At 48.6% G+C, this 329,878-nt stretch carries 293 protein-coding genes, 1 tRNA gene and 2 pseudogenes; 160 read left to right on the top strand and 136 right to left on the bottom strand.

From position 1 onward, the window contains the following. The 5 genes from B2Q61_RS04170 to B2Q61_RS04190 all read left to right on the top strand — a co-directional run. Positions 1 to 217: outer membrane beta-barrel protein (locus tag B2Q61_RS04170; protein WP_290622773.1), on the top strand; the 217-nt coding region annotated here is incomplete at its 5' end. A 157-nt stretch (positions 218 to 374) separates the two neighbouring features. Beyond that, the gene (locus B2Q61_RS04175; RefSeq protein WP_290619799.1) at positions 375 to 2,330 is read left to right on the top strand and encodes an alpha-amylase family protein; all 1,956 of its coding nucleotides are present in this window, start codon (positions 375 to 377) and stop codon (positions 2,328 to 2,330) included. A gap of 2 nt (positions 2,331 to 2,332) precedes the next feature. Then, positions 2,333 to 4,807: a TIM-barrel domain-containing protein gene (locus tag B2Q61_RS04180; RefSeq protein ID WP_290619801.1), complete on the top strand. Its 2,475-nt coding sequence runs from the start codon at positions 2,333 to 2,335 to the stop codon at positions 4,805 to 4,807. Positions 4,808 to 5,033: 226 nt separating this feature from the next. After that, entirely contained in the window at positions 5,034 to 5,441 is a 408-nt protein-coding gene (locus tag B2Q61_RS04185) for a hypothetical protein (protein WP_290619803.1), read from the top strand. Between the two features lie 464 nt (positions 5,442 to 5,905). Further along, entirely contained in the window at positions 5,906 to 6,202 is a 297-nt protein-coding gene (locus B2Q61_RS04190) for a hypothetical protein (RefSeq protein WP_290619805.1), read from the top strand. Between the two features lie 302 nt (positions 6,203 to 6,504). Here B2Q61_RS04190 and B2Q61_RS04195 read toward each other — a convergent pair whose 3' ends face one another. From B2Q61_RS04195 to B2Q61_RS04205, 3 genes are read right to left on the bottom strand one after another with little or no spacing between them, the layout of a single operon-like run. Further along, positions 6,505 to 6,810 carry a hypothetical protein gene (locus B2Q61_RS04195; protein WP_290619807.1) on the bottom strand — a complete coding sequence of 102 codons (306 nt, stop codon included), beginning with the start codon at positions 6,808 to 6,810 and terminating at the stop codon, positions 6,505 to 6,507. Then, positions 6,810 to 7,208 carry a type II toxin-antitoxin system YafO family toxin gene (locus B2Q61_RS04200; protein WP_290619809.1) on the bottom strand — a complete coding sequence of 133 codons (399 nt, stop codon included), beginning with the start codon at positions 7,206 to 7,208 and terminating at the stop codon, positions 6,810 to 6,812. Before B2Q61_RS04200 ends, B2Q61_RS04195 begins: the two co-directional genes overlap by 1 nt. Positions 7,209 to 7,219: 11 nt before the next feature. Next, complete coding sequence (locus B2Q61_RS04205) at positions 7,220 to 7,366, bottom strand: hypothetical protein (RefSeq protein WP_290619811.1); 147 nt, start codon at positions 7,364 to 7,366, stop codon at positions 7,220 to 7,222. Positions 7,367 to 7,697: 331 nt separating this feature from the next. Between B2Q61_RS04205 and B2Q61_RS04210 the strand changes: the two genes are divergently transcribed. The 3 genes from B2Q61_RS04210 to B2Q61_RS04220 all read left to right on the top strand — a co-directional run bounded on the left by B2Q61_RS04210 (position 7,698) and on the right by B2Q61_RS04220 (position 9,166). Continuing rightward, on the top strand, positions 7,698 to 8,504 hold the full coding sequence (locus tag B2Q61_RS04210; RefSeq protein WP_290619813.1) for a trypsin-like serine protease: 807 nt from the start codon (positions 7,698 to 7,700) through the stop codon (positions 8,502 to 8,504). Between the two features lie 92 nt (positions 8,505 to 8,596). Further along, entirely contained in the window at positions 8,597 to 8,866 is a 270-nt protein-coding gene (locus B2Q61_RS04215; protein ID WP_290619815.1) for a type II toxin-antitoxin system Phd/YefM family antitoxin, read from the top strand. Further along, positions 8,867 to 9,166 (top strand): type II toxin-antitoxin system RelE/ParE family toxin, encoded by a 300-nt coding sequence (locus B2Q61_RS04220; RefSeq protein ID WP_290619817.1) that lies wholly within the window; start codon positions 8,867 to 8,869, stop codon positions 9,164 to 9,166. Positions 9,167 to 9,650: 484 nt separating this feature from the next. On the opposite strand, the gene B2Q61_RS04225 is transcribed toward B2Q61_RS04220, so the two are convergent. Next, positions 9,651 to 10,025, bottom strand: a complete 375-nt coding sequence (locus B2Q61_RS04225; RefSeq protein ID WP_290619819.1) for a hypothetical protein — start codon at positions 10,023 to 10,025, stop codon at positions 9,651 to 9,653. Positions 10,026 to 10,389: 364 nt separating this feature from the next. Here B2Q61_RS04225 and B2Q61_RS04230 point away from each other — a divergent pair, with 364 nt between their 5' ends. After that, positions 10,390 to 11,616: a threonine/serine ThrE exporter family protein gene (locus B2Q61_RS04230; protein ID WP_290619821.1), complete on the top strand. Its 1,227-nt coding sequence runs from the start codon at positions 10,390 to 10,392 to the stop codon at positions 11,614 to 11,616. 9 nt (positions 11,617 to 11,625) lie between these two features. Here the strand turns inward: B2Q61_RS04230 and B2Q61_RS04235 are convergent, their stop codons facing one another. After that, complete coding sequence (locus tag B2Q61_RS04235) at positions 11,626 to 12,951, bottom strand: PQQ-dependent sugar dehydrogenase (protein WP_290619823.1); 1,326 nt, start codon at positions 12,949 to 12,951, stop codon at positions 11,626 to 11,628. Continuing rightward, complete coding sequence (locus tag B2Q61_RS04240; protein ID WP_290619825.1) at positions 12,948 to 13,376, bottom strand: DUF2231 domain-containing protein; 429 nt, start codon at positions 13,374 to 13,376, stop codon at positions 12,948 to 12,950. The genes B2Q61_RS04235 and B2Q61_RS04240 overlap by 4 nt, the downstream gene beginning before the upstream one ends. A gap of 231 nt (positions 13,377 to 13,607) precedes the next feature. Between B2Q61_RS04240 and B2Q61_RS04245 the strand changes: the two genes are divergently transcribed. From B2Q61_RS04245 to B2Q61_RS04255, 3 genes are all read left to right on the top strand, one after another. Continuing rightward, positions 13,608 to 13,898 (top strand): hypothetical protein, encoded by a 291-nt coding sequence (locus B2Q61_RS04245; RefSeq protein WP_290619827.1) that lies wholly within the window; start codon positions 13,608 to 13,610, stop codon positions 13,896 to 13,898. A 77-nt stretch (positions 13,899 to 13,975) separates the two neighbouring features. Continuing rightward, complete coding sequence (locus B2Q61_RS04250) at positions 13,976 to 14,347, top strand: VOC family protein (protein WP_290619829.1); 372 nt, start codon at positions 13,976 to 13,978, stop codon at positions 14,345 to 14,347. Positions 14,348 to 14,371: 24 nt separating this feature from the next. Further along, positions 14,372 to 14,590 (top strand): hypothetical protein, encoded by a 219-nt coding sequence (locus tag B2Q61_RS04255; protein ID WP_290619831.1) that lies wholly within the window; start codon positions 14,372 to 14,374, stop codon positions 14,588 to 14,590. Positions 14,591 to 14,619: 29 nt separating this feature from the next. Here B2Q61_RS04255 and B2Q61_RS04260 read toward each other — a convergent pair whose 3' ends face one another. Then, positions 14,620 to 16,086, bottom strand: coding sequence for an MFS transporter (locus B2Q61_RS04260; protein ID WP_290619833.1), 1,467 nt, complete (start codon positions 16,084 to 16,086; stop codon positions 14,620 to 14,622). 238 nt (positions 16,087 to 16,324) lie between these two features. On the opposite strand from B2Q61_RS04260, the gene B2Q61_RS04265 reads away from it, so the two are divergent. Further along, the gene (locus tag B2Q61_RS04265) at positions 16,325 to 18,034 is read left to right on the top strand and encodes an alpha-amylase family glycosyl hydrolase (RefSeq protein WP_290619835.1); all 1,710 of its coding nucleotides are present in this window, start codon (positions 16,325 to 16,327) and stop codon (positions 18,032 to 18,034) included. Between the two features lie 133 nt (positions 18,035 to 18,167). On the opposite strand, the gene B2Q61_RS04270 is transcribed toward B2Q61_RS04265, so the two are convergent. Next, positions 18,168 to 19,193, bottom strand: coding sequence for a LacI family DNA-binding transcriptional regulator (locus B2Q61_RS04270; RefSeq protein ID WP_290619837.1), 1,026 nt, complete (start codon positions 19,191 to 19,193; stop codon positions 18,168 to 18,170). Positions 19,194 to 19,446: 253 nt separating this feature from the next. On the opposite strand from B2Q61_RS04270, the gene B2Q61_RS04275 reads away from it, so the two are divergent. The 5 genes from B2Q61_RS04275 (at position 19,447) to B2Q61_RS04295 (ending at position 23,878) form a co-directional block, all read left to right on the top strand. Continuing rightward, the gene (locus tag B2Q61_RS04275) at positions 19,447 to 20,310 is read left to right on the top strand and encodes a MipA/OmpV family protein (protein WP_290619839.1); all 864 of its coding nucleotides are present in this window, start codon (positions 19,447 to 19,449) and stop codon (positions 20,308 to 20,310) included. Further along, positions 20,310 to 20,702 (top strand): DUF3019 domain-containing protein, encoded by a 393-nt coding sequence (locus B2Q61_RS04280; protein ID WP_290619841.1) that lies wholly within the window; start codon positions 20,310 to 20,312, stop codon positions 20,700 to 20,702. The genes B2Q61_RS04275 and B2Q61_RS04280 overlap by 1 nt, the downstream gene beginning before the upstream one ends. Then, complete coding sequence (locus B2Q61_RS04285) at positions 20,702 to 21,391, top strand: response regulator (protein WP_290619844.1); 690 nt, start codon at positions 20,702 to 20,704, stop codon at positions 21,389 to 21,391. Before B2Q61_RS04280 ends, B2Q61_RS04285 begins: the two co-directional genes overlap by 1 nt. Positions 21,392 to 21,393: 2 nt before the next feature. Further along, complete coding sequence (locus B2Q61_RS04290; protein WP_290619846.1) at positions 21,394 to 22,608, top strand: ATP-binding protein; 1,215 nt, start codon at positions 21,394 to 21,396, stop codon at positions 22,606 to 22,608. A 73-nt stretch (positions 22,609 to 22,681) separates the two neighbouring features. Further along, positions 22,682 to 23,878: a multidrug effflux MFS transporter gene (locus tag B2Q61_RS04295; protein WP_290619848.1), complete on the top strand. Its 1,197-nt coding sequence runs from the start codon at positions 22,682 to 22,684 to the stop codon at positions 23,876 to 23,878. Positions 23,879 to 23,917: 39 nt separating this feature from the next. On the opposite strand, the gene B2Q61_RS04300 is transcribed toward B2Q61_RS04295, so the two are convergent. Together B2Q61_RS04300 and B2Q61_RS04305 are read right to left on the bottom strand one after the other, a co-directional pair. Further along, positions 23,918 to 24,592, bottom strand: a complete 675-nt coding sequence (locus tag B2Q61_RS04300) for a DUF3334 family protein (RefSeq protein WP_290619850.1) — start codon at positions 24,590 to 24,592, stop codon at positions 23,918 to 23,920. Between the two features lie 54 nt (positions 24,593 to 24,646). Then, on the bottom strand, positions 24,647 to 24,811 hold the full coding sequence (locus tag B2Q61_RS04305) for a hypothetical protein (protein ID WP_290619852.1): 165 nt from the start codon (positions 24,809 to 24,811) through the stop codon (positions 24,647 to 24,649). 205 nt (positions 24,812 to 25,016) lie between these two features. Between B2Q61_RS04305 and pyrC the strand changes: the two genes are divergently transcribed. Further along, positions 25,017 to 26,048, top strand: coding sequence for a dihydroorotase (gene pyrC, locus B2Q61_RS04310; protein WP_290619853.1), 1,032 nt, complete (start codon positions 25,017 to 25,019; stop codon positions 26,046 to 26,048). On the opposite strand, the gene B2Q61_RS04315 is transcribed toward pyrC, so the two are convergent. After that, positions 26,045 to 27,550 (bottom strand): YifB family Mg chelatase-like AAA ATPase, encoded by a 1,506-nt coding sequence (locus B2Q61_RS04315; protein ID WP_290622776.1) that lies wholly within the window; start codon positions 27,548 to 27,550, stop codon positions 26,045 to 26,047. The genes pyrC and B2Q61_RS04315 overlap by 4 nt on opposite strands. A 185-nt stretch (positions 27,551 to 27,735) precedes the next feature. On the opposite strand from B2Q61_RS04315, the gene B2Q61_RS04320 reads away from it, so the two are divergent. From B2Q61_RS04320 to B2Q61_RS04340, 5 genes are all read left to right on the top strand, one after another. Next, complete coding sequence (locus B2Q61_RS04320; protein ID WP_290619857.1) at positions 27,736 to 30,060, top strand: efflux RND transporter permease subunit; 2,325 nt, start codon at positions 27,736 to 27,738, stop codon at positions 30,058 to 30,060. Beyond that, a complete protein-coding gene (locus B2Q61_RS04325) occupies positions 30,047 to 30,856 on the top strand; it encodes an outer membrane lipoprotein-sorting protein (protein ID WP_290619859.1) in 810 nt (269 codons plus the stop codon). The genes B2Q61_RS04320 and B2Q61_RS04325 overlap by 14 nt, the downstream gene beginning before the upstream one ends. Before the next feature lie 81 nt (positions 30,857 to 30,937). Further along, positions 30,938 to 32,590, top strand: a complete 1,653-nt coding sequence (locus tag B2Q61_RS04330; protein WP_290619861.1) for a FimV/HubP family polar landmark protein — start codon at positions 30,938 to 30,940, stop codon at positions 32,588 to 32,590. A 141-nt stretch (positions 32,591 to 32,731) separates the two neighbouring features. Beyond that, on the top strand, positions 32,732 to 35,947 hold the full coding sequence (locus tag B2Q61_RS04335; protein ID WP_290619863.1) for a DEAD/DEAH box helicase: 3,216 nt from the start codon (positions 32,732 to 32,734) through the stop codon (positions 35,945 to 35,947). A 188-nt stretch (positions 35,948 to 36,135) separates the two neighbouring features. Next, positions 36,136 to 37,860 carry a hypothetical protein gene (locus B2Q61_RS04340; protein ID WP_290619865.1) on the top strand — a complete coding sequence of 575 codons (1,725 nt, stop codon included), beginning with the start codon at positions 36,136 to 36,138 and terminating at the stop codon, positions 37,858 to 37,860. A 106-nt stretch (positions 37,861 to 37,966) separates the two neighbouring features. Here the strand turns inward: B2Q61_RS04340 and B2Q61_RS04345 are convergent, their stop codons facing one another. Next, on the bottom strand, positions 37,967 to 38,380 hold the full coding sequence (locus B2Q61_RS04345) for a c-type cytochrome (protein WP_290619867.1): 414 nt from the start codon (positions 38,378 to 38,380) through the stop codon (positions 37,967 to 37,969). 89 nt (positions 38,381 to 38,469) lie between these two features. After that, positions 38,470 to 39,879 carry an alpha-amylase family protein gene (locus tag B2Q61_RS04350; protein WP_290619869.1) on the bottom strand — a complete coding sequence of 470 codons (1,410 nt, stop codon included), beginning with the start codon at positions 39,877 to 39,879 and terminating at the stop codon, positions 38,470 to 38,472. Positions 39,880 to 40,187: 308 nt separating this feature from the next. On the opposite strand from B2Q61_RS04350, the gene B2Q61_RS04355 reads away from it, so the two are divergent. The 3 genes from B2Q61_RS04355 to B2Q61_RS04365 all read left to right on the top strand — a co-directional run bounded on the left by B2Q61_RS04355 (position 40,188) and on the right by B2Q61_RS04365 (position 43,027). Continuing rightward, positions 40,188 to 41,555 (top strand): M28 family metallopeptidase, encoded by a 1,368-nt coding sequence (locus tag B2Q61_RS04355; protein WP_290619871.1) that lies wholly within the window; start codon positions 40,188 to 40,190, stop codon positions 41,553 to 41,555. Between the two features lie 95 nt (positions 41,556 to 41,650). After that, positions 41,651 to 42,388, top strand: coding sequence for an endonuclease (locus tag B2Q61_RS04360; protein WP_290619873.1), 738 nt, complete (start codon positions 41,651 to 41,653; stop codon positions 42,386 to 42,388). A 138-nt stretch (positions 42,389 to 42,526) separates the two neighbouring features. Further along, a complete protein-coding gene (locus tag B2Q61_RS04365; protein ID WP_290619875.1) occupies positions 42,527 to 43,027 on the top strand; it encodes a DUF962 domain-containing protein in 501 nt (166 codons plus the stop codon). Positions 43,028 to 43,100: 73 nt separating this feature from the next. Here the strand turns inward: B2Q61_RS04365 and B2Q61_RS04370 are convergent, their stop codons facing one another. Both B2Q61_RS04370 and B2Q61_RS04375 read right to left on the bottom strand, forming a co-directional pair. Next, a complete protein-coding gene (locus tag B2Q61_RS04370) occupies positions 43,101 to 43,496 on the bottom strand; it encodes a hypothetical protein (protein ID WP_290619877.1) in 396 nt (131 codons plus the stop codon). After that, a complete protein-coding gene (locus tag B2Q61_RS04375; protein WP_290619879.1) occupies positions 43,496 to 45,142 on the bottom strand; it encodes a S41 family peptidase in 1,647 nt (548 codons plus the stop codon). Before B2Q61_RS04375 ends, B2Q61_RS04370 begins: the two co-directional genes overlap by 1 nt. 267 nt (positions 45,143 to 45,409) lie before the next feature. Between B2Q61_RS04375 and B2Q61_RS04380 the strand changes: the two genes are divergently transcribed. After that, a complete protein-coding gene (locus B2Q61_RS04380) occupies positions 45,410 to 46,450 on the top strand; it encodes a DUF2804 domain-containing protein (RefSeq protein ID WP_290619881.1) in 1,041 nt (346 codons plus the stop codon). A 29-nt stretch (positions 46,451 to 46,479) separates the two neighbouring features. Here the strand turns inward: B2Q61_RS04380 and rlmF are convergent, their stop codons facing one another. Next, positions 46,480 to 47,367, bottom strand: coding sequence for a 23S rRNA (adenine(1618)-N(6))-methyltransferase RlmF (rlmF, locus tag B2Q61_RS04385; protein ID WP_290619883.1), 888 nt, complete (start codon positions 47,365 to 47,367; stop codon positions 46,480 to 46,482). A gap of 250 nt (positions 47,368 to 47,617) precedes the next feature. Between rlmF and B2Q61_RS04390 the strand changes: the two genes are divergently transcribed. Beyond that, positions 47,618 to 49,552 (top strand): PHB depolymerase family esterase, encoded by a 1,935-nt coding sequence (locus tag B2Q61_RS04390; RefSeq protein ID WP_290619885.1) that lies wholly within the window; start codon positions 47,618 to 47,620, stop codon positions 49,550 to 49,552. 85 nt (positions 49,553 to 49,637) lie between these two features. Here the strand turns inward: B2Q61_RS04390 and B2Q61_RS04395 are convergent, their stop codons facing one another. After that, positions 49,638 to 50,054, bottom strand: coding sequence for an organic hydroperoxide resistance protein (locus B2Q61_RS04395; protein WP_290619887.1), 417 nt, complete (start codon positions 50,052 to 50,054; stop codon positions 49,638 to 49,640). Between the two features lie 141 nt (positions 50,055 to 50,195). Here B2Q61_RS04395 and B2Q61_RS04400 point away from each other — a divergent pair, with 141 nt between their 5' ends. Next, complete coding sequence (locus B2Q61_RS04400; RefSeq protein WP_290619889.1) at positions 50,196 to 50,660, top strand: MarR family winged helix-turn-helix transcriptional regulator; 465 nt, start codon at positions 50,196 to 50,198, stop codon at positions 50,658 to 50,660. Here B2Q61_RS04400 and B2Q61_RS04405 read toward each other — a convergent pair. Further along, positions 50,657 to 51,718, bottom strand: a complete 1,062-nt coding sequence (locus tag B2Q61_RS04405; protein ID WP_290619891.1) for a hypothetical protein — start codon at positions 51,716 to 51,718, stop codon at positions 50,657 to 50,659. The two genes, B2Q61_RS04400 and B2Q61_RS04405, sit on opposite strands and share 4 nt — an antisense overlap. Before the next feature lie 199 nt (positions 51,719 to 51,917). Between B2Q61_RS04405 and B2Q61_RS04410 the strand changes: the two genes are divergently transcribed. Further along, positions 51,918 to 52,313, top strand: coding sequence for an MAPEG family protein (locus B2Q61_RS04410; RefSeq protein WP_290619893.1), 396 nt, complete (start codon positions 51,918 to 51,920; stop codon positions 52,311 to 52,313). 8 nt (positions 52,314 to 52,321) lie between these two features. On the opposite strand, the gene B2Q61_RS04415 is transcribed toward B2Q61_RS04410, so the two are convergent. Both B2Q61_RS04415 and B2Q61_RS04420 read right to left on the bottom strand, forming a co-directional pair. After that, positions 52,322 to 52,651: a four-helix bundle copper-binding protein gene (locus B2Q61_RS04415; protein ID WP_290619895.1), complete on the bottom strand. Its 330-nt coding sequence runs from the start codon at positions 52,649 to 52,651 to the stop codon at positions 52,322 to 52,324. Between the two features lie 31 nt (positions 52,652 to 52,682). Next, the gene (locus tag B2Q61_RS04420; RefSeq protein ID WP_290619897.1) at positions 52,683 to 53,108 is read right to left on the bottom strand and encodes a CBS domain-containing protein; all 426 of its coding nucleotides are present in this window, start codon (positions 53,106 to 53,108) and stop codon (positions 52,683 to 52,685) included. A gap of 322 nt (positions 53,109 to 53,430) precedes the next feature. Between B2Q61_RS04420 and B2Q61_RS04425 the strand changes: the two genes are divergently transcribed. Then, a complete protein-coding gene (locus tag B2Q61_RS04425; RefSeq protein ID WP_290619899.1) occupies positions 53,431 to 54,285 on the top strand; it encodes a PA4780 family RIO1-like protein kinase in 855 nt (284 codons plus the stop codon). Between the two features lie 26 nt (positions 54,286 to 54,311). Here the strand turns inward: B2Q61_RS04425 and B2Q61_RS04430 are convergent, their stop codons facing one another. After that, positions 54,312 to 54,935 carry a DUF2799 domain-containing protein gene (locus B2Q61_RS04430; protein ID WP_290619901.1) on the bottom strand — a complete coding sequence of 208 codons (624 nt, stop codon included), beginning with the start codon at positions 54,933 to 54,935 and terminating at the stop codon, positions 54,312 to 54,314. A 193-nt stretch (positions 54,936 to 55,128) separates the two neighbouring features. Here B2Q61_RS04430 and B2Q61_RS04435 point away from each other — a divergent pair, with 193 nt between their 5' ends. Continuing rightward, a complete protein-coding gene (locus B2Q61_RS04435) occupies positions 55,129 to 55,686 on the top strand; it encodes a histidine phosphatase family protein (RefSeq protein WP_290619903.1) in 558 nt (185 codons plus the stop codon). Positions 55,687 to 55,862: 176 nt separating this feature from the next. Next, the gene (locus tag B2Q61_RS04440) at positions 55,863 to 56,528 is read left to right on the top strand and encodes a hypothetical protein (protein WP_290619905.1); all 666 of its coding nucleotides are present in this window, start codon (positions 55,863 to 55,865) and stop codon (positions 56,526 to 56,528) included. A gap of 60 nt (positions 56,529 to 56,588) precedes the next feature. Here the strand turns inward: B2Q61_RS04440 and B2Q61_RS04445 are convergent, their stop codons facing one another. Together B2Q61_RS04445 and B2Q61_RS04450 are read right to left on the bottom strand one after the other, a co-directional pair. Then, a complete protein-coding gene (locus tag B2Q61_RS04445; RefSeq protein ID WP_290619907.1) occupies positions 56,589 to 57,266 on the bottom strand; it encodes a LytR/AlgR family response regulator transcription factor in 678 nt (225 codons plus the stop codon). Beyond that, positions 57,260 to 58,795, bottom strand: a complete 1,536-nt coding sequence (locus B2Q61_RS04450; RefSeq protein ID WP_290619909.1) for a sensor histidine kinase — start codon at positions 58,793 to 58,795, stop codon at positions 57,260 to 57,262. Before B2Q61_RS04450 ends, B2Q61_RS04445 begins: the two co-directional genes overlap by 7 nt. A 209-nt stretch (positions 58,796 to 59,004) precedes the next feature. On the opposite strand from B2Q61_RS04450, the gene B2Q61_RS04455 reads away from it, so the two are divergent. After that, on the top strand, positions 59,005 to 59,904 hold the full coding sequence (locus tag B2Q61_RS04455; RefSeq protein ID WP_290619911.1) for an ABC transporter ATP-binding protein: 900 nt from the start codon (positions 59,005 to 59,007) through the stop codon (positions 59,902 to 59,904). Then, positions 59,891 to 63,097, top strand: a complete 3,207-nt coding sequence (locus B2Q61_RS04460; RefSeq protein ID WP_290619913.1) for an ABC transporter permease/M1 family aminopeptidase — start codon at positions 59,891 to 59,893, stop codon at positions 63,095 to 63,097. Before B2Q61_RS04455 ends, B2Q61_RS04460 begins: the two co-directional genes overlap by 14 nt. On the opposite strand, the gene B2Q61_RS04465 is transcribed toward B2Q61_RS04460, so the two are convergent. The 7 genes from B2Q61_RS04465 to B2Q61_RS04495 all read right to left on the bottom strand — a co-directional run bounded on the left by B2Q61_RS04465 (position 63,094) and on the right by B2Q61_RS04495 (position 67,694). Further along, entirely contained in the window at positions 63,094 to 63,474 is a 381-nt protein-coding gene (locus tag B2Q61_RS04465; RefSeq protein WP_290619915.1) for a TM2 domain-containing protein, read from the bottom strand. The genes B2Q61_RS04460 and B2Q61_RS04465 overlap by 4 nt on opposite strands. Then, complete coding sequence (gene yidD / locus B2Q61_RS04470) at positions 63,452 to 63,712, bottom strand: membrane protein insertion efficiency factor YidD (RefSeq protein WP_290619917.1); 261 nt, start codon at positions 63,710 to 63,712, stop codon at positions 63,452 to 63,454. The genes B2Q61_RS04465 and yidD overlap by 23 nt, the downstream gene beginning before the upstream one ends. Before the next feature lies 1 nt (position 63,713). Further along, a complete protein-coding gene (locus tag B2Q61_RS04475) occupies positions 63,714 to 63,932 on the bottom strand; it encodes a DUF4177 domain-containing protein (protein WP_046552533.1) in 219 nt (72 codons plus the stop codon). Between the two features lie 117 nt (positions 63,933 to 64,049). Further along, positions 64,050 to 64,967 carry a DMT family transporter gene (locus tag B2Q61_RS04480; RefSeq protein ID WP_290619921.1) on the bottom strand — a complete coding sequence of 306 codons (918 nt, stop codon included), beginning with the start codon at positions 64,965 to 64,967 and terminating at the stop codon, positions 64,050 to 64,052. A 20-nt stretch (positions 64,968 to 64,987) separates the two neighbouring features. After that, positions 64,988 to 65,668: an SDR family oxidoreductase gene (locus tag B2Q61_RS04485; protein WP_290619923.1), complete on the bottom strand. Its 681-nt coding sequence runs from the start codon at positions 65,666 to 65,668 to the stop codon at positions 64,988 to 64,990. Positions 65,669 to 65,881: 213 nt separating this feature from the next. Next, positions 65,882 to 66,391 carry a hypothetical protein gene (locus B2Q61_RS04490; RefSeq protein ID WP_290619925.1) on the bottom strand — a complete coding sequence of 170 codons (510 nt, stop codon included), beginning with the start codon at positions 66,389 to 66,391 and terminating at the stop codon, positions 65,882 to 65,884. A gap of 163 nt (positions 66,392 to 66,554) precedes the next feature. Continuing rightward, positions 66,555 to 67,694, bottom strand: a complete 1,140-nt coding sequence (locus tag B2Q61_RS04495) for a PQQ-dependent sugar dehydrogenase (RefSeq protein WP_290619927.1) — start codon at positions 67,692 to 67,694, stop codon at positions 66,555 to 66,557. A gap of 256 nt (positions 67,695 to 67,950) precedes the next feature. Here B2Q61_RS04495 and B2Q61_RS04500 point away from each other — a divergent pair, with 256 nt between their 5' ends. Continuing rightward, positions 67,951 to 68,094, top strand: coding sequence for a DUF3096 domain-containing protein (locus B2Q61_RS04500; RefSeq protein WP_290619929.1), 144 nt, complete (start codon positions 67,951 to 67,953; stop codon positions 68,092 to 68,094). Between the two features lie 173 nt (positions 68,095 to 68,267). Here B2Q61_RS04500 and B2Q61_RS04505 read toward each other — a convergent pair whose 3' ends face one another. The 8 genes from B2Q61_RS04505 to B2Q61_RS04540 form a co-directional block, all read right to left on the bottom strand. Next, on the bottom strand, positions 68,268 to 68,606 hold the full coding sequence (locus B2Q61_RS04505; protein ID WP_290619931.1) for a hypothetical protein: 339 nt from the start codon (positions 68,604 to 68,606) through the stop codon (positions 68,268 to 68,270). Positions 68,607 to 68,902: 296 nt separating this feature from the next. Next, positions 68,903 to 69,772, bottom strand: coding sequence for a DUF7281 domain-containing protein (locus B2Q61_RS04510; RefSeq protein ID WP_290619933.1), 870 nt, complete (start codon positions 69,770 to 69,772; stop codon positions 68,903 to 68,905). After that, positions 69,772 to 71,025 carry a hypothetical protein gene (locus tag B2Q61_RS04515; protein WP_290619935.1) on the bottom strand — a complete coding sequence of 418 codons (1,254 nt, stop codon included), beginning with the start codon at positions 71,023 to 71,025 and terminating at the stop codon, positions 69,772 to 69,774. The genes B2Q61_RS04510 and B2Q61_RS04515 overlap by 1 nt, the downstream gene beginning before the upstream one ends. Beyond that, on the bottom strand, positions 71,025 to 71,645 hold the full coding sequence (locus B2Q61_RS04520; protein WP_290619937.1) for a condensin complex protein MksE: 621 nt from the start codon (positions 71,643 to 71,645) through the stop codon (positions 71,025 to 71,027). The genes B2Q61_RS04515 and B2Q61_RS04520 overlap by 1 nt, the downstream gene beginning before the upstream one ends. After that, positions 71,645 to 75,310 (bottom strand): ATP-binding protein, encoded by a 3,666-nt coding sequence (locus B2Q61_RS04525; protein WP_290619939.1) that lies wholly within the window; start codon positions 75,308 to 75,310, stop codon positions 71,645 to 71,647. The genes B2Q61_RS04520 and B2Q61_RS04525 overlap by 1 nt, the downstream gene beginning before the upstream one ends. Positions 75,311 to 75,440: 130 nt before the next feature. Continuing rightward, complete coding sequence (locus B2Q61_RS04530) at positions 75,441 to 76,067, bottom strand: IMPACT family protein (RefSeq protein WP_290619940.1); 627 nt, start codon at positions 76,065 to 76,067, stop codon at positions 75,441 to 75,443. 3 nt (positions 76,068 to 76,070) lie between these two features. Continuing rightward, a complete protein-coding gene (locus tag B2Q61_RS04535; RefSeq protein WP_290619941.1) occupies positions 76,071 to 77,306 on the bottom strand; it encodes a DUF418 domain-containing protein in 1,236 nt (411 codons plus the stop codon). Positions 77,307 to 77,308: 2 nt separating this feature from the next. Beyond that, a complete protein-coding gene (locus B2Q61_RS04540) occupies positions 77,309 to 77,941 on the bottom strand; it encodes a trimeric intracellular cation channel family protein (RefSeq protein ID WP_290619943.1) in 633 nt (210 codons plus the stop codon). 218 nt (positions 77,942 to 78,159) lie between these two features. Here B2Q61_RS04540 and B2Q61_RS04545 point away from each other — a divergent pair, with 218 nt between their 5' ends. Beyond that, the gene (locus B2Q61_RS04545) at positions 78,160 to 79,113 is read left to right on the top strand and encodes a hypothetical protein (protein WP_290619945.1); all 954 of its coding nucleotides are present in this window, start codon (positions 78,160 to 78,162) and stop codon (positions 79,111 to 79,113) included. Positions 79,114 to 79,151: 38 nt separating this feature from the next. On the opposite strand, the gene B2Q61_RS04550 is transcribed toward B2Q61_RS04545, so the two are convergent. The 4 genes from B2Q61_RS04550 to B2Q61_RS04565 all read right to left on the bottom strand — a co-directional run bounded on the left by B2Q61_RS04550 (position 79,152) and on the right by B2Q61_RS04565 (position 83,270). Then, the gene (locus B2Q61_RS04550; protein WP_290619947.1) at positions 79,152 to 79,742 is read right to left on the bottom strand and encodes a uracil-DNA glycosylase family protein; all 591 of its coding nucleotides are present in this window, start codon (positions 79,740 to 79,742) and stop codon (positions 79,152 to 79,154) included. A gap of 6 nt (positions 79,743 to 79,748) precedes the next feature. Continuing rightward, complete coding sequence (locus B2Q61_RS04555) at positions 79,749 to 80,096, bottom strand: gamma-glutamylcyclotransferase family protein (protein WP_290619949.1); 348 nt, start codon at positions 80,094 to 80,096, stop codon at positions 79,749 to 79,751. Between the two features lie 15 nt (positions 80,097 to 80,111). After that, positions 80,112 to 80,507, bottom strand: coding sequence for a hypothetical protein (locus B2Q61_RS04560; protein WP_290619951.1), 396 nt, complete (start codon positions 80,505 to 80,507; stop codon positions 80,112 to 80,114). A 111-nt stretch (positions 80,508 to 80,618) separates the two neighbouring features. Further along, a complete protein-coding gene (locus B2Q61_RS04565) occupies positions 80,619 to 83,270 on the bottom strand; it encodes a hypothetical protein (RefSeq protein WP_290619953.1) in 2,652 nt (883 codons plus the stop codon). Positions 83,271 to 83,301: 31 nt separating this feature from the next. On the opposite strand from B2Q61_RS04565, the gene B2Q61_RS04570 reads away from it, so the two are divergent. Continuing rightward, entirely contained in the window at positions 83,302 to 83,496 is a 195-nt protein-coding gene (locus tag B2Q61_RS04570) for a hypothetical protein (RefSeq protein ID WP_290619955.1), read from the top strand. A gap of 156 nt (positions 83,497 to 83,652) precedes the next feature. On the opposite strand, the gene leuD is transcribed toward B2Q61_RS04570, so the two are convergent. Genes leuD through leuA form a run of 4 tightly spaced genes read right to left on the bottom strand, consistent with a single transcriptional unit; the run spans position 83,653 to position 88,374 of the window. After that, on the bottom strand, positions 83,653 to 84,255 hold the full coding sequence (gene leuD, locus B2Q61_RS04575; RefSeq protein WP_290619957.1) for a 3-isopropylmalate dehydratase small subunit: 603 nt from the start codon (positions 84,253 to 84,255) through the stop codon (positions 83,653 to 83,655). Continuing rightward, positions 84,252 to 85,688, bottom strand: a complete 1,437-nt coding sequence (gene leuC / locus B2Q61_RS04580; RefSeq protein ID WP_290619959.1) for a 3-isopropylmalate dehydratase large subunit — start codon at positions 85,686 to 85,688, stop codon at positions 84,252 to 84,254. Before leuC ends, leuD begins: the two co-directional genes overlap by 4 nt. Then, on the bottom strand, positions 85,688 to 86,767 hold the full coding sequence (gene leuB / locus B2Q61_RS04585; RefSeq protein ID WP_290619961.1) for a 3-isopropylmalate dehydrogenase: 1,080 nt from the start codon (positions 86,765 to 86,767) through the stop codon (positions 85,688 to 85,690). The genes leuC and leuB overlap by 1 nt, the downstream gene beginning before the upstream one ends. Next, positions 86,767 to 88,374, bottom strand: a complete 1,608-nt coding sequence (leuA, locus tag B2Q61_RS04590; protein ID WP_290619963.1) for a 2-isopropylmalate synthase — start codon at positions 88,372 to 88,374, stop codon at positions 86,767 to 86,769. The genes leuB and leuA overlap by 1 nt, the downstream gene beginning before the upstream one ends. 376 nt (positions 88,375 to 88,750) lie before the next feature. Here leuA and B2Q61_RS04595 point away from each other — a divergent pair, with 376 nt between their 5' ends. Continuing rightward, a complete protein-coding gene (locus tag B2Q61_RS04595) occupies positions 88,751 to 90,061 on the top strand; it encodes a hypothetical protein (RefSeq protein WP_290619965.1) in 1,311 nt (436 codons plus the stop codon). Positions 90,062 to 90,140: 79 nt separating this feature from the next. After that, a tRNA-Leu gene (locus B2Q61_RS04600) sits at positions 90,141 to 90,227 on the top strand. Positions 90,228 to 90,276: 49 nt separating this feature from the next. Here the strand turns inward: B2Q61_RS04600 and B2Q61_RS04605 are convergent. Together B2Q61_RS04605 and B2Q61_RS04610 are read right to left on the bottom strand one after the other, a co-directional pair. Beyond that, positions 90,277 to 90,726, bottom strand: a complete 450-nt coding sequence (locus B2Q61_RS04605) for a hypothetical protein (RefSeq protein ID WP_290619967.1) — start codon at positions 90,724 to 90,726, stop codon at positions 90,277 to 90,279. Positions 90,727 to 90,771: 45 nt separating this feature from the next. Beyond that, the gene (locus B2Q61_RS04610; RefSeq protein ID WP_290619969.1) at positions 90,772 to 91,455 is read right to left on the bottom strand and encodes a hypothetical protein; all 684 of its coding nucleotides are present in this window, start codon (positions 91,453 to 91,455) and stop codon (positions 90,772 to 90,774) included. A gap of 709 nt (positions 91,456 to 92,164) precedes the next feature. Here B2Q61_RS04610 and B2Q61_RS04615 point away from each other — a divergent pair. The 5 genes from B2Q61_RS04615 to B2Q61_RS04635 all read left to right on the top strand — a co-directional run bounded on the left by B2Q61_RS04615 (position 92,165) and on the right by B2Q61_RS04635 (position 98,628). Then, positions 92,165 to 93,451, top strand: a complete 1,287-nt coding sequence (locus B2Q61_RS04615) for a hypothetical protein (RefSeq protein ID WP_290619971.1) — start codon at positions 92,165 to 92,167, stop codon at positions 93,449 to 93,451. A 1,197-nt stretch (positions 93,452 to 94,648) separates the two neighbouring features. Beyond that, a complete protein-coding gene (locus B2Q61_RS04620; RefSeq protein ID WP_290619973.1) occupies positions 94,649 to 94,939 on the top strand; it encodes a hypothetical protein in 291 nt (96 codons plus the stop codon). Positions 94,940 to 95,322: 383 nt separating this feature from the next. Continuing rightward, positions 95,323 to 96,894 carry a methyl-accepting chemotaxis protein gene (locus tag B2Q61_RS04625; RefSeq protein WP_290619975.1) on the top strand — a complete coding sequence of 524 codons (1,572 nt, stop codon included), beginning with the start codon at positions 95,323 to 95,325 and terminating at the stop codon, positions 96,892 to 96,894. Positions 96,895 to 97,070: 176 nt separating this feature from the next. Continuing rightward, positions 97,071 to 97,967 carry a hypothetical protein gene (locus tag B2Q61_RS04630; RefSeq protein ID WP_290619977.1) on the top strand — a complete coding sequence of 299 codons (897 nt, stop codon included), beginning with the start codon at positions 97,071 to 97,073 and terminating at the stop codon, positions 97,965 to 97,967. Continuing rightward, positions 97,942 to 98,628: a CPBP family intramembrane glutamic endopeptidase gene (locus B2Q61_RS04635; protein WP_290619979.1), complete on the top strand. Its 687-nt coding sequence runs from the start codon at positions 97,942 to 97,944 to the stop codon at positions 98,626 to 98,628. The genes B2Q61_RS04630 and B2Q61_RS04635 overlap by 26 nt, the downstream gene beginning before the upstream one ends. A 61-nt stretch (positions 98,629 to 98,689) precedes the next feature. Here B2Q61_RS04635 and B2Q61_RS04640 read toward each other — a convergent pair whose 3' ends face one another. The 4 genes from B2Q61_RS04640 to B2Q61_RS04655 all read right to left on the bottom strand — a co-directional run bounded on the left by B2Q61_RS04640 (position 98,690) and on the right by B2Q61_RS04655 (position 104,017). Then, entirely contained in the window at positions 98,690 to 100,945 is a 2,256-nt protein-coding gene (locus tag B2Q61_RS04640; protein WP_290619981.1) for an amino acid permease, read from the bottom strand. A gap of 101 nt (positions 100,946 to 101,046) precedes the next feature. Next, complete coding sequence (locus tag B2Q61_RS04645) at positions 101,047 to 102,051, bottom strand: cytochrome d ubiquinol oxidase subunit II (RefSeq protein WP_290619983.1); 1,005 nt, start codon at positions 102,049 to 102,051, stop codon at positions 101,047 to 101,049. Beyond that, positions 102,048 to 103,442 carry a cytochrome ubiquinol oxidase subunit I gene (locus tag B2Q61_RS04650; protein ID WP_290619985.1) on the bottom strand — a complete coding sequence of 465 codons (1,395 nt, stop codon included), beginning with the start codon at positions 103,440 to 103,442 and terminating at the stop codon, positions 102,048 to 102,050. The genes B2Q61_RS04645 and B2Q61_RS04650 overlap by 4 nt, the downstream gene beginning before the upstream one ends. 23 nt (positions 103,443 to 103,465) lie before the next feature. Beyond that, a complete protein-coding gene (locus B2Q61_RS04655) occupies positions 103,466 to 104,017 on the bottom strand; it encodes a GbsR/MarR family transcriptional regulator (RefSeq protein WP_290619986.1) in 552 nt (183 codons plus the stop codon). A 176-nt stretch (positions 104,018 to 104,193) separates the two neighbouring features. On the opposite strand from B2Q61_RS04655, the gene umuD (B2Q61_RS04660) reads away from it, so the two are divergent. From umuD (B2Q61_RS04660) to B2Q61_RS04700, 9 genes and pseudogenes are all read left to right on the top strand, one after another. Then, positions 104,194 to 104,625 (top strand): translesion error-prone DNA polymerase V autoproteolytic subunit, encoded by a 432-nt coding sequence (umuD, locus tag B2Q61_RS04660; protein ID WP_290619988.1) that lies wholly within the window; start codon positions 104,194 to 104,196, stop codon positions 104,623 to 104,625. A 17-nt stretch (positions 104,626 to 104,642) separates the two neighbouring features. Continuing rightward, positions 104,643 to 104,741 (top strand): annotated as a pseudogene (locus B2Q61_RS04665) (hypothetical protein); the annotation flags it as partial. A 101-nt stretch (positions 104,742 to 104,842) separates the two neighbouring features. Further along, entirely contained in the window at positions 104,843 to 106,372 is a 1,530-nt protein-coding gene (locus B2Q61_RS04670; protein WP_290619992.1) for a site-specific integrase, read from the top strand. Then, positions 106,373 to 108,220, top strand: coding sequence for a hypothetical protein (locus B2Q61_RS04675; protein ID WP_290619994.1), 1,848 nt, complete (start codon positions 106,373 to 106,375; stop codon positions 108,218 to 108,220). It abuts the gene before it with no gap. After that, entirely contained in the window at positions 108,217 to 110,202 is a 1,986-nt protein-coding gene (locus tag B2Q61_RS04680; protein WP_290619995.1) for a hypothetical protein, read from the top strand. Before B2Q61_RS04675 ends, B2Q61_RS04680 begins: the two co-directional genes overlap by 4 nt. Position 110,203: 1 nt before the next feature. Further along, positions 110,204 to 110,644: a hypothetical protein gene (locus B2Q61_RS04685; RefSeq protein WP_290619996.1), complete on the top strand. Its 441-nt coding sequence runs from the start codon at positions 110,204 to 110,206 to the stop codon at positions 110,642 to 110,644. A 108-nt stretch (positions 110,645 to 110,752) separates the two neighbouring features. Beyond that, entirely contained in the window at positions 110,753 to 111,184 is a 432-nt protein-coding gene (gene umuD / locus B2Q61_RS04690) for a translesion error-prone DNA polymerase V autoproteolytic subunit (RefSeq protein WP_290619998.1), read from the top strand. Then, positions 111,181 to 112,458, top strand: coding sequence for a translesion error-prone DNA polymerase V subunit UmuC (umuC, locus tag B2Q61_RS04695; protein WP_290620000.1), 1,278 nt, complete (start codon positions 111,181 to 111,183; stop codon positions 112,456 to 112,458). The genes umuD (B2Q61_RS04690) and umuC (B2Q61_RS04695) overlap by 4 nt, the downstream gene beginning before the upstream one ends. A 223-nt stretch (positions 112,459 to 112,681) precedes the next feature. After that, positions 112,682 to 112,891 carry an antitoxin Xre/MbcA/ParS toxin-binding domain-containing protein gene (locus B2Q61_RS04700; protein WP_290620002.1) on the top strand — a complete coding sequence of 70 codons (210 nt, stop codon included), beginning with the start codon at positions 112,682 to 112,684 and terminating at the stop codon, positions 112,889 to 112,891. A 762-nt stretch (positions 112,892 to 113,653) separates the two neighbouring features. On the opposite strand, the gene B2Q61_RS04705 is transcribed toward B2Q61_RS04700, so the two are convergent. Then, complete coding sequence (locus B2Q61_RS04705) at positions 113,654 to 115,618, bottom strand: LTA synthase family protein (RefSeq protein ID WP_290620004.1); 1,965 nt, start codon at positions 115,616 to 115,618, stop codon at positions 113,654 to 113,656. A 104-nt stretch (positions 115,619 to 115,722) separates the two neighbouring features. Here B2Q61_RS04705 and B2Q61_RS04710 point away from each other — a divergent pair, with 104 nt between their 5' ends. The 11 genes from B2Q61_RS04710 to B2Q61_RS04760 all read left to right on the top strand — a co-directional run bounded on the left by B2Q61_RS04710 (position 115,723) and on the right by B2Q61_RS04760 (position 128,608). Continuing rightward, positions 115,723 to 116,079: a diacylglycerol kinase gene (locus B2Q61_RS04710; protein WP_290620006.1), complete on the top strand. Its 357-nt coding sequence runs from the start codon at positions 115,723 to 115,725 to the stop codon at positions 116,077 to 116,079. Further along, complete coding sequence (locus tag B2Q61_RS04715; protein ID WP_290620007.1) at positions 116,073 to 116,777, top strand: phosphatase PAP2 family protein; 705 nt, start codon at positions 116,073 to 116,075, stop codon at positions 116,775 to 116,777. Before B2Q61_RS04710 ends, B2Q61_RS04715 begins: the two co-directional genes overlap by 7 nt. Positions 116,778 to 116,842: 65 nt before the next feature. Beyond that, positions 116,843 to 118,498, top strand: coding sequence for a phosphoethanolamine transferase (locus B2Q61_RS04720; RefSeq protein WP_290620009.1), 1,656 nt, complete (start codon positions 116,843 to 116,845; stop codon positions 118,496 to 118,498). A 15-nt stretch (positions 118,499 to 118,513) separates the two neighbouring features. Beyond that, positions 118,514 to 119,182 (top strand): response regulator, encoded by a 669-nt coding sequence (locus B2Q61_RS04725; protein WP_290620011.1) that lies wholly within the window; start codon positions 118,514 to 118,516, stop codon positions 119,180 to 119,182. Then, positions 119,172 to 120,572 (top strand): sensor histidine kinase, encoded by a 1,401-nt coding sequence (locus B2Q61_RS04730; RefSeq protein WP_290620013.1) that lies wholly within the window; start codon positions 119,172 to 119,174, stop codon positions 120,570 to 120,572. The genes B2Q61_RS04725 and B2Q61_RS04730 overlap by 11 nt, the downstream gene beginning before the upstream one ends. 276 nt (positions 120,573 to 120,848) lie before the next feature. Then, positions 120,849 to 121,217 (top strand): hypothetical protein, encoded by a 369-nt coding sequence (locus tag B2Q61_RS04735; RefSeq protein WP_290620015.1) that lies wholly within the window; start codon positions 120,849 to 120,851, stop codon positions 121,215 to 121,217. Between the two features lie 114 nt (positions 121,218 to 121,331). Then, complete coding sequence (locus tag B2Q61_RS04740) at positions 121,332 to 122,294, top strand: arsenic resistance protein (protein WP_076920128.1); 963 nt, start codon at positions 121,332 to 121,334, stop codon at positions 122,292 to 122,294. Between the two features lie 322 nt (positions 122,295 to 122,616). Continuing rightward, entirely contained in the window at positions 122,617 to 124,341 is a 1,725-nt protein-coding gene (locus tag B2Q61_RS04745) for a hypothetical protein (protein WP_290620019.1), read from the top strand. Then, positions 124,338 to 126,059 carry a hypothetical protein gene (locus tag B2Q61_RS04750; protein WP_290620021.1) on the top strand — a complete coding sequence of 574 codons (1,722 nt, stop codon included), beginning with the start codon at positions 124,338 to 124,340 and terminating at the stop codon, positions 126,057 to 126,059. Before B2Q61_RS04745 ends, B2Q61_RS04750 begins: the two co-directional genes overlap by 4 nt. Before the next feature lie 286 nt (positions 126,060 to 126,345). After that, a complete protein-coding gene (locus B2Q61_RS04755; protein ID WP_290620023.1) occupies positions 126,346 to 127,353 on the top strand; it encodes a DNA-processing protein DprA in 1,008 nt (335 codons plus the stop codon). 10 nt (positions 127,354 to 127,363) lie between these two features. Next, positions 127,364 to 128,608: a hypothetical protein gene (locus tag B2Q61_RS04760; RefSeq protein WP_290620025.1), complete on the top strand. Its 1,245-nt coding sequence runs from the start codon at positions 127,364 to 127,366 to the stop codon at positions 128,606 to 128,608. Between the two features lie 181 nt (positions 128,609 to 128,789). Here B2Q61_RS04760 and B2Q61_RS04765 read toward each other — a convergent pair whose 3' ends face one another. Then, complete coding sequence (locus B2Q61_RS04765; protein ID WP_290620027.1) at positions 128,790 to 129,599, bottom strand: hypothetical protein; 810 nt, start codon at positions 129,597 to 129,599, stop codon at positions 128,790 to 128,792. Next, positions 129,596 to 130,246, bottom strand: coding sequence for a DUF6988 family protein (locus B2Q61_RS04770; RefSeq protein WP_290620029.1), 651 nt, complete (start codon positions 130,244 to 130,246; stop codon positions 129,596 to 129,598). Before B2Q61_RS04770 ends, B2Q61_RS04765 begins: the two co-directional genes overlap by 4 nt. 214 nt (positions 130,247 to 130,460) lie before the next feature. On the opposite strand from B2Q61_RS04770, the gene B2Q61_RS04775 reads away from it, so the two are divergent. After that, positions 130,461 to 131,231 carry a DNA/RNA non-specific endonuclease gene (locus tag B2Q61_RS04775; protein ID WP_290620031.1) on the top strand — a complete coding sequence of 257 codons (771 nt, stop codon included), beginning with the start codon at positions 130,461 to 130,463 and terminating at the stop codon, positions 131,229 to 131,231. 55 nt (positions 131,232 to 131,286) lie between these two features. Here B2Q61_RS04775 and B2Q61_RS04780 read toward each other — a convergent pair whose 3' ends face one another. Together B2Q61_RS04780 and B2Q61_RS04785 are read right to left on the bottom strand one after the other, a co-directional pair. Beyond that, the gene (locus B2Q61_RS04780) at positions 131,287 to 131,880 is read right to left on the bottom strand and encodes a hypothetical protein (RefSeq protein WP_290620033.1); all 594 of its coding nucleotides are present in this window, start codon (positions 131,878 to 131,880) and stop codon (positions 131,287 to 131,289) included. Further along, complete coding sequence (locus tag B2Q61_RS04785) at positions 131,880 to 132,599, bottom strand: AHH domain-containing protein (protein WP_290620035.1); 720 nt, start codon at positions 132,597 to 132,599, stop codon at positions 131,880 to 131,882. The genes B2Q61_RS04780 and B2Q61_RS04785 overlap by 1 nt, the downstream gene beginning before the upstream one ends. A gap of 117 nt (positions 132,600 to 132,716) precedes the next feature. On the opposite strand from B2Q61_RS04785, the gene B2Q61_RS04790 reads away from it, so the two are divergent. Continuing rightward, entirely contained in the window at positions 132,717 to 132,959 is a 243-nt protein-coding gene (locus B2Q61_RS04790; protein WP_290620037.1) for a hypothetical protein, read from the top strand. 124 nt (positions 132,960 to 133,083) lie between these two features. Here B2Q61_RS04790 and B2Q61_RS04795 read toward each other — a convergent pair whose 3' ends face one another. After that, on the bottom strand, positions 133,084 to 134,418 hold the full coding sequence (locus B2Q61_RS04795) for a PDC sensor domain-containing protein (protein ID WP_290620039.1): 1,335 nt from the start codon (positions 134,416 to 134,418) through the stop codon (positions 133,084 to 133,086). 321 nt (positions 134,419 to 134,739) lie between these two features. Between B2Q61_RS04795 and B2Q61_RS04800 the strand changes: the two genes are divergently transcribed. Then, positions 134,740 to 135,792: a nucleoid-associated protein gene (locus tag B2Q61_RS04800; RefSeq protein ID WP_290620041.1), complete on the top strand. Its 1,053-nt coding sequence runs from the start codon at positions 134,740 to 134,742 to the stop codon at positions 135,790 to 135,792. After that, positions 135,789 to 136,988, top strand: a complete 1,200-nt coding sequence (locus B2Q61_RS04805) for a hypothetical protein (protein WP_290620043.1) — start codon at positions 135,789 to 135,791, stop codon at positions 136,986 to 136,988. Before B2Q61_RS04800 ends, B2Q61_RS04805 begins: the two co-directional genes overlap by 4 nt. 533 nt (positions 136,989 to 137,521) lie before the next feature. On the opposite strand, the gene B2Q61_RS04810 is transcribed toward B2Q61_RS04805, so the two are convergent. Next, positions 137,522 to 138,880 carry a DEAD/DEAH box helicase gene (locus B2Q61_RS04810; RefSeq protein WP_290620045.1) on the bottom strand — a complete coding sequence of 453 codons (1,359 nt, stop codon included), beginning with the start codon at positions 138,878 to 138,880 and terminating at the stop codon, positions 137,522 to 137,524. Next, on the bottom strand, positions 138,880 to 139,380 hold the full coding sequence (locus tag B2Q61_RS04815; RefSeq protein ID WP_290620047.1) for a hypothetical protein: 501 nt from the start codon (positions 139,378 to 139,380) through the stop codon (positions 138,880 to 138,882). The genes B2Q61_RS04810 and B2Q61_RS04815 overlap by 1 nt, the downstream gene beginning before the upstream one ends. A 123-nt stretch (positions 139,381 to 139,503) precedes the next feature. On the opposite strand from B2Q61_RS04815, the gene B2Q61_RS04820 reads away from it, so the two are divergent. The 3 genes from B2Q61_RS04820 to B2Q61_RS04830 all read left to right on the top strand — a co-directional run bounded on the left by B2Q61_RS04820 (position 139,504) and on the right by B2Q61_RS04830 (position 141,877). Continuing rightward, a complete protein-coding gene (locus B2Q61_RS04820) occupies positions 139,504 to 139,821 on the top strand; it encodes a helix-turn-helix domain-containing protein (protein ID WP_290620049.1) in 318 nt (105 codons plus the stop codon). Between the two features lie 597 nt (positions 139,822 to 140,418). Further along, positions 140,419 to 141,612, top strand: coding sequence for a translesion error-prone DNA polymerase V subunit UmuC (gene umuC / locus B2Q61_RS04825; RefSeq protein WP_290620051.1), 1,194 nt, complete (start codon positions 140,419 to 140,421; stop codon positions 141,610 to 141,612). A 40-nt stretch (positions 141,613 to 141,652) separates the two neighbouring features. After that, positions 141,653 to 141,877: a hypothetical protein gene (locus B2Q61_RS04830; protein WP_290620053.1), complete on the top strand. Its 225-nt coding sequence runs from the start codon at positions 141,653 to 141,655 to the stop codon at positions 141,875 to 141,877. Positions 141,878 to 141,887: 10 nt separating this feature from the next. Here B2Q61_RS04830 and B2Q61_RS04835 read toward each other — a convergent pair whose 3' ends face one another. From B2Q61_RS04835 to B2Q61_RS04855, 5 genes are all read right to left on the bottom strand, one after another. Further along, positions 141,888 to 142,727 carry a hypothetical protein gene (locus B2Q61_RS04835; protein ID WP_290620055.1) on the bottom strand — a complete coding sequence of 280 codons (840 nt, stop codon included), beginning with the start codon at positions 142,725 to 142,727 and terminating at the stop codon, positions 141,888 to 141,890. Between the two features lie 9 nt (positions 142,728 to 142,736). Further along, positions 142,737 to 143,114: a GntR family transcriptional regulator gene (locus tag B2Q61_RS04840; RefSeq protein WP_290620057.1), complete on the bottom strand. Its 378-nt coding sequence runs from the start codon at positions 143,112 to 143,114 to the stop codon at positions 142,737 to 142,739. Between the two features lie 206 nt (positions 143,115 to 143,320). Then, on the bottom strand, positions 143,321 to 144,268 hold the full coding sequence (locus B2Q61_RS04845; protein ID WP_290620059.1) for a PA2778 family cysteine peptidase: 948 nt from the start codon (positions 144,266 to 144,268) through the stop codon (positions 143,321 to 143,323). A 39-nt stretch (positions 144,269 to 144,307) separates the two neighbouring features. Then, complete coding sequence (locus B2Q61_RS04850) at positions 144,308 to 144,688, bottom strand: PA2779 family protein (RefSeq protein WP_290613556.1); 381 nt, start codon at positions 144,686 to 144,688, stop codon at positions 144,308 to 144,310. Between the two features lie 161 nt (positions 144,689 to 144,849). Continuing rightward, the gene (locus B2Q61_RS04855) at positions 144,850 to 146,211 is read right to left on the bottom strand and encodes a M24 family metallopeptidase (protein ID WP_290620061.1); all 1,362 of its coding nucleotides are present in this window, start codon (positions 146,209 to 146,211) and stop codon (positions 144,850 to 144,852) included. Between the two features lie 147 nt (positions 146,212 to 146,358). Between B2Q61_RS04855 and B2Q61_RS04860 the strand changes: the two genes are divergently transcribed. From B2Q61_RS04860 to B2Q61_RS04900, 9 genes are all read left to right on the top strand, one after another. Then, positions 146,359 to 147,684, top strand: a complete 1,326-nt coding sequence (locus tag B2Q61_RS04860) for a metallophosphoesterase (RefSeq protein ID WP_290620063.1) — start codon at positions 146,359 to 146,361, stop codon at positions 147,682 to 147,684. Between the two features lie 122 nt (positions 147,685 to 147,806). Beyond that, the gene (locus tag B2Q61_RS04865) at positions 147,807 to 148,520 is read left to right on the top strand and encodes a TVP38/TMEM64 family protein (RefSeq protein WP_290620065.1); all 714 of its coding nucleotides are present in this window, start codon (positions 147,807 to 147,809) and stop codon (positions 148,518 to 148,520) included. An 81-nt stretch (positions 148,521 to 148,601) separates the two neighbouring features. Then, positions 148,602 to 149,828, top strand: coding sequence for an adenosine deaminase family protein (locus B2Q61_RS04870; protein WP_290620067.1), 1,227 nt, complete (start codon positions 148,602 to 148,604; stop codon positions 149,826 to 149,828). Between the two features lie 224 nt (positions 149,829 to 150,052). After that, complete coding sequence (locus tag B2Q61_RS04875; protein ID WP_290620069.1) at positions 150,053 to 150,229, top strand: hypothetical protein; 177 nt, start codon at positions 150,053 to 150,055, stop codon at positions 150,227 to 150,229. A gap of 144 nt (positions 150,230 to 150,373) precedes the next feature. After that, on the top strand, positions 150,374 to 151,786 hold the full coding sequence (locus B2Q61_RS04880; protein WP_290620071.1) for a sensor histidine kinase: 1,413 nt from the start codon (positions 150,374 to 150,376) through the stop codon (positions 151,784 to 151,786). Between the two features lies 1 nt (position 151,787). Beyond that, positions 151,788 to 152,384, top strand: coding sequence for a hypothetical protein (locus B2Q61_RS04885; protein WP_290620073.1), 597 nt, complete (start codon positions 151,788 to 151,790; stop codon positions 152,382 to 152,384). After that, entirely contained in the window at positions 152,371 to 153,720 is a 1,350-nt protein-coding gene (locus B2Q61_RS04890) for a sigma 54-interacting transcriptional regulator (protein ID WP_290620075.1), read from the top strand. Before B2Q61_RS04885 ends, B2Q61_RS04890 begins: the two co-directional genes overlap by 14 nt. Positions 153,721 to 153,767: 47 nt before the next feature. Then, on the top strand, positions 153,768 to 154,118 hold the full coding sequence (locus tag B2Q61_RS04895; RefSeq protein WP_290620077.1) for a DUF2288 domain-containing protein: 351 nt from the start codon (positions 153,768 to 153,770) through the stop codon (positions 154,116 to 154,118). A gap of 22 nt (positions 154,119 to 154,140) precedes the next feature. After that, positions 154,141 to 154,695: an acyl-CoA thioesterase gene (locus tag B2Q61_RS04900; protein ID WP_290620079.1), complete on the top strand. Its 555-nt coding sequence runs from the start codon at positions 154,141 to 154,143 to the stop codon at positions 154,693 to 154,695. A 15-nt stretch (positions 154,696 to 154,710) separates the two neighbouring features. Here B2Q61_RS04900 and B2Q61_RS04905 read toward each other — a convergent pair whose 3' ends face one another. The 3 genes from B2Q61_RS04905 to B2Q61_RS04915 all read right to left on the bottom strand — a co-directional run bounded on the left by B2Q61_RS04905 (position 154,711) and on the right by B2Q61_RS04915 (position 157,981). Further along, positions 154,711 to 155,754, bottom strand: coding sequence for a cupin-like domain-containing protein (locus B2Q61_RS04905; RefSeq protein WP_290620081.1), 1,044 nt, complete (start codon positions 155,752 to 155,754; stop codon positions 154,711 to 154,713). Between the two features lie 12 nt (positions 155,755 to 155,766). After that, positions 155,767 to 157,494 (bottom strand): gamma-glutamyltransferase, encoded by a 1,728-nt coding sequence (gene ggt / locus B2Q61_RS04910; protein WP_290620083.1) that lies wholly within the window; start codon positions 157,492 to 157,494, stop codon positions 155,767 to 155,769. Between the two features lie 82 nt (positions 157,495 to 157,576). Beyond that, positions 157,577 to 157,981: an acyl-CoA thioesterase gene (locus B2Q61_RS04915; protein ID WP_290620085.1), complete on the bottom strand. Its 405-nt coding sequence runs from the start codon at positions 157,979 to 157,981 to the stop codon at positions 157,577 to 157,579. 14 nt (positions 157,982 to 157,995) lie between these two features. On the opposite strand from B2Q61_RS04915, the gene B2Q61_RS04920 reads away from it, so the two are divergent. Beyond that, complete coding sequence (locus B2Q61_RS04920; RefSeq protein WP_290620087.1) at positions 157,996 to 158,700, top strand: 2OG-Fe(II) oxygenase; 705 nt, start codon at positions 157,996 to 157,998, stop codon at positions 158,698 to 158,700. Positions 158,701 to 158,750: 50 nt separating this feature from the next. Here B2Q61_RS04920 and B2Q61_RS04925 read toward each other — a convergent pair whose 3' ends face one another. The 3 genes from B2Q61_RS04925 to B2Q61_RS04935 form a co-directional block, all read right to left on the bottom strand. Further along, positions 158,751 to 160,856, bottom strand: a complete 2,106-nt coding sequence (locus B2Q61_RS04925) for a TonB-dependent receptor family protein (RefSeq protein WP_290620089.1) — start codon at positions 160,854 to 160,856, stop codon at positions 158,751 to 158,753. A gap of 138 nt (positions 160,857 to 160,994) precedes the next feature. Next, the gene (locus tag B2Q61_RS04930) at positions 160,995 to 161,138 is read right to left on the bottom strand and encodes a hypothetical protein (protein WP_290620091.1); all 144 of its coding nucleotides are present in this window, start codon (positions 161,136 to 161,138) and stop codon (positions 160,995 to 160,997) included. 11 nt (positions 161,139 to 161,149) lie between these two features. After that, a complete protein-coding gene (locus B2Q61_RS04935) occupies positions 161,150 to 161,620 on the bottom strand; it encodes a GNAT family N-acetyltransferase (protein WP_290620093.1) in 471 nt (156 codons plus the stop codon). 207 nt (positions 161,621 to 161,827) lie between these two features. On the opposite strand from B2Q61_RS04935, the gene B2Q61_RS04940 reads away from it, so the two are divergent. Beyond that, positions 161,828 to 163,858 carry a PhoX family protein gene (locus tag B2Q61_RS04940; protein WP_290620095.1) on the top strand — a complete coding sequence of 677 codons (2,031 nt, stop codon included), beginning with the start codon at positions 161,828 to 161,830 and terminating at the stop codon, positions 163,856 to 163,858. Positions 163,859 to 163,941: 83 nt separating this feature from the next. On the opposite strand, the gene B2Q61_RS04945 is transcribed toward B2Q61_RS04940, so the two are convergent. From B2Q61_RS04945 to B2Q61_RS04975, 7 genes are all read right to left on the bottom strand, one after another. Beyond that, positions 163,942 to 164,463, bottom strand: coding sequence for a DUF4442 domain-containing protein (locus B2Q61_RS04945; protein WP_290620097.1), 522 nt, complete (start codon positions 164,461 to 164,463; stop codon positions 163,942 to 163,944). An 84-nt stretch (positions 164,464 to 164,547) separates the two neighbouring features. Next, positions 164,548 to 165,291 carry a 3'-5' exonuclease gene (locus B2Q61_RS04950; protein ID WP_290620099.1) on the bottom strand — a complete coding sequence of 248 codons (744 nt, stop codon included), beginning with the start codon at positions 165,289 to 165,291 and terminating at the stop codon, positions 164,548 to 164,550. A 7-nt stretch (positions 165,292 to 165,298) separates the two neighbouring features. Next, a complete protein-coding gene (locus B2Q61_RS04955) occupies positions 165,299 to 167,146 on the bottom strand; it encodes a DUF294 nucleotidyltransferase-like domain-containing protein (protein WP_290620101.1) in 1,848 nt (615 codons plus the stop codon). A gap of 26 nt (positions 167,147 to 167,172) precedes the next feature. After that, complete coding sequence (locus tag B2Q61_RS04960; RefSeq protein WP_290620103.1) at positions 167,173 to 168,804, bottom strand: BCCT family transporter; 1,632 nt, start codon at positions 168,802 to 168,804, stop codon at positions 167,173 to 167,175. 21 nt (positions 168,805 to 168,825) lie between these two features. Then, entirely contained in the window at positions 168,826 to 170,079 is a 1,254-nt protein-coding gene (locus tag B2Q61_RS04965; protein WP_290620105.1) for a porin, read from the bottom strand. A 192-nt stretch (positions 170,080 to 170,271) separates the two neighbouring features. Next, on the bottom strand, positions 170,272 to 171,156 hold the full coding sequence (gene cysM, locus B2Q61_RS04970; protein ID WP_290620107.1) for a cysteine synthase CysM: 885 nt from the start codon (positions 171,154 to 171,156) through the stop codon (positions 170,272 to 170,274). A gap of 62 nt (positions 171,157 to 171,218) precedes the next feature. Then, positions 171,219 to 171,965, bottom strand: a complete 747-nt coding sequence (locus B2Q61_RS04975) for a TrmH family RNA methyltransferase (RefSeq protein WP_290620109.1) — start codon at positions 171,963 to 171,965, stop codon at positions 171,219 to 171,221. Between the two features lie 204 nt (positions 171,966 to 172,169). Between B2Q61_RS04975 and B2Q61_RS04980 the strand changes: the two genes are divergently transcribed. After that, on the top strand, positions 172,170 to 172,553 hold the full coding sequence (locus tag B2Q61_RS04980; protein WP_290620111.1) for an HPF/RaiA family ribosome-associated protein: 384 nt from the start codon (positions 172,170 to 172,172) through the stop codon (positions 172,551 to 172,553). Positions 172,554 to 172,627: 74 nt separating this feature from the next. Here B2Q61_RS04980 and B2Q61_RS04985 read toward each other — a convergent pair whose 3' ends face one another. The 3 genes from B2Q61_RS04985 to B2Q61_RS04995 form a co-directional block, all read right to left on the bottom strand. After that, positions 172,628 to 174,292: an amidohydrolase gene (locus B2Q61_RS04985; RefSeq protein ID WP_290620113.1), complete on the bottom strand. Its 1,665-nt coding sequence runs from the start codon at positions 174,290 to 174,292 to the stop codon at positions 172,628 to 172,630. A gap of 150 nt (positions 174,293 to 174,442) precedes the next feature. After that, entirely contained in the window at positions 174,443 to 175,813 is a 1,371-nt protein-coding gene (locus B2Q61_RS04990) for a class II fumarate hydratase (RefSeq protein WP_290620115.1), read from the bottom strand. A gap of 139 nt (positions 175,814 to 175,952) precedes the next feature. Continuing rightward, entirely contained in the window at positions 175,953 to 177,485 is a 1,533-nt protein-coding gene (locus B2Q61_RS04995; RefSeq protein WP_290620117.1) for a S10 family peptidase, read from the bottom strand. A 225-nt stretch (positions 177,486 to 177,710) separates the two neighbouring features. On the opposite strand from B2Q61_RS04995, the gene bfr (B2Q61_RS05000) reads away from it, so the two are divergent. The 8 genes from bfr (B2Q61_RS05000) (at position 177,711) to B2Q61_RS05035 (ending at position 190,230) form a co-directional block, all read left to right on the top strand. Further along, entirely contained in the window at positions 177,711 to 178,184 is a 474-nt protein-coding gene (gene bfr / locus B2Q61_RS05000) for a bacterioferritin (protein ID WP_290620119.1), read from the top strand. 2 nt (positions 178,185 to 178,186) lie between these two features. Continuing rightward, on the top strand, positions 178,187 to 178,654 hold the full coding sequence (bfr, locus tag B2Q61_RS05005; RefSeq protein ID WP_290620121.1) for a bacterioferritin: 468 nt from the start codon (positions 178,187 to 178,189) through the stop codon (positions 178,652 to 178,654). A gap of 151 nt (positions 178,655 to 178,805) precedes the next feature. Next, complete coding sequence (locus B2Q61_RS05010) at positions 178,806 to 180,938, top strand: S9 family peptidase (RefSeq protein WP_290620123.1); 2,133 nt, start codon at positions 178,806 to 178,808, stop codon at positions 180,936 to 180,938. 182 nt (positions 180,939 to 181,120) lie between these two features. Further along, entirely contained in the window at positions 181,121 to 182,011 is an 891-nt protein-coding gene (locus B2Q61_RS05015) for a ZIP family metal transporter (RefSeq protein WP_290620125.1), read from the top strand. 160 nt (positions 182,012 to 182,171) lie between these two features. Beyond that, positions 182,172 to 185,048 (top strand): insulinase family protein, encoded by a 2,877-nt coding sequence (locus B2Q61_RS05020; protein ID WP_290620127.1) that lies wholly within the window; start codon positions 182,172 to 182,174, stop codon positions 185,046 to 185,048. A gap of 345 nt (positions 185,049 to 185,393) precedes the next feature. Continuing rightward, complete coding sequence (locus B2Q61_RS05025; protein WP_290620129.1) at positions 185,394 to 186,461, top strand: hypothetical protein; 1,068 nt, start codon at positions 185,394 to 185,396, stop codon at positions 186,459 to 186,461. Positions 186,462 to 186,478: 17 nt separating this feature from the next. Further along, on the top strand, positions 186,479 to 187,555 hold the full coding sequence (locus B2Q61_RS05030; RefSeq protein ID WP_290620131.1) for a hypothetical protein: 1,077 nt from the start codon (positions 186,479 to 186,481) through the stop codon (positions 187,553 to 187,555). Between the two features lie 233 nt (positions 187,556 to 187,788). Next, positions 187,789 to 190,230 (top strand): TonB-dependent receptor, encoded by a 2,442-nt coding sequence (locus B2Q61_RS05035; RefSeq protein WP_290620133.1) that lies wholly within the window; start codon positions 187,789 to 187,791, stop codon positions 190,228 to 190,230. Between the two features lie 91 nt (positions 190,231 to 190,321). Here the strand turns inward: B2Q61_RS05035 and katG are convergent, their stop codons facing one another. Continuing rightward, on the bottom strand, positions 190,322 to 192,550 hold the full coding sequence (gene katG, locus B2Q61_RS05040; protein ID WP_290620135.1) for a catalase/peroxidase HPI: 2,229 nt from the start codon (positions 192,548 to 192,550) through the stop codon (positions 190,322 to 190,324). Between the two features lie 238 nt (positions 192,551 to 192,788). Between katG and B2Q61_RS05045 the strand changes: the two genes are divergently transcribed. Together B2Q61_RS05045 and map are read left to right on the top strand one after the other, a co-directional pair. Then, the gene (locus tag B2Q61_RS05045) at positions 192,789 to 193,040 is read left to right on the top strand and encodes a ParD-like family protein (RefSeq protein ID WP_290620137.1); all 252 of its coding nucleotides are present in this window, start codon (positions 192,789 to 192,791) and stop codon (positions 193,038 to 193,040) included. Then, entirely contained in the window at positions 193,021 to 193,797 is a 777-nt protein-coding gene (gene map, locus B2Q61_RS05050) for a type I methionyl aminopeptidase (protein ID WP_290620139.1), read from the top strand. The genes B2Q61_RS05045 and map overlap by 20 nt, the downstream gene beginning before the upstream one ends. A gap of 64 nt (positions 193,798 to 193,861) precedes the next feature. Here map and gorA read toward each other — a convergent pair whose 3' ends face one another. Then, positions 193,862 to 195,217, bottom strand: a complete 1,356-nt coding sequence (gene gorA, locus B2Q61_RS05055) for a glutathione-disulfide reductase (RefSeq protein WP_290620140.1) — start codon at positions 195,215 to 195,217, stop codon at positions 193,862 to 193,864. Positions 195,218 to 195,394: 177 nt separating this feature from the next. Between gorA and prlC the strand changes: the two genes are divergently transcribed. The 8 genes from prlC to B2Q61_RS05095 all read left to right on the top strand — a co-directional run bounded on the left by prlC (position 195,395) and on the right by B2Q61_RS05095 (position 205,657). Then, a complete protein-coding gene (gene prlC / locus B2Q61_RS05060) occupies positions 195,395 to 197,482 on the top strand; it encodes an oligopeptidase A (RefSeq protein ID WP_290620141.1) in 2,088 nt (695 codons plus the stop codon). A 70-nt stretch (positions 197,483 to 197,552) separates the two neighbouring features. Beyond that, positions 197,553 to 198,035 carry a hypothetical protein gene (locus tag B2Q61_RS05065; RefSeq protein WP_290620143.1) on the top strand — a complete coding sequence of 161 codons (483 nt, stop codon included), beginning with the start codon at positions 197,553 to 197,555 and terminating at the stop codon, positions 198,033 to 198,035. 25 nt (positions 198,036 to 198,060) lie between these two features. After that, entirely contained in the window at positions 198,061 to 198,765 is a 705-nt protein-coding gene (locus B2Q61_RS05070) for a DNA-3-methyladenine glycosylase I (RefSeq protein WP_290620145.1), read from the top strand. A 124-nt stretch (positions 198,766 to 198,889) separates the two neighbouring features. Beyond that, on the top strand, positions 198,890 to 199,786 hold the full coding sequence (locus B2Q61_RS05075; RefSeq protein WP_290620147.1) for an ABC transporter ATP-binding protein: 897 nt from the start codon (positions 198,890 to 198,892) through the stop codon (positions 199,784 to 199,786). Positions 199,787 to 199,796: 10 nt separating this feature from the next. Further along, positions 199,797 to 203,357, top strand: coding sequence for an ABC transporter permease/M1 family aminopeptidase (locus B2Q61_RS05080; RefSeq protein WP_290620149.1), 3,561 nt, complete (start codon positions 199,797 to 199,799; stop codon positions 203,355 to 203,357). An 80-nt stretch (positions 203,358 to 203,437) separates the two neighbouring features. After that, positions 203,438 to 204,190: a class I SAM-dependent methyltransferase gene (locus B2Q61_RS05085; RefSeq protein ID WP_290620151.1), complete on the top strand. Its 753-nt coding sequence runs from the start codon at positions 203,438 to 203,440 to the stop codon at positions 204,188 to 204,190. 50 nt (positions 204,191 to 204,240) lie between these two features. Then, complete coding sequence (locus B2Q61_RS05090; RefSeq protein ID WP_290620153.1) at positions 204,241 to 204,714, top strand: peroxiredoxin; 474 nt, start codon at positions 204,241 to 204,243, stop codon at positions 204,712 to 204,714. A gap of 61 nt (positions 204,715 to 204,775) precedes the next feature. Further along, a complete protein-coding gene (locus B2Q61_RS05095; protein WP_290620155.1) occupies positions 204,776 to 205,657 on the top strand; it encodes a hypothetical protein in 882 nt (293 codons plus the stop codon). A 38-nt stretch (positions 205,658 to 205,695) separates the two neighbouring features. On the opposite strand, the gene B2Q61_RS05100 is transcribed toward B2Q61_RS05095, so the two are convergent. Further along, on the bottom strand, positions 205,696 to 206,622 hold the full coding sequence (locus tag B2Q61_RS05100) for a glycosyltransferase family 2 protein (protein WP_290620157.1): 927 nt from the start codon (positions 206,620 to 206,622) through the stop codon (positions 205,696 to 205,698). 167 nt (positions 206,623 to 206,789) lie between these two features. Between B2Q61_RS05100 and waaA the strand changes: the two genes are divergently transcribed. Further along, entirely contained in the window at positions 206,790 to 208,802 is a 2,013-nt protein-coding gene (waaA, locus tag B2Q61_RS05105) for a lipid IV(A) 3-deoxy-D-manno-octulosonic acid transferase (RefSeq protein ID WP_290620158.1), read from the top strand. A gap of 129 nt (positions 208,803 to 208,931) precedes the next feature. Then, positions 208,932 to 211,190, top strand: a complete 2,259-nt coding sequence (locus tag B2Q61_RS05110) for an SEL1-like repeat protein (RefSeq protein WP_290620160.1) — start codon at positions 208,932 to 208,934, stop codon at positions 211,188 to 211,190. 66 nt (positions 211,191 to 211,256) lie between these two features. Here the strand turns inward: B2Q61_RS05110 and B2Q61_RS05115 are convergent, their stop codons facing one another. Then, entirely contained in the window at positions 211,257 to 213,353 is a 2,097-nt protein-coding gene (locus tag B2Q61_RS05115; RefSeq protein WP_290620162.1) for a S8 family peptidase, read from the bottom strand. A gap of 399 nt (positions 213,354 to 213,752) precedes the next feature. On the opposite strand from B2Q61_RS05115, the gene B2Q61_RS05120 reads away from it, so the two are divergent. Then, the gene (locus B2Q61_RS05120) at positions 213,753 to 214,934 is read left to right on the top strand and encodes an NAD(P)/FAD-dependent oxidoreductase (protein ID WP_290620164.1); all 1,182 of its coding nucleotides are present in this window, start codon (positions 213,753 to 213,755) and stop codon (positions 214,932 to 214,934) included. A gap of 12 nt (positions 214,935 to 214,946) precedes the next feature. Here B2Q61_RS05120 and B2Q61_RS05125 read toward each other — a convergent pair whose 3' ends face one another. The 4 genes and pseudogenes from B2Q61_RS05125 to B2Q61_RS05140 form a co-directional block, all read right to left on the bottom strand. Beyond that, the gene (locus B2Q61_RS05125) at positions 214,947 to 215,327 is read right to left on the bottom strand and encodes a hypothetical protein (RefSeq protein ID WP_290620166.1); all 381 of its coding nucleotides are present in this window, start codon (positions 215,325 to 215,327) and stop codon (positions 214,947 to 214,949) included. A gap of 108 nt (positions 215,328 to 215,435) precedes the next feature. Continuing rightward, the gene (locus B2Q61_RS05130) at positions 215,436 to 215,837 is read right to left on the bottom strand and encodes a DUF1801 domain-containing protein (RefSeq protein ID WP_290620168.1); all 402 of its coding nucleotides are present in this window, start codon (positions 215,835 to 215,837) and stop codon (positions 215,436 to 215,438) included. Between the two features lie 197 nt (positions 215,838 to 216,034). Further along, positions 216,035 to 216,556, bottom strand: a pseudogene (locus tag B2Q61_RS05135) (Fic family protein); the annotation flags it as partial. A 205-nt stretch (positions 216,557 to 216,761) separates the two neighbouring features. Then, positions 216,762 to 219,551: an AsmA family protein gene (locus B2Q61_RS05140; protein ID WP_290620170.1), complete on the bottom strand. Its 2,790-nt coding sequence runs from the start codon at positions 219,549 to 219,551 to the stop codon at positions 216,762 to 216,764. A 178-nt stretch (positions 219,552 to 219,729) separates the two neighbouring features. Here B2Q61_RS05140 and B2Q61_RS05145 point away from each other — a divergent pair, with 178 nt between their 5' ends. Together B2Q61_RS05145 and B2Q61_RS05150 are read left to right on the top strand one after the other, a co-directional pair. After that, positions 219,730 to 220,038, top strand: coding sequence for a hypothetical protein (locus B2Q61_RS05145; protein ID WP_290620172.1), 309 nt, complete (start codon positions 219,730 to 219,732; stop codon positions 220,036 to 220,038). A gap of 67 nt (positions 220,039 to 220,105) precedes the next feature. Next, positions 220,106 to 221,083, top strand: a complete 978-nt coding sequence (locus B2Q61_RS05150) for a DUF4862 family protein (protein ID WP_290620174.1) — start codon at positions 220,106 to 220,108, stop codon at positions 221,081 to 221,083. Between the two features lie 141 nt (positions 221,084 to 221,224). Here B2Q61_RS05150 and B2Q61_RS05155 read toward each other — a convergent pair whose 3' ends face one another. From B2Q61_RS05155 to B2Q61_RS05170, 4 genes are all read right to left on the bottom strand, one after another. Further along, positions 221,225 to 223,303: an alpha/beta hydrolase family protein gene (locus B2Q61_RS05155; protein WP_290620176.1), complete on the bottom strand. Its 2,079-nt coding sequence runs from the start codon at positions 223,301 to 223,303 to the stop codon at positions 221,225 to 221,227. A gap of 98 nt (positions 223,304 to 223,401) precedes the next feature. Next, on the bottom strand, positions 223,402 to 224,340 hold the full coding sequence (locus B2Q61_RS05160; protein ID WP_290620178.1) for a diguanylate cyclase: 939 nt from the start codon (positions 224,338 to 224,340) through the stop codon (positions 223,402 to 223,404). 3 nt (positions 224,341 to 224,343) lie between these two features. Next, positions 224,344 to 228,141 carry a response regulator gene (locus tag B2Q61_RS05165; protein WP_290620180.1) on the bottom strand — a complete coding sequence of 1,266 codons (3,798 nt, stop codon included), beginning with the start codon at positions 228,139 to 228,141 and terminating at the stop codon, positions 224,344 to 224,346. Further along, complete coding sequence (locus B2Q61_RS05170) at positions 228,142 to 228,720, bottom strand: Hpt domain-containing protein (RefSeq protein ID WP_290620182.1); 579 nt, start codon at positions 228,718 to 228,720, stop codon at positions 228,142 to 228,144. A 138-nt stretch (positions 228,721 to 228,858) separates the two neighbouring features. On the opposite strand from B2Q61_RS05170, the gene B2Q61_RS05175 reads away from it, so the two are divergent. Then, positions 228,859 to 230,967 carry a putative bifunctional diguanylate cyclase/phosphodiesterase gene (locus tag B2Q61_RS05175; protein WP_290620184.1) on the top strand — a complete coding sequence of 703 codons (2,109 nt, stop codon included), beginning with the start codon at positions 228,859 to 228,861 and terminating at the stop codon, positions 230,965 to 230,967. 29 nt (positions 230,968 to 230,996) lie between these two features. Here B2Q61_RS05175 and B2Q61_RS05180 read toward each other — a convergent pair whose 3' ends face one another. The 3 genes from B2Q61_RS05180 to B2Q61_RS05190 all read right to left on the bottom strand — a co-directional run bounded on the left by B2Q61_RS05180 (position 230,997) and on the right by B2Q61_RS05190 (position 232,705). Beyond that, entirely contained in the window at positions 230,997 to 231,557 is a 561-nt protein-coding gene (locus tag B2Q61_RS05180) for a CBS domain-containing protein (protein ID WP_290620186.1), read from the bottom strand. A 96-nt stretch (positions 231,558 to 231,653) separates the two neighbouring features. After that, a complete protein-coding gene (locus B2Q61_RS05185) occupies positions 231,654 to 231,968 on the bottom strand; it encodes a hypothetical protein (RefSeq protein ID WP_290620188.1) in 315 nt (104 codons plus the stop codon). A gap of 158 nt (positions 231,969 to 232,126) precedes the next feature. Next, entirely contained in the window at positions 232,127 to 232,705 is a 579-nt protein-coding gene (locus B2Q61_RS05190; RefSeq protein ID WP_290620190.1) for a YgjV family protein, read from the bottom strand. 150 nt (positions 232,706 to 232,855) lie between these two features. Between B2Q61_RS05190 and B2Q61_RS05195 the strand changes: the two genes are divergently transcribed. Beyond that, positions 232,856 to 233,875: a zinc-binding alcohol dehydrogenase family protein gene (locus tag B2Q61_RS05195; RefSeq protein WP_290620191.1), complete on the top strand. Its 1,020-nt coding sequence runs from the start codon at positions 232,856 to 232,858 to the stop codon at positions 233,873 to 233,875. A 23-nt stretch (positions 233,876 to 233,898) separates the two neighbouring features. Here the strand turns inward: B2Q61_RS05195 and B2Q61_RS05200 are convergent, their stop codons facing one another. The 3 genes from B2Q61_RS05200 to recQ form a co-directional block, all read right to left on the bottom strand. Then, complete coding sequence (locus B2Q61_RS05200) at positions 233,899 to 234,504, bottom strand: YkgJ family cysteine cluster protein (protein ID WP_290620193.1); 606 nt, start codon at positions 234,502 to 234,504, stop codon at positions 233,899 to 233,901. Between the two features lie 158 nt (positions 234,505 to 234,662). Next, positions 234,663 to 236,762, bottom strand: coding sequence for a sensor domain-containing diguanylate cyclase (locus tag B2Q61_RS05205; RefSeq protein WP_290620195.1), 2,100 nt, complete (start codon positions 236,760 to 236,762; stop codon positions 234,663 to 234,665). Between the two features lie 126 nt (positions 236,763 to 236,888). Continuing rightward, positions 236,889 to 238,685 (bottom strand): DNA helicase RecQ, encoded by a 1,797-nt coding sequence (recQ, locus tag B2Q61_RS05210; protein ID WP_290620197.1) that lies wholly within the window; start codon positions 238,683 to 238,685, stop codon positions 236,889 to 236,891. Between the two features lie 305 nt (positions 238,686 to 238,990). On the opposite strand from recQ, the gene pdhR reads away from it, so the two are divergent. From pdhR to B2Q61_RS05270, 12 genes are all read left to right on the top strand, one after another. Further along, entirely contained in the window at positions 238,991 to 239,749 is a 759-nt protein-coding gene (gene pdhR, locus B2Q61_RS05215; protein WP_290620199.1) for a pyruvate dehydrogenase complex transcriptional repressor PdhR, read from the top strand. 52 nt (positions 239,750 to 239,801) lie between these two features. Beyond that, positions 239,802 to 242,468: a pyruvate dehydrogenase (acetyl-transferring), homodimeric type gene (aceE, locus tag B2Q61_RS05220; RefSeq protein WP_290620201.1), complete on the top strand. Its 2,667-nt coding sequence runs from the start codon at positions 239,802 to 239,804 to the stop codon at positions 242,466 to 242,468. A gap of 11 nt (positions 242,469 to 242,479) precedes the next feature. Beyond that, positions 242,480 to 244,210, top strand: a complete 1,731-nt coding sequence (gene aceF / locus B2Q61_RS05225; RefSeq protein WP_290620203.1) for a dihydrolipoyllysine-residue acetyltransferase — start codon at positions 242,480 to 242,482, stop codon at positions 244,208 to 244,210. 174 nt (positions 244,211 to 244,384) lie between these two features. Then, entirely contained in the window at positions 244,385 to 245,797 is a 1,413-nt protein-coding gene (gene lpdA / locus B2Q61_RS05230) for a dihydrolipoyl dehydrogenase (RefSeq protein WP_290620205.1), read from the top strand. 132 nt (positions 245,798 to 245,929) lie between these two features. Next, entirely contained in the window at positions 245,930 to 246,370 is a 441-nt protein-coding gene (locus B2Q61_RS05235) for a T6SS effector amidase Tae4 family protein (protein ID WP_290620207.1), read from the top strand. Beyond that, a complete protein-coding gene (locus B2Q61_RS05240) occupies positions 246,346 to 246,780 on the top strand; it encodes a hypothetical protein (RefSeq protein ID WP_290620209.1) in 435 nt (144 codons plus the stop codon). Before B2Q61_RS05235 ends, B2Q61_RS05240 begins: the two co-directional genes overlap by 25 nt. 2 nt (positions 246,781 to 246,782) lie before the next feature. After that, entirely contained in the window at positions 246,783 to 247,160 is a 378-nt protein-coding gene (locus B2Q61_RS05245; protein WP_290620211.1) for a T6SS amidase immunity protein Tai4 family protein, read from the top strand. A 166-nt stretch (positions 247,161 to 247,326) separates the two neighbouring features. After that, a complete protein-coding gene (gene yafN, locus B2Q61_RS05250; RefSeq protein ID WP_290620213.1) occupies positions 247,327 to 247,620 on the top strand; it encodes a type I toxin-antitoxin system antitoxin YafN in 294 nt (97 codons plus the stop codon). Next, on the top strand, positions 247,617 to 248,012 hold the full coding sequence (locus B2Q61_RS05255) for a type II toxin-antitoxin system YafO family toxin (protein WP_290620215.1): 396 nt from the start codon (positions 247,617 to 247,619) through the stop codon (positions 248,010 to 248,012). The genes yafN and B2Q61_RS05255 overlap by 4 nt, the downstream gene beginning before the upstream one ends. A 74-nt stretch (positions 248,013 to 248,086) precedes the next feature. After that, complete coding sequence (locus B2Q61_RS05260; protein WP_290620217.1) at positions 248,087 to 249,094, top strand: nuclease-related domain-containing protein; 1,008 nt, start codon at positions 248,087 to 248,089, stop codon at positions 249,092 to 249,094. Positions 249,095 to 249,237: 143 nt separating this feature from the next. Then, entirely contained in the window at positions 249,238 to 249,570 is a 333-nt protein-coding gene (locus B2Q61_RS05265; protein ID WP_290620219.1) for a hypothetical protein, read from the top strand. A 13-nt stretch (positions 249,571 to 249,583) separates the two neighbouring features. Beyond that, positions 249,584 to 250,156, top strand: coding sequence for a hypothetical protein (locus B2Q61_RS05270; protein ID WP_290620221.1), 573 nt, complete (start codon positions 249,584 to 249,586; stop codon positions 250,154 to 250,156). 142 nt (positions 250,157 to 250,298) lie between these two features. On the opposite strand, the gene B2Q61_RS05275 is transcribed toward B2Q61_RS05270, so the two are convergent. After that, entirely contained in the window at positions 250,299 to 250,541 is a 243-nt protein-coding gene (locus tag B2Q61_RS05275; protein ID WP_290620223.1) for a type II toxin-antitoxin system ParD family antitoxin, read from the bottom strand. Between the two features lie 165 nt (positions 250,542 to 250,706). Further along, positions 250,707 to 251,000 carry a hypothetical protein gene (locus B2Q61_RS05280; protein WP_290620225.1) on the bottom strand — a complete coding sequence of 98 codons (294 nt, stop codon included), beginning with the start codon at positions 250,998 to 251,000 and terminating at the stop codon, positions 250,707 to 250,709. Between the two features lie 195 nt (positions 251,001 to 251,195). Here B2Q61_RS05280 and B2Q61_RS05285 point away from each other — a divergent pair, with 195 nt between their 5' ends. The 5 genes from B2Q61_RS05285 (at position 251,196) to B2Q61_RS05305 (ending at position 254,555) form a co-directional block, all read left to right on the top strand. Continuing rightward, positions 251,196 to 251,426 carry a type II toxin-antitoxin system CcdA family antitoxin gene (locus B2Q61_RS05285; RefSeq protein ID WP_290620227.1) on the top strand — a complete coding sequence of 77 codons (231 nt, stop codon included), beginning with the start codon at positions 251,196 to 251,198 and terminating at the stop codon, positions 251,424 to 251,426. Further along, positions 251,426 to 251,719, top strand: coding sequence for a CcdB family protein (locus tag B2Q61_RS05290; RefSeq protein WP_290620229.1), 294 nt, complete (start codon positions 251,426 to 251,428; stop codon positions 251,717 to 251,719). The genes B2Q61_RS05285 and B2Q61_RS05290 overlap by 1 nt, the downstream gene beginning before the upstream one ends. Positions 251,720 to 252,119: 400 nt before the next feature. Then, a complete protein-coding gene (locus tag B2Q61_RS05295) occupies positions 252,120 to 252,629 on the top strand; it encodes a hypothetical protein (RefSeq protein ID WP_290620231.1) in 510 nt (169 codons plus the stop codon). 313 nt (positions 252,630 to 252,942) lie between these two features. Then, entirely contained in the window at positions 252,943 to 253,914 is a 972-nt protein-coding gene (locus B2Q61_RS05300) for a nuclease-related domain-containing protein (protein ID WP_290620233.1), read from the top strand. An 80-nt stretch (positions 253,915 to 253,994) separates the two neighbouring features. Then, positions 253,995 to 254,555 carry a hypothetical protein gene (locus B2Q61_RS05305; protein WP_290620235.1) on the top strand — a complete coding sequence of 187 codons (561 nt, stop codon included), beginning with the start codon at positions 253,995 to 253,997 and terminating at the stop codon, positions 254,553 to 254,555. 88 nt (positions 254,556 to 254,643) lie between these two features. Here B2Q61_RS05305 and B2Q61_RS05310 read toward each other — a convergent pair whose 3' ends face one another. Together B2Q61_RS05310 and B2Q61_RS05315 are read right to left on the bottom strand one after the other, a co-directional pair. Continuing rightward, the gene (locus B2Q61_RS05310; RefSeq protein ID WP_290620237.1) at positions 254,644 to 255,438 is read right to left on the bottom strand and encodes an acyl-CoA thioesterase; all 795 of its coding nucleotides are present in this window, start codon (positions 255,436 to 255,438) and stop codon (positions 254,644 to 254,646) included. A gap of 1 nt (position 255,439) precedes the next feature. Beyond that, complete coding sequence (locus B2Q61_RS05315) at positions 255,440 to 256,168, bottom strand: PepSY domain-containing protein (RefSeq protein ID WP_290620239.1); 729 nt, start codon at positions 256,166 to 256,168, stop codon at positions 255,440 to 255,442. A 163-nt stretch (positions 256,169 to 256,331) separates the two neighbouring features. Between B2Q61_RS05315 and B2Q61_RS05320 the strand changes: the two genes are divergently transcribed. From B2Q61_RS05320 to B2Q61_RS05330, 3 genes are all read left to right on the top strand, one after another. Next, a complete protein-coding gene (locus B2Q61_RS05320; RefSeq protein ID WP_290620241.1) occupies positions 256,332 to 256,919 on the top strand; it encodes a YqaA family protein in 588 nt (195 codons plus the stop codon). Between the two features lie 153 nt (positions 256,920 to 257,072). After that, positions 257,073 to 257,825, top strand: coding sequence for a DUF4097 family beta strand repeat-containing protein (locus tag B2Q61_RS05325; protein ID WP_290620243.1), 753 nt, complete (start codon positions 257,073 to 257,075; stop codon positions 257,823 to 257,825). 153 nt (positions 257,826 to 257,978) lie between these two features. Continuing rightward, entirely contained in the window at positions 257,979 to 259,148 is a 1,170-nt protein-coding gene (locus B2Q61_RS05330) for an NERD domain-containing protein (RefSeq protein WP_290620245.1), read from the top strand. Here B2Q61_RS05330 and B2Q61_RS05335 read toward each other — a convergent pair. The 3 genes from B2Q61_RS05335 to B2Q61_RS05345 form a co-directional block, all read right to left on the bottom strand. Next, positions 259,145 to 259,651 carry a YgjP-like metallopeptidase domain-containing protein gene (locus B2Q61_RS05335; RefSeq protein WP_290620247.1) on the bottom strand — a complete coding sequence of 169 codons (507 nt, stop codon included), beginning with the start codon at positions 259,649 to 259,651 and terminating at the stop codon, positions 259,145 to 259,147. The genes B2Q61_RS05330 and B2Q61_RS05335 overlap by 4 nt on opposite strands. A gap of 6 nt (positions 259,652 to 259,657) precedes the next feature. Beyond that, positions 259,658 to 260,566 carry a hypothetical protein gene (locus tag B2Q61_RS05340; protein WP_290620249.1) on the bottom strand — a complete coding sequence of 303 codons (909 nt, stop codon included), beginning with the start codon at positions 260,564 to 260,566 and terminating at the stop codon, positions 259,658 to 259,660. Positions 260,567 to 260,692: 126 nt separating this feature from the next. Beyond that, the gene (locus B2Q61_RS05345; RefSeq protein WP_290620251.1) at positions 260,693 to 261,589 is read right to left on the bottom strand and encodes a hypothetical protein; all 897 of its coding nucleotides are present in this window, start codon (positions 261,587 to 261,589) and stop codon (positions 260,693 to 260,695) included. Positions 261,590 to 261,921: 332 nt separating this feature from the next. Between B2Q61_RS05345 and B2Q61_RS05350 the strand changes: the two genes are divergently transcribed. Continuing rightward, positions 261,922 to 263,766, top strand: a complete 1,845-nt coding sequence (locus B2Q61_RS05350; protein ID WP_290620253.1) for a cation:proton antiporter — start codon at positions 261,922 to 261,924, stop codon at positions 263,764 to 263,766. Between the two features lie 29 nt (positions 263,767 to 263,795). Next, positions 263,796 to 264,722 carry a glutaminase B gene (gene glsB, locus B2Q61_RS05355; protein ID WP_290620255.1) on the top strand — a complete coding sequence of 309 codons (927 nt, stop codon included), beginning with the start codon at positions 263,796 to 263,798 and terminating at the stop codon, positions 264,720 to 264,722. A gap of 26 nt (positions 264,723 to 264,748) precedes the next feature. Here the strand turns inward: glsB and B2Q61_RS05360 are convergent, their stop codons facing one another. The 4 genes from B2Q61_RS05360 to B2Q61_RS05375 all read right to left on the bottom strand — a co-directional run bounded on the left by B2Q61_RS05360 (position 264,749) and on the right by B2Q61_RS05375 (position 266,775). Continuing rightward, positions 264,749 to 265,339, bottom strand: a complete 591-nt coding sequence (locus B2Q61_RS05360; RefSeq protein WP_290620257.1) for a carboxymuconolactone decarboxylase family protein — start codon at positions 265,337 to 265,339, stop codon at positions 264,749 to 264,751. Between the two features lie 96 nt (positions 265,340 to 265,435). Further along, positions 265,436 to 265,690: a TIGR03643 family protein gene (locus tag B2Q61_RS05365; protein WP_290620259.1), complete on the bottom strand. Its 255-nt coding sequence runs from the start codon at positions 265,688 to 265,690 to the stop codon at positions 265,436 to 265,438. Continuing rightward, positions 265,680 to 266,390, bottom strand: a complete 711-nt coding sequence (locus tag B2Q61_RS05370; RefSeq protein WP_290620260.1) for a cupin domain-containing protein — start codon at positions 266,388 to 266,390, stop codon at positions 265,680 to 265,682. Before B2Q61_RS05370 ends, B2Q61_RS05365 begins: the two co-directional genes overlap by 11 nt. Positions 266,391 to 266,403: 13 nt before the next feature. Then, positions 266,404 to 266,775, bottom strand: a complete 372-nt coding sequence (locus B2Q61_RS05375; protein ID WP_290620262.1) for a VOC family protein — start codon at positions 266,773 to 266,775, stop codon at positions 266,404 to 266,406. A gap of 263 nt (positions 266,776 to 267,038) precedes the next feature. On the opposite strand from B2Q61_RS05375, the gene B2Q61_RS05380 reads away from it, so the two are divergent. Both B2Q61_RS05380 and B2Q61_RS05385 read left to right on the top strand, forming a co-directional pair. Then, entirely contained in the window at positions 267,039 to 267,605 is a 567-nt protein-coding gene (locus tag B2Q61_RS05380; RefSeq protein ID WP_290620264.1) for a PAS domain-containing protein, read from the top strand. Further along, a complete protein-coding gene (locus B2Q61_RS05385; RefSeq protein WP_290620266.1) occupies positions 267,542 to 268,609 on the top strand; it encodes a putative bifunctional diguanylate cyclase/phosphodiesterase in 1,068 nt (355 codons plus the stop codon). Before B2Q61_RS05380 ends, B2Q61_RS05385 begins: the two co-directional genes overlap by 64 nt. Here B2Q61_RS05385 and B2Q61_RS05390 read toward each other — a convergent pair. Both B2Q61_RS05390 and B2Q61_RS05395 read right to left on the bottom strand, forming a co-directional pair. Further along, positions 268,606 to 269,481 carry a universal stress protein gene (locus tag B2Q61_RS05390; RefSeq protein WP_290620268.1) on the bottom strand — a complete coding sequence of 292 codons (876 nt, stop codon included), beginning with the start codon at positions 269,479 to 269,481 and terminating at the stop codon, positions 268,606 to 268,608. The genes B2Q61_RS05385 and B2Q61_RS05390 overlap by 4 nt on opposite strands. Before the next feature lie 145 nt (positions 269,482 to 269,626). Next, positions 269,627 to 270,184 carry an ECF-type sigma factor gene (locus B2Q61_RS05395; protein ID WP_290620270.1) on the bottom strand — a complete coding sequence of 186 codons (558 nt, stop codon included), beginning with the start codon at positions 270,182 to 270,184 and terminating at the stop codon, positions 269,627 to 269,629. A gap of 83 nt (positions 270,185 to 270,267) precedes the next feature. On the opposite strand from B2Q61_RS05395, the gene B2Q61_RS05400 reads away from it, so the two are divergent. Then, positions 270,268 to 272,745: a serine/threonine-protein kinase gene (locus B2Q61_RS05400; RefSeq protein ID WP_290620272.1), complete on the top strand. Its 2,478-nt coding sequence runs from the start codon at positions 270,268 to 270,270 to the stop codon at positions 272,743 to 272,745. A gap of 59 nt (positions 272,746 to 272,804) precedes the next feature. Here B2Q61_RS05400 and B2Q61_RS05405 read toward each other — a convergent pair whose 3' ends face one another. After that, on the bottom strand, positions 272,805 to 274,202 hold the full coding sequence (locus B2Q61_RS05405) for a sensor histidine kinase (protein ID WP_290620274.1): 1,398 nt from the start codon (positions 274,200 to 274,202) through the stop codon (positions 272,805 to 272,807). Next, positions 274,192 to 274,860 (bottom strand): response regulator, encoded by a 669-nt coding sequence (locus B2Q61_RS05410; protein WP_290620276.1) that lies wholly within the window; start codon positions 274,858 to 274,860, stop codon positions 274,192 to 274,194. The genes B2Q61_RS05405 and B2Q61_RS05410 overlap by 11 nt, the downstream gene beginning before the upstream one ends. Positions 274,861 to 274,992: 132 nt before the next feature. Between B2Q61_RS05410 and B2Q61_RS05415 the strand changes: the two genes are divergently transcribed. The 5 genes from B2Q61_RS05415 to B2Q61_RS05435 all read left to right on the top strand — a co-directional run bounded on the left by B2Q61_RS05415 (position 274,993) and on the right by B2Q61_RS05435 (position 278,806). After that, positions 274,993 to 275,682: a VIT1/CCC1 transporter family protein gene (locus B2Q61_RS05415; RefSeq protein WP_290620278.1), complete on the top strand. Its 690-nt coding sequence runs from the start codon at positions 274,993 to 274,995 to the stop codon at positions 275,680 to 275,682. A 202-nt stretch (positions 275,683 to 275,884) separates the two neighbouring features. Next, on the top strand, positions 275,885 to 276,367 hold the full coding sequence (locus B2Q61_RS05420; RefSeq protein ID WP_290620280.1) for a TlpA family protein disulfide reductase: 483 nt from the start codon (positions 275,885 to 275,887) through the stop codon (positions 276,365 to 276,367). Positions 276,368 to 276,372: 5 nt separating this feature from the next. Then, positions 276,373 to 276,603, top strand: coding sequence for a DUF4266 domain-containing protein (locus B2Q61_RS05425; protein WP_290613767.1), 231 nt, complete (start codon positions 276,373 to 276,375; stop codon positions 276,601 to 276,603). Next, positions 276,594 to 277,883 (top strand): DUF3570 domain-containing protein, encoded by a 1,290-nt coding sequence (locus tag B2Q61_RS05430; RefSeq protein ID WP_290620282.1) that lies wholly within the window; start codon positions 276,594 to 276,596, stop codon positions 277,881 to 277,883. The genes B2Q61_RS05425 and B2Q61_RS05430 overlap by 10 nt, the downstream gene beginning before the upstream one ends. Positions 277,884 to 277,906: 23 nt before the next feature. After that, the gene (locus tag B2Q61_RS05435; RefSeq protein ID WP_290620284.1) at positions 277,907 to 278,806 is read left to right on the top strand and encodes an FAD:protein FMN transferase; all 900 of its coding nucleotides are present in this window, start codon (positions 277,907 to 277,909) and stop codon (positions 278,804 to 278,806) included. Positions 278,807 to 278,813: 7 nt separating this feature from the next. On the opposite strand, the gene B2Q61_RS05440 is transcribed toward B2Q61_RS05435, so the two are convergent. The 3 genes from B2Q61_RS05440 to B2Q61_RS05450 are packed head-to-tail and all read right to left on the bottom strand — an operon-like array spanning position 278,814 to position 283,799. Further along, a complete protein-coding gene (locus tag B2Q61_RS05440; protein WP_290620286.1) occupies positions 278,814 to 279,629 on the bottom strand; it encodes a hypothetical protein in 816 nt (271 codons plus the stop codon). After that, entirely contained in the window at positions 279,622 to 282,726 is a 3,105-nt protein-coding gene (locus tag B2Q61_RS05445) for an efflux RND transporter permease subunit (RefSeq protein WP_290620288.1), read from the bottom strand. The genes B2Q61_RS05440 and B2Q61_RS05445 overlap by 8 nt, the downstream gene beginning before the upstream one ends. Next, a complete protein-coding gene (locus B2Q61_RS05450) occupies positions 282,723 to 283,799 on the bottom strand; it encodes an efflux RND transporter periplasmic adaptor subunit (RefSeq protein WP_290620290.1) in 1,077 nt (358 codons plus the stop codon). Before B2Q61_RS05450 ends, B2Q61_RS05445 begins: the two co-directional genes overlap by 4 nt. A gap of 207 nt (positions 283,800 to 284,006) precedes the next feature. Between B2Q61_RS05450 and B2Q61_RS05455 the strand changes: the two genes are divergently transcribed. Next, positions 284,007 to 285,077 carry an alkene reductase gene (locus tag B2Q61_RS05455; protein WP_290620292.1) on the top strand — a complete coding sequence of 357 codons (1,071 nt, stop codon included), beginning with the start codon at positions 284,007 to 284,009 and terminating at the stop codon, positions 285,075 to 285,077. 68 nt (positions 285,078 to 285,145) lie between these two features. Here the strand turns inward: B2Q61_RS05455 and B2Q61_RS05460 are convergent, their stop codons facing one another. Continuing rightward, positions 285,146 to 286,258: a DUF3592 domain-containing protein gene (locus B2Q61_RS05460; protein WP_290620294.1), complete on the bottom strand. Its 1,113-nt coding sequence runs from the start codon at positions 286,256 to 286,258 to the stop codon at positions 285,146 to 285,148. 164 nt (positions 286,259 to 286,422) lie between these two features. Between B2Q61_RS05460 and B2Q61_RS05465 the strand changes: the two genes are divergently transcribed. After that, entirely contained in the window at positions 286,423 to 287,217 is a 795-nt protein-coding gene (locus B2Q61_RS05465; RefSeq protein WP_290620296.1) for a substrate-binding periplasmic protein, read from the top strand. Between the two features lie 18 nt (positions 287,218 to 287,235). Here B2Q61_RS05465 and B2Q61_RS05470 read toward each other — a convergent pair whose 3' ends face one another. Continuing rightward, positions 287,236 to 287,748 (bottom strand): malate synthase, encoded by a 513-nt coding sequence (locus B2Q61_RS05470; protein WP_290620298.1) that lies wholly within the window; start codon positions 287,746 to 287,748, stop codon positions 287,236 to 287,238. 263 nt (positions 287,749 to 288,011) lie between these two features. Between B2Q61_RS05470 and B2Q61_RS05475 the strand changes: the two genes are divergently transcribed. From B2Q61_RS05475 to B2Q61_RS05490, 4 genes are all read left to right on the top strand, one after another. Further along, positions 288,012 to 289,517: a DUF3612 domain-containing protein gene (locus tag B2Q61_RS05475; protein WP_290620301.1), complete on the top strand. Its 1,506-nt coding sequence runs from the start codon at positions 288,012 to 288,014 to the stop codon at positions 289,515 to 289,517. Between the two features lie 172 nt (positions 289,518 to 289,689). After that, on the top strand, positions 289,690 to 291,759 hold the full coding sequence (locus B2Q61_RS05480; RefSeq protein WP_290620303.1) for a M13 family metallopeptidase: 2,070 nt from the start codon (positions 289,690 to 289,692) through the stop codon (positions 291,757 to 291,759). Between the two features lie 396 nt (positions 291,760 to 292,155). Beyond that, on the top strand, positions 292,156 to 294,753 hold the full coding sequence (acnB, locus tag B2Q61_RS05485; protein ID WP_290620305.1) for a bifunctional aconitate hydratase 2/2-methylisocitrate dehydratase: 2,598 nt from the start codon (positions 292,156 to 292,158) through the stop codon (positions 294,751 to 294,753). A gap of 229 nt (positions 294,754 to 294,982) precedes the next feature. Then, positions 294,983 to 295,369 carry a YacL family protein gene (locus B2Q61_RS05490; protein WP_290620307.1) on the top strand — a complete coding sequence of 129 codons (387 nt, stop codon included), beginning with the start codon at positions 294,983 to 294,985 and terminating at the stop codon, positions 295,367 to 295,369. Here the strand turns inward: B2Q61_RS05490 and B2Q61_RS05495 are convergent. Next, positions 295,366 to 298,668, bottom strand: coding sequence for a sensor histidine kinase (locus tag B2Q61_RS05495; protein WP_290620309.1), 3,303 nt, complete (start codon positions 298,666 to 298,668; stop codon positions 295,366 to 295,368). The two genes, B2Q61_RS05490 and B2Q61_RS05495, sit on opposite strands and share 4 nt — an antisense overlap. A gap of 264 nt (positions 298,669 to 298,932) precedes the next feature. On the opposite strand from B2Q61_RS05495, the gene glnK reads away from it, so the two are divergent. The 3 genes from glnK (at position 298,933) to B2Q61_RS05510 (ending at position 302,427) form a co-directional block, all read left to right on the top strand. Continuing rightward, on the top strand, positions 298,933 to 299,271 hold the full coding sequence (glnK, locus tag B2Q61_RS05500; RefSeq protein WP_019675062.1) for a P-II family nitrogen regulator: 339 nt from the start codon (positions 298,933 to 298,935) through the stop codon (positions 299,269 to 299,271). 11 nt (positions 299,272 to 299,282) lie between these two features. Beyond that, entirely contained in the window at positions 299,283 to 300,554 is a 1,272-nt protein-coding gene (locus B2Q61_RS05505) for an ammonium transporter (protein WP_290620311.1), read from the top strand. A 913-nt stretch (positions 300,555 to 301,467) separates the two neighbouring features. Further along, positions 301,468 to 302,427 carry a Dyp-type peroxidase gene (locus tag B2Q61_RS05510; RefSeq protein ID WP_290620313.1) on the top strand — a complete coding sequence of 320 codons (960 nt, stop codon included), beginning with the start codon at positions 301,468 to 301,470 and terminating at the stop codon, positions 302,425 to 302,427. Between the two features lie 18 nt (positions 302,428 to 302,445). Here B2Q61_RS05510 and argR read toward each other — a convergent pair whose 3' ends face one another. Further along, complete coding sequence (gene argR, locus B2Q61_RS05515; RefSeq protein WP_290620315.1) at positions 302,446 to 302,913, bottom strand: transcriptional regulator ArgR; 468 nt, start codon at positions 302,911 to 302,913, stop codon at positions 302,446 to 302,448. Between the two features lie 198 nt (positions 302,914 to 303,111). On the opposite strand from argR, the gene mdh reads away from it, so the two are divergent. Continuing rightward, complete coding sequence (mdh, locus tag B2Q61_RS05520; protein WP_290620317.1) at positions 303,112 to 304,050, top strand: malate dehydrogenase; 939 nt, start codon at positions 303,112 to 303,114, stop codon at positions 304,048 to 304,050. Between the two features lie 78 nt (positions 304,051 to 304,128). Here mdh and ispB read toward each other — a convergent pair whose 3' ends face one another. Beyond that, the gene (gene ispB / locus B2Q61_RS05525; RefSeq protein WP_290620318.1) at positions 304,129 to 305,100 is read right to left on the bottom strand and encodes an octaprenyl diphosphate synthase; all 972 of its coding nucleotides are present in this window, start codon (positions 305,098 to 305,100) and stop codon (positions 304,129 to 304,131) included. A gap of 237 nt (positions 305,101 to 305,337) precedes the next feature. Between ispB and rplU the strand changes: the two genes are divergently transcribed. The 5 genes from rplU (at position 305,338) to B2Q61_RS05550 (ending at position 308,164) form a co-directional block, all read left to right on the top strand. Further along, positions 305,338 to 305,646, top strand: a complete 309-nt coding sequence (rplU, locus tag B2Q61_RS05530) for a 50S ribosomal protein L21 (protein ID WP_213999303.1) — start codon at positions 305,338 to 305,340, stop codon at positions 305,644 to 305,646. Positions 305,647 to 305,661: 15 nt separating this feature from the next. After that, complete coding sequence (gene rpmA, locus B2Q61_RS05535; protein WP_097112939.1) at positions 305,662 to 305,919, top strand: 50S ribosomal protein L27; 258 nt, start codon at positions 305,662 to 305,664, stop codon at positions 305,917 to 305,919. Between the two features lie 132 nt (positions 305,920 to 306,051). After that, on the top strand, positions 306,052 to 307,212 hold the full coding sequence (gene cgtA / locus B2Q61_RS05540; protein ID WP_290620319.1) for an Obg family GTPase CgtA: 1,161 nt from the start codon (positions 306,052 to 306,054) through the stop codon (positions 307,210 to 307,212). 8 nt (positions 307,213 to 307,220) lie between these two features. After that, entirely contained in the window at positions 307,221 to 307,709 is a 489-nt protein-coding gene (gene folA, locus B2Q61_RS05545) for a type 3 dihydrofolate reductase (RefSeq protein ID WP_290620320.1), read from the top strand. Positions 307,710 to 307,783: 74 nt separating this feature from the next. Then, positions 307,784 to 308,164, top strand: coding sequence for a DUF3718 domain-containing protein (locus tag B2Q61_RS05550; RefSeq protein WP_290620321.1), 381 nt, complete (start codon positions 307,784 to 307,786; stop codon positions 308,162 to 308,164). 64 nt (positions 308,165 to 308,228) lie between these two features. Here B2Q61_RS05550 and B2Q61_RS05555 read toward each other — a convergent pair whose 3' ends face one another. The 7 genes from B2Q61_RS05555 to B2Q61_RS05585 all read right to left on the bottom strand — a co-directional run bounded on the left by B2Q61_RS05555 (position 308,229) and on the right by B2Q61_RS05585 (position 316,878). Then, on the bottom strand, positions 308,229 to 310,241 hold the full coding sequence (locus B2Q61_RS05555; protein WP_290620323.1) for a methyl-accepting chemotaxis protein: 2,013 nt from the start codon (positions 310,239 to 310,241) through the stop codon (positions 308,229 to 308,231). Positions 310,242 to 310,342: 101 nt separating this feature from the next. Next, positions 310,343 to 311,146 carry a symmetrical bis(5'-nucleosyl)-tetraphosphatase gene (locus tag B2Q61_RS05560; RefSeq protein ID WP_290620325.1) on the bottom strand — a complete coding sequence of 268 codons (804 nt, stop codon included), beginning with the start codon at positions 311,144 to 311,146 and terminating at the stop codon, positions 310,343 to 310,345. Then, on the bottom strand, positions 311,146 to 311,523 hold the full coding sequence (apaG, locus tag B2Q61_RS05565) for a Co2+/Mg2+ efflux protein ApaG (RefSeq protein ID WP_290620327.1): 378 nt from the start codon (positions 311,521 to 311,523) through the stop codon (positions 311,146 to 311,148). The genes B2Q61_RS05560 and apaG overlap by 1 nt, the downstream gene beginning before the upstream one ends. Further along, positions 311,516 to 312,331, bottom strand: a complete 816-nt coding sequence (rsmA, locus tag B2Q61_RS05570; RefSeq protein ID WP_290620329.1) for a 16S rRNA (adenine(1518)-N(6)/adenine(1519)-N(6))-dimethyltransferase RsmA — start codon at positions 312,329 to 312,331, stop codon at positions 311,516 to 311,518. Before rsmA ends, apaG begins: the two co-directional genes overlap by 8 nt. Positions 312,332 to 312,334: 3 nt before the next feature. Then, positions 312,335 to 313,318, bottom strand: a complete 984-nt coding sequence (pdxA, locus tag B2Q61_RS05575; protein ID WP_290620330.1) for a 4-hydroxythreonine-4-phosphate dehydrogenase PdxA — start codon at positions 313,316 to 313,318, stop codon at positions 312,335 to 312,337. Beyond that, positions 313,319 to 314,608, bottom strand: coding sequence for a peptidylprolyl isomerase SurA (gene surA / locus B2Q61_RS05580; protein WP_290620332.1), 1,290 nt, complete (start codon positions 314,606 to 314,608; stop codon positions 313,319 to 313,321). A gap of 11 nt (positions 314,609 to 314,619) precedes the next feature. Continuing rightward, positions 314,620 to 316,878 carry an LPS-assembly protein LptD gene (locus B2Q61_RS05585; RefSeq protein WP_290620334.1) on the bottom strand — a complete coding sequence of 753 codons (2,259 nt, stop codon included), beginning with the start codon at positions 316,876 to 316,878 and terminating at the stop codon, positions 314,620 to 314,622. Between the two features lie 174 nt (positions 316,879 to 317,052). Between B2Q61_RS05585 and djlA the strand changes: the two genes are divergently transcribed. Next, complete coding sequence (djlA, locus tag B2Q61_RS05590) at positions 317,053 to 317,835, top strand: co-chaperone DjlA (protein ID WP_290620336.1); 783 nt, start codon at positions 317,053 to 317,055, stop codon at positions 317,833 to 317,835. Positions 317,836 to 317,845: 10 nt separating this feature from the next. On the opposite strand, the gene B2Q61_RS05595 is transcribed toward djlA, so the two are convergent. The 5 genes from B2Q61_RS05595 to rapA form a co-directional block, all read right to left on the bottom strand. Then, complete coding sequence (locus tag B2Q61_RS05595) at positions 317,846 to 318,631, bottom strand: DUF3530 family protein (RefSeq protein WP_290620338.1); 786 nt, start codon at positions 318,629 to 318,631, stop codon at positions 317,846 to 317,848. Between the two features lie 22 nt (positions 318,632 to 318,653). After that, the gene (locus B2Q61_RS05600) at positions 318,654 to 319,019 is read right to left on the bottom strand and encodes a hypothetical protein (protein ID WP_290620340.1); all 366 of its coding nucleotides are present in this window, start codon (positions 319,017 to 319,019) and stop codon (positions 318,654 to 318,656) included. Between the two features lie 107 nt (positions 319,020 to 319,126). Continuing rightward, positions 319,127 to 320,209 carry an OmpA family protein gene (locus tag B2Q61_RS05605; protein WP_290620342.1) on the bottom strand — a complete coding sequence of 361 codons (1,083 nt, stop codon included), beginning with the start codon at positions 320,207 to 320,209 and terminating at the stop codon, positions 319,127 to 319,129. 215 nt (positions 320,210 to 320,424) lie between these two features. Further along, positions 320,425 to 321,081 carry an RluA family pseudouridine synthase gene (locus B2Q61_RS05610; protein ID WP_290620344.1) on the bottom strand — a complete coding sequence of 219 codons (657 nt, stop codon included), beginning with the start codon at positions 321,079 to 321,081 and terminating at the stop codon, positions 320,425 to 320,427. Between the two features lies 1 nt (position 321,082). Then, positions 321,083 to 323,992 (bottom strand): RNA polymerase-associated protein RapA, encoded by a 2,910-nt coding sequence (gene rapA / locus B2Q61_RS05615; protein WP_290620346.1) that lies wholly within the window; start codon positions 323,990 to 323,992, stop codon positions 321,083 to 321,085. 263 nt (positions 323,993 to 324,255) lie between these two features. Here rapA and B2Q61_RS05620 point away from each other — a divergent pair, with 263 nt between their 5' ends. From B2Q61_RS05620 to B2Q61_RS05630, 3 genes are all read left to right on the top strand, one after another. Then, positions 324,256 to 325,572 (top strand): PhoH family protein, encoded by a 1,317-nt coding sequence (locus B2Q61_RS05620; RefSeq protein ID WP_290620348.1) that lies wholly within the window; start codon positions 324,256 to 324,258, stop codon positions 325,570 to 325,572. Then, a complete protein-coding gene (locus B2Q61_RS05625; protein WP_290613843.1) occupies positions 325,572 to 326,948 on the top strand; it encodes a PhoH family protein in 1,377 nt (458 codons plus the stop codon). Before B2Q61_RS05620 ends, B2Q61_RS05625 begins: the two co-directional genes overlap by 1 nt. 116 nt (positions 326,949 to 327,064) lie before the next feature. After that, positions 327,065 to 327,448 carry a hypothetical protein gene (locus B2Q61_RS05630; RefSeq protein WP_290620351.1) on the top strand — a complete coding sequence of 128 codons (384 nt, stop codon included), beginning with the start codon at positions 327,065 to 327,067 and terminating at the stop codon, positions 327,446 to 327,448. A 203-nt stretch (positions 327,449 to 327,651) separates the two neighbouring features. Here the strand turns inward: B2Q61_RS05630 and B2Q61_RS05635 are convergent, their stop codons facing one another. Further along, positions 327,652 to 327,948, bottom strand: coding sequence for a hypothetical protein (locus tag B2Q61_RS05635; RefSeq protein WP_290620353.1), 297 nt, complete (start codon positions 327,946 to 327,948; stop codon positions 327,652 to 327,654). A gap of 741 nt (positions 327,949 to 328,689) precedes the next feature. Then, entirely contained in the window at positions 328,690 to 328,896 is a 207-nt protein-coding gene (locus tag B2Q61_RS05640) for a helix-turn-helix domain-containing protein (RefSeq protein WP_290620355.1), read from the bottom strand. 96 nt (positions 328,897 to 328,992) lie between these two features. Between B2Q61_RS05640 and B2Q61_RS05645 the strand changes: the two genes are divergently transcribed. After that, a partial coding sequence (locus tag B2Q61_RS05645; protein WP_290620357.1) for an Arm DNA-binding domain-containing protein occupies positions 328,993 to 329,878 on the top strand: 886 nt, incomplete at its 3' end.

Here is a 329,878-nt window from a genome sequence, read left to right on the forward strand (position 1 = left end):
AGTGCAAGGTGGTGTATTCAGTTGGTGGAGCAATAGCAGCAGCCAGCGCAACAACACCACCATTAACTCCAGTACGTCTGATACCGATCTTTACTGGGGCGCCGCGGCAGGTTATGCAGTCAGTGAGCCTGTGACGGTGCAGCTACAATACACTCGCTACAACTTAAGCGGCAGTAAAGCGAATAGTGTCATGTTGGGGTTTAGCTATATGTTCTAATGTAGTAGAAGTAATTAACAACAATAAGGTACCTTTAGGTGCCTTTTTTTATTGTTCTTGCCCCATGCTTTGCATACGTATGCACCAAAAAAAGGCAGCTATTAACCGCTATTCTGCGGTAACTTACTGGGTTAACACAGTGGCAGGGTAAACCGAAATGACGACGCACGCTAAAACCAAAACGAATCCTTTTCGTTCACGCATTAATCTTTTGCTGGCCGCGGTTACCGCGCTCACTCTGGCGGGCTGTGGCCAGCCGCCAGCTGACCAGGCTGCCACGGCAAAACCTGCCACCGATGTTAAAACTGAACCGACGCCAGAGGTTATTGCGCACCAGGGCAAGCCAGTAGTTTATCAGGTGTTTACCCGCTTGTTTGGCAATATTAATACCAGCAATCAACCCTGGGGTACTCTGGAACAAAATGGTGTTGGCAAGTTTAATGACTTTACCGATGAAGCATTAGCGGGCATTAAAGCGCTGGGTACCAGCCATATTTGGTATACCGGCGTGCCACACCATGCGGTAATTAATGATTACACCGCTTATGGCATCAGCCTGGATGACCCGGATGTGGTAAAAGGCCGGGCCGGTTCACCCTACGCGGTAAAAGACTATTACAGTGTTAATCCGGATTTAGCAGAAGACCCGGCTAACCGGCTGGCGGAATTTAAAGCGCTGGTCGAGCGCACTCATCAGCACGGTATGCAGGTACTGATAGATATTGTGCCGAACCATGTCGCCCGCGATTACCAGTCACTGGCTAAACCCGCTGGGGTAAGTGATTTTGGCGCTAACGATGACAACAGTGTTGAATACCAGCGCGATAATAACTTTTACTATGTACCGGGTAAGGCATTTCAGGTGCCAGCCTGGCCTGACAGCTATAACGTGTTAGGCGGCGAGCCGCATCCGCTGGCCGATGGCCTGTTTAGCGAAAACCCGGCAAAGTGGACCGGCAATGGCGCCCGGGCAGCGCAGCCGGCCTTTGATGACTGGTACGAGACGGTAAAAATTAACTACGGCGTGCGGCCCGACGGCAGTGACGACTTTGACCGGCTGCCGGCAGATTATGCCGATAAAGACTGGCAGGCCCATTATCAGTTCTGGCAGGGTAAAGAAGTACCGGATTCCTGGCTGAAATTTCGTGATATCACCTTGTACTGGCTTAATTTCGGGGTAGATGGCTTTCGGTACGATATGGCCGAGATGGTGCCGGTAGAGTTCTGGAGCTATTTAAACTCGCATATTAAGCAGCTTAACCCGGATGCATTTCTGCTGGCTGAGGTATATCAGCCTGATTTGTATCGTGATTACATCAAGCTGGGGTTAATGGACTACCTGTACGACAAAGTGGAGTTTTACGACAGCTTAAAGCTGGTGATGCAGGGTAAAGGGCCAACGTCAGCCCTGGTAGCGACCCAGCAACGGATGGCCGATATTGAGCAACATATGCTGCATTTTCTGGAAAACCATGACGAGCAACGCATTGCCAGCCCCGAATTTGCCGGTGATGCCCGCAAAGGTATGCCAGCGATGGTGGTGTCGGCATTGATCAGCACCTCGCCTACTATGTTGTACTTTGGTCAGGATGTTGGTGAGCCGGGTGCCGAAGATGCTGGCTTTGGTAAGCCCAGCCGCACCAGCATTTTTGATTATATTGGCGTGCCGCATCATCAGCGCTGGATGAATGGCGGTAAATTTGATGGCGGAGCGCTTAGTGCCGATGAAGCGGCGCTGCGTGATTTTTATGTCCGGTTAATGCAGTTCAGCGCTACTGCGCCGGCATTAATGGGCGATTACTTTGAGCTGCACAGTGCGAATCTGGCAAGCACCAGTGCCTACAGCGAGCAACAACTGGCGTTTGCCCGCTACAGTGATGCCCAGCAGTTAATTGTGGTCAGTAATTTTAACGCCGAACAAGCCAGTGAGTTTGAACTGATACTGCCCTCGGAGCTGATAAGGGAGTGGCAATTAGCCGACGGTAGCCATGGTCTGGCTGGCCAGCTAGGCGAAAGTGCAGCAGAGCTGCAGGTTACAAATGGTGTTGGGCGGGTTACTATTGCCCTGCAGCCGCTGGGCTCAGTGGTGTATCGCGTGCAGTATCAGGAGTAATCATGCGCTATTTCATTACATTCCGCCGCTTGCTGGCGGCGCTGGCTTTATTTACTGTAACAGGGCTGGCGGCGGCTGACTATCAGTCGCACCGTCAGCTTGGTAATCAGTTATTGTTAACCACCAGCGATGGCGAGCTGGCCATTACCTTTTTTCAGCCGCAGGTGGCTGAAGTGCATTATCAGAGCGCCGGGGTAAAACAATTGCCCTCTTTCGCCATAGGCACTTCACCGGCACCTTTAACGTTAACGCTGGCCGATAATGGCGATCACTTGCTGTATCGTTCGGCCGATATGCGGATAAAAATTGCCAAATCACCGCTTAAATTAAGCTTTTATAAAGGCGAGCAGCTGATCACCGAAGAGCAACCAGGCTTTGTCAGCAGCAGTGAACAACTGGGTTTTAAATTCCGCTTAACCGAGCAGGAAAAGCTGTTTGGCGCCGGCCAGCGGGTGCTGGGTATGGACCGGCGTGGTCACCGCCTGCCGCTATACAACAAAGCACACTACGGTTACAGCACTGAGTCAGAGCAAATGTATTTCAGCCTGGCCGGGGTGATGTCGAGCAATAAATATATGTTGTTGTTCGATAACTCGGCCAGCGGTCATATCGATTTGGGTAAAACTGACGCTGAGATTCTGGAATTCAGTGCCGTCGGTGGCCGCAGCGCCTATATCGTGGTGGCCGGCGACAGTTTCCCCGAGCTTATCAACAACTACCTGACAGTAAGCGGCAAGCCGCCTTTACCCGCGCGTTGGACATTAGGCAGCTATGCCTCACGTTTTGGTTATCGTAATGAGGCAGAAGCACGGGCCGTAGTGCAAAAATACCGGGAGCTGGGTCTGCCACTGGATGCAATAGTGCTCGATTTATACTGGTTTGGCCCGGATATCAAAGGCCATATGGGTAACCTGGCCTGGGATCGTGAGGCTTTTCCACAGCCAGAAAAAATGCTGGCCGATTTTAAAGCCGATGGCGTTAATACCATATTGGTGACGGAGCCCTTTGTATTAACCAGCTCAAAACGCTGGCAGCAAGCCGTTGCCGCCGACGTGCTGGCTAAAGCGCCGGACGGCAGCCCCAAGACCTTTGATTTTTACTTTGGCAATACCGGCTTAATTGACGTATTTAACCCGGTCGCCGCCGACTGGTTCTGGCAGATTTATAAAGATCTGGCCGAGCAGGGCGTGGCCGGGGTATGGGGCGATTTAGGCGAGCCGGAAGTGCACCCGTCTGACACCATTCATATGCCGGGAAGTGCTGATGAAATTCACAACGCCTATGGCCATCGCTGGGCCGAGCTGGTGTATCGCGGCTATAAGCGTAACTTTGCCGATACCCGGCCCTTTATTATGATGCGGGCCGGCAGCCTCGGTTCGCAGCGCTATGGCATGGTACCCTGGACCGGCGATGTGGATCGTAGCTGGGGCGGCCTGCAACCGCAGGTAGAATTAGCACTGCAAATGAGCCTGTTTGGCTTTGGTTATATTCATTCTGACTTAGGCGGCTTTGCCGGCGGCGAAACCTTCGACCCCGAGCTTTATATCCGCTGGTTACAATACGGCGTGTTTCAGCCGGTATACCGGCCACACGCTCAGGAGCATATCGCGCCAGAGCCGGTATTTCACAGCCAGCAGGTTATCGACACCCTGCGGCCCTACCTGAACCTGCGTTATCAATTATTGCCGTACTTATACACCATGGCCTGGCAGCACAGCCAGACCGGTATGCCACTAATGCGGCCGCTGTTTTTCCTCGATGAAACCAACACCGATTTTATGGACGAAACTAACAGCTATCTGTGGGGCGATGCCTTTTTAGTGGCACCGGTAACCAAGCCCGGCGTACGCAGCTGGCCGGTAAATATGCCGGAGGGTGTCTGGTTCGACTTTTTCAGCGATAAGCGTTATCAGGGCGGTGAGCTGACAGAGGTGCCAGTAAGCATCGATACCATACCGGTGTTGGTAAAGGCCGGCAGTTTTGTGCCAATGGTTGAGCCAATGGCCAGTACCAAAAACTACAGCTCACAAAAGCTTACCGTACACTATTATGCCGATAGCTCTGTCAGTTGCAGCAAAGGCCAGATGTATGAAGACGATGGCAGCAGCACCAATAGCATTGAAAATGGTAACTATGAGTTATTAAACTTCTATGCGCTGGATTCTACTGCTGAAAACGCTTCAGCTCATGGCGGTGACAGCGACGAAAACGGCCTGAAGCTGGAATTTAGCCGCAGTGCTGCTGAGAATGGTGGCGATTACAGCGGCAAACCCGAGAGCCGCGAGCTTACGGTTGTGCTGCACAACCAAAGCGCCAAAGCCGGCCGGATAACAGTAAATGGCCAGTTTATCGCCATCGTCGCCCAACCCCAGCGCTTCGCCCGCCAGCAAAATGTGGCGTACTACGATAAAGCCAGTAAACAGTTAAAAATTAAAACCCACTGGCAAGGCGAGAAACTGCAACTGCAGGTGCGCTAAGCCACGAACAACTTCCTTTCATAAATTAGCTATGCCAAACAACAACCTGAGTATTTAGGGTTGTTGTTTGGGCAGTTGCTTCGCTGTAGCTTCCATCCGCCACACCACTCAAACTTCATACCCGCCATATTCAGCATACTCTTAAATATGTAGTTGATTTAGAGAAAAATGTTGGCTAATTTAGCAAAGTGTAAAGTGCAGCTTAACTCACGCAACAGGTAACTACATGAGCAAATATATATTTCTGGCGTTTTTATCAATTTCATTTGGCATTAATGCTGTTGAAATAGAACCATTTCCCCAGGCGAGAATAACAGTTGAGCAGTGGCAGAAGTACTTTGGTAAAGTAAGCAACGAATTTGGCGATACAAAAAAAATTTATGAAGAGCAGAATTTGGTTGTTTTTTCAAACGATCAACTGCGTGCAAATATTGCTTTTACCACAGAAAATCATGCTGCGCATCCTGCCTGGGTGACCCGGTATGTCACTCAAAACAACGACTCCGTTAATATTGCCCAGATAGGTTACTTTGCAGGTGAAGAAGCCCCATTCGCCAAGCTGTTTAACGAGTACGCAAAACTAAACGACAGAGTTAAAGAGAGGTTGAAGCTTGAAAATAGCTCGGTTAAATAGTGGACTGAATAAGTAACTTAATTTCGTTCTGGCCATTGAAAGCTTGGCTTGTCTACAATGCGCTGCAACAGTCCACCAGCAATGTTTTGTTAGCAAATGGAAGCCTGCGTTCAATGAATAAGTATAAGTTTAGGTTAATTGGCATATTAGTGATTCTGTTTATCATAACGGTGGTTCACATAACGTCCTCAAATAATTTTGATGCCTCAAATTTTTACCATCTTAAAAACTGGACATATTGGCTTGGAATGGGCTGGGGTATTTTTGCTATTGTCTATGTTGTTAAGTTGTCCTGTCCTAATTGTGGCGCAAGGCAGGTGTTGCGTGGACTGAGTGTTTTCTCGTTGCGTTGTCCCCAGGATCAATGTCATAAATGTGGGGCCAGAATTGAATAATACATTTAACAAATTAAACCATCGTAAAACCGCACACTGGCTAAAGTGTGATTTAGCAAAGGTCATTCAATGAAATATCAGGTAGTGCTCCGCGGTGAGAATTTTCAACTGATGTCGGAAGGAAAAGTTAAAAATCTTGGCTTCTTCACTACCAGGTGGGTAAAGGCTGAGTCTGTTGAAGATGCTGAGCAGCAGGCTGTCGCTTTGATAAAGCGAGATGATTTCCTTATAGCAATGATGGTAGATCAGCCTACTTTGCAACCGATGATTTATCTGGAAGAAATAGCCGTAGCGAAGTGGTGGAAGCGTGTAGGCGGTAAGGGGTATTCATTTTGGGAAATGGAGCCAGATGCAGTTGCTAAATAAGAGAAAAGGGGTCAGAAAAGGGGGCGGAGCTAATATCCAGCTTGCAAGGCATCATGCTCTGAAAAGTGCTAGCTTTATTACTGTTAAAAAAGCAACAACCCTCTTAATTGCAAACAAGGAACGAAAGCCATGATTGCCCACCCTGTTCCTAAAGTTCCCTTTACCAAGGCCTATCCAATGTAGGTGCAAAAAGCGGGGCGGAAAAACCGAATTAAGGACGAAGCTGACCAGATTATTAGCTGGATAACCGCTGAATTAAAGCGACACATTGCCCTGCAACATGCCCTTACTATAAGCGTAAATTATTCAATTTCGACAAACTCATCCGGTTTAAAGTTATCTTTACTGGATTCATGCTGTGCTTTAAACGCAGTATCTGCTTTTTGATCTGATGCGGGCCAGTTGATATCTATGGTTTTTAGAAAATCATCAAATGCTATCCAGCCTACAACCTGAATGGAGTTGTCTACCTGCCACTGCTCACCATCCCAGGCGATTACGTCATAAACTCCAAAGCCTGTTGGATAGCGCTGTGCAGTAAAATACATGCCTTGCTGAGCAGGTTGCTTATCTTCAATCCAGTTAATCGCAAGTTTGGTTTTTTGCATTACATTTTATTCCTGAAATCTTCCGCTGTGCGAATAAGCCAGCGCATATAACTATCTTCCTGGACGGCAGCATGCGCACCAGATGGGATAAAGTCTATCAGATAATAAGTATTGATGCTGGTCGCTCCTTCGGTGTAAATAAGAGCAGCGTCACTGGTATTGCCGGCGCCAAACCTTACTACCTTAACCCTGTCCAGAATATGAACATGGCGTAAACCGGCATTTTCTGCATAGGGGCGTGGCTCATGATAAGGTACATCTTTGCCAAAATAATTTACCCGGTCACCTTCTTTGTAGCGCTTAAAATCCTGAATTAGCAGGTCAAGATCCTGGTTGTGCTTCCGTTCGTTATTCAACACATCACGCACAAAGACACGCACTTTTTTCGGAGTAATCACTGAGTAATTTCCTATTTAACTTCAACAAAAACTGGCACGTCGCTATCTGGAACCTGCTTAACACGCTCAAAGCTGTCTTTTACTCTCTTCTCGGACACCGGGTTAGGAATAAATTGGCGGGCTGGGCCTGGCTTTTGTTTTACGGGTTTAGTGGTCATAAACACTTTCCTGTCGTATAAATAATCGAATAATATACTTATATTAAACAATAAATAAACAATTTGTTTTCCGAGAGCTGATTTATGTCCGGAATTGCACCCACCGTTAAGTAAACCGTTGCTGCTATTGGAGGTTGCTTGACATAAGCCTGAATCCGTTTTCATTTCTGCTTTTATGACAACTCAAAAATATGTAGTTGATTTGGTGAAAAATGTTGGCTAGTTTAGCGGAATGTGAAATCAGGGTAGAACGGAAAATCGGACAACACCCTTGAAAAACTCCGGTTGCTGGCTGCCCTGGCCTTAAAAGTGACTACCAAAGGAAACATAAGTGCCTCGAATTTTGTTTTTCACCCTGCTTGTCGTGTCTTTCAGCGCGAGCGCAATTGTTATTCGTCACGATATTGATGATTTAGAGTATCGGGTACAGGCTACTGAGTTTCCTGCTCTGGCCGACATGCCTGGTGAGGGGCATGGCGTATTAATCGCGCCGCAGTGGGTTATTACCGCCGCTCATGCGATTAGTTGGCAATCTGAAATCAAACAGATAACGGTTGGTGGTATACCCAGAGCTGTTGAACGCATCGAGATCCATTCCGGCTACAAAGCCCCGCCACAACAGCTACTACAGCAAGCGCTGGCTACCTGGGATTGGACGCTTTTCAGGGCTCTGCTTGCATCGTCAGATGACATCGCCCTGCTGAAATTGGCACAGCCCATTACTGATATCCCGCCTGTGGCTATCTACAATAGCAACAACCAGTTCGGCCAAACCGTTAAAGTGATAGGCAAAGGCGCTACAGGTAATGGTATAGACGGTTATGAATTCAGCAGCTCTCACCGTACAGAACTACGTCGAGCTTACAACACAGTCAGCAGTGCCGATGGTCGCTGGTTTTGCTATGTGTTCGACAACCCAGCGGATGCTTTGCCTGTTGAAGGCGGATCAGGTAGTGGCGACAGCGGCGGGCCAGTTCTGATTAAAGCTGAGCAGGAGTGGTTGCTGGCTGGGCTCACTTCATGGAGTGATTTACAAAGCACTGACAGAACTCCCGGGCGGTATGGTCAAGTCAGTTGCAATGTTCGGCTGAGCCATTATCAATACTGGATCGCAAGTGTTATCTCGGCGCAGCCGTAGTGGCTCAGAGTGTTGCGAATGGACAACTTGGTTGTTGACGGTACCTTTAAACAGGTGCTATTAATGGCCCTGTTAAAGGCTGAGGTGGCAAAATGCAAACCAAATTTTCTGAGGATGTTATTCCTCTGTCTGATCTGAAAGTCAATCCTGGCAAGGTAGTGGGGCGTGCCAATGAAACCCATCGGCCGATTCTGTTAACGAGTCGGGGGCGCGGTGTTGCCGTAGTGCAAGGTCTTGACGATTACGAAAAAACAGCTGAAGAGCTTCTTTTTGTTAAGGCTGTAGCTAAAGGGTTGGCTGATATTCGTGAAGGCGATACAGTCACGCTGGATGAGGCGAAGAAGATACTTGGCGTGGGGTAAGTGAAGCTTGTTGTAGCGCGGTCAGCGCTAAATGATTTGCTGGATATTAAGGCTTCCTATACTAAGCAGGGCGTTCCGGAAATTGGCCAGCGGTTTGTCAGCGCTATTTTGGAAAAGGCGCAAAAGCTGATAGCTTACCCTGACTCGGGCAGGAAAGTGCCTGAGTTTTATCAAGAGCAAATTCGCGAGCTTATCTACCCGCCGTTCCGCATTGTTTACCTGCGACATGCTTCGGAAGTCAGTTTGGTTCGGGTTTGGTGCAGTGAAAGAATACGGTTGCTTCCTGAAGCTGACATATAACACGCCCTAGTACTTGTTGGCAGATCAAAAGGATCAGTGTCATTCAGATCAAAAGGGTCAGTGTCATTGATTCTGATGAAACGCTACCGATTTTCTATCTCCGCCTCTACCTCTAGGCTCTGGCGGTAGTAGGGTTTTAGCGACAATCTGCGCTTTAAAATGTTTATCTCCCATTATACAGGCGGTATTGCTAGCATGCCGTATGATAGAAATATCATGCTTGGTCATTAAGTAGTGAAAAAGCGCCTGGTAAACATTTTGTCGCTCTGCCACTGTTTTGCCAAGGTTAAGATGTAGCGAGTGATACGTTAGTAGTTGTATCGGTTTTATCCTTGAAATGCCGGATAAAACAAACTGATTAATTGCAGAATATCCATGAATCTACATGTTCCAATTTTAGGCTAAACGGGATAAAAAAAGGCCTGGTATGTGCCAGGCCTTACTCTATTTAGAACTGAAGAGAATAGGAAGAGCTGAAGGTCGCTTACATATCAAACCAGCCGTCATCGCCGGCGTTATCCCATTCATCATTATCCAGATAACCACTGTCATCTTCATCGTAGTAGTCAAACAGCGAGATGTTAAGTTCATCGTAAGTCAGGTAGTTATCGCCGTCGGCATCCCAGCTGGCGAAATCATCGGCGTCAAATACCGAAATGCCCAGCTCTTCTTCATCTAATAAGCTGTCATTGTTGGTATCCCGGTTGGTATAGACATCGTAATCAAATACATAACGCTGATATTCAGGTTCAGACAACATGCCATCGCGGTTGGTGTCGGCGGTTTCAAAGGTATTCGCAGCGAACGCCATGCCACTTGTCAGTAACAGCGCGGTGAATAAAGATGTGTGCTTAATCATTACTGCCTCCTTATGTAAGGTTGAACATTAATGTTGCTAAAGAACAGCAGTAGTTTTGCAAAGATAGTGCCAGGCTTTTTTCAGCTATCGTATTGTTCTTAATAAATTTTAAAAATGCGCCGGTTCAACAATTACGGGAACAGTGCAACATCTTCAGACTGCCGGGTAAATTCTACATCCGCTAAGCTGGTAGCTGTGGCACTAACAGAGGACTGACGTGCTTTGTTTAATTGCGATCATAATAACGGGCTGATATTGGTTTTTATCGACTCTTTTTTGTTAAGACTGGCATCGATATGTTGTTAGGTTACAATGCGTGTATCAGCTATTTTTCAAGCCCGACATCAACTGCAGGAAGCCGCTTTTGTACACAGATGATTTTAATCATAAACGAAAATTTATTGTTAAGCTGGGCAAGATGCTGCATAAATACGGCACCCCTGCGTACCGGCTGGAAGCCCACCTTACCGAACTGACCACCCACCTTGCGCTGAAGGGCTCGTTTATTATCTCGCCTACCTCGATGACCTTTGTGTTATGGACTGAAGGCCATGAGCAGGAATATACCCATGCCTCCAGAGTAAACCCGGGTGACTTGGATTTAGGGGCGTTGTCGCGAACTGATGAGCTGGTCGATCAGGTTCTGCAGGGGCAAGTCAGTATTCATGAAGCCGATGCGTTGCTCGATGCCATTGATAACCGGCCCAGCTCCTACAATAAGTTAGCTACTGCAGTGGCGATGATGGCATCAGGTGGCGCCTTTGCCATGCTAATGGCCACCAGCTGGAATGATGTATTGTGGTCAGCGGTATTATCATTACTGGTGTATCTGTTCGTGCTGTGGGCGCAGCGCTCTAAAAGAGTGGCCAACATGCTGGAGCCGCTGGTGGCTATGGCGGCGGCCATTGGTGCCTGTGCTATCAGCAGTTATATCGACCCGGGTATTAACATCCGGCTGACGGTGTTATCAGCGATTATTTCGTTTATACCCGGTTTGGCGCTAACCATTGGTTTTGCCGAATTAGCGGCGCGCCATCTGGTATCGGGTAATGCCCGCATTATGGATGCGCTGATGATGCTGTTTAAGCTGTATTTCGGTGCCTTTCTGGGTATCGCTATTGGTTTTACCCTGTTTGGTATGGTCGATTTCATTAAACCTGAGCCGATATCCCGTCATTTTGCCTGGCTGGCAGTGGGTATTCTGGTCAGCTCGCTGATCGTGCTGTTCAGAAGCCGTGGTAAATACACCCTGTGGTCATTGGCGGCCGGCTTTATTGCTTATGGCGTCAGTATTACCGGTGCCAGCCTGGTCGACTACACCATGGGCGCTTTTTTGGGGGCTTTTGCGGTGGGTATTTACAGTAACCTGTTTACCCGCCTGGCCAAGGCGCCGGCGGTTATTGTGGCGATGCACGGTTTAATTGTGCTGGTGCCAGGTAGTAAAACCTATATAGGCTTAAATTCCTTGATCTCCGGCCAGGATTTTGTGGTATCAGACCGGGTAGGTCAGCAAACCTTTATGATTTTAATGGCATTAGTCGGCGGCCTTATTTTCGCCAATGTGGCACTGCCGCCGAAAAAGAGTTTGTAACCGCCACGATTAGTTCGGGGTTTCTGTGGCCACATTTGGAGTGACCCGCCAGATAGTGTTAGACAAGTCGTCTGCTACTATCAGCGCGCCAGCCGGATCTACTGTCACCCCGACCGGCCGCCCCCGGGTTTTGCCATCCTGGCCCAGAAAGCCTGTGATAAAATCAACCGGTGGTCCGGCAGGCCGGCCGTTTCGGAACGGCACAAAAACCACTTTATAGCCGACTGGCTTTTCCCGGTTCCAACTGCCATGCTCGCCGATGAAAACGCCCTCTGCAAACTCCTCTCCCATTGCTGCCGTGGAAAAATCAAGGCCAAGCGCCGCTACATGGGCCCCCAGCGCATAGTCTGGTTCAATTGCCGAGGCTACTTTCTTCGGATTTTGGGGCCGGACCCTGTTATCGACATGTTGACCCCAGTAGCTATAAGGCCAGCCATAAAATGCGCCTTCCTTAACCTGGGTCAGATAATCCGGAACCAGATTCGGGCCAATTTCATCCCGCTCATTTACCACTGTCCAGAGCAGGCCAGTTTCCGGCTGAATCGTTAAGGCAGTGGGATTACGCAAGCCGGTAGCATAGGGTCGATGGGCGCCGGTGGTTGCATCTATCTGCCAGATCATAGCCCGGTTTTCTTCGGCCATCATACCGCGCTCAGTGATGTTGCTGTTAGAGCCAATGCCAACATATAAATAGCGGCCATCAGCACTGGCAGTCAGCGCTTTGGTCCAGTGATGGTTGATCAGTGACGGCAGCTTGGTAACCATAGTTGGCGGCGCTGACGCTTCTGTCTGGCCCAGCTGATAGTCAAAACGTACCACCGCGTCCTGATTAGCCACATAAAGGGTGTTATCAACCAGTGCCAGACCATAAGGCGCGTTTAGATCTTTAGCGAATACCGTGCGCAACTCATAGTCACCGTCACCATCGGCATCGCGTAGTAAGGTTAATCTGTCGCCACTTTCAACCTTGGTAGTGCCCTGAGATTTTATAAAGCCTGCAATAACGTCTTTTGGCTGTAGCGCCGGCGCATTACCGCCCTTACCTTCGGCCACTAAAATATCACCATTGGGTAGCAGCAGCATCTGCCTTGGTACTTTCAAATCTGTGGCAATAGCAGAAATAGCGTAGCCTGCGGGCACTGTGGGCTGCTTATCACCCCATGCAGCAGGCTCTGCGATAGTCATATCCGGCAGCAGTGCACGCCGCGGCTCTGGCAAGGTTGGGTTTGCGCCATATCGCTCATTACCCTGCACATCGTCATCACTACAGCCAAGCAGCAGTCCACTCAGAACGAGAGTTATCAATATATATGAACATAGGACATTGTATTTCACTTTTCACCTCCGATCCCAAACCTGCTAAAACCGAGCCAGATTGATACGCAGCTAAGCAAAACGACAATGACCGAGAGAATGATCGCCGTTGGCATAATCGCCCACACATCTTTAGCATGAATCAATGAATTGAAAAAACCGAGTAGCCAGGTTGCCAACAGCAGCACTGTATAAGCAACATGGAGTTTGCTTCTATGGCTGATCCGGATAAGGTTAACAATGGACCAAAGCAGAACAAAGCTGCCGCACAGTAAACCACCAGCGTGGAGCCAGGACGCAAAGTTGGTCCATTGGATCTGATAGCTGGAAGCATATGCCAGGTCACTCAGTAGCCCACTTAGAAATAAGATGAAAGTGCCCGCTAACAGCACCCCATGCACAGGGTGAAGCACGGGACGAAATGCATGATTGTTGATAACAGTCACAATTTCTCTCCTTACTTTTTATTTACAACTTAGTGTAGCACCAAGCGAAGGAAGCGTATTTCTAACAAAATATATTTTTGAGCAGTGGTAGAATTTATGTTTGTCGTCGTCGTAAAAAATTGTGAGCACAGTACTGTCGAAAGAATGGCTAACCAGCAGTTAGTTTTATTGCCTGTACGATTAATTTTGGTGGTATAGTTTCGCCAGATCTCATTTCCGCAAGGCAGCAATATGAACCTGGATAAAGCAAAAAAACGTATCGCAAAACAGATAAGCAAAGGATTTTCAGGTTATCCGCATATTACCTTAGCGTATTTTGGTGTCACTGCTGATTGTGCTACTGAAGTGGAGGTCGGCTTTATTGCTGAGGCGGGCGCTGCGCCGCAGCAGCAGCGCTTTGTCAGTGAGCAGGATGTCCGCGAAGATGAGTCTATTCAATCGGTGTTAATCAGAATTATCGACCGGGCAGAGGCTAAAACCGTTAGCGAAGTACCTGGTGTTGCCATCCTGGACCAGCGGTAAATTGTTAAATGATCCGATGGCTGGCAGAAGCCAGCAACCAGGGCTAAACTGGCTGGAAAACCACAAAGGATACGGTTATGGAGTTAGGTGCATTTTCGGTTAGTTTGGCGGTAAAAGATATTGCCACCTCAAAAGCCTTTTATGAAAAACTGGGCTTTAGCGCTATGGGTGGCGATCAAAATCAGGGCTGGCTTATTTTGAAAAATGGCAGCACTGTTATCGGTTTATTCCAGGGCATGTTCGACAAAAACATCCTTACTTTTAATCCGGGCTGGGATCAGAATGCTCACAATATGGCTGACTTTACCGATGTCCGCGATATTCAACAGCAATTGCAGGCACAGGGCCTTACCTTACTGCAAAGCGCCGATACCGAAACCACCGGGCCGGCTCATATTGTGCTGGAAGACCCCGACGGTAACCAGATTATGCTGGATCAGCATCGCTGAACTCAGCTGTGAATATGAGGCGTTATGAAAACAAAATTTTTTTTAATCGTACTGGCTGTAGCTGTATTTATTGTTTCTGGCTGCAGCAATAGAGCGGTATACCAAAACCTGCAACTTAATAAAAAGCAGGAATGCAGACGCTTGCCGGTGACAGAATATGACGATTGTATGCGTGACATGGAGCAGAGTTATGAAGAATACGAGCGACAACGCAAGCAGGTTATAGAAAATAAGGCACCTTAAGGTGCCTTATTTTTATTAAATGATAAGTATCAGGTTGTTGCTGTTCCGTCCTGCTCTTTCACCAGCCATACTGATAAGGCTCCGAGTACCATAGCACCGCCGGCCAGCATAACGATATATACCGCTTCATTCTGAAACAGCGAGCCCAGAATCCAGCCGGCAACTAAGCCAGCCACGATTTGTGGTGCGGCAATAGTGAAGTTAAAAATCCCCATATAGACCCCGGTTTTTTCAGGCGGCAACGCGCCAGCCAGAATAGCATAGGGCATGGCCAGGATAGCGGCCCAGGCAATACCAACGCCTAACATTGGGATCATCAGCCCCAGCGCGCCTTTGGGAATGTCTACCTGAGTAATTAACAGGTTAACGTGGGTAAGGGTCGGGTCAGTAAACAGCACAAAACTTAAGTACCCTAAGCCACCGGCCAGAAGGGAAAATGAGTAAACAAACTTGCGGCCAAACAGGTTGGCTAATTTTGCCATTACCAGCGAGAACAACACCGCAAACAACGAGTAACCGGCATATAAAATACCGACCCAGTCACCGGCTGCGCCTTTAGCTATAGCAATACCGGCTGGTACGCCACCCATTTCGGCAATATAGGCACCGTTGTACCATTCGGTACCGACGCCCCAGGCATTTTGGGCAATGGCCGCCGGGAAATACGTCCACATAATAAACAGGGCAAACCATGAGAAAAACTGGACTACTGCCAGTTGCTTCATGATTTTTGGCATACTTTTCATGGTTTGCCAGAAATCGCTGAGCTTTTCAGCTAAGGAACGCGACTTACGCACCTCTTCAGCCAGTGTCTGCGCTGCAGAATCCAACCCCTTGTACGCATAATACTGCTCTGGTGGGTATTCTTTAGTGCGAAATACCGTCCACAATACGCTGCCAAGCATAACGGTGGCACCAATATAAAATGCCCACACCACTGACGGCGCCACTTCTCCGGCCTGTGACGCATTATCCAGACCGACAACGTTAGTTAGCACAAATGGCAGAATAGAGCCAAATACTGCACCAATGTTGATCAGGAGGGTTTGCACAGAATAGCCAAGGTTGCGCTGCTCTGGCGGCACCATATCGGATACCAGCGAGCGAAACGGCTGAAAGGTGACATTAAAGGCCGCGTCTTTAATGGCAAAAATAACTAAACCAAACAGCATCGGTGGAATAAAAGCCACCACCATAGAAGCATTGGGCAGCAGCATCATGGCCCCGGCGGCAATTACAGCACCACCGAGCATAAAGGGTAGCCGGCGGCCCATTTTATTCCAGGTGCGGTCAGAAGCCGCGCCCACTATAGGTTGCACCAGCAGGCCCATGATCGGTGCAGCTAACCAGAACAACGACAGCGATGAGAGGTCTGCGCCTAAATCTGACAGGATCCGGCTGACATTACCATTTTGCAGTGCAAAGCCGATTTGCACGCCGAGAAAGCCGAAACTGAGGTTCCAGATCTGCCAGAAAGAGAGCTTAGGTTGTTTCATTTCACGTCCCCGGAGGTTGTTATTATCATTATGTGTAATATGAGTCAGCTTAAACTACACGAAAGCAGCTGATTTGCGCAAAAGAGTGCATACGTATTCATGTTGTTGTTGCACTGTTTTGGCGCTATTACCAAGCAACAGCACACTGTAGCAGGTATAGCCGGCACTTTTTGCTACGCTATGATGCAACCGCCAACCGGACAATAGCCAACAGGTTATTAAAAAAAATGAGGATGTAATGAAAGCCTTTACCTTAAGTACGCTGGCCCTGGCAATACTGTTAAGCGGTTGCCAGCCAAAGCAACCTGATAGCAGCAGTGCCCCGCAGCGGGTCGCAGCAACAGCGCAGCAACAAGTCGCCAGCACGCCGTGGTGGCACGACGCGGTTTTCTATCAAATATGGCCGCGCAGCTTTAATGACACTGATGCAGATGGCCACGGCGATTTTAACGGTATGACCGCTAAACTGGCGTATTTGCAGGAGCTTGGCATAAACGCGCTGTGGTTAACGCCAATGTTTGAAGCGCCGTCTTATCATGGCTACGATTTTACTGAGTTTTATCAGGTTGAGAGCGACTATGGCAGCATGGCCGAATTTGAAGCCTTTATCCAGGCTGCAGATGCTAGAGGCATGAAAGTGATCCTGGATTTGGTGATCAACCATATTTCCAGCGAGCATGAATGGTTTGTCCGTTCTGCTGCCGGGGAAGCACCCTATAAAGACTATTTTATCTGGCGGGATGAAATGCCCGCAGCTGGCAGCGGCTGGGGCCATGCCTGGAGTGACAATGATAAGCCCGATGCGGTATGGCACTGGAATGAAAGCCGCCAGCAATATTATTACGCGGCGTTTGGCGCCAGTCAGCCAGATGTTAATTTACGCCACCCTGATGTGGTAGCCGAAATGGAAAAAATGGCCAAATTTTGGCTGGATAAAGGCGTGGCGGGTTTTCGGTTAGATGCGGTGCGTTTTGCCATGGAAGGTGGGCCGGACGCGCAGGCCGATACCGCAGAAACCATTTCTTACTGGCAAAGCTTTAATCAGTATGTAAAAAGCGTTAACCCGCACGCCTATTTAGTCGGTGAAGCCTGGGTTGATATTCCGGTTGCGGCCCGCTATTTCGGCGAAGGCAACGGGCTGGACCAGGGCTTTGACTTTGAAGTGGGCTATAAAATTCTTGGCTTGCTACAACAGGACACGGCTGCTGAGGCGCAATTTGGCACTATGCAGTCAAATCAGCAGCAGGTAGCGGATGCCTCAGTACTGAGTCAGAACGTGCAACAACGGGCAGACTCATTGGCGCCGCTACACTTTTTTGCACCGTTTTTAACCAACCATGATCAGGAGCGGGTGGCCTACCAGTTAACACAGCACGACGGCAAAGCGAAACTGGCTGCAGCCATGTTGTTCAGCTCGCCGGGTACGCCTTACATTTATTATGGTGAAGAAATTGGTTTAACCCAGGACCGCAGTGGCCATGATGTGTTTAAACGGGCCCCAATGCTGTGGGATAACAGCAAACAGGCGGGCTTTACCCAAAGTGACAATAGCTGGGTAGAGCAGCTGGAATTGTTTGGCGAAGGCTTTCCTAACTGGTGGCCAGATTTTCTGGCGCAGCAGCTTAGCGCCGCCGATCGCAGTGTCGCTGCCCAGCAAGCGCAGCCCAATTCAATCTGGCAGCTGTATAAGTTTTTAATTGCCCAGAAAAAACAGCGGCCCGAACTGGCTACCGACGGCAGTTATGACGTCAGCCAGCTGGAGAATGGCGTAGTGCAGATAACCCGGCAGCTGAACGGCAGTAAAACACTTTTTGTGCTGAATTTAACCGACAAGCCGGCAGATATCAGTGCCATTAACCGCACTGGCCTGAGAGCCAGCTGGGCGTTTGATAGTGATGGCGACAGCCTGATGGCTTATGGTCTGCTGGTGCTGCAAAGCCCAGAGTGAACCCGAGGCGAATAAACCAGCAGCTGAGCTGAAAATAAAAACCGCTGGGGTTGTGCTCTGGCGGTTTTTTAAACTGTATTTGCGGCGTTAAGTGACAAAAGCCGGTACTAATTGATAATCGGGAGGCACTTGATCAGCGAGTACCACAGGATTGGCGGATAATAAGTTTTGGTTGGATATGGGTACTGACAATGGCTTGGTTATTAATCAGCCGCAGCACGTTGTCGACCAGCATTTCACCAGCCAGTGAAGTATCCTGCTGAATGGTACTAAGCGCCGGAGTGGCAAATGAGGCCACCGGAATATCATCAAAGCCCATTACCGCCATATCACGCGGGATGTGATGACCCAACTGGTGCAAAGCACGCATCACGCCAATGGCAATGGTGTCGCTGGCACAAAATACCGCATCTATTGGCTTGCCGTGTTGCATAATTTGCCGGATGGCGTGGTCGCCGGCATTTTCAGTAGAAATCGCATCACATTGCATGATATCGGCCGGTTTAATGCCTGTTGCCTGCAGCGCATCTGTAAACCCCTGATAGCGTTCAAAAAACTCTGGGCTATGTGCGGAGGCATTACCGATAAAGGCAAAATTTTTATAGCCGTTAGCCAGCAGGTGTTCGCCAGCCAGTCTGCCACCTTCCCGGTTATTGCTGCGAATCGTAAATTCCGGATGGCCATTCACCTCTGCCCCCCAACAGACAAAATGGGTTTCCTGCGCCAATAATTTTTCCAGTTTTTCTTCGTAATCAACGTAATCGCCATATCCCAGCAAGATAATGCCATCGGCCTTATTACTGTCTTCGTAATCGGCGTGCCAGTCATTACTCAGTTGCTGAAAAGACACCAGCAAGTCCTGGCCCCGTTTAGCGCAAGCCCGGGTAATACTGCCCAGCATGGATAAAAAGAACGGGTTTATCAACGACTCGTCAGAGGTGGGATCTTCAAACAACAATAAGGCCAGGGTACTGCTGCGTTGTTTGCGCAAATTGCTGGCGTTTTTATCAACTTTATAATTAAGCTGTTTCGCTATGGCATGCACCCGCTCACGGGTTTCTTTATTTACTTGCGGGCTGTCACGTAGTGCCCGGGACACCGTAGATTGAGATACCCCGGCCAGATAGGCAATATCAAAGGATGTCGCTTTGTCTTTCATCTTGTGCTCTGCTTATCCAGCGGTACAGCCCTGCAGCGAACTGCAGCAATCTGATCAGCGCATTATCGTTATAGTCAGCTCATCATAGATGGATTTGTTAGCAGATTCAATTTCGACGTTGGTATCTGTTTTTAGCGGGCTCTGTGTGACAATTAAGGTAAATTTGTGAAACTATGTTATTTCTGTTTCGGTGCAGGCGTGGCGCTTGCTAAACTACCCTGTCACCATTATCAGGTAAGCTTTTGTGTTCAGAATGTTGTTAAAAATAATGTTATTAATCAGCCTGTTGTTAAGCTGCGGCGGAGCTGGGGCTGACACGCCTTCCTGTCGGGGTAATGACTGTGTTGAAGAGCAAAAGTTTTATTTAAGCTTGGCGCTGGGCTATGGCCAGCGCAGTAATCCGCTACATGGCGGCAAAAAGCTTGATTTAGTGGTATTACCTGAAATTTTTTACTACGGCAAATACTGGTTTTTCGACAATGGCCGGCTTGGCAGCAGTATTACCCTGAACGAGCATACGCAGCTAAGTATTATCGGTCAGCTGAACCAGGAAAAAGGTTACTTTCAGCAATGGTTTAGCGGTAATGTACTCCAGTTTGAAGCCAGCACTGCCATGATGCCTCAGTTTAGTGCAACCTTTGAACGTCAGGCTCCTTCTGAAATTGCAGTCAATCAGGTATCAAAAAGACCTACCGCATTCGATGTTGGGCTGCAGTTAGACACGGTCCGGCATGACATTTCATGGCACCTTGCTTACTGGACCGACGCCAGCCAGCAACATCATGGTCAGTATGCCACAGCCGGTGCGCGGCGGGGCTGGCGAAACGCTTATGGTAACTGGCAGTTAGCAGCCAATCTGCATTGGAAAAGTGCCCGTCTGATAGACACCTATTACGGTTTAACGGCATTAGAGGTACCGCCAGGTCAGGAATATCAGGGGCGGGATAGCTGGCAGGCGGAACTTCGGTTAAACTGGAACAAACCATTAACAGAGCGACTTAGTCTGGTGGCATTTCTTCGTTATTTACAGTTGGACAGCGCCATGACTGACAGCGCACTGGTGCGCTCAGATCATGTTACAACCTGGTTTGGTGGCGTGAGTTACCGGTTTTTCTGATGTGGTGGCCCCGTTGGTTTCTCACCTTACTGCTTGGCGTATCGTTATACAGTCAGGCTGAGGTTGCCGGAGCAGATTGTGCTGAGCCGTTGTGCTGGCAAGTAAGCCCGGTAGTATGTATTGCTGACAAGCTGGAACAAGGCTGCGCCGCAGAGTTGCGGGTGATTTGGTTTAGTAATACGCCCCGTACGGTGTGTTTATATTTGGCCGAGCAGGCGGAACGCTGTTGGCAGGAAGCCACCAGCGGCCACTGGCAGCAACAGGTTAACTGGCAAACTGGCTGGCTAAGCTTACGCCAGCAACAGCAGGTGTTGCTTAGTACCGAATTGCAGGTATTAAGCCGGCAACCCACAAAGCGTCGCCGTATCTCAGGCGCATGGAGTATTTTTTAATGGCCAAGATCCTGTTAGTGGAAGATGATGCCCGGTTGGCCGGGTTGGTGCAAAGCTTTCTGGTGCAACATGGTTTTACCGTGCAGCAGCAAAGCCGGGGCGATCTGGTAGCAGAACAATGTAAACAATTTCAACCTGATTTAATTGTACTGGATTTAATGTTGCCCGGTTTGGATGGGTTTGGCGTATGCCGGCAAATAAGGCCCTGGTACAAAGGCCCGGTGCTAATGCTTACCGCCAGACAAAGCGATATTGATCAGGTGTTAGGGCTGGAACTGGGAGCGGATGATTATGTGATAAAGCCCGTAGAACCCAGAGTATTGCTGGCCCGGATTAATGCGTTACTGCGGCGCACTCAGGTTAGCCCGCAAGCCGAGCAGCAGGAGTTGGCATTTGGCCGCTTAATGTTAAAGCAGCGCTCTCGGGAAGCCTGGTTTGACAGTAAGCTGGTAGAGCTTACCAGCTATGAGTTTGATTTATTATGGATGCTGGCGCGCAACGCCGGTCAAACCGTTAAACGGGAAGCCATTCATCAGCAGATTATCGGCCGTGAATATGATGGTCTGGATCGCACGGTGGATGTGCGTGTGTCGCATTTGCGCCGTAAACTGGGCGATAATGCCGAAGTACCGTTCCGCATTAAAACCGTCTGGGGTAAAGGTTATTTGTTTGTAGCTGACGCCTGGTAACTATGCATCGTTTGTTTCTGCACTTTTACTTGTTTTTGTTTCTGGTATTAATTGGCCTGGGCTGGGCGGTTGATCAGCTATGGCAATATGCCCAGGGTGACCAGCCACCGGCCCTGGTCGATACGTTGGCCGAGCAAATGGCACTGGTGATGCGGTTACCTGAAGCGCAGTGGCCCAGTCATCTGGGATTGCCTTATCAGGCGGTAGCGCTGGATAGTGTCAGTTGGCAGCCTGCAGAGTGGCAATTATTGCAGCAAAACCATTTATTGCCGTTGTTTCAGGATAACAGTGTGTATTTTTATGGCCTGCGCGACGAGCAGTTGTGGCTGGTGGGACCGCTGCAATTAAATGAGCGCTCGGGTTTTGACTGGTTCAGCATTCTGTTTTTCAGCTTGCTGGCCGTTGCCGTGGCATTATGGCTATGGCCGGTAGCGCGGGATATCCGTTTTTTGCAGCAAGGCCTGCACCGTTTTGGCAAAGGGCAACCCGCTGAATTGCAGTTACCGGCCCGGTCATTTATCGCACCTATTGCCGATAGTTTTCAGCAAATGAGCCAGCAAATTATCTCGTTGCTGGAGCTGCAACGGGAAATGACCCATGCTGTGTCACATGAATTGCGTACACCCATCGCCCGGCTGAAATTTGCACTGGAAATCGCAGAGCAGCTGCCGGATAACGACAAAAACCTGATGCTGCAGGATGTCAGGGAGCTGCAGCAATTGGTTGACGAAATGCTGGATTACGCCAGACTGCAAAGCCATCAACTGAATCTGAAAAAACAACAAGTAGATTTAACCGAGTTGATTCATAATGTAGCTGAAAAACTGGCACCATTGCCAGGAGCAACCATTGAGTTGCAACTGCCAGCAACCGCACTATTTTACTGCGACGCGCACTATCTGGAGCGGGCGATCCAGAATTTACTGGTTAATGCCAAGCGGTATGCCAAAAACAAAATTGTGGTTGATGTCAAAGCCCGGCAGGGCCAGTTGCGGATCAGCGTTAATGATGACGGTCCTGGCATTGCTTTTGAGCGGCGGGCGGAAGTACTGAAACCCTTTCATCGCCTGGAGCAAAGCCGTAACCGTGAAGAAGGCGGTTTTGGTTTGGGACTGGCCATTGTGCAGCGTATTGTACAATGGCATCAGGGCAAGCTGATCATTGGCGACAGCCCACTGGGCGGTGCCAGCTTACAACTACTGCTGCCGGTAAATTAACAATGTCAGCGCTACATCTCTGTCGCTAACGTAGATGCGGCGATAATATTCACCCCAAAGAAGAGTACCTGCAATGCCCCGTTTTGAGCCATCTATCTGGTTGCTGATGTTATTGGCGGCGGTTGTCGCCACTACGCCGCTGGCAATCGATATGTACCTGCCAGCCATGCCAATGATGGCAACGGAGCTGGGTACCAGTATCGGGCTGGTGCAGCAATCGCTAAGCATTTTTCTGGCCGCTTACGGCATCGGTATGCTGTTATTCGGTCCTTTAGCGGATATGTTGGGCCGTCGGCCCCTGGCGGTGTTTGGCTTAAGCGGCTTTATTCTGGCAAGTGTTGCCTTAAGTCAGGTAGACAGCATTGAATGGTTTCTGGCCTGGCGCGCGCTACAAGCGCTGGCGGGAGCAGCAGCATCGGTGGTTGTGCCCGGAATTATCCGACATTTATATCAACAACATACTGCCAAAGGTATGTCTTATGTATCCATGATTATGATGCTGGCGCCTCTGGTTGCTCCTGCGCTGGGAAGTGGGGTTATCTGGCTGGCAAACTGGCAGGCCATTTTTCTGTTTTTAGCGATGTATGGCCTGGTTGTGGTGTTTTTCAGCTGGCGCTATTTACCCGAGATTAAAAGCGATAATGGCCAGCGGCGGCCTGCTTTTTTCAGTGGTTATCTGAAGGTATTCCGGCAAAAATCAGCCTGGCCTGATATTGCCAGTTCAATGTTTGCCTCCTTTGCTTTTTTCTGTTTTTTAACTGCGGTTTCTTTTGTGTATATCGGCTATTTCGGCGTTACTGAGCAAATGTTTGCGCTGCTGTTTGGTTTTAATGTGTTAGCGTTAATGAGCGCTAACTTACTGAACAGCCGGCTGGTGGTGCGTTTTGGACCGCAGCGAATGTTACGCTTTGGCCTGATGGTGGCCCTGGTGTGTGCCGGTTTACTGTGCGGTTTTAACTATGCAGGACTGGGACTGTGGTACACGGTATTTACCATTGCACCATTGATGGCCAGCCTAGGGTTAATGGCTACCAATGCTGACGCGATGATTATCATGCAGTTTCCGGATAACAGCGGCACCGCGACTGCAGTAATTGGTACCTTACGCTTTGGTAGCGGTGCCATAGCCGGGCCGCTATTGGCATGGTTTTACACCGGCGATGCGTTACCGTTTTCGCTATTGATGCTCGCCGGGGTGCTGGCCATTGGCGCAAGCCAATTGTGGCGCCAGTTTTTGTACTCTGGTTCTGCCACCGCAGCGGCAGACTAAAGGGGTATCAGGCTGAAACAGCCGGTGGCCTTGTCAGAATCAGAAACCGAGATTTTTCAGAAAATCATCGTCTACTGCTGGCTCAACATCGACGGTATTTTCCTGACGGTACTGCTGAGCATTCGCCAGAATATCGTCCGGGTTTTCCTGTTCGGTCCGCTCAAACTCTTGCAGCTGAATAAATTCGGTTTTATCCATCGCCAGTTCCATATAAAAAATATTATGCTCTGGTGTGCTGAAGGTGACACGGCGGGCCTGAGGCTGATCGAGCTGGGTGTTAATCAGAATTTGCACTTGCTTGTTAATTGCCATCATTTTCGGTTGGCTTTGATTAATTGAGGTATGTAAATCCAGCCGTACCTTGTTAGTAAAGTCGCCGACGATCTGATTCATCAGTTCGCCCATCACGTTACCCACTTCATCAGAGGTATGAAACTGCGCCAGTTCGTTTTCTGGCATACCCATACTCATCATATATTTGCGATAAATTTCCATCGCAGCCGGTGCCGTAAAGTTGATGATTACCAACCCGGAAAACCCGCCGTCGAATAATACAAAGCAGCCAAGATCAGGTCGCAGGCAGGTTTTCTGGATTTTCTGCACCATGGGTGAGTGGCTGATGGCCGGGTTACCAGCTGCAGAGAGGACACCACTGACGGCCTGACAGAGTGTTAGCAGAATGTCGTCAGTAGTAATAATACGGGTTTTTTTCATTTTATTATCCAGGGATTATTTTTTGACAGTATAAGCCCTTAAACCGAAATAACGCTAAATTTTACAGGCGCCACCGCTACATTCGTCATCGTCGTCACCAAATTGCGGCTCGGCCGCTTTTGCTTCCGCTTCTGCCTGCTGTTTGGCCAGTGCTGCTTCGGCACCATCAAAATCAAGGTTGTTTAAATCAAAATCCAGATCAGAGTCAAAGTCAGACATGGTGTCAGCTCCTGTTTGCGGCAACCTGAGTAGTATTTGCCATGGTATCAGACGCCAAGTGTAGCAAACAGCAGGGGTCGGTTAAAACCGCCGACGCTAAATTAAAACAGCAACGGGGCCACTATTTCCGACTGCGGTTGATTTCACCGCTGCAGATTCCTTGCTATTATAGCCACCATCTTTTCTGTCCCGCCCGGAGCCGCTGATGAGCCATTTAACTATTCAAACCCCCGACGACTGGCATTTGCATTTTCGTGATGGCGATATGCTGCTGGAAACAGTACCGGCCACGGCCCGCCAGTTTGCCCGTGCCATCGTCATGCCAAATCTAGTGCCACCGGTAACGACAGCCGAAATGGCCGTGGCGTATCGCGAACGGATCCTGGCTGCCCGGCCTGCGGGCAGCGATTTTCAGCCACTGTTAACGTTGTTTTTAACCGACAAAACCAGCCGTCAGCAAATTATTGAAGCCAAAGCCGCCGGCGTGGTAGCCGCTAAACTTTACCCGGCTGGTGCTACCACCAATTCCAGTGCGGCAGTCAGTGCACTGGATTCACTGTATCCGGTATTTGAGGCGATGGCAGAGCACGGCATGTTGTTGTTAGTGCATGGCGAAGTGACTGATCATGATATTGATATTTTTGACCGGGAAAAAGTATTTATTGACCGCTACCTGCAGCATATCGTTGCCCGCCTGCCGCAGTTAAAAGTGGTATTTGAGCACATTACCACTGCCGATGCCGCCAGCTTTGTCAGCGAGGCTGGCAGCAATGTGGCCGCCACCATAACGCCGCAGCATTTACTGCTGAACCGCAACGACCTACTGGTAGGCGGCGTACGGCCGCACAATTATTGTTTACCGGTATTAAAGCGTCGCACCCATCAGCAAGCACTGCGGGCAGCGGTAGCCAGTGGTTCGGCGAAGTTTTTCCTTGGTACTGATTCGGCGCCGCACGAAAAGCACCGTAAAGAATCTGCCTGTGGTTGCGCCGGTTGTTACAGCGCCCATAGCGCGATAGAGCTGTATGCTCAGGTATTTGATGAGCTCGGTTGTCTGGATAAACTGGAAGGCTTTGCCAGCCATTATGGCGCAGACTTTTATGGCCTGCCCCGTAACAGCGGCACGGTAACCCTGCAGAAACAATCGTGGCAGGTACCGGCTGAGATCACCCTGCCAAATGGTAATCCGATAGTACCGTTTTATGCCGGTGAAACCCTGAACTGGAAACTGGTTTAGGTTTTCAGATAACTTAGCAGCCGCTCCAGCGCGCGGTAGCTGAGTGCTTCCATCAGATGGGCGCGACTGATGTTGGTTTGCTGCTGCAGGTCGGCAATGGTGCGCGCTACTTTAATTATTTTGTGATAAGTGCGGGCCGACAGCTTAAAGCGGTGAATGGTGTCTTCCAGAAAACGGGCATCATCTTGCTTTAGCGGGCAGAAGTCGGCAATTTCACTGCCACTTAGCCGGGCATTCGCTTTACCCTGGCGGGCCAGCTGAATATCACGGGCCGCGACTACTCGCTGTTTTACGCTGGCACTGCTTTCCTCGGTGCTATGTTGCTGGCTTAGCATGCCTTTGGGCAGCAAGGGCACTTCAATTTGCAATTCAATCCGGTCAATAAAAGGCCCCGATAAGCGGTTTAAATAACGCATAACCTGCTCTGGCGTGGCCCGGCCATCCTCATGATGCCCGGTCGGGCTGGGATTAAGCGCCGCCACTAACTGAAACTGCGCCGGAAACTCGGCCTGGCGGGCGGCCCTGGAGATATGCACAATCCCTGTTTCTAAAGGCTCCCGCAGTACGTCCAGTACTTTGCGCGGAAACTCCGGCAGTTCGTCTAAAAACAAAATACCATGATGGGCCAGTGATATTTCACCCGGTCGCGGTACTGAACCACCGCCGACTAATGCCACCGCTGAGCTGGTATGGTGCGGGCTGCGAAAGGGTCGCTGTTGCCAGTCAGTCAGATTACGCTGCAAGCCGGCAATAGAATAAATGGCGGCGGTGGCCAGTGCTTCCTGCTCGGTTAACGCCGGTAAAATGCCGGGCAGGCGCTGTGCCAGCATCGACTTACCCGTGCCGGCTGGGCCCAGCATTAACATGTTGTGTTCACCGGCCGCGGCAATCTCCAGCACCCGTTTTGCATGGCCCTGGCCCCGCACGTCGGCTAAATCGGCCATATGTTGCACCGGGCGCTCGGGCAATGGCGGAATAGCCGGCAGTGCCTGCTGCGCTAGTAAAAAACTGTGTACCTGCAATAAATGTTCAGCGCCGTGGATTTTCGCTTTAGGTACCTGCTGCGCTTGCTGGGCGTTTAACATGGGCATTAGTGCTGCCCGCCCGGCGTCACGACAAGCGACTGCTACCGGGATTTCGCCCAGAATCGGCCGGATTTCGCCGGATAGTGCCAGTTCACCATAAAACTCGTAGTCGCCGGTACTATGTTCATTCAGCTGGCCGCTGGCAACAATAATACCCAGCGCTATCGGTAAGTCGAAACGACCGCCTTCCTTGGGTAAGTCGGCAGGTGCCAGGTTAACGGTGATTTTGCGGTCAGGAAAGGCAAAGCCGCTGTTGACCATGGCGCTGCGTACCCGGTCGCGTGACTCTTTTACCGAGGTTTCAGGCAAGCCCACCAGCTGAAAAGCCGGCAAGCCATTGCTGATATGCACTTCAACGGTAACCAGCGGGGCATCCAGGCCGTGGCGGGCCCGGCTGTAAACAACAGCCAGTGACATCCTGTCTCCAATATTTAACGTAAACACTGCATTATGTTTAGCATGATGTTAATTTATTGCAAGCTTTATAATAATTACTTGAAAAATCAATAGGAATACAGGTGCTTATTCCCTGCTTAGCCAATTGCCTGCTAAGCTGAGAGACTAAGCGGTATGCCGTTAATTTCAACCTAAGGTAACAACAGATGATTCAGCGCTGGCTCCAGCATATTCTGGCTTATCCACGACTTGTCACCGTGTTATGTCTGGTGCTTATTGCGGGCAGTGCCACAGGTATTGGCAAGCTGTATTTCCGGGGCGACTACCGAATATTTTTTACCGAAGATAACCCGCAGCTGCTGGCTTTTGAGCAAATGCAGCAACAGTTTAATAAAAGCGACAATATTCTGATTGCTGTAGCACCAGCCAGTAAGCAAGTATTCAGTGCCGAAACGCTCGATCTGGTCAGACAATTAACCGAAGCTGCCTGGCAAACACCCTATTCGATCCGGGTAGATTCACTGAGTAATTATCAGCATACTGAAGCGATAGACAATGATTTATGGGTTGCAGATCTGGTTGGCGAGGAGCTGGCACTAACCGACCCTGAACTGGAAAAAATTGCTGAAGTCGCGTTAAATGAGCCGGTGCTGCGCCAGCGACTGGTGGCTGCCGATGGCGCGGTGACTGCAATTAATATTACTCTGCAGTTACCGGAAGAAAACCTGCAGCAGGAAGTTAAAGCGGTGTGGCAGGCTGTTTCTGAGATGCTACAAAGCTTTGAGACGGCTTACCCGGATACCGCGTTTTATGTCAGTGGCGTGGTGGCTATGAACCATGCCTTCGCCTATGAAGCAGAAAACGACGTTAAAACCCTGATCCCTGTTATGTTTGCCGCTATTTTAATTATGCTGGCCTGGTTGCTGCGATCAATCCTGGCCTCGCTGGCAACCCTGGTAATTATTGTGGTTACTGTACTGAGCACATTGGGGCTGGCCGGCTGGGCTGGCCTGTTTTTAAGTACCGCCACTGTTAATGTGCCCACTATTCTGATGACACTAGCGGTGGCCGATTCCGTACATTTAATTGCCTCTATGCAATTTGCATTGCGCCGAGGCGACAAGCGGCTACAGGCGATACAGTACAGCTTAAAACGCAATATCATGCCGGTATTTATTACCAGCGCCACCACTGCGATTGGTTTTTTAACCCTGAATTTTTCTGATGTACCAATATTGCGCGATTTAGGTAATATGACCGCCGTTGGCGTCATGCTGGCTTGCTTGTTCAGTTTGGTTTTACTGCCCGCTTTATTGTTATTTTTACCGATCGGTGCCGGCCAGCGTGCTGATAATATTGCCGGCAGTACTGATAAAAGTACCGATAAAACCATGCTCTGGCTGGCAAATGCCGTGATCCGCTGGCAACGGCCGCTGTTCTGGGGCATGAGTGTGCTGATTATTGGCTGCAGTACCCTGATTAGCCTGAACACCATTAATGATGAAGCGGTAAAATACTTCGCCGCCGATACTGAGTTTCGCCAGGCCAATGATTTTCTGGAGCAGAACCTGACCGGTGCTACCACCGTTGATTTTGTGATAGCCGGTGATGATGCCAGCGCGGTTAATCAGCCGGACTTTTTAGCCGTAGTGGCCGATTTTACTGCCTGGCTGCAAAGCCAGCCGGAGGTGCAGCATGTTAACAGCATTACTGACACTATCAGGCGGTTGAATATGAATATGCATCAGGACGACCCGGCGTATTACCGGCTGCCAGAAACCCAGCAACAAGCTGCGCAGTACCTGCTGATGTACGAAATGTCACTGCCTTTTGGGCTGGATTTAAATAACCAGTTAAATCTGGATAAAAGCGCTACCCGGGTTGCAGTCAGTTTACAGAATCTGGGCAGTAAACAGCTTACCGCCTTTGAAAGCCGGGCGCTCGAATACCTGAGCGAGCATGCCAGCGCGTATTCGGCCAGCGCAGCCAGCACCGCCCTGATGTTTGCCCATATTGGCGAGCGCAATATGGCGTCAATGCTGCAAACCCTGCCGGTGGCGTTGTTACTGATCTCGTTACTACTGGTGGTTAGTTTACGATCGTGGCGCCTGGGGCTGCTAAGCCTTATTCCCAATATTACACCTGCTCTGGTCGCCTTTGGCTTATGGGGGCTTATCAGCGGTGAAATTAATCTGGCGCTGTCGGTGGTAGCCGGCATGAGTCTGGGCATTATTGTCGATGATACCGTGCACTTTCTCAGTAAATACCGGGCGGCCAGAGTGGAAGGGCAGGCAACCGAGCAGGCAATACGCTATGCTTTTAGCACGGTAGGGCGGGCGTTGTGGATCACCACCGTGGTATTAATCACCGGTTTTGGGGTATTAATGCTGTCGGGTTTCAGGCTTAATTCTGATATGGGCATGTTAACTGCACTGGTGATCCTGGTGGCACTAATCATCGACTTTTTGTTTCTGCCAGCTTGCTTATTAAAATTTGATGCCAAGGAGTATAAAACTGATGCGACAACTTAGGCCCGTTTGGTCAGGCGCGGTATTTCTTACTTCAGCCCTGCTGCTGGCTATACCGGCAACCGCTGATCCAGCACAAGATGATACAGAAAAAGGCCTGCAAATCGCCACCGAGCAAAAGCAGCGGGATACCGGCTGGGGTGACAGCGAAAGCAAGGTACTAATGGTGCTACGGGATGCCGGTGGTAATGAAAGCATCCGGCGGATGCGTACCCTGGCATTAGAAGTTATCGGCGATGGTGATAAATCGCTGATTATTTTTGATGAACCGCGGGATGTGCGGGGGTCGGCGTTTTTAAGCCATTCTCATCCGACGGCAGAGGACGACCAGTGGCTGTACCTGCCGGCGATAAACCGGACCAGACGGATTGCCAGTCGCAATAAATCCGGACCCTTTATGGCCAGTGAATTTGCTTACGAAGATATGGCATCGTTCGAACTGGAGAAATATCAGTTTCGTTATTTGCGTGAAGAAGAATGCAACGGTCTGATGTGCTATGTGATTGAACGGATCCCTGCCGATAAATTCTCGGGTTACAGTAAAACTATCGCCTGGATTGACCAGCAGCATTACCGGGTGCAGAAAATTGAGTTTTACGATAAAAAACAGAGCTTACTTAAAACCTTGGTTGCCAGTGACTATAAATTATTTAAGGATAAATACTGGCGGCCAATGCTACTGCGGATGCAAAATCATCAAACCGGTAAAAGTACCGATCTGGTAGTCGAAGAACTACAATTTGATGCTGGCCGTAGCGCAGCAGATTTCGATGTTAATGTACTGGACCGACTGCGCTAGACGGCCCAGCCCGGGAAATACCGAGGTACTATGATTAACCTAGCTGCTCAGTTGCACCGAAGCAGGGTGGCCGGATTACTGTTGGCGATACTATCGCTGACGATAACCTTACCCGGCCAGGCATTGCAGGCCAGCGAACTTGGCCCGGTCGTCACGACCGATACATTGTGGCGGCTTGCGGTGCAGGCCAGACCGGACGATACGGTTGGCATGCCGCAAGTGGTGTATGCGTTATGGCGCAATAATCCTGCGGCCTTTGTTAATGGTGATATCAATAAATTGCGTACTGGCACTGTGTTGCAAGTGCCCAGCCGTGACCACATGCTGGCAACTGAACTTGCTGCTGCCCGGGCATGGTATTATCAGGCGATTAGAGGGCAAAAAGTTTCTGCTATTGCACCTGCCAACCCTACCAATCACCATGCTAAAGCAAATATTCCGGTGTCCGCCGCCGTTGTTCCTGCGGTACAGTCGCAAGCAAGCAGACAGCAATTTGTCAACGCGCCGGCTGTTGCGCCAACAGCGCCAGCGGCGGTCGCCATCACAGCCGATACCCGACACCAGGCTGTCGCAGCAACACAACCATCGCATGCTCAGTCAGAAAGCAGCTTTAGTTTACGCCAACAGCATCAATTAACCGCAGCACAGCGTTATTTTGGTCAAACCGGTGCGGCAGGTCAGGCCAGGGCTCATACGATCGTCAGTTTGTTGTCAGACTGGTCGTGGCAGAATGAAGATGGCAGCCAGCATTTTCAGCTTACCCCATTTTTGCGTTGGCAGCAGCGCGACAGCACCAGCAATTTATTGGATTTGCAACAGGCCTACTGGCGGTATGCAGCCAGCAACTGGGAGTTTAAGGCCGGTAGCGATATCGTGTTCTGGGGTGTCAGTGAATCACAGCGCCTGGTCGATGTGATCAATCAGGTGGACATGGTCGGCGGGGTGGATATGGAAGCCCGGTTGGGCCAGCCGATGCTCAGTTTTAAGGGTTGGAACAGTGCCGGCACCCTGGAGTTATATTTACTACCGTATTTCAGGGAGCGATTATTTGCCGACCCCGCTGGCCGGCTAACAGCACCCTGGCCAGTCGAGCATGACAGTGCTATATATGAATCGAGCGACGACAGGCGCAATCTGGACTTTGCCTTGCGCTGGTCGCAGCGTTTTAGTTCATTGGATTTGGGGCTGAGTTATTTTGCCGGCAACAGCCGCGAGCCGCTGCTGATTGCCCAACCGGCACAGCAACAACTACAGCCTTATTATTTTCAGATGCAGCAATTTGGTGTCGATGCCCAGTATGTGGCAGGTGACTGGTTATGGAAGCTTGAAAGTATCTACCGGCGCAGCGGCCCGCAAGAGTTTGTAGCCGCAACAGCTGGTTATGAGTATACCCGGGTTGGCGTGTTTAACCGAAGCTGGGATTTAGGCTGGCTGGCAGAATATCAATATGACAGCCGTGGGGTACGGGCGTCGGTAACGGGTCAGAATGACATTTTTGTTGGCTGGCGGCTGGCGTTAAATGATGTGGCCGGCAGCGAGATATTATTTGGGGTACTGCAGGATTTAGATCGCAGCCATAGCCGCAGTGCCAGGCTGGAAGCGTCGATGCGGCTGAACAACAGCCTGCGGCTGCGCCTGAATGCCTGGTTGTTTCAGGCCGATGATGTAAGCGATGTGCTATACAACCTGCGCCGTGACGATTATCTGGAACTAAGTCTCGACTACTATTTTTAATGTCCTATTTTGTTGAAAAACGACCAGTAACTGACAAAGACGCTTTGGTCTGCCAGCAAAGTAAGCTAGCATGGAGGTTTTCGTTGGCGTCAGGTTTTGTCCATGCCGCCAGAAGTCACTTCAGTATGAGTTAACGATATTTTGAATAGCCCCACCGAACAGCATGCTTTTCCCCTGGATGAAGACCGTCTGTTGCAATGGTTTGACAGCGCCACCCTGCACCGTGCCCGGGCTTATTTACAAGCAGGCAAAGTACTTAAACTAGAATACAGCGATGATTTAAGCCAGATCAGCGCCCAGGTCTGGGGGGCGGGCTTTTCACCGTACCGGCAAAATATCGTGCTGGCACAAACCGACCATGGCTGGTCGCTGCGCGACAGCTGCAGCTGCCCGGTCGGCCATCGTTGCAAACATATTCTGGCAGTATTGCTGCGTTTAAAGCGCGACTATTCACAGCAGCAGCTGCGCATAAAACAGCTGCCGCAATTAAAGCTGGATAACTGGTTTACCGAGCTGGAGCAGCTGCAGCAACCCGTGCAGGATGACAATGGAGACACCGTGCTGTATTTACTGAGCTACGGTCAGGCGGGCCTGCAACTTTATCCACGGCGGGTAAGGCCGATGAAAAAGGGCGGCTACACTAAAGGCCAGGCAATCGGCAAATACGATTTAGTCAGTCCACAGCCCCCCTCCTGGCTTAATGACAGTGATTATCAGTTGCTAACCTTGTTTCGCAGCCATAACCTGGCCGAACAGTCGGTGCTGGAAGATAACTGGGGATATCAGCTGCTGCAGCAGCTACTGGCAACAGAGCGGTGTATGTTCAGCGAAGCGCGCTATCCGCTCAGTTGGGCAGAACAGCGGCCACTGGAGTTAAGCTGGCACAATAGCAAAGCGGGTCAGCAGTTAGGTTGGCAAATTGGCGATGACCACAACAGCGTGCTGGTTTTTACTGATCCGCCTTGTTATCTGGATACCGATAGCTATCAGCTGGGGTTGCTGGTTACGCCGTTGAGTGGCCGCGAGTTAAAGCTGCTATCGAAAATGCCACCGGCACCGGCAGCATTGTTGCAAAGCCGACTGGGCCGTTTGCAGCAATTATTGCCGAAAATCAGCCTGCCAATGCCCGAGGGGTTAGGCGTTGAGCAAATTAATGTTGAGCCGACCCCGGTACTGCAGTTAAAAATGTTGTCACGCCACAGCAAAGGCCGGCAAGAGCCGGTTGCCTTACTCAGTTTTGATTACGACAAGCAGCGATTGCCGCTGGATTTACAGGCGCTGCAAACCGAGGTGCAGCAAGGTTCGCGTACCTATTTTGTTAAACGGCACCGGGCCAGTGAAACCGCAGCGCTGGAAGTATTACTGGAGCTGGAGCTGCTGAGCCTGCCCACCTTACCTGCCCCGAACGAGCAGCAAGCGGCGTTTGGGGTGGGAGATGGCCCCGATAATCCTGAGTTGTGGCAGCCTTTGCTGCAGCAGCTCGACAGCTTGCGCGACGATGGCTGGCTGGTAGAGCAGGCCAGTGACTTTAATCTGGATATTCTGGCAGCAACGCCCTATTTGCAGGTGCAGGACGGTAAAAAAACCGGGTTTGAATTAGGTATTCAAGTCGACGTTGATGGCCAGCAGGTACCATTGTTACCGTTAATCAGTCAGTGGCTGCGCCAGAATGGCCTGCCCGGCGATAAGCAGCAAATCTGGCTTAGCTTACCGCAGGGAAAACTGGCGTTGCCAATGAGTTTAATTCAGCCGCTAATCGATACTATTGTCGAGTTGCTGAATATGCACAAGGCGCCGCTGACCCTGGAATTGCCCGACTTTAAAGCCGCGATTTTACCGCCACCCGGCGCGGCTGAAATTCAGTATTTAAATGCCAACCGTCTCGCCAGCCTTAACCAGCAACTGCATAATTTCAGCGGGATTACCGATGTCGCTTTACCAGATAATCTGCAGGCAACGTTGCGGGCATATCAGCAACAGGGCTTAAACTGGCTGACATTTTTAAAACAGTATGGCTTAGGGGGCGTGCTGGCCGATGATATGGGACTGGGTAAAACCCTGCAAACGCTGAGTTTTATTTTAAAGCAGTATCAACAGGGTGAGCTGCAACAGCCGGCGTTAATTGTTTGCCCCACCAGTTTGCTCGGCAACTGGCAGCAGGAGGCGCGTCGTTTTACCCCCGATCTAAAAGTACTGCAGGTGTATGGTCCGAAACGGCGGCCCTTGTTCGAACAGCTGGCTGATTATCAGCTTATTGTTACCAGTTATCCGCTGTTGGTGCGCGATATAGCCCTGTACCGCCAACATCGCTTTAGTGTGGTGGTGCTGGATGAAGCGCAGCACATTAAAAATGCTGGCAGTCAGGCTGCACAAAGTGTCCGGGTGCTGCATCGCGATTTCAGTTTGGCATTAACGGGAACGCCGCTGGAAAATCATCTGGGCGAGTTAAAATCATTATTTGATTTTGTGCTGCCAGGTTTGCTGGGTACCGAACAACATTTCAGTCAGGTATATCGTAAGCCGATAGAGAAACATGGCGACGCTGAACGGGCCCGCGTATTACGCCAGAAAATAGCGCCGTTTATGCTGCGTCGGACTAAGGGGCAGGTCGCAACCGAACTGCCGGAAAAAACGGAAATAGTGCAGTTGCTGGAGCTGGAAGCGGACCAGCGCAACCTGTACGAAAGTATCCGTTTAATTATGGAAACCAAGGTGCGTGAGTTGTTTGTGCGCAAGGGGGTGGCGGCCAGCCAGATTGAATTTTTAGACGCCTTATTAAAACTGCGTCAGGTGTGTTGTGATGCCCGCTTAGTGCCGATAGAGCAGGCACAATCGGTGCGCCATAATGCCAAATTACAATGGCTGCGTGACACCCTGCCTGAAATGCTGGAAGAGGGGCGGCGCATATTATTGTTCAGTCAGTTTGCCAGCATGCTACATTTAATTGAGCAGGAACTGCAGTATATGGACATAAGCTACAGTAAACTGACCGGCCAGACTAAACAGCGCCAGACCCAGATTGATGCGTTTCAAAACGGTGAGACTGAGGTGTTTTTAATCAGCTTAAAAGCGGGCGGCACCGGCTTAAACCTGACGGCAGCGGATACCGTTATTCACTATGATCCCTGGTGGAATCCGGCGGCAGAGCAACAGGCCACCGATCGGGCGCATCGTATCGGCCAGGACAAGGCGGTATTTGTTTATAAATTGATAGCCCGCAACACAGTAGAAGAAAAAGTGCAGCAGTTACAGAGCTTTAAGCAAGGCCTGGCAGATCAGTTGTTAGGGGGCAGTAAAGGCCAGTTATGGCAGGGTGAGGCGGCTGACTTATTGGCATTGTTTTCCAGTGACGAATAAGCTTGCCGGAAAACAGCTCCAGCCACAGCAGTAACATTGTTATTAAGCCGTTAAGAATGTAATATCGATGCGTTTTTATCGGGCGCAATGACAGGCTTAACCAGCCAGCGTTGCATAGAAACACAGAAATGTAGAGCAATAGCGGAAAGAAAAATTCAGGATTTAACAACAATATCAAGGAGTCAGTGATGCGTAAATTACTCGTGGTGGCGGCTATTATTGCCGGCGCGGTTTATGGTTATATTAAACTCACCGGAACAGACAGCGCCGACGTGGATCACGCTGAACTGGAATATGTGCCGGCAGACACCGCTTTTTTATCTGCGCAATTAGAGCCAGTAGATTTTGTGGCCTACCTTAATGCGTTTGGTTTAAGCCCGGATTATTACAGTGAGGCCAGTTTGCAACAGCTGGCAGAACTTACCGCAAATTCTGACGAGCCACAACTTCAGTTTATTTTTAGTTTGGCGCATGAGTATATGCGGGCGTTAGCGCAACCGGAACAGTTAGAGGTACTCACCGGGATTAAACCCCAGATGCGCTCACTAAGCTATCTGGTGGGATTGGCACCCGTCATGCGAATTGAACTGGCCAATGAGGCAGCGTTCTGGCAATTATTTGATCGCGCTGAAGAGGCCAGTGGGATCAGTCATCAGGCCATACCCGGTGATGCCGGCGGCTACCGCTCATACACCTTTACGGTTGGTGAGTTCAGTGCTGAGCTACTGGTGTCGGTAACCGATGGCTGGGGTAATATGGCGCTAGTGCTGCCAATCCAGGGTGAACAAACCCGCCAACTGGTGCTGATGGCCGCCAAACCTGAACGAAATATTACCAGCGACAATCAGCTGGCCAATATGGTGTCAGAATACAAATTAAACCCGAATGCCATCGGCTTTATCAGTTTTCAGCAACTCGTTACCGGCTTGACCACCACTGATGGCAACCGCCTGGCAAACGATGTGCAGTTAATGGCTAACCCGCAATTCAATGCGATGATGGAGCCATGGCGCAGTACTGAGTGTCAGCAGGATTTAGCTGCCATTACTAACAGCTGGCCCGGTATCTATCTTGATAGCAGCATTAATAGCAAAGCCGGACAGGCAACCCATGTTCGCAGTAAAATGCTGCTGCCCACCACCAATACCGATACCGTTACCACCTTAGGTGGCATCCGTGGTTTTGTACCCAGCCATGCGGCACAGGGCATGAATGGTGCTGTATTTAGCATGGCGCTGGGTTTAGATATGGCAGAGTTTGCCCCTGCAATTACAAAAATCTGGCGTGGCTTAACCCAACCTGCTTATCAGTGCCCGCAACTGGCACAACTGCAGCAACAAATGCAGCAGGCCAACCCAATGGCAATGCTGGCAGCCGGCGCCATGGTAAACCAGGTAAGGGGCGCATCGGTAACCATTAACGACTTAGTGCTGGATCCGAATACCATGCAGGTAGCTGCAGTGGACGCCATGCTAAGCGTTACCGTGAAAAATGCCCGCAACTATCTTGAAGGATTAAAAGGTATGGTGCCGGGTATGGCCGAAATAAGCTTGCCTGCGGATGGTGAAGAGTTGGCATTAAACAGCGTATTACCGATGCTGGACGCCTTTGGCGTAACGCCGATGCTGCAGGTTAATGATTCGCATCTGGTGGTTTATGCTGGTGATAAAGGCACTTCTCAGGCAAAAGCGACCTTAGCCCAAACCATTGAGAAGAACGGCATGCTAAGCATTGGTATGGATTATGCTCGCTTTTTCAGCATTATGGCTGAAACGATGCGAGCCAGTGGCCAGCCTGTGCCTGATGAATTAAGTTCATTAACCGATATGGATATGCAAATTCAGGTTAATATGGACATTGATGAGCAAGGCGTAGTGATGAACAGCGAAATGACCATAGGCGGCACCAGGTAACAGCTTGGCTGCAAGGTTATAGTGATAAAGAAGGGCAGCCAGAGCCAGTGGCTGCCCTTTTTAATTGGCAAATTTTTTAGCCAACAGTCAGCGTATCAGCATATGCTTATTCAGTTTGCGCGCTGGTCGCCGGCGGGTTTTGCAACGAAAAATAATACGTCAGCGCCTCGATATCGGCATCATTCAGCCCCCGGGCCTGTGGGGTCATCAGCGCATGTTTGCGATCGCCAGTGCGGTAGGCCGTGAGTGCGCTGGCTAACTCACTGGCTGCGCGGCCAGCCAGGCTGGGATAAGCAGGGTGAGCAGAGATACCATTGCGACCATGACAGGCAGCACAGCTGTAGGCTTTTAACTGGCCCTGTTCAAATAACAGCCGTTGCGGTTCGGTAAGGCTGGCAATAAGGTGGTGCTGACTGGCGTCTGGGCTGGGATCCGTGCAGGCGCTGAGCAAACTCAGCGCCACTGCTGTAATGCTAAAACAACGGCTAAAGGAGATAATGCGGGTATAAGCTCTGGTCATGGCCAACTCCTGAAATGAATTCATTTACCCTGCCACAACTGCTTAAAAAAGCCCAGCAAAACGCCCACTAACACTTCTTGTTAATAGCCTTAATCGGCATACCACATTCTGGCCTGACGGGCTGGAATACTAAAGCTGTGATTACTGCCACCAATGCTGAACGTGGCACCACCGCTCAGGGCATCCCGATACGTGCGGTACCAGTAAAAACGGCCACTGGTATTGACATTAAAGGTTACCTGACTACCGCATTTATTAATGCCTACCACTCCTTCCTGAGCGCGGCGAAACAAAATAGCGCAGCTGCTCGATGCCAGGACTTCCATACCCTGACCCTGCATCCGGTTATGAAAGTTAATCATGCGCTGCATATAGCTGGCGCTAAAGGCATTCACCCAGCGGTTATTGTCGGTGCCGGTACTGTCACTGAACACCAGCGGCTTGCCGCCATCACGTCCCATCACATAGGCATAAGCCAGATACTCATCGGTCGGGTTCATAATCAGGTAGCGAAACCCATCATTAGTGGGAATGTCGTGGGTAATGGTAAAGGTCACCGCCCGGCTATTCGGCAGCGCCTGACCATAAGCGCCCGGGTCGACCAGCTCGTTCATACTGCCACTGGGGTTAAATGCCCGGCGCAGGCTTTCAAATAGCGGAAAATCATAAGCTTTGTGATCAGTGCTTTGGATATAAGGCGCCAGATAACTGCTGTACTCATTATTGCCGGCGCCACCGCTGGTAATAATTTCACCAAATACGTACATGCCGCTTTTGATAGTGCTGGTGAAGATCTGGTTAATATGCCAAACCGTCATATGCTTGGCAGCGTCAACCCGAAAGCCTTTCACGCCCATATTTTTTAAGGCTTGCAGGTAAGCCCGTTGTTGTTGTATCACCCAACTGTTTGGGTTGAGATCAGGTAACCCACTATCGCCACCGCCGCCACACAAACGCCAGTTCTGCACCTGCCAGACATCGTTGTAATTCTGGATGCAATTGGCGGGGTTAAAATCCCAGGGGCTGAATAAACCCTGAGTTAAATTGCCAAATAAGCGTTGGTTATTCCAGTAAGTGGGGTTGCTGGCATAGTTATTCAGGGCTGCCTGGCCAGGAAAGTCTGTGGCAGCATTGCGCTCATTGGCCATATGGTTTAATACAATATCGGCGTACACCTCAACCCGCCGAGCCGGGTTACTGTCGTTCAGGGCATTAATCATCGCCTGAAACGATTGCTTGTTGCCTTTGCAATGGTCAATAACCCGGATGTCCTGTGGCTGATAGCGCTGCCACCAGGCGCAGTTACCCGCATTAGATTTTAATGGTGGGGCTACCAATACCGCTTTATAGCCCAGATTTTTAATTTCCTCTGCCCGGTTGGCCACCTCGTTATAATGCCAGTCGAAGGCGTGTAAAATAACGTCGGCCAGCGCCTGCGGGGTAATAAACAGCACTATGCCAAGTAGCATACTGCGGCAAGTTAAGATTAAAGCTCGCATGTTTTCGTCCTGTAATTTATTGTTTTTCAAGACATCCGTGCATGAGCCGCCAGCAAAGCCAGCGAAGTGTTAGTGACAACTCAACCCCTTTAACACCGGTTCAGCATACTGAGCTATTGCCCTGAAATATTGTCATTTCACGCCAACATGACATTTGGTTTACAACTTATAAATAATGGGAACGCCAAACCTGGCCAAATAAGACAAACTGCCAGCAAAACGCTACAGATAACGCTGGTTTTAACCACAGTTGGCCCAGAATAACCGTATAGTAATATTCAGCTTATTGCCTATCAGGACGCACCATCATGTTTACTCTTAATCGATTGCTTGCGGCGTCGCTGCTTACTGTTCTGCCAGTGCAGGCGCAGCAAGCTGACGACAAACAGCAACTGCTGCATGCTATAGCTGTCGCACCGTCGCCAGAAAATATTGAGCGTGATATCGCCAAGCTGGTCAGCTTTGGCACCCGCCATACTTTATCCGAAACAGAATCGGACAGCCGCGGTATTGGTGCGGCACGGCGTTGGATTAAAGCCGAGTTTGAGCGCATTTCAGCCGAATGTGGAGGCTGTCTGGAAGTATCTTACTCCAGCGCGGTTATTGAAGGCGAAACCCGGATCCCGGATGCAACGGAGGTGGTGAGCGTTATTGCCGTCCAACGTGGCAAAACAGACCCCGGGCGCTATGTGATTATGGCCGGTGATATCGACTCGCGAGTCAGCGATGTTATGGATTTTACCAGTGACGCGCCGGGCGCTAACGATAATGCCTCTGGCGTAGCCGGAGCATTGGAAGCAGCTCGGGTGCTGAGCAAGTATCAGTTTAATGGCACTATTGTTTATGCAGCGTTATCTGGCGAAGAGCAGGGCTTATTTGGCGGCAAAATTCTGGCAGCACAGGCAAAAGAGGCGGGCTGGCGGATTAAAGCGGTGCTGAATAACGACATGATCGGTAACACTGCCGGTATCAATGGGGTTATAGATAATACGACTGCCCGGGTATTTGCCGAAGGCACCCGGGCCAATGAAACAGAGCAGGAGGCGCGGCAACGCCGTTTTACCGGTGGTGAAAATGATTCGCCTACCCGCAATCTGGCCCGCTATATCGATGTGATTGCTGATCGCTATATTCCGAACCTGGATGTGATGCCGGTATACCGGCTGGACCGTTTTGGCCGTGGTGGCCACCACCGGCCATTCAATGACCTGGGTTATCCGGCGGTACGTATTATGGAAACCAACGAGCACTATGATCGCCAGCATCAGGATCTACGCACCGAAAATGGCATTGTGTACGGTGATACCATCGACGGTGTCGACTTTGCTTATGCCGCCAAACTTACCGCGTTAAATGCAGTAACCCTGGCAAGTTTGGCCTGGGCACCCAATCCACCGGTCGACGTTACCATAAAAGGCGCAGTATCGGCCAACACCACGCTGTCATGGTCTGAACCCCTGCCTCAGGAAGCCGAACTGGTTAAAGGCTATAAAATTTACTGGCGTTATACCGATGCCCCTAACTGGCAATTTAGTCGTGAAGTAGGCAAGGTTAGCCAGTTCACCCTGGAAAATGTGGTTATTGATAATTACTTCTTCGGGGTAGCCAGTATCAGCCAGGATGGCATTGAAAGCCCGGTAGTATTTCCCGGTGCTGCGGGCTCTTTTGGCAATTGAAACGCATAAATACGTCGTAGCAATTTAATCAGCCGCTGTGCAGTATTTAGCGTTACACTGGCAGCGGTTTTTTTCACTGAAGTAAGTGGTAGTGAATGCGGTTTATTATGTTTGTTGGCAGCAGTTTGCTGCTGTTGTCGGTTATCGCTCAGGCGGCGCCGGCTAATTTTGAGCAAGCCAAAAAGCTGGCGCAGCGTATTCATGCCCCCGAAGCCAACAGCTTTTATTGTGACTGCGCTATTCGCTGGCAGGGCAGTAAAGGTATGCCTGATCTGGCAGGCTGTGGTTATCAAATCCGCAAAAATGGCCCGCGGGCCAGCCGCATTGAATGGGAGCATGTCGTGCCGGCCCATCATTTTGGTCATCAGCGCCAATGCTGGCAAAATGGTGGTCGCAAAAACTGTGTGAAAACCGATAGCGCTTTTAAGGCAATGGAAGCCGATTTATATAACCTGGTTCCGGCGATTGGCGAGGTTAATGGCGATCGCAGTAACTACCGTTTTGGCATGTTACCCAGCGCACCCGCGCAGCACGGCGCCTGTCCGGTGAAGGTCGATTTTAAGCAACGGGTGTTTGAACCGCCATTTGTGGTGCGCGGCGATATTGCCCGCACTTATTTTTACATGGCTGATAAATACAACCTGAGCTTATCACGCGCCCAGCAGCAACTGTTTATGGCCTGGCATAAGCTAGACCCGGTAAGTGCTGCAGAGCTGCAGCTTAACCAGCGCACCCGCCAGCATATGGGCCATGACAACCCCTTTATCAGTGGCGACCGCGAGTGGCACTTAGGCTACCGCCCCACGGGTTATGGTTTGGTAGTGAGCCAGTAAACTGGCACTATTACCCGAAATTACACTAAAATAAAAAAATGTGGAAAATGGGTCAGAGTGATTTATTAAAAACGGCAGCATCAGTTGCTGGTAAAGTCTATTTTCCACCAATTCCATTGTTAATCGGAGCCACCAACGATGAAGAACCTGACTGAACATTTAAGCCAGTATGCGCTGTATCATCGTGACCAGCGCAACATTAAAACCCATTATATTGGCATACCCTTAATCATCGTGGCCATTTTCAGTTTATTGTCACTGCCCCTGGTCAGCCTTGCAGGCATTATGCTGACCCCGGCGTTGTTATTGTTTATTGCTACGGCGCTTTTTTATTTCCGGCTCGACCTGCGCTTTGGGCTGGTGATGCTGTTATTTAGCGGCAGCTGCTTCGCGCTGGCTACCTTGCTGGCCGCCCAACCGTTTGCTGTCTGGCTTGGCAGTTCGCTGCTGCTGTTTGCAATTGGCTGGCTGTTGCAGTTTATCGGCCATTATTATGAAGGCAAAAAACCAGCTTTCGTCGATGATATCGTTGGCCTGTTTGTCGGGCCATTGTTTGTGGTTGCTGAAATGGGGTTTGCGCTGGGGCTGCGTAAAGCGTTGCAACACGAGATTGAACAGCTAGCCGGTAAGGTGCATTAAGCAGAAAAAAGTAACATTGGAAGACCAGGGCTGTTAATAGTATCCAGCCCCTGCTGCCACTGCTAACCGGTATTTACTGATCAGCGACTGCAACCCGCTGGCAGTCACTGGTACTGAGTTTTACAAAGCGACCGCTGGCTGGGTGGCTCAGCAGGCACTGGCCATCAGCTTGCTGCAGCTCCAGTAATATGGCCGGCTGACTATGGCGGCCCATTATCGGCAGGCCCTGGGCATCGCGCAGTATGGCCTGTTCAATAAACAACCGGTGGCTATTGCTGAATACTGTATCAGCCAGCTTTACCGGCTGGCCAGCAATCAGTTCTGTAATTGCCTGCTGCAGCTCGGCCTTAATCGCCGGGCTCATATTAGTAAGCCAGGCGGGTTGCGGCTCCGCTTTGATGCTCTGACAGCCTGCCAGCAATATAAAGCCAGTCAGCAGGCTGGCACTCAGCAGCAATCTTCGTGTCATTAATGTTTATCCTGCGCCGGTTTGATAGGCTGATTAATTTTATCTTCCAGTAAAAAGGCCTCCATCCGTGGGTTATGGCGGTGAATGCTCAGGCCACTGCCATCATCCTGCCGCTGTGACTGGCTCAGGCTTTGGCCTGCGACCCCCAGCGGACAGTTATCAAATGTGGCATAGTGCAACGCGCTAGCCAGCATATTCTCATTGGGATCGCCAAGCTGGGCTGAGAAATCGTCAGCTACCTGGCAACCTTTTACGTCAGCAGCGAAGGTGGGTACCGGAGTTGGATAAAAACCGTCGGCATATTGACCAAAACCCTTAGCATTAACACCGCTGAACTGAATGGTAAAGTAGGTGGTGCCGCAGTTATCGGTAGGATAAAACCCATAGGGTTTACCACAGGTTTGGTCGCCAATCAGAATAACCTCAACATCAATACCGCGTAAGCCGTTAATAAAAGCTTCACTGGCCGAGCAGGTATCGCCAGTCGATAATACAAAAATCCGGTTCAGGTTTAATTCTGGCAGCGGCGTGTTGGTTAAACGCCCCCCTTCGTAATCAATTTCAAAGCCGTAAAACGGCATTGGGCTTAAGGTCTGACCGGTTACCGGATCGCGGTTCGGATATTTATCATTGAATACCGTTTGTTCAAAAATACGATCCTGAATGATGGCATCGCCACTGACCATATAAGCGAACTGGGAGGCTAGTGCCAGCAAGCCACCGCCATTGTAGCGTAAGTCGAGTACCACCTCGTTTACATTGGCATTGGCAAAGCTGTTTACGGCGTTAATCAATTGACTCTGCGCCAGCGCAATATGGCTGTTAAATTGTAAGTAGCCTACTTTACCAGCATCGGTTTCCAGTATCTGGACATTTTGCACCGGGCTGCTGGCAACATCAGCTGAGGTCAGAGTCACGGTAAGGGTGTTACCGTCATTGGTTATAAATACAAACTCATGTTGCTCGCCGGCACTTTGCGGAAACAGCGCAGCATTTATCGCGTTAACGCCAGCATTAGTGTTGTCATTTACAAAATCCACACCATCTACTTCGACCAGATCTGCACCACGCAATATATTGGCATTGGCAGCCGGTGAATCCGGTTCGGTGTAGGCAACCAGTAACGAACGTGGTGGTCTGGTACTGCCAAACGACCAGCTGATACCATAGCCTGACGTCACGCCTGACTGAGTTTGCTGCTTATAACTTGCCGTGTTTTGAGAAAAATGGAAGTTGTCTTTTTCGGCGCCGGAGTCTGTGAGCTCGTCGGTTTTCAGTTGGTCAAAAAACGCCGTGACCGTGTTGAAATTTGCCGGATTATTATCAGGCAGCTCGCGGTACCATAAATAGGTGTTGTTACTCCAGGAGCGCAGCCACATTTTCTCATGCATGGTAGTGCCAGCCCGGTCAGGATAAGGCTGGTTGTCATTGTACGGGTCGGTACCGGTGCGTGGTGTGGCACAGTAGTTTTTAAAATTACTTTCGGCGGCAAATACACCAGGGGTCCAGGTGGGAGGGGTAACCCCTGAACCACCACCAGAGCCACCGCCGCCTGAGCCGCCCCCGCTGCCAATATTGCCTGAACCACCGCCGCCACAGGCAGTGAGTAAAATAACAGATGAGATCAGCAAGCTGCGTTTAAACATGGGAAACCCTACCACCATTGATTAAAATGAAGGCCCACGTTGCTTGTTAAGTTGTTAACAAATCAGTTGGGCAAATGTAAGTAATTGACATCGGAAAGTTAGCAAAGTTGCGGCAATTCAGCAATGGATAATTTATGGCCGAAAGGCGCTGTACCGATGAGTAATAATCGCGCCTTTTATAAACGGGATTTTTTTATTTAAAAAACGGGTGCGAAGTAGCAGCGTAACGTTTAGATTAAACGCCGAATTGTTATTGTCGGAATAGTTATGGCCAATACGGTTAGCTCAGATCCCAGCACGCAACCCGGCGCTTTTAGGCTGATACAGCCTGATGGTCAGCCACGGTTCGGTATGTTTACGCAGCCGGTTACTGAGCTGAACCTGGCTGATTTCGTGTACCGCACTCCAATGGATAAGCTGGCATCCGGTCTGGCGCGCTGGGCCCACTATAAGCAGTTTCAGTTTGTCAGCATCAGCCACCCGGACTGGATCCTGGCCGCCGCAATAGCGGACATCCGCTATTTATGTTCCGGCTTTGCTTACTTTTATCAGCGCAATACCGCCAGTTTAACCGAGTTTAAATTGCTGCAACCTTTTAGGCGGCGCAGTCAGATGAGCCATTCGCCCGTTGCCGGTGTGGCGCGGATCCAGAGCGCCAATAACCTGATCAGCATTGAGCCTGACGGTTATCGCTGGCATCTGGCTCTGCACAGTAAGCAGCTGAGTGCCAATCTACTGTTAGCGCCCGGCGATATTGCCGAGCCGTTGGCGCTGTGTTTACCCACGGGCTACAGCGGCTGGACTTATACCCAGAAACATAATGGCTTGCAGGTAAGTGGAGATATTAATCTGCACCAGCAGCCGGTAGCAGTAAACGGTGCGCTCGGCGGCTATGATTTTTCGGCAGGCTATATGCGCCGGGAAACCAGCTGGCGCTGGGGCAGTTTAAGTGGTTACAGCGGAGCTGATGTTATTGGGTTTAACTTAGCGGCCGGCGTTAATGAAACCGGCGGTACTGAGAACTGCTGCTGGTTAAACGGTAAGCGCTACGGATTGCCGCCGTTGCAATTTATATTTAACCGCCAGCAACCCGATACTCCCTGGCAGGTGGTGAGTCAGTGCGGCGCGGTTAAATTACAGTTTATGCCGGCAGCCAAACGCCAGGAACGGCTGAACCTGGGGCTGCTGGCCAGTAATTTTCGCCAGTATTGCGGCAGTTGGCATGGCAGGATAGCTCTGAGTGACGGCCAGCAAATTAATTGCAACGGCCAGCAGGGCCTGGCTGAAGATCATTTTGCCCGCTGGTAATTACTGCTTAGCCGGGTTTATGTCGCTGGTTAAAAACGCCAGGCCAGCAGCTGGCTGCTTTTCTGGCCTTGTTGCATATTAATCTGTTTAATTTCGGCCGCGCCGGCCTGACGCGCTGCCGCGATAAGAGCCTTAACATGACGTTGCTGTGATACCAGGCTGCTAAACCAGCCAACCTGGCTGGCAAACTCAACGCTTTCAGCAATTAATTGCTTAATAAATGCCAGTTCTCCGCCCGGACACCATAGTTCATGCTGCTGACCGGCAAAATTACGTTGTTGTGGGCTATCTGCCAGTTTCAGGTTAGTTCTTTTGCGCTGATTAGCCGCGGCAGCTTCGGCGGCAGAGCCGTAAAACGGCGGATTGCAAACAGTCAGGGCAAAGGTGTCGCTGGGCTTGATAATGCCAAGCAGAATACTGTTGTCCGCAGACTGGTGGCGCAGGCTTATCTGGCCCTGTAGCTTTGGGTTGCTGTCGATAATTAACCGGGCGGCTTTTAACGCCACAACATCAATATCAGTGCCGATACAACGCCAGCCATAACTACGATTGGCGATTATCGGGTATATCAGGTTGGCGCCACAGCCAATATCCAGCAGGTTAATCTGTTTGCCGTTGGGTATACCATCCGGCCCGGCCAGTAAATCGGCGGCGTAGTGAATATAGTCGGCCCGGCCCGGTATCGGCGGGCATAAATAGCCCGGTGGTAATTGCCAGTAGCTAACCTGATAGTAGTGCTTAAGCAGCGAAGCATTCAGTGCCTGTACCGCCGCCGGATCGCTGAAATTAATGGTTTGTTCACCAGCCGGACTAACGGCCAGATGTTGCTGTAACGGCGGATAGCCGCTGCTTAGCTGCGCTAAATCATAGCGGCCCTGATGCGGGTTGCGCGGGTGTAGCTGGGCAGATTTTGTCATAGGAGCTGCAATCAGGTATTTTGCCGGCAGTTTACGTTATTCCTGCCGGGCTTGCGAGTCAGGTTTGTCAGCAAACGCCTCCGTCATAAAACCCTGAAGCAGCACTAAAGTACTAAACCGTAATGGCTGTTCGACTTCTATAGTTGGTAAGCACCGGGGCTTGCTACCGCAAAGTAAGAGGTCGGAACAGGGAAAAGTAGCGTCGCTGCGGTGTTCACTTAAATGAAAATAATGATAAGGAACAACAGACGTGAAAATTCAAGCTTTCAGCCGGGCCGGCGCAGTAGCGGCCGCTATACTCTTTGCGGCAGCTCTGTTTGCCATGCCGGCTTTTGCCGGTAGCTGGCAGCAAAATGTCAGTGTCGGCGGTTTTAATAAAGTGCATTTATACACGCCAGACAGTGTGTCGGCCATTGGCCAGGGCCGTGGTTTGCTGGTAGTGTTGCATGGCTGTACCCAGTCGATTGATGCCTATCTCAGTGCCAATTTAACCGCGGCCGCTGAGCAGTTCGGCCTGGTCATTGCGGTGCCAGATGCCATGAACAAAGCGGGTTTTGGTTGCTGGTCTTACTGGCAGGGCACTAAAGCCCGCAGTGCCGGTGACTATAAAAATTTAATTACCCTGGCCAATAATCTGCTGGCTGATGTAAACCTGCAGATAGACCCGAATCAGGTTTATATTGCCGGCCTATCATCCGGTGCAGCCTTTGCCAATACCACTGCCTGCCTGGCACCCGATGTGTTTGCCGGCATGGGCATCAGTGCCGGGCCCAGTATTGGTACCAGCTCCAGTGGTGCCATTGGCCCCTGCGAAACTGCCAATGTTGCCAGCCGCTGTGCCCAGTATGCCGGCAGCTATGCCAGCCACTTCGATAGCCAGATTGCCTCCATCGCCCATGGCCGCACTGATACCACCGTTAATCTGTGTTACAACGAGCAGAACGCCAATGGTATGGCTGATTTATATAACGTCAGTCAGCTGAGTGGCGAGAACCTGATCAGTGAAGGAAGCAGTCGCACCGCAGACGAAACACTGTGGCAGGATGGCCGGGTGTCGATGTTGTGGTTTAATAACGTCGATCATGCCTGGTCAGGTGGGCAGGGCGCCAGCGGCGCTTATATTAATGGCAACAGCATTAATTATGCGGTGTATCTGGGTCAGTATTTTCTGGACAATAACCAGCGGGTGAATCGCAATAGTGCCCCTGAGCTGACCAATATCAATGTCAGCCAGCAAGCCAGTGTTGTTACGGTAACCGGCAATGCTGCTGACATTGACGGCGATGCAATAACGGTCAGCGCCAGCTTTACCGACAGTACTGGCCAGCAGCAGTTGGTCAGTGCTACACCTGCTGCAACCGGTAGTTTCAGCCTTAGCAGCCCGGCACTGAATGATGACTGGTATCAGCTAACGGTCAGCGCTACTGATAGCGGCGGTCTGCTAAGTACCGCTTACACCGAACAGTTGCTAATTGGCCCGCCACCACCAGCTGCTGCGCCAGAGCTGTCTGAGCTGGTAGTTGCAGTGGATGGTCAGTGCGCAGTGGTGAGTGGCCGGGTGTTTGATTTAAACCGCGATCTGGACACGGTAACGGTGGAGTTTAGCAACGTTACGGTTAATGCCAGCATCAGCGGTGATGTGTTCAGTGCACAGCGCTGCCAGCTGGCGGGTGGCGAGCAGACTGCGTTAATTACCGCCACCGATCAGGGCGGCTTGTTTAGTGCTGAGCAGCTGACATTTACCATCGATGCCGGCCAGAATGCCACATTGGACCAGCATATCAGTGCCGGCCGGCTGGACTACACCAATTATGCCAATTGCTATCTGGAATACAGCACCGCCAGCTTTGTATTACGTGAAAATGTGATCACCGGCACGCAGTGTCGCTGGCAGGATGATGACGCCAGCTGTGTTGGCCCGGCGCAGACATGTAGCAGCGCAAGTCCCGGCGACGGTGATGTCGATAATCCGCCACCTCCACCGCCTCCAGCAAATTGTGTCGCCTTTACAACCAATAACTACAGCCATAAAGTCGCAGGCAGGGCCTACAGTACCGGCAACTTTTACACGCCGAACTATTTTGCTAACGGCAGCAATGCGGCCATGGCCGGCTCTACGTGGGGGGTGACTACGTTGTCATCTAATGACGGTAGCTTCTGGCAAACGGGGGCCTGTGCGCAGTAAAGTCCGCAGTACAGCGCGCTAATTGAAAATAAAAAAGCGCAGGCCTGAGCCTGCGCTTGTATAAGGTGTCAGCGAATAAGCGGCGTTACACGGTGACGTGCAGCCGCACCTCAATATTGCCCCGGGTCGCGTTTGAATACGGGCATACCTGATGGGCCTGCTCAACCAGTTTATCGGCTGCGGCCTTCTCCATTCCTGGCAGTTTAATATATAAATCAACGTCTAAACCAAAACCGCCTTCAATTTTGCCAATGCCTACTTCAGCGGTAAGGCTTAAGTTGTCAGGCAGGCTGGTTTTACTTTTACCGGCTACGGCCTTCATGGCACCAATAAAGCAGGCAGAATAACCTGCTGCAAAGAGTTGCTCAGGGTTAGTGGCGCCACCGTCACCGCCAAGTTGTTTGGGGGCAGACAATTTCACTTCCAGCAAACCGTCATCTGAAACTGCTTCACCGTTACGACCACCGGTAGAAGTAACAACTGCTTTGTAGATAATGTCCATGGTAACTCCTTAGTAAATATAAATGCTTCGGAAAGTAGCAATAAGCTAGCATGCAATTATCTTGTGCGCAAGCTTATTGTGTACTGCGTAATTATAAGTCGTTATACTTAGCGGCAGTGCTTCACTAACCCGGACCCTGAGATGAGCCTGACTTTGCCGCTGGACCAACAATTATGTTTTGCGCTATACAGTGTGTCGAATGCGATGGTGCGGCTGTACCGGCCATTGTTGCAACCGTTTGATCTGACTTACCCACAATATGTGGTATTACTGGCACTATGGCAGCAAGACAATATCAGTTTGGGTAAGCTCGGCCAGGCAACCTTATTTGATTCTGGCACCTTAACGCCATTAGTCAAAAAGCTGGAGCAAAAGCAATTATTGCAGCGTCTGCCCAGCCCGAATGACGAGCGGGTAAAGCAGGTGGTGCTAACCCCTGCTGGTAAAGCCTTGCAGCAAGAAATTAGTGGGGTAATGCAGGCACTGCGCTGCCAGGTTGCAATGGAAGACGAGCAACTGCTGCAATTAAGAGAGCTGGCCCGCCAGTTACAACAGCAAATTAGTGACGCGGCCAGTTGTTCTCCGGCAACTGCTGATAAGCTTTAACCTGCTAAATTCAGGTTTTGCAAGACGTCCTGGCGCTCTTGCTCGAGCTTTAGCAACCGCTGTTGATAGTCTTTATAATGTGCAGTGCCTGTTGCCATAAAGATCTTACCCAGCGGATTGCGCAGCCAGCTATACCAGGGGGCGGAAGTAGGTTGATGATCCTTATCCTGTTGTAGTTGCAGCAGTTGTGTGGCGTGAATGTTCTTTGTGTCCTCCACTAGCATTAATGGTTGAACGAACAAATAAAAAACTGTGTCTATAGTGTTCACGTCACTACCAAATTCAGATGGCACAGTGTTTCGAATAGTGGACGTGATATCGGAGCCAAAATGCCACTCGCCAGCCAGTGCCAGTTCCAGGCCTAACTCGTTATCGCTAAAAGCAACATCCCATCCGTCTGGTATAGCGTCAAGCTGCTGATCTGCCGGCAATTGGTTGATAATGGCTGTGCCTAAAATAAAATGATGCTTTACAGTCGCCATGCTGATCATTTTTGTTATCAAACTATGGGTGTTAGCCAATACTGTTTTCCAGAACTGGTAATCTGCTTGCAGAGCAGTGTGTACCTGTTCCACATTACCGCTTTTCGCCTCCAGCCAGGCTTGCCATAAAAATAACCGCTGGCCATGCAATAGTCCCTGATAGGCAGGTATGCTCTGCATTGTCGGTGGCGGTTCCTGCCATTGTGGGTATTGCAATAACTGCTGATAGAACGTGAGTAGCTGATGCTGCTCTGCAATCAGCTCAGCTAAATCGGTTTGGGCATTCAGTGATGCTGTGCACGCCTCTACTTCGCCGCACTGGCGATAAAGCTCTTCTAGTGGTCCGCTTAATAAAAGCTCGTTTTTGGCATTGTGGGCAAGGTAATAGTGGTAGCCATTTTGCTCTGCTGGTATCGCATCCTGCTGCAACAGGCTTTGCATATGCAAACTGTCGGCATTGGGTTCGGCGTCCTGCCAGTTAATAACCAGCAGAATTAAATACAAAGCGGTAACCAGCAACAACAACCCGAGCAAGAGTTTAACGGTGCGTCGGGCCACAGTCTTCAGTACAGCCATGCATTTATTCCCTGATTTAGAAATTAGAATTAAGTAATTGTTGCAAAGAGATTATCCCAACCAAGCGGGGAAGTAAATTCATGATAGCGTTGGCCCGGTGAGCTTAAAAATAGGCTAGCACGCAATTTCATTTAAATGTGCTTATACTGCTAGCGACCAGCACGGCACCGGGCCTGCTGTAACAATAAGGTATCGCATAATGACGACCGCTTTATACGCCGGCATACTGGCAATCTTGTTTATTGTATTAAGTATCAGGGTTATTAGCAGACGAAATCAGTATCAGGTAGCAATTGGCAGTGATGGCCAGATATTACTGGAACGGGCAATACGGGTGCAGGCTAACTTTGCCGAATACGTACCTTTTGCCCTGTTGCTAATGTTTCTGGCTGAATATAGTGGCCTGGCAGCGGTATATCTGCATATTCTGGGTGTTGCTTTGCTTGTGGGGCGCTTGTCGCACGCTTACGGCGTAAGCCAGCAACAGGAACCGCTAAAGTTCAGAGTGTTTGGCATGATCCTGACATTTACGGTGCTGTTGCTGGCAGCGCTGGCGATTTTTATGCTGTATGGCAGCAAAGCCATACTGAGCTGAGTGGCGGCTCAGGCAGCCATTGCCTGACACGTCTGAGCACAGCTGCGACACGCCTCAGCGCATTCCAGACAATGGCTGTGCTGATGCTTACCACACTCGGTCGCGCATGCCTCACAAAGCGTGGCACATAAGCGACAAATGTCGCTGACATGCTCGCTGCTGCGTGCCATTGCTGCGGCGGCAAATCGGCATAATGCTGCGCAATCAATATCCAATCGGATACAACGCTCCATGTCTGCGACATTATCTTCCTGCAGACAGGCGGTGGAGCAATGATCGCAGGCATTGGCACAGTTATTACAGGCATCAATACAGGCATGATATTTTTCATGTGACATTAAAAACCTCCGAATATACTGTGTTTAGCTGTTAGTGACCGGTAAATTTCATTGAAATATCACCAAGCACCTTGCCGGCAGTTTCTGGCCGTAAATGCTTAGCTAAATCACCAAGGCTGACCACGCCGACCAGCCGTTTTTCTGCATTAACCACTGGCAGCCGGCGTACTTGCTGCTCACCCATATTACGGGCGACTTCCTCGACATTCTGATCCTCCCGACAATAGAGTAAATCATCAGTCAGAATATCGGCCACGGTGGTGCTATCGACATTTTTGCCTTTAGCCACGGCTCTGAGTACGATGTCGCGGTCGGTCAGGGTACCTTTTAATTCATCATCGGCACCGGCCAGAATGAATCCAATACCTTCACGTGCCATTTGCGCCGCAGCTTCTTTTACTGAAGTAGATGGTTTAACTAAAACCGGATTAGCTGTCATCACGTCTTTAATATTCATGGTCATCTCCTCGTGTTTACAGTTAACAAATACATCAGAAACAGGAAAATTTCTGCACGAATGTACTGGCGGGTGAAGCGAGCATCATGCCAATACGCTAACATTCTGAACAGATTAAAAAAGTATTGAGCACTCACTGTAATAGCGGAGCCCGAAGTTAGTAAAAATTACCGTTGGCAGTAATTATTACTGGTTGTGTGGTAGGATCTGCTACCGCTTAAAGCCTTTACAGCTATAGGTCGGGGGGCGTGGTCTGACTTTTTTAACGTCAGGCTGGCGCTAACATATTCCCTGTCGTTGTTAACTAGGGTATAAGGGCGCTATGAAAATACCGAAACGTATTCAGCCGCTGGTCGACGAAGGCCTGGTGGATGAAGTTATCCGGCCACTGATGAGTGGCAAAGAAGCTGCGGTGTATATCGTCCGGTGTGGCGAGGATATTCGCTGCGCCAAAGTCTATAAAGAAGCGGACAAACGCAGCTTTAAACAAGCGGTGTTGTATCAGGAAGGCCGCAAAGGGCGCAACAGCCGCCGGGCCAGAGCCATTGAAAAAGGCTCCAAGTTTGGCCGTGCCCAGCAGGAACAAAGCTGGCAACATGCCGAGGTCGATGCGCTGTTTAAACTGGCGAAAGCGGGCGTGCGGGTACCACAGCCCTATGGTTGTTATGACGGCGTGCTGCTGATGGAGCTGGTTTGCGATGATGAAGGCATGGTGGCGCCGCGCTTAGGGGACGTTGCTATGGCTGAAGATATTGCGCTGGCCGATCACGCTACCATGATGCAATACGTGGTGGTGATGCTGTGCGAGGGGCTGGTACATGGCGACTTGTCTGAGTTTAATGTGCTGGTGGACGATTACGGCCCGGTGATAATTGACCTGCCGCAGGCGGTAGATGCCGCCGCCAACAATAACGCGAAATGGATGCTGGAGCGCGATATTAATAATATGCGCGACTATTACGGCTTGTATGCGCCGCAGTTACTCACCACCAACTACGCCGGTGAGATTTGGGCGCTGTACGAGGCCGGAGAGCTGACTCCGGATACTGAGTTAACCGGCGAATTTATTGCCGATGACAGCGCCGCCGATGTGGATTCGGTGCTGGAGCAAATTAAAGCGGCGTTTGCCGAAGAGGAAGAACGCCGGGCCCGCGTTGCCGCGGACCAGGACGATTAATTCTGACGCAGATGCCTGGCGCTGTGTTACAAGTGATCCCGCAAACGCTGCTCAGCCTTGATATAAGCCTGCTCAGCCAAATAGGCATCATGCTCCAGTGCAGGTAGCTGATTAATTGCATTATCGAGTTCAGTTTTCAGCATTTCAATGTCGTATAACAGCTGCACTCTTTCCTCACGGGTCAGCCCGTCTGCCACCAGCAACTCGGTGTTCACTACGATATCCTGTTCCAGCGCACTGATCAGACGATGTTGCTTATCGACGGCCGAGCGGGCGGTATTTAAGCCACGTTGCAAGTCGTATAATGCTTTACCATCACGGTAAGCCGGTAAAAAGTCTGCTTCTAAATCGGGCATGCAGCTATTCTGGTAACTGGCCCCCCGCTTGCCGACATTAAAGCCGTTAGCGCGGGTACAAAATCGCTCTGACCCTGCACGATGCCCTTGTCGGTAAGCATTAAGCTCAGGGGTGACACCGTGATCCGCACACTCCTGCCGGTAAGTAGCGATGGCCGTTTCAGGCTTGCCGTTAGCGCCGTCTTCAAAACCAATAGTCCGCCAGTCAGCTGTCAGGCACTGCGATTTATCCATCCCGGCGCAACCTGTCAGCAGTAATGTGGTTAGCAGGGCAAACCATTTCGAGTATGTCATAAGTATCTCTTGGGTATTATCAGCCAGTGCTTATTGCACGTTGCAGCGTAATTGTATGGCCCTAACTTACCTGTAGCGGGGTGATATTGGCAAGAAATGATCGCTTAACAGACCAAAAGCGTAATATTTTCAGTAAAACCTGACCCAAATATAAGCCGTAACATAAGTAAACCCTCAGCAACAGGCGATGCCAATGAAACGAGTAATATTACTATTGTGCACCTTGTTTAGTAGTGTGTTGTCCGCCAATGACACAGCCTGGGCGGCCTGGCGCGAGGGAAAAGCGGTGTTGATTATGCGCCATGCGCTAGCACCCGGCACCGGTGATCCGGCGGGGTTTAAGCTGGCTGATTGCGGCACCCAGCGCAATTTAAATAACCAGGGCCGGCAACAGGCAACAGCCTGGGGGGCTCGGTTGCGCCAGCAGGTTGCGCAGGTTGCAACTGACATTGAATTATACAGCAGCCAATGGTGCCGCTGCCTGGAAACGGCAGAATTAATGGCCATAGCGAAAGTACAAGCCATGCCGGCTCTCAATTCTTTTTTTGCTGGCCGTGGTGATAGCCAGCAACAGACGACAGCCCTGGTGCAACGGTTTGCCCTGGCTACGCTGCCGGCACCAACAGTACTGGTTACTCATCAGGTTAATTTTACTGCCCTGACCGGCTACTTTCCTGCTTCCGGCGAAGCAGCCATTCTGGCGCTGCCATTAACCCGCCCTGCCACGGTACTGGCCAGAATAATGCCCTGATGGTCATTTTAGCCGCGCGCCATTATTTAATTAAGTAGTGCTTTTCACCAAATAATGGCGAGATTTGTTGGTCTGGCTTGATGGTTCTAATTTAAATTTCTTATTTATCATTAACTTAAAATATGGCAAAGCCTTTGCAAAACAAGCAGCAGTAACTAACCAATAAGGACATAACAATGAAACTCTCTCAATTTGCTGCTGTTTCCACTTTAGTTGCCGCTACAATAATGTTTAGCGGAGTATTTAACGACGCGGCCGCCAATACCACTTATGGCAATATCGATAAAGTGATGGGCAGTGCTGTGGTGGGCAGTGGTCAGCACTATGGCAATGTGTCGCTGGTCAATGGCAGTGTCCAGATGGCCAGTAACAGCAGCGCCAAAGCCGTATCACTGGTTAACGGTGGTATTGATATTCGTGATGATGTGTCGCTTGACCGTGCTGAAACCGTTAATGGAGCCATTGAAGCTGGGCGTAACTTTATCGTCAATGACAGTCTTAGCACAGTGAACGGTGCCATTAAGCTGGGTGATAACGCAGTCGTTGCTGGTGATGTCAGTACGGTAAATGGTGATATTACGCTGCAAAGTGCGCAGCTGGCGCAGAATATCAGTACCGTGAATGGTGACATTCTACTTGCCGGCAACACGGTGGTGAAAGGCGATGTGGTATTTAAAAAGACGGGTAAGAAAAAGTCATTTTTTGGCTGGAGCAACAACAAAAACCCCAGTTTATATATCGCTGCCAATGCAGTGGTCGAAGGACAGATTATTCTGGAGCAACCGGTAGAGCTGAAATTTGACAACCCGGCCATGCAGGCAAAAGTGGTTGAGCGGTTTTAAGTAGGTAAATTAGTAGCAGGGCGCCGTGCTGCGCCCTTAGCTTTCTTTCTGAGCATTATGTTACAGCAATTGCGCCAGATTTTGTTTGTATAGCTTGCCTGCTTTAACCACTTTCTCTGTAGCCAGCCGCACCTGGTCGCCATCGACGGCAACAACATGGTTTTTATTAACCACCAATGACTTGTGAATTTGTAAAAACTGCGGCCGGGGCAGCTGCAGTAGTAGTCGCTTCAGCGTGCTGCTAACCAGCGTTATCTGCTGACCATGCCATACTTTGACATAGTTACCGTAGGCCTCTAACAATATAATCTCGTTTAGCAGAAACCTGCGTTTTTCCCGGTCTACCTTTAGTGCAATATAACTATCGGCGACGGGCATTGCCTCGCCGATACGACGCTGTACTTTATTAATGGCTTCGCCCAGGCGGGCGGCACTAACCGGCTTTAATAAATAATCAACTACATCCAGTTCGAAGCCGTCTAGCGCGTATTCTTTATAGGCGCTGATAATAATGACGTGCGGCCGATGGTGCAGTACTTTTAACAGCTCAATGCCACTTAGTGCTGGCATGTTAATATCCAGCAGCAATAAATCAATCTGGTGACGGGCAAGATAACTGAGCGCTTCAGTGGCATTGTAGCAACTGCCCAGCAGCGCAATATCGGCATTGTCCTGCAAGTGATGCCGCAGCACCTGATGTGCCAGCGGCTCGTCATCGATGATCAGCGTTGTTAACACGGTTCCAGCTCCAGTGTCAGATCAACGCACCAGACACCCGCTTGCCCGATACTGCTAAAACGATGCTTACCGGCATAGAGTAAGCTTAAGCGGCGGCGCAGGTTTTCCAAACCAACGCCGGCAGCAGTCTGGCGAATATTATCCGGCACAGAATTACTGCACTGCATGTGCAGCCAGCCATTTTCTACCGTCAGCTTCAACGCCACATGGCAGCCAGACTGGCTCGGCTCTACACCGTGCTTAAAGGCATTTTCCAGCACGATTATCAGCAGTAAGGGCGCGATTTGCCAGCGCTCGGCCTGCTCAGGCCAGGTCAGCGACAGCTGGCATTTGTCGGCACTGCGAATGCTCTGCAAGGCGAGAAAATCCTGCAGGTACTGTACTTCCTGTGCCAGTGTTACACGCGGCGATTGGCCGTCGTACACGGTATAACGCAGCAAATTCGCCAGCTGCATTACCATGGCAGGCGCCTGAACGGAGTTGGCCAGTGTCAGCGCATATAAGTTATTTAGCGTATTAAATAAAAAATGCGGATTGACCTGCTGCTGCAGTAGTTGCAGCTCGGTGGCACTTTGCCGCTGCGCCACTTCTGCCAGTGCCTTTTCCTGCTGCTGGCGCTCGAATGCCAGGATCACCGGTGCACTGAGCAACAGCACAAAAAAGCAAAAGCGGTAATTGTCCGGCGCAAAGATATTGTGATCCTGCGATGGTAAAAAAGTGAATTCAGCAATATTCATGGGCAACAGCAGCACCACTGCTGCCAAAAGCGGGGTCAGTATAATAATGCTAACCAGACAACCAGCGACATAAGCAAACACGCCGCTGCGGGCCAAAAGTTTGCGGATAAGCCAGTATCGGTTTACCCAGCACAGTAATAACACGGCGCTGCCAAGCAGAAAAAACTGCCACAGGTACATTAAAAACTGGCCGAAATTGACGATAACGGTATCACTGTCAATCACGGCCCGCAGCGGCTGATTGCGCACCGGGTCGTCATGCGAGGCAAAAATACCGGCCCACAACAAAGCCCACATCAGCATTAACAACAGCAGCACCGCATCCAAAGAAAACAGCTTCGAGATAAACTGAAAACGCGCTGTACCGGAGCGGCGCGCTAAACCGCGACTAAGACCATAACCTGCGCTGGCACATAACAGCAATAACCATCCCTGCACAGAAAACAGGATCCAGCCGGCAAAAGATGGCACAGCGTCAGCCACGCTAAACAGCAGTACCGGATAGGCGATTAAGCCTGCCACCCAGATTAGGGCAGCCTTGCCGTTATTCCGGCCGCTATAATGGCCACTGACATAATGCGCCAGCAGCAGCGGGGCACTTTCTAAAAGCAGCTGAACAGCAGTCTGCAAAAACACCAGCCCAGTCTGACTGTGCAGCGAATAGTGCCGGATAGCAGCTTCCAGCAGCAGCGCCGCCAGCAGTGGCAGCTGGTTGTCAATAATCGGGGTAAATATGGATTTGGCTCTGCTAAAGGCCCCGCTAACCATTGTGTCGTCCTGTAGTGTCGTCATGTACCTTGTTACCCAGCGTGGCGGATCTTTGGGCAGACGTCAGCCAAATAATGACGAAATTAGCCTTTTTACTGATAAAAGTAAATTTGCCCAGCCGGTGAAGCCGTTAACGTCTTTTATCATCGTAATCAGTCAGTTTGTCATAGCTTAATTGTCACAACACGGCGTTCGGCCTAGCCTGAAGCAACATTTTTTTGCACGAGAGCTATATGCTGAGCATCAAACAACTTTCAGTTACCTACGCCGATGGCACTAAGGCACTACAGGATATTAATCTGCAGCTACCAACCGGGATGGTGGGCTTACTGGGCCCGAACGGCGCAGGTAAATCGACCCTGATGCGCACGCTGGCCACACTACAACAGCCTGACAGCGGCCAGATTGAATTTGACGGCATCGATATTACGGCACAGCCACACAGCCTGCGCCAGCAGTTAGGCTATTTGCCACAGCATTTTGGCGTTTACCCGCATATGAGCTGCATGGCGTTGCTGCAACATATGGCCGTGCTTAAGGGCATGCATAACAACGCTGAGCAACAGCAGCAAATTACCAGCCTGCTTGAGCTAACCAACCTTAGCGACGTTGCAAAAAAGCCGGTGGCGAGCTTTTCCGGTGGCATGCGCCAGCGCTTTGGTATTGCCCAGGCCTTGCTGGGCAACCCCAGGTTATTGATCCTGGATGAACCCACTGCCGGGCTCGATCCAGCCGAGCGCGAGCGGCTGCATGCATTACTGGTTAATATCAGCCGCGATAAGCTTATTTTACTGTCGACCCATATTGTGGAAGACATTGAGAATTTGTGCCCCTATGTCGCGCTGATTAATCAGGGCCGCATTGTGGCAAACGACGCGGTGCAAAGCCTGATTACACCGCTGCAAGGCCGGGTTTGGCAAAGCACCAGCGCACCTGAAGATGAGCGCAGTATTCTCAATTCGAGCTTTCGCTATGGCTTGCCAATTTACCGCCAGCTTAGTGAACATCGTCCCTGTGCCGATGCGGTAGCAGTAAGCGCCACACTGCAGGACCGCTATTTTTTTGAACTGAACTACACGGCAAAAAACACATCTGGTCAAAACAGCAAGGTGGTTTCTGATGCCGCAGCTTAATCTCGTCGCGCTGCTCAACAACGAGCGCCGTTATCTGCAGCGCCAGCCACTGCTATGGCTGGCCTTAGTGCTGATCCCGCTGGCGGCCTATATCTTCGCCACTGGCATTGGCGGTATCGATGACCTGGCGGACAAACGCCTGCAAGCGCTGCATATGACGCTGCTGATGTTTTACCTGCCACTGCTGTGTGGTGCAATGGCGCCGCTGCTGCTACTGCGTGATCACAATCATGCTATGACAGAGCTGATCGGCAGCACTCCGCTGCGCTTGTCACAACGCCTGCTGGTGCGCTCAGGCATGTTGTTTTTACTCTGCGCTGCTTTGATGCTGACGGGCTTTAGTATTATCTGTTACCAACTTAGCCAGCAGTTTGGTTTTCAGCCTGAGCTGCTGTGGCTAACGCTGTGGAATTTTAGTTTTATGGCGCTACCGGCCTGCGCCTTTTATGCCATGCTGGCAGCCTGTATTGCGCAGCGCTTTGCCAGTAATGCCGTGCTCTATGCCGTATTTGCCGCACTGTGGCTGATGTATCTGTTTTTGGCCAGTATCAATGGCGCGCCTATGTTGGCTGGCAGCAGTATTTACAGCAGCGAGCTATTTAACAGCCTGCGTCTGCTCGACCCTTTTGGCAACACTGCACTGGTGGCGCTGTATCAGCACACTGTGCCTCAGCTGTACGGTGATGGGATGTTTTACCTGAACCGGCTGCTGTACTGCCTGCTAAGCGCCGGTCTGTTTTACCTGAGCTTACAGCTAAAAGCTTATCAGCCCAGCAGCAAACCACTGTCAGCGCGGTCAGATAACACGCCGCCAGCGTCACAAGCTACACTGTGCTATCAGGCAGTAACACCGCAGGCTAAAGGCGCGCGGCAGCTGTGGCAACTGTGCTGTGAAGCCTTGCAGGCGGTGCTTAGGCAACGGCTAAACCAGCTCATTCTAATCGGCTGGCCCTTATTGCTGACAACCGAGGTGCTATCGGCGATAGACTACGCCGAGCCGCTTGCCGTGTTGCAGCCAACCAGCCTGGATGCGCTAAACCGTATTGCCTACGATGTGCTGCCGTTTCTTGGCAGCCTGCTCACCTTGCTGTGGAGCTACCAGCTTAGCTGGCGCAACAAGCATGCCGCCATGGCCGGGCTGATTGCCGCCAGCCCGGTGCGTTCAGCCTTGCTGCTGGCCAGTCAGGTTATCGCCTTAGTGCTGCTGGTGTTGCTGCTTACTATGCTAAGCGCCATCGCCTGCCTTATTGCGGAACGGCTGGCCGCGAGCCAAATCCAACTTAGCTGGTATCCGGCTGTACTTGGCAAAACGGCCTTAGCGTTGAGCCTGCTGGGCACACTGTTTTGTCTGTTTCATGCCTTATGTCGCTCGCCGCTGCTGGCTGCCAGCTGCTGTATTGCCGCGTTGCTATTGAAATACACCCCGCTTAGCGGCAAGTTAGGCCTAACCCATACCCTGTGGAATATTGCCGGCTCGCCGCTGCAAGCCGCCGATGCGTTCTGGGGTTTTGAACAAAGCCTGTCGGTATTCTGGCCCTTTATGACATTTTGGTTAGTGCTAACCATTAGCCTGCTGTGGCTGGCCGCACGCTGGTCGCACCGCACCACTGGTTTTGCTAACGCTAAGCGCTGGACATTTAGCGTAAGCTCAGGCCTGCTGCTGGCTATTGCGGCAGTTAGTGGCGTTAACTTACATCTGAACATTAGCAATGAGCGGCCATTATTAAACTCCGATTTACGGGAGCAGTGGCGGGCAGATTATGAGAAACGCTACGCCAGCTGGGCCAGCATAGCGCAACCCGCTATCAGCCATATTGACGCAAAGGTGGATATTTCTCCGCAAACGGGCAAGGCGGTTTACGCCCTAAGCTACACCCTGGAAAACCGCACGCCAGAGCCGGTTAGCCAATTACTGATTGGTAATTATTCCGCAACCGTAATAGACGCGTTGCAGTTATCTGTGGCATTTACATCGGAGTTCGACCAGCAGCTGGGCCAATATACGCTGCAACTTGCCGAAGCGCTTGCGCCGGGTGATACCGTGCAATTGGACAGCACCTTAATCTATACCCAGCCGCGGCACTGGCCGGCCGTGATGCCGCAATTAGTTAAACCGTCTTTTAGCTATTTACGTGGCATGCCGCTATTACCGACGATAGGGTTTCAGCAAGAATATCGATTACGCGACGAGCAATTGCGCCGGCAGTATGCTTTGGCGCCGCTTGACCTTGCTAAACCATCAGAACTATTTGCCATACCGAAGACAACCCAGGCCAGCTACGACTGGTTCACGCTGCACTCTGTGGTGTCTACCGATGCAGGGCAGACACCACTGGCGCAGGGCAGGCGGCTACGGCAATGGCAGGAAGATGGCCGTAATTTTGCCGAGTACCAGACAAACGGGCCCATCCGCAATCTTGCCGTCTGGTATTCGCTTGCTGGCACCTCGATATCCCGCCAGCACGACAATGTTACGCTGACGGTTTACAGCCCACAGCTAAATGCCGCAGCTGAACTGAATATGCGGGCCATGCAGGACACCTTAAGCTGGATGAGTGAGCATGTGGCGCCTTATCGCGCTGCCCAGCTTAGTTTGCTGGCGATGCCTGATTTGGGCGCAACCGGCTATGCGTTGCCGCAAATGATTATGATTAATCACCGGGTGGGTTTTCGGGCAGAACCAGCAGCTGATGCCGGCTTTGATCAGCGTTACCGGCGCGCCGTGCATGAAACGGCCCATCAATGGTTTGGTCATGATATCGGTAATGGCGTCCTTGCAGACAGTGCCTTTTTAGTGGAGTCGCTGGCAAAATACCTTGAGCTGGTGCTGATTGAGCAACACTACGGGCACGACGCGATGCAGGCGCTGGTGGAGTTTGAGCGGCAGCGCTTTAAGCTTGCAGTGATGCGCAGTACCGAACACACTACGGCACTGGTAGATGCGACGGAAAATCATGATCTGTATTCACGTGCGACGTTAGTTTTTGCCATTTTACGTCAGCAGCTGGGTGATGCTGTTATCAGTAAGGCGCTACGACAGTTATGGCAGCAACACGGTTATCCGCAAACGCCCGCTACCTCAATGGATTTCGTCCGGGCATTGCAGGCACAGGTTAATCAGCAACAGCAGCAATTAATTGCAGACTTGCTGTTAGGCACTGATGTGTCGCTACTGATGGCTGCTGACAACTAAGCGCCGTAGCGTTGCAGCAGCCGGCGGATTAGCTGGTTATTCCAATGTTGAATAATAATCTGGGCGCGAAACAGCGCCCACAGTTCTGCCACGCTAATCAGCAGCAGTAAGGCAATACCTACTAACAGCAGCGGTGTAAATAACAACGCTACCCCCACCAAACATACCAGTAAGTTAAACAGGCCGCGGCCCCACAGGCCCAGGTAAAAATGGTGCAGACCGGCTAAAAAACACCAGTTCAATGTGGCGTAAGTATCAGGGTCACGCAGCAGCGGCTTTAACTGCTGGTAAAATATTTTGCGCTGTTCATCCGGCAGGGCGGCAACCAGCTCGCGCAGCCGTTCTTCTTCAGCATCAACCTGTTGTTGATTCAGCATGACTGTTTTCTCCAGCGGGCGGCACCGGTTCTATGCATTTACAAAAGCTGTCGTGACGGTTACAGCGCTTAATCCGCTGCCAGCCCAGGACAATACCTTTGCGCGAACCAAAGCGTTTAATGGCGGTGTAGGTGTAAGCTGAGCAACTGGGTTCAAAGTTACAGTCAATGCCAAACCAGCGCATGCCGCCACCGGTTTTGCGATAGCGGCGAATAAGCCACAGTAGCAGGCGTTGCATCTTAGCGGCCAAGCGTCACAACCATCGCTTCACGGGTCCAGAACAACCAGAAACGCTTTTGTTCAATCAGCTGAAACACCACCTGCCAGCCTTGTGCAGCCTGGGCATTTAACTCAGCTTCGACCTTCTTTAACGGCAAGCCTGATGCTCCCAGGAAAACCGTGCCGCAGCCGCCCTCGGCAATATAAATCATTTTGTACTCTTTAAATGCAGTGGCCATAGCTCGTTGTCCCCATTACTATAATTTAGCCGATATTCGCACCCGCTATTTGTCAGGGTTAATCTACCTGATAAACCGAGGTGGGTAAAATGCGGGTGGGGTTACAGCCAGCACAGCTTAATGAGAAATAGAAGAAGAAAGTGAGTGGCGTACATTTGAATACCGCCCTAATGTGGTCACGGCTGCCAGGATCAGAACAATACCAACCACTTGCAGAGCATCCAGGCTTTGATTCAGAATTATCACGCCAAGCATTGATGCTGTCACGGGTTCTATCATTGCCACAATAGAAGCCACCGTTGGTTCGGCATTTCTTAAACCAATAATATAAAAAATAAATGACACACCGGCGCCAAGAATACCTAGGGCAAGAAGCAGCAGCTGATCAGCGGGGGTAAATAAGGTCGCAGTCTGCTGAAAATTCCCTGTACCTGCTAGCAGAATGCATAGTACGGCAAAGGCAATCAGCAGAACCTCCTGCGAACTGCCAAAACGTGCGGCAGATTTAAATGCAAAAATGAACAGGCCATAGCTTATTCCGGCAAGCAGCCCGGCGCCAATAGCTAACGGCGCAACCCTGCTGGCACTGACATTATAGACCCCGGTCAGTAGCACTATGCCCATAATCACCACAACTATCGCGGCCCACTTTAACGGTGTGGGTTGTTCAAGCTTTAAACCAAACGACACCAGATAGACAAACACCGGGGCGCAATACATCAAAGTTGCGCCAACCGCGACACTGCCTTTTGCAATACTGAAAAAATAGCATGCGAAGTTGCCGGCAACCCCTATGCCGGCAATCACAGACCAGAGCCATAACTGCAGATTTGCCAGATTGTTGCCGCTGGGGTGCAACATTCGCCAGCAAGCGATGAATAATAAGCCAATAACACCGCGACAAAACGACAGCACAAAAGGGTCCCAGCCCTTTGCTATCAGCAAACCGGCGATGCCACCAGTGATCCCCCAGCACAGCGCTGCCAGGGCAACAAATACCGAACTTATCTGCGGACCATGAGGTGTTTTTTGCATCAACTAATGCCATCAATCAGCTACTTTGTTGGCATCAGGGTAATTTCCCGCACATCACAGCGCGGGTTAGCCGAAATAGCAAACAGTACAGCCTCTGCAATATCGGCAGGGTCTAACTTGTCGGGTTTGGCTTCATCAAAAAACGGCGTATTAACCATACCGGGGCAAATAGTGGTGCAGCGACCCTGCCACTCTTTCATTTCGGCGGCTAAATTCTGGCCAAAACCATAAGCGAACCACTTTGAGGCACCGTAAACCGAGCCTTGCAGGGTTATTTTGCCGGCGACAGAGCTGGTTAAAATAAAATGGCCCTGGCTTTCTTTTAATGCCGGCAGGCTGGCTTTTGCCGTCAGTAATAAGCCGGTTACATTAACATCAAGCAGGGTTCGCCATTCAGCAGGATCGCCGTGCTCAATACCAGCAGTATTCAGGCCGGTACCGGCATTAGCGAACACCACGTCAATTCTGCCAAACTGCTGTTTTGCCTGCGCAATGACATTCTGAATTTCATCCAGCCTGGATATGTCTGCGGTCACGGCTAATACCTTATCCGTTCCCAGACGGTCGGCGATGGCGTTAAGTTTATCCGTGCTTCTGGCCGCAATAACCACTTTATGGCCAGCCGCAACAAGCTTTTCTGCAGTGGCGGCACCGATGCCGCTGGACGCGCCGGTAATAACTACTATTTTTTCGCGATTCATCAGCTATCTCCTTTTATTCAATGTGCGGTTTAAAGCAGATAACAAAGCAATACCAGTACCACTTTGTAATTGGCTTTCCAACCCACTAAAACCGGGTTGAACAGACCAAAAGTGTGTTTGGAACGGCCATAATTAATGGCCGCAGGGGTAATAATTTTAGCAGCGCAGGTAAGAGTTACCGGCGTGGGTTGGTTCGGCAAAATACCTGAGCCGTTATTTCTTGCCGAGCAACAGTAGTTGAACCGCGCCAACTGGTTGTTTATGCAAACCGATATGTTGTCTAGCCACGTTAACGGCCTTTAAGTAGGCGTTCTGGGTTGTGGCGCGCTCGTTATCGTACAGTGCAACCTTATCCTCATCATAAATTTCAGCATTGGGGATCTTGGAAATAACACTGGCCAGCTCGGTGGCTGCTGTCAGTAATGTATCCATCGCATCAACGACTTCAGCCGGTGCATAAATGTATATTTTATTAATATTCTTTTTGCACAACAGAATTTTATCGGCTTGATCGTGAGTCCCGCTTCCTTCGCAGTAAGCCGCATGATTTATTAAGGTATCCAGCGACGCCAGATACTCAGTAACGGCCTCGCGCTCCAGTTGTTCTTTGTGGTATTCAAGATCAATTTCTTTTTGCCGGCGGTAGGTGTCAATGCCGAGCCACGCGGTACCAATAGCTGCAAAAGCCGCAATAAGATTGGCAACTGATAAGATATCCGCCATCTTGCTCTCCTTAGGTGAGTGATAAACGTCCCTGTCTTAATGAGCGTAGTACAACTTTAGATGATTGATTTAGGCCGGCCAAAACAAATTTAAAGGGGAAAAGGGGCCCGCCAGGTAAGTTGCATGGGCTTCAACTCCCAATGTCATGCGCCCCTTTTATTCATTACCGGGCTGTCGGCGTTAACTTCAGCAATCGTCCTTCGCTTTGTGCTCGCTCATCTTCAAGCACCCAAAGCGCGCCATCCGGGCCCTCGCTGACGGCGCGGATACGGGCCCCCATTTCATAACGTTCTACTTCGGTTGCTTTGTCGCCATTGAACTTAATACGTACTATAGCCTGGGATGACAGGCCTGCCGCTAAGGCATCGCCGCGCCAGTTGGCAAAAAGCTTGCCCTGGTAAACTATCATATCGGCCGGTGAAATCACCGGTGTCCAGGTAATTGCCGGGGCTGCGAATTCAGGTCGGGTGCTGTGGTCAGGAATGGGCCGGCCATCGTAGTGTTGGCCATTGGAGACTTCCGGGTAGCCATAATTTGCGGCCCGTTTAATTAAATTAAGCTCATCACCGCCAGCGGGGCCCATCTCAATTACCCATAATTTGCCATTCAGATCGAACGCCATGCCCAACGGGTTGCGATGGCCCAGCGACCAAATCTGTTGGTAAATGGCTTCGTTGTCGACAAAGGCGTTTTCCTGCCGGTAATTAACAAAGGGGTTATCATTAGGTACTGAACCGTCGTCTTGTAAACGCAGAATTTTACCCATGGATGATTGCATATCCTGGGCAGGGGTAAATTTCTGGCGGTCACCTGAGGAAATCCACAGATAGTTGTCGTTATCAAACAACAGGCGGTGGCCATAGTGGCCATAGCCCAGTACCTTGGGATACTGGCGCCAGATTACCTGCAGGTTTTGCAGCTGCGCGCGGCGGCCGTCTTCAACTAAAGTGCCACGGGCCACGGCTGCACCGCGCACACCGCCAACACCGGCTTCGGCATAGCTGAGGTAGACCAGCTTATTATTAGCAAAATCCGGATGCAAGGCGACATCGCCCATGCCACCCTGACCGCCGTAATCGACATCAGGCATACCGCCGACCAGCGATTGCTCTCCCTGTTGGCTGACAATAAGCAGTCGCCCTTTCTTTTCCGTGACCAGCATGCGGCCATCCGGCAAAAAGGCCATCGCCCAGGGCTCATCAAAATGACTGATTTTCTCAACCTTGAACGGCAGGTTATCCTGTGCCGATGCAAAGCAAGCGATAAATATACCGATAAGAAGCGCAACTAGTTGTCGGCTCATAAAATGGCTCCTGCCTGTGATTAATAAATGAGCAGTTAGTATAGCAAAGCTATCGTGACCTGCTGCCTACCCACGTATTCAGGGGGAGGTAGCAAATCCAGCCTTGGAAACAATTGGATCTGACCCTTAGCAATCATCATAGCAATGGTTAAAGAGGCTTTACGTTCTGTCGTGGTGAAATGGATTGCTATAATCGATGCTTGGTCGCACAATGATTTTGTTAACCCGTTAACATTCATCATAAAAGGAAAGGATTATGACGTTGCATATTGAACTTATTCCAATACTCTCGATCATTGCCGGTATTTTGATATTGATTAAGCCGAAAATTTTGAACTATGTTGTGGCTATCTATCTAATCGCCGTAGGTGTTATTCAGCTTTTTGGTCTGACAATTTAGTGCCTGGCCCTCGTCCGGCGTAATAGCCGGGCAACGGGTCACAGGCAGGCACAACTGAGTAACAATTGGATCTGACCCCTTAGCGTTACTTATGCATTAATGCCCGCCAAAAACGCGAGCATCTTGGTGCGATTTGAGCGTCCAACGGGCGCGTTTTTGCTGGCGATTGTTGGCTATGATTTCTTGCAAAATACTTTTCCAGATGCTGTAGGCCATTGACTAGTACTAGAATAAGGATCTGGATTGACATTGGTATCAAATGAGTTAATCACCTCTGCCTTATACTCTGAATGCCCACATAGCTCCTTAGCCCGGCGATGCCAATAATCTAAAGCGACTGAGGGGTTTGTATTAGCATTAACTTTTGATTTAATGAAATAGATACCTTCAGCGATTTCTTTGTCTTCGTAGCCTCCTGTACTACTGAAAAAACCTGCTTTCTGGTAAGGAGTCATAACACACGCAGTCAATAAAAATGCTGATGACAGTACTACATATTTAAATGTTTTCACTAAACGTCCCTTCCTAGCTAAAACGTATCAGTTTGGAACAACCGCGCTTTTACGCTGTGGTTGTGTCCTTTTATTCTGACTTTACATTTTGCTAAACTAGCTAGCATTTTTCTCTAAATCAACTACATATTTCAATATTTTGCAAAAATAGGTTAAAGAAGAACGGGTTTTGCACCTGCGATTCACTTGTTAATAAATGGAGTCGGGATTTACAGGCGCTGGGCTGCAGCTGGCAGATGGAACGGGTAAATAGCTGCAGGAATTGGCGATGTAATAAAGAGGCAACAACAGGAGGTTTAGAGCAGCAGATTAACCGGTGTTAGCAGCATGTCCTGCATATTTTGCTGACGCAGGCCTTTAAGTTGATTACAGATAAGCTGCTGATAGGGCAGGAAGCCCGGGCTGAATTCGAGATGTTGCAGCCGTTGTTGATACTTTAGTTGAGTTTCATGCAGCATGTCGGGGCTGGCGTGTTGGCTAAACTCGCTGATGTCGGGCAGCAATATACTGCGGCATTGCAGGCTTAGCGCAATGTTAAGCCCGGCTAAATCGGCGTCGCCAAAGTAAATAGCAGGTTTGCCGGTGCTGTGCCAAACGGTGGATAATGCTTTACATCCTTTGCTGTACTGAGTGTCGCCGCGATAAATAACCAGCGGCTGCTGATAGGGTAGCGTAACGTTAAAACTTGCCAGCTGATAAAAGCAATCAAGGTTTTCTACTATTAACAGCGCATCAAACTGCGCCAGCGGCAATTGCTGCCAGTCGCTATCGATAAACTCTGTCGTTACACCAAGTTCAGTAGTTTCTGGCTTTTCCAGCTTTAACAGCACCCGGTTTTGCCGCGGTTGCAGGCCAATACTTTTTAACTCTTGCTGACTGGCGTTGGCATTATTCAGCCGGCTGCTCTGGCTTAAATCATCCAAAAAGCAAGCTTGCTGCAAGTGTCGTTGCACAAAGGCGATAGCTTTTAGCAATGCCAGATTAAAGGTAAAGTGCGGCAGATTAAGACTGTTTCCCGGTACTAATTCATGTTCAATACACCAGGCCAACACCTGCTGTGCTGTTTTAACTCTGGTTTTTACCCGTTCGCTGCCACTGGCGTTCAGGCGCTGCTGCAGTTGCTGCAAGTAACGCAATGCCTGCGCATTTAGCGGCGGGTAATGCATTACGCGGCCTTTAACTGCAGGCTGATATCACGAATAAGCAGTAGTTGGTTCATGGCGCTGGCCGGGGCTTCGTCACGTAAAATCGCGAACATTTGTTTTTCATCCTGTGGCAGGGCCTGATATTCGGCAATAATCTGATATAACCAAATTTCGCTGTCCCATTCTAATGCCTGCTGCTCCAGGTAGCTTAACGCGCTGAGTTTACCGCCCTGATCTATTACCCGCAGGTAGAAGTTTTCGACATCGGTTTTCAGGGCTTGCTGGCGGGCAGCAATTTCTTCATCAACCCATACGCTACTAAAGCTGGCGCTTTGGCTATCGTGCAGGTTAACCGGCTTGGCGCGCGGCAGGGCATGCACCAGTTCAGCCAGAGTTTGCCGTTCGCTGGCTTTATCCAGCGCAATAGCCGCCTGCGGTATAATGGCCGCGGCATGATTAAACAGGGCGGGCAACTCAGAGCGGTTGGGGTAGTCGGCGGGCTGGTATTTCGGGTGCTGGCGTAGAAAAGCCGCCATATTGCTGATAAGCAGCGAGCGCGCCTGTTGCTGGCGGAATTTGGCCAGCAATTCTACTAAACGCTTTTGCACCTCTAACAAACTACTATGGTGCGAGCTAAGCTGGTTTTGCAGCTGGCTGACCAACAATTTACGTAAGTGGTTGTTACCCTCAGACAGCTCAATTAACTCGCTGAAATCGAGTAAATCCAGGCCATCGAGTAAGCGCCGTAGTTGTTTTTGGGCCCGTTCGTTTTCACGAATTTTATCATCCAGGCTGGCCACAAAGCCGAAGTCACTGTTTAGCCGATGCCACAAACTGTCGATGGCCTCTTCAAACTGGCCACTTAAATCATGCACATGTTCGGTTAAGCGCTGCAGTTGCAGCTCGGCTACACTGTAATCGCCTTTATACTGGGCGTCGCGATAAGCCTGCACCCGATTACGAATTTGCTCCAGTTTTTCAGCCACGTCGGCGTTGATCTGGCGCCGGTTTTCATCGGCTACCATACTGGCAATCAGCTCACTGACCAATGGCCGCAGCGCCAGTGGCTGCTGCTCGTCTGGGCGCCATAAAATACGGGCGGCAATCAGTTTTTTTAATGCGCCTTCGCTAAAGGCCGTTTCATCAATAAAGCCATCCAGATAACCCTGCATCAACGCTTTATGGTGTTTGCCGAGCAAAGCCAGGCGATCGCTACCTATGTTAAACAGGTTAGAGGCCGTGCCCGCTGTTGAGCCAGAGTCTAATGCTGCCATCAGAGCAGGGCCTCCTGGTTTGGCGTATCCTCTACCGGCAGCTGCTCTTCATCACGAATAAAGCGGATGACATCAATTAAATAGTCAATTTTGCCGGTAACCACATAGTATTGGCGATCGTGATGCGGTTGCAGCAGGTAACCGTGCTCTTTTAAGCGACGGAAAATCAGCTTTACCTGGTTATCCAACTGTTCGCTCTGGCTATTGAAAAAGCGGTCGCTGGCCAGCTGGTTCAGGCGTTGGCGCAGGCTTTGGTTATCTTCGGTGCGTAGCACAAACTCCTGCAGTTTAATGGTGTCACCGGCGGTTAGCGCGCTGTCGCGGCCCAGGGTTTCCTGTACCAGTTGCAGCCATTCTAATAACGGCATCAGCGATTGCACTGTTAACGAGAACTGGCTGCTTAACTGCTCGCGGGCTTCTTTGTTCAGCTCATGATAACCCAGGAAAAACACACTGTTGTCGTCATTGCTGACTAAGCGGCGGTTTAATGGCCGCAAATAATGGTTAATGTCCTGCTGGGTTTGCTCGTTACTTAAATGGCGAAAGGCATCTTCGTCGCTCACCTGACAAATAAAATTGCCGGCCAGCAGGCGCTCTAGTATGGGTCCGTGTTGTAACATCAGCTTGCCTCCTGCTGTTTACTGGCCAACCGCTCTGCCAGCCGGCTGACTTTCGGTTGAATGCGCTTTAAGCGTCGCTTGCTATGATCATGCTGGTCGGGCTCAATTAAATAGCGATGAGTGAACAGCATAAGTACGTCAGACTCCGGGTTAGGGAAGGCGCCGACAATGACAATATTATTGCTGCTACAGGCGGTAAATAACTTCTCGACGTTGTGATAGGCCAGGGTGCCGATTTCATCGATCGGCCAGTGAATGGCCACCTTAGCGTCGCCACGCAGCAGGCGGGTAAAGGCCAGTAAGTACTTACATAAAATAAGATACGCCATACCATGGCTGGACGATTCCAGCAGCTGACGGTCATTTTTAATTACCAGCTCTGAGCCGCCTTCGCTTAAATGCAGCTCGAGGCGCAGCAGTGACTCAATGCTGTACTGCTCATCGCCGCGCAGCAGTTCCACCACGTCAGCTAAGGCATTTAAGTACTGCTCTGAGGGCAGGGCTTTACCCGACGCGCCCCAGTCATCATACAGTTTGGCGAAGTGTTTCAGCGGCTGCCAGAAACCCAGCTCGTCAATAGTCGATAAAATACGTACTTCTGAGCGGCTGATGCCCTCCAGCACTAAGTCATCGGCTACCGCTTCACTTAACCGGCGGCTTTGCAGGGCAATACGGCGGTTAATATCGCTGAATACGGTGAAAAACTTCTTCAGATCGCCGCCAATATTTTCGCCCATTTCCAGCAATTGTTGCTGGGCACCTTTTAATATTTCCAGCAGGCTTTGCAAAATAGGCAGTTGCTGACGTTCGGCGGCATAATCGGCCAGTTTGCGCTTTTCATGTTCCAGCCGGTCTAAAAATTCCGGGCCGGCATCTTTACTTAGCATACTTTCAAACTGGTCTACTGCAGCTTTTAACGCGCTGTCGGCTTTACTGCGCTGCTCTAACGCCTCGTTGGCGCGGGCTAAGCGCTCAATTAAATCGGCCGAGCCGCTTAACGTGGCCGGGGTAATAGTTGCCAGGTGTAGCTCCTGCAATTTGTGCAGCGCCGGTTTAATCTGGTTTAGCAGTTGCTCGGCCTGGCTCATCAGCTCTTGCTGGCTGCGCTTTTGGTCTTCCAGTTTTTTGGCGTTGCTGCTGTAGCTGGCTTTTTGCTGCTCCAGCGCCTGTTGGGCGCTACGCTGCTGCTGTTTTAGTGCAGTTTCCCGCTCTAACAGTTGTGGCCGCAACTGCTGCCAGTCGAGTTTAATAAACTGCTGCCAGGCACTTAGTTGATCCTGGCGTGCCTCTACCGCTTTAATTTCGCCTTTTAGCTGCTCTTGTTTTTGTTTCAGCTCGGTTAAGCGCCGTGGGTCAATGCCTTTGGCCGAGAGCTCTTCATTAAACGCTTGCTGCAGATCTTTGATCTGGTTTTTATTATCATCACGTTTATGCTCAAGCTGGCGCTCCAGCTCGTTAATCTGTTCATCAAATACCTGCAATTCCGCCTGCCAGTCGGCTTTTAATTCCATTTTCTGGCTTTGATGATCACTTTGCAGGGCTTGTAAATCGGCGTGTTGCTGCTGCTGCAGTTTTTCAAGCTGTTGCTGCTGCGCGGCCAATTCAGTTTTAACACTGGCCTGGCGCTGAGTATTCAGCTCACGGTGCTGCGCCTGCAAGCGGTTGCGAGCATCGCGGGCGTAGTCGATATTTTGCTCATACTGGGTTAGCTGCCACTGGGCCTGCTCTACCTGAGCACGGCTTAGCTCGGCTTGCTCATGACGCTCTTTTAAGGTTTTTTCAGCTTGTAATTTGCCGGCAGTGGCCTGCTCCAGTTGTTGCCCGGCCGCCTGAATGCGATGGCGAATGGCCGCTTCGTCCTGGGCGTAATCCGGGGTGTCGATGGCACTTAACTCAAGCTGCAAGCCGTACAGACTGTCGCTGATATCGGCCAGATGGGGTTGTAAGTCCTGGCGCTCTAACAAACGCTCGTCCAATACCTTGCCCAGCTTTTGCTCCCAGCCATTATAATGCAGCCGTAAAAAGTGGCGCAGGCTGCCTTGCTCTGGCGTCAGCTGGCGGTGCAATTGCTGTAACTGCTGCTCGCTGCTATGCAGCGCTTTGCGGCTAAGCTCCAGCTCAGTATCAGCCTGATCGCGGGCGCTACGGGCCTGCTGATACTGCTGTTGCAGCTGTTGCAACTGGCGGGCTTGCTGTTGCGTTTGTTGCTGGGCCTGCTCTAAGCGTAAATCGGCACTGCGCTGCTCTTCATGCTCGGCTTCGGTTAGCATCGACGCCTGCAGCTGACTGTGCAGGACCGCAATACTGCTGCTCAGCTCAGTAAGCTGGGCGCTAAACAGCTGCTGCGCCGCCTGTTGGCGCTGATTAAAAGCCTGTTCTAATTCCGATAATTTATGGTCTTGTTGCTCGCGGGTGGCATCTTTTTGTTGCTGTAACTGGCGGGCTTTAGCCCGGTGTTGCTCACTTAAGCGGTTAAAGCTTTCAGCCAGCTTCATTTTGCGCTGTTCTAACTGGCGCTCTAAATCGCCATGTTGCTCTACCATTAACTGGTATTGCTCCACTACTTCCTGCAAATTTTCCCGCCATAGCGGCAGCGCGTCAGTATCGCGCTGAAGTTTGGGCATATCCTGGCCATCAAATTCGTCATAGCGCTGTTGTAACTGATCCAGCCTGGCGCTGGTTTCATGTAAATCGGCCTCGGCTTTGGCCAGCTGGCTACTTTGCTCTAACTGTTGCTGGCTATATTGCTCTTTTAAGGTTTGCAGCTGACCGCGCAGGCTAAGCACCTGTTGCTCAGCGTCCGCTTTGTTTTGTTTCTGGTTCTGCTCGTCCTGCACCAGCAGCGGCAGCAACGCCGCAAGCTGGGCCTCACTGCCGTCCAGTTGCTGCGCCAGTTGCTTTAAGCGGCCAAAATCCTGTTGCAGTTTATCCAGGCGCATTGACTGGCGCATTTGCAATATCCAGTCCCGCGCTTTGGTATTTTTCACTTTGGTAGTAGGTAGGGTAACGCCGTCTTCTTCAAAAATGGCAGCCAGCATCGACTTTAGCGTATCCATTTTGCCTTCTTTGGCATGCACGGCACTAACCAGTTTTTCAATATGGCGTAGTTTATGGCCACTGCTGACTAAGCTAAAGCTGGCAGCTAACCGACGCAGTTTAACGCTATCGGCATTATTGCCACGCAGTGCGCCGGCATCGTTCTGAATAATGCTGCGATACTCGCTGGTGGCGCTGATTTTGGCCGATACCTGCACCTCTGGCCGGCCGCGCATGTTCGTGGCCCAGTCGCTGTAACTTAACCCTTTAGCGCCCTCGCTACTTTCGGTTAAGTAAAAATCACTCTGATACGGCGCCGCCACGAAGCGGTATTCTACGCCGCCATCGCTTTTGCGGGTTAACACTACCTGGCATAGGGCGCCGTCTTCGCGCTGATATTCGTAAATCAGGTAGCTGTTAGAAAATGGCAGGTAAAACTCATCAAACTTTTTGCGGGTTTTCGGTACCACCCGGTTTGGCTGTTCGCCATAAAATACCGGTACTAAACGTTGCAAGGTGGTTTTACCCGAGGCATTAGTGCCGCAAATATTGGTGTGCTGATCCAGCTGCAATTCCACTACCCCTGGCAGGTGGGTGTGAATAAGCACAATACGAAGTAGTTGAGACATAGCGCATCCTGTCGGCGGCGCAAAATTTAAGCGCCGCAGTCAATATTTTAATCCGGCTTATTATCCATGGAATGGCAGCAAATGCCAGTTTGAAAACAACATGGCTACAAGATTGAGCCAGGCAAGGGCACTAAGCCTGAGCGGTATCCGGCAGCTCACTGATCAGCGCGCTGCCAGAGCTGATATTCTGCAGCTGATTAGCAAACTCAGCGGCAGCAGTGACAGGCAGGCTGACAGTAAGCTGCACCTGCTGCTGGTAGTCAGTGGCCAGCAACTGGCCAGCCAGTTCACTAATAAGCTGGCGGGCCCGGGTTTCCAGCGCAAAGTCTAACCGTACTGTCAGCTGCAGTTGTGGTAACACCTGATTGCGGGTCGCCTTTACTGCGGCCTGCGATACCGCTGCCGAGTATGCCCGTACCAGGCCACCGGCACCCAGTTTCACCCCACCAAAATAGCGCACCACCAGCGCCAGGCAATTACCCAGCTCTTGTTCGGTTAACACATGCAGCATAGGTTTGCCGGCCGTACCGCCGGGCTCACCATCGTCGCTGAATGCCTGGGTCTCAGGCTGGCGGGTATTGCCCATAATATAAGCCCAGCACACATGGTTGGCACCCCGGTATTGCTCACGGTACTGATTAACCAGCGCCATCGCTTCATCGCGGCTGCGAACCGGCAGCAGAAAGCTCAGAAACTCGCTGTTTTTTTCAGTCAGGCAATGCTCAACCGGCGCCGCCAGTTCGGTGTAGGGGTTCACAAGTTATTTATACTCAATATCTTTGGTTGCATTGGTATTCGCTTGGGAAGTTTCTGCTAATGAAATTTCCGCACCAATAACCGGCTGCTGACTTAACCGCCGCCAGAGCCATTCCAGCGGGCCTTGGGCAAAGTGCTGCAGGTACCAGCGGCTGAACAGCAGTTGCAGAATAATGGTGGCAATGGCAATGCCAAGTAACGACAGCCGGTCCAGGCTGGCAAACCAGTCGGGTTTAATGACTTTAAACAGCAATACCATTAACAGGCTCTGGCTTAAGTACAACGTAAACGCCATCCGGCCGCAGGGGGCCAGCCAGCGCTGCAGCCAATGGTATACCTCAGGCTTTTGCCTGGCATTAATCAGCAAGCTGGCAAAGGCCAGTGCCATTAATAAGGCACTGATTTGCTCCCAGGGCAGCATGATGGCCAAATCGTAACCATAGCCGGTAAGATGATCCAGCGCTGCGGTGCAGGCGCTGATCGCCAGAGCCGCCAAAAACAACAGGCGTGTGCGCCAGCGCGAGTAGCCCTGGCTAAACCAGCCGCTTTTATAAAGTGCCATGCCAAACACCATCAGTGCTGCCATTAGCCAGTATAGGGTCATGACAAAGCCGACCAGCATCAGCAGATTCAGCGAAAGCAATTCGGTTAGCTGGGCCAGGTAAGGTCCGGTCCAAAGCAGCTGTTGGGCCAGCAATATCTCAGCATCGAGTGGCTGCTGCGGTGGCGGCGGAGTGAGCAACAAATACAAACTGAAAATAGCCGGCATGATTAACGATATCGTAAATAACATGACCCCCTTGCGCCACAGCGCAGCAGTATCGAGTTTATGATATCCCTGTTTAAGTACTAATAAACCGGTAAGGGCATACCACAGCAAAATATCGCCGAACCAGATAAAACTGATATGCAGCAGGCCAAAAACAACCAGCCAGCGTAACCGGCGCTGTAAATAGTGCTCGCCATACTTTTCCATGATAAGTAACAGGCTTACCCCGAACAACAGGTTAAACAAGGTTAAAAACCGGCCGGAAAATAACATCGTCTGCAGGTTATACAAGCCAATATCTAAAGTACTGATAGCCGGTTGCCAAATCAGGCTGTGCGAGTACTCAGGTGGGTTGGCGAAGGCAAATATGTTCATCAGTAAAATGCCTAAAATGGCCAAACCACGGATGACATCCAGTTCTGCAATACGGCTGGGGTTACTGTTCATTAAAGGTGGGCTGGCTGCTGGCATGGTCATGGTTCATTTAACTCGTTATGGTGTTTACCAAAAACCGCTATAGTAAGTTGCCATTTAATCGCGGCCAGGCGCAGCAGTAATAAAGCCAACATGCCGGCCAGCATAGCGGGTAACTGGGCTGTACCAAGGGCCAGTAATCCGGTGTAAACGCCACCACCGACTAAGCAGGTAACAGCATATAATTCACCCCGGAATACCATGGGAATTTCCCGGCAAAGCACATCGCGGATCATCCCGCCACACACCGCACTCATGGTACCAAGCATAATAGCCACCAGCGTTGAGGTACCAAAATCGAGCGCTTTCTGAGTACCCATAATAACGAAGAATGCCAAACCCAACGCATCGAAAAACTGCAGGGTATTATGCGGAATTGTTAAGCGGTTGCGCACCAGTAAAATGGTGCCGATGGCCGCTATTAAAATGGCATAAAAGTAGCTGTTGTTGTTTATCCAGATCACCGGCACGTCTAAAATAAGATCGCGCAAGGTGCCACCACCAATAGCAGTAACACTGGCCAGCACAATTACCCCAAAACCATCCATCTGGTTGCGCCATGCCGCCAGGGTGCCGGACACGGCAAAAACCGCAACGCCCAGTAAGTCGAACCACAGAAAATACGTTGCCATGGCGTAAGATATTTTTGCCGGGAAAAGATAACGTTACGCTAGCAGGCTTTGCGTAGCAGGTAAATGCTTTCCCGCGGCAGTCACTAATTATTCCAACGTAGTTAAGTTATTGATGAAATAGTTAACCAACTCACTTTTCGCCAGCTAAGGTGTTGTGCTACGATTTGCCGCTTTTGTAAATAATACGTTTTATAAATAATAGTGAATAAAGGATTAGTATGAATAAATTAGTTGTTGGTGCCGGTATTGTTGTGGTTGCCGCCGCTGCGGGCTTTTATTACGCCAATTCGCAAGCTGAAAATGCCATTAAAGAACAAATTGAACTGGCAAATAAGTCGTATGCGGAAATGGCCGCTAGCGGTTTGATGCCAGCAATTAGCATTGGTTATCAGGATGTGGCAGCCAATGTATTAACCTCCAGCTACAGCGTTAGCGGTGTCGATGTCAGTGTGGCAGGCATGGGGCAAGTGGCAACGATTGAAAAAGTCACCGCAGCGGGTTTAAAGCCCAAAGGTCTGGCCGATAAAGGCAGCGCGCAACTGATTGGGGCCAAAGTGGCCGAGCCAATGCTGGCAATGTTACCGCCGCAAATGAGCGAGTTTGTGCAAGGTGTGGTGTTGCATGCCGACTACAGCTACCAGTATACCCCAGCGAACGGTGAACTCTATTTTAGCCAGGTTACCCGGGTAAATGACGAATTTAGTTTGGCTTACAACTTCTCGTTTGCCCAAATGCAGGAACTGTGGGCATTTGCCCGTGACATGAGTGAGAAAACACCAGAAGAGCAACAAGCGTTAAGTATGTCAGATAGCTATATGACGGATGTAATGGCGAATCTGGTAAAAGGTGCTTTGAAAAGTGGCGAATTGGTTATAACTAACGATGGCTTTATTGAGCGCCTGGTCGCGATGGCCAGTGCCCAGGGCCAGATGCCACCGCTGGATGCCTTGCAAGGCATGGCATTAATGGCAATTACTGCTGATGAGAACCTGCCTCTGGACATGAAAGAAAGCTTGACTACCTTTATTAATCAGCCAGAAAAACTGCAGATAAATATTAATTTTGCCGAGCCGGTTAGCTTTGAGGCGGTGCAATCGGGTGCGTTAATGGCTGAACTGCAAACCCCGGAGCAAATGATTGAATTTGCTAACCTGAAAATGGTCGCCAACTAAACCAGTAGGTTACTAAAAAGGCAGCCTGGCTGCCTTTTTTATTGGCAGGATGCCAACACCTGCTGCACCCTGGCCTGTAATGTTGGCAGTAACGTTGCAGTAAACCAGGGGTTACGTTTTAGCCAGATATTATTGCGCGGGCTAGGATGAGGCAGCGGTACCCGTTCAGGCCAGTATTGCTGCCAGTTTGCTACCGTCGCAGTTACGGTCTTTTTGGCATCGGTTAGATGATAAGCCTGTGCATACTGGCCAATAACCACAGTCAGTTGTAACCGGGTTAACTGCTGTAATAAAACCTGCTGCCAGGTGGGGGCGCATTCTGGCCGTGGCGCTAGGTCGCCGCTGTTGCCGCTACCCGGAAAACAAAAACCCATCGGTAAAATAGCGACCAGCTGCGGGTTATAAAACTGGCCAGGAGTTAATCCCAGCCAGGTACGCAAGCGTTCACCACTGGCATCGGCAAAAGGCATGTTTGCCTGATGTGCTTTACGACCCGGCGCCTGACCCGCTATCAAAATACGCGCATTGGGATGCCACTGTAATATTGGCTTTGGCTGAAGCGGCAGGTGCTCCGAACATAAGGTGCACTGACGAACTCTGGCCAGTAACGCGGCATTATCTTCAGCCATACCGGGTTACCTTAATTCAGACGCTGCGGCAGCATAGATCCAGCAATCAGTGCCAGACTTCAAACAGGCGCTTACCCTGATATAAGCATCCACTTCATAGTTGTCAGCTTGAGCCAGTTCAGCATCGTTGAGCTCATACACGGTACCGGCTACTTCATCGCTGCTGTTGCCGGTAAAACGCAGAATAGGGTGAATCGCTTTGCCACTTTCCTTAAGTACCCGCAGATCGGTAATTTCTATTTCACCGACCACATAGCCCGGCAGAATGTCCTGGCAGCCGGTAAGCTCACGGCCAAAGTTAGCCAGCTGGACGTTTTTTTGCTGCAAGGTGCCGTAGGAAAAAAGCTTAGGCATTGTTTACCTCTAAGGTTAGTCAGTTTGCAACGGCGCTATTTGTTTCAGTTCTTCTGCTGTCAGTGCTTTATAGCCTCTGAGATACGGCCAGCCAAAGCCCCAGCGAAATTTTGTTGGCAAATAGGGCGTGCCACCCGCTCTGACACCCGCCAGCATAATACGGGCAATTTCCGGCTCTCCCACCTTTGCTATACATGCCTCAAGTGCTTTGTCTGCTGCAAGACGCTGCTGATAAGTACCGCCTTGCCAGTATGCGTAATCGTGCGCAGTACAGCACGCCAGCCACAAATCATGTTGCTCGCGGGTGCCGTCCGGAAACACGCTGCAACCATCAGATTTAAAGGGTTCGATTTCACTGGCCAGGGAACCTGAGGGCAACAACACCAATAAAATCAGGATTATTTTTAACATGATAATTAGTTTCTGCTATTTCCTTAATTATTCCGGCGTTGCAGAGTTAAACAACCTGAGAAAAACCAGCCGGCCAGCTATCGGCAGAAAGATAGCTGGCAGCTACTGCTGTTATTTTGCGTACACAAAAAGCGAGTACTCGTGCAACCTGCCAGCGGCGGAGTCAATTTTTACCAATGCAATTATTTTGCTGCCATCCAGGGTATGGAACAGGTTTACCCCATAATTTTTGAATACAGTACCATTAATCGTGGTGGTTGGTATTTCTACAGCGCGCACGAATGCAAGACTGGGATAATTGTAAAGATGAATAATATGCCCGATTTCTGCATTGCCGTAGTACCACCAGGCCTCTGTATTGGATAGTGCTATTTCATCGTTTTTCTGGCTAAGTGCCTTGATTGCTCCGGTTATTCCTAATCTGCCAACGTATTGCATGTCATCTGCCTGGCCCGGGTTTGCCTTGAAAATATTACCGCAGGGAGTAAAAAGATTAGCGCCATCTTCAGAGATCCAGACATTGCCGCACATGTCATAATCGCCATGATAGGGTGAATCCCGAACGTAATGGGCGTTACCGCCAGAAATGTCATAAAGCTCAATGTCTGATGGTGATAATCCATTGTCTGCACCATAGATGAACTCGCCAGAAGGATGAGCAACTACCCGGGTGCCGGCATAAATGGAGTTCCCTGTATGTTCTGTTTCGGCGCCGCTTGCCAGCTCAATTGTTCTGATCCTGGCCCATTGGTCGGTGCTGGGAAATACATACAAGTAGCCATTGTCGGGTAACGCCAGATCAATGATGTCTGAGGAAACAGAATAGGTGGCGGTGACTTGCTTATTCAGCAGATCAATAATGGCGACTGAATTGGCATAGCCTACCGCGGCTGTTGTACCCGACAGGCTTATTTCCAGTACAGAAGAGCTGGCCGCCAGCGGAATCGTTTCAATGCTACTGTCAGCAACATCCAAAAGTATTAGCTGGTTCGGGTTTGCGGCAACCAACACGACCTTGTTTAATTGCTCAGAAAATGCTGACGCAGTTACATCAAAACCAAGTTCAATCAGCTGCTTATCATTCGGGTCTTCTGCAGTAATAATGGTTGTTGCGTATGAACTGTCATACACACCATCATTTACCTTTACCCGTACCTGATAACTGCCTTTTAAATCGGGGGTAAAGGTTGTAGTGATATCGTTTAATGCGGTTAACGATGCATTGCTGGATTCGGGTTTACTTACCAATTCCCAGCTATAGCTCAAATCTTCCTGTTCAGGGTCGAAGCTTGACGCTGCACTGATTTCAACCAACTCGTTGATATTAACATATTGATTTTCATCAATTATTGCTGCCGGGCGTAGATTGAATTCTTCAATGCTTGTAGGAGTATAAGCGATGCCGTACTGATACAGCAGACCACTGCTGTCATCTACTTTGACCAGTGATATCACATTACCGTTGGCGCGATGAAATACAAATTCTGCATCCGTCTGGTATGGTTGATCATTAATTACTGCTACAGGTAATTCTTTACTACCGATCGCCTCCAGTGTTTCATAGGCATAAAAATGCAGATGATTTTTATTACTCTCATCTACATAAACCACACTGTTCATATGGTGAGAAAGTGAGGATATATTGCCTTCAAGGGTTATGCTGCCGTTGTATCGCATATCCTGTTCCCGAACTTCTGAGGTTCGGAAAACATTGCCACAACGCGTGAAAACTCTCAGGCCATCCTGTGACATCCATAAGTCGCCGCACATGCCATAGTCGCCGTGATAGGGAGAATCATACAGATAAACCGGGGTACCAGCGCGAATGTCATATTTTTCAATATCAGACGGGCTTAACCCTCTGTCTGCACCATATATATAGTGATGAGAGGGATGGATTTTAATAACAGTGCCGGCTCGCACTGAGTTTCCTGATTGTTGAACCTCTTCACCCGTTGCCAGATTAATTGCCCGCAGTTTTTCCCATTGATCCGTTCTTGGCATCGCATAAATATAGCCATTAGTCGCTATTTCCAGATCAAACACGTCTGTCGATATTGAAAATACTTTCTCCACCTGCAGAGAACCAAGATTCACATATGAAATTTTGCCATTGTGGGCTACTGCCGCCATGCTGCCGTCAGGAAGAACCGAGACCGCGGTACCCTGATAACCCAGTGATACTACCTCGGTATTATGGCTCTCTGGTGCATACAGGTAGAGTTTCTTGTCATCACCGACAATAATTATTTTGTCCAGTGCAGCGTTATACACGGCATCAACTACATTAAATACCAGGCGCTGGAACTTATATGCGCCAATAACAAAGTCAAAAATCTCTTCACTTTCGCCACCAAAGCCATCCGAAACCTTTAACATTACCGAGTAACTGCCTGCTACGTCCGGGTAAAAAGTAATATCGCCGGACTCTCCCATAAGATCAGTTAAAACACTGCCTTGTGGTTTAGATAGTAGTGACCACTGATAGCTAAGAGTATGACCATCAGGATCGTTACTTTCACCGCCGTTCAGTTTGTAAGCCGTGAACAGGTTTGCCTTGTCCAATCCGGTAACGTTCGCAACAGGATCGCTGTTAGTAATATCAACTGAAAACTCTCTGCTGACCGTACCGGCTTTATCTGCAATGGTTACTGAAAACTGATAAGTGCCGACAGTATCAAAAGAAATTGCAAAAGAAGAACCTGAAAACGCTGCATTTAGCATATCGCTGCCGGCAGGTACGTGGATAATTTTTGCTGTCACAGATTCGCTGCCGGCAGAGGAGGAATATCCGATGCTGGCAGTTGTATCGATTCCGACCGTCGAGGAAGTTAAAGCCAGACCGCTGATAACAGCAGAGCTTGGCGGAGGCGGCTCATCAGTTGAAGAACCACCGCCACCACAACCAAACAGAAATATAGATACCAACAAAATTGAAAGCAACTTGCAGCAAAAATGCATCCGTGCCATGACAACTCCACATATATGAAAGTAAAAAGTAATAAATTGTATCAAAAAGAAATAAATAAAGAATAAAAATTAGCGGGTAAGTTTACGGGGATTTTTCTGCAGAACGTTGAACCAATTACTAAAAAGCGCAACCACCATCAGGTAACCTGCGCTTCTGATAGCCGATAACGAGATTTTAGCCCAGCCAGGGCTGGCTGGCTTTGCGGCTTTGCTCGTAATCGGCTATTTGCGGCTTTAACTGCTCGCTGGAGCCGATAAAATCTAAGCCGGATAATAACCGCTGTTTAATGTCGGCGTCGATATTAAAGCCCATAGCGGCATTGTTACCGAACATGATCTCCTGACTTTGCAAGTCAATTTGCCAGTGCTGTGGGCCCTGAGCGCAGCGATTAAACAATAATTCGATATTGGTTTTGCTTAGCTGAATTAATAACATGGCGTTATTGACGCTGTTATTAAAGAATATGTCAGCAAAGCTTTCGGCAATAATGACGTTAAAGCCAGATTGCTGAATAGCCCAGGGCGCGTGTTCGCGGCTGGAGCCACAGCCAAAGTTGGCGCGGGTTAATAAAATGCTGGCGCCACTATACTCTGGCTTATTAATCACAAAGTCCGGGTTGGGGCGGCCATCGGCTAAATAGCGCCAGTCAAAAAACATTGCCTGGCCAAAACCTTCACGGCTGACACTGGTTAAAAACTGTTTTGGGATAATCTGGTCGGTATCAACATTATTTTTATCCAGCGGGCACACTAAACCCTGTGCAAAAATCTTACTCATGCCTGGTCTCCTGGTACATTGCCAGTGGCGGCAATATTAACGAATTTGCCGGCGATGGCAGCCGCAGCGGCCATGGCAGGACTGACCAGGTGAGTGCGGGCACCTCGGCCCTGGCGGCCTTCAAAGTTGCGGTTGCTGGTAGAGGCGCAGCGCTGGCCGGCTGCTACCCGATCATCATTCATGCCCAGGCACATGCTGCAGCCGGGTTCTCGCCACTCAAAACCGGCAGCTTTAAAAATACTGGCCAGTCCCTCAGCTTCAGCCTGGCGTTTCACCATGCCCGAGCCTGGCACAACTAACGCCCGCACGCCGGCAGCAACCTGCTTGCCCTGCACTACAGTGGCGGCGGCGCGCAGGTCTTCAATCCGGCTGTTGGTGCAGCTGCCAATAAATACCACATCAACTTTGCAATCGGTCAGCTTCTGACCTGGCGCCAACCCCATGTAAGCCAGCGCTCGCTCGGCGGCATCGCGTTTGCTGGCATCGTTAAAGCTGTCCGGTGCCGGTACGCTCTGGTCGACGGCCATGACCTGCTCGGGGTTAGTACCCCAGGTAATTTGTGGCGTGATAGTGCTGGCATCGAGCGTGACGGTCTGGTCGAACACTGCTTCTATGTCAGAATGCAGGCTTTGCCAGTATTGCACTGCACTGTCCCAGTGCTCGGCTTTGGGCGCATGGGCTTTACCTTTAATATAGGAAAATGTTGTGTCATCCGGCGCAATCAGGCCGGCCTTGGCGCCCATTTCAATGCTCATATTGCATAAGGTCATCCGGCCTTCCATGGACATGGCGCGGATGGCACTGCCGCAGAACTCGGCAACATAGCCATTACCGCCGGCTGTGCCAAGTTTGCCAATAACCGCCATAATCACGTCTTTTGGCGTAACATGAGCACTTAATTCGCCATTTATTTCAATTTTCAGCGTTTTAGCCTGTTGCTGCGGCAGGGTTTGTGTCGCCAGTACATGCTCTACCTCGGAGGTGCCAATACCAAAGGCCAGGGCGCCAAACGCGCCGTGGGTAGAGGTGTGTGAGTCACCGCAGACAATAATCATCCCCGGCTGAGTTAAACCCTGCTCGGGGCCAATGACATGGACGATGCCCTGATCGGGGTGGGTTAAATCTAGTAACGGAATGTGGTTTTCAGCGCAGTTTTCCGCCAACGCTTCCAGTTGCTTACGTGAGGTTTCACCCGCGGCGTCCATGCTGCGGCGCTGGGTTGACACGTTATGGTCCATGGTGGCGAAGGTTAAATCGGGTCGGCGCACACTGCGCCTCGCCAGCTTCAAGCCAGAAAAAGCCTGCGGCGAGGTGACCTCGTGAATTAAATGACGGTCAACATAAAGCAAGTCGGTGCTCGGGTTTAACTTACCGACCACATGGCTGGTATATATTTTCTGATATAAGGTTCGTGCTGAAGAAATGGCAGCCATTAGTGTTCTCCTTGCTGGCGCAAAGTCGCTACAATGGCAGCGCCTACCGCGGCCGTGCTGTAAGTGGATTTCGGGTCAATGTCGCGGGTAACAATGTGTTGCTCCAGGCAATGCTGCACGGCTTGCTCAATAGCCCGGGCGGCGTCTTCCTCGCCAAAGCTGTAGCGTAGCATTAAGGCCGCACTTAAAATCTGGGCGATGGGGTTGGCGATGCCCAAGCCTGCGATATCTGGCGCACTGCCGCCAGCCGGCTCATATAAGCCAAAGCCACTGCCATTTAAGCTGGCTGAGGGTAATAAGCCTAAACTGCCGGCAATAGCGGCAATTTCATCGGATAAAATATCGCCAAACAGGTTGTCGCACAGTAATACATCAAACTGCTGCGGGCTGCGAATAAGCTGCATCGCAGCGTTATCGATATACATATGCTCCAGCGTAACCTTCGGATAGTCTCTGGCGATGCGCTCAACCGTTTCACGCCATAAAATACTGGTTTGCAGCACATTGGCTTTATCAATTGAGGTCACTTTATTGCTGCGTTTTTGTGCGGCTTCAAACGCCACTTTGGCAATCCGTTCAATTTCAAATACGCTGTAGCGCTGGGTATCAAACGCAGCGGTGTCGCTACGGCCTTTTTCGCCAAAATAAATGCCGCCCGTCAATTCCCGTACGCACAACACATCCATACCTAAGCTGCTGACTCGTGGGTGTAATGGTGATAAGTCGGCAAAGGCCGGGTAAATTTGGCCGGGGCGTAAATTACAGAACAAATCGAAAGTTTTGCGTAGTGGTAATAGCGAGCCGCGCTCCGGCTGTTTGTCCGGTGCTAAGCCAGTCCATTTTGGCCCGCCAACCGAACCAAATAAAATAGCATCGCTTTGCTGACAAACCGACAAGGTTTGTGGCGGTAACGGTTCGCCGGTGGCATCGATGGCGGCGCCGCCAATCAGAGCGGGTGTCAGTTTTAGTCCAAAATGGAATTTATCAGTGACTGCCTCCAGTACTCTGACGGCTTCGGCCATGACTTCCGGACCAATGCCGTCTCCGGACAGTACCGCAATGTTATAATGCTTGCTCATTATTGTTCACCTGCTGCAATGTTTATTGTGTTTTTTTCTGGCGCATGTATACGCGTATGCTTCTGGGCATGCTTATGGGCATCAATAGTCTGGGCGCGCTGGATCATATTCAGCACATGAACATAGGCCAGTACCGAGCTGCGCACGATGTCAGTAGCCAGACCGGCACCATGAAAGCGCCGGCCTTCGTGTTCGGCGATAATATCGACCTGACCCAGCGCATCTTCGCCGCTGCCTTTGGCTTGTAAGTTAAAGTCGACCATTTTGATCTGCAGTTTGCTGATGCGGGTAATAGCGCTGAACGCCGCTTCGACCGGGCCATTACCGGTTGCGGCTTCGGTAAACAATTGATCGCCGCAGCGCAGACCAACGGTAGCGCTGGCAATGTGGCCGGTGTGGGTAGACGAGCTTAAGAAATCCAGTGTGTAATAGTCGTTTTGCTCCTGCATATTTTCAAAAAACACCAGGGCTTCTAAATCATAATCAAACACCCGGCCTTTCTGGTCGGCCAACGCGACAAAACTTTTATAGACTGCTTCTAAATCGTAATCGCCGTTGGTGTAGCCTAGTTCGGCTAAGCGGTGTTGGATAACATGGCGGCCGGAGCGGGAGGTTAAGTTCAGCTCATTCTGGCGGATACCCACTTGCTCGGGTGCCATAATCTCATAGGTGTTTTGCGCCTTTAACACGCCATCCTGATGAATACCGGAGCTGTGGGCAAAGGCGTTTTCGCCGACAATCGCTTTATTTGGCTGGATTGGCATATTACAGATCTGGCTGACCAGGTGAGAGCTGCGGTAAATTTCAGTGGTTTTAATATCGGTATACAATGGTGCCAGCACATCTTTGCGGGTGTTGATAATCATTGCCACTTCTTCCAGCGAGCAATTACCGGCGCGCTCGCCAATGCCGTTTACCGTGCATTCAATCTGGCGGGCGCCGGCCTGAATGGCACTGATACTGTTGGCCACCGCTAAGCCTAAATCGTTATGGCAATGTACACTTAAACGGGCTTGATCGATGTTTGGCACTTTGTTGCGCAGGGTGCTGATAATGGCCGCGAATTCGTTGGGGATGGTGTAGCCGACGGTATCCGGAATATTAATAGTGGTGGCGCCGGCCGTAATGGCCCGTTCGACAATCCAGCATAAATCGTCAATTGGGGTGCGGCCGGCATCTTCACAGGAAAACTCAATATCGTCGGTATAACGGCTGGCCAGCTTAATGGCCGCCACGGCTTGCTCAGTAGCCTGTTGCAGCGTTTTGCGCAGTTTATATTGCAGATGCAGCGGCGAGGTGGCAATAAAGGTATGAATGCGGCGACGCTCGGCGTCTTTTAATGCTGCACCGCAGGCTTCAATATCGGCGCTGACTGCCCGGGCCAGACCACAGATCACCGGACCCTTTACTTCGCGGGCAATCCGCTGCACCGAGTCAAAGTCACCGGGGCTGGAAACCGGAAAGCCCACTTCCATCACGTCTACTTTCAATCTGGCGATGGCATGGGCCAGTTGTATTTTCTGCTTCTGACTTAAACTGGCGCGTAATGCCTGCTCGCCGTCGCGTAAGGTGGTATCAAAGATCCAGATTTTATTGTCGCCGCTCATCTCGTGTTTCCTGTTCCGTTATTCCGGTGTCGGTTGCAACCTGTGGCGGGGGCTTAAATGCAAAAAACCCCGGCCAGTGGCACGGGGTTTTTTGTTATCGGCTCGTTACGTTTCTACCAATAAACCACACCCCGCGCACCGCTGAGGAGCACGAGGAGGCTGATAATAAAAACACAACGTTGTAAATTCATTAATTGCTCGTATTGGTTAATTGAATAGCAAAGCGACATTAGTAATAACATGGTTATTTTTTAACTGCAACAGTATAGATGTCTAAACGCATGAAAAAGTTGCTGGCAAGCAAGCTACGCGCTAGGCTTAAGCACATAATAATGTTCTAACTCATTAAAACTAAAACAAACCAAGGAAGTTAATTATGCAACCACGCCTGTTTAAACCATTGGTAATTACCGCGAGCCTGATGCTGATAACAGCATGTGGCGAAGCGCCTGAACCTCGGGTTGCTGCTACGGTAGCACCAGATAATATTGCCCGTCAGTATATCCAGTTGGTTTTAGCACTGGGTGAGCATGACAGTAATTACGTTGATGCCTATTATGGCCCCGCCCAATTGCGCGATGAGGCACTCGCCCGCGGCATGAGTGCGGCAGAAATTGCTGCTGAGGCAAAAGCTCTGCTTGAGAAAATCGATACCCAACCCCAGGCAGACAGCGATTTGCGTAAGCTGCGACTGCATTATCTGGACAAGCAAATACAAGCATTGGTTTTTCATGCTGAGCATCTGAGCAACGGCAAAAAAGCCAACTTTGAAGCCCAGGCCCAAGCGTTATATGACACCACGCCGCCCAATTACAGCCTGACTGATTTTGATGAAGTGCTGGCCGGTATTGATGAGCTGGTGCCGGGCGAAGGTAATTTAACCGAGCGGGTAGTGGCCTACCGCAAAAACTTTGTCATTCCGGCTGATAAACTTGATGTGGTATTTCAGCGCGCTATTGATGAGTGTAAGCAGCGCACCGCGGCGCATATCAGTCTGCCGGAAAATGAAGATTTCAGTCTGGAGTATGTGCAGGATAAACCCTGGAGCGGTTACAACTGGTATAAAGGCAAAGCGTACAGTTTGATTCAGATTAACAGTGAGCGGCCAATCGATATTTCCCGCGCCATTGACCTTGGTTGTCATGAGGGCTATCCGGGCCACCACACTTATAATGCGTTGCTGGAGCATAAACTGGTCGATGAGCTTGGCTGGCAGGAGTTCAGTGTCTATCCGCTGTACAGCCCGCAATCCTTAATTGCCGAAGGTACCGCCAATTATGGTATTACCCTGGCTTTTCCACTCGAGCAGAAAATGGAATTTGAACGTGATGTGCTCTATCCGCTGGCCGGACTGGACCCGACAAAAGCGGCTGAGTACGCTGCATTTTTAAAATTAATGGCCAAGTTAAGTTATGCCGGTAATGAAATTGCCCGCCAGTATATTAATGGCGATATTGATGGCGAGCAGGCGGTGGCGATGCTGCAACAGTACAGCCTGAACAGCGAAGCCGAAGCGCGGCAGCGGCTGCGCTTTTTCGACAGTTATGGCGCTTATGTTATTAACTATAACTGGGGTAAAGACCTGGTAAAAGACTATATTGAACAGACAGATGACCAGACTGAGCGCTGGGCCCGGTTTAGCCGGCTGTTAACAACACCAAGGGTGCCATCGTCAATCGAGTGGTAAATAAAATACTTGCATAAGCGGCCGGCGTTCATTATTATGCGCGCCGTTCTGCCAGCACTTTTCAGTGCAACGCAACTCTGCCCGGGTGGTGAAATCGGTAGACACAAGGGATTTAAAATCCCTCGCTCGAAAGGGCGTGCCGGTTCAAGTCCGGCCCCGGGCACCATTTAGTTTTCAAATTTAGCCCTTCCCCATATCTAGTCTGTTTTAGTCTGTTAGGCTCTCTTACCTCTTGTGTTGTCAGGCAAACGGTCTCTTAGCTTATGAATTAAGTACTCCTCCAATGCTGAGGCTTCAAAGAATAGTTCTCTCGGTACCGCCCAAGTCACAATGCTAGTTGGCATTTGACTCCATTGATGGCCTTTTGCAGGTATCGCAGACTGCTTATCCACATCGCTAACAAAATAGCTACCGAGCCGATACCCTAAATCTTGCTGTGACGCCTTACCGATATAGAGCACGGTTGCCCCTGAGAGAATTGCGTAAACACCGCGCTCTTGACAATTCGGCCACATTTCTGGCCAATGCAATGCAGCATCTGGAACTTTCAACTTATTACTAAAAAGACTGTAAATTTCACTTTTGTTAATTGCTGGTAGCTCTGAACGTCGATACTCAGAACTAAATGTAGTAACGAGTTTGTCTATATCTTCTATGGTAACCATGATTTCATACCTTTTATCGTATTAACTTGATCATTTTGTAAAACGTTAATTTGGATGGATAAAGAGCCACATTGATAATCTAATCTGTCTCTTTAGCGAAGAGTCGATACAAAGACCTACGTATACTTGCTTGGTCGGCAACTTTGCTGGAAGTTCAGTTGTTTCCTGAGAAAGGGAATCTGAAAGATAAGTGCCGACATCATCAATATTAAAACCCGCATTCAAAGTCGAAGTTACATTCTCAATCATATCTGGGTTAAAGTTGTCTGATCCCGCAGATGCCACAGCAAATGTCGAAGCAGCCATTTCAATAGAGTATCCGCACTTCTCAATATATGGAACAACATCGTCTTTCCAAAACGAATTAAACGGCGTATTTGGAGTGCTGGTTAGTGAAATATAACCCAACTGAAAGGGTTTCTCTGGAATAGCCTCGTACAAAAATCCCATATTTGAATTCAAAAAGTAGGAGAGTGGTAGATTAGATTCGAAATTGACCCGCACCATATCCAGCAGTGACTCAAGATACTCCGACGGCCTGCTGAACTGCCCTGCGGCTTGAGCACACGTCTTGCGGTATTCGTCCATGTATCTCACACAACCATTTTCGCTAACAGGTTCTAAATTATGCTCTTTTGTCAGTTCAAACAGTTCGTATATGCCTGTCATTACCTGAATCAGTTTTTCTTTAAACTCTTCATGGGACTTTACGTTTGTTTTCACTTCCATTTTATCGGCCTTATATCGCTTTGATTCAACTGCCAGTTGCAGCCACAAAGCTAAGAGGGTTGAAACACTGGATTGGGGCGGTCTGATATTAAAAATATTTTTGTCAATTAAAACTGAGGGATGGAGAGAGGCTGATCAAACGCTAAGGCAGTTAATAAATACTTTAGAGGCTAAGCGGGGTCAAAAGCTGTTGTTTGCCTGCCAGGTCACCTTTAATGTGCCACTATAATCCTGTTCGGAAACAACATGCCGGCTAAATAAGCAATAGAGCTACAACCCACGCCGCCCTTGCTAGCGGTTACTATAATCTGCATAAAAAACCAAAATTAATTAACTATCAATTTGTTTTTTTAGGGAGTATTTTGGTGGGAAAACGGCACAAACTGTTGCTGAATAAGTGATGATATGTGCACTGTAGGTCGCAGTGATTTTTTGATTAATCTTATATCTTGCAACCCTTAAACCGCTGCGGTTTAATGCTGCTTGTATTTAAAATAACAACAAGCAGCAACAGACTCGCCGTTTCATTAGCCATTTCAATGTTATGGCTGCTTCCCGCAGCTCGTAACCGATACCATTTTAGATTCGATGGGTGATAACAAAAAACTGGCTACTGAAGTGCTGGCTTCACAGCAAAAGGGTAAAGATTTTGCGCGGTTGATACTGCGGTTGTTGGCAAACTAACTACTATAGTTCAGTGGAGTATGTAATGAGTCGATGGAACGAAAACTTCAAAAATCATATCGTGCATAAAAGTGTGGCGGACCTAGATAACTTATTATCCAGTCGTGAGAGAGATCATGACGATGGGGCTACTGCCGAGGTTCGCAGAGCCCGTAAGGTTATTGAACTGATAAAGGGCGCATTAAACGGACTTGATCCCGAAGTAACGCCAACAAATATGCTTGATAGTCTGAACTCGCAACTTCAGGAGCGTTATCTTGTTCAATACCTGACAGCATTTGCTGGTAGTGGTTCAATTGACCATATTCAAGCGGCAAATGAGCAGCTCGCACCTATTTTACAGCCACTTACATGGTTAGTCCCATATGCCAAACGATTAGCTGTAAGAAGTCATGCTAAGTCACTGGAAAATACTATTGATATAGCTATATCGAATCTGGAAGCTAAAAAATCAACGATTGAAAACTCACTCACAGATTTGGATGAGAAAATGTCTGAGCTCGCTGATACCCAAGATAAGCTTGATAGCACCATGGAGCTTAGAAAAAGTGAGATGGATCAGCAGATATCAATGTGGCAACAGCAATTCTCTGACAGCCAGGAAAAAAGGCTCGACAACTACAATAACTGGAAAGAGAAAGTTGAAACCGATATCAAAGTTAGGAATGAGTCTTTAATTGATAAATTGAAAACTGATGTCGAAGTAATGCATGACGGGACTGAGAGTGAGCTTATAGGTTTATTGGGTGATGCAAAAGCCAAGTATCAGAACATTCTGGACCTTTACCAGCTATCTTCCGGAGACAGCATATCTGGAGGATACGCAAAATCTGCATCTGATGAAAATAAAAGTGCCGATATCTGGCGTCTAGTATCTATAGGTTTCATCATCGCTAGTGTTGCTTGGCTAATTATTGCTTATTGCCAAATTACGGGCATTTCATTCGGTACTGTTCCCTCAGTTGATAATATTGCGCCAGTAGACAGTCAGTTTAATTGGCAACGATTTATAGTTAGTTTTTCCTTAACTGGCGTCCTGTTGTTTGGTGCCGGATATGCAGGTCAACAATCAAATAAACACCGAGAAGAGGGCAAAGCAGCCAGAACCTTTGCACTGCAAATTAAGGCACTAGATCCATTTATTCATTCATTAGAACCTGATATACAAGCAGCTCTTAAAAAACAACTAACACCAACTTTTTTTGCAGGGTATCAGCACAACGATGTAAATCATCGCACTGAGCCTGAGAAAAATATAACTGAATTAACTAAGGCGATCAGCGAACTTATTCGAACTGCCAAGGGGAATTAGCAATGGGGCGAAAACACAAGGAATCGGTATTAGAACAGCTATTTAGCCAATTTTGGGATATGACCGAATACTTTTGGCAAGTAGGGGCGGCCATCACTGTTATGCTGCTTTGCGGTGCTACAGCGTCTGCTGTGTGGGTGATTAATTTTGAGCAAAGCCTCACTGATAGTCCAATTAACCAGATCTTCCAAAATCTAAGCTGGCTCTTTTATGCAATACCACTAATTATTCTGGGATTGTCGTTGCTGTTCGGCAGGTGGGCTTATCTGTCGTACCTAAAACAGAATGGAACAATGTAGTATTCAATTTGACTAACGCAGCTGACTAATTTACATACGAAGTTATCTATACCGCAGGATTTAACAAGGCTAGAATTCGAAATTAACGTTTTAAGAAAAGCTATTGTAAAAAATATAAAGGCCAGTTACCTGAAAACACTCTATGTAAGGTAACTCTACAAGATAAAAAACAAACCAATTTAAAAAGGGTTTTACAGTGCCATATTTAATTATACTCATAGTTGCATTAATTGTTTTTTACAGGTCAGTAAAAAAAGATTCAAAAATCACTTATTTTTTGTTTAGATTTAGTGGGATTATCACAATAGCAAGTTTCTCATATTTTTTATACGACGTTGGTGCAGCTTTTGATAATGGTGCAAAGAGGATATCTACTCTCTCATTAATTTTTTCGTTGTTCACATTTATCTTATGGCAAGGCAAAGTAAGCATGCGAATTCTAAACAATGATCAAAGTAGCAGAGCTCTAAGAATAATCGTGAGAATTTTCAGCATTGGCACTATGTTTCCATTCAGTATTTTATCAAAGAAAATGTATCAGAAATTTGATGTTGAAAAGCGGGCAATATAACTACTTTTGCAGCTTAATTACCTTAAACGGAGATTTCATTTTCCCCGCTATAAATCGTCAGAAGTTTTTGTATGCCGCAGTTGCGGCTGGAAAAAAGTTCTATTGGGTGTAAGTGATGTCCGGGTCGCTGGAGTTGACTATTTCGCTTATTGCCCTAAATGCTCAAGTGATAATCATGAGCTAAGAACTGCAAGATTAGTAGAAAGACTTAAAGCAAAGATTTTGCGAGGTTGATACTGAGGTTTGTTGAGAGAACAGGGTCTTCATAACTGGCTATGGATGCGTCATAATGACGCCGTAACTCAACGACTAATATAGGATGGCATTTTGAATTTAGAGCAGTTCCTACTTGATGTATACGCGCAAACAGAAGGTGGAAAAAAATATTATCCATACAAAGGTGTGCGGGGCCCAAAGGCAGGCTTGTACAGTGTTAGCTACTCAGGTAGATCCAACGAATATGTTGGTGTAAGTGAGCAAGAGCTTATCACAGCGATTGAAGCTGGCCGCTTTAGTTCTCGAGGTACCATCCGTATGTTGCCATTAGAGAAATTAGCAGGAATGCAAAGAAACGGCTTTTCACCAACGCACTACAAAGGTTTACCTATTAAAAAATAGTTCATTAGATGGACTCTAAATGCTATGTGTAACTTATGTGCAGGACGCGACGGAAAAATCGCCTTTTTCTAGAGGCATTTGCAAGAAGTTACTGCCTAAACCAGAGTGACAAGCCTAACCTTATGAATAGTTAAAGCGTTTTAAAATCCCTCGCTCGAAAGGGCGTGCCGGTTCAGGTGTTCGCCACTTCCTTGTGGCTCACCCGCACAGCGGGCCAGCTGATGCTGTCAAATATTGCTCCCGGCAATATTTTCCGGCCCCGGGCACCATTAAAATCTCCTTTTGCATACTCAATTATCCTTTTTCCAAAAAATTCATTACTTTAAACTTTGCAAAAAGTTGCTATTGTTAACTTTCGTGCAGCTATTAAGGCAGAAGTCTCAATGAGAAATAACCAACCGGTTACCCAGAAGGAATATGTTTTTCCTGCGTCAGACAGATTAATTTCAGGAACTGATGCTAAAGGCAATATCTCTTATTGCAACGAAGCCTTTATCGAAGTCAGCGGCTATAAAAAAGAAGAGCTGATTGGAAAGCCTCATAATATGATTCGGCATCCTGACATGCCGCCGGCGGTTTTTAAAGAGATGTGGCAAACTATCGCATCCGGGCATGTCTGGATGGGGCAGGTAAAAAACCGCCGTAAAAACGGTGATTACTACTGGGTAAGCGCTTTTGTTACCCCGGTGTTTGAAAACAGCAGAGTGGTGGGCTATGAGTCTGTCAGGGTGTTGCCGCTTGAAGATGAAAAAGCCCGCGCTGAAGCCGCTTATGCCCGGTTGAGAGCGGGCAAGTCGAACTTGTCAGTTTTTTCACGTACCGGTGCAGCGCTACAAGCATTGGCGCCGATTATTGTGCCTGGCATACTGGCCAGTGTTCTGGGGTACAGTTTATCTGGTGCTGTAGCAGGTACCATAATACTTACTACTACGGTGCTCTCGGCAGTATGGTTAGCTGCCCGGCAAAAGTCTCAGTATCTGGATATTGTTAGTATTAGCGCGGAATCTTATTCGAATGCTATGGTGGCAGAAACCTACTTTGCCGATGTAGGAAGCAAGGCAAGGGTGAAGTTAACGTTAGCCTGCGAAATAGCCAGAAGCAGAACGGCGTTAACCCGTATTGCCGATGCCGCCGCGGTGCTGGATTCTATTGTTCAGAATACCCAACAAGAATCGGAGTCAACTTCGGCTGCCGTGATGCAACAAAGTCAGGCCACCCAGCAAATTGCTTCGGCTATTACTCAAATGTCTCAGGCAATCCAAGAGGTTGCAGGTAATGTGCAAACGAACTCGGTCAGTGCGCGTAATGCGCTGGGAAGTGTGGATGATGGTGCAAAACTGGCCAATGAAGCTAAAACGGCCATCGATGCTCTTAGTAGCTCGGTAGTGAGCATTGCCGCGACAGTGCGTGAGCTTGCCGAGTCTACCAATGAGATTGGCCAGGCGGCTAATCTGATTTCTACCATTGCCGACCAGACCAATTTACTGGCACTCAATGCGGCTATTGAGGCGGCCCGTGCTGGTGAGCAAGGCCGGGGGTTCAGCGTTGTTGCTGACGAAGTGCGCGCCCTGGCTGGGAAAACGCGGGAATCAACCGATAAAATTCATATTATTGTGGAAAAACTGACGAAGAGGGCAATGAGTGCGGTAGGTACCTCGGAAAAAGGGGAGCAAGCGGCCCAGCATGGCGTAGAAACAGTGGAGCATACGCGCCAGGCGCTGAACAACATTCGCGACGCTGTTCGCACTATTACCAACTTAACCGAACAAATGTCAGCGGCCGTTGAAGAGCAAAGCACCGTGGCAGAGCATATTAATCAGCAAATTGTTGAAATCTCTGACAGTACCTCGGTCACGCAGAACTCAGCCAAAGGCGCACTGGATGCCAGTAAGCGTTTGGCAAAAACTGTAGCCAATATGCGCTCGATTATTGACCGCTTCTCGGGAAAACGCTGAACCTAATCTGTTTAGCCGGGCTACTCTGTTTTGCCAGTGGCTGTCGCTGGCGTAATTACAGCAACTGAGGCTCCGACTTCAGCTCACCTCACGGGCGCTTTAGTGACTTTTGGCACTAACAGCGCATGGCAGGCCTTGTTAGGCTGCTTAAAACAACTCAACCGTGAGGCGGAACCATGCGACTAACATCCTTCCTGTTAATACTATTAACCATAGTGCCCTGGGCAAGCCGCGCTGCCGGTGCAACTGTGGCCGCTAACCCAGCTGAACTGCAGCAGGGAACAGTTGCCATGCGTACCGATCTTGATTTGGCCGAGAAGTATATTAAGCAAGCGCTGAAGGCAGCACCAGATAACCCGGAAGTGCATTTTATTTGTGGCCGGATTATGGGCCGGCAAGCTGGCGATGCTATCTTTTCGGCACTGAGCTACGCAAAAAAGTCTTTAACGTGTTTAAAGCAGGCTGTTTTGTTACAGCCGGACAATACCGCTTATCGTCGCGGGCTAGTGTCTTTTTATTTAGGTGCGCCCGGTATTGCGGGGGGCGATGAAGACCTTGCCTGGCAGCAGGTTGAGCAGATTAGTGCGATTGATGCGCTGCAGGGGGCGTTGGCCAAGCTCAATTTCTACCGGCAAACAGAGCAAAAAGACCAGTATCGGCAACTGCTTGAGCAAAGCCGCATTGACTTCACTGCGCACGCTGAATTTCATTATCGGCATGGCTTATTGTTGCAAGAAGAAAAACACTATACCCAGGCGTTTGCTGCCTTTACTGCTGCAACTCAGGCAGCAAAAGACAATGCAGACGTTTATGTGCTTAATGCCTGGTATCAAATAGGCCGCACTGCGTTGTTTAGCCAGCAGCAGCTGGCAGAGGGTATTGACGCGTTGAATTATTTTATCGCCCATGCCCATGCGGCGGATGATCTGCCGGAAAAAGCCTGGGCCCATTTGCGTTTGGCGCAGCTGCATAAACTCAATGATGATAATGCCCTGATGCAGCAGCATCTTGGCTATGCAGAGCAAAGTAACGATAAGGAGTTACAACGTGAAATCAGACGTTTACAACGCTAAGCAACCCGATCGCCGCTCTGGGTTGATTGCGCTTGTCGCCATCCTCGTTTTCCTGCTGATGGAACTGCCCATCCGTTTGGTGTTACAACCGGATCCCTGGCTGTTGGAAACCCGACACTGGTATTTTAATCAGCCACTGCGTCTGGTTATAGAGCTGACCCTGGTAGTGGTGCTACTGGCCGTTATCCGTTTTTGTTATCCGACGCTGCTTAAGATTAAGCGCAGTCAACTCAGTTTGCTGGCTGGGAGCATGCTGGCGAGTGCTTTACTGTTTGGCTTATTAGAGACAGAGCAATTACTGCACAGTTTCTCAGCCGGGTTATGGCTTTGGCTGGCTTGGTTTAGTTCAGGCTTTTGTATCGGCATAGGGCAGGAGCTATTGTACCGGGGACTGCTTTTTACCAGTTTGCAGCGGCATATGTCGCTAGGGTTAGCTACGGCGATGACCACTATTCTTTTTGTTATTGCACCGCTGCATTCGCTGCGCTTATGGCACTATCTGCAGCAGGAGCAATTTACCATAGTGGCAATGTTAGTCGCTATTTACATCGGCGTAAGCCTGCTTTTTCAGTGGTTGCGTAATCACAGTAGCAATGTCATGGTGCCGGCGCTGGTGCATGGCGTTGGAAATGCCGTCACCTGGGTAGCGGTATTCGCCTGAGGGTGATGCCGGCGCTGAACGCCGGCTAATTTTGTTCAAGCTAAAAAAGAAAATGACTGACTTAACCTTCTTTTTGGTCATCGCCATTGTCTGGATCCGGGTCCAGTTGCATTGACTTTGACGCCTTTACCAATACCAGGTTCGACAGGTTATCGACCAGGCTCTGCAGGCCGACTTCAAAACTATCGACTATTTCATCCTCTTTGACTTCAATTGGGAAAAACACCAGTTCTGACTGGCTGGAGTAACGCTTAATACTATCTAAATCGACTTTATCTAGTGCTTCTACTTCAGACTCAATTCGCACTTTATCCAGATAAGTTGCGAAAATATCCCGTACTTGCTGCTTAGAGTAGCGCTCTGCCTCCGTAAGAATGCGCAGCTTGGTGTTCTGCCAGCCCCTGGCGCGGGTGCAAAGGTATGCAAACATCAACATAAGTCTGGCAGTAGGGCCGCCGCGCCACCAGATATCAATTCTTCTGCCTTTTGTGGGTGCTTCGTTAGCAAATAATGGGGCGCGGGCAGAGGCGAGCGCAACCAGATTAATATCAGCTTTGATCATTTCCAGAAAGTTGGCGGCGTAATCATCAGGTGAATGCTCTTGCTTTGAATCATTCGACGATGTCCAGTTAAGTAGCGCAGTGTTGGGGGTTATCGGGCCAATGCCGTAAGCAGACATTATATGGCGCAAGCCACTTTGAAAGTCAGAGGCCTGCATCACCAGGGTAAACGCCCTGACGTCTGTGTCATCAATAGCTTGCTGATACTGCTTGAGAATTTGCTGCTGCTCGGGTTCATCAGCGTGCTGCGGGTTAACAATCCGGGTCAGGGTAATCAGGCCGCTTTGTCCTTCCAGTACGGCAGAAAAGGTTAATAGTTGCTTATGCCGCTCTGGGGTTTTGGAAAATACCAGCATATGCGGACGCCAGTCTCCGGGGTGGGGCTCCATGCTATTGAGTTCAAACAGCAACTCCCGCACCCGCTTAAACAAGGCACCACGTTGATGATCAGTAAAACTGCGGTGTTGATGACTGCGTGCCAGATACTGGTGCAAACCAAACAATACTGCGATGGCGATTACACAGGCGATAAGATTAATGGCCAGCATGGCGACAACACAGCCTATACCGCCAATAAGGCTGACGATTTTATGTGACCATTTAAAGCGTGGCCGAAAAAAAGGATTGTCTGAGTGTAGGGCAAAAAAGGTCGCATAGTTTAACAAGGCGTAAGCCGCCAGAAAAAACATACTGATAACCGGCGCCAGCAGGTTGAGATCGCCAATGATCACACAAAGCAGGGCGATAGCGGTGGATGCCATCACGGCACGGCGCGGATTATTATCCTGGCCTTCGCCTTTAGCAAACGGCACCAGAAACGGGATCAGCTTATCGCCGCCCATCGCCTGCAGCACCCGTGGTGCGCCCAGCATAGACGCCATGCCTGACGACAGCGTTGCTGCCATGACTGCGGCTGCAACCAGTACGGCCCACATTGCTACGTCGGCCATAATGTAATAGTTATCGGTGAGTTCCGAGATGCTGGCAGTACCGGCCAGTACCAGTGCCACCAGCACATACAGCGCCGCCGACAGACCAATAGCTGCAAAAGTGCCTTTTGGAATAGCGCGGTGCGGCGCCCGTAAGTCGCCTGACATATTCAGGCCCTGGGTAAAACCGGTAATCGCCGGGAAAAATAAGGCAAAGGCCAACCAGAATTGCTCTGCACTGGCATCGGTTTGCCAGTTAGTCACCAGCGTTTGCTGGCTAAATGTGTTAATGCCGCCGATAAAAAATGACAGTAAGCCAGCGGCCACCAGCGCCATGATCAAAAATTGTAATTTGGTGGTCCAGTCTGCTCCGAGCCAGGCAAAAATAAATAAAACCACGGTGATAGCAGCGGCCAGTATCCGCACACTGAGCCAGTCCGGCAGCGTTACCAGATGGTTTAGCACTTCCACCAGGCCCATCACATAAAAAGCTACGGAGATGGAGATAGACAGAAACAACGTTAGGCCTAACGCGCCGCCAAATGCTGGGCCAAGCGTGCGGGAGATGACATAGTAGAAACCACCCTCTTTCACCCGGATATCGGTTGCGATCACCGCCAGTGACAAGCCGGTTAGCAGGCATAAGGTGAATGCCGCCGCCATAATCAGCAAGGTGCTGGCTAATCCAACCTGGCCAACAACATAGCCGGTACGAAGAAACAGGATAATACCGACGATGGTCAGAATGCTGGGAGTAAACACCCCGGCAAAGGTGCCGAATAAGTGGCGGCTGGCGTCGGTATTGGCAGAACTGCGGTGTTTATTCAATATAAAGGCCTATGCAAAGCGTTTTTATTAAAACCTAGCACACTGCAGTTACTGTTGAAAGGTACCTCTGTAACACCAGGCCCGAATGGCAGGCCACTTTGTCAGTAATATTTTAAGCCGTCGGCTTTGCCTCTGAAGGCATAGTACGCGAGTGCGGTGTAACCAATAATCACCGGGATCACCACTACGGCGCCGAAAAAGATAATCAGTAACGATTCACGCGAGCTGGCCGCCTGATACAGCGTTAACTGATTCGGTACCACATAGGGATAAAAACTCAGTGCCAGTCCCAGAAAGCTGCAGATAAAAATAATATTGCAGATAGCGAACGGCAACCAGGCACCATGATCCTGCGGCAGTGGCAGCCGTTTCAGTGCCAGATAACCAATAATAAACATGGCAAAGCATAGCAACGGTATCGCGGCAAACAGGTAAGCCATCGGCGGCTCAGTCCATACCTGCAGCGCATTGGCATTAACCAGCGGGTTGATGGTACTGACCGCCAGAATACCGCTAAGCGTAAGCACTCCGGCTATTTTACACTGCCTGATAGCATGCAATTGCAGCTCACCACTGGTTTTGCCAATCAGCCAGGCATTGCCAATCATCGCATAGGCAGCGGTAACGCAAAAGCCGCTAAAACAGGCAAAAATAATACTGCCGGCACTGTACTTAAGCCCCATCACATAAATACCCAGCATAAAGCCCTGGCTAAAGGTGGCCAGCACCGATCCGGCTTTAAAGGTGTAATCCCAGCGGGTTTTGCGGCTGGCTTTTACCTTAGCCCGAAAATCAAAGGCCACACCACGCAGAATTAAACCTAGTAGCAGCAAGGCTGCGGGCAAGTACAACGCATGTAAAATGGCACTATGGGCCGCCGGAAAGGCCACCAACAGCAAACCTACTGCCAATACCAGCCAGGTTTCATTGGCATCCCAGAACGGGCCAATTGAAGCAATTGCGGTGTCGCGCCAGGGCTCGTTGTGCATGGGTAGGGTGATACCCACGCCTAAATCATAGCCATCTAAAATGGCATATAACAGGATAGACAGGGCGGTTAAGCCACCGAAAATGAGTGCTAGATTTTCTGCAGTTAACCAGCTCATAATGCAGCTCCGGTGCGAGTGTCTGGGTTGTTATCTTGCAGTGGCTGACTGCGGTTTTCTACCAGACCTGGCCGGGTTAAGTCATATTCCTCCACTTCTACGGCACGGTTAGCCAGCCAGAACAGGGTTTTAATATAAGCCACCAGCAGCACGACATATAACACCAGATACATGGCCAGTGTCAGAGCGACATGTTCACCCGGTACCGTGGTTACCGCGTCACGGGTTTTCAGCACGCCATAGACTAAATAAGGCTGACGACCAATTTCAGTAACATACCAGCCGGCCAAGGTCGCCACCCAGCCGGAGAAGGTCATGCCAATAAGAATTTTCAGTTGCAGTGGCGACAACGCTTTTTTACGAAGTAGCTGATAACTGCCCCACCAGGCCATCAGCAGCATCAGCATGCCAATACCAACCATCACCCGGAAGCTATAAAACACCGGCGCCACCGGCGGATGTTCGCCGGTAAACTCGTTCAGACCCTTTAGCTCGCCCTCGCGGTCATGGGTTAAGATTAAGCTGGCTAGTTTGGGGATTTCAATGGCAAAGCGGTTTTGTTGGGTTTCCTGATCCGGGATCGCAAACAAGACCAGTGGCGCACCTTTTTCGGTATGCCAGATCCCTTCCATGGCGGCAATTTTCTGTGGTTGATGCTCCAGCGTATTTAAGCCATGAAAATCCCCGACCAGCACTTGGGTTGGCGCGAGAATAGCAGCACTGAGTATGGCCGTTTTCAGGGTCAGTTTCGGCGCTTTTTTATTGTCGCCTTTTAGCAGGCGATAAGCTGAAATACCGGCTACCAGAAAGCAAACGGTCAACGCTGAGGCCAGCAGCATATGAACAAACCGATACGGAAACGACGGGTTAAAAATAATCGCCAGCCAGTCTGTGGCATGGGCAACGCCATCAACCATTTCAAAACCTGCCGGGGTTTGCATCCAGGAGTTAAGCACTAAAATCCAGAACGCCGAGAAGGTGGTGCCAAGCGCCACCAGAAAAGTCGCCAGGGTATGCACCCAGCGCGGCACTTTGTGAAAACCAAACAACATAATGCCAAGCATGGTCGCTTCAAGGAAAAATGCCGTCAGAATTTCATAGGCAAGCAGCGGGCCTGCTATATTCCCGATGCTTTCCATAAAGCCCGGCCAGTTGGTGCCAAACTGAAACGACATGGTAATGCCACTGACCACTCCCAGTGCAAACGTCAGGGCAAATACTTTTACCCAGAAACGATAGGCCCGCATCCAGACCGGATGCTTCGAGATATCAAAGCGTACTTTGAAATAAAACAACAACCAGCCCAGGGCAATGGTGATAGTAGGAAACAGAATATGAAAACTTATATTGGCCGCAAACTGGATGCGGGACAGAATTAGGGTATCTAACATAACTACCTCAGCAGTAATACGCGCTAAGCGTCTTTTTTGGCCCGAAACTTATCGGTGAACTCCAGCACCTTACTCACACCTGAACCCAGCTTCATCAGCGTGTTCAGTTTTTCGGGTGACAACGATTGTAAGCTTTGCGTCCATTCTGTAATGTTTTCCAGCAAATCGTGAATTTCGGTGATCCGCTGCTGAGCATAAGCCTCATCTTTATTGGCAGCCTCATCCATCATAATATCGCGCAGTAACGACAACGTTGGGTCCATCTCACGTTTACGTCGCTCTTCGAACACTTTATTCGCCATATCCCAGATGCTGCCGCGGCTTTGATAAAATTCGCGTCGCTCTCCTTGTTTATGAATTACCTGTACCAGTTGCCAGCTACCCAGTTCTTTCAATCCCATGCTAACGTTACCACGGGAGATCCCAAGCAACTCGGCAATCTCATTGGCGCAAACCGGCTCTTCACTTACTACCAGCAGGGCGTATATCTGCCCCACTGTGCGGTTAAAGCCCCAGCGGCTCCCCATTTCACCAAAGTGACAAACGAAAGACTCGATCATGGGCGTCATCTGCATTGGGTAATCCTTACTGAACTTTCAGAAATTTCTGAAACTATTGTACGCCCGAACTTTGATCTGGATCAAGTTGTTTATGCCATTACGCCATGTGTAGCAACAGCGGGTCTCTGACGGTGATTGCCAATTTATGCCTGGCTGATATACTGTATACATAAACAGTATTTGAGGTGTGTATGGCTGCAGTATTCATTGGCAATGCCAGTATCTGGCCACGGCGGCGGATACCCTTTTACAGCGACCCGGTGCGGGCTGGTTTCCCATCACCGGCGCAGGACTATATTGAGCGTACGCTCGACTTAAATGAGCTTTGTATTCGCCATCCCACGGCCACCTTTTTTGTGCGGGTGGAGGGGGATTCGATGATCGATGCCGGCATTTATGACGGCGATGTGCTGGTGGTTGATCGGGCTATTAATGCCGAGCATGGCGATATTGTGGTGGCCGCATTAGGCAATGAATTTACGGTAAAAGAGTTGTGTACCCAGCCGCTGCTGCAGCTGTTACCGCGCAACCCAGCTTACCAGCCTATTACGCTGACGGAAGGGGATGAGCTGAATATTTTTGGCGTGGTCACCAATGTGATCCGGCAAATGAAGCGCAAATGAGCAGCAAAGATAACAGCGTGTTTGCGCTGGTGGACTGCAATAACTTTTATGCCAGCTGTGAAAAACTGTTCCGGCCCGATTTAGCCAAGGTCCCGGTGGTGGTGCTGTCGAATAATCACCCATACACTTTATTTTCCACCTTCTAACTAGCCACTTTTGTTAGTGTTATGAATTTAGTATAGATTATCAATTAACTGATTGGATTAATGAGCGTGATATGGCTATCGCTTACGAAATAAAAACAACCGAAATAAAACCTTTTTCATATAGAACGCCTTTAATAGATGTTGATGCAGACGGTGTATTGTCAGCAAAGTACTCACGACAACATCCCGTCCACATCAAAAGACTTGTCTTACTAAACTTAGTTGGTCGAGATGAAGCAGGTAATATTGTCTCTTACGAACCAATAGAGCACGTTAATCGATTTCTGATTGCACACCATGTCTATGACAATAAGCAAGAATCAGAACAGTACAGCAAGGGGCTGCTTCATTATTTTTCATTCTTACTGGAGCTGCAGCGCCTGTGGGATGAAGAATACGACGAAGATCTATATGACGAACTGGTCGATCTTCCAAGACCTACTTGGGATTCCTTTCCCTTACGCAAGCACGAAAAAGTTACCTATCAGTATCGTGAAGCCCTGAAACAGGCCGTCTTAGAACCACGCGACCCTAGTCTATCGATCGCCAGAACAACAGCTAAAGCCTATTTGGGCGCCGTGGTGAAATTCTATTCTTTCCATATTCGTGATGGGTATCAGTTCAACAACCCTCCCTTTGAGCACGAAGTAATCACTATACAATACCAAGCTAGTGGTACTTCAATGAGAGCGTATATGTCGAAAGATGTCCACACTACAGACTTGCGTCTGAATTTCGGTGGTTCAAAGCGAAATGAAGGTGGCGCTTTACCATCTTACCGGAGAGATTTGAAACCTTTGACAGACAATGAATGGAGATCTGTAGAGCACATTCTAACCAACACTCATCGAGTGGTTAAGAGCATTGGAGGAAAACGGACAACAGCCAAGCTACAAATCGAATACTGTCTTTTCTTCCTTATTGCAAGATATACAGGCCTTCGAAAGGAAGAAATTGCAAGCTTGCACAAAGGGCAAATCGTTAAACCTAATCTAAGCCAGAAAGTAATGCGAATTGGGGTTGGAGGTGAGTATGGATCTTTCACCAAGACAAAGGGCGGTGGAAATAAGTCACGACGTACAATCATTCCAACTCGCATTATGCAACTACTCTTTGAATACACGCTTAGCAACAGATTCAAAAAGCGATTGGCCAAATTTAAAGAACTATGCAAGAAAAAGCGAAACGCAGGCGAGGCAGGCTACTTTGATGGAGAAGACGGCGTCGACGAAAACAAAGATTATCTATTTATCAGTCAAACAGGAAAACCCTTATTCACCAAGCTATCAGAAGCTAATGCACGTTGGAATGAAGTGAGATCAACAGTCAAAGCGTCTGCAGGAATAGACGTTGAAGGTGTTATTCACAACTTAAGAGCTACTTTTGCAGTTTCACTGTTTAGGTTGTTGCTGCGAAGCACAGAGGTTGACACAGCTCTTGCTCTGATCTCTGATTGCTTGGGGCATGATGATGAGTCTACGACCTTGATGTACCTCAAAATGGCTCAAGATGAACCTACGGGCGATGAGATATATGAGGATATACTGGACTACCTCGGTGCCTTTGAGAACCTAGATAACTTAAAATTCGTGGGTCAGTAGATGGCACTAGACAAGCCTAACAAACGCAGAGCTTTACAGCCAACTAAAGAGCTAGTTAGAAAAAACGCGGAGGTTCTAACGCTTCATCCGGATGACATGGTGATTGTATCACCTAAAGGCCCTTTGTATTTTAAACGTCTGCTGTATAAAAATTGCCCCAATGTTATCACCATCAGTGAGCCCTCCCCCAGCATTCCATTAGTTGATATGCAGAGAGTAAACTTTGTCCGTAAAATGTTGGGGGTATTCAGTGCAGGCGTTACTGCTACTACACAATCAAGGTTTTCAGTTTTAATAAAGTTCATTCAGTGGGTAGATTCAAACAACAAAAGCCCTATAAACGGCGACTGGTTGCACTGGAATTTAATTGATGGCTTTATGAGTTGGTGTGGACTTCAAAATAGCAAAGGGGAACTATCCCGCCAAACATGGGGACGCTATAGAACCAACATGGCATGGATTTTAAACCGTCTGAATCGAGCTCAGGAAGCCAAGAATCTACCCGCCGTAAAAGGTGTTTTAAAGCACACTACACATCATTCAGGACTTGATGTGGAAAACGAGCTCAAGCCAATTGTAAAGAGGCTCTTTCAAGCATATAGAGACTTATTAGCACACTACACTGCCGGCACTCATCCAAAGCGTCACCCACTCTTCGACAGAGATTTGTTAGAACGGATTGCAAAGGAGAAAGGGCTTAAGGGGCTTAACAGAGCTCACCATTTCGGAGCCTTTAGTAAATCGGTAAACCCAGCACTAGGACATCCAAACAATCATATTTCAAAAATAGCCATCACGATTTGTTTTATGTTTACAGGCATGAATACTACACCACTGCAGGCCATGAAAATTTCAGATATTCGCTTTCGTGAAGTTCAGGGAGGGAAATATATTCTTGATTCAGTAAAGGGTCGGGCCGGCTTTCAAGAGCAAGATAACGCTCTTGGATTTAGTAAATATGCTAAAGAGTTTATTGAAAGTTGGATAGCTGTATCAACAAATATGGCTAGTGGCAATAAAGACGCTTACCTATTTCCTTATTATTCCAAAGCGGGCGTAGCCATGTCTTTTAACGACAGTCAACGAGCGACACTCGTTGGCGTCAGTGGTCTTCTTGAAAGGCTCGGTTACCCCAAAATCACTCCATCCATACTTAGAAAGACCAAGATGGACACCCTATTTCGTGTAACTGAATCCGTGTATCTAGTCTCTCTATCTGCGAATAATAGTATTAATGTAACGCGCTCTACCTACTCAAATGGAACAGTAGGAGAGCATGAAAATAAACTCAGAGCTGCCATGGAGGCTAAGTTTGCTCATGCAAAAGGCGATGACATATCTTCTGCTGTAAAAGCCGCTAAATTCAAATACGCAAGCGTTCTTGACAACTACGAGTATGAGCGCTTAAGAAGCGGACAAAATAGAAGTTACGAGTCCAGGACTCCCATTGGCGTTAGGTGTAATAACAACCAGATGGGCACAGCGAACAGCATTCACAAAATGCTCGGGAGGCTGGGTATTCATGCTAATGACAATGAAAAGGCATGTACCAGCTTTCTTAATTGCTTTAATTGCGAGCAGCATGCTCTTGTGGCTGACACTACTGATATTTGGCTGATGCTGTCTTTCCAGGAGACATTGCAACAACTTGAACAAACACCTGCTATAAACTCTTTGCCGCCCCAAGAAATGAAATCGATATTAGATACGATTGAAAATGTTTTGAAAGGTTTCGGTGAAAAATCACCAGACAAATACATGCAGGCTACTGAACTTCAGAAAAAGTCTTCACACCCTCTCTATTCAAGTATTCATAGCCTAAATGACTTATTGGAGGTTTTCGTGTGACTGAGAAATCTATTGGAAATCTCAACTCCTTGCCGACTTATGATCAACAAAAGGTAATAAGCCGCAACTCTGATAACAGCCCAAGGAGCTACATCTTTGATACTAACTGGGACTTTTTAGGTACAGTGAAAACTGGTGTCGGAAAAAATACTGCAATCAGTTTTTATAACACTGATATTCGATACCGGGCAGTCATTCAATCTACTCTTGCTTACTTTGTTGAAAGCTACAAAGAAAAAGAGAAAGTCCACCCATCAATTCCTCAAATGACTCACTGGTGTAGAGGGTTAGCATATATTTCTGAGGCGTTAAACGGAACGAACTGGGACGCGTTATCTGACGACAAAATTTACTCAACATTCAAAAGAAATTTTAGGGAGATTATAAAGAGTAGAGACTTATCCCAAAACATTGTTAATAACACGGTAACAACGTTAACTCTTCTAACCCGGCACCAACTCTGCCATAGAATTTTTAGTATAGCCGACCTAAATGTGGCAAGCAGTAAAGTCCGCAGGCAACATATCGCAATACCTATTGGCATTTACCAGCAACTTTTAAATCAGGCTATAACTGCAGTGGAGACTTATCACCCTTTTCGTTTTGAAATTAACAATGCAATGTGTGAGACATTTGCGATATACAACGAAGAGAAATTCCGCACTGGACGCTCCAAAACCCCTTCCAATGTAAATGAGAGGACGCTACGAAGAACAAGTCAAATTCAGCACAAAATCCCCAATTTTAATCCTACTCGCGATGCTACTTTCTTAACTCATTTGATGAGTCCTTGCGCGATTGTTTTGTTTGCATTCAGCGGCATTCGAATTGGCGAATTGAAAAGTTTGACGAAGGATAGTTATCAAGAGCGACTTATCTCTGACGACAAATCCATAAGCATATTAAAGGGTGAAACCACCAAAGGAACAGATGGGCTTCCCAAATCAAAAGTATGGCAAACCCATCCAATCGCAAAGGCTGCTCTTGAACTCGCTTACGACTCAACTCAGTGTCTTCGTGATCTCTATAAGCTTGAGATAGAAGGTAAGTACAGGGAAGCTAAATTGTCTATGGATGAGTATCAAACAGCTTTGAGGGAGATAGAAAGCGTATTTATAACTCTTAAAATAGTTGGGAACCAAAAATCTTACTCTCGGGCCACTCTTGGGAGACATGTCGGCATCTATTATCAGGGGTTGAATATCAAAGCAACGAAAGAAGATGTAGACAGCTTTAACACGCTTAACCCAAGCAGGAATGGTCAACTTAAAGAGAACGGATATCTACCCAGGCTGAGCCCACACGACTTCCGCCGTACCTATGCCGTTTTTTTCAGGCGCTACGGGTTTGGCACTTCTACAAGCATAAAATTCCAGTACAAACATACAAACATCAATATGTCTGACTATTATGGAAACAATGCTCAATTACAAGCTATGGAAGATATCTTACTTGATAATGATTTGCTCGAATTAATGCACAATGAGGGCATCACAATGGGTGTCGATATCTTTGATGAAATATTTAACGAGTCTGATCATTTAAGTGGGGCCGGCGGTGAACGAATTGCTAAAGATAAGTTTGCAAAACTCGGTAGCGATGATCGCGTGTATATGACCCGTGCAGAAATTGAGACTTTAGTGCGAAACGGAACATTGTCAGTCGTTAAACTGCCTACAGGCGGATATTGCATGAACGCTTCATGCAGCAGAGTGTGTGGAATAGGTGAATTTGCAGCAGAGATTAAGCCGTGCGAACATCAAGTTATCACAGACAATGAAGCAAAGGTGATACAAAGGCAAAATTTGCGCTTAATTAAGACGTTTCGGAGTCTGAATTCAGGGGACCCGCTGATGAACAGTATATTGATAGCCACAAAACAAAAAATTAAGCGCAACGAGCAGTTAATCAGTAAGCATAATCTGAAGTTTGAAGTATTTGACGACAAAGTCAAAGGCGTGATCGAGACAAACGAGGTTTGATATGGCATCAAAAGAGACCACGGAAGGACGGCTGAGAGAAGCACTTCAGCGCTTGGTGGAGAGGCGCCCTGTCCGAGTGAAACTGAAAGGTAGGCTAACTCTAAACAAAATCAATAACGAAGCAGGTTTAGGTAACAGCTACATACATAAATTTGAGGACTTTGTTAAGAAGGAAGCTTTACCGGCTATAGATAAGTACAACTCAAATTATGATCCTCTTAAGGCCCAGCTCTTAGAAGCTGGCAGCGAGATCACGGAGGTGGAGAGGCTAAAAGTCAAACTCAAAAAGGAAATTGCGCTCAAGGAGCAGTACCGAAGAGAGCGTGATGATCTTAAAGTTATAAACAAAGAGCTTGAGACACAAAATAGCTCATTAATGTTTAGAGTTTATGAGCTACAAGATCAGGTTCGTAAGGATTACAAAGTAAGCCCGTCCCGCTGATAGTGAAACAAAGCTTAATCATACTTCAAATGCGGCTGATCAATTCATGAAGCTTGCCAATTATGCCTTTGCTGGTAGACTGTATGTATATACAGTGTGGAGATTTATATGTCAGTAGCGTACCTTGGTGATGCGAGTGTTTGGCCAAAACGTAAGATCCCGTTGTATGGCGACCCGGTAAAAGCTGGGTTTCCTTCGCCTGCGCAAGATTATATTGAACGCACGCTTGACTTAAATGAGCTGTGTATCCGTCACCCTAATGCGACCTTCTTCGTTCGGGTGGAAGGCGACTCGATGATAGAGGCAGGTATCTATGAGGGCGATGTCCTGGTGGTAGACCGCTCTATTGATGCCGATCACGGCGACATCGTGGTAGCGGCAGTGGGCGGTGAATTTACTGTGAAAGAGTTCTGCACCCACCCGTCACTCGCTTTATTGCCCCGTAACCGAGCATACAAGCCAATTCGGCCACGTAGTGGCGAAGAGCTCAGCATTTTTGGTGTTGTGACGAACGTTATTCGGCAAATGAAACGCAAATGAACCAAAATATTTTCGCTTTGGTCGACTGCAATAACTTCTATGCCAGCTGTGAAAAATTGTTTCGTCCAGACTTGGCCGATACGCCAATCGTTGTGCTTTCTAATAATGATAACTGTGTAGTTGCCCGCTCTCAGGAAGCGAAAAAACTGGGTATTAAAATGGGCGTGCCGGTATTTCAGGCACGCGAGCTGATGCAAAAACATGGCATAGTGGCATTCTCATCCAACTACGCACTCTATGCGGATATGTCGCAGCGGGTGATGAATACACTGGAAAGCCTCGCTCCAAGGGTTGAAGTGTATTCGATTGATGAGGCCTTTCTTGATCTTACCGGAGTAGACTTTAGTCAGAATCTGACTGAGTTTGGTTTAACGGTAAGACAGCTAGTGCAAAAATGCACAGGTATAACAGTGTGTGTCGGTATAGCGCCCACCAAGACATTGGCCAAACTCGCTAATCATGCAGCAAAGACATGGCAGAAAACCCGCGGCGTAGTCGATTTAACCAGTAAAGAACGCCAGCGTAAGCTGTTAGCTCTTCTACCGGTGGCCGAGGTATGGGGTATCGGCGGCAAGCTAACAAAACGCCTTCAGCAGTTAGGTATCGATACCGCATTGCAGTTGGCCGACGCTGACCCTAAGTTTATTCGGCAACATTTCTCGGTTGTGGTAGAGCGCACAGTGCGTGAACTGAATGGCGAGTCTTGTATAGCACTGGAAGAAATGGCGCCGACGAAAAAGCAGATTGTCAGCAGCCGGGCTTTTGGTGAACGTATCACCGACAAACAACAAATGCGTGAAGCGATTAGTGAGTACATTAGCCGCGCCTGCAAAAAGCTGCGCCAGGAGCAGCAGGAAGCAAAGTACTTAACCGTTTTTCTGCGTACCAGCCCGTTCAGCGATAAAGATGCACCTTATAGCGCCAGTAAAAGCGTTGAGCTTGATAGCCCGACCGGTGACACCAGAATTTTCCTGGCCAAAGCTATGCAGCTTTTGGATGGGCTCTGGCTGGATGGGTATCGTTACGCCAAAGCCGGCGTGATGCTTTCCGACTTTTACGACCCCGGTGTGCATCAACCTGGTCTTTTTGATGAACCGCTCATTAAAAAAGAGTCAGACCACCAATTAATGAAGCTGATAGATAATTTGAACGCCAAACATGGTAAAACCATTTGGTTTGCCAGCCAGGGTACCAAGCAGGACTGGAGCATGAAGCGTGAGTTACTGTCGCCAGCCTACACTACGAACTGGCGCGATTTACCAGTAGCAAAGTAAACCCGAAGATAGCTAAATACTGCTGTGACCCCGTGCTCATTTGAACTTATAATTCATTCGTCACAACTGACCGGTGACCAGGAAACTGGGGTTGTTGATGCCGGAGCAACGCTCCCCCAGCCCGTGAGCGGGATAAAAAGGCTCCCCGGATTTACTATCAAAGGCATAATTTGATCGGCATTCAGCACATCAGCTTTCCACTTCAGGTATCTAAGGCAAGTACATGCAAAACAATCTGACTTGTTCAGAACTGCAGCTCGAGCATGAGCTAAATGTCATTTTTAATAATGATAAAGCTCAGATAAATGAGTGGCTTGATACGCCCATACCAAGGTTAAGTGGTCAATGCCCTCGCAGCTTCCTTGTTACAGACGAAAAACGCAAAGAACTGTTTCTAGTGCTGCAACAAATGAAGTTTGGCGAGATGGCTTGATCGACTGCTTTGAGCGAAAAGCAGAAATTTCTCTCCGCATCATAGTACTCATGCGAAAGTATGCTTTGCTTGATAGAGCGGACATTAACGCCTGAAGTTGGACGGACTTTTAACCGCAAAATGGCATGTGTCTCAACCACAGTGTCCAGCATCCATTCGTCGAGTTGATTGTCACTCGGATCGTGCTTCTCAGTAAGGCAAGCTAACTTTTTACTACAACAATCATCTTCAAAGCGATCTGCTTCTATTGATTTCCGTAGATCACGCAATTAAGTTGGATTGACAATGTTAGGGGGCGCTAATTTGTCCTTGCTCTGTAGATTAAATATGACTATTCATATCGACATAAGCTCAATGCAACTTGAAATTTTTGCTTTTTGAGCTTAGAGTGATATTTTTAATAAGTTTCTAATTTACTGGTTGGCTCAACTTGTTTTAAAAACACGGCGCGCTGGTGCGACTGTTTCATAATGAGCGAGTCCTACAGGCAAATCCTAATTTACAAACAAACCATGCAATGAGGTATTCTGCGTCAGACACAGATCCTCTTAGTGAGGGTCAGCCGTGATTCTGGAAATTCCTCATCAAATAGCATATAACTATATGAAATTAATAAACTATATAATTTCACTTTGTTGCTACTAACTTAGCTGTTTAAGATCAAGTCGAACCCTCACTATGACTATTAGGACTTTTTCTCATAAGGAGGCAAAGATCGTATTGTTACTCAATTGATTTCAAAGCCATCTAAAACCACATAATTTAAGGCTTTTGGTCTGGTAATCGATATGCTTGTTGCCGATATAAGTAGGACGGAAGTAACACCTGCGCCAAGGTACGTTTTATTTGTACATCTGACACCGAGCCCGCTTCAATTGTTACACTTTTTGCAACGGGATCATAGATCGCACCAATAGCCGGCTGTTGAGGTCGCAGAATCGTTAGCTGTTGCTGCTCCATCAGCGCAAAGTATTGATCAAACTGCATGAATGCTCGGCCAGAGCTACTATCGTCACGGGCAAAGTCGCGGCCAATTAGCGGTGTGCTGCCGCTAATACCCATCAACGACAGCATTGTTGGGGCTAAGTCGATCTGGCTGGCTACTGGCTCAATACGCTTCGGAGTAATGTCTGCGCCAAGGATCAGGGCCGGAATATGAAATTTCTCTACAGGAACCAAGTTATTGCCGTATACCCGGTTATCATGATCTGCCACAATCAAAAATAAAGTATCCTGCCAGTATGGCTGCTCTCGTGCCTCTGAAATAAATTTACCCAGCGCATAGTCGGCATATTTTACTGAATTATTCATGGTGGCTTTGGGCTGTTCGTACAAACTTATACGACCGTCCGGAAACTCAAACGGCGTATGGTTAGACGAGGTAAATACCAAGCTGAAAAACGGCTGTTTCTGCTGATGCATGTCACTAAAATGCTTGGCAGCTGCTGTAAATAAATCCTCATCGCTGGCCCCCCAACTACCTACGAACACAGGGTTTGACATTTGCGGTAAGTCAATAATCTGATTAATGTCATTTCCGGTAAAAAAGCTGCGCATATTGTCAAAATGTGCCTCTCCACCATAAATAAAACTGGTATTATAGCCTTGCTGTGTAAGTGTACTGCCAAGCGTATAGAAATTCTGCTGCGATAACGACAATTTAACTGTGCTTTGTGCTGGTGTCGGCATAAAACCGGATACTACCGCTTCAATTCCGCGCACTGAACGGGTTCCGGTTGCGTACATTTGCTCAAACCACCAGCCGTCATGTTTCAGTTTCTCTAATTCCGGAGTTACCGGTACACCACCGAGTGACTCGACAAAGGTTGCGCCCAAACTTTCCTGCAAAATGATCACCAGATTAAGCGGCTTACTTCGTTTCATGGCCGCTTCTCTATAGTGTAGAGTCGGCAATTCGGAGTTGTTAAAACTGACATGTTTTAGCCAAGGCCAGTCTAATGCCAGTTTTAACATTTCAGCATCCGGTAACTTGCCGTAAATTTCGCTCGAACGAGCCTCGTGTTTCATATTGTAAAGTGCATACAACACAGAATAAGGCGAGTTGATAATCAAGGAATTAACGAGCGCATCACTGGTAATGGCAAACATGGCGGGATTCGCCGGCCGATGTTCAGTAGTTGAACGCACGGCGGAAAATACCAACAGCACCACTAATGGCCAACTAAACCAGAATATTTTGGCTGGATATGGCTGCGTTTTTGTTGTTACATTGATAAATACTCGGTTTAGCAACCATAGCATAAACACTGTAACAGCAACGCCCCCCAATAACATGGCACGATAACCCTGCCATAAAGTGCTGAATACTTCTTTGGGGTATTTTAAATACTCGATGTAAAGCCGGTTTGGGCGGATATCGTATTGCAAAATAAACTGCGGCGTGGAAACTTCAATAAAAATAGCCAGACACAGGCCCAATAAAACCCAAAAATGGCTAAAGCCTCGCCACAGGAAAAAGCGCTTTTCACCTGCCAGCAGCGGGGCCAATAACACAGGAATAATTAACCACAAACCGGCAAAAATCAGGTCTGCTCTTACTCCTTGTAGTAACATCGTGCTGATATCTCCTGCAACACTAACTCGGTCAAACTGCCAGACAAATAATCCCACCCTACTAGCAGTTAACAACAGCAAAATGAGCAACACCATAACGGCATACTGCAAATATGGGCCGAGAAACCAGACAACTTTTGAGGGTACAGGCATGCAAGAAGATCCTAAAAATTTTTGTGCATGCTAGCCCCCAAAGCTTAAGCAAATCTTAAGCTAATCAAACTATCTTAGTGGCATCAAAACCAGTGGAGAATCAAATGAAGTCGGAAGCTAAAGGGATCAGTCGGCTGTGGTTTGCTAGCAAATACTCCTGGCAGGGGTTAAAAGCAGGATTACACAGTGAAGCCGCATTGAGACAAGAAATAGCCGCAATGGCTATATTGTTACCAATTGCTATGCTGGTAAACGTAGAAGCGTCAGAGCGCGCTTTACTGGTATTGTCACTATTCTTTGTACTTATTGTCGAATTATTAAACACCGCAGTTGAAGTTGTTGTTGACCGTATTGGCGCTGAGTTTCATCCGTTGAGTGGTAAAGCTAAAGATCTCGCCTCTGCTGCGGTGCTTGCCAGTTTGATCTGTGCATCCTGCGTATGGGGTATCATTTTATGGTGATCCGTCAATTTTTGCTTAACAAAACGTCTCATGTGCTGTTTGCTGGTTTTGTCGTTTTGATACTGTTGTTTGATGTTGCCGGGTTGGACGTATGGTTGGCGACCAAGCTCTATGCTCTAGAAGGCAATCAATGGGCACTCAGGGAGCATTGGTTGACAGAGGATATACTGCACAAAGGCGCCCGAAAATTAAACTATATTCTTGCATCAGCCGTGTTACTCACCACGGTGTATTACCATTGGCTAGATAAAACTAATCCAAAACTCAGTAATGCATACCTGGCATTGACGATTTCGCTGATAAGTTCTTTTGCGCTAGTAGCGTATTTTAAAGCCATTACCAATATTGCCTGCCCCTGGAGTTTGTCATTGTTTGGCGGTATTGAACCTTATATACATTTGCTGCAAACACGGCCGTCCAATTTACCTTACAGTCAATGCTTCCCCGCTGGTCACGCTAGTGTCGGTTATGCTTGGGTAGCGTTGTATTACTTTTTTAAACACTCCCGGTATCAGTACCGATTTTTCGGCCTTGCCGCTAGTTTAGTTTGTGGGTTTTTGTTGGGTATTACTCAGCAGCTGCGAGGTGCGCACTTTATGTCACACGACATTACGACACTGTTTATTTGTATCTGTTGCGCCAAACTCAGTTTTAGTGTGTTTTTTCCGCCGGCAATAATAACCGCCAGAGAATGCTAACTTAAGATTCTCTTAAGACGGGCATGGCATCATAGCGCAATACGATGGCTATTCTGGGTGTCTATATGTTGGCAACCGCACAAACTCCTGCATCATTAAAGACCAATTACTTCAAAGTATTGCTACTGCGTCCATGGCAACTTAATGTGCTTATTGCCATTGTGCTTACTATAGGTTTTAACCAGAAGTTTTTTAGTAGTCTCCTAACGATAGGCGATAGCCACATTAGCCTTAGTTTAACTATGCTGCTGTTGTTGCTTAACCTGCTTTTATGCCAATTAGGTGGCAGCGGAAAATGGCAAAAGCCCTGGCTACTGTTACTGCTGTCAATTAGCGCTTGCAGCCAATATTTTATGCTTAACTATGGCGTAGTCATCGACAAAAATATGTTAAAAAATGCACTGGAAACGGATAGTGCGGAAATTTTCGGTTTACTTAGCTTTACGATGGTGCCGTATTTTTTGTTTAATTTACTGTTGCCGGCTACGTTGCTATTTATTATTCCGGTATCAAATAAAGTTTCTGCTCCGACAGGTAGAAAAATTGGTTCAGTACTGCGATATTTTGCGGTGTTGTTGGGTTGTTTTAGCGTGATCATGGTGCTAGTAGCCAGTCAGTACAAAACGTACTCAAGCGTGTTTCGGGAGCATCGCTACTTGAAACACCAAACCTTGCCCCTTAGTGCCCTTACAGCATCTGTAGGCTTGTTTGGCGCAACACCGGCGATGGCACACAGCCATCAAAGCTATGCAACAGACGCTTTGCAGCAGTTATCGGCAGGCAGCAAGCCAAGATTAATACTCTTTGTGCTGGGCGAAACGGTAAGAGCTGATCATTTTGGCATCAATGGTTACGCTCGTGATACTACGCCAAAATTAGCTAAGCGTAAGCTGATTAATTTTGGCGCCATCAGTTCCTGTGGCACGGCTACCGCGATATCCGTACCCTGCATGTTTAGTTATCTAACCAAAGATACCTATGATGAAGCTACCGCCAAGGGCTCCGACAACCTGCTGGATGTACTGCAACGCGCCGGCGTTAAGGTGTTGTGGCGTAACAATAATTCTGGTTGCAAAACCATGTGTGACCGAGTTGAACAAGATAACCAGTTTGCCATCAACAGCCAGTACAAATGTAATGATGGCGATTGTCCGGATCTAGCGCTGCTAGAGCGGTTAAAGCAGCGTATCTTGCAGCAAGACAGCGCACAATCTCAATTTATAGTTCTGCATCAACAAGGTAATCACGGGCCTGAATATTACAAGCGCAGCCTTGAACAACATAAGGTGTTTATGCCAGAGTGCCGCACCAACCTATTGAGTGACTGTCAGCAGCAACATATTATCAATGCTTATGATAATGCGATTGTCAGCACCGATCTGCTGTTGGACAATAGCATCACGCTGTTAGAATCGCTGGCAGATAAATATGATACAGCGCTCATTTACGCATCAGACCATGGCGAGTCGCTTGGTGAAAACGGTGTGTACTTACATGGTCTACCGTACTGGATGGCACCGGACGCTCAAACTAAAGTACCTATGCTGTTTTGGCTGTCGGATGACTTTAGCAAACACACTAAACTACATGGCAACTGTTTACTTCAAAACACCAACCTCAGTCATGATAATATCTTTGATACTGTGTTATCGTTGTTTGCCGTAAAGACAACTCAACTAAGAGTTGAGTTGGATGTAACTTCCGGCTGTACTAACCGCTGACGAAGAGCAAACCTGATGCGTATCTTATTGGTAGAAGATGATGAATTACTGGCCAAGGGTATGATCACCCGGCTTAAACGCATGGGGTATCAGGTGGAGCATTGCTCCACTGGTAAACAAGCAACAAGTGCGGCGGAAGACAACAGCTTTAGCATGATGATTTTAGATTTGGGCTTGCCGGATGGTTTTGCACTTCATTTGATCGGGCGCTTCCGTAAAGCGGGTATCAGCATGCCCATTTTAGTGTTAACGGCGCAAGGACAATTGGACTCGAAGCTAACTGCACTGAACAGCGGTGCTGATGATTACCTGGTGAAACCTGTCGATGTACTCGAATTGGAAGCCCGCATTAGGGTGCTGCTTCGTCGTCAGCAGCAGCGTACAGATGACGTTCTGGAGTTGGCAGGTATTTGTTTAAATTTGCAAAACAACCAGTGTACTTTTCAACAACAGTACCTCAGCTTAACCCGCAGAGAATTTATGCTTCTAAAAGAGTTTATGCTAAAACCTGACCGTATTTTATCGCGTCAGCAGCTTGAAGAACTGAGCTACGGTTGGGATGGTGATACAGAAAGCAACGCTATTGAAGTGCATATCCATAATTTACGAAAAAAACTCAACTCCGAGGTAATAAAGACCGTACGCGGTATCGGTTATATGCTGGTAAGCCGATATGATCATTAACAGTATTAAGTTTTTCCTGATGCTTGGTATCAACCTATTAATGCTGGGTGCTTTAAGTTTGAATGCGTATATCGTATACAATGATTCGTTACACGAACTGGATGAAATATATGATGCCGAACTTGCTCGCAGCGCCAAGTTCATCAGCCTCTTACTAAGAGCGGGCCTGACAAATCCAGGTACTGAACTGCCAGTTGTTGTCGAAGTCCCAGAAACAAATGATAGAGGGGAAGCATTAACCTCCCAACAAGAACGATTGCTGACTGGCCACAAATACGAGGGAAAAATTGCCTTTCAGGTCCAGCAAGGTGACAAGCTGATCATGGTTTCAGAAAATGCGTTGCAGTTTCCCACTCCTAAGCATGAAGCCGGTTACCATGAAATTAGAGAGCATAATACGCTTTGGGTAACCTTCAGTTATTATGTATCGGAGCAAAATTTATGGATTTTCACCGCCCAGCGTGAGGATATCCGCGAAGAGATGGGTGGCCATATCGCTCAGGCTCAGGTGCGGCCTGTTTTGATGATGATGTTACCGCTGAGTTTCTTAATTTACCTGGTGATTAAGCTTATTCTGCGGCCACTTCATTTACTGCAACTACAAGTAGCTGATAAAACGCCGGAACAACTACATGAAATACAGCTGAAGCTGCCAGCAGAACTAAAACCGATACAAACGGCCATTAACAGCCTACTTGAACGAATCCGCAGCTATATAAAGCAAGAAAAACGCTTTGTTGCAGATGCATCGCATGAATTACGCACACCACTAAGTATTTTACATTTACATGCGCAAAACCTCAGTGTTGCCAATAACGCACACGACGTTGCCGAGGCGGTTAATGCGATTACCGAAGGTAGTAAACGAATGTCACATCTGGTTGACCAATTGCTATCTGTAGCCCATCTGGACCACATACAACACATACACTGCACCTGCATACCGCTAACGCCACTGTTGCATCAAAGCTTATCACAGCTGCCGTTGGCGCTTTTAGATAAAGTTCACTGGCAACTTACGCTGGACGACAGCTGTCAGCTGTATGGCGACATGACTCTGTTGCAAAGTTTACTGCGTAATGTGTTTGATAATGCGGCTAAATATTCACCAAATGACGGCACTGTGACGGTAACAACATATCAACGCGCTGAAATGACGATCATCACTGTAAGCAACAGCGGTATTGCTGATGCTGACATTGGCAGACTAGGAGACAGGTTCTACCGTCACCCACAACATCAGCATTTGGTAGGCGCAGGTTTAGGTTTATCGATAGTACGGCACATTGTTACACTTCATGGAGGGCAGATAAGTTTTAGTGTCAACAGCGATGGTGGTTTGGATGTCACAATAACGTTACCGGCATTAAAACACTTAAAGCATACGTGATTAAACCATTATTCAAAGCTGATATTAATGACGCTATTCGATAAATATACCTCAGCTAAACAAGTGCTTGGCTGTATTCTATTGCTGATTGTCTTGAGGTCGGCCGAAATTGTGCTTTTAAAAAAGATAATTCGGCATTCCAAAATTCGACGTGATTGTATAAATCCATTCCAATACAGAGTCAGTCCATATCCTGAAACGTCAGCCGCTGGGACGTCAACCCGCTGCGCGGCTCGCCGCCCATGTGCTTAGCGTTAGGGCTTACGGGGTCGGTACATGGATTTTTCTTGTTTAACGAAGATCGTTAACACTGAACAAGATTTAGATTTGCTACCTGTTAACCCGGATTGGCAATTGGTCGGTTCAATTATTTCTGTTTCTCATGGTTGGCTCACCGAAGAAGAATTTAACCGTTGCTTTAATTCGTTTATTGGACAACAGGTTCTTGCTTTCGAATCGTTTGAACGGGTAAACAAAACTACGGGTATAAGCAATCGTTTAGAGCAGTCATTTGTTTTAAATTGGCTTAATTTCAAAGAGTTTCAGGAAACGACAGCAATTTTGTTTGTGTATATTGTTTCTTCGAAATTAAATTGGGTGTTCTATGCAAATAGAGATAAATGGCAGTTTGCTGCACAGCCCTAACAAGCAAATGTTAATCGCCCACGCTGCGCATGGGCTGCGACGGCAAAACGCATGCGCGTTTTCCCGCGCTAAATTTGGTAGTTAAGCGGTAATCGATCAACGAGGTTCTGATCATTGAAACGAGAGGCATTGGAAAAATATCAGGTATTTATCTACCTGACCGGAATCCTTATAGGATTACTGGTCGGGGTGAAGTTTCCTGAACAGTCAGAGATTCTAGAGTGGGCTTTGTGGCCTTTGCTAGGCATGCTTCTGTATACGACTTTTACTCAGGTTCCTCTAGGGCATCTGCGAGAAGCATTCTCTGACTCCCGCTTTATGCTGGCAGCGGTGATTGGTAATTTCGTTGTTCTCCCGTTAATTGTGTGGGGGTTAATGTCCGTTGGGCCTAACTTGCCTGCGGTCAAGTTAGGCATACTCTTGGTGTTATTGGTCCCGTGTACTGACTGGTTTATCACCTTCACACACTTGGGTGGGGGGGATACAAAGCGGGCCATTGCCTTTTCGCCAGTTAGTCTTTTGCTTCAGCTAATTCTCCTGCCAGTTTATATATGGCTTTTCCTTGGTTCGGAAATAACAACCAGCGTGATGCAGCGAGAGCTAGTTCTGGCCTTCTTCGGACTTATCGTCCTCCCCTTGGCGGCGGCATTTGCAACCGAAAAATGGGCTGAAAAACGAGAGGGCAGAGAAGCTATTCTGAATGCTTTTGGCTGGCTTCCCGTTCCGCTACTGGCATTGGTTGTGTTTTCTATAGCAGCGGCACAAGTCAATGTAGTCATTGATTCATTGGGCATACTCCCAAGCTTGTTTGCAGTGTTTTCTGCATTTCTTCTGATAGCTGGGGTTTTATCTTTAGTGCTTTCAAAAATATTTTCATTGCCAACAAATCAAGGCAGAGTTCTTGCCTTCAGTTTAGGTAGCAGGAATTCATTTGTGGTTCTTCCCCTAGCACTCTCTCTGCCTTCATCCTTTGAGCTTACGGTTGTAGTTATCGTATTTCAGTCATTGGTTGAGCTATTTGGGATGGCCGCTTACATATGGTGGGTTCCAAAAAAATTATATCCTTCAGCTATATGAATGCGGTGGCGCTTAACAAAGCCAAGCACAGCGACAGCTTTTCCGTTGCGGCTTCGCCTCCACTACAAAGCTGCGCGTGTTGGCGGCGTTCTGCTAACACCTAAAAGCGGACTTTACAGCCTTAAAGTTGGAATGTCTGCAATTGGCACTTAGCTGCCAGGCGGCATAGATCTGCAGGCAGCAATGAGCGAATTATAGACATTTATAGCCCCCAAAACTGGGACTTCTGAGCTTTTTAAGTTTACCATTACTCGTCATTTACTAAATTTTCATGTAAAACATGAAATTAGAGTCGGTCTGTTTAGGGAAATAGGAGCCAGAGATGTCACTAGATAAAGTAAAAGAGGGATTACTAGTTGCAAGTGACACAAACGCGGGGCTGCTTGCCGTCATTAAAGATTTTTATATTCAAGAAATTCGTTCTAAAGATAACGTTTTGAAAAATGCGCTATCCGAGTTACACAACGAAGGGAAAATAGACCTAATCAAAATAGTACTTGGGATTGATATTGACTCAAGCAGACACATTTTTACTGTAATACTGCAAGTTTTTGAAAGCGCGTTACCTTCGTTAAATGCAAGTGTCGAAGACGTCCTAAATTGTCTCGTCCATCTGACGCAGCAAGCAGGTAGAGACGTATCCATTAGTGATGGGACCTTCGGAAGCTTCTTAAGGATGGAACCGCAGCGTCCCAAAGAGAGTATTGAATTAATCTTGAACCAAAAAGAGCTTGATACATATGCTCTTTATCTCTCCTGCTCAATCCTCGCTTACAACTCGGAGAATGTGACAGAAGCAATCCAAACGATAAATACTCTGATCGCCGATAGAAATGCTACGGTCAGAAATCAAGCGTATTTTTCATTGGGGTGGCTACCGGTAAATGGAACTCATGTAGCTGTAATTTGGGATTTGCTTAGCAGAAGTGCTAACAGCGAGAATGAAAATAGTTGTTGTGCATCGATACTTAAGGCAACACTTAAATTTGCAGAAACATTCCCATCTTACTGGTCGCAGACGGAAGAGCTTCTGCTGAAGTGTATTGAAAAAGGATCTCTTGAGGTTCTTTATACAATATCGGATGTTCTTGCATTTCAACGAATCCAGTTGCCAGCGAATATTTCCCATTTTCTGATAAATAAAATAGCGAATGTATCCCCCGAGAACAAAGGAATTATCGATAACATTGATTATTTATTAGTCAATTTAGTTAAAGGAGATTCGCAGTCTGTTGCCATTGAATTATTAGAGTCCCTTCTAACCGTAGGTGTGAAGCTCGAATCGTTAGACTTTTTCTCTAACGAGTTATTGCGCGAATACCCAGAATTATTAAACCACATTGTTACAAAGTGGTTCCTATCTGGAAAGTCATCGTTTTGCCATGCTGCTTCCAATCTACTTCATGATGTAGCGGTTGAGGATGTTGAACTCAAGGCAGATATTGGATTGCTAGCAGATGAAGAAGAGCAGTTATTTGTAAGCCATAAGGCGGTTGGTTGGTTATTTATGCGGCCGATAGCCGCTGCAAGTTTCATTTTATCAATTTATGAAACTACGTCGATAAATACACAAATGGAGCTCGAAGCAGTTTTATACGATCCCTTACTCTTAAGTTACCCCGGCGACCTTAAATTATTCTTTCAGTCATGTATAAATAGCGGCTTTCAGGTAAATCCATGTAAGCAATTACTTGATAAACTTCAAAAGTATCATGATGATCTTGAAAAAGTATCTGGGGTAAAGGAGTTAATGGCTCCCAGAGAGAATGTAAGAGCTTACTGGAAAGAGTTCAGCAAAAGCATGCAGGATGCCAATGAAGAAGCGTCAAAATCATCAATTTTTCAGCTTATAACAACGACCAAGAGGTTATTGTACGGCAATAGTTCAATTTATTATATGAATCAGGGCGGTGGCGAACAGATACGACAAGAAATGCAAATGCAGAATATATCCCACTCTACAGAAATGCCGATGTTGAATGTCTTAGAGCCTGAACTCTTAGACTATAGATTACGGGTTTATCGTTATAGGGGCATGGCAAAATGAAGTTAATTCTTAAGCAATATCTTGCTTCATTAAAAGAGCGAAAAGAATTAGATGCTGTGCTCCCCGATTTGTTGAGCAGTATGGGGCTGAATGTCTTCATTTCACCCACGAGAGGGGTTAAAGAGTACGGTGTTGATGTTGCTGCGGTAGGGCAAATAAATGAGCAGGAAGAAAAAGTCTATTTGTTCTCTATTAAATCTGGAAATCTGAATCGAGAAACATGGAATGGAAATGCAGATCAAGCTCTTCGCCCTTCGCTAGATGAGATTCAAGACTCATTCATCCATAGTCGTTTGCCACCAGAACATAGAGGCAAAAAAATTGTCATTTGTTTGTGTTTTGGTGGAGATGTTAGTTCTGGAATCAGACAAGAAGTCTCAGGCTATGAGCAGCGAAATACTAGAGACAATATTGCATTTGAAGAGTGGAACGGCGACAAACTTTCTGAGCTTATTCAACAGTACTTGCTGAAAGAAGAGTTGCTGCCTAGTTCAAGTCAGGCGTTGCTGAGAAAATCATTGGCGTTACTCGAAGAGCCCGAGAGTTCAAGCATGCACTTCTCAATCTTGATTGATGAAGTGCTGTCGAATGTAACTGATGCAGATTCTGTTGCATCGTCCATAACACGGCTTAACGTATGTCTATGGGTTCTGTTTTCATGGTGCCGTGACGCTGAGAATTTGGAAGCCGCATATCTCTCATCGGAGAGAGCATTACTTTTAGCTTGGGATAAGGTGAAAGACTACTACTCGGGGAAAAACAAACCCTCAAAGTCCTTCGATAGCCTTTTCGATACATATCAGCAAATTACTGACCATTATGTAGATAGAAGTTTAATCCCTTATGTAGGACTTAAATACGCACTCTCACATGCGGTCCACTCGCCTTGTTCTATCAATGTGAACTCAAAGCTTTTCGATGTTTTAGGCCGTTTATCCGTCAAAGGTCACTGGCTTTTGCACTTACTTTCAAAGAATTATTCTGAAAACCCACCGATAGACGCGGAGAGCGAAGAGCAGGAGCAATTGCGTCTTAGGCTCCGAAAAGTAACAGAGTCGATTAACCTTTTGATTGTGAACAATCCTATATTGCTGTCGCCCTATCAAGACTCACAAGCAATTGACGTTGCTCTTGCTATAACTTTACTTTCAAGTAATTCAGAACTTGATGAGTTTGTGAAAAGCTGGCTGTCTGAAATGATCAATATGTGCATATTCGCATTTAAGAGTAATGGCATGTATCCAATCGTGTACAACTCTTACGAACAGCTGCTTGAGCATAGAAATAAAGATAAAGCTGACGGTATCTATAAGAATAAAGTTACCGAGGCGAGCATTTTATACCCTTTATTAGCTGTGTTTTGTGCTTTATATAAACTTGATTCAGAAAGCCAATTATTGGAGCAATTTGCAAAAGAAAACCTTACCCATAGCACCTTACAGTATTGGTATCCAAATCAATACAGTGAGCTGAGTATGTACTCGGATGCAGATACACATGGCTCTGCAACAACTGATTTTCCTATGAATGGGAAATCAGCACTAGAGTATGTAAAGCGGGAGTGTGGCAGTACTGATCCGTTTAGAGGAATGTCAGCTGTTATTAAAGGGAAAGCTCCGCTGATACTTACAGCCTGTCGTCGCTACCGATATCCAGTTCCTTTCCATTATCTTGAGGATTTGATGACAGCTAGTGATTCATCACAATCAACTCAATGAAAGTGGCTTTCGGTTTATAAGTGTCTGCTTCTGGCACATAGCCAAGATCCAAGAAGCGGTCATTTAGGTGATAGTGGTGATGGTGTTAATTTACAACAAGTGGTAAGGAACGATTGCAATTCGAAGGTGCAGGTAACCGATCACCCAGTATTCATTAGCGCGTCCCAACATTACAGAGAGTGCATTCTGGCCGTGCTTTGCATCAAACAGGAGTCAAAAAACAAGCAAATTGTTTATATTTCTGATAGCGTTATGTCAACTTGCAGCTTGGGAGCTTTTCGGGACTATGGATACTAATAAGGATGCTAACGAATACTGGAAGCTTGAAACAGTGGCATTCTATGCCCTGCAGTCTTTACGAGGTATTGGCTTCAAGACGCTTTACAATATAGCATCACAAGGTATCAGCTTTCGCGAGCTCATCAAAACAAATGATTGCAATTATTTTCAGCAAACTCTCAAGTATAAACTTGATAAAGCGATATCAAGCTCCGAAGATGAATGGCAACAATTAAAGATAAGTCTGTGGTCACATGGCGTGGAACTGGCTAGGAAGTACCATCGCGATAATATATATGTCGTTTTTCACGGTCAGGATGTTTACCCCCCACAACTGAAAAGTATACCTAATCCACCTATGTGGCTTTTCGTTCAAGGCCCGTTAGCGAATTTACATCAAAAATCCATTGCAATTGTCGGCAGCAGAAAAGCCACGAAGGATGGCGTTTGGCTAACAAAGTTCATTGTTGCCTCTATGGCTGAACTTGATTTTGTGTCTGTGAGCGGCTTAGCTGAAGGTATTGACCAGGAAGCTCATTTAGAGTCAATTAAGTATAGCGTCCCTACTGTGGCAGTGCTAGGCACTGGTATTGACAGTAATTATCCAAAAGGTTCTGAACTCGTACGTGCAGAAATACTTGCTCACGGCGGATCAATTATTACTGAGTACCTGATTGGTCAGAGTTATAGCGCAGAAAACTTTGTAAGAAGAAACCGCATCCAAGCCGCATTGGCAAAAATCGTTGTCCCAGTAGAGTGGAACATTAAAAGCGGCACAGCACATACAGTTAACTTTGCAAAAGAATATGGTAAAGCGCTTTTGATGCCATACCTCCCGCTAACAGACACTAACTCAGCGGAACTACAAGTAATCAACTCATACCCTTACGGTATGACATTCCAGGTGCCACATCAGATTGATGATTTACTCTCTTTTTTAAGGAACCCAAAGGATAGTGAAACTGATACAACCACAGGCGATGACTCAAAAAACCAAATAGCATTAGACATATAGGTGAATTAGCATGGACGCAAGGAAGCTCAAAGGTGTAATACTAAGTGTTGAAGACACCCTGCTTAATATGGGCCAAATAAACCAAGCCGTATTTAGCGAAGTCGTCAGGCTAATGGCCTTTTTTAAGCTCCGGGGTATTAGGCCCGTGCTCATGGCAAATCAGGCGCGAACAATAAAACTTGGCGGTGTTACAAGAGATCTGTACGGCTACCTTGAAGAGCAGTTTGATGATTTAGTTGTTTTTACGCGCCTGCGTGATAGCGCAATACCGCCGAAACCAAAGGCCGCTGCCACGGAGTACGTACTAAAAGCTATGAATTGGGCGTCAAATGAGGTCGTTTACATCGGCAGTAATGACGACGACATGAGAACCGCAGTAAATGGTAATATACTGTTCCTGCGAGCCATTTGGTATAGCCACAATACGAATTACGGATTTGAATTCAAAGAAGTTAAAGAGATAGCCAGGTTTATCGATACTCTGTGTTTACGCGCGCATTTCTGGAGCCACGTCATCAAAGATGGCGATTTTGAATTTTATGCCTTGGCTCCATTTAGCACGTACAAGGAAGCATTCCGGAAGTACTCAGAAAACGGCCGAGCTGCGGCCAAGTTTGGCCAAGGCGATGTCGATTTTTGGCTAGGAGCCTTAGTTACCAGTATGTACTTTACTGGAATACACAGCCGTATTGACTATGTTACATCCTACCCCGGTCATCAGGCTGGCTTTGATAACAACAAAATGAGTGGCGACCTTATGACCTTCGCCAAATGCTTTAGAAAGAGCTACCTACATAATCTGGTTATTAGGCACACCACAGCGATCAAATCGCAAACAGCCAGAAATCTGGGCGCGGCATTAGATCATCATAATCAACTTAACACAATCATGCTCAATCAATTGCCAGCAAGGAACTACACAACTGAGTATAAGAATGCCCCCTTACAAAGGGGCAAGACAGTATTACTGGTCGACGATATTTGTACTAAGGGTTACTCACTTGAAACCGGTAGGAAATTAATTGAGGCAACCGGTGCCAAGACCATTTTGATTTCCTGGTTAAAAACAATTAATACAGATTACTGGTCATTCGGTGCCATTGGTAACTTCAATCCTTATCAAAAAAATACATTCAGAAATGTCCCGATAGGTAAAATCTATGGTTACCACTCATACCATGTTGATGGCGCCGCATCTGAAGAGCTGGCCGAGCAATTAGAGCAATACATAAATTGGGATTGGCCCGTCAGCTAAGCTAAACACTAGCCTCTGCAATAAGCAAGTTAAGTATTTTGATTGTAAAAGAACATCCAAAGCCATCAGATTCACTTGAACTTTACCACTCGTTGCAATCACTGTTCACCACAACATTCAAACTCACGTACCAGTATTTTCATCTATGGACTGATAAGAGCGAAATATAGTCTTTCACACCCTAAATATTACACTTTGAGTCAGCGAATTTTTTAAAGATGCTTAAATCCTTCCACTGTCGAAAATATGTGAACAAGCCGCCGTCACCCGGAACTAAATCATCAATATCCATTAGTACATGCTGCCCCTTAAACACCGTATCAGCCGTGTTATGGCAATACTTGATGAGCTTAGTTGTTAAGTGCTCCGGGCCCCCCTTATCGCTACCATAAACAATCATGACATTTTCAGGTAAGTAATAATCAAGAAATATTGGCTTTTCCCGGGAGTTAAACGAATCGTGCTCTCCAAGGTCTGAGTCAACTACCAAGGCAATTTTGCCGGGATATAAATCTGCCTGCTTTGATACTGCGCTCAGCACCTGCCACCAGCCATGGTTTTCAGGTTTCTCAACGACGTCCCATACTTCAAAGACTGACAAAAGCGTTGAGAATGCAGAAATATATCCATCTCCCTTGCCTGCTGGCACGAGGTGAAATGCGGCAGTCACAGAAACGGTTGAACCCTGGATGTTGCGAGTATTCGTATCAACAGCAATAACGTGGTTGTACGTCATTAATGGGGCATTGGAGTTAAAATACGTCGCACCGTCAGCACTGATACTCTCATGCAATATTTTTTCATTGGCATTTAGTTTTTTTCGTTTGAACTGGAGTTTTGATTGTCCGATCAACGGATATAGCTCTCCATTTTTAACACCGAATAATTTTTGCTGAGGGAAGTCAAATGCAACCCCGTCGAAGACTTGTAAGTTCACTGGGTTCAAGCTGATTGAAATGGAGCGTTGGTGTTGCTGTTTAGTCTTCTTCATGCATGGACTATTGGCAGACAATCATGAAATTGATGATGCATGTTTCTCACTGGTGTTATGGCTTCTTCATCTCCGGTAAGAATAGAAAGCATCTGCAGGTTAATAGCAGCAACAGCATTGCAGTTTCTCAGTGCATCGTAAATAAGTTTTTGGTCGTAGCCCATACCATTGTTAACAAGCGCAATTAACCCACAGTGCGTAAAACTGTTTAGCGTAGAGTTAGAAATTGCTTTGAAATCTTGTAACTGCTTAAGAATATGGTTAGGAGCATCTGATTGATCGAGCAATTTTAACATGTCGGAAATCATCGGTGTTTCGAGTTTACTAAGTTCGTTTGGCCCAACCTGCCCGGCTGTTCTGAGTTTGGCGATCCAATTATCTGTATCAGCATGCATAAACCAAAACCCTCGGACGAGGCTCTCGTACTGAGGCCGCATCAACGCCAGTCCAGAAGATACAAAACCATCAGCGATTAGTTTAAGTGTGGCTAAACCATGCTCAAAAGATAGGATGCCGGATTGAAATGCCATTCGAAATTTGAGGTCTGGTAATAGTTCATAATGTTGTAAATGGTTTATGTGTTCCGCCATAAAATCATACATTTCAAAGCAACGAGGCAATAGTGTTTCTAATTCCTTTTTATACACAACAAATCCTTAAATACTGTGGTGCGCACATAATAGGCCAGGGTCAGAAATTGCTTACCCGCTTGGCATTCTGTCCTGTTCCGGTACTGTGGTCAATAATTGCGATATTGAGCATCGAATAAGAAAACACTCACCCACGCTGATTAAAATTTGTTCATATCTTTGTAACCTTGTTGGAGCACGATGCTTTTTCTACAACAACTCGAGCATCATCATGAAAAAGATAGCCTATATAACCTTTACCCTAACCGCACTGCTGTTTGGTGGTTTAGCTAACGCTGCTAATTGTGCTTATAGCTGCCCGACCGGAAAATCTGGCCAGACTATTGAAAGGCCAATTTACACGCTGCACAACAATAGCAGCACTAAGTTTGCCAACTGGGTGGCCTACAAAGTCACCAAAAATACCATTGATGGTCCCAGCCGTACCCGGACGTGGAAAGCAGACCCAAACATCAATTCAGCCTATACGCTTGAACCGGCAGACTATACCGATGCTGCTGCAGTACTGGGCACAGACCGTGGCCATCAAGCGCCATTGGCAGCGTTTAGCAACACAGCGTATTGGGCAATGACAAACTATTTATCCAATATTACACCGCAGTCTGCCAACCTGAACCAGGGGGCCTGGGTGAAGCTGGAAACAGCCGTTCGTAATTTGGCTCGTACCGGCCAGGAAGTTTATGTAGTAACCGGTCCACTGTATGAATGGTACTTTGGTACCTTACCGCGGGCTGATGAGGGCCACACTGTTCCTTCTGGTTACTTCAAAGTGGTGATTACCGATAACGCCGGCTGGGTTGAGGCTTCTGCTTACATTATGGAGCAAGGGCTTAGCCGCTCAGCCAGTTTCTGTCCACGGGAAGTAACTATCAATGAAGTAGAGAGCCGCAGCGGACTTAATATCATGCCATCACTGCCGTCTTACAAAGAGCCCGCGGTTGAAAGCCAGGTTGGCGGTCTGAAAACTGAGTTAGGTTGTTAAAATGCAGCGCCCGGTCTTATACCGGGCGTTATTGACAGCTCGCTCAAGTTAATCGCTAGAAAATGCCAGCTAAATCCTTGTCGAACTCGATACCAGTAAAGTCATGCTTGTTATAACCTTCTTTAAAGCTACCCGTTGCAAACAGGCCATGAGTGCCATACATTTCTGACTTAAATACTGACTTGTCTGCCAATGATGACTGCTCAAACACCAATGTCTCCACGCCACACTCAAATCCATCTTCATAATGACGTAATGTTTTCGAAGTGTCCTCTTTTGCAAACTGCAGCGGGACAAAAATGTACATCTGCACATAGCCGACCTGAAGCGCTAAAAACTCTCCTGCATCAGCCAGCAGGTTTTTAAAAGCGTTATAAGCCTCTTCTGACAATAGCAAGTATGAGCCCCAGAAAGACACATCCGGTATCGGCAATCCTTGCTTATATTCCGAAGCCAGCTCACACCTAGACGGGGTCCATTTATTCAGTAAACTTTCGTTGGTTCGGGGTTGGCGCCGTACTAATGATAAATCTTCATCGCCAAGGATTTCAGCGAATCCAAATAAATCCAGATCGGGGACTTCATAAGAATTCTCAACAGGCTTTAGTCGATATACTGTTATTGTCTTTTCCATTAATTCATCTTCCATCAGCCGGCTTTCCTTTCAAGAATATTAGCTGGATGCTCCCCTGTGCGAAGTTCACGCTTTACGGTTTGCAACCGTGACAAGAATACTCGCTCCGGCAGATTATCGTTTGAGAACTTCGAAGCAATCCAAGTTTCATAGTTGTAGGTATGAATTGGTCTGTGTGCCGGCGATTCAGGTGTAGCCCAGTCATCAGCAGTGTTCTTCGCAAAGTTACGCAACCAGATACCATTTAACGGGTCATTGATCCCAATACCAAAGGCATGCAGATTCAGGCGACTCCTAATAATCAGATCTTTGCGATGTTTGCCGGACCCCGGGATGATATGGTGAGCCTCATGAATTGGTGTTGGTTTAGGCTCACCAACGGCAAGTAAGTTTCTGGCCAACATCTTTGTCGGGTGATGGTTTTCCGTTGCCAGTTCACGAACGGACTTCGACTCGTTCGATTTGCGATAAGCTGTCAGATTTTCCTGGTACATAATGTGCGCAGCAATTTTGCGGCGCTCTAAACGCAAGTGTTGCCAATCTTTATCCCGCTTAGCTATACGCTCAGCCCTCTGCTTAGTTGTCTCGTTAGCGGGAGCCTGGCTGTTTCTGCCGTTATGAAATTCGCTGGCTTTAAGCTCGTACTGATAAATAATCATATCAAGTGGCGATGGGTTTTCAGGTCTTACAGGCCTTGGGGAACTCACATACTGAATTGGTTGGCTCGGCTTCATGCTGATGATTGCTCCTGCGACTGTTACTGAATTTACAGTAATTTTAAATTCATATAGCCTTTACATCAACCATATAAACACCTAAATTTTACCAAATGTTAACTTTAAAGGCTAAGTATGGAATATTCACCTGTGTCAAAAAAACAAGCTGTTGCGATGCTCCGCGTCTGGCAGCAAGCAGGTCATGAATTGCCCTCTCTGGCAAAATTTTCCACTGAGAAAGAGGGGAATTCTATCATCGTTCTCATTCCCGGCTATCGGTGCAACAAATGGTATCAGGTAGGCGATCGATTTACAGCTTACCAGGAGGCCATGGCATCCATCGGCGCACTTCTCGATGAAACAAAAGCAACAAAATGACACCTTCGACTATGTCTTGATAGCATTGCCCAACCGCAGCGATTGCAAACAGACCGCAAAATAATTCTGTCACAAGTCAAATCAAAGATACGGGGCAGCGTAGTATATACCTGCTTAAATATGTTTATTCTGTTTTCTTGAGTTTGTACTTATCTTCATATTTTGACCATTTCATTGTCATCAAATCATTGAAATCAGCGGTCATGGTTTCTGGTTTTACTTTAGCAACAGGTATTTTTAATCTCCTTTCCATTGCAGGTATTATCTCAGCTTTACGAGCATCGTAAACAGGATCGTTAATTCCCATCACCTCAACCAGCAAATTTTGTGTTTCGTTAGCATCAAAGTATTTAAATTTTCTGGACAACTTAAAATCGGGGATCAGAGGAACGTTAGGCTGATGATAGAATGTCTTGGCAAAGTATGGCTTCGTTATAGAGAAGCTGACTGCTGCTTGAACATCAGTATCTCCCGCATTGTTTGCTTTTTGTCGTAACCTTGAAGTGAGAGTATTTTCCCAAATCGCAAATCGCTCCGATGCAAATTTAAAAAATACTCTCTCATAATTCGAATCCACCAAAATGGGTATTTCAAGACTGACAATCGGATGCGAATATAATAAAGGCACTATCCATTCACCATCTATGTAAGCTTCTGAAAAAAAGAAAAGTCGAGCTCCTTTCGTTTGCTTAAACCTATGTGAAAAACTTCTTGGCTTTAAGCTTCTTTCAACATTATTGCTATCGGTAAATTTGCAATTACCATCCTCAAACACCAAGTTATATTCATTTGAAACGGCAATTGTATAAATCTGTGGTGGAAACCTCTTACTTACATTTCGAGTGAATTGAATAATAAACCCCTCATCTGGCTGAAGTTTTAAATTGCTTGGTGTTTTTAGCAATGAGGAAAATTTAGTTCTTTCAATGAATGGCTTATTTGCGAACAGCGAAAAGTACAAACTGTCCCAGTTGAAATTTTTGTTGTGTGTATATCGGTTAAACACCATCATTAAACCGTCAATATTTTTGCCAGCAAGTAAATGGCAGAGCATAGTATACAACGTACTTTGCCTTGTACCTCGACCACCACCGCCCCCAGTTGCTTCACCTTTTTTCTCAGCGACCTTTTTACCAGGAAGATAAGGTCTTACTTGCGGTAGCTTATCTGCATTAGTTGGTGGATTATATTCTCCTGAAGATAAGCCAACTAACGGACATTCGTCGTCGTGAGGTTTACTTGAGGATTGCTTCAAGTAGTAGGTTTCATGGGTCGAAAGCAAACACACATGACTCACTGCATCAGGTGTCGTACAGTCACAATGAATTTGATGCTTTCCATCGTGCAGTATCTTCAAGTATGTTAATGGCTCTTTGTCAAAAGTTATGCTGTTCACTGAAATGACGCCATTAACTGAGACACTTTCACCATCTTTGTTTTTAAAGTAATACGTCGGCATATCGGCTCCTACATCCATCTGCATTATTGGGTTGTATCACATTTGTGGAAATAAATGCCTAACATGAGAAAAAAAAGCGATTGACCCAGTTGGGTTATAGAGGGGACATGGTTCAGATAAGCAACGTAGACATCCATAACTTTAGGTCTATCGGAGTGCTCACATGGCTTTATCAGTAAGATTGCCGAGTCAAGAATAACTACTTGCACAACCACCTAAGTTTCGATTACAGTCACGAGACTAAGGGACACCAATCAAATAAGCAAGGATGGCTTAATTCATAATGAGAACGCTGTCCTTGGCTTGTATTCAAGGGGTTGTATGGCGATCAAACATGTGATTATCCACGTCGTAAAACGTGATAATGATGGTCAAAAGGTTTTTAAGAAACTCAGAGAAGCTGAAAATAGTACCGCTGGCATGGCGGCTCAGCTCACTGATGGTTTGATCGAACTCTTTTCAAATGCACATCTCAATATAGGCGAGTTTGGTGTTGACGGTGACAACAGTGCACACCCTGTTTTTGAACAGAAACTTGTTAGCTTTTACCCTCAAGATGATGAGAACTGTTCTGACTTCGTAAAATTAACTAGAGAACTTGCGGACCGATACGAGAACATCATAAGCAGAGATACCCTCCAATCTGTCAAAGGTGGTTTTCTTGTTTTCTATCAATACGAAAAAAATGGCTCTGATTGGTTGGCAGTAGCAGTACTAAATAAAACTGAGGGGATTGACGTCGAAGATGATCTTGATGTCGTAGCAAGCGAAATCTTAGATCTCAAAAAGCTTCACCTAGGAGCTTCAATCAACCTATCTCAATGGAAAGATGGTATTAGTACTCGCTACATTAGATTTAGAGCAGGCTTGGCCTCTGAAGTACGTGACTATTTTGAGGAATACATTGGATGCCAACGTGATAAGCACGCTGCACAAATTGAAACGCAAAAGTTAAAGGACGCCATCCAAGATTTTGGTAAAAATCAGTGTGAAATGACAGAAGAAGTTATTGCCTTGAAAGTGGCCCAAGCGCATGACTTTATAAAAGAACAACAAAAAGCAGGAAATGAGATAAAATTAAACCACGTTGCCAATCACGTTTTTCCTGATCAAGCAGAATCTTTCAGCATTTTTGCGAAAGAAAATCACGATTTGCCTGAAGAAATTGCAATAGACCCTAAAATTTTAAAACGATATAAGAAAATTTCTGGTCGCGGCAAAGGTATTTCCATCAGTTTTGACCGAGAGCTATTAAATACAACAGTCAAATATGATAACGGTCAGTTAATTTTTACAGATATTCCGGACTCTTTACGCGTTGCTATTGAGGAAGATCAAGCGGCGGCAGAAGATGAAGAAACTCTAGCAACATGACACAGCATGTCATTGAAATTTACAGTTCAGTATTTTCAGCTTTGGAAGACAAAGAGCTGATAAGTGGTGATTTCAAAGGAAAGCTGAAACTCAACTCAAAATTGAAAGCCGCCCTTTCTCTCCTTGAAGCGAAAGAACTAACATCAGGATCTTACTCATATTTTAAAGATGGTTCAGCAAAATCAAGTATTACTCTGAACCAAATAAATATAGACAGATTTGATGATAGTTACTTTTTTGAAGTTGACCTCTCAGGAAACGTTTCCAAAGGTGATTATGTCATTTGCAGAAATTGGGAAGCGGTTTTAACAAATGAGACAAAGGTTAAGTCTCCTGCTAAGTATATCTTTTTTACTGAAACGGAAACACTGCTTACTCCCTTTTCGCAAGAGGTAAAATATTCTAACTATCTCAATGTACAAAAGGTATACCACCTTGTTAAACGTTTAGCTGAGTCAACAGAGGGTGGGGACAAGACAATATTTTTTGAAAGACCGTTAACCTTTGAGTTTGTGTTAGTAGAAGCCGATCTCGATTACGCTATTGATGTTGATGCCTTAGAAAAGCTCTTAAACAAAGATCTACATCAAGAAGCGATAAATTGCTTGATTTGCAAAGAATTAGTTAGCTTTCTTAAAGACATACATGTCAAAGAACGGTTTAGCTATTTGATAAAGCATATGAGCTCTCTAATTTCTAACGTTCTGCTGAGCTATCAGAGCTATGTAGAAAGTTACACGTTTGATAAAGTTAGAAAAGAATATCTTGAAAAGAGAACTGCATATATCTCGAAAATCCATGATGTTTTTGACGCTATAGCAACTAAATTACTAACACTTCCTGCAGGGATTTGGTTTGCGACCTCGCAAATAAATCAACTAAACGTGGAATATATTAACGATATTGCATTTTATAAAAATATAGCTGTTTTAGTTACGGTAGCACTTCTAGCAATTCTAATGTTATTAAACCTCATTGGGAAATTCACCATGCTGGATTTTCAAAAGAAAGAATATTCAGATATATTCGCTGAATTATTGAAAAGCTTTAAGGACGAGGCCATAAATATAAATTCTGCGAAAATTGATATTGATAACGAGGATGCAAAGGTTAGGTCAAAACTACGATATTCAATATTTGCTACGGTAGCACTTTGCGCTCTAACATTTTCAATATTTATCGCTGCATTCCCGTGAACGCGTAAAAGTGGATACACAACAGCAAATGGATATTTTGAAATCAATGTATAGTTTTAATAGAGATCTTCGAAATGATTCTGCACCAAGACAAATTTGAAACATACATCAGAGCTGAGGGTGTCGGCCAAAATGATAGAATCGCTGACTCGGTAAAGTCCTATGTTTCTTATCTAAACAGTGTTTCACGACACCTAGATATGAGCGTGACCCCGAGCACCTTAAGGACACCTGAGAACATTCAAAATATATGCTTAAAACTTGCGGGGAAGGTGTCCAAAAAAACAATAAATAATTACAGATCGGCAATGAAACAATATATTGCAATGATTGAGCGGTATAGCTTATAACTAGAACTAACATTCGGTCGTTATCTCCCACTCGGAATTTGACTACCCTATCACCGCTTTATCCCTAAAATCCTTCCATAAGCAAAGCATGGATGTACTTTTTTGCTCAAATTGACATATGCCCAGCATAAATTAATTAACAGATTTTTTTGACAGAACCGAACACGTTCAAGCCACTAACTTTTAGAATATCGAAAATACCTGCTGCCTATAGCTGCCTTTTAGGCTAAATAGTAAAGCAGAGTTGCCCAGGTTCTCTTCGGGCTCTGATGTATAGCAATTCCAACTTTCCCCCAAAGCCTGAACTTTAGCTTTCTGACCGGTGTCGCTAACAGTTCTCATACTAAGCTGGAGCTCTTGGCTTGCCGGCGTTTCCTCCTTTTCAAAGCGAATTATTTTTTCCGGAATGTCTTGCTGCAAACGCTGCGCAAATTCCAGTAGGGATTTTTCTGCGAAGCTTATCAACCATGCTTTGTTATTCCTTATCCCGGGCATCAATCTTAGTATGCGGCCAAGCACCTGGCGGAAAAACAATTCTGTTCTGACTAAACTAAGATGTGCACAAACACGCAACCGGGGTATGTCTGTCCCCTCTGAGACCATTGACACACTGACTATCCATTGGGTGTCGGATGTTCTGAAGCTTTCAATAACGGCTTGCGGAGATGGCTCCCGGTAGGTAACCATTACAGCCGTTTGATTAAACTCACTCTGCAATATGTGTTTTATTCGCCTGGCCTCACGTACTGAACTGGCGACAACTAAACCAGCAGCATTCGCTTGCTCTTGTCTTGCGATGCTAAGCTGCTGTACCGCTTTAGTTAACAGATAGCGCAAAGCCTGACTGTCTGCCAGGAGCTCTGAATACCGAAGCTCAGAATGCTCTATTGCTGATTTAAGCGAACCGTAGGTTTCCTCATTTACCTCCAACTTATCATTGTCGATCAACACGACTTCCGGCAGCCGGCATACCCCATCTTTAATAGCATCGGCAATGCCATAGACATAGTCACAATGAATCGTCTTATCTGGGTCGATATAGCTCGCCAGAGTAATTGGCGCCAGATCACTGCGCCATGGGGTGCCAGTCATTGACAATATGTACTTCGCATGACGGCCCAGACTACGCAGGACCTCTCGCCCCCAGGCGTTGGCCAATTCTGGCTCGTCACCCCCACAGTGATGAATTTCATCAAAAACCACTAACACCCGGCTTGTTGTCAAAAAGCTCCAGTCAGCTGTCTTACTGCTGGCAAGATACTGGTATGTAAAAACTCCGCCGGCTGCGCCCAGTTGCCCATGCATAGGCTTAGCTAATACTGAAGAAAATGTTGTGCGCATGCTATTAAGCACGGCAACTGAGGGGGCAAAGCACACTACATAGTCAATTTCATTGGCATCAAACAACCGTTTTGCAACTACCGCAGCCATTACTGTTTTACCCGCACCGGGTGTCGCCAATGCCATGAAATGTCTTTGCCGAAGCTGAAACTTTTGAAGTGCCAATGATGCGCAGTCTTCTTGCCAATGACGTAGCAGCATTAATTAAAATCCTGCAGAACGCTCTCTATGGCAGACAGACGCCCCTGATACATAACGGCACGTTCTTTTGCTGACATGAATTTTGACTGAAGAGAATGCTTAAGCTCTGGGAATTCACGGGACAGCTCCTGATACTCCTGTGCCTCTGCACTGGCAGATGCAAGAGCGGTGCTGTAATCATTAAGCTTTCTATGCAACGCAACTAAGTCCGGTCTTTTATTGTTTGCTGTGGGAATTGCAGCGGTATTCATGGTTTCTGCTAACTGTTGGCCATTGTCACTCAAAGAATAAGTATTTTTCTGAGGTTCTGTCGGATGTTTGCTTACCGTTAAAACACCTTCTTGACTCAGCACCCATACCTGCTTATAGATTTTTATCCCCAGGTGTTTACTTGAGGTAGCTGTTATAAGACCTGTGCATATCGATTTTAAGTCGCTAATCGTGAAATTATCTAATCGATGCTGGTGAATAAGGGCAAGCAAAGTTTTACGAACTGACATACTACATTTTCCTGACAGTTGTGGATGCGGATAGGATATAGCAAAACTTAGGATTCCTAAGTATACTCTACTATCAAAAACTAAGACAATCTAAGTATTCCGGTATCAGAAAATGAACATCCTTTGGCATCACATACACCTTTCCCAATTCGACTTAAACAGGCCAGAAAAGCGAAAGCCCTCACACAAAAAGAGCTTGGTATGCGCATTGGGCTCGACATTAATACTGCAAGCAGCCGCATGAATCATTACGAGACTGGCCGACACCTGCCTGACTACGATATGGCCAAGAAGCTAGCAGAGGAGTTAGACGTCCCTGTTGCCTACTTCTATTGTGATTCTGATGAAATGGCTAAGTTACTGATGTCGTTTCATAAGCTAAGCACTGAGCAACAGCAAAAAGTGCTGGAGTTTATCAATGCTCAAAAGGGAATTGATTAATTATCTACAGCCAGACTTTGATAGTCATGCAATGTGTAAACTTTATTTCTTATTAGTCTCCAATTCTTATTTTCATTGCTTATCATGGTACTTTCAGGCTTCGGAAAATTAAGTTTTATGGTCACGGATCTTGGATGATCCAGAATTTATCTCAAGTTTTTTAGAATCGGAAACGTGTGACATCTCACACGTATGGTGTAGTTATCAGAAAAAGAAACCAATGTATTTATGTCTCAAAGGAGTAAATATTGTTCCGGTCAGTGAGTTCGTCTTGTCTATTTAATGCAATTTTCTGTTACTTGTGACAGTTGAATCTTTCAACAAAAAATTGAGAACAGATGCGATCGTTTAAGATCCAGAATATTAGAAATTTATTGTACGTACTCTGGGTGTTTATATATTTAAATGCGGCGGTAAAGACCGCTTTAGATATCAGCTTTAAAAAGTGTATTTCACCGACAATAAGTTGAGAATTTTGAGAGGCAATTTAAGATTTTTCTCAACTTTACTTGAAAATTTAGTGAGAATTAATGGAAACCGCTACAAGCCTTATTTTTAAAGGGGTTTCTCATATTTTTTTAGGTTAAATGTGTAACGGTGAACAACGACGGCTGTGTGGTAGCACGCTCTAAAGAAGCGAAGCAACTGGGCATAAAAATGGGCGTGCCGGTGTTTCAGGTGCAGGCGCTTATGCGCCAGCACGGCGTGCGGGCTTTTTCATCTAATTATGCACTCTATGCCGATATGTCGCAGCGGGTAATGAGCACCCTGGAGGCAATGGCACCAAAGGTTGAGGTGTATAGCATAGATGAAGCGTTTCTCGATTTAGCGGGGCTGCAGCCGCTGCGAAATTTAACGGCGTTTGGCCTGGAGATTCGTCAGCGTATTCAACAGTGGCAGGGCATTACCGTATGTGTGGGTATAGCGCCGAGTAAAACGCTGGCAAAGCTGGCTAATCACGCGGCCAAAACCTGGCACAAAACCGGTGGGGTGGTCGATTTAACCGATAGAAGTCGTCAGCGCAAATTACTGGCACTGCTGCCAGTAAATGAGGTGTGGGGTATTGGTGGCAAGCTTAGCAAACGGCTGCAGCAGTTGGGGATAGACACCGCGCTGCAACTGGCCGATGCTAACCCTAATTATATCCGGCAGCATTTTTCAGTCGTGGTCGAGCGCACCGTGCGTGAGCTAAATGGTGAATCGTGCATGGTGCTGGAAGACATAGCGCCGACCAAAAAGCAGATTATTTCCAGCCGCTCGTTTGGGCAGCGGATAACCGATAAACACCAGATGTGCGAGGCCATCAGCGAATATATTAGCCGGGCGTGCAATAAACTGCGTCATGAGCAGCAGCAGGCAAAACACCTGACCGTATTTATGCGCACCAGCCCATTCAGCGATAAGGATCCGCCATACAGTGCCAGCAAAAGTGTGGCACTCGACACGCCCGCCAGCGATACCCGGTTATTTTTAGCTAAAGCCATGCAGCTGCTCGATGCGTTATGGGTAAATGGCCACCGCTACGCCAAAGCCGGGGTAATGCTGACTGATTTTTACGACCCCGGGGTAGTTCAACCCGACTTGTTTTGCGAGCAGGCCAATGTGGCTGAGCAGCCGGGGCGACAACAGGCCGATCAGAAACTGATGCAACTTATCGATAAACTTAACGCCAAACAAAGCAAGACCATCTGGTTCGCCAGTCAGGGTGGTAAACAGGAATGGAGCATGAAGCGCGACATGTTGTCACCTGCTTACACCACTAACTGGGGCGAGTTGCCTGCAGTGAAGTAACCGCTTGCGTCAATGACCAGAACTAACTCAGGGAGGCACAATGACCACAGAAAATCCTCATCAGAAAGAACATAGTATTGCAGACTTTGAAGCATTGAAAACGGCGATAGCCAACGGTGAATCAGCACTGGTAAAGGACATACTGGCTGGTCAGACTATGCACAAGCTCGAAAAAGACTATCTGCTCGACTTAGCGCGGCTGGGTAATGACCGCACTATTATCAAGCTGTTGGACGCTATTCCTGTCAAGCAAAAGCCCGGCTGATCACTACCGGTCAGGGTTGATCTGCTGCTTTTATGACGCTGGCAGGTAAGGTTAGCGTGTAGGCCATGGTGACAATAACAAACTGCAAGTATAACGATTGGACTAACAACTTGTATTCGACCCATTGCGTACCTGATATCCACAACGTGAGTGAGAGATTAAGCAGGGCAATCAGCCAGATAACGAGATTTACATCCAACAGTTTTGACTTAATTGCCTGGCGGTGTTCAGGCAGTTTAATTGCCTTAAATTGATTACTGCGGTAAATCGTGAATAACGTAGTTATAAATACTCCGTTGAGAAGAAGCGCCCCTAGCAGGTTGGCATAACCAGCAAACCCCGGGAAAGGATGCTGTTTAAAATAAAACACGGTGCTGACAAACAGGAGTTGCGCTGCGACCACGGCCAAAACTAAAGAGGGTGACAATAGCTGATACCATTTGATCGGTTTTAGCGATGCAGTGCGAATAGTGTCAGTATATTGCAGCAGAATAGCATAAAGTTGTTTTTGTTTTAGCGCGATGTGCAGAATCGGGATCGCGGCGATGAAAAACAATACCATCAGTCCGGCTTGGTTGTCCCAGTTAAATAATTCACTTTGATTGCTCTGCGCTTGCCAGGCAACCGCAATACCAAACGCAAAGCAGACAAATGTCAGAGGCATAAATACCTTAAGTGAGTTGTTGGTATGCTTGGCTATAGCGGGTTTTGCCGCAGGAAACGCCGGGCAGGCAAATGCTCTTGCCAGATATAAATAACGCAGGTAACTAATAATGGGCACTAAACCCAGTGTCACCAAAACCTGCAGCATTGGCACGAAGTATTGCGATTCTGATTGAAAGTTAAACATAAAATATCCTTACCTTTTGTCATTTGAAATAGCATGATTGAACGCGATCCTTATTTCGGAATCAGTGGCGCCTATTGCCCGGTAACGCGCTATATCCTTTGCTAACTCGGTATGAAGCCATTCGCCGATATTAATCTGAACATTTTCCCGGGCATGAAGATGGACAAAGCTACCTCGGTATCCTTTCGATTCGATAACTTTATCTCGTTCCAGCAGCTGATAAGCCTTAGCGACAGTTTTTGAATTAATATCCAGCTCTGACGCCAACTGCCGGATTGATGGAAGTTGATCACCAGGTACTAAAACGTTTTGCTCAATAGCCTTTTTAATTTGCTGGATTAACTGGTTAAACAATGGCTCCGATGAGCTGAGATCGATCGCAATCATATTGCACGCGCAGGGGTAAGGTGATGTAAAAACATGTTGAGATCCTTTGTTATCAAACTTCGGATTGGGATAGCCGAAACTTACTATAAAACCATATGTACCATTACATCAAGTGGTACATATTATTTAAAGTAGAACGTAGAGCTAACTAATGCAAGGATGTTCTGTTAATAATGTTGTTGTAAACAATAAATGTCAGCTGAGGATTAGGTGCTGACCTGGCATTGCGACGCTGCTGCATTATCCGCTTGTTCAGCAACACCAATTTGTCGCTGGCTATCAAGCAGGTTGCTGTCTTGCGGTGCTAACAACAGCGCAGCTGCAATTAATGTTTTTGCTTGACGGTGGCAGCCAAGCTCGCTGAGCAGCACCGCATAATTGTTCAGGAAGGGTATCTGTTGTCCGGCACTGGGCAGACCTTGTTCAAACCAGTGGGCGGCCATTAGTGGCTCGGTTGCATAGTAATGGTTACCCAGTAAAAAGTACGGCAGCCAGTAGTCTGGCCACTGCCTGGTAGCCGTTATCAGGGCAGCGAGGCCAGCATTTGTTTGCCTGGTGTTGATAAGATCTTGACAGGCTTTGGTGTAAACAAAAGGGTCAAGCTGGGTGCTGGCCAGTTCAGGGGGCAACATGGCCAGCAGCCAGTAGTTAGCGCGCTGCCAGGTGCGCTCGAAGGTTGAGAAGTTCAGCCGGTGTGCTTCAGTTACCCCGGTATGTAAAATCATTTCTCTGCTATTGATGTCATAACCCACAACGACCGCGTAATGCCACTGAGGTAACCAGCTAATGGAATTATTTTGCAGCACAATCACCGGAATATTATCGGCAACCAGACTGAGTAACTGGCTCATCGTGCCGCGCTGCTGATAGGCCAGCATGCCCAGCTGACGAGTTGCTGCGGCCATTTCAATTTGTAAGGTACCTTCCAGCGCAGGCGTAAAGGTGTTAGGCGCAATATGTTCCGGGCTGGTGTTCAAACCATGAAAGTTAGCAACTTCTGCTAAGGTTGTGGGTCCGCAAAAGAACGCCTGCTGTGGATAAAACGGCACCTGAGCAATCACATGCTGACCAGCAATGGCCGGCGGTGCTGCCAATAGTTGTTTAGTTTGTGGCGGAGTCTGGCATGCGGTTAAACCAAGTAGCAGACCAGCCAACAGGCTGGCCTGTAATGTAAAGCGGATAAAAAGCACTTATCAGATAGGGCGGATAAACGGGTACACATCGGTAATGCCCATCAGATCAAGCACTGCCACTACCACCAACACGGTAACGATAGTACCAACGATACCACCTGCGGGCATATCGTTTAGCTGGGAGTTAAACGCTTCCAGCTCAGCGTTGGTCATGCTGGCAATGCGCTGTTTAGCATCTGCCGGGCTGACACCCAGCGTCTGCAATTTTTGCTGAACTTCTGCCGTATCGACAAAGGCGAGTACTTGCTGTTTATTGTATTGGTATTGTTGTGTAGCAATCACTTGATCAGAAGTGTAAACACCTGCGACAGCAGGGCTGGCAATTACCATGAGCCCGGCAAACATTAACATGGCACTGGCTGTTAGATATTTATTCATCATGTATACATCCTTAAGCTGATTGTTTTACGGCGAACTTCGTTGTTGACTTAGATTAACTACATGGAGATTTAACGCTACGCTACGCCTGAAGAGTAGTTGATCTGATAACCCTTTGCAAATACAAAGGGTTGGCCGTTAGATACCGTAACGGTATGAAAAATTTAGCGAATCAGATGCCACTGCGTTTGCCGGCCGGCCAGATAAATAACCTGTCTGCCATCAAAGTAGGCACTTTGCTCCAGCTTAATCTGTACCAGTTGGCTCCACTCTGGCACGGTCTGTTTGATATTGCCTTCAATGGCGTAAGCGGTATTGGCATAAAGTGGCCAGTCACCTTGCACCGGCGTATCGCCCTGATTATCCCACATGCCTATGGTTGGCCCCGGCGCATGGCCGACAAAACCCAATGGGTGGGTGTAGGTGCTGCTGTTAATGTCTGCTTTATTAGCGGCGGCAATGGTCGCTGCCAATACTTGATTACCGCTACGGCCGGTTTTAAATTCAGCGGTAAGAATATCCTGCCAGCGATTACCGGTGGCCAGCGCTGCTAGCAAGCCCTGTGGTGGCGAGCTCTCGTGATTAAGCAACACATAAGCCATTTCCTGGGTGTCGGTACACAGTTTCAGATAGCAAATACCAACATCGGTATGCAAAACATCGCCGCGGTGAATAATACCACTGCTGCCGCAGGATGGACTGTCAGCTGCACACGCCATACCGGCACGTTGCAGGCTAACGTAAGGCATAAACCATACCGGTAATTGCAGCTGCTCAAAGCGTTCACGCAGGTACCAGGCCACATCATCCGTGCTGGTAACACCGGGGGTAATCACTTTATTGCTAAACGCTTCGGCAATAACCGCGCGGGCTAAACTTACGATTTGCGGATAAATCTCCAGCTCGCTGCGGGTTCGCTGTTCCAGCCAGCGCACCACTAACTGTTCAGCCGATACCAGCCGGCTTTGGTAATCTGCCGGCAGTGCGGCCAGCAGCTGCTGATGCAGGCCGGAAGTTAAGCCATCGGCTACTGGCCAATGTTCAGAGCTATTAATACCAATGCTTCTCGGTTGGCGTTTAACAATTTCAGCAGCCAGCGCCTGCCATTGTTCGGTTAAATTACCGCCCGCCCAGGCCGATGTATAAGGTTCGCCAAGTGGGTAACGATTCACCGACAGTTTTTCTATAGTGCCGTCGGCCAGACGGCTAAACAGCAACATAGTGGTGCGCCGCGCCGCAAAGGTGGGTTGGGGTACCAAGGTAAAATATACCGGATCTTCGGCATACTCCCGATTAATGACCAACCACATATCCAGGTCTGATTCAGCCATCAACTGCGGTAACAGCTTTTCAAGCCGCTCATTGAGGATGCGGTTTTCTGGCTCCACTCGCTGGCGTGGGCTCAGCACCTGATAGTCAGCTGCGCTAATAAGTTGACGGCCTTGGCTGAACGGCGTGGTATTAGCTGACAATGTCGCAGACACCAGCAACGTCGCCAACAAGGATAGTAGTAGCGATATTTTCATGTATAGCCCTTAACACGATTGAATATTCACTGTTTTAAGTCAGATAATATTAAAAAGCAATAGCTTAGATCGGAAGGCATTGTTTTTATCGTTGCTTCGATATATAAAGCCTGATTGTTTATTTTTTGTATATAAAAGCAGGCGTTAATGAAAGCATTATTAAAAATATTCGTGGCTACGCTATTGGTGTTGTTGGTGGTCTTATTGGCAATACTGGCAAATGCCACGGTTGAATTAACCAAAGGTGGCGTTTACAGCAAGGTATATTTGCCAATAGTCGTAGGCGAAATAAAGTGGAATGCAGCTGGCAGTGTTCAGGCGAGTGAGCCGGCAGTATCTGGCTTGCAAGGCCCGGTTATTGTCAAAAATACTTCGACACTGCAGTTAACAGCCTGGTGTCAGCATGAACGTATTACCCAGGAGTTGCCACTTGCTACAGTCAATGCACGGTTAGATTGCCAGGGGCGGCAATATCACTACCAGCTGGCCGGCTCGCCGCTTAGCATCAATGCTGAAATAGCGACGCCGGCAGCAGTTGCCGTAATTAGCGATCTGGAAGGCAACATCGAATTTTTTGAGCATTGGGCCCGTAACAGCGGTGTAACCGATGCCAATGGTGACTGGCAGTTTGGCAACGGTCAGCTCATTGTGTTGGGCGATGCCGTCGACAGAGGACGTCAGGTGTACGATTTACTATGGCGGTTATACCAGCTGGCGCAGCAGGCTCAACAGCAAGGTGGCCAGTTACTGCTGTTACACGGCAATCATGAGCAATATGTGATGCGCGGTCTGGTTGATCGGGTAGAAACTGAGCATTTTTGGGCTATTGAACAACTTATGCCTTACGAGCAAAGTTTTGCTGCTGATACCATTCTGGGTGGCTGGCTGCGACAGCAACCGATTATTGCCAGAATGGGTGACTATTTGTTTACTCACGGAGGTGTAAGCCCACAGGTACTGGCCAGCGGTTTAACCGTAGCGCAGCTTAATAAGCGCTACCACGACACTTTGCAGCAAACTAATGATCAGGTGAGCGAGGCTGACTATTCGTTGTTTTACGGTAGCAGTGGGTTAAGTCAGTACCGGGCGCTACTGTCGGATAATAATGAAGCAGTGTCCGGTGGCGATTGGCCAGAGGCGCACCTGCAACAAATATTGGCCTCTTTCAAGGTGAAAGCTCTGGTCATTGGCCACACCCCGCTAGCAAAGCCAGCGGCATTGTATGATGGCCAGCTACTTGCGGTCGAAGCCGAGCAAACCAGCAGTGCATTGCTTATTCATGATGGCGAAGCAAAATTTACCGATGTAGGGATGCTAAAAACCCGCTTTAGCGAACAACAACCGCAGCATCGCCCGTTCCGCTTGTGGTCAGCCGCGGACTGGCGGGCGCTAACAGCCAATAGACAGCACCTGGACGATTTAAACCATGCCAAAACCTTTTTTAATCGCGATAAACCAGTTAAAGGTAACTGAAAGTGCCGGGTAGACTAAGACTGGAACATCGACCTGTCTCGCTGCGGTTTTTAAGAGACAACCCTTGCTCAGATTTATAATATAATCTATTACATTCAATTAACGCAGGAGCGGTAATATCGATGAGTATCACAGGCAACAACAAACGGCCATTGTGGCTGTTTTGCGGCTTGTTGCTGTTGTTGCTGCTAATGGCGCTGCTATGGCGCTTTGCCTGGGATTCCGATTGGTTGTCGGTAGCACAGGCAAAGCACATGGTGGCTACTGCCGCTAGCTGGCATGGCGAGTTATGGCTATGGCCACTGCTGATCACTGTTTTTGTGCTGCTGTTGCTGTTGATGTTTCCGCTTACCATTCTGGTGGTGCTGACCGGCTTTCTGTATGGCCCCTGGTGGGGCTTTTGTTATGCGACCCTGGGCACCCTGATGTCAGCAATTGTCAGTTATGAAATTGGCAGGCGTACTGGCCAAAAGCCGTTATTGAAGTTTGGTGGTAAACGCATGCTGAATATATCGCGGTTTATTGGCGATCGGGGCATCCGAACCATGATCCTGATCAGCATTCTGCCACTGGCGCCTTTTACCCTGACCAACATTATGGCAGGCGCATCCCATATCCGGTTCTGGCCTTATCTGGCAGGCTCTGCAATCGGCATTATACCGGGCATCGCGCTGGTAAATTTCGCCGGCAGCCAGCTCAGTGCTCTGTTGCAAAGCACCGACAAAACAGACGTCGCCGTCAGTATTGGCACCTTGGTATTGGTGACGCTGATACTGATATTCGCACCACGCTGGTTGAAAAAATACTGGCGAAAAAGGCGGCACCACCAAGTGTGACGGCGGCTTGTGACAAAGACTTTGGTCAACCTGAAAGCTGTTTTACGTTACACTATGGCAAGACCATTCAAAGGAGCTGTTATGCCGCGTTATTCTGCTGATTTTATTAAAGCTATGCCAAAATCTGATTTGCACCTGCACTTAGATGGCAGTCTGCGGCTGGACAGTCTGATTGACATGGCGAAGCGCACGGACACTAAGTTGCCGTCGCAAAGTATTGACGGCTTGAAACAGTTGGTATTTAAAGACAAATATCAGAATCTGGCTGAGTACCTGCACTGTTTCCAATATACCTGTGCTGTGCTGCGCGACCCCGAAAATTTAGAACAAGCTGCGTACGAACTAGCCATTGATAACCAGAACGAGGGCGTTAATTACATCGAAGTAAGGTTTGCACCGCAACTGCTGATTGATTTAAGTCGGGGTATCGATTTTGATCAGGTGATGCATGCGGTTAATAATGGCTTGAAGCGGGCGCAGGATGAATATAACCGCACTGAAGCTGTGCTTAGCGGTAATAAACCCCCGTTTGGTTATGGCATTATCAATTGCGCGATGCGGATGTTTGGCGATAAAGGCTTTTCGCCGTATTACACCAACTTATTTCAGCTAATGCGCGACTTTGAGCCAATGGACGTGATTAAACTGGCGGCGATGGAATTGGTGCGGGCCAGTGTGCGGTTGCGAGATCAACACGCGATGCCGATAGTGGGCCTGGATTTAGCAGGCCAGGAGTCGGGCTATCCAGCCAGCAAATTCAAGGAAGTGTACGAGTATGCCCACCAGCATTTTATGCTGAAAACCCTGCATGCTGGTGAGGCCTATGGTGCCGAAAGCGTTTTCGAAGCCATTACTGAATGCTATGCCGATCGGATTGGCCATGGTTATTCTATGTTTATTCCAGACATGATTCATAGCCCGGATATTGCCGACAAAGCCGCGTACATTCGTAATCTGGCCAGCTATATCGCCGACAAACGTATCGCCATAGAAGTATGCCTGACCAGTAACCTGCAAACCAACCCGCAACTCACTGATATTCGGCAGCATCAATTTAAAGCCATGCTGGATAATCGAATGGCGACAGTAATATGCACCGACAATCGGCTGGTATCGAACACCACGGTATGCAATGAATACCAGCTGGCGCTGGATAACTTTGATATTCCGTTAAAACGTTTAAAAGACATGGTGGCTTACGGCTTTAAAAAGAGCTTTTTTCCAGGAAGCTATGTAGAAAAGCGCCAGTATGCCAAGAACTGCCTGGACTATTTTGATCGAGTTGCCAAACAGTATGGATTTATTTAAATAAAACATAACGTTATAAATACTGTCGCAAAAGGCATACAGCTTAACTGATTGATTAATAACAGTTAAATATTAAGCTGGTTAATAGTGTCTCTAATAGCAGACACTATTAACCAGAAATAGAAAATTCCAAACGTAAAAAATACATAACCATCTGAAATAAAACAAATATTAAAACTTGGCACGACACTTGATATACCTTAGGTAATTACCGGAGGTGTGTTATGGATTTATTCTTAGTTTTTATCACGATGTTCCTCGTTGCCAATATGATGTTAGTGGTAACAATGCTACGTCGTGTGGATTTAAATAACCCCAGTGTTCAGGCTTGGGAGCAACAGCAGGCTGCTGTTATCCATACGGCTAGCCGCACTGAAGCGGTAAACTATACAGCGGTTTAAACCCGCAAGCCGAAATACACCAAACATATTCCCATGAGTTCAGCGTTTTGCTGGATGTTTGTTCAGGCCAGCCCTCCTTACTGGCCTGTTTTTTTTAGTTAAACAGGTTATGCTAGCGCTAACTTTCTCAGAGTTTAACTGCCTATGCGTTTCCCTTTGCAAACCGCCTCATTGCGTCAACTGGTTATCCTGAGTTTTTTGCTGGCTATGATCCCGGTTGGGGTGCTGATGTGGCAAAGCCATAAAGCCTTGTCAGGATTAAGCAGGTTTGCGACCAATGAGGCTGAACGGGCAGTGATTAGTGTGCGTCGGGCCGAAAATATGCAAAATCTGGTGGTGGATATTGAACGGGCTGTTCGCCAGTACGCAGTGGTGAAAACCGACGCACTGGCCCGGGTAGCCCAAAGCCATATCAGTAACCAGCAGGCCAGCCTTAGCGAGCTGTGTAACGATTTACCAGAACTAAGTGATTGCCTGCAACAACAGGCAGATTTACAGCAACTGGCCGCGCAGTTCTCTGAGCTTAGTGGCGCCCCTCTGGAGCAGCAGTTGCAGCAAATCAGGTTGCGGCAGCAGCGGATTAGTCAGCAAATATGGGACTTACTGGAGCAGCGGCTGGTTAATCAGCAGCAGCTGGTGCAGGACGCGCAGCAGCGCCAGGCCTGGCAAACAGTAGCACTGGTGCTGTTAACCTTGTTATTGGTGTTGTGGGCGTCGGGTCGGGTGGCCGCGCCCGTTAAAAAACTGGATAAAATGATCCGGGCGATTGGTCAGCAGCAACATTTCCCTGACGGAAAGCTTGATGGGCCTCGTGAATTGTCAGAGCTGGGTGAGCAGTTGCGCTGGCTCAGCTCACGCTTACAGCAACTGGAAGCGCTCCGGCTTATTCTATTACGCCATGCATCTCATGAATTGAAAACACCGTTATCCAGTATTCGGGAAGGTTGCGCTTTGCTTACTGAACAACTGTTAGGTCCGCTTAACCCCCAGCAGCTTGAAGTTGTTATGCTGCTCAATGGCAGTGCCGACCGCTTAAGCCAGTTGACAGAGCAACTACTGGATTATAACCGGCTGCTGCAGCAAGCTAAACCCGAATTAAGTCGTCAGGTGCCACAACAACTGTTGCAAGCCTGTTTTGCCGACCACGCCTTATCGCTGCAGCAGCGCCAACAACAAATAAAGTTGGATTGTCAGCTGAGCAGTATCTATACCGATGACACGTTGTTCCGGCGTATTTTGGATAATCTGATCAATAACGCCCAGGCTTATGGTGCAGAAAGTAGCCCGGTATGGGTTAAACTGTATAAAAAAGACGATATGCTGGTGCTGGATGTGGCCAATAATGGTGCACCTATCCCCACCGCATTGCGTGAAAAATTATTTGAACCCTTTCAGCGTGGAACGACCCCAAGGTTCGATGCGATTCAGGGGTCGGGTCTTGGTTTGTCAATTGTGGCTGACTGTGCCCGGCTGCTGGGTGGCCATGCTGATATTGTAGATGTGGTTTATGCGGATGTATGTATCAGAGTGCGCCTGCCACTGTTAGAGGAAAAATAACATGAGAATCATGCTGATAATACTGCTGGCTACGCTGTCAGGCTGCCAGCTGTTAAACCAGCATCCGCCTGTAGCAGAACCTGAAGCAGAGCCGGAATTAGCAGAACAAGTTGTCTTACCACAAATCAGCGAATCAAACAGTGAGGTTGTGCTAAGCCTGAACGATGATGCAGCTACATTGCAAGCCTGGGTTGAGTATCGGGCCAGTATATTGGATAACCTGGCCGCATGGCGCGAGGCGTTAGCGGATCAGGCCGAACCTAACCAGGTACAAATACTGCAGAGAATTATGGTGCAACTGCATCCAGATACCCCTTACTTAACAAGGCTTCGGGTGCAGATGCAGTTAGCGGAGCAAATTGCCACGTTGCCACCAGGACTGGCCGCACTTTTTAGCTGGGATCTAACCTTGAATCAGAAATTACTGGAAACGGAATCCGCGGTTAGCGCCCTTACCCGACTTAATGCCCAGCAGCATGAAAATATTGAGCGACTGCAAAAAAAGAACAAAGATTTGCAGAAAAAAATTGATGCACTCACCCAGATAGAAGCGCAACTGAATCAAAGTATCAACGGGGGTAACAGTGGCCGACCCTAAACCGCGATTATTATTGGTTGACGACGACCCCAGCCTGTTGCGCCTGCTAACCTTAAGGCTGGAAGGTGAGGGCTATCAGGTAGTCAATGCCGATTGTGCAGAAACGGCACTAACGATTTTAAATAAACAAAGCTTCGATGTGGTATTAAGCGACTTACGGATGCCAGGTCTGGACGGCATGAGTTTATTTGATGAAATCGCAAAACGTTATAAAGGGTTGCCGGTAGTACTGATGACGGCGCACGGTTCTATACCGGAAGCCGTGGCTGCGACCCAGCGCGGGGTGTTCGGCTTTTTAACCAAACCACTGAACAATGCAGAGCTGCGTGATATTTTGCAGCAAGCTGTGCACCAGTCGGTACCCGAGCAGGCCGACTGGCGTGAGGAAATTGTCAGCCGCAGCCCACTGATGGCCGCCTTGCTGGAGCAAGCTTATCGGGTAGCGCAGCGGGATGTCAGTATACTCATCACCGGCGCCAGTGGCACCGGTAAAGAGTTGCTGGCTAAAGCTATTCATAAAGCCAGCCCTCGCGCCAAACAACATTTTGTCGCGATAAATTGTGGTGCCTTACCAGAGCACTTGCTGGAATCTGAATTATTTGGTCATAGCAAAGGCGCTTTCACCGGAGCCGTTTCTGAGCATGGTGGGCTATTTCGTGAAGCCGATGGCGGTACGCTGTTTTTAGATGAAATTGGCGATATGCCGGTGGCACTGCAGGTGAAATTGTTAAGAGCCTTGCAGGAGCGGCAAATCCGGCCAGTAGGCAGCAGCAAAAGTATTCCAATCAATGTCAGAGTATTATCGGCAACCCATCGTGATTTACAACAGGCCATGGCAGAGGGCAGCTTCCGGGAAGATTTATACTACCGGTTAAATGTGGTTAATTTGCAATTGCCGGGCCTGGAGCAACGGCCGGAAGATATTCCATTGCTGGCCCGTCATGTGTTGGCGCTTAGCGCCGAGCGGCATAATGTCAAAGTAACCCGTTTTGCTGACGATGCGTTGCAAACCCTGGCGACAGCAAAATGGCCCGGTAACGTGCGGCAGTTGGTCAATGTGGTAGAGCAATGTGTTGCGTTAACTCATAGCCCGGTTATTGGCCAGCGCCTGGTAGAGCAGGCGCTGTCGCAAAACAGCAGCTACTGGCCGACACTGACTGATGCCCGCGACCAATTTGAATGCCAGTATTTAGTTCGCGTACTGAAAATGACTGAGGGCAATGTAACCCGCGCTGCTGAACTGGCAGGACGAAACCGCACCGACTTTTACAAGTTATTGAAAAAACATGACCTTAGCGCGGCACAGGTGGCCGCGGAAGACGAAGAGCTGGAGTAAGGCTACAGCCTGTTTTACACTTAGCTTTTTTGACAGAGGATACGGTAATGAGTGCAATAACGCCCCCAGATGCCCAGCTGGCAGAAGATGCCGAAAATCCAGAGTTGCGTAAAGCAAAGATTATCAGTGAAACAGCCAGAATTAACTGGCCGCAACTGCAGAAATTTTACGCAGCAGGCTCGGTAGTTACGATCAGCGCTGAGCACGACTTAGTAAACGTGGCGTTTGCCTTCAGTGCCGACGACAAAGAGCAGGTCGCCGACTGGCTGGCACAGGGCACAGTAGAACGTACCACCGAGCAACAGGCACAGCAATGGTTTGATAATAATACTGAGCTGTGGGCTGTGGTAATTTCGCCCTGGATCCTGGTACAAGATAAACCAGTGCAAGTTAACTAACATCAAAGACGTGGGGCTGGCTATGGCAATTTATAAAACGATCGAGAGTTCAGAAATTACCTTATCGCAATTAATGCTGCCCTCACATTCTAACTTCAGCGGTAAAATTCATGGTGGTTATTTATTGTCGTTAATGGATCAGATTGCGTTTGCCAGCGCCTCAAAATTCAGCGGCAGTTATTGTGTGACAGCCTCGGTTGACCGGGTCGATTTCTTAAATCCGATCGAAGTAGGTGAATTGGTCACCTTAAAAGCCTCAGTAAATTATGTTGGCAATACCTCGATGATGGTTGGGATCCGGGTCGACGCGCAGAATATTCAAACGGGCATTATCAAACATTGCAACTCATCATACTTTACCATGATCGCCAAAGATGAAAGTGGTGCCACCTTATCTGTACCAAGATTGCAATTAACCAGCCGGGAACAGGTCATGCGCTATTTAAAAGCGGCCGAGCGGATCAGCGCCCGTAAACAGCGGATTGCCAGTGAGCCTTTTAATGGAGATTTGGCAGCCGCGCTGGCTTTTATGGCCAGCGACCATGCTGATGTTGATGTTAAGACACTGATTACTTGAACAACTGCAGTTAATCTAGCGGTTGAGCTGCGCAGCCAGCCATTGATGCAGCCCTTGCGCCAGTGGCCGTGTTAGCTTGCCCTGGACCCCTCTGGCATCTTCGGATATATGTGCCAACGGATCTGTCGGGTTAAATAAATAATGTTGCAACATATGCTGCCAGGCGTGTCGCTCGCCCGGCGCCATATGATTAAAGGCTTGGATAGCATGCAGTAACATGGGCAACGGCAAAGCGCTGGCAACGTAGGCATTGCTCCACCAGTAGTTTACCAGCACATTAAAATCGCTAAGCGAGGTGACGCTATGCCACCATGGGCTGGGAATATAGATAGCATCACCTGCGCTAAGCTCCACTGACAAACCAGCCTGATACGCGTTGGCATACAAGGGGTGTGCCTGTAAATCCGGTTGTTGTAAATTAACCATACTTATTGGCTGGCCGGCCGGGGTTAAATCAAGTGGGCCAATGTAAAGATTAGCAACCTGCTCTGGTGGAAACAGGGTAAAACGCCGTTTGCCCGCTGCCACCACCGCAATATTACTGGCTTCGTCAAAATGAGCCGGTACGGTAACCCTGCTACCCAACCAGATAAACGGCTTAGGTGCCGGGTTTAGCAGCGGATTGGTTAATTCAGGTAATAAGGCACTGAAGTTATCTGCCACCGGTACACATTGCACACAGTAATGATTGCTGTCGCCATGGTTGCTGTTAAGCATGGTATCAATTGCGGTATTTAGCGGCTGTTGGCTGGCACTGAAATTCATGCCATTTATGTCTGTATTGTAGAATAGCCGACCGCCGGTTTTTGCAGGGAGACTAACCAGTTTTTGTGGCTTATTGTTACTTCGTGCCAACAGGTAAGCTGCGGCCTCAGGCAAAGATTGCTGCGCGGCCTGAACCAGTGGCCACTGCGCAGCAAAGCCACGCAGCACTACCGGTCGATAATGATCCGTCACTTTTTCGGCAAAATTAGCGGCGTTCACGCCGCTGACTTCGGCCGGGGAGGGTAAATTTTCCAGCGGATAACGGTTATGCATATTTTGTTCGTTATTGTCCATTAGGTTCCTGTATCAGTAACCAGCTGCCTGGCCATCTTTACGTGACTCTGATGCGCCAATATAAGTGCCGTTTTGATGATCTTTCATAATGGCCTGATACCCGCCATAGCCACCTAAACCGTAGCGCACATCATGGCCTTTTTGCATCAGGCCGTGCACGGTGCTATATGGCACGCCCCGTTCCACTTCAATATAACCGCCGTTGGTCAGGTAAGTATCCTGGCCGTCAGTTGGCTCCGTATTGCCAAGGTGCTGCCAACGGGCCGCGTCACCCGCTTCTTGCAGGTTCATACCATAATCCACCATATTGATTAGGATTTGCACATGACCCTGCGGCTGCATGGCACCGCCCATTACGCCGTAGCTGACTAACGGCTTACCGTCTTTGGTGATAAACGCCGGAATAATGGTATTAAATGGCCGTTTACCGGGCTGATAAACGTTAGCGTGGTTTTTATCCATCGAGAACAGCTGGCCGCGGTCCTGAAATACAAAACCCAGCCCTGGCACCACAACGCCGGAGCCCATACCGCGGTAATTACTCTGAATTAATGACACCATATTGCCGTCTTTGTCGGCCGTGGTCATGTAAATCGTATCGCCTTCGTACAGGTGTGGATTACCGGCATCAACGCGTTGTGCCGCGCGTTCGCCAATCAGTTTCGCCCGCTCGCGACCATACTCTGCCGATATTAACCCCTGGAGTGGTGTTTTATGAAAATCCTGATCGGCATAAAACTTAGCGCGGTCTTCAAACGCCAGTTTCTTTGCTTCAACCAGGGTGTGAATGCTTTGTGGGGTATTAAAACCCATGGCTTTTAAATCAAAGTTCTTCAGAATTTGCAGCATTTGTAGTGCTGCTATGCCCTGACCATTTGGAGGAAGCTCCCACAGAGTATAACCTTTATAATCGACGCCCGCTGGCTCTACCCAGGTAGAACGATGGTTTGCGAAATCAGCAAAGCGCAGATAACCGCCATTGGCGCGCATAAAACGATCGATCTGCACGGCGATATCGCCGTTATAAAAGGCGTCACGGCCATCTTTGGCCAGTGCTTTATAGGTATTGGCCAGCGCTGGGTTTTTAAAAATCTGGCCTTTGGCCGGCGCCTTGCCATTAATAGTAAAGGTGCCTTTAAAATCACCCGGCTGCGGGCTGAGTATCGGAACTGAACGGTTCCAGTAATAGGCGATAAGCTCGGTAACCGGAAAGCCCTGCTCAGCATAGTTAATAGCAGGCTGCAGGATGTCAGTCATTTTCAGCTTGCCAAATTTGTTATGCAATTCAAACCAGCCATCTACTGCCCCGGGAACGCTGATAGGCAACATGCCATGTGGCGGTAAGTCTTGGCGACCGAGCTTTTCCAGCTCATTTGCCAGCATGTCGTAGCTTAAACTCAGTGGTGAGCGCCCCGACGCATTTAAACCATGTAGTTTGCCTGTTTTGGCATCCCAGACAATCGCATATAAATCGCCGCCAATACCATTGCCGGTGGGCTCCATTAAACCGAGTGCGGCGTTTGCAGCAATGGCCGCGTCTATCGCGTTGCCACCTTGCTTCATAATATCCAGGGCAATCTGGGTAGCCAGTGGGTGGCTGGTAGCGGCCATGGCATTCTGGGCGATAACTTCTGAACGGCTGGCAAAATCGTGGCCGGTAACCCTGTCAAAGGCATTGGCAGCAACACTGGCCAGCAAGGTGGTGCTGGCCAGCAGATATGCAGATAGGCGTAATTTCATAATATTTACCTGTGTTAGTGTTAGTAGCACGCTAGCCCCTGTTGGCATTGAATGCCAGTACCTTTCGACCAACGACCAATGGTTAACGGTCAATCGGGACAAATAAATGCTGGGAAAGCGTTGTTTTCTGTTGCTCTGTTAAGGCTCTGGCTTGTTGGTGCTGATAATCAAACTGCACCATTACGGTGGTGCCTGTGGCGCATTTGATGCCGTTTTGCCAGGCTTGCTGATACACATCGAATGAGCTGCCGCCAAGACGGCTGATAAAGGTACGAATTTCTACTGGCTCACCATACTGAGTTTGGGCATGATAGTCGATACTGACCCGGGCAATGATTAATGGCCATTGTTTCAGATTAAGCTCTGGGGTAAATATACGAAAAAGTGCCGTGCGGGCCCCTTCAAACCACACTGCAAAAACCGTGTTATTAATATGCCCCAGGGCGTCGGTTTCCGAAAAACGGGGCTGGATAATTTCACTAAACATAACCAGGAATTCTCATGACAGATTTTATAGAGGTGTACGATAATGCGTTAAGCCCGGACTTTTGCCAACAGCTAATCTCGCATTTTGATAACAGCCCGCATGTAGTAACCGGACGCACGGGTGCCGGGGTAGATACCAGCAAGAAAATCAGTACCGATTTATATTTAAATCAGCATCCGGAATATCAGGCAGCCTTGCAGCACATTGTTGATGTTACCAGCCGCTATGCTGCTGAATACTTTGCTAAGTATCATTTCGCCCTGATAGCACCCGTTGGCTTAACTGTAAGCCACCCCGAAACTGGCCAGCCGCTGCCGATTACTCATGAAAATTATGCCGAATTTGGCGCCCCGAAGGCCAGTGATTTTATGCGTACCTTATATCGTTTAGGGCCGATACAAGCGCAGAAATATCAGGCCGAGAAGGGCAATTATAATTACTGGCACTGTGAAGTGTATCCGCAGCTACCTCACAACGAACCACTGCACCGTACCTTGTTATTTATGTTTTATTTAAATGATGTAGCAGAAGGCGGCCAGACCGAGTTTTATTATCAGAATAAGGCTATCAGCCCGAAAACAGGCCGCATGGTTATTGCACCGGCTTATTTTACCCACACCCATCGTGGCTGTACGCCGGTTTCTAATGACAAGTACATTTTAACCAGCTGGATTTTATTTAACCGTGCTGAGCAGCTGTACGGGCAACCGCAAAGTTGAAATAAAAAAAAGCCCCTGCAAGGCAGAGGCTTTCAGATAAAGCAGTCAGCTTAGAAGCTGTAGCTGACGCCCAGTTCGAATGAACGTTCTGGCCCAACATAGATGCCCTGACGCAGGCCGGTAATATAACGTTTGTCGGTCAGGTTTTTCACTGCACCAAACACGCGGATATTGTCTGCCAGCTTATACTGCGCGGTTATATCCAATACTGTGTAAGATGGCAGCAGACCGCCCCAGATCCCGCCGGCCGCATTATCAGGAATCGCAACCGTATTGCTAGCGTCGCCGTATTGCTCACCACGGTGATGCGCCGACAAGGCGGCACTTAATTGCTCTAGCTGGTAATTCAGCGCCAGGTTAGCAACGATTTTTGGTGCGTACGGCAGGCGATTGCCCTGATTTTCACCTGATTTAAACTCTGAGGTTGGTACCCAGGTGGCGTTGCTATCTATACTAAAACCGCCGCCCAGCTGATAACCCAGTAAAAACTCCATACCCAGATGTTCAGTTGCACCGGCATTAGACTGCGATAAATTAGGATCGCTGTTGCCAGTTACTACCTGATTGCTGAAATCCATAGCAAAGGCCGCAACTTCATAGTTCATCGCGCCACGTGTTCCGCGCAGGCCAAGTTCATAGTTGGTTGAGCGTTCGCCATCCAGCTGCTGATCGGTCAGGCCGTCCAGGGCCACGCCATTTGATGCCGGGGAGAAAGCCCGGTACACACCGCCGTATAACTGGGCAGAGTCGCTCAGGTTATAAGTCATGCCAACACCAGGTAAAAACTCGGTATTGCTGGTGCTCGCTGTCGCATTGTCATCAGACAACACCAGACGGGTCTGCTCGTAGGATTCAACCCGCAGGCCAGGCGTAACAGCGAAGTGCTCAGTGAGCTCAATCCGGCTCTGGGCATAAGCGGCCACGCTGTCAGCTGAATCAATAATATGGCGATCGTTCAGGCCAGTACGATCACTACTGCGTACTGCACGAATACGGGTATCGTTAGCTTCTTCCTGCATAAAACGCAGGCCAAACTCACTGCTGGCAACCATCCCGGCCAGGTTATGGTCTATGTTCAGACGGGTCTCAATGCCCACCCGGTCAAACGAGCGGTTGTTACCGGTTAGGGCGTCGGTATAAACCCAACGTCCGGCGTCGTTTGATGCTGCCGTATCGACATTATAGCGCCAGTAATCACGGCTCATTTCGCTCCAGTACAGCAAGGTTTTTAAGGTTGCCTGATTAGAAAGGGTCCACTCGTGGTTAATGTCGAATGCCGTGCGATCGGTTAGGAAATAATCATCTGGTGCCGGGTTGTAGTCGGCGCCGGCCAGATAGTCACCCAGCAGCAAACCACGATAGGAGATGTTGGCATCGTTTTCATAGCGCGATACTTTAATTCCCAGCTTTTGATCATTACTGAAAATCACCCCGGCTTTGGCCATCACATCGGTCATTTCATAGTCTTTATCCATAAAGCCGTCGCTGCTGGCATGGGTGGCGACTATGCCGGCAAAGGCATCGCCCGAAACACTCTTGCCGCCAGCTTCAACACTGACTTCCTGCATATTGAAGGAGCCGGTGCGACCGGTTACCGTTACGCCGTCATCCGGCGTTTTGGTTTGATAGTTGACCACGCCACCAATAGTAGACGGGCCATAGCGCAATGAGGCTGAACCTTTCAACACTTCAACTTGCTCTATCCGTTGGATGCGCGGGTTAAAATAACGATCGTTGCCGACAAATAAACCCGGTGCTACCGGCACGCCGTCTTCCAGCATTAGCGACTTTGATTCGCTGGCAGATAAGCCACGCATGCCAAAGTTAGCGACGATAGCGGTTTCTTCTTCACTTTTGATGTTGATACCAGGAATGCGGCGCAGAATGTCTTCTGTAGATAACGGCTGAATTTGTTCAATTTGCTGGCGATTAACCACTACAACGGTGCCGGTTTGCTCCAGTAGAACCGGATTACCATTACCCACCACCCGGATAACTTCGAGTGCAGGCATTATCTTTTTTTGTTCGGCGCTGTGTTCAACATTGGTCTCCACATTGCTGGCAACAGCAGTGTCGATCTGCTGCTGGCCTGCAGCACTCAATGATACGGTAGCAAGTGCTACAGCTAATGATAAGCGTGACATCTTCGTCCGCATAGCAACTCCTTTAAATAACGGGCTAAATTCAATGGCCGCAATTAAACCATAACTAAAAATGCGAATCAATCTCATTTGATTTGCGGTTAATAAATTAGTTAGCTGGCGGAGACAATCTGAAAATTGGCAGTAAGATGTTTATACCGCTATTAATTCGATACCGGCCTGGCATGACGCTGTTATCGGAGAAACCGGCGAATACCGGGCATCAGTGGTATCTAATGTGGTCAGAATGGCAGGAAAATCTGGTTGGTTAGAGGCGGCAAAGAGCTGGGCCGCCATTGTCGTCGTGTTTACCTGTTGTTTTGCTGAGGCAGCCGTTTAATCATTTTTAGATGCGGAATATCATCTTCCAGATAAGGCTCACTGGCACTTTCAAAGCCAGATTCCTGATAAAACTGCTGTAAATAACACTGGGCTGAGATATGAATATCCATATCGGGCCAGTATTGCTTTGTCACTTCCAGGGTTTTATCCATTAACACCCGGCCAAGGCCAAGCCTGCGGGCAGTTTGTGAAACACACACCCGGCCAATACCGGGAAAGCCGGCAAAACTGACGTCAGGTGCCAGTACCCGTGAGTAGGCAATAACTTTGTCACCTTTCTTTAAAATAATATGGCGGGTTTGCGGGTGCAGATCCTTATCATCCAGCTCCGGATAAGGACAATTTTGTTCTACCACGAATACATCAACCCGTAACTGCAACATCGAATACAGTGTTAAGGTATCCAGATCGGCAAAAGTCTGTACTTGCCATTGCATACACTAAGTTTCCTTATTTACTGCGCTAACGCACTGTTAAAGAACTATATCAGAGGCAACCCTTGCTGCGCCAGTAGCCTGCAACAAACAACATGACCAATCACGGCGCAAAGATCACAAAAATGCTATTTAACTGTAACGGTTTTGCCATTTAACACCGGTTTAATAGAGCGGCCTAATCATCCGTTTTAAGCCGGAGTAATAATAATGACCGTCAGTAAAAACAACCAGAATGCAATGTCCATTAGTATTGATAACTCGGGTGTTGACCCGCAAACCAATTTTTCATTGAACCCCACTTTTGCCGCGATAGTCGACAGCCGGATGGCCCGGCGTAACTTTATCAAAGGCAGTATGGGTGCTGCTATGGCGGCTTTTCTTGGTGGTACACTTGCTGGCTGCAGCAGTAGTGATGATGAAACCACGCCGGTAGCGCCAACCGTGCCGCCTGTTACCACCGCTCCGCTTCTGGGATTTGCTGCTATTGCGACTCAGCGCGCCGATACCATTACTGTGCCTGAAGGCTACACTGCCAGAACGTTCCTGCCCTGGGGCACTCCGCTAAGTGGCAGTTATCCTACTTATCTGGCTGATGGCAGCAACAGTGGCAGCGATCAGGAACAACAGGTAGGAATGCACCATGACGGTATGCACTTTTTCCCTATCGACAGCAGAACCAGTGCCACAAGTTCAGAAGAAGGCCTGCTGGTGTTTAATCATGAATATATCGACAACAACCTGATCCACCCCAACGGTATCACGACGGTACCGCGACTGGCCGACGAAGTGCGTAAAGAGGTGGCCGCACATGGTGTTTCAGTAGCTCATATTCAAAAGCAAGCAGATGGTAGCTGGGCGCTGGTTAATAACAGCCCGTTTAACCGCCGTATTACCGGTGCCACACCCATGGAACTGGCAGGCCCGGTACGTGGCAGCGCGAAAGTCATCACTAAATACAGCCCGGAAGGCCATCGTACCCGCGGTACTTTAAATAACTGTGGTAATGGCTATACGCCCTGGGGGACATATTTAACCTGCGAAGAAAACTGGGCAGGTTATTTTGTCAACAAAGATGCCGAGCAACCACGTGAACAGCGGCGCTATGGCGTGCCAGCAAGTAATGGCCGGTACTTGTGGGAAACCGCCACACCTGCAGCCGACCAATATCAACGTTTTAACGCCAGCACACTGGCCGACGATGCCAGCGGTGATTATCGCAACGAACCAAATACTTTCGGCTGGATTGTGGAAATTGACCCCTTTAACCCCGATAGCGTGCCGCAAAAGCGTACAGCACTCGGTCGTTTTGGGCACGAAGGGATCATTTTTGGCAAGCTGGAAGAGGGCAAACCGCTGGTGTTTTATTCCGGTGATGACTCACGTTTTGAGTATATCTATAAATTTGTCTCGGCAGCGCCGTATTTTCAGAACACGGCAGGTGGCTATTTGCTTAATGAGGGTACATTGTACGTTGCACGCTTTAACGATGATGGCAGCGGTGAATGGCTGCCGTTGGACCTTAATAATGCCGAGTTTGCCGCTAAAGCTGCAGCGGCAGAAGTGGTGTTCGCTGATCAGGCCGATGTGCTGATAAATACCCGGCTGGCGGCTGACATTGCGGGTGCCACTAAAATGGACCGGCCAGAATGGGGCGCGGTACATCCTGACACTGGTGAGGTATATTTTACCCTTACCAATAATACCGCTCGCACTGAACAGCAAACCGATGCAGCCAACCCGCGTGCGGCAAATGCTGCTGGCCATATTATTCGCTGGCAAGAGCGCAACAGTCAGGAAGCTACCGCCTTTGACTGGGATATTTTCCTGCTGGCCGGTGACGTGGGCACTACCACTCCTGACAGTGAGCTGACATTAACCCAAGACAACCACCTGGCCAGTCCTGACGGCTTATGGTTTGATAAAAACGGCTTGCTATGGATCCAGACCGATATGAGCGGCAGCCAGCAAGGTGAAGGCCCATATGGCAATAATCAGATGTTGGTTGCCGATCCGGTAACCCGGCAGATTAAACGGTTTTTAGTGGGGCCAACCGACTGTGAAGTCACAGGCATCAGCGCCACGCCGGATATGAAAACCTTGTTTGTTAACATTCAGCACCCCGGCGATCGCTCCTCCCCCGACAATTTCACCAGTAACTGGCCAGACGGTGGCAACAGCCGGCCACGCTCGGCCACGGTAGTGGTTACTAAAAACGACGGCGGAGTGATTGGCAGCTAACTGATAAGCCGTGATAATAAGCAGGCTGGCTTCCTTGGGTTTCCAGTCTGCTCGTTCAGGCCGCTTGCGGCACTGCGCCCTGTTCAGCGCTTTTTCGGGATCCAGGCCCAGGTCACGCTGGCATTTACCGGTTCTATTCCAGCACTATCGGTGATGGTGACGGCGACGGTGATTTCACCTTTATCGTCGTTATGCATTGTAGCTATCTGGTCGTCGGTCAGGCTTGCTATTGCGGTTAAATCACCCGTCGAGCGTTTTATATAATCAATTTGCATTTGTTTTAGCAAGGGTAACTTACTATCGGGCAGGTGAATACCGACTAAAAAACCGGTGGCCGATTCAGCCAGTAAACCGGTAGCGGCGGCATGCACCGAGCCGATATGATTTTGCGCCTTTTTGCGGTTTTTTAATCGCAGCACTGAACGGGCGCCCTGTAGTTCCAGCACTTCAACCCCGGCAGTGCCGGCAAATTTAATGACCCGGCCAAATACCGTGCTTAACGCAAAGGCGTGCAGCGCTTGTGGTAGTTGATAGCATTTACTGACGATTCGCTGCAGTTTGTTGGGTTTGGTTGTCGCGGGCATGAAAGTATCGGCTTGGTTCATTGTGGTCTGACCTGTGTGCTATTTACGCTACTATGCCTCTGGTCAACGGCAATTGCAAGGTGGTGTTACTAACGTAAGACGCCATTAGCACCATAGCTCGCCAACCGGTGTCTGAGGGCTGAACCGGTGGCAAATTTGTGCCTGCAATAATTCTGCACTGGCCAGGGCATCCGTTACGGCATGATGTGGCCGGTATGGTGGCAGGTTGTAGCGGCTGCGGCTGGCATCAAGCCGGATCGAAACCTGCTGCCGTTTGCGTACTTTATCCCACCAGCTTAATGGCTTTGTCCGGTACAAGCGGGCTTCCAGCTCCAGGGTATCAATCACTGGAAATAAGATATTCTCACCTAACCGAACCTTAACACTGGCAGAGAGAAAATTGCGTTCTATCTGGCGGTAATGTACCACGGCTACCTTGCCGGCCAGTAACGGCAACAGTTCAGGCAGTACAGCGTTTAAATCCGGAGCTTTTTTTACCTCTGAATGGGTTATCCGGTGCACGGTAACGGAGTTGTCACTAAGCTGAAAACGGGGTTTAAGCAGCCATTGCTGCGCTTTTGAGCTGAAAATGCAGTGCAGGTTAAAAGGCACTAAGCCAATACTGACAATGCCGTTGTTATCAGCACTAAGGCCGGTAGTTTCAAAATCAATAGCCACCAGTGGTACCTCGTCGATCGGCGTAGTGGCGGCTACCATGCCTGCACTGTAAAATTGTTGCAATAAAGGGTGGGTAACACTCGCCGCCTGTTGCTGATAATACCGCTGCCAGTCGGTGCTGGTTGCCGGGCGTGGGCTATCTTCTTGCTTGGTTGGGCCCAGATAAAGCATTGTTTGTTCAGGCCTTAAAATGAAATTTCATAAATTTTTGGGCGTTACTCAGTACCTGAAACGCCTCCTTTAAGTGCTTACGCTCAAATTCTGACAGCTGCTCTGGCAGTACATTATTATCAGGCTCAATGCCCTGGCGCAGCGCTGCAGCCTGATGGCGAATACGGGTTAAAGCGATAACCTCAAAGGCATCGCGCAGGTCCTCGGCCCGGCCCTTGGGCAATACTCCTGCGGCGGTAATATCCTGCAGGCGGCTGAAAGAGTTGCTTTCTGTTGAGCCGATGGCGAGCGCATGCACCCTGATTAAATCGACAAAGGGCGCAGTACCACGCCTTTTAATATTTAAGCTATTGTTTTGTTTGCCGTCCTGCTCCATCACAAAATCTTTAAAAAAACCCAGTGGTGGGGTGCGGTTAAGCGCATTACGGGTCATGCTGGCCAGAAAAAGCGGTTTTGTTCTTGCTAGTTTACTGACCAGTTTCTGTAATTGTTCAGCCCACTGGGTATGCCCCCAAACGCCATCAATATCGAAAAAAATTGAGGATTGCAGCAAACGTTCTGCCGTGGGTTTTTCTATCCAGCTTTGAAAATATTGCTGCCATACTTTTAACGGTTGGCGCCACTCTTTATTGGTCGCCATCACGTTGCCTGTGCAGTAAGTATAGCCACAAGCCGCCAGTCCATCTGACACAAAACGGGCCAGTTGCTGAAAGTAGTTGTCGTGCTGTGCCGGGTCATAGCGGTTGTCCAGCACCAGTGCATTGTCCTGATCGGTCAGCACTAGTTGTTCATCACGGGCCATCGATCCCAGCGCTAAAAAACAATAGGGCACTGGTGGTGGTCCAAGCTCTGCTTCAGCCAGTTCCAGCAGCCGCTGTTTAAAACTCCGACCGATAGCCGCCATGGCACTGCCAATCATTTGCGAATTAGCATCTTCGTTGACCATCCGGATAAAGCAGGCATGAACGTCGGGCACCAATGTTTGCAAATCAGCAACGGTATGCTGGCGAAAAATGCGGCTTACCACATACAGGCTGTTTTGTGATTCGAAGCGAATAATATCGGAAATAGCGATCACGCCAACGGCTCGCTGGCGTTTTACTACCGGCAAATGGTGCAGGTTATGGCGTAGCATCAACATCATCGCTTCAAAAATGTACTGTTGTTGTTCAATAGTAACGGGATTGGCCGACATAATGTCGGCAACGGGCGTTTCAGATTTTAAACCCGGCGCTACCAACCGGGCGCGGATATCTTTGTCAGTAATAATACCGGTAAGATGTTGATCCTGATCCAGGATGAGCAATGATGACACCTTTTGCTCCGTCATTAATTGGGCAGCCTGCCAGACGTTGGCGTCGGAACCAATGGTAACAGGGTCCCGGCTTAACAGCGTGCTGACCGTGGCACCGAGCAAATCGGCGCGGGCCTGGGTGCTGGCTTTGCTGGTTTTACGTCGCTCGCTATCACCAACCTGCATATAGTCAGCAAAAAACTCATTTTCATCAAACAACTGCTGAAACACTTCATCGGGAATAAAGTAGATCAGGGTATCTTCCAATGCGGAAGCCGGAAAACGTACTTTGCCGCCACGCAACAGGCCTTGCTCAGCAAAAATACCACCTTCACTCAGCCGGTTGTATAAATCACCATTGCGGCGGAAAGTTTCAACTGCGCCACTTCGCACCAGATGGAGCGCGTGCAGCGGCTCGTTATAACGCAGAATATCGCTACCAGCCTTAAAATAGCCAATATCAATACTGAGTGCCACCTGCTGTACTTGTTCAGCCGGCAGTTCCTGAAACGGCGAATGCCGTTTCAAAAACTCCAATATTTCTATCTGCTCTATTTCCACTGGCCTCTTCCCATTGGCAAATTTGCTTAGTTACCGCGTGGTTCAGACATCAGGCCTTTGACCACCGCGATGCAGGATGCTAACAACACTATGGTAAAGGGAAATCCAGTCGACACTGCCATCGCTTGTAACGCCACCAGACCGCCACCCAGTATTAAGGCGATAGCGACCAGGCCCTCGAAGGTACACCAGAATACCCGTTGCGGGGTTGGTGCATTCACTTTACCGCCAGCAGCGATGGTATCAATAACCAGAGATCCGGAGTCTGATGAGGTAACAAAAAATACGACGACCAGAATAATGGCAATAAAAGAGGTAATACCGGCCAGTGGCAGCGCATCCAGCATGCTGAATAGCTGCAGGGGCAACGCCGCTTCAACGGCAGCCATATAACCATCATGAACCACCTGACTAATTGCGGTTCCGCCGAACACGGTCATCCACAGCACGCAGGCCAGCGACGGAATAAGTAATACCGAAACTAAAAACTCGCGTACGGTACGGCCGCGCGAAACCCGTGCGATAAACATGCCGACAAACGGCGACCAGCTGATCCACCAGGCCCAGTAGAAGGCCGTCCAGCCCTGAGAGAAGTTGGTATCCTCCCTACCTACCGGGTTGGCCAGCTCGGGTAAATACTGGAAATATGCCCCTAAATTGGCAAAAAAACCAGTTAAAATGGCCAGCGTTGGACCAACGATAATGACAAACAGCAGCAGTAAAGCTGCCAGGGCCATATTAATTTCTGATAGCCGCTTTACGCCGGCTTCCAGACCGGCCAGCACTGAAAACAGGGCGATCAGGGTAATGCCAATTACCAGCAGCACCTCGGTAGTGATTCCTTGCGGCCAGTCAAACAGATAATTTAAGCCGGCACTAGCCTGCGATGCTCCCAAACCCAAGGAGGTAGCCAGGCCAAACAAGGTGGCAAGCACGGCCAGAATATCAATAATATGTCCGGGCCAGCCCCAAACCCGCTCGCCCAGCAGGGGGTAAAAAACCGAGCGAATTGTCAACGGCAAGCCTTTATTAAATGAAAATAGTGCCAGACCCAACGCCAGAATGGCGTAAATAGCCCAGGGGTGCAGGGCCCAGTGGTAAATAGTAGCGGCCATACCAAGACGCTCAGCGGCTAATGCATCGCCAGCAGCACCGGCCAGTGGCGCCCAATCAGTGCGTACGCCATCTTCTATCGTCGTTCCGGCCATGGCACTGTTAAAATGGGACAACGGCTCAGATACACCATAAAACATCAGGCCGATACCCATACCGGCAGCAAACAGCATCGAAAACCAGCCGATATAGCTGAAGTCAGGGGTAGCCTCAGTGCCACCTAAGCGTACTTTACCCAGAGGAGACACAATTAACCCCAGGCATAACAGCACAAAAATGTTGGCGGCGCTGATAAAAAACCAATCGAGATTGCTGGTAAGCCAGCCGCGCATATCGCTGAAAATCTCTGCAGCCTGGACATGAAAAATCAGGGTAAGCAATACAAAGGCAACAATGCTCAGCCCGGAGATCAGGAACACCCGGTTGTGAATATCCAGACCAAATGGCCCTAATTTCACTACGATGTTATCCTGACCTACCTGATAATCGGTATCAATTGGATTAACTCTGCCATCTGGGATCATCGGATCCTTTTCAGTTGTCATTATTATGTCCTTGTTATTATTTTAGAAATAGTAGCCAATATTAATATTGAAACGGCGCTCGGTTTCGCTGCTATCGCCACTGGCACTGCCACCGACAAAAGGTTGATTTTTGGCATGCACCAAATCGAAATAGGTAAACAAACCGCCCGCTGCAACAGAGAAGCCGGTAATATTCATCATCGTGTCGCGACTGCCATCTGATTTGTCATAGACCAGGCCGTAATTGTTGTAAAATTGTAAGCCGGTTACCGGGCCCCATTCAACCGGCATGCTGTAAGCCAGATTTACCGTCGCCGAAGTGGCTTCTGCAGCAATAGAGTCATAGAAGGCATAGGCACCAACAGCCATCCGGTCGACACCATCAATATCGTACTGATATTGAGTATATTGCAGTTGCAGATTCCAGTTGTTGTAGTAGCTATTGCTGTGCACAGCCCAGGCGTTGTAATCCCCCGCCCGCGACTGGCCATTATGCAGGCCACCTGCCAGCGCTGAAACGCCAAGCTCCGTTTTCAAGTCACCATGACTAACGTGATAGCCAAAGCGGCCGCTTAAAGTATTGTACTCACCCAGAGGCTGGGCTGGATCATCATAGATACCGTCACCGGGCAGGCGGGCACCAACAATATCGTAGGAATAACGGTCGGCCCTGCTGCCGACATAACCATCCACCCCACCTAATTCATCATTTTTGAAGAAACCCAGATCCAGTTGCCAGTTATCACTAAGCTGGCGCTTAAATAAAATGCCTAAATCGTGATCATCTTCCAGCCCGATATAATAATTGGTACTGAAAAACCAATTGTGAGAGTTATAGGGCCAGTTGCCAAACGGAACCTGAGTAATACCCGCTTGCACCTGCCAGTCGTCAGTAAGCTGATAGCCTACGTAGGCGTATTTAACCGCAGTCATATAATCAAAAAAGCGGATTTCGGCGTTAAGTAACACATCTCCGATGCTGCCATTTAAATTCAGCCGGAAAATATCCAGCGCAAAATCGCCACCACGGTCTTTGTTGCCTTCACTGTACGAGGTGTGGCTATAATTTGTGCGGATAGCTCCGCCAAGCTTAATGCCGTCTTCATCAATATTTTCGGCCAGTTCTGCTTTGGCAACGTTAGTAAGTTCGGCCTGTTGCTCGCTAAGCGCAGTTTGCTCCAGCTCCTGTTCTTCCAGGCGCGCTTCCAGCGCTGCAATTTGCGCCTTTAACAGAGTAAGTTGCTGCTTTATTTCATCTGTCTCGGCAGGAGTAGCGGCAAACGAAGCTGGTGACACTAGACAACCAGCGGCAGCGATCAGGGCGATTCTGCAGTGGGTTTTCATAAGCGGACCTTATATTAGCGGAATAATTGATAACGCAGAGGCTACAAGGATAGTCTAATTAGGAAGTTATACCAAACCAGTCCCCACCGAATTGAATGCCCCGGCTGGGGAATAGCCAGCGATGGTGAAGAGTAATGGCTGCAGTTAAAAGATATCAGCAGATAAATAGCGATCGCCCCGGTCGCAGATTATCGCCACGATAACCGCATTGCTATTTTGCTCAGCCAGCTGAATCGCGGCATGCACTGCACCGCCAGAACTGACCCCGGCAAAAATACCTTCCTCTTTTGCTAAGCGGCGCATGGCGTTTAGCGCATCATCCTGGCTGATATCAATAATCAGATCGACCCGGCTTTTATCAAAAAAGCCGGGCAGATAAGCCTCGGGCCAGCGCCGGATCCCCGGGATACTGGCGCCCTCGGCCGGTTGCAGACCGATAATCTGAATAGCCGGGTTTTGCGCTTTCAAATAACGAGACACCCCCATAATGGTTCCGGTAGTGCCCATACTGCTGACAAAATGAGTGACTTGCTGCTGGCTTTGCTGCCAGATTTCGGGCCCGGTGCTGGCGTAGTGAGCCGCCGGGTTGTCGGGGTTATTAAACTGATCCAGCACAATACCTTTACCCTGCGCTTGCATCTGCAGCGCTAAATCGCGGGCACCTTCCATGCCTTGCTCTTTGCTGACTAAAATCAGTTCTGCGCCGTAGGCGCGCATCGAGCTTTTGCGCTCTTCGGTGGCGTTATCCGGCATTATCAGGGTCATGGCATAGCCTTTAATTGCCGCTGCCATCGCCAGGGCAATGCCGGTATTGCCACTGGTGGCTTCAATTATCCGGTCGCCAGGTTTGATGTCACCACGTAATTCGGCCTGGACAATCATGTTCAGTGCTGGCCGGTCTTTCACCGAGCCCGCCGGGTTATCGCCCTCCAGTTTTAATAATACCGTGCTGTTAGTATGGGCTGCCATCCGCTGCAGCTTTACCAGCCGGGTATTACCGACTTCATGCTCGATGGTAGGAAATGTCATACTAAAACCGCCGGTGAATGAACAACACAATGCTGCCAGTTTAGCGCAAAGCCAGAGAGCTGTTAATGGCTAAGCCTTAGCAGATTGTCGCAAATAACCGCTGCCGCTATGCCAACATTCAGCGATTCTGCGCCGCCAAAGGCCGGAATAGTAATTTTGCGACTGATATATTGGCTTACTTGATTGCTGATACCATTAGCTTCATTGCCAAGCACAATATAGCCACCGGCCTGGTTAAGCTTAAGCTGATGGACATTTTCCCCGCCCAGGTAAGCACCGTATACCGGCATGTTGGTGCGGGCTAATGTCTCAGCCAGCGGCTGGTAATGTAATTGCACCCGCAGGAATGAGCCTTTGGCGGCGGCCACTACTTTGGGATTAAAGCAATCGGCTGTGTCAGGTGAGCTTATAATGTGTTTGATGCCGTACCAGTCGGCGATGCGGATAATCGTACCCAGATTACCCGGATCGTTAATATTATCCAGCACCAGGGTCCAGCTGGCGGTGCCAGCACTGAACTCTGGCCATTGTGGTATTTCTACCACCGCCAGTGCAGCGTCGTTGCTAATGAAGGTGCCCACTTTAACCAGCTCGTCGCTGTTGCATGGTTGCAGTAACGCAGCGGCTTTCACCGCCTGAGCATGTTGCTGAATAAAAACATCGGTGGCAAATAACGCCGGCACTGTCCAGCCCGAAGCCAGCACTTCCAGCACCGCTTTTTCACCTTCAACAAAAAACAGCTGCTCGGCTTTGCGGTACTTTTTCTGATGCAGCGATTTAATCAGTTTGGCCCATTTGTTACTTATCATATTTGCAGCTTGTATCGGCCTAAATTACGGCTATTTTACCCAGACTTTACCGTGCTGTCTGATTTTATCGGCAATAAATTGCACTATCTGGCCTTGCGAATAGAATGGAGAGTCTCCAGATAAGTGTGAGTAGTATGCAACCATTTGACGCGGGTAGGGTCTGTAAAGTGAGTCCCGATCCAGAGTCATTATCAGGAGTAGTCTATGCAAATTCAAATTAACAGTGATCGTAATATCCAGGCCGATGAGCGGCTGGCCGAGTTTGTGCGCGAAACATTGCAAAATAAATTAAGCCGTTTTGCTGATCATGTCACCCGGATTGAAGTGCATTTAAGTGATGAAAACGGCAATACCAAGCATGACGGCAATGATAAACGCTGCCTGCTGGAGGCGCGCCCGGAAGGAATGGAGCCCGTTGCCATTACTGAGCACGCCGCCACTGTTGGCCAGGCCGTATCCGGTGCCGCCGACAAAATGCAGCGCAAATTAAGTTCGGCCATTGGTAAACTGCGCGACAAACATAGCCGTGCCGCGAGCCCTGATTTTTCCGAGCCAGAGCCTGACGTTATCGAACCTGAACAGGCATAAACAGGCTGACGACAAATAAAAAAATGGCGCTCAAAGCGCCGTTTTTTTTATGAGCTGTTGCTACTGAGCTGTAGTTACTGAGAGGCGCGATTAAACTTCTGCTGGCCATGTACCCAGGTTTGTTCCGGTAGTACCTGCCATAACTGGCTGGGGTCGATATTAAAAATATCCTGATCAACCAGAATAAAGTCGGCCCAGCTGCCCGGTGCTAAGGTCCCCAGAGTATCTTCCTGAAAGGCACCATAGGCGGCATCGACGGTAAAAGAACGCAGCGCCTCGGTCAGGGTTAAGCGTTGCTCTGGCAGCCAGCCACCTGGCGGCTGGTTTTGCTGATCCTGACGGGTAACCGATGCATGCAGGCCATGAAACGGATTCGCCAGCTCTACCGGAAAGTCTGAGCCGCCAACAATAATGCTGCCCTGATCAATAAAGCTGCGCCAGGCATAGGCGCCCCGTAAACGGGCCACGCCCAGCCGATCGCCAGCCATATTTTTGTCTGACGTGGCGTGTACCGCCTGCATAGAAGGCAACACATGCAAGGTTTTAAAGCGCGGAATATCCTTAGGCGCGACGATCTGGGCGTGTTCTATGCGGTGACGACCGGCCAGACGTTGCTCAGCTGTGGCCAGTTGTTCAAACCGATCCAATGCCAGCCGGTTAGCCCGATCACCAATGGCATGCACATTGGCCTGAAAGCCGGCATCCATCGTAAGCTGCATAATCTGGGTTAATGCATCAGGCTGGGTAACCAGTAAGCCGGTCTGGCCCGGTTGGTCGCTGTAATCGGCCAGCAGAGCAGCACCACGACTGCCCAGCGCGCCATCGCCGTAAATTTTCACCGAGCGGATATCCAGATAGTCTTGCGGATCATCAACAATACCCTGCTCCAGCCAGCGGCCAAGCTCCGGATCTTTGGCCGATAACATGGCATATAAACGCAGTGGTAACTGATGGGTTTCGGCCAGTTGCTGGTATATATCGGCCAGTTCGGAATCTACCCCGGCATCATGCACGCTGGTAATACCCAGTGCTAATAAGTGATTAAAGGCCAGCTGCAGGGCGGCGGTTTTGTCATCACTGGTTGGCGCCGGAATTTTTTGCTGCACCAGTTGCATGGCGTTATCAATTAACACGCCGGTCGGGTTGCCGTTGCCATCACGAATAATCTCGCCGCCTGGCGGGTCCAGGGTATCTTTGCTGATACCGGCTGCCGCCAGCGCTTTACTGTTGGCCCAGCCAGCATGGGCATCTATCCGTACCAGCCATACCGGCCGATCGCTAACCGCTTCATCCAGCAAACTTTTATCCGGAAAGGCTTTATCGTCCCACAGTACCTGGTTCCAGCCGCGACCAATAACCCAGGGCGCCTGCGGCTGACTGGCGGCAAAGCGGGCGACTTCCGCCACTGTAGCCTGTTCGCTGCCAATGCCACGCAAATCGGCCTGATTCAGGTATTCTCCCAAACCCAGGACATGGCCATGGCCATCAATTAAGCCGGGTAACACGGTCCTGCCTGCACCATCAATTCTCCGGGCTTTGGCGTACTCCTGTGCTACTGCTGTATCGCCTCTGGCCAGTACTTTGCCGCTGGCAGTGTCAAATGCTAATGCACTAAAAGACACCAGTTCACGGTCTGCATTAAAGCCGTATCCTGTCACATTGTGGATCAGCACCGGTTCAGCTGAGGCTGTGCCACAGGCCAGCAGAGAGGCGAGCAGAAAAAGTTTGCTGTGTTTCATCGATACCCTTTTTTGTTGTCAATAAGCTGAGGCTGACTATAGCAGTAATATCAGCGGCTTGACATCAGGCGCGGCTGTTGTGCTGCTGCCTGCGACCAAAAGCAGCAGCGCCGATTCAGACAAGGATATTGGTTAGGGTTATTGCTAACGTTACCCGTTGTCAGTAAGTTTGGCCGGGTTTAGCAGTTCTTGCAGTTTCTCCTTACTTAAATCGGTGTGCTCCAACGCTACGTCAAGTACAGGGCGCTGCTCTTTGTAGGCTTTCTTGGCAATTTCGGCGGCTTTTTCATAGCCAATTACCGGGTTTAATGCCGTGACCAAAATTGGATTTTTATCCAGCGATTTTGCAATGTTGCCCTCGTTCACTTTAAATTCGCTAATGGCTTTATCGGCCAGCTCGGTGCAGCCATTGCTTAGTAACTCGATACTTTGCAGCAGGTTATAACCAATTACCGGCAGCATCACATTCAATTCAAAATTACCTGACTGGCCTGCTACCGTAATGGTAGTGTCGTTACCTATTACCTGAGCGCTTAACATGGCGACGGCTTCCGGAATAACCGGGTTTACTTTGCCCGGCATAATGGATGAACCAGGTTGCAGTGCGGCCAGTTCTATTTCGGCCAGGCCGGCCAGGGGGCCAGAATTCATCCAGCGCAGATCATTGCTGATTTTCAGCAATGCCACGGCCAGAGTTTTCAAGGCGCCGGAGCAGGCAACGGCTAAATCCTGCGAACTGATATTAAAAAAGAAGTTGTCGCTGGGGCTAAGTGCAAGGCCTGTATCTTTGCTCAGTTCAGCGGCGAAGCCTGTTGCAAAGTCGGGATGGGTATTTACCCCGGTACCCACGGCAGTGCCACCTTGCCCGAGTTTTTGCAAACGGGGTAATTGTTGCTGCAATAATTGCTCAGCGTGGGCCAGCTGGCTTTGCCAGCCACCGAGAACCTGTTCGAACTTTACCGGCATTGCATCCATTAAATGGGTGCGGCCGGTCTTAACAATATGACCAATCTGCTGACTTTTCAGCACCAGCGCGGCCTGAATATGGCGCAGGGCCGGAACAAGCTGGTTCTGAATGGCCAGGGCACTGCTTAACTGAATGGCCGTGGGGATAACATCGTTACTGCTTTGACCGGCATTTACATGGTCATTGGGATGGACCTGTTGGCCCAGCTTGCTGCTGGCCAGAGTGGCCAGCACTTCATTCACATTCATGTTGGTGCTGGTACCGGATCCGGTCTGAAACACATCAACCGGGTAATGTTCCATCTCAGTGCGGGCAAGTTGTTGCTCAGCAGCATAAATAATAGCGCCGGCAATGGCCGGTTCCAGCACACCCAGTTCACTGTTGGTTGTGGCTGCCGCTTTCTTAATATGTAAGATCGCCTGAATAAAGGCCCGCGGCAGGGTAAGCGGGCTTAGCTTAAAATTGTTGATGGCGCGCTGCGTCTGGGCCTGATACAGCGCGTTGGCGGGCACTTGCAGTTCGCCCATGCTGTCATGTTCAATCCGGGTGGCCATGGCGGGCTCCTTTTCCTTGTCAATGTAAGGGCTGAACCTATAGCATGGGATCCTTTTCACGACATCTCAAGGCCCGCCACCTTAAGATGTCGCTGACGATGCTTAGTACTTATTAAGAACTCAATGAGAACTCAGTAAGTTACTTCGCCGGGGCTTGTGCAGGGTACTTAGCTGGCTCGCCGGTTTCGGGCAGCGCATTTAAGATAAATTCACGCAAATCGTCATTCGATTTCTTTAAATCTTCTGCCCGTAAGTACATCATATGGCCGCTGCGATAGCCTTTAAAGCTCATCCGGTCCTTCATTTTGCCACTGGGATCTAACTGCCACATATTGTATTTGGCATCAAAATAGTTGGTGGCGCCATCATAGTAGCCTGATTGCGTCAGCACCTGCAGGTACGGGTTCTGAGCCATGGCCTGGCGCAGGTTTTCACCGGTATTGTCATTGCTTCTGTCCCACGGGTGAACCGGGCCGAACATATTATATTTAATATCGGTTTTGTAATTAAGCTCGGTACGCAGGTAGTCGTTAATCGCCGGGGTAAATGAATGCAACCACGATGTGAGTTCCGCCCAGTAATCCGGTTGTTCGCCCACATCATTTTTATCCAGACCCAGATAACGTGAGTCGAGCCGGCCGATGGTCTGGCCGCGGTCACGCAGTAATTCTTTCCAGTAATAACTGGTGCTGATATCCAGGTTGCTGCGCAGCACATTCTGGACACTGATCCCGGAATAACGACTCACCTGCTCGGCGATACGCTGTTTTTCCTCGTTGCTTATCATATTGCCTTTGGCCAGCGCAGGCAGATACTGATTAATGGTGAATGCTTCTACTTCAGGCAGAATGTCGTACAGATCTTTTTGTTGTAAATCAGCGGCCAGCTTCTGGTGATACCAGGCGGTGGCAGCAAAATAAGGTAAGCGATTGGCTGCTTTAACCGGGCCATCGCGACTGATACCAATATCGGTTGGGGATACCAGTACCACGCCATTTAAGTACATCCACTGCTGGTTTTGCAGCGCCAGTGCCAGCCCGGACACCCGGGTGGTGCCATAGCTTTCACCAATTAAAAACTTAGGGGAGTTCCAGCGCTCGTAACGGCTGACAAAGCTGTTAATCCACTCGGCAAGATAGGTGACGTCGACATTGGTGCCAAAAAACATTTTTTGTTGCTGATCTTTACTGGGCATTTTGCCATCTTTATCTGGCAGGACTCGTGAGTAGCCGGTATTAACCGGGTTAACGAACACAATATCGGCCACGTCCAGCACAGAATGCGGATTGGTTTTTACGCCGTAGGGCTGAGTAGGATAGCCCTCATCGTCAACATTCAGGGTTTTAGGGCCGGTGTAAGCCACATGCATCCAGACGGATGCTGAACCGGGGCCGCCGTTAAATGAAATCAGCAGCGGCCGCTTAGCGGTATTTTTAATATCAGTGCGCTGATAGTAGGTGTAAAACAAAGTAGCAGTGGGGTGACCTTCGCTGTCCCACACTGGCTGGGTGCCGGTATGCGCTTTATAGTTCACGCGCTTGCCATTGATTTCTGTGCGATGTTCGGTGGTAACGACCGAGTCAGCTTCAATTTGAATTTGTTCCGCACTAAGCTGCCAGCTGGCAGTCAGCAGGGCGGCAATCAGGCCGCTAATTTTAATGAAACGCAGCATAAAATACTCTCTTGTTTGTCATATCTGTGGCTAATGTAACTTATAAAGGCGCTGGTCGCGAAGCGTGATGCGACTGACAACCGTTTTACAAGATAATCTGGTGACAACCGAGATGAAAATACGAATACTTATTAATTGTATAGCTATGATTTTAAAAGTTATTTTGCTTAATTATGGCTGATGGCCTAAGCTAATAATCATCTGACTGCTAATCGGAGCCAAACTATGCAAGGCAACCCCAAAGTACTTAGTAAATTAAATGAAGTACTTACCTTTGAACTCACCTCAATTAATCAGTATTTCCTGCATGCCCGCATCTACAAAAACTGGGGTCTGAAGGGACTTAATGACGTTTGCTATAAAAAATCAATTAAAGATATGAAGCAGGCCGATGAATTAATTGAACGGATTTTGATGCTGGAGGGCTTACCGAATTTGCAGGCGTTGGGTAAATTACGGATCGGTGAAGACACCGAAGAAATGCTGCAATGCGACATGGATTTTCAGCATGAACAGCTGCCATTGTTACGAGATGCCATCGCCCTTTGCGAGACCGAGCAAGACTATGTCAGTCGCGATATTCTGACAGATTTGCTCGAATATGAAGAAGAACATCTGGATTGGCTGGAAACTCAGCAGCATCAAATTAGCGTAATGGGGCTGGCCAATTACCTGCAAGCCCAGGTTGGAGGCGAGTAATTATGAAAGGTAATCAACAGGTCATCGACGGTTTAAACGAATTGTTAGCCAATGAACTTGCGGCGATGGATCAGTATTTTATACATTCGCGCATGTATCATGACTGGGGTTTGCATAAGTTATATGAACGGATTGATCATGAATTTGATGATGAGAAAGGCCATGCGTCCAAACTGATCGAACGGATTATTTTTTTGGAAGGTACCCCCGATTTAAAGAATCGTGATGCCATTCATGTCGGCAAAGACGTACCGGCGATGCTGCAAAACGATTTAAATGTTGAATACACCGTTGCCAAACTGCTGAAAAAAACTATGGCACTGTGTGAAAAAGAACAGGATTATGTTAGCCGCGATATGTTGCAACAACTGCTGGACGATACAGAAAATGATCATGCCCACTGGCTGGAGCAACAGCTGCGGCTGATCAAGCTGCTGGGTTTGCAAAATTACCTGCAATCGCAGATGTAGTGGCCGAGCCAGACTCATAACAAAAAAACCGGTTACTGCTACCGGTTTTTTGTTTTTCACACTCGCTTACACTTTTTACAGCCGCATCCTTTAGCTTGGCTTGTGGCTTTATGTTAATTTCTTGTCGCAATTGTTTAATGAGTATCTACCCATGCATAAAAAAATAATGTACATGCTGCTAAGCGCCAGCGTTGTCAGTAGTTTCTGGCTAAGCGCCGACGATCATAGCCATAATGTGGCGCCGGTTGCCGTGCAGCAACCTTACACTATCAATTCTCCTCACGGTGACCGGCAAGACCCATACTACTGGCTGCGCGACGACAGCCGCACCTCGCCAACAGTGCTGGATTACCTGCATCGCGAAAATGACTATTTTACCGCCTATGCCGACGCGTATCAGCCATTAACCGAAAAGCTTACCGATGAAATTATTGGCCGGATTAAACAGGATGACAGCTCGGTGCCATACACCCGGGGTGATTACAGCTATTACAGCCGCTACGAGACCGGCAAGGAATACCCGATTTACGCGCGTAAGTCGCTAAAAGATGGCACAGAGCAGATAATGCTGGACGTTAATAAACTGGCTGCCGGCAAAGATTATTACCGGGTGGCGAACTGGCAGGTCAGTCCGGATCAAAACCTGCTGGCCTATCTGGAGGACAGCAGTGGCCGGCGCCAATACACCCTGAAAGTTCGTGATTTACGCACTGGCCAGAATGTGCCAGACGAGCTGACTGGTCTCTCCGGAAGCCTGGCCTGGGCTGCAGATAACCAAACCCTGTATGTGGTTCAGAACGACCCGGTAACCCTGCTAAGCACCACCGTTTTGCAGCATAAACTTGGCAATAAAGCGACAGCAGCGAAAGCGGTATATCAGGAACCCGATAACAGTTTTTACCTGAGCCTGGCGAACAGCCGGGATGACAAGTATGTAGTCATTAAATCTGAGAGCACGGTCTCGACTGAAATTCGGGTGCAACCCGGTAATCAACCGCAAACCGAGTTTAAAGTACTGGCACCACGGCAGCGCGATTTTCAATATGATGCAGAGCATTATCAGGGCCGCTGGATTTTAAAAACAGACTGGCAGGCACCGAACTTCCGGCTGATGAGCGTTGCAGCTGACAAAATTGGCGACCGCGACCAATGGCAGCCATTGCTGGCGCATGATGAACAGGTGTTTATTGAGGATTTTATTGCCTTCGATAATTATCTGGCGATCAGCGAGCGTAGCGATGGCTTGCGCCGGATCAGAATTATGCCATGGCAAGCACCGGATAAGGCGTTCTATGTTGCGTCAGACGAGCCCGCCTATGTTACCCGCTTTGAAAAAAATCCGGAGCAGAATACCGATTGGCTGCGTTACAGCTATACCTCGCTGACCACACCTGAGACGGTGTATAAGTTAAATATGAAAACCGGTGACAAACAGTTGCTGAAACAAACTGAAGTGCTGGGCGAGTTTGAGCAAAGCAACTATGTGACTGAGCGGGTCTGGGCTACAGCCGCTGATGGCGTTAAAGTGCCGGTGTCACTGCTTTATCGCAAAGGCTTAGCGTTGGATGGCACTGCACCACTTTATCAGTATGCCTATGGCTCTTATGGCAGTTCGTCTGATCCGTCATTCCGTTCTACTGTGTTCTCTTTGGTAGATCGTGGGTTCGTATACGCCATTGCGCATATCCGGGGCGGTCAGGAAATGGGCCGGCATTGGTATGAAGACGGTAAACTGCTAAAGAAAGTAAATACGTTCACCGACTACATCGCGGTAACTGATCACCTGGTAGCCAATAACTATGTGGCAAAAAACAAAGTTTTTGGTATGGGCGGCAGCGCCGGCGGCTTGTTGATGGGCGCAGTAGCCAATATGGCACCGCAAAAATACCGGGCGCTGATAGCTCATGTACCCTTTGTTGATGTAGTGACCACCATGCTGGACGAATCCATTCCGCTAACCACTAACGAGTTTGATGAGTGGGGAAATCCTAAGCAGAAGGAATACTATGATTATATGTTGGCCTACTCGCCATATGACCAGCTGAGCAAACAAGCCTATCCGGCGCTGTACGTTACCACCGGTTTATATGACTCACAGGTGCAATATTTTGAGCCGGCAAAGTGGGTGGCGAAACTACGTACTCATAAAACTGACCAGAACCCGCTGCTGTTTAAAACCAATATGGAAGCCGGGCACGGTGGTAAATCCGGGCGGTTCTCCCGCCTGGCAGAATACGCCCAGGAATATGGGTTTATTCTGAATTTGCTGGATATTGAAAAGTAACGCATTTTTTGTAATCTGAAGACCGGGCCCAGCCCGGTTTTTTGCTTTTCATGAACGCTTTACTTTAAGGTAAATGATAATTACTATCATTTACCTCGGGTGGTTAGACTTTGTTGCGCCGGAGGAACACGAGGTTGAGGCAAACCACCTATACTGAATAAATTAACTACACAGGAGCAGGCATGAAGCAATCGTTAATGCAGTCACCATGGCTCAGTGGTCGTAAAGTGTTTGGCACATTAATTTTGCTGTTAGGCGCCAGCTATGCATTACAACAACTGGTGCTGCTGATGCAACAGCAACAAAATGTTCGTTATGCATTTTATGCCGGCATGGCTGCTGCCGGGGCGACCGCAGGTGGCGCTTTACCTGCTTTGTTTTTAAAGCACTTATCCCAAAAGCTGCATGATGTGATGCTGGGCTTTGGTGCCGGCGTTATGCTGGCCGCCTGTATGTTTTCGTTAATTGTACCAGCATTGGCGATACTGGAACTAAGCGGTGCATCTGTCTGGCGCAGCTCGGGCAGTGTGGCACTGGCGATTTTGTTAGGTGCTACCATTATGCTGCTGGTGGAACGGCTGGTGCCGCACCAGCATTTTATAAAGGAAGAAGACCGGGCGCGCGGCTTAAAATTACGCCGCAGCTGGTTATTTGTATTCGCTATTATTTTGCATAATCTGCCGGAAGGGCTGGCAATAGGGGCATCTTACGCCAGTGGTGATATCGCAGCAGCAACTGCCCTGGCAACCGGGATCTCTGTACAAGATATACCGGAAGGTCTGGTGGTAGCGATGGCGTTGTTAGCCGCAGGTTATAGCCGCACCCTGGCGGTAGGCATGGCGGTACTATCGGGGTTAACCGAGCCGATAATGGCAGTAGTGGGTGCTGCGGTGCTGGGTGACTCAAGCCTGCTGTTGCCCTGGGGCCTGGCGCTGGCCGCCGGAGCCATGTTATTTGTGATAAGCCATGAAATGATCCCGGAGTCACATCGTCAGGGTCATGAGCTACCCGCTACCACCGGTCTTATGCTGGGATTCGTGCTGATGATGCTGCTTGATACCGCTTTGGGCTAGCCGATACTTTCTGGTTGCTAACTACCACCGACACATTTTATTACAATACGCCGGCATGCTACACCGGCCGTGCACTTGCCTATTTATAACGTTTTTTATTACATTGGATATTACAAAATTTCACAATCACCCCCGACAGAACAAAAAAACAGGTGTCTTAATGAAGAAATTATTTGTTATCAGTGCTGTAGCACTCGCAGTGCTGACTGGCTGCTCTGCAGATCGCAGTACCGTAACGGCAGAACAACGTGTCGAGCAACAGGTAGCCGGTGAGGTATTGGTCAGCCCGAATGATGAACGTCAATATAAAACCCTGGTACTGCCCAATAAACTGGAAGTGATTCTGGTGTCGGACCCGACGACCGAAAAGTCAGCGGCATCGCTCAGTGTTGGTGTTGGACTGCTGCAGGACCCGATGACCCAGCAGGGGATGGCGCATTATTTAGAACACTTATTGTTTATGGGAACTGAGCGCTACCCTGATCCAGCGTCTTACAACGGCTTTATGTCGCAAAATGGTGGTGCAGCCAATGCCTATACCTGGCTGGATATTACCAACTATATGTTTCAGATAAATAATCCGTCTTATGATGAAGCGCTGGATCGTTTCTCTGATTTTTTTAAAGCCCCGCTGCTGTTGCCGGAATACACCGAAAAAGAACGCAATGCGGTTAATGCAGAGTGGTCGATGCGCCGGGAAATGGACTTCTTCGGTCAGTTTAAACTGGCCCGCAGTATGTTTGGTGAGCACCCGGCCAACCGGTTTTTAATTGGTAACCTGGAAACGCTAAGCGATAAAGAAAACAGTAACCTGCATGCAGAAACCGTGAAGTTCTATCAGCAATATTATTCTGCTAATACCATGAAGCTGGCGTTGTTAAGTAATTTACCGCTGGCTGAAATGGAGCTGTTAGCCCGCAAGCATTTTACCGCGATTGAAAATAAACAAATTACCAAACCAGAGGTAGACGCCGAGCTGAAGTATCAGGATTTTGGCGCCAAACGCATTCACTATGTACCAAATGAAGATGTTAAGCAGCTGAAACTGGATTTCACCATCACCAATAACAGCGATGAATTTGCGGTAAAACCCAACGAATTTATTACTTACCTGCTGGGTTCTGAAATGCCGGGCTCACCGGCGCAGCAGCTAAAAGCGCGTGGTTTAATTTCATCATTATCAGCCAGTGCTGATCCGGGTGCCTATGGCAACTATGGCAACCTGACTGTTGATATTAGTTTAACCGATGCGGGTATGGCGCAGCGGGAGGCCATTATTGCCGCCGTGATGCAATATCTGCAGCTGATTAAGCGCCAGGGAGTGGACAGTAAATATTTCAGTGAAATTCAAACCAGTCTGGCTAACCGCTTTCGTTTTCTGGAAAAAACTGATGGTTTCGGTTACGTCTCGAACCTGGCTCATGCCATGCAGTTTGTGCCAGCAGAGCATGCGGTAAACGCGCCTTACCATTACGAGAAGTTTGACGCAGAAGCCATTAACCGGGTGCTACAGCAATTGAAGCCAGAGAGCTTGCGGGTTTGGTATATCAGCCAGCAGGAGCCTTCGGACAGCGAACTGCACTTTTATGATGGCCGCTACAAAATCAGCGACATCAGCGAGCAGGAAATTGCCAGCTGGCAACAAAGCCCGCTTGTTAGCACCTTACCGGCAGTAAACCGGTTACTACCCGAGAATTTTGAACTGCGAGAGCCGGTGCAGGCTGACAAACCAGAGCTGGTGGTCGAAGCCAAAGGAATTAAAGCCTGGTTATATCCCAGCCAGGATTTTGCCAGTCAGCCTCGCGGTCGTCTCAATATATACCTGAACAGCCCTGCTGCCATTGATGATATTAAAGCCAAAGTGATGTTTGCGCTGTGGCAGGATTTATACAATCTGGAGCAAAGTGTGCTGGCAACTGAAGCGTCGGTAGCCGGCATGGATTTGTCGCTGAATGACAGCAACGGCCTGGTACTCAGCCTGGGCGGTTTTACGGATAAACAACCTCAGCTGCTGCAACAGGCGTTGGCAGGGTTAACGCCAGAAGTGACAACTGAGCGCTTCAATCAGGCGGTAGACCGTTATGTTCGGGGTATCCGCAATTTAGAGCGGCGATTCCCGTTTCAGCAGGCGTTTATGGCGTTTAACGGTTTGTACCGGGGCGGAAACTATAATAATGAGCAGTTGATTACCAGTGCGGAGCAATTGACAGCGGCAGATTTTACGCAGTTTATGCAGCAAATACTGACTAACCATCAGGTACGTATTTTTGCTTTTGGTAATTATAATCAGGCCGACGTAAAACAATTGGTCAATACGGTGGCCTCGGCATTACCGCAGGAGCGGACGATGCTCGCTTATACCCGCAACCCGGTTTGGCAGCCAGCAGCAGGTGAGGTTATCAGCCTGCAGCAGGATTTAGTGGTGGCCGATGTCGCTATTGTAGATATGCATATCCATCCAGATCCGTCAGTTAAACAACTGGCCCGTGGCCGGCTGCTGCAAAGCCATTTTTCAAATCAAGCATTTGACACCTTGCGTACCGAAGAGCAGCTGGCTTATGCCGTAGGCGGCGCTGCGGTGAGCATTGAAGATTACACCGGTTTTGGCCTATATATTCAAACCCCGGTTAAGTCGGTGACTGACATGCAGCAGCGGTTTGACGAGTTTAAACAGCAGTACTGGCAAACCTTGCAGCAACTGGACAATGCTGGGTTTGAGCAGCTTAAACAAAGCCTGTTGGTTAGTTTAAAAGAGCCACCGAAAAACTTGCAGGAGGAAATGGCGCCGCTGATCAGTGACTGGTATCAGGAGAAGTTTGCCTTCGACAGCAAACAAAAACTGATTGCTGAAGTAGAAAAGCTGACTTTGGATGACATAAAAGCCTTTTATCAGCAGACTTTGTTAAATAAAGACGCGGCAAGAATTTCAGTACAAATGCGAGGCACTGAGTTTAGTAAGCAACCTTTTGCAGTTATATCCGGCCAGCGGGTTATCACCGATCTGGCAGAGTTTCACCGGCAGATGAAAACACAGTAATCATTTTTAAAAAGAGAAAACGCAGCTTCGGCTGCGTTTTTTATTGTCGCTGCAAAAATAGTTGGAGTAATAACTTTAAACGCCTGTTAGCTTCGCCTGACCCTGTGACGGCAGTTCAGCGCCCGTTAACCCTGCCGCAATGAGCTGCCCATTTTCCGGGCTGCAATTTATTAAAACAGCGCTGCTGCAAGTAGTACGCTACGGCGCGGGTCGTCCCGAAAAATGCGGCTTGCAATCAGGTGCTACTGTTCTATTTTGGTTCACGGAGTCTGGACAGCATTACCAGTCTGGCGATGGCAATTAAAGCCTTCGTTAATAACAATAAGATAAAGACGAGGATATGTAATGAAAAAACTAACTGGGCTGCTTAGCGCAGCAATACTTGGCAGCATCGCTGTCAGCTTTAAACTCTGTGCCGCCGTAGGAGGTTACCCGGTGGTACTGGTGCATGGTTTACAACCAAACCAACTGGCCAGCCGGCCTGATGCCAGTGAAGTGAGCAGTGATGGCGCCGCCTATTGGCAGGCATATTGGCGTGATCGCGCCGATGTGCGGATTGACTGGCCGGCCCATGAGCGGGTTGCCGGTAAAATAGCCAGTGATTATGTCTGGCCGAAACTGCAGCAAATGTCACGAAATGGTACCTGCGCCAATGGCTGTATTTTTGTGTCGCATTCTACCGGCGACTTAGTGACCCGTTACCTGATTGATAATCAGGCATTGTGGCTGCAAAATGCCGGCTTACAACCGCTGAATATCGTCGCTACCTTTGATTTTGCAGGTGCCGGTGGTGGCTCCGAGCTTGCCGACTTAGCCGTTAATGTGGCCAGTGGCTCGGGCCTGATCGATTTTACCCTGCGCCTGGCGTTGGCTGCCTGGCTGGGTGAAATACCCAATGCCAATACGGTAGGCGTGTTAAATGATTTAAGGGTAAACAGCGCCCGGCAGTTGGCAGCGTTTCCCGACAGCCGGGTACCCCGCTTACGCTTTGTTGGTGCTGGCTCAGATTATCTGGGGGCAACCGGCGCATTTTTACCTGGTGAAGATGATGGTGTCGTTGCCAGCCACTCTGCCTGCGGCGCCTCAACAGCAAGTAGCTTTAACAGTTGCTCGCGCAGTATTGCCTTTGACGGCAAACTGGCGAGTCAAAGCTATGGGGTACGTAACTTTATGCCTTACCATTACCCATTGTTGATGAGTGAAGGCTACAGCCATGGTGGCTTAATTGAAAACCGGGTACAGGATGAAGTCACTGCTGCGAGCAGCAGCGCGACTTATACCAATAACGACCGCTTGCAGTTTAATACCTACGATGAAACAAGGGGCTGGTGGATTTTCAGCTCACGTTACCGGGTAGTGCGTAACTCAGACAATACCAGCATGTCAGCGCTGGTTTTCCAGGCGGCAAACTAACAGGTATGGTTTAAGCAGTGAAAAAAATCGTCTCTGTAATACTGGGTCTGACAGCATTGCTGTCGGGCCTGTGGTTTTTCTGGCCAGCGTCAGTGGCAAAAGTGGAGCTGGCTGCAGCGTCTGCAGAAATGGCTGAACCAATGCCGCCGGCTGCAGCGGGCAACACAGCGCCAGACCACACTCCGACCATCACGGTTACTGAACGGGTACCGGAACCTATAGCAGAAAGCTTTAAGCTGATGGCCAGTGCTTATGCCAGTGAGCTTGAGTACCCTGGCTATTCGCGGCCACTGACCCCGGATGACAGTCATTTATTACATCCGAACAACTATGTGCCACAACAGGTACCGCTGGAAGGCGGTGCCAGTGCCGCAATAGTGTTGCCCAAATATCGCTTCAGCTACCCTGAAACCATCCCGGTAAGCCTGCAGATCAGTGGTTTGACGGCACATAGCGTCAGTATCCAGCTGCATAGTGAGCAAAACAATAAATTACTGGCCACGGAAGCCATGCAGAACAACGCCGGCCAGGGCTATAGCCAAAGTTCTGACCAGAACTGGCAGGCAGAGCTGGAGCCGGAAGACAACTGGGACGGCTCGCTGCAGGTTAGTGTCACTTTTAGTGCTGACGGTCGCGAGCAAACTTTGAAAACCGGCTTTGTTTATAGTCACCCGGTGGCGACCATTACCGGTGTCGGCTCTAGCCGTGGCGTAGGCAGCGACATGCTTATTCCGGTAAAGCTAAATGTGGAGCAGGCAGGCTATTACCGATTGCGGGCCAATTTATTTACTGAAAAGCGCCAACCATTGGCGATATTGACCAGCACCGAAAAGCTGAGTGAGGGTGAAACTGAGCTGACCTTACGGGCTTACAAAGCGGTGCTGCGCCAGCAGGAAGGCCCGTATATTCTCAGTAGCTTTGTGCTGGAGCGCCGGCCGGCCGTGCCGGGTGAGCTTACCCGCTATGGCGACAGTGAACAAAGTGAATATCCGCTGGAGTTCTTTTCCCTTAGCCAGCTGAGCGATGAGCCCTTTCAGGCCAGTGCTGAAGAACGGCAACGGCTGCAGTTTTTGCAACAAATGGCTGAGCAATAACGCTACTTTTGCAGCGCCCATTCGGGCGTTTGCAATTCAATCTGGATCCCATTCCCGCTTTAACCCGCTACCAGTCTAATGTCGCGAAAGATTTCTTCTGAAAATATATTGTTATACTATAACAAAACAATCAAAAATGTTATAACATAGCAATTATTCGGGCAGTTACAGTTAGTTGACCGAAAATCGTTGCCAGCGATTTTTGTCAAATCGGTATTTTTATGGGGAACACAATGTTTAGAAAAACGATGTTAGCCAGCGTTATTGCGGCCAGTCTGTCTGCCAGCCCACTGCTGGCTGAGACCATTTCCGGCGTAGTAACAGATGAAAATGGCCGGCCGGTAGCCGGCGCAGAAGTTACCGTTATTGGTGAAAATCAGCAGGTTATTTCCGATGCCAATGGTCGCTTTACTGTCAGCAACCTTAATGCCGGTGAGGCAGAACTGCATATTGAAGCGCGCCGCTTTGGTCATCGCAATTTCCGGTTTGACGTACCGCAGCAAGGCTTAGCTGACGTGAGTCTGACCTTGCTCAGCAGTACTATTGAAGTTATCGATGTTAAAGCCAGCCCGTTTCATGCCTCTGCTACTGAGTCGTCATTGCCTGTGAGTGTACTGGCTGGCGATGCTTTGAAAATGAACCAGGCGTCAACCCTTGGCGATACCCTGAAAAACGAAGTGGGCGTTCATTCGAACTTCTACGGCAATGTTGCCAGCAGCCCGATTATCCGTGGCCTGGACGGCCCAAGAGTACTGATTACTCAAAATGGTCTCGACGCCGGTGATGCGTCCCGCATCGGTCCCGATCACAGTGTCGCGAGCGAGACCAGCACCGCGACCCAGATTGAAGTACTGCGCGGCCCGGCGACCTTGTTTTATGGTAGTGGCGCCATTGGTGGTGTGGTTAACGTGGTGGATGAGCGCATTCCAACCAACAACACCACCCGTGCCGAGTGGATGCTGCAGAGTGACTCTGTCAACGACGGGAAACTGGCTTCCGGCTCCCTGGTGACCGGTGTTGATAATATCGCTATGTATGTCGATGGTTTCTGGCGTGATAACGACAGCTACAACATTCCGGGTTTTGCTGAAGCGCAGCCGGATGAGGACGCGGTAAAAGGCCGGGTCAAGAATACAGCCGCCACAGCCAAAGGCTTTACGCTGGGTGGCAGCTTACTGCTGGATAACGGCTTTATTGGGGTGTCTTATGGCCGGCTGGATCGTGAGTACGGTATTCCGGGGCATGGCCATGCAGAAGAAGGTCATGAAGAAGAAGGTCATGAACAAGATCATGACGAGCACGGCGCAGCAGAACAAGTTTATGCCGGTTTAGCTCAAAACCGCTATCAGCTGTTAAGTGAACTGAATTTTTCATCCGGTATAATCCGGGCGGTTAATACCAAACTCGCTTTTACCGATTATCAGCATAGTGAAATTGAAGCTGGTGAAATTGGTACCACCTTTAAAAACCGCAGCCATGAAGCGCGGGTTGAAGTATTGCACCGGACCTATGCGGACTGGCGTGGCGGTTTAAGTCTGCATTATAAATTCAGTGATTTTGCAGCGCTGGGCGAAGAAGCCTTTACCCCACCGTCAGAAACCGAAATGCTGGCCCTTGGCTGGGTGGAAGAGCGACATATTGGCAACTGGCTGTTGCAACTGGGTGCAAGAGTTGAACGAGTAACGCTCGAGGCACCTGTGGTGCCGCTGCCAGAGTTAGCTTTTCACGGCCATGCTGAGCATGAAGATGAACCTGGTCATACTGATGAAGCAGAGCACGGTGTTAAATTTGCGGTAAAACAACGTTTCAGCCCTGTCAGCTTATCGGCCGGTACAGTGTGGGATTTTGCCGATGGCTATAACCTTGGCTTGTCGGTTTCACATTCGCAACGGGCACCTTCAGCTGCCGAGTTACTGTCGTTCGGGCCGCATATCAGTACCGCATCCTATGAAATTGGTGCGCTGTTTGTACTGGAAGACGAAGAGTTTGCCGTTCGCAGCACACCAGTTAAGCTGGAACGGTCAAATAATCTGGATATTACCCTGCGTAAGTTCAGTGGTGACACCGGCTTTGTGTTAAATGCGTTTTACAACCGGATAAATAACTACTATTACCAGCAAAATACTGGTCTTTTCGCCGAAGCACATCATGAAGAAGAGCATGGGACAGAACCGGGCACGCCTGCCGCGCCGGTTGATGAGCATGCAGATGAACATGAAGCTGAAATGCCGGTTTATCTGTTTGCTGCTGCTGACGTGACCTTGCACGGCCTGGAAGCTCAGTATATCTGGCAGATAAATGACCCGTTTAAACTGACCCTGCAGGGAGACTATGTGCGGGCCCGCCTGCAGAATGGCGGTGATTTGCCCCGCACTCCACCGCTGCGTCTGGCTGCAGAAATGGCTTACCAGCAGAATGCAATCAGTGCCGATTTACGTGCTACCCGCTATTTTAAACAGGACAAGGTTGCTGAAATGGAGCAGGCGAGTGCCGGCTATACCTTGCTTGATGCCAGTGTCAGTTACCGCTTTGATGTCGGGATGCAGGAGCTGACAGTATACCTGAAAGGCCAGAACCTGACCGATCAGCAAGCCCGGGTTCATACCTCTTTTTTGAAAGACGTGGCACCACTACCTGGCCGTTCCCTGGCACTGGGTGTACGCGGCCGCTTCTGATCCTGGCGATATAAATAACGTATCTTGACCCATAAAAAAACCGCTGCCGGTTAGCCCGCAGCGGTTTTTCTATTTACAATGCTAACGGCGATTAGCGCAAATCAAAACGATCAGCATTCATCACTTTTACCCAGGCTTTAACAAAGTCTGTTAAAAACTTCGGTGTTGCATCTGCCTGCGCATACACTTCAGATAAGGCCCGCAGCTGCGAGTTAGAGCCAAATACTAAATCAACCCGGCTGGCCGTCCACTTTTGCTGACCGGTTTTGCGGTCATAGCCATTAAAGCTGTCTGACTTACTGTTAGCTGGCTCCCAGCGGGTTTGCATATCCAGCAGGTTAACAAAGAAGTCGTTACTCAGCTGGCCCGGTCTGTCGGTCAGAACACCCATTTTGCTGTTGTTGTAGTTGGCATTTAAGGCGCGCATGCCACCAATCAGCACGGTCATCTCTGGTGCGCTCAGGTTCAGTAGCTGGGCTTTATCCAGCAACAATTCTTCGGCAGTTACTTTAAATTCCTGCGCCAGATAATTCCTGAAGCCATCTGCCACCGGCTCCAGCACATCAAACGAGTCGGCATCGGTTTGCTCGTTACTGGCATCGGTCCGGCCCGGACTAAACGGCACGCTAATGTTATTACCGGCCGCCTCAGCTGCCTTTTCGATGGCTGCCGCGCCACCGAGCACAATTAAATCAGCCAGTGATACTTTTTTATTGCCGCTCTGGCTATCGTTAAAATCCTGCTGAATGTTCCCGAGCGCCGTCAGCACTTTTTTCAGCTGGTCGGGCTGATTAGCCTGCCAGTTATTCTGCGGTGCCAGCCGGATACGGGCACCATTAGCGCCACCACGACAGTCCGAGTTGCGATAAGTAGAGGCCGATGACCAGGCCGTATACACCAGTTCTTCATTCGATAAACCGGATGCCAGGATTTTGCTTTTTAAATCGCTGATATCAGCATCATTCACCAGTTCATGGTCTACTGCCGGTACCGGATCCTGCCAGATTAAATCTTCTGCAGGTACTTCCGGACCCAGATAACGGGATTTTGGCCCCATATCGCGATGGGTGAGTTTAAACCAGGCGCGGGCAAAGGCGTCGGCAAACTCCTCAGGGTTCTGGTGAAAATGCTCCGATATCTTGCGATAGGCCGGGTCTTCTTTCATCGCAATATCCGCGGTGGTCATCATCAGTTTTGCTTTGTCGCTGGCATCTTCGGCATCGGGAGCGTGGTCTTTATCAGCCAGATTTACCGCTTCCCACTGCTGCGCACCGGCCGGGCTTTTAGTTAGCTGCCAGTCATAACCAAATAATACGTCAAAGTAGCTGTTATCCCATTTGGTCGGGGTGGGCGTCCAGGCGCCTTCAATACCGCTGGTAATGGTGTAGCGACCCATCCCGCTTTCAAAAGTGCTTTTCCAGCCAAAGCCCATATCCTCTAGCGCACCGCCCTCTGGCTCTACACCCACCAGTGCGGCATCACCGGCACCGTGTGCTTTACCAAAGGTGTGGCCACCGGCCGTCAGCGCCACCGTTTCATAATCGTTCATCGCCATCCGTTCAAAGGTATCACGAATGTCGCGACCCGACGCGATAGGATCCGGATTGCCATCCGGCCCTTCCGGATTAACGTAAATCAGGCCCATTTGTACCGCCGCCAGCGGGTTAGCTAATTCACGATCGCCAGAGTAACGGCTGTCAGGTTTATCACTGGTTGCCAGCCACTCTTTTTCTGCACCCCAGTAAATATCTTCTTCCGGCTCCCAGATATCGATCCGGCCGCCCCCAAAACCAAAGGTTTTAAAGCCCATTGATTCCAGCGCCACATTACCGGCCAGAATAAATAAATCGGCCCACGACAGTTTATTGCCATATTTCTGTTTCACCGGCCACAGCAGACGGCGTGCTTTATCCAGGTTACCGTTATCGGGCCAGCTATTTAACGGCGCAAAGCGCTGATTACCGGTACTGGCGCCACCACGACCATCGGCGGTGCGATAGGTGCCTGCAGCATGCCAGGCCATCCGGATCATAAAGGGGCCATAATGGCCATAATCTGCCGGCCACCAATCCTGCGAGTCGGTCATTAATGCGGTTAAGTCGTTTTTTACCGCAGCCAAATCGAGTTTTTTAAATTCAGCAGCGTAGTCAAAATCTGCACCGAGCGGGTTCGACTTATTATCGTTCTGATGCAGAATTTTAATGTCCAGCTGATTTGGCCACCAGTCTTTATTACGGGTGCCACCGCCGCTGCCAGAACGGGTATTGCTGCCATGCATAACCGGGCATTTGCCGCCACTGTTCGCTTTATCGTTGCTCATGTCTTGCTCCTTATACTTTGTTTATAAAATGGGCGTACTGCAAGCCCAGGAACTGTACCAATGACTATAGACCTGATATTTAAACAATTAAAGCTACTTTAACTGACAGTGCTAATCTAAATTATAGATTAAGACAGCGGGCTATGCCGATAGAACGCTTTACCATATTATATGTTTCATATATGATTCGTATATTGCATGCCGCCACATTGGTATGCCACCAGAGCGGAGTGCCACCTTGGGTATCGTTAAAATTGCTGATGAACTACATGAAGAGATCCGTAAAGCCAGTGGTGCAATGTCGCGCTCTATTAACGCCCAGGCAGAATTCTGGCTGAAAATGGGTATGCTGGCCGAGTTGCATCCCACCCACAACTATCAGCAACTGCTGCAAATGGTAATGCAGCAGGCGGATGTCAAAGCCGCAGGTGTCAAAGCTGCTGCTGTGCAAGAGCTGACAGGAGTGGCCGATGAGCGGCGTTCAGCTTAAAACCCCGGACGAGCTGGCCCTGCAGCGCGAAGCCGGTCGCTTACTGGCGCAGGTATTTGCCATGCTGGATAAAAACATCGTAGCGGGTATGTCTACTTTGCAGATTAATGATTTGGCCGAGCGCTATATTATTGATGAATTGCAGGCCCGCCCGGCCAGCAAAGGCCAGTATGGTTTTGCTTACGTGCTGAACACCTCGGTTAATGAGGTGGTGTGTCATGGCGTGCCATCGGCGACGCAACGGTTAAAAGACGGTGATATTGTTAATGTCGATATTACCCTGGAAAAACACGGTTTTATTGCCGACTCCAGTAAAATGTACTGCATTGGTGAGCCGGCTTTTCTGGCCCGCCAGCTGGTAGAGGATTGTTACCAGGCGTTGTGGCTGGGCATTAAAGCCGTTAAACCCGGCGCGCGCTTAGGCGATATTGGCTTTGCCATTGAGCAATTTGCCAACAGTAAAGGCTACAGCGTCGTGCGCGAATATTGTGGCCATGGCATTGGCCGGGAAATGCATGAAGAGCCACAGGTGCTGCACTACGGCAAGTCAGGCAGCGGCATGCAATTAAAACCAGGCATGGTGTTTACCATTGAGCCGATGCTGAACCAGGGCACTGCTAAAACGAAGACCAAAAAAGACGGTTGGACCGTGGTTACCCGTGATAAAAAGCTGTCGGCGCAGTGGGAGCACACGGTAGCAGTAACCGATAGCGGGGTTGAAGTTCTTACGCTGCGCGCGGAAGAACAGCAGGCCTGAGGAGTTCAGATCTGCTGGCAGCGCGCTGGGCTTTGATCTTTTCGTGCTATCTGTGCAGGCGAAACTACCTGAGGGTAACAAACTCTTCGGCGCTGGTGGGGTGCAGCGCCACGGTGGCATCAAAGTCTGCTTTGGTGGCGCCCATTTTCATGGCTACGGCAAAGCCTTGTAGCAGTTCATCCATACCCTCGCCGATGCCATGCAGGCCCACTACTTTCTCGTCTTTACCGGCACATACCAGCTTAAAGCAACTTAATGCCCGGTGGCTGGTTATGGCGTTGTACATGGCGGCAAAGCTGGAGCTGTACACTTTAATATTGTCATCGCCATATTGCGCACGGGCCTGCGCTTCAGTTAAACCAATAGTACCGATAGGCGGGTGGCTGAACACAATGGTTGGAATAAGCGAGTAATCCATATGCGCGTCGGGCAGTTCCGGGTTAAACAGCCGTTCAGCCAGCAAGCGGCCGGCTTTGACGGCCACCGGGGTAAGCTGGGCTTCACCGGTAATATCGCCCACGGCATAAATACCTTTAACATTGCTATTCTGGTATTTGTCGGTACGGATATAGCCCTGGTTATCGGTTTTAACGCCAGCGGCCTGCAAATTCAGGTTGGCCGTGGCCGGAGCGCGGCCAATAGCCCAGATCAGACAATCTACGTCAGTAAATTCAGTACCGTCTTCGCAGCTTACTGTTAATTTACCAGCGTGGTTTTTTACAACTTGCCTGACATTGGTATGGGTATGTAACTGCATTTTATCCTGCTTCATTCTCGCCAGCAGCATGTCGGTCATGTCAGGGTCAAAGTCGCGCAGTGGCCGGTCATGGCGGATAAGCAGATGGCTGTCAGTACCAAGCGCATGCAACACACCGGCAATTTCGACGGCGATATAGCCTGCGCCTACTACCAGGGCTTTTTTGGGCTGGGTTGTCAGCGCAAAAAAACCGTCGGAGTCGATACCATGTTCAGCTCCGGGCACATCCGGGATGAGGGGCTCGCCGCCCACTGCAATGCTGATATGATCCGCCGTGATCTGTTCGCCGTTTACTTCCACGGTGTTAGCGTTAACAAAGCGGGCGAAGCCTTCGATAAGTTCGACGCCGTTACTGGCAAAACCACGTTTATAGCCGGCATGAATGCGTTCAATATAGGCCTGACGGTTTTTAACCAGTGTCGCCCAGTCAAAACCGTTATCCGCCAGCTTAAAACCGTAATCGGCACTGTATTTAATCGCTTCCGCAATATGGGCGCCATACCACATTACTTTTTTGGGTACGCAACCGACGTTTACGCAGGTGCCGCCAACGGCTTTCGCTTCAATTACTGCAGCACTGGCGCCACGCATCGCAGCGCGGTTAGCTGAGGCAATACCACCACTGCCGGCACCAATTGCCAGATAATTAAAATGCCTTGCCATAACCTTGCCCTTATTTGTATTCAGATTTATTCACTATGCCAGATATAAGACTGCCCCGGGTTAAAAACAAGCTTGGTTAGGGTGGAAAGCACGACGAGCCGTTGCAGGCCACCTTGACAAATGCCAGTTGCAGCCCAACATAGACAACATTAACTGAAGCCATTCGCAGGACTTTTTATGTCAGATTCTATGCAGCAGCAATCTACAGACTTAAGCAGCAACCCGTTACTCACCTTTACTGATTTACCGCCATTCTCACAGATTAAACCTGAGCAGGTAAAACCTGCGGTGGAAGCGGCTATTGCTCAGTCGCGTCAGGCGGTGGAGCAACTGCTTACTTCGGGTGACATCAGCTGGCAAACGCTGATTACCCAATTAGAGCATGACAGCGAACGGCTGGGTAAACTGTGGTCACCGGTGTCGCATTTAAATTCAGTACGCAATAGCCCGGAGCTACGCGATGCCTATGAAAGCTGTTTGCCGCTGTTGTCTGAATTCAGCACCTGGCTGGGCCAGCATGAGGGTTTATATCAAGCGTATCAAACCTTAAGTTTAAGTGATGAATTTGCCGACTTAACTCAGGCTCAGCAAAAAGTGATTACCAATGCGTTGCGCGACTTTAAGCTGTCAGGCATTGGTCTGTCAGATGACAAGAAACAACGATATGGCGACATTCAGAGCCGCTTGTCGGATTTAAGCTCGCAGTTTGCCAATAATACGCTGGATGCTACGCAGGCCTGGTTTAAACATATTACCGACGAAACTCTGTTGAGCGGCCTGCCAGAAGACGCCCGGCTTGCTGCGGCAGAAGAAGCGCAAAGCCGCGAGTTAACCGGTTGGGTGTTTACCCTGGAGTTCCCCAGTTATATCGCGGTAATGACCTACGCTGATAACCGGGAGCTGCGCGAGCAGCTTTACAGCGCGTACTGTACCAGAGCATCAGATCAGGGACCGCATGCCGGTCAGTTTGATAACAGTGCCGTAATTGAAGAAATTCTGGCATTAAAACATGAGTTGGCGCAGCTGCTTGATTTTGCCAATGCGGCGCAAGAATCGTTGGTCACCAAAATGGCAGACAGTCCGGCGCAGGTACTGGATTTTCTGACCGATTTAGCCCGTCGTGCCAAACCGCAGGCTGAGCAGGATCTGGCGGAACTCAGCACTTTTGCCCAAAAGCAGTTTAACGCACCAGAGCTGAAAGCCTGGGATATAACTTATTACAGCGAAAAACTGAAACAAGCAAAGTACGCCGTCTCTGATGAGCAATTGCGACCTTATTTCCCAGAAACAAAGGTGGTGCCAGGGCTATTTAAAGTGCTCAATCGACTGTTTGGTTTAACCGTGACCCAGCGCACTGACGTTGATGTCTGGCATCCTGATGTCCGGTTTTATGATATTACCGATAGCCAGGGCGAACTGCGGGGGAGTTTCTATCTGGATTTATATGCCCGCAGCCAAAAGCGTGGTGGTGCCTGGATGGATGATTGTCAGGGCCGGCGAATCTTGCCAGATGGCAGCGTTCAAAGTCCGGTGGCTTATTTGACCTGCAATTTTAATAAGCCGGTAGGTGGCAAACCCGCGCTGTTTACCCACGATGAAGTGGTTACGTTGTTTCATGAGTTTGGCCATGGCTTACATCATATGTTAACCAAGGTTGATGCGGCAGCCGTAGCCGGCATTAATGGCGTTGCCTGGGATGCAGTGGAATTACCCAGTCAATTTTTGGAGAACTGGTGCTGGGCACCAGAGGCCCTGGCGATTATCGCGGGTCATTATCAAACCGGTGAAGCATTACCCCATGATATGCTGCAAAAAATGCTGGCCGCGAAGAACTTTCAGTCAGCCCTGTTTATAGTGCGGCAACTGGAGTTCGCCCTATTTGACATGCGTTTGCACAGTGAATACACCGGCACAGCCAACACTACTGATGGCAACGGAGTCCAGCAGTTACTGGACGAGGTCCGAAGCCAGGTATCAGTAATTGTACCCCCCCGTTTTAACCGCTTTCAGCATGGCTTTGGCCATATATTTGCTGGCGGTTATGGCGCAGGTTATTACAGCTATTTATGGGCTGAAGTATTGTCATCTGACGCGTTCAGCCGGTTTGAAGCCGAAGGTGTATTTAATCCGGAAACCGGCAGAGACTTTCTGAACTGGATTTTAGAGCGGGGTGGCAGCGCCGAACCTATGGAGCTTTTCAAAGGTTTTCGCGGCCGGGAACCGTCTAACGAAGCTTTTCTCAGGCATATGGGTATAGCAGGCTAAATTGTTAACAGGTAATTAATTGCTTATTCAGTTTTGCTCTGTCAGGATTAATTAAAAATGGAGGCGACGAATGAAATATCAACTAGTTTTAGTGGCATTAATCCTGGGGATCACCGGCTGTCAGCAAGGCCAGGCGGCAAATAACGAACGGCAGGCGCCTGAGCCACTAGTGGAAGCCATCGATCCGCAGCAAAATCCAATTGCAGCCGTCAAAGCCAAGGAGAAACAAATGACCTTACCAGCAGACCAGAATGTTGATGCCCTGAGACGTCAAGCCCTCAGCGCAATTGGTGACGCCAGTGCCGATAGTTCCAGCCAGTGCCGGGTAACCGGTTTTGGCCATAAACCGTGCGGTGGCCCGGAACGCTACATTGCTTACTCCACCAAAGGCGGCAATGAAGCCGATATTCTGGCGAAAATTGCCGCTTATAACGCCGCAGCTGAAGCGGAGAATGTGCGACTGGGCCGGATGTCTGACTGTGCCGTAGTACCGAAGCCGGTAGTCGAATTATCTGGCGGCCAGTGCAAACTGGTCAAAAATAACAGTTATTGATAAGCAGCAATCACAATGGGGCAGTATGGCGGGTACAGTAGAAGATTTCGCAGCAATTTACCGGCGGGCCTGTCAGCGCAAAGGGGGCGAAGCAGCGCTGCAGGCATTAATTACCAGACCTCTGGCGCCGGCTAAACTGGCAAAATTAGCCGATAACCTGTGGCTGGCTGAACTGAGCAAAAAAGTATTTCAATCTGGTTTTGTCTGGCGGGTGGTACGGCAGAAATGGCCGGGTTTTTGTGACATATTTTTCGATTTTAACGTTGAAAAGATCCTGTTGTTCAGTGATGAAATGCTGGAACAAAAAGCCGCAGATCCCAGGATTATTCGTAATTTAAATAAGGTTTTTACCATTCGCGATAATGCACTGATGATTTACGATGTGCAGCAGCACCACCCCAGTTTTGCCAGCTTTATCGCCGATTGGCCAACCGATAACATTATCGGTTTATGGGCCTATTTAAAAAAACACGGTGCCCGGCTCGGCGGCAATACCGGGCCCTATGCGTTGCGTGCGATGGGTAAAGATACCTTCTTGCTGACTCAGGATATTGAGGGCTATTTACGGGCGTACAACGTATTTGACGGTGGTATTAACAGTCAACGCAGCTTAAAACAGATCCAGCAACAATTTAACCTGTGGCAACAACAATCAGGATTAAGTTTGCAGGAAATCAGCCAGATAGTGGCACTAAGTTGTGGTGAAAACCATGCCGGGATGCAGCGCTAAACCGCCTTATTTCCGCTGCTGTATATTTGCTTACAAATTAACGGCGCTACTAACATAAAGCATCTTCTGGTTATTTTAACCCTGTGTTAGCGTGGTACTTTTCATCAGCACATGGAAAGTTACCATGCTACAAATCAGCGGCTTATCTAAAACCTACGGTAATGGCGTAAAAGCGCTTAATAACGTTAATTTAACGATTTCCAAGGGCATGTTTGGTCTGCTTGGCCCCAATGGTGCCGGTAAGTCGTCACTAATGCGCACCATCGCAACGTTACAGGATGCGGACAGCGGCACTATTACATTTGACGGCATTAATGTATTGCAAGACCCGGCCGCCCTGCGTAAAACCCTGGGTTACCTGCCACAGGATTTTAATGTCTATCCGCGGATCAGCGCTTACAAACTACTGGACCACCTGGCAATTTTAAAAGGGCTTAGTGATAACAAGCCGCGGCGGGAGGTAGTAGAAGGTTTACTGGCCCATACCAATTTGTATCAGCACAAAGATAAAGCTGTCAGCGGCTTTTCCGGTGGCATGCGTCAGCGGTTCGGTATTGCCCAGGCGTTATTAGGTAATCCCGACTTGTTAATAGTTGATGAGCCGACTGCCGGTCTGGACCCGGAGGAGCGAAACCGTTTTCATAATTTACTGGTTAGCCTGGGCGAAGAGAAAGTGATTATTCTGTCCACTCATATTGTTGATGACGTTGCCGAGCTATGTCCCGATATGGCGGTGCTGGCCGGTGGTGAAATTTTATTGCAGGGCAACCCGCAGCAGCTAGTCAAAGAGCTGAATGGTCAGATCTGGAGCATTACCGCCAGCCAGGGCGAAGCGGCAGAGCTGGAACATACCTTGCCGGTGATCTCCAAACGTCTGTTTGCCGGTCGCACGGTATTAAATGTATTTGCGCCAGAACCGCCGCCGGGATTTTCGCCTTGCGCTGCCAGCCTGGAAGATGTTTATTTTTCGACCTTACGTGCCAGTCGCACGTCGGTTAAGCCCACTGCCACAGCTGCCTGAGGAAACATTAATGTTTAGTGCCATGCTCAGGTTTGAACTTAGCTACTATTTACGTCAGCCATCCTTTTATGTGGTGGCACTTATTTTGTTTTTAATCAGTTTTTTATCCGTAGTATCTGACTCTGTCAGTATTGGCAGTGGCGGTGAGGTGCTGAAAAACGGCAGTTTTGCTATCGCGCAAACTCTGCTGACCCTGGGTATTTTTGCCATGTTTCTGGTGGTCAATTTTGTTGGTGCGAGCGCGCTTCGCAACAACAGCCATCAGATGGAAGAATTAATATACAGCAAACCACTGGCGCCATTTGCTTATCAGTTTGGCCGCTTTACAGGCAGTTACCTGGTGGTGCTGCTGGTTTTTTCGGCGGTACCATTGGGTATGTTGCTGGGCAGCTTTATGCCCTGGGTTGATGCCAGTCGTTTTGGTCCAACCGAATTGAGCTACTATTTAAACGCGTTTTTTCTGCTCTCGGCACCCAGCCTGTTTATCTTATCTGCGCTATTTTATGCTATTGCCCGCCGCTTTCGTTCTATGCTGGCGTTGTATCTGGTTGCGGTAGTGCTACTGGTGTTTTATATTCTGGCCGGTAATTTTGCCCGTTTACCTGAGTACCGCCAGATTGCTGCGTTGCTCGATCCCTTTGCGCTGCGCACTTATGCTGATATCGCGCGCTACTGGACCATTATTGAAAAGAACAGCGAATTAGTCAGTGTTAGCGGCGTATTGTTGCAAAATCGGTTGTTATGGCTGACGGCGGCGGCCGTATTGCTGGCGATGGCGGGTTTATTTAAACTGCCACAGCTTACCCGCGTTGCGGACAAAAAGCCGGGTACTAAAACCCGCGCTACGCCTGTGATACTCATGTCTACCTTGCAATTAAAAGCCAGTAGTTATAGCGCTTTACCGATGTTTTTTACCCGGATGAAATTTGAATTTAAGCAGGTAATTGTCACTGCACCGTTTTTGATTCTTGGTTTATTAACCGTCGCGAATCTGGTGGGGCCGATGTTTGCTGATTTTGGCTGGTATGGCACCTCAAACTGGCCACTTACCCAGACCATGGTCAGTGACATTACCGGCGCTATGGGGTTAATTATCTTTGTAGTGGCGGTATATTACTGTGCCGAGGTTGTCTGGCGGGAACGCAGCTCAGGTATGGGCGATATCATCGACAGTTTGCCAGTGCCTAATCTGGTGTTCTGGCTGGCCAAATTTGTTGCCGTTTGCCTGGTTATGTTGCTGTTGTACGCGTTTGCAATGGCAACAACAGTGGTATTTCAGCTGATTAAGGGCATTGAAAACCTGGAATTACTGCAGTATCTGGTGCGGCTGGGTTATTTTACCCTGCTGCCTTTTATTCTGACTGTCGTACTGGCGTTTTTTCTGCAGGTAATCAGTCCGAATAAGTATGTAGGGATGGGGTTGTTTGTTGGTTATTTTCTGCTGACTACAGTGCTGTCGTCCTGGGGTTATGGTCACAGTATTTATAATTTCGCCACGTCACCTGCTGTTGGTTATTCTGATCTAAACGGTTACGGCTGGAGCCTGCAAAGCCATAGCTGGTATATGTTGTATTGGGGAGCGATCGCCGCCGTACTGTTTATTGTCGGTTATGGCTTGTACCACCGTGGGCCTTTGCAAAAGCTAACGGTCCGGATACGGCAGCTGCCCTATCAACTGGGCCGCAGTGGTATGGTAGCGGCTGGCGCTTGTGTGTTGCTGTCGGTTGGCAGTGGCAGTTTTTTAATCCAGCAGACCCGCTATCTGAATAGCTACCAAACGGCTGAACAACGCATGGACTTGCAGGCTGAGTACGAGAAGCAATTTGCTTCGTTAAAAGATCAACCCATTCTGGTGACCACCCGGGTAAAAGCCGAACTGGATATTTACCCTCAGGCGCGGGAAATTCAGGCCCGGTTGCTGCTGAACTGGCAGAACAAATCCGCAGAGCCAATTAGCCGCTTACTGGTTAACTGGCCAGCGCACACCGAGCAGCTAACCATCACCATCGATAATGCCACGTTAAGTGAGCGCGATGCGCGTTTTCGTCAATCCTGGTTAACCTTTGCCGAGCCGGTGCAGCCGGGGCAGCAGGTTAACGGTGAAATCCGATTGTTACGCCAGAATCGTGGAATTAAAGAAAATAATTTTGATTACAGCGTGTTGGAAAACGGTACCTTTATTAATAACTGGGACTTACTGCCTCGTTTTGGTTATCAGGAAAACTATGAGCTGCAAGATCGCCATGAACGGCAAAAACGCGGCCTGCAACCACGACCTCGCGCCAATAAACTGGAAGACAAGCGCTTTTATCAACAGAATTTTTTTGGTCAGGACGGCAACTTTATTCAGTTTGAAGCCGTAGTCTCAACCAGTGCCGATCAAACCGCTCTGGTCCCCGGCTACCTGCAACGGCAGTGGCAACAATACGGTCGAAACTATTTCCACTATAAAATGGACCAGCCAATGGTTAATTTTTATTCCATCTCATCTGGCCGGTACGAGGTTGCCCGCGAGCAACACAAAGGCATAAATATTGAAGTGTATTATCATGCCGGCCACCCATGGAATGTGGCGAGAATGCTGGAGTCAGTGCGCGACTCAATTGATTATTTCAGCGACGCATTTGGCCCCTATCAGCACCGGCAATTACGGATTATCGAATTTCCGGGTTATCGCAGTTTCGCCCAGAGCTTTGCCAATACCGTGCCTTACTCTGAACAAATCGGCTTTATTACCGACTTGCGTGACCCGGACAATATCGACCCGGTGTACTATGTTACCGCGCACGAAGTGGCGCATCAATGGTGGGGCCATCAGGTGGGGGCGGCCGATGTGCAAGGCAGCGCGGTTATTTCAGAGAGTTTGTCGCAATACGCTGCATTAATGGTCATGCAACAAAAATATGGCCGGGGCAATATCCGCAAGTTTATGCGGTTTGAGCTGGATCGATACCTGGCCGGGCGTTCGGCGGAACGGATTGGCGAACAGCCGTTGTTACGCTCAGAAAACCAAAGTTATATTCATTATCAGAAAGGATCAGTGGTGATGATGGCCATAGCCGACCGGTTGGGGGAGGCGCGCTTAAATGCCAATTTACAGCAATTTGCCAGTCGCTATCAGTACCGCAGTGACCCATTTCCGACCACCGAAGATTTAGTACGCTTTATCAGCCTGAATACCGATGAGGCGGAGGCGGCGTTTATCCGCGATCAGTTTAATCACATTACCCTGTATGATTTACGCTTGGCCACTGCCAGCAGTGAACAGCAAGCTGATGGCCGCTATAAAGTGCAACTGACCGTAATCGCCGATAAGCTAAGGGCCGATGAGCAGGGGCAGCAAAACAGCGAGCCGCTGAGCGAGCAGATTGATATTGGTTTATTCAGTGCCGATCCGGACAAATTATCCAATGAAAAAGCCGTACTTTATTTGCAAAAGCATAAATTGATAAGCGGTGAAAACACCATCGAGCTGATTGTGGAGCAGCAACCACAGTTTGCTGGTGTTGACCCTTTTGTAAAACTAATTGATCGCGACAGCGCCGATAATATCAAAAAGCTAAGCCATTAATTTAAGCTGGTCAGGGTGCAGGGGCAACAGGTACACTGTTGCCCTTTAAAATCCAGTTTAATAGCTGAGTGAGACGGTAAATGTCATCCATTTTGCTGCTGCAAAGTGCCGGCTTAAGCGCCGATTACAGCCAGCAACTACAACAGCAGTTCGGCCTGCAGCTGACAACGGAGCCAGATGGCTGGTACCTGAGTATGCAGCAAGGCGCATTGGTACTGCTAAACAGCCGCTTACCAAAGCAAGGCGCGGTCCTGGTCGATTTTTCCAGTGGTGCCAGCAGTTACCGACGCCAGCATGGCGGTGGCAAAAGTGAAGCGATAGCCAAAGCCGTAGGGCTGCACAAAAAACGTGATTTACAGGTCCTGGATGCGACGGCAGGTCTTGGCCGCGATGCTTTTGTACTGGCCAGTCTGGGAGCCACAGTTACCCTGGTAGAACGCAATCCTGCAGTTGCCGCATTGCTGGCAGATGGCTTGCGCCGCGCAGTGGCTGATCCCATGTTAAGCAGCGTAGCCGGTCGCATGCAGCTGTGTCATTGTCCGGCAATACAGGCGCTTAAAAATAGCGCTGCGGTAGATGTCGTGTTTCTGGACCCGATGTTTCCGGCAAGAGAGAAATCGGCTCAGGTTAAAAAAGAAATGCGGGCTTTTCATGATGTTGTTGGCAGTGACCATGACGCAGACAACTTGCTGGCACCGGCCTGGCAATTGGCTGAAAAGCGGGTGGTGGTAAAGCGGCCGGGCTACGCCGATTATCTGGCCGGGCAGCAGCCAACCATGTCGATCAGCGGCAAAAACAATCGCTTTGATGTCTATGTTAAAGCTGCCATTTAGCATCGCGAAAAAATAAATACTGTTAACAAGTAAACTCAGGGGAAATACCAATGATTAAAACCGGCGACAAGTTACCAGAAGTCAGTTTTTCACAACTGACCAAAGAAGGGGTAATGAATCCTACCACCAGCCAGATATTCGCCAATAAAAAGGTACTGATGTTTGCCGTACCAGGTGCGTTTACGCCTACCTGTTCCGCGGCCCATTTACCCGGTTACATTGCGCTGGCGGATCAAATTAAAGCTAAAGGCGTTGATACCATTATTTGCACCGCCGTAAACGATGCTTTCGTCATGAGTGCCTGGGCCAAAAGCCAGAATGCTGAGGAAATTGTGTTTTTAGCCGATGGTGGCGCGGCGTTTCATACCGCTGTTGGCCTGACCATGGAAACCGGCGATTTTGGCGGGGTACGCTCGCAGCGTTATGCCATGCTGGTAGAAAACGGTGTGGTTACCCAACTGAACGTCGAAGCACCAAAAACTTTTGAAGTCAGCAAAGCTGAAGTGATGCTGGCAGGATTGTAAATGTTAAGCGCGCAATTTGTAATGAGGTATCACGTTTTGCGCGTTTTAAAGAGATTTTAGTATGGCATTTCTGACGACCTTAAAGCGCCATTTTCAGCGTAAGCTCAAATCATTGCGAGGCGTGCCGTTACAATATACGGCGCATTCACGAGTTATCAAACAGTGGGCTAACCGTGATAGCTTAGATAAGTGCCGCCATAACCTTAATAGCGAGCTAATTGTTAATCTAACTTCTTATCCACCACGTTTTGCCACGCTACATCTCACGTTAAAATCCTTACTACTACAAAATGTCATTGTCGACAAAGTGGTGTTGTGGCTGTATAAAAATGATTATCAGCAACTGCCGTCAGACGTATTGGCACTGGAGCAGCATGGGTTAACTATTGAGCTTGTGGAGCAGGATATTAAGTCTTATAAAAAGCTTATCCCGGCATTACTTCAATATCCTGAGGCCTACCATGTTACTGCTGATGACGATATTTATTATCGCAATGATTGGTTGGCTGAATTGCTGGCAGGCTACCGAGGCGGCAAGCACGAAATTGTATGTTTAAGAGCACACTATATAACTTTAGATAATCAAGGGTATGTACAACCTTATCGCTTTTGGCAGGCTAAAACCGAACAGCGTGGGCCAGATAATCGCTTATTTTTTACCAGTGGTGCCGGTGCATTATTTCCACCGGGTTCATTGCATCAAGATGTGACAGATGTGGCTAAGTTTTGCCGCTTATCGCCTCATGGCGATGATATTTGGCTGTACTGGATGGCCGCCTTAAACAATTGCGCAATTCATCGCACCGGAAGTAATAAAAAACTCATTGTCTGGAAAAGTAGTAAGTCGGTATCGCTATGGCAACTAAACAAGCGACCAGATAGTGGAAATGATTTTCAAATCAATAATATGATCCAAGAATACGGCATGCCAGAAATGAACTGAGCGGATAAATTAGCAGGGTTATCCGCTTCAATTTTATACTACTTATTAATCAGTGCCGATTTAATCCGGCGAATGGTTTTGCGGATCACTGATACTTTACTGTCTTCTTTGTAACGGCCTTTTTCAGCGTGCCGGATAAGCAGCAGGTTTGGCAGCGCTATAGGCACACCCTGGGTACCCAGTAACCAGCGCACGGCGCGGTCTTCATAGGTTTTGGTCCAGTGGTACTTAGGTTTCTGATATACCGCCAAATCGTCACAATAACCACAGTTGCGTGCTACTTCGCCGTGAATAATCTGGATAGCACCGGTGGCCCGGTCAAATTTACGCGGTTTAAATTTGGTTTTGTCCACTTCCAGCAATTCGGTTTTATCTTTACCAGCCGAGATCATCGGGTCGGCTTCAGTCAGTAGTGGGGTTACCAGCAGGGTGTCCGGAAATAACAGAATTTCCTGCCGGCCTTTGAGCAGTTGCTCCAGGGTATCCAGACAGTTTTCATGAAATACCATATCGCAGTCGGCAAACCATACCCAGTCTGCTTGGGTCTCTTTCGCTGCACGGTTACGGCCAATGGCCCGCCGCAGTAACAAAGGCGTTGCCAGTGGCTGAAAGTTCCACTGAACATTGGGTACTGACAAGGTTTGAAAATGCTGCAGCAGTTTGGCAGTCGCCTGATCTTCTTCAGAATAAAATACGGTAAAGCGAACCTGCATTGTGGTTGGCGGATACTTAACCAACGAGCTTAACTGATAGACAAAAAAGCGGGCGTAGTTCCAGCAATGGGTAACAATTTCCAGTTTTATATTGTCGTGTACGATGGGCAAATCGGTTTTAACCGGCTGATTTTTAATAAAGGCAGTGGCTGGAAAGTAGCCAGAGGCGGCAAAGCGCAATAATACCTCTTTAAAATTATCCAGTGGGCTGGCTTTGTCTGACAAGCGGTTATCGGGTTTGGCTGCGGTCATGCACGACTCCGGCGTTACGTTTAGCGGGTTAAACCGGCTACAAAGGCAAAAAGTTTAGCATTAAAGGTCGGGCCAAAACAGATTCTTTTGGTGTAGCCGGCGGATATTTGGCATCATAGCGACTTTAGCCTGAACGGGCGACATATGCGTTTAGACGGGAAGTTACTATGGTTCAGGCGTTAAGCCGCGTTGCTTACCAACTGTTATTGTATCTTGGTTTACTGCCGCTACTGGGCTACCTTGGCTGGCGCTCACTGCGTGACGTGCGTTATGCGCGAAGGCTTGCCGAGCGGTTTGGCTGGCTTTCTGCCAAAATTCACTCTGGTGGTATCGTGGTGCATGCGGTATCGGTGGGTGAGGTTATCGCTGCCCTACCGCTAATTAAGCAGTTGCAACAGCAATATCCGAACCAGCAGCTTACGGTTACCTGCACCACGCCGACCGGCAGTGCTGTTATCACCAGCCGGCTGGGTGATTCCGTTCAGCATTGTTATTTGCCCTTCGATTATCCGGGAGCGGTAGGCCGTTTTCTTCAGCAGTTGCAGCCACAGCTTATCGTTATTCTTGAAACAGAGCTTTGGCCCAATTTGCTAAGGCAATGCCATAACACCCTGATCCCAACAGTGTTAGTTAACGCCCGCTTATCTGCCCGCTCCGCAAAGGGCTATCGGCGCTTTATCTGGCTTACCCGGCCGGCATTGCAGCAGGTAAGCTTATTACTGGCGCAGGATAACGCCAGTGCCCGCCGCTTCCGGGCATTAGGCCATAGTAACGTGCAGGTCACTGGCAATTTAAAATTTGAGATGCACCTGCCTGATAGTCTGCAGCTGAGCAAGGAGACACTAGCGCCGGCACTGGCCGGTCGGCTGATTTGGGTAGCGGGCAGTACTCACGAGGGAGAGGATGAACAGCTGTTATCCTTGTACCCGAAGCTTAAACGACAGTTTCCTGATTTATTACTGGTACTGGTACCGCGCCATCCGGAGCGTTTTAATAAGGTAGCTACGCTGGCAACGCAAGCCGGCTTGCAATTGTGGCGCCGCAGCGCAGGGGGCGTGCCAACGGCTGGTATTGAAATAGCGCTGATTGACAGTATGGGGGAGTTACTCGGCTGGTATCAGCAGGCCAGTCTGGTATTTATTGGCGGCAGTTTAATTGGTCGTGGCGGCCATAACCCGCTGGAGGCGATTTGTTTCGGTAAAGCAGTACAAACCGGGCCGCACTATTTTAATTTCGCCGATGCCTATCACCAGCTGGCCCAGCGACACGCCGTCAGCATTGTTCAGAATGTTGACCAGTTGCATGCCAATACGGTTGCCATGTTATCTGATCCGGTTTTGCGCCAGCAGCAGGGCGAGCTGGCGCAGCAGTTCTTTCAGTCTCAGCAAGGCGCAGTAAAGCGCAGCAGTATGGCGATAGCCGCATTATGTGGCGACAGTCTGACCTATGTCCGGCGCCAGACTGCTGGCAACGAATTATACTGGTTTCGCACTGATCTGTTCGACAAGATAAGCGCAGCGCAGTTTGACCCTGGCTGGTGGCAGCAGCAGCAGGCAGTGACCGGCAGCTCGACCGGCCGCAATACTGCATGGTTTGTCCGACATGGACACCACCACCGCCAGCAGCAGTTAGTACTGCGTCATTATTATCGCGGTGGTTTGGCGGGCAAAGTTAATAAAGACCGGTTTTTCTACCAGAGCGCCCTGTACAGCCGCGCGATGCAGGAATTCAGCTTATTGCAATGGATGCGGCAGCAAGGGCTGGCGGTGCCCAGGCCTGTTGCCGCGCGCTATCAGCAGGCGGGGCTGAGCTACCGGGCTGATCTGCTGATTGAACGGATAAACGATAGCCGCGATCTGGCCTATATTTTACATCATGAGCGCGCCCTTACCGAACAAGAGTTACAGGCGGTTGGTGCGGCCATAGCCCGCTTACACGATGCGGGGGTCGACCATACTGATTTAAATTGCCGCAATATTTTGCTCGATAGCAGCGGTACCATCTGGTTGATTGATTTTGATAAATGCCGGCGTCGTTTGCCGGGCAGCTGGCAGCAGGATAATCTGCAGCGCTTGCTGCGATCTTTTGATAAAGAGCAGGTAAAGCTTAGTCCTTTTCACTGGCAGGCAGACAGCTGGCAAAATGTTATTAAAGGCTATCTACAACCAAAAAGCCGTTAAACCCGCATAAATAGCGCTTTGTCGCAGTTTTGGTGCGCTGCTTTACCATTATTTAACGCTTATATAATGGATTAAGCTGTTGGTGTCTTAGTTGAACTTTGGTATAACTATGGCAGCGGAGGGGCATCTATGCGGCTAAATATAATAACAACAGCATTGCTCGCAGTCAGTTTGGTGGCAGCAGCAGATAATTCCGAAATAATGGCAGAAGCAAAAACGGCTTTTGAGGATGGCAGGCACGCCAAAGCGGTAGAGCTTTGGCAAAATCTGGCTATGGAAGGGGTAACGGCGGCGCAGTTTGAATTGGCCAAAGCCTATTCACTGGGGCAGGGGGTAGAGCAAGACCCACTGCAAGCGTCATACTGGCTGGAGCAGGCTGCGTCTAACAGCACCGATTTTGCAGAAATATCTGCCGCAAAGCGTGATATTGAACGCGGCGCTGAACAACTCAGGACTGAGCAATCAGCTGCAGCAACGCCCACGGCGGCAGTGTCTGTACAGGCACCCGCGCCGGCAACGACACCCACAACCACATCAGCAACGCCAGGCCCCCGGCGGGCAGCGGTGAGCAATACCACCGAGTTGAGGCTAGGCACCAGCAATCCGGCCGCGGCACTGGCAGTGGCTCAAGCTGGCAGTCAGCAACAAAGCGACGACAATATTGTGGCTGAGCGTAGCGCTGATAAAACTATCGTCAACACTGCGGTGGCCACATCTGGTGTCAGCTCGGTAGATGCGGGCTCAGCCAACTTTAATACGGGCATGCGCGAATTTAACCGTGGTAACTATGGAGAGGCATTGGCCCAGTGGTTACCTCTGGCGCAAAATGGTCATCTGGATGCGCAGTATAACCTCGCCGCACTTTATGCTAATGGCCTTGGTGTTGCCGTTGATTTTACCGAAGCGGCAAACTGGTTTGTCGCCGCCGCTGAGCAAGGCATGGCGGGGGCGCAATATCATCTTGCGACTTTATTCGCCAATGGTCGTGGTGTTGGCAAAAATGATACCCAGGCAGTGTACTGGTATCGGCAGGCTGCAGAGCAGCAACATGTGCTGGCCCAGTATAATCTGGGCTATATGTATGCCAATGGCCGGGGTGTTAAGCAGGATGAAAGCGCTGCGCTTAATTGGTTTGAGAAGGCCGCTACTCAGGGCGATGTAGATGCCCAGTTTATTGTTGCTAACCGGTACAGCGATGGTCGTGGCAGCGCAGTTGATATGACGCAGGCGGCGCGGTGGCTGCAGCTGGCAGCAGCTCAAAACCATACCCGGGCAGCGTACCAGCTGGGGTTACTTTATCGCGACGGTAAAGGTGTCAGCAAAAACGATGATACTGCCTTTAAATTATTTTCAAGAGCGGCTGAGCAAGGTTTGGCGGCGGCCCAGCGTGAAGTTGGTGCCAGTTACCTGCAGGGGCGGGGGGTGCGTGCTCACACCGGCCGGGCCACAGAATGGCTGGAACAGGCAGCAGCCCAGCAAGACGGCGACGCCAGTTATTACCTTGGCATGTTATTACAACAAAGCGGTGGTCGCCAGGAGGATTTGCGCCGGGCCGTTGAGCTATTTGAACTGGCGGCAAGCCAGGGCTCAGCCAATGCTCAGTATCAGTTAGGCTTATGTTACGCCGATGGAACCGGGGTAGCAGTAGACGAACAGCAGGCTTTTAAGTGGTTTGAAGCAGCGGCGCAACAAGGGTTGGCAATAGCTCAGTACACTACAGCGCTGCGCCTGGCCAACGGCACCGGCACTGCGCAGGATGACGCAGCTGCGGTGAGCTGGTATCAACAGGCGGCTAAGCAGGGCGAAGTGTTTGCCATGTATAATCTGGGCTTTATGTATGCTAATGGCCGTGGTGTCGCCCAAAATGAGCAGCAGGCCGTGTACTGGTATCAGAAGGTTGCGCAAAGTGGTGATGCCGATGCTCAGTTTAATATGGGGCTGCGGTTTGAGACGGGCCGTGGCGTTAAACAAGATGATCAGCAAGCGGTTTATTGGTACCAGCTGGCTGCTGATCAGCAGCATAGCCGGGCGTTAGCCCATCTGGGCTGGTTGTATGAGAAGGGCTATGGTGTATCGCAAGATGAAGCTCGTGCGCTCGCGCTGTATCAACGCTCGCTGGATGCTAAAGTGCCACGGGCGTTAACGGCACTTGGTATGTTTTATAAAAATGGCCGGCTGGTAAAAGCAGACGATAAAAAAGCGGTTGCATTATTCAGTGAAGCTGCTGAGCAAGGCTATGCGATGGCGCAGTATAATCTGGGCTGGATGTACGAAAATGGTCGTGGTGTTGGCCGGGATTTAATTAAAGCCCGGGATTATTATCAGTTAGCAGCAGCACAGGATGAACCCCTGGCCAAGGCACAACTGCACCGGTTACTAAACCCCTGAACAACCTTGGTATCCGCAAAAAATAAGGGCGCCGTTGGCGCCCTTGTTATGTATAGCTAAAGCCGGTTAAGGCTTATATTCAACAACCAGTTTCAGGCCGCTGAAGCTGCTGTAAGCGCGTAAGCTGATATGATAAACAGCTGCTTGTGGATTACTGAAGCTGCAACTTTCATTGTTACCCGTCTTATAAGGGCGACAGTCATAGGTAGTCGTTGTAGGCTGGCTGCCGCGACGCACATATAAGTCCGCATCGCCGGTACCGCCCGAGCTGTTAACCGTCAATGAACTCATGCCTGCAGGTACCGTAATGGTATAATGTAACCAGTTACCTTTAGTAGCGCTCAGGTTATCTAAGGTACCACCACCGCCAGTACTGCCACCACCGGCAGGTGCAGTATAATCTGCAACCAGTGACATACCGGCATACGCGCTATATCCCTGAATCATCACATGGTATACGCCCGCTTGTGGGCTGGCGAAGCTGCAGCTTTCTGCGTTGCCACCTTGATAAGGCCGGCAGTCATAGCTTGAAGTTGTGGGTTGGTTACCAAAACGAACATATAAATCAGCATCGCCGCTACCGCCCGACATATTAAAGCTCAGGTTGGTCGCACCCGCAGGCACGGTAATAGTGTAATAACGGCTAGAATTGGCAGCACCAGACAAACTGGTTTTCGCCACGGCTTTTACCAGTTCGTTATCGGCTGGAGGCGTTGTGCCGCCGCCACTGCCCTGCGCTGCCAATACGGCAGCGTTGGCATCCACTATACCGCTGCCACAACCGCTACAGGCTGCAGCAAAGCTACGGGTCGTGTTTTTCAATATTGATTCAATTTCATCTGGAGTTGCAGTTGGTTTAGCCTGTTTTATCAGCGCAGCAACACCTGCTACATGCGGTGCCGCCATCGAGGTTCCCTGGCTGTAGCCGTAACTGTCGCTGGCAGGCGTGGTAGAACCGGTATTGTAAGTTGACAGGACACCATTGGGATCGTTGGCAGAGTTCATGGCACCGCCCGGTGCTGCCACATCTACTGAGGTGCCGTAGTTGGAGTAATAGGCGCGGCCACCATTTTTGCCGGTGGCAGCAACGTTAATGACCCCAGCACAATTGCCCGGGTTAAAGTTGTTTGCATTGCTATTATCGTTACCAGCCGCAATAACCACAACGGCGCCATTGCTTCTGGCATTGTTAATGGCAGTTTGCGTAGCGGAATTACAGGCTCCACCGCCACCCAAACTCATATTAATAACTGCAGCAGGGTTCGGGTTTACCGGCACTCCACTTACGGTGCCACCTGCGGCCCAGATGATACCATCGGCGATATCAGAGGTATAACCACCACATTTACCCAGCACCCGCACAGGTACAACTTTGGCATTAAATGCGACGCCCGCGACACCGCGGTTATTGTTACTTACTGCAGCAATAGTGCCGGCAACGTGAGTACCATGCCAGCTTGAGCCGCGAAAAGAGGTGGGTTGGCCGTTGCCGCACTCACCGGTGTCTGTCCAGTCCCCCGGATCACGGGCATCAGAATCGCGACCGTTACCATCGTTGCCAATAAAGGCGTCTGAAATCATGTCATAGCCAGGCAGCAAGTTGGCATTTAGATCGATATGTGGCCGGTAGCCGGTATCCAGCACAGCGACAACGACACCCTGCCCAGTTGCATTGTCCCACGCTGCGGGCGCCCGTAAGCCGCCGGTGGCATCATAATAATGCCATTGATCAGTATACTGAGTGTCATTCGGGGTGTAGCTGGCCTGCAACAGGAGATCTTCTTCAACCTGTTCTACTTCATCATCCTGTGCCAGCAACGCCATCATTCGCTGAGTTTCTTTTTTCGATAACTGCCGCTCAGCACGAAACACTGCACGTTTGTCCAGCGCCATCTGGCGGACAAAACGCATATTTTCCCCACCACGGCTGCTTAACCGTTCTGCCCGGCGTTGCATCAGCTCTGCTTTGCGCTGCTGGCCTATACTGGCTGGCAGTGCTTCCGTCATGCCGGCGATCGCTGATTCTTTATATTTGATAATAAAGCGGGTGGCAGGGCCATTGCTGTAATCTGTGTCGTCACTAGCGATTGCCGGTGTCATGAAAAGACTGGCGGGTATGCAAAGCAGCGCAAGCTGGCTAAGTTTAAATTTGGCTTTATTCATGGATACACTCTTATTGTTTATAGTAATTATAATTTCCTGGATGGGATGACCACTTATTGCAAACCCGCAATAACATCAAACTTACTATTATCCAAAATGTAACTAAGTGTAAATCCGTGAATTGGTGACAACTGTTAATAGCTAAGCGCAGTAAATCGGTTTGTTTCCATAAAAGGGCTATTTTATTTGGACGAAATTAGCAACAACCCTAGCCCTGTAAGCCAGTGAGGCTGGCGATATATGGCAGTTAAGCGGTTGCTTTATACTTTAAAAGCATTAGTTAGCAGTAAACTGCATAAGCGTTGGTGTTTTAGAACTATGATTAAGATCGCGTTTGCCAATTGCATCTGACGAGCCGGTCACCGACAATAGCCCTTTTCAGCAGACAGGCGGCAAAACATGCAGCAGTGGGATGTAATAGTGGTGGGTGCCGGTGCCGCAGGCCTGATGTGTGCGATAGAGGCCGGTAACCGCGGCCGCAAGGTGTTGCTGCTGGATAACGGTAAACGGCCGGGCCGGAAAATTCTGATGTCAGGCGGTGGTCGCTGTAATTTCACCAATATTTACAGCAGCCCGGAAAACTTTCTGTCGCAAAATAAACACTTTTGTAAGTCGGCACTGAGCCGCTATACCCAGTGGGACTTTATTGCCTTAGTCCAAAAGCACGGCATTGCTTATCACGAGAAAACCCTCGGCCAACTATTCTGTGATGATTCGGCCAAAGACATTGTCGAGATGCTGCTAAGCGAAGCCAAAGCCGCCAATGTGCAGCTTGCGCTGCAACAGCAGATAACAGCAGTCAGCTTTGCCGATGGTAATTACACTGTTACTACTCCTGAGCTAAGCCGGCAATGCCAGAGTTTGGTGGTGGCCAGTGGTGGTTTAAGCCTGCCCAATTTAGGTGCTACCGCTTTTGGTTTTCAGCTGGCCGAGCAGTTTGGTTTAAAAGTGTTGCCACTGCGCGCTGCATTGGTGCCCTTAACCTGGCAACCAAGTGATAAAGCGGTATTTGAGGAAATAAGTGGGGTGTCACTGCCGGTCACCGCAGAAGCCAATGGTACGCTGTTTCCGGAAGATATGTTGTTTACTCACCGCGGCTTAAGCGGGCCGGCGATATTACAAATATCCAGCTACTGGCAGCCGGGCGATAATGTCATCGTCAATATGGCGCCCGATACCAATGTGGCAGAGTTTCTGGCCAGCCAGCAACACGCCCACCCGGAGCAGGAAGTTAAAACCGCGCTGGCAAAATTGCTACCGAAACGACTGGTGGAAAAACTGCTGGCGCTGAGTGTATTCACTAACCAGCCGCTGAAAGCGTTAAATCCGAGAACCATGCAACAACTTGCCGATAATTTGCATGCTTATGTTTTTAAACCCAACGGCACTGAAGGCTACCGCACCGCGGAGGTGACCATTGGCGGCGTCGATACCGATTATCTGTCATCCAAAACTATGGAAGCAAAACAGCAACCCGGCCTGTATTTTATCGGCGAGGTGGTCGACGTCACCGGCTGGCTTGGCGGCTATAACTTCCAATGGGCCTGGGCCAGCGGCTGGGTGGCGGGGCAGTATTGTTAGCTTGCTCGAATACTAATCACGAGACAAAACGTAACTATAAACGGGGGCACCATCACGAGCATAAATACCCTCTTGAACCTGGAAATTGACTAATTTGACGCTGCGCACCCGGGCCGCGGCTTGCGAACCGGGTTCCCCGAAATTGATTGTGCCCGGAATGACAAAGCATGATGCTGTGTTTTGATCACGCTGTAAAATTGCACTCAATTGCTCCTCGAAGTTGACCATACGATATTCCTGATTGAGACCTTCAACTTTTTCGTAGTCAATTAACATTCTGCCAAATATGAAATGATACTCTATCCCTCCGGGAGTATCTGTTTGCAGCATTGCTATACTGCTGGCACAACCAGCTAGAAATATTGCAAAAACAAATACCAAGATACATCTCATAAGGTCGTCACCTGGATCACATAACGCCCGCCATAAACTGCGCGAGGAACGAGCGTCCGGCGACCACAGGGAGCGAATTTAATGGCTTTGTTACGTGCTTTCTCCACCTTAAGCTCCAAGCAATGGGAGGTGCTTTAAGCGATGGTACTTCAATGCCATCTGTAGGCAATGACGAAGTGGGCCGCTGTCAGATGCACCCAAGGGAATAACGATTGCCCTTTTCCCCTCATACGTGAATTCATATCGGTATATTTCTCTAAAGGTCTCGACCAAGCTAGTCTGGCAGTGAAAATACACCTTAATAAAATCTGGATCGTTTGACTTCCAGTCCATCCGTATCGTGCTGCCGCCGTTCACGAGATAGCTGAGTTCACCCCACTTGAGAGTTTCTTCAACCGTACCTAGATCATTTTCTTCTGCGACAGAAAAAACCAAGCGGCGAATACTCTTAAGTTGCTCTTGTGCTTCTACCGGGTAGGTAGCAAATTTTGCTTGTATTTCAGGCTTCACACAGCCTCCCGATTTGGGACACGTAACACTTCTTGGGCGGAAAGATCCGTGTTTAAGCACGGACTCGTTTGTCTTTGTAAATTTGATGTTGATGACATTATATCTGTTTTCGCTTGTTTACAATGATTTATGGCTACTTGCAGTTTTAATAGTTGTGACAATTACGGAAAAATCGGTCTGATAATTTCAACCGACATTTAATCGGTGTGCTTGACCGCCAGCATATGCATAATCAGCTGGATTATGGTGTGTTTTTGACAGGCCTTTGACTCAGCGATTAGTAGGGTCAGTGCAGCAAGGCCGGTATTGGTAATGCACGGTTGGCCCTCATGGTTCAGTAACCGCTGGTTACGCTTTAGAAAATCAACAAACAAAAATGCCGCACTTCGTTTATTACCGTCGGTAAAAGGATAATCTTTGACGATAAAGTACAGCAGGTGAGCAGCTTTACTTTCGACAGTGGGATAGGCCGGCTCGTCAAAAACCTTTTGTTGCAGCGCTGCAAATATAACGGCCAGGCCGTTGCCACGTTCGTTGGCAAAATGTTCATCAGCTTCGCCTTTAGCGATTAAGCGGGTTTTTAGTGTCGCTAATGCCTTACGGGCTGTTGGTAGTGAAGGCAGCTCACCGCCCGGTTGCGCCGGTGGGTCGTGCCATAACACTGTGTCATATTGCTGTAACCAGAAAAACGTATCTGCATAGTAGCTGCAAATATCAACTTGGTCAGTGGCGGCAGCTTGATGCTGGCTATCTGCTGCTAAGTCGGTGTTAGTTCGCTGACGCATTACTCCTCCGCGGTTTGATTTACAGTAAGCTTATTTTCATGCCGCCAGGCCGTTGGCAATTTTGTTAATTTTACAAAGCCGGGTAGATATTACAGACAAATCTGGCCGGCTTCTCTCTGCCACCAACTACTTATTACTATCAATTTTGTTGCTCGTTCATCGCCTCGGGCACGGTATCAAATATTTTGCCACATTCGGTGCCGGCGCTACGGATCCGGTCAAATAAGCCCTGACCCAGTAACGATAAACCGCCGGTGGCAATAGCGGCGCCAATAGTGCCGCCCGCTTTTAACAGGCCAGAGGGATCAGCCACCGGCTGCGGCCGGCCGAAGGTACCGCCAATCCGGACAACTGACGCCAGATTGCTTAAGCTGATCCCCAGGCCGTCCCGTGGGGTCGGTACAAAATCAATCCGCAGGCTCTCATCATTCAGATTGATGGTACCGCCACCGCGGATTTTTATTTTACTGGTTTCAATTACCAACTGATCCGGGCTGGTTAACACACCTTTCTCCGCTTTGAAATACATTGCCGCGCATTCCAGCTCGGTAGTCGGGTCGCGGTTGGCAAACGGATTGATTAAATTAATGGTCCGCAGCAGAAGATCTGAGCCAATCACTTCAAATAAGTTATTGCGGATAGTGGCACCCTGGATCTCCAACGCCATTTCGCCATGCAGACTTGCTGCTAATTGCTGCATAGTATTACCCTCAGCGCGCAGTTCCAGCAGTAAATCAGTGGCACCGCCATCAATTAAACCGGTGTCTTGCTGGCCCAAATCAGCCGGTGTCAGCTGCGCTACCAGTAAGCGCCCGTCTATGCTGCCACCTGCTTCAGTCTGCTTCACTGAAGCATGCCCCCGTACTTTGCCCTGAGACAAATTGGCATCAAAAGGCTCGATGGTTAGCATGCCATCGCTTAGTTTCAGCTGGGTGGTAACCTCCCTGAAAACGGTCTGATTAAAACTCAGCATGTCCAGAGTCAGACCAATATCTGCCCTGGCTGCGTTAAGCCAGTTCCAACTAAGCGGTTCATCTTTGATGATGTCGCCGCTGTCCTTGTCAACGTTCTCACCGCTGCCTTCCAGCATCTCTGACGAAGTGGTCGCAAAATTATTAAGATCAAGCTGTGATGAGTGGAAAGTGCCGCTGACAACAAGGGGAGTCTGGCTGCGATCAACAGTGGCATTGCCCTCAATGACGTTATCTTTAATGGCAAGCGTAAAGGGATCAAACTGCAGAACGGACTGCTCACGGCTTAAATCCACATTAACTACCAGCGGCAGAAAGGTATCCCATCTGGCGGTGCTTAAACCGTTTATTGCGGCAAAGCTTGCTATCTCAGCAGACAGTTTACCCCGGGTAAGCGTGACATCGTTTGGCGTTATAGCTGTCCTCACCTCGCCGCTGATATCAGTCGTATTAAAGGTGATGCTCAGCGGCCAGCCACCGGATGACTGTGGCTTAAAGCCAAGCTTTACCCTGGCCGATAACGGGCTAACAACCTGCCAGCGGGTTGAGGGGGCAGCGGCATTCTTTTCTGGCTGAGAGCTGTCTGGCTGAGAGCTGTCTTGTTGCGTGCTATCTGGCTGACTGCCATCGGGTAGACTGTTAGCTGATGTCTGCATAGCGGTGGCCGCCAGACTGCCGATTTCAGCAGTCATCAGCATGGCTTCTGCTTCACTACTGATATTAAGCAGCATATCCCGTGCCTGATACTGCTGATAAAGCACCTCATCCAGCCTGACCGCAGCGGCGACTGTCCACTGCTCAGCCCAATGCAGCAACTGCGCAGGATCCCAGCCGCTATTGCTGTTGGCGGGTTGTTTATTGCTGTTACTGGCAAATAACGCTAATAGCGGGTCGAGCGCCAGCTTTTCTGAGCTGAGCTCTGCTTCAATGCTGCGGTTTTCGCTGTTAAAGTTGCCGGAAGCGGCTACTGAGCTGGCGCCAAATTGCACAGACAGTTGCTGCAGCGTATAGCTTGCCCCGCTGCTGCTGGCCTTACCATCCAGCCTAATATTATGGCCGGCAACAGAGCCTGTCGTCTCAAGGCGCCACTTTGTAGGTTCAGGTGCCTGCAGCTTGCCTGTCAGCTTTATCGGCGAAAATGGCCTCAGGTCCTGATTAAGCAGCTTGCCTAAGGTTGTCAGATCCGCGCTTTGTACGCTGAAGCTGGCTTTGCCCGGGGTAATACCATCACTGCCTATGGTACCGTCGAGCGTAATATCACTGCCAAAAACTGATGCTGTAAAGTCGACATCCCGGGCCTTACCCGAACGGGGTAACGCCACGGTGCCCGAGGCTGTAAGCGGCTGGTCGCGATAATTTGCTGCCAGTTTTACCTGTAAATGCTCATCCGGCTGTTTAATCAGTTGCAGCGCTGATACTGTTAAGGTTACTTGTTCATCATTGCTGATACGATTGAAATCCAGCTCAGAGATATCAAGCTGCGAGAAGCGAAATAGCGGTGACGGCCCGCTATTTTCGGTCGTGCGCGCTGAGCTTTCGCCCTCTGTATTGTTGGTGCTGGCCGGGCTTTTCGCCTGCGGCCGGCTCCAGTTGGTTGAACCATCGTCAAGATCAGCCACCTGCAGCTTGATGCCTGAAGCTGAGGCCTGCCACCAGGTTGGTGCCGCAGTAAAATACCTGCCCGCATCAATATTAAGTTCCAGTTGTGCTACCGACAGCAGCTGCTGGTTTTCAGTAATGTCAGGATTATGCAGCCGCAGTTCAGTGGCAGCTAGCCGCGGTGGAAACAGGTCTACCTGCACCGTATCGACGTTCAGCTGATAACCTGTAGCAGCGTTTAGCTGAGCTTGCAGTAAACCCAGGTAAGATTTGGGCGCGACCAGCAATACCGTAAGGGCGACAGCGATTGCTGCTACAACGCCAAGGATAATCCAGCCAGTAATTTTAAGTGCACGCATAAGAGTACCCCATGCTTATCTTAAGCTTTCTGAAATGTATGCAATAACTATTCCTGTCGACCCGCTGGTTGCCTGAGTGACCATGACAAGCAGGCTGCTGATTGTCGTTCAGGCCGATTCCGGCTAAACTCTGTTACCGGTGCAACACACTTGTATTCCATTAATAAACTGATTAGTAATGAAAAAATTATCCAAGGTGCAACTTAAACAACAGGCGGCGGTGCTTAGCGCCGTAACAGCATTAGAGCAGCAGGCGCAGGCAGAATTGCCGGCTGTGGTGCAGTGCTGGTTTAGTCTGGAATATGAAGCCTTTCCCGGCTCATTGCTGGTGCGGCTGCAGTTTGCAGATGAAGCCGGACTTGCGGCTGCGCAGCCGCAGTTGTTAACCTGGCAAAAGCGACTTAGCGGTTTACTACTGAAAAAGGGTATCGTGCTAAAAGATATGCGTAAGCATCTGGTATTTACCCTGAACAGCCCCGATGATTGAGCAGCCCTGATCAATAGCCAACCCGGAAGACTAAGTTAACCGGCTAAATAAACGGATAATCTGAACCATGAAATACTTTGTTGGCGCTTATGCTGCCTCGCCTAACCATAGTGGCTGGAACCCGCAGCTTGAAAGTGCTTTTTATAACGAATTAAAAGCGTTACCGAACATAAAAGGGTTGGAGCATCCGTTTTTAGGCAGCTTGCATCAACATGACGATAACTGGTTTTTAGCCAATATCGATAGCCAGTGGGATTATGTGTTTACCTGTATTCCCGGCATTATGAATGCACTGGGCAAGAACCCCAAATTTGGCATTGCCTCAGAAGATAGCGCAGGGCGGGCGGCAGCTTTGGCGTTTATGGAGCACGCCTGTGCTGCCATCGGTAAATTAAATAGTCATCTGGGCCGGCAGGCGGTTCGCGCGATTATGATCCAGACCGCACCGGCCCGGCATCAGGCGCCATCGTCAAAAGCGGCACTTTTGGCCTCGCTGCAAACGATGCTGCAGTGGGACTGGCAGGGTGCCAAGATTGTTATCGAACACTGTGATGCTTATGTCGACAGCCACGCGCCATCAAAAGGCTTTTTAGCGCTGACTGACGAGCTGGACGTGCTGGGAGCAGTGAATGCCAGCGTAGCCGCCGGGCAGCAGCTGGGCATGGTTATTAACTGGGGCCGTTCGGTATTTGAAACCCGTAACGACGAGGGCGCAGTCCAGCATATTCACTCAGCACAAGCGGCCGGGGTATTAACTGGCGTGATGTTTTCCGGGGTGTCAGACAAAGACAGCGCCTACGGCGCCTGGCGTGACAGCCACCAGCCACCGCAGCAAAGTGAGCGGGTTAAATATGGCGAGCCGGGCAGCTGGATGACCGAGCAGGCGATGCACAACTGTCTGGCCGCCTGCGAACCAGAAGCTTTATTAGTGCTTGGCGCGAAAATCGGTATCAGGCCGCTGGATACCACCATTGAGCAGCGTATCGGTACTATTCGCGATACGCTGGCAATACTAGACCGCTTTTATCAGCAGGCTAAATCTTAGTCCGATGAGTAGAACAGGTTTACCCTAAGCCGACCGTTGAAGCCCTGGACGGGCGGAAACGAGCCCCCATGGATGGGTTTACGGCGTGTCGGCGTGGGTAATCCTGTTTTACGTTTATCAACACTTGCTGGCTTTAGCTTCTTATTTGCTTGGCGTGCGGTATTTTTCATACCAGGCCAGCATATATTCCACTTTTTCAATCATCCGGCTTGGCGTATTAGAGATACCATGCGGCGAGCCGGGGATCCGTACCAGCGCAGTATCTACCCGGCGGATTTGCAGCGCCTGATAAAATTGCTCTGACTCAGATATCGGCGTGCGGCGGTCCTGCTCACCGGTGATAATAATGGTTGGCGTTTGCACATTACCTACCAGACTCAGCGGCGAGCGCTGCCAGTAGTGCTCCATATGCTCCCAGGGTACGCCGGGGAACTGATGAAAGGTCTGATACAGGTAGCTGTCGCCAGTCAGTACTTTACTCAGCCAGTTAATCACCGGCTTTACCACGGCAGCTGCTTTGTAGCGGTTGGTTAAACCAATAGCATAAGCCGCGGCAATACCGCCGGCCGAGCCGCCGCCGATAAACAGGTTATTTTCGTCAATAAAGCCCAGTTCCAGCATCGCATTTACCCCGCTGTCATGGTCGGCGTAATCTTCCGGTGAGCTGTATTTATTCTGCAGCAATAACGCGAAGCGCTCGCCGTAAGAAGAACTGCCACGGTGGTTATCATAAAACACCACATAACCTTCTTTGGCATAGCGCTGCATTTCAGCGCTCCACTGCGCGCCATACGCCAGATGTGGGCCGCCATGAATTTCCAGTAACAGCGGGTATTTTTTCGATGGGTCGAAATCCGGCGGGGTCATATACCAGCCCTGAATTTCTTCGCCATCAAACGATGATTTATAGCTAATCTCATGCACCTGTGCCAGCTTTTTATGGCCCAGCAAGTCTTCGTTCAGCGCCGTTAATACCGTGCTTTTCCCTTTTTGCAGCACGGCAACATCGCTTGGCCGCTGGCTGGTACCGTGGGTGTAGGCAATAATACCGTTGTCAGACACCGAGTAGCTGCCGCTTAAATACGGCTGTGGTTGCGATACCCCACCTAAACTGGCGGTCAGCTCAGTCAGTTTGCCTTTGTGGCTTAACGTGGCCAGTTTGCGCTGGCCCCGATCATCATATTGCACCACAAAGCTCTGGTTACTGAGCCAGTTCGCTGCGGCAATGCTGCGATCAAACTCGGCTGTAATATCATTGATATTATTGCTGCTCAGGTTCAGTACTTTTAATTTGTTGTTGCTATAGGGGACTAAGGCATTGCTGTTCCATAAAAAGGCCAGTTGCTTACCGTCAGGCGAGAATACCGGGGCAGATTCATCACCGGCCATCGAGGTCAGCGCGCTCAGCTTATTGCTGGCTAAATCGAGCCGGTACAGGTTACTGTCCCGTGGCTGGTATTCCCACTCCGGGTCTAAATTGGCCGAGAACAACAGGGCTTTACTATCCGGGCTGAAGGTTAAATCGCTGCCATGGTGAAAATCGCCTGAGGTCAGCTGGCGGGCACTGCCGCCCGTTGCCGGCAACACAAAAATCTGCCGGAACTGGGGTTTTAAAAAACCCTGGCCATCGGCCTGGTAACGGGCCCTGTCCAGCACGACTGCTGACTCTGACCACTTAGCGCCTGCCGGCTTTTTGACCTTTTTAACCCGCTTTTTCACATCGGCTTCGCTGGCTGCCACATTCATGGTAAACGCCAGCTGCGTGCCATCCGGCGACCAGCTCAGGTTAGCCGGGCTTTGCGGTAAACGTGATAACTGAGCGGTTTTGTTATCGGCCAGATAATGCAGATGAATTTGCCGGCTGCCGCTGACATTGCTGATAAAGGCCAGTTTTTTACCATCGGGAGACCAGCGCGGCTGGCTGTAGTTAAAATTGTCAGCAAACAAGGGGAGCTGCTTACCGGTTTTGACATCCAGTAACCACAAATTGTTGCGGGTGCTGTCGGTCATAATATCGTTGCTGGCCCGGACATAGACGATCTGGCTGCCGTCCGGCGATATCTGCACTTCGCTGGCATATTCCAGTGCAAAAATGTCTTCGGCTTCAAAATACGGGCTGCTGGTAGTGCTGGCCACCGCCGGCACGGTATAGAGCAAGGCGCTGCCCAGCAGTGCACCGGCCAGTATTTTAATCGCTAACGGGGTATGTTTCACGGGCATCGTCTCATTGTAAAAACCTTAATGGCTAAACTACCTGTTTTGCCATTAAGGTTCAAATAGGCCGCGACCAGCGGGTAGTTTTTAGCGCCTGGCGCAATCTAGGGCAGGCTGGTTTGCCGGAAGCAATTTCTGCCGCTTTGTTTCGCTAAATAAAGCTGCTGGTCGGCGCGCTCAATTATTTCACTCTTGGATGCGGTATCATAAGCACTGGTAGCAATGCCCGCGCCGATAGTGACACTTCCGTAATCTGTGGCGGGATGAGGGATGGCAAGCGATGAAACGGCACTGACTATTTTAGCAGCAACAAAGGCTGCCCCGCTGGCATCGGTGTTAGGCAGAATAACCACAAACTCTTCACCGCCGTAGCGGGCGACAATGTCATTGGGTCTTAAGCAGGTATCTTCTATTGTTTCAGCCACCTGGCGCAGTGCTTCATCACCGGCTAAGTGGCCAAACTGATCGTTAAATAATTTAAAATGGTCGATATCAATCATCAGCACCGAGATGTCGCGCTGCCTCTGTCTTTTGCCCAGCGCAATTTGCTTCTCAAGGGTATTATCTAAATAGCGCCGGTTAAAAATACCGGTCAGGCCATCGAGATAAACCAGGGTGTGTAGAAAATCAGTCTGACGCTTTAAGGTTACGTGAACTTTTACCCGGTGCAACAAGGTATTGGCATTAACCGGCTTCTGAATAAAGTCTACCGCGCCCACCTGCCAGCAGGCGTCTTCTTGCTCCTGTTTTTGCAGGCCTGTAACAAACAATACTGGGATAGACGCAATACGCTCGTCGGCTTTTATTGCCTGGCAGGTTTGTAAACCATCCATTTCCGGCATCATTACGTCCAGCAGCACTAAATCCGGCATGCTGTCGCGGCAAACCTGTAATGCCTGCTGACCCGATGTGGCCATCAGTATCTGATACTCGTCGCCCAGTATATGGAAGATAAGCTGGATATTGGCAGGCTGATCATCGACAACTAAAATGGTTGCCTTGCCGATGCCGGCTAAATACCGCTCTATTTTTATTTCAGACATGCTTTACTCTGATTTTTTATTAAGCAGTTGCTGAAGTATGGCAGCTGCATCTTGAAATGCCAATATTGAAATGGCTTCAGCCAGTGATTTGGCAAGCTCTGCATCAAGCTGAATTAACTCGTTTTGTATATCTTCAGATAACAGGGTTGCTGACATATTAGCATTACTGAGATGGCGCTGCAGGGTCTGCATCTTTTCCAGCAGTTCTTCACTATTGATAATCGCCGGCCCAACCGCTGATGGCTCGTTAACAACCTCAAATTGCAGCAGGGCAACCAATAGTTCCAGGCTAAGCTGACAGGCGTCAACTAACAACTGAGGCGGGAGGTTGGCAGCCGATTCCGCCGTGGCAGAATGTTGTTCAAACCTGGCAGCAGTATTTGCCAAATCGCTGAAACCAACCGTTGCGGCTGCGCTTTTCAGGCTATGGCAGAGTAATTGCAAATTCAGACCGGGTTCGGCGGCTGTTAACGAGTTAACCGCAGCTTCAATATCTTGTTGCAGTTGCCGGGCGAGTTTGAAATACAGTGCCAAATTGCCGCCGAGCCGCAGCAAAGCACTGTTGATCCCAATATTATTTTTGTTGCAATATGCCAGCAATGGCGCATCTATTAACGGTTTGCCGGCGTTAGAATGTTGTACTGTCTGAGGTTGGTGCTGGCAATAATGGCATACCTTATCAATAACTTCCTGCAACGAGAATGGCTTGGCGATATGATCATTCATGCCTGCGGCCAGACATGAGGCTTTATCAGAGGGCAATGCATTTGCCGTCATCGCAATAATAGGAACTTGCTTCAAAGCAGGGTTTTTTCGGATCCGGCGGGTGGTCTCATAGCCATCAATTTGCGGCATCTGAATATCCATCAGAATCACATCGAAATTTGCATCAGGATTTGCCAGTATTTCCAGCGCCCGCTCGCCACTTTCAGCCGGGGTAATGGTGGCACCTTCAGCCTGCAGCAATTCAATCGCCACCAGTTGGTTGGTTAAGTTATCCTCCACCAACAGAATTTGCAACCCATGCAAAGGTTGTTGTATCAATTGCGGGTTTTCAATATCTGTTTTTTCTGGCGTACCATGCGCTATGGTTTGCACGGTTTTTAGCATGACATCAGGGGTCACCGGTTTAATTAAAAAGCCATCCAGCAGATCGCTGCTAAAACTCTGATGTTTAGTCAGCAGTTCGCGTCCGTGAGCAGTCACCATGACAATAATGGGGGCAAAAGGCAGCTCAGGGTTGTTGCGAACCAGCTCGGCAAAGCTCACACCATCCATTGTTGGCATTTTATAATCGACTAACAACAAAGTATAAGGCGAGTTTTCGCGTTGAGCCATGTTCAACATAGGTAACGCCTGAGCGGCACTGGGGGCACAGTCTGCAGTCCAGCCCAGGGTGATACACATTTCATGCAGGATCTCCCTGGCACTGGCATTATCATCAACAATCAGCACATGAAAATCACTTGTTGCATTATTCTGCGTGGGTGTGATCAGCTGCTCACTGAGTTGCTGTAACGGCATGCTAAATGAAAATTCGCTGCCAACGTCGGGACGACTCTTAACCTGGATGGTGCCGCCCATCAGGTTCACCAGGCGCTTACTGATGGCCAGGCCAAGCCCGGTGCCACCAAACCGGCGGCTGATAGAGGATTCAGCCTGATGAAAGCCGCTGAAAATGATGGCTTGCTGCTGTTCTGTCATGCCAATGCCGGTATCCTTAACCTGAACATTTAATATGACCTTGTCTGAGACACATAAGGTGACTCCAATCGAGACAACCACTTCACCGTGCTCGGTAAACTTGATGGCATTGCCAATGATATTCAGCAGCACCTGCTTTATCCGCAGGCTGTCGCCATTTAGCTGGTCGGGCACATCGGCCGCGATCCGGTAAAGCACTTCTATGTCTTTATCCTGGGTGGCGGATGATAAAATGATACCGACATCATGCATCAGGCTAGCCAGGCTGAACGGGTGATTATCAAGTTCCAGCTTGCCCGATTCTACTTTAGAAAAATCCAGAATATCATTCAGCAATGACAACAATGATTGCGCTGCCCGGTATGTCTTATCGACATAATCTGCCTGACGGCTATCAAGCCTGGTTTTCTGAGTGAGTTGCAGCAGCCCGAGAATGGCATTCATCGGCGTGCGGATTTCATGGCTCATATTGGCCAGAAAGTCAGATTTAGCGTTATTTGCACTATCGGCCAGTTCTTTAGCTGTGGCAAGCTCCTGTTCCCGGCGCATTTGTTCGGTTAAGTCATAGGCAATACCCAGATAGCCAAAGATATGATGTTCGGCGTTTACCAGGCTGCTGATACTCAAACGTACCGCAATGTGCTCACCGGATTTGGTTACATAAGTCCAGCGATTAACATCATTTTTGCCCAGCCTGGCCTTAGCTATAAAGGTTTCAAAGCCGACATCAACATTAGTAGCCAATTCCTGACTCAGCTCAGCGGCGCGTTGTTCAATCTCCGGCTCAAGGTGAAAAACAGCCGGCGTTTTTTTGCCAATCATTTCGACAGCGCTATAGCCTAACAGTTGCTCTGCTGCAGGGTTAAACACGGTAATCACCCCGTCGACATCAGTGGCAATGATGGCGTAACCGGCACTATGTAAAATGGTGCGTTGTAAGGCATTGACCTGGCTGATTTCAGCGGTGCGGCGGGCAACTTCAGATTCAAGTTCAGTGTTTGCTTGCTGTAACGATGCTTCTTTTAACGCCGCTAATTCTGCTTTATGCAAGGCCATTTGTTTGCGACGTATTAACAGCAATTGCAAAATAAAGACGATAAGGGCAATTAACAAGGTTAAACCCATGATCTCCCTGTACAGAACATGATAGGAAGGTAACGCAAGCGCAGTGATAAATTGTTTAGTTGGGACCAGGTTCAGCTGCCAATGTCTGCCAAACAGGCTGAGTTTAGCTTGCTGTTGATGTTGAATCAGAGCCGCGGCAGTGTCTCCGCGCTGGTAGAAGTTGATGTTTTGATTATCGGTAATGTCACTGATAGTCAGCACGATATCCGGGCCGAGACCGGTAAAACTGCTAAGAACTTCTTCAATCAACAGCGCTGCATAACTCCAGCCAAAAATATGGTCAAGTCTTGCCTGCTCGGTTGCTGGCGCGGGGCTGATGTCATAAACAGGAAGAAGGATCAGAAAACCCTGCTGGCTCTTTTGTTCTGCCTGCACCAGGGTAATGGGCGCAGTTAACTGCACAGCATTGAAGCGTGCGGCACTAAGTGCAGCATTACGCCGCATAGCTTCAGAGCCAATATCCAGCCCGATAGCTTCTCTATTGTGCTTCTCCGGCTCAATATATTGAATTACCAGTAAACTGTTGCTGTGCGGCGTTAATTGGCGAACTGTGAATATGTTGTCTGGTCGCTCATTTTTAGCGGCCTTGACAAAATTAGTCAGGTTTTCCTGTGCAACATAGCGGATAAAACCAAAACCACGAGCCCCCGGGAATTCCAGCGGGTAGTCTCTGGTATCGGTATATTCCTGCATTAGAATGTAGTTAAATTGGTCTGGCGATGATGCCATTACCGCGCCTCGGGTGCCGCGTAAGCCATACTGGTACAGGGTAACTTTTTCTCTTACTCCTTCGCTAATCTGATTGAGGCGAGATTGCACGGCCAATGTTATTCGCTGTTGCTGCTGTACTTTTTCTTTATCAACGGTCCGCTCAGCCACAACGTAGCCAAGTAACAGTAAACTGACCGGCAACCATAGCGAAAATAAAAACTGTTTAATTTTTGTTTTGCTGTGAGGTTCTTCTGACAACATTTATTTCCCCAGCGTGCCGGTTGGCAAATGGTCTTGCAATAGCCTGGCGGCAGCAGCGAAGTCCAGCGAAGCAACCAGATGAAAAAACAGCGCAGCCTGTTTTTCAGGCAGCAGTTGCTTAAGTTCAGTATTGCCCTGTAATACAACATTACATGCTTGCATGTTTTGCGTCAGCAACAATCGGTGTAAGTTATTCAGATCCAGCTTCTCTGTTGGTTCGCAAGGTTGGCTTGCATGGCTATTGACTACCGTTTGTAACTCACTGCAGCTTTGCTGGTACAGCGCGATAAATGGTTGTATTGCTTCGGGGGCAATGGCAGAAACCGCTGCTAACTGATCTTCCAGTATTAATGCCTGTTTGGCTAATTCGTCTGCACCAATGGTGGCGAAACTACCCCGAACCTTATGCAGTAACTGCCGGGCCTGTTCGGTTTGCTCAGCAACAACAAATTGATTTAATAACGCAATGTGTTGAGGCGCATTGTTAATTAAGTTTTGCAGCATTTGCAAAATTTGCGGCTTATTTTTGACAGACAACAGCAAAATGCTATTTAGTCTGTTGTGGTTAATCGTTGTCATTGCCGGTCCCTACCGTACCAATGTTAATTAAATTTAATTGTAAGCATAAACTTATGTCATCTGTGTTATATATTGGCACATTGATAACCATTGGCTAAGCTATTACTAAAATCGGTAATATTACAGGATGTAACCGCAATGGAGATAAGTGTCAGCACCACGCCCACCTTGCTAATCGTCGACGATAAACCAGCTAACATAGCCCTGCTTAGTGATATGTTGGAAGGGCTGGCTGATATTTATTTTGTTGATGATAGCACCAAAGCATTTGACAGGGCATTGGCACTGCAGCCTGATATTATCCTGCTTGATATCGAAATGCCTGGCATGAGTGGTTTTGAGGTTTGCAAATTACTGAAAAATAACCCTGACACGGCCGCTATTTCGGTTATTTTTATTTCTGCACATACAGAAGCAGAAGTTGAATTTAATTCACTGGCGTTTGGCGCCATCGATTTTATTGGCCGGCCGTTTAACCGGGCAATCTGCCGCTTACGGGTGCAAAAGCACTTATTATTGCAGCAACAAGCCAAAGCGCTGCTTGAAAGTAAGCAGCGCCTTTATGCTGAAACGCAACGTTTACAGGTAACGTTAAATAGTATCGGTGATGCCGTGATTGCTACCGATACTGACGCCATTATTACCTTTATGAACCCGATTGCCGAGCGGATGACGGGGTGGCACCAGGCTGATGCTCTGGGGCAGCCAATTAACGAAGTTATGGCACTGCGGGAAACTGAAAATAAGCAACGGGTGACTAACCCGATTATTCTGGCGCTAAAAGAGCAGCGCATTGTCGCAATGGCGCTGGATTGTGAGTTGGTGCATCGCAATACTGCGCAAGCAGCGGCCGTAGAAGACTCTGCCGCGCCGATATTTGATCAGAATGGCAAAATGCTCGGTGCCATCATTGTGTTTCACGATGTCGGGGAAGCAAAAGCACTGGCGACCAAAATGAGCTTTCTGGCTAACCATGATCAGCTAACCGGTTTACCCAACCGGATTTTATTACATGACCGCTTAAATCAAGCCTGCCGCTTAGCAACAATAATTGAGCGTAAAGTGGGGGTGATGGTAATTGATATCGACCAGTTTAAGTATCTTAATGATTCGTTCGGCCATCAGTTAGGTGATGAGCTGCTGCAGTTATTGGTGAAGCGACTGCAAACAATTTTAGAACCCGATCACACTCTGGCCAGAACTGGTGGTGACGAATTCGTGCTGATATATCCGGATATTATGCAGATTGAGCAAATTAGCAACCTGGCTCAGAATATATGCCGGGTGGTCAGACAATCTTTTGAAATCAGGAACAAAAAATACAATATGTCGCTGAGTGTAGGGATCAGCTTATATCCCACAGACTCCAGCAGTGCTGATGAATTATTACGTCATGCCGATCTGGCGCTATTTAAAGCGAAACAGGAAGGACGTAACCGTTTCTGCTTTTTTTCAGATGAAATGGGGCGTCGGATGTTGCTGCGGCACCAGCGGGAGCAGGCATTACGGCAGGCCGTTGAGCATGATCGACTGGAAGTGCATTTTCAGCCCAAAGTTTCACTTGCTGATGGCAGTGTTATTGGCGCTGAAGCGTTGGTTAGGGTCCGTCACGAAAATGGTAGCTTAATTCCTCCGTCAGAGTTTATTCCGCTGGCGGAGGAGACCGGTTTAATTATCCCGCTTGGTAAACAGGTGTTGGTTAAATCGTGTCAGCAAAGCGCGCGCTGGCAGCAAGCGGGTATCAACCTGCCGTTGTCAGTGAACATCGCCGCGGCTCAGTTCACTGATCCCAGTTTAGTGGGCTTGATAGAACATTTACTGCAAGATTATAAAATAGCATCACAAATGCTGGAACTTGAAGTAACTGAAACAGCACTTATTGACAATCCGCAGCACACAGCCTCTGTTTTAGCGCAATTTCGTAATCTTGGAATCACTATCGCCATAGATGACTTTGGTACCGGCTATTCGAGCCTGGCTTACCTGAAGCAATTTAAAGTGGATGTTCTGAAAATTGATATGTCGTTTGTAAAGGACATGTTGGTTGATAAAAACGACTATGCCATCGTGAAAACGATTATCATGCTCGGACATTCGATGCAGATAGCGCTGGTGGCAGAGGGTGTTGAAACTGCCGAGCATCAGGCGGCGTTGCTGGCATTAGGCTGTTGTTATGGCCAGGGCTACTATTACAGTAAGCCCTTAGCCGCGGATGACTTTATGCAGTACCTTAAAGCTGGCAAGTAACTCAAATAAGCCTGCCAGCCTGATAATGGCTAAGCGTTGATACTATCGAACAGGGTTAAAAAGGTCGGTGCCTGGCGAAAATGCACCGGTAAATGCAGGCGCTTGGCAATATCCTGAGCGCTTATTACACCGCGGATATGGTGCGACTCGCGATCCACCACCACGCAATGTTGTTCACCACTTGATTGCAGGGTATTTAATACATCGGCGATGGTGCAATGTTGTAATTGCTGCCAGGCCAGCGCTTTAATCCGCTCCCGTGGCCGCATTAAATCAGCAACCTTAATCTCCCGTCGTTCATCACCCTGAGCAACCCGGCGCATAATGGCTTGATCAGACAGGTGATCAAGATGAATAAGACCACTGAGTTCACCGTGGTTATCCACCACCAGTTTAAGCTTGCTACGTTCAATCTGCATCAGTGCCAGCACATCGCTGGCAGGGGTGGTTTCACTCACCATCTCAGGCTGACTTTGCTTAAAGTCGCTGACCAGTTGCAAGGCGGGTGAGGTTAAACGGGCGTGATCAAATTGGTCTGGTTGTACTAAATGGTCAATCGCTTCTACTGCAAATAAAGATAAAGTTTTCATGATAGTCCTCGCTGCCAGTACGCAGAGGCCGTAATGGCGATAAAAAAGTTTTAATAAGGCATTTAATAAGACAATAATGCCGTAAACAATTTCAGATCAGGAATATAACGGAGGGGCTCGAACCGGATGGGCAGCTTTTGGTTGCGTCAGGGCAATAGCGCCGGGCAAGGTAACTTCAACGACACCAGGATAATGTTCGGTTAGGCTCAGGGTTTGGCTAAGACTGTTGTCGTTGTCGTCGCCGTAGTCTTGTTCGCTGGTAAGGCTTGTCTGGCCGGTTAATGGGCTTATTGCCTGAAACTGGCTGTCAGCTAACGGCGCGACATGAGGCGCGTGCGCACTGGCAATCTGCGGTGTCATCAGCAGATTTAAGTAAACTAGTAAGGCAACCGCACTTAACCAACGCATCATTTTAAAAAGTATTCTCTGCAAAGTGACGCCGCAAAAAACGGCACTACAACCTACCACTGATAATGACGGGGCCGGATGCGCTCTGCAAGGGGCTAATGGAAAAATAGTTTATTATTGCGACCAATGGCGGTTTGCCTAAGGCGTTCTGAGAAACAGGGTTAGTCAACAAAGGTTGGGGATGCCATTTTGGTCGCGAGGCGGCGGGTGCGCAGAAAGCCCACCAGATTACTTAGTAAAAAAGCGATCTCCATCATGACCGCTACCGGTGAACCAACCAGAATATTATGCAGGATCCAGAGACTGGCGCCCAGGGCCATGCATAGCCTAACCCGACCCACTTTGGTTTGAAAGCTGCCAAATGTACCCAGCATTGCAGCGGCATAAGGCAACAGGTTCAGTGGGCTGTTAAAGGTTGTTATCAAAATTGTGGTAGCGCCAGCCATAAACAACAGCATCCAGTGCCGGCGCGGCTGAATAGCGGCCACCAGAAAGCGGATTGCCGTTAAACTAACAAACAGCGCCGCTTCATACTGGCCGAGCAAAGCAAAATGGCTGGCATTCAATAAGGCCGAGATAAACCAGAATTTCAACATGGCGCTGCGCTGCTGCTGCCAGAATGCAAAAATGCCACTGGCAAACGCAATGGCAACAAGCAATTGTGATCCCAAAAATAACAAGCTGAGTTCTGACAAAATATTCCCGGCTACAGACAAATAACAGTTGCTATAATACGCCATTGTTAGTTGTCCTGCCTGACAGCATCGGCATAACATATAACTGTCCGCTGTTCATTATTGCTATAAAGTCAGTAAATAAATCAGCAGGCTGCTGGCTGTCTGGCTGTTTTCTGATAGTCTAGCAGTAATAACGCCAACTAAGGATTAAGCATGAAAGCAGTAGGTTATCAACACTCACTGGCTATCAACAACCCAGCTGCGTTACTGGATATAGAGTTGCCGCAACCGGTTGCGTCGGGCCGTGATCTACTGGTAAAAGTAGCCGCGGTATCGGTAAACCCGGTTGATACCAAAATCCGTAGCCGGGTGACGCCACCTGACGGCGAATATAAAGTGCTGGGATGGGATGCAGCCGGCGAAGTGGTTAGCTGCGGCGATGAGGTCAGCCTGTTTAAACCCGGCGACAAGGTATATTACGCCGGTGCACTTAATCGCAGTGGCTCTAATGCTGAGTATCAGTTAGTTGATGAACGGCTGGTGGCTCTGATGCCGGCCAATTTAAGCTATGAACAGGCGGCGGCGTTGCCGTTAACCGCGATTACGGCCTGGGAGTTACTGTTTGATCGCCTGGAGTTAGACCAATCCAGCCTGAAATATCCGCGGCCAATATTATTAATTACCGGTGCCGCCGGTGGCGTGGGCTCAGTGCTGGTGCAACTGGCCCGCAAACTAACCAGCACTTGTATTATTGGCACCGCCTCAAGGCCAGAAAGTCAGGCCTGGGTCAAAGCGCTGGGTGCGCATTATGTGGTGGACCACAGTAAACCGTTACAACCGCAATTGGCCGAGCTTGGTATCGACTCGGTTAGCCATGTTGCCAGTTTAACCCATACTGAGCAGCACTATCCCCAGCTGGTGGATCTGCTGGCACCCCAGGGCAAACTGGCACTGATTGATGACCCGGCCAGCGGGCTTGATATTATGCCGCTGAAGCAAAAAAGCATTTCGCTGCACTGGGAATTTATGTTTACCCGCTCGTTATTTGGTACCGCCGATATGCATTTGCAGCATCAATTGTTAACCGATTTAAGCCGCTTAATAGAGCAAGGCCAGATAAAAACGACCTTGCAGCAAACCCTGGGTACCATTAATGCCGCCAATCTGCGCCAGGCACATGCTTTGCTGGAAAGTGGCCAGGCAATGGGTAAAGTAGTGCTGGCGGGTTTTTAACCGCCAACGTTGGTCATAACAGATCAGGCAATTTGCTGATCTTGTTGATCAAAACTATAGCTGGCTTTAAACAATACCTGTTCCAGCGCCAGCTGCAGCGCCGAATTTATCGGGTAGTGTTTGTTACCCAGCTGGTAATCAAGTTCATTAATCTGTTCTTTGCCCAGCATCATCAACGGTGGCGGGGAGCTTTGTAACATAATTAAACTTTGCTGATATTTAGCAGGGTGATCGCTTTTAATGGTTTTACAGACCGATAATGAGGTTTGACCGGTTTTATCGCGATAGCCTGCGGCGCCAAACATCCGGCAAATACTGGGGCGTTGCTGATACACGCTGCATTGGCCCTGTTTGCCATCAAAAGATAACTTCTGATAAAACACGCAACCTTGCGGCTGCGACAGCTGGCTAAGGTCACTTAGTGTTTGTTCGGCTTTGCCCTGATCGAACAAGTGCAAGGCCAGTGGTAGCATTTCCAGCACGGTTGCCTCAATAGTCGGCGCCAGACAGCATTCACCGCAGCCGCTGCGGCATTGTAAGCCCTGGCGCTGCTGGTATTCACTGAAAGTTTCCGCTATTTCGACATACACAGCCTCGACACGACGCGATAATTCACGCAGCCGTAACATACAGACTCCGAACGAAATACATAGAGGGTTTGCTTAATAAAGAAACGACGGATTGTCGCGACGCCATTTTACGCTGAGCGGGATCAACTCAGCAAGAGGACGCTGTAAATATAGTCAACAGTCTACCGGTTTGTTGTATCTCGTCAGTTAGTAAACAATCAACTGATATGCGTAGGCTCGGTATACAGGTGGATCCGGTTCTGCCCTTTATCCCGGGCAGTGCTGGCAGCAGCAGCTGCCTGAATTAAAAAGCTGTCACTGTCCTGACGGCTGTTATCGATAAGCCGGATGCCAATATTCACGCTTATCGCAAACTGCTGCTGCTGCCAGCTAAAGCTAAAGGCTTTTACTTGATCGACCAGACGGTATGCCACCACCAGTGCTTCATTGGCATTTTTGCCGGGAGACAGCAGGGCAAACTGATCTTGTTCCAGCCGGGCCAGCATATCAGCCGGGGCCAGATTTTGAGCGAGTTGCTGGCCAAGCTGCTTTAACAGATGGTCACCGGCATTATGGCCAAACTGGCTGTTAATATCCGCAAACTGGGCCACATCGATAAATAACAGGCAACTTTTCCGTTTGCCGGTCTGATACAGGGTGCGGGTAAGTTGTTGCAGTAAGTAATGACGATTATACAGGCCGGTTACCGAATCATGGTTGGCCTGATAACTGAGCTGCTCATAAGCCAGTTTCTGTTTACTGATATCAATGACTGAACCATGAATAAAGGCGGGCTCGGTGGCGGTAGCCGGTACCAGCCGGGCAGATAGCAGGGCCCAGAACGGGCTGCGATCGGCTCGCAGGCCACGGATCTCAGCCTGCTGCTGCCCGAACTTATGCAGCTGGCTGGTAAAATCCAGACGATCAGTCGGGTTAGCATAAAACCGTGCCATGCCATTTACGCCAACGTCCTGGCGCAATTCACTGATTTGCTGATAACCCAGGATCTGCAGCAATGCCAGATTTGCGTCCACTAGCTGTCCTTCAGCATTACCAACAAACAAGCCTTCGGTGGCCTGATGAAATAGCGTTTTATACTTGCTGAGTTCTTTTAACGCTGCATGATCAGTGGTTTGTTCTGCGTGAATATGGTCCAGACTGAAATGAATAACCGACATACACAACAGGATCAGCAGCAGCGTTAAATAATGCCATTCCAGCAACTGTTTGAAATAACCCAGCTGCGCCATGGTTAGAATGGCAGCGCTAAGTAACATAAAGAAACAGGCTAATGCCAGCGAACGGGCACTTTTCTGACCGGCTACTGCATAGTGCAGTGTAAGCAAAATATTGCTGCTAAGTAACACGGTAATAGCGCCAAGTAACAACCAGAACCGCCATTCGCCATTAATTAGCAGTGGACTGAATAATAAACACAGGGCCAGCAGGTTATTAAACACGTGTACCTTGTGCCAGATAAACGACAGCGGTTGTTCCAGCCGGGCCCGGATAAACAAGTTAAGACACAGTAATGATATCCCGGAAAAAATGTACAGTATGGCCAGATTGACCGCTGGATTGTCCGGCCACATTAACGGGAAGGCCAGGCCATTTAAAATGGCCAGCACCATCGCAAAACCCGCGAAAAATAAGCCCTGATACAAACGGTGGCGCTGCCGCCGCTGGTTGAACAGTAAAAAACTGTGCAGGGCCAGCATCAGCAAAATACCGCTAAGCACCCCGTCAAATATTGCATTGCCCTGCTGCACACTAATAAAGGCCGCTGGCTGCCAAAGGGTAATGTCACTGGGAACAATAGCCGCATCAACTACCCGCAAATAAACATCAAAATCCTGCTCCGGGCCAAAATCTAATGCAGTTACAAAGCTGCGGTAGGGGAGCGCCCGGACATTGAACGGGTAATCGTTCCCGGTGCGGTTAAGCAGTTCAATATCTTTGCTGGCCCGATCAACCCGGTAAACCTCAAGCTTATCGACCATGGGAAAGTTATATTCGAGCAGCCACGCTACCGGTTGTTTGCTGATATTTCTAAGCCGCGCTTTAAACCATACTGGCTTGTTGTCACTGACCAGAATGCGTTTATCAATCTCGACAGCTTGAAAACTGTGCAGGTAGGCAGGATCGGCCAGAATATCGTCAAGGGTAATGTCACGGGGGGTGCTCAGATAATACAGGGATTGCACGCCGGTTTTGGTGATGGTATCGGGGCTTAGCCGATTACTGTCGGTATCTGCTGCCAAAGGCCAGCTGAAAAGCCACAGCAGCAGGGCATAAATCCAGGGTTTTACTGGTACCACTAAGGCTCTCCGTCGGCAGGCAACTCATTCATAAAAGCGGGATTCTAGCACAGTCTGGCTTCGTCCGGCTCGATTTTAACAGTAGCTTAGCTTAATTGAGTACGTTTTAGCTATACAAAAATAACATTAGCCATTACTGGCCAGATAGTCACCTATTTCAGCAATAAATTCACTGCCGTAGCGGCTGAGTTTAGTATTACCTACCCCCGACACTGCCAACATACTGCTGTTGTCGGTGGGTAAGCGCTGACACATATCAATTAGTGTTGCATCACTAAAAACCACAAACGGCGGCACATCATCCCGTTCAGCCAGTTGTTTACGCAGGGTGCGTAACCTTCCAAATAACGCTCTGTCGTATTTTTGGTTGCCAAGCTTAGCTGGCACTTTCTGGCTGCTTTGCAAGCGTGGTACCGCCAGTTGCAGGTTAGTTTCGCCGCGCAGCAGTGGCCGGGCGGCCGGTAATAGCTGCAGCACAGAGTTGCGGGTGATATCCTGCTGCAAATAGCCAAAATGTACCAGTTGGCGCAGAACGCTTAACCAGTAATCGTGACTATGATCTTTACCCAGGCCCCAGGTGCTTAGCTTATCATGCGCCTGCTCGCGGATTTTCTGATTCTGACTACCCCGCAGCACCTCAATCACGTGCGCCATACCGTAACTTTGTTCTACCCGGTATACACATGACAAGGCTTTACGGGCAAGCTCGGTGGCATCAAACTGCTGCGGCGGGTTTAAACAAATATCACAATTGCCACAGCGCTGCTGGCGGGCTTCGCCAAAGTAATTCAGCAGTACCAGCCGGCGGCAGGTCTGGGCTTCGGCAAAGGCGGCCATTGCCTGAAAGCGTTGCCAGGCCACTTCAGCCCGGGCCGGGTTTTCTTCGGCTTCAAGCCAGCGTTTCATCCGGGTAATATCCGCCGGATCAAATAACATCAGCGCTTCTGCCGGCACGCCATCGCGACCGGCCCGGCCGGTTTCCTGATAATAGGCTTCAATGGTGCGTGGCAATTCAAAATGAATCACAAACCGAATATTAGATTTATTAACGCCCATACCAAAGGCCACGGTGGCGACGATGATTTGAATGTCATCCCGCTTAAAATCGTCCTGCACCCGGCCCCGCCGCTCGCTGTCATGGCCGGCATGGTACGCCGCCACTTTAAAACCGCGCTCGGCCAGCTGGCCGCTCAGTTCATCGACTTTGCGCCGTGAGCTGCAATAAATAATGCCAGCACTGCCTTCCTGCTGTTTTAAATAGCTGACCACTTGCTCCAGTGGCCGGAATTTTTCCTGTACCGTGTAGCGGATATTAGGCCGATCAAAACTGCCGGTATAAATGCAGGGGTTTTGCAACGTCAACTGCTGCACGATGTCCTGACGGGTTGCAATATCGGCGGTGGCGGTCAGCGCCATCACCGGTACGGCAGGAAAACGCTGCTTTAACAGCGCCAGTGCCATATAGTCGGGCCGAAAATCATGGCCCCACTGTGAAATACAATGGGCTTCGTCTATGGCAAATAAACTGACGCCAACATCACTGAGCCGCTCTAAAAATGCCGGCTGCAATAAGCGCTCGGGGGCAACATATAATAATTTTAACTCGCCACGGCGCAGCCTGGCGAACACTTCGAGCACCGCTTCACGGCTTAAGCTGCTGTTAACGAACTCGGCAGCAATACCATTAGCTTGCAGCGCATCAACCTGATCTTTCATCAATGACATTAACGGCGAGACAACAATGGTGACCTGCGGCAAATGTAAGGCGGGTAGCTGATAGCACAACGATTTGCCGCCACCGGTCGGCAGCAGCACAAAGCTGTCGCGCCCCTGCAATGCGGCATCAATAATTTCGGCCTGGCCATCGCGAAAGGCGCTGTAACCGAAAGCTTGTTTTAATGTGGCTAATAACTGTTCTGACACGCGCCGCTGATACCCTGAAAAAATCAGCGGCTATTGTATGCGTTACGCCCGCTGATTTACAGCTTTGCCGCAACTGATTCTAGCTGCAGGGTGAATTGCTGGTCAGACCAATTTGATAATATCAGAAGTGCCTTAATGGTTTTAAAGTGTTAGCTCTAAATATTTTCTGTTTTGCCTTTGCGGCTATTGTCTGCTTTATTTACTTGTTACAGAAAAACTGTTAACGTATCGCCTCTTTTTAATATTGGTAATACCAATTTACAATTTGTCGAAAGGCAACTCAGCACAAGCGAAGCTAACCTGACATGGCAGATTATAAAATTAAACCCGCTAAACTCTCAGACCGTATCGTAGAGCAGCTGGAAAACATGTTGCTGGAGGGCAGTTTTTCACCGGGTCAGCGCTTGCCGGCGGAGCGCGAACTGGCCGAGCGGTTCGATGTGTCCCGGCCATCGTTGCGCGAGGCGATCCAGAAACTGGAGGCCAAGGGCTTGCTAAGCCGGCGCCAGGGCGGCGGCACCTTTGTCTGTGACAATTTAGCGGTGGGCTTAACCGATCCTTTATTTGCATTGATAGGTCGCCACCCGGAGTCGCAGTTCGACTTACTGGAATTTCGCCATGCATTGGAAGGTATTTGTGCCTACTACGCCGCGCTGCGCGGCACGGCAGCGGATCATCAGCAAATTAAAGATTTATACGACAGCATTTGTTTGAGCCAGCAACAGCAGGATGTTGATGCCGAAGCCAAAGCGGTCGGCCAGTTTTATCTGGCGGTAGCCGAGGCCTCGCATAATGTGGTGTTGCTGCATTTGGTTCGGGGCTTAACGCCGCTGGTAGAACAAAATGTGCGGTTAAACCTGGTGGCGCTGGCAGCGCGCGAAGGTAGTGCAGCGCAGCTTAATGCTCACCGTCAGCGCTTAATGCAGGCGGTAATTAACGGCGAGCCGGAAAAAGCCCGCCAGGCCAGTAATGGCCACTTAGCTTTTATTGAAGAAGCCCTGTTGGAAGTAAACAAAGAACGCTCGCGAATTGAGCGCTCATTGCGTCGCTCCCAGCAAGGCTGATAACCTGATAATTTTGAACGCGTAGGCGTGAATAACCATAGGAAACCTCGATATGTCTGAAGTCAGTAAGAATGACATCGACGCTCTGGAAACAAAAGAGTGGCTGGAAGCACTGGAGTCAGTGGTTCGCACCGAAGGTGTGGAGCGGGCGCAGTTTCTGCTTGAGCAGGTATTAGAACAAGCCCGGTTAGAGGGCGTGGCCATGCCAACCGGTGTTACCACTAACTATATTAATACCATTCCACCACAGCAAGAGCCGGCTTATCCTGGCGATGTCAATCTGGAACGACGTATCCGCTCGGTTATTCGCTGGAACGCTATCATGATCGTGCTGCGCGGCTCGAAAAAAGAGCTGGAGCTGGGCGGCCATATGGCATCATACCAGTCGTCTGCGGCATTTTATGAAACCTGTTTTAACCACTTTTTCCGTGCGCCGAATGAAAAAGATGGTGGCGACTTAGTCTATTATCAGGGCCATATTTCACCGGGTATTTATGCCCGTGCCTTTGTTGAAGGTCGTTTAACGGCTGAGCAATTGGATGGATTCCGCCAGGAAGTGGATGGCAAGGGTTTATCAAGCTACCCGCACCCGAAATTAATGCCAGAGTTCTGGCAGTTCCCGACGGTATCAATGGGCTTAGGCCCGATCGCCGCTATATATCAGGCTCGCTTTTTAAAATATTTAAATGGCCGCGAGTTAAAAGACACCACCGACCAGCGCGTTTACGCCTTTTTAGGTGATGGTGAGATGGACGAGCCGGAATCACGCGGTGCCATCAGCTTTGCTGCCCGCGAAAAACTGAATAACCTGTGTTTCCTGGTTAACTGTAACCTGCAGCGCCTGGATGGCCCGGTAATGGGCAATGGTAAAATTATCCAGGAACTGGAAGGTTTGTTCCGCGGCGCGGGTTGGAACGTAATCAAAGTAGTGTGGGGCCGTGGCTGGGATAAACTGCTGGCCAAAGACACCACCGGCAAATTGCTACAGCTAATGAATGAAACGGTTGATGGTGATTACCAGACCTATAAAGCCAATGACGGTGCCTTTGTCCGGAAGCATTTCTTTGGCCGGTACCCGGAAACCGCGGCCTTGGTTGCCGACATGACTGACGAGGAAATTTTCGCCCTAAAACGGGGTGGCCATGAACCGTCTAAGCTGTTTGCGGCCTTTAAAGCGGCGCAGGACTGCACCGACAAGCCTACGGTTATTTTAGCCAAAACCGTTAAAGGGTATGGCATGGGTGAAGCCGCAGAAGGCAAGAATATTGCCCACCAGGTGAAGAAAATGGACATGACCCACGTCTTGCAATTGCGCAAGCGCCTGGGCCTTGAAGACTATATCAGTGAAGAAGCGGTTGACGATCTTCCTTATATTGAGTTGCCAAAAGACTCGCCCGAGTTGCAGTATCTGCACGATCGGCGCAATGCGCTGCATGGCTATACCCCGGTAAGGTTGCCTAACTTTACCAAGCCGTTAACGTTGCCAGAGCTGGACGCCTTTGACTCGTTATTAACCGAGCAAAAGCGTGAAATCTCTACCACCATGGGTTACACCCGCATACTCAATGTGTTGTTAAAAGACGAACATATCGGTAAGCAAATCGTACCCATTATTGCCGATGAAGCCCGTACCTTTGGTATGGAAGGCCTGTTCCGGCAGATTGGTATTTACAACCCGGGTGGCCAGACATACACCCCGGAAGACCGTTCCGTAGTGTCGTATTATAAAGAAGATGTCGGCGGTCAGGTATTACAGGAAGGCATTAACGAACTGGGTGCGATGTCATCCTGGGTAGCGGCAGCCACTTCGTACAGCACCAACGATTTACCGATGATCCCGTTCTACATTTATTACTCGATGTTTGGTTTCCAGCGGGTGGGCGATATGGCCTGGATGGCTGGCGATCAGCAGGCCCGTGGCTTCCTGTTAGGCGCGACGGCCGGCCGCACCACCCTGAACGGTGAAGGTCTGCAACACGAAGACGGCCACAGCCATGTGCTGGCCAGCACCGTGCCTAACTGTATTTCGTATGACCCGACTTATGTCTACGAGCTGGCGGTGATTATGCAGGACGGTATTCGCCGGATGTATGGCCCGGATCAGGAAAACATTTATTACTACATTACGGTAATGAATGAGAACTACCACCACCCGGCCATGCCAAAAGGCGCCGAGGAGGGTATTCGCCGCGGTATTTATAAGCTGGAGTCGTATAACGGCGATCGCGGCAAAGTACAGTTGCTGGGCTCAGGTACCATCTTTAATGAAGTGCGTAAAGCCGCTGAAATTCTGAGTAAAGATTATGGTGTAGCATCTGACGTTTACTCGGTTACCTCGTTTAACGAGCTGGCCCGTGATGGCCAGGACGTTGAGCGTTACAATATGCTTAACCCTGATGCGAAAGAGAAAACGCCTTATGTTGCCACGGTAATGGGCAAGGCGCCGGCTATTGCTGCTACCGACTATATGAAAAACTACGCTGATCAAATTCGGGCCTTTATCCCGGCGGTTTCCTACAAGGTGCTGGGTACTGATGGTTATGGCCGCTCTGACAGCCGCGAAAACCTGCGTCGTCATTTTGAAGTAAATGCTGGTTATATTGTGGTAGCAGCGTTAAGCGAACTGGTAAAACAGGGCGAGCTGAAAAAAGCGGTGGTAAGCGAAGCCATTAAGAAATTTGGCATTGATGCAACCAAAACCAACCCGTTGTACGCGTAAGGGGATAACTAATGACGAATGAAATTAAAGTACCCGACATTGGTGCAGATGAGGTTGAAGTAACCGAAATACTGGTTAAGGTTGGTGACAAGATTAAACCCGAGCAGTCTTTATTAAGCGTTGAAGGCGATAAAGCAGCGATGGATATTCCGTCTCCTGCGGGCGGCGTGGTCAAAGAAATTAAAGTAAAAACCGGCGACAAGATAGAAACCGGTAGCCTTATTATGATTTTTGAAGGCGACGCTGAAGAAGATTCGAAAGACAGCGACGACAAAGACCCGCAAAACGCTAAGCAAGCTGATGATAAAAAGTCAGATGATAAAACCTCAGATAAGCAAAAATCAGCAGACAGCAAGCCCGCTGAGAAAAAGTCTGGTGGCAGCGCCAGCAAAGACGTTGAAGTGCCAGACATTGGTGGCGACCCGGTTGAAGTAACCGAAATACTGGTAAAAGTGGGTGACAGCGTGAAAGCCGATCAGTCACTGCTAAGCGTCGAGGGCGACAAAGCCAGTATGGAAGTGCCGGCACCGTTCGAGGGCAAGGTAAAAGAAATTAAGGTGAGCGTCGGTGACAAAGTTGAAACCGGTAGCCTGATTATGGTGTTTGAAACTGCCGCCGATGACGCTGACTCTGTTGAGCAGAGCGCTGATAGCGCCAGCGAAGACAGCAGCAAGGACGACAAAAAAGACGATAAGAAAGGCGACAGCAAAAGCGACAATAACGCCAGCGGGCAGAGTTCAGCCAAAGCTGACAGCGCAGACAAAGCGGACAAAGGCGACGGTTTTGTTGAAAACAAAGCTTATGCCCACGCCTCGCCGGTTATCCGCCGCTTAGCCCGTGAATTCGGCATTAACTTAGCCAAAGTTAACGGCACCGGCCGTAAAGGCCGGGTAGTGAAAGAAGACGTGCAGAACTATGTGAAGCAGCTTGTTAAGCAGGCAGAAAGTGGCTCGGTAGCAGGTGCCGGTGGCGTAGGTGGTGAACATAGTAAGCTGGGCTTTGATTTAATTGCCTGGCCAAAAGTCGACTTTGCCAAGTTTGGTGAGGTAGAAAGCAAGCCGTTATCACGGATTCAAAAGCTGTCGGGTAATAATTTGCATCGCAACTGGGTGCGTATTCCGCACGTTACCCAGTTTGATGAAGCCGACATTACCGGCCTGGAAGATTTCCGCAAAGAGCAGAATGCTCTGGCCGAGAAGAAGAAAATGGGCGTGAAATACACCCCGCTGGTATTTATTATGAAAGCGGTGGCTAAGGCACTGGAAGACTACCCTACCTTTTGCAGTTCGCTGTCTGAAGATGGCCAGAGCCTGATAATGAAAAAATATATTCATTTAGGTATCGCAGTTGATACGCCAAATGGCCTGGTAGTGCCGGTAGTGAAAGATGTAAACAAAAAAGGCATTATTGAACTATCGCGTGAGCTGATGGAAATCTCCTCTAAGGCGCGGGAAGGCAAGTTAAGTTCTGCCGATATGCAGGGCGGCTGTTTTACTATCTCCAGTTTAGGTGGTATTGGCGGTACGGCGTTCACGCCCATAGTTAATGCCCCCGAAGTGGCCATTCTGGGAGTTTCTAAATCAGAGATTAAACCAAAATGGAACGGTAAAGAGTTCGAGCCTAAGTTAATGGTGCCATTGTCGGTATCTTATGATCACCGGGTAATAGATGGCGCCTTAGCAGCACGCTTTACCGCCACCCTGGCCAGTTACCTGGCCGATATCCGGCAAATTATTATGTAAAACCGGCTTACGCCAGCAAAAACTGGCGTAATTTTACAGTAGTAACGCAATCTTGGGTTACAGAGTGGCGGCGCAAATGGTAAAATTCCGCCACTTTTTTCGCCTGATGGCCGTACCCTACAAAGTAATGCTGTTAGAACACCGGGAAAACCGGACAATTATGAAGGTAATACGATGAGCAACGATATTAAAACTCAGTTAGTAGTCGTGGGCGCAGGCCCTGGCGGTTATTCTGCAGCATTTCGTGCCGCAGATTTAGGTTTAGACGTCACGCTGGTTGAAGCACGTAGCACCTTAGGTGGCGTGTGTTTAAACGTCGGCTGTATTCCGTCTAAAGCCTTATTACACGTTGCCAAGGTTATTGACGATGCCCATGATATGGCATCGCACGGCGTTACCTTTGGTGAGCCAAAAATTGATTTAGACAAAATCCGTGACTGGAAAGATAAAGTGGTTGGCCAGTTGACCAATGGCCTGGGCGGCATGGCGAAAATGCGCAAAGTTAAGGTAGTTAACGGTTTCGGTAAATTTACCGGTGCTAACACCTTAGAAGTTGGTGATACCAAAATTACCTTTGAACACGCCATTATTGCTGCAGGCTCAGAGCCGGTATCCCTGCCGTTTATTCCAAAAGACGACGACCGGGTTATCGATTCTACCGGCGCGCTGGAATTAAAAGACATTCCTGGCGAAATGCTGGTATTAGGTGGCGGTATTATCGGCCTGGAAATGGGTACCGTTTATCGCGCGCTGGGTTCTAAAGTATCAGTGGTAGAATTCGCTGATCAGTTAGTACCGGCAGCCGACGCTGACTTAGTAAAAGCCTATACCAAGTACAACAGCAAAAAATTCAACATTATGCTGTCGACCAAGGTAACCAATGTTGAAGCCAAAAAAGACGGCTTATACGTCACCTTTGAAGGTAAAAACGCGCCAGAGAAAGCGGTACGTTACGACAAAATTCTGGTCGCGGTTGGCCGCAAGCCAAACGGCAACCTGTTAGACGCCACCAAAGCCGGTGTTGAGGTAGACGAGCGTGGCTTTATTAACGTGGACAAGCAACTGCGTACTAACGTGAAGCACATTCACGCCATTGGTGATGTTATCGGCCAGCCGATGTTAGCGCACAAAGCGGTACACGAAGGCCACGTAGCGGCTGAAGTGATCTCTGGCATGAAGCACTACTTCGACCCACGCTGCATTCCATCTGTAGCGTACACCGACCCGGAAATGGCCTGGACCGGCATTACCGAGAAAGAAGCGAAAGAGCAGGGCGTAAAAGTAGAAACCGCCACCTTCCCATGGGCAGCATCAGGCCGTGCCATCGCCTCAGCCCGTACTGAAGGTTTCACCAAGCTGATATTCGACAAAGAAACTCACCGCATTTTAGGTGGCGCTATTGTTGGTATTAACGCCGGTGAAATGCTGGGTGAAATCTGCTTAGCAGTAGAAATGGGTGCCGACGCTGAAGATATCGCGTTAACCATTCACGCTCACCCAACGCTGAACGAGTCTATTGGCTTAGCTGCTGAAATCTACGAAGGCTCCATCACCGACCTGCCAAACCCGAAAGCCAAGAAAAAGTAATTTTCTGGGTTAGTAAGAATAAACAAAGGCCGCAAATGCGGCCTTTGTTTATTCTGTTCACTTTTTTTGCAAATAATAAACAATGTGTTAATCTTTTTGCTCAACAACAAACATGCAAAAAGGATTAGCACAATGCTGGTACAGTTCAGTAAATTATGGAAAAACCACCCGTATCCGAAGTTTCCCTGCGACAAAGCATTATTTCCAAATCAGTGCGCTATTCGGATGGGCGTGGCGTTAGAACTATCTGGTGTTGATACGTCCAGCTTCGACACCAAGTACCCACAGAGACGTTGCTACCCTGGTTTAAACCACAGTCCACGACATATCTTGGCAGCGCAAGAGCTAGCCAACTGGCTTGATGATACTGGCAACAATGCATTCGGCAGCAAAAGAGTGATCAGAGGTGGTGCGCTTGAAACCTTAAAAAGTAAAAAAGGCATCGTTTTTATAATGAACGGCTGGAGTAGCACAGACCATATCGATTTATGGGATGGCGAAACTTTAAAAGGTGGTGCTCCCGACTGGCTGAATTTAGGAGATGAGGTATGGTTTTGGGAAATTACACTGTGAGCCGTCTCGTTTTTCTGGCTGCTATTTTGGCTGTGACTTCATGTGCCCAGGCTGAGATCAGTATTAGTTCTGCCAACGATGTATGTACAGTCACAAGTGAGGGTAAGAGCTACGAATTACAACTTACACCACCTTGCAGCCTGGTTAAAGTTGACTACAAAGATCATGACTATTTCCAGTATGACGACAGCAACGTATTTATAGTGGCAGGCAAACCGGCACCGCTGGCGCAGTTAGCTAAATGGTCTGTAACTGAAGATGATAATTGCTCATTACAATCGCAGGCGGTAATAGTAACAGACGAAAAGGTGCAGTTATCTGTTGTTATGCATGATGCGTTGATCTGCCCAGACATTGGTCTGGATGAAAAAGTGTACCGAGATTTCTTCGATAATATGATGACTAAGTAAGTGTGAAAGCCAAAGCAGCGTTAACGGCATTTATTTCAATGACGGCTGTGTCAGGCATGGCCCTGGCGGATAAGGCGTTTAAACAGCAAAGCGAAATAAAGCTGTTTCAGCATTATGCCCAGGCAAGTTGTTTAGCGACTGCCTTCACAGAGGGGGACATACACCAGCAGGCTGTTAGTGCATTAAACGGTTACCGCGAGTTTGGTGCCATGCCGCTGGAGGCTTATCAGGAACTGGCAGAGCCAATCCAGCAGTGGTTAAAGAAAGACTATGCCACCCAGGCTGGTCAGCAAAATAACCTGATGAAGTGTATCGACTTTTCAGAGTCTGAGTGGGTAACGAAAATCTATCAGGGCTATGCGGCCAAACCAAAAAGCTAAATAAAGGTATTTTTGAATTTTGGAGAAGACGAAGGCCGCAAACGTGGCCTTTGTTGTTTGTTTTTGCCCGCCTTGCAATCTATCGTGCTATCTACCATACTGGCATTGTGCATAATTTAATATATGGTTATGTACATAATTAAGTGTTTCTTCTCTGAGGTGGGTTATGGCGTCACATGCTATTTTGGCGGAAAAGGCGGTTTCGGTATCTGAAGCCCGCAAGAACTTAAGCCAGTATTTTATCGATGAACCTGTGGCCGTGTTGTCGAATAACAAGCCTACCGGTTATATGCTAAGTGCTGAGTTATATGAAAAAATGCTGCGAATTATCGAGGCATCCGGCGCTGCGGAACCCGGGTTATTCCGACCAGCAGCCACTAGACTAAAAGAGATCAGCCGGATCAGTGAGAAGCTACTGTTAGAAGCTGATACAGCCAAGTTGAGCGAATTTAGCGAGTGATCCGGGTATTTACCAGCAAGGTCCTTGATGAAGCGCTAACGCCAGCAGAGAGAACTGCGTTAATTCAGGATTTTAAGCAGTATAAGACTGGAGTGCTACCTGCCTTATTTAGAAAAGATGTGCCGTACGATCATCCACTAAACCTCGATATAATTAAACAAGAGCAGGTACGGCATATTCATCTGGCAGAAAATGGCACTGGATTTCCTATTCTTACCGCTCAGTTTAAAAGAACCAGCGATACGCATTTGGTATATTGCCGGGGCTTTACTAGTGAGAATTGCTATTTGCTAATGGCCATTCTAAAACCCAACGCCCATGACTTAGCTAAATCTAACCAACTAATGTACAAGCTCGGGTTAATGGCACAGGCTTTTAGGCAGCAGTTTTGAGGCAAATTAAGTAACTGATTGCCGCTTCCGCATTACCCTGCTAGCATCAGTATTCCATATATCAGGGACGATTTATGCGCCATTGGCTGCTTACCTTATCGTTATTAATGCTTGGCGCACCGCTGGCTTATGGCCAGCAGCAGTACTCTGAGGCTGCCTGCATTTTGCTGCAACAGCAAATAGAGCGCTTTAGCCACCAGCCGCGCCTAAGTACTTACCAGGACAGCAAACGCCAGTTTGCTAAGCATTGCCAAAACCCGCTACCGGCACCAAACCATGATTTGGTATTAACCAATATTCCAGCCAAGCCATCTGTGCTGAATAATTCAAGCCCAACCGCGGCCACAAAACCGGTGGCAGTGCTGCCTGCTAAGCCTGTCGTGGCGTCCAAGTCGGTAGTGGCCACTCCGGCCGATGCCATGAACAAAGTATTGGGCTCGGCTGTGAAAATGCTTGCGATACCTTTTGGTTTTCTGCTGGCTATTTTGTTGGCTAAAGTGATTCTGATTAAGCTGTTCAGAATTAGCGGTGCCAGTATTAAAGGCGCTTTAGCCGAGCGACAGTTAAGGCGGGTACTGCAGCGGGAATTACCGATAGGGTATCACCACTACTCTAATTTGGTACTACCAACTGCGCATGCTGACTTTACTGAGATTGACCATTTGGTGCTTAGCCCATTCGGTATTTTTGTAATCGAAGTGAAGAATTACAAAGGCTGGATTTTTGGCGGCGAAAAGCAACCACAATGGACAGTGCAGAACTTTCGCAGCAAACACAGTTTTCAAAACCCGCTGCATCAGAACTATAAACATACCGAAGCGGTAAAGCATTTACTGGAACTAAGCCCCGCTACAAGCAACGAGCAAGTGCATTCGGTTGTTGCTTTTAGCCTGCGAGCCGAATTTAAAACCCGCATGCCGGCCAATGTGATTTTTATTGAGCTGATCGGCGACTATCTGCAGCAATTTACCGAACCCTGTTTTAGCGATGAGCAATTGCGCCAGTTTGCTGCACGGTTAAATATGGCGGCCGATAGCAGAAAAGTACTGAGCAAACTGCATATGCAGCAGTTTGATGCTTAGACCGATATCATTGTGAAGTTAATTTCTTTCATCTTTTAAGAGTTATCCAAATTTATTACCAAATTAATTTAATTGTGAATTAATTGTAATTTCATTTCTCTTGGTTATAATTCGCTTCTTACATTAAACATAAGGACTTGATAATGACAGAGCAGCAACAGAAAGAGCATGTACGGCAATTAATTAACACGCTATATACCCGCGCAGGGATCAAAACCCAATTCAGGGGCGAAGTTAATGAAGACGTAGCCGCCGTTGCCGGTGACTTACTGACCGACATTTCAAGTTGTTCTGACGCGTTCCGTTGGGTTCCGAAACCTACAGGTGGTAAAGCAAGTATCTTTTGGATTGCCAAAAATATTACCCGAAGTGTAATGACTGATTTGAGTGAAAAGCAGTCTGTTACATGTATGAGGGCGCGCATACTCCAGTACAGAACATCTTTAGATATGGCTGCAGCCGGCCTGGGATATTGATTGAGGCAATTTCATGATTAAAAAATGTGTATTGATATCACTTTTGGCTATGTCAGCCTGCAGCTTAGTAGCGCAGCCAGTTGCGGAAAAGTGGCCTGAGTTTAACTGCGCCAGCAATGAATTAGTTCTGACCTTAGTCGATTTAAACATTTGCACCAAAGCCGGCGCCTACAGCAACGTACAGGTGTTGGCTGGCACTACACCTTCCATTGTATTCGAACAAAGCAACGACCGTTTTGACGTACTAAGTTACGAAGGTGCTGACAAAGCATTGGCAGGTTTGGCTGCCCGTACCGGCAGTGCCAGCGCTGGGCAGGCGTTAGATCGCTTATTTTCCTGGCGTGGCAACCCAGAGTCGACGCCGCAACAAAAAGCCTTGTTGGGTGTATTTAGTATTGATGCTGACTCCACACTCAAGGTATTCGGCGCTGGACGTTACACTGCGTATATTCGGTTAAACGCCGATGCGCCAGACAACACCATTTTCATTACAACAGCCAATAGTGAGCACATTTACCGGTTAATCGGCAATTTTAGCGAAGCAGATGCCAGGCAATGGTTAGGTCAGTTATCACCAGCTAAGTAACGGGTAACAAGCGTTCGGGAAAATTAGGGTCAGATCAAAATTAAATCGGCGGTTCAAAAAGATGCCGGGTAGATTCCATTTGCTGATGGAGTATTCTCAGCACAAATACATCGTGCTCGCGGCTGCGGCAAGCTTCGACCGCTTATACATGGTGTTTTTGCTTTACCTGGGCGGCAATCTGGCTCAGCGTTAAATCAGTTTCTCCGCTTTGTTCACCCGCTGCAACGGCTTGGCGCAGCGCTACCATTTGTTTTTCCTGCTGTTCCAATAAACGTAGGGCAGAGCGCACCACCTCACTGGTGGAACCGTAACGCCCTGTTGCAATCAGCTCACCGATAAAGTCGTCAAGTTGTGGGCCAATAGTAACGCTTGTTGTTCTGGCCATAGTTGAGCCCCTGTGTGAATAGTTAACACAAAGTGTAGCATGCAGATAAAGCGAGTCAAAAGCAGCTGTTAATATCGGGGTCAGATAACAATTAATATCGTAATATCGGGGTCAGATAACAATTAAATTGGCTACCATTAGGTAGCCCGCCCGGCGAAGTAGATTTTACTCGGAATCAACTGACTTAAGGTGTTTACGCCGTTCCTGCTGTTGAGCTTGATCCATGGCTTTCTCTTCCTCGGCCAGCTCTTCATCAGACATTAGCAAACGATCATAGCCACCGGCGAGTATGCCGCGTTCATGATCACCCAAATCGTGCTCATCGGTTAAATGCTTAGCTGCACGCTCTTTGGCGCGTTTAAGTAACCAGGCATCAAATTCCAGCGTACCGGGTTCAGGGCGTACTTTTGGCTTATCGCTATGCACCAGCTTGGGTTTTACAGGCTGCTTTTCAGTCATAACCATCTCCACAGAAACTCGGGGTTGCTGCCTTTATTTTTATGATTGACAAGCCATGGGGTCAGGCCTTTAAAGTTGCATGGTTTCCTAACTTGAGCCAATGAAAGGGATTGTTATGCGCAGTTTTTATGCGCTAGAAATTTGCGCTATACTTTTGTGCATTGAGAATCGACTTAACCTCGTTGGGAGCTTACCATGAGTCAGAATACCAAAGCGGCTTGTAACACCTCAGTTGATGCCAGTTTACTGGCTGAGGCTAAAGCGCTGAAGATCAGTCCCTCTGTAGTTCTGGAACAGGCATTGCGTGATGCAGTGAGTCAGGCGAAAGCAGATTTATGGCGGGCACAGAATGCCGATGCCATCGCAACTTATAACCAACAAATTGCAGAGCATGGTACCTTTGCTGAGCGGCTAGGGCAGATCTAGTGCTGCAGCAATTTGGCGTTGCCAGTATCGATCAGCAGCTGGTGGTAGTGCTTACTAACACCCTGTTTCATGAAATTGATGCGTTGTTGGTAGCAGTAATTAAGCCGCAGAATACACAGGCTCTGCTGACCGCTTTTCATCTTCCGGTGCGGATTAACGAGCAAGCTTACTTTATTGATTTACTTGATATTGCAACGGTTTCCACGAAGCGCTTAAAAACTACTGATATAACTTTGCAGCAATATAGGCAACAGATTAAAGCTGGTCTGGATCTACTGATTGACGGTTTCTGATACTTAACAGTTTTGCTGTGTAAGCGCAGTAAATCTGCTAATGGGCTAACAATCAGGAAATTAGGGTCAGATAAAAATTAAACTAAGCGATTATAGATAAGCATTACTTAATACCGAAGTTGACATTCATCGGCTGGCAATAAGCGCATTAAACGGCTTCGAGAGTTTGGCAATATGCCACTAGAAGCCTTTGACGAGCTGCTAGCGCTGATAATGCGGCGGTTTTAATGCAACTTTCAAGGCCTGCTCCCAAGCATTTTGACTCCAAGCATTTTAAAAGTAGATAATCACCTCGAACCTCTGAAAGTGTGTCTGTACTAAAATCTCGTTACATTTTCTGCAGTGTATTGCAGCCGCTGAGCTGCTAGGCTTTGTTCCTCAGCCCTTGTTGGAGATGGCGATGCGCCAGTCTCGTATTTATCAGTACGTCCTTTTACTCTTTACCCTGGCTTTTATTGTGGCTCAGTTAAGCTGGCAGTGGTGGCATGGCGGCATTCAGGCGCATCATTTACTGGCAAACCCAGAGTTGCCTTCGGTTTCCAATGCCTGGGGCTTGTTGATTCTGCCGGCATTAGCCTGGCTGGCGGCAAAGCGATTAAGGCAAGTGGAAAAGCCAACAATAGTTTGGTATTCCTTGGTGTTGTCTTTTTGCTACGGTGCTCTGCTGGCTCTATTGTTCTTAAAGGGTGTGGAACAGCCGATCGCAGTTTTATTTTTTGGAACCTATTTGCTGGCGTTTTTTTTACCGCTGCACCGGGCGGAAGTTGTGTTGGGGTATGTCGCGGCGTTAAGTTTGGCTTTTGGTGCCGTTTTGCCACTGCTGATGTCGAGCCCGGCTATTCTGATTGCCTGGCTGGCAGCCAAGGCCCGTCAATGGTTCAGGCAGCGTAAGGCGCTCAATTTGACGTAGGCTTGGATTATCGCCTGAGTTTGTTGGTACTAAACTGCGGCAATAACCGGCATTTTTGTCGCTCGGGTGATTGTGCACAGTCTGTTCGAGCCAGTTCAATGCAGTGCTTTGGGGTATTGGTATAAACCATTACCTTATCGTGTAACCACTGGCGTAACCTTAAGGGTCAGATCCAATTGTTAATGTCTGACAAAGACAACGGAAACTCGGGCTTAGGCGTTGCAAGTTGAACATTAGTAAACATCAGCATATGTTCCTTGCTGCTTATTCCTTACCTTGCTAGCATCACCATTCCATACCTCCGGAACGACCTATGCGCTACTGGCGTTTTACCTTACTACTGTTATTGTTAATGTCACCGCTGGCTTATAGCCAGCAGCAATATTCTGAAGCTGCCTGTATTTTGCTGCAACAGCAAATAGATCGCTTCAGTAACCAGCAGCTAAGTGCTTATCAGGACAGCAAACGCCAGTTTGATAAGCATTGCCGGAACCCGATACCGGCAACGGATAAACCGTTGTCGCTTACCAATATTCCGGCTAAACCGGCAGCTAATAACACCACGGTTTCGATGGCTGCACCTGCGTCTGATAACGGAGCTGCAGCTGAAAATTTTGATATCGGCGCGATGATGCTGAGCCTGTTTACGCCCTATATTCCCTACATTGTTGGCGTGTTGTTGTTTTTAATCCTGCCCGGTTTGTTAATTGCACTGATATTTGGCAATAGATCGCGGTTTTTAGGGGCGAAGGCCGAGCGGCAACTGCACCGGCTGTTAGTGCGTGATTTACCCGCAGGCTATATACATTACCGCAATTTAATTTTGGAAACTGCGCAAGGTGATTTAACTGAAATTGACCATCTGGTGCTTAGCCCTGTTGGTATTTTTGTGATTGAAGTAAAAAACTATCAGGGCTGGATTTTTGGCTCTGAACATCAGCCGCAGTGGACAGTACAGCACGTTAAGCGCAAACACAGTTTTCAAAATCCACTACAGCAAAACAATAAACACACCGCTGCGGTAAAATTTACCTTAGGGATCGGCATGCAAGACGGCAAGCTGGTGCACTCCATAGTCGCGTTTAGCGACCGCGCCGAGTTTAAAACGCCGCTACCCGCACAGGTGTGTTTTATCCAGCAGGTGGCCGCTTATCATAAGCAATTTAGTCAGCCCTGCTTTAGCTATGAGCAACTGCGCCAGTTTGCAGCCCGGTTGAATATGGCGGCTGCAAAGCGAAGAACTTTGCGTAAACGGCACTTACAACAAGTTAAGAGCAGGCAATGAGATTTGCAAATTGCACATAGTATGCAACAGATTAAAGGAGGGTTGCTGCGACAGTGTGAGATTCTGCCAAAGGGAGCAATATGAAAATTTATTTCACTTTTATGAGAAAACAACGGTCTTCAGCGTTATTGCTTATTTTAAATGCTGGGGTGTTACTGCTTCTATACTTAGCTGCACACAAATATCTTCCTGATTTAACGAGCGATAAAAATGCGCTTGGACAACTTTTTAAAATCCTTGATATCGCCATTTGGATTGTTGAAGCTATTTTACTTGGACTAGCACTGTGGTTCTGGCTGGAAAATAAGCAAGTTCGGGTTTGTGTTTCGTCAACTACGTTATCCTACTTTGACCCTACGTTTAACGATGTGAGCTGGCAGGTTAACATTCTCGACATTATTGAGTTAAAGCAAGTAAGTGATGTTAGACAAGATTTTTTATCAAATTTGATCGTGCTAAAAAACGGAGAGCATAAGCAATTGATGTACGGAAATTATCGCGGGTTTGACCGACGGGCTTTTTTCGATGCGCTAGTATCAGCCAACCCGAACATCAGTGTTCCAAACAGTATATATAGCTACAAAAAACAAAGACCATTATGGGCTAAGCGTATTCGTAAGAAGTTAGGATTAGATGAGTAGCCTTTGATAACAATCGAAATTATAACCTTAAGTAACCTTAAGGGTCAGATCCAAGTGTTAATGGCTGAACTTGCTGGTGCAATCGCTGCTAAGCAAACACCGTGACCGTTTGGCGGCTAATCGCCGCCAGTTTGCCATCAGGCTGCCATAATTTGGCAGCGATATGATGATAACCATCGGCGCCATAGTCAATCTCAGCCAGATAGCGCCACCAGTCGGTGTTATTAAACGGCAAATCATGAGCGATAAACTCAATAGTCCAGGTCAATGAACTGGCCGGCGCTGGCTGGTTCAGCAGGGTAAGGCTGACCGGTGGCCAGGCATCGACCAGCGCCAGTAGCTCTAATATACCCGCCTGGCGGCTTTCATTGCCGGTCATCCTGATATCGCCACCCAGTTCACGCAGCGGACTGGCGCTGAACGGCAGTTGGCCATGGGCAATGCGGTAGTCAAAGTGGGTGGTAAATTCCGGCACCGGGCCCTGTTTAGGCAAGGTATGGATAGTGCCGGTTTGCCACTCTGGTGCAGTGTCGGCAATAAGCTGATGGGCCGAAGGCCTTGCCGCGCCGAAACTGGCCAGCAGCACCAGTGCCACCTGGTCATTCTGAGTGATTTCGACCTGAGCCTGGATAACCGACTTACCCTGGCGCAATATGCGCCGCTGCACGACAGCCGGCCCCGCATTTAGCGGTGCGACAAAAGAAACAGATACTGAGCGCAGCGCCATGGCAGCAGGAATAACCGGCAGTAAATGTGCCATTGCCAATGCTGCTGCCATACCGCCAAATACCGCCCGGCCCTGGCCCCATGCCTGCGGCACATTGATTACTATGTTGTCTGGTTTATCTGCACCGAACTGCTGCATAACCTGGAAAAAATGCATATTAATTACTCGATGTGGCTGGATTGGTGTGCCGTTTGCGCGGCCGGAAACGCTGCCAGAGTAACATGATGCCGCTTAAGGTAAATAGCAGGGCACTGGCTGAAAATGCAATAAGCAACGGGCTGTTAAAATTGCTGCGGTCCTGATAATCCATAATATGCAGCATCCAGAAAAAATCGAACCAGCGCCAGTTGTTGGTGCGTATTCTAAGTACAGCACCGGTAGCCGGATCAAGATAAAAACGGCTATTGTCGCTGTCGGCAAATTGCAGTTGCCACAGCGGTGCGCTAAGTTGCTGCACTTCCTGCGGCAACTGCTGCAGCAAGCGGGCGGTTTGTAGCTCACCATTGCCCTGATACTGCGCCTGGGCCAGCTGGCGAATATCCTGTTCTGTCAGGGCGGTCAGGGCTTTGCCACTTGCCGCACTGTAGCGATAAAGATTGCCGCCATCATTAACCAGATAGACCGGCAGCGCACTAAGCTGATTATGCTGCCAGCTAAGACGCTGGCTCAGGCTAAGGCTGGCTTCTTTGCTATGGTGTTGCAACACTTGTTGCGGGCTGACTGCAGCCTGCTGCCAGGGCGTGCTGACAACTCGGCGTAAATGTTCACCACGCACCTGTTCTATCGGTAGCACGGCCATAACCAGACCACTTAAAAACCACAGGGCAATCTGGGCTACCAGAATAAGGCCCAGCCAGTTGTGCAGGCTGCGGAATAATTTGATCATTGTTAATTGTTCTGAATAAAGCCAGGAATTATCAAACCAGAAAACCCGCTGCTTTGTAAAGCAACAATTTGAAGCAGTCCGGTTCCGGATTTACAGTTGGAAATGCCGGAAACTTCGCTATACTTTGCCAAAATGTAAAATTTATGAAGAGTCGGAACACATTATGCTGCATTCAAAAGCATTGTCAGCCGAGACCTGGCTGGACCGGCTGGACAGATCGTCCTATGCCCTACCGCTCCTGTTTATGTTGTCGATGGCTGAAACTCTGATAATACCGATACCGATTGAAACTATTCTGATCCCGTGGATGCTAAGCCATCCGGACCGGCGCTGGACTATTGCTACCGTGGCACTGGCCGGCAACCTTACCGCTGCCGCGGGCGGATACTGGTTGGGGGTACTGGCCATGGAGCAGTGGGGCGATACGCTGGTTGGGCTGTTTGGTGGTGCAGAGGCCTTTGACAGCTTCAGCAGCGAAATTGAAAACAACGGCTTCAGTGCCATTCTGGCCGTAGGGATCAGCCCGACGCCGTTGCAAATAGCCATGTTAGCCGCCGGTGCAACCGGTTATTCGTTCCTGCTGTTTTTGCTGGCTGTCGGTATTTCGCGTTCAACCCGCTATTATGGCCTGGCATTGCTGGTACATTTTGCCGGCGACAAAGCGATGAAGTTGTGGCAGCGCTATTCGAAACAAATTGGCGCTATGTTGTTTGTGCTGGCAATTGGCTGGTTATGGTTTCAATTCAGATAATTAGTCATATTCGCCAGATAATAGTGTTTTTGCACAAACTTGAATTTTAACTTATTTTTAAGTTGTTGAATTTAAATTATTTTTAATGTGGGCATTTAACTTGCTACAGTCGTGCCGGCTATTCTAATTAATTACAAACAAAAAGGACGCAATATGAAAACCGGTATGCTCAGTATTACAGCCCTCGTGCTGTTAAGTGGTTGTGTAGTCTATGTTGGCAATGGTCATGCAGGTGACAGGCTGCATGAAGAACGAACCCTTAGTCTCAGCGCTGATAATCTTAGCCGGCTGGTAGCAGATACCGGTGCCGGCAAGCTGGACATAATCGGCGAAGACGGCCGCGAGCTTATTGAGCTGCAGGCCAGTATTTATTACTACGACAGTGAGGATATTCGCTTGTCGCTGATTCGCCGCGGCAATGATGCAGTGCTGGAAGCCGGTTTTGCCAGCAGTTCTTATAATGGTAACAGCCCCTATATTGATGTGGTGGTAAAAGTTCCGGCCCGGCTGGCACTTACCCTGGATGATGGCTCGGGTGATACCGATATCCGTGGTTTGCAGGGCGATTTGAATATTGAAGATGGCTCAGGTGCGCTGCGGATTAGTGGTGGTAATAATGCCAAAGTGGTTGATGGTTCCGGTGAGCTTTATATCAGCGAGTTACAGGGTAATTTAGTACTTGAAGACGGCTCGGGCGATGCCGATATCCGTCAGGTTAAAGGCAACGTCACGGTGGAAGATGGTTCGGGCGATCTGATGATCAGTGACATTGGCGGCGTGGTGACGGTTGATGATGGCTCAGGTGATATCAATGTCAACGGTGCCGGTGGCCTGACTATACTGGACAGCGGCTCTGGCGGGTTAAAAATAAACGCTATAAATGGGCCGGTAAAAATTAACGACTAAGCCTAATCAGCCAGCGCTGGCACAAAGGGTTATTGTACTTAAAACCTGTGTGCCACTGCGCTGGCACTGCCTTTATACTCAACCCCCAAACTGCTCTTGTTAAAAACAGCTATTGCTGCATTATCATTCCCTTGCTAGCATCAGTTAACAATTATGACGAGACATGTTATGCACTGGGTGCGATATTTATTACCGTTGCTGATATTGATTGCTGTGCAGGCCGTTGGCCAGCAACGGTATTCAGAGGGGGCCTGTATTTTGCTGGACCAGCAGGTTCAGCGTTTTAGTCACATGCCGCAAAGTAGCAGTTATCGCAATGCTAAAAGCGAATACGATAAAAATTGCAACAGGCCCCAGCGGCCGGTACCGCCTAAACCTGCCCCCAAGCAAGCTGACCCGGTGGAGGTTAAGCCAGCTGAGCCTGAGCCGCGACAGCAAATTACCCCGGCAGAGACTATACAGCCAACGCCGGCAGATACTGTGACCGACCCGGTACAGATTGAAACAAAACCGCCAGCAGTGACCGTTGCGTCACCTGCTGTAGTGGCTGAACAATTGCTGCAGGCAGAACCTGAAGAAGATAAACCAGCAGAACCGCAAGCCGCAGCGGCTGAACCAAATAGCGTGCCGCAGCCCATGTTGCCGGTGCCGGTTATTCTTCCAGCAGACGACAGGGGACTGCCTGTTGACTGGTGGCGGCCTGCTAATTTAGTAAACATGGTGTTAGCTAACCTGCCGCTGATCATTGCCAATATTTTCGCTTTTTTACTGGCTGTTTTTTTAATGACAAATTGGCTTGGTCTGAACTTACCGGGCTTTAAAGGTATTTTTGCCGAGTATAAATTAAACCGGCTGTTGCGCTGGCGTCTGGCCCGTGGTTATCGCCATTTTCGCAAGCTGAAATTACTCACCGCCAAAGAAGAACTGGTGGTGGTTGATCATCTGGTGCTTAGCCCGTTTGGTATTTTTGTGATTATGGTAAAGGGCTATCGTGGCAGCATTTTTGGTGACGTAGCCGAGGCCAATTGGTTACGGCAGTATTTTGGTACTAAAAAGCAATTTATGAATCCGCTGCATCAGAACTTTAAGCATGTTGAAGCGATAAAACATCACTTAGAGCTGCAGGGCACCCCTTTAGCACAACATGTGCATTCGGTTATTGCTTTTAGCAGGCTGGCCCAGTTTAAAACCGAGATGCCGGCAAATGTAACTTATCTCGATACGGCGCCGATATACCTGAAAAAGTTCGAAGAGCCCTGTTTTGATGATGATCAACTGAATCGGTTTGCCGCGTTACTGCGCCAGGCCAGTACTGCCAATTAAGGTGTGTGGCCCGGCTGTTCCAGTAAGGTCAGATATAAACGTAAATCCAGCTCCAGCTGATGATAAGCGGGCTCCATATGCAGGCACAGCTTATAAAAGGCTTTGTTATGGTCTTTTTCCCGCAGGTGGGCCAGTTCGTGGATTACCACCATTTGCAATAGCGGTAGTGGCAGTTGCTTTAGCAGCGCAGCCACCCGTATTTCATTTTTACTTTTTAGTTTGCCGCCCTGCACCCGACTAACCTGAGTATGGGTACCCAGTGCGTTATTAATAATATGTATTTTCGGGTCAAATACCACTTTACTGACCGGCTCACTGCTTTTCAGCCATTGCCGTTTTAGATCCATGGTTAGTTCATACAGGGCTTTATCGGTTTGCACCGGATGGCCCTGCTCCGGGTAGCGTTGTTGTAATACCGTACCCAGCTTGTTGTCAGCCAGCAGCTGACGCACCTGCTGCTGCAGGCTATCAGAATAATGACGAAGGTAGGGCAGGTCAGACATGACTGACTAGTCTGTCAACCGCTGAAAAGTAGCTTTGGCATTAGATGCCATAAAGTAACTTTGCCATTGCTGCAGCGGCAGTTGGTATTGCAAGGTCTGATTGTTATAACTCAGATAAGTGCTTCCGTCTGGCTGCCAGGCTAGCTGAATTAATACTGGTTCGCCCGGAACAATATCATCAGCGATGTACTTTTTGAACGGCACTTTTCCTGGTTGGTGATACTCCAGCGCTAATATAACTTGCTCGTCACTTTCTAATGACAGATGAAGAGAAACACGCATATGTGTCCCTTCAGGATCACCCCACTGCACATGGGTATAAGGCAGCCACCTCTGCTGTTCGTCCTGTTCTTTGCTAAGGTCAGAAGGTTTGTTAGCATCTAAAGATAACATGAAGCTGACTTTGGCCGGAGCCAATTGCAGTGGCAGTGGATAAAGTCCGTACTTACCAGAAGGAATATTCAGAAATAGTTTGTCTGGTTTGACTTGACTGGCGTGATCAACCAAATATTGTGGCAAAGGAGACATGCTGTGGTCTGCGGAATTGCTGTGTCGGTACATCGTTTCTATGCTACCTGATTCGCTACGATAACGAAAAGTATCAGCATTGATTAACACTACCTCATTACAAAAGTTGTATTCATCTATGGGATAAGGTTGCTCACTGGTAACATCAAATAATCGGTAGGTCAGGTTAAGGCAGGACTGTTTGCCAACTTGGCGCCAGTCGCCCGTAGCGATGTAAAACATATTGTCAATGACGCCATAGGCATATACATCACCGTTGGAAAAGTAAGAGACATAGCCATGACAGCTTTTACCCTCATCGTCCGACTCACACCATTTACCAATCCGGCTATCAGCTAACAGCGGCCATGCTGTCAACAGTAGTATGGCTGTCAGTATTTTTCTCAAACTAATGTCCCAATCCTTGTTAGTTGTCAGTTGAACAATAATAAGTAACTTGTTCTAAATCAACTTGAATATAAAGGAACTGATGGTGCTTCCACTGTACCAAATTTATTTTTAGCAATTATCCAGTTACTCTTCAGGCAACCTTTGAAAGGTGGCTTTGGTATTGGAGGCCATGAAGTAGCTTTGCCATTGCTCAAGCGGCAACTTGTATTGCACGGTTTGATCTTTATAGCTCACGGTGGTGAGACCGTCAGGTTGCCAGTCAAGGTGAATTAACACCGCTTCGCCAGGCGTGATATCACTGGCCAGTGCTTTGCGAAAGGGTTTATAGCCCGGCATGATATATTCGATCATCAGCAAGGCGCTGTCGGCATCTTTGGGCTGCAGCAACGATACCCGCAGGTAGTCGTTGTCCGGATCGCCAATCTGCACGTTGGCATAGGCGGTAACCGTGTTATCGTCTGCTGCAATCGGGGTGAGTGACATGTTAAAGCTGACACTGGCCGGTGCCATTTCCAGTGGCAGCGGATACAAACCAAACCGACCTGGCGGTACATTAAGCGCCAGCAGCTTAGGCTTAACTTTACCAGCGTTTTCTGCCAGCTGGCTGGGCGCCGGTGACATACTGTGGTCTGGCGTCTCGCTTATCTGGTAGAACGTGGCAATGCTGCCATCTTCTTTTTGGACACTAAGCAGTGATTTACTTTGGCTAAGCACGGTATCGCAGATATTTCGATCATCAGGGGTAAAAGGTTGTTCGGTAACGATATCAAATGTTTTATAAATCAGGTTCAGGCACAACTGATCGCTATGCTGGCGCCAGTAACCGGTAGCAATGTACAGCAAATCATTGTTAACGCCATATCCATATACGTCGCCATTTTCAAAGTAGGACACATAACTGCTACAGGTTTTACCGGCATCTGTGGATTGACACCATTTACCCGGCTGGGCGGCGGCAAAGGGGGGAAACAACACGACTAAAGACAATATCAGCGCAAAACAAAAGGTATACTTCATCATTACCTCTACTACGTTAAATCTACTACGTTACATCAGCTACGCCTTCACAATAATCAGCAATTGTACGAAAAGCAACCGATTATTTATGGCGTGCTGCGGCTAGTTTGAACCATGATGCGGGGTTAATTCGGCAGGCTGGCGACAGAGCTGTGGGTCAAAATCTCATTTGTTCTTGTTTATGCTCATGTTACTGTGTTTGCTTTATGGTGCAGTGAGCACATTAACATCATTGCCTGGCGAGCCACTTTGCCACCCTTAACAGGCAATTTTTTTTTCAGCCCGATTAAATATTCTCTGGCGGGCTTTCGTTTTCTGCTGAATATGGAGATCCAATGCATACTGCTACCCTGTTGCTGATCATGTTAAGTGCCGGCCTGGCCAGCCAATGGCTGGCCTGGCGTATCCGGATCCCCGCTATTGTTATTTTAATTGCCACCGGCCTTATTCTGGGCCCGGTCACCGGGGTGATTACCTTAGCGATGTCGCAAACCGAACTGACCGAGCTGATTGGCATGGGGGTGGCGATTATTCTGTTTGAGGGCGGCATGGACCTGAAATTGGGTGAATTTCGCAGGGTAGGCCATGGTATTGGCCGCTTGACGATAGTGGCGCCGCCACTGGCCTGGGTGTTTGGCGCCGCGGCCGCGCACTATGTCGCCGGGTTAAGCTGGCCGGTTTCCTGGGTATTGGGCGCCATTCTGGTAGTGACCGGACCCACCGTTATTCTGCCTTTACTGCAACAGGCCCGGCTTAACCGGGAATCGTCTTCCTTGCTGAAGTGGGAAGGGATAGTGAACGATCCGGTTGGCGTATTGCTGGCGGTGCTGACTTTTCAATATTTTACGCTGGCTGGCAGCGATTGGTCGCAGGTCGCAACCGGACTGGGTACCGCGATCGCTGTGGCGGCAGTGCTTGGCGGTGCCGGTGGCTGGCTTACTGGCTGGCTTTACCGGCGAGGAGCGGTACCGGCAAACCTGAAAGCACCGTTACTGATGGTATGGGTATTAGCAGCATACTGGCTTAGCAATCAGTTTCAGCATGAGGCGGGGTTATTGACGGTTACCGTCATGGGGCTGGTAATTGGCAATATGAAGCTGGTTGAACGTGATCCGCTGCGCCGGTTTAAAGAAAACCTGACCGTAGTGCTGCTATCGGTATTGTTTATTGTTATTCCGTCACAACTGAATATTGCACATCTTAACTTGCTAACCTGGGGTGTATTGGCATTTGTGCTGGTGGTGTTATTACTGGTACGGCCGCTGACCATCGCGCTATCGACGCTGGGCGCGCCAATGCGGAACAAAGATAAAATACTGCTGGCGTGGATAGCGCCGCGTGGGATAGTGGCGGCGGCTACTGCAGGTATATTCGGACCGGCACTGGTAGACGCCGGTTATCCGGACGCTGAGGCGCTGCTGCCCATTGTCTTTCTGATTATTATCGTCACGGTACTGGCCCATGGCCTGACGCTGGCGCCTTTAGCTCAGAAAATGTCGCTTGCCGCAAAAGAAGAGAACGGCCTGCTGATTGTTGGCGCATCGCCGTGGACTCTGGCATTGGCGCAGACATTAAAAAAACTGAAAGTAGATGTGGTGGTCGCCGATGGCTCTTATCAGCGGCTGAAGCCGATCCGGATGAATGGCATTAAGGTGTATTACGGGGAAATTTTATCTGAACATGCGGAACATGAGCTGGAAGATGAGCATCTGAGTTTTCTGCTGTGCGCTACCGACAACTATTATTACAACGCCCTGGTTTGTAAAGCACAAGGTCACGAGTTCGGCCATCACCGCACCTTTCAGCTGGCGCCGCATCTGGAGTCAGATATGAAACATAAAAGGCTTACGTTGCAGCAGCGCGGCTATTTTTCATTTGAAAAGACCACCGATTTTTACACCCTGCAGCAACGCCTGACGGAGGGCTGGACCGTCCAGACTACCCGGCTAAGTAAAGACTTTGATCTGGAACGGTTGCAAAGCCGGCTAGGCAAGCTGGGTGAAGACTGGATATTGCTGGGCTGTGTGTCGGCACAAGGAGAGCTGAAAATATATTCCTGCGAACAACGCTTTAAGCCTACCCTGGGCTGGACCCTGCTGTATTTTGCTGATGAGAGCAAAGTAATGCTCACTGATGAAAAAGCGGACAAGCCGCCGCGTGAAACAGAGGCTGGCGTATAATGGTCAAAAAGATCTGGCAGGGGAAGTGAATGGATAATAACGCTGATTTAACCCCTATGTTGCAACGGCTACTTGCTGAATGCCGGCCGTTATATCGCCAGGGCAAAGTTGCCAATTATATCCCGGCGCTGGCTCAGGTCGCGCCGCAACATGCTGCGGTAGCAGTAGCGACGCTGGACGGTCAGATACATAGTGCAGGTGATGCGCAGCAGAATTTTTCGTTGCAAAGTATTTCGAAAATTTTTGGGCTGGTCATGGCGATGAACCGGCTGGATGACGAGTTGTGGCAACGGGTCAATATGGAGCCGTCAGGTCAGCCGTTTAATTCGATTGTGCAACTGGAGTGGGAACAAGGGATCCCGCGAAACCCGGTGATCAATGCCGGCGCTATTCTGGTAGCCGATGTATTGGTAAGCCATTACTCTGCCAGTAAAACCGCTTTTTTAACGTTTTTGCGCCGCCTGACCGGCGAAGAAAATATTTATGCTGATCAGCAGGTGTATTTATCGGAGCTGGAGCACGGTAATCGTAACGCTGCACTGGCGTATCTGATGAAAAGTTTTGGCAATATTGAAGCCGAGGTTCCGTTAGTGCTGGAGCATTACTTTCATCAGTGTGCTACCGCCATTAACTGTGAGCAGCTGGCCCGTAGTCTGTTATTTCTGGCCAACCGTGGAGTGCAACCGCACAGCAACGAGCAAATTTGCAGCCGGCGCGATGCCCATCGGGTAAATGCAATTTTATCAACCAGCGGCATGTATGATCAGTCCGGTGAATTTGCCTTCCAGGTAGGCTTGCCTGCTAAAAGCGGCGTGGGGGGGGCCATTGTTGCGATCGTGCCGCAATTTGGGGTAATCACCGCCTGGAGCCCGCCGCTTAACCGGTTTGGTAATTCGGTGGTTGCGATGCAACTTATCAGGCAACTGGCGGATGAACTGGGGCTATCCTTGTTCTGAGCGGGTCAGGATAGCGTTGCTGAAGCTTACCGGTGTTTGCCGGGCGTCCAGCCCTCGGCTCCCAGCAAGGCTTCACCTGAGGCAATAGCCCCTTCCTCCAGCGAGGTGGCCATAGAATCATTCCAGCGGTTCAAATAGCCAAACAGCGCGACAACACCCATAATTTCGACTATTTCGCCATGGTTCCAGTGCTGGTGCATTTGGGCCTGGATGGCTTCATCAACCGCATTAGGAACCTGAGACGCAGCAATAGCTAATTCGAGCGCGGCCCGCTCGGCCGCACTAAAGGCCGGGTCGGTTCGAAATTGCCAGATATTGGCAAGCTGCTCGTCGGGAGCGCCGTAGCGCTCCGCCGCTCGTATAGTATGGGCCTGACAGTAGCGACATCCGGTAGCATAGCTGGACACGTAAGCAATCAGCCGTTTGAGTGCAGAGGTTACCCGGCCATTGTTCTCCATTACCGCCATATTCAATTGAATGAAGGCTTTGGCAATGGCTGGCCGGTGGCTCATCGTCAGCACACTGTTCGGGCAAAAGCCCAGGGTTTCATTGAAAAATCGGGCCAGTTCAGCCACATCGGGGTTAGCATCGGCAGTCAGAGGGGGCACAAAAGCCATCTTAAATCCTAAGGTAATTAATCCATTACTGAGTACTTTAGCATTTACGCCTTTTTTTACTAGCCTGGACAACCCTTCCGGATCAGCTGCTATGGTTCAGCGTTTGTATTGGGTAGGGCAATAAGCCCGGCTTATTTCCGGGCTACGTAATTTAAGGTGTTTGGTTGTGCGACCGCTGACCCGCGCCCGCCACAGCCTGAAAGAACCGGGTTTTAACTCGCGCCGCATTAGCTTTATTACGTCCGGCTCGCTTAAACCATATAAACTGCTTATAGCTTCAAACGGGGTACGGTCTTCCCAGGCCATTTCAATGACGCGTGATAAATCGGCGGTATTTAAATCAATAGTCATCGGGTGCCGGCTCCGTTGTAATAAATTTATCGCCCAGTAAGCCGGCACCCAGGTGGCCCACTTTGACGTAAATCAGAGCGCCCTCCGCACCGGTAAAAGGAGCATGTTGGCTGTAGCGAGGGCTGCGAAGCCAACTGCCAGCCGGATACTGGCCCCGCTCATCACAAAACAGCCCTTCGAGCACCAGTATCTCCTCGCCACCCACATGGATATGAGGGTTAAAGTGAGTATGTGGTGCCCAGCGTACTAGTGCAGTACTGACGCCATCATGCTCATGCAGTGGCAGTACTGACAAACCGGATACCAGGCCCGGTCGCCACTGCTGCGCATGAGTATCGATAACCAGTTGCTGCTGATCGTCGGCGGAAAACTGCCATAATTTAACCAGCAAACTACAACCATTACGGGAAAAAGGTTGGTGCGATGTGCCGGGTGGGTTTCTCAGGTAGGTACCGGCAGGATAATCGCCGTGTTCATCGCTGAACACGCCCTCCAGCACCAGTATTTCTTCACCGCCGTCATGAGTATGGCTGCTGTAGCCGCTGCCCGCAGCGTAACGCACGATGCTGGTAGCCCGGGCGACTTCGCCGCCGGCTCTGTCGAGCATCATCCGGCTGACCCCGGCTAAGGGTGATGCCACGAACTGATATTGCTCAGGAAAGATTACGGCGCGTTTACTGAAGTCACTGTGCAGCTGCATTGTCAGCTAACCTTTAACCAAAGTGACAAAAACATAATTTGTTGCCATCTGGATCTTTTACGTACGCGCCGTAAAACTTGCCGGCAATACGCTGGCCGGGTGCACCGTCGCAACTTGCTCCCAGTGCGATGGATTTTTGATACAAGGTATCGACCAGCTCTTTGCTGCCTGGTTGAAATGACACCATATTACCGTTGCCAGGATTGGCAGACTGCTTATCAAACGGCTCACATACCGCCACCATCGGTTGCGCCATACTTTTACCGAAAAAGGCAATACGCCCCATGTCCATCAGGTTTTTACCGCCAAGGTCTTTTAGTAATTCGCCATAAAATGCTTTGGCAGCAGTCAAATTATTTACCCCTAAGGTAACATAGCTAATCATTGGTGCTCTCCTGGTTTAATAAGGCCATCATTAGTAGTGCAGTATACGCAATGGCCACAGAATTGGAGCAGCCAATTCGCTGCTTTTTATTAGTTAAAAATAACGGGCAATTATTTTTAACTAATTTTCCTATAATTACCCCATTTAACACGGATGCAGATGGCGGAATAGTTCTATTACTTCTACATTTGTGTTTATTGTGAATAAGCCACTAATTAAAAGGTTGGTTTCTGCTGCTTATCAAGATTAGGAAAAGTTAGGGTATGGATGCGTTTGAGCTAAGTCAGTTACAGGATGCTATAGTGCAATCGGCCGTTGATGCGATTATTGTGATTGATCAACAAGGGCTTATCTGCTTTTTTTCGCCCTCCGCCGAAAAGCTATTTGGCTATGATGCTGCCCAGTGTATTGGCCAGAATGTCAGTATGTTGATGACCCGGCAGCATGCCGCACAGCACGATAGTTATGTTCACAATTATAATACAAGCGGCAAGGCCAAAATTATCGGTATTGGCCGGGATGTGCAGGCACAACGCAAAGATGGCACGGTGTTTCCGATGCATTTGTCGGTTGGCGAGTCGATAACCGGCCAGGGACGTATTTTTGTTGGCGTATGTCATGATTTATCTGAGTTTAAAGCGGTACTGGAGCGGCTTATCTCTGCCGAGCAACGTTATCGCGATATTGTCCAAAACCAGAAAGAGTTTATTTGCCGTCTAAGCAAGAATTCACGGCTGACGTTTGTCAATAATGCCTTTAGCAGGCAATGCCAGAGAAAGCGCTGGCATGCAGGCCCGGCGCAGATGACTTTATCGTGTTACTACCATTAAATGATCGCAAAGATTTACTGCCTTTTGTCCATAAACTGATAGAGAAATGCACTGAACCATACTGGTTAGCTCAGGAAAAAATTTCCCCGTCAGTTTGCGTTGGCATCAGCATGTGCCCTGATGATTCCTCTCAGTTCGGCGCTCTGATCCAGCATGCTGAAGCGGCCATGTTTGAAGCAAAGCAACAAGGTGTGCCATTTCGGGTATATCATCAGGATATGCATAGTGCGTTAACCCAACGGTTGGAAATAGAGCAGGGCTTAAGGCGAGCGCTGGAACACAATTTGCTGAATGTGGTATTGCAGCCTAAGTACAATTTGCTTGAAGGAAAAACCATCGGCTACGAAGCCTTAGTGCGTTGGCATGACGCCAACCTGGGCACTGTGGCGCCGGATATATTTGTGGCAGTGGCAGAAGCGGTAAATCTGGGAAAACAACTTGATCGTTGGGTTATAGATACCGTGTTACAGCAGCTAAGTTTATGGCAAAAAGCAGGTTTGCAACCGCCACCCGTTGCCGTGAATATTACCAGCAAGCACTTTTCAGACCCGGAGCTATTCAATCACATCATGACAAAGCTGCAGGAGTTGCGGCTGGTACCTTCGAGCTTACAATTAGAAATTACGGAAGGGGTGGCGATGGACAAGTCGCCGACCACGTTGATAAATCTGAATGCCTTTCGCAGCGCCGGGATTAAGATAGCAATTGATGATTTTGGCACAGGCTACTCATCTTTATCATATCTGACGTCGTTACCAATTGATTTTATTAAGATTGACAAGGCCTTTGTGCAGGCGCTGGAAAGTGATCATAATCTTAGCCTGGTTAAAGCAATGCTGGCCATGGCCAAAGCTATTACCGTTCAGGTTATTGCTGAAGGGATAGAAACCCACGCCCAGCAGCAACTGCTGGCGTCGCTGGGGTGCGATTTTGGCCAGGGATACCTGTATGCTAAACCCACCTCATTAGCAGATATTGAACAGCAGCTTATATCAGTTAATTAGTCTGCTTGTTTCACTACCAGTACATCGCAGGGTGTATGCCGGCTTAAGTAGTGCGCGGTATCACCAAACAATACCGAGCTGAAATGATGAGTGTGGCTGTTGCCAATAATAGCTAACTGACACTGATAATTTTGTACGGCTTTTGGAATTTCATCATCCGGCAGACCTTCACTCAGGTGCACCGCTTCTGTGGTTAACTGATACTTTGCCAGATAAGGCGACAGTTTAGCCGAGTGTTGTTGCTGGATATCGGGCAATGGAGCAAAGCCATGGTTGCTATCGTAGGGCAGGCTGATGCTGTAATCATCAGCCTGATAACAATTTAGTACGTGCAAATGCTGGCTGTGCTGTTGCACGATTTGCTCGCCAATGGTCAAAATACTGTTGTTCAGATTATGTTGCTGGCTACTGCTGTTATCCAGATCAAGGCAGGCCAGAATGCTCAGCTCTGTATTGGCACAGGCCTGCTTAACCAACCATACGGGCAGGGTGCAGTCGCTGATAAAGTAATGTTCTAAGTCAGGTACTAACCAGGATAGTAAGCTACGTTTGGGCTGCAAACGCTTAATAATTAAGCTTATATCGCTATCTGCCAGCAGCTGTTCAATACGTTTTCTGGCAGGTTGCTGCCAGCAGATTTCGATCGCAGGGCACTTGGCAAGTGACTTATCCCGGGAAAGCTGCTGCAGTTTTTGCTGATATTGCGCTGCTTGCTCATTAATGTTGGCAAGCGACCGGCTTTGATACATTGAACAAAAAAAAGTGACTTTACTTTGATATTGTTGTGCCAGATTTAGGGCTCTGTTAAGTACCATTAGGTCGTCGGGCTGGTTTTGCAAAATTACCAGTAAATGTTGAAATACCTGTTTCATAAAGTTATCCGGTTTATCTGTACGTTTATGCCACGATGGCAACTCGTCAGCCATACCGCTTAACTGGGCTGTTAACTAAGTAAGCGGATTACGTGCGATAAAAAGACAACAAAATTAAAAAAAGTTTAAAACGCCGGTTTACCCTCTAAATGGCCTGGTGAATAAAGGCTTTAGCCAATTTGCTGCTACGTTCAATGGTTTTGCCCGACACCCCGTACAGCTCGCCAATTTGGGTCGGACTGAGCCCGGCAAAAAACTGCAGGTCCAGAATTTCAGCTTTTTGCTGATCAAATTCTGCCAGCGCCTGCATGGCATTGTGTAAGCCAATAATATTGTTGGTGTCATCCATGGTCAGCGCTTGGCCGTCTAGGGTGACTTGCAACTGGCCATCGCCCCGTTTGGCAGCATTACGAGCCCGGGCGTGGTCTACTAAAATTCGACGCATGATACTGCCCGCCAGTCGGAAAAAGTGCAGCCGGTCCTGATAAGCAACATCAGCCTGCATCAGACTGATAAAGGCTTCGTTCACCAGCGCGGTCGGTTGTAAGGTGTGGCCAGGTCGCTCCTGGCGCATATAGTGTGCTGCCAATTGATGTAATTTCTGCTGCACCAGCTGACTTAGTTCTTTCTCCGCCTGCAGATCACCATGCCGCCACTGACTGAGCAGTACGGTGATATTGGTGTGTTCCTCAACGATAGACATAGGCTTATTTTCAACTAGGCTATTAGGTATCTACCAGTATAGACCGGCTTTCACGGTTTCAGGAAAGGTTGGAGCAAAACGACATGGATAAGTTGTTATGGCAAAAGGTTGAACCATTATTCTATCAGGCAGCGGTATTGCCCCTGGCCCAGCGTGAACACTTTATTGATCAGGCCTGCAACGGTGACAATGAACTTTGCCAGGCCCTGAGGCTGCTGCTGGCAAACGAGGGACATACCGGTCAGTTACAAAACATGCTGGCCTCAGAGGCCGCGTCCCTGCTGGCTGACCAGCAAGATTTAAGTGGTGAAGTGCTGGGACCCTACAAGCTGTTACGACAACTTGGCCGTGGTGGCATGGGTACAGTGTACCTGGCTGAGCGCGCCGACAAGCAATTTGAAAAACAGGTCGCCATTAAACTGATTAGCACCACGCTGATAAACCCGCTGTTGCTGCATGCTTTCAGAACGGAGCGCCAGATATTGGCAGATTTGGAGCACGAGGCCATCTCTCGGTTGCTCGATGGTGGCACAACTGCAGATGGCATGCCTTATCTGGTAATGGAATATGTGAAAGGCGAGCCTATTGATCAGTATTGCGCTGAGCGCAAGTTATCGCTGACAGCACTGTTGCAGCTGTTTGTTAAAGTGGCGGCGGCTGTGGCCTTTGCGCATCAGAAAATGGTGGTGCATTGTGATATTAAACCGTCCAATATTCTAATTAACCAGCGTGGTGAGCCAAAGCTACTGGACTTTGGTATCGCCCGCTTACTGAACCGTGCCACCGGCACTGAAACAGCAAAGGACACTAAACAACTTGGTTTAACCTTAAACTACGCCAGCCCCGAACAAAAGCAAGCCAAAGCCCTTTCTGCGCTGAGCGATGTTTATGCCTTAGGCCTGGTATTGCAGCTGTTAGTAGCGAACAGCACCCGCAGCGACGTGCGTTGGATTATCCAGCGTGCGTTGCAACCAGAGCCCGCCCGGCGTTACCAGTCAGTCAGTGCACTGGCTGACGATATAAAACGCTTTTTGGGTAAACATCCGATACAGGCCCGGCCTAACAGCTGGTGGTATCGCAGCCAGATGTTTGTCCGACGTAATACGGCCAGCAGTACCCTGGCAGCGGTAATTCTGTGCGGTATTACTGCGTTTAGTGCGGCCTTCTGGCAGCAGGCGCAGCAGGTTAAACAAGAACGGGACATTGCGAGGCTGCAACGGGATAAAGCGCTGGCGATTACTGACTTTGTGACCGACATGCTTGGCAAAGTTGATCCCAGCGAAGCGCAGGGTACAGAACCAAAAGTGCGGGATGTATTGGATGAAGCCAGTAGTCAGTTGGCAACGCAAACCGATCATGCGCTGAGCGGACAACCTGAGGTCGCTGCGGCTATACATCGGATCATTGGCCGCACCTATCATTCTCTTGGGCTGTTACCAGCAGCCCAGCACCATCTGGAGCAGGCCAGTCAGCTTGCATTGCAGCATAACTTTGCGGACACCGAACTGTACTGGCAAATTCTGACCAATCTGTCATACCTTTATCAGGACCAGTTTAACAATGACAAAGTGCTAGCGTTGCGTTATCAGGCTTTACAGCTGGCAGAGCAGTTGTATGGCCGGGACCATAAAATAACCCTGGGCTCTATTGGTAATCTGGCCGCGGCCTATATGGAGGGCGGCGAGCTGGACAAGGCAGAGCAGATGTGGCTGCGGCTATATCAGGATCGGGTCAGGGTGCTGGGTGAAGAGCATCAGGATATTATTAATTCACTGGCCAACCTTGGGGTGATCAATCACTGGCTGGGCCGGTATCAGCAGGCAGAGTACTACTACAAAAGCTGTTTTGAGATGGCAAAGCGTCAGTTAGGCCAACGGCACCCGACCACCTTAACCTGCATGAGTACGCTGGGCTCGGTTTATGAAAGTTCCGGCCAGTACGCCAGGGCCGAACCGATAATCACTGAACATATTGAACTGGCAACTGAGGTGTTAGGTGCTTTGCATCCTGCGACGCTGCGCTCGAAACATAATCTGGCCGATAGCTACCGTGGTTTAGATCGTTTTATAGAATCTGAAGCACTTTTTCGTCAGGTGCTGGCTGAGCGCAGTAAAGTACTGGGAAATGACAATATTGAAACATTGCAAAGTCAGATGAAACTGGCCCGAGTACTTCGGCTGCAACAACACTTTAACGAAGCCGAACAACTCGTGCTTGATGCTTATAACAAACAACAAAAGCAATTGGGTGTAGCACACCCCACCACGCTTATCACTGCGCAGATCCTGGCTGATACCTATTTAGCGCAGCAAGATTCGGCAGCGGCGCTGCAATTATATCAGCAGATTGTTGCACTGCGAGCTGACGAAAGCCTTGATCATCCTGATGTTATCGATACCTGGGCCGGTATGGCCAGAGCATATTTGTTGCAGGGTAAACTACAGCAGGCTGGTGAAGCGCTGCAACGTGCTGATAGCATCGCGACACGGCATCCGGAGAAAACAAGCGCTAATTTGCAGCAGGCGACGCTGGCGTTGCAGCAGTATGATGCCGCGCGTTAGCATCAACGTTATCTTAAAATGTCGCTATTAAGTTTTTGTCAGAGTCACTAACATATAAATCAGTCGTTTTGCGGTGCTTGCGGCAACAGGATCAACACGTCAAGGCCAAGCTGGCTGTTAGCACTGAACGAAATACTGCCGCTGTGCAGCTCAATAATATGTTTAACAATAGATAACCCCAGGCCAGCCCCCTCAATTTGCTGATGCTGCTGATGCCGGTAAAACCGGTTGCCAAGCCGGCTGGTCTCTGCAGTGGTATTGCCGCTGTTTTTAATGTTAATCATAATTTGTTGCTGGTTGTTGCGACTGGTCTGAACTTTCACGGTACCATCAGTTGGCGAATACTTAGCGGCGTTATCCAGCACATTGCGCATTACACTTTGCAATAGCGTGTCGTCACCATATATCTGACAACTATCATCAAGCTCTAGTTGCCAGTTTACTTTATCCAGCAATTTCATCGGCAGTTGCGACAGACTGTGATGCAGCAGTGAGCTCACTGGTATTGCTGTGCAGTCGGGCTGTTGCAGATGATCGAGCCTGGCAATCGACAGCAACTGATTAATCAGATGCGACATGCGTTTGCTGCCTTCTGTAATGGCATTTACTGCTTCAGTTACTTCAGCCGGATCACTGGCACTGCTCAGATTTTGCGCATGCAGTTGTAAAATACTCAGCGGCGTGCGTAATTCATGCGAGGCGTCAGCAATAAAGCGTTTTTCCTGCTGTAAGTAGCGACGGATCCGTTGCAGTAACCTGTTTATCGCGCTCTGGATGGGTTGCAGTTCCAACGGCAGCGCAAGTTGTATTTCATGCAGTTGTTCCGGGGTTTTGTCAGCGACCTGCTGTTGCAGCAGTTGCAGCGGTCGTAGTACCAGTCTAATCACCAGATAAATTAACAGGCTAAGAGGCAGCATCATAAACAGAATAGGCCTGACCTGGGCCTGGGCAATATGCGCGCCGAGTTCTTCGCGGATATCTTCGCGCTGAGCAGTGAATATCCACAAATCCTGCTCGGGCACAAAATAGCTAAAGGTCACCCACAGGGTGTTATGCTCGGTGATTTCGTGGTAGCCGGCCTGCCGTTGCGGGGTCGGAAATTGCAACGCATTTTCCGATAGCATAATCAGTTTATCGCCCTGCTGGGCCTGAAAAGCAATTTTGCCCTCATACTTATGGCCATCGAGCAACCTCTCCTGCTGGGCGCTTAATGTTTCACCCATTTCAGTAATATGTGGCACCGCGATAACCAGCGGTTCAGTATTGGTTTGTGGAATAGGGTTGCTGCTTAGCAACAGACTGATTAACTTAGCACTACGGGCCAGTTCGGCATCGTAAATTTCATCCAGTTCGTGCAATGCATCGTGGTAGGCGATCCAGGCATTTAAGCTCAGGGTGCCAAGCATCAGTAAATTAATACCCAACAGCAGATAAAATTTAATACTGTTAAACGCCATACTGGCTTACCAGCATATAGCCAACGCCACGCACTGTTTTAATCACATCGGCTGAGAGCTTTTTACGTAAATTGTGAATATGGACCTCGATAGCATTACTTTCATTATCGCCATCCCAACCGTAGCTGAGTTCTTCCAGTTGCTGGCGCGATAAAATCCGGTCGGGTTTTAGCATAAATTCTTTTAGCAGCATAAATTCGCGTCGGGTCAGCGTGACATCACGCTGCTGAAACTGGCATTGGTGGTTCTGCAAATTCAGGCTGATGCCGGCCAGGTGCAGCCTGTCGTCCGTGCGCTGTTGCTGCCGACGGCATAATACTCTGATCCGTGCTTCAAGTTCTAACACATCAATGGGTTTTACCAGATAGTCATCGGCACCACTGTTTAATGCTGCAAGCTTGGTTTCCAGCTGGCTTTGGGCGGTCAGCACCAAAATGGGTATGGTAATTGCCGCCTGGCGTAACTGAGCAATGATCTCCAGCGCAAAGCCATCAGGCAGCCCTAAATCGAGGATTATCAGCGCAAAATTATTGTCCTTTGCTGCCAGCATCGCCTGTTTACCTGTAGTACAGTGTTCAGGCTGATATCCCATGCGTTTCAGTCGGGTAATCATACCCTGGGCCAGCAACTCATCATCTTCTACCAGTAAAATGCGCATGTCAGTTTTCCGTTTGAACAATGCTTAGTAAAGTTTATTTTAATCAGCTTAAGCTTTTCTTAAGACCACAACTACATTTATAAAACAACAACACACAGCTTCATATGACACATAGAAGCAAAAGGAATGCAGATGATCCACAAACAAAAGCACCGCTCGCATCGCGTTGGCTGGCTCCGCGCAGCGGTGCTGGGCGCAAATGATGGCATTGTATCGACTGCTAGTCTGATTATTGGCGTGGCTGCCGCCAGTACCACGCATGCCAGTGTCATGCTGGCGGGTGTTGCCGGCCTGGTTGCCGGGGCAATGTCGATGGCAGCAGGTGAGTATGTATCTGTGAGCTCGCAGGCGGATACTGAACAGGCGGATCTTGAGCTGGAAAAAATATCATTGGCCCAGAACCCACTGAGTGAACAAAATGAGCTGGCTGAAATTTACCAGAAAAGAGGCATAGCGCCGGATCTGGCACATAAAGTTGCCGGGCAACTCATGGCGCACGATGCGTTGAGCGCGCATGCCCGCGACGAAATTGGCATTTCAGCTACAGGCACTGCCCGGCCTGTTCAGGCTGCACTCTCCTCTGCTGCTACCTTTACCATAGGCGCTGCTCTGCCACTGCTGGTTGCCTGGGTGATGTCCGGGCCCTATCTGATTTACGCCGTTGCCTTATTCTCGCTATGTTTTCTGGCGGGCCTGGGTGCACTTGCCGCGCACGCAGGCGGTGCTCCCCGCGCGCGAGGTGCAGCAAGGGTTACCTTTTGGGGCGCGCTGGCAATGGCACTGACCGCGCTGGTTGGCAGTATTTTTGGGGTGGCGGTCTGACTCTGTATTTCCCTGCTTTCCAGTTAGCCGCAACCGCAGACAACTCCATTAACATTAGCATTCCAAGTAGCGGTTGCCCCTCTCTATCTTTTTCTACCCCTCGTCTTTTTTCTATTCCTTGCTGAATTTCATAGTTGTAGCGTCGCTTAAGGTTTGCTTAAGCAAACACCGTTAGCGTGAATGCAGACGTTTCGGAGGTGCTATGCAGTATTGGAAAATAAGTGGCTTGCTAATCGGGTTTTTGCTCAGTTGCCTGACAGTTAGCAGCGTTTCGGCGACAGAGCTCAGCGATTTGCCGGGCAGCCCGGTTAGTACTATGCAGCAGTTGAACGGCAAAGTAGTGCTGGTCGACTTCTGGGCGTCGTGGTGTGCACCTTGTCGCAAGTCATTTCCCTGGTTGAACACGATGCACCAGCAATACGCAGAGGACGGTTTGCTTGTGCTGGCGGTAAATGAAGATAGCGATCGTGCACAGGCCAGCCGGTTTTTGCAGCAAGTGCCAGCGCAGTTTGCGGTGCTGTATGACAGCAACGGCACTGTAGCAGAGAAATTTCAGTTACCCGGCATGCCCAGTAGCTTTTTGATTGATAAAAAAGGCCAGGTCCGTTACCGCCATATTGGTTTTAAACAGGCGGATATTGCTGACTATGAAGCCAAGATCCGCCAATTACTGGCAGAGGAGTAGCTCGAATGAAACTGAAAAAAATATTAGGTGCTGGCCTGACACTCTTGCTGCTTAGCCAGCTGACTGCATGCAGTACTTTGGGTGTTAAACCGTGGCAGCGTGACACGCTGGCTAAAGAAGAAATGGCTCTAAACAGTGCACCATTAGACAACCGGTTGGATGACCATATTTATTTTAGTAAAGAAGGCAGCAGCGGTGGCCGCAGCTTTGCCGGTGGAGGTTGCGGATGCAATTAAAACAACTGGCAAATATCAGCATGGCGCTGGCAGCGGCCAGCTGTGCTGCACTGGGTCAACAAGCCGAAGCAGGCACCCTACTGGATGACTGGCAGTTTAACAGTGCCATTTTGTTGTACAACGAGACAGATCGGGTAAGCGCCGGCGAAGCTATTCTGACCGCACGCGGCGATTTTGGTGATGATAAATATCTTAATCTGGGGCTGGTGGTGGACGCACTGACTGGCGCATCGGCTACTGGTGCTGTGGCGCAACCTTACGTGCAAAGTTTTACCCGGCCATCAGGTCGTGGCAGCTATGATGTCGCACCGGGTGTCACACCACTGGATGACACCTTTCATGACACCCGGGTGCAGCTGGACGCCAGTTGGGAGCAGCCGTTAGCAACAAATTGGCGGGCTAGCGGCGGTGGTCACTTATCAAAAGAGTATGATTATTTATCAATGGGACTCAATGGTTCCCTGGCGCGGGATTTTAACCAAAAAAACACCACCGTATCTTTGGGGCTAGGCTACAGCCACGACACCATTTCACCTGAAGGTGGTATTGCCACCGCCTTTGCGCCGATGCTGTTGCGCAGCGACTATGCCGATGACAGCAGTTATCAGGCGGCGTTTGACGCTACCCGCGATCGCGCCGATGATACCAAAGATACACTTGATGTTTTGTTAGGACTGACCCAGGTAATCAACCGCAACTGGTTAATGCAGCTTAACTATTCACTTAGCATGGCTGATGGCTATATGACCGACCCCTTTAAGCTGGTTAGCGTAGTAAACGCCAATGGCGAAGTACAACAAAACCTGTATGAAAACCGGCCGGACCAACGCACCAAGCACAGCGTTTACTGGCAGAACAAACTGCATCTTGGTGGCAGTTATCTTGATGCATCATACCGCTATATGTGGGATGACTGGGAACTGACATCACATACTGCGGATTTGAAATGGCGGTTGCCAATGACAGACCGATGGTATGTTGAACCACAGTTCCGATACTATCAGCAAAGTGCGGCAGAGTTTTATCAGCCGTTTATATTGCAGGCTGAACCGTTGCCGCAATATGTCAGTGCCGATTACCGGATTGGTAAAATGAATACCTATACCGTGGGGGCTAAATTTGGCACTAAGTTGGCGCAAGGCAACGAGCTATCATTTCGGATAGCGCTATACCAGCAGAACCCACAAAATGATAGGGTGGCTGCACCGGGTGTACTGGCGAATGTTGAACTGTACGAAAAAGTGACCGCGGTGATGGCTCAGGTAAGCTATTCTTTTTAGGTTACAATTGGCAAGGAGGGCCAATGGTCGCTATTGCTGTTAATGCCGGGAAAAATTGTACGGTCGGCCAGTTCCGTGCCATGGCCAGCCCCTGCGAAATATTGCTGGAGGCACCGGACATGAGCTTATGCCGGCAGTTAACGCAGCTCGCCGCCGCTGAAACTGAACGCATTGAACAAAAATACAGCCGCTATCGTCGCAGCAGTTTACTAAGCCAGCTAAACCGCAATGCCGGCAGCTGGCAAACACTGGATCCTGAAACCTCGCAGCTGCTGGCGTTTGCTGACAGCTGCTATCAATTGAGTGATGGCTTATTTGATATTAGCAGCGGTATTTTACGCCGGATCTGGACATTTGATGGCTCAGACAAGCTGGCCAGCCAATCGAAAATTGATGCCTTGCTGCCCCATGTTGGCTGGGACAAAGTTCTGCGCGACACTAACCGTATTATGCTGCCCTCTGCTATGGAGCTGGATCTGGGCGGCATTGCCAAGGAATATGCGGTAGATAAAGTATTGCAGTTGCTTAGTCAGCAATTTGCTGCAGATGATCTGCCAAGTCTGGTGGTTAACTTTGGCGGTGACATGCGCTGCAGCCGGCCAAGAGAGGACGGCACGTTATGGCGTATAGGTATTGAAAACCCCACATTGGCCGATCAGGCAATTTCGGCCGTTGGTCTGAGTAAAGGGGCACTTGCCAGCAGTGGAGACAGCCGACGCTTTTTACTGAAAGATGGCACGCGTTATAGCCATATTCTTCACCCAAAAACCGGCTGGCCTATTACTGATGCGCCACGTTCCGTCACCGTCGCTGCACCAAATTGTCTGCTGGCAGGCATGTTGGCGACGACTGCCTTGTTGCACGGCAGTCACGCTGAAGCCTTTTTACAGGCGCAGCACTGCCAATACTGGTTAGTAATGTAACTGAACATTAGAGCTGGTGCAGCGACATAAACTGGTCTGCCGGTAGCTGATCAAATTGTTGCATCAGTTCACTGAAAATTTTGCTACCACTTAATTTATCTAACGAGGCTATGACCTCTGCCAATGTGTTGTCCTGCAGGCGGCAACATTGCTGATAGCGGGCGATAAGCGCGGTCAATTGGCCTTTACCCTGTTGCTGCAGCTGACGGTCAGCCACCACAAAAAACTGTGCCCCGCCCCAGTAACCGGCAGGAAAACGACGCTGGCCCAGCAACATTGCAGCGCGCTTTGCCATACTTGTGGGTTGCTGATAGTGCTGGCGCTGTGGTGAAAACTTAGTACGGATAGCCTCAACAGCACTCTCGATAAGCCCGGCTTGCTGCATGATCTGATACTGCATAAAGCTGGCAAAACCTTCGGCAAACCAGGCATTAGAGCGCCCCAGATATGGCAACGCCAGATGGGCTATTTCATGATATGCGGTCCAGTCTTGCTTAAACTGTTGCAAGCTGAACGCCGGTTCTACATAAAAGTGGATTTGCTGGCTGTTGTCTCGCCAGGTATTGGCCCAGGGCACAGGTTCGTTCGCCGGGCGCCGGTAAATATAGAGTTGCATGGTAAAAGGATAAGGGCCCAATACTGCCAGAGTGCTGGCGGCACTTTGTTCTAGCCAGCTGATGAGTTTGGCTTGTTCAACCGCGGTAAAGCCCTGTTGCCAATGCAGCTCAAAAGCTGTTTCTTGCGCGATACTATTATTACTAGCAGCACTACAACTGCCGCTGTAACTTAACAGCAGCAGTAGCAACGGCAGCCACTTAGCCATAAGTAGGCTGCTTGTTATCAGCTTTAGCACCAGCGTTGCCTTGATTTTTAGAGCGGTGCAGCCTTTCACCCAATACTAGCATGCAGGGTGTTAAAAACAGAGTAAGCAAGGTGGCAAAGGTTAAACCGCCTGCAATGGCGCTGGATAACTGGGTCCACCATTGGGTCGATGGCGCGCCAAAGCCAAGGCTTGGCTCCAGCAGATTGACGTTTACGGCCAGTACCATAGGCATTAAACCCAGCACCGTAGTAATAGATGTCAGTAACACCGGGCGTAAGCGCAGGCAGCCGGTTTCCAGTGCGGCTTCAGTTGCAGACATGCCGCTGTCGCGCAGTTGGTTAAAGGTGTCTATCAGTACGATGTTATTATTTACCACAATACCCGCCAGGCCAATAATTCCCATACCTACCATTACGATACCAAAGCTCTGGCCGTTCACCAGCAGGCCCAGTAATACCCCGGCGGTCGAAAATACGATGGCCGACAACACCAGTAGGCTCTGGTACCAGCTGTTAAATTGCACCAGTAAAATCATCAGCATTAAAAAGATAGCTGTGGCAAAGGCGCCCATTAGAAAGGTCATGGCTTCTTGCTGATCAGCACTTTCACCGGCGGTTTTCACAATTACGTTGTCGGGCAGTTTCATGTCACTGGCCAGTAAGGCCTGTAAGCGCTCACTAACCTGAGCACCCGGCGTCAAATCGCTTTTTATGGTAACCGCCCGGTTACCGTCAATTCGCTTAATAACACTGGTTTTAGGCGCGGCTACCCGTTCAACAAAGTTGCTCAGCGGGACCTGGCCGCGCGGCGTCTGAATAGTCAGCCGGCCCAATTGATCCAAGGAGCGCCACTGCTGAGGAAACCTAACCCGGATATCCACTTCGTCGCTGGCATATTCGGGCCGGAACTTGGCCAGCAATAAGCCATTACTGACCATTTGCACCGCGTTGCCTACCGTTAGCACATCGGCACCAAAGCGCGCTGCTGCTGCCCGATCGACTTCAATTCGCCATTCAATTCCAGGCAGGCTGCGGTCATCCTCAATATCGACAAACCCTTCCATTTGCTGCATCTGGCTGACAATGGTGCTTACCGCCTGCTCGGTGGCTGCTGCCTCGCTGCTGCTTACCTGCAGCTCTATCGGCTTACCGGCAGCAGGGCCTTCCTGTTGCTGGCGAAACTCCAGAATAACACCCGGGATATCGTCGGTAAGCATACGCATATCAGCCAGAATTGCCGCGGCTTTACGTCGCTCAAACCAGTCAATAAACTGAAACTGCAAAGTACCAACCACATCCGGTGCCAGCTCGCCGCTACTGCTGGCCAGCGAGCGGGCATACAGCGCTTTAACTTCCGCTAACCCCAGCAGCCGCTGCTCGACCTGTTTAAGCAAGGCGTCTTTTTCATAAATGGACATATCACCCCGGGCGCGTACCCATACCTGAGCAGACTCGGGTTCAACATCCGGAAAAAATTCCATACCATGGTTAAACTGACTGTAGGCTACAAAAATAAGGGCCATGGCGCCGAGCAAGCCGGCCAGAGTAAGCCCCGGATGGCGCAGCAGGCGACTGAGTAAGCTGCGATAGGCTTTGCCTGGCCTGCTGGCTTCGATTTGATGCGGTGCTGGCCTGGCCCGGCTGATGCCGCCCATGACCGGCAGGAAAATCAGTGCCATAAACAAGGATGCCAGCAAGCACAGGATCACGGTAGCCGGTAAATACTTCATAAACTGGCCGACGACGCCGGGCCAGAACAACAGCGGCATAAACACCACGATAGTGGTAGCAGTAGATGCAATAATCGGCCATGCCATGCGCCCGGCAGCATTGGCCCAGGCTTGTTTTGGTGTCTGGCCTTCACCCAGGTTACGATCGGCCAGTTCACTGACCACCACAGCACCGTCGACCAGCATGCCGGCAACCAGAATCAGGGCGAACAGCACGATAATATTCATGGTAAAGCCCAGCGCAAAGATCATCAGAATACCCGCAAAAAAAGCCCCGGGAATGGTGATGCCGACCAGCAATGCCGAGCGGATACCCATGGTTGCGACAATCAGAATCAGTACCAGCACCACCGCAGTTAACACGTTGTTCAGCAGATCTGACAGCATGTTTTTCACTTCTTTGGACTGATCCATAATATAGTTAATCTGCATACCGTCCGGAAACTGGCTGCTGGCTTGTGTTATTAGCGCTTTGGTTTGCTCAATGGTGGAAATGATATTGGCACCGCTGCGTTTTTTTATTTCCAGCACCACGGCCGGCTGGCCATTAATGCGGGCAAAACCCAGTGGGTCTTTAAAGCTGCGGCTAATGGTGGCGACATCGCCAAAAGTAATAACCGTATCACCATCGACTTTAATGGGCATAGACAACACGTCATCTAAATTCTCAATAACCCCCGGTACTTTCATGGCAAAGCGGCCGGCACCGGTATCTAAACTGCCGGCAGCAACCAGCCGGTTGTTATTGGAGACCAGGCTAAATAGCTGCTGGTAATCCAGGCCATAACCTTCCAGTACCTGGGGGTCGACTACAATTTCCAGCATATCTTCGCGGTCGCCGCCAATGTCTACTTCCAGAACTTCTGGTATTGCCTCAATGTTTTCCTGCAATTCGCGGGCAATGTATACCAGCTGGCTTTCCGAAACGGGGCCAGATAAACCTACCGACAGCACCGGAAACAGCGCGACATTAATTTCGTTTACCGTGGGTTCGTCTGCTTCACTGGGCAGTTTGGCGCGGGCGGCATCAACTTTGACCCGCACATCTGCCAGCGCCTGATCGGCATCGAAACCGGCATCAAATTCCAGCATCACTGAGGCATGGCCTTCACTGGAAGTTGAGGTCATTTTTTTGATGCCTTCAAGCGATCGTAGTTCGTGCTCCATTGGCCGCACCAATAAGCGCTCACCATCTTCGGGGCTAATGCCATCAAGTGACATAGATACGTACATCATCGGGATGGCGACATCGGGGTTCGCTTCTTTGGGTATGGTCTGGTAGGCGGTAATGCCGGCAATAAACAAAAACAGCAGAAGCATTAAACTGGCGCGGCTGCGGCTGATCGCGGCCTGTATAATGGCATTCATGGTTTGGCCCCTGCGACCTGCACCTTATCGCCCGGTTTCACAAAGCCGGCGCCCTGGGTAATTATATGTGCCCGCTCAGGTAAGCCACTGACCCGGGCACCTTCATTGTCAGCGCTGAGAATATTTACCGGGTAAAATTCAACCTGTTGCTGATCATTTACCAGGGAAACACCCAACTGCCCATCACTGTTGAGGCTAAGCAGCGCAGGTGAGATTAAATGCGCCTGAACCGGCGGCAACAGCACTTCTACCGTGGCACTGCCGCCGGCAATCCGCAACCGTTGCGGGTTGGCAACAGTAACTTCAATATAAAAACTGCGGGTGGCGGTATCGGCAGCAAAACTGATAAAACTCAGTTCGCCGCTAAGGAGTCTGCCATCCAGTAACCGCAGGTTAACCTGCTGGCCTTGTTGTAACGCTTTAACATGCTGTTGGGGGATCTGAGCGGTAACTTTAAGCTTATCAATTTGCACCAATTGCAATAACTCCGTGCCTACCTGCACCACATCACCTACTTCAACATAACGGCGGTCGATAACCCCGGCAAACGGAGCAACCGGTTCAATTTGCTGTAACGCCAGCCGGGTGCGCTCAAGCTCTGCTTCGGCTTGTGCCAACTCGCTTTTTAAGCGGGTAAGTTCGGTTTCTGAAACAAATTGTGACTTACCCAGCGCCTGAGCACTGGCCAGCTCGTTTTGTCGCAAGGTCAGATTGGCTTTCGCTTGCTCTAATAGTGCGCTACGTCCTTCATCAGACAGCTGCAGTAACTTGTCACCCTGCACAACCCGGTCTCCCTGACTGACCAGCAATTGTGTAACTGTACCGGCTTGCTGAGATTTAATACTGACCGTGCGCCAAGGTAAAACCTGGCCCTGCGCTACCCGGGTAAGCTGATAAGGTTCTGCTTCAGACCAGCGGGCTTCAACCAAAGCAAGGGTTTGTTCCGGTACCTGTTGTTCGCCAGGGGGCTCAGTCTTAGCGGCGTAGTTATCGCCACTGAGCAACCAGAGCAGCAAAGCCAACGCTAAAATAACGGCAATAATAACAGGAGAGGCAGCGAGCTTTTTAAACATGAACAATCCTTGGCAGTAACGGTAAATGAGCAGCGAAGCAGCAGGATTAAAATATACCTACATGGATGAATGTCAGCAAGTTAAGAACTGTAACCAAATATGGCCACCGGCCTTCTGCATCGGGTTATTCATCGCGATAACCCTTGTTTTTGGGTAAACCAGACCAATTAAGTTCAGACTGATTAACACTAACAAACAGGATATCGCATGGCTAATTTATTCGAGCCGATAAAAATGGGCGATTTACTACTGCCAAACCGGATTATTATGGCGCCGTTAACCCGCTGCCGGGCCAATGTCGGCAGGGTGCCTAATGATTTGATGGTTGAATATTATCGCCAGCGTGCCTCTGCCGGGCTTATTATAACGGAAGCAACCTCAGTTAGCCCCATGGGTGTTGGCTATCCGGCTACGCCGGGCATTTGGTCGGATGAACAAGTTGCAGGTTGGCAAAAAATCACAACTGCGGTGCATCAGGCTGGCGGGCGCATTATGCTGCAGCTGTGGCATGTTGGCCGAATATCCGATCCGCATTACTTAGATGGTGCATTACCGGTAGCGCCCAGTGCTATTGCCGCGCAAGGCCATGTCAGTTTATTGCGACCGAAACAAGCTTATGTTACGCCCCGGGCACTGGCAACAGAAGAGATTGCTGGGATTGTTGATGCCTATAGACTCGGCGCGCAGAACGCTAAAAAAGCGGGCTTTGATGGCGTGGAGATCCATGGTGCCAACGGCTATTTGCTTGATCAATTTTTGCAAGATGGCAGTAATCAGCGCACTGACCAATATGGCGGTAGTATTGAAAACCGGGCCAGACTGATGCTGGAAGTGACCGATGCGGTTGTGTCGGTTTGGGGCGCTGGCCGGGTAGGCATGCATTTGGCGCCTCGTGCTGATGCGCATAGCATGGGAGACTCACATCGCGGTGATACTTTTGGCTATGTGGCACAGCAGCTGGGCAAAAGAAACATTGCCTTTATCTGTGCCCGTGAAGCACAAGCCGATGACAGCTTAGGCCCGAAATTGAAACAGTTGTTTGGTGGTGTCTATATCGCCAACGAAAAGTTTAATAAAGACAGTGCTAACGTGATCATTGGGCGCGGCGACGCCGATGCCGTAGCTTTTGGTGTGCCTTTTATCGCAAATCCTGATTTGGTTGCGCGTTTTAATAAAGATGCTGAACTGAATGCTGCAAGACCAGAGCTATTTTATACTGGTGGTGCTGAGGGCTATACCGACTATCCGGCGCTTGAGGCATTATCGCCGTCACTTTAGATTTTTACCGGGATAATGTGCCTGAAACAAGAAGCCTCCTCATAAACCACTGAGGAGGCGTTAAATATTTAGCTGGCAGTTTCAGTTGACCAGGAGGTGACGACTGTTGGATCTATCAGTCTCGCGATCATACTTGGCAACGCAAAGTAGATGATCAAACAGCCAAGGGCAAAAAGTACGATATCCAGGTTTTTGCCGGAAAACTGGTAAAGTATGGCGGCTGCAATAACCAAGGTGCCAATAATTACACCTATGGCCCCGGCCAGTGCCGATTGTACGCGGGTTTTTGGTGTAATCCGGTGCGCCAGCGCGCCGGGCAGCAAGTTGCTAATGCGTGCCAGTGCATGCTCTTTCGCTGCGACTGAGAGAAACTGCACCCGTATATCGTGTTCAGTCTCGCCATCCAGCCATTCCAGGCTTATCTCATCTTTATAATGTTTACTTTCAAGTAAGGTGACTTTTGTCAGCGGAATCAACGTTTCTTCTGCTTTAACGGCAGAGACAATCTCTGAAAAAGCCGTATTTGATTGATACAGCGCCTGTACTTTATCGACTTTTTTCTTATCAAACTTTGCCACCCGCAAAGTATTGTTGTCTATTTCTGCAAGGCAATTGTCTTCAATATCTAACCAGCTGTTGTCGGTATAAAATCCGGTTGGAAGGGTGCCTTTAGGTTCCCGTATATAAAAGAAGGCGACAAATTTAAACAGGAACAGCATGGCAGGGATCACAAAAAGCGCAGCTGAAATAAGACGCCAGGTAAAACTACTGCTTCTGGCTTTTGTTTTTAAATCTTTTTCAATTGAATTGTGTTCAGGGTTGCCTGGGGAATACCAGATCTCTATCTGCTCAATACCCTGAAGTGATTCATAGTCATAAGCGGATAGCAGCAGTGTTTTCTGATAACTTTCACCATTTACGGTGAATTGATACTGCAGGCTATAGATATTTTTGTAGTCCTGCTCATCGGTTTTACCTGCCTTAATCTGATTGTGCTGCAAACTTAGCACGGTGGCCTGAGCAACCTGATGTGACGCAATCAGCCTGGCGGCTTTTTCCGAACTGAGTCCTTTTAACCATGCCACGGCGCATAGCGCTACCATAGTCAGGATGATAATCGTAAGTCGAAGTTTTGTTTTTCGTTGTTGGGCGACACTTTTGTAACTTGTTGGTTTTTCCATTTATTGTCTTCTTATTATTTTGATTGAAGTGCGGATACTATTATCTCGCCAAATATATTTACCTCAGCAGGCCAATTAAATCCATTTTTATTAACACAAGCAGCATTGTGGTTCGCGAAGCATTAGCTATATTTAGCTGATAGCTAATGCAGGGAGCTAAACGCGTGATTACTGGCGTTTCCAGTATATTGAAAACAAAACGGGTAATTAAACTACACTGCCTGTTTTTGCTGGGCTGCCTGTTGTTTATGTTTTTTCAGCTGCATGCTCAGGTGTTGCGAGTAGCCATACCTGACGAAGATTATCCGCCTTACTACTATGTGCTGGATAACAGTCTGACCGGTTTTTCAGTTGAAACATTGCACGACATTGCCTCGGATCTTGCCATTCAGCTGGAGTTTCAGCGCCTGCCCTGGAGCAGGGTCGTCAACCATGTTGAAACAGGCAAAGCCGATCTGATCCCGGTATTTTACAAAACGCCGCTCAGAATGCAGCAGTTTGAATATAGCCACGAAAGCTATCTGGTTGATCCTATAGTGCTGCTGTGCGCCAATCCGTGCCCCTTTAAATTCGACGGTACCTTAGCCAGTGTGGGCGAAGAACCGGTAGCAACGGTGCGGCAGTTCTCCTATGGCAGTTTGCTGGACGAAATGGAGTTTGCCAGGGCTGATCTGGTGGAGTCTGATAATATGTTGTTTAAGATGTTACTGGCTAAACGGGTAAAGCTGATAATGGCATCGGCTAATACTATCCGTCACTCTGCGTTGTTGCAGCAGGCTGGGGATAAAGTTGTCATGTTGCAGCCAGCACTGGATTCTGTTGAAGTGTTTTTTGCTTTTGGCAAAGAACATGGCATATCGGCTGCGCAGCGCGAACAATTTAATCAGGCGCTGGCGAAATTTAAGCGCGGTGAGCGATATCAGCAGTTGCTGAAAAAATATCAGCTGCAGCCGCGCTAGTAAGTCCGCCAGATAGCATCAGGCCTGATAAGCCCCACCGTCTTTTGCGGTAAAGCATTTTTCACTCTGACAACCTCTGCTAACCTGTTTACCGGTTAACATGCTGAACCACGGCTCGTCAGACTGTTTAGCCTGCAGCTGAATATCATCAATACCGGCACAGTCGTTTTCACCATTACAGCCATGGCGGTTCAGTACCAGCTCGACGTGGCGGCCGTCATTGACCAGTACCAGTGACTCAGGCGCTTCCCGGTGACCACTTAGCGCGACAAACTGCGCCGGGTTTTGCAGGCCACTTTTGCTGCCATCGGCAAAAAATGCCAGCAAATGCTGGAAATACACCATGTAGCAGATAACATCTTTATGCGAGCCCTCGGCCAGCGGAAAAGTTTTATCCAGAAAGCCTTTTGAGTAATCCCTGATTTGCTTCACATGACGCTCGTTCAGCTGATTAATAACGCTAAGCTCGGTCGCCATCCAGGCAGTTTGGTTTGGCGTGTTTTGGCTGTGGGTTGGGGCCAGTGTAGTCATGTTGTTATCCTCGTTTTTGTCGGGTATTGGTAATCTCATAAAGCAGGCTTGGAATCCTGTTGGCGCAGCCACAGAGTGTCTGAGCGGATGCGCCAGCAGGAGCGAGTTGCTGTGGCGAGCACGGCAGGAATTGCAAGCCGTGCTCTGTGCAACTTCATTATTTTCCTGTTCCTAATGAGCTTGTTGCTATCGGTTAAAAACTAGTCTAGGCTAAAAATCAGCATAATTTCACAATAAAAATTTTACAGTGTGAATTTTACAAAATGAAAATAAACAAAAGCCTGCTTAGAAAGTCCCATTTCTTAGGAACCAAAATAAGAAACCTGAGAAAACGCAATAACTTAACCATGGAAGACTTGTCCACCCGCTGTATCCGGGTTAACCCGGATCAGGCGCCGTCGGTGTCGTATTTGTCGATGATAGAGCGCGGCAAGCGTACGCCGGGTATTGAAATGCTGGAGGTCATCGCCGAGGTATTTCAAAAGGATATCGACTGGTTTTTAGATGGTGAAGATGAAGGGCAGGATTTAACCCCGCAAAAAGGCAGTCGCGGCGGTATTAGCGGCATGGCGCTGGAGCCGGGTTTTTTATTTTCTAATGATATTTTGCAAATTGCTATTCCGGAAATGCTGTCACAAACCGGCACCAGCGGTAAGCAGTTTGCGCAACTGCTGATTAGGGCGCATCAGGAACATAATCAGAACCACTTTCCGGAGTTAGAAAGGGCTGCTGAAGAAGTTGGTCAGAAACGAATGCCACTGAGTGTTGATGAATTGATGGTAATTGTGCAGCAGTTAGGATTAAATATCAGCTGGTTTACCGCGCCGCCAAAAGAGCTGTTGGATGAGCTGGGTGTGTTGTCGAAGAATGTTTCAACCTCTTTTTTTACCCCGCCCGCCACCTTGCATTTAAACCGCTTGCTGCAGCAATTTCCCACCCGCTTAAAGTACGAGCTGGCAGTACATATTGGCCATGCCGTACTGCACAATAAAGATGGCGTAAAAAGCAGCATGACCGTGGGTGGCACCCACGATGACGAGATGTCACAATCGACAGATGTTCAACCGCAGGATATTCTGCATGCCTGGCGCGATTTTGAATCAAGCTTTTTTGCCGGTGCCCTGCTATGCCCCAAGTTACCCTTTCGCCAGTTACTGGACCGCCAAGGGTATGAGATAAGCAGCCATCAGCAGGCGGGTGTATCTGCCTCTGTGGCCATGCGACGGATGACGGCGGTGTCACCTTATGCTCATTGGCATTATTTTGATGCGTATACCCCGGGCAAACTAAAGGCGGTGTATCGAGGCAATGGCATACCTTTGCCCTGGGGCAATATGCGTCAGGTAGAAGACCCTTGTCAGCATTGGGCCGTGTTTCGGATGTTTGATGTTGACGGCGTAGCCAGTAGTGCGCAGCTGTCGTTGCTTGATGTGAATGGCACACCACGGATTTACTGCTGCGAATCGACCAAAGTTAATGATTTGGCAGGCAACAATCATGTGCTGTGCGCTGGCATCGATCTTAATCCTGCTTTGCTGGCACAAGGGGTTGATGCCGATGCCATGGCCAGCGAATTAAAGCAGTTATGCATTAATAGCGTTGGTGGTGCCAGAGTGCCGAAAGCTATTCAGACTTCATTAACCAGCGTCGCCAATATTCTGAATATTAATTGGGTTGCCCGCAGCCTGCAAAAACCGGCTCAGCTAATTTGCGCCAGGGGTAACAGCTGTCCTCGCAGTCCACAGTGTTACAATTGCACCAATAACTAATTTATGGCCAAACCACAGCAAGCCAGACGACAATATATATTCTGTTACAACTTGCTTTGGGCAGATATTTGGCTTTGTTCTGCAGCAGCGCTAAGATAGCAGCGATAATGTAGCCCGACCCGTATTTTAATAGCGCTTAGTATAAGCAGTTCGTTATTTCAGGAACATATTAATGAAAAAAATCAGTATTATTGCTGCCAGTGTTGCGCTGGCTTTAGGTTTAAGTGCCTGCAGCGAACCAGCAACAGATAAAGTCCCTCAGCAAGCAGCAGCACAAGTGAAAACACCAACGGTATCCGGTGTTGATAGCCAGTACTTCGATCCGGCAACGAAATTCAGTGAAGATTTCTTTTTAGCGGTAAACGGCAAATGGCTGGCAGAAACCGATATTCCGGCTGATAAAGCGTCTTATGGCTCGTTTCATATTTTGAACGATAACTCGCAACAAGCTGTAAAAGCCATTATTGATGAAGTGTCGGCACGCAGTGATTTAAAAGCGGGTTCGGATGAACAAAAACTGGGCAGCTTTTACAACAGCTTTATGGACGAGGCAACAATTGAGAAGCTGGGGCTAAGTCCGCTGCAGGGGCAATTAGATGCCATTAGCTCGGTGGAAAATAAAGAACAATTGCCGGCGTTATTTGCCCGTCTGCAACGCGATGGCATTGCTATCCCCTTTGGCTGGTTTATCAATAACGATGCAAAAAATTCAACTGAATACGCGGTGTATATTAGCCAGGGCGGCTTAGGCCTGCCAGATCGTGATTATTATTTTAATGATGACGAAAAGTCAGTAAAACTGATTGCTGATTATAAAGCCTATTTAACCGATATGTTCAGCATGGCCGGCAACGCTGATGCTGCCGCTGCTGCAGAGCGGGTGTTTGCTTTGGAAAAAGCGCTGGCCGAGCACCACTGGACCAGGCTGGATAACCGCAATGCCGATAAAACCTACAACAAGATGGCAACCTCAGCGCTGAACAATAGCATGGGTAGCTTTGACTGGGCGGCTTTTGCCAGTGACGTTAAACTTGCAGACGTAACCGAGATTATCGTTCGTCAGCCAAGCTACTTCGAAGGTTTTGCCAACGTATTTGCAGCAACAGACTTACAAAGCTGGCAGGATTATTTAAGCCTGAAAACCATTCATGGCTATGCCGATAAACTGAGCAGCAACTTTGCCGATCGTCGTTTTGCTTTCTATGGCACCACCTTAAGTGGTACCGAGCAACAACAACCACGCTGGAAGCGAGGGGTAGATGCGGCAGACGAGGTATTAGGCGAGCTGACGGGTAAGTTGTATGTTGAGCGCCATTTTACCCCAGAAGCCAAAGCACGGATGGAAGAGTTGGTGGCTAACATTATCAAGGCTTATGAAATCTCGATTAATGAGCTGGAATGGATGACCGAAGAAACTAAAGTAGCAGCCCAGGATAAGCTGAGTAAATTTACCCCGAAAATCGGTTATCCGGATAAGTGGAAAGATTATTCGGCTTTAGAAATTAAAGCAGATGATTTAGTTGGCAACTTTATCCGTGCCAGCCACCATGGTTACGACGAAATGGTGGCGAAATTAGGCCAGCCAATCGATAAAGGCGAGTGGTTTATGACCCCGCAAACCGTTAATGCGTACTATAACCCGGTAAACAACGAAATTGTGTTCCCGGCCGCTATTCTGCAACCCCCGTTCTTTAATATGGATGCAGACGATGCGGTAAACTATGGTGGTATTGGTGGGGTTATCGGCCATGAAATTGGCCATGGTTTTGATGATCAGGGAGCCAAATACGATGGTGATGGCAACTTACGTAACTGGTGGACAGAGCAGGATAAGGGCCAGTTCCAGGCGCGTGGTGCTAAGCTAATTGGCCAGTACAATAAGTTTGAACCGCTACCGGGTGTTAATGTAAACGGTGCAGTGGCACTGGGCGAGAACATCGGTGATTTAGGCGGGATGACGGTAGCACTGAAAGCGTATAAATTATCGCTTGAAGGCAAAGAAGCGCCGGTGATGGACGGTTTTAGCGGTGAACAGCGGTTCTTTATCAGCTGGGCTCAGGTATGGCGCACCAAGTTCCGTGAAGAAGCGCTGCGTCGCCAGTTAAGCACCGGGCCACACTCGCCGGCGCATTACCGGGTAATTGGCGTGTTGCCGAACATTCCTGAGTTTTACACGGCCTTTGATATTAAAGAAGGCGATGCGATGTATATCGCGCCGGAGCAACGCGTAAAGATCTGGTAGTCAAAATCTGCTAGACTACACAGGCTGAGCACGCAACTGCTCAGCCTTTTTAATTTAGTAATCGAGTGCTCGTTTCAGGCTGTCGGTTACAATTCCCGCCCTGGCTCGCCACAGCAACTCACAAATGCTTGCGCATTTGCTCAGACACTCTGTGGCGCCCAGTTCGGGATTCTAACCTCTGCTGCAAGACTTGATTCGTTGTCAGCGAGGTCTGACCACTATAAATAAAAATACAGAACATTAGTTTTTATATTCATGCTGCTTATACCCACTATAAGTGGCGTGGTTAACGGCCCGATGTCAATTTGACCCGAATTTTCATATAATCGCGCCCATTCATTCTAAGAATGACGCCGCAGTAGCAAGACTGCCGGCAACGACCAAGAGGATCATACTGTGCTACAACAATATCGCGAACATGTGGCCGAGCGCGCAGCGCAAGGTATCCCGCCAAAGCCGCTCAATGCCGAGCAGGTAGCCGCTTTAGTTGAACTGTTAAAAAATCCGCCAAAAGGCGAAGAAGACACCTTAGTTGATTTACTGGTCAACCGGGTACCACCTGGCGTCGATGAAGCGGCTTATGTGAAAGCGGGCTTCTTAGCTGCTGTTGCCAAAGGTGAAACCAGCTGCAGCCTGATCAGTGCTGAGCGCGCGACCGAGCTGCTGGGTACCATGATGGGTGGCTACAACATCGAGCCGTTAATCAGCCTGCTGGACAACGAAAAGCTGGCGGCTATTGCGGCTAAAGCGTTGTCGCATACTTTGCTGATTTTCGATGCGTTTCACGATGTCACCGAAAAAGCCGATGCCGGTAATAAATATGCCAAGCAGGTAGTACAAAGCTGGGCCGATGCTGAGTGGTTTGAAAATAAGCCGGCCCTGGCTGAAAAAATTACGGTTACTGTTTTTAAAGTATCAGGCGAAACCAACACTGACGATTTATCACCGGCACCGGATGCCTGGTCACGGCCGGATATTCCGCTGCATGCGTTAGCGATGCTGAAAAATGCCCGTGAAGGTATTACCCCGGATCAGCCGGGTAGCGTTGGCCCGATTAAGCAGTTAGACGAGCTGAATAAAAAAGGTTTTCCACTTGCCTATGTCGGCGATGTAGTGGGTACCGGTTCATCTCGTAAATCAGCCACTAACTCAGTTCTGTGGTTTATGGGTGATGATATTCCATACGTGCCAAACAAGCGCGGTGGTGGTTTTGTATTAGGCGGTAAAATTGCCCCTATCTTCTTTAACACCATGGAAGATTCAGGTGCCTTACCGATTGAAGTCGATGTAAACAACCTTGAAATGGGCGATGTGATTGATATCCTGCCATTTGCAGGCAAAATTGTCCGTCATGGCACTGACGAAGTACTGGCAGAATTCAGCCTGGCCACCGATGTATTAATTGACGAAGTACGTGCCGGTGGCCGTATTCCGCTGATCATTGGCCGTGGTTTAACTGACCGCGCCCGTGAATTTTTAGGCGAAGGTCCGTCAGAGAAGTTCCGCCGGCCGTTACCAAAAACCGATTCAGGCAAAGGCTTCACCCTGGCTCAGAAAATGGTCGGTAAGGCGTGCGGTGTAACCGGTATTCGGCCGGGCACTTACTGTGAACCGAAAATGACGACCGTGGGCTCGCAAGATACCACCGGCCCGATGACCCGCGACGAGCTAAAAGATTTAGCCTGTTTAGGTTTCTCTGCCGATTTAACCATGCAGTCATTCTGCCACACCGCCGCTTATCCGAAGCCGGTCGATGTTGATACCCACCACACCCTGCCAGACTTTATTATGAACCGTGGCGGCGTAGCGCTGCGTCCGGGCGATGGCATTATCCACAGCTGGTTAAACCGGATGTTGCTGCCTGATACTGTTGGTACCGGTGGCGACTCGCACACTCGTTTCCCGATTGGTATTTCGTTCCCGGCCGGTTCTGGTTTAGTGGCGTTTGCTGCGGCAACCGGTGTTATGCCGCTGGATATGCCAGAGTCAGTATTAGTGCGCTTTAAAGGTGAAATGCAGCCGGGTATTACCCTGCGAGACTTAGTGCATGCTATTCCGTACGTTGCTATCCAGAAAGGTTTACTGACGGTTGATAAGAAAGGCAAGAAGAACATTTTCTCTGGCCGTATTCTGGAAATCGAAGGTTTACCAAATTTAACGGTAGAGCAGGCGTTTGAATTGTCTGATGCCTCTGCGGAACGTTCAGCGGCAGGTTGTACGATCAAGCTGTCAGATGCCTCTATTGCCGAGTATCTGGAATCAAACATCGTCATGTTAAAGTGGATGATTTCTGAAGGTTACGGCGATGTGCGCACGATTGAGCGGCGTATTCAGGCAATGCAGGCCTGGTTAAAAGATCCGCAGCTGATGTCAGCCGATGCTGATGCCGAATACAGTGAAATTATCGAAATTGATCTGGCCGATATTAAAGAGCCGGTACTGTGTGCGCCAAACGATCCGGATGATGCACGTTTACTGTCTGAAGTGGCTGGCGACAAGATTGACGAAGTGTTTATCGGTTCCTGTATGACCAACATCGGTCACTTCCGCGCTGCCGGTAAGCTGCTGGATAAATACAAAGGCCAGCTGCCAACCCGCTTGTGGATAGCGCCGCCAACCAAGATGGACCAGGCGCAGTTAACCGAAGAAGGTTACTACAGCATATTCGGTAAAGTCGGTGCCCGCACTGAAATGCCAGGCTGTTCACTGTGTATGGGTAACCAGGCCCGGGTAGCTGAGAACTCAACAGTAGTGTCTACCTCAACCCGTAACTTCCCGAACCGCTTAGGTCAGGGCGCTAACGTCTACTTAGCGTCGGCAGAACTGGCAGCAGTGGCGTCTATTATCGGTAAACTGCCGACAGTGGCTGAGTATCTGGAATACGCTAAGCAAATCGACGCTACCGCGGCCGATACCTACCGTTACCTGAACTTCCACCGCATGGAGCAGTACACCAAAAAAGCAGATAACGTGATTATCCAGCAAGCGGTGTAATCAGCGCTATTGTGTTAAAGGCCTGCAGCTGCAGGCCTTTTTTATAGGTGCTAATTAACAACGAAAAGTTCGCATGCAATAATTGATGAAATATAACTATAGTGGAGCGGGCCTGGATGCTCTGTTGGGGCGACACAGGGTGTCTGAGCGCCGTAGGCTCGAGTTACTGTGGCGAGCCCGGCAGAGTATGCAGGCGCCGCTTGCTGCCAGTTAAACCTGGAATCACAAAATGGAATACGATTTTATTTTTGATCGCACAACCCGCCAGTTCAGCATCCGGCTTGCTGGCGAACATGAAGTGTTAGGCCGGTTTTTGCTGGATGAATTTGGCCAGCAGGCAGATGCCTGTACGCCACTGTTACAGCAACTGAGCGTATTAACGCCCCGGCAAAGTATGCAGTATCAGGGGCGGGAATTTTTGCTGGAAGTTGAAAACGGTGAAGTAACCCTAAGCCACAACAGTCTTTTTTACCAGAGTGCTGATGAGCAGACCGGCCAGTTACAAGCCTTGGCAGAAGATGACTTACAACTGGACCAGCAAGGGATGAACAGCCAGTGTGGCCTGGAAGATTTTCTGCTATTGCTGCGCCAGTGGCAGCAGTTTCTAAAAGATTAATCTGCCGCGACTTTTAATGGCAGCAGCAAGGTAAAGCAAGTGCCTTCGCCAGGAGTGCTGTTGACTTTTACGGTGCCGCCGAGCTTCTGAGTAATCAGATTAAATACAATATGTAAGCCCAGGCCGGTGCCACCCTGATGGCGGTTAGTAGTAAAGAAGGGATCAAAAATTCGCTCGATATACTCACCGCTGATACCAGCACCATTGTCAGCAAAGCGTATTTCTATCTGATCTTTTTGCTGGCGGCAGTTAATGGTGATTTCGCCACTGTCACGGTTGGCAAAGCCATGTACTACGGCATTCTGGGTAAAGTTGGTAATAATCTGGCCAATAGTGCCGGGAAAGCTGTCCATCACAATATTATCAGGGCAGTGCATCTGCAGCGTGATTTTCCTGTTACGCCACATTAAACTCAGACTATCGAGCAACTCATCCAGATATTTGGCCAGGTTAAACTGTCGTTGATTATCTGCCGTAAGGTCAACCGACACCTGCTTAAAGTTTGCTACCAACTGGGCAGCGCGTTGCAGGTTATTATCAAGTAACTGGCCTGCCTGGACTAATTTACTCAGATAGTTATCCAGCTCCTGGCGGCGAATATTACCGCTGGCCAGTTTTTGCTGTAACAACTGACTTTCTTCGGTAACAACACTATTGGCTGTTAATGCCACCCCTAATGGCGTGTTAACTTCATGTGCCACACCGGCGACCAACTGACCTAACGCGGCCATTTTTTCGGTGCGAACCAGCTCTTTCAACGTTGACTCAAGCTGCACCAGAGTTTGCTCGGCTTTGTTTTTGGACTCCTGCAGAGCACGGCTGCGTTCATTTAATGCGTCGGTACGTTGTTCGACCAGCCAGGCCATTTCTTCCTGTTGTTTGCGCAAATGCTTTAACCGGAACCTGTGCACGCCGACCATCAGCGTTAGCACTAATGCAGCCAGTAAAATTCTTGCCAACCAGGTTTCCCACCACAAAGGCTGTACCTTAATGTTCAGGATGGTTTCGTCGCTCCAGCCAGACTCCGCCAGACCAGCCCGTAACCGGAACTGATAATCACCCGGTGGTAACCGCTCAAAGCTGGCGCTGCGTGCTGCGGCATGCTGGGTGATCCAATCGGGTGTCACCGGATCAAGCCGGTACTGAAACTGTACCTGAGCCGTTTCAATAAACTCCCGGGTGGAATAGCGCACACTAAAGCTACGATTATCACTGGCAGGAATGTTTAACTTTGCATCCGGCATGGTGACTGGCTGACCATTTACTTCAATTTCTAAAATGGCCGGTACGGCAACCGCCCCGGCGGAATAGCTTAGCACCTGCTGTGGTTGAAAAAGGGTAAAACCATCCATACCCCCAAAAACGATAGTGCCATCGGCCATAACCGTGCTGGCAGCGTTAATATAGTCGCTGCGTAGCGTACCATGCTGATAACCAAAATTTCGAAAGCCGCTTGTTAAGGGATTAAATACTGAAATGCCGTACGCAGTGCTTAACCAGATATTGCCAGCCAGATCGAGTTCTGCCGCTTTCAGCTGGCCACTGGCTAAGCCATCCACTTCTGCATATTGCCTGAAGCGGACGTTAGCTGGATTATCGAACGATGTTGGCAGCATTAATTCAAATAAACCGGTACCATTGGTTGCCAGCCAGTGACGATGATCAGTGCTTTGCAAATACGCCATCGGGGCTGACGGCAGCGTCAATACCATGCCGTCGTCGCCTGATGCAAGGGGATGCTCATAAATCAGGCTACCATCATTAGCATTAAACCATGATAACCCCTGATAAGAGCCCACCAGCATGTAATGCTGGCCAACAGGCCTGATAAAGGTAATGGCACGGCTAAACGGATATTGAGCAACAATGTGCTGACTGGCTTCATCCAGTATCACCAGGCCAAATTGATCAATTGCCAGCCACAAGTGACTGCCGGAGTCCCAAAGCCGGCGTACCGGGCCAGCTGGCATCTCCGGGGGTAATGATACGTGCCGGTAATTACCGTTGGCCGTTGTCACGGCAATTATCCCCTGACCATGGCCAAACCATATTTCGTTAGTGCGCTTGAGCGCGCAAAAGAAGGTTAAGCCTTTGCTGCTGGTGTCGGCCAGATTAAAGCTTGCCGTCGTTAAATCCAGAGTAAATAAACCATCAGCCGTTCCGGTCCAGATTGTACTGTCACTGCTTGCCAGACTTATCGTCGCCGGGTTCCTGGCGCTGTCCATTAAGGCTAAGTCACGGCTGATACTGACAAACAAATTATTTGCCAGATTAAGACGGGATACCCCGCCGTTCCAGGTACCAACCCAGATGCTGCCATCGTTATCCTGCAGCAAGGCGGTAACTTTACCATTGCCAACACTGGCCGGATTATTACGTTGGTGCTGGTATGAGACCTGCTGTTGCCAGCGCCCGTTTTGCTGGGTCAGGCGACTTAAACCATGCTGGGTGCCTACCCAGATATCACCCTGATTGTCCATGATGATGCTGCGGATTTCATTACTGCTTAAATCATTGTTGTAACTGGTAATCTCAAGTCTACTCCAGCCATCAGCTGTAGATTCCTGCAGCAGCAACCCTTGCCGTTCCAGTCCGACCCACAAGCTGCCGGTTTTATCATGGTACAACGTCATAACGGAGGCATCAGGAAACGGAAAATTACTGGCTGAACTAAACTGCCCGCTATTGCGGTCAAAGCGCAGCAAGCCGCGTGGTGTGCCCAGCCATAACTGACCCGCAGTATCGGCCGATACTGCGGTGATATAACGCGTGGTATCACCGTACCAATGAACCTGGCGGGAAGCTTGATGCCACATGGCAAGCCCCTGATTAGTGCCAATCCACAGTTGTTGCTGTTTATCCAGATGCAGGGCCAGCACCAGCGGCTCTGTATCTCTGCCGTTTTGTGCCAGACGGATGTTTTCACAGGTGCCAGTGACCGGATTAAAGTAGTTTAAGCCATTCAGGGTGCCGACCCAGAGCATACCCTGCTTATCAACCAGTAACGAGGTAATAAAGTTATCGCTCAGTGACTGACTCAACTGCTGTTCGGGCAGAAAAACTTTGATCGCAAAACCGTCATAGCGATTCAGACCACTTTGAGTGCCTATCCAGATATTGCCGCTATGGTCCTGCGCGAGAGAGGTGACAGTGGTTTGCGACAACCCTTGTCCAATATCAATTCTGGCAAAACGTGAGGCTGCCGGAACCTCAACAATTGATGTTGCACAAAGCGGCGAGGTTAGCAGAGCCAGCAAAACAGGTAACAATGAACAAGATAGTCTGAAAACCAAGTACATAATAAAACCTTGGGTGCTGAGGCAACGAATATCGTTGTTATCTGATATTAAGCATAGTCGTAATTGTCCCGGCTGCAACAGTCCGCTGGCGGCATTGCTGTTGCACAGCCAGCGGGAAAGGCTGCACCATCATGGGGCGGATTGCGACTGCTAAAAGTTGGTTAAACAATGTAAGTCCATGTAATTCATTGAAATAATAAAAGTGGCACAAGGTTTTCTTGTCTTTGTTGCAATCGCAGAAGATTAGTACATAAGGAAACCATCATGAAGCTTGTTTGTGCCATCATCAAGCCGTTTAAACTGGACGATGTTCGCGAAGCTATTGCAGACATTGGGGTAGAAGGTTTAACGGTAACTGAAGTAAAAGGCTTTGGCCGTCAGAAAGGGCATACCGAATTATATCGCGGTGCTGAATATCAGGTCGATTTCCTGCCAAAAGTAAAATTGGAAATTGCCGTATTGGACGATCAGGTCGATAGGTTGCTCGAAGCAATTCAGCAAGCTGCCCATACCGGCCGGATCGGTGACGGTAAGATTTTTGTTTACGAGCTGGAACGTGCGGTACGGATCCGTACTGGCGAAGCCGACGCTGAAGCGATATAAGGAGCCCTGTCATGCAAGAACAAATTTTTCACCTACAATATGCCATGGACACCTTTTACTTCCTGATTTGCGGAGTATTGGTCATGTGGATGGCCGCAGGCTTCTCTATGCTGGAAGCTGGCCTGGTCCGTTCGAAAAACACCACAGAAATTCTGACTAAAAACGTCGCGTTATATTCGATAGCCTGCATTATGTATATGGTGTGCGGCTACGCCTTGATGTATGGCGGTGAGTTTTTCTTAAGCGGCATCAACGCGGTCGATGTGGATGCTACCCTGACCAGTTTCACTGAGCGTGAAGATGGCTTTACCGGTGGTGCGGTATATTCAACTGCCTCAGATTTTTTCTTTCAGGTGGTATTTGTGGCAACCGCCATGTCAATTGTCTCTGGTGCAGTAGCCGAGCGCATGAAACTGTGGGCCTTTCTGGCTTTCGCTGTGGTAATGACCGGGGTTATTTACCCGATGGAAGGCAGCTGGACCTGGGGTGGTAACGCAGTATTTGGATTATATACCCTTGGTGATTTAGGTTTCTCTGATTTTGCCGGCTCTGGCATTGTTCATATGGCAGGTGCGTCTGCGGCGTTAGCTGGGGTGTTGTTGCTGGGTGCCCGTAAAGGAAAATATGGCAAAGACGGTAAAATTAATGCAATTCCAGGTGCCAATATGCCGCTGGCAACACTGGGTACCTTAGTACTGTGGATGGGCTGGTTCGGCTTTAACGGTGGCTCAGTGCTTAAACTGGGTGATATCAGCAATGCCAACGCCGTAGCTGTGGTCTTTTTAAATACCAATGCCGCCGCCGCTGCTGGTGCCGTTGCCGCATTAATACTGTCAGTAGTGTTATTCCGTAAAGCTGACTTAACCATGGCGCTAAACGGGGCGTTAGCGGGTTTAGTCGCAATCACGGCTGAGCCTTCAACACCAACGCCACTGCAGGCGACGTTGTTTGGTGCGATTGGTGGGCTGTTGGTTGTAGCATCAATTATTGGTCTGGATAAGCTGAAAATCGATGATCCTGTGGGTGCTATTTCGGTACACGGTGTGGTGGGGTTATTAGGCCTGTTACTGGTGCCCGTAACCAACAGTAACAGCAGCTTCAGCGGTCAGTTGATTGGTGCAGCGACGATATTTGTCTGGGTATTTGCTACCAGTTTCATCGTTTGGTATGTGCTTAAACTGGTGATGGGTATCCGTGTTAGCGAGCAAGCAGAATATGAGGGCGTGGATGCCTCAGAGTGTGGCATTGAAGCCTATCCTGAGTTTGTCTCGTCGGTAAAGTAAGCAGCCTGGAAAGAGTCGGTGGGGCTTTCCGGGAGCGGGTTGGCGATGCAATACCAGTAACAACGGGTAGCGCATCGGCCAACTGAACTTATCCACCAAACTACGTCTATCCTTGTCCATTGTCGAATAGTCTGACGCCCCGTGGTAATTGCCTCGGGGTTTTTTATATCCTTCGTACTTAACGCTGCCGCTTTGTTGACTTCGCTCACTGCAACGTCAATTACTTTGGATATATGATTTGTTGGTGACGTGGTGAAATTTTCTGTGGGCCAGAAAAGCGAAAAGGCCGCAAACATCGCGGCCACTTTCGGTTCTGTTTCAGCTTATCCGTGCTGTTACTCATCCTGAGTAAGTCTTCCCTGGCTCCATCCCGGAGTGTCCAACGGCATCGTGCCGGGTCCTGCTGTCCTTAACTATTACTACCTTGTAATAGTAAACTCATCCTGAGTGGTTCCTGGTTCGTCCCTGTTGTTCTGCGTGTGTGAAGCAAGCAAAACGGCCATCCTGGCGCTGCATCCTGCAATATCGTCCTGATAGTTATGCCCTTTCCTGAGCGTGTCCTTTAATCTTCCTTATGCTATCCTAGCTTTGATTTGCTTCCTGCAAATCTGACTGACTTCCTGTCAGCTGCCATCCGTTGACGAAGATATTATGCAACGAATCACGGTTGGTGGGGACATGGTTTAAGAAATAAACCGGCTGTAATAATATTGTAAAATAGCCGATAGCGATTAAATGTTATTTAAAACATAGGCTTAAATTGGGCGTTCGTTCCGTGCTATGCAGAAAATAGCGTTTAAACTTACCTTTTTGTGAGATATATCTCACACGGCGATTAGGTTTTCGTCTTAGCGGCGGGCAAACAGGCAGCAAAACTAAACGTATTAACCTAAAAATTAATTCAGGGAAGGAAATGGCAAGAGAACAACTAGGCATATGCGCAGAGGCTAATTTACATGCCAGCTATTTGCTGTTCAATGCGATAGAGGGGCATGAAGCCATCTTGCGACAAAAGCTGGCCCAGGTAGCGTTGTTGCTGGCCCGGTTAGCAGAGCATTTTTCAGAAGCGCAGTTGACCGGTGTGGTTGCTATTGGTGCAGACTATTGGGATAGCCTCTATCCGGGAGCCCGGCCTCTTGGCCTGCAACCCTTTCCGCTGCTGGCCAGTGACAATCTGGCCCAAACTGAAGTATGGGCTGATTTGTTTATTCAGATCCGGTCTGACAGACTGGACGTCAACTATATTGCCTGCCAGCAGATATGTCAGATATTAAAAAACCATGTTGATTTACTTGAACAATTACAGGGTTTTCGTTATCTGGATGGTCGGGATTTGACGGGCTTTATCGATACCCCTCATAACCCCAAAGGCAGCCGCAAGCGCCAACTTGCTCTGGTCGACGCGACAAAGCAACCGGTATTTGCTGCAGGCAGTTATCTGCATTTGCAGCGTTGGCATTATGACATGGCGCGTTGGCAACAATTGGATATCCTCCAGCAGGAAGAAATCATGGGGATCAGTAAAATCGAGGGTTCGATATTACCGGCTGCCCGCTTGCAACATAGCAGCCATACTTTAACCAGTCGGATGGGAAATGTAGAAAGTACGCCATTGCTGGTAATGCAAAATATGCCGTTTGCGCAGCATAATAGCCAGGGGTTGATCAGCTTAAGCTATGCTGGTGAAGCAGATAGTTTCAGGCAGCAATTAAGCTATCAACTGGGTTACAGGCATGACAACAGCGATATGCTGCAACCATTAAATAATCAGTATGATTTGTTATTCGATTTCTGTCACACCGACCTTTGTGCCGCTTTCTTTGCGCCATCATTAAGTTTTCTGGAAATGGCTTGCCTGCCAGCCAGCGGCTAATTATCGGGTGACACCCGGCTATACTTTCTCAAACAGTTCAGTGACTTTACCCAAAGTAAAATTAATATTTTTAACGCTTATCGGAGCAATAAAAATGGTGTCATCACCGGCGATGGTACCAAGAACTCCTTCTGCTTTACCTACTGAATCAAGCAACCTTGCAATTAGTTGTGCCGCACCCGGGCTGGTACGGATAATAATCATTACATCGTTATGTTCAATATCCAGTACCAGCTGACGCAGCGGGCTTTTGGTTGTAGGTACACCCAGCTCCGGAGGCAAACTATATACCATTTCCTGGCGGGCGTTGCGGGTGCGTACTGCACCATATTTACTAAGCATTCTTGATACTTTTGATTGGCTGACATTATCGAAGCCGTCATTCTTAAGGGCATCGACGATTTCACTTTGTGAGCCAAAACTTTCCGTTTTCAGTATTGCTTTGAATGCCTGAATTAGGGCTTCCTGCTTAGAGTGTTTTGTCATGATTGCTTTTTCTTATGGTTAAATGCTGGCTAATAGTAACAAATTCGGCCAATCAGTACAGTTTGTCAGGCAAACAAGACGAAATTTCGCTAAAATGGCAGGGCGTGCCCTAGACTTTAGGCTTAAGCCGTTTGTAATTGTCGCGCCATTTCAGTATTGTTGGCGCGTTTCATCTTACCCTGACATATGGAGAAAATCATGAAAGTTGCCGTATTAGGTGCTGCCGGCGGTATTGGCCAGGCATTGTCGTTATTATTGAAATTAGATTTACCAGCGGGTACCGATCTTGCCTTATACGACCTGGCGCCGGTCACGCCTGGCGTAGCTGTTGATTTAAGCCATATCCCGACTGCGGTAACCGTAAAAGGTTATGGCAAAGAGAATTTAAATGACGCGCTTGCCGGTGCGGACATCGTGATGATCCCTGCGGGTATGCCTCGTAAGCCAGGCATGGATCGTTCTGACTTATTTAATATCAATGCCGGTGTGGTTAAAACCCTGGCCGAGGCTATTGTTCAGCAATGTCCTAAGGCACTGGTAGGCATTATTACCAACCCGGTTAATACCACTGTGGCAATTGCCGCTGATGTCTTTAAAAAAGCGGGCACTTACGATCCACGTCGTTTATTCGGTGTGACTACGTTAGATGTTATCCGGGCTGAGACGTTTATCGGTGAGTTAAAAGGTAAAAATCCACAGGAAGTCGCGGTACCGGTTATCGGTGGTCACAGTGGAACCACCATTTTACCTCTGTTATCTCAGGTTAAAGGCGTTAGCTTTAGTGATGAAGAAGTGGCGTCGTTAACGCATCGAATTCAAAATGCAGGCACTGAAGTGGTTGAAGCTAAAGCCGGTGGCGGCTCTGCTACCCTATCTATGGGCCAGGCTGCGGCTAGGTTCTGTATATCCCTGATCAAAGGTTTGCAGGGTGAGTCGGTAACGGAGTATGCCTATGTTGAAGGTGACGGTGAGCATGCACGTTTTTTTGCACAACCATTAGTGCTGGGTAAAAACGGCGTAGAAAAATTACTGCCTATTGGTCAGCTTAGCAGCTACGAGCAAAAAGCCATGAACGATATGTTGGGCACTTTAAAAGCCGATATTACGCTAGGCGAAGAGTTTGTAAAAAATAACTAAGCGCTAATGACGGTTTATTTTAGTTAGCAAAAAAGGCGCCTCGGGCGCCTTTTCTATTCACAATTATTTGCTGCAACGCTAGTGGCTACGTGATACTGCCATCTCGGCAAGCGCTAATAAGGCGTGCTTGTAATCTGATTCAGGAATGTTGTCGAGCGCCCTGCGTGCTTTTTCGGCTTCCTGCTCGGCGATCCTGCGGGTATAGCCAAAAGCATTGGTTTGCTGCATGGCCTGCAGGATTTCCGGCAGGTTGGCCATGCCATTGCCGTCGGTGATGGCGCTGCGAATAAGCGCCTGCTGCACCGGATTACCATGTTTAAGCGCATGAATCAGCGGCAGGGTAGGCTTACCCTCGGCCAGATCGTCACCAATGTTTTTACCGAGCTCAGCTGCATCAGCCTGATAATCCAGGACGTCATCGATCAATTGAAACGCGGTGCCTAAATGCATGCCGTATTGCTTCATGCTGTTCACCACCGCTTCAGGTTGCTCAGCAATAATAGCGGCTAACTGAGTGGCGGCCTCAAACAACTTGGCGGTTTTGCAGTAAATGACCTGCATATAGTTTTGCTCGCTGGTATCAGGATCATTCACATTCATCAGCTGTAATACTTCGCCTTCCGCGATAACGTTGGTTGCGTCAGCCAGAATTTGCATAATGCGCATGTCGTCAAGTGAGACCATCATCTGAAATGAACGACTGTACAAGAAATCGCCTACCAGCACACTGGCCTGATTGCCAAAGACTGCATTGGCTGTTTGCTTGCCGCGGCGCAGGGTTGATTCATCTACGACGTCATCATGCAGCAAAGTAGAGGTATGAATAAATTCAATAATCGCGGCAACGCTAAGGTGTTTATTGCCCTGATAACCCAGAGCCTTTGCGGCCAATACAGCTAATAGTGGCCGCAAACGCTTGCCGCCGCTATTGACTATATAGATACCCAACTGATTAATCAGCGCTACGTCTGAAGTCAACTGAGAAAAAATATGCTGGTTTACTGCGGCCATATCAGCGTCGCTGAGTTGGCGTATGTCGTCAAGCGTCATGAAAAAACAACTGCTAAACCCCAAGAATGGCGGCAATTCTACACTATAGTGGCCGTCGGCAGAAAGGGAATATCGATCCTTTTCACACATGTTTGCTTGCGCCGCGATCTTTTTAATAATTGTGCTTGCGGCTATGTTTGAAATTGCGTACAATTCGCGCCCTGTGATTTGAATTAAACACGCCCCTGATGCCTTAATATAGAGCATAGCGTAGGCGTGGCTTGTACGGAGTTAACTATGTACGCGGTTTTCCAAAGTGGTGGCAAACAACACCGTGTGACGGAAGGTCAAACGCTTCGTCTAGAAAAACTAGACTTAGAAACCGGCGCAACGATTGAATTTACCCCGCTGATGATCGCCAATGGCGAAGACATCAGCATCGGTGCCCCTTTAGTAGAAGGTGGCAAGGTAGTAGCGGAAGTGGTCAATCATGGCCGCGGCGATAAGCTTAAAATCGTTAAATTCCGCCGTCGTAAACATTCACGTAAACAGATGGGTCACCGTCAGTGGTTTACTGAAGTTAAAATTACCAGCATCAGCGCGTAACAGGAGTATCGACACATGGCAAGTAAAAAAGGTGTAGGTAGCACTCGTAACGGTCGCGATTCAGAATCTAAACGTCTTGGTGTCAAGCGTTTTGGTGGTGAATCAGTTTTAGCTGGTAGCATCATTGTGCGTCAACGTGGTACTCGTTTCCACGCTGGTAGCAATGTAGGCATCGGTAAAGACCATACTTTATTCGCTTTAACTGAAGGTAAAGTGAAGTTTGAAGTAAAAGGCGAGCACAACCGTAAATTCGTTAGCATCGTTAGCGAATAAGTAAACTATATTGAAAAAACCCCGCCTGGTGCGGGGTTTTTTTATAAATTTTCTCCCCTCACAATCACATGGGTTATACTTAGCAGCTACGGCATGCGCCTATGTTTTTTATAGTGGATCAGGACACAACACATGAAGTTTGTAGATGAAGCGATAATCCGGGTTGAAGCCGGCGATGGCGGTAACGGAATTATCAGTTTTTTACGCGAAAAATTTATCTCTAAAGGTGGCCCAAATGGTGGCGATGGCGGAGATGGCGGTGACGTGTACCTGGTTGCTGATGAAAACCTGAATACCCTGGTTGATTTTCAGTTCGAGAAATACCATAGCGCTGAGCGGGGCCAGAATGGTGGTAGTGTCAATTGTACCGGTAAGCGTGGTGTCGATTTAGAACTGCGGGTACCGGTGGGTACCCGGGCAGTTGATATCGATACAGATGAAGTCATTGGTGATTTAACCACTAATGGCCAAAAGCTGATGGTAGCTAAAGGTGGTTGGCATGGATTGGGTAACGCCCGCTTTGCCAGCAGTACTAACCGTGCGCCCCGGAAAAAAACGAACGGTACCCCAGGTGAAATCCGTAATTTACGGCTGGAGTTACTATTGCTGGCTGATGTTGGTTTGCTGGGATTGCCTAATGCGGGTAAATCGACTCTTATCCGGTCAGTATCTGCAGCCAAGCCGAAAGTTGCTGATTATCCGTTTACTACCCTGGTTCCTAATCTGGGTGTAGTCAGAGTTGAAGCACACCGTTCTTTTGTTATCGCGGATATCCCAGGGCTGATCGAAGGCGCGGCAGAAGGTGCAGGCTTAGGAATTCAGTTTTTAAAACATCTTGAACGTTGCCGCTTATTGTTGCATGTGATTGATGTATTACCGGCTGATGGCTCTGATCCGGCTGAAAACGCCAGAACTATTATTCAGGAATTGCATAAATACAGCAAAAAACTGGCAGCTAAACCTCGCTGGCTGGTATTTAACAAGCTTGATTTAGTACTCGATGATGAGTTAGAACAGATTATCGCTGAGGTCACTTCAGCACTTGACTGGCAGGGGCCGGTTTTCAAAATTTCGGCGGCAGGGCGCACTAATACTGAACGCCTGGCTGCTGATATTCTCAGTTACATTGAAGCGTTACCTGCGGAACAGATTGAGACAGAAGTTGCTGATCCGGTTCATTTCAAATGGGATGATTATCATGACGATGCGGCCAGTGAGTTAGTAGACGACCTGGACGATGATGACGACTTCGACGACGATGATTACGACGTTGAAGTAATCTATCAACGCTGAGGTAACTCATGAAAATCGCGATGATAGCCGCCATGGCTAATAACAGGGTTATTGGTAAAGATAATCAGATGCCATGGCATTTACCGGCAGATTTGCAGCATTTTAAAGCTGTTACCCTGGGCAAGCCCGTTATTATGGGGCGTAAAACATTTGAATCTATTGGCCGGCCATTACCAGGCCGGCGTAATTTGGTGGTCAGCAGAACAATACCGGATGATACTAAAGGTGTTGAATGGTTTAGTAGCGTCGAACAGGCGCTTGCAGCAGCTTCAGATAATAACGAAGTCATGGTGATTGGCGGTGGTGAAATCTACCGGCAATGTCTGCCACTTGCTGACACCCTATATTTGACTGAAATTGAGTTAATGGTTGATGGTGATGCTTATTTTCCAGATTATCAGCGAGCCGCAGACTGGCAGCTGGTCGCCGAGCAACAGCATCAGGCCGATGGAGTTAATCCTTATTCATACCGTTTTATCACTTTACAGCGCAATTAGTAGTCGCCAGGCATTTGCACCGATTGTAACATGTTGCTAAGATGCGGGTTGACGATCCAGCTGAGGAGTAGTAAATGAGATTGGTGCCCACCTTATTATGCACAGCCGTATTAAGTGCCGCTGTTGTTATGTCGCCGGTAGCTGTCGCAGATCAGCAGTTAGCGGCTTCAATGTGCGATTATGTTGCGGCTAACGATAGAAACCGTTTACGTAAAGTACTCAGTGACTACCGTCTACGGTTACGCAATATTTATGATGGTGTTGTCTGCAACGGTGAGCCGTTAATCCGCCATGCTTTTAAAAGTAATGCGCCTGATGTCGGTGAATTTATTGTCAGACAATTACCTGGTTCACAGGTTGCTGAATCCGGTGATATTGCCTGGGCTGAAAGTAATGGTTTTGCAGACTCACCCTTACTGGCAGCATTAAAAGACCGTGCAGGTACAGGTGATTAACGTTTTAAATTAGAACAAAAAAAATCCGCTTATTAAGCGGATTTTTTATTATCGCTACAATCACTTATACCCTGAATTGCGCCACTGACTGACGCAGCTCTTCGGCAAGTCGCGCCACTTCATGGCTGGAGTCCGATGTCTGCTCTGCGCCAGAGGCAGTCTCTTCGGCAATAGCAACAATTGACTCTAACAACTGACTAATTTCATTTGATACCTGATTCTGCTCTTTTGCCGCACCAGAAATTTGCTCACTCATATCGTGGGCTAAGTGCACTGCATGGGTAATGGAATCAAGTGCAGATGTTGCCACTTCAGTTTGGGTTACGCAATTCTCAGCTTGTTTTTTACCTTTATTCATAGCTTCAACCGCGGCTTGAGCACCACTTTGCAGCACTTGAATCATCGCCTGAATTTCCTGGGTAGAAGCTTGTGTTTTACTGGCCAACGACCGTACTTCATCAGCAACAACCGCAAAACCACGCCCTTGCTCTCCGGCACGGGCTGCTTCAATAGCCGCATTCAGTGCCAGTAAGTTTGTTTGTTCCGCTATGCCACGGATAACATCAAGAATACTGCCAATGGAAGCACTGTCTTTGTGTAGCTTATTAATCACGACTGACGCTTGCTCAACCTCTTTTGACAGTTGGATAATGGTGCTCTTATTGTCCAGCGAAATGCCTTTCACCCGTTCTGCTTCTTTGTCGGCATTCTTAATTTCCGCCAGCGCATCATTGGAGCTTTGTAATACGCCTTGCGAGGTGCTGCTCATTTCGGTAGTGGCGGTTGCAGCCTGAGTAACCTGAGATTTCTGCTCGCGAATTGCTTGCGTCGTCTGTACCGTAATGGCAGAGGTTTGTTCTGAGGCTGCTGCAAGTTGAGTAGAGCGGGAGATAATGCCCTGGATTAACTGCTGCAAATTGCTAACCACGGTATTGACGTTGCGTGAGAGCTCACCAAATTCGTCTTTTGCTGAAGCATCAAGTGTTTTAGTTAAGTCACCGGAAGCTACAACACCCAGCATATTATTTACTTCAGCCAACGGTTTGACAATGCGTCTGACCGTAACAGTTGCAATAAATACCGACAGAATAATTGAAATAATAACCACTATGAAAATCCAGGTGATCGCATTGTCAACGCCTGATGAGGCGTTTTGTTCAATTTCCTGGGCAGCACTTCTGGTCAGATTAAGCAGAGTATCCAATCGTTGCATACCAGTTTGAGTATACTGATTTGCAGTTGCCAACTGAGCCTCGGCATCAGCTGTACCTGCAAGTAGCTGTACTTTTAAGGCAGGAATACCGTCAGGCCCTTCCAGAAAGCCAGAAATTTGCTGCACTTTTTCAGCAATGTCCGCGGTCATTGATACTGCACTACCTGCTTGTTGCTGAATTATCGCAACTTGTTCCCGAAGCTCCTGTAAGCGAAACGCAATCTCATTGGTAACCGTGGCAACCGTGGTATCGGTCTCAGTCCGGTTTAAATCGATCACGTTGTTAATAAGGGTGTTGATGCCGGTTTCTATCTGAGTAGCAGCCTCGTAAGCACGTGGGAATCTGCGCTGAACATCACGGACGTCAGTGAAATCGAGAATAAGTGATGCCATATCATCAGCGCTAAACTCCAGATCATTTAATTTACCGGCAATAGTGCTACGCAACCGGATATTGTTGTCTAAGCGGCGTTGCAGATTTGTGCTGGCTTCAATAAAGTTACGATAGGTCTCACTGACCTGCTCAGCGCCAGCCCGGAGTTCTGGATGTTGTTCAATAGCCTGACGCAAGGCATCGGCTGCTCTGTCATATATAACCTTTTCCTGAGCAAAGCGTTGATTAACGGCCGCGGTCTTTTCCAGGCTATCTGCGTAAAAGCCTTGTAAACTTGCCCGGCTCATCGTAACGAATTCAGTTTTCATCGTTGCACTATTTTCCAGTGCGGGAATGGAAACCTCATTAACTTCAGTGGTGGCGTTACTAATATTGTTTAAACTGATATAGGCGGTCACACCAATAAACAGCAGTAACAGGGAAATGATGGCAAAACCACCCATCACCCGCAACGCTACGGTTAACTTCATAATAACTCCCACTTTAAGTGTTTTATTTTAAGCACCTTAGCTTAAGATTTCTTGCTTAACAAGACTGAAACGCCAGTTTTGATGTCCCGGGTAAAACGGGATTAATTGTTCGCTGCAACACTGTATCGCTGTTGACGTTCTATACAATAGGCTGTCAGGGTATTGCCCCAGACGCAGCCAGTATCCAGAGCATGAATATCCTGCACCGGACTATACCCATTTAATGCCGCCCAATGTCCGAAAAAAAGTTCAGGATGGGGTTTACTGCGCCAGAATTCATACCACGGCACTAATTCACTTTGTTTCAGTGGGCTACCTTTTTCCTGAAAGCGCAGTGCGCCATCAGGCTGGCAAAAGCGCATTCTGGTACACGCATTAATGGTAAAGCGCCATTGCTGTTGCTCAGTTTTGGCCTGTTGCCACATGTTAGGTGTATCGCCGTACATAATAGCAAATATTTGTTCTGGCTGATGTGTTAATTGATAGCTCACTGCTGCCGCCGCGATCTCTGCATCATCTACTGTCCACTCGGGCGCGAGTCCGGCATGGACCATCAATTGCTTTTTATCGCTGCTTTGATGGATCAATGGCAGGTGTAACAGCCAGTCCACAAGTTCTTCCAGATTTGGTGCTTGTTGCAGTTGCTGCAACTTATCCACCGCTTTAAGGCTACTGAACCCAAAGTAGCTGGCCAGGAAATGTAAGTCGTGATTTCCCAGCACACATTTAGCGGCCTTGCCCAGCGCTTTGATAAAATTTAAGGTTGCCAGGGAGTCAGGGCCCCGGGCAATCAGATCGCCACAGAACCATATCTGATCATCAGCAGGATTAAATTCTACATGCAACAGCAAACGTTGCAGTGCATCATAGCATCCCTGTACATCGCCGATAACGTAGGTTGCCATCAGTTTAGGATATTGGGCATGGCCAGCCTGAACACCGGTATAGCGGCGTTAAATCGTTGTTCTGAGCGGCTAATCATTTCGTAATGGCCCTGCATGGTCCCTACCGGGGTTTCCAGCACCGCGCCACTGGTATAACTGTAACTTGAGCCAGGTACCAGTTCAGGTTGTTCACCTACCACACCGTCTCCGTAAACTTCAGCCTGTTTGCCATTGGCGTCGGTAATCAGCCAGTAGCGTTTCAGTAAGGTCACTGTTTCATTGCTACAGTTTTCGATAGTAATAGTATAAGCAAACACAAAGCGGTTTTCCGTCGGATCAGATTGTGCACCCAAATAAAAATTGTCGACCTTAATCAGAATATCAAACTGCTCACTCATCATTACCTTCCTGCTCTGCCAACCATTGCGCCACCTTAATGAAACCACTGACGGGTAACTGTTCCGGTCTGATAGTAGGATCGATACCCAGAGCACTTATCTGCTCGGCCGTTGCGAAATTGCTAAAGCCATTGCGTAAGGTTTTACGGCGCTGATTAAACGCTTCCAAACATACCCTGTTTAGCACGGCAGGATCAACTTTTGCTCTGTCGGCCAACGGGTAGGGTATTAACCTGACCACCGCAGAATCTACTTTAGGTGCAGGTATAAATGCTCCTGGTCCCACTTCAACCACCGGTATTGCCTGGCAATAATACTGTGTCATAACACTAAGCCGACCGAAGGTTTTACTACCGTGGCTGGCCGTCATGCGCTGCACAACTTCTTTTTGCAGCATAAAATGCATGTTGTTGATATGGTCAGCGAATTCAAATAAATGAAACAGCAGTGGGGTAGAAATATTATAGGGAAGGTTGCCAAAAATTTTCAGTTTCTGTCCAGGTGCCAGTAATGCAGCGAAATCGAATTTCATCGCGTCTGCCTGATGTACCGTCAATTTGTCTGCCAGCGTTGGATGCTGCTGTAAACGTTCGGCTAAATCACGATCCAGTTCTACGACAATAAGCTTACCGGCGGCTTCAGCAACTGGTTCGGTAAGTGCGCCCAGTCCGGGACCAATTTCTACCAGCACATCAGTCGATTTTGGTGAAATCGCTTTAACAATTCTGCCGATAACATAAGGGTCGTGTAAAAAGTTCTGGCCAAAACGCTTACGAGCGCGATGGCCCTGATGAACATTGTCTGTCATATGTTAGTTCGCTTGTTGTGCCAAAGAAATGGCCTGATTTACCGCATGAAATAAGCTGCCTGGGTCTGCCTTGCCGCTGCCGGCAAGATCCAGGGCAGTTCCGTGATCTACTGAGGTACGGATCAGCGGTAATCCGAGGCTAATATTAACCGAACGGCCAAAGCCTTTATATTTAAGTACCGGTAATCCCTGATCATGGTACATCGCCAGCACAGCGTCTGCATCATCCAGATATTTGGGCTGAAACAGTGTGTCAGCAGGCAGTGGCCCTACTAAGTCAATACCCTCTGCCCGCAACTCGTCCAGCGTTGGGCTGATAATATCCAGCTCTTCCCGTCCCAGATGGCCATCTTCGCCAGCATGGGGGTTAAGCCCACATACGTAAATTCGTGGCTGGTTAATTGCAAATTTGTGCCGTAAATCATGGTGCAGGATGGTAATGACTTTGAGCAGTCGATCCCGGGTAATGGCTTTGGCGACATAAGCCAGAGGAATATGGGTCGTTGCCAGCGCGACCCGTAACCCTTCAGTGGCGAGCATCATGACCACATAGGGTGTATTTGACTGATGCGCAAAAAATTCGGTATGGCCACTGAACGGAATACCGGCTCTGTTTATAATTCCTTTGTGCACGGGGCCGGTGACAACGGCCGCAAATTCAGTACTTATCGCATTCTCACCAGCAAATTGCAGTGTATTTACCACGTACTGGCCATTGGCAACATTCAGTACGCCAGCCTCAACAGGCTCGGTCAGGGCAAAATCAGCAACGGTTAGTGTGCCGGCTGCCTGGGCCCTGGCGGGGATCTTGCTGTCATAGGGTAGCAATGTCAGATCAATACCTAACCGTGCAGCCCGGGTAGCGAGTAATTCTGCGTTGCCGCACACAACCAGTTCTACCGGCCAACTCTGGCGGGAAAGCGCTACGACCAGATCCGGCCCGATGCCCGCTGGCTCGCCGGGCGTAACGGCAATACGCAGCGTCATCTAACTCTCCGGTAACACGTCAATGAAGGCTTCGTCGCGTATTTCTTTTAGAAAATTTGCTGATTCTTCATTAAAACGACGGTTGTAAATCATCCGGTAAACCTGTTCACGTTTTTTATCAGCCGTCGCATCCACAACACGCTTGTCCAGTACCTGCGCGATATGCCAGCCGTGCTCTGTTCGGAATGGCTCACTAATCTCATTAGTTTCCAAACGCAATAAGGTGTCACGAAATGCCGGTACAAATACCTGAGGTTCACTCCAGCCCAAATCACCACCGTCCATCTTTGAACCCGGATCTTCAGAATGCTGCTTGGCCAATTCAGCAAAATCGGCTTCGCCGGCGCGAAGTTTGCTAACAAACTGATTCAGGGTATTGCGAGCGCGTTCTTCACTAAGAATAATGGATGGTTTAATTAAAATGTGGCGGGATTTGATTTCCTGAATTTCAGCAACGTTTTCGCCACGGATATCAAAGATAGTTATAATATGAAAACCCGCTCCAGAGCGCATCGGACCGATTAAGTCACCTTTTTTCTTATCGCGAATGCTCTCTGAAAACAGGGTTGGCATTTCATTTATGTTCATGAAACCAAGTTCGCCACCTTCCAGAGCTTTTCCGCCGGAAGAAGAGGCGATGGCAATGCGTTTGAAATCACTACCGCTTTGCAACAACTCCATCACTTTATCTGCGCGCTCTTTGGCAGCACTTATATCATCGGGCGATGCCTGGTTGGGAACGGCGATAAGGATATGCCCCAGATTGTATTCCTCACTGACAGCACCCTGTTCTTCCATTAACTTCAGCAGACTGTCAACTTCCTGCGGGCTGATATAAATGCGGCGCTGCACGCTACCACGGACCACTTCGCTGGTAATAATTTCTTCTCTGAGCTTTTCTCTAAACCGCGCATAATTGCCTTCTTCAGCTTCAACCTGGCGGCGAAATGCTTCGATGCTGAGATTTTCACCCTGCGCGATGTTACGAATAGTATCGTCAAGCTGAGCATCACTGATTTGCAAGCCCATCCGTTCAGCAAGCTGCAACTGCAGACTGGTTAATATCAGTCGCTCCAGTGCCTGGGTACGCAATGCCTGATCAGAAGGAAGGGTTTGTCCCTGAGCTTCTGCGTTACGTTTAACCCGGTTTACCACGTCATCAATATCACTTTGTAAAACAACACTATTATCAACAATAGCGGCAACCCGATCGATCTCTTTTTCGGCTGCCATACTGGAAAAACTCAACCAGCCGATAAAAGCCAGGCAGATAACTTGCTGTAACTTCATAAATTCCTACACTAATTAGTTAGTAAATACGGCCGACGGTATCCAAAAATGCCATTTGACAACATGTCTGATACGCCAAAACCTGCTTTATCACCGAAGCCTTTTAACACAAATTGCAAACTAAGGCTGCTATCCAGTTCGCCAAACTGCAGTGCATTATCAATACTGGTATCGAGATTTGCCACAATGTGACGTCGAGCTACCAGCCGAACTGCCCAACAGCAGGATTCGTATTGCACACCAAAATTGGCATCTATCATACGATGGTTTGTGACATCACGATAGTAACTGGCAATAAGCTGCCAATCTTTTGCCAATGGAACCGTGCCCAGTACACCCACTTGCTGAATCTCTAACCCTGAGACCGCCCGGCTGTATCGATGGTTCAATTGCAGTAAGGTATTCTCACTGCCCCGGTAGTCAAGACTGGCGTTACTTTTGATAATTCGCTGACCATCAATATCATATTGGGTGGCAGCACTTAAATACCATTTCCGGTACCAATGCCAAATCATTTCCGCGGCCAGCACCGAGTCAGTTGCAGTTTGGTTTTCAGTCAGATTATCAGTCGCCTCGACCGGGTCTTCCAGAAAGAAGATTTGGCCCAGACTAAATCGAAATAACTCGTTATCAATATTGTCGTAAAAACGGGTAGTCCAGCCAACAGTTAGTTGATTAGCCTCGTTTATTCTGTCTATGCCAGAGAAGCGGTTTTCCCGGAATAGGCCATGATAATCATCTTGTAACCGGGTGGTGTCATACAAACCAATATTACTCTGCTGCCGGTACGGTATATATAAATATTGAATTTGTGGTTCGAAAGTCTGCAGTGCCGGTTCGCCGAACCAGTCATATTCCCGTTCCAGATTTAACCGGCTGTACAGTCGTATTTTTGGCAGAGCCCGTTGCACTGACGAGTCAATATCTACCGTATTATTATGACTCTGCTGCTGGTAATAGGTGTAAAGCATACTTGCTTCAGCAGTAAATTCGAGCGCCGGAGTGACAAAGGGTAAACGTAGTTTGGGCTCAACGTGTAAACGGTTTGCGGCATTAATTAGTGCATTATCATTTTCAAAATGAGCATAACTGGCCTGCCATACCAGCTCAAGCGGATTGAATATCTGCCAGGGCTTGGCTGAACTTAGCTGCAATTCAGGTAGCATTTTATACGCGTCCGCAAAGTTACCCAGAATTTCAAAACCCTGCAGTCTGAGCTGGCTATTGATATTCTCACCATAGTGAGCAATGGTTGCTTCGCGATAAAGTTGGGTATCACTCTGGTTGGCGTAATCCGAACCTAATTCAGTAATGTACGCATCATCACTGACATCAGTAAAGTCAATATAACCACGCCAGCTACTGCTGAAATCAGAGCGATGTGTTAAATGGCTTAGATAACGACTACCGAAATCATCTGGTTTTTCATTATCGGAACTCAGGTATTCAAGTTGCATGATTCCCTGATGGTCAGATGTCAGATAGCGAAATTCTGATTTTATCTGGGTGCCGCGTTTGCTCATATAACGCGGTGTCAGGGTCAGGTCGTAGTTCTCAGCTAAATTAATATAGTACGGAAGCTCAACATCAAGCCCCAATAATTGAGAACTACCTATCTTGGGCAATAACAAACCGGTCTTGCGTTGCTCGTTTACAGGGAACGTCATGTAGGGCAGATAGAATACCGGAACGTCTTTGATTTTAAAAACCGCATTGCTGGCAGAACCCCAGCCTTCACCTTCATTAATTTTAATATCGCTGGCATGTAAAGCCCAGCTATTATCTTCAGTAGGGCAAGTGGTAAATAACGCCTGATCCAAGCGGATTTGCTCCGGACTGGCTTGCAGGCTTTGGGCGTAACCACGCCCGGCCTGTGCTATAAACTGGTAATGTGCGTCAGTTATAATAGCTTTGTTTTCAGCGGTATTGGCAAGAAAGGAGCTGGCAGATACTTTTAAGCTGGTATCAAAATATTCAATCCCACCCTCCGCAAAAATTTGTTGCTCTTTGCGACTGAAACGGGCACCTGGCGCGGTAAGTAAGGTATCACGATGGATAATCTGCACATTACCACTGAACAGGGCGGTTTGATTGCCACTCAGATCTGCGTCATCTGAGCTGATCCGCACCGTATTGTCATCCGGGTTCAGATTAACCAGCACAACAGGTGGGGTTAGTGGTTGGTAACACATTGGGATAACAGGTTCACTTGCCTGCAGCTGGCTACAGAGCAAGCCTGTGATTGTTATCCCGGTAAACCATAGTTTCATCCAGTCTTCTCTGCCCCAGATTTATCATTTTTTTGGTAAGATTAGCCCGCTATGATAAATCAATTTTAGATTTCCTGCTAATCCGATATAGTGCGTTTTGACGATAGTCACTGACTTCATTAGAGTAACGAAGCGCAGCAGATACCACGTAGTCCAGTTTAGGAGGAAAATACTTTGTGGGGTAAAATTCTTGGAGCCTTATTTGGACTGGCACTGCTGAGGCTGCCCGGCTTGTTTATTGGTCTGATTCTGGGGCATTGGTTCGACCTGAAAATGGGCGCCAACCTGGCAAGGTTTCGCGGGATATTTCACGAACCCGGCGATCAACAAGGTTTGTTCATGTATACCACGTTTGCCACCATGGGTCATATCGCCAAAGCAACGGGCGTGGTGACGGCTGCTCATATTCAGCAGGCCAGACATTTTATGCAGCAACTTGGCCTGAACGAGGCGCAGCAACAAGAGGCGCAGGCTGCGTTTCGCGATGGTAAAGCCAGCAACTTCCCGTTGATGGCTCAGCTGCAAACGTTTTATCAGCATTATGGCCGCCAGAATGATGTGATAAGGTATTTTATTGAAATACAGCTGGGCATTGCTAATGCCAGCGGCGAGATGAGTCAGCAACAGCAGGTATTACTACAGCAGGTTGCAACACAACTGGCAATATCCCGCATCGAGTTGGAACAAATGGTGGCTGCTTATCGGGCTCAGCAGCGATTTAACCAACGAAATACGCAACGCCCGGCAGCAAATGCCGTGCAGGATGCCTATAAAGTGCTAGGCGTAAGTAGTGATTGCAATGATAAAGAGTTAAAACGGGCATACCGGAAATTAATGGCCCAGCATCATCCTGATAAACTTATGGCAAAAGGGGTTCCTTTGGCTATGTTGGATGTTGCAAAACGGCGGACTCAGGAAATTCAGGCCGCGTATGAATTACTGAAGAATCGGCAATAGCCAGAAAGACTTATAGCCCTAAGCTGTGCAACCAACCCGTTATTTCTTTTAAAACCCAGGCATGAATATCTTCATCATAAAAAGTACCAGATAACTGACGCTGGCGGTAATTCGTTTTAAGATTACGCTGCACCAATTGTTGTCTCAGCTTTAGGTTAGCAGTGACGAATCGGTTGTCGCGTTGATGACTTATATCCAGAGTGGGGATTGATTGCTGTGCAATGTAGCCCGCTAATTCGCGATTTAACGTCACGTCCGCCAGATAGACTCCGAGCATAATATATGCCGCAGGTGATTCAAGCTGATCTGTATTGTACAGTCGGTTTAATAAGGCGGCATTGCTGCCTTTTCCGATAACAATGATATTGCCACCCTGTAACTGAGCCTCGCCCATGGCAGCACGCATTCGCTCTGCAAGCAATTGCTGGTATGTGGTCGAATCTGGTTCAAGGCTGAATTCAGCAGGAGGAGGAGGCATAATCGCCAGCGTGTGCCAGCCGTAATCATTAAGCCGTTGACGCAAAGTATCAAGATAATCTGGGCTGACCGGACGTTCAGCCCAATCAGGTACCAAAATGGCAGTACCCTTATTATAGCTGGTAAGAGCCTGACGTTGCAGTGCCATGAAACTGCCAGATTCACTGGTTAATTCGGTTAATTCGCTGGCAAGGATCTGGCGTTGCAGATCCTTTTGCCAAAGTTGTTGGATCGAAGGGGCTTCCTGCGCCGCTACCGTTATCTGGAAAACAGTAGCGATTAAAAGCCAGGTTAGGCCCTGACAAAGCGTTTTATTCACATATGACCTGTTAACTCAGCTGTTATTGGCTGTTATCGGCCAAGCCAGTGATAACGTTAGCTGCATCGTTACCGTCTATGTATTCTGGGAACGTATATAAAACTTTACCATCATGACTAACCTTAACATAGCTCTCGCCCTGCTCAAGCAGCTGAACTGCTATCGAGGATTGCATGATAAAGCAAAAGGTTGTCGGCTTAAATTCGGCAAGCGCTTTTGCCATTTCTTTAAGTTGTTCATTTACGGCCAGTCGCTGAGTTTCATTTTCATCGGTACAGACATGGGCAGATTGCTGCAAAGATACAGATTGCTCAGCTTGCACATTAAAAGTAATACAGGCTAATACTGTGGCAAGAGCACAGTAACGACCAATAGCTTGTACAGACATAGGGAGTTCCTCAAACGGCTTATAGAGGGCTAAACCTAGCAGGAAGTTATGCGGTCGGCAATAAAAAAAACCGCCATGACTGGCGGTTTTTGTTAAGCGTAAGAAAATTAACGTAATACAGGTTCTTTAACTTTCGCTGTTACTTTTGCTTCAATTCGTTGGTTTGCCGCATTTGCTGCAGGGGTACTGTCATCAATACGTGGCTGAGTTTCACCGTAACCAACAGAGGTAATACGTGAAGATTGTACACCTTCGCTAGTCAGAATGTCGGCTACTGATTTTGCACGACGCTTAGATAACAACATGTTATATGCATCGTTACCCGGTTTAGACGCATGACCTTCAATAACCACTTCTGATTCAGGGAAGCGTTTCATGAATGCCGCTAACTGGATGATTTCTGAACGTTGGTCTGCAGAAACAGCAGCAGAGTCAAATCCAAATTTCACTTCAACGTCAACATCACCGACCCGCTGCATGGTTTCTTTGAACACAGTACAACCCTGTGGATCAACTTGATGATTGGCAGCTGTGTTAGGGCAGCGATCATTACTATCCATTACGCCGTCTTTATCGCTGTCAGCTGGCTTAGCCGGTTGTACCGGGGCAGGTGCCGGAGCAGGAGCAGGTGCAGGCGTTGGTGCAGGTGCCGCTTCAGCACCAAAAATCCAGCTGGCACCCAGTTTAATACCGGCGTCATACCATGAGCCGTTATTAATACCCTCGTATCGATTCGCTTCGGCGAACAGGGCAACATCATTACGGACAAAGTAACGGTAACCGACACCCAGGTTCAGTGCATCTGAGCTTAGGTTGCCTTCGAAGTGTTTCCAGCCGCCAACGATATATAAGTTAGAGTTTGTCAGATGATACATGGCATCAACGCCAAAACGATCATTACCAATACTGCCACCGGTTAATGAATCTAAACGTTGTCTTGCGTATTCTAAACGCACTCCCCAGTTCTGATTAACCCGGTAACCTAGTTCTGCACCGATACCAGGACCGTGTTCAACATTATCCCATTCGGCTGAAAGTGATTTATTTTCATGTGACCAATAGTATTCACCAAATAAAGAACCGAATACTTTGCGTTCTAAATCAGCCGCTGAAGGTGATTGTGCCAAAGCCTGAGTGCTTATAAACGGCAGGGCAGCCAACACAGCAAGGGCAGTCATTTTAAGTTTCATCCATTTCTCCTTAGATTTAATCCAGCATTCAATAGCAAGCTTTATTCGTGCTAACTATTAACTTGCCATCTATATTACAAGTCGTTTTGTATTAAAATTTGTTCTTTAATTGTTCTTTATTAAAAATAGTACAGCAATTTGTTATTTAGCAACCCAATATGCTGAGTATCATAAGCCAGTTAACTGAATATGGGGTTAATAATTGTAAAAAGAAGTCAAAAAGAACAATTTACTGCAAAAATAAGTGTTTTCCCATTTGCCGGATGCTGCAGCGATAATGTTTGCGCATGTAACTGCAGACGTTCTGCTGCGGCAAAGGCTTTCGGGTCTGCGTAAAACTTGTCACCGAGTATAGCATGCCCGATCATTTGCATATGGACTCGTAGCTGATGGGAACGGCCAGTTACCGGTGTTAGCTGCACCCGGCTGACATTAGCAGAGCGTTCCAGCACCTGATAATGTGTGACAGAGGCTTTACCCCGCTGATAACACACCATCTGCTTAGGACGATTTGGCCAGTCACAAATTAATGGTAAACAAATAGTTCCCTGATCTGCTGCCACCCGGCCAGTAACTCTGGCGATATAGTTTTTTTCGGTTTGTCGTAACTGAAATTGGCGGTTGAGTTGGCGCTGGGCATCGGCATTTAATGCTAACACCATGACCCCGGAGGTTGCCATATCCAACCGATGTACAATTCGCGCCGTTGGCAGTACTAGCTTGACTCGATATTCCAGACAGTCCCAATGTTCCTGGGCTTTACCCCGGACTGATAGCAAGCCACTGGGTTTGTTGACGACCAGAATATCATCATCCTGATAAATGATATCCAGATAGGGGGTCAGTGGCGGCTGATAATGAAACGGATTCATGTTAATCGTGACTCACCACGATAAGTCTGATTGCATCAAGTTTCAGACGTGCCTTACTAATATAATCGGTCAGTTGATGTTGTTTATCAGTCAGGATGTCAATTTCTTGCTGACGAATCAGTGGGTTAATTTGCTGTAAGGCTTTTAATCGTTGCTGATCTGCCTGCAAGGCTTGCTGCATTTTTTGCAATGCGTTCTGGCATACCTTGGCTAATTGCTCTGTTGCGGCAGTTTCACTGGTAGCAATCAAAGGATGGATTAAGCTCTGCAGGGCATTGACAAGTTTGCTTGCGGTCTGCCGGCCAACCGGTTTTAACTGGCGGTTAAAGTTATCAAAGGGAACCTTAGCCGCCAGATCATTGCCGGTTTTATCCAGGAGCAAGCGGATTGGCGTACCAGGCAAATAACGGCCTAATTGCAGATAAGTAGGGGCGCTGGCCTCAACAATGTAAATGAGCTCGATAAAATAGCTGCCAACAGGCAGGGCTTTATTGGGCAGCAATGCCACTGCTGTATTGCCCATATTGTCATTTAACAACAAATCGAGGGTACCGGTCACCATGGGGTGATCCCAGGTTAAGAACTGAATATCCTCTTGCGCCAGCGCGGTATCCCGGTCGAATGTGACCGTAACGCCGTCATCTTCAAGGCCAGGATAGGCGCAACGTAAATGTTCAGCCGGTGTTAAAATAATACTGGTATCAGAGCGATCTTCCTGATTAACACCTACCAAATCCCAGGCCTGAAACATCAGCATCGGCAGCTGCACATCAGCGTCAGTTTGGGCAATGTCTGCTGCCAGTTGCCGGGCAGGCTCACCACCGGCTGAATTCAGCTCTAGCAGCTTGTCCCGTCCCTGTTCGAGTTGTTGTTGTAAGCGTTGGTGCTGCTGCTGGCTTTGCGCCAGTAGTTGCGCCACCTCAGAGGCATCGGTTTGAGACGCTGCCAGCAACGCCAGTAACGCCGGGCCATCCTGTTCATAAACCGAGCGACCTGTCTGGCAGGTATGCTCAAACGCGTTGAGGCTTTGCTGATACCAATCTAATAATATCTGCTGGGCACTATGTTTAAAATACGGAATATGTATCTGAATATCATGCTGCTGGCCTATTCTGTCTAACCGGCCAATTCGCTGTTCGAGTAAATCAGGATTCAGTGGTAAATCAAACAATACCAAATGATGCGCAAACTGAAAATTGCGTCCTTCGCTACCTATTTCAGAGCACACCAGCACCTGAGCACTGTAATCCTCCTGAGCAAAATAAGCTGCCGCTTTGTCGCGCTCAACAATCGACATACCTTCGTGAAATACTGCGGCGCGGATCCCTTCTTTCTGGCGCAAGGCTCCCTCTACTGCCAGCGCTGTTTCAGCAGCAGCGCAGATAACCAGAAATTTTGCCGGCTTGTGTTGTTTTAATAACGTTGTTAAATAATCAATACGAGGGTCAAATTGCCACCATTGACTGCTGCTCCCCTCAAATTCCTGATATACCCGCTCTGGAAATAAATTGGCTGTCGCGAGTTTAGCAAGTGTGCTTTGCTGGTTCAGACTTTGAAATACTTTAAGGGCATTTCGATACTGTTCAGGCAAATCCAGTGCTACTGGCTTGGCTACCCGGTCCGGGAAACCTTTAATACTGGCGCGGCTATTTCGAAATAAGATCCGGCCGGTACCATGGCGGTCCAACAGCTTGCTCAGCAAAACTTGTCTGGCGTGTTTTGCGTTATCAGATGCCACAGGTTCGCTGAGCAACGTGAGCTCGTTGCTGATATCTGTTTCCTTTATCAGCAGTTGCAGGTCGCTTTTCAGTTCGTTGTTAAGTGGGGCAGTGCTTAGCAAATGGCCAGCTGTAGTGGCAATATGCTGGTATTGGGCTTGCTCTGCAATAAATGCCTGATAGTCGTAAAAGCGATCAGGGTCCAGCAGGCGTAAACGGGCAAAATGACCTTGCTGACCCAATTGATCTGGCGTGGCAGTTAACAAAATAACGCCGGCAGTATCCTGAGCCAGGCTTTCGATGGCACGATATTCTTTACTGACATGTTCTGCAGTCCACGCCAGATGATGGGCTTCATCAACTACCAATAAGTCCCAGTCACTGCTTTGAGCCTGTTCCAGCCATTGTTTGTTGCTACTGATGAATTCCAGACTGCATAGTACCAGCTGTGCGGTATCAAAGGGGTTACTAACATCCAGCTGTGACTGCTGACACCGTTCTTCATCAAATACTGAAAAATGCAGATTAAACCGGCGTAACATTTCCACCAGCCACTGGTATTGCAGGGATTCGGGTACGACGACAAATACCCGGGTGGCCAGTCCGGACAACAGTTGCTGATGAATAATCAGTCCTGCTTCGATTGTTTTACCAAGGCCAACTTCATCAGCGAGCAAGACTCTCGGCGCATGGCGTCCGGCAACTTCTCTGGCGATATGAAGTTGATGTGGGATCAGGCTCATTCGACCGCCTTGCAAACCACGCAATGGGCTTTGCTGTAACCGGCTTTGATGCTGCCACGCCAGATAACGTAGAGTAAAGTGATCAAAACGATCAATCTGGCCGGCGAAAAGACGGTCTTGTGGCCTGTTAAAGCTGATAAAGTGGTCGAGAAAGGTTTCTTTTAGATCGGTTTTTTCGCCGTTGTCGATACGGTTGCCACTGTAAATCAGGGTATTGTGTGCTTCACTTACTGACGTGACAATTAAACTGAAACCTTCCGCACTTTTTATTTCATCGCCAATGTTAAAAATCACCCGGGTAAGAGGGGCCTCAGTCTGAGCATATTGCCGGGTTTCACCGGTAGCCGGGAACAAAACCGTCAGCATCCGACCCTCGATACCCACCAGAGTTCCTAAACCAAGGTCAGACTCAGTATCGCTGATCCAGCGTTGTCCCAAAGCAAAATTCATATCAAAGCACCATCATAAAATCGGGGCGCCATGGTACTAGTAAATGAATAAAACTGCATCTGCCATCCGCTTATATTTTAGCTTTAATCACTGTCATTTGGGTGTCACGAAAATATCGCAAAATATTTTCACCGCAAATTAGCGATTTAATTCAAGAATTGGCCGCCAACTGGCGCCGTTGCACTATGCTTAGTTTAGCTACATAAAGTTGACAACAACAATATTGCGTAAAGTTAACTTGGTTTTGTTTGAAGGAGCTGCGTATGGCGCGAAAAAAAAGCAAAGAAAAGAAAATCTATGTATTAGACACCAATATTCTGCTGCATGAACCCTTCGCCTTTCTCAATTTCGAAGAACACGACGTGGTCATCCCGATGACCGTGCTGGAAGAACTTGATCACATTAAAGATCGCAATAAAGACGTTAGCAGAGACGCCCGGATCGCGATCCGGGCGTTAGAAGACGTGCTGCGTGACGCTTCACCAGAGCAAATGCTGCAAGGTGTGGCCTTACCCCGTCAAAATGAGCAGTTAGGAGGTGGCCATTTATTTATCATTAATGATCATCATATTAAAGACGAAATACCCGGTTTACCCGGTGGTGAAAATGACCACTTAATTATTAATACTGCTTTGTATCTGCAACGCGAAAAAGGTCCGGTCATAGTTATTCTGGTGACCAAGGATATTAATATGCGCCTGAAAGCAAAAGGTGCTGGCTTAAAACAGGTTGAAGACTATCGAACAGACCAGTTAATTGATGATGTTCGCTTTTTATACAAAGGTTATTTTAAATTCAGTGGTGAGTTCTGGAGTCAGGTTGGCGAATGTCGCAGTGAAAACGAGGGCCGGGATACAGTACATTATGTCAGTCGTAAACTATTGCCCAATGCTTATCTCAATGAATATCTGATAGATGAAGCAGAAACCTTTGCCGGTCGGGTGCTGGCGATCACCGAGCATGAAATTAAAATTCTGGACTTCGGCTATGAGCGATTGATGCATCGGCATGCCTGGGGGATTCATCCTAAAAATATCTATCAAGCGATGGCATTGCAGGCGTTGTTGGATACCGACATGGATTTGGTGATTCTGACCGGCCCGGCCGGCTGCGGCAAAACGCTGATTGCGCTGGCCGCTGCTTTGGAGCTGGTGATTGAAAAAGGCCAGTACGAAAAGGTTATTGTTACCCGTAACACTCCTGAAATTGCTGAATCAATTGGTTTTTTACCAGGTACTGAGGAAGAAAAAATGGCGCCCTGGCTTGCGGCTATTACAGACTCACTTGAAGTACTGCATAAAACTGATGAGCACCCGCATGCCAGTGTCAGTTACATTATGGACAAAGCCAACATTCAGTTTAAATCGGTCAACTTTATGCGTGGCAGAAGTATTCAGAATGCGATAGTAATCCTGTACCCCAGTATTTGTTTGGCTGATAAGTTGTTACTTCCTCGTCTTTACTGGGCTAGAAGGGTGGTAACAAGAATTTTGGTGAATAATCGCAACTTTACCAAACATTCTGCAAATGCTGATTCTTTTTTGTTACATTCAGATGTTGTTTTGGGGGAGGTTGCATAATGATCGCACGTAAAAACATTCCACGTGTTTTAGATACATCAGCATTAGTCCACGATCCAAAGTCCCTTTTATCATATGAGGACGACATCTACATCTGCCTCACTGTCCTGGAAGAATTGGACAATCTTAAAGAGCGCAGGGATAGGTCTATTAGTGCCGATGCCCGCGTCTGTATCCGGATGCTTGAAGATCTTGTCAGTGGCCACGATGCTGAGCAACTAGAAATTGGGATCCCGCTTCCAACTAGTGAAACAGGAAAACGTGGAAAATTGTTCATTGGCATCGATACCAACATTGAGCTTGAGCAATCGCTGCGGCATGGTATAGGCAGCGAGGCCGACAACAGAATCATAAATTATGCCTACCAGTTGCAAAAGAGACTTGAGCAGCCAGTGTCGATAGTGACTCGCGACATTAACATGCGTTTGAAAGCGAGAACTGTTGGCGTTGGTGCGGAAGATGTATCCGTTGATAACTCCATCGCTGACATTGATCTTTTATATGGTGGTGTTCAAGTATTTGAATCCGACCTGTTCGAAAAACTGGAAAGTGATGACGACTTTAAATTATCCGGTGATGTATACAGGATGGATCGAAGTCTGTTTAACGACGAAGTTCAATCAAATATGTATTGGTATGACGAAGCAGGGCATATTGGTCTTGTAACTGAAGTGAGTGCAGAGCATGTTTACACGACATTGCTTCCACGCAAACACAAAAAGATTTGGGGTGTTTTACCAAAGAATTCAAGACAGGCAATAGCTCTGCACCAGCTAACCGACCCTCAATACGACCTTAACATACTGCTTGGCCCAGCTGGGTCTGGTAAGACTTTTCTCGCAGTTGCAGCGGCCCTGCATCAAGTGTTGGAAGAGAAAAAGTACAAGAAGATTGTTGTTGTTCGTAGCAGAGATTTCATGGACGAGGATCCCGGTTTTTTGCCAGGGGATTTGAAAGAGAAATCAATGCCACTTCTTGCAGGTATCACAGATGCGCTGATATCAATGCATAGTGACGATAGCAATGAACATAACACTTTTACAACAATTGAACACATCATCGAAAAAGCCAATATTGAATTCACCTCAATGGCCTATTTTCGGGGACGCTCGCTGGATGATGCATTTTTGATAATTGACGAGGCCCAAAATATGACTCGTGCACAAATGAAAGGGATGCTGTCAAGGGGCGGCAGAAATTGCCGGACAGTTGTACTTGGGAACCTTGCTCAGATTGATGACAAGTTTGTAACGGCCGCCTCGAGCGGCGCAAGTGCAGCTGTGAATGTTTATCGACATTATGAACATGGAACAGTACTGATTTTTGACGAGGTGGAGCGTAGCTCGCTCGCAGAATTTACGGAGAAAAATTTTTAGTCGGACTACAGTGACAAGCAGTAGAAAAGCGCAAAAGAGAAAGTTAAAAACAACATTGCAAATATCGGAAAATATACTACCTTTACCGTTATATATATAACGGTAAAGGGGTTTATGTGGCTAAACAAACTTCTACAAAAATCAATGTCTCTGATCTGGAGTTTGTTATTGAGTATCTAATCTTGCTTGCGCAGTCTAAACGTGCGCTTCAATTAAATATTCCGCTCTATAAGAGCGTAAACAGGTTGAAGTTATATAAAGCCGCTATATGTGTCGAAACAGCGCTACTAGAAAAACGTGACGAGGACTTCATCGATGCAATTGATAGAGTATGTATTGATGTTGAAGGGATAGTTGTCAACGCAATACCGCCGGAAGAAATCCAAAGACTAAAAACGGCAATAAGGCAAAAGCGTTATAAAAATAACGATTTCAATCGCCTTTTAAGCGAGTATCAGAGCACACTTTCATTCGTTGATGGTAGGTTAGATAGCCATTAATCAGTGCCGCTCAGTCACGCAGAGAAATTTTTGGTGATTTTATATAACAACAAAACCAAGCAAACTAAATATTGAAACGACTCAAATTTAATGAAGAAACAAGCGTTAGCAAATTGAGTTACCAGTGCTCAGTCGGCAGCAATCACTTTTTTCAACTTAATTAAGAACGCTTTGTTTCAATTAGTTATATTTTCAGTTTCAAGTTAACGACGCTTCTTGGACAAATAGTATTTTAATGACGCATCTGAGATTATATTCGTCACTTTCCCTTGCAGCATTTGTCCATATTCAAAATCACGCCCAGCTTTGTTACCTAATCGCCTTTTCCACCATTTAATTTCACTTAGCATTCTGGCTGCTTTTTCTCTAAGAACGTGTGCGTTGTGAGAATCAGCAGTAAGTGAACATTGTGGAGGCTCAATATTTTGTTTTTGGCAATAGTCTAAAGCCGCTTTGAGCCCTTCTCTATGTATTAATTCAGCGCAAAACTTAGCATGCATTTCGGCTTGCCGGCACTAGAGGTGAGTAGTGCTCGGGCCTGACAATCTAACGTCCACCACGGCTAAATCAGTCTATTATAAGTTAATTACAAAATTTCAATAACAACATAACCAATTTAAAAGCAGTTACTTTCTTTATTCTTTATTAAAATCACGGTGAAAAGCCATCCTACCATCTCCACAAGATCGCCTGTATCCGCTGCATTCTTTAATCAGTCAATGTTCTGGAAAGTGAGGAAAACTGCCCAGTGTTACTCACGCATTCTAACGCCTAGTAAAGGTACACATAAAATAAAATGTCGACTATATTTGACATTGGTATATTTAAGTCTACATTTAAGTGGGCTAACTAAAAATGGTTAAGTAAGCGCTGAAGAAGGGATTTCTATGTCCGCCAGGGATGGTCAGAGTTTCATACAGGAGAATTCTATGATGAGCATCTCGGCGAATACGTTTTTACAGTCAATGTACGAGCATAAATCACAACAGAGGCGTTTACATAACGTGCGAGATTATTTGCTAGCGTCACTTCAGATCAATCCTCACAGCCATAACCTTATAGTTGCCATCGGAAATGGCAATGAGAAGAGTAATGCTGACGCCCTTCTGAACTGGCTTTCGGGGACGTCACATCACAATTCTTTTCTGGCGGATTTGCCAGCGAAAGAAGTGAAAAGTCTGTTGCTACACCATCTGCAGCGGACTTTGGATTGTTGGCCTGACTGAGGCTGTCTGTGGGCTTTACTTGTCGGGAACGTGCTCGATAAGGTGTTCGACCGGAACCTCGAAAAATTTACAGAGGCGATCAATGGTATCTAGCGTCACATTACAGCCAGGGGTATTAATCATTTTTGATAGGGTCGCTCGGTGTATCCCCGTTGCCTCGGAAATCTCGTTAATCGTAACGCGTTGCCCATCATCAAATGATTTTTTTTCGACTAACGCCATTAAATGGTACCTGAACATCTGTCCTCCGGGGGTTGCCTGTTTTTAATCATAACCGGTTTTTCACCAAAAGCGCATCGTTCTTAATGGAGGTATTAAATGAAGCCTATTGTCCGTGATACAGAAGGTAATTTGGTATTACGTCTAAAAATCATGGGGTGCCACTTATCTGAGCAAACAAAATTTTTAGATACACCGAAACACAGGACGTATTTGCAGACTACCTTAAAAAAAATACATCAAGAAGTGAAATCGGGTGTTTTTGACTATGCAAAATACTTTCCTTACAGTAAAAATGTATTTTATATCAATGCATTAAAATCAAAATTTCTGTCGCCAGGTTGGCGAGGACTACCTACTTTCAGGCATTTCCTAATGAATGAGTTTCAAGGTAGTTCAGATGAACTAGGGCAGATTTTAATGATTTGCATTATGGGATGTTTGGGGGAGCAACGGGTTGATGAAATTCTGGGTTACAACATCCTCAAACTGAAAGAAATGCTCAAGACTATAAAGGGAATTACAAAACCAAATTACATTGCAGCGATGGAGTTTGTTTTCAGGGTCTTAGATCAAGCTTCGCTAGTCTATGTATTTCCCAGGCCATTCAAACTAGTGCTAACAGACGACGGTGGACAATTTGCCAAACCATTATGTCACAGAGACATATTGCAAATAGTCGATAACGTGCCATCAAAATATCGCGAGGTTTTTTTATTGCAATATTATACGGGGCTATCTTCAAAAGAGCTGTTAGAGCTTGAATGGAAACACTATAGCATAAAGGATACAACGTTTTTTTTGTCTGGGCGGGAGGTATATATCGACCCCTACGCTAGACGTCTTCTCTTTCAACTGCGAAAAAAATCGGGTAGTAGCCGCTATGTATTTGGCGCACCTTTTGGCAAAAAGTTGAAAATAAACCATTGCTGGCTCAGCAAAGAATGTTGGCCAAAGGCTTGTGTCACCGGCAATGTAAAACTGA

Origin of the sequence: Arsukibacterium sp. UBA5043 (genome assembly GCA_002415085.1) — a bacterium.
Lineage (GTDB): Bacteria > Pseudomonadota > Gammaproteobacteria > Enterobacterales > Alteromonadaceae > Alishewanella.

What these genes read in the sequence shown, in the direction of transcription:
- B2Q61_RS04175 (WP_290619799.1), top strand. Translation starts at nt 375, where the DNA reads ATGACGACGCACGCTAAAACCAAAACGAATCCTTTTCGTTCACGCATT.
- B2Q61_RS04180 (WP_290619801.1), top strand. Translation starts at nt 2,333, where the DNA reads ATGCGCTATTTCATTACATTCCGCCGCTTGCTGGCGGCGCTGGCTTTA.
- B2Q61_RS04185 (WP_290619803.1), top strand. Translation starts at nt 5,034, where the DNA reads ATGAGCAAATATATATTTCTGGCGTTTTTATCAATTTCATTTGGCATT.
- B2Q61_RS04190 (WP_290619805.1), top strand. Translation starts at nt 5,906, where the DNA reads ATGAAATATCAGGTAGTGCTCCGCGGTGAGAATTTTCAACTGATGTCG.
- B2Q61_RS04195 (WP_290619807.1), bottom strand. Translation starts at nt 6,810, where the DNA reads ATGCAAAAAACCAAACTTGCGATTAACTGGATTGAAGATAAGCAACCT.
- B2Q61_RS04205 (WP_290619811.1), bottom strand. Translation starts at nt 7,366, where the DNA reads ATGACCACTAAACCCGTAAAACAAAAGCCAGGCCCAGCCCGCCAATTT.
- B2Q61_RS04215 (WP_290619815.1), top strand. Translation starts at nt 8,597, where the DNA reads ATGCAAACCAAATTTTCTGAGGATGTTATTCCTCTGTCTGATCTGAAA.
- B2Q61_RS04225 (WP_290619819.1), bottom strand. Translation starts at nt 10,025, where the DNA reads ATGATTAAGCACACATCTTTATTCACCGCGCTGTTACTGACAAGTGGC.
- B2Q61_RS04245 (WP_290619827.1), top strand. Translation starts at nt 13,608, where the DNA reads ATGAACCTGGATAAAGCAAAAAAACGTATCGCAAAACAGATAAGCAAA.
- B2Q61_RS04250 (WP_290619829.1), top strand. Translation starts at nt 13,976, where the DNA reads ATGGAGTTAGGTGCATTTTCGGTTAGTTTGGCGGTAAAAGATATTGCC.
- B2Q61_RS04255 (WP_290619831.1), top strand. Translation starts at nt 14,372, where the DNA reads ATGAAAACAAAATTTTTTTTAATCGTACTGGCTGTAGCTGTATTTATT.
- B2Q61_RS04260 (WP_290619833.1), bottom strand. Translation starts at nt 16,086, where the DNA reads ATGAAACAACCTAAGCTCTCTTTCTGGCAGATCTGGAACCTCAGTTTC.
- B2Q61_RS04265 (WP_290619835.1), top strand. Translation starts at nt 16,325, where the DNA reads ATGAAAGCCTTTACCTTAAGTACGCTGGCCCTGGCAATACTGTTAAGC.
- B2Q61_RS04270 (WP_290619837.1), bottom strand. Translation starts at nt 19,193, where the DNA reads ATGAAAGACAAAGCGACATCCTTTGATATTGCCTATCTGGCCGGGGTA.
- B2Q61_RS04275 (WP_290619839.1), top strand. Translation starts at nt 19,447, where the DNA reads ATGTTGTTAAAAATAATGTTATTAATCAGCCTGTTGTTAAGCTGCGGC.
- B2Q61_RS04280 (WP_290619841.1), top strand. Translation starts at nt 20,310, where the DNA reads ATGTGGTGGCCCCGTTGGTTTCTCACCTTACTGCTTGGCGTATCGTTA.
- B2Q61_RS04285 (WP_290619844.1), top strand. Translation starts at nt 20,702, where the DNA reads ATGGCCAAGATCCTGTTAGTGGAAGATGATGCCCGGTTGGCCGGGTTG.
- B2Q61_RS04290 (WP_290619846.1), top strand. Translation starts at nt 21,394, where the DNA reads ATGCATCGTTTGTTTCTGCACTTTTACTTGTTTTTGTTTCTGGTATTA.
- B2Q61_RS04295 (WP_290619848.1), top strand. Translation starts at nt 22,682, where the DNA reads ATGCCCCGTTTTGAGCCATCTATCTGGTTGCTGATGTTATTGGCGGCG.
- B2Q61_RS04300 (WP_290619850.1), bottom strand. Translation starts at nt 24,592, where the DNA reads ATGAAAAAAACCCGTATTATTACTACTGACGACATTCTGCTAACACTC.
- B2Q61_RS04305 (WP_290619852.1), bottom strand. Translation starts at nt 24,811, where the DNA reads ATGTCTGACTTTGACTCTGATCTGGATTTTGATTTAAACAACCTTGAT.
- pyrC (WP_290619853.1), top strand. Translation starts at nt 25,017, where the DNA reads ATGAGCCATTTAACTATTCAAACCCCCGACGACTGGCATTTGCATTTT.
- B2Q61_RS04315 (WP_290622776.1), bottom strand. Translation starts at nt 27,550, where the DNA reads ATGTCACTGGCTGTTGTTTACAGCCGGGCCCGCCACGGCCTGGATGCC.
- B2Q61_RS04320 (WP_290619857.1), top strand. Translation starts at nt 27,736, where the DNA reads ATGATTCAGCGCTGGCTCCAGCATATTCTGGCTTATCCACGACTTGTC.
- B2Q61_RS04325 (WP_290619859.1), top strand. Translation starts at nt 30,047, where the DNA reads ATGCGACAACTTAGGCCCGTTTGGTCAGGCGCGGTATTTCTTACTTCA.
- B2Q61_RS04340 (WP_290619865.1), top strand. Translation starts at nt 36,136, where the DNA reads ATGCGTAAATTACTCGTGGTGGCGGCTATTATTGCCGGCGCGGTTTAT.
- B2Q61_RS04345 (WP_290619867.1), bottom strand. Translation starts at nt 38,380, where the DNA reads ATGACCAGAGCTTATACCCGCATTATCTCCTTTAGCCGTTGTTTTAGC.
- B2Q61_RS04350 (WP_290619869.1), bottom strand. Translation starts at nt 39,879, where the DNA reads ATGCGAGCTTTAATCTTAACTTGCCGCAGTATGCTACTTGGCATAGTG.
- B2Q61_RS04355 (WP_290619871.1), top strand. Translation starts at nt 40,188, where the DNA reads ATGTTTACTCTTAATCGATTGCTTGCGGCGTCGCTGCTTACTGTTCTG.
- B2Q61_RS04360 (WP_290619873.1), top strand. Translation starts at nt 41,651, where the DNA reads ATGCGGTTTATTATGTTTGTTGGCAGCAGTTTGCTGCTGTTGTCGGTT.
- B2Q61_RS04365 (WP_290619875.1), top strand. Translation starts at nt 42,527, where the DNA reads ATGAAGAACCTGACTGAACATTTAAGCCAGTATGCGCTGTATCATCGT.
- B2Q61_RS04370 (WP_290619877.1), bottom strand. Translation starts at nt 43,496, where the DNA reads ATGACACGAAGATTGCTGCTGAGTGCCAGCCTGCTGACTGGCTTTATA.
- B2Q61_RS04375 (WP_290619879.1), bottom strand. Translation starts at nt 45,142, where the DNA reads ATGTTTAAACGCAGCTTGCTGATCTCATCTGTTATTTTACTCACTGCC.
- B2Q61_RS04380 (WP_290619881.1), top strand. Translation starts at nt 45,410, where the DNA reads ATGGCCAATACGGTTAGCTCAGATCCCAGCACGCAACCCGGCGCTTTT.
- rlmF (WP_290619883.1), bottom strand. Translation starts at nt 47,367, where the DNA reads ATGACAAAATCTGCCCAGCTACACCCGCGCAACCCGCATCAGGGCCGC.
- B2Q61_RS04395 (WP_290619887.1), bottom strand. Translation starts at nt 50,054, where the DNA reads ATGGACATTATCTACAAAGCAGTTGTTACTTCTACCGGTGGTCGTAAC.
- B2Q61_RS04400 (WP_290619889.1), top strand. Translation starts at nt 50,196, where the DNA reads ATGAGCCTGACTTTGCCGCTGGACCAACAATTATGTTTTGCGCTATAC.
- B2Q61_RS04405 (WP_290619891.1), bottom strand. Translation starts at nt 51,718, where the DNA reads ATGGCTGTACTGAAGACTGTGGCCCGACGCACCGTTAAACTCTTGCTC.
- B2Q61_RS04410 (WP_290619893.1), top strand. Translation starts at nt 51,918, where the DNA reads ATGACGACCGCTTTATACGCCGGCATACTGGCAATCTTGTTTATTGTA.
- B2Q61_RS04415 (WP_290619895.1), bottom strand. Translation starts at nt 52,651, where the DNA reads ATGTCACATGAAAAATATCATGCCTGTATTGATGCCTGTAATAACTGT.
- B2Q61_RS04420 (WP_290619897.1), bottom strand. Translation starts at nt 53,108, where the DNA reads ATGAATATTAAAGACGTGATGACAGCTAATCCGGTTTTAGTTAAACCA.
- B2Q61_RS04425 (WP_290619899.1), top strand. Translation starts at nt 53,431, where the DNA reads ATGAAAATACCGAAACGTATTCAGCCGCTGGTCGACGAAGGCCTGGTG.
- B2Q61_RS04430 (WP_290619901.1), bottom strand. Translation starts at nt 54,935, where the DNA reads ATGACATACTCGAAATGGTTTGCCCTGCTAACCACATTACTGCTGACA.
- B2Q61_RS04435 (WP_290619903.1), top strand. Translation starts at nt 55,129, where the DNA reads ATGAAACGAGTAATATTACTATTGTGCACCTTGTTTAGTAGTGTGTTG.
- B2Q61_RS04440 (WP_290619905.1), top strand. Translation starts at nt 55,863, where the DNA reads ATGAAACTCTCTCAATTTGCTGCTGTTTCCACTTTAGTTGCCGCTACA.
- B2Q61_RS04450 (WP_290619909.1), bottom strand. Translation starts at nt 58,795, where the DNA reads ATGACGACACTACAGGACGACACAATGGTTAGCGGGGCCTTTAGCAGA.
- B2Q61_RS04455 (WP_290619911.1), top strand. Translation starts at nt 59,005, where the DNA reads ATGCTGAGCATCAAACAACTTTCAGTTACCTACGCCGATGGCACTAAG.
- B2Q61_RS04460 (WP_290619913.1), top strand. Translation starts at nt 59,891, where the DNA reads ATGCCGCAGCTTAATCTCGTCGCGCTGCTCAACAACGAGCGCCGTTAT.
- B2Q61_RS04465 (WP_290619915.1), bottom strand. Translation starts at nt 63,474, where the DNA reads ATGCTGAATCAACAACAGGTTGATGCTGAAGAAGAACGGCTGCGCGAG.
- yidD (WP_290619917.1), bottom strand. Translation starts at nt 63,712, where the DNA reads ATGCAACGCCTGCTACTGTGGCTTATTCGCCGCTATCGCAAAACCGGT.
- B2Q61_RS04475 (WP_046552533.1), bottom strand. Translation starts at nt 63,932, where the DNA reads ATGGCCACTGCATTTAAAGAGTACAAAATGATTTATATTGCCGAGGGC.
- B2Q61_RS04480 (WP_290619921.1), bottom strand. Translation starts at nt 64,967, where the DNA reads ATGCAAAAAACACCTCATGGTCCGCAGATAAGTTCGGTATTTGTTGCC.
- B2Q61_RS04485 (WP_290619923.1), bottom strand. Translation starts at nt 65,668, where the DNA reads ATGAATCGCGAAAAAATAGTAGTTATTACCGGCGCGTCCAGCGGCATC.
- B2Q61_RS04490 (WP_290619925.1), bottom strand. Translation starts at nt 66,391, where the DNA reads ATGGCGGATATCTTATCAGTTGCCAATCTTATTGCGGCTTTTGCAGCT.
- B2Q61_RS04495 (WP_290619927.1), bottom strand. Translation starts at nt 67,694, where the DNA reads ATGAGCCGACAACTAGTTGCGCTTCTTATCGGTATATTTATCGCTTGC.
- B2Q61_RS04500 (WP_290619929.1), top strand. Translation starts at nt 67,951, where the DNA reads ATGACGTTGCATATTGAACTTATTCCAATACTCTCGATCATTGCCGGT.
- B2Q61_RS04510 (WP_290619933.1), bottom strand. Translation starts at nt 69,772, where the DNA reads ATGCATTACCCGCCGCTAAATGCGCAGGCATTGCGTTACTTGCAGCAA.
- B2Q61_RS04515 (WP_290619935.1), bottom strand. Translation starts at nt 71,025, where the DNA reads ATGGCAGCATTAGACTCTGGCTCAACAGCGGGCACGGCCTCTAACCTG.
- B2Q61_RS04520 (WP_290619937.1), bottom strand. Translation starts at nt 71,645, where the DNA reads ATGTTACAACACGGACCCATACTAGAGCGCCTGCTGGCCGGCAATTTT.
- B2Q61_RS04525 (WP_290619939.1), bottom strand. Translation starts at nt 75,310, where the DNA reads ATGTCTCAACTACTTCGTATTGTGCTTATTCACACCCACCTGCCAGGG.
- B2Q61_RS04535 (WP_290619941.1), bottom strand. Translation starts at nt 77,306, where the DNA reads ATGCCAGCAGCCAGCCCACCTTTAATGAACAGTAACCCCAGCCGTATT.
- B2Q61_RS04540 (WP_290619943.1), bottom strand. Translation starts at nt 77,941, where the DNA reads ATGGCAACGTATTTTCTGTGGTTCGACTTACTGGGCGTTGCGGTTTTT.
- B2Q61_RS04545 (WP_290619945.1), top strand. Translation starts at nt 78,160, where the DNA reads ATGAATAAATTAGTTGTTGGTGCCGGTATTGTTGTGGTTGCCGCCGCT.
- B2Q61_RS04550 (WP_290619947.1), bottom strand. Translation starts at nt 79,742, where the DNA reads ATGGCTGAAGATAATGCCGCGTTACTGGCCAGAGTTCGTCAGTGCACC.
- B2Q61_RS04555 (WP_290619949.1), bottom strand. Translation starts at nt 80,096, where the DNA reads ATGCCTAAGCTTTTTTCCTACGGCACCTTGCAGCAAAAAAACGTCCAG.
- B2Q61_RS04560 (WP_290619951.1), bottom strand. Translation starts at nt 80,507, where the DNA reads ATGTTAAAAATAATCCTGATTTTATTGGTGTTGTTGCCCTCAGGTTCC.
- B2Q61_RS04570 (WP_290619955.1), top strand. Translation starts at nt 83,302, where the DNA reads ATGCTGGCAGTTGTATCGATTCCGACCGTCGAGGAAGTTAAAGCCAGA.
- leuD (WP_290619957.1), bottom strand. Translation starts at nt 84,255, where the DNA reads ATGAGTAAGATTTTTGCACAGGGTTTAGTGTGCCCGCTGGATAAAAAT.
- leuC (WP_290619959.1), bottom strand. Translation starts at nt 85,688, where the DNA reads ATGGCTGCCATTTCTTCAGCACGAACCTTATATCAGAAAATATATACC.
- leuB (WP_290619961.1), bottom strand. Translation starts at nt 86,767, where the DNA reads ATGAGCAAGCATTATAACATTGCGGTACTGTCCGGAGACGGCATTGGT.
- leuA (WP_290619963.1), bottom strand. Translation starts at nt 88,374, where the DNA reads ATGAGCGGCGACAATAAAATCTGGATCTTTGATACCACCTTACGCGAC.
- B2Q61_RS04595 (WP_290619965.1), top strand. Translation starts at nt 88,751, where the DNA reads ATGCAACCACGCCTGTTTAAACCATTGGTAATTACCGCGAGCCTGATG.
- B2Q61_RS04605 (WP_290619967.1), bottom strand. Translation starts at nt 90,726, where the DNA reads ATGGTTACCATAGAAGATATAGACAAACTCGTTACTACATTTAGTTCT.
- B2Q61_RS04610 (WP_290619969.1), bottom strand. Translation starts at nt 91,455, where the DNA reads ATGGAAGTGAAAACAAACGTAAAGTCCCATGAAGAGTTTAAAGAAAAA.
- B2Q61_RS04615 (WP_290619971.1), top strand. Translation starts at nt 92,165, where the DNA reads ATGAGTCGATGGAACGAAAACTTCAAAAATCATATCGTGCATAAAAGT.
- B2Q61_RS04625 (WP_290619975.1), top strand. Translation starts at nt 95,323, where the DNA reads ATGAGAAATAACCAACCGGTTACCCAGAAGGAATATGTTTTTCCTGCG.
- B2Q61_RS04630 (WP_290619977.1), top strand. Translation starts at nt 97,071, where the DNA reads ATGCGACTAACATCCTTCCTGTTAATACTATTAACCATAGTGCCCTGG.
- B2Q61_RS04645 (WP_290619983.1), bottom strand. Translation starts at nt 102,051, where the DNA reads ATGAGCTGGTTAACTGCAGAAAATCTAGCACTCATTTTCGGTGGCTTA.
- B2Q61_RS04650 (WP_290619985.1), bottom strand. Translation starts at nt 103,442, where the DNA reads ATGTTAGATACCCTAATTCTGTCCCGCATCCAGTTTGCGGCCAATATA.
- B2Q61_RS04655 (WP_290619986.1), bottom strand. Translation starts at nt 104,017, where the DNA reads ATGCAGATGACGCCCATGATCGAGTCTTTCGTTTGTCACTTTGGTGAA.
- umuD (WP_290619988.1), top strand. Translation starts at nt 104,194, where the DNA reads ATGGCTGCAGTATTCATTGGCAATGCCAGTATCTGGCCACGGCGGCGG.
- B2Q61_RS04670 (WP_290619992.1), top strand. Translation starts at nt 104,843, where the DNA reads ATGGCTATCGCTTACGAAATAAAAACAACCGAAATAAAACCTTTTTCA.
- B2Q61_RS04675 (WP_290619994.1), top strand. Translation starts at nt 106,373, where the DNA reads ATGGCACTAGACAAGCCTAACAAACGCAGAGCTTTACAGCCAACTAAA.
- B2Q61_RS04685 (WP_290619996.1), top strand. Translation starts at nt 110,204, where the DNA reads ATGGCATCAAAAGAGACCACGGAAGGACGGCTGAGAGAAGCACTTCAG.
- umuD (WP_290619998.1), top strand. Translation starts at nt 110,753, where the DNA reads ATGTCAGTAGCGTACCTTGGTGATGCGAGTGTTTGGCCAAAACGTAAG.
- umuC (WP_290620000.1), top strand. Translation starts at nt 111,181, where the DNA reads ATGAACCAAAATATTTTCGCTTTGGTCGACTGCAATAACTTCTATGCC.
- B2Q61_RS04700 (WP_290620002.1), top strand. Translation starts at nt 112,682, where the DNA reads ATGCAAAACAATCTGACTTGTTCAGAACTGCAGCTCGAGCATGAGCTA.
- B2Q61_RS04705 (WP_290620004.1), bottom strand. Translation starts at nt 115,618, where the DNA reads ATGCCTGTACCCTCAAAAGTTGTCTGGTTTCTCGGCCCATATTTGCAG.
- B2Q61_RS04710 (WP_290620006.1), top strand. Translation starts at nt 115,723, where the DNA reads ATGAAGTCGGAAGCTAAAGGGATCAGTCGGCTGTGGTTTGCTAGCAAA.
- B2Q61_RS04715 (WP_290620007.1), top strand. Translation starts at nt 116,073, where the DNA reads ATGGTGATCCGTCAATTTTTGCTTAACAAAACGTCTCATGTGCTGTTT.
- B2Q61_RS04720 (WP_290620009.1), top strand. Translation starts at nt 116,843, where the DNA reads ATGTTGGCAACCGCACAAACTCCTGCATCATTAAAGACCAATTACTTC.
- B2Q61_RS04725 (WP_290620011.1), top strand. Translation starts at nt 118,514, where the DNA reads ATGCGTATCTTATTGGTAGAAGATGATGAATTACTGGCCAAGGGTATG.
- B2Q61_RS04730 (WP_290620013.1), top strand. Translation starts at nt 119,172, where the DNA reads ATGATCATTAACAGTATTAAGTTTTTCCTGATGCTTGGTATCAACCTA.
- B2Q61_RS04735 (WP_290620015.1), top strand. Translation starts at nt 120,849, where the DNA reads ATGGATTTTTCTTGTTTAACGAAGATCGTTAACACTGAACAAGATTTA.
- B2Q61_RS04745 (WP_290620019.1), top strand. Translation starts at nt 122,617, where the DNA reads ATGTCACTAGATAAAGTAAAAGAGGGATTACTAGTTGCAAGTGACACA.
- B2Q61_RS04750 (WP_290620021.1), top strand. Translation starts at nt 124,338, where the DNA reads ATGAAGTTAATTCTTAAGCAATATCTTGCTTCATTAAAAGAGCGAAAA.
- B2Q61_RS04755 (WP_290620023.1), top strand. Translation starts at nt 126,346, where the DNA reads ATGGATACTAATAAGGATGCTAACGAATACTGGAAGCTTGAAACAGTG.
- B2Q61_RS04760 (WP_290620025.1), top strand. Translation starts at nt 127,364, where the DNA reads ATGGACGCAAGGAAGCTCAAAGGTGTAATACTAAGTGTTGAAGACACC.
- B2Q61_RS04765 (WP_290620027.1), bottom strand. Translation starts at nt 129,599, where the DNA reads ATGAAGAAGACTAAACAGCAACACCAACGCTCCATTTCAATCAGCTTG.
- B2Q61_RS04775 (WP_290620031.1), top strand. Translation starts at nt 130,461, where the DNA reads ATGAAAAAGATAGCCTATATAACCTTTACCCTAACCGCACTGCTGTTT.
- B2Q61_RS04780 (WP_290620033.1), bottom strand. Translation starts at nt 131,880, where the DNA reads ATGGAAGATGAATTAATGGAAAAGACAATAACAGTATATCGACTAAAG.
- B2Q61_RS04785 (WP_290620035.1), bottom strand. Translation starts at nt 132,599, where the DNA reads ATGAAGCCGAGCCAACCAATTCAGTATGTGAGTTCCCCAAGGCCTGTA.
- B2Q61_RS04790 (WP_290620037.1), top strand. Translation starts at nt 132,717, where the DNA reads ATGGAATATTCACCTGTGTCAAAAAAACAAGCTGTTGCGATGCTCCGC.
- B2Q61_RS04795 (WP_290620039.1), bottom strand. Translation starts at nt 134,418, where the DNA reads ATGCCGACGTATTACTTTAAAAACAAAGATGGTGAAAGTGTCTCAGTT.
- B2Q61_RS04800 (WP_290620041.1), top strand. Translation starts at nt 134,740, where the DNA reads ATGGCGATCAAACATGTGATTATCCACGTCGTAAAACGTGATAATGAT.
- B2Q61_RS04805 (WP_290620043.1), top strand. Translation starts at nt 135,789, where the DNA reads ATGACACAGCATGTCATTGAAATTTACAGTTCAGTATTTTCAGCTTTG.
- B2Q61_RS04810 (WP_290620045.1), bottom strand. Translation starts at nt 138,880, where the DNA reads ATGCTGCTACGTCATTGGCAAGAAGACTGCGCATCATTGGCACTTCAA.
- B2Q61_RS04815 (WP_290620047.1), bottom strand. Translation starts at nt 139,380, where the DNA reads ATGTCAGTTCGTAAAACTTTGCTTGCCCTTATTCACCAGCATCGATTA.
- B2Q61_RS04830 (WP_290620053.1), top strand. Translation starts at nt 141,653, where the DNA reads ATGACCACAGAAAATCCTCATCAGAAAGAACATAGTATTGCAGACTTT.
- B2Q61_RS04835 (WP_290620055.1), bottom strand. Translation starts at nt 142,727, where the DNA reads ATGTTTAACTTTCAATCAGAATCGCAATACTTCGTGCCAATGCTGCAG.
- B2Q61_RS04840 (WP_290620057.1), bottom strand. Translation starts at nt 143,114, where the DNA reads ATGATTGCGATCGATCTCAGCTCATCGGAGCCATTGTTTAACCAGTTA.
- B2Q61_RS04850 (WP_290613556.1), bottom strand. Translation starts at nt 144,688, where the DNA reads ATGATGAATAAATATCTAACAGCCAGTGCCATGTTAATGTTTGCCGGG.
- B2Q61_RS04855 (WP_290620061.1), bottom strand. Translation starts at nt 146,211, where the DNA reads ATGAAAATATCGCTACTACTATCCTTGTTGGCGACGTTGCTGGTGTCT.
- B2Q61_RS04860 (WP_290620063.1), top strand. Translation starts at nt 146,359, where the DNA reads ATGAAAGCATTATTAAAAATATTCGTGGCTACGCTATTGGTGTTGTTG.
- B2Q61_RS04865 (WP_290620065.1), top strand. Translation starts at nt 147,807, where the DNA reads ATGAGTATCACAGGCAACAACAAACGGCCATTGTGGCTGTTTTGCGGC.
- B2Q61_RS04870 (WP_290620067.1), top strand. Translation starts at nt 148,602, where the DNA reads ATGCCGCGTTATTCTGCTGATTTTATTAAAGCTATGCCAAAATCTGAT.
- B2Q61_RS04875 (WP_290620069.1), top strand. Translation starts at nt 150,053, where the DNA reads ATGGATTTATTCTTAGTTTTTATCACGATGTTCCTCGTTGCCAATATG.
- B2Q61_RS04880 (WP_290620071.1), top strand. Translation starts at nt 150,374, where the DNA reads ATGCGTTTCCCTTTGCAAACCGCCTCATTGCGTCAACTGGTTATCCTG.
- B2Q61_RS04885 (WP_290620073.1), top strand. Translation starts at nt 151,788, where the DNA reads ATGAGAATCATGCTGATAATACTGCTGGCTACGCTGTCAGGCTGCCAG.
- B2Q61_RS04895 (WP_290620077.1), top strand. Translation starts at nt 153,768, where the DNA reads ATGAGTGCAATAACGCCCCCAGATGCCCAGCTGGCAGAAGATGCCGAA.
- B2Q61_RS04900 (WP_290620079.1), top strand. Translation starts at nt 154,141, where the DNA reads ATGGCAATTTATAAAACGATCGAGAGTTCAGAAATTACCTTATCGCAA.
- B2Q61_RS04905 (WP_290620081.1), bottom strand. Translation starts at nt 155,754, where the DNA reads ATGGACAATAACGAACAAAATATGCATAACCGTTATCCGCTGGAAAAT.
- ggt (WP_290620083.1), bottom strand. Translation starts at nt 157,494, where the DNA reads ATGAAATTACGCCTATCTGCATATCTGCTGGCCAGCACCACCTTGCTG.
- B2Q61_RS04915 (WP_290620085.1), bottom strand. Translation starts at nt 157,981, where the DNA reads ATGTTTAGTGAAATTATCCAGCCCCGTTTTTCGGAAACCGACGCCCTG.
- B2Q61_RS04920 (WP_290620087.1), top strand. Translation starts at nt 157,996, where the DNA reads ATGACAGATTTTATAGAGGTGTACGATAATGCGTTAAGCCCGGACTTT.
- B2Q61_RS04925 (WP_290620089.1), bottom strand. Translation starts at nt 160,856, where the DNA reads ATGCGGACGAAGATGTCACGCTTATCATTAGCTGTAGCACTTGCTACC.
- B2Q61_RS04930 (WP_290620091.1), bottom strand. Translation starts at nt 161,138, where the DNA reads ATGGCGGCCCAGCTCTTTGCCGCCTCTAACCAACCAGATTTTCCTGCC.
- B2Q61_RS04935 (WP_290620093.1), bottom strand. Translation starts at nt 161,620, where the DNA reads ATGCAATGGCAAGTACAGACTTTTGCCGATCTGGATACCTTAACACTG.
- B2Q61_RS04940 (WP_290620095.1), top strand. Translation starts at nt 161,828, where the DNA reads ATGACCGTCAGTAAAAACAACCAGAATGCAATGTCCATTAGTATTGAT.
- B2Q61_RS04945 (WP_290620097.1), bottom strand. Translation starts at nt 164,463, where the DNA reads ATGAACCAAGCCGATACTTTCATGCCCGCGACAACCAAACCCAACAAA.
- B2Q61_RS04950 (WP_290620099.1), bottom strand. Translation starts at nt 165,291, where the DNA reads ATGCTTTATCTGGGCCCAACCAAGCAAGAAGATAGCCCACGCCCGGCA.
- B2Q61_RS04960 (WP_290620103.1), bottom strand. Translation starts at nt 168,804, where the DNA reads ATGACAACTGAAAAGGATCCGATGATCCCAGATGGCAGAGTTAATCCA.
- cysM (WP_290620107.1), bottom strand. Translation starts at nt 171,156, where the DNA reads ATGACATTTCCTACCATCGAGCATGAAGTCGGTAATACCCGGCTGGTA.
- B2Q61_RS04975 (WP_290620109.1), bottom strand. Translation starts at nt 171,965, where the DNA reads ATGATAAGTAACAAATGGGCCAAACTGATTAAATCGCTGCATCAGAAA.
- B2Q61_RS04980 (WP_290620111.1), top strand. Translation starts at nt 172,170, where the DNA reads ATGCAAATTCAAATTAACAGTGATCGTAATATCCAGGCCGATGAGCGG.
- B2Q61_RS04985 (WP_290620113.1), bottom strand. Translation starts at nt 174,292, where the DNA reads ATGAAACACAGCAAACTTTTTCTGCTCGCCTCTCTGCTGGCCTGTGGC.
- B2Q61_RS04990 (WP_290620115.1), bottom strand. Translation starts at nt 175,813, where the DNA reads ATGGCCACCCGGATTGAACATGACAGCATGGGCGAACTGCAAGTGCCC.
- B2Q61_RS04995 (WP_290620117.1), bottom strand. Translation starts at nt 177,485, where the DNA reads ATGCTGCGTTTCATTAAAATTAGCGGCCTGATTGCCGCCCTGCTGACT.
- bfr (WP_290620119.1), top strand. Translation starts at nt 177,711, where the DNA reads ATGCAAGGCAACCCCAAAGTACTTAGTAAATTAAATGAAGTACTTACC.
- bfr (WP_290620121.1), top strand. Translation starts at nt 178,187, where the DNA reads ATGAAAGGTAATCAACAGGTCATCGACGGTTTAAACGAATTGTTAGCC.
- B2Q61_RS05010 (WP_290620123.1), top strand. Translation starts at nt 178,806, where the DNA reads ATGCATAAAAAAATAATGTACATGCTGCTAAGCGCCAGCGTTGTCAGT.
- B2Q61_RS05015 (WP_290620125.1), top strand. Translation starts at nt 181,121, where the DNA reads ATGAAGCAATCGTTAATGCAGTCACCATGGCTCAGTGGTCGTAAAGTG.
- B2Q61_RS05020 (WP_290620127.1), top strand. Translation starts at nt 182,172, where the DNA reads ATGAAGAAATTATTTGTTATCAGTGCTGTAGCACTCGCAGTGCTGACT.
- B2Q61_RS05025 (WP_290620129.1), top strand. Translation starts at nt 185,394, where the DNA reads ATGAAAAAACTAACTGGGCTGCTTAGCGCAGCAATACTTGGCAGCATC.
- B2Q61_RS05035 (WP_290620133.1), top strand. Translation starts at nt 187,789, where the DNA reads ATGTTTAGAAAAACGATGTTAGCCAGCGTTATTGCGGCCAGTCTGTCT.
- katG (WP_290620135.1), bottom strand. Translation starts at nt 192,550, where the DNA reads ATGAGCAACGATAAAGCGAACAGTGGCGGCAAATGCCCGGTTATGCAT.
- map (WP_290620139.1), top strand. Translation starts at nt 193,021, where the DNA reads ATGAGCGGCGTTCAGCTTAAAACCCCGGACGAGCTGGCCCTGCAGCGC.
- gorA (WP_290620140.1), bottom strand. Translation starts at nt 195,217, where the DNA reads ATGGCAAGGCATTTTAATTATCTGGCAATTGGTGCCGGCAGTGGTGGT.
- prlC (WP_290620141.1), top strand. Translation starts at nt 195,395, where the DNA reads ATGTCAGATTCTATGCAGCAGCAATCTACAGACTTAAGCAGCAACCCG.
- B2Q61_RS05065 (WP_290620143.1), top strand. Translation starts at nt 197,553, where the DNA reads ATGAAATATCAACTAGTTTTAGTGGCATTAATCCTGGGGATCACCGGC.
- B2Q61_RS05070 (WP_290620145.1), top strand. Translation starts at nt 198,061, where the DNA reads ATGGCGGGTACAGTAGAAGATTTCGCAGCAATTTACCGGCGGGCCTGT.
- B2Q61_RS05075 (WP_290620147.1), top strand. Translation starts at nt 198,890, where the DNA reads ATGCTACAAATCAGCGGCTTATCTAAAACCTACGGTAATGGCGTAAAA.
- B2Q61_RS05080 (WP_290620149.1), top strand. Translation starts at nt 199,797, where the DNA reads ATGTTTAGTGCCATGCTCAGGTTTGAACTTAGCTACTATTTACGTCAG.
- B2Q61_RS05085 (WP_290620151.1), top strand. Translation starts at nt 203,438, where the DNA reads ATGTCATCCATTTTGCTGCTGCAAAGTGCCGGCTTAAGCGCCGATTAC.
- B2Q61_RS05090 (WP_290620153.1), top strand. Translation starts at nt 204,241, where the DNA reads ATGATTAAAACCGGCGACAAGTTACCAGAAGTCAGTTTTTCACAACTG.
- B2Q61_RS05095 (WP_290620155.1), top strand. Translation starts at nt 204,776, where the DNA reads ATGGCATTTCTGACGACCTTAAAGCGCCATTTTCAGCGTAAGCTCAAA.
- B2Q61_RS05100 (WP_290620157.1), bottom strand. Translation starts at nt 206,622, where the DNA reads ATGACCGCAGCCAAACCCGATAACCGCTTGTCAGACAAAGCCAGCCCA.
- waaA (WP_290620158.1), top strand. Translation starts at nt 206,790, where the DNA reads ATGGTTCAGGCGTTAAGCCGCGTTGCTTACCAACTGTTATTGTATCTT.
- B2Q61_RS05110 (WP_290620160.1), top strand. Translation starts at nt 208,932, where the DNA reads ATGCGGCTAAATATAATAACAACAGCATTGCTCGCAGTCAGTTTGGTG.
- B2Q61_RS05115 (WP_290620162.1), bottom strand. Translation starts at nt 213,353, where the DNA reads ATGAATAAAGCCAAATTTAAACTTAGCCAGCTTGCGCTGCTTTGCATA.
- B2Q61_RS05120 (WP_290620164.1), top strand. Translation starts at nt 213,753, where the DNA reads ATGCAGCAGTGGGATGTAATAGTGGTGGGTGCCGGTGCCGCAGGCCTG.
- B2Q61_RS05125 (WP_290620166.1), bottom strand. Translation starts at nt 215,327, where the DNA reads ATGAGATGTATCTTGGTATTTGTTTTTGCAATATTTCTAGCTGGTTGT.
- B2Q61_RS05140 (WP_290620170.1), bottom strand. Translation starts at nt 219,551, where the DNA reads ATGCGTGCACTTAAAATTACTGGCTGGATTATCCTTGGCGTTGTAGCA.
- B2Q61_RS05145 (WP_290620172.1), top strand. Translation starts at nt 219,730, where the DNA reads ATGAAAAAATTATCCAAGGTGCAACTTAAACAACAGGCGGCGGTGCTT.
- B2Q61_RS05150 (WP_290620174.1), top strand. Translation starts at nt 220,106, where the DNA reads ATGAAATACTTTGTTGGCGCTTATGCTGCCTCGCCTAACCATAGTGGC.
- B2Q61_RS05155 (WP_290620176.1), bottom strand. Translation starts at nt 223,303, where the DNA reads ATGCCCGTGAAACATACCCCGTTAGCGATTAAAATACTGGCCGGTGCA.
- B2Q61_RS05160 (WP_290620178.1), bottom strand. Translation starts at nt 224,340, where the DNA reads ATGTCTGAAATAAAAATAGAGCGGTATTTAGCCGGCATCGGCAAGGCA.
- B2Q61_RS05165 (WP_290620180.1), bottom strand. Translation starts at nt 228,141, where the DNA reads ATGTTGTCAGAAGAACCTCACAGCAAAACAAAAATTAAACAGTTTTTA.
- B2Q61_RS05170 (WP_290620182.1), bottom strand. Translation starts at nt 228,720, where the DNA reads ATGACAACGATTAACCACAACAGACTAAATAGCATTTTGCTGTTGTCT.
- B2Q61_RS05175 (WP_290620184.1), top strand. Translation starts at nt 228,859, where the DNA reads ATGGAGATAAGTGTCAGCACCACGCCCACCTTGCTAATCGTCGACGAT.
- B2Q61_RS05180 (WP_290620186.1), bottom strand. Translation starts at nt 231,557, where the DNA reads ATGAAAACTTTATCTTTATTTGCAGTAGAAGCGATTGACCATTTAGTA.
- B2Q61_RS05185 (WP_290620188.1), bottom strand. Translation starts at nt 231,968, where the DNA reads ATGATGCGTTGGTTAAGTGCGGTTGCCTTACTAGTTTACTTAAATCTG.
- B2Q61_RS05190 (WP_290620190.1), bottom strand. Translation starts at nt 232,705, where the DNA reads ATGGCGTATTATAGCAACTGTTATTTGTCTGTAGCCGGGAATATTTTG.
- B2Q61_RS05195 (WP_290620191.1), top strand. Translation starts at nt 232,856, where the DNA reads ATGAAAGCAGTAGGTTATCAACACTCACTGGCTATCAACAACCCAGCT.
- B2Q61_RS05200 (WP_290620193.1), bottom strand. Translation starts at nt 234,504, where the DNA reads ATGTTACGGCTGCGTGAATTATCGCGTCGTGTCGAGGCTGTGTATGTC.
- pdhR (WP_290620199.1), top strand. Translation starts at nt 238,991, where the DNA reads ATGGCAGATTATAAAATTAAACCCGCTAAACTCTCAGACCGTATCGTA.
- aceE (WP_290620201.1), top strand. Translation starts at nt 239,802, where the DNA reads ATGTCTGAAGTCAGTAAGAATGACATCGACGCTCTGGAAACAAAAGAG.
- aceF (WP_290620203.1), top strand. Translation starts at nt 242,480, where the DNA reads ATGACGAATGAAATTAAAGTACCCGACATTGGTGCAGATGAGGTTGAA.
- lpdA (WP_290620205.1), top strand. Translation starts at nt 244,385, where the DNA reads ATGAGCAACGATATTAAAACTCAGTTAGTAGTCGTGGGCGCAGGCCCT.
- B2Q61_RS05235 (WP_290620207.1), top strand. Translation starts at nt 245,930, where the DNA reads ATGCTGGTACAGTTCAGTAAATTATGGAAAAACCACCCGTATCCGAAG.
- B2Q61_RS05240 (WP_290620209.1), top strand. Translation starts at nt 246,346, where the DNA reads ATGGTTTTGGGAAATTACACTGTGAGCCGTCTCGTTTTTCTGGCTGCT.
- yafN (WP_290620213.1), top strand. Translation starts at nt 247,327, where the DNA reads ATGGCGTCACATGCTATTTTGGCGGAAAAGGCGGTTTCGGTATCTGAA.
- B2Q61_RS05260 (WP_290620217.1), top strand. Translation starts at nt 248,087, where the DNA reads ATGCGCCATTGGCTGCTTACCTTATCGTTATTAATGCTTGGCGCACCG.
- B2Q61_RS05265 (WP_290620219.1), top strand. Translation starts at nt 249,238, where the DNA reads ATGACAGAGCAGCAACAGAAAGAGCATGTACGGCAATTAATTAACACG.
- B2Q61_RS05270 (WP_290620221.1), top strand. Translation starts at nt 249,584, where the DNA reads ATGATTAAAAAATGTGTATTGATATCACTTTTGGCTATGTCAGCCTGC.
- B2Q61_RS05275 (WP_290620223.1), bottom strand. Translation starts at nt 250,541, where the DNA reads ATGGCCAGAACAACAAGCGTTACTATTGGCCCACAACTTGACGACTTT.
- B2Q61_RS05280 (WP_290620225.1), bottom strand. Translation starts at nt 251,000, where the DNA reads ATGACTGAAAAGCAGCCTGTAAAACCCAAGCTGGTGCATAGCGATAAG.
- B2Q61_RS05285 (WP_290620227.1), top strand. Translation starts at nt 251,196, where the DNA reads ATGAGTCAGAATACCAAAGCGGCTTGTAACACCTCAGTTGATGCCAGT.
- B2Q61_RS05295 (WP_290620231.1), top strand. Translation starts at nt 252,120, where the DNA reads ATGCGCCAGTCTCGTATTTATCAGTACGTCCTTTTACTCTTTACCCTG.
- B2Q61_RS05300 (WP_290620233.1), top strand. Translation starts at nt 252,943, where the DNA reads ATGCGCTACTGGCGTTTTACCTTACTACTGTTATTGTTAATGTCACCG.
- B2Q61_RS05305 (WP_290620235.1), top strand. Translation starts at nt 253,995, where the DNA reads ATGAAAATTTATTTCACTTTTATGAGAAAACAACGGTCTTCAGCGTTA.
- B2Q61_RS05310 (WP_290620237.1), bottom strand. Translation starts at nt 255,438, where the DNA reads ATGCATTTTTTCCAGGTTATGCAGCAGTTCGGTGCAGATAAACCAGAC.
- B2Q61_RS05315 (WP_290620239.1), bottom strand. Translation starts at nt 256,168, where the DNA reads ATGATCAAATTATTCCGCAGCCTGCACAACTGGCTGGGCCTTATTCTG.
- B2Q61_RS05320 (WP_290620241.1), top strand. Translation starts at nt 256,332, where the DNA reads ATGCTGCATTCAAAAGCATTGTCAGCCGAGACCTGGCTGGACCGGCTG.
- B2Q61_RS05325 (WP_290620243.1), top strand. Translation starts at nt 257,073, where the DNA reads ATGAAAACCGGTATGCTCAGTATTACAGCCCTCGTGCTGTTAAGTGGT.
- B2Q61_RS05330 (WP_290620245.1), top strand. Translation starts at nt 257,979, where the DNA reads ATGACGAGACATGTTATGCACTGGGTGCGATATTTATTACCGTTGCTG.
- B2Q61_RS05335 (WP_290620247.1), bottom strand. Translation starts at nt 259,651, where the DNA reads ATGTCTGACCTGCCCTACCTTCGTCATTATTCTGATAGCCTGCAGCAG.
- B2Q61_RS05345 (WP_290620251.1), bottom strand. Translation starts at nt 261,589, where the DNA reads ATGATGAAGTATACCTTTTGTTTTGCGCTGATATTGTCTTTAGTCGTG.
- B2Q61_RS05350 (WP_290620253.1), top strand. Translation starts at nt 261,922, where the DNA reads ATGCATACTGCTACCCTGTTGCTGATCATGTTAAGTGCCGGCCTGGCC.
- glsB (WP_290620255.1), top strand. Translation starts at nt 263,796, where the DNA reads ATGGATAATAACGCTGATTTAACCCCTATGTTGCAACGGCTACTTGCT.
- B2Q61_RS05360 (WP_290620257.1), bottom strand. Translation starts at nt 265,339, where the DNA reads ATGGCTTTTGTGCCCCCTCTGACTGCCGATGCTAACCCCGATGTGGCT.
- B2Q61_RS05365 (WP_290620259.1), bottom strand. Translation starts at nt 265,690, where the DNA reads ATGACTATTGATTTAAATACCGCCGATTTATCACGCGTCATTGAAATG.
- B2Q61_RS05370 (WP_290620260.1), bottom strand. Translation starts at nt 266,390, where the DNA reads ATGCAGCTGCACAGTGACTTCAGTAAACGCGCCGTAATCTTTCCTGAG.
- B2Q61_RS05375 (WP_290620262.1), bottom strand. Translation starts at nt 266,775, where the DNA reads ATGATTAGCTATGTTACCTTAGGGGTAAATAATTTGACTGCTGCCAAA.
- B2Q61_RS05380 (WP_290620264.1), top strand. Translation starts at nt 267,039, where the DNA reads ATGGATGCGTTTGAGCTAAGTCAGTTACAGGATGCTATAGTGCAATCG.
- B2Q61_RS05385 (WP_290620266.1), top strand. Translation starts at nt 267,542, where the DNA reads ATGCCAGAGAAAGCGCTGGCATGCAGGCCCGGCGCAGATGACTTTATC.
- B2Q61_RS05390 (WP_290620268.1), bottom strand. Translation starts at nt 269,481, where the DNA reads ATGAAACAGGTATTTCAACATTTACTGGTAATTTTGCAAAACCAGCCC.
- B2Q61_RS05395 (WP_290620270.1), bottom strand. Translation starts at nt 270,184, where the DNA reads ATGTCTATCGTTGAGGAACACACCAATATCACCGTACTGCTCAGTCAG.
- B2Q61_RS05400 (WP_290620272.1), top strand. Translation starts at nt 270,268, where the DNA reads ATGGATAAGTTGTTATGGCAAAAGGTTGAACCATTATTCTATCAGGCA.
- B2Q61_RS05405 (WP_290620274.1), bottom strand. Translation starts at nt 274,202, where the DNA reads ATGGCGTTTAACAGTATTAAATTTTATCTGCTGTTGGGTATTAATTTA.
- B2Q61_RS05410 (WP_290620276.1), bottom strand. Translation starts at nt 274,860, where the DNA reads ATGCGCATTTTACTGGTAGAAGATGATGAGTTGCTGGCCCAGGGTATG.
- B2Q61_RS05415 (WP_290620278.1), top strand. Translation starts at nt 274,993, where the DNA reads ATGATCCACAAACAAAAGCACCGCTCGCATCGCGTTGGCTGGCTCCGC.
- B2Q61_RS05420 (WP_290620280.1), top strand. Translation starts at nt 275,885, where the DNA reads ATGCAGTATTGGAAAATAAGTGGCTTGCTAATCGGGTTTTTGCTCAGT.
- B2Q61_RS05425 (WP_290613767.1), top strand. Translation starts at nt 276,373, where the DNA reads ATGAAACTGAAAAAAATATTAGGTGCTGGCCTGACACTCTTGCTGCTT.
- B2Q61_RS05430 (WP_290620282.1), top strand. Translation starts at nt 276,594, where the DNA reads ATGCAATTAAAACAACTGGCAAATATCAGCATGGCGCTGGCAGCGGCC.
- B2Q61_RS05435 (WP_290620284.1), top strand. Translation starts at nt 277,907, where the DNA reads ATGGTCGCTATTGCTGTTAATGCCGGGAAAAATTGTACGGTCGGCCAG.
- B2Q61_RS05440 (WP_290620286.1), bottom strand. Translation starts at nt 279,629, where the DNA reads ATGGCTAAGTGGCTGCCGTTGCTACTGCTGCTGTTAAGTTACAGCGGC.
- B2Q61_RS05445 (WP_290620288.1), bottom strand. Translation starts at nt 282,726, where the DNA reads ATGAATGCCATTATACAGGCCGCGATCAGCCGCAGCCGCGCCAGTTTA.
- B2Q61_RS05450 (WP_290620290.1), bottom strand. Translation starts at nt 283,799, where the DNA reads ATGTTTAAAAAGCTCGCTGCCTCTCCTGTTATTATTGCCGTTATTTTA.
- B2Q61_RS05455 (WP_290620292.1), top strand. Translation starts at nt 284,007, where the DNA reads ATGGCTAATTTATTCGAGCCGATAAAAATGGGCGATTTACTACTGCCA.
- B2Q61_RS05460 (WP_290620294.1), bottom strand. Translation starts at nt 286,258, where the DNA reads ATGGAAAAACCAACAAGTTACAAAAGTGTCGCCCAACAACGAAAAACA.
- B2Q61_RS05470 (WP_290620298.1), bottom strand. Translation starts at nt 287,748, where the DNA reads ATGACTACACTGGCCCCAACCCACAGCCAAAACACGCCAAACCAAACT.
- B2Q61_RS05475 (WP_290620301.1), top strand. Translation starts at nt 288,012, where the DNA reads ATGAAAATAAACAAAAGCCTGCTTAGAAAGTCCCATTTCTTAGGAACC.
- B2Q61_RS05480 (WP_290620303.1), top strand. Translation starts at nt 289,690, where the DNA reads ATGAAAAAAATCAGTATTATTGCTGCCAGTGTTGCGCTGGCTTTAGGT.
- B2Q61_RS05490 (WP_290620307.1), top strand. Translation starts at nt 294,983, where the DNA reads ATGGAATACGATTTTATTTTTGATCGCACAACCCGCCAGTTCAGCATC.
- B2Q61_RS05495 (WP_290620309.1), bottom strand. Translation starts at nt 298,668, where the DNA reads ATGTACTTGGTTTTCAGACTATCTTGTTCATTGTTACCTGTTTTGCTG.
- glnK (WP_019675062.1), top strand. Translation starts at nt 298,933, where the DNA reads ATGAAGCTTGTTTGTGCCATCATCAAGCCGTTTAAACTGGACGATGTT.
- B2Q61_RS05505 (WP_290620311.1), top strand. Translation starts at nt 299,283, where the DNA reads ATGCAAGAACAAATTTTTCACCTACAATATGCCATGGACACCTTTTAC.
- B2Q61_RS05510 (WP_290620313.1), top strand. Translation starts at nt 301,468, where the DNA reads ATGGCAAGAGAACAACTAGGCATATGCGCAGAGGCTAATTTACATGCC.
- argR (WP_290620315.1), bottom strand. Translation starts at nt 302,913, where the DNA reads ATGACAAAACACTCTAAGCAGGAAGCCCTAATTCAGGCATTCAAAGCA.
- mdh (WP_290620317.1), top strand. Translation starts at nt 303,112, where the DNA reads ATGAAAGTTGCCGTATTAGGTGCTGCCGGCGGTATTGGCCAGGCATTG.
- ispB (WP_290620318.1), bottom strand. Translation starts at nt 305,100, where the DNA reads ATGACGCTTGACGACATACGCCAACTCAGCGACGCTGATATGGCCGCA.
- rplU (WP_213999303.1), top strand. Translation starts at nt 305,338, where the DNA reads ATGTACGCGGTTTTCCAAAGTGGTGGCAAACAACACCGTGTGACGGAA.
- rpmA (WP_097112939.1), top strand. Translation starts at nt 305,662, where the DNA reads ATGGCAAGTAAAAAAGGTGTAGGTAGCACTCGTAACGGTCGCGATTCA.
- cgtA (WP_290620319.1), top strand. Translation starts at nt 306,052, where the DNA reads ATGAAGTTTGTAGATGAAGCGATAATCCGGGTTGAAGCCGGCGATGGC.
- folA (WP_290620320.1), top strand. Translation starts at nt 307,221, where the DNA reads ATGAAAATCGCGATGATAGCCGCCATGGCTAATAACAGGGTTATTGGT.
- B2Q61_RS05550 (WP_290620321.1), top strand. Translation starts at nt 307,784, where the DNA reads ATGAGATTGGTGCCCACCTTATTATGCACAGCCGTATTAAGTGCCGCT.
- B2Q61_RS05555 (WP_290620323.1), bottom strand. Translation starts at nt 310,241, where the DNA reads ATGAAGTTAACCGTAGCGTTGCGGGTGATGGGTGGTTTTGCCATCATT.
- B2Q61_RS05560 (WP_290620325.1), bottom strand. Translation starts at nt 311,146, where the DNA reads ATGGCAACCTACGTTATCGGCGATGTACAGGGATGCTATGATGCACTG.
- apaG (WP_290620327.1), bottom strand. Translation starts at nt 311,523, where the DNA reads ATGAGTGAGCAGTTTGATATTCTGATTAAGGTCGACAATTTTTATTTG.
- rsmA (WP_290620329.1), bottom strand. Translation starts at nt 312,331, where the DNA reads ATGACAGACAATGTTCATCAGGGCCATCGCGCTCGTAAGCGTTTTGGC.
- pdxA (WP_290620330.1), bottom strand. Translation starts at nt 313,318, where the DNA reads ATGACGCTGCGTATTGCCGTTACGCCCGGCGAGCCAGCGGGCATCGGG.
- surA (WP_290620332.1), bottom strand. Translation starts at nt 314,608, where the DNA reads ATGAAGTTACAGCAAGTTATCTGCCTGGCTTTTATCGGCTGGTTGAGT.
- B2Q61_RS05585 (WP_290620334.1), bottom strand. Translation starts at nt 316,878, where the DNA reads ATGAAACTATGGTTTACCGGGATAACAATCACAGGCTTGCTCTGTAGC.
- B2Q61_RS05600 (WP_290620340.1), bottom strand. Translation starts at nt 319,019, where the DNA reads ATGTCTGTACAAGCTATTGGTCGTTACTGTGCTCTTGCCACAGTATTA.
- B2Q61_RS05605 (WP_290620342.1), bottom strand. Translation starts at nt 320,209, where the DNA reads ATGAAACTTAAAATGACTGCCCTTGCTGTGTTGGCTGCCCTGCCGTTT.
- B2Q61_RS05610 (WP_290620344.1), bottom strand. Translation starts at nt 321,081, where the DNA reads ATGAATCCGTTTCATTATCAGCCGCCACTGACCCCCTATCTGGATATC.
- rapA (WP_290620346.1), bottom strand. Translation starts at nt 323,992, where the DNA reads ATGAATTTTGCTTTGGGACAACGCTGGATCAGCGATACTGAGTCTGAC.
- B2Q61_RS05620 (WP_290620348.1), top strand. Translation starts at nt 324,256, where the DNA reads ATGGCGCGAAAAAAAAGCAAAGAAAAGAAAATCTATGTATTAGACACC.
- B2Q61_RS05625 (WP_290613843.1), top strand. Translation starts at nt 325,572, where the DNA reads ATGATCGCACGTAAAAACATTCCACGTGTTTTAGATACATCAGCATTA.
- B2Q61_RS05635 (WP_290620353.1), bottom strand. Translation starts at nt 327,948, where the DNA reads ATGCATGCTAAGTTTTGCGCTGAATTAATACATAGAGAAGGGCTCAAA.
- B2Q61_RS05640 (WP_290620355.1), bottom strand. Translation starts at nt 328,896, where the DNA reads ATGGCGTTAGTCGAAAAAAAATCATTTGATGATGGGCAACGCGTTACG.